This window comes from Acinetobacter bohemicus ANC 3994 (assembly GCF_000367925.1).
Taxonomy (GTDB): Bacteria; Pseudomonadota; Gammaproteobacteria; order Pseudomonadales; family Moraxellaceae; genus Acinetobacter; species Acinetobacter bohemicus.
Window position 1 is genome coordinate 811721 of sequence record NZ_KB849164.1, and the last position, 332932, is coordinate 1144652.

The window sequence follows — 332932 nt, forward strand, 5'->3', positions numbered from 1 at the left end:
GCAACAGATGCTTATATCATTGATAGTTCAGAATTGGGCATCGATGAAGTATTTCAGTTGATGACCAGTTTTGTCGATAAGCAGTTATTAGCCAATTAAAGAATTTTCAGCCAAAGCATAGCTAGATCAGTTTATTACGGACTATGTGGAAGCTTTATTAAACCGGCCTTGTCTGATCCAAGACCGCTGACTTTATCAGGTATATCATGACCGAATCTTTTGCAGCCCTCTTTGAAGAAAGCGAATTAAACCTCAACGTTGAAAAGGGTGCAGTCATCCAAGGCGTTGTAGTAAGCATCGACTCTGATTGGGTAACAGTTGACACTGGCCTTAAATCAGAAGGTATTGTTGACCGCGCTGAATTCTTAAACGACCAACGTGAACTTGAAGTTCAAGTTGGTGATACTGTTGACGTTGTTGTTGAAGCTCTTGACAACGGTATGGGTCAAACAGTTTTATCACGTGAAAAAGCAAAACGTGCTGAAACTTGGACTAAACTTGAAAAAATCTTTGAAGACGGCGAAATCGTTACTGGTGTTATCTCTGGTAAGGTTAAAGGCGGTTTCACTGTTGACATCGGTCCAGTACGTGCGTTCTTACCAGGTTCTTTGGTAGACACTCGTCCTATCCGTGACACGACTCACCTTGAAGGTAAAGAGTTAGAATTCAAAGTAATCAAACTTGATGCTAAACGTAACAACGTTGTTGTATCTCGTCGTGCTGTTATGGAAGCTGAATCTTCAGCTGACCGTGAAGCTCTTCTTGCTCAGCTTGAAGAAGGTCAAACAGTTACAGGTACGATCAAGAACCTTACTGATTACGGCGCATTCGTTGACCTTGGTGGTATCGATGGTCTTCTTCACATCACTGACATGGCTTGGAAACGTATCAAGCATCCTTCAGAAGTTGTTGAAGTTGGTCAAGAAGTTACTGTTAAAGTACTTAAATTTGACCGCGAACGTAACCGCGTATCTTTAGGCCTTAAACAATTAGGCGAAGATCCATGGTTAGCGATCATGAACCGTTACCCTAAAGGTTCAATCGTTAAAGCGCGCGTAACTAACCTTACTGATTATGGTTGTTTCGCTGAAATCGCTGAAGGCGTTGAAGGTTTAGTACACGTTTCAGAAATGGATCACACTAACAAAAACATCCACCCATCTAAAGTTGTTCAGATTGGTGATGAAGTTGATGTTATGGTTCTTGAAGTTGATGAAGAACGTCGTCGTATTTCTCTTGGTATCAAACAAACTCGTGCTAACCCATGGGAAGAGTTTGCTAAAGACCATGACAAAGGCGAAAAAGTTTCAGGTACGATCAAATCAATCACTGATTTCGGTATCTTCATCGGTTTACCAGGTGGTATCGATGGTCTAGTTCACTTGTCTGATATTTCTTGGAACGAACAAGGCGAAGAAGCTATTCGTCGTTACAAGAAAGGTGACACTGTTGAAGCGGTTATCTTGTCTGTAGACGCTGAAGGCAACCGTATCAGCCTTGGCATCAAACAAATGAACAACGATCCGTTCAATGATTTCTTGGCAACTAACGAACGCGGTGCGCTTGTTAAAGGTACTGTAACTGCTGTTGACGCTAAAGGCGCAACTGTTAAGTTAGCTGACGAAGTTGAAGCTTCTCTTAAAGCTTCTGAAATCAACCGTGATCGCGTTGAAGATGCAACTAAGTTCTTGGAAGTTGGTCAAGAAGTTGAAGCTAAAATCATCAATGTAGACCGTAAATCTCGCTCTATCAACTTGTCTATCAAAGCGAAAGACGAAGCTGAAGAGAAAGAAGCTGTTGCAAACTTAAAAACTGCAACAACTGGTCAAGACAATGGTCCTAAGACTATTGGTGATTTGATCAAAGCTCAAATGAACCACTAATAAGTAGATGTTGAAATGTATTGTTAATGTAAATTAACCAATACTTTTTACACAAATACTGTAAACGGTAGCGTAGTATTAACTTATTACGCTACCGTTTTGTATTTAAACAGGTTATTATCGGATTATCTACAAAGTAGCTTGATAATTAAAGAGGTCAAAAATGACTACGGAAGCACTTAATAAGTCTGACTTAATAGAGCGAATTTCCCTTAAAAACCCGCACTTAGCAGAGCCTTTAGTCGAAGAAGCTGTTAAAATTATGATTGATCAAATGATAGCTGCATTATCATCTGATAATCGTATTGAAATTCGTGGTTTTGGTAGTTTCGCTTTGCATCATCGTGATCCACGTGTGGGGCGTAATCCTAAAACAGGTAAGTCTGTTGAAGTGGCTGCAAAAGCAGTTCCACATTTCAAACCTGGTAAAGCGTTACGCGATGCAGTAAACGAATCTGCAGAGTAATAAAAAATTCCAGAAGGGGTATTTATGCGTTACGTATTAGTCGCTTTGTTAATTGTACTATTTGGCTATTCATTGGCTTTGGTCTTGCAAAATGGTACTGAGTTAACGGTAGACCTATTATTTACCCAAGTTCCTGCTATGCGTTTAGGTTTATTGTTGTTATTAACATTAGCTCTAGGTGTGGTGTTGGGTTTGTTATTAGGTGTGCAGGTTTTCCGAGTATTTCAGAATAGTTGGGAAATTAAGCGACTTCGTAAGGATATTGAATACCTCCGAAAAGAGCAAATTCAAGCTGCTCAGTTGGCTGCTGCAGAAGCTGCTGCACATACTCGACATGAAAAAACAGTGTTAGATCTCAATCCTAACGATAGTTCATCTCATCCATTGTAAGTCGAATCATTTAGCTTCTGGTCGGTGTCTCTATACTGGCGTTGAACTAAAGTGTGTATGTGTAAATAAAAACTTATAACACTCCAAAGTATTTTTTGGGGTGTTTTTTTATGGCTGTAACTTATAATGCTTGTATAAAATTTATTAAAAAGTAAGGCACTTATTTTACCAATTTTGCTGAATGCCATTTTTTCAACTATCAGCGTGCAGGGATATTCTTTATAATGAGCTTTCTTTTTTGTCTGAATGAAGGGTAAGTCTCTTGAGTATCATTGTTGCATTAGATGCTAAAAGCCAATATGACGCACTTACAATTGCAGAGCAGTTAGATCCTGCATTATGTCGAGTAAAAGTTGGTAAAGAGTTATTTACCCATGAAGGCCCAAGTGTGGTTAAGGCATTACACGACAAAGGCTTTGAAGTTTTCCTTGATTTAAAATTCCACGATATTCCAAATACGACAGCACAAGCAGTTTGTGCAGCAGCAGATTTAGGCGTATGGATGGTAAACGTTCATGCATCTGGTGGTCGTAAGATGATGGAAACGTGTGTCCAGCGCTTAAAAGCAGGCAATTACAGCACGCAACTGATTGCGGTGACTGTGTTGACGTCAATGGGGCGTGAAGACCTCAAAGACTTAGGATTGGACATCGAACCATTTGAACAAGTGAAGCGTCTTGCTAAATTAACTCAAGAGAGTGGTTTGGATGGCGTGGTGTGTTCTGCTCAAGAAGCAAAAATGCTGCGTGAAACATTAGGACAAGATTTTGCTTTGGTGACACCGGGTATTCGTCCTGTAGGTTCTAATGCAGATGATCAAAAGCGTATTGTGACACCGAAGCAAGCGATGATAGATGGTTCAACGCATTTGGTGATTGGTCGTCCAATTACGCAATCGGAAAACCCGAATCAAACTTTGCGTGATATTTTGGCGACATTGTAATCTCCTGAAAAATCTCTCCTTTGCGAAACAATGTTTCTCACCCTTTGCAAAGGGGGCTGACTTCCCTTTATAAAGGGAAGTCAGCAGGGATTTATACAGCAGCCAATACACTTACCACAATTGGCGCAAGTACAGATAAAACAAAGCCGCTGACCATCGCATGTGGAATAAATTCATTGCCACAGGCTTGTTTAACCATGGGTAGGGTGACATCCATTGCAGTTGCCGCGGCAGATGAAATGGCAGAGCGCGGATAGCGCCAACCAATGCTATACATTAAAAGAATTGCAATAATTTCTCTAAATAAGTCATTCATTAGGGCGATGCTACCCAGTTCTGCATTTTTCAACTCAGTCACGACAATGCCTGTCATGGAATAGAAACCATAACCTTGCGATAGCATAATTAAATCTTTGAGGCTAATATCTTTGATGATTGTTGCTGCAAACAATGCGCCAGCAAGTGATCCGAGAATACAGCCTATAGGAACGAGCATGATTTTCCAGTTAAGCCATGAGCGGTCGAGTGGTGAATAAGCTAAATCCAAACCAATTAAAAACATGAAAATAAGCAGTAAATTCCATGTGCTGACATGCAATGTATAGTCAAAATGATTAAACAGTTCGGCAAGCCCATAGCCTAATGCGAGTGCAATAAAAGCATAGCTAATATTGATCAGTGATTTAACCAGTAGTTCTGCGGAAACTTTGCCTTGCATCGGTTGGTAGCCAATACTTTTAAACAAAAGATAGCAACAGAGAAAGGCACCGACGGATGTTGTCATCGAGAGTGTAAGTGCATTGGATAAAATTTGTAGTGGGCTGCTCATGTTATGCAATGTTTGAGAGAATTCAATTGCAATCGTAATCAGCAAAATATAAGTAAAATAGGGCAGAATTTTAAAGGCTAAGCTTTCTAGCCAATGAGGAAGTTTACGCGCAAGAATGAATCCAAAGCATAAACAGATAAGAAGTTGAATAATCAACCAAAGCGATTGCATACAAAACGTCAGCAGGTGAAAAGACACCTGCTTATTATGACCATTAAGTGATTAAGCTGCACGATTTCCAGAGGTTTTATTTAACAAACGGTAATCTGCGGGATTCAGTATTTTGGTTTTTAACCAATATTTCCATGTGTATGTTGGCCACAGTGCAAAGTTTTTTCCGCCATCTTGTTGATACCAACTGACACAGCCAGATTGCCAAACAGTTCCATCGAGTAGTGTTTGTACATCTTGATTAAATTGCGCTTGTACTTGGTCTTTCACCACAATTGCATGGCTATGGCTTTGTTTGACCAGTTGAATCATCTGTAAAATATAGTTGACCTGAGATTCAATCATAAAGATGACAGAATTGTGCGCCAGAACGGTATTCGGGCCTAATAACTGGAAAAAATTTGGGAAACCTTTGGTGCAAATGCCATAAAAGCTTTCTGCACCATCGTGCCAAGCATCACGTAAATCTAGCCCATTTTCGCCAAGACATTGAAATGATTTCAAGTAAATGCGCGGATCGGTAATAAAGCCCGTCCCATAAATTAAGCAATCAATTTTACGTTCTTTACCATCTTTGGTAATGATACTGTTGCTGGTTAATTCTTGAATAGCATCGCTAATCAGTTCAACATTACTCCGATTAAAGGTCGGAAAATACTTATTAGAAATCAGAATGCGTTTGCATCCCATGATGTAATTCGGGGTCAGTTTATTGGCGATATTTTTATCTTTGACTTGGTACTTAATATAAGCTTCAGCTAATTTTTGCGCATATTTCATCACGGTTGGCTTAACAATCGGCACAACGCGAGATTCATTTGACCAATATAAACGTGCACGGTGAATTTTTCGCAACCAATCATATTTGGCAAAGAGTTTCTTTTCTATATTTTTATAAGTACGTTCATCGCGTGGAATTACCCACGCTGGGGTGCGTTGCATCACATACAGTTGTTTAACCTGCTCTGCAATTTCTGGAATGTATTGAATGGCACTGCCGCCAGTACCAATCGATGCAACAGATTTGTTATTGAGGTCATATTGATGATCCCATTGTGATGAATGGAAAACTTTACCCTGAAATTTTTCAATACCTTTGATGTGTGGAATTTGCGGCACATGCAATGGACCAGATGCAAAAATAACAAATTGTGCGATGAGGGTTGAGTCATTATTTAAAGTGAGTGTCCAATCACAACCTTGTTCATTATATTTGGCAGCGATAACTTCACTGTTCAATTGGCAATATTTTTTTAAATCATAAGTACTGATTAAGCTTTGGATATATGCAAGAATTTCAGCTGCTTCGGCATAGCGCTTTGACCAATCACTTTTAGGTGCAAAAGAAAGTGAATACATATGGGATTGCACATCACATGCAGCACCCGGGTATTGGTTTTCACGCCATGTACCACCGATATCACTGGCTTTTTCTAAAATGACAAAATCTTGAATGTTATTTTGCAATAAACGAATTGCCATGGCTAAGCCACCAAAACCTGCACCAATAATTGCAATTTGAGTTTGCTGTGTTGTTTGCTTTATTTGAGTTGTATTGCGCATTATTTTATTTGCCTTGTACAGTTTTATTTTTTTATAGCTTAAATGAATAACAGAACAAGTAACATGATAAGCATGACAAAAAAATTGATAGATTCGGCAATTTGCAAGCACGAAATTTTATAGTAAAAAATGTCATATTACTTTAATCAGAAAATGCTATGAAACGGTCAGTTCTCGGCTTGATGTATTTAATTCAAGGCATGCGTAAAGCTGGAGTCGAGGTGGATCAAAAACTTCAAAGTATTGGTCTACGTGCTGATGCCTTAGATCCAAGTTCAATTATTCATCCTTGTTTGGAGTGGAATGTATTAAGTGTGATAGGGCAAGATGTCGCGCCTGAAACGGGTTTATTTATTGGGCAACATTATGCACTTGCAGGCTATGGTCCTTTGCTCATGTTATTGGTGACCAGTAAAGATATACGGACAGCTTTAGAGCTGGGAGTTCAGTATCAAGCACTTACCCATTTAACAGGGAAATTAAGTTTGAAATATGCAGCGCACAAAGTTGCACTGTGTTATGAACCACAAGATTTAAACAGTGATTTGGGGTTGCTGCGCGCGCAATGTGAAATTTCAGGAACTTATAAATTTATTCAAGATCTTTATAAAATGATGGGGTTGGACATTCCTCAAATCCATATTGAATTGCCATTTGTACAATCAGAAAATCGGCAGTTCTTAGACATTTATCATGATTACTATGGTTCAGAGTTGCAGTTTGGATCGGAGAGTGCAGAATTTTGGTTTGATGCTGCGGTACTGAATGTACACATTCCATCGGCAGATAAAATGACTTTTATGATTTATGAAAGAAAATGCGTTGCCGAATTGGAGCGCCTAAGCATGAATGAACATGTTCCTTCATTGGTGCAACGGGTACAAGATTATTTGGAATTACAGCAAGGTGTAATGCCTACAATGGCAGAAACAGCACAAGCCTTACAAATTCCAGAGCGAACTTTGCGTCATCAATTGCAACAACTGCAAAGTAGCTATAAACAAATACGTGAACAGTTAATTAAAGATAAAGCATTAAGACTTATAGAGTATAAGGAGTATTCCATTGAAATGATTGCCGAGTTGTTGGGGTATTCAGAGCCAGCGGCTTTTAATCATGCTTTTAAACGGTGGTTTGGATACAGTCCACGTCAGTACTCTAAATAGCCTAAGTTCATTAATGCCAAAGTGCTATATATTCCTTCTCAATCTTCGCTATACTTTGCATAGCCTAAAATAGTATTCAATGATATGTCTGATTTAAATTCTAAGCATAGTACAGCCTTTACTCCGTTGTCACCTGCAGAACGTTATGCGCAAGCGATATCTTCTGGTCAGTTCATGCCAGATGATGCACAGGCGCAAGCTGTTCATGAGTTAGATCGTGTTTGGCAAGAACTGATTCAACGCTTTAAGGCATCGAAAAAAGCCTTTCGTCGTTTCCGTCGTCAAACATCTCCACAAGGTGTATATATGTGGGGCGGTGTGGGGCGTGGTAAAACATGGCTCATGGATCAATTTTTTGATTCAGTTCCTTTTCGCCGCAAAATGCGCATGCATTTCCATCATTTTATGCAGCACGTTCATCGTGAATTAAATAAGTTGTCGGGACAGCGTAATCCACTTGACTTGGTGGCTGACCAAATTTATCAACAAGCAGTGGTGATTTGTTTCGATGAGTTTTTTGTTTCAAATGTCACCGATGCCATGATTTTAAGTGAATTATTCCAAAAATTATTTAATCGTGGAGTGACGCTGGTTGCGACATCGAATATTGCTCCAGATGGTCTGTATAAAAATGGTATTCATCGGGATCGCTTTATTCCAACCATTGAAATGGTGAAAAAGAACTGTGCGATATTAAATGTCGATGCGGGTGTGGATTATCGTTTACGTGTACTCAAACAAGCTCAATTGTTTAAAAATCCATTGACGCATGATCATAAAAATTGGATTGCACAGCGTTTTAGTGCATTGACCCAAACGCAAATCATTTCTCAAGAGCCAATTATTATTAATAATCGTATCGTCGAAACGATTGGGCATACTGAAGATGTTTTATGGTGTGAATTTTCAGAATTATGTTTTAAACCACGTAGTCCAGCGGATTTTATTGAAATTGCCAATATTTATAATACGGTATTGGTCAGTAATGTTCCGCATTTGACAGATCACTTGTCGGAAGGAACGCGTCGTTTTATTTATTTGGTCGACGAGTTTTATGATCGTGGTGTAAAACTGTTACTGACCTCTGAAGATTCAATTATCGATATCTATCAAGGTGAAAAATTAGCCTTTGAAATTGAACGCACGCGTTCACGTTTACTTGAAATGCAATCCGATGATTACTTGAATGCAGCACATAAACAAATTCAAAAAATAGAGTCGGAAGTGAATTAAATAACAAGCGCCAGAAATGGCGCTTTTTTTATAACTAGAAAATATCTGTTTTGTCGAAATTTAAGACTGGTTTTTGTTGAATCTTTGCTCTATAACTATAGTAATGTTGAATTTAAGCGCTATTTTTCTTTATAAGTCTGCACTTAAGTCTAATGTTGGCATTTTAAAAACTTTATACACTATAAAAAGGTATTTAAGCTGATGATAATGTCGCCTTTGTGATCTGTGTTTTATTTAATAATGGATAACTTTATTCTATAAAAAATGATCACTATTTAGGAATGTGATAGTACTATTCAGCTAGATTTAAATCGGTATACTAGAATCTCTTGTTATAAAAAGTAGCAATATCAGGAAAGACAATGACTGCACGTATTCAAAAAGGCAAGTTAGCGATTGCTAAAGAACTTTACGATTTCATCGAAAATGAAGCATTACCAGGTTCTGGTTTAGATAGCGAAACATACTGGAAAAACTTCGAGCAAGTCGTTGTTGATCTTAGTCCTAAGAATAAAGCGCTTCTTGCTAAGCGTGATGATATTCAGGCTAAAATTGATGAATGGCACCGCAACAACAAATTTGAATTAGGAGCTTACAAAGCTTTCCTTACAGAAATTGGCTACTTATTACCAGAAGTAGAAGATTTCCAGATCAGCACAGAAAATGTCGACGAAGAAATCGCATTATTGGCTGGTCCACAACTTGTCGTACCTGTACGTAATGCACGTTACTGCTTGAACGCAGCAAATGCGCGTTGGGGTTCTTTATATGATGCACTTTACGGTTTCGATGTCATTTCTGAAGAAGGTGGTGCGGAAAAAGGTAAAGGCTATAACCCAGTACGTGGTGAAAAAGTTATCGCATTCGCGAAAAACTTCTTAAATGAAAATTTCCCACTTGCAACAGGTTCGCATGCTGATGCAACGCAATATGCTGTAGATCACAATAAACTTGTTGTGACCTTAAAAGACGGCACTCAAACAACTGTCGCACATGAAGCACAATTTGTAGGTTATAACGGCGAAGCTGCTGCACCTACAGAAATCGTATTCAAAAATAATGGCTTACATGTCATTATCGAAGTTGATGCAACTAGCCCGATTGGTAAAACAGATGCGGCAGGCGTTAAAGATTTAGTGCTTGAAGCTGCTGTAACGACAATTCAGGATTTAGAAGACTCAATTGCAGCTGTTGATGCTGAAGAAAAAGTTGAAGGCTACCGTAACTGGTTGGGCCTAATGAAAGGTACTTTGGAAGAATCAATCGAGAAAAATGGTAAAACTGTTACTCGTAGTTTGAATAAAGACCGTACGCATAAAAACTTAATTGGCGGTGAAACCATTATTCATGGTCGTTCATTGATGCTGCTTCGTAACGTGGGTCACTTGATGACCAATCCAGCCATCCTTGTGGATGGTGCGGAAATTTATGAAGGCATCATGGATGCATTGGTTACACCATTATTGTCTTTTGCAGACATTAAAGGTGAAAACGAAATCAAGAACTCGCGTAAAGGTTCTATGTATATCGTTAAACCAAAAATGCATGGTCCTGAAGAAGTTGCTTTTGCTGTAGAGCTTTTTGAACGTGCTGAACAATTACTCGGTTTACCAGCGAAAACGCTTAAAATCGGTATTATGGATGAAGAGCGTCGTACTTCTGTAAACTTGAAAAACTGTATCGCTCAAGCCAAAGATCGTACAATTTTCATCAATACAGGCTTCATGGACCGTACGGGCGATGAAATCCATACATTTATGGAAGCAGGTCCATTCGTTCGTAAGGGTGAAGTAAAAGCGCAAATTTGGTTCCCTGCATATGAAAACCGTAACGTTATGGTTGGCTTGAAAGCAGGCTTACGTGGTAAAGCACAAATTGGTAAAGGTATGTGGCCTAAACCAGATATGTTGCTTGATATGTATAAAACTAAAACTGAACATCCAGATGCTGGTGCAAGCTGTGCATGGGTGCCATCACCAGCCGGTGCGGTGATTCACGCGATTCATTATCACCAAATTAATGTTGCAAGCCGTCAAAAAGAATTGTTGGCGACTGAAGCATTGCCTTTAGATGATTTGTTAACTCCGCCTTTAGCGAAAGACACGAATTGGTCTGAAGAAGAAAAAACCAAAGAACTTGAAAATAACTGTCAAGGTATCTTGGGTTATGTAGTTCGTTGGGTTGATTTGGGTGTAGGTTGTTCTAAAGTTTTAGACATCAACAACGTTGGTTTAATGGAAGATCGTGCAACTTTGCGTATTTCATCTCAACACGTTGCCAACTGGTTGCGTCACGGTATTGTGACACGTGCACAAGTTGAAGAAGTGATGAAACGTATGGCTACTATTGTGGATCAGCAAAATGAAAATGATCCAGAATATACTGCTATGGGTCCAAACTTTGACGGTATTGCATTCCAAGCCGCATCTGATTTGATCTTTAAAGGTGGCGAACAGCCTTCTGGTTATACAGAGCCGTTGTTGCACGCTGCACGCTTAAAACTAAAAGGTTATACAGGGGACTAAGTTTCCACTGTAAATAAAAAAGCCTCTTCGGAGGCTTTTTTATTGCTGTGTATCAAGCATAAGAAGCGAGACCTAAAGAGCGTCTTATTACTTTATATGGAATTTTTAAAATATTAGTGAAATTGTCCGGTCAGTGATTATGATCACGATAGGGGCGATGGATCATGCCATAATAAAAAAATTATGAATCTGCTCATATGACGCCTACTGATCGTTCTTGCTCATAAGGGTTGAGATGATACGGCCTAAGTTAGAAATCTTTATATATTCAATTGCTTGTAGAAATATTCCCAGAGGCAGAGTTTGAATGTTTACATCGATTTAAAGTAGAAATTAAAAGAACTCATCCTTAACTGAATTCTTTCAATTGAATCAGGTTTTGTTTAATGCGCTAAGTTTTTAAAAATATGCTTAAGGCTTTCCATCATTTTTTCAATTTGTAGAGGGGTTAAACCTTCAAAAGATTGTTCCAAAACGACATTGGTTAGATCATTAATTTTGTGAGTCATTTCTAGACCTTTGTCCGTTAACACAACACGAGTAATTCGAGCATCGTCTTCACATGAATATGTTTCGGCTAAACCTTCATCTTTTAAGCGATAAACAATTTTTGTCGTTGTTGACATCTTAGATACAACCATTTCAGATAAATCTGAAACACTGGCATGGGGCTTTGACTTTAAGGCAAGCAAGATACGACGTCGTGAATTATCTAAACCATATTTTTTCAAGGCATGGTCTACATTTTGTACATATTGAGCATGTACTTGAGTAACCCAATAGTATGGAAAATTTTCTAAGGTAAAATCTTCCGCTAAAGGTAAAAATTTACTGTATTTTTTAGTCATGGATGGACTCCCCTGTAAGCTTTGTAATTGTAATTCGTTAACGCACGCATTTTATTATAAAGTTAATTTGCTGCGCAGAATATACTAAATTTTTTTAGAGCTAATCAATCTATATATTAAGTTTTTTTTAATGTAATAAAGAAACTTATCGAAAATAAGTTTTCTTATTACAAAGAATTAAAAATTAAGCGTGATTGTTGAGAAGGGACAGGGTGTAGCTGTCTTTATCTTGATGAAATACCACAATACTCTGGGCAAAATTCAGCACTTCTTGTTGAACTTCAGAATTTTGAAAGGAATCTGAAGATAACATTGCCTTAGGACTGCCGTATTGGAAAGCTACAGGTAATAGCATTTCAGATTTTTGCTTATGAAGCGTGACTATGTTTCATTCTAGTGAAAAAATAGACTTGGGAATTGGTTTCTTTAACAAAAAAATTCTGCTATTTGTGTCATGAGTTGAATAAATTGATGTATTTATTAAATAAATATTTATATAATTTTTATAAACAATAACTTATGTCGATATTTTGTGTTTAAGCTTCTTACTCTTAATTGGTATTAGTTTGTTTTTGAAAAAATAAAACATTGGATGAATGGCTGATGTGAAGTATAAAAAAGTAGAAAATTTATACAATTTTAATATTTAGTGGTTAAAAACACAAAAATCTAATTACAAATTTTATAGATTGTGCATAATAAATTTATCTATTGTTGAACAGGTTACATATATGGATCCGTCGCCGTGCAGGTCTACGTTTAGTTTTTACCAAATTTATAAAATCGGAGATATAAACTAATGGAGTTTTTATTAGATCCGGGAATTTGGATTGGTTTACTTACCCTTATTGTTTTAGAAATTGTTTTAGGTATTGATAACCTCGTCTTTATCGCCATTTTGGCTGAGAAACTTCCTCCTGAACAACGCGATAAAGCGCGTGTGCTCGGTCTTTCTCTCGCATTAATTATGCGTTTGGGCTTATTGTTTGCCATCTCTTGGTTAGTCACCTTGACTAAACCGCTTATTACCGTCTTTGACTGGACTTTCTCAGGTCGAGATTTGATTCTCTTGTTTGGTGGTTTGTTCCTGCTGTATAAAGCAGTCAGTGAATTACACGAAAGAATGGAAGGCAAGCCTGAAGTTAAAGTAACAACCAATGTTGTTTATGCAAGTTTTACAGCGGTTGTCGCACAGATTGTAGTTTTGGATGCCGTCTTCTCTTTAGATTCGGTCATTACTGCAATTGGTATGGTGGACAATATTTATGTGATGATGGCTGCAATGATTGTAGCGATGGCCGTGATGTTACTTGCGTCCAAACCATTAACTAATTTTGTAAATCGTCATCCGACCGTTATTATTCTGTGTTTAAGCTTCTTACTCTTAATTGGTATTAGTTTGATTGCCGAAGGTTTTGGTTTCCATATTCCAAAAGGCTATATCTATTCAGGTATTGGTGTTGCGATTGTGATTGAAGCTTTCAATCAGTTTACTCAGCGTAATACCACAAAGCATGAATCAAAAATTCCATTGCGTCATCGTACCGCAGATTCCATCTTAAAATTGATGGGTGGAAAAATGGAAACAGTTGCAAATAGTGCTCAACATTTTGAAGCGCAAGAAGCCTTTGCTGATGAAGAACGCTATATGATTGGTGGGGTGTTAACCCTTGCTGAAAGATCAGTAGCGTCTATCATGACACCGCGAAACCAAATTTCGTGGGTGAATATTGATGATGCACCTGAGCGAATTCGTGAACAGGTTTTATCCGTACCGCATAGCTTATTTCCAGTTTGTCGCGGCAGTTTGGATAAAGTTTTAAGCGTTGTGCGTGCAAAAGAATTGCTTGATGTTCTGGATGATGAGGAACAACTTAAAGCACTGATTAAACGTCATCGCCCAATTTATATTTTTGAAAAAATGAAAGTGATTGATGCCATTAATACTTTGCGTACCTCAAAAGGTTCATTGGTTTTGGTCAGTGATGAATTTGGTAATGTACAAGGTTTAATCTCTCCGCTAGATGTTTTTGAAGCCATTGCCGGTGAGTTTCCTGATGCAGATGAACAGCTCGATTTAGTCAAAATAGATGAGCACACATGGAAAGCATCAGGAATGTTGGACATATACCAACTTGAATTAGAGTTGGGCATGCTTGATTTGGTTGACGAAGATGCGGGCTATATTAGTGTTGCGGGTTTAATTTTAGATAAAACACATGGTGAAGTGGTATTGGGTACTCAGTTGGAGTATCACGGTGTTCACTTTGAGGTGACTGAATTAGACGAAAACCGAATTAAATCTGTTTTAATTACGCATCGCTAGAAGCATATAGAGCATAGCTGTAACGGTATTTGATACCTTTTCAGTCGTAATTATTTGAAGTAATTTAAAAAACCCAATGGACGCGTGCTGTTGGGTTTTTATCATTTGCCATTTTTCTTTTAAGTTTTAAATTTGATGAGATAAGATGGGATGGCAGGGAAATTCATTGGATTCATGTGATATGAAAATCCCTATTTTTTGTGATGTTAAAATAAGTAAAATGAGTAATACTTATCATATAAGAATAAAAGATGAGTTACTCTCATGTTAATCACGGAAACGATTACAGATTTTTCAAAACTTGCATCTGAACAAAAAAAACGTTTTTTTAAAAAGATATGGATATTTGATCAGCAAATTTTCCCTAATTCTAGCGTAGAAGAAATTTATAATTTTGTGCATGATGTCGACGCAGTTTCAGTCCAAGTCATTCATTATTATCATGAAGGAAAATTAATAGGACAAAACGTCCTGCCGATTATCAAACTTTCTTTAGATGGAAAACCCATTTTTGTTTTGAGTTCTAGAGCAGGTATTTTACCTGCTTATCGAAGTACAAATAGAACACTTAATAGTGCCATTCGTGTGGTGCTTAATCATCAAATCCGCCATCTGACTATGCCATTATGGTTTGTAACTACAGTCATACAGCCCAAAGTGTATACACTTTTTGCATCACGATCACAGCATTTCTTTCCGCGTGTAGGAAGACAGATTCCTCAAGACTATTTACAGGTTTTAAATATTTTTCAGCAACGTAAACGTGAGGTACAAAAACGTCGAGAAGATATTTTTGTTCACCCAATTGTGCTGCCTAAAGTAAGCTTAGAGCAATTACGGTGTTTAAGAAATAAAGCGACCACGCATATCAATTTTTTCATGCAACATGTTCCTGATTATTTTGATGGTATGGGCTTGATGTGTGTGTGTAAATTAGATTTAAAAACGATTTTTGAGATGATGTTTAATTTATCTTTCGATCGGTATGTGTATTAAGATCACTTGCATAAATCAAACAATGTTCAATATTTGATTCTTTAAAATCAGCACTGCCTCATTGGATTGCTTCAATTTTTATGTCTTTGTGTAGGCATTATCGCTACTTTTGAAAGGTCAAAATGAGGATCTCAAAATATATTTTGAGTCTGCAAGAAAAACCTTTTGTTTCCCATACACGACATCCTGAGCCAGTTTTAAGCACTACTTTAAAATGCAGCGCAAGGATGGGAAACGTGTGGCATCCATGCCACACTCATGAATTCAATATTTCCTAGATTTTTTTTTAATTTTGACTTTTAAAACTATTTGTATTGATCAAAAAACGACTGATGAAAGAAGTTTATTAGATCACTTGACCTTTTACAAGTAGAGGTCAAGTGATCGCATTAAAATCAAAGCATCTGCTAGATTTCAAGGATTTGAATATCTGCATATTGTTGAATTAAATCTGGATTTAAACTGTGAATATAATCCATAAATGCCACATTAAAATGACCGAGCATTTTTGTTTGTTCAAATGCCAATTTTCCTGCAATTGCAAAATGTGTATGTGCTGCAATTGTAGCAATAGTTGGGGTTGCTACAGCGCAATAAGCGGCAATTAAAGCACCCAATGCACAACCTGTCGCGGTGACTTTAGGCTGTAAATAACTCCCACCATTGACTTGAATAACTGCATCGAACTCTTTGGTTAAAATAAAATCAGACTCGCCTGAAATAGCAATACATTCGGCATGTTCTAACAGCACTTTGGCTTGGTTATATACATCGGAACTGTCTAAAGTGCTATCGACACCTTTAGATTGCACTTGGTTGCCAGAAAGGGTGCTGATTTCTGAAGCATTACCACGAATAACAGTGGGCTTATAGTAGAGTAATTCATCCACCATATCTGAGCGCCATTTTAAAATCGTCCCATAACCCACAGGGTCGAGTACCCAAGGCGTGTTGGTGCGCTGCGCCGTTTGTGCAGAAATGTGCATGGCTTGCATTTGTTCACTGGTTGGCGTACCCAAATTAATGCTGAGTGCTGCGGAAATGCTGGTAAAACTTTCGGCTTCAAATGGATTATCAATCATGGCAGGAGACGCGCCAGCAGCGAGTAAAACATTGGCTGCATAATTGGCTGCAACACTATTGGTCATACATTGCACGAGCGGCTGCTGAGTTTGCAGCTGTGTCCATGCTTCAACAATATGCTCGATTAATGTTGAAGTTTGATCCATGGGATTATTCCTTAAGTTATACAGGGTGTGATTAGAGAAACTAGACATATTCATCACCATTTATTGGGTGAAATAATGGTCTTGATGCTTACAGGTACGACAGCATAGGGTTACATAATTTTCCGCGTCGTAATCCACAGTAAGCTCATTTGAACCACAATACATACAGCGTTTTTGTGAATAAAAACTTAAACGAGGTTCAATTTTTTTCCATGAATGTCGAATGGGTTGGAAAAAAATATTTTCATCGTAGCCTAGAAAGCGAAAAAACAGGATTTCGCTCATTTTACTAAAAGGGATATTATGTGGTCGTGGTAGGGTGGATGTTTCCCATTTTTCAGTCACAGCACGTTCACGATATTGTTGTAAGGTTTTCTTTAATAAATTGGTATTAATAAAGTTTTCATTACGTGCTTTGAGCGCTTTTTGTTGGTTTAAATATTCCAATGCGGTTTGCAGCAAATAATAAATTTGCCCTACAGCCAACGAATCCATCAAGCGATAACAAAAGGTCTGAAAAGCATTATTTCCTGCAATTTGTACACCCCATGTTCGGCAATAAAACTGGGCAAACTGAATAATTTCTTGATAGAGCACTAAATAGAGAGCATTTTTGACTTCATCTGCATTTTTAAATGGCACGCCCATGGTTAAATTTTCATAAAACCAATTTCGTAGTTGCTGGGTAATACTAAATAAACTGGGTTCAGAATAGCCATCTAAGCGTACATTGACATAATAATGATGCGCTTCAGCCGCAAAATCTTTAGCAATTAAGATTTGTTCTTTAACCAATTGCTTGATCAAATAATTTTGAAATAAATAATTCGGCGTAATGGAATGGTATTTAATACTTTCCCAGTCAATATATTCATGATGCGTGGTATGTTCTTGAACTTGGTTGTCCAAAATACTCAGTAAAAATAATTTATTCAGGAAACTGATTTGATCCAGTCGGTATTCGACCTGATCTTTTTCTTTGGATTTAACTTTACGTTGCTCTTGCAATCGTGTTTCCGTGAGCATTCTTTTGCGATTGGCTAAGCATTTGTCACAATGACAGTTATTGCGTTGGTCTTGAAAAACACGATGCTGGCAGTGACTACATTCATGAAAATTAATGGCTTGATCATATTGTTCTGCTTCAATCCAGAACATGGATGCCTGACATAAAGGGCATGATGTACTTTCATCTAACTGTTTTTGCAGAATCTGAAGAAGCATGGAAAGAGTCAATCACAAGCTGGTTAATCATAAGATCAATTATACACAGGTCTTTTGTGATGACGTGATGGATTCGTGCTGAATGACCAATAAATCAGTAGCGAAAAATATTGCTTAATCTTTTTTTAAATAGCCTAAGTATTTTAAAAAATGAATGTGGAAATGAAAAAAATCTTCTCATTTCCACATGGGTAAGTATTCTGAAATTAACGCTTTTAAAGCCTTTAATTAATAAGAGGCGGGGCAAGGCAATGACTCATCGTCCTCGCCTAATTGCTTTGCATCGATTAAAGCCTTCACTTTTTTAGAGGGAAGTCTTTTGCTGCCCAATGTATCGTAATTATTCAAAATTGCACAAATATCGGGCGATTGCATTGGAATACCTTCGCAACTCATAAACATCGCAATGACTTTATGATCAATTCCTGCGGCATTAAGTGTCTGCATGGTTTTGATATTTTCCACACGGACAATATGTTCTTTTAGATACATGGGAACACCTCTTTTCGTTCTAACTTAATTTTATAGTGCGCTTTGCACACATGATTACAAGCAAGAAACGTGCTCAAAATGTAGTCATCTTGAAAATAAGTGTCAATTTAAGTGAGATGAGTTTAGATGCACGGTAACAACAAAATATTAAATAGCGTGGCGTGTTATTTTTATATTGAATATTGTTTCAGTCATGCTGTATCAGCGCCATTTTTTCGAGTTATGCATGTTAAGTAAGCAACTAACAGAATAATTGCACTGATGTTGAAGTGATGAATTGAAAATTAACAACAATGTGCCCATATATAACTCAAATCAATCGCGCAGACAGATTGTGAAAGTTGTCGTATGATCGAAGCAGCTCACAAAAAACAAAGTTTTGGCTTAAAACTACAGGATTAGGACATTATATGAATATCGCGGCAAACCCAGTGGTTGAAGCAGACCAAACTGTTTACTTAAAAGACTATGAAAAACCATCTTTTGCGGTTGATTCAATCAACTTGAATATTCAAGTATATACAGATCATACCAATGTTAACGCAACCTTGGTCATGAAGCGTCAGACAGCAGGAGATTTAGTGCTGCTTGGACGTGATCTAGAATTAAAATCGATTACTTTGAACGGTGTGCCACTTACTGCCAATGATTATTCATTAGATGCAGAGCAGTTGGTGATTGCCAATGCACCAGATGAGGTCATTCTGGAAACAGAAGTGATTATTCATCCAGAAAGCAACACGCAACTTGAAGGCTTATATCAGGCAGGTAGCGATTTATTTGTTACTCAAAATGAGCCTGAAGGTTTCCGTAAAATTACGTTCTATCCAGACCGTCCAGATGTGTTGTCCATTTTTACCACACGTGTAGAAGCGGATAAAAAATTTCCAGTGCTTTTAGCCAACGGGAACTTGATGGAAGCGGGTGAAACAGGCGAAGGTCGTCACTATACCATTTGGGAAGATCCAACAAAAAAACCGGCCTATTTATTCGCTTGCGTGGTGGGTGATTTGGCAGTTCTTAAAGATTCGTATGTGACTTCTGAGGGGCGTAACGTTGCTTTAGAAATTTATGCCGTAGAAAAAGATATTCCAAAATGCCACATTGCAATGGAAGCACTGAAACATTCTATGCAATGGGATGAAGAGCATTATGGTCGTCCATATGACCTAGATAACTACATGATTGTCGCTACCAGCCAGTTCAATATGGGCGCGATGGAAAATAAAGGTTTAAATATCTTTAATACTTCATGTGTGCTTGCTGATGAAGAATTTACCACGGATGCGGCGATTATGCGTGTCCAGTCGGTGATTGCACATGAATACTTCCACAATTGGACAGGTAATCGTATTACTTGCCGTGATTGGTTCCAGTTGTGCTTAAAAGAAGGTTTAACGGTTTTCCGTGATCAGTCTTTCTCGGAAGATTTACAATCGGCTGCGGTACAACGAATTGATGATGTTGCTGTATTAAAAGCACATCAATTTCCTGAAGATTCAGGTCCATTGTCTCATCCACCACGTCCAGATCATTTTGTCGAAATTAATAATTTTTATACCGCAACTGTGTATGAAAAAGGTGCGGAAATTAACCGCATGATGTCGACTTTGTTGGGTAAAGAAAAGTTCCGTCAAGGTACAGACGAATACTTCCGCCGTCATGATGGTCAAGCGGTCACGGTTGAGGATTGGGTTGCTGCACTCACTGCGGGTTCAGGTGTAGATTTATCTGCATTCCTGATTTGGTACAACCAACCGGGTACACCAAAACTGGAAGCGCAAGGTGAGTACGATGCAGCCGCACAAACCTATCGTTTAAGCTTTAAACAAAGCTTAAAAGCACATGCGAAATATCCAAACTTAAAAGCCGTGCCAATTCCAGTGGCATTGGCGTTGTTTAATGCAGAAACAGGTGAGCAATACACCCTAAATTCTGAGGCATTATTTGAAAATGCTGTGAAAGATGGCGTGTATTTGTTTGATCAAGATACGGCAACAATTGAGTTCACTGGGGTAACAGCGAAACCTGTGGTGTCTTTGTTACGTAACTTCTCTGCACCGGTGAATCTTGAATTTAACTATTCAGATGAAGAACTTGCATTTTTAGTGCAATATGAAACCAATGGTTTTAACCAATGGCAAGCGACACAAACCTTACTTGAACGTATTTTGCTAAATGGTCATGACGCTGAAATTTATGTCCAAGCGATTAAAAATACGATTCCAGAGCTGGTTGAAAAAGATCCATTGTTAGCTTCACGTTTGTTTGATGTCCCATCTGAAGGGTATTTAGGCAGTCGTATTGATGTTGACTATAAACCAGCCGTTATTCAAGAAAAACGTAATGCATTGCTAGATACCTTGGCACGTGAACTGGGTGAATTCTGTAAAGCTACTTATTTGGCTTTAGATCCGGATTTACAAAAAGAGTTTTCACAAGCCATGGGTGTCCGTGCGCTGAAAAACATCATGCTGAGTATGCTGGCACGTCAAGGTGATAGTGAAGCTTTTGATTTGGCACATGTGCAATATTTAAATACGGGTAATATGTCAGAGCGTTTAGGTGCGCTTAAAGTCTTAGTCTGGAATGATGCACCACAAGCGAAAGATACTTTAGCTGATTTCTATAATCGTTTTAAAGATGAAGCATTGTCGCTTGATCAATGGTTTATGGTACAAGCAGCGCATCCAAAAGCCACTGTGGAAAGTATCCAGTATTTAACTTCGCATCCAGACTATGATTTGGGTACACCCAATCGTATCCGTTCGGTCAGTGGTGGTTTAAATGCCAATCCTGTTAATACATGGGGTTTTGGAGTTCAACACTACATCGATTTAGCCAAATATCTTGATGAGAAAAATCCAATTGTCGGTTCACGTTTACTACAAGTGCTTTCGCGCTGGTATACCTTGGCTGAACCTCAGCGTAGTGATGTAAAAACAGCACTTGAGGCGTTAAAATCACAAGTGAAATCGAAAAATGTAGCAGAGACGTTAAATAGTATGTTAAGTGTTTAATTTTAATTAAATGTTTGATATTTAATAAATAGTAAGTGCTATCTTCCCAAATTTATAGGGGGAGATAGCACTAAATAATTTAGAAATATTTTAAAAGACTAATGTGTTTGTTCTTATGTTTAAAGTTTGAGAATTTAACCATAAGAGGATATAAGCCAATACACAAGAAAAATGAAATAAACCAAAGCATTGCAACACTACTTACGCCGTAATAGTCACCATAATTTTTGCCAAATACTTCGACCGCAATCAGATATAGTCCTTTCAATACATATAAGTGCACAATATAAAAAAACATAGGCACTGAACCGAATACAATCAATGGTTTGATCCAGCTTTTTGTTTCCACTTTTTGTAGCATAACTAAGAGTATCAACCCAATACCGACATTCCATAGAATAAATAACAATGAAGGAGGGTACTTAGTCACATTTATAAAACTCATCAATGATTCAGTAAAGGTCGGCATGATAGACCATGCTTGATCACCGTAGACATTTATCAATCTTAAGATGAAAAATAAAGTCATACTAGAAAGACCAAAAGTGAGTAATAGTTTATTTCTTTTATTGGGTTCTATCGATGGATCAAAGACTTTAGCCCCTATGCAATAGCCAAGAGCGATGACCCCAATCCAAGGTAACACAGGGTAAGACGTTCTAAAACGAATGATATCGCCAAATTCAATCCAACCTCGCTCATGGAGAATGAGCCATAAATTATGAATGACAGGCACATTGGAAAATGAAATTTGATCAAGTAAGTTATGACCAAAAATAATGGTTAAACTGATTACCCATAAAAGCTTTTTAGGTAACCCAATTAAGGCTGCCAAAGCAATCATACTTAAACCAATTGCCCAGATGACTTGTAAATAAATAACATTAGGGGGGAATTTTCCCGTCCATGCAAAATTAATAATGATTAATTCAAGGAAAATTAAAAAAAGACCACGTTTAATCAAAAATTCACGGGTCATACGAATACTATTATTCTTTGCTTGATAGAGATAAGCAGATAAACCAGTCAATACAACAAATACAGGAGCACAGATATGGGCTAAAACGCGACTAAAGAAGAGAGATTCTTCTGTGCCCGGAATCAGCATTGGGTCTGGAACTTGATAGTGAAGATAAAAAGTTTCCCTAACATGATCAACCATCATAATAAGAATAACCAACCCTCTTAATGCATCAATTGCTTGTAAGCGTTTAGAAATATTAGACATAGAATATAAAGAAGGTAGAATATGTAATGTTATATTGTATCATTATTATTTAATGGAAAATTAGCGCTTTGTAAGTTTTAGTTTAAGTCAAAATTTACCTTGAGCTCTGAATTGATGGAACATCTTACTCAATGACCTGTTGTTTAAATTCAGGATTAAAACGTTTAGTCATCTTACAGAGCAATGCTTCTCATCTTTAAAGTGAACGTTACGTTATTTTTAGGGGGAAGTTGTGTTCATTATTTTGCCTAGGTCAATCATTTAAACTGAGGCTTAGTCAGCTTGTCTAGGTGAATATATTCATGCATAAATTATGCATGAAATATCAAGAAGTATAAGTGTAAAATTACAGCAGATGATTGCTCGTTTTATGGGTTGCACAATCCGCTTAAAGCTAAATAATTAAAAAAACATAGCCCCTGTGAATTCGGCGTGAAGAATTACTTAACACCCACTATTTTGCTAAAAAACTCAATAAATCATTTCTTTACTTCAAACAGTACAAATTATAGTTTTGTATGTGTAATAAATTTTAAGCAGTTTATCTCGTAAAAAATTGAAATCATTTTATCTAAGTAGATTTAAAAAGCTGAACATAACTTATTTAAATTATTTTAAAACAATACTTAAAAAATAGGATATTTCTACTCGATTTTATCCGTACATTGCAGGGATTAAAGACATGAAAAAAAGTATGCTCACTTTCGCACTTGCTTCGGTAAGTTGTTTTTCTCTCATGGGCTGTAATACTAGCTCAGAGCAGAAAAATAAATTTATTTCCGCTGTCTCTGGCGATACTATTATTTTAACCAGTAACGGTATGATTAGCTCAATTAATCGAGATAATCCAAATAACGTTGTTTCTTCAATTAAAATTCGATTGCTAGAAGCAGAAGATCAGCTGGTGGGGATTGATTATAGACCTAAAGATGAGAAGCTCTATGCTGTTGGGTTACTTGGCAATTTATATACCTTAGATCCCAACACGGGAGTTGCTACATTTCTTCGAAAACTTATTGCTGATCCAACAGATACAACGGATGGGAATGAACCTTTTAGTCAAATTGTAGGGGATGCTAATCTAATTAGTGTAAATTTTAATCCTGCCGCTGACCGCTTACGTGTTATCACCAACACAGGACAAAATTTAAGAATTAATGTTGATACAGGTGCAACAATTACAGATGGTGTAATTAATCCGACAGCAAATAATCCTGTTATTGTCGCAGCTGCTTATACTAATGCTTTTGCTGGGACGGCAGCCACTAAACTCTATAGTATTGATCAAACATCGGATCGTATTTACTTGCAAAATGCCAATGCTGGAACTTTAGGTAATTCAGCGCCATTGGGTGATAATCTAGATACCCAAGGTGGTGGTGGTTTTGATATCGATCCAATCAATAATGTTGGTTATGCTGCATTAAAAATTTCTGGAAGCTATAAATTTTATCAATTGAATTTGGCGAACGTGGGTACAGCAAATAATACGGTTTTTAGCACCACTGACTTAGCAAATTATTATACAACGGGTGAAATACGTGGTATTGCGTTAAAACGGGCTAAAGATGCTACAGCCACAGGGATTGGACTAAGTAGTAATAATAAATTAATTCGCTTTGCTTTAAATAACCCAAATAGTGTGACAGAAAAAAATATTACCGGTCTATTGGTGGATGAAAAATTTGTTGGAATTGACTATAGGCTAAGAAATAGTACAGAGCGGTCAGGTCAACTATACGGATTAACGAATAAAGCCAATTTATACACGATTAACCCTGAAACAGGTGCAGCAATCTTAGTCAATACGCTTAAAGCTGCAACAGATAGTATGTTTACTAATTTAGAGGGGACTGCATTTGCTGTAGATTTTAACCCTGCCGCTGATCGTTTACGTGTAATTAGCAATACTGGACAAAGTCTAAGAATCAATGTGGATACGGGCGATACGATTCGAGATGGCGACATTAAAGGTATTGCGGGTGCAATAATTAGCGCAGCGGCATATAGCAATAGTTTTAAAACAAGTGTCGTGGGATTAGCAACAGAACTTTTTGATCTCGATCAAACCAATCAAATTGTTGTCAAACAAGACCCACCCAATACTGGAACACTGAACCGAATTGGTGGATTAGGTATAAATCTAGGTTTAGATAATGGTTTTGATATTGCTGGTGGCGACAATGGTTATGCTCTAGCTACAGTTGCTAATGCGTCAGGCCCATCTGTTTTATATCGTGTTGATCTTAGTACAACAATGGGTGATAGCCGTGCAAAACCTGCAATTAATGTGGATGGAACACCCAATGTTGCAGCTTCTACTATAGGAACAACAGCAACCTTGCCGCTGATTGATCTTGCAATTTTATTAAAATAATCAAAACACCGTTTAAAGAGTAATTGAGCGCAGATTTCTGTGGAATACGGAACTCTGCGCTTAAAAGCGGCTCAATCAACCCTGCAACTTTCGGTAGAGGTTAACCAAAAAGACTCTTTTATTAAACTTTAATAATCAGCACAGGAATAGGAGATTCTGTCAAAACGGCTTGTGCCACGCTTCCTAAAACTAATTTTTTGAATCCAGTACGACCATGTGAACCCATAATAATTAAATCAGCACCGACTTCATCAGCAACATGAATAATACCTTCCGCAGGTGATACACCACGAATTATTTTGGTATCTACATCTATACCGTCACGGATGAAGGATTGTTTAATATCAGCTAAGCGCAACTGCGCATTTTTTTCAGCCTGCATAAAGTAATCAGTCACTGCGGGTGCAATTTTATAAAAATCCACACCAACAAATGGGTCTACAGCAATCACACTGGTAACAGTGACTTGGCAATCGAGTGTTTTAGCTAAGGCTAAGGCTTGTTCAACAGCTGCATAAGAAATAGGGGATTCATCTACTGGAACTAAAATATGTTTATAAGTCATGAAATGATCCTTATGGGTATAGTTGAATGGAAAAGCTTTTGTAATAGTGATTGTCAGTCATGACGACAAATTAAAAAAATATTGAAAGCGTTTAAAGAACCCATCATTCATTGAAGGGTTCTTGATCCAATCTTTATTCTTTAACCACTAAAACAGGAAGTTTTGTTCCACTTAAAACATCTTGTGCAAAGCTACCCAGTAAAAATTTTTGGAATCCTTTTCGACCATGTGAACCGATAACAATCAGATCAGTTTTTAATTTTTCTGCGGTATCGAGAATACCTTCTTCCGAGACATTCCCTTTAACAATTTGAATGTTAGCTGTTACACCATTTTCACTGGCAATCGCTTGAGCCTGTTGCAATGCTTTTTCGGCATTGTCGTAAGCTTGTATGAAATATTCTTTCATGATTGGAGATGGATAGAAGTCTACATCTGTAAATGGGTCTTCAGTGACTAAACTAATGAGCGTTAATTGACTGCCAAAAGCCTGAGCAATTTGCGCTGCTTTTTTAACGGCTGACAAAGAAATTTCTGAACCGTCAACAGGGACTAAAATATTTTGATAAGACATAGAATTTTTCCTTGGAGTTTATTGTATTGCTATTATTTATAGATAGCACATTGTCCCAAAATGATCAATTTAGTCTCTGAAAAATGTTTTTAAATTCATTAAATTATATAAATATCATGCATATAATTGTGTTCTGTTTTGCATTTTAATCTGAGTTAAAAGCTCAACTTTGCTGTAAGTGTTTCTAAATGTTTAGACAAGCATTAAAATTTAAGAAAATAAGATTCTCTGTTTGAAAGAGCAGGAGAAATAATGACTGGGGAAGCATGCCGTGTATTCAAAATATTTAGCTTTAATGCTGTGTGGAATTACTGTGTTACACAGCAGTGGTTGTCAGAACATACAAACGAGTACCAAGGTGATTGCCAGCGTATTTAATGCTTCGACCAATGTTCAAAAAAAGCTGATTGATAAATATGCACCAGAAGAAATTTTGGTGCAAAAAGATATTCCCTATATGCAGGAACCCAAGTTGACCTTAGATGTTTATCAGCCCAAAAATGTGATGCAACTTGAGTCGCGTCCAACGGTGGTTTGGATTCATGGTGGCGGGTGGGTTTCAGGGTCTAAAGAACATGCACGTGGTTATTTTAAACTTTTGGCAGATCAAGGCTATAACGTCATTTCAGTACAATATCAATTTGCCCCTGAAGCGATTTATCCAAATCAGTTGATACAGATTAATCAAGCATTAAAATTTATAACCGATCATGCACAGCAATATCGTATTAATGCCAATCAAATTTATTTAGCGGGTGATTCCGCAGGGGCAAATTTAGTCAGTCATTATGCGGCACTTATTAGTAATCCCACCTTTGCTCAGCAATCAAATTTCAAGCCGCTTATTCAACGTGAGCAAATTAAAGGCTTAATTTTGCATTGTGGGATTTATGATATGAATGCGTTTATTAATACTGCACCAGATGAACTTAAGCTTATTGAATGGGGAGTGTTTAACTTAGTTCAAAGCTATACTGGTAATAAAAAAGATGATGTCGAGTTTTTAAAAAGTATTTCTCCAGTTCAATATTTAACAGCAAATTATCCGCCAGTCTTTATCAGTGGTGGAAATAAAGATTTTTTAACCAAGACTCAATCTGAACCTTTTGTGAAAGTATTGATGAGCCAAAAAATACCGGTTACAGAAGTATTTTATCCAGATGCCAAAGAATTTTTAGTACATGAATATCAATTCATGATGAGTAAAGCTGCCAGTCAAGAAACCTTTAACAAAACCATCGCTTTTATTAATCATTATAGTTTGTCATCTGAAAAATGATTACATTTCAAAACTTGCAAAATATGAGCTTTTGTTTAAGATACCAACCAAACGGTATGTTTGTTTTAAAGGTAAGATAATGAGCCCTATAATGATGGCGTATGGATTGCTTGCGCTGGCAATTGTTTCTGAGGTGACAGGTTCAACATTTTTAGTAAAATCAGAAGGTTTTACTAAGCTTGGCCCATCTGTGGCAGTCATTGTTTTATTTAGTATTGCTTTTTATTTACTATCTCAAGTCATTAAAGTTATTCCCTTAGGAATTGCTTATGCTATATGGGCTGGGGTTGGTATTATCTTAACCGCGATTATTGGATATTTTGTTTTCCGCCAAAGTCTTGATTTGCCTGCTATGCTGGGTATTGGCTTGATTGTATCAGGCGTTGTCGTGATTAATTTATTTTCAAATTCTACTGGGCACTAGTATAAGTATGGAAAATGCGTATCAGCGTAAAAAAGAACCTGAACTTATTCGGCAAAAAATTTTAGCACATGCAATTCAATTATCTGCTGATAAAGGTGTGACAGGGGTTTCAATTCAAGCGGTCGCCGATTTAGTTGGTGTTTCTAAAGGTGGCGTTTTTCACCACTTTCCAAGTAAGCAAAAATTACTTGAGGCGATGGTGATTACCGTTTTAGAACATTTGGATGGTGTGATTGATCAATTCATTCAGGCGGATGATTGTGAATATGGTTGTTTTACCCGTGCTTATATCGAAGTGACGTTACAGAAAAAGATCGTTGGTATGGAGCATTCGTGGTCAGCAATCTCCATGATCATGCTGACGGATCGCACGTTCAATGATCTTTGGATTCACTGGTTAAATGCACGTTTAGAACGACATGCTGCAACAGATGCGGATTTAGAGTTAAAAATTTTACGTTTTGCTGCCGATGGTGTTTGGTTGACGGCATTTACAGAAGTTGAAAATCCTGATGAGACGCTAGAAATGAAACAGGAATTGATTCGCCGTAGTTATCCATAACATTGCTTTAATTATCGGTTAAAAAAAAGCACTCGATACAGGTAGGGTTGATCACTTAACGGGTTCTCACCCAAAAACTCACCAAATCCCTTTTGTTGATTGATAACTCGCAGAAACCTTACTTTTCTAATCTTGCGGTGTATATACCTCATGCCTTGCGCTGCAAAATAAAGCCGTGCCTTATTTATTGCTCAAGTTGCGGATAATGTTTCTGCGTATCAAGTAACATCATGAGTTTAGAATAAAAAGCCAGTCAATTTCTTAACTGACTGGCCTTAGCTAATACCGGTGCTTTTCCTAACTTAAAGAGATTATGCTTTAATTTTAGATTTACTTTTGAATTTGAAAATAAAGGACACCGCAAAACCGAATAATAGTCCCCAAAATGCAGAACCAATCCCAAAGAATTGTATGCCAGATGCGCAGAATAAGAAGGTCATTAAAGCAGCTTCTCGTTCATTGACATCATGAAAGGCAATCGCAATGTTGTGACTAATAGTGCCAAATAAGGCAATTCCTGCCAAAGCCACAATAAAAATATGCGGAAATGACATTAATAAGCTGGTTAGCGTCGCAGCAAAAACACCCATCACAATATAGAAAAAGCCACAACTCATGCCTGCAATATAGCGTTTTTTAGGGTCAGGATGAACTTGATCATCTAAACTGACTGCGGCACTAATTGCAGCAATATTAACGGTATAGCAACCAAAAGGAGAGAGTAAGGCTTGAGCAACCCCAGTCCACCCAATGAGATGATTAACATGTGGTTGATAGCCATAACTTTTGATCATGGCAATTCCCGGTAAATATTGAGATGCCATATTAATTACAAATAAAGGCAATGCTAAGCCCAAAATGGCAGACCATGTAAAGTCAGGTGTCATCCATACCGGTTTGGCAAGGCTCCATTGTAAAGCTGGAACATGGAATTCCATAAATATTGGACAAAGCACCAGCCCTGCAATCACGGTAATGACAATGCAATAACGTGGAGACAGTCGTTTTGATAGAATGTATACCGCTAAAAGTGAAAGGATGAAACCCCAATCATTTTGCATACTTGCAAAAAGTGCGATCCCAAATTTTAGTAATACACCGGCAAGCATGGCACTGGTTAAGCTTTGTGGAATATAGGATAAAACTTTCTGAAAAATACCTAAAAAACCTAAAATTGCGGTTAATAAGCCACAAATGAAAAATGCACCAATCGCTTCATATAAGCTATAACCACTGCCTGTGGCAAGAATGAGCGCCAGACCTGCGGTTGACCAAGAGGTCGCAACAGGGTATTTAAACTTCCATGATAAAATAAAACCAGAGAGTCCAATACCTAAACCTAAGGCCCAAAACCAAGAGGTAATTTGTTCTGGTGTTGCACCTAATATTTGAGCGGCTTGAATGACCAGAACAGCAGATACACTAATACCAATCAGAAATGTAATAAAACCAGCAAATACTGCGGGTATAGAGAAGTCTTGAAGAAGTTTTTGCATGATCCCTTGCTTATCTTATTTTGACTAAATGGAGTATAAATGTCGTTTAATCATACGCCTTTTCATTATGATTAAAAGGTTTTCTGTTTAAAAATAACATGAATATTTAAAGATATTTCATTTATTTGTTGTACCGAAATCTAGGCAAATAGAGGGGTGGAACTATAAGGTTGCACTCGCCAGCTTAAGACCAAATGCACAAAATAAAATACCGACAGCGGCGACACATGTTGCAGCAACTTTATAACGATAATTAAAAAATGATGCCAGTTTAATCCCTGAAAAAATCAAAATGGTTAAATAACTCATACTCATGATTTGTAGGATGACGGATAAAACAGCAAAGCTGATTGCTGGATATGGATAGGCAGGATCGACAAACTGTACAAAGAAAGACAGATAGAACAAAATCGCTTTGGGATTTAAAAGGCTGATGGTTAAGGCAGTACGATAAGGACGAACATCTTCAATAGTCGCAGTTTGTGTGCTGGCCGCTATTTTTTGTGGGCGGTTTTGCCATGTATGTACACTGGCAATCAGTAATTTAATGCCTAAATAAGATAAATAAAGTGCACCAACAACCTTAAGTAGAATAAACAGCCAAGGGAAAGCATGAAGTAACGATGCCGCTCCCAATACTGTGCAAAGAATGAGAATTAAATCACCGGTAAAAACGCCCCAAGCACCTTGATAGCCCGCTTTAATGCCAAAACGGGATGCGATGGACATCACATAAAGAGAATTTGGGCCAGGCAAAATGATAATTAAAATGGTACCAATAATGTAGGTAGTCACATCAGTAATGCCGAACACAAGCTGCTCCAAAGGATAAAAAACCGATGTTGCATGATAGCAAAATCGGCTTTATTTAACTGTAAAAGTCACATTTTTAAGGCTGAATTTCAGCATCTAAGCCAAAAGACTGACGCAGTAGGGTACTGAGTTGTTCACGGGCTTTAATAAAGCCATCAATACCACTTTGTAAAAGTTGGAAAGACATTAAGTCATGTTCAAGTTGCGCTTTAAATGTTTCTTTGGTTAAAGGCGTAACAATACGCTGACAATGCGCTTGTGCATGGTTATTTGAAAGTTGAGCAATCACTTCACGTTGATCTTGTTCAAGTTCTGCGAGCAGGTTTGGAGAAACGGTGAGTAGGTCACAGCCTGCTAATCCTAAAACTTGATCTATACTGCGGAAGCTTGCACCCATAATTTCCGTTTTAATACAGTGTTGTTTATAGAAATGGAAAATTTGCTTTACAGACAATACGCCTGGATCTTTATCAATCGGGTAGTGATCGACATTTTCTGCTTTTTTGTACCAATCTAAAATACGACCGACAAACGGTGAAATGAGGGTGATATTGGCTTCGGCACAGGCTTGAGCTTGATGTAAACCAAATAATAACGTGAGGTTACAGTGAATACCTTCTGCTTCTAATGCCTTAGCAGCTTGAATACCTTCCCAAGTCGAAGCGATTTTAATTAAAATACGATTTTGCTCAATCCCATAGGTTTGGTACAAGGCAAGCAGTTCTTTGGCTTTGCTAATCGTGGCTTCGGTATCATAAGAAAGTGCGGCATCAACTTCAGTCGACACACGACCTTCAACCAGTTTTAAAATTTCAACGCCAAACTTGACCGTAAGAATATCAATGGTACGTTCAACTAAAAGATCATTTTGATAACCTTCAGATTTGGCTTGTTCAAAGGCAGCTTCAATCAGCGCTTTATTTTCAGGTTGACTTGCAGCAGCAGTAATCAGTGAAGGGTTGGTTGTTGCATCCAGTGGAAGGAATTTTTCAATAGCTGAAAGGTCGCTACTATCGGCAACAATGGTGGTTAAGTTTTTTAATTGGTTTAAGGCTGATTGAGTCATTGGTGTCTAGTTCTTAAAGTTATTTCCCGTATATTTGTTATATCACAATCTCCTTTTATCCGAAGTAAAAAGCGGTATAACGAATGTCTATTTTGTATTTTTTCTTGAATTTCGGATGTGATTAATCAAAAAACGAGCAGCTGAGCCTAATTGGCTTTCACGACTCCAGACTAAATCGACATAATATTCAAATTTAGGGCTGAAATCTAAAAGATTAAGAATTTTAAGCTGCTGTTTAATATGTGGATTCTGATTTAACATTTCTAAAGGTAAAATCCCCCAACCTAAACCTTGCATAATCATCTCGCAGGCGGAGTGATTGTTATCTGTGCGCCAATATTTTTTTGAAAAGAGTAATTCAGGCTTAAGCGTACGGTCACGACTGGCAACGACAATTTGACGACTTTGTAATATTTGTTCATAGCTAACCTGTTCAAATGTTGCTAAAGGAGCATGAATTGCAGCGACAGGTACTAAAGCCTCACGCTTAAGTTCGACAAACTGTTCGCTACTTTCCAATTGTTCGCGTTCAAACATCAATGCCAGTTGAGCAGACTGATTAAGCAGCATCTTTTGTGCATCTTCTTGTGGTGCTGAAAAAACATTGATTTGCAGCTCTGGAAATTGCTTTTCGATCAGTGAAATGTAGTCAGTCCACTGGATATGTAGCAGTTCTGATACCACCACAATATTTAAAGATGACTCCAACCCTTCACTTAAGGCAAAAGCATGTTGTTTCCATTGGTTCATCTCGATCAGTAATTGTTCGGTTTTTTCATACAAAATCACAGCTTGTGGTGTTGGAATAGGTTCGCGTCCAATACGTTGAAACAGGGTTAAATTGAGGTCAATTTCTAAATTGGCAATCGACATACTGACTGCTGAAGGAACTTTCCCCAGTTGTCTGGCGGCAGCAGAAAAAGATCCCGTTTCAATCACAGTTTTAAAAATGGTCAGTTGTTCTTGATTGATATTCATCTGTTTATTTAACCTATCAATTATATTGAAAGAATCTGACTCGATTAATCAATAATACAAACATAAAATACTAAACATCAAGTTAAATTAAAGAGTATTTAAACATGTTGATTTCCAAGAGAAGGATTATTCATGCACTCAGCTATGAGATCATCCTGTTGGTCATCATCGCGATTGCATTAAGCATGATTTTTAAAATGCCGTTAGAAGTAACAGGGCTTCTGGGTATTGTGATGGCTGTGACATCGGTGATCTGGAATATGGTATTTAACCATTTTTTTGAAAAATTTGAAGCCAAGCACCAATTAAAAAGAACGGTGAAAATTCGTATTTTGCATGCGATTGGTTTTGAAGGTGGTTTGATGTTAGCCACGATCCCGATGGTGGCTTACGCTTTGCAAATGTCTATTTGGCAAGCGATTGTATTAGATTTTAGTTTAACCCTATGTATTTTGGTCTATACCTTTATTTTCCAATGGTGCTATGACCACATTGAAGCGCGTATGGGATATCGACCTGTACATTCAGCTTAAACATATTTGATGAACTTGAGTCATCTTTATAGCTGTGGTTTTTTGTTCATTTTGCTGGGTATTTGTATTTTATTTTAAAAAACGGCAATAAAAAAACCGCTTGTATAAACAAGCGGTTTTTTTATTCACAAAGTGAACGCAGTGACATTATTTTTCAATAATGGCTGTTACACCTTGACCACCCGCAGCACAGATCGATACTAAGATACGACCTGAACCTTTTTGATTCAATAATTTCGCCGCAGTCGCAATAATACGACCACCCGTTGCAGCAAATGGATGACCAGCCGCAAGCGATGAACCTTTTACGTTGAGTTTAGTTCGGTCGATTGAACCGAGTGGCGCATCTAAACCTAAACGCTCTTTACAGAATTTTGGATCTTCCCAAGCTTTCAAAGTTGAAAGCACTTGAGATGCAAATGCTTCATGAATTTCGTAATAATCGAAATCTTGTAAAGTAATACCTGCGCGCTCAAGCATACGTGGAACTGCATAAGCAGGCGCCATCAATAAGCCTTCTTTCTTACCAACAAAGTCGACAGCAGCAGTTTCAGTAAAGGTTAAGTAAGCCAGTACTTCATGACCATTGGCTTTAGCCCATTCTTCTGAAGCTAAAAGTACACAAGATGCACCGTCAGTCAGTGGCGTTGAGTTGCCCGCAGTCATAGTACGTGCATCACCTTTACCAAAAGCAGGTTTAAGTTTTGCTAACTTTTCTACAGATGAATCTGCACGTAAGTTATTGTCACGTTCTAAACCTAGGAATGGCGTAATCAAGTCATCGAAGAAACCTTCTTCATATGCTGCTGCCATTTTCTGGTGTGAAGATGCAGCAAGTTCATCTTGCGCTTCACGAGCAATACCCCATTCAAGCGCAGTAATCGCTTGATGATCACCCATAGAAAGACCTGTACGTGGCTCACCATTTTTAGGTGCATCCATTAAATCTTTCAGGTTAATTTTAGTTAACGCTTTTAAACGATCTTTCGCTGTTTTTGCGATGTTCAGTTCAAGTAATGCTTTACGTAAACCGTCGCCAAAAGCGATCGGTGCATCAGAAGTGGTATCTACACCACCTGCAACACCCACTTCAATTTGACCGAGTGCAATTTTATTCGCCACAAGGAACGCTGCTTGTAAGCCAGTACCACACGCTTGCTGAAGATCGTAAGCAGGTGTTTCTGGAGCTAATTCAGTATTGAGTACACATTCGCGAGTCATGTTAAAGTCACGGCTATGTTTTAATACAGCACCAGCAACGACTTCGCCTAAACGTTGACCTTGTAGATTAAAACGCTCAACAAGACCATTTAACGCAGCCGTAAACATATCTGAGTTTGATGCAGTGAAATAAGCACCGTTTGAACGAGCGAATGGGATACGGTTACCACCAATAATAGCAACGCGGCGAACTGTGTTTTGACTCATGGTTTTATCCTGTTGAACAGACGTTTGAGTTGTAGATTCAGGTTTTTTTGTAGTTGAAGAATTACTTTGACTACGAGGTGACGCAGAACGAGTGCGAGTCGTTTTGGTCGTATTCGTTGCTGGTTGTGTTGCAGTGCTTGAACTTTTAGCTGTGCGTGAAGTTCTTTTTGATGTATTTGACACTGTTTCCGCAGCAGAATTTTCGACTGCTGGATTTTCTTGAGTTGTCTTGCTCATAAGGCTTTTCCAAGCATGCTTACAGTATTCTTGGCGCTTACATTAACACAATACAGAATACCCTGAATTGACTAAAATGACATTGCGCAAAGCATTCAGGTCAAGACATCTACGGTTTAACTCAAGTATGATTCTATGGAAACTGATGGATCTATTGAAATAAGAGTATCTAACATCATATTGAAGTTAAAAGGATATCTTTAAATCCATCAAAAATTAATTCGTATGAGAGATAATAAACATGACTGACCAATACCAAACATTTGCAAAATCTCCTATTGGTAAATTTGTCATCAAAAATTTAGGTCTGCCAGCACCTACTTTTTTAGAACGTTTTGAATCGGCTACGCCTGTGGTAAAAGGGGCTGTTTTATTCGGTGCTGCACCTTCAAGTACATTATCTGCTGCAATTGCACAAGTATTGGCAAATATTCATGCCAATAGCTATGCAGGTAACAATGCTGAATTGCAACAAACAGCAGCTAAAACAGGTTTAAGCCTAAGTGCATTTAATGCAGGCGATAAAGAGTCGAAGTTTAAAGCGATCATTTTTGATGCTTCAGGTATTCAAAATTCTGAACAGTTAAATGAGTTGTATAACTTTTTCAATCCAATTGCGCGTCAAATCCAAGCATCTGGTCGTGTGATTGTGGTTGGTATTACCCCTGAAACTGCAAAAACAGTAAAACAAGCCATTGCACAACGTGCGCTTGAAGGCTTTGTAAAATCAGTCGGTAAAGAATTTAAAAAGGGTATCGCAGCGCATTTGATTTATGTGGATGCAGGTGCTGAAGCAAATCTTGAATCTACGGTTCGTTTTGCTTTGTCACCACGTTCAGCTTATGTGTCTGGTCAAGTGATTCGTGTGTCTAAAGCGAATGTTGTAGACGTAGACTGGGCTAAACCCCTTGCAGGTAAAACGGCAGTGGTCACAGGTGCGAGCCGTGGTATTGGTGAAGCGATTGCCCATGTTTTGGCACGTGATGGCGCGCATGTGATTTGTTTAGATGTGCCACAACAACAGGCAGATCTTGACCGTGTAGCAAGCGAGATAGGTGGTTCAACTTTAGCCATTGATATTACAGCGAACGATGCGGGCGAAAAAATTAAAGCTGCTGCGGCTGCACAAGGTGGTTTAGATATCATCGTGCATAACGCAGGGATTACCCGTGACAAAACTTTGGCAAATATGAAGCCAGAGCTTTGGGACTTGGTCATCAACATTAACTTGTCTGCAATTGAACGTGTAAATGACTATTTACTCGAAAATGATGGTTTTAATACCAATGGTCGCATTGTTTGTGTATCTTCAATTTCAGGGATTGCAGGTAACTTAGGTCAAACCAATTATGCAGTATCAAAAGCCGGTGTTGTTGGTGTGGTTAAATTTACAGCGCCAATCTTGAAAAATGGTGTAACCATTAACGCCGTTGCGCCTGGCTTTATTGAAACGCAAATGACAGCGGCTATTCCTTTTGCCATTCGTGAAGCGGGTCGTCGTATGAACTCGATGAGTCAAGGTGGTTTACCTGTTGATGTTGCTGAAACCATTGCATTATTTGCATCTTCTGCGTCTACAGGTTTAAATGGTAATGTTGTTCGTGTATGTGGTCAAAGTTTGTTGGGTGCTTAATTTAAAATCCTCCTAAATCCTCCTTTAATAAAGGAGGACTTTCTCCAAAAGTTTAGATCATGGAGAACTCCTCCCTTTTTAAAGGGAGGTTGGGAGGGATTAATTATAGGAGAGGGGAAATTAAATCACCCTCATCTTAACCCTCTCCTAAAATGGAGAGGGTTTTTAATAAGATAAAATATAAAGGTTCAGTATGAATACTCGCCATTTTAGTCAACTTCCAAAGCCTTATTTAGCTTATCCAAAAGTGATTCAAGGCTTAATTTTTAAAAAACCGAAAGGTGAAAAAGTGCTACCGCAAGTTGAATATGTGGTGGATTCATTTAAAGTCGATCAACAGCATTTAAAAGCCTACAATGCAGTTTGTGGCTTTAAAAATAATGGTTATATTCCAGCAATTTATTTGGCGGTGTTATCACAAAGCTTGCAAATGCATATGATGACTACTGAAGCATTTCCATTTGCCATTTTAGGTTTGGTGCATATTCGGAATCAAATTAAGCAAACGCGTAAAGTTGGTGTAAATGAGCAACTGACCTTGTCTTGTCAGTTTGGTGCATTACAGCCACATGATAAAGGTGTGCAATTTGATTTTATCACTACCGCAAAAGTGGGCAGTGAAGTGGTGATGGAAGGTACAACGACGTATCTTGCGCGTCAAAAAAGCGATGGAAAAGTTGCAGCGAAGGCAGCCGAAACAAAAACACCTGCTTATGAATTAAATGCGGAATGGACTGTCTCTGAAAATATTGGTCGTCGTTATGCATTGACTTCAGGTGATTTTAATTTAATTCATATTCATGCCATTACAGCCAAAGCTTTTGGTTTTAAACAAGCAATTGCGCATGGCATGTGGAGTAAAGCCAAAGTATTGGCCAGTTTAACTTTACCAGATCGCTATGAAGCCGATGTTTGGTTTAAGTTGCCAATGTATCTACCTTCAACCGTTGAGTTTTTAACAGCTCAAGCGGGGAAAAATACAGAATTTTTAATTCGAAATAGCAAGAATCAAAAGCCACATGTGGCAGGAAGTGTTAAAGCACTTTAAAACTAAGGAGCCTAAATCTTTTTGATTTAGGCTTTTTTATGCGCTAAATTCGAATAAAAATAAGCGCTAAGGAAAGAACTTAAGATGAACAATATTAAAGAATATCTCTTTGCCAATACAGAACATTATCAAGGTCAGGTGGATGAGCGATTTATAGACCTAGCCAAACAATTTAGCCGTATGCAGGATGCGCGAGCTGAACAAGGTGGGGCTGCTTTGGTGGTGTATTTCCAAGACAAAAAAGTTGTTGATATTTACACAGGGAAAAAATCTGCAACTGAAAACTGGCAGCCCGATACTTTATCGATGTGTTATTCCACGGGGAAAGGCGTACTTTCCACACTGGCGCATATTTTAGTCAGTGAAGGTTTTTTAGCTTACGATACCCCTGTTGCACAATATTGGCCTGAGTTTGCGCAAAATGGTAAAGAGCACATTACTTTAAGGCATATGCTGAGCCATCAAAGTGGCTTATACGACATTCGTAACCTGATTGCTGATGCGTCTGAAATGGCGGATTGGAATCATATGTTGGATGTATTCGCACATGCTAAACCACGTTTTGAAGCGGCTACAGATGCAGCTTATCAACCGCTCACTTTTGGTTGGCAAGTAGGAGGCGTGCTTGAAAAAGCCACTGGAAAATCTTTGTCAGATTTAATGCAACAGTATCTTGTGCAACCGTTACAGTTAGATGGGGCATATTTTGGGGTTACAGCGGCTGAATTGGCCCGTGTTGCTCGACCATTACCTAAATTAAAAACAGCACCAAATCAGTCCTCAGCAGTAAAACCAAAACAAAAGAAAACTTCACCCTTAGATAAATTGATCGAATGGTCAGGACAAAATCCGAAGGATTTTCAGGATGCGATGATTCCAAAAGGCATGAAAAATTTTAACTTCTTGAGTGATACGGGTTTAAAGGCGGTCATTCCTGCTGCTAATGGCGTGTTCACTGCCAATAGTTTAGCTAAAATTTATGCCATGCTTGCTAATAAGGGAAAAGTGGGGGATCAACAGTTGATTCGACCTGAAATATTTACAGCGTTAAGTACAATACAATATAAAAAACGTGACCGTATTATGCCTTTAGCCATGCATTGGCGTATGGGGTATCACCGTGTATTAACATTGGGGAAATCATCAAACGGTTTTGGACATATTGGCTTTAATGGTTCGGCTGCTTGGTGTGATCCTGAACGACAATTAAGTTTTGCTTATGCGCATAATTTTCCAACAACGTCTATTGCAGGTGACTATCGTCTTTGGGGTTTAAGCCAAGAAACTTTACGCTGTGCAGATGGGCTATTAAAAGGGCGAAAGGGTTGGTTCTAATTTTTTAAGACTGATATTTAATATGATGAGTATTTAATCTGATGGTACATTTTGCAGTGATGAGTTTTGTGAAAAGTGTGATATTTTCCTTGCACTAAAATGGTTAGCTTAAGTTTTTTAGATGAAAAAGCCGCTTCTTATTCCCTTAATTGCATCATCTGTTTTATTGGGCTGTCAGGATTCTAAACAGTCTACTACTGAAAATAAGACCCAAACTGACTCTATTTTGCAGCATAAAATTACAGTTGCGAAGTGGGTGGGTGAGTATCAAGGAACAACGCCGTGTATGAGCTGTATTTCGCGTTGTGAGGAATGTCCTGGCATGGCTGTAGATTTAGTGCTCAATCAAGACCAAACTTATACTTTAAAGCGTGAAAGTTTAAGTGGTCATAATGACGTCGAAATCTTGACAGGGCGCTTTCAGTTTAGCAATAAGGATCAGAGCAAACTTGAATTAATGCAGGTCAAGACTCGCAATTTAATTTATGTTGATTTAGAGCAGCAACTACTTGAAATTTTACAAGATAAGACAGGTCATCTGTATGCTGCGGAAGATGATTTTCTGTTAGAAAAGAAAGTTTAGTTTATGTTTTAAGTGATTGTAAAAATCTAAAAAATAGATCTACTTATGGCGTTGTTGATCTAAAGCTTTTGCAGATTGTTCATTCACTCTTAGGCAAAAAAACAGTATGCTTAGACCTGTAAAAAGGAGCATACATGTATCAGGTACTTGCGCGTAAATATCGTCCACGTAATTTTAATGAATTGGTTGGGCAAAACCATGTGTCACGAGCACTGACCAGTGCCTTAGAACGTGGTCGTTTACACCATGCGTATCTATTTACTGGCACACGTGGGGTAGGTAAAACCACCATTGCACGTATTTTAGCGAAGTGCTTGAACTGTGAAACGGGTGTCACATCAACGCCGTGTGAAGTATGTCCAACTTGTAAAGCAGTCAATGAGGGTCGATTTATCGATTTAATTGAAATTGATGCTGCATCACGCACCAAAGTTGAAGATACTCGTGAATTGCTTGATAACGTACCTTATGCACCCACCCAAGGTCGTTTTAAAGTTTACTTAATCGATGAAGTGCATATGCTTTCGACGCATTCTTTTAATGCACTGTTGAAAACGCTGGAAGAACCGCCAGAGCACGTTAAATTCCTTTTTGCAACGACCGATCCACAAAAGCTTCCAATTACGGTGATTTCTCGTTGTCTGCAATTTACTTTGCGCCCACTGGCTGTAGATGAAATTACAGTACATTTGACGGATATTTTACAGAAAGAACAGATTCAAGCGGAACAAGATGCCATTTGGCAAATTGCTGAATCTGCACAAGGATCACTCCGTGATGCCTTGTCTTTAACCGATCAAGCCATTGCGTATGGTCAGGGTGCGATTCAGCATCAAGATGTCAAAGACATGTTGGGGTTGATTGACCGCACGATTATTTATGATTTGATTTTAGCCATTCATCAAAACCAAAAGCAGCGTGTCAGCGAATTGCTTATGCAATTTAGACAGCAGGCTTTAGATGTATCACTGGTTTTAGATCAGTTCATTTCAACTTTGCATGAATTGGCATTATTGCAATATTTGCCCGATTTAAGTCTCAAATATAGTGCTGAAATTAATAAAAAAATCATGCAGTTATCGCAGTTGATTTCAGCGCAAGATTTACAATTGTATTATCAAGTGTCATGTAAAGGTCGTGCAGATTTACAATTGGCTGTAACACAAGAACAAGGTTTTGAAATGTGCGTGTTGCGCTTATTGGCGTTCCGTCCATTACAACCGAACGAAGTTTTAGTGTCTGCAATACCACAGGTTCAGCAACAAGCTCCACAGGTCGATGTTCAAGCAGTTGTACACAATGTGCAACAACACCTTGTTGATGCATATCCAGTAGAAGAAAGTGTTGTAGAAACTCCAGCAATGGTCACTCAGCCGAATATAGAGCCATCTTCAGATGACTTCTTGGATGAGCCTATACTGGATGTTGTAGAGACAAATGTTACACCAGTAATGCCAACAACGACTTCAGATCAAATAATCTTTGATCCTGCCTCCGAAGATGCTTTATTTGATTTAGACGAGTCGAATAATGATGTTAACGTTGTGGCAGATGATGAACCGAATAGTGATGATTTCCTGTTTGATGAAATCGCACCATTAAATGATGTAGTAGAAGCGGAAACTTTAAAATCACAAGATGACATTGCTGTGGCGGATCAAGAAGCAGATTTATTCTTAAGCCAAGAACAAATGTCGATTGAGTCTGTACATGCTGAAGTTGCGGCAGCCAAGGTTATCGATGAGCCTATTCTTGAATTAGAACAACCGAGTTTTGAAGAAAATCGAGTTGCGGTTGAAACTGTATCCGCACAAGATTCAAACTTGATGCCACAAGATATTTTAAGGCTCACGCCGCAACAACTTGATGGTGAGTGGACGGTAGAGAAGTGGGAATACTGGTTTAGAAATAGTACATTAACGCCTGCTGTACAAGAGTTGGCCCAACAGGGTGTGATGACGGGGCAAATTGATGGTGAGTCGTTATTTCAGATTCCACCCAAATATGAGCAGTTGTTAAATCAGTTACAACATGCTTTAGAGCAAGCCTTAAAAAATGAATGGCCCAACACGCATTTTCAGGTGAAATATGCAGAAATTGAAGCCACAACACCCTATAGTATGCAAAATGAGCGTAAAGAAAAAGCCTATGCTCGGGCTTCAGAATTATTGCATGCAGAATCTGCGGTGAAGGATATTTTGCAAAACTTTGAGGGTGAACTACAGAATATTCAATTGAAATAAGTTTACTTATTCATACTGTATTGAAATAAAGCATCTCGCATTTCAATTGGAATGGAGGTGCTTTTTCGTGTTTGGCGATCTACAAATACATGCACAAAATGACCTTGTGCAGAGGCAACATCATGGAATTGTTTAAAAATAGCTAGATCGTATTGTACCGATGAATTCCCCAGCCTAGAAATGACCACACCGACTTCAATAATTTCAGGATAAGAAAGCTCTTGAAAGAAGCTACAAGCGGAATCAACCACCAATCCAATAATGGGTGAATGTCGAATATCAAAGTTTGCTTTTTCAATCAGTAAAGCATTGGCGGCAGTGTCAAAGTAACTGTAATAAGTGACATTGTTGACGTGACCGTAGATATCATTATCTGACCACCTTGTTTGTATCGGTAGAAAGTATAAAAAATCGGTACGTTGTTTGGGTGTTTGCTTCATTATCATTGTATTTTTAACAGGCGATTAATATTCAGTTGTACTGTTAAAAATAAAGGAATGCAAGAGGTGAAAAGCAAGGTCATTTATCGCTCGGTAAATGACCATTAGCTGAAACTTATAAATTATGAGTAAATTGCTTGATAAATCTGTAAGGCATCTTGTTGGGTCAGTTCCCGCAGATTGTTTTGTAAAAGCCGAGTTTGCAACATGGCATCACTAGCAAGTTGTTCAAGCATATTTTCAGCAATGTTCAAATCTTTTAATTTTAAAACCAAACCACTTTTATCTAAGTGATTTTGCATATGGTCAATAAATAAGTCACATAAACCATCAATACAGCCCGTACTTTTGGGGTCTAGCCAGCACATCAGTTCGGCATAGTATTGTTTGGCATGGGGTGCATTAAACTTTAAGACTTCAATTAAGACCAAAGCATTGCTATGACCATGCGAAATATGAAAATGTCCACCTAGCGGATAAGCCAGAGCATGTACTGCGGCAACAGGCGCATTGGCAAAGGCTTGACCTGCAAGCATTGAACCGACCAACATATTTTGTCGTGCTGCTAAATTATGACCATCTGCCAAAACCAGACTTAAATTCTGGTTGAGTAATTTTAATGCTTGTTTTGCTAACATATCGGCATAAGGATTCTTTTTGATTTTAGAGGTATACGCTTCAATGGCATGTACCATCGCATCAATCCCTGTTGCCGCTGTAATGTGAGCAGGCAAATTTTGAGTAAATGTGGCATCTAATATTGCTACATCAGCAAATAACACGGGAGAGACAATCCCCGTTTTCGTAGTTTCACCCGTAGTGACAATAGAAATGGGTGTGACTTCAGACCCTGTGCCTGCTGTAGTGGGGACTAAAAATAACGGCAGTCGAGGTTGTTTGGCATTATTGATGCCATATAAGTCTGACAATGTTTGCTGTTGTTGTGGGTGTGCAAGTATGGCAATGATTTTAGCGACATCTAATGAACTTCCTCCACCAAAGCCTAAGACAATATCGACTTTTTCATTTTTTGCGAATTGAACGGCATCTAAGACGATATGTTCGGGTGGGTCTGCTTGAACGCTAGAATAAATGACATAATCAAGTTGAATGGTTTCCAAAATTTCAATAATGGTTAAATGCAATTGTTGTTGAATCATTCCTGCATCAGTGACCAATAACAGCTTTTTATACGGTTGCTGTTGTAACAAATGTTTTAACTCATAGATCGAGCCGAGTCCTGAAATAATATTCGAGACGGTCTGGAATTGAAAATGGCTCATCTATTGCATCCTTTTTTATATCAAATTCAAGATTATTGTTTTAGCGTTCTATAGGGTCTATTGATATTTGAAAAATGGATTGCGTTGTCGGCTAAAATGGAGCAGGCAAGGTATGAAACGTAGGCAATAGCGAGACTATTTTCAAGTTTCATTACGAAGACTGAGATCATTTTAGCCACAACCTTTCAGGACAAGCGTGTTTTTGCCTCAACTGCGTTACGAATGATTCACTTAGAATAACTAAGCTGCATCATCCGTGTCTTGTATCGTCTAAAAACACGCGTTGTCGCAACCACTTTGAAATGCCAATAGACCCTAGGATTCATCCTATAAATAACTTAACATAAGACACCTGAAAATAAAGCTGTTATCGAGGTTGTTTATGTCATCCCAAACGCCATATAAGGTGTTATGTGTCTGTTTAGGAAATATTTGCCGCTCTCCAACGGCAGAAGTTGTACTTAGACATTTTTGTGATAAACAACAACTCAATATTGTGATTGATTCTGCTGGAACCAGTAATTATCATCCAAACAAAGCACCCGATGGGCGTAGTCAACAACATGCTTTAAAACGTGGTTATGACTTGTCTGCATTACGTGCTCGTCAATTAAAAGCTCAAGATTTTATTGATTTTGATTTGATCTTAGCCATGGATCATGAAAATTTATTCAATATTCAGGCGCTTTTAAATCAAGTTCAGACAGAATATGGCGCAAGTCAAATTCGGGCAAAAATTGCATTGATGAGTGAATATGATCAAACTTATCTCAAGCAAGCCTTACCAGATCCCTACTATGGTGGGGAAGATGGTTTTGAACGTGTATTGGATCAGTGTGAATCGAGTAGTTTGGCTTGGGTCAGTATTTTTAAACAACAGTTCAAACAACAGATAGATGTGAAATAAAGGTTTAAGAACAATGAATATTCAGAATCAAATTCAGCTTAAGCCTTTTAATACCTTAAGTCTTGATGTAACAGCATCACATTACATCAAAGTTCAAAGTGATGAAGCATTAGTTGAAGCGCTAAACTATGCCAAACAACATTCGTTAAATGTTTTGATTTTGTCTGGCGGTAGCAATATGTTGTTGCCTGAACATATTCATGCACTTGTGATTCATATGGATATTCAAGGCATTGAATATCTTGCTGAAGATGAGCACAGTAAAACCATTCGAGTGGGTGCAGGACAAATATGGCATGATTTTGTGTTGTGGACGACTTCTCAGTATTTATACGGCTTACAAAATTTGGCTTTAATTCCCGGCTTAGTTGGTGCATCTCCAGTGCAAAATATTGGTGCTTATGGCGTTGAAGTCGGTGAATTTATTGAATCCGTTCAAGTTTATGATCGTCAATTGGAAACGTTCAGCACCATTTTTGCAAAAGATTGTGATTTTTCATATCGACATAGTATTTTCAAAGATGATCCAAACCGTTTTGTAATTACGCATGTGATTTTTAAATTGCTTAAGCATGCCGATTTAATGCTGAATTATGGTGATTTGAAACAAGCGGTGGGTGATGAACAAACTGCGGAGAATTTGCAAAAGCAAGTGATTGAAATCCGTCAAAGCAAGTTGCCCGATCCCAAAGAATATCCTAACGTCGGAAGTTTCTTTAAAAATCCGATTATTACAGAACAGCTTTATGACCATTTAGCGCTAACATTTTCAAAGTTGCCTCATTACCCTCAAGCGACAGGTGGCGTTAAAATAGCGGCAGGATGGTTGATTGATCAATCGGGTTGGAAAGGTAAACAGCTCGGGATGGTGGGTATGTTTCATAAACAAGCCTTGGTTTTGGTCAATTATGACAAGGCTACGTTGGCAGATGTACAAGCAACGTATCATGCAGTACAACACGATGTTTATCAAAAATTTAACATTTTATTAGAGCCTGAGCCTGTATTGTTTAATGAGTCAGGTTTAATTCGTTCACATTTGGAATAAAAAATTATGGCGAAAACACATTGGATGGTTCGATTGGTACAAATAGCTTCTGTGTTATTTGTACTGTTCGGCTGTTTTATGGTTTTGATTTATTCGCCATTTTATTCGCAGTGGGTCGTTAAGGGGCTGAATCATTTTGTTCCTGTCGAAGTCAATCAAGTTGCAGCAAAAAGCCAACAAATGGCAGCATTAAGTGAACATGAGAATTTAGAGCCGGGTTCTAAACTGTGGATTGCACGCCAAGCCTATTTAAAGTTGATGGAAGAAGCGATACAAAGTCATAATTCTCAAGATTTGACTGTGATTCAAGCGCGATATAAAGCCTTACAACAAATGATTGAGGAAGCACAACAGCAAGAAAAGGATGAACAGGAAAAACCACGTATTCCGTTACTTGCAAAAACAGTGGATGAGGAAGTAGAACAAGTAGATCCGACACAAGTGGTTAAAGATTTATTGGATTTGAACAGTACTGAAAATAAAGCGTTAATGGAAAAATATGTAGAATTTCTTCGCACGCATAAAATTGCAGAGCAAGTGGTTGCTCAAGAACCTGTAGATGAAACGATTTATCAAGATATTGCATTAATTCACGAACAGAATGCACAGCCTCAACCGCAAAGTTCAAAACCTTATGCCATTGTGGTATTGGGTGGTGGACTCACTTTAGATAAGAATGGTCAAGATATTGTGGTCAATGATTACACACGGCTACGCTTAGAAAAGACTTTAGCGATAGAAAAACAATATCAACTGCCGATTGTTTTAAGTGGTGTAGAAGCGCCTTATATGCAGCGATGGTTAAAGAAATATGATGTGGATGCAAAATTACTGGAAGACCGAAGCATGAATACTTGCGAAAACTCGCGTTTTAGCTCGTTATTATTACAAAAAAAGGGTGGAGCACCGAGGGTGATTTTAATCACAGATCGTTATCATATGCCGCGTACACGTCGTTTATTTGCATTAAATGGTATTGAAACCGTACCTGTTGAAGCACCGATGCCAACACAGTTGACTAATTGGCGTCCAAGTCAGCAGAATTATGATCATAGTCGCCGTGCGAATTATGAAATGTTAGCCACGATTCGTGATGTTTGGTTTGGTTCAAGTGACTGTCGGGAGGTGCCTTAAATGTCAGATATCCCATTTTTAAATCCAACGATTTTAAAACAGTTAGATTTACCTGTTCCGAGTCGAGAAACTACACCACAATTACTGGAAGCATTAAATCTCAATCGACCTTATCAACCTTCGGTTGAAATTCAGGCTTATCGTAAGCTGTATGGTTTAAATTTATTAGCGTGTGAGCAGTGGCAAGGCTATGTGCAAATGCCTTTATTTAAATTGCATGTCCAAGTCTTTCAACCGAATTTAGAAAACCTACCGTTTGATCAAATCCGTGGGACGGTATTTTTACTGCATGGTTATTTAGAACATAGCGGTATTTATCAGCCGATTATTGCTGAATTGCTGGAACAGGGTTTTAGTGTAATTACCTATGATTTACCCGGTCATGGTTTAAGTGATGGTTCGCCTGCGAACATTAAAAACTTTGATCATTACCAACATGTTTTACATGCAGTATACCAATATGTGAAAAATGCCAGTCAATTGCCTAAACCGTGGTTAGGCATTGGACAAAGCACAGGCGGGGCAATTTGGTTGCATCATTTATTGGATTTTGCACAGCGCCGTGAAAACCCTTATGTAGAGCGCGTTTTATTGCTTTCTCCGCTGATTCGACCTGCGAAATCCGCTTGGTGGCATAATTCGGTTGGCTTGGGCATTATTCGACGCATTAAACGTCAAGTGCCGCGTCATTTTAGACGTAATAACCACAATCCTGAGTTTCTACGCTTTGTGCGTTTAAAAGATCCTTTACAGCCGCGGATGATGGGCATGGATTGGATTTTAGCAATGTCGAAATGGATGCAAGAGATGGAAGCGCGTCCAGCATGTCGTATTCCTGTATGGTTGGCGCAAGGTGCGTTAGATGAGACAGTCGACTGGCGTTACAATATTGAGTTTATTCGTCGTAAGTTTCGACTTCAAACCTTATTGATGTTAGAAGAAGGTTCTCATCAATTGATTAATGAACGTGCGGATATTCGTGCAGCATTGACTGGTTTAATTCCTGCCTTTTTACATGCACAAAGTTCAGATGGTTATTATTAAAACTTTATCGCAGTTGCACTTCGTTTGAGAATCTAAGTATAAAAAGAGGTCAGATCAATATGACCTCTTTTTTTGATTAAAAATATGTCCTTTTAGATCAGAAAATTTGAAATGGGAAACAAAGGTTTTACTTATTTGAGTTTTGCATACGTTTTTATTTATAGCTGAGATTTGATAAAAGTTCACAATAAATGCTTAATAAAAATTCAGCTTTAATTTGCTGATCTTATGATTTCTCAAAAGTTTTATGCTGCGTTACATTGGTTTTAGTTTAGTCACAAGAGGTCGCTAATATGACAATGAAATCAATACGGTATAACAGTGGAGATCTAGCTTGCTAAAGCTCAACTGCACCAACAAAATCAGTAATCATCAAACTTTATATTGGGGTGAAAAAATAAAGTTTGATACTTCCTTCGCACAAAGTAACGACAATAAAAGAAACATACAATGATAATGCTTTTGAAGTCCCAGCAATTGGGACTTTTTTTATTTCAATGACTTGGTTTAATCTGTAATTTGACGTACTGCATTAGATAGGTCAATCGGTTCAATATGTTGAATTTTATTGCCAAAGCTTCTTAACCACCAAACCAGTTGTGAAGTGAAAGGTACTGTAGCGGTAATTTGTGCTAAACCATTTTCCAGTTTCTGTATGGTTTGGTCTTTGCTAAGTTGGCTTTCATCAAAATAATGTGCATCTTCTTCAGACATGGTTAACTCTAAAGCAATGTTTTCGGTTGGCTTGTTATAATCTACTCTAAAACCTAATGCACCAGAGTCAATATAAGCATCAATGTCAAAGTGAATCGGATGCATTGCACGTGAGTTTAAAACAATGGCTGATTTAAAACGGTGCAAGGCAAAAGTTTGAATGTCAGTTTTATCATGGCGGGTACAAATTAAATAAATAATCGCACCTTTTTGTACCAATGCTAAAGGATTTAACGTATAGGTTTTTTCTTCGCTTAAATGACTACGTCCTTGATAAACACACTCTAATTGTTTGTCTTGCAGTAAACCTTCATAAATGGCTTGTTGGGCCAATTTGTCGACTAGGGGAGGAATGAGAGGTTGATTCGCTGGAACAATACGCACCCGATTAATCCATTGGCGTACATTGTTCTGAGTGGATAAGCTACGACGTGCCAAATCAAACCATGGATTCATTTCTTCAATTAGACTTGGTGGCAGTAAGTGCTTTAAATGTTCCTCTACCATCATGAACGTCACTGCTTGAGAGCTGGTCATATGCGGTAAGCTTTGAATTGGCGCATCTGAACGCCAACGCCAACCTTGAGGGACCGTTTTACTACTTTCAATAGGGAAACGTAGCGAGATTTGATTTAAATCACGCTGAATGGTGCGCAGGCTGATATCAATACCTTCACGTTGCAAAATTTCTTGTAATTCTCGAGTACCCATCCACTTTCCAGTAGAAAGGCGAGATAAAATTTGCCATTGTCGGTACAGACTATTGGATGTTTCTTTTTCTTGTGAAGACATAACTGAAATTAAAAATCGAGTAGCTTGTTTATATCTCCATTGCATGCCGAACACAATAAAAAAACTGAATATTTTTCCAAGCTTTTCCAGTTGGAACGTTCTATATTGGATGGATAAAGAAGCAAAAGTGTTTATCGCTGATTGGCATGCTTGTTGCTTAATCTTACTTACAATAGATAACAATGATGAGGTTTGTATGCTTAAAGAAAATCAAGATACAAATTCGATTTCGACGCTAGAACGTTTTCCTAATGATGCTGGATTAAATGTGAATACATCTGGAACAACTCAATTTACAACTTCGCCTAAAGAAAATACTTTATTTCAACAACTTAAATCACATTTTTTCAATGAATTGCTTGATGATCACAGCATGTCGGGTGAAACCTGTAACAAAATCGAGCAGTGGTTATCACAACATACGATTGAAGAATTAAAATCATTAAATCAAACCGCTAAAGATCACTTTTTATATGAGGGGATTACCTTTACCGTATATGGCGAATCTGAAGGGATTGAACGAACCATTCCGTATGATTTAATCCCACGTGTAATTGAGAAAAAGCAATGGAATAAAGTTGCACTTGGCTGTGCACAACGGGTTCGCGCGCTGAATTTATTTTTACACGATATTTACCATCAACAAGATATTTTAAAAGCCAATATTGTCCCTGAGTTACAAGTACTGACGCATGAAGCCTATCAACCGCATATGTATGCACATGACTTGAAAGGTAAAATTTATAGTCAAATTAGCGGCATTGATATTATTCGTGACCGACATGGTGAGTTTTATGTTTTGGAAGATAATTTAAGAACACCTTCGGGCGTTTCTTATATGCTAGAAAGTCGAAAAATCAGCCAAAAACTTATGCCTGAATTGTGTCAGCAAAATAATATTTTAGGCATTGAGCAATATCCACAATTACTCAAAGAAATTTTGGCTGAAAATGCCTATGTAGACCGACCTTTTATCGTGGTACTTACACCCGGACGTTATAACAGCGCATATTATGAACATTCTTTCTTGGCAAGGGAAATGGATGTGCCTTTAGTGACATCGCGTGACCTTTTTGTAGAGAACGATAAGGTTTATGTCAAAACGATTCGTGGAAGGCAGCAGGTTGATGTAATTTATCGTCGAGTCGATGATGAATATTTAGATCCTTTATGTTTTCTGCCTAATAGTTCCTTAGGTGTTGCTGGCTTAATGTCCGCTTATTTAAATCACAATGTCGTGATTGCAAATGCACCGGGTACTGGCGTGGCTGATGATAAATCCATCTATCCATATGTGGATAAAATGATTCATTTTTACTTGGGTGAAGACGCAATTTTAAAAAATGTACCAACGTATCAATGCCGTGAAGCTCAAGATTTAGATTATGTATTATCTAACTTGGCTGAGCTGGTGGTGAAGGAAGCTCAAGGTTCCGGGGGCTATGGCATGTTGATTGGTCCACAATCCTCGAAAAATCAAATTGAACTATTTCGAGATAAAATTATTGCAGCGCCGCATTTGTATATTGCGCAGCCGACGTTGGAGTTATCTGTTTGTCCAACAATGACAGATTATGGTGTGGCAGAACGTCATATTGATTTACGTCCATTCGTTTTAAGTTCGCCATATCGTACGGAAATCGTTCCGGGGGGCTTAACACGTGTGGCAATGCAAGCGGGTTCTTTAGTGGTGAATTCTTCACAAGGTGGCGGAGTTAAAGACACATGGGTTGTCGATAATCTTCATTCATAAACACTTAACCATGGGGATGAAATTATGATTTTATTAAATAGCAATGCTCAACATATTTTTTGGTTAGGTCGATATTTAACTCGTATTCAATATTTATGTGGTCAATTTCCATTTTATGATAACCAAGATGCGTTGGGATATGCACATGCTTTTTGCTTGCCCGCTTTTGATGCAAGCTCGTTAAATACTTTATTACTGGATACAGAACAACCTTCATCCTTTCATCAACAGTTTCAATACGCAAAAGATAATGTACAAGATTTACGTGGAGTGCTTTCCGCAAAAGCCTATGCTGAACTAAATCAACTCATTAAAAATGCCAATGAAAATGCAGCGTATATCTGTGATGTTGCTGGAGAGTGTCATGAGGTTTTAGAAGCAGAGCCTGAAGATATTTTCCTGTTTTTTACTTTGGGTCAAAATATAGAACAGTTAGACCGACAAATTCGCTTGAAACAAGACCAGCTGAGCACACTCGAAAAGATTGATCACATTGTCGGTTTTTTGCATCAGATTGGTTGGAATGGGTTGAATCAGGCATGGCAGCAACTTAAATTAACTCCAGATAGTATGAATTTTTATCAATTTAGTGATCATATTCAGCATTTATTTGAGGTGGATGTATGAAGTTGATGATTAACCACCAAACTCACTATAGCTATAGTGATCAGGCATGTAACAGTATTCAGTATATTAAAATGACCCCGATGAGCAATGTACATCAGCAGGTGCAGTGTTGGGATGTGAGTGTGCCGGGTCAGAAAGAAATTAAGGCGGATGCATTTAATAATATTTGGATTACCAGTTCACAGCGACAACCCTATCAGCAAATGACGATTATGGCGCAGGGGATCATCGAGATGAATCCTCACACCCAATTTGGGATTGATATACCCATCAATCCAAATTTATTTTTGCAACCTACAGCAAATACTTTGTGTAATGCTGAAATGAAAGATTTTGCCAAGCGGCATGTGCCATATTTAACCCGAGAACATTTAATTCATTTATCTACAGCAATTTTACAGCATATTCCTTACGTGCCTGATCAGACCTCAGTGCAAACCTCTGCGATTGATGCCTTCCAACATCGGCAAGGGGTGTGTCAAGATCATAGCCATGTCTTTATCGCCATGTGTAAGTATTTGGGTTTACCCGCACGTTATGTATCGGGGTATTTATTTGTAGCAAATACTTCTCACCTTGCAAGTCATGCTTGGGCAGAGGTTTTTTTTGACAATACGTGGTATTGTTTTGATACAAGTAACCAATTATTTACGCTAAATTCACATATTTATGTGGCAATAGGTCGTGATTATTGGGATGTTGCACCTGTTCGAGGTATAAGAGAGCGTGGTGGTATTGAGTCTATGAATTCTATTGTTCAAGTACTCGCTTGCTGAAAATTTGAAGGTCATAGGAGTTGTTAATGACGTATTGTTGTGCGCTACGTTTGAAAGATGGGTTAGTTTTTGTGAGTGATACACGTACCAATGCGGGTGTGGATCATATTTCGGTATTTCGTAAGCTCTATACGTTTGGTGTAGAAGGCGAGCGATTTATAAGCATACAAACATCTGGTAATTTAGCGACAACTCAAGCGGTCATTAGTCATCTAAATAATCATTTAGAACTGAGGCAAGAACCGAATTTATATAGTGTGAATACGATGTTTGAGATTGCCGAATTGGTCGGTCAAACATTAAGAAAAGTGATTTCAGATATCACGGCTGACACCGATGAGCATAATAATTATTCTTGTAGCCTGTTGCTTGGTGGGCAAATTAAAGGTGCAGATATGCAGCTTTATAATATTTATTCTCAGGGTAACTTTATTAATGCAACAGAAGACACGCCGTATTTTCAAATTGGAGAAAGTAAATATGGCAAGCCTATATTAGATCGAGCTTTGGTTTATGAAATGCCCTTAGATGAGGCAGTGCGCTGTTGTTTGATTTCTTTTGATTCTACGTTACGTTCCAATGTCTCAGTTGGAATGCCACTAGATACCATTGTTTATAAAAAAGATTCATTGCATATTCCAAATGGCAAACGTATCTATGAAGAAGATCCCTATTTTAGGCAGTTGAGTAAACAATGGTCCGATACTTTACGCCGTGGTGTGCAAGAATTGCCAATCCCGACCAATGATTATTTAGAATGATATTTTGCTATTTATGATACAAATATAAGGACTTAGCTTAGCGGCTGAGCTTAATAAAAAACCCAAGTTTAACTTGGGTTTTTTAACTTCAATTTTTTACTTTCTGATTGGGCGAGCACTTAAGCGGCACAACAGTTCATAACCAATGGTGCCATTGGCTTGGGCAACATCATCGACCAAGCGGTTTTTACCCCAAAGTTCGACTTCAGTCCCTAAAGGTGCATTTAACCCAGTGACATCAATGGCAATCATGTCCATAGCGACACGACCAATCACAGGTGTGGTTTGGCCTTGAATGGAAACATAGTTTTGTTTTGGAAAGGCACGTGGATAGCCATCACCATAGCCAATTGACACAATCGCCAGCTGCATTTCTTCGGTTGCAACAAAGTGCGAACCATAACCTACAGATTCACCTGCTTGAATGGTATTCAATGCAATAATTGCTGCGCTGAAGGTCATGACGGGTTTAAGATCTAAATCATCAGCCGTTTGATCTGCAAATGGAGAGGCACCATACAGCATAATACCGGGGCGAACAAAATCAAAATTCAATTCAGGCCATTTGAAAATTGCGGCTGAGTTACAGCACGAAGCCATAATTGGAGCGCAAGCTTCTTTGACGTGTAAAAATTGATTTTTTTGTTGCTCATTTAAAGGGTGATTTTCGGCATCTGCATTGGCAAAATGCATGGCAAGAACACAGGTAAAACCTTCTGCTTTGAGTGCATTAATGATTGCAATAATTTCAGCTACTTTAAAACCTAAGCGGTTCATACCACTATTTAGTTTGACCCAAACTTTTAAGTTTTTAGCAATGTAAGCATCTTTATGTGCGCGTAGCCAATCCAATTGTTGTTGTTGATGTACGATACACTCAAGATTATTGTCAACCACAACCTGCATTTCATCTTCAGAGAAAACACCTTCGATGAGCGTAATGGGTTGTTGATAGCCGAGTTCTCGAATCTCAAGTGCCTCTTCAAGACAGGCGACACCAAAAGCATCCGTTCCACTTAAGGCTGCTAAACAGTCTTTGACTCCATGTCCATAAGCATTGGCTTTAACCATACTCATAATTTGAGCAGTTGGTGCAAGTTGTTTAACACGGTTTAAATTATATTGCAGGGCTTCTCTGTCAATATAAACTGTTGCTTGGCGCACCCTAGTTACTCCTTGGGGTTACAAATAATACATTACGAGAGGGTAAGACCCAGACGTTGAATGAATTTTTGAGAGATTTAAATGAATAATTTCAGTGGGATTGATAAAATATTTATCATGAAAATATTGAATTATTGTAGTCTTATCAGTTAAAAATGGACATAAGTTTAAACAATTTTATTAAAAGTTAATTTAGATCAAACTTAGACTTTGCATATAATCTTTTGGGGTTTGACAATTTTTCAGCATTTTATTTTAGTCTAACGAGGCGTAAATTTGCTTCGGCAAAGCTATTTCACGGACGCGCTATTTTTTTGAACAGTAAACGTCAACCAACCCTTGTTTTAAGCTGGTTTTAAAGAAAAGCTTAACTGAGCTTTAAATAAAAACAGTGATAACAATATTTTCTATTTATATAAAAAGGACACATTATGGGCGCTTGGTCGCATGAACCATTTGGTAATGATACTGCAAACGATTGGGCTGATGAACTAGAAGAGAGTTCAGATTTTTCAATTGTTGAAAAAGCTTTTAATCAAATTATTGAATTTGCAGAAGAATACATTGATGCCGATATTGCTTGTGAGGCTTATGCAGCAGCAGAGGTGCTTGCTCAAGCTTTGGGGGAAGGAACACAAGATGATACTTATACGGAAAAAATTGACGCGTGGTTAACAAAACTCACGATTAAACCGAATAATCTTCTTATTCCAAAAGCACTTCGAGCATTGGATTTATTGACTACCCAAGACTCAGAGTTAGATGAACTTTGGCAAGATTCAGATGAATATACCCAGTGGATAGTCAATGTTGATGAATTAAGAGAACTTTTAAAAGCTAAACTTTAGATGCTTTTATCTAGACCTGATTTAACAGGGTAATAAAAAACGGACAGCTAAATGTCCGTTTTTTTATTTTTGTAGAGTGCAGAAATTATTCTTCATCATTATATTGAGAATAAAATTCAGGTGAAAGGTTACTAAAACGCGTATATTGACCTTCAAACGCTAGACGAACAGTACCAATTGGACCGTTACGTTGTTTACCGATAATAATTTCCGCTGTGCCTGCTTCTTTGGATTCTTTGTTATAAACTTCATCACGGTAAATAAACATAATTAAGTCAGCATCCTGCTCGATTGCACCTGATTCACGAAGATCGGACATCACAGGACGTTTATTGGGTCTGTTTTCTAGTGAACGGTTGAGCTGAGATAATGCAATGACAGGGCACATCATTTCTTTAGCCAGTGCTTTTAAGCTTCGTGAAATTTCTGAGATCTCGCCAACACGGTTATCACCCATACCTGGCACTTTCATCAATTGTAAGTAATCGACCATAATACAGCCAATTTTACCACCATGCATTTTGGCAATACGACGCGCCCGCGCTCGTAATTCTGTCGGTGGTAGGGCTGAGGAATCATCAATATATAGATGTTTTTCCTGCAATTGCAAAATGGTGCCAGTCACTTTCGACCATTCATCGCCATCTAATTTACCAGAGCGTAAGTGTCCTTGATGAACCTTGCCGTAAGCTGAAATTAAACGCATGGCGATCGAATCTGCGGGCATCTCCATGGAAAAAACCAGAGCAGGCAAGTCGCAGTTAAATAAAACACTTTCCACTAAGTTCATCGCGAACGTGGTTTTACCCATAGAAGGACGTGCAGCAACAATAATCAAGTCACCTGATTGCATGCCAGAGGTTTTGTTATCCAGTTCCATAAAACCTGAAGTTAAACCTGTAATGCTGCCTTCCATTTGTGACAGTTCATTTAACTTGTCAAAAACATCGGCAACGACAGCATTGATTGGTTTTGGTCCTTGAGCTTTAGCATTGTTATTATGTTGTTCAGCAATAGAGAAAATATTCGTTTCGGCTAGATCTAAAATTTCACTCACACTACGACCTTTGGTGTCATAGGCATTTTGTAAAATTTCAGAGCTGACTTTAATCATGCTGCGCAAGGTTGAAAATTCTTTAATTTTATTGGCATAGGTTTCTAAGTTATAAAAACTAGAAGGGGAATCTGCCATCAATTGCATCAAATATTCTTCACCACCTACAGCATCCAATAGGTTTTGTTTGATGAGCCAATCATTGACCAAAACGGCATCATATGGTGAGTTTTCTTGGGTTAACTTTTCAATCGCACGAAAAATATATTTATGTCGTGTCGCATAAAAATCATTTTCACTGAGTACATCACCAACTTGTTCAAAAGATTCAGCCACAGTCATTAGCGCTGCAAGCACAGCTTGTTCAATTGCTAAGTTGTGCGGTGGAGTACGAAACTCTTTTAGTTGGCTAGGCTCATTACTTTTATTATCTACTTTAGATGAGTTAAGCGTAGCATTGGCATTCGCCTGTGACATATAAAACCCTAATTTTAAATGCAATAAATGAGTAATTTAGAAAGGTGGCACGAAGAATAAATTTTCAAATATTTTCGTATAAACAGATAATACGCGCTCTTAAAAAAAATGCGAATCGAAAATTTCATTCATCTAAAAGCAGTCAAAATAAGTTGTGCTAACGGCTTATTGTTACAACCATACAAGCTATTTTGACTATTTTCAGAGATAAAAAAAGAGCATGCAAAAGCATGCTCTTTTTCTTGCAGAAAATTACTCAGATACGATAGTAACGAGAACTTCAGCAACAACATCATGGTGCAATTGGATTGCGATGTTGAATTCGCCAGTGTGACGAAGTGCACCGTTCGGCAAACGAACTTCTGCACGGTCAACTTCAAGACCAGCATTTGTCAACGCGTCAGCGATGTCACGAGTACCGATAGAACCGAATAGTTTACCTTCGTCACCAGCTTTAGCAGTGATTACGATGTTAACTTCGTCTAATTGGTCAGCACGTGCTTGAGCAGCAGCTAAAACATCAGCTTCAGCTTTCTCAAGTTCAGCACGACGAGCTTCAAAAGCAGCAGTATTCGACTCAGTCGCTGCTACTGCTTGACCTTGAGGGATAAGGTAGTTGCGGCCGTAACCAGCTTTAACTGAAACTTTATCGCCTAATTTACCAAGGTTTTTAATGCGTTGTAGTAAGATAATATCCACAGCTCAACCTCACTTATGATTGTCAGTGTAAGGGATCAAAGACAAGTAGCGAGCTTGTTTAATAGCAAGCGCTAATTGACGTTGGTAACGAGCTTTAGTACCTGTAATACGGCTAGGAACAATCTTGCCATTTTCAGTGATGTACTGTTTTAAAGTATCGATATCTTTGTAGTCGATGTAAGCAACTTTCTCAGCTGTAAAGCGGCAGAACTTGCGACGACGGTAAAAACGTGCCATTTATGTTCTCCTTATGCTTCAGCAGAATCTTGAGATTGTTGTGCTTCTTCACGTTGTGCTTTACGCGCACGTTTTTCTTCAGCACTTTTAGCAAGCAATGACTCTTCAGTGATTGCATGTTCACGACGAATAATAACATTACGAAGGATTGCATCGTTATAACGGAACAATTCTTCTAATTCATTAAGCGTAGTTTGACCACATTCAACATTCATTAAAATGTAGTGAGCTTTATGAATTTTGTTAATCGGGTAAGCCAATTGACGGCGGCCCCAATCTTCTAAACGGTGAATTTGACCTTCAGCTTCTTTGATGTGAGTTAGGTAACGTTCTACCATACCCACAACTTGATCGCTTTGGTCTGGATGTACCAAAAGTACGATTTCGTAGTGACGCATTGTCAGCTCCTTACGGTTTATACAGCCTCTAAATAAATTCGGAGGCAAGGAGTCACAACCGAGGTTGTGTCGCAAAATTTGCGAAGCGTGAATTTTAGTGGTTTTAAGCTAAAATTACAAGAGCAGCTTTCTGAAATACTGAATTTATATACGTGGCTTCGAGCGTAATAGAAAAACCACATAGCCTTTAAATTGAGGATCTTGCTGTATAAAGGCTGGGTTAATCCATTGCCCATTTTGTACCAGTCCCACTTTATAAGGTAAATGCATAGCGGAAATTCGTTTTAAGTAGCTTTGATAATTTGGAATTGTGCTTGTGCCTTGATACGTTTGGATGACCAGTTCATTAATATTTTGTCGTAGCAAATTTAAAACTTGCGCATCTTGAACATTGGTCCAGTCGAGTAAACCAGTAATACTGATTTGATATTGTTTAGGTAATTGCTTTCTTAATGTTTGAAGAAATAGGGCATATTGCTTTAGATTTTTTGTCTTTGCATCGAAGTCAATTTGAATGCCTTGAATTTGATTTCCCGCATTTTCCCACTGTTTGATGCGGGTTAAAATTTTTTCTAATTCAGATTTTTGCCAGTTTAAATGATGGTTTCGATAGACTAGCCAAACTTTTTGATGCGGTATTTTGAGAATTGAGACACCTTGAGGAGTGAAGATTGAACTTTGTGTAGATTGATCTAAACGGATTTCGCCTTGTAAAATATAAAGCTCTTTGGCTTGTTTTAAATAAGCAGCAGTGGAAATATTTCCCCAAATCCAAAAACTAGCGTACTGATTGGCATCAACCATGGTTTTAGCTGAAGCAGATTGACTCGGTTGGCATGCGATTAAACTCAAGCCACAAAGTAAACTAATAATAATCGAGTGAATCCGCTGTAGCATCTGTAATTTACCAATAGAATTTTAATGATTTTGCCCAAGTCGTATTGGGGTAATCACGTTTGATTTGATCGAACCATTGTTTTCTTACGGATTTTTCAACCTCTTGATCTTGGCAATCATTTAAACCTGAGGGTGCATAACATTGGATCGCACGATAAAGTGCGTAGGCTTTTAATTCACCATTGGGCTGAGTTTTAATTATCTCTTTATAGACTTGTCCACGAGTAAATATCGAACCCTGAAACGTTGGGCTTTCCTTCTCGCTATAAGTGAATGAGCTGAGCATATAACCATTTTCACTTCTAAAATATTCACCCAAACATAGTTGTAAATTTACGTCTTTAGGGGTGTCTGCCAGTTTTTGAGTCAGGGTTTTTAAATCAGAGCATTTAATTTGCGGGGTAATGGTTGTGCCTTTCCAAATGAAATTGGCCAAAGGGGGCTGACTACGAAATTTTTCAGCCGCATTTTCGTTATGATTAAACTGGCTGACATTGTTCGGTAGGGCTGCATAAGCCTGATTAAATAAATTGTAATTTTGATGGACTAAAGATTTATTCAGGGCTGTGTATAGGGCTAAATTCTTATGCTCTGTACTTGTTGTGGTCTGAATGATTTTCATCAGACTATTTTCATTGGCAGATTCAGAAATAAAGCTTTTTTGTAAAGAGGCCTGTTTAATTTTGGCGTTTGAACCGATAAAAGCATCTACATTTTGTTGTTTTAAATAATAAGGATATAGCGTTAATTCAAATAATCCACGTTGATCAGCTGTTTTCGCTTTTGCGAGGAAGGATTCCCAATAGTGTTGCGTAGATTGAGATTTCTCCAATTTTTCAATAATTCTTCCTTTTAGAAAAACTTGACTGAGTTGTAGATAGTTGTTTATGGCACTAGGATTATCTTTAGGAAGTAGATTTAAGGCCTCTTGCGGTTTATTTTGAATAAAGAATAAATGATTGGCCTGTAAATACTGAAACAGTTCAGGTTGGTTTTTAAATATTTCTTTTTGACTGTTGAGCTGTGTCCATGTGATGACTTTATCATCTGCTGTTTCTGGCTTACGCATTTGCATTAAGTCATAAATGGCCAGCAACAGAGGGTCCTTTAAATTTTGAACATTAAAGTTGCTATTTTGAAAAACGTGGCGATCTATTTCATAAGCAACATTATTCATTTCAAGGTTATAAAATTTAGATTTTGGATTGTTGATTTGCCAGACAAATTCATTGACCAATAAATCATGTCGACCATTTAACCAATAACCACGACGTAATAGACCACGCGCACTAGCGGCATATTCTCCGTTTGGATATAGCTTTAGATATTGAGTAATACTGTTAAAGAGCTCTTTAAGCAGGGTTGGATTAAGTTTCTCTCGTTGAAGATCTCCATACTCGCCAACACCACTTTGAAAAGCAGCATTTAGATTGCTGCGAATTAACATGTATTGAGTTGTTTCTTTTAACCAAGGATTATTTACATTGGTGAGTAGGGAGTAAATCTTAGTTGCTGTAGAAAAGTTAGTATTATAAAAAGCAATCGTTGCATTTAAGTAGGATGCATATTGACGTGTAGTCACTGTCCAGTTTGGATTAACATTAATTAAACTAATTTGTTTTTCACATTCAGAAATTTTGTTACGTTCACGAATTAAAATATCCTTTTCAGCACTGGGTATTGCTCGATCATTTTTCACCTGTTGAATAAAATCAGAACTGCCTTTGGTCATGGAATTGCAGTGTTCTTGATAAGGATCTATATCTGTTGCCACAAACTTACGTGCATTGAATGCTCTATTTTGAGCAGATGAGGTGAGTTGTTTGGTTTCAAAAGGAACATCACTATAATTAGTATCCCAAAGAGATCTTTTTTCGGCTGTGGTCGAAATACTGACTAAATTTAAATCACTGAGTAATAAGAGTAGATTGGTTTGGTTATCGTTGGCAGGTGTAAGTGTGGGTAAATTATTACAAGCAGTATATTCGTTGTTCTGAAGTATGGTGCTTGGTTCGCAGTAAATGTCAGCACCGGCATGCCCAAGGCCTGAATAAAAAATGCATACAGGAAATAAAGACGTAAAAATAGTGTGGCGTAATATATTAAGTTTAGAGTTCATATGAAAAAAGTAACTTTATAATTTTGGTTGCAATATTAGCAACTGGATTGTTGTAGTGAAATAATTCTAGGAGCAAAAAATAAAAAAAAAGATAGAGTAGAACTCTATCTTTTTTAAAAAAACACGATTTGTGTTGTGGGTACTTGTGAGGTGAAACTAAAGCATAAGCTTACAATCGTAATGAGAATAACTGAAAATAGGAAAAAACGTTTTGCCCATAATTGGTCATTTTCAGCTTTAAATCCAAGTACACCAATATAAAACCAGTAAATACATAATGCATTTAGAATCACAAGATAAAGCCAATTTGTATAACCATATACATATAAAGCATTCATCGTGATGGTAAATAAAACAACATAAATCAGTGATTCAATTTTAGTACGTAAAATAGAACGTGCTACAGGAAGAATCGGAACACCGGCATTTTTGTAGTCATCAAAACGATATACTGCAATTGCCCACGAGTGTGGCATTTGCCAAAGTGCATAACCAATAAAAATAATTAAGGCAGCTAAGTCAAATTCATGGCTAACAGCGGTATATCCAATCACTGGTGGGCTTGCACCAGAAATACTTCCAATAACGGTTTGGTGAATTGTTGTGCGTTTTGTCCAGAGGCTATAAAAAACCACATAAACTACAAAACCAATCACTGCAAATAAAAAAGCGTACGCATTTACCCAGAACCATAAAATGCTAAAACCAATCGCACCCAATACAAAAGCATAAGCTAGCGCAACAGAAGGAGAGATTGTTTTTTTAACCATCGCACGGTTTAGTGTGCGCTGCATTTTTTGGTCGATGTCTTGGTCAATAACGTTATTGACCACACAACCAGAGGCAACAACTAAAGTTGTACCAAGGAGGGTAATAAGCAATAAAAGGAAATCTACAGAACCTTGAGCGGCTAAGAAATAGCCGCCCAAAGTGGTAACAAAGTTACCAAAGAGAATTCCTGGTTTAGTCAGGAATATATACTTTTTCAGCATGACAATCAGTTTAGATCATCATGTTGTAGTGAAGGTAGTTCATGATCCATACAGAACCAATCAACAATACCGCAATACACAGTACTGTATAGATAAATGCAATCACGTTCCAACGTTGTTCAGAAGACGAGTTCATGTGCAAGAAGAACATGAGCTGTACAAGAACCTGAGCAACTGCAGTAATAGCAATTACAGTAACCAAAATACCACGTCCAAAGCCACCGCTCATGACCATTCCAAAAGGAATAAGAGTAAGAGCAACTGACAAAATGAAACCAATAGTATATTGCTTCACGTTACCGTGCGATGCACCAGCAGAGTTGTGATCGTGACTCATTAGAGAACTCCCATCAAATAAACGACGCTGAATACACAGATCCAAACGATGTCAAGGAAGTGCCAGAACAAGCTTAGGCAAGCAAGACGACGAGTGTTTGGAAGAGTCAAACCATTTTTCTTGATTTGAATCATCAAAATGATCATCCATACCAAACCCGAAGTTACGTGAATACCGTGCGTACCTACTAATGTAAAGAACGACGATAAGAACGCACTTGTGCTTGGGCCATGACCAGCATGAACTAAGTGATTGAACTCATAAAGTTCCATACCAATGAAGGCAGCACCAAATAACCATGTAATGATTAACCAAGTTAAAACTTGGCTAACATTTTTTTTGTATGCAGCAAGTACGGCAAAACCGAATGTTACAGAAGAGATCAGGAGAGCGAAAGTTTCAGTTAAAACGAAACCTAAAGACTCACCAAAAAGCTCTTTTGCACTTGGAGTACCCATTGGAATGTGACTGCTTAATACAGCGAACGCAATGAAGAGTGTCCCGAATAGGATCAAGTCACTCATCAAGTAAGTCCAGAAACCAAAGACGGTGATGTCGGTATCATCGTGGTGATGATCATCATGTCCATGGTTGTCGTGATGAAGTACTTCAGCCATTGTCTTAGTCCTTCTTCAAGTGTTTTTCAAGAATCGCATAGCGTTCGTTTTCAATGCGTTCTACTTCAGCAGCAGGCACATAGTAATCCACTTCTTTCGTGAATGAACTTACGATAAACGAAACGATAGCACCAATGAATCCAACAGCAGCTAACCACCAGATATGCCAGATTAAAGCAAAGCCCATAACAGTAATGAACATTGCAATAACAAAACCAGCAGCACGATTAGTTGGCATGTGTACATCTTCATACGACGTAGGACGCGCGTATGCAACACCGTTTTCTTTGTCAGTCCAGAAGCGGTCGATACCGTCAGCTTGTGGTACATGAGCAAAGTTATAGAACGGAGCAGGTGAAGACGTAGCCCATTCTAATGTACGAGCATCCCATGGATCGCCAGTTAAATCGAGATTGTCGTTGCGTTGTAAGAAACCAACAATGATTTGCATTAAGAAACATGCAATACCAATCGCGATAAGGATAGCACCAAAGAGGGCGATAGCGATGTATGGATCCCATTCTGGATTGTCATATGTATTCAAACGACGAGTCATACCCATGAAACCAAGGATATAAAGTGGCATGAATGCAAAGTAGAAACCGAAGAACCAGAACCAGAAAGCTGCTTTACCCCAAGCTTCATTAAGTTTCCAACCAAACATTTTTGGCCAGTAGAAAATGATACCTGCGAACATTGCAAATACTACACCACCAATAATTACGTTATGGAAGTGAGCAATTAAGAATAACGAGTTATGTACTAAGAAGTCCGCTGGTGGAACTGCCATTAATACACCTGTTAAACCACCGATACCAAAAGTCACAAGGAAGCCAAGTGTCCATAGCATTGGTGTTGTAAAGGTAATACGACCCTTATACATGGTGAATAACCAAGAGAAGATTTTCACACCAGTCGGAATCGCAATAACCATGGTCATGATACCGAAGAACGCGTTAACGTTGGCACCAGCACCCATTGTAAAGAAGTGGTGAACCCATACTACGAATGCAAGTACTGTGATCGCAATAGTCGCATACACCATTGATTTATAACCAAACAATGCTTTGCGAGAGAAAGTAGATACAACTTCAGAGTAAATACCAAATGCTGGTAATACCAAGATGTATACTTCTGGGTGACCCCAAGTCCAAATCAAGTTTACATACAACATTGGGCTACCACCCAAGTCATTTGTAAAGAAGTGGAAGTCGAAGTAACGGTCAAGTGTCAACATTGCAATTGTTGCAGTTAACACAGGGAACGACGCAATGATCAATACAGACGTACAAAGCGCAGTCCAAGTAAAGATCGGCATATCCATAAGTGTCATGCCAGGTGCACGCATTTTAATGATGGTAACAAAGAAGTTAACACCCGTTAAAAGAGTACCTAAACCTGAAACCTGAAGTGCCCAAATGTAGTAGTCCACACCTACGCCAGGAGAATATTCGATACCTGAAAGAGGAGGATAAGCCATCCAACCAGTCGCAGCGAATTCACCCAGTGCAAGAGAGGCCATCATGAGACCCGCAGCGCCGGCAAATAACCAGAAGCTTAAAGAGTTCAATAATGGGAAGGCAACGTCACGAGCACCGATCTGTAAAGGTACAGAGATATTCATTAAGCCGACAACAAGACCCATTGCTACGAAGAAGATCATAATTACGCCATGCGCAGTAAAGATCTGATCGTAATGTTCAGGATGTAAATAACCTTCACCACCACCTCGTGCGAGGAATTGCTGAAGACGCATCATGATCGCATCTGCGAAGCCACGAAGTAACATGACTACAGATACCAAGATATACATGATACCAATTTTTTTATGGTCTACAGAAGTGAACCATTCAGTCCACAAGTAGTTCCATTTTTTAAAGTAGGTGATCCCTGCAACAGCAGCAAGGCCACCTAGGATCATCATTGCAACAGTTACCAATACGATTGGATCGTATGGAATTGCATCTGGTCCTAACTTACCTAAAAAGCTCATGTCTTATTCCTCTACAGAAGCAGTCGCATGCTCAACATTTGCATGAGCGCCAGAAGCCGCAGCTTCATGACCTACAGTTGCTGAGTGATCAGCACCATGGTAGTTGCTCATGTATCGGTTAATCACGGATTCGAACAATTTAGGCTCAACTGAAGAATAATAAGTCACTGGGTGTGGCTTAGTCGGATAAGGCTTCATTGCTTCAGCAGCAGCCTTTTCTTCTGGAGTCGTTGCTTTTGCTACTAATGCTTCGATTTGGTGCTTACCACGGTTACCATCACGTAAGGTTGCAAATTCAGTTTGGTCTAAAATACCTTTTTGAATTGCTTCAGGATTAACTGAACTACCATTACCAGCTTTAACTGCTGCTACCCAATTGGCAAACTCTGCATCTGTTACAGAATGAGCTTTAAAGCGCATTTGCGAGAAGCCATAACCTGAATAGTTAGAAGAGAAACCACGGAATACGCCAGTTTGGTCTGCTAACATGTGCAAGTGGGTTTGCATACCCGCCATTGCATAGATTTGACCAGACAATGCAGGAATAAAGAACGAGTTCATTGTGAAGTTAGACGTAATACGTAAACTTACCGGAGTTTTCTCTGGAAAGCGCATTTCGTTAACAGTTGCAATGTCTTGTTCTGGATAAATAAAGACCCATTTGAATTGTTCAGCAATAACTTGAACAGTTAACGGAGCTTTATCTGATTCGAGCGGGCGGTAAGGGTCATACTTGTGTGAACCCCACCAAGTTAACCAAGCTAGAATACCAATAATAATGACTGGAACACCCCAAACTATAATTTCAATAGCGGTAGAGTGTGCCCAAGTAGGTTTATAGTCTGCATCTTTATTCGACGCGCGATATTTCCAACCAAACCACAATGCCATAATAACTGATGGAATTACCACCAAAAGCATTAAGTAGATCGCAGTCATCATCAGGTTACTTTGACCTTCTGCAACTGGACCTTTTGAGTTTAGAAGTACCATATCACCGCCACACCCAGTTAAGAGTGCAGCCATCGCAGATAAAGACAATACAGCTAAAATCGTTTGTCTCATTTTACAACCTCGGTGAAGAGTCCCATTCCCTAATTTAATATGGGATAGCGATTAAAGTGTCGCATGATTGGAAATATTTATTTTCACTTAGAAATTCTAAGCATAGAAAATCCTTCCCAATCATGAGACACCGCTACGTTGTAGGGCATTATGCCTCATATTGTTGAACTAAGCTATATGTAAAGTGGCTTTAAATGACTGTTATAAAAACTGATTTTTTTACTCGGAATTAAACTTTTTAATATAAAAATTATTATTTTAATATCAATATTCTGGGGGAAAACAGGGAGATAAAATCATCCCTGTTTTTTTATGTTTATTGTTTAATCACTTTGGTTCTGGCTAATTTATCATGTAATGTTTGACGTTTTTCGCTCAATGCGAACACATGGTCAATAATTGTGATCAAAGGCATAAAGAGCATATTTAAAATAATGAAGATGAAACTACGTAAAGTGAAGACACGCATCAGGCTGACTTTTTCACCATTTTCGGCATCGACAATTTTAATTTTGGTGAGTTTTTTACCAATACTTTGCCCAGATTTAGCCAGCATAAAGGCTTGAATACCAAGCATAATAATGATGTATACAAACATTGTTTGCCATGCTTCGATAGGAATAAGGGTAAATAATTCCTGTTGTAATTGTACGGCTTGAGTTGAAGTGTCAGCGGATTGCATCTTTTGTTGAATATCAGACAATTGATTAAATTGATCCGGTTTTAGAAAAAATGAAGGAATCGCTGCTGCCGGCAACCACAGTAATAAATCGATAATTTTTGCTAAAATACGAGTAGTAATGGACGCGAGTTCGCTGTTTTGAGTTGGTTTTTTGCCCGATTGCGCTTTACCCATACTCGAATTTTTTAAGGGTGTTTGTTCGGGGAAAGGGGTCGGGGCAGTATAACCTACAGGTTCATATACAAGTTTACCCTTGGTTAATTCACCTAAAGCTTTCCATTCTGGCATACCTTGATGCCAAGCTAAGTCTGTGAGCATGACTTGCTGACTCGCGAGCATTTGATTGAGTTGCTCTAAGGTGTATGGACCCGCTTGTTGATTATCACGTGCCAAGTAAATTTGCATAAAATTGAATTCTCAAAACTAAATCTTAAAAGATGGATAAAAAAAAGACCCACTAGTGGGTCTTTTTTTAACACGTTTTATTAAACTTGTTTAGTCTTTTCTTCTGCTAAGAAGAACCAAGTGTCTAAAACTGAGTCTGGGTTCAATGAAACAGATTCGATGCCTTGTTCCATCAACCATCGAGCAAGGTCTGGATGGTCAGAAGGGCCTTGGCCACAAATACCAACGTATTTACCAGCTTTACGGCATGCATGAATTGCCATAGAAAGTAACGCTTTAACAGCAGGATCACGTTCATCAAACAGGTGAGAAACGATACCAGAGTCACGGTCTAAACCAAGTGTTAATTGAGTCAAGTCATTTGAACCGATAGAGAAACCATCGAAGTGCTCAAGGAATTGTTCAGCTAACAATGCGTTGGTTGGTAATTCGCACATCATAATGACTTTCAGGCCGTTTTCACCGCGCTTAAGACCATTTAGTGCCAATAGTTCAATAACACGTTTCGCTTCTGCAACTGTACGTACAAAAGGAATCATGATTTGAATGTTGGTTAAGCCCATTTCGTCACGTGCTTTCTTCAATGCACGGCATTCAAGTTCGAAGCAGTCACGGAAATTGTCAGACACGTAACGGCTTGCGCCACGGAAGCCCAACATTGGGTTTTCTTCTTCTGGCTCGTATAACTTACCGCCAATCAGGTTCGCATATTCGTTTGACTTGAAGTCAGACATACGAACAATCACAGGTTTGTCAGCGAAAGCAGCGGCAAGAGTTGAAATACCTTCAACTAATTTTTCGACATAGAATTCGATTGGAGAAGAGTAGCCCGCAGTACGCGCCATGACCGCAGCACGTGTTTCACGTGGCAGGCTATCAATGTTTAATAATGCTTTTGGATGCACACCAATCATACGGTTGATGATGAATTCTAAACGCGCAAGACCAATACCTTCGTTCGGAATAGTTGCGAAGTCGAATGCGCGGTCAGGGTTACCTACATTCATCATAATTTTGAACGGAAGTTTAGGCATAGATTCAATCGAGTTACGTTGAATTTCGAAATCTAAAGAACCTTCATAGATGAAGCCTGTATCACCTTCAGCACAAGAGACAGTCACTTCTTGACCGTCAGTCAATACTTCAGTGGCATTACCACAACCAACGATTGCTGGAACACCCAGTTCACGCGCAATAATTGCAGCATGACAGGTACGACCACCACGGTTAGTGACAATCGCAGCAGCACGTTTCATCACTGGTTCCCAATCTGGGTCAGTCATGTCAGAGACAAGAACGTCACCTGGTTGTACTTTGTCCATTTCTTTAATTGAGGTTACGATGCGGACTTTACCAGAACCGATACGTTGACCAATTGAACGACCTTCACAAACAACAGTACCTTTTTGTTTAAGCAGGTAGCGTTCCATGGTGCCGACATTTTCACGGCTTTTTACTGTTTCTGGACGTGCTTGAACGATATAAATTTGATCATCGTCGCCATCTTTCGCCCATTCGATGTCCATTGGTGAACCGTAATGGTTTTCAATGATCAACGCTTGTTTAGCAAGTTCTTGAAGCTCATGATCATTTAGTGCGAATTGTTGACGATCTTGTTTTTCAACGTCTACAACAACAACTGATTTACCTGTAGAGCCTTCTTCACCATAAATCATTTTTTGGTGTTTAGAGCCAAGATTACGACGTAGGATTGAATGTTTTCCTGCGTTTAATAATGGTTTAGACAGATAAAATTCGTCAGGGTTTACCGCGCCCTGAACAACCATTTCACCCAAACCATAAGATGCAGTGATGAAGACTACGTCGCGGAAACCAGATTCTGTATCCAGTGTAAACATTACACCCGCAGCACCCGTTTCAGAACGTACCATACGCTGAATACCAGCAGACAAGGCTACAACTTCATGTTTAAAATTTTGATGTACGCGATATGCAATTGCACGGTCATTATAAAGTGAAGCAAAAACTTCTTTAATTGCGATCAATACATTGTCGATGCCGCGAATGTTTAAGAAAGTTTCTTGCTGACCCGCAAAAGAAGCGTCTGGTAAGTCTTCTGCTGTTGCAGATGAACGAACGGCAACCGCGATTTCAGGGTTGCCGTTAGAAAGGTCTGCGAAAGCGTTGCGAACTTCTTTTTCAAGTTCGGCTGTAAGCGGAGTATCGACAATCCATTGGCGAATTTTAGCGCCAGATTCTGCAAGAGCATTGACATCATCAACATTTAAAGTTGATAGCTCTGCCTGAATTTTAGCGTTTAGGCCACTTTGCTCGAGAAATTCACGATAAGCAGCAGCAGTCGTTGCGAAGCCACCTGGCACTGATACGCCAGCATTGGATAAGTGGCTGATCATTTCACCTAAAGATGAGTTTTTCCCACCTACAAGTTCAACGTCGTGTTTCCCTAATTTTTCTAGACCAATTACGCGCGCTTCCAATGTTGTTACTCCACTTTTGCAGTATTAATCACTATCTTGCATGAAATTATAACAAATCTACTTAGCATTTTGATTTTACTAAGCGAAAGTTATATAAGATCAGTTTACTATAAAGATTTTATAGCACTTAGACAAATATTTAAGGAGAATTTTAATGTCAGAAGGTAAACAAATTAAGCGCAGTGTGTTTTTTGTCTCTGATGGTACAGCAATTACTGCTGAAACCCTTGGACACTCACTGTTAGCGCAATTTCCTCATGTTAATTTTGACATTCATATTATTCCTTATATTAGCTCTGAAGAAGCAGCCATGAATGTGGTTGCAGAAATCAATCAACGCGCTGATCGTGATGGGCAGCAACCCTTGGTATTTGATACTCTTGTAGACCCATATGTACGTGATATTATTAATACTGCAAATGCGGTAAATCTTGATGTTTTTGAAGGTCTTATTGGTAAGTTGTCTGAAGTTTTAGGTACGCCTCCTACAACTTTAGTGGGGCAAACCCATGCAGTGACCGATTCAGAGTCATATAAAGCCCGTATTGATGCGGTTCATTTTGCGCTCGACAATGATGATGGTGCTCGTACTCGTCATTATGATAAAGCCGATTTAATTTTAATTGGGGTATCACGTTCAGGCAAAACGCCAACCTCAATTTACTTGTCATTACAGTTTGGTATTCGTGTAGCAAATTACCCACTTACCGAAGAAGACTTGGATGACAATCGTTTGCCTGCGGTATTAAAAGCGCATAAACATAAGTTATTTGGCTTAATGATTGATGCTGAAAGACTTGTAGCGATTCGTTCTGAACGTAAAGCCAACAGCCGCTATGCAAGTTTTAGTCAGTGTCAGATGGAGCTTCGTGCGGTTGAAGGAATTTATATTTCTGAGGGGATTAAATATTTGAATGTCTCTGAAATGTCGATTGAAGAAATCTCAACACGTGTACTCCAAATGACAGGTTTGAAACGTCGTATTGGTTAATTGTCATTACATTATTCTATAGATATAAGAGTCTCTGTGTAGGCTCTTATGTCATGCCATCAGTAATAAAGATAATGGATGAGTTAGATGAAAAAAATATTAAAAATAGCTGGCTTTAGTGTTTTGTCTGTTGCTTTTTTAAACCATAGTTATGCCAATACCACGACTTTAACTGCTTTGGAACAACAGATTTATACAAAATATGCTGCGCAAGACTTTTATACAGTCAATGAAAAAATTGAAAGTGATGTGGTGAAGCTGATTGAAAAAAATGCAGATAGTTATACTTACCGCTTTCCTAAACTTACCGAGAACTTTGGCTTAACTATTCGCTACACGCCTGATCAATTGTTCAAAACTTATACTTTTGATGTGGGCGGTGGTGGCACCATGGGAACATATTCATCTTATGCGCAGTTTAAAAATGCGCCTAAAAAGAAACTTCAAGCGATTGAAGCTGGTTTTATTCGAAGTGTTGATCAAATCACGCTGTCTGGACAGCCCATTTATTTAATTCAAAGTTACTATAAAGGCGACAGCTGTGTGGGTGCGTATCAAATACAAGCCTATAAACAACAGAAAAACCAGTTAAATCCAGTACCAATTTTCCAAACCAAAACTAAAAAATTAGATACGATTAGTGTGGATTATAACTGTCAATATGATGCCGAACGTAAAGGGGATTATATTCGTGTTTCGAAGGATATGAAGTTTATTGATATTAAATTGTTAGATCAAAATACCAAGCCAACGGGTAAGTATTTACGTTATCAAAAAAATAACAACAATTATCAATATATGGGCACAGTGAAATAAGTTGATGTGTAAAAAGAGGTCAAGATGAATTGACCTCTTTTTTATCATTAAAATTTTAGTAAGTGCTAATAATGACATCCACTTTATGTTCAGTACCATCCATGCTTTTTATCGCCTGATCAGTAATTTTAACGATGGGCCAAGTAATGAGTTTGCAATTTTCACGTTGTAAAGCTGAATAATAAGTATCTGATTTTAGAAACAGCTTATGTTCAGAAGCCGAGTTCGGCATTAACTGTCGTTTTAACCAATTATCTTGAACTTGTGATTCAAGATAACGAATGGCCAATAATGCTTTGATCCGATTGTTAAATAAACGACGATTCTTAATAATCAAAGGATGTGAAAGGAGTTTATGGATTCCTTTTTCTGTTTGAGGCAATAAAAAATGTGGCGTGATTTGAAATACTTTAACCAATTTAGCATGATGACAAATCTGAGCGAGATGCGTCACAGTCATTTGGTTGGCACCAATAACGGCAACATTTAAACCCGAGAAATCAAATCGTTTGATGTCTTCAGCGGCAACGATTTCGCCCTTAAAATTCTGAAAAAAATCGATTGAGTTTTGAAAGAAACCATCCAATGGATTCTTTTTTTTGTTAACCATTTTCATATCCTTTCTTGTTTTTACTTCGTTGCAGTTGGTTCTGCAATTTATTGGTATATCCAAGATAGAACTTTTGGTAAAGATTTTTCTGGAATCTGGTCAGTCATCGTCATCATGCTATGGATGGAAATACCGAAATATTTTTACTTAAAATTTATGACCTTGCGTGTGAAACTGGATGAGCTGATCATAAAAATAAGGCTTGTTCTGAGCGAGCAAGTCTTATTTTTAAATGTCATAGAAGATTTGACTAGGGTTGGGTGATGAAAAGAAAATACCGTGCTTTAGCACAGCTTAATTTTTTTCATCATCATGCTCTATATTTTCAAAGGGTGTTTGTGGATAATGAGGCACGCTTGGCGGTTGTGTATGCATTCGAAGATAGCCTAAATCGCGAATATTTTTTTGTACCGCAACTGCGCCAAATAAGCTCAGTAAAAACGCCATGATATAAAAGCCTTTTTCACTTAATTCAAGTGAAGCATTCCATAAACCAATGCTCAGCAGTGCAATGCAGATCACAATGGAAGCCCAACAAAGTCCAAAATAAATAGCGGTGACATGAACGCCTTCGAGCTTATCTCGGATAATTTTTTGTAAAGATACTGCTGCGAATAAACCATACAAAATGAGAATTAAATAATAACCTTTTTCATTGAGTAGCATGTCTGCATTCCACAAACCGATCATATACGCTGCTGCACCTGCAATCAGAGCAACCCAACTTGCGGCGATAAATGCAGATGTTGGTTTATTAATATATTGATTCATTCTGTTTTCCATTTTTGTATTGGATTGTTTTTTATATCACCATTATGCAGAAGCTGAACAGGATCGCAAATGCTGTTTAATCTGAACTGGGTAAAGTTAATAATGATGTAAGCAGCGTTATGGTGATTTGCAATAAAAAAATAGCACCTTAGATAGGTGCTATTTTGGCAGTATTAAAGGGATTAAGCGTTTTTGATATTCATTAATAATTCAAAGTTTTCGATACGCTTGCCTGTGTCATAAATATCACAAGTGAAAATAAATTCATCGACATCGTATTTTTCTAAGAGCATTTCTAAACCAGCTTTGACCGTGTCTGGTGAACCAATTTGAGCCATGGCATAGAAATTATCGACAGACATTTTTTCTGCGGGTGACCACAGTCCATCCATCGTTGTAACAGGGGCTTTAAGTTTTAAGCTTTGTCCACGCATTAAGCCAAGAACACGTTGATATGCACTGGTGGCTAAGTATTCAGCTTCTGCATCTGTTTGCGCGACCACAGCTGGAACGCCCATAGAAACATAAGGTTTGTCTAAATATTCAGAAGGTTCAAAGTTTTCTCTATACAGTTGGATGGCTTGTCCCAACATGCGTGGTGCAAAGTGCGAAGCAAAAGAATAGGGAAGTCCTAATTTTGCAGCCAATTGTGCACTAAATAAACTTGAGCCTAATAACCAAACTGGAACATAAGTGTTTTGTCCCGGCGTGGCAATAATACGTTGCTGTGGGGTAGGTTCTTTAAAATATTGCAGTATTTCCAAAACATCTTGTGGAAATTGATCTTCTGTTTCTTGGCGGCCACGACGTAAGGCACGCATGGTTACTTGGTCAGTTCCGGGTGCGCGTCCAAGACCCAGTTCAACACGGTCAGGATAGAGGGTTGCTAAAGTGCCAAATTGTTCTGCAACAACCAGTGGTGCATGGTTCGGCAACATAATACCGCCTGAGCCCAATTTTAAAGTTTCAGTATTCGCTAAGATATAACCCAATAAAACGGCGGTTGCAGAGCTGGCAATACCATCCATATTGTGATGTTCTGCAAGCCAGAGGCGTTTGTAGCCTAATTCTTCTGCTTTTTGTGCAAGTGCCAAAGCATGATGAAGTGAAAACTGAATGCTTTTATCATCACGAACGGGAGCAAGTTCAAGGATTGAAAAAGGGGTGTCTTTTAATGAGCGCATCTGTTTTCTCAAATATAGAATCTAACTAGAGCATACGATGACTGATTGAACTTGTATATCGTTTTTTTTCGATATATGTGTTATTTCAATATATCGGGTATGTTGATCTATTTTAGGTGCCTCTTTAGCAGCCATAAAAAAAGCACCTATATTAAGGTGCTTTAAATTAAATCTTTAGCATTAACGATGGTTTTTATAATGTCCGCGATGGCGACCATTGTCGTGTCTGTAATTGCGGTCATTGTAGCTGTATTTGCTGTTGCGATAGCCATTGTTGTTATAACGGTCGCGGTCATCACGATCTTCATCATAGCGACGGTCTTCACTGACTTTTTTACCCAGTACAGAACCACCCGCAGCGCCTAGCGCTGAACCAACATAGCCACCAGTTGTACCGGCAACATTTTTACCGACAGTATAACCACCCACACCACCTAAACCGCCGCCAATTGCAGCACCTGTACGGTTACGACGATCACTTGAGATCGCAGCGCCACCAGCCCCACCAATTGCAGAACCAATGATTGCCCCAGTGTTGCCACCCATTTGTTTACCAAGCGCAGTACCGACCACACTGCCTAAAGCAGAAGTTGCGGCTACACGTGTAGAGCTATCAGCATAGGTTGTTGTTGCTGTTACGGCTGATGTTGCAACTACAGCGGCAAGAATCATTGAATTAAATTTCATGGCAAACTCCTTTTTGAAGCTTTCGTTATATCTTGAGCCTAATGTAGTCAAAGATTTGGAAATGAAGATGAACAATGTGTTAATCGTTTGTATTCTTTGTCTACTCAATTTATTCATGATTGGTAGGGGCTGTTCATGATGTAAACAAGTACCGACTAAAAAGTAATGTCAATCAGTTTAATGTTTTAGACATAAATTCCTTAATTTTTATTATTTATGAAGATTTTTATATCTTTGAATCAGATGCTTGGAGCTAGTTTGGTTCTATGATTTAACTCAAATGAGTAGTAGCACTTGATAAAAAAGACATCTTATGCATAGTTTAAATTATTTATTTAAAACAATGCTTAGCACAAAATTTGTCAAATCTTTTTATTGCTGGATTAATCGCAGAAACCGGACTGTTTAAAGTGGATGATATTTTTGTCAATTAGATAACATTTAGAATTTAAAAAAATGCCAGTCAATTTCTAAACTGACTGGCATTTTTAAAATAAGAGATTTTTATTATTCAGTTAGCTAATGATAACTTAGCGATGGTTACGACGGTATTTTTTAGAGTGCTTTTTATAAGAGCGTTGGTCAGCATGACGGTCTTCAGATACTTTTTTACCCAGTACAGAACCACCGGCAGCACCTAAAGCTGAACCTACATAACCACCAGTTGTACCACCTACGCTTTTACCTACAGTATAACCACCCACACCACCTAAACCACCGCCGATCGCAGCGCCAGTACGGTCGCGTTTGTTTGCTGACACAGCAGCACCACCCGCACCACCAATAGCAGAACCAATCATTGCGCCAGTATTACCGCCCATGCTTTTACCAATAGCTGTACCTGCTACACTACCTAATGCAGAAGTTGCTGCTACGCGAGTTGTATTATCAGCATGAGCATTCACTGCCATTATTGAGGTTGCTGCTAATGTTGCGCTTAATAATAATGCATTAAGTTTCATAGTTAACTCCATGTCCAAAAAAGCGGACCATTGTAATTGCTTTCGATGGCGCTAAATGTAACAAAAATATTTGGTGAAATATGGAGATGACGAAGCAGAGTTATGTGGTTTAGTGTCTGCTTTGTATTAGTTTTATTAAAAATGTGTAGAAAAGCCCGTCAAAGATACATTTGCAATTGAAATATGAATAAACCTAGGAGTGATTTAAATCACATTTTTAAAAACGCCTTTTTGAATAAGAGGATTCGTCGCAACAATATCTATGTCATTTAAACCCGAGAATCGTTACACTAGGCACAATTTTTTTGAGCTGATCTATGTTCTATAAGGCATAGAGATAGCCATTGTCTTGAGATATTTTGCAAAATGAAAGAATCGTTACGTTTACGATTAGATCAACTTTCTGACCGTCATGAAGAATTAAACGCATTGCTTGCGGATATAGAAGTCATTTCTGACAACAAACGCTTTCGTCAACTTTCGCGTGAGCATAATGACTTAACAGAAATCACTGAAGTTTGGAAAAAGTACACCCAAGCAGAAAAAGATATTGAAACTGCTGAAGCGATGTTGTCTGATCCCGATTTTAAGGAAATGGCGCAAGAAGAGATTAAGGACAATAGGGCCATTATTGCTCAGCTTGAAGCTGATTTAAATATCTTAATGATTCCGAAAGATCCCAATGATGCCAATTCTGCTTATTTGGAAATTCGTGCGGGAACTGGAGGAGATGAAGCGGCGATCTTCTCTGGCGATTTATATCGCATGTACAGTAAATACGCTGAAACGCAAGGCTGGCGTCTTGAAGTGCTGTCTGAAAATGAAGGTGAGCATGGCGGCTATAAAGAAGTCATTTGCCTGATTAATGGTGATGGTGTTTACGGTCGTTTGAAATTTGAAAGTGGTGCGCATCGTGTACAGCGTGTACCTGCGACGGAATCGCAAGGGCGTGTTCATACTTCTGCATGTACCGTGGCAATTTTACCTGAAGTTGATGTCGATACTTCAGTGGAAATCAATTCATCTGAATTACGTATTGATACTTACCGTGCTTCGGGTGCGGGTGGTCAGCATATTAACAAAACCGACTCTGCCGTTCGTATTACCCATTTACCAACGGGTACGGTGGTGGAATGTCAGGATGAGCGTTCGCAACATAAGAACAAAGCTAAAGCGATGGCACTTTTGGTGTCACGTTTAGAAAATGCTAAACGTGCGGCTGCTGATGCGGCAACTTCTGAAATGCGCCGTGATTTGGTGGGTTCAGGTGACCGTTCAGAACGTATTCGTACTTATAACTATCCGCAAGGTCGTATGACCGATCACCGTATTAACTTAACTTTATATAAGTTAGATGCCGTGATGGAAGGTGATTTAACAGAATTACTGGATAGTTTACATCGTGAATATCAAGCAGATCAGTTAGCAATGCTTGCACAGCAGAATGGTGGTTAATGAATATTGCACAGGCATTAGCCTTACGCGGTGAATCGGAAAGTTACGAACGCCAAGAAAATGCATGGTTGCTTGAACATATTACTAAAATCGATTCTTTTGATTTGGTGATGAAAAAAGCGCAAGAATTAACAGCAGAGCAAGAGCAAGCCTATGTTACGGCATTGGCGCGTATTGAAGCTGGCGAACCTTTGGCTTATGTGACGGGTTCACAACCATTCTGGACTTTAGATTTAAAAGTAACCAAAGATACTTTAGTTCCGCGACCAGATACTGAAGTTTTGGTGGAAACCGTTTTGCATTTAGACTTACCTGAAGATGCTCGAATCGTCGATTTGGGCACAGGTACAGGTGCGATTGCTTTATCACTTGCCAGTGAGCGTCCAGATTGGTCCATCACTGCAACTGATATCTATCAACCGACTTTAGAAGTTGCACAGTTTAATGCAGACAAACATGACTTACCGCAAGTTAAATTTGCTTTAGGTAGTTGGTTTAAAGCGTTAGAGCGTAATCAATTCTTTGATGTAATTGTATCGAATCCGCCTTATATCGATCCGAATGATAAGCACATGAAGGATTTAGCAACTGAGCCAAAACGTGCTTTAGTCGCAGCGAATAATGGTTTAGCTGATATTGAATTTATCATTCAAAATGGTAAAAAATGGTTGACTGCCAATGGTTGGATTGCGCTTGAGCACGGTTATAATCAAGGTGGTGTAGTCTATCAACTGTTTAAAAAATATGGTTATAAAGATATTCAAACCATCAAAGATTACAGCGGTAATAATCGCGTAACGATTGGTTGTTCAAAATAACCGGAAAAGAAAGCAATTTAAAAAAAAGCGCATTAAGCGCTTTTTTTGCCTATTTATTAAGAGTTTAAGTGTTATTTTACGATCCTTGATTAAAAAGGAGTAGCCTTGTTTTTCTTTAAGTGTAATTATTTTGTAATTACATCGTATATTTAAATTATTGTAATTATTTTCAGGTAAGATAAAGATTGAGCGATTGCAATGTGCATCAGTTTAAATAAAGTGATAACCATAAATAGCACAACGTACAATATAGAACATCAGTGTCGACTATAAATTGCGATCAAAATAAATGATTAAATAATGATTTATTCATAAAAAAAGCGACTCAAAAGAGTCGCTTTTAAAAGCCATTTACAATATTACATTGGGTAATCTTGTAGGCAATCGGATACTTCAACTTGCTCTAAAGCATCTGTTTCGAGTGCAAGGCAAAGCGTCACAATTTTTTTCAGATCAGCTAAATATTGTTCATCTTTAAAAGATTCACCTAACTGAAGGGCTTGAATACGGTCAGCGCTAATATCAAGTGCTTGTACTACTTCAATGGCATCGACTTCATTAAAAAATGTAGTTACAGCATGATTTAAGTCAAGGTCTGATGCATTCAGAATGCTTTGATTCAGTTGCTCTTCAAATTGTGGAGTAGGAGACTGCAAAGCTTGGGTAAAGTTTTGCACGAGACGTTGATCGAGAACATCAATCATTTTAAGCATGTCATAACCTTTAAAAGAAATCAGGTGATTAAACAGGGGGAGTACAGCCGAAAGTAAGCATTAAAGAATGCTTTAAAATTGAGTGAAAAATAATCTATTTTGGAGCTTTTTGCAAACACATTCCGATAAATGAAACATTGATTTTTTAAGCTAATGAAAACCTTAAAATTATTGAATAAAAAAGTTTTTGACACCTCATCATGCTAATCAAAGAGATTAGTATTTATATAAATGAAGCATAGAGTTCAAAATATCGTTAAATTTGGATTAGAAAATTATTGAAAATAATTATAAGTATTTGAAATTATTCTACTTAATTTTATTATTTAGAGGCATTTTTTTATTTGGCGATAACTGATTGAAACTAAAAAATATCAAAGAAATTCAAGCCATGATGACAAGCTAAAGCAACATTATTTTCATAACTTTGCTTTAGCTGTACTTTTCTTGGGTATAAATGGTGAATGCTTAAGCCACTAATTAAAGTGTTTTTGTCGTAGTTGTTCTAGCCGTAATTGATATTGCTGCTGCCAAGTACTTTCAGGCAAGCTTTGTTTTTGCTGGTTCATTTCTTGGTTTAAAGTTGCAAGCTCCGATTGATAACTCGCCACTTGTTGCTGTTGCTGAGAGACTTGTTGTTCACGCGCAGCCAATTGTGCGGCTTCTTTAGGTGAGAAGTAACTGTTAAGCAACTGTTGGGTAATCTTTTGTTGTTGTGCAGGGTCGGTGACACCAATTAAAGCCAATTTAAGGGCTTTATCATAACTGCCACTTTGACCATCAATATTTTTGCTTGGGTTTTTATATTGTTGTTGCAGTTGTGCAAGTTCACTCAGACGTTGTTGTTGCGTCATTTGCGGTGCTCGATTTAGTAGTTCGCCATAGGCAAACTGATAGCTGGCAAATTCTTTTTCTTCAGCAAAGCCGAGTTGTGCTTCTTTTTGACCTAAAATCTGCTCACGTAAATTCCAAATTTCCTGATAACGCTGCTGTGGTGTCATTTGCGTTGACATTATTTTAGCTTGCATTTCTTTTTCATAGAGCGGTAAGCGTTCAAGCAATTGTTCTAAAGTTTGGGCAAATTGTTGATCAGGATATTCGGCTAATACCTGTTTTAATAGTGCCTGACAGTTTGCATCAGGGCAGTTTTGCTGTAACTGGGTCAATAATTGTGTGACATTGCCCGGATTTTTTTGAAAGAATTGAATCATTTGTTTAATCGATTCTTGTTGCTGTTGTTGCTGCATTTTTGACTCGTCATTGTTTGCAGCGGCAAGCTTGTCTTGCAAACCTTTTGGCTGACCAGTTTTTGTAAGGGACGGTGATGACGTCTGAGTTTGATCCGATGTGGCATATGATGGGCCAAGACCCAACCATATAACCACACCAATCACCAATAAACTCAGCACCAAAGCAATAAGCCCAAAGCGCTTCATTGATATTCCTTATGGGTTATATTGGAATTGACCCATGACAGGGAAGTGGTCAGATAGATCCCAAGTCATAAATAATGGATCGGCAGCTGAGCGAATAATGCGTACATCGTTACGTGCTTGCATGGACTGACGGTGGTTATTCGATGACACCACATAGTCTAAATATTCAACGGTGGAACCTCCACTGAAACCCGCACCCGCAAGTTTATTTATGCGTGGATCAAAGGTCGATGCTGTATATCCTGTACTCACTGGATCGGTGGCATTAAGGTTACTCAGCATCTGGGTATAATCTTGTGGCCATAGTAGTTTGTTGACGTTAAAGTCACCACCCATCAGTACCGCATCAAATGATAGAATGTTTTGCTTATCGACCAAAGCACGGATTTGTTTAAATTGTTGTTGACGCATATCACGTGCCGCATCTGTATCGAAGGATGCGGTATGGGTTGAGGTCACATGATACGCTTTGCCATTTTTCAGGATTTCGGCGTATATGACACCTTTATCGGCAAAACAGTCCGTCCCTGTACAGCCTGGATAAATCAGGTGATCTGTCTTCACAATCGGGTAGCGACTTGCAACCAATACACCACTATCATAAATGTTATAGCCTGAACCCACTGGAATATAAGTCTGGTAAGGATATTCCTGTGCTAATTTGGCCAACATGGCAGTACGGCCAGAAGCAAACGCTTCTTGGAATAAGATAGCGTCGTAGCCTTTTAGGTTTTGCGGCAGTTGCTCTAAACGCGAATCAATTTTACTTGCCACTAAAGGAAGGGCATAAATATTGTAGGTTAAAACCTTAAATTCATCGGCACTGCTGGCAACAGGTTCTGGCACGGTATTTTGATGGATAGTGTAGTGGAAGTCGTCATAACCACCAGTGTATTCAGCTTTAAAAGCAGTCTGGGCTGCTTTACCTGCATAGTTGGTGTTGAAGCGCTGAATATTACGATTGTTGAACCACGGTGCAGAAAAATCACTGCCAGATGCAGAGTGTTTAATATCACTGCCAGACCAAGTGCCTGTCATCGATTGTTTCAGCGTTACACTTGAGCCACCGCCCGTAATCACGGTATCAAAATTGTAGGTTTGACCTGACTTTACCCCCGTATAACGATTATAACGCAGTACACGTTTGGTCTCGTAAGGGGCAATTTGGGTGGCTTCTTGTGCCCATTCGTTCCCTTGAACTAAGGTGCGTGTACCATGATGATTAATATTGACGGATACCGTTTCAGGGGTGGTATTGGTCACATAAATGTATGTGTCGGCAATCGCTTGCTGACTGCATAGCAACAATGATAGCCATATGATATTTGTCATTAAATTTTTATTAAATTGGGTGCTCATTAGTCCCCTCCATGATGTTTTTATTAAATATTATGTAACAATATGAAGAGATCACTATGGCACGAAATTTTTTCAAGTCAGTGACAATGTGCGACAGCAATATTACATTCCGACGAATGAAGGTCAAAAAACTGATTTAAATTTAGGGGGCTGTTGACATTTCATAATGGCAACTAGATAAAGCGACAAGCTAGATCAATAGAACTTTTATAATGTCACTTTAGTGCTTGAATTTTATTACTTGCTATTTTTTTGCACAAAAAATATCAACAGACTTTAATTTTAGCTCATATCAATAGAAACAGATTACGGTTCTTTATTTTGACGATAAGCACCCGGACTGACCCCCGTCCATTTCTTAAAGGCACGATGGAATGCACTTGGGTCATGAAAGCTTAATTCATCACTAATATCTTGTAGTGTTTTGTTTGTTTTAGTCAAAAACTCAATGGCTGTGTCACGTCGGATATCATTTTTGAGTTGTTGGTAACTGACGCCTTCACTTTTTAAGCGCCGTTGGATGGTTGCATCAGACATATTTAAACGATGTGCAATTTCATTCAGTTCTAACCATTCCGCTGGTGGCATCTGCATTAAATGTTTACGTATTTGCGTGCTAATGGCATGCGGGTTTTTAAAGCGAACCAATAGGTTTTGTGGCGTTTGTTGAATAAATTGATACCACGATTGTTGGTCTTGCTTGATCTGAATATTTAAATAGTTGGCATCAAACTGAATGTAGTTTTCATTGCTATTATATTGAATATTTTCACAAAATCGAACTTTGTAGTCTTGGTCATTTAGAGGTGAATCACATTTAAGTTGAATTTGGTTCAGTAAAACTCTTTGTCCGCTTAACCAACATATCAAACCATGGATAAGCATTAAATAAGTGGCGTAACTGAACATTCTTTTGGTCTGTTTTTGTTCATAAATCACAATATAAGCATAGTTTTCCTGCACAAATAATTGACTGATAAAATCGTCTAAGATCAGATTTAAAAATTGCAAAATATGTTGCAGTGCTTTTTCTAGTGTCTCAGCATACATGACGGATTGTGATAGCAGTTTAAAACTTCCACGACGCATTGGATGGCTATCCATACCAAAAAATTCATCGTTCATGGCATCCGCAAGTTCAATCCAGAGTTGAGCATACTGAGAAACTGAAACACGGGCTTTACTGGACTGCATTAATTCAAGAGGAATGCCGGATTTGAGTAAGATGGCTTGCGTGTTTAAGCCTTGATGCTGCGCAGAAAGTAATGCCTCATGCACAAGATTGATCGAGATTGTACCTTTGCTATAGTTTAAATCTTGTTCATTCATGTGCTGATGTCCATGTTCAGTTCATTTGTCCGATAGGTTGGATTGTCCAAATCCATCATAGATGATGCAATATTTGGAAATTGTACTCAAGCTTGACTGCATTTACTCTGCATCTTAAGTCGAGTGTTCATTCAAAGCATTGATAGGAAAATAAAATGAAAATTCAAGGAAAGGTCTTTGTGGTCACGGGTGGTGCATCGGGTCTAGGTGCTGCAACTGCCACGTATTTGGTTGGTCAGGGAGCTACAGTCATCATGGTAGATATGAATGATGAACTGGGCATGGAAATGCAACAGCGTTTAGGCGAACACGCTGTTTTTGTGAAATTGGATGTTACCGATGAACATGCGGTAAAAGTATTCTTTGAAAATGTTGAGCAGCAATATGGTCAACTCAATGGTTTGGTTAACTGCGCAGGGATTGCTCCATCAGCTAAAGTGTTGGGTCGCGATGGCATGCATGATTTTGCCATGTTCCAAAAAGTACTGAATATTAATGTCAGTGGAACATTCAATATGATTCGTTTTGCTGCAAATTTGATTGCTAAATATGAGTTGAAAGCAGGTGAAGAAGAGCGTGGCGTGATTGTAAATACGGCTTCAGTGGCCGCATTTGATGGGCAAATTGGGCAGTCAGCTTATGCTGCTTCTAAAGGTGCCGTGGTTGCGATGACTTTGCCTTTAGCACGTGAGTTTGCACGTGAGGCTATTCGTGTGATGACGATTGCACCGGGGATTATGGAAACACCGATGCTGAAAGGAATGCCGCAAAATGTGCAGGATGCTTTGGGGCAAATGGTGCCATTTCCACCACGTTTAGCAAAGCCAGAAGAGTTTGCACATTTGGTGGGTCATATTTTTGAAAATAGTTATTTGAATGGTGAAGTGATTCGTTTGGATGGCGCGATTCGTATACAGCCTAAATAATCTATTTTGATTTGTGATCGTGATCTTTGTGGCGGAGTCTTTGCATTATTAAGTAAAGGTTTTGTATAACCTTCGGTTCGACCTACTTTTCTTTCGGGAAAAGTAGGCAAAACCATCTCCATTCGCAAAACCTGTTTAATTGAATTTACAGTCCACTTCTTCGCAGAAACATTATCTTTTTAGAAGTGTTTCAGGTTGCGAATGGGATTGTCGTGTATCAAATATTTCTTAAATTTTAATAAATGTCGAATTTAATAACCTGAACACAAAAGGGACGCTCAATGCTTTTAAATGAAGAACAAAAAATGGTTCAGGACATGATGCGGAATTATTCGCAAGCAAAACTGAAACCAACTGCTGCACAGCGAGATAAAACTGCAAAATTTCCCGCACAAGAACTAAAAGAACTGGGTGAGTTGGGTGCTTTAGGCATGACTGTGTCTGAACAATGGGGCGGTGCGGGACTAGATTATGTCTCCCTTGTGGTGGCACTAGAAGAAATTGCCGCAGGTGATGGTGCTATTTCTACCATAGTCAGTGTTCAAAACTCACTGCCTTGTGGCATTACTCAGCGTTATGGTACAGAAGATCAGAAACAAAAATATTTAACCAAATTAGCCACAGGTGAATGGTTAGGCTGTTTTTGTCTAACTGAACCACAAGCAGGCTCAGATGCAGGTGCACTTGAATGTAAGGCTGAACGTGATGGCGACTTTTGGGTATTAAATGGCACTAAACAATTTATTACCACAGGTAAACATGCTCAAGTTGCAATTGTATTTGCGGTGACAGATAAAGCGGCAGGGAAAAAAGGCATTTCATGTTTCTTGGTGCCCACCGAAACAGAAGGTTATATTGTTTCTCGTCTTGAAGAAAAAATGGGGCAACATTGCTCAGATACGGCAACCATCATTTTTGATCATTGCCGAATTCCTGCCGAAAATTTATTGGGTCAGGAAGGTGAAGGCTACAAAATTGCTTTATCTAACTTGGAATCTGGGCGCATTGGCATTGCAGCTCAATCTGTTGGGATGGCACGTGCGGCATTAGATGCGGCGGTGGAATATGCCAATCAACGTAAAGCTTTTGGGGTAGAAATTGTGCAGCATCAGGCAGTCGCATTTCGTTTAGCCGATATGGCCACCCAAATTGAAGCGGCACGTCAATTGATTTTCCATGCGGCTACTTTAAAAGATGTAGGCTTACCGTGTTTAAAAGAAGCCTCAATGGCGAAATTATTTGCCTCAACCATGGCTGAACGTGTCTGTTCAGATGCGATTCAAATTCATGGTGGTTATGGCTATGTTTCAGATTTTCCAGTGGAGCGAATTTACCGCGATGTACGCGTGAGCCAAATTTATGAAGGTGCATCGGACATTCAACGTTTAGTGATTGCACGTGAAGTGACCAAGCTTTGAATAGACTAAATTTAAGACTTTAGTGGGTGTTCAAATCCTGCATATTTTTTGATGGATTCGGAAATTGTAGGATTTCGCTAATCATGTTTATCTAGGCCATGAGTGAAGTAAAAAATGGTCAAAATGCTGAATTTATTTTGGCATTTGAAAATGAAAACAACAATGAAAATGGACAAAAAGTAATTACATAAAGCAACTGCACAAAGTAATTACATTTTTATAAAAATGGATAAGAGGTTGTCGCGATGAAGACGCTAGAACAAGCATATCAAGAGTTTAATTTTGATCAATTTCTTGCCGAGCAATTGGTAGGTACACCTCAGGCAATCAACGCCTATGTTGAATGTTGTGAGCGTCATCTTGGTTCAAATAAAATAGCCTTAATTTGGGAAGGCAAAAATGGTGAATCGGCAGAATGGACATTTGAGCAACTGGCAGATGCCTCAGGAAAATTAGCCCATTATTTTACTTCACTGGGTTTAAAAGCAGGTGATTGTGTTGCGGGTTTATTACCACGCACACCTGAATTGCTGATCACAATTTTAGCGACTTGGCGAATGGGGGCAATATATCAGCCTTTGTTTACTGCATTTGAATCTAAAGCGATAGAACATCGTATTAATACCGCTAAAACTCGATTGATTGTGACCAATGAAGAGCAACGTCCAAAACTCAATAGTGTTGATGTACCGCATATTTTAACTGTATATCAACAGAATACATTAAGTCAGCAAGACGATGACTTTTGGACAGAACTCATCAAGAAATCTTCAGTATTTGAACCGGTCATGCAAACATTTGCAGATGATTTCTTGATGATGTTTACCTCGGGAACAACGGGTTTAGCCAAATCCGTACCTGTTCCGCTAAAAGCAGTGTTGGCATTTAAAGGTTATATGACATATGCCGTGGATTTACGTGCCGAGGATTCTTTCTGGAATTTAGCCGATCCGGGTTGGGCATATGGACTGTATTACGGTATTACAGGGCCGTTAAGTTTAGGTCATAGCATTATTATGGATGAACGTGCATTTAGTGTGGATCATGCTGTACAGATCATAAAAAAATACAAAGTGAGTAATTTAACAGGTTCACCAACAGCATTCCGTATGTTCTTTGGCTTTAAAGAAAAGTTTGATCCATCTATTAAAGCGCATTTGCGTGTCGTGAGCAGTGCAGGTGAGCCATTAACACCCGAAGTGATTCATTGGTTTAACCATGATTTAAATGTGAATATTTATGATCAATATGGACAGACCGAATTAGGCATGGTAATTGGCAATCATCATGCATTAGCACATGAAATTAAAATTGGCTCAGCAGGATTTGCAAATCCAGGACATCGCTTTTGTGTGTTAAATCAGAACAATGAAGAAGTTGAAAAAGGTGGCGTAGGTACACTCGCAATTGATTTTTCACAATCGCCACTGGTTTGGTTTAAAGGCTATGATGGAAATAATCGTAAATCTTTTGTGGGGCATTATTATTTAACGGGTGATACGGTTAGCTTAAATGAATTAGGTGGTGTCGATTTTATCGGCCGTGCTGACGATGTCATTACAACGTCAGGTTATCGTGTAGGTCCTTTTGATGTAGAAAGTACATTGCTTGAATGTACTGAAGTTCTTGAATCTGCTGTGATTGGTAAGCCTGATCCAGAACGGACTGAGGTTGTAAAAGCATTTGTCGTGTTAAAACCTCAATTTTCTGCCTCGGATGCGTTAAGTCATAAATTACAAGAATATGTACGTTCGCGCTTATCTAAACATGCTTATCCAAAAGAGATTGAATTTGTAGAAGCTTTGCCTAAAACCTCTAGTGGGAAAATTCAGCGCAATTTACTCAAACAACAGGAAATTGCCAAAATGCAAGGGATTCAAAAAGTTGGTTAATTGGATTCTTCTTTTTAAAGAGTATTTTATTATTTTTAAATTAAAAACCGTCCTGTAGGGCTAATGCCAGTCAGTTAAGGATTTTAGAAATAAAGTCCTTAATTTTTAGTTATTCATGACGGAGTCTTGTATTTTTTAAATCAAATACTTGGAGCTCATATATTACTTTGGATAAGCCCAAATGAGAAGCAGAGCTTCGCAAGAAAGGCATCTTGCGGCGCAGTGCGCCTCACCGCAAAACTCGCCAAATCCCTTTTATTGATTAATAAATCGCAGAAACCTTACTTTTCCAATCTTGCGGTGTATACACCTCATGCCTCGAACAGTTGCGGATGACGTTTCCGCGTATCGAATAACATCATGAATTTAAAAAATAAAATGCCAGTCAGTTTCTTAACTGACTGGCATTAGTCCTGTAGGGCGGTTTTTTAGGTTAATCATTTCTAAGCTGCCTATCTGGCAGTGAACACAACTGTTGTGATTGTGGCATCGAAAGCGATTTTCTAAGCTGCCTATCTGGCAGTGAACGAAGATGAATATCTGCCAATGCTTAACATTGATTTCTAAGCTGCCTATCTGGCAGTGAACTACGCATCACAAAGCATTTGATCAATCGCAATTTTCTAAGCTGCCTATCTGGCAGTGAACTATCTTTGTCATATTGGACTAAATCTCTACGTTTTCTAAGCTGCCTATCTGGCAGTGAACCGACCAAAAAACCAACGAGGGTTTTATAAAATTTTCTAAGCTGCCTATCTGGCAGTGAACATTATCTCGCAAGGGGCATGGTAATGACAATTTTTCTAAGCTGCCTATCTGGCAGTGAACATTATCTCGCAAGGGGCATGGTAATGACAATTTTTCTAAGCTGCCTATCTGGCAGTGAACGGCAGATTATGCAAGATGCTAGTTCTGTTTCTTTTCTAAGCTGCCTATCTGGCAGTGAACCTGAATGTGTACCGAAACAACCTGACAGCAATTTTCTAAGCTGCCTATCTGGCAGTGAACTGCGGTTTATTTTCCGCTATCACTTGGGTAATTTTCTAAGCTGCCTATCTGGCAGTGAACTATTGATTAAATCCCTTTATCACTGGGGTAATTTTCTAAGCTGCCTATCTGGCAGTGAACTATTGATTAAAACGATTAAGATGGGTGATAAATTTCTAAGCTGCCTATCTGGCAGTGAACATACAAATTACATTATCGAACTATTTTATGCGTTTCTAAGCTGCCTATCTGGCAGTGAACAGATGGGTAACATTGGGGTATATGTTGATGAATTTCTAAGCTGCCTATCTGGCAGTGAACAGTAAATATAAAGGACAAAGCTTTGAAATAACAAGGGTTTAATGCTAAAAAATGCAAAATACCCAAAATTTTTCTAAAGATCATAACTTCTTGATTTTATAGGGCTGTTAAAGAGTACTTGGAATATTGGGGTAAAAAAGGGGGCTTGTCAAAGACTTCTACAGAATAGAAAGAGGATATCCTTTATAATCTGAACAGGTTTTAAATCAATAAATGCAAGTGGGACAACTTAGTGACTAATCTACTCGACATGGACTTAGAGTTAAATGATGATGAAATGCACCTTTATTCACGCCAAATTCTGCTTGATGGTTGGGATATAGAAGCACAAGAAAAACTTAAACTAGCCAATGTTCTTATTGTTGGTTGTGGTGGTATAGGTTGTACAAGTGCGGAACTATTAGCACGCGCAGGTGTGGGACAAATCACCTTGATTGATGCCGACACCATTGAAATGAGCAATTTACAACGGCAAATAGCCTATGTGGAAGAAAATATTGGTTTCTATAAATCTGAAATACTCGCGAAGCGCTTAAAGCAAATTAACCCACATATTCGCATAGAAAGTTATACTTCTAAACTTGATGAAAGCAATGCAGAACAACTTATTTCTACTCAAGACTTGGTTTTGGATGGTTGTGATAATTTCACCACTCGCTATCTGGTTAATCAAACGTGTGCACAATTAAATATTCCTTTAATTAGTGCATCAGCTATAGGTTTTCAAGGTCAATTGTTTATGGTAGAAGGAGATTCTGCTTGCTATGAGTGTTTATTTCCAAAAGAAGAACATACAAACGAAAGTTTGCGTTGTGCAGATTCAGGCGTACTTGCGACAACGCCAAATGTCATGGCGAGTTTACAAGCCCATCATGCCTTGCTTTATTTAGGATTAGCTAAAACTCCATTGAAGCAAAAATTATTGCTTTGGGATGGTTTAAGCATGAAACAACGCTTACTTAGTTTTGCAAAAGATACAGATTGTTTGGTTTGTCAGGCAAGATAGTCCTGCAAAACCATATTTTTTGCTACACTCACTACAATTTAATTCTACTTAGACATTATGAAAAACAATATCTGGTTAGATGGACTGCGTTCAGTTGCCCGAGTTGGGGAAACAGCTGTCATTGCAGCAAAAGCGGGCATTAAATACGCCACTGAAAAACCAAGTAACGCAAAATTGATGCGCGAAACTTTTGAATCTTTAGGTTCAACCTATATTAAACTTGGGCAGTTTATTGCCAGTACGCCATCCTTATTTCCACGTGAATATGTTGAAGAATTTCAAGGTTGTTTAGATCAAACACCATCATTGCCATTTAGTTATGTACAAGGGGTTTTAGCCTCTGAATTTGCAGGTAGAAATTTAGATGAAATTTTTGCCTCGATTGAAGAAAAACCTTTAGCTTCAGCATCGATTGCACAAGTTCACGCAGCGAAACTGGTAAGCGGTGAAGATGTGGTGATTAAAGTGCAAAAGCCAGGCGTAGAGACTATTCTCTATACTGACTTAAATGTCTTGCATTGGGCAACCAAGGCTTTAGAAAGAGTTGTGCCGAAAGTCAAATTTGCATCACTTGCAGATATTGTCGATGAAATTAAAACTCGTATGGTACGTGAAGTTGATTTTATTGAAGAAGCACAAAATTTAGATGATTTTGTCAATTATTTGAATGTCACTCAAAACAATAAAGCCACTGCACCAAAAGTCTATCATCAATATTCAACACGTCGTGTGCTGACCATGCAGCGTTTGTATGGTGTGCCTTTGACTGATTTTGATGTGGTCAAAAAGGTCTCTAAAGATCCATCTCAGGTTTTAATTACAGCCATGAATACATGGTTTGGTAGCCTGATGATGTGTAACAGTTTCCATGCTGACTTACACGCAGGCAATCTGATGTTGCTTGAAGATGGTCGTGTCGGTTTTATCGATTTTGGTATCGTTGGGCAATTAAATCCAACTGTATGGACTGCATCGATTGCATTTATGGATGCACTGCAAAGAACGAATTACAACCTGATGGCAGAAAACATGCTGAAAATGGGTATGACGGATAAGAAAATTGATACTCAGGTTTTAGCAGCGGATTTAGAGCGGTTATTTGGTGGTGTATTAATGGCAGATCCTCAGCAAATTTTAAGTTCAAATCCTGCCGATTTAAACGATATTATGATGGATATGGTGGGTGTCGGTGAGCGTCATGGTATTCGCTTCCCACGTGATTTCGCATTGCTATTTAAGCAAATGCTGTATTTCGATCGCTTTATGCGCATTCTTGCACCGTATACCGATATTTATGCAGACCAGCGTTTGCAAATGGTGCAAACACTTGACCCGAATGTGTTGTTAAAAAACTAAGTTGTTTTAAGAAAATCCCCCTAAATCCCCCTTTTTCAAAGAGGGACTTAAAAGCTCCTCCCTTTTTTAAAGGGAGGTTGGGAGGGATTAAAAAAGTCAAAATCTGTTAAGGGTAAAAATGTGGACGCAATTATCATTGAAGGTTTGAAAGTTGAAACAGTGGTTGGCTGTTTTAATTGGGAACGTCAAATTATTCAGCCTTTAATGCTTGATATGACGATTCAGACCAATTTAGAGCAAGCATCGAATTCGGATGAATTGAAAGATACGTTGAATTATGCGGAAATTTGCGAAATTTCAGCTACTGTGATTCAAAAAGCACAGCCAGAATTGATCGAACATGCAGCAAAACTTGTTCTAAATGCACTTTTTACTACCTTTCCCGCAGTCGAATCTATTATGATTACGATCAGGAAGCCTGCCATTATCGCGCAAGCAAATTCTGTAGGAATTCGTCTTGAACGCCACCGAAACGATATTCGCCTTAGCTCTGGCGAGTAATTGCCATCCTGAACAACATTTTAAGCAGGCATTTTCCCAGATTGCTGAAATGGGGCAGGTTCAATTCTCTGAAATTTATTTAATGCCATGTCGAGATGCGATTGGGGCAGACTATTGGAATGCTGCCTGTTTGCTTAAGTCTCATTTACATGTTGACGAAATCATGCACTTGTTGAAGAAAATGGAAACAGATTCAGGTCGTGTACGTCCATCCCATTTTATTTCCTTAGATGTCGATTTGATTGCTTGGGGGATAGATTTAGAACACATGCAATTTAATCCGAAAAAATTACCCTTAGCTTTAGACGTAAAAATTCCAATGCAAGATGTTTGGAAGCATGTAATTTTTGTATACGATGCTGCTATTGATTATCCCATTGTGCATTTAACTAAATCTAATCTCAGTTCATAGTGAACATCAATTCCTTTGCTTGACTATAGTCTTTGGTATTCAGTCTTCTCAATCAATCATATAGTATTTATATAGATTGATTTCATTGAAACAAATCTATGAACGGCTAGACTTGTTTGATGTTTCAAGCTATTTAAAAAAGTGTTTCTATGAATATAAAGAACAGCAAGATGACAAAGATAAAACTTTTAGGCATCACCATGGTCATGTTTTTGACAGGCTGTAGCAGTATGAGCGTAGAACAATGTCATACTGCACAATGGTTTTCTGTTGGTGAATCTGATGGCAGTTCAGGTCACGTGAGTCGCATTGATCGATATTTTAAGGCCTGTCAAAAAGCGGGGATTCAGCCTAATCAACAGCTTTATCAGCAAGGCTATCAACGCGGTTTAAGTTATTATTGTACGGCTGAAAATATATTTAATCAGGCATTAAAAGGCTCAGGCTCTTACAGTGTGTGTCCTTTAGAAAAACGCAGCCAATTAAAGCCCTATTATGATGTGGCATCTGAATATTATCATGCTAAAAAACAACAAGATGATTTGTTAGATAATTTAGAGCGTTATCGTACAGCGCTCCTTGATGATAAAATAAGCCCCGAAAATCGGGACAAATATCGTAAATTAATTCAAGAATTAAGAATTAAACAAGACAGAGTTGAATTTAATTATTATGAAGCTGATCGTAAATTAGAACGTTTTAAACGCCAAAATAGATTGTAAATTTTACTTTTATGATTCATTAAAAAGCCCACAATAATGTGGGCTTTTATTATGCGCAAAACACTTAAATATAATAACTGGTCTTGGTCATGAGCTTAGAAATTGCAGTCATGGTAATACGTACAGGCGCGGGTAAATCCACACCGCCAGCATTCAGCGCGGTATCTCTATGCTGTAATTCATCTTCATTCATTTGCACTAAAATTTTACGTGAACGATCATCTTGTGCAGGTAGCTGTTTAATATGGTCTTCTAAATGCAAACTCACTTGACGTTCAGTTTCAGCCACAAAACCTAAGCTGTATTTATCACCGGCAATGCCTGCAAGTGCGCCCATACCAAATGAAAGTCCGTACCATACAGGATTGAGTAAACTGGTATGGCTGTCGAGCTCTTTTAAACGGTCTTCACACCAAGCCAAATGATCTTGTTCTTCAACGGCCGCTTGTTCCATTTCGTGGCGTACATTCGGCAATTTCGCAGTCAGTGCCTGACCATGATAAAGCGCTTGCGCACACACTTCACCGCTATGATTGACGCGCATTAAGCCCGCAACATGACGTGCTTCACTCACGGCTAGTTTTGTTTCAACATCACTGCTTGGATTTTCACGATGTGCAGTGGTTGTTCCTGGAACGAGGCTGCGTAGCGCTTGGTCAAATGAATGAATAAATTTGTCGATACCGGTATATTGACGCATAAAATTAATCCTCTAAAGCAGCTTGTTGATGTGCAGCAAGCATAGGCTTGAGTTTAAACAAAAGCCATGTCGTGAAAATGGCACTTAAAATAGCAGTAATACTAAAAAGTATTTTAATATCAATCTTGAATATACTTAAGATGATAATGGAAAATACAGCAGAGGATACCATGAATACCGCATTTAAAATGTTATTTGCTGCCACCACACGTGCACGATGTGAGCGTGGAGAAAAGGCTTGCATCATGGCGTATAGCGGTACGATATAAAAACCACCACTAATGCCCAGTAATGTCACAGCAAGCATGACATGGTAATAACTTAAGCCTTGGGTAAAGATATCTTTTAAACCCAGCATTTCACCTGTACGTTCGGGAACAAAAGCTAAACTTGCAGCCAAATAAAAAGCAAAAACAGTTAGACCCGTTGCACCAAGAGGCACCATCTTTAAATTCACTTCTGAACCGCCAATTCTGCGACACAATAATGAACCCACACCAATGCCGACAGAGAAAAAGGTTAAAAGTAGACTGACCACATTTTCAGAGGCATGTAAATTTTGTTGTGTTAGTTGTGGAATTTGGGTGAGATACGTTGCGCCATAAAACCAATACCAAGAATTGCCCAGTAAAATGAGAAAGATAATCGGTAAGCTTTTGGCATATTTTAAGGTTTGAAAACTGGTTCTAAAAAAATTCCAGTCAATTTGGAGATCAGGCGACGTGACATTTTGCTTTAATACAAAGCGACTTGAGAAATAACCGAAAACGGCAATGATCACCACAGTCAAGCTAATCCAAATGAGATTGCCTTGTGATGTGGAAATAACTGCACCCCCTAAAATCATTCCCAGTAAAATTGCGATAGATGTCCCTGATTGAAATAATGCGTTTCCAGACATCAATTCATTCGGTTTTAAAATTTCAGGCAAAATGGCATATTTAATTGGCCCAAAGAAGGTGGAGTGTGTCCCCATTAAAAATAAAGCCAATAATAACAGCCATAAATGACCGAGGATAAAGCCAGCCGAACCAATCAACATGATCCCAATTTCAAGGATTTTAATGCCACGTACAAGTTGTGAGCGTTCGTACTTGTCGGCAATTTGTCCAGCTGTCGCAGAGAAAATAAAATAGGGTAAAATAAACAATAAGGCTGCGAGATTATTCAGCGTACTTACATCTGCGCTTTGTTGATTAATCCAACCATAGGTAATGACCAATAACAGCGCTTGTTTATAGACATTGTCATTGAGTGCACCAAAAAATTGAGTAACAAACATCGGTAAAAATCGACGCGTGCCTAAAAGATGTTCATTTTTTTCCATGGTTTCTGGACTTCATTAAGTTTTATTAAGAAATGTGAGCATTTGGTAAAACGCGATAAAAATCATGTATGATGTTTTTAACCTATACTTTAGTGAAAATTCCAATAGATTTGAGCTTGTTAGCAAGCTTTCATTGGGCATTTTCATTATAAATATTATACGAGTTTAGAGTTTTTTATGCTTTCAAAACTGGATTTTAAACAGTCGACTCTTACACTAAGTGTCCATTCCATCATACAGTGGAATGATCAACATACACGATTCTGTTTAAGTCTCTTTTTAAGCTTGCTTGCGCAACAAAGTTTTGCACAAGTGACACAGCCAAATGCAATCACCACTCAAGCAGAATTTCAACAACAACTCAAGAGTGAAGCTGTTAAACAAGGTTTGAATAGTACTGAAGAAATAGAAAAAATTGAAAATTTGCCAGAAAAAAAGTCCGAGCCTGATAGTTTGCAAATGCTGCAACAACAAGAGCAAGCCATACAGCCTTTGGCTGAATTTAAACCGATTGAATTTGAAGCGCTAGAAGAACTACCGATAGAACCTGTCAATCAAGCGATGGCAGATGAAATTTTTCGTGTGGCAGAAGGTGCGAAAAATGAAGCACAACAGTATCGCGCAGGGCAAATTTCTGAGGTCATGGTTTCTGATGCAACTCAGCAAGAGTTAGTTGAAATTAATCAAGCTCCTGTGAATGTTGATCGGTTAATCACAAGTATTCAAGCAGACAGTCAAATTGTTGTTGAAGCCAATGAGTCTGGAACAACATTACCTGAATTAGGCCCAACTGATGGTGATGAAATAGAAGAGCCGAATTTTTTCAAGCGCTGGTTCTATAGAATACGTCCATCACGTCAATTAAGTGCGACAAAAGTGCAGCGTATCAGCGCGGATATTGTGATTAATGCGACAGAAAATAATAGTGATATTTCAAATAAAGCCTATACTCAAGCTGTAGAGAATTTAAAAGCCAATATGAAGGGCAAGCTGTCCAGTTTTACCCAAGAATCATTTAGTGATTTTCCTTCAGCATTGCCACAGCTTCGAACATTGTCTAATCAAGCAGCGCAGGCTGTTGGCTTTTATAATGCGACGTTTAAATTTGAAAAACTCAGTGAAAATCGTGTTCGGGTTCGAGTAACGCCGAATGCACCCGTGCAAATTAAACAACAGAATGTTGAATTTAGTGGCGCGGGTCAGAATGAATCACAATTCCAAGTTATTCGTGTTTTGCCCGATCAAGAAGTCGGTGATGTTTTTAATCATGGTTTATATGAACAGACCAAAGCACGTATTACAGAAGCAGCAAGCAATAATGGTTTCTTTGATAGCTATTGGCGATTACACGATGTAAAAATTGCTCAACCGCAAGATACAGCAGATATCAATTTACGCTATGAAACAGGTGAGCGCTATAAACTAGGCGCTGTTGAATTTCGGATGAGTGATCCATCGAAACCCTTTCCAATTGATTTAGATGTCTTGCAAAGTATGGTGTCTTGGCAAGATGGTGCAGATTATGCTTTTTGGCGTGTTAATGGTTTGGCAAATAACTTAACCAACTCCCGTTATTTTAATTACACCTTGGTTGATGCAGTACGACCAGATCCAATCGAAAAACCGTTAGAATTAGCACCCGATATTCAAGCTTTGGTTGATCAGCAAAAAATATCAGAAAGTGATGCCAGTATTCAGGATAAAAAGAAAGTTGCTTCGTCCCAAGAAGTCACTCAGTCTGTGGTAAATGAACGTGAGTTTGCAGGCACGACCGATGCTCAAAGCGAACAGAATTTACGTCAATTACGGGTAGAGCAAGAAAACAAAGAAACTGAAGAAGATCGCTTAAAAGCCCAAGCACGTGCAGAAAAGAAAGTTCCTGTCATTGTGACATTGAATGCTGACCGTCTAAATAGTGCTGAAATGGGTGCGGGTTTTGGTTCAGACACTGGGGTGCGTTTACGTGGTCAGTATCGCCGCGCTATTGTGAATCGCCGTGGTCATTCCTTTGATGCCAACTTAGAATTATCGCAAATTCGTCAGTCTATTGATGGTCATTATAATATTCCATATAACCATCCACTAAATGACTATATTAGTTTGGTTGGTGGTTATGAGCGTGAAGAACGTGAAGGGGTAGCTCAAGGCATGGGCTTGATGATTGAGTCTGCCGTTGCGGGTGTGGATCGGGTGATTAAAAATCCTCGTGGAAGTTGGCAACACGCCTTTGGTCTACGCTTCCGTTCCGACCGTATTACTCAAGATGGTTTGGTTGATTTTTCTCAAATTCCAGAAGCATTCTTGGTAAATAAGAATGAACAACAACAATCATTATTGTTTGGTTATGAAGTGTCACGTACCACCAGCGATAAACGGGTTAATCCAAGTAAAGGCTTTAAGCAAACCTATAAAGCAGAATTTGGTAGTGAAACCTTATTGTCCGATGCTGATATGGCCATTGTAAATGCAGGTTGGCGTTTTATCTATTCATTGGGTGAAAATGATAACCATCAGTTTGTCGGGCGTGGTGATTTAGGTTATATCTTTGCACAAGACTTTAGTAAAGTTCCTTATAATTTGCGTTATTTTGCGGGTGGTGATCAAAGTATTCGTGGTTTTGATTATAAGAGTTTAGCTGCTGAGCAAGATGGATTTAGAATTGGTGGGCAAGCTTTAGCTGTCGGGTCTTTGGAATATAACTATCAATTCAAAGAAGGTTGGCGTGCAGCTATATTTAGTGATGTGGGGAATGCCTATGATCAAGATTTTAGTACGCCAACAGCATATAGTGTCGGTTTAGGGGTTCGTTGGGCATCGTCAATTGGCCCAATTCGTATCGATGTGGCTTCAGGTATTTCCGATGATAGTCATCCAATACGGATCCATTTCTTTATTGGTCCACAATTATAGATTTTAGGTTTTAGAGAGCATTATGGCTGAAGTAGAACAGCAACCAGAAACAGAATTACCTCGACCTAAAAAACGTCGTATTATGAGAAGTGTGTTATTCACATTGCTTATAGTGTTGGTTTTGCTTGTTGCTTCCTTCGCTGTCATGTTCACGACTGATAAAGGCAGTAAATTTTTACTGGATCGTGTTTTACAAAGCCAAAAAATTATTCATTATGAATATGAAGGCGGTAATCTTTTACACGGCATTATTTTAAAAAATATCTTAGTCACGTTAAAACCTGTTGACGTTAAAATTGATCGCGCCGATGTAAGCTTGGGTTGGCGCGCGATCCTTAAAAAAGAAATTCATCTGAATCGTGCTGACGTGCGTAATCTACAAATTATCACCAAGCATCCACCGAGTGATGAACCCTTTAAATTTAGTGAAATCCGTTTACCTTTTGTTTTACGTTTAGATACGGCGGATCTAGACCATCTGGTGATCAAGACCTCATCTGCCAGTGTAAAATTTAATGATATTCATTTAAATAATGCACTCTGGTCAGGCACAGAACTTAAGTTTGAAGATTCCCGTATGAATATGGGATATTTAGCAGTTAAAAATGCAACGGGAGAGATGAAGTTTGAAGGAAAATACCCTTTAAATGCTGTTGCTGATTTGAATATTCCATCATTGAATAAAACGCTTAATATTCATGATATCAAAGTTGTAGCGAAAGGTACTTTAGATACCATACAAGCGGGTGTTGCGACAAATACGCCTGATTTATTAACAGGTTGGGCGGTGATACATCCTGTACGCAAACATGTTCCGATGTTTGGTGAGTTGCAGTTTAAAAAATATCATTGGCCGTTAATCACTGAGCAAGAGCTATTTAGTAAAGATGGCGTAGCTAAATTTAATGGTGATATTGAGCGTTTAAATTTAGATGTGACAACAGACTTAAGTGGTAAAAATATTCCACAAGGTCAATACAATGCATCTATGCATACCGATTTAGTGCATCAATTGGATATTACGCATTTAAACGGTCAACTGATGAAAGGCGCCGTAAATGTTGCTGGTGTTGTCAGTTGGAAAGACCATGTGACTTGGGATGTAAATGGGCGCGTAGATAAAATAAATCCAAAAGATAAATTGATTCCATTGGTCATTCAGGATTTTTTACCGCCAAGTCTTGATGCAAAAATCGCGTCCAAAGGCCGTTTAGAAAAAGGCATGCATTTAACCGCATTGGTGGATTTTGACCGTTATGAAACATGGAATTTAAAACTGGATCAAGCCGAGCAAAAAGGTAAAAAGCCGAATCCAATGCTCTTGGATGTAGCTTGGAAAAATATTGATCGCGCCGTACCTTATGTGGGATGGCTCAGCAGTAAATCAGGCGATGTTAAATTGGCTTTGGTTGAAGGTAAGCAAGATATTCAAGTAACAACGTCGATTACTAAACACGATAAAGCTGTCTTGCCGGAAGGTTTATATAAAGCACAGTTAAACCTTAAAAATAATAATTTAAATGTCCCAAGTTTTAGTTATGTCGCAGGTAAAGGCAGTTTAAATGGAAGTGCAAAAGTCGAGTTACCTTCAGACAAGCATCAATTGAAGTGGAATGCTGTTTTAAATGCAAAAGATTTTAATCCGCAAATCGTGCTGGATGCTGCACCTGTAAACTTAATCAATGGACAGGTCAAAGCCAATGGTTTTGCCAAGCCAAATCAACAGATTATTCAGTTAGATGCAATTAATTTAACGGGTCGTTTGGCACAGCAAAATAAGAGTGAAACGGTTCGTTTAACTGGACGTAGTACCGCAGCGATTTTATTTCATGATCAAAAATCAGGTGGTGCTTTTAAAAGTTTTGCAGTGAATTATGATGGTGCACTCAATGCTAGTCAGATTCCAGTCAGTCAGGGGTTGCTGAAACTCAAAGTTTCTGGCACGCCAGAGTTAATTAAAATTGCTGAATTACAGCATTCAGGTGTTGCAGGGAAAATCTTTGCCAGTGGTTTGGTTGATCTTAAAAATGGCATTGGTTGGAATGTAAATGCATCCTTGGTGCGTTTTAAACCCCATTATTTTGTTTCAAGTGTGCGCGGTGAATTGTCTGGTAATGTTAAAACACAAGGTGTTTGGTCAGACACATTAAAGCGGATTAATATCGAAAAATTAAATTTAGCAGGTGTGATTAATAATAAACCTGTTCGCGGCACAGGAAATTTGGCGGTTGTGTTAAATGCCAATCAAAAGGGTTTCTTGCCGCAACAATTTGAAGCGAATAATTTGTATTTGGCTTATGCAAAAAATCAAATTCAAGCGACCGGTAATGCGCAAAATTTAAGATTAAAAGTAAATGCACCAGCATTATATGAACTTTATGGTGGACTTCGTGGTCGTGCATATGGGTATTTAAATGTGCAATCGCAACCCAAATTACAAGCAAGTGCAAATTTTGCTGTAGATGATTTTGGTTTTAGTAATTTAGTCAGTATTAAAAAATTACGTATACAAGGTCAATTACCGACTTCAGAACTTACTCCTACGTTACTGACTGCAAAAATGGAAAGTTTACGAAGTGGTTCGCGTGAAATTAGGCAAGGTGAAATTTCACTGGCGGGTACACGCAAAGCGCATATATTAAAAGTTCAAGCAGAAAACAGAATTTCTAAATTCTATGTGCAATTGGCTGGTGGTTTTAATGCACAAAATGATTGGTTGGGCCAAATTCAAAAAGGTGATTTTGACTCATTACGTGCGCGTTTAGTACAGCGTCAAAATGCATCTGTGATTTACAGTTCAGCCAAAACAGAACTATTGGTCGGTGCACATTGTTGGTCAAGTCAGCAAAGTCAATTGTGTTTTGATCAACCTATTCGTGTCAGTAAAACCAAAGGTAATGTGTCTTTTATTACCCAAAATGTCGATTTAAATGATTTTGCTGCATTTATGCCAGAAGGTTTGGCCATTACAGGCAAAGTGAATGGTTATGCAAAAGCGGCATGGGTTCAAGGTGCGAAACCCAAAATTGATGCCAGATTAGTGACACGCAATGGTGTGATTGGCTTGGCCGCAGAAGATCCGCAAGATATGGGTTCTACACTAAGTTATAACGAAATTGCTTTAATTGCGAAAAGTGTATCGGAAGGTTTGCAGGTTCGTTTAGATGTTAAAACACCTGAAATTGGTACAGGTTATGCCAATGTCATTATTGACCCTTATAAAGACAGCAAACCCATGCGTGGTGAAGTTGCCTTTGATCAAGTGCAACTTAAAGTCTTTAAACCCTTTATTCAAGATATCCGGTCACTTGCTGGAGTTTTATCCTTTGCAGGAAAAATCTCTGGTACCTTAACTCAGCCTTTATTCAATGGTGAAATGCGCCTTAAAGATGGTGCAATCAGCATGATTTCATTGCCCGTGAATCTCAATAATATTCAGGTGTACTCTTCGATTCGAGAAGATCATGCCAGTATTAACGGAGCATTTAATAGCGGTCGAGGTGTCGGTTTGTTAACTGGGAATGTGGATTGGAAAAATGATCCGCGTATTCAATTGCACTTAAAAGGTCAGAATTTACTTCTTCGTCAAGCACCATTGATCACGGCAGTCGTTACACCTGATTTAACTTTAGATGTCTTGCCATTGAGTAAAAAATTAACCTTAAATGGTAAGGTTGAGGTTCCGCGTGCCTTAATTTCAATGCCTGAAGCTTCAGCGCCTGTAGTCAATGTCTCATCAGATGTACGTATTGTTCATGAAGGGCAAGACCAGCTCGCAATATTAAAGTCTGCTCGACCATGGGATATTCGTGCAGATCTTATGGTTAATTTGGGGAATCAAGTTATTTTCCAAGGTTTTGATAGCCGTATTCCATTAATTGGACGTTTGTATTTATCACAACGTGGGCTTGAAACTGCAATGCGTGCCAATGGTGCCATTGGTGTAAGCCAAAGGGTGAAAATTGAGGCGTATGGACAAAGCTTAGATTTGAACCGAGCGATTGCACGTTTCAATGGGCCTTTGTACAACCCAACTTTAGATATTGATGCCAATAAGAGTGTACAAGGCAGCACAGTTGGCGTTCGCGTTACAGGAACTGCGACAAGCCCGAATATTCAGGTCTATAACGACGCAGGCTTATCTGAGCAAGAAGCTTTAAATGCTTTAATTACGGGTCGTATTAATGAAGGCACCAGTGGTATTAGCCAAACAGAGGGCTTTAAATCCGATGTCAATAATACGATTGCTGCTGCTGGAATTAGTATGGGATTGGGGGGGACACGTGCCTTAACCAATCAAATTGGTCGTACTTTTGGCCTGAGTGGCTTGGCACTTGATGCTCAGGGAACAGGCAGTGATACACAGGTCAGTGTGACTGGCTATCTCACGCCAGATCTCTTTATCCGTTATGGTGTAGGTGTCTTTACTCCGGTCAATAAATTGACCTTGCGTTATCAAATGAATAAACGTTTATATTTAGAGGCGAGTCAATCTTTGGAACGAGCGATTGACGTTTTCTATAATTGGCGCTTCTAGGATTGTAAGAAGTACACTCATTTAAAGTGATTGTCATTCACTTGGTATTAAAGCTCATTAAAAGGTGGGCTTTTTTATATTCTGTAATTAGGCAAGTTATCAATATTTAAGAAAATAATCGCAACTCTCAGATCTTAAATTAAAAGTTATTAGGATTATTTTATATGGTGAGCAGCTCGGTCTAGTGTTAGGGCTTTAAACTAGAGCTATCAACTTGTTTGATCAAGAAGGATAGAGTGAGTCTGGAGGGGATAGGTATGTTTATAAATTCCAGAAATGCAAAAACGAGAGCTAAGCTCTCGTTTTTTTAATCTTAAACTACCTTACTGATGTAAGGATAGCTTTAAAATTATAGTGCTACGATGTTTACAGCATTCGGGCCTTTTTGACCTTGAGTGATGCTGAATTCAACTTGCTGACCTTCAGTCAAAGTTTTGAAGCCAGAGTTAGCGATTTCGCTGAAATGAGCAAAAACGTCAGGACCGTTTTCTTGTTGAATAAAACCGAAACCTTTAGTTTCGTTGAACCACTTAACAGTACCTTTAACAGTATTAGACATAATACAATCCTATAAACTTTAATATTTTTTGGTTTACTAAAAAACCGATGTTAACTTGAAAATAAGAATGGAACTTTAAATCTGAAAAAAACGAAGGATTATGACTAAAACTGCGAAATAAGAGAAGATTTACCAGAACAAACTTTTTTCTAGTTGAGAAGAATAATATACATATACATAAGAATATGCAACTTAATTTATAACTTTTTTTGTTTTTTATGCTTAATATTTTAGTTTTACTTTTTTAAAATATAAAAATCAATAGTTTGCATTTTTGTTCTGATTGTCTTTTTAGGCAGCAGATGAGTCGAAGTCAACAGATTAGAAATGAATCGTGCGTTTGAAATACTGCTTATATTGTTTTTAGACTGTGTGGATAATTCACGTTAGGGCAGGTAAAAGTATTGTATATATGATGATAGGATATTGAAAATACATTATTTTTAAGTTAATTAGGGTGCGAAGGTGTAGCTAGCTGATAGTTTATCTATCGTTTCATTTACCCACTTGTAGATTTAAACAACTCATAGAATATCGAATAGTTCATTATTAAATTTTTTGCATAAAGTACTTTCTAACCACTATGTGAAATGTATAAAGTCTAAATGGGGAGTAAGTACTATTAGAAAATTGTTGATTCATGAGCATCATATTGGAAGCTATTTCTTCCTCTCTCTGCACGACATTTCAAATAAGCTATATATAGTACAAAACAAGTAAAGTGCAATCGCTTGAATGTTGGGTATGAAAACCTGAGCTTTTTGCCGATTTTGGATTGTTTAAATTAGTGTCATTGTTTGTGCAGTTTTTTAAATTGCGCAGATTGAATAAGACGGTACTTATTCCTAAACAATAAATGATTTGAAGGTTTTTTGAGTTAGATAAGTGGTCTATTCGCACCTAAATAAAGATATTTAAAATAATTCAACATTCGTTTTACAAGCCATATAATCATGTATTTCACTTCTAAGTCATGCTTAAACCGGTTTAAAAGCATTAATTTTCAATTAAAGTTGAATAAAGTTTGCTTTGTTAATGTTTAGGGCGTATAAAGGCACTTCGTTGATGCGGGATGGAGCAGTCTGGTAGCTCGTCGGGCTCATAACCCGAAGGTCGTTGGTTCAAATCCAGCTCCCGCTACCAACGAAAGAATATCAAGTTTATAGCCTAATCTACACAGATTAGGCTTTTTTTATGCCTTGAATTTAAGCTTAAACTGTTATTTTTTTCTTATATCAAGGCGGAGTGATTTCGTATTTTTATGAACTTTGATTATGATATGAAGAATAGGAGAATGTTCATGAATAAATTATTCACTTTAATTGCATTGGTTGCTTTGGTTGGATGTGCTGAAAAAAAGCCATTAACACTTGAAGAACAGTGGAAAGGGTATTGTACGAGCGTTGGTAATGCGGCAAATACGATTATGTTTGACCGTCAAAATGCAATTGAAAAGAAAGCTGCATTAGAACATGCTGATAAAATTGAAGATGCAACCACAAAAACATTCATCTTAGATATTATTGAACAAGTCTATGCATTTCCACTCGCTGAAATTGATACGGATCCAGAAGCAAGTCGTAATCAGTTTAAGCAAAAAATTACAGAAAAATGTATTGCGACACCGCATGACAAATTACCTAATTACAAACCGTTCTAAGGAACGGTTTTTTTTATTTGAGTAGTCTTGAATGATCTAAAAATAGCCTAAGCAAATTAAGAATAAATTGTCACATTTCAATTAATCATAATTATAGAAAAGCATATCTGAATAGTGAATAATCCAATGAATAACGAAAGATAAGGAGTAATCAATGGACGTTGTGGGGTATCTACACCATGCAGACTTGCTCTTAGAAGATGAACAGGGCGTTGTAATAATTAGCGGAAGTCACTATGTGCTTAGTTTAGGTGATAAAGTTTATATTCAACATATAATTGATCAAGAAACGAAGCTTTATCAAGTTCATATTTCATTTGCCAGCGCAGAGCATGCTATGCTGCATGAAGATGAAATTCAGATTAAATTTGAGGGTTGTCGTGAGAGTTTGCGTGAATATATTCATGCAACGACAGTACACTAAGGTTGAATATTTTTCTTTTTAGAAAAAGGGCAACATTAGGTTGCCTTTTTTATGTATAAATTCTAGTCAAAAGTTAATTGCTGCCCTATTAAAGGTGTAAATTAGAGCTAAATCGGTCGTGAATTAATCAAAAAGGCATCATTTAGCTACAAAATAATGAGCATCACGAAGAAACACCGCTACTGCATTAACTTTTAACTAGATTTTTAGTAAAATTTAGTTGTCCATATTACTTGTGAAGCTCGAAAGAAGCTGGAATTCATAAGTAATTTTTTAAAAAAGAGGAATAACACCGTGCTAGAAGCTTACCGCCAACACGTTGAAGAACGTGCCGCACTCGGAGTCCCACCGAAGCCACTTGATGATGCTCAAACAGCTGACTTGGTTGAACTATTAAAAAATCCACCAGCTGGTGAAGAGGCATTTTTAGTTGATTTGCTAGAAAATCGTGTTCCTGCAGGTGTTGACCAAGCTGCTTATGTTAAAGCTGCTTTCTTGGCTGCTTTGGCAAAAGGTGACGCAACTTCTCCTTTAATTACTAAAGAACGTGCGGTTTACTTACTAGGTACTATGCTTGGTGGTTATAACGTAGCACCTTTAGTTGCATTGCTTGATGATGCTGAACTTTCTGAATTAGCTGCTGAAGCGTTGAAAAAAACACTTTTAGTATTTGATGCGTTCCATGACGTAGCAGATAAAGCTAAAGCGGGTAATGTAAATGCGCAAGCAGTTATGCAATCTTGGGCTGATGCTGAATGGTTCACTTCGCGTTCTGACGTTCCAGAAGAAATCAAACTGACTGTATTCAAAGTTACTGGCGAAACGAATACTGATGATTTGTCTCCTGCTCAAGACGCCTGGAGCCGTCCAGACATCCCATTACATGCAAATGCGATGTTGAAAAACGTACGTGATGGTATTAACCCAGAAGTTCCTGGTGAAGTTGGTCCATTAAACCAAATTAAAGAATTGATCGCGAAAGGCAACCAAGTTGCTTACGTAGGTGACGTTGTTGGTACGGGTTCAAGCCGTAAATCTGCAACTAACTCTGTACTTTGGTTCTTCGGTGATGACATCGCTCACATCCCGAACAAAAAAGACGGTGGTTACTGCTTAGGGTCTAAAATCGCTCCGATTTTCTTCAACACAATGGAAGATGCTGGCGCGTTGCCAATCGAAATTGATGTTGCAAACATGAACATGGGCGACGAAATCGTTCTTAAGATTGATCATGCTGCTGCAAAAGTAACTGCATTCAAAGCTGGCGAACAAATCGCTGAATCTGAATTGAAAACGCCTGTTCTTCTTGATGAAGTTCGTGCGGGTGGTCGTATCAACTTAATCGTTGGTCGTGGCTTAACCACTAAAGCGCGTGAAGCTTTAGGTCTTCCAGTTTCTACATTGTTCCGTGTTCCAGTACAACCTGCTGCTACTGGCAAAGGTTTCACTCAAGCACAGAAAATGGTTGGTCGCGCATGTGGTCTTCCTGAAGGTCAAGGCGTACTTCCGGGTACTTACTGTGAACCTAAGATGACGACTGTTGGTTCGCAAGACACTACAGGTCCAATGACTCGTGATGAATTGAAAGACTTGGCTTGCCTAGGTTTCTCTGCTGACCTAGTTATGCAATCTTTCTGTCACACAGCTGCGTATCCAAAACCAGTTGACGTTCAAATGCAACACACGCTTCCTGATTTCATCATGAACCGTGGCGGTGTATCACTACGCCCAGGTGACGGTATTATTCACTCTTGGTTAAACCGTATGCTTCTTCCAGATACAGTTGGTACTGGTGGTGACTCACATACGCGTTTCCCAATTGGTATTTCATTCCCAGCGGGTTCTGGTCTTGTAGCATTCGCTGCTGCGACTGGTGTTATGCCATTAGACATGCCTGAATCTGTACTTGTTAAGTTCAAAGGTAAAATGCAACCTGGTATCACACTACGTGACCTTGTACATGCAATTCCTTACGTTGCGATTCAGCAAGGTGACTTAACTGTAGAGAAGAAAGGTAAGAAAAACATCTTCTCTGGTCGTATCCTTGAGATCGATTTAACAGAAATGGAAACTGACCTCACTGTTGAGCAAGCATTCGAACTTTCTGATGCATCTGCTGAACGTTCTGCTGCGGGTTGTTCTATCACGCTTTCTGAAGAGAAAGTTGCTGAATACCTTCGTTCGAACATCACCATGCTTAAGTGGATGATTTCTGAAGGTTATGGCGATGCGCGTACTATGGCTCGTCGTGTAGAGAACATGGAAAAATGGTTAGCAAATCCATCACTTCTTAAAGCTGATGCTGATGCTGAATACACTAAAGTGTATGAAATCGATCTTGCTGACATTAAAGAACCAGTTCTTTGCTGCCCGAACGATCCAGATGACGCTAAACTTCTTTCTGACGTTCAAGGCGTTAAAATTGACGAAGTATTCGTTGGTTCTTGTATGACAAATATCGGTCACTTCCGTGCGACTGGTAAATTGTTAGAAAAAGTTCCAGGTGGTGTATTGTCAACTCGTTTGTGGATTGCTCCACCGACGCGTATGGACGAACGTCAATTGATGGAAGAAGGTTTCTACAATACTTATGGTAAAGCTGGCGCGCGTACTGAAATGCCAGGTTGTTCATTATGTATGGGTAACCAAGCACGTGTAGCTCCGAACACAACTTGTGTATCGACTTCTACTCGTAACTTCCCGAACCGTTTAGGTCAAGGCGCTAACGTTTACTTAGCTTCTGCTGAACTTGCATCTGTTGCGGCTGTACTTGGTAAATTACCAACGCCAGAAGAATACCAACAGTATGCAGCTCAAATTGATAGCATGTCTGCTGACATCTACCAATACTTAAGCTTCGACAAAATGGGCGACTATACTGACGCTGCTGCGAATGTTGATACGAAGAAAATTGCTGCTGCTCAGTTGACTTAATGAGCTAGGATCAAGAAAAGCCGAAAGACTTTTCCCTAGCACAAGAGCAAATCTATGATTTGCTTTGAAAATTAAGATTAAATGAGTTAAAACTAAGGGCTGATTAATTAGCCCTTATTTTTTTGAGTATTAATATGTCTATCGGTATATGGGAAAACTTAGATTTCAATTTAAATGATTTTAAATGTATTCATAAAGGGTTTTTAAGAGTAGAAGATGGAAATTTTTTGCTATATAGGGATGATGAAGAAAAACTAAAATTAAAAGTTGAAGGAGTTATGAGTCAGGGTTTAGATTTTCAAGAAAGGTCTGGTTGTATTGATAAAAATGAAAGCCTTATCATATTTGAACATAAATTTTTAAAACAAAAAATATTAATGTACGCTTTACCAATAAAACAAACACACTCTTTAGTGGGGGATAATCCTAAATACACTGATATATTTATAGTTGATGAAATTGTTTTTGAAGACAGTCATGAGTTGAGAGGAGTAGAGTATTTAATAGAGTTTGTTGATAATTTTAAAGTTAATCATATATTTCCTTATTCTATACAATGGAAAGAAGAGCATAAAAGAATATATAAATTAGATGGGGTAGATCATGAATTAGTAAAAACTTTAATAAATAATGAACATCTACCAAGGAATAGTATTAAATTTAAAATTGAAGAAGATGAGATACTTATAATTAAAATTAATGATGGGAACAAAGGAATAATAACGTATAAAAGAGATGTAGAATTAGAAAAGAGAGACAAAATTAGAAAAATTATTTCCTATCTTTTAGGATGTCCATTGATTTTTTATGGGTATACCTTAGTTAATAAATACATGACTCCTCATTCTAGTTATATCAAAAATATTAATGATAATGAGAGGGGACAGTTAAGTATTAACTTTCAACTTCCAAGTCCTCTTAGTTTACAGGCTTCCAATATTATAGAATCTAATTTATTTCAAAAGTTGATTCAAGAATTTTATGTTAAATATATAGATTATGATCTTGGTAATATATTGTTTACATATTGGATCGCTGTAAATTCTAATTCAATTACTGCAGCAGTACATTACGGGGCTTTGATTGAAAAATTACAAGCTAGATATATGGGAATAAATAAAGTTAGTTATAGTAAGATTTTAGATAAATCTGTTTTTAAACAGTTAAGAAGGCAATTAGAATTACAGATTGAAGATTTTGAGCTAACTGATGAACAGAAAAGGATTTTTTTTAATAAGATAGGAAATATGAATACTTATTCACAGAAAGATAAAATGGATTTTTTCTGTAATGACATTTCATTATTACTATCTGATATTGAAAAATTAGCATGGCAACAGAGAAATGATGCGGCACACGGTAATGATATATGTGATGTTAATCAGGCTTGGAAAAATACACTCATACTAAGAGAATTAGTAAATAAATTTTTATTAAAATTATTGTCATCATCTGCTTTATATTTATCTTATTTAGATGGAAATCCTATAATTAAAAGAATTTAGAATAAAATCATTAATTTTATTCATTATACTTATTTATCTGAGTAAGATTAATTATTTTGATAAAAACCTCTATAAGAATTTCATTCTCTATGCTTTACTCTTTACGTAATAAATCGTTTAATCCCCACATTGATAAATGATTTAAAAAGTTGATATAGAAATGGCAAAACAGGCGCGTTTTTTATGTATTGGTGGATTTCTTAACGGATCAGCCGTGAAAGATCAAGGTGAAAGCTTTGAATGTATTGAGAAGTCAAAAAAAGTAATCTATCGAAAACTCGAAATTTTTCATCCAGATTCTTGGGATGACTATTACTATGTGTGTGAAACGACCACAGACAAACAAGCTAAAAATTGGGTGTATGGCATTGAGTCTAATTAATTGTTTATTTAGTAATTATTTTTAAATTCAATGCTCAAAAAGTTTTGATTTCTTACAATACCTATGCTCCATCGCATAAAGCCTTTTTGATCATTCCGCTGACAGGTGCATTTTTTGTCGATATTGTAAATGCGGTCGTTATTCAATTTTCAATTGGGCTATTTAGCTGAACAAATCTAAGAAGCATCGAAAGGTGCTTTTTTATGAAATGAATCATTGTTTGTTTGATGTGTAGTCTTTGAATTAAGCGTTATTCAAATTTCAGGCATTCAAAAGCCCTTGAGTGTTTATTGTGATTGATATTACGGAATATTATAGTTTTGTCTAAGCAAAAAGTTACATTTCAAGTGTGTTTTAAATAGTTATTTTAAATAGCCGAAAGTATACGTATTACGGCACATAAAACCCCCACAAATGCTAAGTATTGATAGGGTTTTTCTTAAAAAAATATTTAGTTATGAACGACAATTGCTGACTGCCATAACGGTGCAAGTTGTGCGTATGGGACTGGCTGAGTGTACTGATTCATGGGGTCATTGACTATAAGCATGGGAATTACACCCATAGGTGTTGTTTGAAAAAACATACCTCGAATTACAATTACATGACTCATACCGGAAGGAAATCCAGGTGGAACTGTTGAAATCTGCATAATCACAGGTTTATTTTGAGCCAAGGTATAATATAAAGACATTGGGTCAGCAGGAGGGGAATAACTGGAGAAACTACCTCCGAAATAACTTAGAAGTGCTTGAATCTCTGTCAATGATCCTGTTGTTGCACAATTATTAAAATTTGAACAACAATAAGGGATAGGGGCATTTTTTGAAAGAGCGATCATTTCACATTGTGCAGGAGTGTTCATAGGTCCATTTTTAAAGTGGATTATTTGTTGAGCTACTGCCGCCCAACACCAAACCTCTGTTTGTTGCGGGATATTCTGTATAGGTATGTCAACAGGAGGTGGGGGTGGGAATGCATAAGTTGATATTGAACTCATCAAAATTAAAAATAATAAAACTCCTTTTATCATATGTTTTTTCATTTACTTTTCACCCTTCTAATCTCCTGAATACTAAGTATATTCTTAAGAGAGGCTAATGAGTATAGCTATTGTGATTAGCTTCTAACGACATATAGAAAATAAAATCTTCCTCGGGAGGTTTTTTTAATGGGCGTAATTTATGAAAAGACCTTAAGCGGGATAGATTTGGATTTCTACCATACAACAGAGAAACAGGAAATACCAAAGAGTTTGCAAAATTTTTTGAGGGGCTGAAGGAATAATATGCAGGTGACTTTTACCGAATGATTAGATATTCTATTTGAAAATAAGGGATAAATTTATGAAAAAAATTATTTTAGCGATTTTGTTGACACTATCATCTACTGCTTTTGCGACCAGTGCTGACTCAGTGCGTGGCAGCTTTGGTTTTGTTAGTTTAAATGATTCACACAGTAAAATGATTGATGTGCTTGGAGATCCAAAGTCATCTTATAAGCATGTTATTCACGATCGTAAAGGTTGGCCTCATGCTGCTATCACTTATCTGTATCACTTAGACAATGTAAAATATGAAATTACTATTGTTGATGGAAAAGTTTATAGCATTAATTGGGAGCGTTAAGGGTGGCAAAGTAAGTGTAAAGCTGTATAACTGCGGTCACATAGGATGCTTTAAGAATTGTGGTAATTTGTTAATTACTATCGTTTTGATGATCTTCTTTTTATAGCTGATGTAATTTATGAAATCTGGCGTAGATCAGGTTGCTCAGGGAGCTTATACGCTCATTGGTCGCAGTACTAGATGCACCTTACGCACTCACATGCTCTTTTTTACAAGAAAGTGAAGTACAGATTGCTGCAATCAAATTGATTGTAGAGAGTGCTGGTAATTTTATTTACAGTAAAAACATTAACATACTGACGATCAAACCGAAATACAAGTGGATGATTAATGATTCTACACAAGACCTATTGATCTGTGGGTAACTTGTACTTTACGCCAATATTTCGCCAATTAATTATAAGTTATTCAAATTTCAGGCATTAAAAAGCCCCATGGTTAGGGGCTAGTCGTATACAAGTCAAAGCCCATATACTGTAAGAGGCTCATCTCAAACTAAGTGTATTAAAACACAAACTCAGATCATTTTCAGCAAAAGAATGTGAAAGTCACTCAATCAAAATAAAATTCACAACATTCATTAGCTCAAGGTCGTAAATCAGAAAATGGAATGGCTATATCGCATTTCACTTTTTCTTTATTTTCAACCAATAGGCCAAACTTAAACATGCAATCCACACAGGAATCAGCATCACGGCAATGCGCATATCTGGTGTCATCCACATAATCACTAAAATACACAGCATGAAAAGCACGCAAATATAATTAGTCAACGGATAAGCAATACTGGGGAAAATACTTATTTTTTTAAGCTGAAGCATACGTTGCTTAAATTTAAGATGCGTCAGCGAGAGCACCATCCAGTTAATCACAATGGCTGAAACCACAAGACTCATCAATAACTTAAAGGCTTTTTCAGGAAACATGTAGTTTAAAATGACACAGATCAGCGTCACAACCGCAGAGGTTAAAATCGCGGTGTAGGGAATACCACGTTGATTAATTTTGCTTAAAAATTTTGGTGCATTACCTTGTTCAGATAAACCCAGCAACATACGGCTAGTACCATAACTGGTGCCGTTATAAACCGATATTGCCGCGGTTAAAACCACAAAATTAAGAATAGTTGCAACCGATTGACTGCCTAAAGAATCGAAAATTAAAACAAAAGGACTGCCACCTTCTGCAATTTGGTTCCAAGGATATAAAGACAATAAGATAAAAATCGTGCAAATATAGAATAATAAAACCCGATATACGATTTGATTGACCGCTTTCGGAATGGTTTTAGTTGGGTCTTTGGCTTCGGCTGCGGTAATCCCAACCAGTTCAATGCCACCAAAGGAAAACATGATAATCGCCATTGCCATGACTAAACCAGAAATACCATTTGGGAAAAAGCCACCGAGTGCCCAAAGATTAGATACAGAGGCGGTTTCGCCGGCATGACCACTCGCCAGTAAATAAGCGCCAAAGCCAATCATGCCAATAATGGCTAAAATTTTAATGATGGAAAATAAAAATTCTATTTCGCCAAAGACTTTGACATGCATTAAATTAATCATATTGATTAAAATAAAAAAGCCCAGTGCAGAAACCCAAGTCGGAATTTCAGGCCACCAATATTGCACGTATAAGCCAATGGCACTCAGTTCAGCCATACAGACTAAAATATTCAGTACCCAGTAATTCCAGCCTGACATAAAGCCAGCAAATGGGCTCCAATATTTATAGGCAAAAAAACTGAATGAGCCACTGACGGGTTCTTCCACCACCATTTCGCCCAGTTGGCGCATCATAAAAAATGCAATTAAACCGGCAATGGCATAACCGAGTATGACTGCTGGACCTGCAAGTTGAATGGTTTGGGAAATTCCGAGGAAAAGACCTGTACCAATTGAACCGCCAAGGGCAATCAATTGAATGTGACGATTACTCAAACCATGCTTGAGTTGGCTTTGTTTGTGCGAAGACATAAATGATCCATTTATGTGGTATAGGGGAGTGAAAAAACAGCGGGGCTGAAAATAGTTGACTAATATAATAAATATTTATCAATTAATAAAATTATATTTATGAATTGGGCGTTTTTATGATTAAAAAGATGCGGATGCTTGCAATAAAAAAGCCACCGTTCCTTGGTTTGATCAAAAGAAAGGTGGCTTTTGGGGAAGTTATTTAGATTAAATATGGAGTTGCTTTTCGATGGTTGACCATAAGTTTTGATGTGATTTTTTAAACATCAGCATATGACCAATTGCTTTATGGTCGTAGCTTTTAGGTTTTAACTCGATCATTTGTGTGTCTGCATTTGGATACAAGCGTAGTAAATCTTTCACGTTTGCTGCAGTTGCAATTTCATCATCTGAAGACCACAGCACCGTAATTGGGCAATCAATTTTAGCGTGATAATCTTCAAATACGGTTTTACCAATCGCATTCATGACATAACCGGGTTTGCTGCAAAATTGAGCCCACTGCTTAGCCACATCTTTCGGTAGGTTTTCACCCATGCCAATCGCTTGAGTTGGGCCATAGCCTTTGGTTATGCGTGCTAATGGGAAAATAACATTAAACATCAGCGGGGCTAAAAGCTTGGTTTTGCCTTTTAAGCCTTTCACATGTCCAGTTGAGCCAGAAACAGCAATGACTTTTGCAACTTTTTGATAATTCGGGACAATGCCTAAAAGCTGCCCGCCAGCACTATGACCCAGTAAAATGACCTGATCTGTTTGAGTTTTACATAACAAACTATCTATTGCGGCAGGAATATCAAGCTGCCCCCAATTGACAATACTGGCTTCAGACTGATTTAAAGGGCCATGTAGCGAGCGACCAATGCCACGGAAGTCAAAGCTCAAAACATCATAGCCTTGTGTACTTAGCCATTCCGCAAAAGCTTGATAGAAATGCTGAGTAATACCCGTTGCAGGGCAAACTAAAACGGGGTGATTTTTTTTATGAGAAGTTTGCTTTGCATAAAACCGACCACTGAGAGAATACCCATCTTTACAGCTGATTTCTAATGTTTCAAATGTGCTCATATTAGAACATACGTTAAATTAAACTGATGACTACTGTAGCGAAGTTCTAAAAAGAAACTTGCATAAAGAATGACTTTAAAGTCAGAATAGCGTTCTAAAAATAAGGATATAAAGCAATAAATATGGACAATTTAGCTCAATCTGTTTCGCTCGCAATTATATTTAGCGGTATTTTTCTTTGGGTGGGGATGCTCACAGGGGTATGGAAATATTATCAAATACGTCATTCTGAACAGGCTCGTGCACATTATTATGTCGATATTGCACATAGAAGCAGCTTGCTTTATGCGCCAGCCAGTTTGATTATTGCAGTTTTAGCCTATTTTTCAGTATGGTCTGAAGGGGTGAATTTAATTTTTGTTTTGATCAATCTTTTCTTTTTTAGTTTTTCAATTTTAAGTTATGTGTTGCATGGTTGGTTGAAGGATACCAGTAATCAATTTAAAGTTCCGCATCAAATGGGACGTTGGCAATTACCAAAATGGCTGCTGACTAGTGCGATGATTCTTTTGGTGATAGGAGAGTTGGGCGCAACGGCAGGGTTGTTACTGGGGACAATCTTTGGGTTGAGTGTATTTTAATTTTGGTTGTTATACATGTATTAATGATTATTTTTCTGTGTTTAAGATGGGTGAAAGTTCACCCATCTTTTATTCTGTAGAATTATTTTGTTTCTGCTGACGATACTTCTGATCGGCCACAGCCCAAATATAAAAGGCAATTGAGACAATAAAAGCATACATGAAGAATTCAGGTTTTAAATTGCCTTGAATTAAACCATGCATAATAAGTGTCAGCATTAGAGCAACAGTGGTACTCAAATAGGTGACCATATTCTTATTTGCTTTTAGAGCGTTAATGAAGACTTCCTTATTGAAATGTAATGATAACATCTCCACCCCTCCTGTCATTTTGACCTAAACCCTATTGTTTTAGTCAGATTGGTTTCTATTGTTTTACTTGTTATTTACCACTATTTCAATAGCAAATGTCATTATTTTGTAATAAAACTATGTTAGGTGGATAAAAACATATGCTCATTTTATTAAAAATGTAAATACCAAGTATTTATTGAATAAATGTAATCTACTCTTTTAGTGTAGCAAGCGTTGGATTACGGGCGATATTCAACAATAGTCGAAGCATAAATAAGCAATATTGATGCCAGCAAGTTGAATAATTTTATTTGCGCGTGGCGAGAGATATGATGGTGTATTGGTGATGAGGGAAAAGATAGGTCTTTGAGAGTGTCACATGCATATCGCATGCGAAATAGAGTGGTTTAACCAAAACAATGCCTAAGAATGTAAACAATAAAACGCTGTTTGGGTAAAACATGATGTCTTATTGATCACGACTAAAATCAGGTTTGGGTAAAACTTGATTTTAATGACATTGGTTTTGGTTATTTTTTAACTTTATCAATCACAATAGCAATAATCAGCACAATAGAGGATGGAATAAGCCATGCTAAATTTTGTGCATTTAAAGGTAAATGCTGAACAATTTCAGGTAAATAAGCTTCGAAACCTGCTACCTTAACACCATCAAGAATACCGAATAAAAATGCAATTGCTGTGACTGGTGCAACAACATGAGTTGGTCGATTGAAAAATTTCCAAAAGAAACTTAGTAAAATAACCACAATTGCTGGTGGGTAAATTGCACTTAACACAGGTACAGACACGGCGATAAGTTTGGTTAAACCCAAGTTTGAAATAATGAAAGAGAAGCCAATTAAAACAAAAACTAAAATTTTATAAGGGATTTTAGTGAGTTCTGAGAAGTATTCTGCACAAGCACAGGTTAAGCCAATGGCTGTTACCATGCAGGCAAGGAAAATCATACCCGTTAAGAAAAGAGAACCAACATCGCCAAAAGCATGTTGCACATATGCATGCAGGATCACTGCACCATTTGCTGCATTTGGAGCGACTTCATGGCTTCCTAAACCGAGTTTGAACAGACTTAAATAAACTAAGGTTAAACCGACACCTGAAATTAAACTTGCGATTACTGCATATTTAGTCACCAGTTTTTTATCAGTTACGCCACGTGAATGAATCGCGTGAATAATGACAATACCAAAGACCAATGCACCTAAAGTGTCCATGGTTAAATAACCATTCACAAAGCCTTCAGAAACAGGAGCAGCCACATAGTTGTTAATTGCTGGTGGAATGAATCCAGCAGGAATTGCAAATGCGGCTATACCTAATACGGCTAAAGAAATAATCTTTAACGGTGCAAGGAAGTGACCCACGGTATCTAACAGTTTATTTGGATATAAAGATACAACGGTCACAACTGCAAAATAAATTGCACTGTAAATGAGCAAGCTGCTACTTGATGTACCAAAATAAGAAGAAAAACCGATTTCATATGAAACCGTTGCTGTACGTGGAGTCGCAAATAAAGGACCAACTGCTAAGTAACACGAGATGGTTAAAATCAGACTGGCGATTTTACCCAAAGGAGAACTTAAGTTTTGAATAGATCCTTCTACTCGTGATAGCGCCATAATGGTGATAACAGGTAGACCAACAGCAGTGATTAAAAAACCAAATGCGGCTAACCATACATGTTCACCGGCTTGTTGAGCCACAATAGGTGGAAAGATAATATTGCCTGCACCAATAAAAAGTGCAAAGGTCATAAAACCTAAGGCGATAATATCTCTTGTACGGAGATTTGTCATGAAAAGGAGATGGATTGACTAAAAGGGGTGATTTTAGAGGATACGAAAGTTTTTGGGTAATTTATTTTATGCTAGGTATGAATTTTATTTATATGAAAATTAATGTAGCTGAACAAATGGCTAAATTTAGGTTGATTTATATTGTTGATTATTGAATGGAAAAATAAAAATACTCTTTGTTTTTAAGAAATTACCACGTTTTATTTTCTTTGCAACAGCATTTTAAATGTTTGTAAATTAGGCATTAAAAAGCTGAAAAACCTAAGTTTAATTGCTTTATACACACAGATTAAACAAAAAAATACGAAAAGGTCTATAATCAAAAGCCTTATACATGAGGATGAGACAATGAAGGCTTCCGCTATTACCATTAAAACTGAGCAAGATATAGAAAAACTCCGTATTTCCGGGCGTTTAGCAGCTCAGGTTTTGGAAATGATAGGGGAGTATGTCAAGCCCGGTGTAAGCACAGAATACTTAGACGATATTTGTAATGATTTCATTGTGAATACACTCAAAGTGATTCCAGCAAATGTTGGTTATTATGGCTATACCAAAACCACCTGTATTTCTCCAAATGAAGTTGTGTGCCATGGTATTCCATCTGCAACGACTATTTTGCAAGATGGCGATATTATTAATATTGATGTTGCAATTATTAAAGATGGTTATTTTGGGGATACCAGTCGTATGTATTACGTGGGTACGGTTAAACCAGCGGCTAAAAAATTAGTTGAAACGACTTATGAAGCCATGGTTGCAGGGATTCATGCGGTTAAACCAGATGCAACTTTGGGTGACATCGGTTTTGCTATTCAATCTGTGGCGCATCGTGAAGGTTATAGCATTGTCCGTGAGTACTGTGGTCATGGAATTGGTCAGGTTTATCATGAACAACCCAATGTTTTGCATTATGGTCAAGCAGGTCAAGGTCTGAAGCTTAAAAAAGGCATGGTCTTTACCATTGAACCCATGATTAATGCTGGGAAACCTAATGTTAAAGAATTAAAAGATGGCTGGACTGTTGTGACAGCAGATCGTTCTTTAACTGCACAATGGGAACATATGGTTGTTGTTACCGATACCGGTTTTGAACTTTTATCACCATGGCCAGAAGGTACAGGTTCATATCCAGAAATTTAAAATCGGGTGCTTTCGGGTAGCAAGTTTATTACTTTATACTTTAGTATAATATTATCTATATGATAGATGAATAAAGTTGTTTAAACGATTAGTTTATTTTCTAAGATATTGTTTTATTTTGGTATTTTTTATTTCAAATGGAAGATTAATATTTTTTAACTATTAGTTCTGATTGTGTTTTATTTGTACTATGTGCACATAGATTCTAGCTGTAGTTTCTTGTTTTTAGTTTATAAGCTTACCCATCTCGGGTAAGTTTTTTTTGTCTCAAATTTTTACGCATTGCTTTTTATCATGCATCTAATGAGTGGTGTGTTGTCGTGTGAAGCGTAATGGCTAAAATTGATTGATTGACCATTTCGAATTTTGAGCCATTACGTTCTTTATTGCTTTTATATTGAGTACTTTATTGTTTGCTAAGGTGTGCGACGAGGTAATCAATAAAGACACGAACAGCAGGAAGTAGCCCACGACGTGATGGATAAACCGCATGTAAAATGCCATGCGGAGCTTTCCAATTGGGCAGTACGCGGACTAATTCACCACTTTGTACGTAGTCTTGTACAATGGTATCAGGCAGTAGCGCAATCCCACAATTTTGTCTAGCCAATTGGGCGAGCATCATTAAGTCAGAACCCATGACAATGGGGTTAACCTTAATCTTTTTCTGATGATTATTTTCATCGTGTACCACAATGTGCTGATCTAGATGTTCATCAGCCATACTGAGAATTTGATGTTGGCTTAAATCTTCGGGTTGTTTCAAATCACCAAACTCATTCAGATAAGCTTGGCTGGCAAATAAATGTTGTTCAATTTTCTCAAATTTGCGCAATATTAAACTTGGGTCATCATCTAAGTTTGAACGTACGCGTAAGGCAACATCAATGCCTTCATTGATGATGTCGACACGGCGATTGCTGACAATAAGTTGGATTCTAATTTCAGGATATGTTTTTAGAAATTGAGGTAAAATTTTCGCAATTTCATTTTGTGCAATAGATACCGGTAAACTGACCTTAATCACGCCACGAGGTTGGGTACTTAAATGATCCACTAAATCATGCGCAGCTTGGGCGGCATTCATCATCACTTGTGCGTGGCGATAAATATTCATGCCAATTTCAGTCACGGCAAAATGGCGTGAACTGCGCTGAATTAATCGAACGCCCAAATGCTCTTCAAGATTATAAACTCGACGACTTAATTTTGATTTTGGAATATCTGTTGCACGTTCAGCCGCACTAAATCCGCCGTGTTCAACCACCAATGCAAAGCAATAAAAATCATCAAGATCAGACAGCATTTAAAAATTCCATTTATGCAACAATATTGAAGATTAAAGGTTTATCGTTGCACTTTGTCAATTTTATATTTGTTTAATTTTTCAGGTTTGTACTGTTTGTAATCAATAACTTTCATAATTTAAACATGTGCATATATTTTATTTTTGCAATCAGTACAGCCTGAATTAGACGTTAAAAATTTCGTATTACCATTCAGACAATAATGCTTATTTTTTAGCATACCGCTGAGATCCAAAAAGTTTAATAATTGTTGATGGAATACAACTGGTTTTGGATTTGCTTGAAGCGAAAAAAGGAATGTGTATTATTCCCTAAAAGGCGAAAACCATGAGTTTGATGATTTAATTTAGAGTAAAACTTTATGCTGAGTTTTTGAGAAACTGAGCAATTTCATGAGTAAATTTGATCGGTTCACTGATCAGTGGCATGTGCCCAGACTTTTTAAAGATAATTTGCTTTGAGTTTTTCACACTATTGGCAATGATTTTTTGCCCTATTGAAGGGTAAAGTATCGATTTTTCTCCAATGAAAAAAGTACTCGGGCAAGAGAGCTGTGCAATGGCATGACGATAGTCTTCATTATGATGTAAGTAATTATTTACATACCATGCCAAATAATCTAAACGCTGAATAGGTAAAATAAGAGCTTGTAACTTAGGGCGCTGCAAGGCCAGTTGAAACAGTAAAGGTGTAACTTTATTGTTGGCTTGGAGCTGAATAAATGCCAGCCAAAGTTCTAATAAGTGTTGTCGAGATGTTGGATTCAGGTCGGATAGCACACGTGCAGGCACATTGCATGCAAGCAAGTCTGATATTTCAGCCAAGAGTTGTTTAAATTGAGCTTGTTTTTGGCTTAATAAACCATACTGCCACGTGGCATCAACAGAAATTTTGGGTGTCTGATCGATATGTAAATAACGCTCTAATTTTTCACTTAAATGACCATATTGCATACCATGCATCGCCGTAGTTGCACCCATAGAATAAGCAATCACGGAAAATTTATCCAACTGAAGTTGTTCAGTTAAACTGTTGATGTCACGCCAATGGCTAGAAATAGCATCAAGTTGCGGAATGGCACAATGATGAGAGCCACCAAAACCACGCCAATCTGGAATAATGAATTTATTGTTTCTCGCTTGAGGATAGAGGAAAGGCAGCCATTGCCAACTTTGCATGCCTAAACCCGATAGCACTAAAATAGGCTTGCCTTGATCAAATTCACGAACAAAAAGTTGTTCACCATCAGGCATACGATAATGTGGCATGGTTATGTCCTTATTTTGTTATTTTTCATCAAATATTTTTAATTGTGGAATGATGGTTTCCAACCAGCTAATCCAGCCCATTTCTAAATCAATTCCAAGTTGTAGAATCATTTTGTGAATAAATTGGGTTCGATCTTGATCATGCCGATTGGCAAAATCTTTTGCAAAAATAGTTTGGTAAATTTTTAGGTTTTCTCGGTGCAAAATCAGATGGCGTTCCAATTCAGGAAGGACACTATTGCCTCCCAATTGTGCTTCGGCACGTAGACGAACCATCAATTCTTCACGTAATTGAGCTGGAGGGCTTTGTTTGACCATCCAATCGGCCAATTCGGCACGCCCTAATTGTTCAACCTGATAGGTTTTTTTACGACTATTTGTATTGTGTTCTTCAATGGTTGAAATCCAGTTTTTTTGCTGCATGCCATTGAGTTCACGGTAAATTTGCTGATGTGTTGCATTCCAAAAGAAACCCATAGAACGGTCAAAGCGACGTGCTAAATCAATCCCAGTACTTGGTTTTTCAATTAAGCTCGTTAACAAAACATGGGCTAAAGACATAAACGACTCAGTCAGTAAAAATTTACCAGATCATTATGCAACATGTTGCATAAAAAACAAATCTAGAATATAACTTATGCAACAAGTTGCATTAAACACAATTAGCTAGCTGAGAAAGCACGCCAAGGAGATCATATGTCTAATTACCCTCATTTATTAGCACCTTTAGATTTAGGCTTTACCACACTCAAAAACCGTGTATTGATGGGGTCTATGCACGTAGGATTAGAAGAAGCACCGGGTGGTTATGATCGTATGGCAGCATTTTATGCTGAACGTGCTCAAGGTGGTGTGGGGCTGATTGTGACTGGGGGGATTGCACCGAATGATGCGGGCCTGACATTTGCACATGCCTCTAAGCTAGATAGTATTGCCGAAGCAGAAAAACATAAAGTGATTACCCAAGCAGTACAGGCTGCTGGTGGTAAGATTGCATTACAAATTTTACATACAGGTCGTTATTCGTATCAAGCCGACTTAGTTGCACCTTCTGCTATTCAAGCACCGATTAACCCAATTAAACCTAAAGCCCTCACATCAGCAGAAGTTCAGCAAACCATTGATGACTTTGCTAATTGCGCTAAGCTTGCCCAATATGCAGGTTACGATGGCGTAGAAATTATGGGTTCAGAAGGCTATCTCATTAACGAGTTTATTGCCGCCCGCACCAACCATCGTGATGATGAGTGGGGCGGTAGCTATGAAAAACGTATTCGTTTCCCGATTGAAATTGTCAAACGTACCCGTGAAGAAGTCGGTGAAAACTTTATTATTATTTATCGTTTATCGATGCTGGATTTGGTTGAAGGCGGTTCAACTTTAGATGAAGTGGTGCAACTTGCTAAAGAAATTGAAAAAGCGGGTGCAACTATTATCAACACAGGTATTGGTTGGCATGAAGCACGAATTCCAACGATTGCCACTAAAGTACCGCGTGCTGCATTTACTTGGGTAACTGAAAAACTTAAAGGTTTGGTTAATATTCCACTGATTACATCAAATCGTATTAATACCCCGGAAATGGCTGAGCATGTTTTGGCTTCTGGTCATGCCGATATGATTTCTATGGCACGTCCAATGCTTGCCGATGCGTTCTTTGTTCAAAAAGCTGAACAAGGGCGTAGTGATGAAATTAATACCTGTATTGGTTGTAACCAAGCCTGTTTGGATCATATTTTCTCAATGAAAATTGCAACCTGTTTAGTCAATCCACGTGCTTGCTATGAAACAGAATTGATTTTTAAAGAATCTACTGTAGTTAAAAGTATCGCTGTGATTGGTGCAGGACCAGCAGGTCTAAGCTTTGCAACGTATGCAGCAGATCGCGGACACAATGTTACGCTTTATGAAGCTTCCAATCAAATTGGTGGGCAGTTCAATATTGCCAAAACCATTCCGGGTAAAGAAGAGTTTTATGAAACCTTGCGTTATTTCCAACGTAAAATTGAATTACAACCGAATATTAAATTAGTTCTGAATCATAAAGCGACGTATGAAGCATTAAGTCAGTCTGACTTTGATGACATTGTGGTTGCAACAGGGGTTACACCGCGTGATTTAGACATAGATGGCATTGATCATCCGAAAGTACTGACTTATATCGAAGTACTCAAAGAACGTAAACCTGTTGGTCAACGTGTGGCGATTATTGGTGCAGGTGGTATTGGTTTTGATACGGCTGAATACTTAAGCCATGAAGGTGACAGTGCAAGTCTGAATCCTGAAAAATTCTATAATGAATGGGGCATTGATACCAGCTATGAAAATGTTGGTGGTTTAAAATCGGCAGAATTAGAAAAGTCCAATCGTGAAATTTACTTGCTACAGCGTAAGGCAAGTTCTGTTGGTGCTGGTTTGGGTAAAACGACAGGTTGGATTCACCGCACAGGTTTAAAACATCGTGATGTGAAAATGGTTTCAGGCGCAAGTTATGAAAAAATTGATGATCAAGGTTTGCATATTTTAGTCAATGGTCAGCCTACCGTACTTGAAGTTGATCATGTGGTGATTTGTGCAGGACAAGAGCCATTTACGGCGATGTTCGATCAACTTAAAGCCGATGGGAAAAATGTTCATTTAATTGGTGGCGCGAAAGAAGCCGGTGAGCTAGATGCAAAACGTGCCATCCGCCAAGGTGCAGATTTAGCTGCGAAGATTTAATTACTACTGATCTAAAATAATCCCCCTAACCCCCTTTATAAAAGGGGGAACTCCCTTTAAAAAGGTGAGGAGCATACTCCGCAAGGGGAGGTATTTAAAATCGAACTTTCTATATAAAAAAAGGAACTCAAACATGAGTATCATAACAACAAAACAAGCGCTGACACGCTGGCATGATATGGTCGCGACCCGTGATATGAGCATCTTAAATGAGCTTTTAGCAGAGGATGTGGTTTTTCGTTCCCCCGTTGCATTTAATCCTTATTCAGGAAAACAAGTGGTCTTTTTTATTTTGAACAATGTGATTCAAGTTTTTGAAAAATTTACTTATCACCGTGAATTTTATACCGAAGATGGTTTAAGTGTAGTCCTTGAGTTTTCTGCCAATGTAGGTGAAAAGAAATTAAAGGGTATTGATATGATTCGTTTTAATGAAAATGGTCAAATTGTTGATTTTGAAGTGATGATTCGTCCGAAAAGTGGTTTAGAAGCACTTGCAATTCAAATGGGGCAGCGTATGGCTGCATTTATGCCAAAGGCATAATAGCGATAAGAGTTGTTACATAAATGAGTGCCTGCTGTTCGCTAAAATGAACTTATACTGAAATTTCAGTCGTGACAGGTAAGCGTTTTAACTTGGTAAAAGAAGGTTTTAGAACAATGTGGTCGGTGCTTAAAACAATTAACCAATTGACGCAAACATGGCTGGATCAGGTGACAGGGGCAGAAGTGCCAACACTGTATTATGATCCAAATGGTCAGGTTAAACAGTTATTAGATGAGCTACCTCAGCTGAAACAAAAGTATCGACCAACACCGTGGTTATCCAACACGCATGCTCATTTGCTGTATTTTGATTTAATTAAGAAACAAACCATTCATTTAAAATACGATGCCATTGAACAATTAAAAATGGCTGATGGTGGTATCACTGCAATTGCATGGCATGGTTTACATTTACCAGAGACCACACCCACCATTGTATTAATGCATACCATAACGGGTTCACCAGAAAGTATGCGTGAATTGGTGCGTGATTTACATGCACATACAGGTTGGCGTATCGCATTATGTTTGCGCCGTGGGCATGCTAATTTACCGATGCCAGTGCCTAAAATGTCTATTTTTGGCTCAACGGATGATTTGCGTGAGCAAATTAGACACATTCAAAATGAATTTCCAAACTCTGCTTTATATGCGGTCGGTTCTTCTGCTGGAACAGGTTTGTTGGTTCGCTATTTGGGTGAAGAAGGTCAGAAAACACCATTTAAAGCCGCTTTTGCATTGTGTCCGGGCTATGACACCGAGCTAGGATTTAAAAATGTACATCCTTTTTATACCAAGGTGATGACCAAGAAATTGTTTAAGGCTTTTATTTATCCTTATGCAGAGACATGGAAATACACCGCATCTTTACAACAAGTTTTGGCGACAAAAAGTTTGCAGGAATTTCAATCTCACTATTTTGAACTGGCAGGCTATAGTAGTTTTGAGGCTTATAATCAGGCAACAAATCCAATTTTTGTATTTGAAAATGTTAAAATTCCTTTGATGATTTTAAATGCTGAAGATGACCCCGTCTGTAATATTCGTAATTTTGAGCCTTATAAAGAAATGATTCAAAAGATGCCCAATATGATGGTGGTGACCACGAAAAAGGGCAGTCATTGCGGTTTTTATGAAGGTTTAAATACACAATCATGGTCAGCACGATTGATATCAGACTACTTAATGCTACAACATCAAGAATGAATGACTTAACGTGGCTTTGAAATATTTTGATGCAAATAATATTAGTAAGACTGATAAGTAATGGGTGATTAAATTTGTATTTCTGTTATACTTAACTCAACAATAAAAATGACATGAAAATGTTATCTTTTAAAATTGATATATAAGTCTTATCTCGTTTGAATTGTCAAAATTAAAGTTGTTATTTCGAAATGCCAATGGTGGTATTTCTATATGTGTTTGAAATTTGGTGTAAATGTTGAATAATATTGAAAATTTAGTAGCAAAATCTGTAAATGGTAGTGAAATTGTTGTGTCGTTGGTGCCTTTAAAAAAAATGCAAAGTACTCGCGATGGGTTTAAATGGGTTGAAGTAGGAAAGAAAGTTTTGCTTCAGTCAGGTGTTGAAATTGATTTAAATCTTGATGGTCGTAGCTTCTATACAGGTGTTAATGAAATGTTTCGATTCACCTCACGTGTGAATTAAACAGTAAATAGCCACTGATCTAAAAACCGTCTTTAAGGCGGTTTTTTATTGCGCATATTGCTATTGATACAAAATATCAATAGCAATAAAGCGTATTTCTATAATGTTTTAGCATATAAATATTTGTTTATATCAGTGCAATAATGGATACAGCAAGGCTCTTGGTTTCATTTGTAAACAATTTAGATTCATAGAATTTTTTCTAAGCCATAAATTAAAGAAATTATTTTTTACATGTTTGTATATTTATAAGTGTTTTTTGTCACTTTTTGTCATTCATTGGTAATCAATATATGAGTATAAATAATGTTCCACTTTAAGAGAAGTGAGTGGTCTATGAAAACTTTAGAATTATTAATAACTTCATCATCTGCACTTATGATTATGCTTGTAATTTACGCATTCGGGCAAATGTTTAACTAGACAGTAATAAGTTGAATAAAAAAAGTGCCTTAAGGTGCTTTTTTTATATGTTTGATTTAAAACCAGATCATGATTAAGTTATTGTAAGGTGTTTTGGGTTCAGCTTCGCCCAACAAGATGATGGGGGATATGTACATCACTTTCGATTCTTAATAAATCACTATTCGTAAAAGTAAGCTTAACTTAAACTTTAGATAATAAACTCATTTTAGACTATTCAAAGCTGTTATAGTTTTAGGTTAACTAACTGATTATTATGATATATTTTAAATATAAGCAGCTATTTTATACCCTTTATATTTAACCTATAATTAATAAATCGATAAAAACTCTTTTCTGACTGAGCTTTTATTTGGTGGTAATGCTATTTCCCCTACTTATTAATATCATGATTTAATTGAAATTTAATATTTTTAAGGTTTTATTAGACGTTATTCTTAATCATGACTTAAATTCAATTCATGAATATTTGTTTCAAACAATCTATAGAATTCATTTTAGTATTCCATGTTATGCGCTTTAAAGCTTGAACTTTCCATCATAACTTATACATTCATTTTTAAATAATGGTTAAAAAAAATAGATATGCTTAAGAATTATATCGAATAATTTTATTAAATATATTTAATATTAAAAAATTAATATTTAATTATATTGTTTTTTTAATATTATATTTTGATACATCCTGCTTGTTTTTATTAATTTAACTTAGGTATATGCTAATAATGTCATTAATAATTGGACGAATATTGCTATCAAATTAAAATATCGAATAGGAATAGGGTTATGTCTAAATCACAGTCTCAAAATCAAACAGATTCTAATCAAAGAAACCAACCGATAAAACAGCCTCACCATTTACCACAGCAAGACCATAGGCATAATGAACAGAGATCATCTGAGAAGCAATCACAGGTGCAAAAATAAAATATTTTGTATTAAAAACTTAAGTTTAAGGGGGCTCAGGTCCCTTTAAATAGTTAAGGAGTCAATAATGCATATCAGACCAGTCAAAGCCTATAAGATGAATGAAGACTTTAAACTTTTACCTAAGCTAATGTATACGGGTGAATATGATGACGATCGTCATTTAATTAATGTATATGATTCATCAAAGGAAAAATTAACAAAAATTATAGGGACTTATCAATGGATATTAAATTCTACTGGTGAGATTTTTTTTATAGAAGAGGATTATCCTTATCTAGCAAATTAATAAGGCTATGTGAGATGAATACAACATATCCACAAAAGTTAGTTACATTTTATAAATTGGAAAGCCCTGATATTCAAAGAGGTGTTTGGGCTAATTATGATAAAAATGGAAATTTTATAAACCTTACCAATTACTACGGTAAGGAGTTAATACTCTTGGAACAAGATCGTGTCAATATAGATGGGAAAATATGGGTTTGTAAGGAGTCATTCAGATAAATTAAAATAAATATTATCTAAATAGTGAGAGATAGGTTTTAATCTGTACGTAAAATTATAATTTATTATCTGAGTTTTATATAAAATAAATATATGTGGTTGAAGTAAAATAAATAAAATTATCGTTAACTAAATAATAAAATATTCAGGCAATACTGGAGAGTTTGATGTATATTTATTTTCTGATGCTGAAAATACAGCGAGTAAAAAATGCTACCAAAACAATTGAAAATCCTAAGCACTGCTTTAGCGATTCTGGGTATCGCTGCATTTTTCATATTTCAGTATGTGATGCAGCCAGAAAAGTTGGGTGGTTTTACAGAAGGGACGGAACAATACAATGGCTACCGCTATGCTAAAGACAATCAATTTAAGTCTGTAGATCAGTGTGATGATGAAAAAGATGACCCAGCAATAAATTTTAATCAGGACTTTTTTGAAGGCTGTAAACAGTATTTTAATCATCAATAAGCCCTTCCAAATAAAAAGGGCTTACTTTTGAATAGTTATCTTAATCTTGGGCAGTAACCCAGTGACTTTTTACTTCTTCAGCATCTTTATTGAGCATAACTTGATTATTCTTAATCTCATCAACCCATGTAAGCGGAATAAAATGATGATGACCATCTTCATGTCTGGTTAACTTAAGTTGATCTGTACCTTGAAGATGATCTACTGTTCCTACTTTTGTGCCACATAATGCAATAACATCTGCATGTTTGGTAATGTCATTTACATTGATAGTCGCCATGTCATACCTCTCCTATAATAGCGGTAATCTTGCTTATCTAATTTAAGGCATTCTAAAATTTTTATCGTATATATATGCAAAAGCAAACAAAACGTTAACTAAGTTTACCTTTGAGAATCAATATGGTTGTTTAAACCCTTATTTTGAAAGGATCGAGGTTGAAATACGAGCTATTCTTTTTAGTATTACTCGTTGCTTTGCTGATTAAAAATAAAAATATCTTAGAACTGATTGTTAAAATTTTAGTAAGCAATAAATAACATTTTTATCTAATTAAAATCACATCTTTTAAATAAGATGATTCATAAATAAAAGACCATTAAAATAGCTTTTACCGATGAGTATTTTTAGGTGTAGCTACATACTCATCTTGCATTGCAACGAAAAATTGAGTTGCTTCATTGGATGTGCAATTCAGCCAATCAGTTCTATTTTCTTCAGAGATGACAATAATTGAGCGCTTTTCATGGTTTGGTGCATGGAATTGCTTCATAAAAGGGTGCTGATCGGCATTCATGGTTAACAGACTCATGGATCGAATCGGTTGATCATTGATGACCGCATTTTCATAGATTGCAGCCATAGTGAAGGGTAAGCCATCTTCACGAGCAATTTCATACCACTGAGGCTTTCCATCAGTATATTTGGGTTCAAAAATAGCGTCGACAGGTATTAAGGCAAATTGATTTTTATGCCATGCATGCCGAAAACTCGGCTTTTCGGCGACAGTTTCAGTTCTGGCATTATAGGTGTGACGACCATATTTTAATTCTTTAGCCCAAAATGGAATAAGACCAAATTTAGCAAGATCCCATTCGGGTTGATCAGCACCATGGATTAAAATGGGTGCATCATATAAAGGGAAAACATCTTCAGGAAAATCAAATAGAGGTTCAGAAAGACCAAGAAGATATGCTCGATTTCGTTTGATCGCTTTAAAGTTTGCACACATGAGTGGTCTCTTTATTTTTATTGATCATTATTATTAAAGCAAAAAGAATGAGCAAGAATCATGGATTTTACAAATTGAGTACTTTAAAGATTTTGACTGGGCAAGCTTTATAAATATTTTCAGGATAGAAATCTAATCAGCTGAACAGTGAATAGGAATAGCCCGAATGTGAATTGAATTGTTGAACGTGATTTGAGTGATTTTTGAAAATTAGACAGACTAAAATAATATTAATCATCAATGATCTAAAGTAAAGAACTTGTATTTCATGCTGTTTTTATTTGTTTATTTTTCATAAAATAGCAATGAATAAATATCTTGAGCTTTGGTAATGTCTATGCAATTAATTTGGTTTCGACAAGATTTACGCATTCAAGACCATGCTGCACTTTGGCATGCCACACAAGCGGGTCCTTGCATTGCTTTCGTGGCCATATCCTTTGGACAATGGGCTTTACATGACGATGCAGCAGTTAAAATAGATTTTTATTTAAGACAACTACAAGAGCTTAAAAAAAAGTTAAAGAATCTAAATATTCCATTAGTGCTTCAGGAAGTCTCTTTTTGGAAAGATATTCCCGAAGTCATTTCTAAGCTTACACAAAAACTGGATATTGAATGTCTACATGCCAATATTGAGGTCGGTGTAAATGAGTTAAAGCGGGATGCTCAAGTTCAACAATTGCTCGAGAAATATAATAAAACATTTGAGTTGTATCATGATCGTACCCTATTTCCTGTAGGTGCTGTTCGCAATAAAACACAACAACCATATCAAGTTTTTACGGCATTTAAGAAAAAATGTTATGAACTGCTTAGTTTAGGCTTGCCACAGTGTTACCCTCAAATAGAAGTACAGGCTGATCTTCCGAATAACGAGGTTTGGTATGAATCAGTTTTGACTGCTACATATGAACATTCAGAATATGTTAAAAAACAACAAGCTCACTGGCCTGTAAGTGAAGAATATGCCTTAACGCTATTAGATGATTTTATCAATGATAAAGTGATTAATTATCAAAAAGAACGCGACTTTCCTCATTTAGATGCCACCAGCCAATTATCACCTTATTTAAATTTAGGCATTCTTTCCATTCGTCAATGTATTCAAGCATTATTTCGCCAACAACACGGGCATTTTCATATAGAGCAATTGGGTCAGCAAACATGGTTAGATGAATTATTATGGCGCGAGTTTTATCAACATACGCTTTTTGATTTTCCGCAGCTTTCTAAACATTATCCATTTAAGGCCAATACACAGAATATCCCATGGCGGGATGCGCCCGAAGACTTAGCAGCTTGGCAGCAAGGGCAAACAGGTATTCCTATTGTAGATGCGGGAATGCGCCAATTGTTGGAAACAGGTTGGATGCATAATCGCGTGCGTATGATCACGGCCATGTTCTTAACTAAAAATTTATTGATAGATTGGCGACTGGGTGAACAATGGTTTATGCAACACTTGGTTGATGGTGACTTAGCCGCAAATAATGGCGGATGGCAATGGTGTGCCTCTACAGGCATGGATTCAGTGCCTTATTTTCGGATATTTAATCCGATCACTCAATCACAAAAATTTGATCCTCATGGTGACTATATTCGTCAATGGGTTCCTGAATTGGCACATTTAGATGCTCAACTCATTCATGAACCTTATAATAAAAATCCTGACTTGAGTTTAAATTATCCTAAACCGATTTCAGATTTGAAACAAACTCGGGTTCGGGCAATTGAAGCTTTTAAGGTGTAAGGAATCATCAACTGAAAAATGGATTGGGGTGGGTATTGTCGATCCAAGAAAATCCAGATAGATCTTTATATTTAAAATTTAATTGATAATGAATTTTGATGGCTTTCATATTATTGAAATAATTTAACGCTATATTGAGTGAAAATAAATAATTTAAAAATTCTAAAATTACAGCGTAGATTAAACCTGCTTATCTTGGGAGAGGTAAGCAGGTTTTTTATTTTGATAAAAGCAAATTTAGTCATCTAGTCAGGCTTTTTTATTTTTTAGTGAGATCCTAAGTAGTTAGCTATAATCAGGTATTTGAGTTGAATATATGCATGGGTGGGATGATCTGGTAGGTCAGTATTTTAATTGTAAGAAAAATAAAAAGTTAAATTTGAGCGTTCATCATTAGATGGTTTTTTTGACATTATATATTCATAAAATTAAAGTATGATATTGTTTTAAAATTTTGAGCTTACTCTAAATGCCAAATATTTATATAAAAAAACTAGATAAACTTATTAGTGATATAGTCTCAAAAAATAAAATCCCTGAAAAAATATTAATTGGCTATAAGGCTTATGCTGAGCTAATGAGTGATCGCAAATTTTTTGAAGAAGTGGCTGGGTCAGCTATGGAACCGAGTAAGCGAAAATATAAGAAGATTAAAATTAAAGTTACTCAAGATGATTATCAGCTTGAGGTGAAGTGTTCAAATTGATATAGCTGTATAACAACTAAAGCTCAGTCATTGATCGGGCTTTCTCTTGGCTGTTTTGAATTAATGGTAAAGTAATTTTTTGCCAATGTTTTAAAATCAAGTACATATATAATAATTTTCCAGAATCTATCGCTGTAGTTTCTTGTTTTTAGTTTCTACCTCCTAGCAAGGAGGTATTTTTTTTGAAATTTAGGAGAAACAAATGCTCCACTTCCTCCGTAAATTATTTTGTATTCATGCGTATGAATTCGACTTCGATGATAAGTGTGGATACACTCATGAATGCCGCAAATGCGGTAAAGATGATTAAGTAGTTCTCTAAATTGCCAATGTTCTCCGGCATATAAAACCCCGTCATTCGTTTGATGGGGTTTTTTTTTTATTTGAGTGGGCTAATCTAGCAAATGGCCATGTTGATATTAAAATTATTACTACTGATGCCTGTGCTATAGATAAATTTATCACACCATGCTAACACTTATTAATAAAAGCGATTTTTCTAGTGCTATCTCTCAATTTTAGCGTTGGATCTACAATAATGGCAAAGAGATAAAAGAGCTTGTTAATTGAAGAACTAAAGAAAAAGTATTGTTCTTAAAATGAATGGCTTTATTTTAATATTATGTATTTTGTTTCAGAGCGTATAGCATATTTATCAATATTAAGTATAAAACTTGAAATATTAATTTAATTTTTTATCCGTTAGGTTTATTTTATTATGAGGTCATTCTGTATACTCAATAAAGCTGACAGTTTATTTATATTTTAAGGCAATAGAAGGTTTTTTGTAATGATAGGATGTATCAGGCTTGTGTATGTCAGTCAATTTTATCGGAATGATGATACTTTTAAATTAGATTTAATGGATATTTTAACTACTTCAATTAACTACAATACTCAAGAAGATATAACTGGAGTCCTTTGCTATGGTAATGGTTATTTTATTCAATGTTTAGAAGGAAAGAAGTCAACTGTGAACGATTTATATTTTAATAAAATTTTAAAAGATAAGCGTCATGTTTCTTGTCAGTTAATTTATTTTGAAGAGTCTAAAGTTCGATTGTTTGACCAATGGGCTATGAAATTTGCTCCACTTAATGCCAATATAAGAACTTTCTTTTTAGAACATTACAATAATGAGTTCAATCCATTTTTACTGAATACATTAACAATTGGGCCATTTCTGAAAATTTTATCCAAACAAAATGAATGGGAATATTATATTTAATTTGATACAAAAAGATCCTATTTTAGGACTATTTTGCATAAGAAATTTTATGTTAATGTTATATCGAGAAAATAAGCTAAAAATTGATGAATATATAAATAACCAATTCTTAGGGGTATTCATTTCTTAAATAAACAAATAATTTAACTGTAGGCAGGAGCTATACGAAATATAATTTAGAGGGTAAAACATGTCAGATAAATATCCTCTCAAGGAGCATCCGCAAAAATTTTGGATAGTTTGAACAGTGGATGAATTGGTAGAACACAATAAAGTGTTGTGGTGATCAAATATTAATCATTTTTATTGGTGATATATTCCAGAGTTGTATATAAAAAGCCGACTTGTTTCCAAGCCGGCTTTTTGCTATTTTTAAGATTGGAATAGGTTCTTAACTGTTTTAAAAAAGATATTTAAGAAAATTCCGTATAACGACTATTATGTTGTATAACGGGTTTTATCTATTTTAAAATACTCGCTGATAGCTTAATCACAGAACTAACCATACCAACAGTTTCCACCAGCATTGCGACACAACATGATCTTCTATTACAACGCATACAGGTATACTTTATATATGGGCACGCCGATAAAACTCTTATGAGTAAATGGTCTGTCTTAGTTTGTATTGAAGATCTCCGAGACTACACCAATGATACCCATCATAAGATGGGAGCTCATTAATTGTTGTAACTACGATTTACTATACCTCTCTTACAGAATTTGCCTTGGTATCCATTATTACACTGGGTTAGATCACTGGGTGTTGGTATACCTACACATACACAATATTGATCTTTAACTGGTACGACACCCGAGATTTTGTCCCGTTCACCGCCACGCATTGTGAAGTTCCTATTTCCACCAGAGCTATAATGAATACTGAAATAGCACGTAGATGAGCTATAAGCATCACAACCCCAAGGAACTTTTTCTTGCTTTTCCGCTGATACATTACTTGAAATAAGCAATCCACCGCAAAAAAACAAGCCGCAAAGAATGCTTAACACAAATTTCATGAAAACACCTCCTTTTCAGATACAAGCCGCTGATAGGATAGATTTCTGTACTGACCTGAAGCGATTCTAAGTTAACTACAGATATATGGCTCATTTCTCCGCAAAATAAAATAGAGCATAACTATTCTAAGTTCAGCCTTGTTTGTTAATTTGATCACATTTTAATCGATTTATGGTATGTAATTTGTTTAATAAAAAGGCTGAGCTTGTACAGCCAAATATTGAGGTGTGGCAAAAAAATAAGATGGGTATGGAACTAATGCCGAAAAATTAAGTGAAGTATAGTCGGAATAAAAATATTGACTTCAACTCAACTTGAGGTTTTATGCTGAATCTAGTTTTAATAATTAATTAAATTATATGAGTAGCTTTAGTAAAACATTTTTGATTTATGGTGTCAGCAAAGGTCTTGGAAAAGCGATTGCAGAGTTACTACAAGATTCCATAGATACGGTTTATGGGGTTTCTCGTTCGGCTCCGGAAAGTATAGATAATTTGAAACTATCTGACAATGCTAAAGTGATACTAATAGGTTCAACATAGGGAGTGGATAACCATAATGGTAAAAAATTAATTTTAGCAGAAACAAATCATTCTTTAATTCCTCTATCGGATGTGATTCAAGTAATAAAATTTATCATTTCTACGATTAATGCAACTTGCGTAAAAGAAATATTGATGCCTGCTATGAAAGATAGAAATGTTTGATTAGCAAAATATTTATGCTGAATGCCTGAAGTGTTTCCTTCTTGAAAAAGCTGATGAAGACGTATAATCCAATTGATTAATCATATATTTGTTATATATCTAATGGTTTAATTTTTCCTTTAAAATTATAAAATTTAAGGCAATTTGATAACAGTCTACAAATCTAAAAATAGTTATTTTTAGATTTGTAGACTGTTGAACTGCAATTGAGAGCAAAGCTATGCAATGTGATGCAACTATATGTTATTTTAAGTCATTGAAAATACAACTGATTACAACCATATGCTCTCCCTACCAATCCAACACAAACTAAGTGGATTCTACTTTTTCTATAGTATGCTTGTCGGTTGGTTTTAATTTAAATAATTATGTAATACATATACTTATGTTGTATTTTACGGGCGCATTATTGCTGCATTTTTTAGCTTGTAGACTATTTGTAGACTGTTGAGAAAAATGATTAAATCATTAATCGCTAAAGTTTGATGAAATAAACATGAAACTCAACAAATCTAATGTTGATGCTATCCCATTGTCTGAATCAGGTCAAAAAATTTACCGTGACTCTGAATTGATTGGCTTTGCAGTTCGGGCAACCAGTAAATCTAAATCTTATATTATAGAACGTCGCCATGCAGGGGAGCTCTTTCGTATTGCCCTTGGTAAAACTAATGAAATATCTACTTTATCTGCCCGAGCAAAAGCACAAATGATTTTGGCAAAGATTGCCAACGGAGAGTACCAGAAGCCAGCGAAAGTAAAGTCAGTCAACAATCCATTAGATATGACTGTGGGTGAAGCTTTAGACATCTATATAAAACAGAATGATTTTAAGCCAAAAACTGTGCGCCAATATAATAAATACTTTGATTTATATTTAGGTTGGTCCAAAAGAAAGCTATTTGAAATTACAAAAAATGAAGTACTTGAAAAGTTCCTTGAGGTTACTCAAATTAGTCCATCTTCTGCCAATGGTGCAATTTCGTTATTAGGTACGTTGTGGAAGTACATGCATGTGCTGTACTCCAACGATGATAATCCAATTTTAAAAACCAATCCGGTTGACGTAATTGCTGTCACTAAGGGGTGGAATACTATTGAACGACGCGAACGTCATTTGAATAAAGAGGTGATTCATAAATATTATAATGCTGTCTTAAATTATCAGGATGAGCTTAACTTAGAGAACACTGCACGTTCAAATACCAATCGAGATATTTTATTGTTTGCAATGTATACAGGTTGCCGCCGTCAAGAGGTTTGCCAACTAAAATGGACTGATATTAATTTTAAAAATGGTACGGTAATTTTTAGGGATACAAAGAACGGCACAGATCATATTTTTCCCATCGGGGATCATCTACTTTCAATTTTAAAAGATCGTTTCTTGCTTCGTGAAAATGACTGGGTGTTTCCTGCAACCAAAATACCTACATCTGCAAATATACATGCTACAAAGGTTGATCGATTATTAAAAATCATAGGCGAAGAAGTGGGCTTCTATGTCTCTATGCATGATTTCAGACGTACATTTGCAACGATCTGTAATTTGCTTAGATTCAACATTTATGTGACCAAACGATTGTTAAACCATACCGCCAAACCACGTATGGATGTAACTGGTGGCTAAACAATCTGATTTAGAAACTCGTGCAATGATCGGTCGTAAACTTGCGCTGGCGCGTGAACGCAGCGGTATGCTTCAGCATGAAGTTGCTATCGAATTATTTGGCGTAGCACAAAAAAATCGTATTAGTGAAATGGAGAATGGAAAAACTCTACCAGATGCAGAATTACTTCAGGTGATGTGCAGTCTTTACCGGGTTTCAGTAGATTGGGTACTGGGTTTTACAATTAATCCTGAATTGAATGAGACGGAATCAGTAGCTGGTCTTCTGTTTAACGGCTTTGGTGAGCAAATTACCGAGAATATTAACGCCGTAACCTTCCAGATTTCTAAGCTTTGGGCAATGCATATCACCAGCTTCCCTAAAGCTCTTAGCATGCAGCTATTAGAGCATGCTAAAACTGTAGTGAACCAATATTTATTGGATCAATGCTCAAATGATAAATTACAGCCAGCTATGATTGAACTGATCCAAACAATTAAAGCTTGTGAAAAGGATCGGGCGATTCAATTCAATTACTTGGCCAAAGGCTTAGATGATATTTTTGAGCGCGATGAAGGTGATGTACAGGAGAAAATTTTACTTGATCTTAAAAAATCAAGAAAAACACGTTTTTCTCAAACCACATTGCCGAAAAGTGATTGCCAAGATAAGCAGATGGATTTTTTAGATGGTTCTGGGTTGGGTTAATTTATGGCTGTGCAATCTTATCCTCAAGAGGTTTGGGATCGATTAAAGGAGGTGTATGAAACATCTCCTAAGTTGACATGGCAGCAGCTGGTAGATTTTGTTGCTGAAGAACTGGGCTGTGAAATGCCTTCGGCGTCGGTTGTGCGCCGTAAAGCATTGGCTGAAAAATGGAAGAAGAGGACTAAATCACTAGTCAAAAAGAGTGCCCGTGAGCTCAATAATGAGATCAAAAAAATGACTAGTCAAAAGGCTGGTCAGAAAAGCTCACAAGGTGATGATAATAAAGATAAAAATAGGTCTGAAAATGACGTCAAAAATCCGTCATTTTTACCTGATTTTACTAGTCAAAGCTCGGGTAATTTTGATTCTGATGACAGGGTGCAAAAAACCAAATTAACATCAGCTTCAATTATCAAGAAAAACCGCTACCGTCTAGCAGGTTTAGGTGAGCTTGCAGGCGATACAATTGATAGTGTGATCCACATCCGCGATGAAGTGTTACAGATCGATATAAACGGGCCAATCACTGAAGAAACTGAACAGATTTTCAAGAATGTAAAATTTAAGATGGGGCTGATCAGTCAAATTGTTGAGTTAAATGTTAAGCAAAGTATCACCTTAGCCAACATTGCGCGGTCAGAGGCATTGTTTTGGGGCTTTGAACTGGAAGACCTCAAGGATTTATCGGAAGTGCAGGCACGGCGTACAGCTGTTGTTTCAGATGCTGAAAGAAAACTACAGGAAGCTAAAGAGAAAATGAAAGAAGGCAAACGTGCAGCATTCCAGCGTAAGCTTGAAATTATTGAGGCTGGAGAGAGTGAGGAAGATGAATTTCCCCCAAAAGATTCTGGTTTGCATTAAATGAGTAGGCAATAAATCATTTGTTGTTTTTATTCTTGATAAATAAACGATTGTGTTTATAAATATAACCTACTTTATAACTATAAGACTCGACAGTATGCACCCTCTAAATGTTCTATTTGTTGCTGGATTTGGTCCCATTACTCAGTCTCATGAGAAAAGCCAATCCTTATATGTAAATACTTTAAATTTACCCTTGAGAGCAATGGAAGGTAATGAAACTTATCTTTCCTGTGAGAAAGGTGAGATAGGGGGTGTGAATCATTTTGCGCTGTGGCCGCTTGCTCAGGCTGCGCAATCTTGTTTTGGATCAGAAGACTGGCCATCCAATATAACCGCTCCGCAGAGCTGGATTGAGTTTGAAGTTGAAGATATTGCTGTGGTTTCAGAGCAAATGATTTCTAAAGGTTATTACTTATTGGTTAATAACCGTGTTGAACCTTGGGGGCAGTCGGTTACTCGGTTCCTTAGCCCTGAAGGGATATTGATTGGATTAACTGTCACCCCATGGTTGCGTCCCGAATAAAATAGTTTGAACAAAAGAGTGAATAATGCTTCGCTGTTTTTATACTTTTAATGATTGATAAAAGGTCCTGGTTTGTATTAAGTATGCAAAAAGTGAAAGAAAATTCAGATTGATTTGATTTTTTGGTAGGAGTGGCAATATATGCTTTACATAAAGGCTACTCTTGCATTACAGCTGCTACATTTTTGCATTAGGTGTGATTTAAATGATTCTAGTATTGCGAAAAATGCCAGCTACATCAGATTAGGTGCTAAAGCTTCTTAAAATTAAATAATTAATTTAGTAAATCTCTTTCATAAATCAAAATATTTTTTTCGCATCATGGTTGTACAATAATCTGGGCTTCCAATTAAAAAACGCCAAGTTGATTTGAGTCTACCCAACTTGGCTAAAATAATGGTTATTTTAAGTTTTTAGTAAAAAAATTAGTCAATTTATCAAATGGAATGAGATCGGTACGGTCATATAAATCAACATGTCCTGCGCCTTTAACGTAATACAGTTCTTTCGATTGTCCTGCAAGTTTATACGCCTCTTCACTAAACTCTTTTGAATGCGCCTGATCACCAGTAATAAACAACATTGGACGAGGTGAAATGGTTTCAATATCATTGAACGGATAGAAGTTCATAAACTTCACATTACTGGTCAAAGTGGGATGTGTGGTTGTTTTTGAGTCAGCACCTTTAGGGGTGAATTCACCGCGTGATGTTCGATAAAAGTCAAAAAACTCACGTTGAATTGGATGCGTGTCTGCTGTTAACTCATGTACTGTACCACTGGTATATTCAGTTTTCCCACCCGTAAATTCAACATAACGTTGTTGAGCTGCATCTGCAATGATTTGTTTTCTCTGCGCTAAAGTCTGAGAGTAGTTTAGGGCATTACGGTTTGCAGCACCCATATCGTACATACTGACGGTTGCAATCGCTTTCATACGCGGGTCAATTTTAGCAGCGCTAATCACGAAACTCCCACTTCCACAAATACCCAAAGCACCAATTCGGTTGCGATCAATAAAACCACGCGTCCCTAAATAATCCACCGCTGCACTAAACGCTTCTGCATAAATATCAGGTGCAACCACATTACGCGCTTGCCCTTCGCTTTCACCCCAAAAAGATTGATCAATCGCTAAGGTGACAAAACCTTGTTCAGCCAGCTTTTGCGCATAGAGCATCGAACTTTGCTCTTTTACTGCACCCATTGGATGTCCGATAACAATGGCAGGTGCTTTGCTATTCTTCTTTAAATTTTTTGGAAGGACTAAATTACCCACAATATTCATATTGTATTGGTTTTTAAAGGTCACTTTTTGAACAGTGACTTGAGAGCTTTGATAAAAATTATTTGCATCATTTGACATATCTGCTGCCATTGTTGAGGGGGTAGAAAATAGAGCTATTGTTGCGACTAAAAGTGTGCTTGCTGTAGAAACTCGAAGTTTCTGTGTGAATTTAGAGAGTTGCATGATGATTTCCAATAAACATAAAATTGATAAAAGGGCAGTTGATGCTCTATTTCACTTGGCTGATCAAAACATTCAGCTCATCTTTTTGAGAAAAATCGTTTGGTAATGCATCCATTTTTCCAAGGAAAATTAATCCGTTGGCATATCCAACATCAGAATCTTTATAGAAAAATGCAAGATTGCCCCACGGTGCGAAATAAGTAAGATCACCTGATTTTCCTGCATAGCCTTTAGGTGCACCTTGAGTTGATAATTTTTGAGGAAGATGGGCGATTTTCTCTGATGCTGCATAGTCTTTTAAGGTCAAAGTTAGAGGCAGGTGTTGAATAAAATCTTGCGTCGTGGGTGAATCAATTAAGGTCACCGAAATCGGCTGTTTTGATCCTTCAATCTGAATTCGAATATTCATGTTTAAACGCTTCTTTTGTGAATGATGATCGACTCGGTTTTTGGCTTCGGCATTTATTACACTTAAACTTAAAAGAACCAAGAGCAAGCTTAAATAGCCAAAAACAACCAAGGAATACTGTGTTTTATTCATGATTGAGATCATCTCAATTCCATTAAACTGAAGGATTCAAATACTTTTAAATCGGTTTTGAGCGCATCTAAAATAGCAACTCAAGGAACTCCAATGAATTGAGTGTAAGTGCTTTCAAGAAAAATGATTAGACTAAAAAACAGACATAAACTTATGAGTAAATTTCATCAATTAAGCTAAAATTGCTTTGATTAATCGATATAATTAAACGTAGACAGGCTTTAATCTTGAGAGGAATACACGGATGATCACCAAAGAAAATTATAATGATTTGTATGCCTTTCTGATGGTGACTCGGGAAGGAAGCTTTACCAAAGCTGCGGGTAAACTGGGAGTGTCCCAATCTGCATTAAGCCATACCATTCGCGGACTAGAAGAACGACTCGGAATTTTATTGCTCACGCGTACCACACGGAGTGTTTCAGTCACTGAAGCGGGTGAACGGTTACGACAAACTATCAGTCCCAATTTTGACCAAATTGACAATGAACTTTCACTTCTGACCAAATTGAGAGATACGCCAGCAGGTACAATTAGAATTAATGCCAGTAGTCATGCCATCCGACAAATTTTATTACCTAAACTCAAAAATCTGAGTCTGCTTTATCCCGATGTCCATGTTGAATTAACAGCAAACAGTGGCATGGTGGATATTGTGGCGGAACGTTTTGATGCAGGCGTGCGTTTTGGTAGCCGCGTGGCAGATGGAATGATTGCAGTGCGTATCGGTCAAGATGTCAATATGGTGGTGGTGGCGACACCCGAATATTTTGAGAAAAATGGTAGGCCACAAACACCTCAAGAATTGACACAGCATCAATGTATTGGGTTTAGGCTGACTATACAGGGTGGCATTTATGCGTGGGAGTTTGTTAAAGATGGTTTAGAAATTAAAATTAAAATACAAGGGCAGTGGGTTTTTAACGAGTCTTACCATAGTGTAGATGCCGTAAGACTCGGATTAGGCCTGGCGTATATTCCTGAAGATATGGTGCAAGATGATCTGGAACAGGGGCGTTTAATTAAAGTACTTGAAGCGTACAGTATTACCTTTCCGGGCTATCATTTATATTATCCGCATAGACGACAGCAATCTCCCGCGTTAAAACTGGTTATTGATACTTTGCGTGTAACAGATGACGCCAAGTAAGTAATGAAAATACAGCACTTAAGAGTAAAATCAATGCGCTAAACACGAAGGTAGCTTGATAGCCTTGAGTATCAAACAATACTCCACCGAGTGTTGCACCTAAAGTAATCGCCAGTTGTATAATGGCCACCATTAAGCCCCCACCTAATTCTGCATCATGCGGCAAAGTGCGGGTAAGCCAAGTATTCCAAGCCACGGGCGCTGACGTTCCAATAAAACCCCAAACTGCCATCAATAAAGCAACGATCCAAATTTGATGCCCAAAGAAAATAAGAGCTGTTGCTACCAGAGCCATGCCGATTGGAATAAAGAACAGGTAGCGGTACACATGGCGATGTAAAATATGACTGATCACGAAGGTTCCAACCAAGCCTGCCAGACCCAAGACTAGAAGCAGGGTTGAAAGCATATTGGTATTGACCAGAGTCACACTTTCTAAAAATGGACGTAAATAGGTAAACAGCGCAAACTGTCCCATAAATAAGAACAAAACACCAAGCATGCCCAAAACAACCACTGGTCGTTTTAATAAAGAAAATACCTGTCCAGATTTTTGTTGCGTATTAACGGCTGGCAAAGCGGGCATACTTTTGATTTGCCAAAGTAAAGCCATGATGGCAATAGGCACAATACAAAAGAAAGCACCACGCCAACCAATGATTGAACCTAAAAAACTTCCAAGCGGTGCAGCCACTGTGACGGCCAAAGCATTGCCACCATTTAAAAGCCCCAGTGCTTTGGGTACTTGGTTAAAGGGAACTAGTCGCATCACAATTGAAGTGGAGATGGCCCAAAAACCACCAATGACAATACCCAAAAGGGCGCGTCCAGTCATAAATAATAGTGAATTATGCGCAAGGGTCACCATAATGCCTGAAATAATCATCAGAATGGTTAAACCCAGAATCACATGACGTCGATCCCACTGTTTGGTGATTTTGCTGATGGTTAAACTACTCAGCACTGCGAAAATCCCTGAAATGGCAATCGCCTGTCCGACTTGTCCTTCACTCATATTTAAATCGGATGCGATGGGGGTTAGGGCGTGTCCTCATTTGGCTTTACACCAAATAAACATGCAAGCAATGTAAATCATAGACTGATAATTTCGTGCAAGCTTATCAAATCGGGTTGCAATCGCTCGAAAATGTTTTAACCTCGCAAACGCATTCTCAACTAAATGCCTTAATCGATATAGATATTTATCAAATTCTTTATTTAATCTTTTACTATTTGATCTCATTGGAATAATTGGAATCATATTTTTATTTTTAATCAATATTCTGATGGTCTCAGCATCATATCCCTTATCTGCAATTAAATAATCTGCTTTTTCTACAGTCTCTATCAATTGCTCTGCAACTTGGCTATCGTGGACTTGACCCCCAGTGATTTTAAAATCAATCGGTAATCCATTCGCGTCGGTTGCAAGATGTATTTTTGTTGTTCGCCCACCACGTGATTGTCCAATTGCTCTTTCGAAACCATTCCGAGCTCCACTTGCATGCTGATGCACGCGTATGTAGCTTCCGTCAATGAATACCCATTCTTGATCCAAGACGCCACGTAATCTAAAAAAAATTTATTCCACAACCCCTTACTTGCCCAACGATTAAAACGATTATAAGCAGTTTGCCAAGGACAAAATTCTTGAGGAATATCACGCCATGTCGCACCTGTACGTAGTTTCCATAAGATAGCTTCCATGATATTTCTACTATTCTTTGAACAGTAGCAACCGTGTAATCGCATTGTATCTTGGATTTGCTGCCAAATATTATCTGTTAAAAGAGTACGTGCCATTGAATAATATTGAAATACAACTAATTTGGAATATTATTTTAAGTCTTTAACATCCATTCTTCAAATGAGGACACGCCCTAGTAAACTGACGGGCATAAATTCAGAGGCAATCAGCACAGCACAGCACAAAGACATTACCCAGACAGCTCCCCAAGCAGGAGGGCTTGATGGCGCCATCACTGGGGCAGTTAGATTGGGAGAGAGTGACATAAGACTTCCTGCTTTGATCAAAATAAAGCATTGAGGTGTTCGAAGAAGTCAGCAGATTAACAAAGATTTGGGAAACAGATTAGATTCTGAAATACGAATAGACTTATGAGTTCTATTTATGAATGTTTAAAAAGTCGATGGTGCGGTTAAATTCTTCAGCCATTTAAAGTGATATTGTTCATCAATTTGAATACACAAGTTTTTGATTATTATGTCAGAGCACTTGTGTTGAACGGCCACATTTCTCTTAGAAAAAGTTAGTCTTGGACTACTCCCAGTATCCTAGTTACGCCAATAGCTCAGGGAGAAAAGAATCTCATCCTCCAAGCCTAACTTAGGTGGTCTGCCTTTAGTTGGAGTATGCCTCTGCAATTACTCAAGCATTAAATGAGATGCCAGTGTATCGCTTAAACTGAGAATCAGAAAGCTTCTTTGAGTCGATGTATTTCATACACAGATTATGTATGGATATTGCAATATTTTCAGTACATATTATCATCAAAAATATGATCCTTTTTTGATTTATGAAAGAGATCAAGTAATTATTAGACCACCTTCTGGTGGCTTTTGAATATCTAAGCACTCATAATACTTATAAATAATAAATGATCACTTAAGTAAGTATGGAAAATAAAGATAAATACGATGAGGCTGTGTACAAGGCTCTTTTTGACTTTCAATTAAAAGAATTCGATGATACTAAGGCTCAACATTCAAAATTAGAAGATAAAGCAGCTAAGTATTTAACATTCACTTCAATAATTATTGCAGCGTTAAGTATTTTTTCTAAGCAATATTTATTTGATACTAATGAAAAAGATTTTCTCTTTTATATTATTGTTTTTTTGATCGTTTTAATTTTTATTAGTTTGTGTTGTATCGCGAGGTTCTTATTTCATGTGGTTGAAGTTAGTGAGGTGGGACGGCTTAAGAGTGATAGCGAAATGATAAATTTTTTTATACAAAATGATTTACCTACTGTTCAATATAATTTAGCTAAAGATCTTACCCAAGCAATACAGATGTATGATGCCAGAAATCGTATTAAAGTTAATTATCTCAAAAATGCGTTTAAAGAGATAAAATTCTGTGGTTTATTGTTGGTATTAACAGTAATATTGATCGTAATTGATACACTTGTTATTTAATAATTATGATTAATTACAATAGACCAACACCACCTGATGTAAACAGACCTCCCGTTATTGTAGAAGAGAGAAGCCTTGATAAAGATAAGGTGATAACAAGATGAGTACTATTAAACCAGTGCCTCCAACCATACCTACTCCACCAATTAAAATAGTTGGTGATTCTATGCCGAAAGGGTTAGGTAAAAGCAAACCAAAATGAGAAATCTAATAGGTTATTAGTTCTTTATTGTTATAAGTTACTTTTTAAAAAGTTACCATTAGGTAGCTTTTTTATTCTTGGCATAACTGGAACTGACAGGAACTTATTGAATACAGATAATCAACAATCACCTTATATAAAATAGGGTGATTTTTTTATGTCTCAATCTGCAAGTGGTTTGCAATATGATGAGCTGGGTTTTCTGATTGGCTTGAAAAAGACTGGTCGTGATGTTGCCAAGATTGATAAGAATGTAGAGCAGATTATTAATCTGCTTGAACAGGCTTTAAAAGCCAGAGAAAGCCAACAGTATCAGCATGAACCTTCTCAGCCTAAACTGAGCGCCTTGGCACAGGCATTGATTGATGCACAACGTGAGCCGGTTAATTCAGAGGATTTGATCCGAGAACAAAGACAGGCTACAACTGCTATAAATCAATTGTTGGAGACAGTAGAGGATCTAGTCTCTGAATCAGTACAGTCATCTAATTCAAAAGCGAAGCCAAAGCGGTCTGCAATACAGAATGATTCAGTCACAATTGATTCGCAGGAAAGCATTGCGCGTGAACTGGGATCAGACCGCCAGCGGGATGCAAATGGCCGGTTTATTGGTTCTGGCCAAGAGAGTGGATCATCAGCCTTAGGTAAAATTACTCAAACGCTCAGTACGGCGATAACAAATGGTTTAAACACCACCCCTCAAGGCGTAGATCCGACCATTGATGCAATAAATGAAGTGGCAACGGTACTTTCTCCAGTTAAACGTGTTGCCGGCTTTATGCTGCGTCCTTTGTCCGGCCTGATGAAGAGCCGTAAACGCAGTGAGCCATTGCCTAAGGAAGAAAGCGAACACAATAAGAAGCAAATTAAGATGCTTCAAAAGATTGCTGACAACTTGGCCTCAAGAGGTGGATTGCTGGGCGGTATTGGTAAACTTTTGGGTGCTGGTGGAGGTCTATTAGGTGGTTTATTAGGCAAAGGTGGTAAGGGTTTAACCAAACTGTTGAAACTTGGTAAAGGGTTGCCAGTCATAGGGGCTTTACTTACTGCATTGTCATTCAGTGATTGGAAAAGTCAGAATACCGAAGAGAAAGGCGGTACGGTAGGTAGTCTTGCAGGTGGTACTGTCGGTGCGATTGCTGGAAGTCTACTAGGGCCTGTAGGAACCCTTGTTGGCGGCATGGTTGGTGCTTGGGTGGGTGATAAGCTGGGCAGTACTGTAGCGCCATATTTTAAGGAATGGACAGACAGCTTAAAGGCAGCAGATTCACCCGGTATTTTAAAGGCTGGCTGGGACAGTTTTATTGACCTTGCCACGAAGGCTTTTAATTTAACGCCAGCTGGAAAGAGTGCCAGTCTAATTAAAGATGGCTATGACTGGATAAAACAAAAGCTATCTGGCGGGGATTCATCATACTTATATCGGAAACAATACGGCGGGCAAGGGGTAGATCAGCCTGCACAGTTTGGTGGAGCGTCTTTAAATTCATTTTCAGCGAGTGAATATGCTCCACTGTTAGATGAAATTGCACGAGGAGAATCAACCAAAGGGGCATTTGGTACATCTGGATATGATGCAGTCTATAGTGGTGCCCCGATTAGACCACCTAAACCAATTTCACAAATGACTTTTGGTGAGGTTAAGGCATATCAAAAGCAATTGATTAAAGCAGGATCAAAGTCAACAGGGGCAGGGCGATATCAGAATATTTGGAATAAAGGTGCATTTGCGAAAATGGCTGAGCAAGCAGGTTTTAAAGACAGTGATATATTTAACGCAGAGAACCAAGATAAGCTGGCTATTCACTATGCAGGTGGAAAGAAACAGCTAGACAAATGGATTGAAACGAAAAACGGTGTTGCCTTGGCAAATAAAACTTCTCAACAATGGGCAGGCGTGAAAAATGCACATGGCGTTGGCAACTATGACGGTGATGGTTTAAATAAAGCCCGTCATGGAGGTGTTGAGGCTATGCGTAAGGCCAGTGAAGAGATTTTAAATAACAGAAAACAGTCTACGAGTTCAAAAACGCCAGTTAGTAACCAAGCTACATCAATCGTAAATAGTGCAAAAAATAATACGGCTTCTTTGCTTGCTGCAAAAACTTCGGAAACGCCTACGATTACACGTACAAGTTCTCTAGGTGCGTCATTTAATCCGCCTAAGATTAATACACAAGTAGAGCCAGCCAAAGAATATTTAACATCTCCAAGCCCTCAGCAAGTCGTTGTTGTAAATCAAAATAGTGGTAACATTAACCAAAATGTAAGCGATCGTCTATTAGCGCACGCTATTACTGGTGGACTTGGAATGGGGAATAATCAAAATGGTTAAGTGGTACTGTATCAACGTCTTACCAATTAAAGAAAATAACAAATTTTCCTTGTAGATAATGATTAAATAAGAATACCGCCGTGATGGCGGTATTCTTTTGTGTCAATTTTGCTCTTTAGACTAACTCATCATATCTTCAACAGCCATGACTGCTAAAGCAAGATAATGAGAGATAAAGATATAAACCAGAAAAAATATAGTAGTGCCAGCAATAAGTGAACCAATATCACCAATATATAATTTAAGCCATCCACCAATACCAAGAGCAACTATGAACGAAATTCCTCGGCGAGCCCAAAAATAAATACTGCGTTTTCTAGGAGTTCTTATTAAGTTTTCAGTATAAGACGGTTTTTTTGCCATAATTTTTCCTTTATAAAGCCTCGTGAAAGCAGGGCTTTTTTATGTCTCACTGAATTTCAAAATGGTGCTTCTTAGTCACCATTTTTATTTCTATACCCCGATAATATCTGATCATTGGGTCCTTTATGTCTTTAGTGACGTGCTCATGAAACTTTGCATCTTTCATTAGCTTGGAGTAGGTCATATACCCAATAACGAGTAAGTTTGGACCCTTTTTAGTTTTCTTGAATTCTTCAATATGTTTATTAATTTCTTTAACACTAATATTCATTTTAAATTACTGCTGATAAACATTATTGTATCTATATAACAGAAAAATATGACAATTTATAAATTTAATTTTGCATTTTGTCATAAAAATGATTAAGAAGTAGTAAGGTTATTGCAAAATGCGATAATTTCTTTTATCCTAGATTTATAGCAAAATGCGATAAAGATGATGCACGTTATTACTCACGCCAGAATTACTGAAGCAAGTCAGAAATGGCCGCATGCCCAAAGTGCATTAGATGGCTGGTATCGAATTATAAAAGCAAATGATCCTAAGGACTTTGCTGCAATGAAAGCACTTTTTCCTGCTGTAGATAAAGTAGGGAAATTCTATGTATTCGATATTGGCGGAAATAAAATCAGGTTAATTGCTGTGGTTATGTATAAAGCCAAGAAGGTTTATATTCGGCATGTACTGACACATAAAGAATATGACAATGAAAATTGGAAGGAGGGTTAAATATGAATGCAATGATTAAACAGGCAGTAGACCATTGGCGTTATGTTTCACCATTGCTAACCAAGCCTGAAACAAAAGAAGATTTTGATGCGCTTGTTGAGGCATTAGATGAATTACTTGATATTGTTGGAGATGATGAGAGCCATCCTTTAATGGGGCTCGTACATCAGCTTGGGAACTCAGTATCAGAGTATGAAGATGAGCATTTGCCAATGCCTCAAGGTGATGGGCGTACTGCATTAGAATTTTTAATGGAACAGCATAATTTAAGCCAATCAGATCTACCTGAAGTCGCAACCCAATCTGTTATTTCTGAGATTTTGAGTGGCAAGCGCCAGTTGAATATCCGCCATATTAAGGCTCTATCTACAAGATTTAATGTTTCTGCAGATACATTTTTTTAAGAAAAACTACTCTGTAATTTAGTTAGTGATTATTCATCCCTCAATGGGGGATGAATAATATTGGAACTGACTTTAAGAGTATCAATAATATTCAGTCAAAATTGCCCTATTCAACAATAGGGCTTTTTTTATGGGCAATCTCAACCTTACTACTATTACAGATCAAACGCCGTATGTTCAAAAGATCAAACGCGCTTTAGAGAAGGCATCTGGACAATCTATTCCCCTGACAGAAGTAAAAAAGGTGCAGCGTAAAGGTGGCGTCAGTGTTGCGCCGATTGTATTTTTATTTGCTGGTGGTCAAGAATTAACTTTATTTGCTCGAGCAAGTGCAGATGTATTCAAAGCTTCGCTGAACGGTAAAGAAATTGTACTGTCTGGTGATTTTAGTGATGATTATAAGCAGACATTTGATAATGCCGTATCAGGTGTTGCTCAACTAATACGTACCGCACAGCCGAAGATTGAGCAGCAGAATAAAAAAGAAAAGGTGAATATTCCACGGCGTCCGTCCAATAGCATTCCCAAACAGCTGGCAGAAAAACTGGAGCAGGAAAAGCAACTTGATCAGGAGATAGCGGGTAAGACAACGCAGCGTGATCAGCTACTTCAGCAGTTAGAGCAGGCAAAAACACAGTCGGCCTAATTATTTGGCTATGTGGAATAAGTAGTGGAATCTGAGCTTTAAGAATAGTCCGTGTTTTCTTGCCGAATGGTTAAACTACCTGTTTAGCAGTACTAATCAAATTTGTGGAACATTGGTCAAAGAATAGGCGTGGAACGTGAATAATCACAAAAAAGCCGTTCCAGTGCGCTGAACGCTGGAACGGATTGAAGTAAGGTAATGATTTATATGGAAATAAAAAGAGAATTTCGTATAAGGTGTATTATGTTAATTTTAGAATATATTAAAGATTAAAAAGAGCTTATGAACTATGATTTTTGACTTACTAGACCATGAACAAGAGTTTTTAACACTGCTAGATCAATTAATAGCGGAAACACCAGAATTTGAAAACAAACTCACCCTTGTTGATAAAAAATTGACGTTTATTAATAATCTTATTGAGTTAGAAAAATATAGGTTAGAGCATAGATTTAAAACAGAGCAACATGAAGATGAGCACGCATTAAAAAGATATGTGTCTCGTAGAAATAAAGATTAATTATTTTATATTAAGATTTTAAAATTTAGCAGAAGCGGTGAAATTCTTAGACATGTGACCATAAATTTTGAAGGATGGCAGGATACTCCTATCGCAGCCATCAACCGTGAATATGTGAATGAACGCTACAACCAACTTAAAGAACATGGTTTACGTGGTAAGCCCAAGCTAAACGAGCATGAATTAATTACGCAATGGACGAATATAGAAAGGAAAATGGGATACCATTAATTCAAGAGAACCCATACTAGGAGTTAAATGTCACTAAAATCATATTCATAGTTATTTACACTAGATAACTCTTTATTTTTATCCTGAACTATTCGAGCAATATCATTTTCATCAGTTTTAATCCAGTCTCCATTTTCCTTGATATTTACTGCTTTAGTTAATTTAGCATTATTATATCTCTTGTAGATTATTGGCTTAGCAACCCCCTTATAGCCTTGCTCATTACAGTTATCTATAATCTGCTCAAAATAATTTAGCATTTCTAAGGAAATATTAGATTGAGCGACCACAAGTTCATTATATTTCTCACATAACTCTTCATTAAATCTTCTAAGACCAATAATACCAATTTGTCCCTTTGGAATTGATTCAACTTTAGGGATAGCTTTTACACCCTCTCCTGATTCCTCCTCGCCAAACTCAACTCTATACAAAAAGTTTTCCCGTTTATGCGGACACGATAATGAAAATAAATATTCATTATCTTTTACTCTCTTCCAGTCCTCTTCTCCTAAAACATGTTTTGATGCAGAACGAACCGCTTCACTTATCGAATATTCTATTATGTCTTTTAAATCATTAACCTGAATAGCACTGAGTACTTCATCATAAGAAAGTTCTGACTCATCCCAAATGCGTCCCTCATTATAAAATTGATTATTTCTTAAATCGCAATGACGAATTAAAGAATATGTTGTTATGCCATTATTATAAGAATAATTGACTCTAACTTTAGTCAGATGCTCATTAATAGTATTAAGAATATGTTGAGCTATTAAAGTATTACCTGCTAACGCAACTACAGATTCTGCTTTGTAAGAGTCAAATGGGATATATCTCCTGAATTCTTTAACAAAATAAGGCGCATGAACTACAATAGGAATTGCATAAATTTTTTTGAAACCTGATAAAATTGTTTTTGGAATAGTACTTAAACCATTTGTAATGGCTGAGTCACCTATAAAGAAAATTTCATCGCCATCAAATCCTGCTACAACTAACGTCATAAATTACCCCCAAATTTCCTAGAACTAATGCTAAAGCCTTTGCACCTAATAATTTAATCGCATCAAAAGTTAGCTCTAATCCTTTATCTAAAGCAGAACTCTTAATCTTATCCCACACTGGTTGACTCCTAATTATGTCTATGAGTTCATGACCTTTCCATGTTAAGCATTTTACATACACATCTTCGTCAGTATCTAAATTACTCAGTATATTTCCATCAATAAAATTAGCAAGTTAACTGTCCATTTTACTGAAGCTAATACAAACATAAAAACCCTCTTGGAATTTTTCGGGTTCTGTCTCCTTAAAGAATTAATCCCCATTTAACATAATGGTGCTTATACGAAACGCGTTTCATTTAAATTAATAATTTCAACAACTTAACTGTTTTTAAAAATTCAAAAAAGCACAAAAAAACCGACTCGGAAACAATTCGGCTTTTTTATGTACAACTCTGGAAGTTATTGCCAATAAAAACGATCAATATTTAATCAAAATAGCACATTATTGTATGTTATCAACTCATCCACTGCTTAAATTATCCCCAATTTCTGCGGATAACCCTTGGGGTGAAATTTAAACAGTTTTGTACGCATTTGCTCACAACAATTCCCGCCCTTTGCGGCTATACGACCTCACGCTGATTTCTTATCATGGGGACATAGAGAGCAGGATGCTCCAGATAAGAATAACAAGATCAGATACAAGGAATGTGAGGTACGACAGGAGTTATACCAAAGCACCCAATACGAAAAACCCCGACAGGATGTTGGGGTTTTTTATTATAAAAAATTAGATTATTAAGAGATTTTTTATGCAAGTGTGGATGAGTAGTGAATCAGGTAGAGATGCTTTAAATGAAGAACAGTTTCAGCAATTGAATGTTGCTCGTAATAATGTTGAGAATATACTTAAAAGCAGACTTGAATATAAAACTTACGATATACCTTTAGAGAGTTGGGACTGTATTACGATAATGATGGGTCCAAAAGGCTTCGAAGAACGAGTAATGTATTCATTTAAAAAAAAGATTATGGATTTTCGCTTAAAAATAAATTACGAGAAATTTAACTCCACCGATGATTTGGGACGGCAAAAACTTATTTTTGAGATGATGCTCAGAAGTTTAGACTTGTTAAAAATTAAATTTGAAAAGGTTAGGCCTAAGCTTGATGAAAAAGTCTATGAAGAACTTGATAGACTAAAAAAAGATGTTTTAGATATTTCAAAAATTGATTCATAACTCATATGGCCAAGACCATACAATGATCTTGTTAGAACCCAAATAGAAATGTCCGCTTTTAGGATATTCACTAGATCCAAAAGACTGCTTAGGCGGTCTTTTTTATTGGAACAAGTACGCTGGCTATAGTTATAAAAATCTTACCCTAACCATATATAGCTTTAGGAGCGGGTAATGCTGAATTTTGGTTTGAATGTACTGCTGGTCATACTCTTTTTAGTACATGTATTTTTTGCATTTAAAGGTTTTCGTGACAGTAAAGTACAGCTCATGCATCTTTTGCGTCAGGGCATCGTTGATAAGGTTTTTAACCATTCACGGAAGACGCTATATCTGCTTTTGATCCCCGCAGTTTTGGTCACCGGCATTGCCACATGGTCTTTTTACAATGTGCTGACTTACTGCGGCGCTTCTGATTTTATCCTTTATATTTTAATAGCATTTTTTGCGCTGTATTCCATGATGGTGATTGCAGCTTTCCTGTTCTGTAAAGTCATTCAATTGGCAGCGCATAAGGCGGGGCTATGATCGATCGAAATAAGATACACGCCATGCTTAATCATTGGTTTGAAGCTGAAATTAACGGCTATTTTGGATCACCTTATGGGCCAGACTTGAACAGCTTGCTTATGGGTCCTTTAGATTCTCCAGTGGCAAATGAATTCATCAACAAGATGAAGCAGGATATTCCGATTCTTCAGCAGCTCAGTGCAGATCAGCTTGCGCTATATAGCCAAAATGAAGGCTTTGAAACAAAGGTTATTTACCTCAAAGTCGGTGATGTGGCGATTAACTTAAATCAGATCCGTGACAGTCAGATGTCGCAGTCAATGCAAGGGGAGACATACGATGCTGACGCAAGCTAATTTTGAAGCACGTATTGTTGCCTCATTAGATGACTATGAAATTCAGGAACGCTATAACGCGCAAGATCCATTGGTGATCCAGCAGATCCGCTCTATTGCAGCATTCCTTTCCTTATTCAGTCAGGAAATTGATATTGCAGAACTGGAACCGTTCATTAAAACCCGCGACCGCTCAATTATCGCTGATGCGACCAATAAAGGCATTCTACCGATTGGAATGCCGGCACAGCATATTTTGGAAGTGCTCAACCGTTCAGGAAACAGCATTAGCTTAAGCCAAGGCCGTCAAATTGAAGATAATAGTGGTCGTCCATGGCGCTTGCTCCAGTCTGTGACTGTATTGCCGGGTGAAACGGGAGAAGTACTGGTAGAGCAGAGTGAATACCGTGAAGTCCAATACCTTGTACAGAACAGTGAAAGTTTCCATCGTACGCAAATTAAATTACAAGATGATTTGTCATTAGCCGGTATTACGGTGCGTGATGATCAAAACAATCCCTACCTGCATAAAAAGCGCTGGATGAATGTCGCACCGTTGGAATACGCATTCAACCTGACAACGGATAGTCTACGTCGAATATTTATAGAATTTGGTGATGATGAGCGAGCAGGATGCACTGCAAAAGCCAATCAGATATTTACCTTGGGCATTTTAGAAACATACGGCGATGTTGATATTTCGCGTTTAAAAGATGCTTCACTGGTTGATGTATTTAATGCCGATGAGCAACGTGTCTCAGTGCGCTTTAAGCAAAGTGGAGCGGTACGTCAGGGCGCAGATCCGCTAAATGTATCTGAGCTGCGCGTACTGTCCAGCTACCCATCGCTTTATGATGAAAACGCCGTGTTTCTGGGTAACTTCGATTATTCAGTCCGGGCTAAATTTATGCCACGCGCTAACTATCTGGCGGTGTGGAATGAAAATGAACATGACCGTTACTATGGTGCAACCTATCAAGATATTAATCATCTGCATATTGCGGTAGTCGCTAAAAACAGCGTGGAGCAGACAACACTGGAACAGGAAATCATTCAGTATATTGGCCAGCTGGATAGCCTATATAAAGACCGGGTGAGGGTACATGCTGTATTAGAAAAGCCTTTTGCAATAATGTTAAACGGCCGCTTGGCCGCCGTGCATGATTTAGACGGTGTAAAGGTGCAGATCAAAGGTTTGTTGGTTGACCGTTATGGCCAAACGAAATTGAGCTCAAGCCGTTGGTTAGTGAATGGCTTCAATACACAGGAAATATCAACCCAGTTGCGTAAAAATATTACAGCCTTTCAGGACAATATCAGTGACTTCTCGCTACTTGTGCCTGCGGGTTTGAATAAGCCACATGAATGGGTCTATATCTCCAATGAAAGTATCACACTGAATCTAGAACGTACCGCAGAGATGGGGGCAGCATGGGTAATGTAAGCTTTACGCGCCCCATTGATCAGCAAGTCAATAATTACCAAGGCTTAGAAACGGCATTGGCCAAGGCATTTAAACAAGTCTTTGCCGATGTCTTTGAACAGCAGGTTCAGGACATGCTGGACTATGGCTGTCCGCACTTAGGTAGCCGAAAAGTCATTGAGCGCTTTTCTAAGCAAGATGGTCTTGTGGTACTACGGCGTCCACTGACTTCAGATACGTTGATGCGGGTCATCTATGCAAACTGGTCAAGTCTGGCCAGTGAGCGTGGTTTAGGCTTTTTAGAATTTGTACTACGCATGATCTGGACGGATCAGTGGCAAATTAAGCGACTCTGGCATCCAATCAAAACCTACTTGAATTACCCAAAGCATATTACCGATGAGGAAAAGCCAGATCATTTCCTCACAAGCCGGTTGCGTATTTCAATTGAGGACAGCGTTGATACATCCGAGATTATTGAACTGTCACCGATATTACGGCGTTTGGTTCCTGCCAATGTCGTGCTTAAGGTTCATTCAAAGGCTTTGGATGTGGAGCTGGGGAATAGCTCAATAGGTGCAGCAGTATATGGCAAGGTTTATCAGGTAATTGACTTCAGTGATTAAGATTGAAAGTTGCAAATTATGGGGAATATAAAAAGGCGGGAAAACCCGCCTTTTTATAGTTTATTAGTAGGGGCTAGTTGGTAAATCTCTAAAGCCTAGATATAGTCCATAAGCAGCTTTTTGATCAAAAGCTGAACACAAACCAGATTTAAGTGAAGGATCAATATTTTTACTTAGATCGACTTTTTCGTTTGATGTGTAATCACCAAAATATAATTTTCCATTTAATTCAACTACGACCATTTGGTATGCATCAGAAACATTCCCATCAGCTTCTTTTACATATGCAACATTCTTATTTGCCCACTGTTCTGTCATAACATTTAAACCCTGAGTTTTTTTCTCATTTACCCAAGCTGAATATGTTTTATTGACTAAGTTATTCTTGTCAAATTCAATAGTAGAGTGTGAAAGTTGAGTACTTAAGAACTGGTAACACTCAGCTCCCTCTGGAAAAGTTTGAGTAGATTTGAAAAAGGCAAGTCTAAGCTTTAAAAATTCAGTTGGTTCTGAATTGAGATTTTCAGAAGCGAAAATAGAGTTTATTACTTCCGAAGAGTTAATTTTCTTTTTAGAAAGACTAAGTGTCTTAAATGTAATGGTTTGAGTTAGACCACCTTTGTGCTGGTCATACGAAGTTATTACAGTACCTTTATCATTTTTTTCTAAATATAGAGGCAGGCTATAACCGTTAGATTCATATAACTTATCTTTAGTAAGAGTAAAATCATATTCTGTATAAGGATTTTCAGCCGTAGCGTATTGCTGTTCAAAATCAACTTGTGTTCTAGTCGTTATTGAAACATTATTATCACGTAATATTAGTGATTCACTAAATATTTTATATAACTCCCTTCCCATAAAATCATTTCTTTCACCTATTAATTCGTAAGTATGCATTGGAAACTTAATTGAAGTATTAGTTGCACTACTATTGTAGCTGTCACCTGTGCCACCTCCACCACATGCAGAGATAGTTAAGCCCATTAGGGAAATCAAACTTAGTTTTGAAAATTTTGAAGTTAATAATTTCATTATTGAATTACCCGAATATTAAATTAATATAAATTATGTATTTAAAAATAATAAGAATTTAGCAAATGCTATTCTAAAAAATTGAAGGGATTCTATATCAATTTAGAAGTTTTTCCTTTAAATATTTTTAACAAAAGGTAAAAAGTGGTTGCGCGGTTTTGATTGGAACACTGCAAAACCTACACTGCGCTGTATTGCCAAAATAGCCTCAATATTCTAATTATTGGGGCTTTTTTATGGCTGATACAGCTCGAAAAACCAAGAAAATTAAATACAACTTATTTGAGCGTGGCCGCCAGCATTCAGGTAAAAACCGCGCCAATGTTGATATGAAAGAAATGATCAATCAGATTAACCATCCGAGAGTTCAGGAAATGATTAAGTCGGGGACCATGTACGGCTATAACGGGCATGAGATCCGTCGCCGTTATGGGATGTTTCCGCCTGAATCAGTGATCATTGATGGCAAAGTGGTGTATTTAGAGTCAGCATTCAGAACACTTGAATCTTATGCCGATAAAAATGGTGATGTAACCCATGTAGCAGAGTTTCTCGATAATGCAGCAGGGGAACATGCCCGCAAGCAGTATCTAGCCCGTGTAGGCGGTTTCAGTTCAGCTCAGGATTACCGCCGTTCTGGACTAGGTTTAGTACCCGTTAATTTCTATGGTTATGATTATGTCACACAGCCGAACTATGTCACTAACGTAGGTGATGGCCAGCTGTTTGATGGCCTAGCAGTACCAGAACATCAAGAAGGTCTGATTTCCTGTTTTGACAGTGCGACAGATGTTTCGCTGCTATCACCTTCGGAAGCCATGATTGCCAATATGCTTGAACAGCAAATTGTGCGAGATTTTGATCATATTCACGCCCAGCTTCAGCTGCATCAGTTCAATGAGCAGGCTTTAGATCAAGTGGATCAGCTGGCAAATCAGTTGGCTAAACGTGATCAGCGTGCAGCATTACAGGTTCAGCGTACACAGGATTTCTATACAGGCATGGTCGGGGAGATCCGCTCTTTTGATTCAGTGTGCAATGAAGCAGAGCAGCTGCTAACAGAAAGTGAAATTGCGCGTATGCAGATCGACGGTGAAAAACCGAAGGTTAAACCCGTAAAAGCGAAAGGCTTTAAAATCTTTGGGTGGGGCTGATTATGAGCATGCCTAAAGATTCGCTTAAATGCATTCAAGATACCTGGTATAAAATGCTGGTCGATTTTCGGGCATGGTATATGCCCGAAACCGTTCAGACTGATGAATGGAAAACTCGGCAGATCAGCACGGCGATTAAGTCCTGTCCAAGCCGTCTGATGGACGATTCAGAATCAATGCTGGCTGAATACCGTAAAAGCCAAAATGCTGATGTTTCAGGTGGTGCTACGGCGTTTATGCCGATTATGCTGACCGCTACTGCATTGATTGATCAGCCGCCCGATGTTAGTCAGCTTCTGCCAGTGCCATACTTTGTACCTGTGGTAATCAACGATCAATTAGTGAAAATTCGCTTAATTGCTAAGACTGTACGTGCGCAAATTGCTTTTTATGCGACTAACTCACATGATGCGCGGTCTGTATGCGATCAGTTCTGTGCATACATGCTGGATGAAGATAAACGCCGTGTTGCGGTGCCTTTTGAGATAGCGGGCAGTCATATTGAGTACAGTACCTTTACAGTTTTAGAAAATCAGTTGTTTCCATCACCAGTACCCAGTGAAGCAATCAACCTGTCTATTTTTACGATTGATGTGCAGCTGATTGGTTATGTGCCGCAAATTCTAGGGCTTGGTGGTCAGCATGATAACAACACTGATAATGGCTATAACCCTGACGGATCGGCAGTAGAAAAACCATTGGAAGATTTTGTGGTGATTCAAGCTGATAAATTTGCTGAAGACGGTCATACCCGTGTGATAGCCAATAAAGATACTAGCGAGATTACTGTAGAGAACATTCATGACTGAGTTGATAGGTTTTGACTCAGCCTCTTCCAGTCAAGTGCCCAGAACGGCTGAAGAGAATATTTCACGGGGGCGCGCTGCAATGCGCGTGGTGCTCAAGACCAAGCACGATTTTGACCACGCCATGTACCGTCAGGATATGGGCTGGATTGATTTTGTCTGGGGAGATGCAGGCAAGGTGCGGCCCAATGGGAAAACCAAAGGCGGCAAAGGAATTGTCCATATTCTGGAGGCAAGGATGCGTAAGGATGGCTATTCTGCAACGCAGGCTCATGCCTTGGTGTATCGAATGGTTACTGTGCTTGCGAAAGGGAAAATACTCAGAACATTCAAGCACGATTTATCAAGTCAAACTGTGATTGAGCATCAAGGGTATGAAGCAACATTGATTAAAACGGATAGCAATGAATGGCTGCTGTCTGGCTGGAAAGTATTTGATTGATAAGCGGTTGATGACAGCAGTTACACTGATGGGATTCCTGCTGCTACGCACAATATACCTACACCTCGACGTTATATTGTGGGAGCAACCGCTTACTTTTTATTCTAATGTTTTTGGGAGATTTGTCAAATGACAGAAATGATCCGTATTGACAGCCGTGTGACTGGCTTTTCTGATGAGCCTATACGCCTAATGGCAATGTGTTTTCAGGATACTGGAGAGATTCTGTTGCAAAAGACGGAGATATTTACCGCTTTGGCCGTACCGCCAGATCTGCGTAAAAATACGGTCGTTGTTACTGATTCACCAAACTTGATTAAGAACTGGCAGCTGAAATTCGATGCGCAGCAGCATCTTGAAGAAGTGATCCGCATTTATCAAGCAAGCTACCGTGGTGGACTGGTTGAATTCGAAAATTCAATTACCCGTTATAACCCAATGAACATTCTTCAGGTGCGTAAAATTGATAAGAAGGGCATGCAGCAAGAGTTTGACAGCAGCTCGCTGAATAATGGGCATATTGCAGCGCTACTGGCGATCTGGGCAAGTCATAAGATAGCAACAGGGTATGGAGTAATGTCGAATCAGGTGCAGGAAGCGGATAATATAGATCGGACGATGTTGCCTTTTAGTATTTAAAAAATTTATATGATTCTAATCAGAGGTATAAATTAATTCTATTAATATTCAGTTCATGATGGTAATAACCATCATGGAGCAGATATTCTTATTGGTGATAATATAGACACTTTAAGTGGGAGCCTATTACTTCCACTTTTACTAATTTTTTTAACTTTAAGTATTTTGAACTGTTAGTGTTAAACCTAAAGCATTTACTACACGATTGATAGTGTCAAAACGAGGTGCTGAGTTCAATAAAGGGTTATGTATGTCTAGAATTTTGGTGGGTATTCAGAATTAAATAGCTCATGTAATCCTATCTCAGCAGGATCATTCAGTATGAATGAATTTTCTTGTGTTTTATAAGCTAATTCAAACTGTCCCTTTTCTTTGTCAATAATTCTAACACCATCCAATACTGCAAAAACACCAAATAAGACATCATGAGCTATTAACTCAATTATGATATTCACGTTCTTAGTATTTTCTTCTGATAAGCTGTTATACCATTCAGATAAATTTTTCATCTTAGGAGAAACGCTTCTACCAAGTGGGCTTTTTAACCTAGAAATAACACCCTTGATTCCGTCATCTCGAACGTAGAGCTTAAGCGCATCAACAAACTCAGCGTTATCCATTATTATTTCCTTATTTTGATAGATGCTATTACATCATTGTATTTACTTTTTCTAAAATTAACATAATGCACCTTATATAAAATCATGACGAGGTTCAGCGCATTATCATGGTTTCTTTGCGATTATGCTTGTTTCACGCTTACTATTTTACGCAAGTAGAGCACCCTGAAGTGTTCCATTTAATTGTTATTAATGCAAAAGCTATCAATCAAGATCAATACTTATATAGTCGAGATCAATTTTAAGATTTTCCTGAATGTAGCTTAAATAAGGAATTTCATTCTCTTCTAAAGGGTATTGTCCAACTACATACAGTTTAATTTTTTGATTGGTATCTAACCGATGTGCGTACTGAATAATTTGCCCTAAAGCTTGGCGTATACATGTCGCAGCATACGCATCAGATTTAACTTCATAAAGTGTAATACAGTCTTTTTGGTATAGTGTTAAATCTACATAATTTTTTTCACATTCAACATTATGTTCACCATGTTCATCAATAAGTATTCTTCTTAATTTATTCTGTATTTTATTGTGAGTCTGTTTTGCAATGTATGAGGGGGTAGTTATTCTTTCTTGATCATTAGTATTCTTTTCTTGTTGAGTTCCCTTACTCTTTTTAACTGCATTTTTTGGTGTAATTGGCTTTAATGAGCCATCAGTATTTTGTTTTTTTGGAATAAATTTGTCACAAAGTACATGCATAAAGTCATGTGGGTTTAACTCAATTGGTTTGTTTTTAATAAGAATTTTTTGAATTTCTGATATTGTCGTTTTTCTAGTAACAGCTAAACCATAATGAATTGCAATATTTTTTAAAAGCTCCATTTTAAAAATAGGGATCAATCGTTCGTTAGAGTAAAGATAAGCAACTTTCCATTTAAAAATATTAGGTAAAGGAATTTGGTCAATTTTAGAAAATTCACCTATTGATGAAAATTTTATAGTATCCAAAATATGTTCTTTAACTTGTGAAAATGCTAAGTTTCTATCATTCCCATACTTTTTATCCCAAGTAAATAACTCATCATTAATATAACCTTTAAGTGGATCAGGCTTTCTTCTTTTATAAATACCAAACATTCTAGAGCCAAATGGACCACTAATTGTTCCAAGTTTGATAGTTCTGTTTTCTATCCACTGCGTAAAGGTAGTAGGATCTCCAGTTGAAACGTATTGTTCAAGGGACATCTTTTCAACTTTATCTAAAGGCCATTGTTCGAGAAAGTTGTTTAATACATTTTGATAGTTACTCATGGAAATCTCTTTAAAGGTTGTCTTGATTGATTTTTTAATGTGTAAAAGTTTGTATTCCTACTTTTTCTTCTTCGGGCACTTCTTACCGTTTCCACCTGACAAGCAATCACATGCTTGACCATCGCCGTCGCGGTCTAGACTTTTCCAGCCTGTTTGTCCCGATTTTTTGCGTTGTTCATACCATTTCTGTGCTTGTTGTTGAGTAGAAAAGTCAGCGCATTTTTTGGCATAAACTTGGATGGAAGTGAACCCCAAAACTAAAATGAGTAAAAATTTCATAAATTATTTTAAAGTCAAAAAATTAGCTAAAGTCTAACAACTCCTAGCTTGTTTGCTCAATGAATCTCGTTAGAAAGTCGTATGAATAATCGTTTGGTTGACAAATTCTATTTTGAGTCCTAAAAGTTGGTTGACAAAATTTTAAAATAGTCCTAAATCAAGCTTTTTATTTTATAAAAACATAGAAATGGAAACTTTATTAAAAATTGGTGGGGTATTAGCTGTTCTCGTTGTGCCAATCATATTGTCATTTTTAAATAATAGATTAGCGCACTTAAAGCATACCCAAGAAAGCAAAGCAGAAGCCTTAAATTTGGCAGATGAGTTCGAAGCTAAAGAATTAGAAAAACGGTCAACTTTGTACAAAGATAGATTGGCCAAATCTCTTTTCAATAATGATGCGCTCACTTATAGCGAAGCTAAATTTTTCTCTAATTATGAAAATGCGGATTTATGGGTAAGGGAGTATGTAAAGATTAGAGGAATGTTGAAGCGTGAAAGGGATGATGATGGGGCAGTAACAGAATTTAAGCACAAGTCGAATTGGATTAAAGTAACTTTTGCTCTGATTGGGTACGTGACTTTTGCATTTATTGGTTTAACTCCTTTTTATAAGTTTTATAAATATGTTGATTTAGTAATTAACTATTATGAGAAAGGAATGTTTTTAAGTATTTTCATAATTGTAGCTTTACATATTATTTGTTTGATTGCTGGATTTTTATGTCTGAAGTATGTTGAGAAATGTGCTGATTGTGGCATCTTTCTACATGACTTTTATAAAGTTGCTTTTAAGGTGACGGGCACAGAAGAAAAAAAGAAATTGAAGTAGATGCTGCTGCGTAGATTATTAGCTAGAAACGGTTTTCTTGAAAATTTTTTATGAAAAATATTCAAGAAAACCTTAAATTATAATAAAACGTAAATTATACTTTCTATAACGTTATAATATCGTAGGTCTTAATTTTTTTATCGATTGTACAATAATATGCTTGTTTGATTATAAAGTCATCTTTTCTATCAAATTTTATTTGTAATTTTTCAACAACTTTTACTATTTTAATAAGGTTTTCTTTATCGGTATTAATTCCTATAATTAAGCCTTTGAGCTGATTGTAATCGTATTGAAATGTTCGATCCTTCGCATCCGAATAAAACTTCATGATATCACTTATTATAATTCTATATTCATTTTCATATTTCCAATGTTCAGATTTAATTAATAAATCATTAAATTGAGTAGAAGAATATTTAGTTGGGAATTCTTCATCATAACAGTTAAACAGAAGTTTACTTTCTTGATCGTAAAATTTAACCCATTGGTTTACTACTTCATCTTTCATAAGCATTCCAAAATTTTCAAAAGGGTTTATCTTTGTTCTTTTATTTTCATTATAATTAACTTCATTTAGTTTAAATTTTATAACTTCGCTCTTATTATTTTTTAAAGTTAAGTAGTTGACATTGTTTTCTTCTATCATTTCATATATGAAGCATATAGATGTGTGGTTTTCAGCATAATGTGACCATACAATAGGATTATCCATTTCTTTCATAAAACAAGTCACATACCAATTATCAAACATAGATTCATTTAATATTTTTAGGTATAAGTTGATGGTCTTAAAATATACTTCTGTTCCTATTGATGACTCTTTTATTGAAAAATATCTTTCATCCTTTTTTAAGAAAGTATGTTCGTTAGATTTGATAATATTTTTAATATCGAAGAGTGTTTTGTCATCAAAAATTTTTGAATTATTATCGAAAATAAAATTATGAATATTGAGGAGAATTACCCCTAGAATAATTTCAATTTTAAAATTTGGTATTTCATTTTCTACCAAATAATTAATTAATGTGTTGAAGTTTTTGTTTTTAAGTAAAGGTTCAAATGCTTTGGTAAAAAAATCAATTTGCTTAATAAATTCTAAAGAATTATAGTCTTCTTCAGTAATAGTATTTATTTCAGAATCTAAGTAAAATTTTCCTGTCTTTGTGCATCTAGGAATATTAAATTCTCTAAACTTCATTGTGTATTTATATTTTATTTTATCTATATCTAATTTTTCTATATCGATTTTTGTATCTAGCTCTGTAAGAATATCTGTATATAGAAACATAAAGTTTCGTATAAAGTTAATCCAAACAATTTTGTCTCCCTTCCAAATAAGATTTCTATAACCCTCCATTGGATCATTGAGTTGTTGTACAGTCGGGAAAAAAATACATTGCTCTTCAAGCTCTCCTAATCTTGTAATTTTTTTTCGGCATTGTTGGTATCATCGTATTGGTTAAATAAATTTCTTAAAGATCTGAAACGGTAAAATTCCATATGTACTATACCTTTGTTACTTGGAAATATTTGTTCTATAAATTTGTGTAGTTATTACAAGAGCTTACTTAGCTTTGTTTTCATCACTTTTTTTTAACAGTTCTTCAATCATTTGAAAGTATTTTTTATTATTTTCAATACTCTGTTTTAACAATTCTCTTAGATCATTTACTTCGTGTTCAGTAGTAATAGGCTTTTGAAAACTCTGCTCTAGTCTCGCCACAATATCCGCATTCATAGAGCGGTTTAGCTCTTTAGCAGATTCTGCAATTTTATCTTTTAGTTCTGGCGGTAAGCGTAAATTGTATGCAACACCTAAATGTTTACCCATGACTTCATCCTGAAAAATTCTGTTGACATGGTATCAAGTGGACATATATATTTGCAATATGTCCAGTGGACATTATTTTTAATAAAAAAAGCCCCTACAACTTGGCGGAAGGAGGGGCTCATATCCATTCTCGGCAAGGAGATTAGACATGAGTAGTCTAACATTTAATGCAATACAATTTCATCCAATAGAAACTAATGATCAACAAATTTGGATTACATCAACAGAATTATCCCGAGCTTTAGGTTATTCACGTGCTGATGCAGTAACTAAAATTTATGATCGTAATAGTGATGAATTTGCTCAAGACATGACAAAAATTATAGATAATCCTCAGAACCCCAATTTGGTGTTACGAGTGTTTAATTTACGCGGTTGCCATCTCATTACATTCTTTGCCCGCACACCAGTCGCCAAAGAATTCCGCAAATGGGTACTCGACGTTTTGGACAAAGAAGTATTGAAACAGCAAATCGATACACGTATTAAAATCAGCGCACATCAACAAGCCGAACTTAAAGAAATCGTTGATCGCCGTTGCGAAGGTAGTGTGAAAAGAAGAACTGAACTTTGGAGCAGACACAACCAACACTTCCGTATTCCTCGTTATAGTGAATTACTCGCTATCCATTTTAGTGATGCAGTGACATTTTTAGAAACAATGAAACTTAGAACTGTACAACAAGAAGTCAATATTCGAGATTTAGCTTTGCATATGCTTTGGCTAAACCACTGGTGGGATGAGTTTGGAGACTCGATTCGTAAGCTTAGCCCGAAGATGGGACATGGCATTCATGATCATTTTAAATTTGGTGCACATGAAGCAAGATTATTTTTAGGAAAGGCGACGTATATGCCTATTTTTGAACTTGCTCAGTCGCATGACTGGCATAGGGGCGGAATGGATTATAAAACCTTGAAAGAAGTAGCTAGGTTGCAAGTAACAAACTAGCGTTAAGAAGGTGATCAACACAATATCTAGAATAATTAATTTGTTGTAGTGTTTGTTGGTCACTTATTTTATTTGATGCTATTAAATTAAATAATTTTTAGGGGACAACGTGGAAATTAATGAAGATATATTAAAGGGGCTGCTTTACGCCTCACATCATTTGGAAGGTCAGCTCATTTTTCCAATAACAAATACACCAATATATGAAAATACACCAAGATATACAGCTGTTGATGCATTAGCATTGATTTCAATTGAGCATTCTGCAAGTTTAAGATTTCTAATTGCTCATGCAAAATGCAATACATCTGCATTTGCACTTTTCAGACTACAATACGAAGCGTTAGTAAAATCTCTATGGGCTTTTTATGTAGCTTCTGATGAACAATTAGATCTAATTGTAGGTGAGTTAAGCGAAGAAAGAGCAGAAAGAAATAATAAAGAACTGCCACCAATATCTAAGATGTTGCAACAATTGGAAGCAAAAAATACACCGGCACATTCTGCTGTACAACAATTAATTGAATTTAAAGATATTTCATGGAAAGCCTTAAATTCATATGTTCATTCAGGTTTACATGCAGTTAAAAGAAGTATGCATGGATATCCACCTGAGCTTATTTTTCCGATTATCAGACAATCAAATAACTTAATGTGCCTTGCTGCTTATACACTTGCAGTAATTACAGGTAATAAGCTGGTTATTGATGGTGTAAGTACCACAAGAAAAAAATTTAAGGATTGTTTACAGTTGGACTAATCCTTAAAAGTCTCATTCAAAGCCTGTTGCACTGCATCTACACGCGACTTACGACATAGACTCTTCAACAATCTTCATTAAATTATCAATGTCAGGTTCTTCTTGTGACTCAAGCAAGTCAGCATTCTTCTTAAGAACTTCATAACCTTCTTTAAATGTTAATTCTTTTTTAGTCATTACTAGATACCTGTGTCACATTGGCTTTGATAGTCCCATCCTGTAATTCTACTTGGATGCTATCACCTGAGATTTGTTTAACTGAACGGATGGCTTTACCGTTGCTACGGACTATACCGTAACCCTTGGCCATCACATTTCGTGGATTCTGTAATAGGGTTTCACGCATCAATGATTCAACTTGATTTGAGGCAAATTTGATTTGTTGCTGTGCTAAGTACTGTAAGGTGCCTTTCATCATATCTAGGCTTTTATTGGCCTCATTGATTTGACCATGAGCAAGCGTTTTAATCACTCTAATGTATTGGTCATTTTGGCTTTGATATGCCGTGATCTGGTGTTGAGATAACAGCTTTATCGTTTGCAAAGATTCCAGTACTTCTTGAGTACGTTCAACAATCAGGTTGCGAATACCGCCAATCACTTTGCTAGGTGTATCAAAAGACCGGTGCGCCACTTCATCCAAAATTGTTCGATCTTTTTCATGGCCAATACCCACCCATATAGGAACTGAGCGTTTGCAGAGTAGGGCTGCTAAGTTGTAGTCATTTAAATAAGCTAGATCATTCACGGCACCACCACCACGAATAATAACAATCAGATCTGGCGGTGCTTTAAAATCTTTAGCCCATTGGCGTAATCCATTTCCTAAGGCATCAATAATTGAGACTGCAGCGGTATTTCCTTGGAAAGTCGCCGTTTGATAAACAAAATGACAAACGCCAGCTTTACTTAAGGCATCTGCATCTTTCTTGAAGTCACCAAGACCTGCGGCATTTTCAGGCGCAATGACCAGGACATTTTGAATATCAAATGGAGTAGGTAGTGACTTATTCTTATTTACTAACCCTTCAGTGCTTAAGCGTTCTAATAGTTGCTGATAACGCCGTGCAATATCACCTAATGTATAACTTGAATCAATATCTTCAATATTTACTGAAAAGCCATACTGTGGATCAAAACGAGCTTTTACTTTAATGAGAACATTCAGATCTCGAGATAGTTCAATCCCACTTTCACGTTCGAACTTTAAAACCATTTTAGCTGCAGAAAACTTCCAGATTGTAGCTTTACAGCTGGCAATCACTTTATCGGTATCTTCTTCTTTTTCAGCCAGCTCTAAATAGTAGTGGCCACCTTTAATACTTAGATTACGAATCTCAGCTTTAACCCATACTGGTTCATCAAAAGCTACACGTATAACTTCTTGGACAGTATTAAGGTATTCACTTAATGACAGCTGAAAGTCGGACATAAAATAGGGTATTACCAAAATGATTAAGGAAAATAGTATATAACCATGCAGTTAAAGGCAATCTAGATATATTGGCCTTATAAAGGTATATGGCATATTTTAACTATAGTGGACGGAGTTGTAGTGATTCACTAAGCATTAAAGCTCATCGAAAAGATGGGCTTTTTTAATTGCTGGTGATCTGAGTTAAATGTCAGTATTTAATAGCATCGAAAAATTGATTGTTTTTAACAAAAAATAAACATAATACCGATTGGTAAACAAATAAAACCAACTATTATAGTCAGATTAGTGATTCTCCACTTTAACTGGTTATCCAGTTTCCAGCCTGTATCTTCCCCGAGATACAGGTTTTTTTATGTTGGTCATAAAATTGAAAGAATCTAATCGTATATTTGCTGAAAATAAAAAAGCTACAAAACATAGATGATGAAAGAGTTGAACCTGTTTAATTTGGGAGAGTTAAGCAGGTTTTTTATTTTTATATAGCAACGAAAGCTCGGTCACAGGATTAAATTTTTATTTATTCTAAACAATAGATTAAGAACAGATAATAATTTGATTTGGTTGGTATTATTTTTAATAATGTCATATTGCGCCACTGTAATGTATTGGACTAGTGTAGAGAATAGCCGGCAGAAACTAGCTGTAGTTTCCGACCTTCCAAGGTCCTTAGTTTCGCCCACATCATCTTTCCTTGTGTGGGCTTTTTTTTGTATGGAGAAACAATATGCTCCAACTCCTGTTCTGTTTGTTTGGTTTACATGGCGCAACTGAAGTTGACTACACTGCTGATGACGAAGAAATTAAAGTGTGTCGAGATGTTGAAGTAAGTTAAAAAAAATCGGCTATACGGATTAACTAGAGGAATCCGTATAGCCTAAAATGCTACAGTGATAGATTAAGGTAAGCTGAAGCTTTTGACGAAAATGAGAGCTCTAAATATTAAACCCTACAAATCAATTACTACCGATGGCGCACTGCGCTGAGCTTCACCATGGTACACAGCCTCAATGTTGTTGCCATCCGGATCAATTACAAAAGCAGCGTAGTACCCAGAGTGATAAGACCGCTCAGCAGGTTCGCCATTGCTTTGGCCGCCATGAGCTAGTGCCGCGAAATAGAACGCATTCACGGTTGCACAATCTTTAGCTTGAAATGCTAAATGGTGCCGCCCTGTTAGCATACCCAGCGCTGCTGGGCTTTCTGCCGAAGATACGACGAGCTCGTCAGCCCAAAAATAGCTTTCTGTCGTACCGATGATGGGAATATCCAGTACAGCCAATACCGCTGTATAAAACTCTTGGCTCGCCTTAAGATCGCGCACAACAAGTTGAATATGGTCGATGAGCCTTCCACGATGCAGTTGAGTTTTCATGTCATTCTCCGTGTATAAAGGCAAATTTGTAAATTCAACTTGATGTTCCGTAGAGCCAAAAAATCTCTAAAGGAAAGGTTTAGGATTCTTGGAAGTAATGAAAAAAGAATTGTTTTTTGTTTTTCTTATTTTCCAAGAGACCAAAGCTGTGTCGACAGCAAGTAAAGCTCCAATAGCAAAAAAGAGTATGTTAGTTAAGTAAACTCCAAGTCCAAAACTTATTAGGCTTGTCACTCCAAAGAAAATTAAAAAGGCGATATAAACGATATGTCTCATTGTCTATTCTTTTATATTAATGATTGCTTATTGTGATCGATATTACAGAATATTTAAATTTTGTCTAAACAAAATATTCCATCCAAATAATTTTTTCACTAGCCTGATGTATTACGGCACATAGAATCCCTGTTCAATTGGATTGTTGGCGGGGTTTTTCAATGTTTATCAAAAGGTAAACTAATGATCTTGTTTCTAGACCAGATCGCGCGATTATTGGTATATCCTATGCTTACTTTAAAACAATTAAGGATTTGGTAATATGAGTATTTGGATTGCCAATAAAAATGAGTATGGTGAATACCAGTTTGATGAAAGATACTTGCCTGCATGGTATACACCGGAGTATATCGAAGTGGGTACACTTAAGTACTATCGCTATATAATTAGAAATAAAGATACTACTTTTTATATATATTCAGTTGAAAAATTTAACCCTAAGGCTTTAGAGAAACTTGAAAGTGATTGGATTAAATTTTTTGTGCCATGCTAAGGCCGTTTGTTATAACCACCTTCGGGTGGTTTTTTATTGCGTAATTTATGAATAAATTTTCCCCCTAGCATATCTATGGGTCAAGCTGATAGCTAATTATCTCGATTGTGCACACGAATATTTGGATAGGTTTGATTGAGAAAAAGAAGAATTTTTATTTTTTTAAACTTAAAATCCTGTTTTGATTGTTTTATTTATGAATATATTGTTTTTTTGAAGATGGGAATGTAAGAATATAACAATGCATTATTAGAAATATATTGTTACATTGCTTGTTGATGACTATTTATTAATAAAAATTATGGAAGATCATAATGCCTCAAAATAATCCTAAACCTATATTAGAACAAATTTATAATTTTATTGTGGAGAGACCAGCGATAGGTTCTCAAAGTCAATTTATGCAATTGAAGATATTCTTAAGTGAATTGCATGAGTCCGATCAGTCTACCTTTGAGGCCCTAAAACCTTATAATTATAAGGGAGTATTTAATGGGAAAGTGCAAACTATATTGGCTCATGCTGCTCCAAGCTTTCTACAAAAAAATGAATTTTTAGATTGGATTAGTAAACAATTAGAACATTAAATATGTATTTTAAATGAACCACCTTCGAGTGGTTTTTTTTATTGCTTGGAGAAAATTATTTACCAGCTGTAGTACTCAAGAACCAAAACTTGTAGAGCCTCAATATCCAACAAGTGAATGTAGAACATATCACTCTATGAGTACAGCGCCAATGGCTCCATATGCTGCTGAAGCGCTTAGAATTAAGTGCGAAGAGTCCCTAAAGAAGTAACTCATCGTAACAACACGAAAAAACCCCACCTAAAAAGTGGAGCCTCTATATATTCAGTGATCTGCGTCGTTAATCACTAAGTATATATTTTATTTTGTTTGCGGCACTTCTTTGTTAGGTTCTACTGTTTTATCAGGTTCGCTTGACGGTTTTGGTTGAGTTTCAGTAGGTTCATTTGCAGCTTGAATGGTATGGATAGCTGTAGAATTGACTTTAGTTGAGAAAGCTTTGAATCCAGTATTTTGAGTGGTCATGTTCTTTCCGTTGAATTATTTAATGAGTAGTCATCATGGGCTTTTAAACTGTTAACACTACAGTAGTTATGAGATGGAAATGTGGAGATATGTACGATTAAAAATCTTTATATCTTATTTATATTTCAAGGATTTTTTAAATAAGACTGTACCGTGCTGGTCTGCTTGACTATCTGAATAGTCAATGTAATTAATTTATATTTTCTCGATACAGAATAGATACAACGGTGTAATGGAACAATAATTATATATTTAGGTCAAGCTGATATCTAATTATCGAGATTGTGTACATTTACAAGCTGGGAAGAACACATTTATCAGTGAATATATTCACTGGAACAGCTTAAAATTAAAACAAATTGAAAAACTTAAAATAAAAAATACAATCTCTCGTCTTTTTCATAATGGCACTCCAACCTCTTAAAGAAATCCCTGAATGGTGGGAACTTTGCGTTCGGTATCGCTATGACATTTATGCATTTGCGGTCGAAGCGCTGTGTATTACTCCCACATGGCAACAAGAACTTTTATTCGAGTCGATCGCATTTGACGGGAGTCGCACATCTGTAGCTTCAGGACACGGTTGTTTTGGTAAAGGCACTAAGATCCGCTTAGCGAATGGTAAGTGGAAGCGTGTAGAAAAAATAACAATTAATGACGCCGTATTAGGCAGTGATGGCATTACACCGCGGGAAGTGATCAGCACTGTTACTGGCTGGCAGGATTTATACCGTTTCGAATATGAAAATGGCAAAAGCCATATCTACAACAAGTCTCACATCCTTTGTTTAATTGCGCTTGAAACAAAAAATGGCTGGAAAGCTGGCGATTACATGGAAGTGCTGGTCTCCAAGTGGTTGGAATGGCCAGAAGAAACCAAGCGTCAATTTGCTGCCTATGAGCTGAAGCATAAGAAATACAGCCCTATACGCATTGAACGTGCCGTATCACTAGGTGAGGGTGAGTATTTCGGCTTTGTACTGGATGGTGACTCTACATTCCTCACTGCCGATGGAATGGTGCACCACAATACGGGTAAAACTGCTTCCGCAGGCATTGTGGCGCTTTGGCACCTACTGTTCTTTGATGAATCCATCACGATGTTTACTGCTCCGCAAATTGGGCAGCTGAAGAAACAGGTCTGGAAAGAAATCAGCATTAACCTTGGACGGCTTAAAAGTGGTCCATTGGCATGGTTAGCTGATTATGTCGGCTATCAATCTGAACTGGTTTACATCAAAGGATCAAAAGAAAAGTGGTATGTCTTTGCTAAGACAGCACCAAAGCACCAGCCGACTAACCTTGCAGGGAACCATGCTGATAATTATCTCTTATGGGGGGATGAGGCCAGCGGTATTCCTGATGAGGTTATGGACGTTGTTCTCGGTGCCTTAACGCATGAAGATAACCGTGCTGTTTTAACTTCACAGCCAACACGTAATGCTGGCCTCTTTTATGAAACCCATCATACGCTGAGTCATCGATCTGGCGGTGTGTGGACAGCACTGACATTTAATGGTGAAGAATCACCGCTGGTCAGTAAGCAGTCTTTAGCGGAACAGCGCCAAAAATATGGCAGTCGTGACGATCCTCAATATCAAATCCGTGTACTTGGACAATTTCCTGACCGCGCTGATGAGTTTCTGATCACAAAGCGCAATGCAGAGAATATGTACTGTGGCGCTTCAATTCTTAAAGACCATCTGTTTGGCTATGTGATTACTGTCGATGTTGGTGGTGGTGTTGGCCGTGACGATTCTGTTATTGCGGTTTCTAAAGTGTGGGGTGAAGCACAGTGGGGAGATCGAGCACGGCGGGTTGAAGTGGTTGATATTCCGCTTTGTAAGAACAAAGATGATATTACTGAGTTGTTCGCTAAGATCCACGAATGCATTCTGAAGTATCCGAATGCCACACTGGTGGTTGATGATAATGGTGCAGGTAAAGGCTTAGGTCAGCTTTTAACAAAAAACGGCATCTGGTATATGCCAGTGCATTGGGGTGGGGCATGCTTCAGTAATAGCAACCGCAAAGAATATGTGAATAAACGTGCATTGGCCTATGTCGGCTTATATCGAGCTATTGAACAAGGCCGTTTCAAGATTAAAACAGTTAAATTTAAGGTCAAGATTCAGGCTCAGATTATTAAAATTCCGTATACTTTTGATGAGCACAGCCGTTATAAGATTTTTAGCAAAGATGAAATGAAGCGTATGGGCATCAAGTCACCCGATTTGGGCGATGTATTCGCATTTTTATTCTTGGAAAATGTGTTCTATACCGAAGCGTATGAAAATGTTGTTATCGTAGATGAAAGCCCTGAGGCGCATGAGCAGGCTGCAAAAAAATCACGTTTCAGTCAGTTAAAAGAGGCTGCCGAAAAAGAATTTGGAACATGACCCTTTTTCAGCATCATCGAATTATTAGCATTTAACTTTAAGTTAAGTGAATAACAGTACATGACAATGAAGCGGGTTAATCAGGCTGTAAATGCCATAGCGGCAGGTGTTCAACTATTTAGTGAAGGTGTCCAACGATTTAGTGATTTAAAAGAGCTGGTCAGTAACTTTAAGGCCAATGTGCATCGTAACAATAAGGCTAATTTGCGCCGTAAAAATAATGAAAATCAGCCAAAATATAAGCCTTTATTCACCGATGAAATAATAAAAAAGGTGTATTTGAATCCTAAAATGAAACTGTCTGATTATGGACATTTTATTATTGCGAATGGCGGTTATATAGCGGTTGTAGCCGTTGAGGGAAATATACCTGATTCAAGAAAATCAGTTGTTTTAGAGTTTAAAGAAAATAGTGCTATGAGTATTGACGATATTCTACAGCTTTTATCCACATACCCTGAAGCAACACTCATTGTTAATGATAATGGCGAGGGTAAATTCCTAGGCCAGTTATTAAAGAAAAATGGTATTTGGTATATGCCCGTGCATTGGGGTGGAGACTGCTTTAGTAATGACAATCGTAAAGAGTATGTCAATAAGCGTGCACAGGCTTATGCCTGCTTATCTTACGCAGTCAATACGCATAATTTTAAAATTTGTCAGCCGCACAATAAAGAAAAAGTGTTGAAAGACCTTAACAGCATTCGTTACAGCTTTGATGAGCGTTCACGGGTTAGAATCATGCCAGTATCTGAGATGCGTGAGATCGGGCTTGATGCTCCAGATATCGCTGATTTATTTGCGTATGTATTTCTTGAGAACACGACATATTGATTGGAACTAATCGGTCCTTACCAGCATCGCACCGCTAACAATACCCAAAGTGATTAATTGGGTGGATTATGGCAATTCAGTTTTATTTAACAAATGCGGGCAAGGCTGCTGTACTCGATGCTGAAAATATGGGTTTAAGCATTGCGTTATCTCATATCGGTGTGGGTACAGCAAAATATAATCCTCAGACTGCATCATCCAATACTGCGCTGGTTGCTGAGTTGGAGCGTTATCCACTCAATGGCGGAAGCGTTGAGCCGGTATCAAGGACACTGCGCTTTATTTCAAATATTGAACCGACAGTGACAGCAGACTGCTTTGAAATTGGCCTTTTTACATCCTCTGGCATTTTATTTGCAATTGCTTCTACAACAGGCAATACGCCATTAATGCGTTTGGTTGCCGATATTGTCTGCATTGGCACATTCGGTATGAAAGTTGAGGACATCAATGTAGAGAATCTAGTGATTCAGCTAGATCCGCATGCACCTGTCTCTGTCGCGCTGATGAATCAGCATTTAGCGCATTCTAATCCTCATCCGCAGTATCCGCTATCTACACAGCTGGCGAATGTCATTTGGCATGTTGGTTCTTGGCATGGAACAGACAGCACACAATATGATCCTGCCATCGCTTTAAAACCGCTGTTCGGTTATGACACCAGCTGGATGCTGCTACCGCATATTCCATATGGGGTAGAGGATGTTAATCAGCCAGTTGGAGCAATTACCGGTATTTCTACAGGTTCAGCAATTAAAGCCTTCACAACACGTATTTGGAAACGCCTGCGTGACGGAACTTCAGCACCTGCTTACAGCTTAACTGCTGATAAGGCCGTGGTTGATGAAGGTGGTAAAGTCACGTTTAAACTTGTTACATCGGGACTAGATGCAGGTACACCCGTAGATTGGTCGATTACTGGTATTCAGGAAGATGATATTTCGCCAAGTGCTTTAAGCGGGCAGTTTATTGTAGATGCCACTGGCAAAGCGTCTTATAGCATAGACGTTGTGGAAGATAATAAAACGGAAGGCACCGAATTCCTGAAGTTTGCTTTAACGTACATTCCGAACAAACAAGTCAGTGTACTGATTGTCGATACAAGCAAATACCCTGAGGGGGTGCTTACCTATTATGAAGGGATTCATGAAATTGAGATCCTACCGAATCAGACTGTGCAATTTCATTTGCATGGCGCAATGGGTGGTGGCGCGGGTTCAATCTGGTCGGGTTCAAGCACTTCGGCAAATGGTATGGATGGTGGGGAAGTATCCTGCACGATTGATACATCGATACTGACAGCAGGCGGCGGTAAAGCGGGTACTGGTGGAGAATGGGGTAATGGTTCTTCTTTCCATAACGGCCAGCCGGGTAAGGGCGGTTTACCTGTAGTCGTTGATGCAGCCAGCCTTTTTGAGAACATCGAAGAGACAGCTGGTATTAATGCAATTACTTATGATCGCGGGACTACTCAGAAAGGTGCTGATGCGCTGCCATCTATTTTAGGTCAAATGCCTGGGGGTGGTAATGGGGCATGGGGAATCGGTGATGAATCATGGTCGTATGGTGGTGCAGCAGGTTCTGGCGCACGAGTACGAGCAATATTTACCAATACTGACAGTCAGCGTGTTACCGCTAAAATTGCAGTGGGCAAATTCGGTGAAGGCTGGAAAAGCTGGGGCAATGCAGGTACAGACGGCGGGATCGGATTTGCGATCGTAGAAACCTACAACGACAACATTGACGAGGTCGCACCTCCAGTACCAGTTCTTACCATGAAGAACATTGCACCGATTACTGATCCAGCGCCAGAAGATAAGGTGACTGTGAGCGGCACTATCTTAACCAATGGCATTGCGATGCCGTATGAAGTCAAGGTTAAAGTCGGCGCAGCTGAAATCACTGCTGTGATTGGGACAGAACAGAACTCAGACAACAGTTACAACTGGTCAGCTGTGATTAATGTTGGAGGCTTAACCCAAAATACGTTGGTAAAAGCACAAGGTAATGCAAAGCACTTAATCTATCCCGACTTAATCAGTGAATTCAGTAATGCAGTTCAGAAAACTCTTGCAGTGACGATTACGCCAGAGCCTGAACCAGAACCGGACCCTGAAACTGGAACAGAGTAATTTCAATTTAAGCCTCACAGTCATGTGGGGCTTTTTAATTTGGAATTGTGGATCAGCTGAGTCGAGAACCCGCCTTAACATACAAGTTATAGGCCTGAGGTTTACTTTACATGATTAACGAATACCGCAATGCCATCCGTGATCATATCAATCGCTTTATTGAGCAAGGCAAGCTCAATCAGCTGATTGTCTGGGACGTTCAACAGGATGAAGCGCAAGATCCAACACTATTGAGTTTAAGAGTGTATGGCTCAAGGGCATATACAGATGTCATTCAAGTGGCTTGTGGCACCAGCGGTATATGGGAAAAATTGCCCGAAAAACGGATAGCAGTTCCGTTAATTGCTGATGTACTTCGATTTCGCCGTGAATTTCTCTAAGGAAAATAATTGATGGCTAATCAAACTCCTGATCAATTGCAGCAAGCGCATAAGCAGATGCAAGAAGCACTGCGCAACGGTAGCTTACGCCGTGATCTGCAAGGTCGTAGAAGCGCTGACAGCAAGCAGCGTGGGCAAGCGGATAAAGAATTTAACTTTGATGAGTTCGGCAGAAAGATTCCTAAGCCGACATTTTTGCGCCCTGAGAATATTGAAAAAGGTGAGAACTATGATGTTGAGCGGGTGCTCTATACAACGCTTGGACAGCAGAAGGGTGATGCTCCAAGGAAAATTACCCGTGAAGATATTATGGCCTTTAAGGACAATATTGATCTTTTGCGGGAGCAGTATTCCAAAGGCATTACCATTCAAAATATTGTCAATCTCAGCCATGCCGATGATATAGACCGCGCCAATGAGCAAATACATCTTGTTGTACCGCTCAGCCGAAAAGATAGCCTCGTTCATTTACTGACGAATGCTGGACCGAAAAGCAAGGTGACGAATCATCACGTAGAAATTGAGTTTAGCAGTTTCAGTTCATTGGTTTCGAGTACCAGTCAGAATGCTGTCAATCAAGTAAAGCGCTGGCTATCAGGTGGAAAGATTAAATTTGAATGTGACTGTGAACGGCATACGTACTGGTATCGCTATATGGCCACAATTGGCGGCTATGGTTTAGGCCGTAAAGAAAATGGCTATCCCAAACTCAGAAACCCTTTGCTGTCAGGTGTTGCGTGCAAGCATGTGCTTAGAGCGGTTCACTGGATTCAATCACCTTCAGGTATTGAATATCTTAAAAAAGAAGTCAAAAAAGATCGAAGCAAGCAGCTCAGTGTGCGGAAGAAACAAACTGATAAGCAAATCTTGGCAGAACTGGATCAGCAAATAAGCGGTTTAAACAAAGAAACCAAAGGTAGGATTCAGCCAAATATTCAGAAGGCCGAAAAGGAAATGATCCGCCGTGCTGCAAAAGTAGCGAAGGAGCATTTTGCTGCACAAGGAAAACAGGCAAAACAAGTTCAGGATGCGCAGGATAGATCGAAATATACAGAATGGCGCAACAGTGGAATTGTGACAGATGAGGTTTATCAGGAACTGATGCGGAGATTTAAATAATGCTAAATAGAGCAGTCAACCGTGTAGCGAATGGCCGTCATATGGCCGCTCGTCGTATTGTGATGAATACAGTGGCCAGTATTCCAGCGCAGGTGTGGCGCAAACGTATTGTGTACACCAATCCAGTCGATGCTAACAAGCCAGCAGATCCACTGTCGTTTGAAGCCAATGCATTGTCTATGCAGGATGAGCCGAACTATGAATATGACCATGTTGGGCATGCTTTCATACTGGCGGACAAATTTAACGGCGGATATATCCATAAAAACAACTCAATGAATAACCCTTCAGATCTGGCAATACTGGCTCAGATTGAAGTCTATGACGCGGATCTACCAACCTTAGCAGAACAGCTTTTGCAGATTCCTGATACCCAATTAAATGAGGGGGATTTACTGGGTTTGATGATTGATGAGGGTTTTATTTTGTGGTTTGAAATCGTTGGAATCAGCGGTCAGACCTTAATGTCTGATTTCGGCAAAAAGTATGTATTAAACCGCCGTGATGAGATTGGGCTTGATCCAGTGAAAAGTGAAGTTGAATCACGTACACAGTAATTTTTTAAGTGAGTAGAAGTCATGTCATTTTTAATTTTTAATAAAAAAGATCAACAAGTTGGTGATATAGGAATGGCAGGGCAATGCACTTCAGCTATTTTTAATTATCAAGTGATTGGATCTGGTGCTGTCGTTGAGTTTTCAGGGAGCAATAAACCTGATTGTGATGTATTAATAGACGAACATTGGGAACCGATTGTCACGATTGAAGCGGGTACACCTGATTCAGAGCCATTTCGACAACATGCATGGGATAAGATCCGCTATAAAGTTACAGCTGGCAATAGTGTTGAAATTTATGTATCTAGCGGTGTTAGCGGTTGACATCCTCCCTCCACAGAAAAAACGGCATCCGAGAGATTGGTGGTCAATTTGACCACCAAGAGTTTTAGTTCTGTGTATTCTTATTTTTATCATCACTCAGATGAGGTTTTTTCTACTGGTTGGGGTGCGTTGACTGGTGCATCTTGTTGGGTGGTTGCTTTTGGTTTTCGGTTAGGCATATAGTCTGGTTCACTTGACATTGCTAAGTATAGAAAAGTAAAAAATATGGAAGTTATAACAGCAACAATGGCAATAAATTTCCAGCCTAAAGTAGTTGACTCTAAGTCATCTGATGAGGAGTTTTTTTTCATAAAAAAGCCTAAATAGCAAAAAGTTAAAAGCGCATCCCTTATATCATAAAAGTGATTTATCAGAATAGCCGTACCATATTGCCCTTTAGAGCGGTGATATAAGGCTATACGGATAAAACCTGCATAATGATCTGCAGATTTTTTTAATTTGAAAATACCTTTGGAACTGCCCATCTTGGTGTTTTTCCCTTCGTGCGAATCTATTTCTATCCAAGATTTTAGACCCACGACAGGTAAAAATATGTCTCTATCTGATTTAATGCAGCAGCAATTCCAAACGCAAATGCTCGCCACACAGCAATGCCAAAACTATTTCTATAAAGATGGTGAAGAAAAAGGCTTTGACAGCCTTGTGGTTATGCCTGAAACCCGCCCACAGGCGCTGAATGACTTACTTGATATTATGGGTTTTGACAGTGCAGCCGATGTGGATGAAGCGATTAAACAGGGTATCGGTCAATATCAATATTGCCACGGCGGTGATCTGCCTCATCCTTCAGTGATTGCTTCGGCATTATGTAATGGTGTGGCCATTGCAAAGAAGGTCCGCAGTTTCAGTGATTCTACGACTCAAGCCTACCAAAATATGGAAAAAGGCTTTGATGACATCAGCAATACGCATCAGGAATCGGTGAGTATTGTCCCAGCACTCTCTGTAACCACGATTGCAACAACCATTGCCTATGCATCGCCGATTGTGGCTTATATCCCGAACAGTAATGGTTCAAATGAAGTACCGATTGTAGCTGCGCGCTTTGTGACTGACCGTGCATTCGGTGCCATGAATAAAAATGATTATCTGGATGGTGTTCAGGCTGCGAAACCTTACGCTGAAGGTCGTTTCCGCTTTGCGCTCAGCAATAATGGTTCAGGTGCAGTTTATGCGGTGGTAGCTCATACGCATTATGCTGACTATGCTGCCAAAACACCGGATACTAATGCACCTTTGCTGCCATTCATCAGCGGGAATATTTCCATCCGTATTGCTGGAAAAGAAGTGGCACATACCCGCAACCGTAGTAAATCCAAACTGTCAGGTGTGATTTCTGCAATTGCTGAAAAGTCAGCAAAAATTGCGGGTGAAGAATATACGGTGACTGGAAGCAGTATTAATCTGGATACCAGCACCATCTCAGTGACACTGAATGAAGCCCTGCCAGCAGGTGTAAAACTTGAAGTCTGTTTAATTGCTGATTTTGATGCCCGTGATACCTCCAATAAGTTCAAGATGGAACCTGTTGGCGTCAGCATGCAACCTGAATATGAAACACTGGTCAGTGCGCCGATCATGACGCAAATTCGCGCTTCTAAACTTTTAGTCAATCAGATTTCAAGTGAACTGAAAGTCGGTTTTGTAGGAACAGCTTTGGGATTGATGCAAGGTAAAATTTATCTTGAACAAACTATTCGCTTACTGGGTGAAGGTAAAGACCGTGCTACCTACAATGGACGAGAGTTTACCTTTGATGCTTCCCGTGGTGTAACTGGAAACTTAGCGGCCGCTTATAACACTTCAGGCGATTTGTTCGGTGAGTTCATGAAGTACCTAGAAGCAGCCAAACTCGGTATTGTTCAGGATTCAGGTGGTGCTACGGTTGGTTTTGATTTGTATGTCGGTGATACGGCTAAAATCTTCTTTGCTCAACTTTCATCTGACAAAATGCCAGTGAAAACAGGTGCAATTGCAGGTCATGGTCAAATTGTACGTATCGGCACACTGGCAGATGGAACCAATGTTTATCATGTCCCTAGCTCAGCAGGTGTATTGACTGAAGCCGGTCAAGCATTTGAAATGCTACTAACAGGGCGTGGCAATGAACCAGTGCGCAATCCGTTTATTGGTTTCACTGAAATGCCACTGACTGTAAGCGAAGCGACTCCGGATCCGCGTGAACAGTTGATTGCATTAATTGGATCACAAGCAGCAGAGCTTAACCCGCTTGATCGTTATGCCGATCAGTTTGCATTGATCACCGCAATCAATATGCCAAAACTTAAAAACTAAAATTCTGCAAATTAAGGCGCATTTTCCATGCGCCTTAATTCATTTCTAATTTGATAAAGGGTGACACACGATGACTCAAGCGGATTCAAATACTCCTGAGACTGCTACAACCAGCAAACGAGTAACAAAACCAAAAACAACTGCTGCTAAAGCTGCGGTAGATACTGAAGTACTTGCACCTGTCGAAACTGAACAGTCTCCATTACTTGATGCAGCAGTAAATCAAGAGAAGATCTCATCACAGGCTGAATTACAGGGAATGCAGAGCGATACCGCAGGCCAAAGCCCAGTAGCAGATGTTGAACCTGACAATGGCAATCAAGAAATTTCAGTTACGGCAGATACTGAAAGTAGTTCCCCAGAAATTCCAGCAAGCTCAGTAAATGAATCAGTTGGAACTGAGCAGGTGCTTCCTAAGGTTCAAAGTCCATCACCTGTAAAACAAACTACAGTAGCAAAAAGTGGCCTATTCGTGGTTGTTAAAAATACAGGCGTACAAACTGTATTTGAACCGCTATCCAAGACTTCAATCAAGTCGGGTGAAACTGTAGAAATCCGCTGTAGCACTGGTCAGTTTAAGCACGACGTCCTCAATAACCTGAAGCAGTTTATTGGGCTGGGTAAAAATCTGGAGATCCAAAATGCATGATTTTGATGGCACAAATCCGTTACTTGAAGCGCTGGGCGATGAACCAGAAATCAACGAAATCGCTTTAACAAATGCATCACCATTCATCATTGTTGAACCCTTACAGGAAATTGTATTCAATGATGCTTTGAAAGTCGCGGCCATTAATCAACGACTGAATGAGAAACGTATCAGCGCATTTTTATCACATGCACTGTCTAATAAAGAGCAGCCGCTGAATATGACAGTGCAAGAGCGTTATTGCTTGATGCTGAAGTATGTAGAAAAGCAGTCAGCCACGCTATTTTCCACTGATGCTGATTTTTCTAAATGTTATTTGCACTCAGAAGAAAATTGGCAACCTGAGATTTCACATAACGGCATTACTGTTCGGCAATTGGTTGGCCGGGAAGCAGAGTACCTTGAAGAGCATTGCGCCAATGCCGCGGAATGGATTGCATGCATGTTGGCATTTCAAATCAGCTATGACGGGCATGAAAAGCTGTCGGAACTCCCAAACCGCAGTGCCAATGATAGTGAATTTATTAAACAGTTTTCTGAGCGGTTGGAGTTTTTAAAGAAACAGGCTCAGAGCGATTTTGACTTGATCTATCAAGATTTCATTACCCTCAATAACCAATTATTTACCATGATTCATTTAAATGTCAGTAATCAAGGTTTAGTCATTTCAAGAGGTGCAGATGACGCGCCGCTTCGATTTCGCCCCGCTGCCGCCTTTTTCGGAATCATCAAAGAATTGGACCAATCATTTGCTTAGTACGGCTCAGGATCTGGCCCAGCATTGCAAGATGTCTTTATATGAAGCTCTAAATTTGCCTGTAAGTTTTGAGGCCTTTTTTATTCATCTGATGCATGGGAAAAGAGAAAGTTAGAAATTGAAGCTGAAGCACAAAAGCATAATGCCCTTATCAAAATGGGGAATGAAATAATTAAAGTCATCAGTAATTCGGGAAGGAAAAAATAGATGAATACGACAAAGATTTTAGGTGAAGCCGTTGGTATCCAAAGACAAGACATTATTGACCGCACAGAAGAGCAAACTGCGGACGGTCTGACAGGTGCTGTAATTTTAGGCCGCTTCAAGCGCGGCCGCATGGATGTACCAATGTCTATTCATCTGGGTAATATTCGTGGCCAACTTGGATATGATCCCAAGAACCCGGACTACATTGCTGTTCAAGATTGCTTAGATACAAATGTGCCCAGTGTGCAGGTGTTGCGGGTAAAAGAGAGTATAGAAAATGCTATATGTGTAGGGGCAACCAAAAAAATCACCTTAGGTACGATGTCAAGCGGTGGATATTACAATATTAAAATCAATAATATTCTTCATGAAGGGGTTATCGGCTTTAGAGATGGACGAGATGATTTAAAATCTATATTTGCACTGTATGGCATTGAAGTAAAACCACTTAATTCAGATTTTCAAGAGATTATCTCTAATGGTGGAATCTATAATGAGGTTGAGTATGCTTCATTTTTTCATCCCGCAAATAGCCATGTTGATATTGAAATCATTACTGTTGATGCCAGTAAGATCGATGAATATATTGTTGATGATACGTATGGTGAGAATGAAACAGTCCTTATTAATTCTATTGGTGTTACGTTTTGCTTAAATTAACAAGTTTTATCTTAAAGCCCGCTATATAGCGGGCTTTTTTATTTGGAACAGGCTTTTTTTCACATTCATCGGTCGCGCCAAAATACCTATATAGAAAATCATAGGTAATTAAGCCATGCAGGAAAATACTATTCCGTGGATTATTAAAATAATTCCAGCCATTGTTGGTGCCATTCTTGCCCTTGTCTTAAGTGGGGATATTGATAAGAACGGAAAAATCCAAGTAACTGTCAGTGTTATTTGCAAATTTGCAGCCAGTGTAACGGTGAGCTTATATGGTGGTTCAGCATTCATTGAGCATTTTGAAATGCTGAAGACTTCAACCATGTATCAGGGCTTCATTATGCTGATGTTCGCTGTATTTGGGCTTTTAGCGATCGGCATTCTTTACCAAGCTGTAGCAATGTGGAGAGGCAAATCCTTACCAGAAGTTATTGCTGAAATCAAAGCTGCATTTCTTGCCATTCTAGGGAAGGGGGAATGACAAGTGAGTATTGATCAATCACAACAAGTTGCTCAAGCATATTCATGGCTTCGAGCTTTATCTGGTGGGAAGTTATCAAATGAACAAGTCACTGCTGGTGATAAGGTTATTGCCATGCATGGACTACCAGTATTCGCAGATATCATTGGATTTAAATTAAATGCCTTAGTTTCTGGACTTCGTGATATTTCGGAAAAAGGTTTTTCAATCATCCGTGAATCAGAAAGCCTTGAATTGCAAGCCTACTTGGATACTGGTGGCATATGGACCATTGGGTATGGAACAATTAAATATCCTAATGGTGTACGCGTTAAGAAAGGTGATGTATGTACCCGTGGACAAGCGGAAATTTGGCTTAAAAACGATTGCTTATGGGTTGATGCCTGTCTTGATAAACACGTAAAGGTCAATGTAAGTCAGAATCAATTTGATGCACTGGCATCCTTTATTTATAACATTGGTGAAACTGCCTTTATTAAAAGCACAATGTTAACGCTAATTAATAACAGCAATTTTTCTAGTGCTGCATCTCAATTTGATCGTTGGATCTACGACAACGGCAAAGAAATAAAGGGGCTTGTTAATCGACGAGCTAAAGAAAAAGCTCTATTTCTAAGTTAGGGGGATGTCATGATAGATGCACTTTTAGCACCGTTTTATAAATGGATCATTTTAGTTTTATTGCTCTTTATGACTGGTTATGTGTGGTACTGCAATTCTTTAGCTGGTGATTTACGCAATGCTGAAACCGCATGTGATGTAAGTGTGGCCAAAACCATTAAGCCTTATGAAGATGCGATTGATCAAGCTCAAAAAGAAAAAGCCACCATCATGCAAACATGGTCAGCAAAAATAATAGAGGTAGAACAGAATGCGATTAAAAAAATACAAGATGCGAATGCTGCCGCTCGTAGTGCTGACTTGGCTGCTATTGGGTTGTCAAAGCAACTCAGCGAAGCCAACAAACGTCTGTCCACAGCTCCCAAAGAAATCATCATTGAGTACACTGTTACCAACAGTGAGTTACTCGAAACTTGCACAGCAGAATATCGAGGAATGGCAGAAAAAGCAGATGGACATGCAATTGATGCAATGAGGTTGAGTGAAAGCTGGCCAGAAGAAATAGCCCTCAGGTGAGGGCTATTTCCTATAACGAATACTAATTTTAGTATTTATTAAACCGATTATGAGCTCATATGGCTCATAATCTAGAGTTTATTTAAATTTTGTCCCATGCATCTTTAATTGCATGTTTTGCTTGTTCCCACTTTAAACGGGATTCTGCTTTGAGTTCTTGCCATTTAACCTTCAAGTCATTCTCTGACTCTTCAAATTGGGCATTCTCACCACGTTCATTTCGTGCCTGTTGCCCAAGTTCATAAGCTGAACGCAGATCACGGTCATAGTCTACATCTGGTAATTCGTATTGGATCTCGCCATAGTAAGGACGATTCGTATAATTTGTACGCCAATCATGCTTGATAGTCTGCTCATCTTGATGGTGATTAGTATTCATTTTAATCTCCGGGTTCATAAAACTAAGAGCTTAAAAATTTTAAAGAGAGGTAAATTAATAAGTAGTTAGCCCATTATGTTTAATAACTTATTAATTTGAAGTTTGGATGGGATAGAGAAGTATTGAAATCTATCTGTTTGGCTGACGTTGATAGCCATTCTGCTGATTGTGTGGACGCTGAATATCATTTTGCTGATTGTGTTGGCGCTGAATGTCGCTCTGAATATCGTTTTGCCGATTGTGTTGGCGCTGAATGTCATTCTGCTGTTTCTGGTTTAGATTGTTCATTTTACTGGACCTTATGTTATTAAAAATAACCTACTCAGTTTCTCAGTAGATATAATAGTAATAACATATAAAATTGATATTGAAATTTATTAGGTGTTACATTTTATTTATTCAGTTATTGAATTTATATTTTTGGAATAGTTGTTACTGATGTTTAAAGGAAAATATAAATATAATATTAACAAATAAATAAAATTAATGATGATTGATAATCAGAAGTGTTTTCATATTTTAGTGAGTTATGTTTTAACTTAATGATTTACATTTTGTATTCGAAATTTAGAGACTAGGGTTAAATATTTTCTTAATTTTGTGTTCTAGTTCAATATTTATTTGCTCTAATTTAGGTGTATATTTAACTAAGTTACTAATAAATAATTATATTTTATTTTTGTAAATTGGATGATTTTTTAGAATAGCACCCAAATAAATAGATATGAAATAAACATTGATCTGGTGCTTTATAAACATGAGATGGTTAGTTTTTTGAAAAAAATTAAATATTTTTTCACTAATTTTAATTGATGCCATTTATCTTTATGTTATAAATTTTTGTTTTACTCAATAATTTTAATTAATGTGATTTAGTTCACATTAAATTTTTTATTTTAATTGTTATAATAAAATGTAAGCTATTGAAATATATTTTATTAAGGGGATTTTAGAATATCTAACTTTTTTAAAAAATAAAATTAACATAATTAGTGATAAGTTGGCTTAAGGTTTATTATTGATTTACCGCGAGAGAATTATTATGCCTACAGTAGTAAAGGAAATAATTCAGCATTTAATAACTATGAAATCACACAGTTTTTTTAGATCCATGTATCTAAAAATCAGCCAAAGAACTAAAGTCATTTCATTTTTTAGATAATGAAATTAAAAGTCTTAACATCGAAGGTTTTGACTTTCCCATAGATATGAATGGCATAGAGTAATGGATACATGAGAAGAATAAAACTCAATACAGGTTCTATGCTAAATATCTTGAACGCAGATAAAATCACTCACTTTAATTTAGTCGGAATTTCGATAGAAAAACTTTAACTAGGGGGATGCCCAAAATTGGACACACCCTTTTTTATGGCGATTTATGTAGTATTGGCCGTATTAGGTATCGCAGCTTTTTTCTATTTTCAGCAATCAATGAAAGCTGATGAGCTAGGTGGTTTCAAACAGGGCACGGAGCAATACAATGGCTATCGCTATGCCCAATCATGGGCTTTTTGATCAGCTACTTAACATAAAATTTCTTTTGTAGTTGAGATTCTATATTAAATACAATTAATAATTATTGAGCTATAATCGATGATTAAATTCATTTATATCAATCATATATGGGAAAATTTAACATAAAAAGTTTAATTGCTAAACACGCAATTATTTTTAGTTCTACAGATTCTGAAATATCTATCCATATCTTTATGGAACCATTTATCTATCAAGAACAGATCTTAATTCCAACAATTCGTTTAGATAATATTGACTTACCTTCGATAAAATTATGCGATTTAGCAAATAGTTCTTTCACATTTACTCAAGGGGATATAGATGGTTCTATATATTTAAATGGAGCTCATCATCCTGTAGATGTATTGGGCCTAAGCTTTATTTTAACTCGTCAAAATCAATTAACTGTTTTAGTTAAAGGTATTTATGACTTTGAACATGAGGGTTTTGATGACTTACTTAGTGAAGCATTTGTATTAAATACATTACTTAGTAGTTGCGATGTTAATGAACACTAGTATATATACTAATAAAAAAACCCCGACAGGATGTCGGGGTTTTTCGTATTTGATGCTTAGGTATAACTCCTGTCGTACCTCACATTCCTTGTTCTTTCTCTTGTTATTCTTATCTGGAGCATCCTGCTCTCTATGTCCCCATGATAGAAAATAAGCGTGAGATCGTATAGCCGCAAAGGGTGGGAATTGTTGTGAGCAAATGCGTACATAAATGCTTAGATTTTATCCCAAGGTTTATCCTCAGAAATTGGGGATAATTTGAGCACTGGATGAATTGATAACATGGACAAAAGCTTTAATTTGATTAAATATTGATCAATTTTATTGGCGATATGTTCTAGAGTTGTACATAAAAAAGCCGACTTGTTTCCAAGTCGGTTTTTTAGGTTTGCGTCCCAATTTTTTATAGCATAACTTTCTGAAATTTAAAACTATTTCCAGAAGAATTTCGTATAAGCGCCATTATGTTAAATGGATTTCTTTTATCATCTAGATACATTACTTGTTGCTAACATAAATGATAATATTAAAAATATACAACCACTTGTTTTATTTAAATTATTTTGTATTTTTGACGTAAGTAGTTTAGTTTTAAATAAAAAAATAAAATTCGAATAACTAATATGAATAATTAGAGCAATAAAACAAAATAAAGAGCTTAAAGTTAAAAGTTGTGGAATCAAACTTTGATTTACATGGATAAATTGAGGAAATAGTGCAATAAAAAATATTATAGTTTTTGGATTTGATAGTGAAGTTAGAAAACCTTGAAAAAATATTTTTGGTTTATTCACTTTTTTATTGAGAGTCTGATTTTGATCACTTGAATCTATATTCAAACTTTTATTTTTAAATGTTTTAATTGATAAGTATACTAAGTAAACGGCACCTATATACTTTAGTAATGAAAACCAAAATATATCATGTGCAAGAATTGCTCCTATACTTGTTGCTGATAAGATTGCTATACAGAACATTCCTAAAACTGTTCCTAATATCCCCCACATAGTATTTTTTCTACCATAATTAAGAGTATTAGTAATTGTAAGTAAGGTTCCAGGTCCTGGACATGCTATTGTTATAGTTGAAATAAGTATAAATAACAAATAACCAGTAACTACATTTTCCATATTCAAATCAACACATAGTTTTAAACTGATCCATTGTATATATTTTCAATATTCAAAACTTAGTTTTTCTTAAATTTTAGAACCCAATTTTTTCTTAATAAAATACTTCCAATCACTGTATCGACCTTTTGCTCGACTTCTTTATTATTTACAAGCTGAGCAACATATGCAGAACTACTCGAAGCTTGTACAGCAGAATATCGAAATGTGGCCAAAACAAAAAACTCCCTAAGTCAGGGCTTTTTACTTTCGCAATATTTAATCATAAACTTACGAAAAATTAATGTCTCAAAGTGCAGTCTACAAATTTTCGAAAAATTTATTTTTTAGGTTTTTGTAGACTGTTTTGTAGACTGTTGAACTGCAATTGAGAGCAAAGCTATGCAATGTGATGCAACTATATATTATTTTAAGTCATTGAAAATGCAAGGATATGCAGGCTGATGCAACCTATTGCAATTCAACACAAACTAAGTGGATTCTACTTTTTCTACTACTCCATAGTAGGAACCTTCATGCCATTTTGGAGCCTTTATCTAGAAGATCAGGGCTTTAATTATCAAGAAATAGGGCTTTTATCTTCTATAGCCATTGTGACACGTTTTTTTGCGCCGTTTATTTGGGGCTGGATTGCGGATAAGTCTGGTAAAAGAATGTTGTTGGTACGTATTGCGACTTGGGTTGAAGCTTGTATTTGGTTCATGATTTTTCTAATTCCAAATACATTCCAATCGGTTGCATTACTGATGCTTATTTTTAGTTTTTTTCAAAATGCCATTTTAGCGCAATTTGAAGGGGTGACTTTATTTTGGTTGGCGGAACAACGCACCCAACTTTATGGCAAAGTCCGGAAATGGGGCTCTATCGGTTTTATTGTTGCTGTTTTTGGCATAGGGGCTTTGCTTGAAATCGTACCCATTTCGATGCTGCCTATTATGTTGCTATGTATTGCATTTTTGGCCTTCATTTGGTCTTTCACGATCAAAGAGCCGACGACAGCACCTCATTCGCAGCAGCAGTTAGAACCATTGTTACCGATATTAAAACGACCTGTTGTTGCTGCATTTTTTGCAATTGAATTTGTTTTATTATTTTCTCATGCGCCATTTTATAGTTTTTATAGTAACTATTTACATCAAGTTGGTTTTAGCACCACTGAAATCGGTTTTTTGTGGTCAGTTGGGGTGGTTGCTGAAATTATCATGTTCGCCTTTGCGCATGTTTTTTTAACCCGATTCTCTTGGCGTTATTTAGTCAGCCTTTGTTTGGTGTTAACTGGAATCAGGTGGATGATTGTTGGGCTATTGCCAAACTCCTTTATGGCTCAGTTTTTAGCACAAACTATTCATGCTTTTAGTTTTGGCTTATTTCATATGATTGCTATGCGTGTTGTCTTTCAAAATTTTTCTATAGGACAGCAAGGACGTGGGCAAGCCATGTATAGCACGATGTGGGGCTTAGGTGTGGCTTTGGGGAGTATCTTGGCAGGCCGATATTGGCAACTCATCTCTGGGGAAGTGATTTTTATTATTGCTGGCTTTGCAACTTTTATCGGCTTGTTGTTTGTTCGTTGGCTTCCAAAACATATCCAACAAGCCTAAAAAGCTTAATAACGTAAATATAGTGTGACTATTTTTTAGAGTTGAATTTGACTATAACGATTAAACCATGGCTGTGCTTTTTCAAGTTGAGCTGCCAACTGCAGTAATACGTCTTCTCGGGCAAAAGGTGCAATAAATTGCGAACCTAAAGGTAGATTGTCTGCATTCCAATACAGTGGAACAGACATTGCTGGAAGACCCGTGATATTAGCCAATTGTGTAAAAGGAACCCATGTTAAATTTTCTTTCACAATTCGATCTACCAATTTCCCTTGCGCCAATAAATGTGCCTTGCCCAATTTTAATAAACTTTTCAAAATGGGTTTTTGCCAGTGAGGTAATTTAATTTCACCGTTTTTAGGTGCAACAGAAGCGGTTGCCGGCGTTAAATACAAATCATATCGATCAAAAAAGTGATTCATTTTCGTCGCATACACGCCCCAGTTGTTGAGGTTGTGAATATATTCAAGCGCTGTCGTTTGTTTTCCGAATGCTGCAAGTGCCAATGAATCCAGTTCAAAATCACTATTCTTCGCTTGATGTTGCTGCTTAATCTTTTCAAGAACATAAGAAAATTGACTGAACCACGTGGTAATAAAATCTTTGGCGAGTGCCATACCATCAATAGGCGGTGTGTCTTCCACCACAGTATGTCCTAATGACTCTAATAATTTCGCTGTATGTTGAACTGCTGCAATTGCATCTTTGGAAATAGGCGTGCCGATAGGTGAGTGGGTACTAAAAGCAATTTTTAATGGTTTAGGTGGTTGTTGAATGATGTCTAAATAGGGACTTTGAGGATGTTCAATTTTAAACAAGGAACTATGTTCTGCGCCGTGTGTCGCATCAAGCATGGCAGCACTATCTCGAACTGTTTTGGTCAGTACATGTTGAACTGCCGCCCCATGCATCGCTTCACTCATGTGTGGGCCCCAAGGCGTACGGCCACGGCTCGGTTTTAATCCAAATAAACCACAATAAGATGCAGGAATACGAATAGAACCACCACCATCTCCAGCGCCAGCAATGGGCACAATACCACCAGCAACTGCGGAAGCCGATCCGCCTGAAGATCCACCACTATTGTGTCTTAAATTCCAAGGGTTATGACACGTTCCCCAAGCATCGGGTTCAGTAATTCCTTTAATCCCGAATTCTGGCGTGTTGGTTCGACCAAAGGTCACAATTCCGGTATTTTCCCAGCGATTGACAATTTCAGAATTTTGTTCAGCAATATGATGAATTCGTTTTAAGCCTTTACAGCCATATGACGTGGGATAACCCGCATATTCTTGAAATAAGTCTTTCACTAAAAAGGGTACACCAGCAAAAGGACCCGTTAATTGTTGTTTGGTTCTGTGCTCTGCATAGTCATACATCGGAATAATAATGGCATTTAATTGGGGATTCGTGTCTGCGGCACGCTCCAATGCTAAGTTGAGTAATTCTGAAGCTAAAACTTCTTTATTGGCCACTAATTCGGCCAATCCTAGCCCATCATATTGAAGATATTCAGAAAGTTGCATTACTAGCCCTTGTTTTATTTTAATATAAGTCTCTGTTGTTGTAAGCGATTTTATATGAAGAAGCAAGACAGATCGGATGAACTTTATAAAGCCTTTGATTGTAGATGGCCTCATCCACATGGTTAATTTAATCGTGCTACTGATTCAGCGGTGGCCTGAATTCGTTTAGTAATCGCTGGAATTTTTTTCTATATGGTTTTTGATATTTTTCTGAATTTAGTTTTGAGTTGGAAAGCATTAATTTATGGATGTGTTGCTCTACAATTTGCTTTGCTCAGCACAGACTAAAATCAATTCCAAGGCATGAAGGAAACATAAATATATTGTTGTAATATGGTTGATAAATACTGGGTTTTCATAAAAATATGCTAAGTTGTATTTAGAAATTTTATCATTGAACTTATGATGTATGAAAAAAACATATCTTACGATTTTTCTCATATTGTGCTCATCTGTAGTGATGGCAAATGAGAACAAAGCAGTAGTTGCAACAGAAGAAATGGATCGAGTTGAAGATTCGAATCCTATTCGTATTGTAACGCGTCCCGAAATTGTGGGTTTATGGGGTATGCAAATAGCGAATAATAAGAAATGTATTGAATATTATAATTTTAAAAGTAATAACAATGTGGTGATCAAGAGTGGACAAGAATGGTCATCAGGTATTTATGACTATCAATCATCACAAGAAGAACGTAGCGCATTACCAGCTCTAATATTGCAAGTAAAATACGATAACAATGAAGTGGATTGTTCAGGTTATAGCGAAGACCAAACAGGTGAAATTTCTCAATATTTCGTACAGTGGAAAAACTCATCAACCATTAATTTTTGTAGTAATGAAAAAGCAGAACAATGTTTTGCGACATTACGCCGTATTTTACCTTAGTCATTCTAAGCATATAAAAAAACCGCTCTTGAAGAGCGGTTTTTTTATATTAAAGCAGGCAGATTAAGATCCTTCTTTAACATGACCTTCTAATTTTTGAAGCAAATGTTTTTCTAGATAATGAATATCCATTGCTTGCGAACAGAAATTCGCATCTTCTAAAATTAGATCTTTATGTAAAGGAATATTGGTCTTAATTCCAGTCAAGATCATCTCTTCTAATGCTTGTTTCATACGTGCAATACACGTTTTACGGTCTTTACCATGCGCAATCAGTTTAGCAATCATTGAGTCATAGTAAGGTGGAATACTATAGCCTTGATAGATATGCGAATCTAAACGAATACCTGCACCACCCGGGGTATAGAAGTGTTCAATTTTACCTGGTGATGGTAAAAAGTTCGTTGGATCTTCCGCATTAATACGGCATTCCATAGCATGACCATTACATTCAACATCTTCTTGTTGAATATTAAGACCAAGACCGCCTGCAATGAGAAGCTGTTGTTCGATAATATCGATACCAGTGACCATTTCAGTGACTGGATGCTCAACTTGAACACGCGTATTCATCTCAATAAAGAAGAATTCATCATCTTCAAATAAGAATTCGAATGTACCTGCACCACGGTATTGCATTAGTTTACATGCATTGACACAAGCTTCTAAAATATCAGCACGTGCTTGTTCAGGTAGGCCGGGTGCTGGTGCTTCTTCAAGTACTTTTTGATGGCGACGTTGCAAAGAGCAGTCACGATCAAATAAGTGAATGGCATGACCATTACCATCTGCTAGAACCTGAACTTCGACATGGCGTGGTTTTTGTAGGAAGCGTTCCATGTAGACGGTGTCATCACCAAACCACATTTCTGCATCACGCTGTGCTGCTTGAACTGATTCAAGTAATGTATCAACACGCTCAACAATACGCATACCACGACCACCACCGCCAGAAGCAGCTTTAACGATCAATGGGAAGCCAATTTCTTTTGCTTCAGCCAATGCATTGCTTGTTGTTACGGCATGCGCTGAACCCGGAACGGTTGGAACACCTGCTTTACGCATTGCCGTAATGGCAGAAACTTTGTTCCCCATTAAGCGAATGTGTTCAGGGCGAGGGCCAATGAAGATAAAGCCTGAGCTTTCTACAATTTCCGCAAATTCAGCATTTTCAGACAAGAACCCATAACCTGGATGGATTGCATCTGCACCAGTGATTTCAGCAGCAGTAATAATTGCTGGGATGTTTAAATAGCTTTCACTACTTGCACCCGGACCAATACATACTGCTTCATCAACAAAACGAAGGTGCATGAGGTCTTTATCGGCATCGGAATAAATACCAACGGTTTTAATTCCTAAAGTTTTGCAAGCTCGGGTAATGCGTAAAGCGATTTCACCCCGGTTTGCAATTAATACCTTTTGCAACATTATAAATCCCCGTGGTTTTATGCGCGATAGCGGAAAAGTGCTTGACCGAATTGAATCACTTCACCATTTTTCACTAAAATTTCTTCAACGACACCGCTTTGGGTTGCTTCAATTGGATTCATGATTTTCATGGCTTCAATGATGCCTAAAGTTTCACCAGCAGTAATGGTTTGACCCACTTTAACAAATGGTGCTTCGCCTGGGCTTTGTGCTGCATAGAACACACCAACCATTGGAGAAGTTTCTACAGCGCCACGTGGAGTTTTAGCCGCAGGAGTAGCTGCAACAGGAGCAGGCATTGCCGCAACAGCGCCAGCAACCATAGGATTACGACGAGTTAATGCGATGGATTGATCACCTTCTTTAACTTCTATCGCTTGTAAGTCAGATTCAATCATCAGGTCGATGAGTTTCTTGATTTTACGAATATCCATGAGACAGTATTCCTAATTATGATTGCGTAGTAGGTTGAATTTTTTCGATGGCATAATCGAGTGCAGCGGAATAACCTTTTGCACCTAAACCGCAAATTACGCCAACGGCTTTATCGGATAGATATGAATGATGTCTAAATGCTTCACGAGCATGCACATTAGACAAATGAACTTCAATAAATGGTATTGCTACGCCAAGAAGGGCATCGCGTATCGCAACAGACGTATGTGTTAATGCTGCTGGATTAATAATAATAAATTGCACGCCGTGTTGCTGCGCTTGATGAATTCGGTCAACAATTGCACCTTCCCAATTACTTTGGAACGTGTCTAACGAAATAGATGATTTTTGAGCTTGTGTAATGAGTTGCTGATTTATGTCCTCAAGAGTGAGATGTCCATAAACTTCAGGTTCACGCTTACCTAATAAATTAAGATTCGGTCCGTGAATGACTAAAATGCTCGAACTCATTCAGCTTGCTCCATTTCTAAGTTGCAGTAATACTTTGCAAGATGTCTGCAAAGTTGCCTCATTATGGCACAAAATCCTACATTTTTTTTATAATTTCGTTAAAATGAAATAGAATATATGTGTCATATCAGCGCTATATATTGAGAACTTTGCAAGGAAATGGCAATGTTAAAAAATGACAATTTTTATGATTATTCTTTGTTTTTATATTCTAAACCGAATTGACCAAAACAGTTCATGTAAATTGTGTAACAGCCATGACTCAGTGATCCAAGGTTAGAATTTCTTGTTCGTTGGTAGCGATTGATCTTATTGCATCATTTTCCATGGTGAATAGTTGTCGTGGTAAATACTTGTATGCAATTTAAGACAAAGTGCTGTTTTATTTTAATCAGCTTTCATTTAGTTATCATGCTATTGATGATGTTTTTATGCTGAATATACGTTATGAATATTGTATCGTTCTTGTCATTTAGGGTAAAGCATAAAGATATGGTTTTTATGCTTGTTTTTTATAATTTATTAAAATAAAACATATGCTTATTGTATTTTATTTGGTTTGATTCATGTGCATTATAAGCTGGGTATTCAAGTCTTAAGGGGTAAAAAATACTTTCTTCATCGGAGATATTTAGTGTTTTTCTCTAACGAAATATCGATATATGCAAAAAGGGGTGGTTGTCTGATTAAGCATTAATATGAGCTGTTTATATGAAAACGGAGGCTTATTTTATAATCATCTTGGTAGGCAAAATAAAAGTAAATTTTTTAGATGAAAGGATTCTTTTGAAGGGATACATCCATCTTGATGAACAGCGGATTGACCTTTTAGTTCATGAATAGCATGTATAGGGTGACTGAAAATGATTGCATGAGATGATCTTCATTGGCAAAAGTTATGTTATTGCGATTATAAAGTTCATTATTGAGCAGTTGTTCGCTGATTTTACGATCAATTCACTTAAATGCTTTTTTAGTTTGATCAAAAGAAACCGTCATATCTATTTTAACAGTTTCGCTTTATGGCTAAGGGTTATAAAACTGTATTCAGTGTTGTACCAAATTGATGTCTATTGCTATTTTTTTAGTTAAATTATTTAAAATCAAAGATTTGATTATTTGTTTTTCATAACTTGAATTTGTAACTTTTTCAAAAATGGAATAATGGACATCTATAAAGCATTTGGTTAATAATTTGGATAATCAAAAGGGCATAACTAAAAGTCTTTAAAGTCCTAATAAAGCTGAGTGTGGTTACAGTTAATCGCATCGAGCGTAGATGGAATTCTTTGTTGAGAATTAATAGACGAATAAAGATGGATATGAACATAGCTAATCCACTTACATTTAGCAGCCATCCGACAAAGCGGCAAAACAGTAGTCCAAATAACCTAATCGGCATCAACACTAAAAAGATGACTTTTATTCATACAATTTCATTATCTCAGTTTTTTTAAAATACAGGTCACAACGCCCCAAATAATTAATGGTTCTTCATCGCGTAAATAAATATCAGGATAATCCGGATTTTCTGCTTTTAACCAGATTTTGGTTTGGGCGCGTTGTTGTTTTTCTTTTATCAATCGTTTTACGGTAAATTCATTATGAATTAATGCCAGAACAATATCGCCGTGTCCTGCGGTTAAGCTACGATCAATCAGGATTTGATCATCTAGGTCTATACCTGCATTTTTCATGGACAGTGAATTTACTCGCAATACAAATGTAGTTAATGGGTTATGCACCAAATATTCATTTAAATCGATAAAGTCTTCTGTGTAATCTTGGTCTGTAGAGGAATAATCATCGGGAATAGAAGGATAAGGAATATTTAATGCTGTTCGGTTTCGAATCGCTTGAAGTTCAATTTTTTGACTTAGATCATCTTCAGGTTTTGGCTTGAGCCATGCTTTTATTTCTAAAACTTTAGACTCTGGCACGCGCATAACCACGGTTTTTTCTTGATAGTGAGTTTTACGTCCTGCATTTTTGCGCTTTCCACCATGTTGATGTTCTATGAGCGGGCAATCTTCTACTTTCATTTTTATATCTTGAATTTGTAACTTTTTCAAGATTAGCAAAAAACCATGTAAATAAAAAGATTGCCAACACATTTATAATCTAGGATAAAATGCAGCATTCAGCTTTATGTAGCAAGGTATAAGCAATGATCCAGAAATCTCCTTTAGAAGAACTCATCGCAGAACAAAAGTTATTGTGTGAAGAGTTTGATTCTGCCTATATTAAAGTTAGTGGTGATGATGTTGTTGCAGTTGCTGTAGAGACATTAAATCAAGAACCGATTGTTGGTATTCGTAAAAAACCTGAAACAGAAGAAAATGTTGCTTGGTTTATTTATGGTGGGGAACTGGGAGACGGTGAAGATTTTTTCCAAACCATGACTGTTCGAGAGTTACAGGATATTTTGCCTGAAGTGCTACCGTACTTAGCTTTGGCTGAAGGTTTTCGTTTTATGATTGATCGTGAAGATTATGAAGATGTTTGGAAAGAAGATTAAGTCCAAATTTAGCCACTATTAAGTGGCTTTTCTTTTAAGCCGTTACATTTCTATGTTGGTGTATAAATAGACAATTATTTGTACTATGTTAATATAAGATGCAAATATACCTTGTGTAACGGGAGTTGTTCTATGACAGCTTATTACAGCCTTATGAAGGCAAGCAAATATGAGGATGATATGATTCCTAAACTTGCTATACATGCCTTTCGTCATGCCTTTAATAAAGCATGTTTGGTCGCGACCGTTGTTTACGCCAAAGATCAGCAATTGGTACAACGTGAAGTGAATGGGGTTGAGACTATTCTTCAAGACTTATCTCAATGCTATGTCACAGTTGATCATCTTCCTAAAATATTAAAACGTAAGAAAAAACAAGAGGCTGCTGTATAACTTAATGCCTCAACCAAGAATAAGAATGTTTGCTGGTCCTAATGGGTCTGGAAAAAGCACAGTTAAAGAATATTTATTGCCCCATCATATTGGGGCTTATTTAAATGCTGATGAATTAGAACAAATGCTGAATACAACTCATCAATTAAATTTGATGGTTTATCATTCTGCGTTAAAAGCACAAGATTTAATTGATTTCCTAAAGCAGAAAAAGCGCCCTCAAATTGGTCATTTCATTCCTTTATTGAAACTCGATCCTATTTTATTGGATGACTACAACATTCAGTTCGATAGATCAGAAATTGATTCCTATCTCTGTGCGCGTATCATTGATTATATTCGCTTAGAATTTTTACGCTTAAAGATCAGTTTTACTTTTGAAACAGTGATGTCACATATTTCTAAAGTAGAATTTCTGCAAGAGGCACAACGCCAAGGCTTTAAAACCTATTTGTATTATGTATCGACTGTCGATCCGCTGATTAATATTGCTCGAGTTCAGTATCGAGTGAGTGTAGGCGGCCATCCTGTGCCTGAAAAAAAGATTGTAGAGCGTTATTACCGTAGTATGGATTTATTAATGCAAGCGGTAGATGCCAGTGATCGAGCGTATTTATTTGATAATTCTTCAGATGGTGAAAAGGCTGCATTTATTGCCCAGATTCAATCAGCAGAAACCTTGAAAATGAATCCTGATGTTCAGCAATTACCATGGTGGTTTGCAGAGAAGGTATTTAAAGAATTCATAGACGAATAAAATACTTAAAGATCATCTTTAAAAACAAATAACCTTTGGTATATTGTAAAAAATGTTGTTTATAAAATTAAATAATAACTATTAAATCAATAACTAAGGGTTAGATAAAATGACAAATATTCAATCTTCTGAAAAGATACAAACGATTGGTGCAGATCTTGATGTGAAAGAGATTGAGCAAGAGCAACAAGACAAGAATAACAGTACAGATGTTACTTCAGGATTAGATGTATTTGATTTAGCAGAATTAGGCAGTGATTTAATTGATGTATTAAGAGACTTGGTGAGTGGGATCAGTCTGGATCTATAAAAGGGCTTCAATAAATTAGATAAGATTTAACCATACTTTATATTGTATACACCGCATACATAGTAAAATAATTGAGTATGAAACGGTCAGCTAATATAGCTGCATAGATTTTCCAATTTACAGCTAGGAAACTCAAACACACCCATTAAAAGAAACTTCTCAATCCATCATCCACAAAGATACAGCTATTGATATATTTTTAAATATATTATATAAAAGTATATTGTTTGGAGCACTCTATCATGCACGATTTCCTATTCGCATTTCTAGGTGGAACACTTTTAGGTCTCTCTGTCGTGGGCTATTTATATGTAAATGGTCGTATAGCAGGGGTTAGTGGTTTAATTGCCCAAGTCTTAAATTTGCAAACAATATTTAAGACACCGGCACTGTGGTTTTTATTGGGCTTGTTTGTGGTGCCATTTTTTTATGGCATTGTGCAAACGCCAAATATTGAACTCAATGCAAGTCCGCTAATGATGATTGTTGCAGGATTATTGGTGGGTTTCGGTACGCGTATGGGTTCTGGATGTACCAGCGGACATGGTATTTGCGGAATAAGCCGACTTTCTAAACGCTCCATGATTGCAACCATGACCTTTATGTTTGCTGGATTTATTACGGTTTATCTCATTCGTCATATCATTGGAGCGTTCTAAAATGAAAAATATATTGGCTTTTGTGTTTGGTGGATTATTTTCAATGGGTTTAATTGTTTCAGGCATGTCTAATCCTGAAAAAGTATTAAATTTCCTTGATATATTTGGTCAATGGGATCCAAGTCTTGCATTTGTAATGCTAGGGGCGATCGCCGTAGCATTTATTCCATTTCAAAAAGTGGTACATCAGAATGAACCAAAAACACTATATGGTGAGGCGATTAATTTACCTAAAAACAATGCGATCGATTCTAACTTGCTGATTGGGAGTTTAATTTTTGGAGTCGGTTGGGGGATTGCGGGTATTTGTCCAGCACCAAGTTTAACTTTAATTGGTCTAGGCTACTATCAGATGATTTATTTTATTATCGCGATGTTCGCTGGTTTATTGATTCATCGTCAATGGGCAGGGAGAAATTCATGACACAACATCCACAGGTACAGCATTTTTTTGATGAGCAGACCAATACCTTTAGTTATGTCGTTGTTGATCCTATCAGCCGAAAATGCGCCGTAATAGATAGTGTTTTAGATTATGATGCCGCATCGGCAACAACGAAGACCATAAACGCTGATTTGATTGTTAATTACATTCAAGAAAATAGCCTAAGCGTAGAGTGGATTTTAGAAACACACGTCCATGCTGACCATTTAACCGCATCACAGTATTTAAAAGAGCGCTTAGGCGGTCAAATCGCGATCAGTAAGAAAATTGCTATTGTACAAGAGACTTTCAGTTCAATTTATAACTTGGACATTAAGCACTTTAACGCCCAGCAAGCATTTGATCATTTATTTGCAGATCATGAACAGTTCAAAATTGGTGAATTAATCGCATATAACATACCAACGCCAGGGCACACACCTGCATGTTTAAGCTATGTGATCGGTGATGCTGTATTTGTTGGTGATACCTTATTTATGCCTGATTATGGAACAGCACGTTGTGATTTTCCGAAGGGCAGTGCTTCAGTTTTATTTGATTCAGTCAAAATACTTTATCAATTAGCTGAAAATATTCGTGTTTTTCTTTGTCATGATTATTTACCTGAAGGGCGACATCAATATAGCTGTGAAAGTAGTATTCAAGCGCAGAGGGGCACAAATATTCATATTAATGATCGAACAACAAAGGCTGAATTTGTAGCAATGCGTAACCGCCGTGATGCCACACTGGCAATGCCTAAACTAATTTTACCCGCTATTCAAATTAATATGAATGGAGGGAAATTCCCTGAACCAGAAGAAAATGGAATTCGCTATTTAAAGCTACCGTTCAATTATTTTAAATAGCCAATATTTCTGATTTTTTTGAAAAGAGCACCACTTTATTTGACTTGCTAAATTAAGGTGGTAATTAGATAAACCATACAACTATTTGTTTAATAGATATTTTTAACAATATGTTTAAATCACCATAAAATAGCCTAAGTAAAAATAATATTTTTAAAAAATGGCAATTGATTAATTTCCTATTATCATCAAATATAAATCAACCTTAAATTGTTATAAAAGAAATTTATGTTTTTAAATTATCAAATTCATCTCAATGAAACAGTAACCGAAAAAACACCTATCGTATTTATTCATGGTCTTTTTGGTAGTTTAAGTAATTTAGCCATGATTGCTCGTGAATTTTATGATACTCATCCAGTAATTCAAATAGATGTACGGAATCATGGGCTTTCAGCACATTCAGATGAAATGAATTATGTTGTAATGGCACAAGATATTTTAGATACGCTAGATTCCATCAATATTCAGAAATTTTCTGTTATTGGTCATTCTATGGGGGGAAAAATTGCGATGCAATTGGTTCATCAAGCAAGTGAGAGAATCGAGCAATTGGTTGTCTTGGATATCGCGCCATTTGCATACACTCAAAACCACCATGAGCAAATTTTTAAAGCCTTATTTGCAGTACAAAATGCAAAAGTTGAAAACCGCCAACAAGCAGCTCAAATCATGCGTGAATATTTACATGAAGAAATGGTGATTCAATTTTTAATGAAATCTTTTACTCAAGGTCGCTGGCTTTTTAATGTCGATGCATTATTTAAGCATTATTCAGATATTTTGCATTGGGATACTATCCAACCATGTAGCAAAGAAACACTCTTTATTCGAGGCGGTGGATCTGCATATATTAGTACAACTGAACATTTTGCAGCAATTGAACAACAATTTCCGAAAGCTAAAATTCAAGTTGTAGCAGATGCTGGACATTGGTTACATGCAGAAAAGACCCAACAAGTAGTTGATCAAATCAAAAAATATTTAAACTAAATTTTAGGTAGCAGCTTCATTTTAATTAAGCTGCTCTTAAATTAAGGAAGATTATTAGCCAGCAGTTGACCTTCTGAAGTTAACTGTTCGGCCATTTCAGCTGTTTTTCTTAACCCCGGCATACGGTATTCAGTATGACCATAGTCTTGAATGGACTTCCAGCGGCCACCCCAAGTTAAACCCAAAGATTCAGCAACTTCACCATATAATTGGTAGCCTTTCATAACTTCCGGATTACGTTCTGAAATAACCACTTTACCATTACGTTTAAATGCAATATCGGCAGCCAAACCAAATTGATGATAACTTTGGAAACCTTTGGCACGAGTAACATGACGATTACCCGCCAATAAATTCTGTTGCTCTGGACTGCGATAACCTTCTAATAAAACCATTTCATAACCATGACGTTCTTGCATGATTTTAAAGACCATGAGTAAACGCTGTTTATAACGTGGATTCATTTTATGCCATTTACGATCAGCCGTAGCAATATCACTGTGTGAACTTTGCATATGCAGATCCTCAATATTAGGATTAAATGCTTCAGCCTGAACACTATGTTGTGTCCCAATCTGGCTTTCAGCCATAATTGCTTCTTCAATTAATGATGCATTTACTTCATCTGGCGGAGACAGCATTTGCCCATCAAGTAAGCCATAAATTTGAGGATCAACTTCTCTTAAATAGTCAGCTTCAATTTTGGTGGGATTAATGGGACGGGTAAAAGCAAAAATTAAAATACTGCTAAATAACAAGAATCCAGAAATAAGAATCCACCATTGTTGTAAATGCCAGTGCGATTGAGTTTGTGCAGGTGCAGCAGCATTATTGAGTTGTTGGGCAAAATGCTTGGCAGAATAAAGCCGCTTCTTACTTTCTGGAATAAGAACAACAAAAAAACCTTGCACTTTATGACGTAATTCATAAGAAAATAACAAGGCCAAACTGCTTGAAACAAAAATAAAGCCAATAAAAATAACAATAATCATGGAGACACGGCGGTTTCTGTCAAAATGATCGGTGTTCTTGTTACTGTAATTTGTATAGAAGCTTCAGGGGTTTCATTTACTGCAATATTATTTCCTTTAAGTAAGTTACTTTCTTTTTCTTCATTTTGTGCTGTTAATACTTTATTCGCAGCTGTCAATTTAGCTGTTTCTGTTTTTAGTGCTACTTTGGAAGCAGCAATATTTTTCGCAGTAATTTGATGTTCTTTAACTATATTCTTCAAATTATTTAAATTTGAAGTCATTTTTTTCGAATCATGATGATGTAAAAAAGCCTGACTTAAATCCATATTTTGAGGTTGTGGAAAATCAGTCATATGTTCAATATTTCCATCTTTAACAGATAGATCATTATGAGTTTCCTGTGGAGTTGGATACTTTTCTAAAACTGGAGACACTTGATCATCAAGCTCTTCTAAAACTTTTTGTTCAGAAAGCTGTGTATTGATAACCGCTAAAGGTTTTTGAATTTCATGATGATTTAAATAAATATACACCGTAATTAAGCTAAAAATAGCGCCAGTAAAGAAACCTGAAATTCCATACAGTACCGGCAAATGCTTTATATTTTTTGTAGGTCGTAATAGTCTTAAAGACTTTTGTTTTTCGTTCGCCATTTTTTATTTTCTTTATGGTAAATGAATGGTGATATAGGCTTGTTCTATAGGTGGACTAATAATATTTTGATATTTAGAAAATGCCTGATCATTTTGTTTTAAAAGCATAAAATTTAAGCCAATAAATGACAATAAAGCAAAAAGTACCAAAAATATTAAAATCCAAAAAAATGGTAATTCACGATGAATAATATGTTTAATCTGATCAGGTAAAGCTGAAAATGGAGAAAAAGCGGGCTTCTTACCTTTTAAAAAGTCAATTTCATCACTGATACGCATCACCAGATGATTTAGATTTTCTATAGACTCTATGCGGAATTTGCCATAGAAGCCAAGTAACATACAGTAATGAAAGACTTCTAAAGCTGCTAGCCTATCTTTGCCTTGGCTACGAAGAAATTCTAAAATTTCAAAAAAACGATAGCCTGCGAGTTGTGAACCGAAAAGACTTAATTGTAATGGACTAATCATCCAATTATTTTGTAAATCAAAGAATTGAGCACTTTGTTGAGTAACGATTGTTTCATCAAGTAAGGCGCAGTAGGCATATTTCGCATCATGAATATCATTAGCCGAAAATTGTAGCTTTCGTGCTTGATTTTCAAAATGATTTAATAAGTTTAAAATTTTATCCCGAAATTCATCCACATTAGATGGAATATATTGCTGCTTCAATAAAAAAACAATATAGAAACCATCATGTAATAAATCAATAAGATTGGTTGCACTACTCATTTTTGATTGTGCCGAAGTAGGGTTTAAGCCTATACCAATTAGTCCATCCTCAAAAAGTGAATGTACCGTATTATTTATATTCATAGCGTGCTTCCTTAGCTATTGATCACCGCAATCAGTTCAATTGAAATATCTTGGAAACCTGCTGGCACATAAATGCAAATCGATTGTGCATCGAGCATTCGTTGGTACAACTCATTATTGGGTTCAATTTCAAAGTAGCTCACTCCAGAACGAATTGGAATTGCGGTCGGGACTTGCATTAAGTGCTGTAAAGGAATGACAGGAAGTGCTGCAACAACACGTTGTTCAACATCCACTGAGTTGCCGACTTTAAAACGAAGTGGTACCAATTGAATAAGGTCATGAGACTTCATCATGCCACTTGAAACTGCAATATAAAGTCGAGTGTCTCGCGTAATTTTGTCGGACTCCAGACTTCCTAGCCAATAGGACGGTTTAACTTCTTTTAAAGCGATACTGATATAGCGATTTGAAATAATGGTATCGAGTAAATCGCGTAAAATAAGATCTAACTGTGAAAAACTTTCTTGTAAATGATGATGCTTATAAACAGGGAGTTGGTCGACTTCATAGGCAGTAGAAAAGGTAAGCAGCGATCCCGTTAAACGTAATAATTCAAAAAACAACCGTTCCGGATGAATGTGTGGATATTTCAGAAGATGATTCAATGTTGCATGTGCTGTATTTAAGGCATTGACCAACCAAAAAGAAACAATATCTCCTGAACGAAACTCAATAATTTTTTGTTCATTTTCACGATTATTGGTTTGAATGGTTTTAATTTTGGCTTTAATGACATTTAAGGTCCGTTTTAACGCTGAAATCAGTGTTTCACATGCTTCAATGTGCAAAATCGGTGGAATAAATTTATGATCTAATTCAAAACTGCCTGAACTTTGACGTTTCACTTTAGCCACTGGCAAATATAAAAAACCATCTAATTCATGATTTGGTTCAATACTGGATTCAAAGATTTTAAATTCTGCACGGCGCCTTAATAACGTGATATCCGCTACCGTTGCATCGGTAAATAAATCATGGGTTTCTGTTAAATGTGAGTGATAACGGCTGGGTTTAACACTTTCATCATAAGAAACATTTTTTTTATGAGGTTGAATAATCGGTAAAGCCAAATAGACCGTCATTTCACCACGTAGATTTAAATCATCAAGCTGAATCGGATGGGGTAATAAATCACGTGCAGGCGCTTGGTAAATCTCACCATCTTGCCAAATCATCTCCACTTTTTCTAAAGTCAAAACATGGGTGCTTAATTGCACTTCATCAAATACAATCGATTGCACGCCATACGAAAATGGAATGGTTGCACGAATGGTATGATTCAAGCGCTGTTCATGATAGGCATCTTGTAATTGAAAATGTTGTGGACGTAAAAATAAACCTTCGCCCCAAAGAATTTTTTCTGCTTTAAACATGAACTTTACCTATTGTTATTTGTGTCATTAATATTTTTTTGTACACCCAAAAGCTCATGGAGCATTTCTAACGGATTTTCATCTTTAATTACTTGCGCCAACCATTCATGTAGTGGAAGCTGATTCCATTGAATGGTTTTTTGTAGCATGTAGCTGACAGGGCTATGCGGTTCATTGATTTTGAAATAATCGGCAATCTCTTGTAAAACCTGCATAGCTTGTTCACGATTTGCCAAATGATTTTGAGCCTGTAGTTGAAAGTTTTGTGGTTTTGTTGTGACTACTTGATCAAGAACTGTTTGAATCGTTTCGGCAGGCATGGCTGTAGCAAGATTAGGCGTAGACTGATTTGACACAATCTCTTGCAAGCCGAATGCATCTGTTTTATATAGTTTTTTTAAAATACTATGGATAGACTCCAATTGTGAATCTATCGATGAAAAACTAGGTGCATCTATCTCCATTAAGCTATTCAGTACATTTTTTAAAATATTCCATTGATTTAAAATTTCTAAAAAGTCCTGATAATTTTGATATTGAAAAGATTTTGATGTGTTAATCAGGGCTTGTTCAAATTGCTCAAGTGATGCATTCACTTGTACTTGATCTTCAGTCTGTTTACGGCGTAAATTTTGTTGGTGCAATAAGCCCTCATAATCAATTAAACAATAAAGGGGTGAAGCATTTACAATTGGAATATTTTTAATTAATACAGGTAATTGATTAATTAACCCTTGTAACAATCCCAGACGTTGATCTAGATCATCATCTTCAATTTCAGGATGTAATAATGTCCAAAAATGACTTAAGCTACGCTGAGTAAGTTCTAGACTTTTTGCGATACCTTGAAAACCGTATAAGTTTGCCCATGCTTCCATTAACCAACTGTATAACCGAATATCTTTGGTTTTCTCAGTTAATAGCTCAATGGATTTCGCATTGACAAACTGCCAATCGGCCAATTTCGGCTCCTCAATCCAATCACCTTGATCTAGCAAGGGATCATCTTGAGATTTTGCTTTTTTTATTGCATGAAATTCATTTGAAAATGAACAGTCCATTCCGCAAGGGGCTTCATCTGAGATGACTTTTAATAATGATTCGAGCTTTACACTCATATTATGCCTTTATAATATGTTAAAAATTTTAAATTATGCTTCTATAGCTTTGATTTTATGATTGCTACGTTTTTTTATACTTTTTACAACAGAATCAAGTTGATAGACGATCTCATCGGCCTGAACATCAATAAATATTTGTTTTGGTAGTTTTTGTTCTGCTAAGCAAACTAAAATTTTCGTTGCTAAAGCAGGTAATACTGAAGAATTCAAAATATTATCTACATTACGTGCACCGCTATCGACTTCAGTACAACGGCTGAGCAGTAATTCAACCAATTCTTCACTGTAAGTGACTTTGCTGGCATATTGTTTTTCTAAACGAACGGTAATTTTAGCTAATTTATGCTTAATAATACGTACCAGTAAATCATCATGTAAAGGGAAGTAAGGTACAACACGCATACGACCTAAAAATGCAGGTTTAAATTGTTGATATAAACTTGGTTTCAATTGATCGATGAGTTTTTCGGCGATTGGCCATTCCTGAACAGGTGAATTTAAACAAACCTGCATAATTGCATTTGAACCAACATTAGAAGTTAAAAGAATGGTGGTGTTTTTAAAGTCGATTAAACGACCTTCACCATCTTCGAGCATGCCTTTATCGAAAATTTGATAAAATAATTCTTGAACATCACGATGCGCTTTTTCAATTTCATCTAACAAGACAACACTATATGGATTACGACGAACAGCTTCAGTTAAAACACCCCCTTGACCATAACCAATATAACCCGGAGGCGCTCCCTTTAATGCTGAGACCGTATGTGCTTCTTGATATTCAGACATATTGATCGTAATTAAGTGAGATTCTCCTCCATATAACGTATCAGCAAGTGCCAGCGCTGTTTCTGTTTTACCTACGCCACTGGGGCCAACCAATAAAAATATACCTTGTGGTTTATTCGGGTCTTCAAGTTTTGCTTTAGATGTTTGAATCCCTTGTACAAGTTGATGTAACGCATAATCTTGTCCCATCACACGTTCAGCAAGTTTATCTTGCAAAGTTAAAATTTTCTTGATTTCATCACTGACCATTTTCCCTATAGGAATACCGGTCCAATCTGAAATAATTTCATTAATTATCTGTGCATTGACCCGTTCAAATACCAGCGGTGTCGTTCCTTGTAGGGCAGCCAATTGTTGACGTAAAGCACTAATGGCTTGTTTATCTGGATTTGAAGCATCAACTGACTGATCTTTTTGTATATAAAATTGAATTTTTTGAACAAGTTCTAGTTCAGATTTCCATTGTTTTTCAGTATTGGTTATTTCAGTAGCTAAAAGTTCAATTTTCTGGCGTAACGCTGTTAAACGCTCATGATGAATGGGGCGATTTTTATGTTCATTGTCTAGAATTTCATGTTCAAGATGTAAGTTATATCGTTGCGCTTGTAGATGATCTAACTTTATCGGTTGAGCATTCTGCGTTAATGCAACACGAGCAGCCGCAGTATCCAATACGCTAATCGCTTTATCTGGAAGTTGTCGTCCAGTTATATAGCGGTGAGAAGACTGTACCGCTGTAATAATCGCTTGATCATCAATTTGTAAATTAAAATGATTTTCCATGACAGGAATCATTGCTCGTAACATATCAATAGCAACAGTTTCAGTCGGTTCCTCAACTTTAACCACCTGAAAACGCCGACTTAATGCCGCATCTTTTTCAAAATATTGCTTATATTCAGCCCATGTTGTTGCAGCAATAGTACGTAATTCACCTCGTGCTAGAGCAGGTTTAAGTAAATTTGCAGCATCATTTTGCCCAGCCTGTCCACCCGCACCAATTAACGTATGTGCTTCATCAATAAATAAAATAATAGGATGACTTGAACTTTGAACTTCTTGAATCACTTGTTTTAAACGATTTTCAAATTCGCCTTTAACACTGGCACCTGCTTGTAACAAACCCATCTCAAGGGTATGTAAATGCACATTTTTTAAAGCATCTGGAACTTGATTGTTGGCAATTTTAAGTGCTAAACCTTCAACAACAGCAGTTTTTCCGACACCAGGTTCACCCGTTAGAATCGGATTGTTTTGACGACGGCGCATTAAAATATCCAGTAGCAAGCGAATCTCAAATTCACGACCAATCACAGGATCAATCTCACCATTTTTAGCTTTTTCAGTTAAGTTACTGGTAAATTGATCTAGAGCAGGTGTTTTCTTTGAAATTTGTTCTGATGACTTGTTGTCTTTTGTTGGATGATGATTATCCAAAACTTGTTCAGATTGATGCTCAGTACTGTGTAAACATATCTCTAAAAAATGATGTTTCATGGTATCGATAGGGAATAGGTCAAACAAACTTGAAGCACGCCCTGCAATTTGATAAAGATCAGAAGCCGTCAATAAAACAACCAACAGATGACCACTTCGAATAATGGGTTTCTGTTCAGCTGAAGCCAATAACCAAGCTTGTTCTAATAAGTGAATAATTGATTTGGCAAAGATTGGAGTACGGTTATGACCTTTCGGTAATTGTGCAATACTTTGTTTCAAGTCATCGATTAAACCATCAGTCGAAATTTTGTATTTTGCTAAAAACAGCTGCAAATCATTTTTTGAAGTTTGCTGTAGCAATTCTAAAAAGAAATGTTCAATTTCGATTTCATAATTATGTTGAGCTATACAGCTGTTGGCTGACTTTTCCAGTGCCATTCGGGCACAAGAAGATAATTTTGTAATCAAAATTTTTAAATTATTCATATGGCACTCGCTCTTCTCAAAGAACAATTAATTTTTATTGTATTTTCAGCACTTAATCATTTTTAATTTAATTTTTATTAAAAACAAAGATTTATATTTTTATGTGTGAAAGCGTTTGGCGTATTCTACACATTTTTCCGAAAAAACAAAAAATATATATGATCTATTTTGGCGTTTTACATACAAAAACCACAAAATAGGTCGAAGAATGACAATTATTGTTAATTTTTTTGTTGACTTAGTAGGACTATTTTTTGTTAAATTCGCAGCGTTGATTTGAAATTATAAAAATTGAAATAAAACTGAGCAAATCACCCATGTGATTTAACTCATATTAATAATTAAACTTAAAATAATTAAAGTAGAGGCTGGCTTTGAATCAAAGTATATTTTTTATCTCCGTAATTGTAATGATCATGGTCAGTCAGTTTACATTTGCGGATGAAAATCGAATTGAGCTTAAAAAAGGATGTATTAAAGATTATCCTTTGGTTGCTGATGAAACAGATCCAGACTTACTCAATATTTATAGCCAAATTTGTGATAAAAAGAATAAGAAAAACATTGAATTAAAGAATGAGCTATTTATTCAAGCTGCACAAAAATTTCAACAATTGGGTAAAAATCTAAAAGCATTACAATTGGTAGATAGTTTGCGCAAGCAAAATATTCAGCATACAGCACTTACAGATGTTACTTTTCTGGCAGGAGTAGGCATTGCTCAAAGTTCTTTACAACATATGCGTAATAATGAATTGCGTTATTTAAGTCCTGAAATGACCTATCCAGCAGCAAAACAATTCTCAGAAAGTATTCGTACATCGCTAGGAATACTCGATGCTTCAGCGTCTAAAGTTGAGATGCAAAGTATGACAAAGAATAAAAAATCAATAAAAGAAACTTCAAAAAAGCTTTCTTTATCCCATTATTCAAGCAATAAGAAAACCCAGCTCAGCCGAGCAAAAAGCATTAATCCACCGCCAGTAAAAACATCGGTAAAAACCGCTACTGCTGCAATAAAACCACAAAATACAACTTCAACAGCTTCGGGTTCTAGCCCATTTTCTTCATTTAAAAATAACTAAAATAGGAGCATATTCATGGCTAAACGTGAAAGTGTGCAAAAAAAATTGCAACGAATCCGTCCACCTCGCGTACAACTAACTTATGACGTGGAAGTTGGAGACGCTAAAGAAATTAAAGAGCTACCCTTTGTAATTGGTGTGTTGGGTGACTTTTCTGCGGCTTCTGAATTAGAAAAAACCAAATTAAAAGATAAAAAATTCATCAATGTCGATTTAGATAACATTGATGAAGTCATGACCTCTCTTGCACCCCGTGCAGCTTTTCAAGTGGAAAATATGCTTACGGAAAAAAAGGGATCTCTAGCAATAAATTTAACCTTTAATGGCATGCAGGATTTCCGTCCAGAAAATGTGGTTCTACAGGTGGATCCGTTACGAAAATTAGTTGAAGCACGTGAACGATTAACAGATTTGCGTAACAAAATTTCAAATAATGAACGCCTTGAAGACTTGCTTGATGAAGTTTTACAAAATACCGATCAAGTGCGTAAGTTGAGCGTGGAGGCCGAACATGAATAATTTACATGCTGGGACTGCGACCCATATCAATGATGTTAAAGAATTTACTTTGCTTGACAGTATTGTTGAACAAAGTCGTATTGCACGTAATGATGAAGAACATCATCGGGCAAAAAGCCTTATTGCAGAATTAGCCAAAGAAGTCATGGAGGGAACGATTGTTGTTTCTGAAAATATGACGCTATCTATTGATAAGCGGATTGCGGAAATTGATGCTTTAATTTCTAGTCAATTAAGTCAGATTATTCATCATGAAAAATTTCAAAAAATTGAATCGACATGGCGTGGTTTGTATTATTTCTGCCAAGAAACGCCATCCCATTCTTTAATTAAAATTCGTATGTTAAATACAACTAAAAAAGAGCTGATTAAAGATTTTCAGGGGGCGACAGATTTTGACCAAAGTAGCTTATTTAAAAAAATCTATGAACAAGAATATGGTTCATTTGGTGGTGCACCATATGCCAATTTAATTGGTGATTTTGAATTTGATCGTACACCATCAGATATGTATTTATTGGAACAAATTTCCCATGTTGCTGCCGCAGCACATGCGCCCTTTATTTCTGCGACAAGTCCCAATATGCTTGGGCTAGAGTCATTTACGGATATTGATCGACCGCGTGATGTTTCAAAAATATTTGAAACGGCAGAATATGTGCAATGGCGTTCATTTCGTGAAAGTGATGATGCCCGTTATGTCGCATTGACTATGCCACGGGTATTAGGACGTCTGCCATATCATCCTAAAGATGGTACACCGACGGAAGGATTTAACTTTGTTGAAGAAGTTTCAGGTCAAAACCACGATGAATATTTATGGATGAATGCGGCTTATGCTTTTGCTACACGTTTAACCAATGCCTTTGATATGCATGGTTGGTGTGCGGCCATTCGGGGTGTGGAAGGTGGTGGCTTGGTTGAAGGTTTACCTGTTCATACCTTTAAAACCAATGATGGCGAAGTGGTTTTCAAATGCCCAACTGAGATTGCGATTACTGATCGCCGAGAAAAAGAACTCAGTGACTTAGGTTTTATTCCACTGGTTCATTGCAAAAATACCGATTATGCAGCGTTCTTTGGTGCTCAATCGACACAAAAACCGAAGAAATATGATAGTGATACAGCAAATGCCAATTCTGCTTTATCCAGTCAAATTCAATACATTATGGCTGTTTCTCGTATTGCACATTACTTAAAAGCCATGATGCGAGATAAAGTCGGTAGTTTTGCTTCTGCTGGAAATATTGAAACATTTCTAAATGAATGGTTATCACAATACATTTTGCTAGACGATGGAGCCTCTCAAGAAGCGAAAGCACAATATCCACTTCGCGAAGCTTCTGTAAAAGTTGTAGAAAACCCAGCTCAACCTGGGCATTACAAGTCAGTGGTCTTTCTCAGACCACATTTTCAATTGGATGAGTTATCCGTTTCTTTACGACTCGTTACTGAGTTACCTCAGTCCTCTCATTAAGAAGAGTGCAATTTTATAATAACTTTAAATTAAAATAGGAAAATCAAAAAAATGAAAGACATATATGTACAATTTCGAGGCAAATATAAAGTTGATGGAGAATCGCGTGATACTGAGCACAAAGATTGGTTAGAAGTTAACTCTTGGGCACACAATATGCGTCAACCCAAATCAGCAACATCATCCAGTGTTGGTGGTCATACGGCGGAACGTGTTGAACATTCAGATATGATTTTTGTTAAAGATCTGGATGCGACCAGTCCAAAACTTTGGGAAGCGTGTTCAGCGGGTTATACCTTTGATGAAGTCCAAATCGATTTTTACCGTGCGAATGGTGATAAGCGGATTAAATATCTTCAAATCAAATTAAAACATGTGCTTGTTTCTAACGTCATACCGACTGTAAATGAAGAAGGTGTACCCACTGAATCATTTGGTTTGAAATATGCAGCAGTAGAATGGACTTATAATCAACAAGATATTAACGGTACGCAAAAAGGTGCTGTGACTAAAAAATGGTCACTTTCTAATAATACGGCATCATACGCTGCATAATTTTGTGACAAAAACAGTGTGAAAAAAATAGTGGTTAACAACGCTTAGCCACTGTTTTCTATTTTGATCTTAAAATAAGTAAAATATGAATTTAGACCAATTATATCCTTACGGCTTTAGAACAACGCTATTTGACCGTTTATTACCTGAAACTGATCAAAATTATAGGGGAATCTCTCTTCAAGAATTACGGGAATCTGTAGCTTCTGATCTAGAGGATTTACTGAATAGTCGAATGGCTAAATTGGACCACTTAATTGATCAGTTTCCTTTGGCGAAACAATCCATTTTGCAATTTGGAATTATTGATTTTGTTGGGCTATCGACCGCTAATCCAAGCGATCGAGACAAAATTTGTCAATCCATTGAGCGATCGATTGCTGCGCATGAACCACGGCTTAAACAAATTAAAGTCGAGATGTTACTCGATGGTCAAAATATGGGGGCTTTATATTTAAGCATTCAAGCATACTTAAATATTCATCCTTTATTTGAGCCTGTCATTTTTGATGCTGTATTAAAACCAACAACACAACAATATGTTATTTCGGCACGATCTTAAGTGGGTTTTCTGTGATTGAAGAACTGTTACCGTATTATGAAAAACAATTACAAGAATTTGGGCAGCAATCGCGTGAATTTGCACAAAAATATCCCAAAATTGCTCAGCGTTTATCGCTTAATCAGGAGCAAATTGACGATCCGCATATTGAGCGTTTGATTCAAGCTTTCTCATTGGTGGCGGCTCGTATTGATAAAAAACTTGCAGATAGTTATGAGATTTTTACACGTTCATTATTTGAGGTGATGTTTCCTCAATACCTCAAACCGTTTCCAGCATGTTCAGTGGTGAGTTTTGAAGATATCAAGAAAATTAAACAACTTAACCAAGCACATGAGATTCCTCAATCGACAACATTAAAATCACGTAGTTTTAAAGGGGTACAATGTGAATTTACCACGACACGTTCTGTCCGATTGCTACCCATTGCATTAAGCCAGTTAAACTTTAAGACTCATCCAAGTGCATATATGCACTTAAATCAAAATGCAATATTGAGTTTAAGCTTTGAAATTTTCAATCAAAGCCACAAGCATTTAATACATGAGAAATTACCTATTTACTTAGATGCCATTTCCAATTTTCCTTTACAGGTTTTGGATAGCATATTTTATCAAAGTACCGGTTTCTCATTAAAAGTGGGCAACCAAATTATTGAAATGAATAACCCATTCGAGGTAATTGGTTTTAGCGAACAAGAAAGTTTATTGCCCATTGATCAGCATAGCCATCATGCTTATCGCTTATTGATGGAATATTTTTGTTTTGCTGAAAAATTTAATTATCTCAATCTGAATTTAAGTTTTTTAAAACACTTAAAGCAAGAGCAAAACGAATTTGAAATCTTAATTCATTTAAAGTTGAACTTGAATGATCAAGCCTGTATTCAAAATTATACAGAATTAAATCTTGCTAATTTTAAATTGTTTTCAACTCCCATCGTTAATTTATTTCATAAGCAAGCCGAACCACAAAAAATTAATCATAAACAATTGGAATATCCATTAATCACAGATATACATCATCCAGAATTTTATCAAGTCTATTCTATTCTTCAGATGAATATGATTCGAGAAAAAAGTAATCACGATCAGGTGGTTTTTCCTATTTTACCGTTTTTTGCGATGAGTCATTACCAGCAAGCCGATGTCCAATTTTTTTATAGTCTAAGCTCAACACAATTACCCAATAAATTGCTTGAAACTGGCTATTCCATTATTTCTAAACATTTATTACCACACAGTACCAAATCTGATTTTATGAGTTGTCAATTGTTGTGTTCCAATCGAGATTTACCGCATCAGGCACTCAGTCAAGCCAATAATACGCTTAACTTAAATGATAGTCATTTGGCACGGCATGCTCTTATTTTAAAAAGACCAACGCCATCTTATTCTTTTGCTCAAAATAAAAAGGAGCAATGGCGCATTATTTCTCATCTTTCACTCAATACTTTGTCGTTAATGAAAGGAGATGCCATCAGTCATATTAAGGAGCTTTTAGAGCTGTATAATTTGCCTAAATTAAAAGAAAACCATCTCATTATTGATTCTATTAAAAAGATTGATTTTTCTTTGACGCAAAAATTGATAGAAGCCAAACCTTTTCCTTTATTCGTGCGTGGCGTGAAGGTGAGTTTATCTATTGATTCACAGATTTTTAGGGGGCACAGTCTGTATATTTTCACTCAACTTTTAAGTCATATTTTTAGTTTAAAAGTTCAAATGAACAGTTATGTCGATCTGGTCGTAAGAGATTCAAATACACAACAGGAGTTATACCAATGCGTGCAGAACGTTGGTGGCAAGAAGCTTCTGTAATTGATGATTTGATGACAAGACCTACATCTTATGCGTTTATTCAGGTGACACGTTTGTTACGACACATACCTGATTCACCAAAAACAACACGATATTGGGCGAATGATTTTAAATTCCATAGTTCTTTAAATCTTAATTTTCCTGTTTCTGAAATTGAAACACTCAAGTTTGAAAATGAACGCATCCATTTAACCAATTTAATGGTCGGTTTAACGGGAATGCAAGGTGTTTTGCCTTATACCTATACCCATAAAATTAAACAAAGTGGTCGTCAGCAAAAAGTAGAAACCATTCATTTTCTAGGTTTATTTAATCATAAATTGACGGCGCAATATGTAGATGCGAGTTTGGCGTACCATTTACCGATACGTTATGAAATAGAAGTAGAAAATGATTATCTTGATATTCTGCATGCTTTAAATGGCTATGTGAGCTCACAACAAGAACAAGCTGAGTTAGATGATTATTTCGCGGAATTTTCAGGTCTCATGCAAGGTCAAAATAATACGGCGTATGCTTTAACGACTATGTTGAGTTGTATTTTTAAAACTAATTTTGTAATAAAAGAATTTGTTGAGGAAAAATTTCAATTAGAAGATGAACAAAAAACCTCTTTAGGCGGCTTAAATGCCAGTCTATTAGGCATAAATAGTTTTTGTGGTGAACATATTCGACAAATTGATGGAAAAATTGAAATACAAGTCGGCCCATTATCTAGAAAAGACTATCTCAGCTTTTTACCCAAGCAAAAAATGAGTCATAAACTAAAAAAAATACTCTCTACTTGGTGTAGCCCAACTTTAATGGTCGATGTGCGATTAATTTTAAAAAAAGAACAGATACAGCCACTGTGCTTAGATTCTAAATCAGAAATCGGTTTAACGCAGGGGGCTTTTTTAAGGTCAAAACCTGCTGTCGAACATAACTCCGAAACATGTTATGCATTATTGGGGGATATTTTATGATTAAACTCCTGATTGGAACTTTTAGTAGTAGCTTTATCCTCATCAGCATGGCGATTATTTATTATTGGCGCGATATTCAATATGATCCATCGAGTATAGATTTAATCGCATATTTTATTTTGTTACCCGCAATATTCTCTTTAATATTACTTTCGCCATATCTAATTTATCGGGCTTATCAATATCAAAAAAATCGCAAAGAAACACAACAACAAGCGCGATTACAACAGCAAAAATCTGACCAGCTTGAACAAGAAAAAAATAATGTAAAAACTGATGCTATTCAATGGCTCGCTTTAAATGTTTTTTCTTCGTTTGCGGTGAGTGCATTGGGTGAAAATGAGACCATTCTTGAGCAGATGAAAAAATTTAGCAGTCCAGAATTGGATGTTAATTTGACCAATGCTTATGGTTTACCTGTTCTATCCTACAGAATTACAGCGCTTGATGATGATTTGCAACAATCGCAATATGATGACGAGATTGATTTGGATCATGCTCGTATACAGCGAATAAAAGCTTTAATTCAGCAGCAATTAGAGCAACAAACTGAAATTTTAGGGCAGCTGGCTGAACATTTAAAAAAATCTGCACTTTTTTATGATGTTGAACTTGCCTACCAGTATCGTATACATCCTGCTTGGGTCATTTCAGATGGTCAAAAAGATGATCAGAAAGGTGATCAATATGAGAGTTTTGAACCGCAAGTTGAACAAGTCTCACGCTTAAATTGCTTGAATATCCATGTTTTATTGGCAGACAACTTATTCCCTATATGGGATGAAGCTTCTAGCCGTGAGATGTTGCTTCAATTTATGCAATCAATGGGCATTCTTTCGCAGCAGATCCAGATTAAACATCATTTTATTGCTCAGCAAAGTTCATATCAGGATTGGTTGAATTTATTGGAGCAGATCTCAACCCAGCCGTATGAAGTATCGTTGGTGATTAATGTCGATTCTGAAATTGATCAAGCATGGATTAATGAACAAATGTGGTTAACCGAACATTATTTGGCGGCAGAATTTTCCTCGAGTTGGTGTATTGCGGCTCAAGATATACAAATGAATCATATCGAGGTGATGAAGACGCTGAAAGTTGCATTAAATGCTGATGATTTATCAAACTTTTTCTATCAGATGATACCCAGTCATGTAGAACAGACAGAACAAACTGATCCTTTTATTTTGCTGTTAGATGATGCAACCGATATTAAAGTCATCAAAAAAACAACTCAAGTATTTGCACAGACATCGGTGGATACACATCATTTTTTATATCCCAAACAAAGTTTTGGAGATACACAGTCATTAGCAAAAATCTTTAGCTTTATGTTAGGCGTGCATTTATCAGAGGAGCTGACTGCAATGATATATAGTGCCGATCAAGCGTCAACGTATGCTTTTTTTCAAGCTGATCCTGAATAAAATCAAATTAAAAATAACGTATTTAAAATATTCATAAAAATTAAGAGAATAACGAGAATCACATGTTTTATACCATTTTAGGTTATGTCTGGCAGTATGTAACGAATCCTAAAGCTATTATTGCACTGTCTTTTTTAGTCGCATTGGTTTCCTCATATAGCATTATTCCCCGAAACGTTTTTTGGGTTTTGCTCACAGCCTACATTTTGGCTTTAATTGGTTGTGCTATTTATTGGTTGATTCAACAACGCCATCATTCCAAACAAGGTGAAGTACTTGCTGAAGCGATTAAAAATAATATGCATACGGAAGATGCGAAGCAAAAAGACAAAGATGAATTACAACAGATAAATCAACAAATTAAACAATCTATCCAATTGATTCGTAAATCTAAACTGGGCGATAAAAAGGGTAATGCTGCCTTATATGAATTACCTTGGTATATGGTGATTGGTAATCCTGCTGCGGGTAAAAGTTCCGCTATTTACCATTCAGGACTGAAATTTCCATTTGAAGAGTCACATCAAAAAATGGTTTCGTCTGGATTAAGTGGCACTCGAAATTGTGATTGGTTTTTCTCAACGGAAGGTGTCTTGCTGGATACAGCGGGGCGTTACTCGGTCTATGCTGAGGATCGCTCAGAATGGTTAGGACTTTTGGGTTTATTAAAGAAAAGTCGTCCTAAAGCACCCATTAATGGCCTAATTGTGATTGTCAGTATTGCAGAATTGATGAGCCAAAGTCCTGAAAAATCCATTAAATTGGCTAAAAATTTAAGAGCACGTATTCAAGACTTAACCGAACATTTAGAAATTTTTGTACCGGTTTATTTGGTATTTTCAAAAATGGATTTAATTGCAGGATTCACTGAATTTTTTGAATGTTATGAAGTGAATGAATTTGATCAAGTTTGGGGAACAACATTAACTTATGATCCAAACTCTGCAAATAATGCGGTAGAGCTGTTTGAACAGCATTATTCTGCTTTATATGATGGTCTAAAAGGGGTGAGTAGTACTCACTTGAGTCGACGTTATACTCAAAATATTTCACCCAGTGTAATGACCTTTCCTTTGGAGTTTAAGAGCTTAAAGCCCGCACTTAAAACATTTATTGGAACATTATTTGAAGAAAACCCATATCAGTTCAAGCCTGTATTTCGTGGTTTTTATTTTACCAGTGCCTTGCAAGAAGGCGTCATTGAAAGCCCAATGACGGAACAAATTGCACAGGATTTTCATTTATCCAAGAGTGTGACTAATGAAAATGCTATCCCGACCAATTCTATTTCACAAAATCATGGTTATTTTCTTAAAGGTTTATTTTCAGAGGTCATTCTGAAAGATAAAAATTTAGTCAAACAACATATTAATCCTAGGCGCAAAAAAAAACGTTATCTTGCATTTATGACGGCATTGTTAGCTGTCTCGATTATTTTAAGTGCATGGGTTTGGTCATATCGTAATAACCAGCAGTTGATTGCTGATGTTCAAGCAGACTTAGACAAAGTCGTACAATTAGAAAAACAATCAGGGCAAGAATTATCAACACAACTGAATGCCTTGTTAATTTTACAAGACCGAATGCAGCAATTGGATCAGTTTTCTGAAAATCGCCCGATGAAATTTGGCTTTGGTTTATATCAAGGCAATGAATTACGTGAAAAATTAAAAACGGAATATTTAAAGGGGGTGAAGCACATTATTTTACAACCCGCTCAACAAAATATTGCTCAATATTTACAACATATTAAAAATAATGCAGCGACGTTAAAAGCCAATCATGTCAATGTGGAAATTAAACAAGTTGCTAAAAATCAACAATATTTAGAGCCTTCTGAAACCAGCCCACAAGATGCTTATAATGCTTTAAAAGCCTATTTGATGATGAGCAATCCACAATATATGGATTCAAGTCATTTAAGTGATCAAGTGACACGTTTTTGGCGTTCTTGGTTAGATTCGAATCGTGGGCAAATGCCACGTGGCGAGATGCTGCAAAAAGCAGAGCAAATTCTATCTTATGCGATGATTCTAGCCAATGATCGTCAGTTTCCATTACTTGAGTCGGATACATTGCTTGTCGATCAAACTCGTCAAGTTCTAGTATCTATTATTCAGGGTATACCCGCACGTGACCGTGTCTATAATGAAATTAAAATGCGTGCAGCTGTTCGATTTCCTGCACTTACTATAAAACAACTGGTCGGTCAAAATAATCAGAACACCGTACTTGGTAGTTATGCTTTGCCCGGTATATTTACCTATAAAGCATGGTCTGAACATATAGAAAAAGCGATTGATGAGGCGGCAAATCGCCCAACAGATAGCAAAGATTGGGTTTTAAACAGTACACAATCGGATGACCTGACTTTTAGTGGTAGCCCAAATCAAATTCGTAAGCAATTAACAGAATTGTATAAGCAAGAATATATAGCGGAATGGCGTAAATTTTTAAATGGCATTTATTATGCAAAAACCAATGATTTCAAACAACAAGCGAAAAATATTGACGTTTTAGGCGAACCTGAAAATTCGCCTATTCGTTCTGTGATGAATCGTATTGCCAAGGAAACCAGCTGGGATAATCCTATCGTTCAAGCAGATTTGGCTGCTCCTCAAACGGGTTTTGTCGCATGGTTTAAACGTAAAATATTAAATAGCGATGAATCTAAAATGACCCAACAAGCATCGAATCAAGCACAGGGAGTGATTTCAACAGAATTTCAGATGTTCTACCAAATGGTTCGTAAACGTGATGATCAACAGAATAAATCATTGCTCGATGAATACATGCAATCCATTGCACAAGTCCGTAGCAAGTTCAATGATTTAAAAAGTGCAGGGGATATTGGTCCTACAGCCATGGCTTTGGTTAAGCAAACCATTAATGAGCAAAATTCTGTCTTTAATGGTACACAAAAATTAATTGATGAGAAAATGTCTGTTGGATTGAATGAAATTGATCAACAGTTATTACAAAAATTATTGATGAGTCCACTCACCCACTCATTCAATAGTTTGTTAATTCCAACACAGGATGAAATCAATAAATTATGGACGATACAGGCCAATCAACCCTTTACACATAATTTAAGTCAAAAATACCCTTTTAATTCTTCTGCGACATTACAAGCAACAAGCAATGAAATTGGACAAATTTTGGGTGAAAATGGCAGTATTGCACGCTTTGCTAAAGATCATCTTGATCCATTGGTGATTCGTCGAGGCTATAGCTTAACGTCTAAAACATGGAAAGACTTAGGCATTAGCTTAAACCCTCAATTTGTTATAAATTTCAAAAATTATGTTGCGCCCAGTAATGGAATGGCAACAGGAGAGCTCAATCAAACAGCGACTCCAACAGCAGTCAATCAATCAAATTTCCAGTTTTATCCATTAGAAAATGCTCAATTACTTGCTTATACCATTGATATTGATGGTCAACGTATGGTCTATGAAAATGGAATCCAACAATGGGTAAATTTTGTGTGGCCAAATCAAGGGGCTATTCCGGGTGCGCGTATTACCGTCATCGATTTAGAAGGGCAGACACACACGATTTTTGATGAACCGGGTGAATATGGGATTAATCGTTTAATTGATAGCGCACAGCGGACTCAACAGAGTAGTCATTTTGAGATGGTTTGGAAAAATCAACAAAATCCTAACTTAGCTGTAAAGGTAAATTTTCGTTTAATCAGTGGTGCTTCGGATCATATTGGTTCTAGTCGTGGCTATATTGGAATGCGGTTGGTTGATCAAGTGGTAAATAATAACTCGGTTCGTGTTGTTGCAGCACAAGCTGCACCTGTGCCTGCTACAGCCGTTAAAACAAATGCGGCCTCTGTATTCGCTGATCTAAATGGAACTCGCCCATGATTTATAAAAGATATGCAATAAGACAACAAAAAATGGGGGAGAATTGTGATGTATAAAATAAAAACTTTTCCACTTTATTATGGTAAATGTCCTGCACATGGAGATTTTTTAAAGACACGTGGTCAGTCGACTTTAATTCAATTAATGGATCAATGGATTACTGAAGCACTCGAATATGCCATGCAATCGCCAGATTTTAGTAGGGTTTATTCAAAACTACCTGCATTAGATTTTTTTATTGCCAATCCTCAAGAAACCAAGTTTTTGGTGGCAAATTTGATTAGTAGCAAAGATAGTTCAGGCCGCCAATTTCCGATGCTCCTGAGTCATTTACTAGAGGTAAATACGCCATACGAACATATTTTGTATGCACCATATAGCTACAAACAGACATTAATTAATCTATTGCAGACAAATCAGGTGATACATTCGATACACGATCCTGATATTTTGCTAGACAAATTGAGTAAATTAAGTAATGAAATTCAGATATTTACCCATATAGAGAGTGCTAAATTTTATGAATATCATACGATTCATTCATTCTCTCAATTGATGAAAGTAAGTGCTTATGAACTTTCTCAAACTATGATTGGATTAGGTTTGTTGCTACAACCTGTTATTCAACAAGGGACCACTCGATTAAAAAAAGTACTTATTTTACCCATTAATAATCCAAGCTATTGCTATGAAATTGCTGCTTTTTGGGTCAATTTAATTAGTTATTTTATTTCTAAGCAAAATGTAGAGCTATTCATTGGAATTTTACATCGCAATTCACCAGTTTTGTTAATTGGATTTCAAGGTGCTGATATTACTGCATTAAGTGAAATATTTACTCAAGAAATGGATTCAGAGCATTGGGTTTCATTAGCAAAAGCAGATTGGGTTGATCCTTATTTAGAACAAAATGCAGGACTCGCAGCCTTAGAACAGTCCTTATGTGAGCGCCATCTAAGCTTAAATCAAGGTATTAAACTTTTTAGACACACATTTATAGCTGATTAAAAATGATTAAATTACAAAAAATGAGAAAAAAAATTAAAGTGCTGACTTTATTGAATCTTGTATCTATAAGCTCTTTGGTACTGGCTGAACCTATTGTGGTTGAAGGTGTCGTGCCAAATGAAGCCAGTAAACACGTTATTTTAAATAAAATGTATACAGTTTATGGTACGGATCAAGTTATTGATAAAATTAAAGTAAAACCAGTTTCTGCACCAAATGGCTGGAGTGATTCAGTAACTAAAATCATTACAGCAGATTTAAAGAAAGTTAAACAAGGGAAATTATCTGTACGTGCCACACAGGTCGAATTAACGGGAAAAATGTTAAATCAAAATGACATTCAACCCACCACAGCAAATTTTCAAAATATGATTCAAGCGCCATATCGCTTAAATATACAGTTGTCTGCGAGTCAAGCAGAGCAGAAAATTATTGATGATGCTTTAAAAAATAGGATTATCGAGTTTGAATCTGGAAGTGTGATATTGGCTGCATCAGGAACCAAAATTTTGGATGAAATGGCAGTTGCATTAAATAAAGTCGCTGGAAAGAAGGTTAAAATTATTGGTCATACGGATAGTTCAGGTAGTCCAGCTAAAAATTTAATCCTTAGTCAGGAACGTGCAGCCGCAGTGAAAAAGTATTTAACAGAAAAAAATGTGCCAACAGATTATTTAACGGTGGAAGGATTAGGTTCAACTCAACCAGTTGCTGATAACACAACCGTTGATGGTCGTAAGAAAAACCGTAGAATTGAATTTGAAGTTCAATAAGTTTTGTTATTCAAAATCTTAAATGTCCTGTTTTTAAATGTAAGCGTTAAGAACAGGATTTAAAAAAGTTGTTCAACTATGACCTTCTGAGCTTTACGACTTGGCATACTTTTCTTAGGATAAAAAGAGGCATTATCATTAGATAATGCCTGTCATTACAAGCGTTCAATAAATATCTAAATGACATTACGTAATTCACGTGCTGTTTCAAGAAGTAAAGGCATAATTTGCTGAACTAGATATTCTTTCGTTGTTTTGGTTGTAGGCGAAACAATATTTAATGCCGCAACGACATTGCCTTTCGGTCCATATATAGGTACGGCAAGAGCATGTACACCAAGCTCATGTTCTTCGCTTGAATAACACCAATCTTGCTCTTTAATTTCCTCTAAAATCTTTAGAAAGGTATCATTGTCTGTGCAGCTAAATTTGGTTAATCGCTTCAATGGATATTTTTCTAACCATTTTTTTTGCTCATCTACGTCTAAATATGCCAGTAAAATTTTACCTGCTGATGTTGCATGTGCTGGCAAACGATTCCCTAAATGGAGTCCATAAGGATTGACCCGATCTGTTTGTTGGTGGGCCGCACTTCGGGCGATGGTAATTGCTTCATAACCATCTAAAACCATCACTGAATAAATAAGTGATGTTTGAGTGGTGAGTAAGTTTAATAAGGGTTGGCAAATTTTAGGTAGTTGTGAACCACTTAGATAAGCACCCGAAAATTTTAATATTTTAGGCGCCAAATAGTAATAATGCCCATCAAATTCTAAATATCCCAAATACTCAAGCGTGAGTAAATGCCTACGCGCTGCTGCACGCGTCATACCTGTTTTTTCAGCAGCAATACTGATATTTAAGCGATGACGTTCAGATCCAAAACAATCTAAAATGGCCATACCTTTGCTAATGCCCGCGATAAAATCTTCATGTCGAATATTTTTTTGATTATCGGGATTTTGCAAATTTTTTTTATCTTCTAACTTAACCTCATGCATGAGTTAACCTTTATTGAGCTGATCAAACAAAATTGAGAGTAATTGAATATCTATCTAGTATATTCAAAAATTAGAATAATTGTTCGATCATCGAACCTAAATACTACAAATCGCACAAAATTGCTGTTTTATAGTAGATGTTCAATCAAAAAAAATGAAAAATAAATAAAAGGAATTCTAATGAAAACACTCGGGATTGAGTGATTCAATTTTAAGCTTATCTATTCATCCTGAGCATTAGTTTTCATCCTTATTTATGCAGCGTACAGACGGAGTTGTCTAATGATTGATAAAAGTGCTCACTCATTAACCGAAGCCTTATCCCAAATTAAAGATGGCTCCACCATCATGATTGGTGGTTTTGGTACAGCAGGTCAGCCTGCGGAACTGATTGATGGTTTAATTGAACTGGGTACTCAAGATTTAGTCATCGTCAATAACAACGCAGGCAATGGTGATTATGGCTTGGCCAAACTGTTAAAAACCGGTGCTGTGCGTAAAATCATTTGTTCTTTCCCACGTCAATCCGACTCTTGGGTCTTTGATGAGTTATACCGTGCTGGCAAAATTGAATTAGAACTGGTGCCGCAAGGAAATCTAGCTTGTCGTATTCAAGCAGCAGGTATGGGACTGGGTCCAATCTATACTCCAACCAGTTTTGGCACCTTGCTGGCTGAAGGCAAACCGACCATGCACTATGAAGGCAAAGACTTCGTTTTAGAAAACCCCATTAAAGCCGACTTTGCCCTGATTAAAGCGCATCAAGGTGACCGCTGGGGTAACTTGGTGTACAACAAATCAGCACGTAACTTTGGCCCAATCATGGCTATGGCAGCAGAGGTCACCATTGCACAAGTGTCAGAAGTGGTTGAACTCGGTGCTTTAGATCCAGAACACATCATCACCCCGGGTATTTTTGTCCAGCATGTGGTTGCTATTGGTACTAAACAACTTGAGCAATCTGCTTAATTACGTGAGGATTAAAAAATGAGCTATACAAAACTATCCCGCGATCAAATTGCAGAACGTGTGGCACAAGACATTCCTGATGGTGCTTATGTCAATCTCGGCATTGGCTTACCGACCAAAATTTCCAACTATTTACCTTCAGACAAAGATGTCTTTTTACATTCTGAAAATGGGCTATTGGCCTTTGGTCCACCGCCTGCAAAAGGTGAAGAAGATCCTGAACTGATCAATGCCGGTAAAGAATTTGTCACCTTGCTACAAGGCGGTGCTTATTTCCATCATGGTGATTCCTTCGCGATGATGCGTGGTGGTCATTTAGATATTGCCGTGCTGGGTGCCTTCCAAGTGGCTGCAAATGGTGACTTGGCCAACTGGCATACGGGTGCACCAGATGCGATTCCTGCGGTCGGTGGTGCGATGGATTTGGCCGTTGGTGCGAAAAAAGTCTTTATCACCACTGACCATGTTACTAAAAAAGGTGAACCGAAGATTGTCGCTGAACTGGCTTATCCAGCCACCGGTTTAAAATGTGTCGATCGTATTTATACCGACCTCTGTGTGATTGATGTCACGGCTGAGGGTATGAAAGTGATTGAGAAAGTGGACGGTTTGTCTTTTGAAGAGTTGCAGTCAATGACAGGTGCGAAACTGGTTGATGCGACTGTTTAAATAAAAAAGAAAGTCCCCCTTTATAAAGGGGGATTTAGGGGGATTTTTGGAATAAATCAACTTTTTAGAATCCCTCCCAACCTCCCTTTAAAAAGGGAGGAGCTTTCTCTAAATAAATTTTGAGCTGATTAAAATGAAAAATGCTTATATCGTAGATGCGATTCGTACACCCTTTGGTCGCTATGCCGGTGGTCTCTCTGCTATTCGTGCCGATGACCTCGGTGCACTGCCGATTAAAGCCTTGATGGAGCGTAATCCATCGGTGAACTGGGAATTGGTCGATGATGTGATTTACGGTTGTGCCAACCAAGCCGGTGAAGACAACCGTAATGTCGGTCGTATGTCGGCACTGCTTGCAGGTGTACCGTATCAAGTGCCTGCCACTACCGTCAATCGTTTATGTGGTTCATCACTAGATGCGATTGCCATGGCCGCGCGTGCCATTAAAGCAGGTGAAGCAGATTTAATTATTGCTGGCGGTGTAGAAAGCATGAGCCGTGCGCCTTTGGTGATGGGTAAAGCTGAAACGGCTTTTGGTCGTGCTCAGAAACTTGAAGACACCACTATGGGCTGGCGCTTTATCAATCCGAAATTGAAAGAAATGTATGGTGTGGAAACCATGCCGCAAACTGCTGAAAATGTGGCAGCACAGTTCAATGTTAACCGTGCCGATCAAGATCAGTTTGCGCTTACTAGCCAACAACGCACCGCCGATGCCCAAGCACGTGGTTTCTTCGAGCAAGAAATCATTCCGGTCACTATTCCGCAGCGTAAAGGCGAGCCTGTGGTCATTGCCAAAGATGAACATCCACGTGCCACCACGCTTGAAGCCTTAACCAAGCTGAAACCTGTAGTAAAAGCTGACGGTACGGTGACGGCGGGTAATGCCTCAGGGATTAATGATGGTGCAGCAGCGCTACTGATTGCATCGGATGATGCGATTGCACAATACGGCTTAAAAGCCCGTGCCAAAATTATTGGCGCAACCACAGTCGGGGTTGAACCGCGCATTATGGGCTTCGCTCCTGCACCTGCGATCAAAAAACTCTTGGCGCAAACGGGTTTAACCCTTGAGCAAATGGATGTGATTGAACTGAATGAAGCTTTTGCTGCTCAAGCTTTGGCCGTGACGCGTGACCTAGGCCTTGCTGATGGTTCGACACAAGTCAATCCAAATGGGGGTGCAATTGCTTTGGGTCATCCACTCGGTGCATCAGGTGCACGTTTGGTCACCACAGCACTGAACCAACTTGAAGCCGCGGGTGGAACATACGCTTTATGTTCAATGTGTATTGGTGTCGGGCAAGGCATCGCGCTCATTATTCAACGGGTTTAAGTCAAAGGATTGTCGTCTTATGAGCCACTTATATGCGAGTTTATTTTACCAAGCCGATATGACTGAAATTTTCAGTGATCATGCTTTGCTCAAGTACATGATTCAGGCTGAAGTGGCTTTGGCGAAAGCACAAGCGCAAGTTGGCGTGATTCCTGAATCTGCTGCCGCAATCATTGCCGATGTTGCCAATACTCAAGGTATTCAAGCGATTGATTTTGAAAATCTTGCAATAGCGACAGGACTCGCTGGGAATATCGCGATTCCATTTGTAAAGCAGTTTACAGCAGCAGTAAAAGCCGTTGATGAAGATGCTTCCCGCTATGTGCATTGGGGGGCAACCAGTCAAGATATTCTGGATACGGCGTGTATTTTACAAGCGCGAGATGCTTTAGACGTTGTGGAATTTCAATTGCGACATACGTATGCAGCATCACTTGAACTTGCAGAAAAATATCGTGCTGAAGTGATGATAGGACGTACTTGGTTACAACAGGCACTACCCATTACTTTCGGGCATAAAGCTGCACGTTGGGCAAGTAGTTTTAAACGTGATTTAGACCGTTTAGAGCAAATGAAAGCACGTGTACTCACAGCTCAACTCGGTGGTGCGGTGGGTTCACTGGCATCTTTACTGGATCAAGGTTCAACGGTGGTTGAAGCCTATGCAGCACAACTCAACCTGAGTGTTCCAACCTGTACTTGGCATGGCGAACGAGATCGTATTATTGAGACCGCAGGCTTTCTTGCCATTGTGGTGGGTAATACGGGGAAAATGGCGCGTGATTGGTCATTGATGATGCAAACTGAAATTGCAGAAGTATTTGAACCTACAGCAAAAGGGCGTGGCGGTTCATCAACCATGCCACACAAGCGCAATCCTGTTGCGGCAGCTTCAATATTGGCAGCAGCCAATCGTGTACCTGCACTCATGTCGAGTATGTATCAAAGTATGGTCCAAGAACATGAACGTAGCTTAGGGGCTTGGCATGCAGAATGGTTGGCTTTACCTGAAATTTTTCAGCTTTGTGCAGGTGCATTACAACGTACAGTTGAAGTGCTGCAAGGTTTAGAAGTCAATAGTAAAGACATGCAGCGCAATATAGAAATGACACAAGGGTTGATTATGGCTGAAGCTGTCATGATGGCACTCGCACCGAAAATGGGGCGTTTAAATGCACATCATTTAGTTGAAAAAGCCTGTCAGCAAGCCGTTGCTGAGCAAAGTCATTTACAAGATATCGTAAGTTCATTTACAGAAGTAAAACAGCATTTTAGTGCTGCTGAATTAACACTTATTTTTAAACCTGAATCTTATTTAGGCAATATTCAGGATCAGATTGATGCTGTGCTTAAAGAAGCAAAAGGAGAGGCAAAGTGAATAACACCATAACCAACCGACAAGGAAAAACTTTATCTATACAGGTTGATGGATCTGAAAATTTGCCTGTCATTATCTTGTCTAATTCTTTAGGTACAGATAAAGGCATGTGGGACCCACAAGCAGCATATTTTAAAGATAAATATAAAGTTGTGCGTTATGACACGCGTGGTCATGGCAAAAGTGATGTCATTGAAGACACAACCTTAGCCAATTTAGGCGAAGATGTGATCGACATTATGGATGCTTTAAATATAGAAAAAGCTCATTTTTGTGGCATTTCTATGGGAGGCATTACTGCGCTGTGGTTAGGTTTAAATGCAGCTCATCGTTTCAATAGCATTACCGTTGCCAATTCAGCAGCTAAAATTGGTCAAGTCGATGCATGGATTAGCCGTGCGGATGCCGTTGAACAAAATGGTTTGGCGGATTTAGTAAAAACAACACATAGCCGCTGGTTTAGCGAGAAATTTGATTATCAACATAATGCTTTGGCACAGCAAACGATCCAAAGCTTAGCGACTACCCAAGCGAAAGGCTATGCAAATGCTTGTCGAGCTTTAGCATATGCAGATGTTCGCCATGAATTACCCCGACTCAAAATTCCAACTTTAATCATTTGTGGTTCGAAAGACCCTGTAACCACCGTAGAAGATGGTGAATTAATTAAAGAACACGTACTGAAGGGTGAGATTGCAATTTTAGCTGCATCTCATTTATCGAATATTGAATGCCCCGATGAATTCAGCCAAGTGCTAGAGAGATTTATCGAGAAAAATCAATAGAGTAATTAACGAAAAGGATTTGGCCTTAAGGAGGCAACAATGGCGTCTCAGGATAGTTATACGCATAAATCAGGAATTGATGCGCAAGCATTAATTAATCAATCGCCAATAAGCAAATATCAATGGCTTATTGCAGCCGTCTGTTTTCTGATTGTTTTTGTCGATGGTATTGATACCGCAGCAATGGGTTTTATTGCGCCTGCACTTGCTCAAGATTGGGGCATTGATCGTTCACAGCTCGGTCCAGTGATGAGCGCAGCTTTGGGTGGGATGATCTTTGGTGCCTTATTTTCAGGTCCAATGGCTGACCGTTTTGGACGAAAAATTGTATTAGCAATTTCAATGCTGATTTTTGGTGGCTTTACCTTAGCCTGTGCCTATGCAGCGGATCTAGATAGTCTGGTTGTTTTTCGCTTTTTAACCGGTATTGGCTTAGGCGCTGCAATGCCGAATGCAACTACTTTGTTTTCTGAATATTGTCCTGCACGCAGTCGTTCATTATTAGTGACCTGTATGTTCTGTGGTTATAACTTGGGCATGGCAGTGGGTGGTTTTTTCAGTAGTTGGCTTATTCCTAACTATGGCTGGCACAGCTTATTTTTAGTCGGTGGCTGGTCACCGCTTATTTTAATGTTGGTGGTGGTTTTCTTTTTACCAGAATCGTACCGTTACCTCATTTTAAAAGGCGATAAAACAGCCCAAGTTAAAAAAATTCTGACTCGTATTGCACCAGAGCAAGCCGCACATGCAACAGAATTTCATGTACCCGAAGAAAAGAACGAAAGTACTGCAAAAAAAGGCGTATTTGGAATCCTATTCTCAAAACAGTATGCCAAAGGAACTTTCTTGTTGTGGTTTACCTATTTTATGGGTCTGGTCATCATTTATTTACTCACCAGCTGGTTACCAACATTGATGCGTGAAACGGGTGCCACGATGGAACGCGCTGCATTTATTGGTGGGTTATTCCAGTTTGGTGGTGTGCTTAGCGCATTGTTTGTGGGTTGGGCAATGGATCGTTTTAATCCAAACCGTGTCATTGCTGGGTTCTATTTTGCAGCGGGTATTTTCGCTTTTATCGTAAGTCAAAGCCTAGCTAGCCCAACTTTACTTGCCATCTTTATTTTATGTGCAGGTATGGCAGTCAATGGTGCGCAATCTGCAATGCCAGTACTGAGCACGCGTTTCTATCCAACACAATGTCGCGCAACGGGTGTGGCATGGATGTCTGGTATTGGCCGTTTTGGTGCCGTATTTGGTGCATGGATTGGCGCAGTTTTACTGGGTAATGATTGGTCGTTCAGTTCAATTCTAAGCATGTTACTGATTCCAGCGACTGCTGCTGCACTTGCCATTCTTATTAAATCATTCGTTGCCCATACAGATGCAACTTAAGAGGTATTCATCATGAATGACGAACAACGTTATACACAAGGCATAAAAGTTCGTACTGAAGTATTAGGCGAAAAGCATGTCGGGCGATCTTTAGAAAATTTAAATGATTTTAATGAAGATTTCCAAAATTTCATTAGTCGTTTTGCTTGGGGTGAAGTGTGGTCACGCCCAGGTATGCCACGTCATACACGCAGCTTAGTCACAATTGCGATTTTGCTCGCACTTGGGCGTAACGATGAATTACGTATGCATATTCGCGCGTGTTTCAACAATGGTGTGACCAAAGACGATTTGAAAGAACTCTTTATTCATTCTTCTTTATATGCAGGTTTACCTGCTGCCAATGCAGCTATGCATATGGCTGAAGAGATTTTTGAAGAAATGGGTATTGCACCGAAAAAAATTGTGGAAGACCAATAAGGTATTTAAGGGAGAGATCAAATGTCTCAAATTATTTGGGGAGCTTACGCACAGCGTAATACCGACGACCATCCGCCAGCACATACGCCAGGCTATAAAACCAGTGTGTTACGTTCACCGAAAAATGCATTGATTGCGATTGGTGAAACCATTTCGGAAGTAACTGCTCCACATTTTTCGGCTGACCAATTTGGGCCGAAAGATAATGATTTAATTTTAAACTGTGCCAAAGAAGGTTTGCCTGTAGGTGAACGTGTGATCGTACATGGTTATGTCCGTGATCAATTTGGTCGTCCTGTTAAGAATGCGTTACTCGAAGTTTGGCAAGCCAATGCTTCTGGGCGTTATCGTCATCCCAATGACCAATTTATTGGCTCACTCGATCCAAACTTTGGCGGTTGCGGTCGCATGATGACCGATGAAAATGGTTTCTATATTTTCCGTACCATTAAACCGGGTCCGTATCCTTGGCGTAATCGTATTAATGAATGGCGACCTGCACATATTCACTTTTCACTGATTGCTGATGGTTGGGCACAACGCTTAATTTCACAATTCTATTTTGAAGGTGACACCCTGATTGATTCATGTCCAATCTTGAAAACCATTCCATCAGAAGAACAACGTCGCGCACTCATTGCTTTAGAAGATAAAAGCAATTTTATTGAGGCAGATAGCCGCTGTTATCGTTTTGACATCACCTTACGTGGTCGTCGAGCGACTTACTTCGAAAACGAACTACATTAATGGATGGAGTATAAAAAATGAAAGGTTGGAATTTTGAAGAATTACATGAGACGCCATCACAAACAGGTGGGCCTTATGTACATATTGGCTTATTACCTAAACAGGCCGGCATTGAAGTTTTTGAAAATAACTTTAATAACGATCTGGTTAAGAATAATCCGCAAGGTCAGCGCATCCGTTTAGAAGGTCAAGTCTTTGATGGTATTGGCGTGCCTTTACGTGATGTTTTAGTTGAAATTTGGCAGGCTGATGCCAACGGCGTTTATCCAAGCCAAGCGGATTTCCAAGACAAAGTAGCAGACGTTAATTTCCATGGTTGGGGACGTGCAGGTGCTGACTTTAAAACAGGAGTTTGGCATTTTGACACCATTAAACCAGGGACTGTTCCGGGACGTAAGGCATCAACTCAAGCACCACACATTAACTTGATTATTTTCGCTCGCGGGATTAACACCGGCTTAAATACCCGTGTGTATTTTGAAGATGAAAGTGATGCCAATGCTCAAGATCCAGTACTCAACAGCATTGAATGGGAACCGCGTCGTCAAACCTTAATTGCCAAACGTGAAGAGCGTGATGGCGAAGTGGTTTATCGTTTTGATATTTATATTCAAGGCGATAAAGAAACCGTTTTCTTAGATATTTAATCGAGCAAAATCTATTTCAGGATATTCGGCAGTCGTGATTTGAGCGCTGCCGATTCACAAGGAAGAATAATGATGAATCTAAATCAATTTGCGAAACAACTCTGTTTAGCCGCATCCATTTCACTTGCTTTTGTTGCAGCACAGGCAGAACCTTTAAATAAAGATATTTCTCCTGCAATTTATCACGTTAAAAATTTGAACATTGGCGAATTACCTGTCAAAACCATTGTACCGATTACTGCAAAAACCAAGCAACAAGCCTTAGAACAAGCGCAAATGATTGCTGAAAATCCAAATGCGGATATGGCTGAATTTCGTATTGATTTACTGGATTTTGCATCCGACACTAAAGCGGTAATTGCACTTGGCAAAGAGTTAAATCAAGTTCTCAAAAATAAACCTTTAATTGCAACAATTCGTACAGCCAATGAAGGCGGCAAATTGAAGGTTTCCGACGCTGAATATGAAAAAATTTATAGCGAATATTTAAAGCAACCTTTTATGCAGTTGCTGGATATTGAAATGTTTCGTGATCAAGCACGCGTAGAAAAACTCACCCAGCGTGCGCATCAAAAAAATGTCTTGGTGATTATGTCAAACCACGATTTTGATAAAACCCCAGCTCAGCAAGACATTGAACAACGATTATTAAAACAAGATCAAATGGGTGCAGACATCCTTAAAATTGCAGTGATGCCGAAGTCTAAACAAGATGTACTGACCTTAATGAATGCAACGCTCAATGTCAGTCAGAAAAGTAAAAAGCCATTATTGACCATGTCGATGGGACGCCTAGGCACGATTTCTCGTATTGCAACAGCAAATATGGGCGGCAGTATGAGTTTTGGCATGATTGGTGAAGCCTCTGCACCCGGTCAAATTGATGTTGCTCAATTAAAACAATTTTTAAAAACCGTTCAGCCAACCCCTTAATTTTTGGACAAGGATATCGCCATGAAATTAGCTTCACTACGTTTAACAGCACTGACTTTAGGATTAGTAAGTTCTGGATTTGCAGCCGCAGAAACCTATATTGTCGATCGTTATCAAGATGATAGTGCCAAAGGTTCATTACGTTGGGCAATAGAACAATCCAATACAAATACAGCTCAAGAAAATGAAATCTTAATTCAAGCTGTGGGTAAGGCACCGTATATCATTAAGGCAGACAAACCATTACCGCCTATTAAATCATCAGTCAAAATTATTGGCACTCAATGGGACAAAACAGGTGAGTTTATTGCCATTGATGGTTCAAATTATATTCAAGGTGAAGGTGCTAAAGCTTGTCCGGGTGCAAACCCTGAACAGTATGGAACCAATGTGCGTACTACGACTTTACCGGGTTTGGTTCTACAAGATGTCAATGGCGTGACCTTAAAAGGTTTGGACATTCACCGCTTCTGTATTGGTGTTCTCGTCAACCGTTCAAGCAACAATCTGATTCAGCATAACCGTATTAGTAATAACTACGGCGGTTCAGGGGTCATGTTGACTGGTGATGATGGTAAGGGCAATCCCACTTCAACCACGACCAACAACAACAAAGTGCTGAATAACATATTTGTGGATAACGGTGATGGTTTAGAGTTGACACGCGGTGCAGCATTTAACCTTGTCGCAAATAATCTTTTTACCTCGACTAAAGCCAATCCAGAGCCATCACAAGGCATTGAAATTTTGTGGGGCAATGACAATGCCGTTGTGGGTAATAAATTTGAAAATTATTCAGATGGTTTGCAAATTAACTGGGGTAAACGTAATTACATTGCCTATAACGAACTGACCAACAACTCGATTGGATTTAACTTAACTGGTGACGGTAATATTTTTGATAGTAATAAAGTACATGGTAATCGTGTAGGTGTGGCTATTCGTTCAGAAAAAGATGCCAATGCGCGTACCACATTAACCAAAAACTTAATTTGGAATAATGGCAAAGATATTAAGCGTTGTGAGGCAGGTGGTTCTTGCGTACCGAATCAACGTTTAGGCGCAATCATTTTTGCTGTTCCTGCACTAGAACATGCCGATTTTGTCGGTTCTCGTGGTGGTGGTGTGGTCATTGAAGCGGCAAAACTACAAAAAACTTGTACTCAGCCAAATGAACAAGGCTGTAATGCTGTTCCAAATCAAGCGATTCAAGCACCTAAATTAAGTTTCAGTAAGGGGCAAATTATTGCAGAGGTCAAGGCTCAGCCGAACCAACGCTATCAATTAGAATTCTTTGCGAACAGTCAATCGAATGCTCAAGAAGCTGAACAATATCTTGGCTCACAAGTGATTACCACCAATGCTGAAGGAAAAGCACAGGCATCTTGGAAGCCTGTTACTGCTTTAGCAACAATCACCGCGACTTTAACCAATCACTTAGGTGCAACTTCTGAACTCAGTCCAGCAGTACGCATTAAATAAAACAATTAAAACGTGGAAAACTCATATGGTGTGAGTTTTCCAAACAGAAAAGGGATATTTCGTTATGCAACACTTTTTTAAATTAAGCCTTTTGTCCGTCGCTCTGTTGGGTAGTCAATTTGCCAGTGCCAATGAATTTTGGTCACAAGATCGTCAGTGGTTACTCGGTGACTGGAATGGGGAGCGTAAGCAACTTGAAGATCAGGGATATAAATTTACTACATCCATTATGAGTCAGGCGGCAACCAATTTGGCAGGTGGTTATAACGATGACAATACCTTGGAGAATGCAGGGCAGTTAACGCTCGGTGCGACTTTTGACCTCAACAAAATTGCAGGTTGGGAAAACACGACCGCAGCAATCATGATGACTAAGCGAGATGGTAATTCACTCACGCTAGAACGCATTAAAGACCCACGAAGCAGTGCTTTGGGTAATACACAAGAAATTTATGGTCGTGGCAAAATTTGGCGTTTAACACAGGCTTGGGTCAAAACAGGATTTGCAGACAATACGGTTCAGTTCAAAATTGGACGTATGGGCATGTCTGATGACTTCAATAGTTCACAGTGTGAATTTCAAAATTTACTGCTTTGTGGCGGTCAGTTAGGTAAATCGATTGGTTCAATTTGGTACAACTGGCCTGTTAGTTTATGGGGCACCAATGTCAAATATCAATTTGCACCAGAATGGACATTGGGATTAGGTGTTTATGAAGTCAATCCAGACAACGTAAAAACTCAATCAGACAGCGATGGTTTTAACCTTGACATGAATAATGTTGAAGGTGCCACGATTCCAGTTGAACTGGCATGGAAACCAAAACTGAGCATGTTTGATGGTTTGCCGGGGGAATATAAACTCGGTGCATTATATTCAACAGCTGAAGCCAAAGATGTCAAAACAACAGGCAAAGTCCATGATGGTAAACAAAGCTTTTGGCTGAATGCTCAACAACAATTAACGCAGCAGGGCGCAGATCCCAAACGTGGTCTATATATCAGTTTTAATGGTGTAATTAATGATAAAGCCACCACGACAGTCCAGAGTACTCAGCAGATCGCACTTTGGTACAAGGGGCCTTTAGAGAACCGTCCTAATGACTCTGTCGGTTTTGGTCTGGCGAATTATGTGGTCAATGAACGTGTACAAGACCGACAAATTGCCACCAATCAAAATCGAGGTTATGACCGCTATGACGCATTTGCCAATGACTATACGCCAATTCAACGGGATGAATTAAACGTTGAATTAAATTATACCTATCAATGGTCTCCAGCAGTCATGTTGCGTCCAAATCTTCAATATATCCATCAACCATCAGGTGTTAAAGAAGTCGATGATGCATGGGTTGCAGGATTAAGTATGCGCGTCAATTTTTAACAGTACACAAAATCCAAGGTGATTAAAATATAAACAATAAAGCACTTTGGATTTCAACATTTTTTAAATTGCTCAAGCAAAGCTATTGCGACAGCACACATTATCCGTGATTGAAAATGATGCTCAAAGGAGAGGGAGTGATCATTTAAACTCACAACACTTGGAGTAAGATGTATGTCTGAGCCTCATTCTAAGTCTCAACCCATATTCAAAATATGGTGTTTTATACTTGGCCTAGCCTTGTTATTGACGGGCTTATTTTATTTGATTGGTGGTGGAAAACTCATTAGTTTGGGTGGTTCATGGTATTTCTTTATTGCTGGATTGCTGACCACAGCATCAGCAATTTTTGTTTTTAGAAAAAAAGCATTCGGTGTGTGGTTATTTGCGCTCGTATTTGTAGGCACCCTTGTTTGGGCATGGTTTGATGCAGGTTGGGACTTCTGGGCACTTTTTTCCAGACTGATGTTCCCTGCGGGTGTCTTTGCAGCTTTATTGTTTACTTTACCCGCTATTCGTCGTTATCGAGCACAAAGCAGCTTGGTTGTACCCGCTTATACAGGTGCAACAGTTGTCGTTATTGGTATGTTGATTGCTTTTTATCAGATGTTTCAACCTCATCCGACTGTGACGGCTTTAGGTCAAGAATTACCCCTCATTCCAGTTGATGCAGATAAACAGCAAGTCAATTGGCAGCATTATGGTAATGATACTGGCGGTAGTCGTTTTGCTGCCCTAGATCAAATTAACCGCAACAATGTGCAGCAATTAAAAGAAGCATGGCGTTTTCGTACGGGTGATTTGACGACAGGTTCTGGTAATGGTGCAGAAGATCAAACCACACCTTTACAAGTCGGGGATAAAGTTTTTGTTTGTACACCGCATAACAACATTATTGCTTTAGATACAGATTCAGGGAAACAAATTTGGAAAGCGGAAGTTAATTCCAAAGCTGATGCATGGGAGCGTTGTCGTGGAGTAGCCTATTTTGATGCTACGCAGCCCTTGGTACAACCAACTTTAGCGGGTGCGACTCCTGTAACAACAGTGGCAGCAGATACGGCTTGTCCACGTCGAGTCTACACCAATACACCCGATGGCCGCTTAATTGCAGTTAATGCGGATACAGGTGAACGCTGTAAAGACTTTGGTATCGATGGAACCGTAGATTTACTTGTAGGTTTAGGTGATGGAACCAAAGCGCCTCGTTTTGAGGTGACATCAGCACCGACTATTGCAGGTACAACTCTCGTTATTGGTAGCCGTATTGCAGATAATGTTGCAGCAGATATGCCGGGAGGTGTTATTCGTGCATACGATGTCATTACAGGTAAATTACGTTGGGCATTTGATCCACGTAATCCAGATCCAAATTATGTGCTCAAAGCTGGCGAAATTTACAAGCGTAGTTCTGCGAACTCTTGGGCTGCAATGTCTTATGATCCACAAATGAATACAGTGTTTTTGCCAATGGGCAGCTCATCTGTGGATGTTTGGGGTGGAAATCGTCAACCGATTGATCATAAATACAATTCTTCGGTATTGGCACTTGATGCCACCACAGGTAAAGAAAAGTGGGTCTATCAAACCGTACATAATGATCTGTGGGATTTTGACTTACCAATGCAACCGAGTTTAGTTGATTTTCCAATGAAAGACGGAACAACGAAACCTGCTGTTGTGATTGGAACCAAATCAGGTCAGTTCTTTGTACTTGATCGTTTAACCGGAAAACCTTTGACCAAAGTTGTTGAGCAACCGGTAAAAGCAGCGGATATTCCAGATGAACAATACAGTGCGACACAACCACGTTCAGTTGAAATGCCACAAATTGGTAATCAGACATTAACTGAGTCCGATATGTGGGGCGCGACGCCATTTGATCAATTGATGTGTCGTATTAATTTTAAATCAATGCGCTATGATGGTTTATTTACAGCACCCGGCACAGATGTATCACTGAGTTTCCCGGGGTCATTGGGTGGTATGAACTGGGGCAGTATAGCCTTTGATCCGACGCACCGTTATATGTTTGTCAATGACATGCGTTTAGGTTTATGGATTCAACTTATTAAACAGGCTCCAGAAGACCTTAAAATTCAAGCCAATGGTGGAGAAAAAGTAAATACGGGTATGGGTGCTGTACCGATGAAAGGTACACCATATAAAGTAAACAAAAACCGCTTTATGTCTGTATTGGGTATTCCGTGTCAAAAACCGCCATTTGGAACAATGACAGCAATTGATATGAAAACCCGTCAAATTGCATGGCAAGTTCCTTTAGGCACAGTACAAGATACAGGTCCGATGGGAATTAAAATGGGCTTAAAAGCACCCATTGGTATGCCAACAATTGGCGGTCCAATGGCAACTCAAGGTGGCTTAGTATTTTTTGCAGCAACTCAAGACTACTACTTAAGAGCATTTAACTCTTCAAATGGTCAAGAACTTTGGAAATCTCGCTTACCTGTTGGTAGTCAAGGTACTCCAATGAGTTATATTTCGCCTAAAACCGGAAAACAGTACGTTGTCATTTCTGCAGGTGGTGCACGCCAGTCTCCAGATCATGGTGATTACGTGATTGCGTATGCCTTAGATCAGTAATGTATCAATGCTATAAAAAGGATTTATCCTAATCAATGCCTGCTGGTTTAATACTGGCAGGCATTTTTGTTGATGATTGACCACTGTATTAAATCATTACTCTAATTTCATAAGCCGTATTTTGAAGTAAAGGTAAAATACTCTGAATGAGATATTCCGCTGTAACACGGTTAACTTGTGACATACAGTTCAATGCTGCAATGGTTTTACCTTGACGGTCTAACACTGGTACAGCAATTGCAATAACCCCAAGTTCGTGTTCTTCTTTTGATAAGCAATAATTTTGCTGAGTCACGTGATTAAGCGCCTGATAAAATGCCGATTCATCTTGGAGTGTAAAAGGGGTTAAACGTTTTAAACCATATTTATTGAACCAATTTTTTTGTTCTTCTTGATTTAAAGCTGCGAGCAAAACTTTACCTGTAGATGTTGCATGAGCAGGCAAACGATTGCCCAAATGCATACCATCAGGACTGGCGCGCATATTATCTTGCTGGGGTAAAAAACTGCGTGCAATGGGCACAATTTCATCATCATCTAAAACGACAATTGAAAAAGTCAGCGTGGTTTGCATACACAGAATATTTAAAATAGGCTGGGCAACTTTGGGTAAATGTGCAGAACTTAAATAAGAACTCGAAAAGCGTAGAACTTTATGGGTTAACCAAAAAGAATGTTCGTCCGTTTCCAAATAACCTAAAAACTTTAAAGTTCGTAAGTAGCGTCTTGCCGCAGTACGGCTGATTCCTGTACGTTCAGCAATTTGAGTTGCATTGAGCTTTTGCCGATCAATCCCAAACGCTTCTAACAAAGCTAAGCCTTTGGCAAGTCCAGAAATATAATCATCATTTGTGATGGTTTCACCTGAAGTCTTATTTTCAATTAAATCATAGCGCATGAAGCATCCTTGCTGATAAAGCATCAATTTATGATGTTTTGTCCGGTATACGGTCAACATCACCGTAATACGGTGAATATTCACGTTTTACTATAGCTGAAATTTTATAAAAAATTTAGTTTAAGTAGATAGGACAGGGAGCATAAATGATGGAAATTTTAAATACCAAAGTTGCAATTATTGGTTCAGGACCAGCAGGACTATTGCTAGGACAGCTTCTTTATAAAGCGGGTATTGAACATATTATTATTGAACAGCGTAGTGCAGATTATGTTTCTGCACGTATTCGTGCAGGTATTCTTGAACAAGTTTCTGTTGATTTACTTAAACAAGCTGGCGTAGACCAAAACTTAAATGAATTAGGTTTACCTCATCATGGAATAGAAATTCTAACCAATGGTGAAAAATATCGTATTGATTTATCAGCTTTAACTCACGGGAAGCAGGTGACTGTTTATGGTCAAACTGAAGTCACTAAAGATTTAATGCATGCACGTGATGAAGCCAAGCTGACATCATTTTATGAAGCGAATGATGTCAAAGTACATGAATTTTATGATTTACCTTATGTGACTTTTAACAAAGATGGGCAAGAATATCGCGTCAATTGTGACTTTATTGCAGGGTGTGATGGATATCATGGTGTATGTCGTGCCAGTGTGCCAGCAGATAAAATTAAAACATTTGAAAAAGTATATCCATTTGGCTGGTTAGGTATTTTGGCGGATGTACCACCAGTATCTGATGAATTGATTTATGTACAATCAGAACGTGGTTTTGCACTTTGTAGTATGCGTTCAAGCACACGTAGCCGTTATTATTTACAAGTTCCTTTAACTGATAAAGTAGAGGATTGGTCAGATGAACGTTTTTGGGATGAATTAAAAAATCGTCTAGATAAAGAAAGCTGTGAGCATTTAGTTACAGGACCTTCAATTGAAAAAAGTATTGCACCTTTACGGAGTTTTGTAACCGAGCCAATGCGTTTTGGACACTTATTTTTAGCAGGTGATGCTGCACATATTGTTCCACCAACTGGTGCAAAAGGGTTGAATCTAGCAGCTTCTGATATTGCATATTTATCTAGTGCATTAATTGAATATTACTTAAATGGTTCTAAGCAAGGCATTGATGAATATTCTGAAAAATGCCTAAAACGGGTATGGAAAGCTGAGCGTTTTTCTTGGTGGATGACAAATTTATTACATCGTTTTGAAAATGAAAGTGAGTTTGATTTAAAAATCAAACATGCTGAATTAACCTATATTCTTGGCTCAGAAGCAGGGCAAACGACTTTAGCTGAAAACTATGTTGGACTTCCTTATGAACTTAAAGCGTTTGAAGAATTAAAAAAGGTAAGTTGATTTAACTTTGTATGAATAAAAAACCAGCAGCAAGCTGGTTTTTTATTCTTGTATTTAACAAAATTCATTTTGAAGAACAACACTTTTGAATAAATAAAAACGTGTAGAAATAATAATATAGAGAGTATTTATATGCAATTAACGAAACTTAGGTTTCCTTAAATTGATATTTTTTTAAAAGCGATTAATTTGGGATGTAATATTTGCACTGCTTCAGCATGTTGATTTTTAGTTTCACATTTAAAAGTTACCAGTGCCTGATTTGGTTTTGATTTCGAGGGTTTAATTTCAATAATTTCTGATTCAACCGATAAAATATCAGTCGCTCGCGTGGGTTGGGGCCATACAAGATCTCCACCAGCCCCAATAATGCCATGATGTAAATTTAAACTTTTGACTAGTAGTCGCATGGTAATCGCAGCAGTATGCCATCCACTTGCAGCTAAGCCTTTAAAAAAAGTATCTTCTGCTGCAACAGAATCTAAATGAAAGATTTGAGGATCAAATTCCTGAGCATATTGAATAATTTTTTCTTCACTTAAAGCATAAGATTCACTGACAAATTTTTGCCCTACGTATAAATCATCTAAAAAAAGTTGAGTCACTTTTTCTTTCCTTATCTAAAAATATTTAAAATTGTATAAAATGATTGCATATATTTGCATATACAACTATTGTATATACAATATTTTGGTAAATTTCAATATGCACGAAGTAAAAGAAGAATTAAGACAAAGCTGTACCAGTTATAAAGTCAGGAAATTAATGCGTGAGTTATCCCGTCATTATGATACTGAGTTAAGCCATGTTGGTTTAAAAACCACACAATATGCTTTGCTTAATACTGTGTATAAAGTCGGAACTATTCGCCCGACAGAATTATCAAATATGATGAGATTAGATAATTCAACATTGACGCGTAATATTCAGGTGATGGTATCGCATGGCTTTTTAGCTTTGGAAAAAGGGCAGGATGAACGCAGTCGTGAAATTTCAATTACCGATTTAGGTCGCGAAAAAAGAAAAGAAGCCTATGTTTACTGGGAAAATGCACAGCAGAAAATGAATCATTTAATGGGACACGATAAGGTGCAAGCACTACATGCCTTAATCAATGAAGCATTAATTGCATTAGATACTGATAAATAGAAACTTTAAACAATCTAGTGTTAGTGCAACGGCGCATAAATAGCTATGTCAAAGGTAGAAGTATGCGCTTTAGCTTCACGTATTTTGTGCCAGATCATTTTTATTATTCATTGATTCAACTTGATTCCAACAAGTTGAATCAATGAAAACCTGATTGGTTCGTTGAGCCTAACCAACAATTAATGATCGTTATAAAAATCTGTCTTTGAACTATGAAAATGAGTTTTAAGTTCTTTATGGAATTTAAGGATAGTTTACTAAAGAAACTTTTATGAATGCAAATCTAGTAAAAATCACTTATTTATCAAATATATAATTATATCATTTCGTATAATGTAGCCGAAGATTATGTTACATAGCTGATTTGCAATGATATTTCTCACATGCAAATCAGCGTTATTTAACATCAATCTTCATTATGCGAAGTTGATGGGCAGGGTGGTTAGTAGTCAGGATCAACAACTATAATTAATCGTCTTTTTTTAGTATCTCAGCTCTATATTTCATCACATCTTCTGTTTTTAAATCCTTTAAATATTTTCTTATTAATGAGTGTATTAAGTCAGATTCTTTAATTCTGATTTTTGTTTCAAACATCATTTCCAATGCTGCTTCTTTGATCATTTCTTCTTCGTCATCTCTTAATCTAACTGTAACTGCCATATAGCTATCCTTTTAAAGTAGGGCACATCATATCTGATTTATATTTTATGATATGTTGCGAAATCACAAATTAGATATTATAAAGTCTATAAATATCATTTGTGATAAATCATAAAATGAACAATGAACAATTATTTTTCAATAATAAGCTCGAATTTACACAAGCAGCTTTTAACCGTGTTGCAGAAATTGTTTCTCAACAAGGACAGGTGGCTTTAGAGAATTTTGTCCCTGCTTTAAATACTCAGTATTGCTTAGAGCATCTTGCTTTTGTTGCATCTGAATATTCATACGACTATTCATTCATTGACGCTCATTTAAAGAATTACAAAGCAGCAAATGCAGACTTGTCAGAGTTTGGAGGGGAAGCTTAAAAAATGAACAATGTACGTAAAAACACAGGGGATATGCCTCAGATGACCCCCTTATAAGATGGGGGTATAAGATGGGGGTATCGAATTTACAACCACAAACAGCAGAGTTCACTTTTCCTCGTAAATTAGACAACTGCAAACTTGTTTCTACAGAGGAAGGTGTTAAACCAGTTTTATTCTCAGTTCCTTGCGATATAGATTCTGTTGCAGCAGTTGATTGGGTTACATTTTCATTTGGTGTTGAAACTGGTGATCATAAATATTTAAATCTTGATCCTGAATTTGTCGAAGCTGCTTTAACTGACTGGATTGAAACATATTTAGATCAGCTTTTATTTGAGATTTTTGGTTTTGGTCTTGGTGTTAAACGTGATCGTGGAATGCATTTCCATGCTTATAGTTATGAATTACAAGATGGTTTAGGCATGGTTTTGTATGGACATGCTAATAAAAAATATCTATACAAATTAATGGCTCAGGTTGCGCTATAGCTCGTAAAGGTTGGGAATCTCAGCTCTATAAATTTTTAACTCGTGTTTGTTCTCGTCCAAAACTAAACCGTATTGACCTTGCACATGATGATTTTGAAGGTGTTCATTTAAATGTTGATATTGCTAACCATTGGGATGAAATAGACGGTTTTTGGTGTGGTGGTAAAGAACCTAGTGTTGAACATAAAGGCAACTGGAAACGTCCGAACGGTAAGGGTAGAACTCTTGTAATTGGTACACGTGAATCAGGTAAATACCTACGTATCTATGAGAAAGGTAAAAAAGAAGGCGATATTTTAAGTCGTTGGACACGTGCAGAGGTTGAGTATAAATCTTCTGACCGTGATTTACCCTTTGATGTTTTGTTATATCCATCTAAGTATTTTGTTGGTTCTTATCCATGTTTTGAATGGCTTGCTCAGGAAATCCGTGAACAATTTCAGACTCCTGAGCGCATAAAAACTGTTAAAAAACAAACAGAAATAAATTAGGATAAAGCTATTCAGATCACTAAGAATCAGTTTGGTAAATATATTCGTCAATTCTCTAAAATAATTGAACCTAATGAATTGATTAACTTGCTTTCATCATCAAAAGACGTTGTTCCAAAGCGTCTAAAGTTCTCACATGCTGCTGTTATGCAGTCTATTCGTATCAATAAACCAATTGAATCACACATTGATGAATGGCCTTTATTTGTTGGCGTTCCATTGGTGAATCAATCTTCATATAAGGAATTTATTAATGAAGTTCGTATCTGACATCACGATTTTGGGTGCAAAGCAATCTAAAGGCGAATTTGATGGTCGAAAGTTTGATTCAACTAAACTTTTTTATCAGGCTGATTTAAAGACTGGAGAAAACTTTGTCGGTCAAGTTGGTGAATCTATTACTTGGGGAACGTCTTTTAATTTTGAACGTATCAAGCACATGAAGTTTCCAGTCACTTTAAAAGGTACGTTTGAGATGGTTTCAAATGGTAGTCAATCAACTTTAATTCTTCATGATTTAGTTTTGCCTGCAACAGAATCAGCTAAAAACTAATAGAAAAGCCTTTGTATATCAAAGGCTTGAATTACATTACTTCGTATAATGTATATTATGTTAAATAGAATATCTAAGACTGTGGCCTACACAACCTCAGTTGTAGCCACAGCTCAACATCATGAATCTGGACAAGTTTATTCATGATGTTGAGTAGCTTGTGTAACATAATATACGTTATGCCGAAATCTGACGCGCTATCTCATGCGTTCAACATGATGATCGAATTTAATAAAGAATTGTTTTAAACGGTCTATTTCTGAATCTTTGTCTAAATCTGAATTTTGCAGTTGTTCTATTACGGTCTCCAGTAGATCGCGCATGTACACATAATCAGCCTTGGTTAAAACACCTTTTGATCTATCGTAGCCGACCATTTTAAAAATATGTCTGTTCATCAATCTTTACCGGCATATTATCTATGGACTGTGGTTTCTTGTTTCTGGTAAATCTACTTTTTATTATTTAATGCTTTCCTTAATGATTTGAATCACGAATTGGAATTATAAAAAATACTCTGTATCACTCTGAATTTTAGGCGAAATATGTTGCTCAACCCACGTTAACCATGCTCTTGTTTTAGCATCTATAAAATGACGTGATGGTAGTAAGGTATAAACACCAATATCAGGTGATCTCCAATCGGCTAAGACACGGCGTAATCGTCCAGTACGTATAGCCTCAATTACCGTAAAGGTTGGAAGCAATGCAATGCCCATATCTTGCTGTACCATGTCCAGTAATAGTTCTGGCGTATCTGCAATCAATGGCCCCGTAATATCGATTTGATACGAACAACTATTTTCACTGACGAGATGCCATTGCGGTGTAATAGATGGGTTCACCAATCTTAAACATGCATGTTTTTGTAGATCATCTAATGATTTCGGTTCGCCATATTTTTCTAAATAGGCTGGTGATGCGCAAAGTAATGAAAAGATTGTCCCAATTCGACGCGCCATAAATCTTGAATCAGCCAAAGATTCCGTGAGATATAAACTGACATCAATTCCTTTAGCTAAAAGGTCGGGTACATTTTGCGAAGTACGGTATTCAACTGTAAGTTCTGGATAGGTTTGACAGAACTCTGCCAGCATCGGAGACACATAATGATGACCAAAACTGGCCATACTTAAAACACGTAACCTGCCCTGCGGTTTGGTTGCCATTCCCATGGCTTGAGCTTCGGCTTCTTCCACCATTGCCAGCACTTGACGGCATTGCTCTGCATAAGTTGCACCAATATCGGTCAACGCATGCTGTCTTGTAGATCGTTGTAGTAATTTTGTTCCTAAGCGCCCTTCTAACTCGCTAATGAGTCGGGACACTTGCGCTGTTGTCAGTTCCATTTGCTCTGCGGCAGCCGTAAAGCTTCCACTATCAATGACTTTTAGGAAAGCATGCATTGCATGGAGTAATCCACCATCAAGATTTTTGCGCATAACGTAAATATGTTTTTCTTAATTACGCATTGTTGCACCAGTCTGGATCACCCACAATGACATTAGTGTACATACATCGAACAGTTCTACGGTCTTAAATGAACTGATCAATATTTTTCTCAGTATGTCATTTACTCCAAATATTCAACCGGATGTTGAAATAAGAAAGTAGCTCGAACTACAAAATTCTAAGGAGACATAAATGAATATCGCGACAAAATTTACGCCAAATAAGATTCCAACCAAGGATGTATCACTTGAAGATAAATATCTCAGTGATAACGGTACTGCTTACATGACAGGTATTCAGGCCATGGTGCGTTTACCACTTGCGCAAACACGGCGGGATACTTTAAACGGTTATCATACTGCTGGTTTTATTTCAGGTTATCGTGGTTCCCCTGTCGGAAATTATGATAATTTTCTCTGGCAAGTTGAAGGCATACTCAAGGACCATCATGTTGTTTTTCAACCCGGCGTAAATGAAGATCTCGCTGCTACTGCAATTTGGGGTACCCAACAAGCCAATCTTGCAGGTCAAGGTAAATATGATGGTGTAACCGCATGGTGGTATGGAAAAGGCCCGGGGGTAGATCGTTCAGGAGATGTTCTGCGTCATGCCAACCTTGCTGGAACAGCAGAACGAGGTGGTGTAGTTGCCTTCTTTGGTGATGATCATTCTTGTAAATCTTCGAGTATTCCACACCAGTCCGAACACGTCATGATCGGTTGTGGTATTCCAATTTTTTATCCGACTTCAATACAACACATTCTGGATTTAGGTGTACATGCGGTCGCCATGTCACGTTTTGCGGGTGTATGGACGTCGATGAAGTTAGTCAGTGAAATCGTCGAAACCTCTGCTTCTGTGCATGTAGATTTAGATCGAGTCACCCCTGTTTTACCCAAAAATGTTCAAATGCCAGAAGATGGTGTCAACATTCGTTGGCCCGATCATGGCATTCAACAAGAACAACGTCTTTATCAATATCGCTTACCCGCTGTATTGGCTTATGCACGTGAAAATAAACTGAATCAGGTGACATGGCATTGTGCTGATGCGCGTATTGGTATTGTAGCAAGTGGTAAAGGTTATTTAGATACCATTGAGGCATTACGTATTCTCGGAATTGAAGGTGAAACGGCGCAACAGCTCGGACTAAGAGTGTATCAAGTTGCTTTAATTTGGCCCTTAGAACCACAAGGTCTTCGTGAATTTGCCGAAGGTTTAGAAGAGCTGATTGTTGTAGAGGAAAAACGCCCGATTCTGGAAGCACAAATTAAAGATGAACTCTATGCGCTTCCAGATGGCAAACGCCCTCGTATCATTGGTAAAGCCTGTGATGGTAAAGGTGAATGGAGTACATCAATTAATGAAGCGCCTTTGATTGGTCACTATGAATTCCAACCTGAACCGATTGCAAAAATGTTGGCCGCTCGATTCTTAAAATTAGATATTCCTGAAAGTTTAAAAACGCAAATTCAAAATAAAGTTGAGCTGTTACAACAAGCAGAGCAAGCATCACAGCATGCGCTTGATATCGCAGAACGCAAACCTTTCTTTTGTAGTGGCTGCCCTCACAACTCATCAACTAAGCTACCCGAAGGCAGTCGTGCACTGGGCGGGATCGGTTGTCATTATATTGCCGTGTTACAGAATCATGGCACGGAAACGTTCACGCAAATGGGTGGTGAAGGCGTAAGTTGGGCGGGCGCTTCACATTTCACCAATGAAAAGCATATTTTTGCCAATCTAGGCGATGGAACCTATTTCCATTCAGGTTATCTTGCAATACGCCAAGCGATCGCTGCAAAACTCAATATGACCTACAAAATTCTTTATAACGACGCAGTGGCAATGACAGGTGGGCAGCATGTCGATGGTCATTTGAGCGTGGCACAGTTAACCCGACAATTGGATGCAGAAGGAATCACAAAACAAGTGATCGTCACGGATGAACCTGAGCTGATTCATGCCGAAGAAGGTATTGCGTCTCATGTCGAGATTTATCACAGAAATGAGCTAGATGATGTGCAACGCAAATTACGTGAGATTTCTGGCGTTACGGCGTTAATTTATGTTCAAACCTGTGCCAGTGAAAAACGCCGTCGTCGTAAACGCAATACTTACCCAGATATTGCAGAGCGAGTTTTTATTAATAGCGAGATTTGTGAAGGTTGCGGCGACTGTTCTAAAAAGTCGAACTGTTTGTCAATTGAACCTATTGAAACAGCATTAGGAACCAAACGTCAAATTAATCAAAGCAGTTGTAACAAAGACTTCTCTTGTGTCGAAGGTTTTTGTCCAAGTTTTGTCACAGTCCATACTCGAGATATAAAACGCCCAGAAATATTCAAAGGTATAGAAGCCGGCTGGCCAGAAAAGCCCATCCTTCCTGAATTGGATCAACATCCCATCCGGATCATGGTCGGTGGTGTTGGCGGTACGGGTGTGGTGACAGCAGGCGCTTTACTTGGAATGGCAGCTCATTTGGAGGGTAAAGCTGCACGTATCATGGATATGGCTGGACTTGCTCAAAAAGGTGGTACGGTTTACTCCTACATACAACTGGCGACAGAAGATGAGCAAATCTCTGCAACCAAAATACCTGCGGGTCAATGTGATTTATTAATTGGTGCAGATGCCATTGTGGCAGGCAGTAATGCAGCACTTTCTCGTTTAAAAGCGGATGCTGTTGTCATTGTCAATGAAGATAGTTCCCCTACTTCTAATTTCCTTGAATCTCGTGATTGGTACGCGCCAATTACAGATTTGATTCATCGACTTCGTGGTCGAACAACACAAGGAAAACTCGTATCTTTACCTGTAACACGTATTGCCACACAAGTGCTGGGTGATGCAATCTTTGCAAATCAGATTTTACTTGGTATGGCTTGGCAATCAGGTCAAATTCCGTTGAAACGTGAAAGTATTGAGAAGGCAATCCACTTGAATGGTACGGCTGCTGAAAAAAACCTTGAAGCTTTCCGTATCGGGTGTCATCTGATGAGTGAGCCTGACTTAGCCAAACGCATTATTGCAACAATACCAGTAAGCAGTAAACCAACCACGTTGGCTGAACTCATTGAAGATCGTTCTGCACGTCTGGTCGAATATTGGAATCAAGATTATGCAACTCAGTATCGAACTCTAGTGGAACAAGCTGCCAAAGTTTTACCCGAAGAATTAACTGGAACCATTGCGACACAGCTCTATAGAGTTATGGCGTATAAAGATGAATACGAAGTTGCGCGCTTACTCACAGGAAAAAGCTTTAAACAATCAATTGAAACCCAATTTGGTCAAGGTCTACGTTTAACATATCACTTAGCACCTCCTGCTTTGGGTGCTCATGGTGCCATACGCAAACGTGCTTTCGGATATTGGATGCGTATTCCGATGATGATCCTTGCTCGCCTACAGTGGCTGAGAGAAACGTTCCTTGATCCATTTGCTTTACAGCAAGAACGTCAAAAAGAACAGGCTTGGCGTGATCGTTATATCGCATTTGTAAAAGACATTAGTTTTACACCTGAAAGTTATGACTTATCTGTTGCTGAACAAATCGCTAAATTACCAGTAGATGTACGAGGTTTTGGTCATGTCAAAATGCAAGCGATGGACACAGCGATACAGCGTTGGGATGAGCTTGCATTGAGTCTTCGTAAAGAACATGAATAAAGGAAGTAAATTTATATAAATAAGTAGCTGATACATGACCAAACAAGGGTTGTATTGATCAGGTTCAGCTACTTAATATTTATTTTCTGATTTGAAATTAGAATTCACAATTAGATAGCGAAGGTTCTTTTTATGATGAATACGTTAGTAAGAATCTTTCAATATCTCTAATCATATCTATTACATCTTCTTTTGAAAATTGATCAACATTTCCATGAGCAGCATTATTTCTTACATCGGCTAATGCTGTAATCTTTTTTTGTTGAAGAATATTATAAACTTCTGCATTTTTTAACGCTGCATTAAGTACATCCAATTTCTTAGGCTTAATTGATTCAGGTAAATAAATATCTATACCATTGTTTTTACAAAGTTCTTTGATTTAAGTTTCTAATACCACACCAGCAGTAACCGCAGCAGCTACAAGATAGCCAGAATCTAAAAAGTGTTTAGCTTGATCTAACTCACTATCAAAAACTTCAGATTGAATAATAGTTTTAAATGATATTAATAATCCAGTATTCACATCATCTAAAGTAGCTTTTAAAACACTATTCAAACGTCTTAAAATAGTAGGTTTCCCCTCAAAAGAGTGAGTTTGTTTTTCATCTGAACAAAATAATTCATAATGAGTTGCTTTGTTATCAGCACAAATTAGTCTAAGTAATGATTTCGAACTAACTAGCCACTGTGTATATAGGTCTACACTATTTTGATCTAAGTAAAGCCCCCCATTTGAGTTTTGTTTAGCTTGACTTAGTATTTGTTCAGCTTGGCTAATGAGTTGTGTTAGTCTCTGCTGAATTTTCTCGCTCATAATTATTACTCAAATAAATTTCTATTCTGAAGCCGCACAACTTCATTTTGTGTTAAATAGCATATCTAAAGACAGTAGTCTGCATAACGTTGTCATAAGTGCTTAATGAAATACTTAAAATTTAAAAAAAACTATCTATGTCACGAATGATTCAGCATTTCTATTATCAAACTGAACGTATATTATTGCGCATGGTTTAATACTTACGTCTGCTATGAAAAATCCGTTTTCTGATAACCCTCAAATTAAAGTAGTTTCTACTTTTTCCGAACTTGTAAATTCCAATTTTCAAGGAGAGATGAATGCGCTTTGCTGGTATAGAAATTTGGTTGGAGATTTCAAGGAGATTGTGGCTAAACTTGAGTTAAAAGAAAATATTACAGAAGTTTCCGTTGAAGATCTTTTAGCATTGCAACTTTCAGAACATGGTCATCTCGCACGGGAAATTATTTTAAGCGATATCCAGCTATTAACTGATTTCGGAGCATCCCCTTCGCTTAATTTACTGAAATGTTACGAACGAGATGATGAGCTAGATTTTATTTCAACAGATGTATATTCCTATCATATTGACCGCTCACCCATAGAAACAGATACTTTCTTATGTACATACTACGGCGCTGCAAGTGATATCGTGCCCAATGATCAGGTAGAGCAAAAGATTTTAATTCCCGAGATCAGAGAAAAACTCAAAGAACTACATGATGGCCCAGAAGCTGAATTTGAAGCGTTCTTAGCAGAATACTTTTTTGATTTACATTATCAGCCTAAACCGAATGCAAAACCCGTGAACTTAGGTTCAGGACATCTTTGGCGCTTGGCGGTAGATCATCCAACGCAAAAGGTCTTACCCTGTGTGCATAGAGCACCTATTGAAAAGGATGGCGAGTATAGACTGCTATTGATTTGTTAAATGATACCCCCTCCTTTGAAAAAGGAGGGTTGGGGAGGATTTAAAAAAGCTTAACTAATCAGCATTACTCTAATGAGCTTTTTATCATAAGAATTAACTGAATATATTTTAAAGTAATCCCTTAAAAAGGAAAAAACATCCTACGCTAAGCAACAATACAGCAAAGCATTTTTTCAACATTTGTGGTGATAATGCATGTGCCACTTTAGCACCTAACTTCGCTGTAAAAAAACTCATTGAGCTTATGCCAATAAAAGCATAAATATGCACATAGCCAATACTGTTTGAAACCAAAATATTGTCTTGCGCCCCAAAAAACATAAAGCCTAGTGCACCAGCTATTGCAATGGGTAAACCACATGCTGCTGATGTTCCAACCGCTTTTTGCATGACCACGCTATAATGATTGAGATAAGGTACAGTTAAACTACCACCGCCAATTCCAAAAATTGCTGATGCAACGCCTATCCCAGTACCGGCAAATACTTGTTTAGTCGTTGATGGAAGTACTTTATTCTGCTCTACTACTTTTTTTGCACCAACAAACATGTTGTATGCAACCCAAATTGCAAATAATCCAATAATTAACTGTAGCTTAGCACTCGATAATAATCCCGCAACACCTGCCCCTAAAAAAGATCCGATGACCAGCCCTGGTGCTAGATTTTTGAATACCGACCAAATGACTGCACCATTTTTATTATGGGCCATCAATGAACTGATAGATGTCACAATAATGGTCGCTAACGATGTACCCAAAGCTAAATGCATCACAACCTCAGGATCATAGCCCATTTGCGTAAAGACCACATATAAAAGTGGTACGATAATTAGTCCACCGCCAACACCAAAGAGCCCAGCAGCAAATCCTGCTAATGCACCTATTGCTAAAAAAATAATTAATTCCACGACATACTTACTTGATTGAGAGTTAATGTTAAATAAAAAGTGAGTTTAAGCAGTTTCGGTCTGCCCCACCTGATGATAAGCACGATTAAAATAAACCAAACTTTGATCATGTTGGCTTTGTTGAATCGCGACAATACGACACATGAAAACAGTATGCGTGCCAACTTCTTGAATTTCATCAATTTCGCAATCAAAATTGACCAAAGCATCTTCTAAAACAGGTGCACCCGTTTCTAACTCTGTCCAAACGCCATGTTTAAAACGCTCTTCAGACGTCATTTTAGATGCAAAGACATTCGAAATATGCTGATGCTGTGCGCCTAAAACATTCACTGTTAAAATTTTATTTTCTATAAAATGTGCATGTGACCGAGAAGCTTTATTCATACAGACCAATAATGTCGGTGGTGTATCCGTGACACTGCACACGGCAGATGCAGTGAATCCATGACGATCAGACATGCCAGCCGTAGTCACGACACTCACCGCACTGGTTAACAAAGACATTGCATCTCTAAAGTCTGTTGCTTCAATCATCATTTTATTCCTACATTGAACCGTACATTTTTGTTTAGATTGATCTATACCAGCGATTTAGTCACATCGGCAGATTTTCTAAACGAGTTCCGAGTAAAACGAACACATGCTTTTACTCGGATAAAAGCTACCCATTTTATTAAACGGGTAGCCTTTTCACATTAAGCTATAGATGCGTATGAAGGCGAAAGTTCTTGTCGAACGATTTCTGCGCCTGCGCTTAACGCATTCAGCTTGCCTCTTGCAACGTGACGCGCTAAAGGTGCCATGCCACAGTTGGTTGATGGATAAAGTTTATCGGCATCGACAAACTGAAGTGCTTTACGTAGCGTATTCGCAACTTCTTCTGGTGTTTCAATGCTATTGGTTGCCACATCAATCGCACCAACCATCACTTTTTTACCGCGAATCAGCTCAATCAGATCCATCGGCACACGAGAGTTTTGGCATTCGAGTGAGATGATATCAATTTTAGATTGTTGCAACTTAGGGAATGCTTCTTCATATTGACGCCACTCTGAACCCAAGGTCTTTTTCCAATCAGTATTGGCTTTGATCCCATAACCATAGCAAATATGAACCGCAGTTTCACATTTCAGACCTTCAAGTGCTCGCTCAAGCGTTGCAACACCCCAATCATTCACTTCATCAAAGAACACATTAAATGCAGGTTCATCGAACTGAATAATATCCACGCCAGCAGCTTCTAACTCACGTGCTTCTTGATTCAGAATCTTGGCAAATTCCCAAGCCAGTTTTTCACGGCTTTTGTAGTGACCATCATACAGCGTATCAATCATAGTCATCGGACCCGGCAATGCCCACTTAATCGGCTGATTTGTTTGGCTGCGTAAAAACTTAGCATCTTCAACAAAAACAGGCTTTTGACGGCTTACTGCACCTACTACTGAGGGTACGCTCGCATCATAACGATTACGGATACGAACCGTTTCGCGTTTCTCAAAATCAACGCCATCCAGATGTTCAATAAACGTGGTGACAAAATGTTGGCGGGTTTGTTCGCCATCACTAACGATATCAATGCCTGCATGAAGTTGTTCTTGCAATGACAAACGTAAAGCATCTTGTTTCGCTTCGAGTAATGCTTCACCTTCGAGTTTCCAAGGTGACCAAAGTTTTTCAGGCTCAGCAAGCCAAGAAGGTTTCGGTAAACTGCCTGCAGTTGATGTTGGTAATAAAATGGCCATTTTAAATCTTCTATCTCTATGTTCTATTTCAGGTAAATTAAGCAGCGTTGCTATCTACGGTGTAATTCGCAGCCCATTGTTCAAGGATGTCTTGATAAGGCTTAATAAAGTTTTCTTCCGTCCATTTACCTTGCTTTACTGCTAATTGACCACGTTCAACTCGGTCATAAACAATTTGTGTTAATGAGTAATCTGGATACTCTAGGCTTGCTTGATAGACTTGTGCCGCTGATGAATTTGCATTGTAAATTTCAGGACGATAAATCTTTTGGAAAGTTTCCATGGTGCTAATTGCACTGATCAGCTCAAAATCGCTGTAATCACGCAATAAATCACCCGCAAAATAGAATGCTAAAGGTGCAGCGCTACCTTTCGGCATAAAGAAGCGAACCTGTAAGCCCATTTTATGGAAATACTCATCAGTACGTGAATATTCATCTTGTTTATACTCAACACCTAAAACAGGATGCTCATTGGCAGTACGGTGATACTTCTTCGCCGTTGAAACACTCAAGCAAATCACAGGTTGTTGATTAAACTCTGCTTTAAAAGTCTCTGAGTTCACTAGGTATTGATAAAGCTTGCCATGTAAATCACCAAAACCTTCTGGTGCGTACGAAGTTGAATTCTCTTTATTATGTTCTTTCAGCACCACGCTAAAATCGTAGTCACGTACATAAGATGAGAAGCTATTACCAATCATGCCCTCAATACGCTGATGGGTATGATGATCCGTAATCGTGCTTTTAAGCATTTCAATGATCGGGAAAGTTTTACCATTACCTTCAATATCTAAATTTGCAGAAATAATATCGATTTCAAGTGAATAGCGATCACCATTCGGGTTATCTGTTTGTGCTAAAGCATTGAAACGATTGTTAATCATTCGAAACGTATTACGTAGGTTCTGCTCACGGCTTTCACCACGGGCCAAGTTGGCAAAGTTAGTTGTTAGACGTGTGTTATCTGCTGGTTGATAATTTTCATCAAAACGAATGCGTTTAATTGAACATGCAAACTCTGTACTCATGGCGATCTGTTACCCTAATTTCTGCAATAAAATCTGAATTTCTTTATGCAGTAATTTATACCCGAATCATTACATGAATAAAAATGATTTAGTCTCAACCTAAAGTGAGTAAAATTCATGTTTGGGAATTTTGTTGTATTTATTAAGAATAAAGGATGAAAAGTTGGCTACCCAATTTTTGATAAGAAAAGTCATTAAACCAACATAAAATGGTGGAGAGTAATCATTTAGGATTTGCGTTATTCAACATATAAAAACCATATAATACAATAACTAAAAAGGATTATATGTCGAAAGGTGGCTAAAGAATTTACTTGTAAAAGTGATTTTTAAGGGCGTGAATTGAATTCAATATCTGACTTGAAAACTTCTATCAACGACATTTTTATTTTGTTATTTGAGTTGGGACAGCAACCATTTTATAAAGGCTCTAAAATCATCAGAAATGAATTTAACTCATCTAAAAGTTAGTAAAGATCAGTATGTTCATCTTTTAAACTTATCCAAATTGCTGGAATATTGGGTTTAGATTCAAGCCATGTCAAACAAACTCACATGTCAAAAACTGACTCTCCCAGCAGGTCATGACAAACTCCTACTGTGCACCATGTTCAGAAGACGTTATGGAAATCTTGATTGAGTCAGGCATCAACTTTTCCATCTTTTTTACAATCCCAATATTCACCCTGTCAAAGAATATGAAATGAGTAAGAAAGAAGAGTTCTATCAGCAAGAATACTGCGGCTGCGTGTACTCACTTCGAGACACCAACCGTTGGCGCATAGGTAATGGTCGTGAACGAATTAAGCTTGGTGTGAAGTTTTATTCAAATGCCATGGATGATGAAGCTTAAGCTTCGGTCGCCAAATACCAATTTTTCCACGAACTGGTTCCACGAACTGGTTCCACGAACTTCAATTGGCACCGTTGGAATCAATTTTTCTTTTAAAACTTGGGTTTGCTCAACTGCTTTTGCAAGTCGTGCTTTGACTGAATGAATACATTCACGATCACCAAACTCACAGCGATCCAAAGTGGTTCCACCACAAGGTCCATTGGCTAAACCCTTTGGACAAGTTTCAGGGCAAATGTATAAAGTATCTCCCAAACGACATTGACCACAACTTTCACAGCCCAGCACGCCATGTTTACTGACAAACTCGGTTTTGAGTAATGCATTAGCCGCCGCGGATTTATCCCAAAAATTTGCTTTAAAGATAAACTTGCCTATGCCTTTAGCAATTTTAGATTCAAATAAAGCATCATGCATCAAATGGAGATGCTGATATTTGATAATCTGACTTGATGTCGGCTGACGAGAAAAATAAGGCAGTTCAGGCATAAACGCTTTACTTGTCTTCACTTGCCAAAGTGAATTCCAAAGTAATTCAAGTGCATCTAACTCAAGATGCCGATATTCCTCAACATAGCTTTCAAGCAATATCTGTTCTTCAGGCTTATGACAAGCGGAAAGATGAATACCTGCAAAGCCAAGATACTTGCATATTAGGATTTGCAAAGCACAGCGCAAATAAACCCGATCGGTAAATCCAGCTAGTTTTTCATTTTCTAAGACTTTTAACATATGCGGGGTGATAACAATGCCTGCGACTTTATGTTTCACCATAAAGCGGGCACGCTCTAAACTGAGCGGCATCACACAAGCGAGTATTTTCTGTGGGTAATGATGATGCGTTAAAAATGATTTCGCTTGCTTTAACGCTTCGATGTCATAACCCAATTGCGTGATAATAAAATCTGCACCTGCTTTAATCTTCTTATGCAGTTTTAAGTACTGCGCATCACGCTCAGCTTCGGCATATTTGAACGGGTTAAAGGCAACACCGATTTGAAATCCGCCATGCTGCTTGGCTGCCATCACAGCGTTCACAGACTCTAAATATCGGGTACGAGGAGCTCCATCTCGTCCATGATGATGTTCTTTTAGTTTATCGCCTGTAAGCAATAAAAGGTTCTGGATATTGGCTGACTTCGCTTGCTGCAAGAATACGTCAAAATCCTGAATATCCCGCCCTTTACCTGAAAAATGTAAAACCTTATCGACTGAATCAGGATAATGCTGGCTGGCTTCAAGCGGTGCAATGTCATGATCTGAATGTACACGGTCTGCCAATGTCATGACTAACGGATATCCAGCAAATGTGTTTTTAATAGGAAAAATCTTTGTCAATGAAGTGAGATATTCCACTAAGATACAAAACTGGTTCTGCTGAAAACAAGAAGAAAGTTGTGACATAGGAAAGGTGCTTATCGAAAGATGACATCAATAGGCGTGACATTATAGGTCATAGCACTTCAATATTGCGTTATTATGCAAACGAAAGCTTGCATTTGCCTATCTCTCGATCATTTACTTCTTTGGTTAAATCTTTAAACATGTGAATGGTGTCGTGGGTTTTCAGCATTGTACAAATATTTTATACCCATCTTCAAAATGAAGACTATAAAAGTGCAACGCAACTTTGCCATGAAGACTTTGTTTTTTATCTTCAACTTGATTCACCAATTCGTGGTACAGATGGTTTTATAGAATCTGAAAAACAGAATTTTGATGCTTTTAAGGGCTTTCAGTTTACGATTGAGCAAATATTTACAGATAAAGATTCAGTTGCCGTTTTTATGATTTTTGATGGAAATCAACCTGGAACTTTAATGGATATTGAACCTACAGGTAATCAGGTTCGATTTTCACTGATGATGTTACTTAAAATTCAAGATGGAAAAATTATTGAAAAAAGAGCTCATTTTGATAAGGCAGATATCTTAAGATAGTTAGGGAAATAAAAGACTGCTCCGCTAATCGAGGCATGATTTAGTGAACAAAAGTTAACCTTATTTTGATAGAGCCTAAACAGCCCTTGTTTTGATCACTTAAAAATTCATATAAATACAGCACACTAAACGATCTGTTTAGTGTGCTGTATTTGACATTAATGAATATAAAACTTAGAAATTCACAGTCCATGATAATTGTGCTGTGCGTGGTGTACCCAGAAATAAATAGTCATCTCCAAAGAAGCTTCCCGCATCTCGCCAGTATTTCTTATTGAACAGATTGTCAACATTAAGGCGAAGCATATTGTCATAACCATAAGCACGGAAGTTATAAGCAGCACCTGCATCGAATACGGTATAGCCCGAAACTTTCACCGTGCCTGTTTTATTGGCATATTTGCTGCTGCTGTACTGCATACCTGCGAGTAAACGTAAACCCTCTACTTGAGGCATTTGGTAAGACAGATGACTGGCGAAACGAACCGTCGGTACATTTTGAGTTTGATGCCCTTTATAGTCATCTACTTGTACATCTTCCAAACGTGAACGGGTCAGTGCCAAAGTCGATGTCATATCTAAATTTTGCGCTACACGTCCTTGCAATCCCAATTCCAATCCAAGGTTATGCTGTTCACCATCGGTGACATAGTCACTAGCAGTATTGGTATATTGGTTGTCTTGCGTTAAGTCAAACAATGCCGCAGTAAAGAGTAAGGCTTGCCATTGTTGCTTAATACCCAGCTCATACTGGGTTGAATGTTTTGGCGCTAAAGTGGCATAAGCATTATTGGCATACCACGGTGCTTGACTGCCATCACTCAAGCCTTTGGCATAAGAGGCATACAGATGAGTGTTCTGCCAAGGCTGATACATCAACGCGAGCTGTGGCAAGAAGCGATTGAAGTCGGTGTCACGGATACTGTTGCCATCCGCAGCATAGGCACTTTCATTTAAATGTAAAAGTTTACCACCCAGCAAAACGGACCAAGCATCATTAAACTCAATTTGGTCCAGCAAGTTGAGAGCTGTTTGTTGACTATCCAATGATTTATAATGATTGCCTAAGGCTTTGTCCGTAGGTGTGTAGGTGATAGGATCATTAGCAATATTTCCTGAACCTATCAAGTCATTGATTGCATCATACTGAGCATGGCGTTTATAAGCATGTGACAACTCTAAGCTCAGGTTATGTTGCCATGCCCCAGTATTGAATTTACCGTTTAAGCCTGTTTTAAATTGATTAGTCAGATAACTATCATCAGGGCTACGGAAATCATAAATGTCATAGTTACCATTTTGGTCAAAGGTATATGCAAAGGCTGAATAATCATCAACCACTACACGACTTTGTGAAGCAGATAGGTTTGTTGTCCAGTTTTCATTAATTTGGTAAGTATATTTTAAGCTGGTATTTAAACTTTCATTGGTTACAGGGTTGCTCCAGTTTTGATAACCTAGCAAACGGTCCCATTCAACTCCTGTCGGTACAGTTTCACCACCAAGCAACTGATAACCGGGTACTGAGCGCTGTTGTTGACGCTGTGATTCAATATCAAATTCTAATTTTGACCGATCCGAAATTTTCCAGTCCAAAGCCAAAGAACCGAACGAACGTTTTCCATCAGCATGCTCAACATAAGGATGGATTTCTTCATGAGCCAAATTTACTCGATAGCCAAACTGCTGATCTTCACCTAACCATCCACCAAGGTCAGTTGCCACACGGTTGCCGCCATGACTATCTGCTTCGACTGTAATGGAATGAATATCTTTTGGACGTTTGCTGACATAGTTAACCACACCGCCCGGTGTTGACATACCACTTTGAATGGCACTCATACCTTTCAAAATTTCAACTTGCTCTTTGTTTTCAAGTGCGACATTTTGCTCACCGCGTAGCAAATTACCGTTCAGTAAATAACTCGATCCCGAATTTAAGCTAAAGCCGCGCATCACAAAGTTTTGATAGTAGCCAATTGGCGCGTAGCCATCACCAACGGATGCATCATTTTTGACCACATCGGCAAGTGTTTTTGCATGTTGATCTGCTATACGCTCGGCTGTTACTGTGCTGATGGATGCAGGAATTTCAGCAAGATTTTGCTGAGTAAAACCTGATAAATTGACTTTGGGTTGATAGTAAGTCGTTTGTGCTGCTTGAGCAGTGACTGTAATAGTTGCAAGTTGCGGTGTGTCGCTCTCCTCTGCTGCATGTACCCATACCGAGTTCAGCCCTAGGCATGAAAATGAACCAACCGCCAATAATGCTTTTTGTAAACGAGAAAATGGATACGTTTTCACAGTAGTTGCTCACCCCAAAAGATAATTTTACAGCCCGAATTTTGCGGCATGAGTATTCACAATTTTCTCAGAATGAACAAGCACATTATTCAACATATCTCAGCTTTTTTAAAAATTATCTCGATACGGCGCTGTACACAAAGATTTATGGGCTACATTTACTCCTCAATCATTTTATTACATAAATCAATTTAAAAATCCTTCATGAGCTTAACTTTAGGTAAATATCAGTTAAATAAAAAAAACACCTAATCAAAGGTGTTTTTTTTAAGATCAATTTTTTTTAAATTTCAATCTGGCTGCCTAACTCGACCACTCTGTTGGAAGGAATTTTATAAAAATCACTCACAGGGCTGGTATTTTTTTGCATAGTCACAAAGAGTTTCTCACGCCAATTGGACATCTTATTTGACATAATTGGAATAAGTCTTTCTCTAGACACAAAGAAACTTATATCCATTAAATTATATTCCAGTCCTAATGTATCGAAAGCTTTCTCTAATGCTTTAGGAACATCAGGTTCTTCTTTAAAACCATAATTTAAGCGTATTCGATAAAAGCCTTTATCCAGTACTTCGGTCTCAATTCTATTTTCCGTATCGACATAAGGAACCTCCATAATACTTATGGTGACCAATAAGTTACGTTCATGAAGAACCTTGTTATGTTTTAGGTTATGTAAAAGAGCATGAGGTACGACTTGTGGTGTTCCCGTTAAAAAGACAGCATTTCCGCTAATACGTTGATTTGTATCACCCATGTACTGAATAAAAGTATTTAGAGCAAGCGTATCCTTCTGCAATTTTTCTTGCAGAATTTCTCTGCCTTTTTTCCAAGTCATCATTAAGGTAAAAACGATAATCGCAATAAATACCGGAACCCAACCACCAATAAAGACCTTGAGCAGATTAGAACTCAGTAAAATAAGGTCAATAAAGACAAACGGAATAATGAAAAGTAATACTTTCCATGTCTGCCATTTCCAATAACTATAAGCAAGAAAAGCAACCAATAACGTGTCACAGAACATCGTCACTGTTACGGCTAAGCCGTATGCGCCCGCTAGACTACTACTATTTTCAAATATTAAGACTAAGATCGTAATAGAAATAAATAAGAGCCAATTAAGTAAGGGTATATAAATCTGGCCAATTTCTGAATCAGAGGTATGCAAAATTGTGAGGCGAGGTAAATATCCCAATTGAATTGCTTGTTTCGCCATAGAAAATACACCGCTGATTAAAGCTTGAGAAGCGATTACTGCGGCCGCTGTTGCAAGAATAATCATCGGATAGAGCAGAGCCGAAGGCAAAAGTAAGTAAAATGGGTTTGTAATAGCGCTTGGGTCTCGTAACAGTAATGCGCCCTGTCCAGCGTAATTCAGGATTAAACATGGCAGAACGATTAAAAACCAGCCTAATCGAATAGGCAAAATTCCAAAATGCCCCATATCGGCATACAAAGCTTCTCCACCTGTAACCGTTAGAACGACTGCTCCCATCACAAAAAATGAAATAAAAGGATTATTCACCACAAACAAAAAAGCCCAATGTGGACTAAGCAATGCGAGCACAAACGGACTTTGAATAATACTGCTGATACCTATAGCCCCAATGGAGAGAAACCATATTAAGGTTATAGGACCAAAAAATTTCCCCATGACGGCAGAACCATGTCTTTGCACAGCAAAGAGTGCGACTAAAATTCCGATACTGATTGGAATGATGAACCGGTCGAAAGCCGGTGTTGCAATGGAAAGACCTTCTACTGCTGAAAGTACAGAAATTGCGGGCGTAATAATCCCATCCCCAAAAAATAAAGAGGCTCCCACAAAACCTAAAATAATTATTATAAATTTCTTTCGAGGAGATAGACCTTTTTGGCGAAGATTTAACGCCAATAAAGCCATAATTCCCCCTTCACCATTGTTGTCAGCTCTCATGATGACCAATACATATTTAATTGAAACAATTAATGTGATGGTCCAAAAAATCAAAGACAGAATGCCTAGAACATTAATTTCATTAATAGGTAATCCACGAGTGGCATGAAAGCTCTCTTTTAACGCATATAAAGGACTCGTTCCGATGTCACCGAAAACCACTCCTAGTGCAGCCAGTGTCAATGCTGGTACTGCCGGCTTACTCACTTTATTCTGCATGATATGCGAATCATAAAATTGATAAGCCTATAATTTTATCATTAGAGTGGTCTTAAAATTTCTTAGACATAAAAAACAATGCTTTATAAGAAATTAATAGGTTTTTTATGTAAGTCTGTTCCATATAAGTGCACATTCAAAGCATTTGAATGGAACAAATATCATCCGATTGCTCGATATTATTTCATCTCTACGGTGTACATGCGTTTTAAAAGGTATTTAAACAAAAATTTATCTAGAAATTTTTTTTATGACTTTTACACATATTCTTATTCAATAAAAACCATTTTTAATCTTATAAATTTGTTATAAATTAAACAAAATTTGTTAAGTTTATAACATGAAAATATCTTTACTGATCTCATCACTTCCCAGTCAAAGCACAACCGCAAGAATGCGAATTTGGCGTTCATTAAAGTCAAATGGTGCAGCAACGTTGCGAGATGGTGTCTACCTTTTACCCGAACTACATTCTGAAAAATTCGAATCTGTTGTTCATGATCATATCAATGAACATGGGCATGCCTATATCTTTCAGACCGAAGCGCCTGCACATTTAGACCTTGCTCAACTTTTTGACAGAACTGGAGAATATGAAGAACTGAGAACCGAAATTTCACAAATACAAAATACGCTTGAAGCAAATAAGAAAAAAGAACATCTCAAACAGATTCGAAAATTAAGAAAAAACCTCAATTCACTGATAGAAATCGATTTTTTCCCGAATAATCATCAAAGCAAAGCACTGAATGAACTCACCCGATTAGAACATGCGATTGCTCGGTTAGGTGAATACGATGAACCCAATAATTTTGAACAGCAATTAAAAGTCTTATTTAAGCAAGATTTTCAAAGTAAAATCTGGGCAACCAGAAAGCGTCCTTGGGTTGACCGTTTGGCATCGGCATGGATCATTCAGAAATTTGTAGACCCTCAGGCAAAATTTCTATGGTTAGAGCATCCCAATGACTGCCCCAAGGATGCCTTGGGTTTTGATTTTGATGATGCTCAATTTACCCATATCAATCATCTAGTCACCTTTGAAGTATTAATGCATAGCTTTGAATTACAAAATCCTGCTTTAAATAAAATCGCTGAAATTGTTCATTTTTTAGATGTTGGAGGAAATGAGCCTGCCGAAGCCTTAGGCATTGAAAAAATCTTGCAAGGCTTAAGAAGCACGATCACAAATGATGATCAATTACTCCATCTTTCAAACCATATTTTTGATGGCTTATATGCAGATTTTCAAAGGAATTTAACATGAACAATCAGCCATCTTTAATAGATGAAACAGAAATTGAATCTATCAGCTTTTGGCAAGCTTTTAAATTTTGGTTAAAACTGGGATTCATTAGCTTTGGCGGCCCTGCTGGGCAAATCGCGGTTATGCATCAGGAGTTGGTTGAAGAAAAAAAATGGATTTCAGAACAGCGTTTTATGCATGCCTTGAATTATTGCATGCTCTTACCCGGCCCGGAAGCTCAACAACTTGCAACGTATATTGGCTGGTTAATGCATAAAACCAAAGGAGGCATCGTTGCAGGGGTTTTCTTTGTTTTACCTTCTCTTTTTATTCTGATTGGGCTGTCTTGGGTCTATGTAAAATATGGCAATGTTCCGATTATTGCCGGTTTATTTTATGGGATTAAGCCTGCAGTTGCCGCCATTGTATTTCATGCCACGTATCGTATTGGCAGTCGATCATTAAAAAATAAATTTTTATGGGCGATTGCAGTTGTCGCTTTTCTGGCGATATTTATTTTTAACATTCCTTTCCCTTTCATTGTTTTATGTGCAGCAATATCGGGTTATCTGGTCGGTAAAAAACATCCTGATTTATTTAAGCTAAATGCACATCCGTCCAGTCAAAAATCTTATGGACGTGCAATTATTGATGATGATACCCCTACACCGGAACATGCTATTTTTAAATGGTCTCATCTGATCAAAATAGCAGTAATTTCAGCAATTTTATGGGCAATTCCACTGGTTGCTTTAACAATGATTTTTGGATGGAGTCATTCTTATACTCAACTGGCTTGGTTTTTTACTAAAGCTGCACTCCTGACCTTTGGTGGTGCTTATGCTGTTCTGCCTTACGTTTATCAGGGTGCGGTTGGTTTTTATCACTGGCTCACCCCAACTCAAATGATCGATGGCTTAGCTTTAGGTGAAAGTACCCCCGGCCCATTGATCATGGTGGTGGCTTTTGTCGGTTTCTTAGCTGCTTATAACCATTCGCTGCTGGGTGCTGAACATCAATTTATTGCTGGTGCATTAGGTGCAATTATCGTCACGTGGTTCACTTTTATTTTCTCGTTTTTCTTCATTCTAGCAGGCGCACCTGTTATAGAGTCCACACATAATCAAATTAAATTCACGGCCCCTTTAACCGCTATTACTGCTGCCGTGGTGGGGGTAATTTTAAATTTGGCCCTCTTTTTATGTTACCACGTGCTTTGGCCACAGGGCTTTGAAGGAAATTTTGATTATATCTCTGCCATCATTGCTATTTTAGCGGTAGCCGCATTATTTAAGTTTAATCAAAGTGTGCTCAGAGTCATCATTGGTTCTGCTTTAGTGGGTTTAACGATTAAACTTTTAATGTAATTTCTATTTGAAGCCTAAATTTTTCGCTATAAAACCTCGACAGGATGTCGGGGTTTTTTATTACCCAAATGTTTATTCTGTCGTGAGTTAAAGAATACATTTACATCTTAAAACAGAGCCACTTTGAAACTTTGATATGCTAAATAGATAAGCTGTGGTACAGAACTCTAGGTTTCGCAAAATTGATAATAACCAAGCAATAACAAAGGAGAATCAGCATGGCACAGACCAGCCCAGACCGTAATCCAACCCCTGACTTAGCTGAAGATAATGCCTTTTTCCCTTCACCCTATTCACTTTCCCAATACACCGCCAGTAAAACTGATTTTGATGGAACAGACTATCCAACGCCTTATATTGGGCATAAAAAAATTCTGATGGTTGCAAGCGATGAACGTTATTTATTGATGAAAAATGGTAAGTTTTTTTCTACAGGCAATCATCCAGTGGAAACTTTACTGCCGATGTACCATTTAGACCGTGCTGGCTTTGACATTGATATTGCGACCTTATCGGGCAATCCCGTTAAACTTGAAATGTGGGCGATGCCACATGAAGATGCTGTCGTGCCTGCAACCTTCCAAAAATACTTAGCGCAGTTTAAGAAACCCTTAAAACTGGCAGATGTATTGAAAAGCAGTTTAGGGGACGACTCGCCCTATCTGGCTGTTCTCATTCCCGGTGGACATGGGGCTTTAATTGGTCTACCAGAAAGTGAAGACCTTAAAACCTTACTGAAGTGGGCAGTAGCCAAAGATAAATTTGTCATTTCTTTGTGTCATGGGCCAGCAGGTTTATTGGCAGCGGCATTCAATGAAGCACCCGAAAACTATATTTTTAAAGGTTATAAAATGTGTGTTTTCCCCGATGCACTGGATCAAGGGGCAAACCTAGATATTGGTTATATGCCGGGCGAATTACCTTGGTTACTAGCAGATCGCTTAGAAAAGTTGGGTGTCGAAGTGGTCAATAAAGAAATGTCTGGGCAGTGTATTCAAGACCGTAAGTTAATTACCGGAGACAGCCCATTGGCATCGAATACTTTGGGTAAAATGGCAGCGCAAGCACTCTTAGCTGAGGTTCAATAGTTAAACTTTATTAAATCAAGAGCGCCTAGGCGCTCTGTCTATAAAAGATTCTATTTACGCATCAATACTGTACTTTGAATGTGTACAGACATCACTTGTGCCCTAAGATTAACTAAAATTCAATCTATGTCTGAAATAGCAACAGACTCTATTTATTAAAAATAGCATTAAGACAAAGCGTAATTTCCACCTAATGCTGCAATTAATTGTGCTGTATTTTTAAGCTGCAATTGCTTAAGTTCTAAAGCTGCCTGTTCGGCTTGCAGTCTTAAATTCTGAGCGCTCACCACTTCCAGATAGCTTACTAGACCTGTATTATAGCGCTGTGTAACGACTCGCTCATTTTCTGTAGCCAGCGCAGACAATTTAGCCTGCTCCGCCTGCTGCTGCCTGAAACTGGCAGACTGCATCAGCGCATCCTCCACTTCTTTCCAGCCTGTCAGTACAGCCTGCTTATAGGCTGCGGATTTTTCATCATAATTTGCTTGCGCTGCAGCGATGTCAGCTTTTCTTTTGCCGCCATCCCACAGCACCGCAGCGGCTTTCAGCCCCGCCGACCATAAATACTGTGGAGATTGGAACAGTTGACTGAAAATCTGGCTGTTCATGGCGCTGTTCAAGCCAATACTGACATCCGGCAGCCATGCCGTTTGCGCCAATCCCAGCTGTGCATGAGTCGCTGCTAGATCACGTTCAGCACGCAGCACATCAGGCCGCTGTATTAATAAACGACTCGGAAGCTGTGTCGGCAGCGCTGGGACTTGAAACACTATTTTTTGTGGCGCCAACTGAAATTGAGCAACGCCCAGACCTTGTAAAATAGCCAAAATATTTTCTTGCAAATTACGTTCTCTTTGCGTTTCTATTCGCTTTATCTGCACCTGTTTTAGCTGGGTTTCGGCCTGTATGACATCTGCACGTGCAATCATCCCCGCAGTATATTGATTCTTTAAAATCTGCACTGAACGGACATAACTTTGCTGCGTTTGCTGAAGAATATTGATTTGCGCATCCAGTACACGAATATTCCAATAGGCTTCTGTGGCTAACAACTGTTGGCTTAATTTGACCGCCTGCAATTCTGCTCCAGCAGCTTCAAAATTGGCCTGCTGACCTTCTATGGCCTTGGCCACCCGCCCCCATACATCCGGGATCCAGCTGGCCTGAATTTCGTTGCTAAATTGACCGCTTGAAGCGGTATTTTTGCCGCCGCTGCGGTTTGCAGAAGCATTCAGCGCCAAACTCGGCTGGCGGGCAGCACGCTGCTGTTGCAGCAATCCATGGGCGTAGCGGAAACGGGCCTCCGCCTGCTGCAAGCTTAAATTTTCCTGATTCAGCTGCTGCATCAACTGGCTAAGCATAGGGTCTTGATAAATCTGCCACCAGTCCGCCCCAACTGGCTGCAACGCGCCAGTTGCTGTCCAGTTTAAACTGGCATATTTATACTGTTCATCTACTTGAATCTTAGGCGCCTGATATTCCGGCGGTCGCACAACAGCGGTTGAAGCGCATGCGGTCAATATCATTAAGCCGCTAAGGCAAACCGCATTTTTATAGAACAAATTTTGCATCCCACTTTATTCCTATTTTCCTAAGCTCAAGGCATTCTTTATATTCAAACGCTGCAATCGCTGCGCCATTTTTTCCAACAGCAGATACATAATTGGCGTGGTATATAGCGTCAGCAGCTGTCCTAGCGCCAAGCCTCCGGTAATCACCACGCCTAAAGGCTGACGCAGTTCTGCACCTTCGCCCCAGCTGAATGCCAAAGGAATAGCGCCCAGCAAAGCCGCTGTATTGGTCATTAAAATCGGGCGGAAGCGCAAAGCCGCTGCCGACAGCACCGCGTCACGGGCAGATTTTCCTGCACGGCGTTCCTGTAGGGTAAAATCAATCAGCAGAATGGCGTTCTTCACCACAATGCCGATCAGCAGGAACATGCCCAGCAATGCAATTAAGGTGAATTGAAAATTAAACAGCCGCAGCGTCAGCAATGCGCCTAAGGCGACCGCGGGAATCGTGGATAAAATCGTCAGGGGATGAATCACGCTTTCATATGTCACCCCCAGCAGAATATAAATCAGGCCAATCACCGCTAGAACCAGCAATGGCGTACTTAATCCTGCCTGTAGGCTTTCAGCTTCTACATCTTTGTCTGCGGTCATGAAAATCTCATTCGGCAGCATAATTTCCGGCAAAATGCCGCGAATGGCTGCATCCGCCTGTTCAGCGCTGTAGCCTTGCTTCACCACATAGCCAATGCCCATGGCAGCATACTGATTACGCCGGTAAATCCGGTCATTGCTAATGCCATAAGACCATGCAGCGAAGTTGCTGAGCGGCACATATTCGCCCTGCTGATTCGGGACTTGCACATTGGCCAGTGATTCCGGCTGCTGGGTAAAATGCTGATCAACTTCCATCACCACATGAAATTGATTGCTTTGATCATAAATCGTGGAAATCTGGCGCTGCGAGAATGAGTTATTCAGCACGCTGGAAATGCTTTCAATATCCACGCCCAAGCGCCGCGCTGCTTCACGGTCAATATCCAGCGTGACATGCTGCGCACCTTCATCGCCCATAGTTTCCACTTCTTCCAGCTGTGGCAGCTTTTGCATCGCTTGGGCAACTTTTGGCGCCCATTCACGCAGCAGCGCAACATTATCCGACTGGAGCAGCAGCATATGATCTTGCCCGCTGCCGCTGGAAAATGGATCATCCAGTTCAAGTTCCTGCTCGACCCATGCTGAAAAAACCGCGCCAGCCTGCCACGGCGCATTCTGCTTTATCCGCTCGACAATTTCATGTGAGGCTTTACCGTCACGCTCTGCCTTGGGCTTAAGGTTCACCATTAAAAAGGAATTGGTGGTTCCGCCTGCACCGCCCGATGTGCCAATCACATCCTTGACTGCCGGATCGCTTAACAGGCTTTGGCTGAACGCCGCAATTTTCGGCTGCATAATCTGGAAAGAAAATCCGTCATCGCCGCGGATAAACGCCTCAACGCGTCCAGTGTCCTGTTCGGGCAGTACCCGTTTCGGCAGCGCCTGATACAGATAGGCCGAGGCTGCAATGGCGCCGCCCCACAGTAAAATCACCACATAGCTATGCCCGATCATCCATTTTAAGGAATGCAAATAGCCTTGGCTGAGCTTCTGCATACAGCTATGACTGATGCGGTATAAAGCATTATTTTTAGCATTTTCAAGTGGTTTCAAGCAGCGCGCTGACAAGCTTGGCGTAAGCACCAGCGAGATAAAAACCGATAAAATCACGATAAATACCAGCGTTAAGGAAAACTCCCTAAACAGCCGCTCAATCACGCCGCCCATAAACAGTACGGAAATAAAAATCACCGCCAAAGCCAGATTCATGGCAATCAAGGTCATGCCGACTTCCTGAATGCCCTTGAGCGCAGCCTGCACAGGCGGCTCCCCCTGTTCAATGTGGCGCTCGATATTTTCCAGCACTACAATCGCATCATCCACCACCAAACCGATTGCTACAATCACCGCCATAATGGAGAGATTATTCAGCGAAAAACCGGCCAAATAGATCAGGCTGCACGCGCCAATTAAGGTAACCAGCATCGCAATGCTTGGAACCAGCGCGCTTTGCAGGCGCCCCAGCATCAATGCCACCACAATAATCACCAGCAGCATCGAAAACAGTAAAGTATCACGCGCTTCATTCAGTCCAGCACGGATCACTTCCGAACCATCCATCACAATGCTGAGCTGCGCATCGGCAGGAATCTGCGAACGCAGCTGCGGCAGTTTCTGTTTAATTTTTTCAATCACAGCCACGGTATTGGCATTCGGCTGCCGGCTGATTTTGATAATGACCGCAGGTTCGCCGTTATGAAAACCGCTGACATAACGGTTTTCTACAGCGTCCTGAACCTCGGCTACATCTTTAAGGCGAACGGCGGTCTGGCCATGCTGATGGATGACCAAATTGGCAAAATCTGCCGCATTTTGCAAATTGGCTGAGAGCGCCACCTGCCAGCGCAGCTGCTGAGTTTCTACCACACCCAAAGCCTGCACCACATTGCTTTTGACCACTGCTTCACGGACTTGCTCCAGCGATACGCCTTGTGAAATCAGCGCATTCGGATTTAAGCTAATCCGCACTGCCGGCATGGATGCCCCGTCAATGCTGACATCGCCAACACCGCTGATTTGCGCCAGAGCTGGCTGCAACTGGTTGCTGGCGATTTCATACAGCTTGCCGGCCGATAAATGCTTTGAGCTGAATGCCAGATAAAAAATTGGGCTTTGGCTTGGATTGATCTTGAAATATTCAGGTGGACTGGGCATGCCAGAAGGCAGTTGAGGCATGGCTGCATTAATGGCGGCCTGCACTTCCCGCGCTGCTTCATTGATGTCAGTATCCAAATCAAAATGCAGCACCACCTGCGCTGCACTTTGGTTGCTAGATGAATTAATGCCTTTTACCCCAGAAACACCCATCATGGCACGTTCCAGCGGTGTGGCGACCGTAGCCGACATGCTTTCAGGGCTGGCTCCCGGCAAGCTGGCCCGAACCACAATGGTTGGAATATCCGCCTGCGGCAAAGCCGCAACTGGCAAACGGAAATAGGCCAATATACCCAGCAGTACAATCGCGATTGCCAATAAAACACTGGCCACCGGACGGTGAATAAAAACGGAGAGCAGATTCAAGGTGCATCTCCCGTTTCATTCATGGCTGGCACCGCTGGCTGGGCCTTTTGCGGCCGCTGCAAGCGGTCAAAGAACAGATAAACCACTGGTGTGGTGAATAGCGTCAAGAGCTGGCTTAAAATCAAGCCGCCCACCATCACAATGCCCAAAGGCTGGCGCAGTTCAGCGCCGGAACCTGAAGCCAGCATGAGCGGAATGGCGCCGACGAGTGCAGCTAGCGTGGTCATCAGGATGGGCCTGAAGCGCATTAAAGCGGCCTGATAAATCGCCTGCTGCGCTGAGAGGCCTTCATTGCGCTGCGCTGCCAAGGCAAAATCCACCATCATAATGCCGTTTTTCTTGACCAAGCCAATCAGCAGAATAATGCCGATCAAGGCAATCATATCCAACGGGCGACCGACCATAAACAGCGCCAGCAGCGCACCAATAGCCGCCGAAGGCAAGGTCGAAAGAATGGTAATTGGGTGAATAAAGCTTTCATACAGCATACCCAACACCAGATACATGGTTACAATGGCCGCCAGTACCAGCCAAAAGGTATGCTGTAATGAGTTTTCAAAGGCCGCCGCTGCGCCCTGCAACTGCACGTTGACCTCCGCCGGCAGATTCAGAGAATCTTCAATACGGTGAATGGCCTGAATGCCTTCACCAAGGGAAATTCCCGGTGCTAAATTGAAAGACACGCTATGTGCGGGGAACTGCGCCTGCTGCTGCAAAAGAACGGGAGTGCGCTTTTGCGCAATTGCAGCCACAGAACTGAGCAGCACTGGTTCGCCGCTGGAATTTTGAATATAGGTTTGATTTAGCGCATCAATGCCTTGCGTCAAGCTAGGGTCAAGTTCCAACACAATGCGATACTGATTCGCCTGCGTATATAAAGTGGCAATTTGGCGCTGCGCAAACAGATTCTGCAAGGCGCGGCTGATATCTTCAATACTCAAGCCTAAACGCGCAGCCGCATCACGGTTGACATCAATAAAGGCTTGCAGGCCTTGACCGCCGTCTTCACTGGCCACGTCCGAGAACTCCGGCTGCTGCCGCAGGGCTTCAACAAAGAGCGGGCTGAACTGCTGCAAATCTTCATCTTTGGCTGCGGTTAAGCTCAGTTGGTATTGCGTCCGGCTGATTTTGTCTTCAATGCTCAGCTCCTGCACTGGCTGCATCCAGCCTTTAATTCCCTGCACATGGCTGAACTGCTGTTTCAGGCGCGCCATGACCTGATCCGCACTGTCACGTTCGGCATGCGCTTTCAGGTTAATCAGAATGCGCCCATTGCTGAGTTTAGGATTATTGGCATCAATGCCGATAAATGAAGATAAGCTCTCAACCGCAGGGTCTTTTAAAATCTGGCTGGCCAGCGCCTGCTGCCGTTCACTCATGGCCGCAAAGGAAATATCATCCGGCACTTCGGTCACCACCTGTATGACGCCGCTGTCCTGTACCGGGAAAAAGCCTTTAGGAATTACCCAGTACAATGCGCCAGCCAAAACCACGGTGCCAAGCATCACCGTAAGCATCAGCGCCTGATGCCGGAATACCCACTGCAGTGCCTTGCCATAGCGCTGAATCATCCAATCCAGACTCCAGCGGCTGCGGCGCGGTGCATGCTTTGCATCTTTGAGCAAATAAGCGCACATCATTGGGGTCAGGGTAAGTGACACCACAAGCGATAAGCCAATTGCCGCAGCTAAAGTCACGGCAAATTCATGGAACAGCCGACCCACGACATCGCCCATAAACAGCAATGGAATCAGCACAGCAATCAGCGAGATGGTTAAAGAGATTAGGGTAAATCCAATTTCCCTCGACCCTTTGAGCGCTGCTTGCAATAAACTTTCACCAGATTCGCGGTGCCGAGCAATATTCTCCAGCATCACAATCGCGTCATCCACCACAAATCCTGTGGCGATGGTTAAAGCCATCAGCGTCAAGTTATTGACCGAAAAGCCAAGAAAATGCATCAGCACAAAAGTACCGATGATTGACAAGGGCACGGCAATGCTCGGAATAATAGTGGCAGACAGGTTTCTTAAAAACAGGAACGTCACCATCACCACAAGGCAAACCGCAAACACCAGCTCTTTCTGCACATCCTGAATCGCGCTGCGGATGCTTTCCGTGCGATCTGTCAGCACCCTAATCTGCACATTTTCAGGCAAATTGCGCTGCAATTCCGGCAAAACCTGTTTAATCTGATCAGCCACCTGAATGACATTGGCATTTGGCTGGCGCTGCACATTGACCAAAATAGCGGACTGGCTGTCTGCCCATGCCGCCATATAGCGGTCTTCACTGCCTTCAATCACTTTCGCGACATCTTTCAGGCGGATCGGCGCGCCGCCGTTCCAGCGCAGAATCAGATTTTCATAATCCGCAATAGAGCGGATCTGGTCATTGGCATCCAGCATGGTGGTGCGGTAAGGCCCGTCAAAACTGCCTTTGGGCTGATTGGCATTAGCCGCATTAATTGCTGTACGCACATCCTCGGCGCTCATTTTATAAGCCGCCAGCGCAGCAGGATTCATCTGTACCCGTATGGCTGGGCGCTGTCCGCCGGCAAGGCTGACCATGCCGACACCAGAAAGCTGCGACAGTTTCTGCGCAACCCGCGTATCCACCATGTCATAGACTGTGGTGAGCGGCAAAGTCTTGGAACTGACCGCCAGCGTAATGACCGGAACATCCGCCGGATTGACTTTGCGGTAAATCGGCGGTGTCGGCAAATCACCGGGCAGTTTGCTGCTGGCCGTGCTGAGCGCTGACTGCACTTCCTGCTCGACCACGCCCAATTCTGCGCTCAGTTCAAACTGTAGCGTGATAACCGATGCACCGACCGAGCTGGCTGAAGACATTTGCTTCAAGCCAGCAATTTTACCCATTTCACGCTCTAACGGCACCGTCACCGTGCGCTGCACCGTATCCGGATTGGCGCCGGGTTGGAAAGTGTAAATTTGAATAATCGGATAATCCACCTGCGGTAAGGCGGAAACAGGCAGAAGACGCCAGACTAGCAGCCCGCTGAACAGCAGCGCCAGCATCAGCAATACTGTGGCGACTGGGCGCAGAATAAAGAAACGTGAAATATTCATGCTTTATCCAGCTGCCGGCGGAGTTAAGCCAGCTTGCGGATTTTCCTGCACAATTTGCACCTCCTGCCCATCTGATAACCGGTCGATGCCTTCTAAAACCACACGCTCGGTGCCATTTAGTCCAGCTAAAATTTCGGTTTGGCTCTGTGAAGTCACGCCCAGCTTCAGCATGCGCATTTCAGCTTTATTTTTTGTGTTGATCACATAGACATAGGTGCCTTTTGCGCCATGCTGAATGGCATCATTCGGAATGCTGACCGCATCCTGAATGGTTTGGGCATTCAGACGGATATTGACAAACTGGTTCGGAAACAGCGCATCATCGCGGTTATCAAACACCGCTTTTAATTTTAATGTCCCGGTATTAAGGTCAATTTGGTTATCCAAAGCCTGCACCTGTCCTAAAGCCAATTGCTTTTGCTCTGCTTTGTCCCATGCGCTGACTTGTACTTTCTGCCCTTTGCCGGCTGCTGCGCGCAAGGTGTCTAAATAGTTTTCCGCCACTGCGAATTGCACATAAATCGGATGAACCTGCGTCACCGTGACTAAGCCGGCCTGTTCATTGGCCTGAATTAAATTGCCGGCATCCTTTTGCTTAAATCCAGCCCGCCCTGCAATCGGGGAATAAATTTTGGTATAGGACAATTGCAGTTTCGCGGCATCCACTTGCGCCTGATTGGCCTGAATTTGCCCTTTCAGCTGATTCACCAAAGCCTGCTGCTGCTCCACCTGCTGTTTGGCAATCGAGTCCTGCTTAAACAGCAATTGATAGCGCGCCAGTTCAGTTTCCGCATTGCGCAGCTGCGCCATATTTTGCTGCTGCGTGCCTTGTGCCTGAGCCAGTTCTACCTGAAAAGGCGCAGGATCTATTTGCGCCAGCAGCTGGCCTTTGGCAACCAAATGGCCTTCCTGAAAATAAATACGCTGCAATACGCCTGAAACCTGACTTTGAACATTCACCGTATGCGCAGGAATAACCGTGCCAATCGCTTTCAGTTCGACATTTAAATCACGGCGCTCGACCGCAACGACCCGCACGGGAACAGGCTTGCTCCATTGGCTGAACTCTTCTGTAGGCTTGGAGGATGCAGCTGCCCAATACCCATAGCCTGCACCCAAAGCCAGAATAAGAATTAATCCGGTTAAATATTTAAATTTAGGGGCAAGAGGCTTTTTTTGGCGGTTTAAATTTTCAGTTAGATCACTCATGAACAACGCTTACCCATATATTCGAAAAAATTGCAGCCCAAGCGCCAGACACAGCAGGACTACAGAAAAATGTAAATTTAGCCGAGGCCGGTAAGACTGAATAAAAACGATGCAGCCTGCGGCCGCAGTGGCAATGCCGAAGCATGCCGTCATGCCGACCGCCCATCCCCATGCCAAAATGCCGGCGCACAGTGCAAGAAGTAAACTGCACCAGCCCAAGCCAGAGCTGAACTTGGCCAGTCTGAAAGAAAGCGCACGGTTCAGGACTAATTTGGCATTGCGCTCCATAGCGAGATTCAATGCGAACATACCCAAATAGCAGAGCGCGCAGGCGGTTAAAATATTGACTGCATCAAGGCTCATGGCAGCTCCTCACTGGCCTGAACTGCAGCAGCCGGAGCTTGTTTTGGTAGGCGCTTGGCTTTGGCTGCCGGTTTTTTTAGAATCGCTTCACGTTTCAGCCAAACTTTATAAGCAGCCCAAGCTAGAACAGCGCCCAAAAATAGAAAGCCTAGGTCAATGCTGGCCAGCACATAATCCTGATGCGCCAGCGAAGCCGCCAAATGCCGTTCCGTCGTCAGCGCATTCAGCAGCGGCAGCAGAAGATAAGCCAGAGAGGCAGCGCTCAGAATTTCCAGCCAAGCGCGCGCAATCGGCCTGCACAGCGCATAAAGAAAACTCAGTGCCAAGGTGATGTATAAACTGTGGATTTCCCAAGCAGCCCGGTCGGCCAGATGCACCGGAATTAAGCGGTTGGCCCAAAAATACACTGCAATCGCTAAAGGAAGCCCCGCAATCATGGCAATATTCAAGCGCTCTACCAGCGCATGGCCAAAACTCATGCGTTCGGCTTTCAGCTGTTTTGGCCTGCGCTTTACTGTCCACAGCACCAAACCGGTCGCAATCATCGCTGTGCCCAACAGTCCGGTAATGACATACAGAATCCGGATCAGCGGTGAAGCAAAAGAGCCTTCATGCAGCCCCAGCACAGCCAAGGCAAACTGCATGGGCGCTTTGTCCTGATTGGACGGATTGTCAGTCATTTTTTTCCCGTTGGATAAATCAAAACTCAGCGAGGTGCGCTGTCTGGCAATACTGTCATGACTAATTTGATAGAATTCGGCTTTGGCAGGCGCATCCCCTTTGGCGGGATAGAAATTCACGCTGCCGATGCGATGTGCTCCCCATTCCCGCTGCACCTGCTGCAATACAGGTTGGATTGGAACAAAATGCTGTGCGCTCTGCCCCATCGGCTGCGCAGCGGTTGATGCATCGGTGCCAAAGCGCGCGCCGGGATACAGTTCTGCATAGTAGCGCTCTGAATTTTTCTCGCCAAAACCGTAAACCATCGGTACGCCGAACGGCATATAGGCATTGGCAAAGAAAATCAGCCCGCTATAAGTGATCATCAAATAAAACGGCAAAGCGATCACGCTGATGACATTGTGCGCATCCAGCCATGAACGCTGGCCTTTGGCGGGACGGAAAGTGAAAAAGTCCTTGAAAATCTTTTTATGGGTGATGATGCCGGAAATAATCGCCACGAACATGAACATGGTGCAGATCCCGACGATGCGGATAGCCCAGTCATAAGGCAGATAATGCAAAGCATAATGCATGCGGTACAGCGCATCTCCGCCGCCCGTTTCTCGCGGCTTGAGCTGCTGCGCCGGCGGCTGCCCACTGTTCACATCCAGAACTTGAGTGCGGTATTCACCGTAGCGCTGGCCTTCCTGCGCAGGCAGCGACCAGTTCACGGAGAATTCATCCCAGCCCCGCGCATTTGACAGTAAGCTGATGCCCCAGCGCTCAGCCTGCTGTGCTTCCGGCAGTTGCTTCAAATAAGCATAGGCTTTACCCAATTGATCTGTTTCCGCTGGAACGGTTGCAACCTGCATAGCCCTTTCCGGCTGCATCCAACGGGTCAGTTCAATCTGCACATAACCTGCTGTTCCAGTTAAAAACACAAAGAACAATACCCAACCGACCACCAAGCCAGTCCACGTATGCAGCCAAGCCATACATTGGCGAAACCCTTCCTTCATAGTGTTCCCCACGGCTTGAGTAATACCGCCAACAAACCTAGGCCCGCAATACAGCCTAAAGTCAGGCAGAACGCATGCAATGCATTTTTAATACTGAATATGGCCAAAATAAAAATCAGCCACACCACAAAACTCAGCTGCAATCCAGCATATACCGCAAGCGCCAATTGCTCTGGAAACATTAGTCCAACCACTGGCACGGTTAAGTTGGCAATACAAAAACCGCCCAAGGAGGCAAGCAAAATACGCAGCAGTACCATAAAGCGGTAGCGCTGCTGATCATTAAGTCTAGAAATCACGGGCTTCATTTATTTTTTCACTACTGACATGCAGAAATTGCTGTATAGCCATTACGGGCATTTACTACTAAGACGAGTGAAATAAAAAAACAGCTCATCATAAATGTTGCGATTTGTAATTTTTAATTGTTGCGTTTAAGAATGATTCTTATTAAGATTATCAAGTAAATCGTTACCTCCTAATTTTCAGTACAAATTTTAGGATTGTTGTCGCCAAGCCAATAGGCAAAAATATGAATCTGAATGTACAAAAGCAGCTATGGCTGAGCCATGTTTATCAAACACATCAAACAACATTATTGTCTTGGTTTAAGCATAAACTTCAGCATCACCATCAATCAGAAGATTTAAGTCAGGAAGTTTTTTATCGTGCTTTAAAAAGTAATTATTGTTTTACCAGTATTAAAGAACCGCAAGCTTGGTTAATGGGTATAGCAAAACATGTGATTATTGACCATTGGCGTCGTCAACATATTGAACGTTTATATTTAGAAGCACTGGCTCATTTACCCGAAGAATTTTATCCCTCTGCTGAGCATGAAGTGTGTATTCGCGAAACATTATATCAAGTTCATGTAATGCTAGAAAAACTTCCACAACGTACAGCTCAAGTTTTTTTATTGTCACAATTGGATGGGCTGACCTATTACGCGATTGCTGAAAAATTAAATATTTCTGAAGCAACTGTAAAACGTGATATGAAACAGGCTTTTCTCGCCTGTATAAATCTTTATAATTCTGAGCATTAATTCAATTTAGCACTGGTCTTTATGTCTGCTTCTCAGCCCATTCCCGCACATGTTATAGATGAAGCTACAGACTGGCTGGTCTTGTTGCATTCAGGCGAAGTCACTGAACTGCAACTTCAACAATTCGAGCAATGGAAAGCAGAAAAACAACAAAATGCCTTAGCTATTCAGCAAATTGAAAGGCTGACGCACGGCCTATCTAATCTTCCTTCAAACTTTCAACCTGAACTTTTGGTGAGTTCCGAAAAAAAATTTCATTCAGCACTTAAAAGAAATATCTTATTTAGCTTTTCTGGACTCTTTTTTCTTGGATTTATGGCATCTTGTTTTCCGTGGGCAAAATGGCAAGCGGATTATCATACTGAAGTGGGTGAAATTAAATCCGTACTTTTAGAAGATGGTTCACAACTGATTTTATCCAGTGACAGTTATGTCAAGATTCAATTTTCAACACAAAAACGTCAGGTCAACTTAATAGAAGGTGAAATTTATATTCAAACCGCGAAGGATCAAAAAAAGCACCGTCCTTTTATTGTGGAGACGCAGGATGGTCAAGTTGAAGCTTTAGGTACACAGTTTACGGTTCGTCAGGAAAATAGTCACAAAACAAAAGTAAGTGTTTATCAACATGCTGTCGCCATACATGCCGATCAGCTGGCAGAAACTCATATTATTCAACAAGGTCATCGTGTGGTTTTTGATGACAACTATATTTCGAAATCAATCGCACTTCAAAATGATCGTCCTTATTGGACTCAACGACTTTTAGTGGTGGAAAAATGGCCCTTAGAAAAAGTTTTATCTGAACTATATCGTTACAGGAAAGGAACTTACTTTCTGGATGAAGATCTTAAAGCGATACCTGTATCTGGTGTTTTCTCATTAAAAAATACACAGCAAAGCTTAGAAACATTAGCTTATACACATCAACTTGACCTGAATTTTTATAGTCCTTATCTTTTGAAGATTAAAAAAAGATAAAAAATTGACCTTTTTTCCTGCTACATGCGACTTATAGAGAAATACACTCTTAATCGAGAAAGCGCATGAAGGATTATCAGGCAAAAAGTACCTTGGCAATGGCTATACGGGCAGTATTATGGGGAATGCCCTTGGTTGTAACCAGTTTTACCAGCACTGCTATTTATGCTGCCAATGTACATCCTATTTCTATTGCTCATACCTCCCTTGACCAAGCCCTTAAACAGCTCGCTATTCAAACAGGAATAATCATTAGCTATGACACCGCTTCCCTGTCTAAAATAAACAGTACAGCTCTTAAGGGAAATTATTCTGTAGATCAAGCATTGGCTTTATTACTGCAACCGCATCAGTTAAATTCCGTGAAAACAGCGAGTGGCGGCTATAGCATTCAAGCTAAAACCAATCCTGCAAAATCTCAAATTCCCAATCAACATCAAGCAAATGAAGGTTCAGTTACAGGAACAGATTCGGCACAATTAGCAACCATTTCTTTAACGGCAAATCAAGGAAAGTCTCTAACAACCGAAGGTTCTGGTTCATATACGGCAAAAGCAACCACTGCATCAACAGGCTTGACACTGAGTTTAAAAGAAACACCACAATCTGTAAGTGTCATGACACGTCAACAAATGGATGATCAAAACTTAACTCAAATTACTGACGTGGCCAATCAAGTCGCTGGTTTGACTGTGAATCAATCGGGTAATGTAGGGTCAGATAGTTCACCCATCTATGCACGTGGGAAAAGTGTTGATAGTTATTTACTCGATGGGGTGAAATTACTCAGTACGTATTCTTCTATTTTTCAAAGCCAAGATACCGCTCTTTTCGACCGAGTTGAAGTGGTTCGTGGCTCAACAGGCTTAATGACCGGTGCTGGAACAGCGAGTGCCAGTATTAATATGGTCAGAAAGAAACCATTACCAGACTTTAAAGCGTCTGTAAGTGCAGATGTCGGTTCTTGGAATTCATACCGTACCGATCTGGATGTGTCTTCCCCGCTTAATGACTCAGGCAGTGTTCGGGGGCGTACAGTCTTTGCTTATCAAAATTCAGATTCCTATATAGATCGTTTTAATGAAGAACGTAAAATTGCTTATGGTGTTGTTGAAACAGATCTAACTGAAAATACTCAAGCCAGTTTAGGTTTAAGTTATCAACAAATTTATATCACAGGTCAAGCACGTGGCGGGTTACCCGCGTTTAATAGCGATGGAACACGGACAAACTGGTCGCGCTCTGATTCAGCTGCACCCAATTGGTCATATTCTGACAGAGCAACCACTTCAATATTTGCAGATGTGAATCATCAATTGTCTGATCATTGGAAATTAAAAACATCTTTAGCGCATATTATTACAGAGTCAGATGAATTGGTGGGTTACGCCAGTGGTGGAACACCCAATAAAGACACTGGAAGCGGTGTTTCACTTTATTCAACCCATTGGGCATATAAGCCCATCCAAAATTTATTCAACATCACATTAAATGGCTCATTTGACTTATTGGGGCAAACTCATGACCTTGTTGTGGGTTCAACCTTAACAAAAAGTAGTAATAGTCAGCCCTACTTCACCAATTGGTGGATTGATGGATGGAGTGGAACGATTGAAAATATTTATGAATGGGATGGTAATACGCCTAGCCGTCCTTACAATCCTGCTGTAGGTTGGACAAAAGAAAATAATACAAGCTCATCAATATTTGCAGCTGCTCACTTTAAATTGAATGATGACTTGGCATTATTGGTAGGTTCACGATTAGAAAATTGGAAACTTAAAAAAGAAAATAATAATTATAAAGAAAATACAATTACCACGACGACGCGACAAGAAAATAATAAAATTATTCCCTATATCGGTCTTGTTTATGATTTCAATGATTATTGGTCAGCTTATACAAGCTATACCAATATCTTTTCACCTCAAGATAGAAAAACTTTGGCTGGCGATTATATCGATCCATTAGAGGGAAATAGTACTGAAATTGGTATTAAAGGTGCCTTTTTTGATGATCAATTAAATATAGGCGCGGCAATATATGAAACTCAAGAAGATAATCTAGCGGTTGCTATTCCCGACAATCCAAATGGTTCTAAAGTGCTTGCTCCAGATGGTTCCCAAGCTTACCGAGCCGAATCTGGAACAAAAACGCGCGGTTTTGAATTAGAGGCAACTGGAAAATTAAGTGACGTTTGGCAAATTTCGAGCAGTTTTTCTCGAAATTTAAGCAAAGATAGTAAGGGAAATTTATTAAATCCAAATATTCCAAGCAATACAGCCAAAATTTTTACTACATATACACTTCCTTACTTGGATGAAGCAATCACAATAGGTGGTGGTATTCGTTGGCAAAGTGAAATCCATTCTGTAGATCGAAAATTCACACAAAGTGAATACAGCGTTGTCGATTTAATGGCGCGCTATAAAATGACGAATAATCTAACAGCAAACTTAAATTTAAATAATATTTTTGATAAAAAATATTATTTAACAACAGGTAATAGCTATTATGGTGCACCCACCAATTTTAGAGTTGGGTTAAAATATGATTGGTAAATGATAAGACGATTAAAATGCTAATCTAAGAATTATTAAATAGGCATCTTTGGGTGCCTATTCTTTGCTCTCTAAAATCTTAATTTGATTAAATTATAAATTAAAAAAAACTACATAATAAATGAGCTTTTATTTGCTCTTGTCCGACTTATAGAGAAACATACTCTCAAACGAGAAATCTCATGAAGGAATATCGAGCAAATAATGCATTGGCTCTTGCTATCCGTGCAATTTTTTTAGGCATGCCACTCGCTGTATGTAGCATGACAACAACATCTATATATGCAGCAACTGAGCATAATATTTCGATTGCAAAAAAATCACTTGATCAAGCTCTAACAGAATTGGCCATTCAATCGGGTATTACCATTAGCTATGATTCCACTACTCTTTCTAAATTGCAAAGTTCGGGCTTAAACGGTCACTATTCAACTGAGCAAGCTTTAGCATTATTGTTAGCACCACATCACTTAGAGCCAGTAAAAATAGCCAGTGGTGGATATAGTATTCAAGCTAAAGTTACTACTGCACATCAAGATGCTCAAGTTGTTCAATTAGCACCAATTCATAGCCAAGCGGCCAATTTAAGCAATAAAAACCTCGTATCCAGCAGCAAAAATGAATTGGGGGTATCTCAATTACCCACTATTTCAATGGTTGCAGCTTCTGACAAACATATGGTTAATGTCGGAAAGTTAGCACAAAATTTAAAAGAAGTGCCCCAATCTGTAACGGTCATCTCGCGTGAACGTATGGATCAACAAGGTTTAAAAACATTAGATGATGTCATGCTACAAACCACAGGTGTGACACGAGAACAACTCTGGCTAAATAACAACTACACTTCGCGTGGCTTAACAATTAAGAATATTCGTTACGACGGCGGCGGCGTATCCGATATTCAGGATCGAAATAACAGTGCAGACATGGCGCAGTATGATGCTGTTGAATTGCTGCGCGGCGCCGATGGCCTCTTTGGCGCTGGTGAAGCTGGAGGGGTAATCAACTTAAGTCATAAACGGCCTCAGGTAGAAACGGCTTATCAGGCAGCGCTGTCAGCAGGCAGCTGGAATAACTACCGAGCTGAACTGGACGCAACCGGCGCCTTAAATGCCAATCAGACTATTCAAGGGCGTGCAGTTGCAGTACTTCAGGATCAGGACTTTTTCTATAAACCGACTCATAACCGCCGTGAAATGCTTTATGGTGCGCTTAATTTTGACTTAACGCCGCAAACCCGCCTGTTTACAGGAGCCAGTTACCAAAAAGATAAAACCGATGCCTTTAATGCCAGTTTACCGCGTTGGCAAGATGGCGCAGATATCGGATTTTCCCGCAGCACCACAATGGGGGCGCCGTGGAGCTGGATGGAAAGAGAAAATATTGCCGTTTTCGCCAACCTTGAACATGACCTGAATGACCAGTGGAAGACCCGCTTAAACTTACGCTACAACATGGGGGATGACGGCATTAACGGCGCGGAAATGGAAGATGCCGTCAACTACCAGACTTTAGAATCTACATGGTGGCGCTATCAGGATGATACGGAATTTAAAGAATTTACTGCTGATGCAAATTTACAGGGAAGCTTTGACTGGCTGGGACAGCAGCATGAACTAATTATAGGTCTGGATTCAAAATACAATACCAAAGATTACAAGCAAAATTGGACTTCGTACGGCAAAGGTAATCCCTTTAACCCTGCGCCACCGCCTGAGTGGGATTATCCACCAAATTCATGGACAACAAACAGCACCAATAAAAGCGACACGGCAGCCGGATACGGTTCTTTAAAGCTTAAGCCTACGGATAAACTTGCAGTGATATTAGGCGGGCGCTACGCTTTTAAAGATGAAATTGAGATACAAAACCACAATACAGGTAATAAAAAAATATATAAGGAAGATAAAAAATTTACGCCTTATTATGGCTTAACTTATGACCTGCTTGCCAATACTACAATTTACGGCAGCTTCGCAGAAATTTATACGCCGCAAGGAAAATATCTGGAAACGCAGACAGGGCCATCATTAATGCCGGTTGAAGGCAGTAATCTGGAATTCGGCATAAAAACTGAATTAACGCCGAAGCTGCTGGCTTCTTTAGCTTATTTTAAAATTAAAAAAGACAATGAAGCGGTAAGTTTAGGCTGGCAGTCTATTGCCAACAGCAATTCATGGTGCTGTTATGTTGCCGCCGGAAGTAAGCGCAGTGAAGGCTTTGACGTTGAATTGAATGGTTTAATTACCGACAGTTGGAATATCTCTTTCGGCTATACATTTAATGAAAATGAAGACCGCCGAGAGAATGATGCGCAGTTCAGCACCTTAACGCCAAAACATTTATTGAAAATATGGACAGATTATAAGTTTTCAGAATTTCTTGAAGGCTTAAGTATTGGCGGCGGGGTAAATGCGCAGAGTAAAAGCTTCCAGTCCGGCAGAGTACCAACATACGACCCTGTAACCAATCAATACGGCAACCCTATGATTGATTATCAGTTTGCACAGGAAGCCTATGCGGTCTGGTCATTGCGGACAGCATATGAAATCAATCCTAACCTGAATATTTCTTTAAATGCTAATAATATATTTGATAAGAAATATTACAGCACGATTGGCACCTCCGGCTATGGAAACTTTTATGGCGAACCAAGAAGTTTCCTGTTAACACTAAAAGCTAAATATTAAAACAAGCAAGTCAGTCATATTTATATATGACTGACTTGCTGAAATTAATGCAATGCTGCCCCAAATAATTCAACTTCTATTATAGAAAAAGTAGCCAGTTTCAGGTGAACTGGCACTCGCCATACGTTTACGTGGCATACGTCCAGCAAGAAAAGCCTCACGCCCAGCTTCAACAGCTTTTTTCATTGCCGATGCCATCAGTACAGGATTTTGTGCTGCCGCAATTGCAGTGTTCATGAGTACACCATCACAGCCTAGCTCCATAGCAATAGCAGCATCACTTGCTGTTCCCACACCGGCATCGACCAATACAGGAACTTTGGCATTTTCTTTAATAATTGAAAGCGTATGTGGATTTAAAATCCCCAACCCAGAACCAATTAAACTCCCCAAAGGCATAATTGCAACACAGCCCATGCTTTCTAGTTCTTGCGCAACAATTGGATCATCCGAGGTATACACCATAATTTCAAAACCATCATCAATCAATGTTCGTGCAGCTTTTAGCGTTTCTATGACATTTGGATAAAGTGTTTTTTCATCACCTAGAACCTCAAGTTTGACCAAATTATGTCCATCAAGCAGTTCACGCGCCAACATACAGGTACGCACAGCACTCGGCGCATCAAAACACCCTGCTGTATTTGGTAAAATGGTATATTTGTCTGGTGGAAGAACTGTCAATAAATTGGGCTGGTCAGCATGTTGGCCAATATTGACACGGCGAATCGCCACCGTAACAATTTCTGCACCACTGGCTTGAATGGCCAAATCGGTTTCCTTTAAGTCCTGATATTTCCCAGTTCCCACCAATAAACGTGACTTAAATGTTCTTGAACCAAGAATAAGTGTGTCGTCTTCCATGTACGCTCCGAATTAACCGCCACCTACGGCATGAATAATTTCAATATAATCTTGATCTTGCAAAAGAATATGTTGAAGTTGAGATTTTGAAATAATCCTTTGATTATGTTCAACAGCAAAATGCTTACCCTCAAGTGGTAAATCCTGAATCAGTTGTAAAAGATTACTGTGAGTAATCTTTTATGAATAATCTGTTTTGCTACGCCATTTAAAAAAATCCGCATGATTCTGTCCCGTTATTTTTATCCCCCACTTTCCTTTGCCTATTCCGAGTTAAGGCATTGACTCAAGCTTGGTTAAATTATTGTGGATTAACAACAAAAATCATGGTGAGCATGGTGTAAAAAACTGGATTTTAATGCTTAGCTGTCGTTTAACCAGCTGCATCATGATGCAAATACAACGGGCTGTTGTTTGTAACTCACGTTTAACGATAGACAATTCCACCATCGGTTAAAATGGATTGACCCGTAATATAGTCCGAATCATCACTGGCTAAAAATGCAACCAGTGCCGCCACATCTTCGGGTGTTTGCGCTCGACCTAAAGCAATCCCTTCAACGTATTTTTTATAGGTTTCACCAATCGGTGCACCTGTTATTTCAGAAAACCGCTTATCAATTTCCACCCACATTTCTGTGCCCACAATACCCGGACAATAGGCATTTACTGTAATGCCATGACTGGCATATTCTTTTGCTGCCGCTTGCGTTAATGCACGTACTGCAAATTTAGTCGCGGAATATACACCCAACAAAGCAAACCCATCATGCCCTGCAATAGAGGCGGCATTAATAATTTTCCCTTTTTGCTTACGTTCAATAAACTTCTTGGCAGCAGCCTGAATACCCCACAACACGCCTCCAACATTAATATCAGTAATTTTGCGGAACTCTTCAGGACTCACATCACTGATTGCCTGCACTTGAGCAATCCCCGCATTATTAATCATAATATCGAAGCCACCCAACTGCTGCTCAGTATGCTGAATGGCTTGGGTAATTTGCTCTAGCTGACTAATATCTGCATTAAAAATTGTCGCTTTTACCCCCAATGCTTCAACCTCAGCTTGCACTTTTTTTAATTTATCTGCTGATAAATCTACCAAAGCCAAATGTACACCTTCTTGCGCTAAGCGTAAGGCAATACCACGACCAATCCCTTGTGCTGCACCTGTAATGAGAGCGACTTTATTGCTTAAACCTCTTGGCATAATACATTCCTTTTGTATTGCAGTTTATTTGCGTCAAATCCTCACTGCTTATTCATTTTGCTGTACTTTTTAAGCCATAGCTTGTTTGACGCGCTTTAATCTTCCTTTTTTAATCCGTTACGGATGAACAATAATTTTAACTGCCGATTCATTGTTGTGAATAAGCGTTTCAAAACCTTCCGAAACCAAATCATCCAGCGCAATACGCTGGGTAATAAACGGCTCCAAATTAATTTTGCCTTGTTCAACCAATTTAATGGTTTCCTGATGATCATTGACATAGGCAATTGTGCCGCGGATATCCAGCTCTTTCATCACTACGCTATGGACATTGACTGTAGCTGGATGGCTCCAAATCGAAACAATCACCAACACGCCTGTCGGCTTGATTGCAGTCACCAAAGTATCCAACACTTTATTGACACTGCTGCATTCAAAGGCCACATCAACACCACGATCAGCGGTAATTTTCATGACTTCCGCAACGACATCAACTTCCGATGGATCAAGCACATAATCGGCAACACCGGCTTCTTTGGCTTTTTCCTTCCGTTTGGCGCTCAGTTCGGTAATGATCACCGTTAGGCCTTTGGCTTTTAAAATGGCGGAGAGCAATAAGCCAATTGGCCCTGCACCGCCGACCAAAGCAATATCCCCAGCTTTTGCACCACTGCGAACGTAAGCATGATGCCCAACCGACAAAGGCTCAATTAACGCCGCCTGATCTAATGGAATGTCATTAGAAATGGGGTGCACCCAGCGGCGCTGCACTGCAATTTTTTCAGCCAAGCCACCACCGCGCCCGCCTAAGCCAATAAAGTTCATATTTTTTGACAGATGATAATTGTCTTCCGGTCCTGTCGGTACATCGTCGGCAATGATATAAGGCTCAACCACCACATGCTGTCCAACCTGAATATCATCTACGCCTTCACCAACCGCATAGACCACGCCAGAGAATTCATGGCCCATAGTAATCGGCGCAGACTCACCTGAAATGGGATGCGGATGCCCACACGGTGGAATAAAAATGGGGCCTTCCATAAATTCATGCAAGTCAGTCCCGCAAATACCGCACCAAGCCACTTGAATGCCGACAGTGCCTGCGGTCACTTGCGGTTCTGGAATCTCTTCAATGCGAATATCGCCTTGATCATAAAAACGCGCTGCTTTCATAGCTGCTCCCAATTTATTGCTTGGCTGCCTAAATCGGCAGCACTATTTAATGTTATTTAAATGTGATTTAAGTGCTGTGGATGGGCTTATTCAGGGCCTAACTAAAACGCTACGCGTTCCGATCAGGCCCTAAAAAAACCTATGGTTTTAAATATGAATCGCGCGCTGCATGGCAGATAAAATAGACTCATGCATCGCTTCAGATAATGTCGGATGCGGAAAAATCACCTGAGCCAAACTGTCATCGGTGGCTTCAAGATACTTGGCAATTGCAAAACCTTGAATATGCTCGGTGACTTCGTGCCCAACCATATGCGCGCCCAGCAATTCGCCTGTTTCATGGTTGATAATGGTTTTGACAAATCCAGCGCTGGCGCCTAAAGCCAATGCTTTGCCGTTGGCCTGAAATGGAAATTTGCCAATATTGATTGAATAACCCGCTGCTTTGGCTTTTTGTTCAGTTAAGCCAATACTGGCCACTTGTGGATGGGTAAAAATACAGCCCGGAATTTGGGTACGATCCAGCGGATGAACACTGGCAATACCGGCAATTTTTTCCACACACAGAATGGCTTCATGACTGGCTTTATGCGCTAAGCATGGCGCACCCGCAACATCGCCAATCGCATACACGCCTACTACATTGGTTTTGCACCATTGATCGGTTTTAATAAAACCTTTGTCCAGTTCAATCCCCAGACTGTCTAAACCCAGCTCGGCAGAATTCGGCCGCACGCCAATGGCAGACAGCACTTTGTCAAAAGTTAAATGCTGTACCCCTGCGGCTGTTTCAATTTGGCAAGTGACTTGCTCATTCTGAATGTGCAAACTTTGCACTGTAGCTTCGGTCAGAATTTTCATGCCGCGCTGCTCAAACTGTTTTTGCACATACTGCGCCACTTCGGCATCTTCTGTAGGCAGAATCTGCTTGGCAATGTCCAGCAAAGTGACTTCACAGCCCAAGTCATGATACAAACTGGCAAATTCACTGCCAATTGCCCCCGAACCAATCACCAACAATGATTTTGGCAATTGTTCTGGTATCAGTGCTTCTTTGTAGCTCCAGACATATTTTCCATCGACCGGCACTTGAGGCAGCGCCGCTGCATGCGCCCCAGTTGCGACAATAATATGCGGCGCAGAAAGCTGCTGCTTGTTCCCCTCAGCATCGATCAATTCTAAGCGTTCTTTTGCAGTAAACTTGGCCTTGGCATTAAAAACCGTGATTTGATTTTTTTTCAGCAGCTGACCAATACCTTGCACCAATTGGCTGGAAACTTGCCGGCTATGCTTCACCAATTGGGTCATATCAAAATCAATCGTACCGACACTAAAACCAAACTGCTGGCTATGCTTGAGTTGCTGAGCAAGTTCTGCGCCATGTAATAGTGCTTTGGTTGGAATACAGCCCCAGTTCAAGCAAATGCCGCCCAAATGATGGGCTTCCACCACGGCAGTTTTCAGTCCAAGCTGGGCTGCACGGATGGCGGCGACATAGCCACCCGGCCCAGCGCCAATGACGATTAAATCAAATTGAATGTCTGACATGTTCAATCTCCTACACCAAAATCAATGCAGGATTTTCAACAAACTGCTTAAAAGCTGCTAAAAATTTCGCACCCAGAGCACCGTCAATGACACGGTGATCGCAAGACAATGTTGCTGTTACCATCTGGCGGATCACGATCTGGTCATTTTCAACCACTGTGCGTTGCTCCGATGCACCCAAGGCCAAAATAGCACCCTGTGGTGGATTGATAATGGCATCAAACTGTTTCACGCCCAGCATGCCTAAATTTGAAATGCTGAAGCTGCCGCCTTGAAACTCATCTGGCGCAAGCTTTCCTATTTTGGCGCGTGTGGCTAAATCCCGCACCTCAGCAGAAATTTCCGCTAAAGACTTTTTATTCGCCGCTTTCACAATCGGCGTGATCAAGCCATTTTCAATGGCAACCGCGATAGAAATATCGGCATGCTCAAATTGTAAAATCTGCTGATTTTCTTCATCAAACTGCACATTGACTTGTGGCACTTTCATCAAGGCAGCAGCGGCAGCTTTAATCAACATGTCATTTATCGACAGCTTAACCTGCGGAACCGTGGCATTAATTTGGCTGCGTAGCGCCTGAATAGCATTGACATTTAAATCAGCAATCAAACGGAAATGCGGTGCATTGCGTTTCGCAGACTGCAAGCGTGCAGCAATTGCCCTGCGCATGCCATTCATGGCAATTGTAGTCACTACGGTAGATGGGGCTGATGCAGACTCACATGCCGTATGGCTCACACTTGGATTGTCACGTGCATAAACAGCTTCTACATCTTCCTTGCAAATACGGCCGCGCGAACCGGAGGTGCGACAATCATGCAAATTGATGCCCCATTGTTTAGCTAAGCGGCGCGCGACTGGCGTGGCGGCAATTTGGCTGTCATCGGCAGTCGATTTGACCGCTTTACCGCTGGCTTGATGGCGAATATCCGGCCACTGACCGCCAGCTGCGATAACAGCGGTTTGAATATCACTGACACTAATACGGCCTGCACGTCCAGATCCAGTAATTTTTGCCAAATCTACATTATGCTTTTCTGCCAGCCTTAAAGCATGCGGTGTTGCGAAAATATCTTCAGACAATTGATAGCCTTGTAGCGCTGTAGGAATCGCATAGCCGCCTTGAACAGCAGGTTTTATAGCTTTTGAAGCACTGTTTTGCACAGGTACAGTTTGCGCTGTAGTTTCAGCCGGAACTGGCGCAGTTTTTTCCGCAACGGCTGCAACTGTTTTTGTTTCGCTTTTTGATGATGCACCCGCAGTTGCAGGTGTGCCACCCAAAGACTGAACAAAGGCATCAATCTCCGCATCTGCAACCTGCGATTCAGCGCAGACTGCAATAAAACCGCCAACAATTAAGGTATCCCCATTTTTTGCTAAAATTTTACGCAATGTACCTTCGAACGGCGCTTCCAGTACATTGACGATTTTTGTGGTTTCAATCTCGCAAATTTCCTGCCCTTTGGTGAAGTGTTCACCCTCTTGGATGAGCCACTGGGCAATGGTGCCCTCTTCCATGGACAGCCCCCATTTGGGGATTTCTAAGGTTTTAATTTCGCTCATCCTAAGCCTCCAAAGTTTTACGTACAGCCTGTTCAATACGCGCTGCGCTTGGCAGCCATTCTTTTTCCAGCACAGGAGAAAACGGTACAGGTGAATGCGGCGGAGTCACCAATTCAATTGGCGCTTTTAAATAGTGGAAGCCTTTTTGTGCAATCAGCGCTGCAACATCGTGGGCAAAGCCACAGCGGGCAGCGGATTCATCAACAATCACGACACGACCAGTCGATGCAACCGACTCTAAAATACCTTCTTCATCCAAAGGTGAAATAGTTCGAGGGTCCACAACTTCAACGGATATACCTTCTTTCGCTAGCTTGTCTGCAACCTCATTGGCGCGATGCACCATTAAGCTTAATGCAATGATGGTGACATCTGTCCCTTCACGGGTATAGTTCGCTACGCCAAATGGAATAGTATAGGACTCATCTGGCACTTCGCCCTTGATGTCATACAGTAGTTTATGTTCACAGAACACCACCGGATCATCATCACGAATGGCTTGAATAAGTAAGCCTTTCACATCATAAGCACTAGATGGCACCACGACTTTGAGACCCGGCACAGAGGCAAAGACATTATAAGGAGACTGCGAATGCTGTGCTGCGGCAGAAAAACCAGCGCCGATCATGCCGCGTACCACCATCGGTGCTTTGGCCTTGCCGCCAAACATGTAGCGGAATTTTGCCGCTTGGTTATACAGCATGTCATAGCATACACCGTAGAAGTCCATGAACATCAAGTCGGCTACAGGACGCAAGCCTGTCGCGGCTGCTCCTGCTGCCATACCGATAATGGCAGATTCTGTAATTGGGGTATCAATAACGCGCTCTGAACCAAACTCTGTCCATAAGCCCTTGGTAACACCCAATACACCGCCAAAACCTTCCAGTTTATTGTCGTCGGTATTTTTGCCGCCATGACCGCCGCGGACATCTTCACCCACCACAATGACTGAAGGATCACGGCGCATTTCTGATTCAATCGCTTCTTTAATCGCGTTTCGATAACTTTTATTTGGCATTGCTTTACTATTCCTTTAGTAAGAGACGTAAACATCGGTAAGTAGTTGGGAAACTTCTGGATACTTGGCTGCGCGCGCTTTGGCTACAGCATCATCAACATTGGCTTTTGCAGCAGCATCAATCGCATCCAGTTTGGCTTCATCAATTTTACCTTTGACTTTTTCACGGAAAATTTTCAACGGATCTTTATGTTCTTTCACATAATCCAGTTCTTCTTTGGAACGGATCAGCCCCGGATCACCTTCAAAATGGCCATAAAAACGGTTGGTGACCGTTTCAATCACGCTCGGCCCTTCGCCACGGCGCGCTCGTTCGATGGCTTTTTGCGCAACCTCATAAACCGCAAAGAAATCTGTTCCATCCACTTTTTCAGCTGGTAAACCAAACCCCGCGGCGCGCCCTGCAATATCTTTGCTGCCTACTGCATAATCATGCGCTGTTCCTTCACCAAAACCATTGTTTTCAAAAACAAAAATTACAGGAAGTTTTAAAACCACCGCCATATTGATGGCTTCAAAGGTGAGGCCCTGATTTGAACCGCCGTCACCAGTAAATGACAAACCGATGCCGCCCGTTTTCAAGGTTTTTGCGCTTAAAGCCGCGCCAATCGCCAAAGGTGGGCCACCGCCGACAATACCGTTTGCGCCAAGCATGCCTTTATCCAGATCGGCAATATGCATTGAACCGCCTTTACCGCGACACAGACCATCGTCCTTACCAAAAATTTCCAGCATCATGCCGTGAATATCACAGCCTTTGGCAATGCAGTGACCATGCCCGCGATGAGTCGAGGTAATAAAATCTTTATCGGTTAAATTTTCGCAAATCCCAACAGCAACGGCTTCTTCACCACTGTATAAATGAATGAAACCAGGGATATCACCGGTATTATTTTCATCGTGAAGCCGATCCTCAAATTCACGAATATCTCGCATACGTTTATATGCAGCTAGCAATTGCTCTTCCGTTAATTGCATATTCTTAATCCTTTCTCTTTACTATAAAAAGCAAAATTTATAATGTAAAAATCCTAAATTAATATTCAGAATTTATTTGTTTATATAAAAATATTTCTCTCTATTTTAATATTAGACTAAATAACAAAAGCATCATTATTTACAATAAATCAATTAAAAACAAATATTTAAAACCATTAAATATTTGTAATTTTTTATTAATTCTCAAAAAACCATGAAAACCAACTTTTAACCAACCTTTGTTTAATATTGTTGTTATTTTTATTTGAATTATTTAATTTAAACAATATAAACATGATTTGACATTATAAATAATAATGTTATTTCATATTTTAATTATTTTATTTAACGGACTATTTAAAATGGATTTAAAACAGGTTACTCAAACAGGTCAAAAATTAAGGGGTGCAGACAAACTGGCACGTATCCCAATTAAAATTATTGCCACTGAAAAAATCCCGCAAAAACCGGAATGGATTCGCGCCAAAATCAGCCATCCAGAAGAAATCAGGCAGATCAAAGACTTATTGCGCCAACAGAAACTGCATACCGTCTGTGAAGAAGCAGCTTGCCCCAATCTGCCGCAGTGCTTTGGCGGTGGCACAGCAACCTTCATGATTATGGGAGATATCTGCACGCGCCGATGCCCATTTTGCGATGTCGCGCATGGCAGACCCAATACGTTGGACCCCGATGAGCCACGGCACTTGGCCGAAACGGTTAAAAATCTGAATTTAAAATACGTGGTGATTACTTCGGTAGACCGAGATGACTTAAAAGATGGCGGTGCTCAGCATTTTGCTGACTGTATTCAAGAAATTCGCCAAACTAGCCCGGAAACCTTAATTGAAGTTTTAGTGCCGGATTTCCGCGGTCGTTTGGATATTGCTTTAAAAATCCTTAGTGAAAATCCACCTGATGTTTTTAACCATAATATTGAAACCGTTCCCCGCCTGTACCGCGCCATGCGCCCCGGTTCTGACTATGCACATTCGCTTGATTTGCTCAGAAAGTTTAAAGAATACTGTCCAGATGTCCCAACCAAATGTGGGCTGATGGTCGGCTTAGGCGAAGTGGAAGCGGAAGTCCTTGTTTTGCTGAATGATCTGAGTGATCACTGGGTTGATTATGTAACCATTGGCCAATATCTACAGCCGTCTAAGTCACATGCACCTATTCAACGCTTTGTTTCTTTACAAGAGTTTGAACACTATCAAATACATGGAGTGCGTTTGGGCTTTAAAAACATTTGGAGTGCACCAATGGTACGTTCCAGCTATTTTGCCGACCGTCAATATTACGGTGAACCTGTACCCAAACCATTTAAACGGGATAAACGCGCATAGTGAGGAAATAGCTCACCTATTTTGCAAAAGCGTACTTCGGCAAAATAGTTACTTTTTTTAACATTTGAGTCAGAAATAAGTATTTCTTGTTGCTCAAGAGGGTTCTAAAGTAAGCCTAGAATTAAAAGTACTGACCAAAGATCAGGCCATAGATAAAAAGCTAGATGGCTTGTAATATGAGAATAGAAATAGGCACTGGGCATTATGGATCTTACAGCCCAATCATAAAGGAATATGATATGAACCTGTTTAATAAAGCGCATGCTCAAGCATTGCAAACTACACATCTGGTCAATCTGGCCGCGGTTCATGCAGCGCCTATTTTAACCCTGCCGCAAGAATCCCAGCCTTCTTTATTCCGCCGTTCTATTCAGCATAATTATGCTGATTTGCTTAAAATAGCAGATGATTCTGGCATGGCGATTGGTTTAACGGATCATCACGGCACATTGTTATGGACATGGAGCAGCTCAGCCATGCTTTCTTCTGCCGAGCAGGTTCATTTCGTTGAAGGTGGACATTGGTCAACTCAGGCAGTTGGAACCAATGCTATTGGACTGACACTGAACAGCCATGTATCCAGCTGTGTTTACTCGCATGAAAATCAAATGGACAGCGTGCGCGACTGGGTATGCTATGCCGCGCCAATTTTAGATCCTAGCTCTGGTCAGTTTCATGGCATTATCAATCTTTCAACCAAATATAAAAAGCATACGCCACTGGGTTTACTTGCGGTTGAACGCTGTGCGGATTTGGTACAACGTGCCATACAATTTGAGCAGAAAAACGTCCTGTACATTAAAGCTTTAGGTACGCCTTGGATTCAGTTTAATCAGCAGGTTTTAACCCTGAGTCACCGGCAAATTGAGATCCTGTGTATTTTAGCCTTACATAGAAATGGAATTGGTTTAGATGAATTGCATTATGCCTTGTACGGCGAACGCGATGTCAGCATTAAGACACTGAAAGCAGAGCTTTCTCAACTGCGCAACTTACTGCCAAATTGTATTGAACCCCGCATTTACAAATTAAGCTGTGAAATTCAATGCGACTTTTTAAGAGCTGAACAATCCTTAAATGCGGGCTTTCTTGCCAGTACTTTCGCATTATATAAAGGAAGTTTTCTAAGCAAATCTGAAAGTCCATTTTTAAGTACATGGCGTAACTGTTTTGACGCACGACTCAGCCATCTGATTTATCAGATGCAAGATATTGATCAACTGTTACGGATTATTGGTCGCGTTCCTGAACGGATTGATGCTGTACAGCGTCTTTTGGAATTGCTTCCACAAGACAACAACTATAGAGATTATTTTTTAAAATTACTCTAAGCCGCATTCATTTTTATTACATAAAAAAAGCAAAGTTGAGTAACTGAGTTATTGAACTTTGCTTTTTTTAAACTTTAATAACTCAGCTCGCACTAGAAGCAACCCCATCATACTTGTGGTTGCTCCTGCGACGACTTTAATCCTAGCTGGCTAAAGCTAGCGTTTTAGCACGAGCTGCATGCAGTTTTTTGTAACTTTCGATTAGACGTAAATGACGGTCTAAGCCTTCAAGTTTCATACTTGTTTCTGTTAACCCGTAGAAACGTACACTACCATCCATCGAAGCAATGACTGCATCCATACGTTCGTCACCAAACATACGGCGGAAATTGGCTTCATAATCATCCAAGTCCATCTCATCATCAAGTTCGACTTCTAGAACCACATTCATACACTGATAGAACAATCCACGTTCAACGGTATTGGTATTGTACTGAAGGAAGGTTTCCACGAGTTCTTTCGCTTCTTCAAACGCTTGTAAAGCAATATAAATAAGCAGTTTTAACTCAAGAATAGTGAGCTGTCCCCAAACCGTATTGTCATCAAATTCAATGCCAATCAATGTGGTGATGTCGGTGTAATCATCCACTTCAACTTCTTCTAGACGTTCAGCCAATGCTTCAAGCTGTTCATCGTCCAAGCGGTGTAAGTTCAAAATATCTTCACGGAATAATAATGCTTTGTTGGTGTTATCCCAGACCAAGTCTTCAACCAAATAAATTTCCGAATAACCTGGAACCAAAATACGGCAAGCTGTTGCACCTAAATGCTTATACACTGCCATGTAGACTTCTTTGCCCATATCTTCAAGAATGCCAAATAACGCCGTAGCTTCTTCAGCATTGGAATTTTCACCTTGATTGGTAAAGTCCCACTCGACAAATTCATATTCGGACTTCGAGCTGAAAAAGCGCCATGACACCACGCCACTAGAGTCGATAAAATGTTCAACAAAGTTATTCGGTTCAGTTACAGCATTGCTACTAAAGGTTGGTTTTGGCAAATCATTGAGACCTTCAAAACTGCGACCTTGTAACAATTCCGTCAGACTGCGTTCTAATGCAACTTCCAAGTTTGGATGCGCCCCGAAAGATGCAAACACACCACCTGTACGCGGATTCATTAAAGTCACGCACATCACAGGATATTTCCCGCCCAATGAAGCATCTTTTACCAGTACTGGGAAACCTTGTTCCTCTAAGCCTTTAATCCCTGCCAGAATACTTGGATATTTTGCCAATACCTCTTGAGGTACATCAGGCAAGGTTTTTTCACCTTCCAAAATCTCACGCTTCACAGCACGTTCAAAGATTTCTGACAAACATTGTACCTGTGCTTCAGCCAAGGTATTGCCTGCACTCATGCCGTTACTTAAATATAAGTTTTCAATTAAGTTCGATGGGAAATACACCACCTCACCATCGGAGTGACGTACAAATGGTAATGAGCAAATGCCACGCTCAGTATTACCTGAGTTGGTATCATATAAATGCGTACCCAGCAATTCATCGTCTGGATTGTAAATTTCTAGACAATACTCATCGAGAATTTCTGTTGGTAACTCACCTTCTGGACCGGGCTTAAACCATTTTTCATCTGGATAATGTACAAATTCAGCATTGGCAATGTCTTGACCCCAAAACTGATCGTTATAGAAGAAATTACAATTTAAACGCTCAATGAATTCACCCAGTGCCGAAGCCAAAGCACTTTCTTTGGTTGAGCCTTTACCATTGGTAAAACACATCGGCGATTGTGCGTCACGAATATGTAAAGACCACACGTTCGGCACAATGTTACGCCATGAAGATATTTCAATCTTCATGCCTAAGCCTGCCAAAATACTGGACATATTGGCAATGGTTTCTTCTAATGGCAGATCTTTACCTGCAATAAAAGTGCTGTTTTCTGAAGTCAAGCTTGGCATAAGCAACGCTTGTGCATCGGCATCGATGCTTTCCACTTCTTCAATGATAAACTCTGGGCCAGTTTGAATTACTTTCTTTACGGTACAGCGATCAATCGAGCGCAAAATGCCTTGGCGATCTTTTTCTGAAATATCAGCCGGCAGCTCAACTTGAATTTTAAAAATCTGCTTGTAGCGGTTTTCTGGATCAACAATATTATTCTGCGACAGGCGAATATTATCGGTCGGAATATCGCGGGCTGCGCAGTACACTTTTACAAAGTAAGCTGCACATAACGCCGATGATGCCAGAAAATAGTCAAACGGACCCGGTGCGGAGCCGTCACCTTTATAACGGATCGGCTGATCGGCAATCACCGAGAAGTCATCGAACTTGGCTTCTTGTCGAAGGTTGTCGAGATAATTAACCTTGATTTCCATGCTGGCACCTAACTATTCTTATGTGTCAGTACGGACACATAAAATTCCAAATATTGAGATATAAGCCGAATCACGGAGAAGAAATTGACTTAACAAAAGAGTGACTAGAGCAATGCGTTCAGTGACCACACTGAGCGACTGGCTCTAGTAATAATGGGCGCTATTATAGAGTTATTTTGTGGCGTTGATAACTTTTGTCTGTCTTTCCAGCTTATTTATGAATTTTTTTCAAAATAAGAACAACTTAAAGCCCAGATTTCGATCCACTTATCTTAGACAATCTGCAATTTGAATAAATTCAACTATAAAAATTTGTTGAATCATAAATACATTGACCGGTTGGTTAAAAACCAAAAAACAAATTATTTACATTATGAGTATGATACGAAGCATAATTTTAGCAATTTTTTGTATTGCATAGATGTGGCTTGTCATCCCACTGCTACTTTAGATTTTTGCAGCCATGCTATGGATAAAATCTTGAAGCAATCTAGTCTTTATGATGAGAATAAATTTGAATGAAAAAACTTAAAGCTTATTTAATCTTTTCTATACTTTTAGGGGTTACAGCATGCGGTGGAGGCAGCGAAGAAGCTTCAAAAGAAATACCGCCAAAAAAATCGCCAAATATGGCTCCTGTTGCAATCATTCAATCAAAGAATAACCCTGTACCCATAGTCGTCGGATCGGCAATTGTACTGGATGGTTCGGAGAGTACAGATGATATTTCTCATGCTCTTCAGTATAAATGGTCAGTCAAATCCAAGCCTGAAAACAGTTATGCTTATATTGGGCCAACCAACACAAATACTTTTAATTTTATTCCTGACACTATTGGCAATTATGAAGTCAGCTTGGTCGTCAATGATGGCGAACTCGATAGTCCAATCATTGTAATCTCAATAGACGTTGTTGAAAAACAAAGCACTCAGCCGCCTAATGAATTGGGCAAGGTTGTGTTCCGTGATGGATTTTGGACAGGGACAATTCTTGTCGATAAGGCAAATGTTAACGCGAACGACTACACATGGAGTGCAATGGCACTGAATATGGAAAATAGTAGTTCAGCAGAGATTGTCAAAGATCCTGCGGGTAGTAAGCAAAATGTTGCAAAATTTACAGTGCCTGATGATGGTCAATCCTACCGAGCAGAAATCCAGAGAAAGCAATTCAAATGGGGGCATTATAACTATTCAGTTTCCCACTATATTCCTTCTACATGGCCAATATTTAAATATGGAACCATTTTGGCTCAATGGCATGGGTATAGCTTAAACAATAAAAATCTAAATCCACCGATTGCACTCGTCCTGAGTGGGGAAAAACCTGAATGGCAGCTCCATGTCTATCATTTAAAGCCATTATCTTCGCCCTTGGCCATTCCAGAAACAATCCTAAATCGTTATGTGCTAGATGTACCCGTAACTTATGATCAATGGAATAATTGGAATTTTGATATTCAATGGTCGCAATTAGATGCGAATAACCAATTGATTCCGGGCGTAATTGTAGTGAAACATAACGAAAAAGAAGTGGCTAGAATTTCTGGAGAAAATAACTATCATCAAGCATGGCCGCCCTATTTCCAAATGGGCATCTACAGATCAAGCTGGCGAGAAGGCGCTATTATAAACCGTCCAATCGGAGGACAACCTATTGTGGCTTATCATAAAGATGTGGTGATCAAGGATCTTAATTAGTTCTATTGGTTTCGAAAAAGGAAGCTTAAGCTTCCTTTTATTTGTTCATTATAAAAGCTGATATGTTTTGTGGTTGATGCATAGCGAGTAGTCAATTCGGTTTGGTCATTGAATTTTGCTTACTCGCTATTTTTATTGCAGTAGTGTTGAATGGCGCTTAAATCGCTAATTTTCTTAATGTCAAAATTTGCTCACTCCGACCAAAAGGTCCATGAACATCATGTAAAACTGAACTGGTCATTCCAATCCCATCTGTACCAAATTGTTGAATCGCGTCAATCCCCAACCATTTCCCTTGTGGTAAACGATGCAGATGAATTTGTAAATCCAGATTTGGAAATGCCCAGCCATCCGTTGGTTTTTGTCTTGGAACAATGCCATTGGCTGTATCAACCAAACCCATCAAGCCTACAAAATCAGTACTCTGCCGATTTTCAACCATAGCCAAAGGCGTAGTGAGCCAAACAACGCCTTTACCAGCCCGATGTGCTGCATTTGAACGTGTTTCAATACTTTGAATAAATCCACCAGGCCAATGTTTCATCCCTTCCCAAATCGCCAAATTTTCTGGATGCTCCACCCTTTGGTCTTCTAGACCTTCAATGGCTTTTGTATCCTGTGTCATCATTTTCCATGCTCGTGCCACAATACAGGTCTTCCCATTGGCCTGCATTTCAGACTCAATTAACTCAATGGTTTTCCCTGCTCGAATCATTCGCGTGGTAATACTGAAGTCACCAAATGCAATTAAACCAAAAATATCCAAACTGACCCGGCCAATACGCATGTCATTGCGCAATTGGAATTGCTCCAATTCAGCACAAATAATACCTGTTGCAGGTGCCATATGCTGCTCATGTGGATTCCATGCACCCTGCGCATGAATATTGGAACGATAATAAGCCGTGACACTGCCATCGGCATGTTGTTCACTGTTTAATAATGAATAATAAGCTGACATAGATTCCCTATTTAGGTGTTGGCTTTATTTATAGCATTGAATTTATTTATTTTTTCAGATGATCATTTAGCTTTTTTACATCATATAGAAGCAAAGATCATTGAAAATAAAGATTGAAATTAAGTATTAAAATCTTGCTTCTCCTTTTATTTCCATACACTGAAATAAAAGGAGAAATCCAGAACCTGATAATCAATAACTGATAATCAATATCAGGCAATATCTTCCATCAGATTAAGCTCTTGACGCATAAACTCTTGCAACTTGAATTTTTGTGCCTTGCCAGAAGCCGTCATTGGAAATTCAGTAAAGAAACGTACATAACGTGGCACTTTATTGTGAGAAATATGCTCTGCACAATATTTGCGGATTTCTTCTTCATTGGCTTGGTGATGATCGTGCAAAATAATACATGCACAAAGTTCCTCACCATAACGTGCATCAGGTAAGCCAATCACTTGCACATCAGACACATCCGGATGGGTATAAAGAAAATCTTCAATTTCTTTAGGGAACAAGTTTTCACCACCACGAATGACCACATCTTTAATGCGACCTTTGATTTTCACAAAGCCTTCATCATCCATTTCGGCAATATCACCGGTATGCATCCACTTGGCGACATCGATGACTTCTCCAGTTTTATCGTTGTCTTCCCAATAGCCTAGCATCACTGAATAGCCACGCACGCAGAGTTCACCCAGTTTGCCACGTGGCACAACTTTACCATTTTCATCGACAATTTTGATTTCAAGGTGTGGATGAACGCGCCCGACTGTTCCAACACGGCGTTCCACAGAATCTGAAGTTGAACTTTGCGCACTCACAGGTGCCGTTTCAGTCATGCCATAACAAATGGTAATTTCTGACATATGCATCCGTTCAATCACACGCTGCATAATTTCACGTGGACACGGACTGCCCGCCATAATACCTGTACGCAAGCTAGACAGATCAAACTCATCGAACTGTTCATGTTCAAGCAATGCAATAAACATGGTCGGAACACCATAAGCAGCGGTACATTTTTCTTGCTGAATCGTTTTAAGTGTATCGAGTGGATTAAACACCGCCGATGGATAAATCATGGCAGAACCGTGGGTAATACAGGCTAAATTGCCCATTACCATGCCAAAACAGTGGAATAAAGGCACAGAAATACAAACGCGGTCTTGTGGCGTTAAATGAATGGCTTCACCGACAAAATATCCATTATTTAAAATATTATTATGCGTCAGCATGGTCCCTTTGGGATTGCCCGTGGTGCCAGATGTAAATTGGATATTAATGGTTTCATCAAACTGAAGATCTGCGGCAATTGCCTGTAACTGGTCGAGCTGTACGGGTGTGGGTTCGGGCAATAAATCCGCAAAACGATGAATGCCTGCATGCGCTTCATGGTCAATTTTAATGATATGTTTCAAATGCGGTAATCGTTTAGCCGATACTAACTTGCTGGTCGATTGCGTAATTTCAGGGGCAATTTTAGTTAAAATTTCCTGATAATTACTGCTTTTAAATTGTGCTGCAATCACCAATGCCTTACAGGACACTTTATTGAGCACATATTCAAGCTCACTGCTTTTATAGGCAGGATTCAAATTGACTAAAATAATACCAGCTTTAAATGCTGCAAATTGGGTAATAGTCCATTCCACGCAATTGGGTGACCAAATCGCAATTCTATCGCCCTTTTCCAAGCCTAATTGAAGCAGACTACAGGCAAAGGCATTCACTTGCGCCTGCAACTGCTTATAGCTTAAACGTACATTTTGATGCACGCTGACGACAGCATCCTGATTCGCATACTGCTGACAGGCTTGGTCGAATTTTTCACCAATAGTCATCCCCAGTAAAGGCTGACTGCTGGTTCCATAAGCGTAACTTAACCGTTCTTGTGCCATTGAATCACTCTCCTTGATTCTTTGTAATTATGATTCTTTCACTTTAATTGTTCATTTTTTTAACTCAGGACGACTTTCTCAAACAGCATTATTCTTGTGCTTAGCTTTTGTGTTTAACCGCTTATTTCTCCTCTGCTATGCATACTCCACTGACACAAAAATCGGCAATTTGTTTGACAAAATAATCCTTATACGCCTGATCAAACATGACATTTTTTGATGGATTTAACGGCTCAATCACCACGAAAGTCATTGCACCCACCACACACAGCGCTGCGGTGTTTAAATCTTCAAAGCCAAATTCACCATTAATTTTTCCTTCGGCAAGAATTTGGTTAATACTTTGTTTAATCAGTTGTTTACTGCGAAAACGTTCATGTTCTATCAACGGATCGACAGGTTCAAACATCAACGAATACGACAGTTGTGGACTGTTCAGAGCACGTTTAACAAAAGTAGTCACTGCCTTGTGTAATTTTTGCTTTGCTGAAAGTTCACTGGCAGCAATGGCGTTCAGAATCTGAATTTCATGCTGTATGGCCTCTGCTAAAATTTCAATTAACACCTGACTCTTGTTATCGAAATAACGATAAACCAGACCACTCGATACGCCTGCACGTTCAGCAATCGCTTGTATTTGTGCATCTTTAAATCCACCTTGAGCAATCAGTTCACGTGCGGATTGCAAAATCGTCTGACGATTTTGTTCCATACGCTCCTGCATCAATGATGATCTTTTATAACTCATAATCGTATTCTCAACCAGATAAAATGAATTGTAAATCATTTTGTGAATTTTGATTCACTTTTTTGTAAAATCGTTGTATGGTAAAAATCAAGCACAATAAAAATGCTTTTTGGAACAACAAATATAACCATCAGGATGAATGAAGAAATGAATCTCCAAAGTTTAAATTTCGGTTTGGATGAAACCTTAGTTGCCCTTCGTGACTCAATTGCTGCATTTTGTGCAAAGGAAATTGCACCCATTGCCCAGCAAGTGGACCGAGACAATAAATTCCCTGCTCACCTATGGAAAAAATTTGGTGATATGGGTTTATTGGGTCTAACGGTTGATGAGGAGTATGGTGGTACTAACCTTGGTTATTTAGCCCATATTCTGGCAATGCAGGAAATTTCCCGTGCATCCGCTTCTATTGGCTTGTCATACGGCGCACATTCTAACTTATGTATTAACCAGATTAAACGTAATGGTTCAGAGGAACAAAAAAAACGCTATTTGCCTAAACTGGTTTCAGGTGATTTTGTCGGTGCACTTGCGATGTCTGAACCAAATGCTGGCTCCGACGTGGTGAGCATGAAATTAAAAGCCGAAGACCGTGGTGATCACTATCTGCTCAATGGCTCAAAAATGTGGATCACCAATGGTGGCGACGCAGATGTCTTGGTGGTATATGCCAAAACGGATCTTCAGGCAGGTGCAAAAGGCATGACCGCTTTTCTGGTAGAAAAAGATATGTCTGGCTTCAGCCACGGTACGCATCTGGATAAATTGGGCATGCGCGGCTCCAATACTTATCCGCTATTTTTCGATAATGTTGCTGTGCCTAAAGAAAATGTGCTGGGCGGCGTTGGTAATGGTACTAAGGTTTTAATGAGCGGTCTGGACTATGAACGTGCTGTTTTAAGTGCAGGACCATTGGGCATTATGGATGCCTGTCTAGATACAGTGATTCCCTACATCCATGACCGTAAACAATTCGGTCAGGCTTTGGGTGAATTCCAGTTGATGCAAGGCAAAATTGCCGATATGTATTCAACATGGTTAGCCTGTAAAGCGCTTGTGTATGCTGTGGGCGCTGAGTGCGATAAAGCGGAACATAGCCGCAGCTTGCGTAAAGATGCGGCCAGCGCAATTTTATATGCTGCGGAAAAAGCCACATGGATGGCGGGTGAAACCATACAAACCTTAGGTGGCAATGGTTATATCAATGAATTTGCCGCAGGTCGTTTATGGCGCGATGCCAAATTGTATGAGATTGGTGCAGGAACCTCTGAAATCCGCCGTATGTTAATTGGCCGTGAACTATTTAACGAAACCAAATAAAACATTTTTAGCATTAACAGGGATGTTCAGAATGAATATATTACAAAGCAAAATTAATATCCGAAGTGATGATTTTAAAATCAATCAGGCTGCCATGCAGCTGTTGGTGGATGACTTAAAACAAAAAGCGCAGCAGATTGCATTGGGCGGCGGCGAAAAAGCCCGTGAAAAACATTTAGCACGCGGCAAGCTGTTACCCCGTGAACGAGTCGATCACCTGATTGATGCAGGTACGGCATTTTTAGAAATTGGTCAATTGGCTGCGTACCAAGTTTATGCGGATGATGTCCCTGCTGCTGGCGTCATTGCAGGTATTGGACAAGTCAATGGGGTGACCTGCATGATTGTGGCCAATGATGCAACAGTCAAAGGTGGAACTTACTATCCGCTGACGGTTAAAAAGCATTTACGTGCGCAGGAAATTGCAGAACAAAATCATTTACCATGCATTTATTTGGTCGATTCAGGCGGCGCTTACCTGCCAATGCAGGATGAAGTTTTCCCTGACCGTGATCATTTCGGACGCATTTTCTATAATCAGGCGCGGATGTCGAGCCAAGGCATTGCACAAATTGCCGTAGTGATGGGCAGCTGTACCGCAGGCGGTGCTTATGTGCCTGCTATGTCGGACGAAACTATTATTGTCCGCAATCAAGGCACAATTTTCTTGGGTGGCCCACCTTTGGTGAAAGCTGCAACCGGTGAAGTGGTCAGCAGTGAAGACTTAGGCGGCGGCGATGTGCATACGCGCTTATCTGGTGTAGCGGATCATTTGGCTGAAAATGATGAACATGCGATTGCGATTGCCCGTAACATTGTGGCGAACCTGAATAAAAAATCGAATAAAAATGCCGCTGAAATTGAAGCGCCGTTATTTGATGCAAAAGAGCTGTACGGCATTGTACCAAGTGATGCGCGCAAACCTTTTGATGTGCGTGAAGTGATTGCCCGCATTGTCGATGGTTCCCATTTTGATGAATTTAAAGCGCGTTTTGGCACCACATTAATCACCGGTTTTGCTGAACTTTTTGGTATGAAAGTGGGCATCATTGCCAATAACGGGATTTTATTTTCAGAGTCTGCGCAAAAAGGCGCGCACTTTATTGAACTATGCACCCAGCGCAATATTCCATTGCTATTCATTCAAAACATTACTGGCTTTATGGTCGGTCGCCAGTATGAAAATGAAGGCATTGCCAAAAATGGCGCCAAACTGGTCATGGCAGTTGCTAATGCTAACGTGCCTAAACTGACGCTAGTGATCGGCGGCTCCTTTGGCGCAGGCAACTACGGCATGTGCGGCCGCGCCTACTCCCCGCGCTTTCTCTGGACTTGGCCAAATTCACGTATTTCCGTGATGGGCGGTGAACAGGCATCAAGCGTATTATCAACCTTAAAACGCGATCAAATTGAACAAAAAGGTGAAACCTGGACTGCTGAACAGGAAGATCAGTTTAAGCAGCCGATCCGCGATCAATACGAACGTCAAGGGCATCCTTACTATGCATCATCACGCCTTTGGGATGATGGCGTGATCGATCCTGCACAAACGCGTCATGTATTGGGTCTGAGTTTAGCTGCGGCAATGAATGCACCTATTGTGCCGACTAAATTTGGCGTATTCCGCATGTAAGAGGATGAAAAAAATGACCTATCAATTTTTACAGCTCGAACAAGCCAATCAGGTTACAACGGTTTGGATTAACCGTGCTGAATTGCACAATGCCTTCAATACCGTCGTCATTGAAGAATTGCAGCACTGCTTTACCCATTTAAATGCGCAGGATGATGTGCGTGTGGTGGTGTTGGCGGGACGCGGCAAAAGTTTTTCCGCAGGTGCTGACCTGAACTGGATGAAACAGGCCGGTCAAGCCTCACAGCAAGACAATGAAGCCGATGCACTGAAATTGGCGAAGATGTTGCAAAGCCTTGCCTGCTTAAAACAGCCGACCATTGCACGTGTACATGGCATTGCTTTTGGCGGCGGTATGGGACTGGCTTCGGCTTGTGATATTTGCATTGCCAGCACTGATGCAAAATTTTCAACCTCTGAAGTTCGCCTAGGTTTAGCGCCATCGACCATTAGCCCTTATGTGATTCGTGCCATTGGCGCGCGTCAGGCTTCGCGCTATTTTTTAACCGCAGAGCGCATTTCCGCGCAGCAAGCTAAGGATATTGGCTTAGCGCATGAAGTTACTTTACCGGAACAGCTCGACAGTAAGCTGGATGAAATCATACAGGCGTTGCTGCTGGGTGGCCCTCAAGCACAGGCATCTTCTAAACAGCTGATTCAAATGGTGGATCAGCAGATTTTAACAGAACAACTGCTGCTGCAAACCGCACAGCATATTGCTCATGTGCGTCAGGGAAATGAGGCTAAAAGTGGCTTAAGTGCTTTTTTAGATAAACAAAGTCCTTCTTGGATCAAGACAACCGCATAACAACAATAAGGAAATGACGATGTTTCAAAAGATTCTCATTGCGAACCGTGGTGAAATTGCCTGCCGTGTCATCCGCAGCGCAAAAAAATTAGGTATTGCAACGGTTGCCGTATATTCAGATGCAGACGCCAACGCGCAGCACGTTAAATTAGCAGATGAAGCGATTTATATTGGTGAATCCCCTGCTGCACAAAGTTATTTACAGGGCGAACGTATTATTCAGGCAGCACTGGATACAGGTGCACAGGCGATTCATCCTGGTTATGGCTTTTTATCAGAAAACGACCAGTTTGCATTGGCTTGTCAGCAAAATAACATTACTTTCATTGGCCCGCCTGTCGCAGCCATTCTCGCTATGGGCCTAAAAGCCACCTCTAAAACCCTGATGGAAAAAGCTGGCGTGCCCCTCACCCCGGGTTATCACGGCACCAATCAGGACATCAATTTTTTAAAACAGCAGGCCGATGCCATTGGTTATCCTGTACTGATTAAAGCCAGTGCTGGCGGTGGCGGTAAAGGCATGCGTTTAGTGGAACGCAGCGAAGACTTTCTCAGTTCGCTTAACTCTTGTAAAAGTGAAGCCAAATCAAGTTTCGGCAATGATGAAGTATTGATTGAACGCTATGTGATTAATCCGCGTCATATTGAAGTTCAAGTTTTTGGTGACTCACATGGCAACTACGTGCATTTATTTGAACGTGATTGTTCCGTACAGCGCCGTCATCAAAAAGTGCTTGAAGAAGCGCCAGCGCCATTGGTCTCTCAAGACAAACTCGATGCCATGCGCCAAGCCGCAATTGATGCCGCTCGTGCGGTTGATTATGTCGGTGCAGGCACGGTGGAATTTATTGTTGAGCAAGACGGTACAGCGTATTTCATGGAAATGAATACCCGCTTACAAGTCGAACATCCAGTCACTGAAATGATTACCGGTGTGGATTTAGTCGAATGGCAACTTCGCGTCGCTTTTGGCGAGCCATTGCCTAAGCAGCAGCATGAATTAAGCATTCATGGTCATGCCATTGAAGCCCGCGTGTATGCAGAAGAACCTGAAAAAGGCTTCCTGCCTGCTATCGGTCAAATCAGCTATTTGCATTATCCAGAGCAAAATCAGTTTGTACGCGTCGACAGCGGCATTGTTGAAGGCGATGAAATCAGCACCTATTATGACCCGATGATCGCCAAACTCATTGTCTGGGGTGAAAACCGTGAAGCAGCACTGGTACAGATGCACCATGCTTTAGGTCAGTTTCATGTCGAAGGTTTGGGCAATAATATTGCTTTTCTTGACCGTATTATCCGCTGCGATTCCTTTAAACAGGCGCAATTAGATACTAATTTAATTCAACGTGAAGATGCCTTTTTATTTCCAACGGCACACAGCATTGCACCCCCATTTGTAATTACCGCTGCATTGACTGAACTGCTATCCCGTTTTAGCCAAAATAAAACCGCCAGTAACCCAGTTTGGCAGACTGAGTCACTTTGGCGTATCAATATTAACAGTAACTATTGCTTAAAATTAATGCAGGATGAGCAGCCTGTTCAGGTTCGCTTCACGGCTGAAAATGATGCATTTATTGCCGAATATCTGGGCCATAAATATCGTATTGCTGGAGAAATTCTCAGTAGAAATAGCATTCAAATTAAAATAGATGGCAAGCAGGATAAATTTGCCTTTAGCCGAAATAGTCAGGGCCTAACGCTGTTTAAGGACAGTCAAAGCTATAAGTTTGCTTATCCGAGCCAAAAATTCTCCGCCGATGAGACACAAAGTACCGACGCGAATTTAAAAGCCCCTATGCCGGGTGTGATTACCCAAGTTTTGGTGGCTTTAAATGAACAGGTCAAAAAAGATGATGTGCTGATGACACTTGAAGCCATGAAAATGGAATATGCAATTCGTGCTCCGCATGACGGCATGATCAGCTCTTGGTATTTTCAGGTTGGTGATCAGGTTAAAGCGGGTGATGAACTGGTGGAGTTTCAGTCTTTGGAGCAAGTTGCATGAGTGAATTTGTCAAAATAGTGGAAGTTGGTCCACGTGATGGTTTGCAAAATGAAAAGACTCCACTCACGTTGGAACAACGTAAAGCCCTTATTTTAGATTTGATGAAAACTGGCTTAAAGTCGATTGAAGTCGGTTCCTGTGTTTCGGCAAAATGGGTACCACAAATGGCCCAAAGCGATGTGCTTTTTGCCCAATTACCCAAAGACCCGAATATTCAATTCAGCCTACTGACTCCGAATTTAAAAGGCTTTGAATCTGCACGTGCTGTGGGCTGTCAGGAGGTTGCGGTCTTTACCGCAGCTTCTGAAAGTTTCACCCAAAAAAATATCAATTGTTCAATTGACGAAAGCTTGGAAAAATTTTCAGATGTAATGGCAGCCGCTAAAGCCAGCAATATTAAAGTCCGTGGCTATGTCTCTTGCATGGTCGATTGCCCTTATGAAGGCGCAATTGATCCTCAGCGCGTTGCCAACGTTAGCAAACGTTTATTGGATATGGGCTGCTATGAAGTTTCCTTAGGTGAAACCATTGGCACAGCCACACCAGATCGAGTCAAAAAGGTTTGGGACATATGTTTGGCTGAAATAGACAGCAGCGTTTTAGCGGGTCATTTCCACAATACCTACGGCATGGCGATTGCCAATATTTATCAATCCTTAACGCAAGGCATAAGAGTCTTTGATTCATCCATTGCTGGTTTAGGTGGCTGTCCTTATGCCAAAGGTGCATCGGGTAATGTGGCAACCGAAGACTTGTATTATCTACTGTCTAAAATGGGTTTTACAACGGGGTTAGATTTAGATGCGCTAATGCATGCCAGCCAAAATATCAGTCAAGTATTAAATCGCACCAATCCATCCAACTATGCCAATGCCTATTGGCAAACCCGTTGTGCTTAGTCAAACCGGCATGATTTCAAACCAAGTCATGCCAAAATTATTCTAAGTATATTTAAAACATAGATGTCATTACAAATGAATGACATTGTCAATAAAGTAGAGGTATCGGATGCCGAATAAAGTCTATGCAAGTGCAGATGCTGCATTACAAGATATTGTAAAAGATGGTCAAACCTTGGCAGTTGGCGGTTTTGGCTTATGTGGTATTCCTGAAGCATTAATTGTTGCGCTACAAAAAACTGGAGCCAAACAACTGACCTGTATTTCCAACAATGCTGGGGTTGATGGTTTTGGTCTAGGTATTTTGCTGGAAACCAAACAAATTAAAAAAATGATTTCATCCTACGTGGGTGAAAATAAAGAATTCGAACGCCAATATTTAAATGGCGAACTGGAAGTTGAACTGACCCCACAGGGTACTTTGGCTGAAAAACTTCGTGCTGGTGGTGCGGGAATTCCTGCATTTTTCACCCCTACGGGTGTCGGAACTTTGATTGCAGAAGGCAAAGAAATTCGTGAGTTTGATGGTCAGGACTTTATTTTAGAAAAGTCTTTAACCGCAGATATTGCACTGGTGAAAGCTTATAAAGCGGACAAAGCGGGGAATTTAATTTTCCGTAAAACAGCACAAAATTTTAATCCCGTTTGTGCTGTGGCTGGAAAAATCAGCATTGCTGAAGTGGAAGAAATTGTTGAAATTGGTGATTTAGATCCAGATGAAATCCATTTGCCGGGCATTTACATCAACCGTATTGTACTTAATGCACATCCTGAAAAACGCATTGAACAAATGACATTGAAACCGGAGGTGTAAACAATGGCTTGGACACGTAATGAAATGGCACAGCGCGCTGCACTGGAGCTTGAAGATGGTTTTTATGTCAATTTAGGCATTGGTTTACCGACACTTGTTGCCAACTATATTCCTGAACATATTAATGTTTGGCTGCAATCTGAAAATGGTCTGCTTGGCATCGGTGAATTTCCAACTGCTGATACTGTAGATGCCGATTTAATCAATGCTGGTAAACAAACCGTTACGGCACGTAAAGGCGCAGCATTTTTTTCCAGTGCAGAATCCTTTGCGATGATCCGTGGTGGGCATGTCAATATTGCGATTTTGGGTGCAATGGAAGTATCTGAAACGGGCGACCTTGCCAATTGGATGATTCCCGGTAAAAAAGTCAAAGGTATGGGCGGCGCGATGGATCTGGTTGCTGGTGTGCAGAAAGTGGTCGTTCTGATGGAGCATTGCGCAAAAGACGGAACGCCGAAAATTGTTGGGCAATGCAGTCTGCCTTTAACAGGTAAAGGTGTGGTTCATCGTATTATTACCGATTTAGCCGTTATGGATATCACTGAACATGGCATTCAATTGGTTGAACTGGCTCAAGGTGTGAGTTTTGAAGATATTCAGAAAGTCACAGGGGTAAACCTGATTCAGTAATTAATTTACACGATTCATTCCATACTTCCCTATCCAGTTGTGAGCAACTTGATAGGGAATTTTTTTGGCGCAAATTTGGTCGTAAGTAAAAGCTGTTTAGAATAAAAAACGGATTTTGAGTATGCATAATTCTTAAAATATATTGCTTAAAAACATCTTGCTAAGATTTGCCTTGAAAATCACTGGTTGATCATAAAGATCATCTTTGGGGACTTACATCTTCTTAGGATGTTAATTGTAGTAAGTTTAAGATTTTTTAAAAATGGTATGACCATTGTTGTTATACATTGATTTTGATCAGGTATTTTTCGGTTGCTGTTTTGTTGAGCTAAATTTGATAATTTAAAAATATAAATTTCTTTTATAATAATTTGGGGTTGGTTTATATTTAATTTTAATAGGAATTTAATCAATTGCCATTTTTTAAATTTTTTGTTTTGCTTAGGCTATTTTTAGTGGTTTAAATATACGATTAAAAACATTTATTAGACTTCTTTCATAAGTCATTTTTTGATCAATACAAACCATTCGTAAAACTGAAATTCGTGAATAAATTCTAGAAAGTATTGGATTTATAAGTGTGGCATCTATGCCACACGTTTCTTATCCTTACACTGCATTTTAAAACAATGCTTAAAACTGGCTCAGGATTCATGTATGGGAAAAAAATCGTTATTTATTTTAGCAACTTATGATTAAAGCTCTGCTTTTATATCGCTAGATGAATAAAATGATGATGAATACCATTTAATTTTACTTAGGCTAATTTGAATCGTCAGTTTATTTTGATGACATCACTGATCAGCATATCCCCTACAAAACAACCTACAATGCAAAGCTGTATTTTGTGTACTTAAAACCTTCAAAATATTTCCACAGTACTATCAAAATAACGGTAAAAAGATGCGGCTTAAAATCCAATGTGATTGCTGGAATTTATAAGATTAAGTTGAAAAAAATTTATTCAATAAAAAGCCTGAAACTTATTTTATAAATGATACTCATCAATCATTAAAAATAAGTTTCAGGCGATAAAGCTATTTAACCAAATTATTCTTTAAGCGGTTGTTTGATGTAATTTATATCTTCTTTTGCTGTAGTTTTAAGACTGCTTAATACCGCATCAGAACGATTATGATTAATAAATGATAATGCCACTGCGCCAATTAAACCTGCCGCTGCAATCACCATGAAGTTTTGTTCAATCGGTAAGTTTAACGCAACAATAAAACCAATCAGTACTGGTGAAAGAATTGCACCCATACGACCAATACCCGCTGCCATGCCAATACCTGTAGCACGAATCCCACTTGGATAGAATTGACCGCAATATGCATAAGCCACAATTTGAGCACCAGTTGTACACGCACCAACCATACCGATGTTAAAATACAACACTTCAATTGGCATTGGTAAGGTCATCATATACAAGAACACACTGCCCAACCCATACATACACACCAGAACCCATTTAATATGGAAACGGTCTGCCAACCCGCCACCGATAATACAGCCTGCAACCGCACCGACATTTAACGCAATGACAAAACTTAAAGCAGAACCTAAGGTATAACCTGACATTGCCATCAATTTGGTTAACCATGTGCTTAAGGCATAAACCATGAATAGGCCAGTAAAATACGCTCCCCAGAACATTAAGGTACTAAATGAACGACCTTCTTTAAAAAGTTGAACCATTGGAGTGTGTTCATTATCTGCTTTTATGGTTTGGGTGAATTCAACCGAATCTTTCATTTGAATACTTGGGTTGATGTCCTTAACTACTTTTTGTAAATCTTGCTGATTTTGACGTTTTAATAAATAGGCCAAAGATTCAGGCATTGATTTCATAATAAATGGCAGTAATAAAACAGGAACACCCGCAGCAAAAAACACCACTTGCCAGCCAAATTCAACAATGAATTGTTTACCAATCACCGCTGCTAAAATACCGCCAATTGCATAACCAGAGAACATAAATGTGGTCATTAAACTGCGGATTTTTTTAGGAGAATATTCTGTCATTTGGGCAACAATATTCGGCATCACCCCTCCAATGCCTAATCCAGCGATAAAACGCAAAATACTAAAGGTCACTGGGTCATTGGCTAAACCGGCAGCTGCGGTAAAAACACTGAATAAAAATACACAAATTGCGATGGTCAGGCGGCGACCAATTTTATCCGACAATGCACCTAGAAATATGGCGCCAAACATCATACCGAAAAGTGCAGAACTGGCCATAAAACCAGCCGTCGAGGCAGTCACGCCCATTTCAGTCATAATAGAGGGCAAGGCAGCTCCAGCAACTGCAATATCATATCCGTCGATAATAATAATGATAAAACACCAAGCTAGCACTTTTGCATGAAACTTATTAAATTTCGCTTCATCGGCAACTTTATGTACATCTATGTACTGCATAATCATCTCCTTGATATTTATGATCATTACATTAATTGTTCTAAATATTTTTAGAAAAAATCAATTTTTGAGTTTTCCTAATTTTTATCCATTTTTTAAAAAACTGTATTTATTCTCATCAGAGATTTTTCAATTTAAAATTCTTCAAGCCGTTTTAATCAGGGAATCCATTTCCATTTAATTTCTTGGTCTGGTCTGTACCCCATCTAAAACATCGAATAATTAAACAAACTAATTATAAAGCCAATATATGTCAACAGCATTACATATATATTTTTAATTTATTTTTTAGTTTATATATATCAATAATATAAAAACACGATTTGAAATTAAAATATCATCTAACTGACCTATTTCGGATTTCAACTGATAAATAATGATGATTTAGACAGATCGTATTTAAGACATTTTTAATGAATTGGCTTAGATGAATTAAAAAAAGAAAAGTAACATGCCAATAATAAATGAAATTTCACGTGACTATATTTTGATAGATTGAATATGTAGTTATCGTTATTATTGTTCAATCGAATAATGATTTGCTCGATGAGCCGTTTTATTTGTGAACTGTCATAAATCTACCCAAATAAAAAGCTAAATCTTTTTAGATTTAGCTCGTATGAAAAAACAATCAATATTTTTTGGGCTGTAGTCAATAAGATTTTATTTTACCTCTGAATTCGTCAGATTCACTTTCGCAATACTGTCATTCAGCTTATTCATTAAATGAGCAAGGGTCACCATGTCATCAAATAAAAAGCCTTCGAAAGTTTGTTGATAAAAATCAGCAACTTTAAGTTGTAATTGTATCCATGCTTCTTGACCATTTTCAGTGAGCGCTACATTTTTAACCCGACGGTCCTGTGTATCGCTAACACGTTGAACTTCCCCATCGCGTTCAAGACGCTTTAATACGCCATCCAAACTTTGTCGACTTACCCCTAAATAATTGGTTAAGTCAGAAAAAGACATGCCAGTCTTGACTGATGGACGTGATAAAGCCCCCAAAACGGCCCAATGTATAGATGAAATACCTAATTCTTTCTGACATTGGCGATCTAAAGTATTGCTGGCCTGAAATAAACGAAAAAAAAGTCGATTATGAATTGGAGCTACTGAATTCTGATAGACATTTTGGTCTACTTGACTCATTTCTTAAAACCTATCGTCATTATTTAAATTAATATTGCTTAATTAGCATAGATAAACCAATACGCAAAGTGCTTAATTGATATTTAACAAATCAAGTATATTCATTTTTACTGTGCTGAATGCTGCTTAATGTGCATTTTTTAATAAATATCTCGTTGATAACGTTTGTTTTTCCTCAGCTGTTCTAGTTGTTCTGCACCTAAAATATTGATCAAAGTTTTCTCCACCTCTTGTGCCATTCCTTTTAAGCTACCGCAGACATAAATTGCAGCACCCGCTTCTATCCAATTTACAAGCTGTTCCGCTTTTTGTTGTAAAATATGCTGCACATAGACTTTTTCAGCTTGATCACGGGAAAAAGCATAGTCCACCTCGGGTAAGAAACCTTGTTCTTGCCACAGTCCAATCTGCTGTTTATAAAGATGATCAAATTGCTGTTGACGTTCACCAAAAATAAGCCAGTTCTGCTGATTACCATGCTGTTGTCGTTGTGACAAATGAGCAACTAAACCAGCAATACCGGTTCCATTACCAACCAAAATGAGCGGTTGTGGCGCTGCCTTTAAATGAAATGATGGATTAGAGCGAATTTTTGCAGCAATCATTTGCCCAATTACAGCATGTTCGGTTAACCAGCCGGAACCTAACCCAAGACCTGTTGCTGTTTTTTCCTGTCGCACCACCAATTCCACTATTTTTTGTTCAGGAATGCTGGCAATAGAATATTCACGTATCGCTAAATCAGCAAAGCCCAAAATCCAGTCTTGAAAGGATTCATTAGGGCGTTGCTTGGGTAATTGTCTTAAATCTTTAAACTGCAATATCGCAACTAAATTTTCACTCACTGTTTGTTGCTGTACTGCTAAAAAGCACTGTATCTCTTTAAGTGAATTTCCACATTGAATTTCAAAAATATCCCCAGATGACCAGTTTATAGCATCGTCATAGGATAGCTGAATTTGGTAAATTGGATTGCCTTGACTGCCGCTATTGAGACAAGTTCGATTTTTTAAAATCAATGTAGTCCAATCATGCTGTTGTTCTATTCGAGATAATTTCTGCGCGCTTAACTGTTCTAAGTGTTTGAGCCAGCAATCTAAATCTGTCTGTTTTAAATGATCGACACAGACCATTTCAAATAAAACTTGAGCATGGTGCTGCTGTAAATATTGATCTAAAACTTGCCCAAAATGACAAAAATGTGTGTAGCGCTTATCCCCTAAAGCTAAAATTGCATAAGACTGATGTGACAAATCTAAATTTGCATGGCAAAAGATCTGCTTGATTGCGGACTGTGCAGTATCAGGCGCATCACCCTCACCATAAGTACTGACACACCACAGAACTTGCTTGGCTTGGCACAATTGTTCTACTGTCAAATATTGCATATCGACAAGGCTGACCTTTTGCCCCACAGCTTGTAACTGTTGTGCCGTCTGCTGAGCAATATTCTCTGCTTGACCAGACTGAGTTGCAAAAACAATCAAATAATCATTTGGCTTGAAAGTCGCTAGCCGTTTTTGCTTACCATGACTTAAACGATTACTTAAAATTAGGTAAGCAATGATCACGACATAAAGCACTAGTAAAACCACTAATGCAATTAAAACGACAGCCACAGAATATGTCATTAAATGATAGTACCTATACCGCAGACCAAATCAGCAAAATAATCAACGCTAAACTTGCAGCGGTAAGCACAAGATGAGTAACCAAGCGGGTTTTAATGCTTAAAAATAGAATGTAGCCGACTAAGGACAGTGCAATAACAATAATGGCGCTGATATCAATGAGCCAACTCCAAGCCAAACCTGAATTTTTACCTCGGTGTAAATCATTCAACATAGAAACTGTTGAAGCTGGTTTTTGGGTAATTTCCGTTTCACCCGTATCTGCCATGACCCAAATATCTGTCGCACCAGCAGGACTTTCCAAGCGAATCATCACTTCATTGTCCATAACTTCACTGCTTTGATAACGTCCCACCACATTTTGCTGTTGGCGTACATAATTCAAAATAGTATCGCTTGGGTTTTCTTGCTGCTTAATCGACTTTAAAACGGACTCAGGCAAAATCAATTGAGTGGTTTGTTCTGTTTTAGCCGGTTCAAACCACTCCGGATGATTTAACAATAATCCGGTCACAGAAAAAAACAGTAAAGTCAGAAATGCGAAAGCAGAAAGCCAGCCATGCACATAACGTGAATGGCGGTAAAAATCACGACGTTGATACACGTATTTAGCCTTAGTTCACTTTCTGAAAATTGAGTTTGACTGCACCAATTTCTTTTTGTGCAGGCAATGTTTGGTTTGAACCTTTGGCTTTGACATCCAAATCAAAGGTTTGATAAGAATGTTCGCCATGCTCACGTGATGTTTCAATATGAATCAGATATTTTCCTGCTGCTACCGCTTTACCTGTTTCATCTTTACCATCCCAAGCCAACTTATACTGACCGGGCTGACGTGATGGTTTAGCCACAGCATCTAAGTTTGGCATTTGACGACCATAACGGCGCCACCATACATAGTTGGAGTTAATCCATTTTTCATCTTTACCCCAAACTGCCAATGTACGGACAATTTGCTTATTGGCATCAGTCACCCATACTGAAACATAAGGTGCACGGTATTTTTCAACATTCATTTTAGGAATGGTCAGGTCAATCACGGCTTGATAGCTTGCTGGCCATTTAGCCGAAGATTGACTTGCTGCAACAGTGTGCATTTCTGCATTTTGCGGCATTTGAATTAAGCTGTTCCAGCCCGAACTTTGATGAACTTGCCCATCGATTAAAGTTACTTTCGCTTCATAACCAATAAGTGCCTCAATCAACGCTAAGCCTTCTGATGGGGTCATGGCAGCTAAAGCTGTGGCTAAAGCATCGGCATCTGCGGCACACGTTCCAACCACGACACACTGTTCAACTTGTTGTAAAGGCATGCCTGTTTTCGGGTCAAGCAAATGGCTTTGTCCCGCCAATGTACGATAGCCCTGTCCACTAAATGCAATCGCTTGATCATTTAAGTTCAAGACTTGTTGTGGCGCGCTATTGTCATTATGTACAAAGGCATCTTGCACACCAATTTTCCAGCCCTCTTTTTGAGGTGCATTACCCCAAACACGGATGTCACCGCCAATATCAACCAACAAACCTTCAATGCTTGGTACGGCCTGACGTGCCGCAACCAATGCACGGTCAATAATGTAACCTTTCGCATAGGCATCAGGTGCAAATTTCACTGCTGAATCGATTGCGATGCTGCGCTGTTCTGCATCTAATTTTACACTGTCAGCTTGCAACTGATTTAAAACCTGCGTACGGGTCGCTTCATCAAGTTTGACTACACCTTGTGATTGTTCCCATAAAGTAATGAGTTGCCCCAATCGTGCATCAAAAGCGCCACAAGTTTTATCACGCCACGTTTCACAAGCTGCAATCACTTCAAAAAGTTCCGCCGAAACATTCGCCTGTTTATTGTTATTTAAAGCCGTAATTTCACTGTCATCACGCCAAGTTGATAACACCTGATCTAACTGGCTAATTTCTTTTTCAATGGCATCCACAGCACGTTTAGCTTCTTGTTTAGAAGCCCCTTGAACCACCACATCTAAAGACGTACCCAATATATGATCACGATGAAAACGATGCGTTTGTGTCGCAATCTGTTCTGATTGTTCTATTTTTTCACTTTGCTCAGCGGCATTTGCGTGAAAAGGAGAAATCAGTGCCAACGCCATAACCAATGGTGAAAGACGAAATGCCTTACGAATAGGATAAAAATTTCTAACAGCAGCTGACATGCTGATTCTCCGGAATATTTTTAATGAATTTTATTGATAATGATAGTAGTTATCAAGTAGATTACGTTCATTCTATTAAATAAAGTTGATCTGGAGTCCAAACAATGAAGCATTGGTTCAAAATTGCTTTACTCACGTCATTACCTGTACTTAGTCATGCACATACCATGAGCCCGTTTCTGCTTCCTGAAGTGTTTGACACCAAAGCAGCACAAAGCATTAGTTTCCAGAGCGGCATCACGATAGAAAAATTCTTTGTTGCGGGAAATAACTTTAAAACCACTTATGTCATTACTGAACCTGATGGTCAACAAAAACCAATAAATGCAGCAGCAGCATTAAAACGCTTTAACATCGCAGAATTTGATTTACCTAAAGAAGGGACTTACCGTATCCGCACACAAGATGCCGTGGGTAATAATGGTAAATATGCATTGGTTGATGGTCGTTGGTTACGTGTTCGCCCAGCCCGTGCTGCAATGCCAATGCAAGCGCCTGCTGATAAACCTGCTGAAACAGCCAAAGCACCGGTCAATGCTCAACCACCACGCGTGATTGCAGCCGATCAAGTTCCTGCAAATGCACAAACGCTTGAAGTGACCAATCATTTTATTGCTGAAAGTTATGTCACTAAGGGCAAACCTACTGCTATTCCAACAGCAAGTAAAAAAGGCTTTGAGTTCACATTATTAACTCATCCAAACGAATTATATGCAGGTGAATCACTTAAAGCTCAGGTGTTGATGAATGGGAAACCTGTTCCAAACCTTGAAGTCGATGTATTTAAAGGTGCAGGTAGTTATGAGCCAAATGCCAAACGCGAACAGCCGCATGTCAAAACCAATGCTAAAGGTGAAGTGGAAATTAAATTCGATCAAGCAGGTATTTATTTAATTACCACGGCTTACCCAGAAGCAAATCCTGATGCGACAAAAAAACCGGCAACTGAAAACTTTACTTATGGCTTAACGGTAGAAGTCACAGAATAATAGGCTTCTTTCATAAGTTATTTTTTTTAATCAATACAAGTAGTTCGTAAAGCCAAAATTAAAAATAAATTTTGGCAGGTGTTAGATTGATGGGTGTGGCATCCATGCCACACGTTTCCCATCCTTGCGCTGCATTTTAAAGCAGTGCTTAAAACTGGCTCAGGATGTCGTGTATGGGAAACAAAAGGTTTTTCTTGCGGACTCAAAATATATTTTGAGATCCTCATTTTGACCTTTCAAAAGTAAAGCTAATGCCTACGCAAAGGTATAAAAATTGAAACATTCAAATGAGGCAGTGCTGATTTTAAAAAATAGAATATTGAATATTTTTTGATTTATGCAAGTTATCTAATTTTTATGCATAGATAAAATCTAAAAGATAATTCATATAAAAAGCCTCTATTTGAAAATAGAGGCTTTTTGTTTAGCAATTAAAAAATATTAAAAGTTATAAATGGCAACTGCATTTACACGATTATCTTCACCTGTCTTACTACCATTTGGTGCAGCAGCAAAAGCTTCACGTTCACCATAGACATATTCAAGACCAAAACTTAAAGGTTTGGTTGGGCTATAAAAAACATTTGCCCAAGCTTGCCATAAGTCTTTATTGGCTTTCGTTTTATCCGCTAATGCATTGATATAGGCTGGGTCTTCATCAAAAGTCATATAACCATAACCGACAGTACCACGCAGTTTTTCATTAAACTGCTGAGTAAGACCGACAGTAATCGAATCAAATTCATTTTGAGCAGCAATACGGCTATTTACTGTAATTGCCCCATTATTAAGATTAGTAACCGCTACACCACTGTTGGCAAAGGAAACAAAACTGCTGTCGCCTTTCACATGGTAGTAGTCTGCTTTTAACGTTGTTCCCGGAACCATTTCATATTTAGCCCCTAAACCGACACCCCATGCCATTTCTTCATCATTATTGACACGTTTTTCATGCCCCATGGCACGTGCACTGACATTAAAGTTGTTGGCAAACTGATGATTTAAACGCGCAGTTAAAGCAGGTAGACGTTGCATAATTGAAGCATCTTTCGGGTCTTCAAGCGCCATAACCAGATTGGTTTGTGGGGTAAATTTAGTGGTATGACGTACCTGTGCAGTACGTTTCACAGCTCCACCCACATAGGCCAATGCATCTATGGTTTCAGGCATATAATCAGGCACTGCAAAGTTGGACCAAGTTTGACCAATGAGCCAGTCGGCATAGGTTAAGTAAGCATGACGGATACGTAAATTATCAAGGCTTGCTCCCCCCAGAAAATCCACCTCAATTTTACCCTTTACGTCTTGATCAGCCACTTGGCTTTTAAAATCAACACCTAAACGGGTAGCAGCCAATGTCGATTTTAAGCGATCACTGTTTTCAGCATTTCCTTTCAGTGGCACCGAATTAATTTGATTGTATGGCATATTAACATTACCGCCACCTTCAGATTGATAAGAGGCATCTAAACGAACATTTCCGTAAAAATTAAGCTCGGCACCTTTGGCAGTTTTTGCTACAGGTGCTGCTATAGCCACAGGTGCTGGACGTTGAATCGCTGCAATAGCCGTTGCAGTCTGCGCTGTCTGTACTTTTTGTTGTTCAATAAGCTCACGTAAAGCTTGGACTTCTTGTCTTAGCTGTTCAACTTCTTGACTCTGCTTGCTTGGTAGTTGGGTTTGCGCTTGAGTTGATAAGCTCATACCGCCCATACTTAAAGCAATCATGCTCATCATAAGGTTACGTTTTACTGTTGGTTGGTTTAATTGCGTGGTGTTCATCCTAAACTCACTTATGATTATATTCGACAATATTTATGATTGTTCAACAAGATTCTAGCAATAGATCACCAGTGCTACGATGGCGATCTATATCACCTAGACTATTGTCTATATTGAAAATTACTGCGTCACTTTGCTTTCTACTGTTGGCGTTTGAATACTATGCTGTACACGGGTTTGACCATCGACAGAAGCTTTTAAATTTACCAAGAAGATAGCAATCGCTGCCAATACACCAGGAATGGCGATGACCAAAAAGTTCATTTGATGCGGAAGTTCAAAGGTTAATAAAGCACCTGTCAGAACCGGTCCAACAATTGCACCGATACGACCAATACCTGAAGCCCAGCCCATACCTGTAGAACGAACGGCTGTTGGATAAAACTGTGCAACAAAAGTATAAAGTAAGATTTGCGAGCCAATTGTTGCGGCACCAGCAACGGCAATAAGGGTATAAAGCACAGCTTGCGGACTATTGAAACCCAGTAAAATAAGCGCAATCGCACCAACCGTAAACATAGTCGTAAGCACTGGTTTTAAATGGAATTTATCTGCTAGAACTCCACCACCAATCGCGCCAATCATCCCGCCAATATTCAGTGCGAATAGGAACATTAAGCTTGCACCTAACGAATAGCCTGCTTGAATCATGAGTTTTGGTAACCAGCTTCCCAATGCGTACACCATAAGCAAGCACATAAAGAATGCAGCCCAGAACATTAAGGTACTAAACGTACGACCTTGCTGAAATAAAGCACGTAGCGGTGCATCATCACCCACAGTTGCTTCATTTAAAACAAATGTTGTTTCCGCAGTCAGTTTTTGTTCTGGTGCAATTTTTTGCACAATTGCACGTGTCTGTTCTGTTTCACCCTTTTTGGTTAAGAACATCAATGATTCTGGTAAGAATTTCCAAATGATTGGTAAGGTAAATAATGGAATGCTGGCAATGTAGAACATGATTTTCCAGCCATAAGTCGGTACTAACCAAGCACCCAATAATGCTGAAGCCATCCCACCAATGGCATAACCACTAAACATAATGGCAACCAAAGTACTGCGAATGCGTTTAGGTGCATATTCAGTCATTAAGGCCACGACGTTTGGCATGACCCCACCAATGCCTAAACCTGCTAGAAATCTTAAAGTTCCAAATTCAGTTGGTGTGGTTGCAAACGCGCCTAAAAAAGTAAAGCCACTGAAAATTGCAATACAAATCATGATGGTCTTTTTACGACCCAGTTTGTCTGAAAGTGTACCAAAACTCATGGCACCAAACATCATGCCAAACAATGCTGTACTGGCAAGCAATCCGGCTTGTACTGTCGTTAACGCCCACTCTTGCATGAGAATCGGTAAAACTACGCCATAAATGACTAAATCATAACCGTCAAAAATAATAATCATTAAACACCAAATAAGTACGCCCCAATGAAAAGGAGTAAATTTGGCTTCATCCACTAAAGTATTGATGTTCAGTTTATTGGTATTCACTTTGCGCTCCTGCATATGAATCTTTCGATTGAGCAAAGAATGGGGCAAAGCATTTTTTTTGTCCAAAACCGATTACATATATATTCATACCTTAAAAGTTCGTGTTTAATTTTCTAATTAGAAAAACAATACTTTAAAAATATCAAACAAATAAAATCGAGCTTTATTTGCTCTAAAAAAAAGACCTGTTCATCAAATCATGCGACTTGATGAACAGGTCTTTTTTAAAAATTATGGTTTCAACTTGCTGACTATCGGCCTAAAACTGAGCGAGCATTTCCTTCTGTTTTTAAACAACAGCACGATCATATTTAATCGCTTCTAAGTCATAAACCTGATAAATACAGTCAAATAATGAACGAATATCTTCACTCTCATCCATACTGCGTATTGCCAGAAAGATTGGACTGACGGCAGCATCATCAAGTAAGGGAATATAGTGCAAATGTGATAACTGAATGGTTTTAGCACTTTCAGGAACAATACAAATCCCCTCACCAGCTGCAACCAAGCCAAGTGCCAGCTGGATTTCACGGACTTCTTTTAAATTTTTGGGATCTAAACTATATTCAGAAAAAAGTGATCTAACTTGCGTAGAAAAATTAGGTTTAGGATGACTCGGGTATAAAAATAATTTTTCATCGACGATATCTGTCAGATATACCCCTTTCTTTTGTACAGCGAGTGGATGACTCGCATGCACTGCGACCATTAAAGGCTCTTCTCGTAAAAGTATCCGTCTGATTGCTGGGTCCGAAATTCGCAATCGACCAAAACCGACATCAATCCGACCTTCTTTAAGTGCTTGTATTTGCTCTTTGGTACTCATTTCAATCAGCTCAATTTTTAAATGTTGCTGCTGTTGACGAAATAAATAAACGATTTTCGGCAATAAGCCGTACAATAAAGAACCAACAAAACCCATCGTCACGGTTTTTTCGACCATGCCTACCCGTTGAGTCATCGCTTTAATTTCTTCGGCATTAGACAAAAGTTTAACAGCGTGCTGATAAAAAAATTGACCCGCTTCAGTCGTTAATAATGGGCGGCTACCACGTTCAAATAGCTGAATTCCCAGCTCTGCTTCAAGATTTTGTATCTGTCGGCTTAAAGGAGGTTGAGCAATAAACAGTTTTTCGGCTGCTTTAGTAAAACTCTGCTCTTCTACAACCGCTACAAAATAACGTAGATGTCTCAGTTCCATAATATTCCATACCTTATAAGCATAATAAAATGCAAATTTGATCTTCGACAGTAAATGTTTATTCTTTTAAGGTATACCACAAGAGATACACAAAGCAAGATTGAGAAGGCTAAAGATGTATAAATCTATAGAAACATTGCTTGTCGAAATTCCAACCATCCGCCCGCACAAAATGGCGGTTGCGACCATGCAAACCCAAACATTAGTACTGGTAAAAGTAACCACAGCCGATGGTTTTACCGGTTGGGGCGAAGCGACCACAATTGGTGGATTGGGATACGGTGATGAAAGCCCAGAAAGTGTAAAAACGAATATCGAGACATATTTTGCGCCTTTATTGAAATCACTTTCAGGCTTAAATTTCGCTCAGACCATTCAAACCATTAAACGTAACATTAATGGCAATCGCTTTGCTAAATGTGCGATTCAAACTGCCCTACTTGATATTCAAGCGCAGCGTTTAGATCTACCGTTAAGCGAAATTTTGGGTGGACGTTTACGTGACAGTGTTCCCGTTCTATGGGTCCTCGCTTCAGGTAATACTGAAAAAGACATTGCTGAAGCCAAGAAAATGATTGAGTTGAAACGTCATAACGTATTCAAACTTAAAATTGGATCACGTCCCGTTGAAGATGACGTAGCCCATGTTTTAGCAATCAAACAAGCGCTAGGTTCAGATATTTCCATTCGTGTTGATGTCAATCGTGCATGGTCAGAACTGGAAGCCATTAAAGGTATTCAAGCCTTACAAGATGGTGGTGTTGATCTGATTGAACAACCCTGCGCGATTGAAAACCTAGATGCAATGCAGCGTTTAACGCGTCGTTTTGATATTGCCATTATGGCCGATGAATCCTTAAACGGTCCACACAGTGCTTACCAAATCGCACGAAACAATGGTGCATCTGTATTTGCGGTGAAAGTCGCTCAATCTGGCGGTCTGATTGAAGGTTGCGAAGTTGGAAAAATTGCCAAGCTTGCAGGCATCGATCTTTATGGCGGCACAATGCTTGAAGGTCCTGTAGGAACCATTGCTTCAGCGCATGTTTTTTCAACTTTTGATCATTTAGCTTATGGCACAGAATTATTTGGTCCATTACTACTGACTGAAGAAATTTTAAAAACACCACTTCAATATCAAAACTATGAGTTGGTACTGCCGACTGTATCTGGTTTGGGTATCGAACTCGATTTAGACAAAATTGACAATTTACGTCGTCAGTAATTGAAGGAGATAAAGATGCTTTTCCAAGTACGTATGAATGTAAACATTCCACTGGATATGCCAAGTGATCAAGCCAATGAAATCAAGGCGATTGAAAAAGCATATTCACAAGAATTACAACGTCAAGGCAAATGGCGTCACATTTGGCGCATTACTGGTCAATATTCAAATACCAGTATTTTTGATGTTGAAAGCAATGAAGAACTGCACAGCATTTTACAGGGACTTCCATTGTATCCGTACATGGAAATTGAAGTGATGGCATTGAATCGCCACCCTTCTTCAATCCGTGAAGATGACAGCTAATTTTTTTTACAACGAAAGTGTGCTGTATCAAACAGCTTCACTTTTAAATAAAAGCAATACCAACCGGTAACCCAACAAGGATGTGGCAGCTAATGTTTTCTCGCACTCCAAAGGATGAGAAAGCTAGCCACCTCAAATAGATTACATACTTAAGGAGAATTAGTATGAACCGCCAACAAATTGATGCGCTTGTTAAAGAAATGAACGTCGATACAGCGACAGGTCCTGTCGATGCACGTGTACAACAAATTATTGTCCGTTTATTGGGTGATTTTTTCCAAGCGATCGAAGATCTGGATATTTCACAAACAGAATTATGGAAAGGTCTGGAATACTTTACCGATGCGGGTCAAGCCAATGAACTTGGTCTTTTGGCTGCCGGCTTAGGTCTTGAGCATTATCTTGACCTTCGTGCAGACGAAGCAGATGCAAAAGCAGGGATTACAGGCGGTACACCACGTACCATTGAAGGTCCATTATATGTTGCCGGTGCACCTGAGTCTGTAGGCTTTGCACGTATGGATGATGGTTCAGAAACCGATAAAATTCCGACTTTATTTATCGAAGGTACGGTAACGGATACTGAAGGCAACATTATTGAAGGCGCTAAAGTTGAAGTTTGGCATGCCAACAGCCTAGGTAACTATTCGTTCTTTGATAAATCTCAATCTGACTTCAACTTACGTCGTACTATTTTAAGTGATGCAGCGGGTCAATATATTGCACAAACCACCATGCCAGTTGGCTATGGTTGCCCGCCACAAGGTACGACTCAATTTGTTTTAGACAAACTTGGTCGTCATGGTAACCGTCCTTCTCACGTGCATTACTTTGTTTCTGCACCGGGTTACCGCAAGTTAACCACTCAATTCAATATTGAAGGCGATAAATATCTTTGGGATGACTTTGCATTTGCTACACGTGAAGGTTTAGTTGCAACCGCGGAAGATGTAACGGATGAAGCTGAAATTGCACGTCGCGGTTTAGACAAAGCATTTAAACACATTCAGTTCAATATTGAACTTGTAAAAGATGCTGCAACTGCACCTTCTACTGAAGTTGAACGTCGTCGCGCAAGCGCTTAATGACCTGATGATAAGGAACCGAGATGTCAATTTCATGACATTTCGGGAACTTGCCTAAATTTGGAAAGTTGGAGAACGGACATGCCTCGTATCCCTGTAATTAATACCAGCCATCTCGATCGCATTGATGAATTACTCGTTGAAAACTATGAAACAGGTGAATTTAAGCTTCATCGTTCAGTTTTTACAGATCAGGCCCTATTCGATTTAGAGATGAAATACATCTTTGAAGGCAACTGGGTGTACTTGGCACATGAAAGCCAAATTCCGAATAACAATGATTATTATACGACCTATATGGGCCGCCAGCCGATCATCATCGCACGTAACCGTGCAGGTGAATTGAATGCAATGATCAATGCATGTTCACACCGTGGGGCGCAACTTTGTCGTCATAAAAAAGGCAATAAAGCAACCTACACCTGCCCCTTCCACGGTTGGACATTTAACAACTCAGGTAAATTATTAAAAGTAAAAGATCCTTCTGATGCAGGCTATTCAGACTGCTTTAATCAAGACGGTTCACATGACTTGAAAAAAGTTGCTCGTTTTGAAAACTATAAAGGGTTTTTATTTGGCAGCTTAAACCCTGATGTTCCTCCGCTACAAGAATACCTTGGCGAAGCAACCAAAATTATCGATATGATTGTGGGTCAGTCTGATCAAGGTCTTGAGGTTTTACGCGGTGCGTCTACTTATACCTATGAAGGTAACTGGAAGTTAACTGCTGAAAATGGTGCCGATGGTTACCATGTTTCTGCCGTACACTGGAACTATGCAGCCACCACTCAACACCGTAAAGAAGCTCAAGCAACCGATAATATTCGTGCGATGAGTGCGGGTTCTTGGGGTAAACAAGGCGGTGGTTCATACGGTTTTGATAATGGTCACATGCTACTTTGGACTCAATGGGCAAATCCAGAAGACCGTCCAAACTTCCCTAAAGCAGAGGAATATACCGAGAAATTCGGCGCTGCGATGTCAAAATGGATGATCGAGCGTTCTCGTAACCTATGTATCTACCCGAATGTATATTTCATGGATCAGTTTGGTTCACAAATTCGTGTCCTTCGTCCACTGTCTCCGAGCAAGACTGAAGTCACCATTTACTGTATCGCCCCTATTGGTGAAGACAAAGAAGCACGTACACGTCGTATTCGTCAGTATGAAGACTTCTTTAATGCTTCAGGTATGGCAACTCCAGATGACTTAGAAGAATTCCGTGCTTGCCAAGCGGGTTATGCCGGTATTGCACTTGAATGGAACGATATGAGCCGTGGTGCAAAACATTGGATTCAAGGCCCAGATGATGCAGCCAATGAAATTGGTTTAAAACCAAAACTTTCAGGAATTAAAACTGAAGATGAAGGTTTATACCTTGCTCAACATGAACATTGGTTACATTTGATGAAAGAAGCGATTGCCTCTGAAAAAGAACTTGCTGCAACTGAAGGAGAAAACGCATGAGCGCGATGACTTTAGAAAATATTGCTCAATTCCTCTACAAAGAAGCACGCTTTCTGGATGATGAGCAATGGGATGACTGGTTACAGTGTTATGCCCCTAGTGCAGAATTTTGGATGCCAGCATGGGATGATGATGACAAACTGACTACAGATCCTCAGTCTGAAATTTCTTTGATTTATTACCCTGACCGTCAAGGTTTGGAAGACCGCGTATTCCGTATTAAGACTGAACGTTCTTCTGCAACCATGCCGGATACCCGTACCAGCCATAACATTTGCAATATTGAAGTTGTGGAACAAAACGGTGACTTAGTTACAGTACGTTTTAACTGGAACACACTCAGTTTCCGTTATAAGACCAATTACAGCTATTTCGGCATGTCACGTTATGTCATCGATTTTTCTGGTGCAGAACCAAAAATCGTCAATAAATATGTGGTACTTAAAAATGATTATATCAATCAAGTGATTGATATCTACCACTTGTAAAGAACAAACAGAAATTCTTCAGTCAAATGGAAAGTTGGCTGAAGAAGAACATCAGTTTTAAATATTTATAGGATTCTAGCCATGTCAAACCTTAATGTTGCACTTCAATTTGAAGATGGCGTTACACGTTTTATCAGCGTCGTTCAAGGCGAAACTTTATCTGATGCTGCCTACCGTCAAAAAATCAATATTCCTTTGGACTGTCGAGATGGGGCTTGTGGAACGTGTCGTGCTTTTTGTGAATCAGGTTCGTTTGACATGCCTGAAGAAACTTATATTGAAGATGCATTAACACCTGAAGAAGCTGCTGAAGGCTATGTTTTAGCATGTCAGTGCCGCCCGACTTCTGATGCTGTATTTCAAATTCAAGCCTCTTCTGAAGTATGCAAAACAGAAATTCACCAGTTCCACGGTACGCTTGAACGTGTTGAAAAATTATCAGATTCAACCATCACTTTTGATATCCAGCTTGATGAAGGTCAACCTGACATTCACTTCCTAGCTGGTCAATATGTAAATGTAGGACTGCCTAATACGACCGAAACGCGTTCTTATTCTTTCAGCTCTAAACCGGGTAATCGTTTAACCAGTTTTGTAGTACGTAACGTGCCGAATGGCAAAATGAGTGAATTTTTAAGTGCGACTGCCCAAGCGGGTGACAAAATGACTTTCGCGGGTCCATTTGGCAGTTTCTATTTACGCCCGGTGACACGTCCTGTACTTATGTTGGCAGGTGGTACAGGCATTGCACCCTTCATGTCGATGCTACAAGTTTTAGAAGAAAAAGGTTCAGAGCACCCTGTACGCTTAGTTTTTGGTGTCACCAATGACTTTGACTTGGTGGCGATTGAAAAATTAAATGAACTGCAAGACAAATTCTCTTGGTTTGAATATCGTACTGTGGTTGCAAACCCAGAATCTGCGCATGAGCGTAAAGGTTATGTAACAGGTCATATTGAAAATGATTGGTTAAATAACGGTGATGTCGACATTTATTTATGTGGTCCAGTACCTATGGTGGAAGCAGTACGCGGTTGGCTCGATGCTGAAGGTGTAAAACCGGCAAGCTTCTTATTTGAAAAATTCTCTGCAAACTAATAAAGGGAAGAATTCAAATGTCTGATCGTCAAAGATTTCAAAACAAAGTCGTGATTGTGACCGGTGCAGCTCAAGGCATTGGTCGCGGTGTTGCCCTGCAAGTGGCATCGGAAGGTGCTCAAGTCGTCATGGCCGACCTTTCTCCTTACGTGCAAGAAGTGTTAGCGGAAATTGAAGAGCTGGGTGGCGATGCTGTCATCATCAATGCGGACTTAGAAACCTATGCAGGTGCACAATCCGTGGTTGAAAAAGCCATTGCAACTTATGGCCGTGTCGATGCCCTGATCAACAATGTTGGTGGTGCAATCTGGATGAAACCTTTTCAAGAATTTTCTGAACAAGAAATTATTAAGGAAGTAAATCGTTCATTGTTCCCAACGATGTGGTGTTGCCGCGCAGTTTTACCTGAAATGATTAAAAATCAGAAAGGTACGATTGTAAATGTATCTTCAATTGCAACTCGTGGCATTAACCGTGTGCCGTACTCAGCATCCAAAGGTGGGGTAAATGGTTTAACAGCCTCCCTTGCCTTTGAACATGCCAAAGATGGCATTCGTGTCAATGCCGTTGCAACGGGTGGAACTGAAGCACCACCCCGCAAAGTACCGCGTAATGCCAACCCACTTTCTGAAAATGAACAACAATGGATGCAAGAAGTGGTTGATCAAACCATTGATCGTACGTTCTTAGGTCGTTATGGCAGCATTCAGGAACAGGTCAATGCCATTGTATTCCTTGCTTCAGATGAATCTTCATATATGACAGGAACTGTGGTTCCTGTGGGTGGTGGTGATCAGGGTTAAATCTGATTTCATCAAAGATTAACAGGTGCATTGAATTCTAAGCATGGAGGCAATAGCCCAATGGCAACCCTGTTCAAAACGTTAAAAGATGATTGGTCCATTTCAGCTACTGTCGCAGGATTTTTGGCAGTACTGATTTCCTACGCGGGTCCTTTAATTATCTTTTTCCAAGCGGCCCAAAAAGCAGAAGTCTCAAATGCCATGATGATTTCATGGATTTGGGGAATTTCAATTGGCGCTGCGGCGGCTGGTATTTTTCTATCGATTAAATACAAAGTGCCTGTGATTACAGCTTGGTCTGCCCCCGGAACAGCCTTACTGGTCACGCTATTTCCGCATATTTCTTTAAATGAAGCCGTAGCTGCTTATATCACTTCTGCTGTGGTTATTTTTTTGATCGGAATTACAGGCTATTTTGACAAACTATTGAAATGGATTCCCCAAGATGTCGCAGCCGGCATGATGGCAGGAATTCTTCTTCAGTTTGGTTTAGGGCTTTTTACGGCCACAGATACTATGCCAATGATTGTCTTTGGTATGTTAATGGTCTTTTTGATTGCAAAACGCTTAGTGCCACGCTATGCAATGGTTTGGGTGCTTATTTCAGGCGTAGTATTGAGTCTGTTTTTGGGCAAAATGAATCCTGTTAATGTCAATTTCACCCTTGCTATTCCGCAATTTATTGCACCCGAATGGACTTGGAATTCAACCCTGAATCTTACCATCCCACTTATTTTAGTCAGCCTTTCTGGACAGTTTTTACCGGGTATGGCCATCATGAAATTGAGTGGTTACGACACCCCTGCTAAACCGATTATCACGGCAACCAGTATTGCATCACTTGCAGTCGCTTGTGTCGGTGGCATCACTATTGTTCTTGCATCCATTACTGCTGCGTTATGCATGGGTAAAGATGCACACGAACTAAAAGAAAAGCGTTATATCGCCGGCATTGCCAATGGTATTTTTTATATTTTAGGTGGTTTATTTGCAGGCAGCATTGTCATGTTGTTCAGCTTACTGCCTAAAGAACTCGTTGCAGCCTTAGCCGGACTTGCTCTGCTTGGTGCAATTGCAACCAATATTTCCGTTGCGATGAAAAATGAATCTCATCGTGATGCAGCCCTAATTACATTCCTTGCTACCGCATCTGGTATGCATTTTTTAGGGCTGAGTTCAGTCTTTTGGGGCATTTGTATCGGTGTTATTGCACATTTATTTTTGACTAAACGCGAACCGAATACCACTGCTCTGCCCTCAACTCAAAGTTCAAAAAGTTAATGGGCAAACACTTGTCTAGGAAACATTATGATTGATAAAAGCTCTGCTTCGTTAACCGAAGCCTTATCCCAAATTAAAGATGGCTCCACCATCATGATTGGTGGTTTTGGTACAGCAGGTCAGCCTGCGGAACTGATTGATGGTTTAATTGAACTGGGTACTCAAGACTTAGTCATCGTCAATAACAACGCAGGCAATGGTGATTATGGCTTGGCCAAACTGTTAAAAACCGGTGCTGTGCGTAAAATCATTTGTTCTTTCCCACGTCAATCCGACTCTTGGGTCTTTGATGAGTTATACCGTGCTGGCAAAATTGAATTAGAACTGGTGCCGCAAGGAAATCTAGCTTGTCGTATTCAAGCAGCAGGTATGGGACTGGGTCCAATCTATACTCCAACCAGTTTTGGCACCTTGCTGGCTGAAGGCAAACCGACCATGCACTATGAAGGCAAAGACTTCGTTTTAGAAAACCCCATTAAAGCCGACTTTGCCCTGATTAAAGCGCATCAAGGTGACCGCTGGGGTAACTTGGTGTACAACAAATCAGCACGTAACTTTGGCCCAATCATGGCTATGGCAGCAGAGGTCACCATTGCACAAGTGTCAGAAGTGGTTGAACTCGGTGCTTTAGATCCAGAACACATCATCACCCCGGGTATTTTTGTCCAGCATGTGGTTGCTATTGGTACTAAACAACTTGAGCAATCTGCTTAATTACGTGAGGATTAAAAAATGAGCTATACAAAACTATCCCGCGATCAAATTGCAGAACGTGTGGCACAAGACATTCCTGATGGTGCTTATGTCAATCTCGGCATTGGCTTACCGACCAAAATTTCCAACTATTTACCTTCAGACAAAGATGTCTTTTTACATTCTGAAAATGGGCTATTGGCCTTTGGTCCACCGCCTGCAAAAGGTGAAGAAGATCCTGAACTGATCAATGCCGGTAAAGAATTTGTCACCTTGCTACAAGGCGGTGCTTATTTCCATCATGGTGATTCCTTCGCGATGATGCGTGGTGGTCATTTAGATATTGCCGTGCTGGGTGCCTTCCAAGTGGCTGCAAATGGTGACTTGGCCAACTGGCATACGGGTGCACCAGATGCGATTCCTGCGGTCGGTGGTGCGATGGATTTGGCCGTTGGTGCGAAAAAAGTCTTTATCACCACTGACCATGTTACTAAAAAAGGTGAACCGAAGATTGTCGCTGAACTGGCTTATCCAGCCACCGGTTTAAAATGTGTCGATCGTATTTATACCGACCTCTGTGTGATTGATGTCACGGCTGAGGGTATGAAAGTGATTGAGAAAGTGGACGGTTTGTCTTTTGAAGAGTTGCAGTCAATGACAGGTGCGAAACTGGTTGATGCGACTGTTTAAATAAAAAAGAAAGTCCCCCTTTATAAAGGGGGATTTAGGGGGATTTTTGGAATAAATCAACTTTTTAGAATCCCTCCCAACCTCCCTTTAAAAAGGGAGGAGCTTTCTCTAAATAAATTTTGAGCTGATTAAAATGAAAAATGCTTATATCGTAGATGCGATTCGTACACCCTTTGGTCGCTATGCCGGTGGTCTC

301 protein-coding genes, 1 tRNA gene, 7 pseudogenes and 1 CRISPR repeat array (1 of these 310 only partly in view) are annotated in these 332932 nt (G+C 38.7%); of the genes and pseudogenes, 179 read left to right on the plus strand and 130 right to left on the minus strand.

The window, feature by feature from the left end:
• From cmk to pyrF, 5 genes are all read left to right on the plus strand, one after another.
• Positions 1–99 carry the 3' end of a (d)CMP kinase gene (gene cmk / locus F994_RS03780; RefSeq protein ID WP_004648767.1) on the plus strand. The gene continues 591 nt to the left of window position 1, outside the view, so only the last 99 of its 690 coding nucleotides appear in the window; the start codon falls outside the window, past its left edge; it ends in the stop codon at positions 97–99.
• Between the two features lie 107 nt (positions 100–206).
• Entirely contained in the window at positions 207–1883 is a 1677-nt protein-coding gene (gene rpsA / locus F994_RS03785; protein WP_004648769.1) for a 30S ribosomal protein S1, read from the plus strand.
• Positions 1884–2046: 163 nt separating this feature from the next.
• On the plus strand, positions 2047–2349 hold the full coding sequence (locus F994_RS03790) for an integration host factor subunit beta (protein ID WP_004648770.1): 303 nt from the start codon (positions 2047–2049) through the stop codon (positions 2347–2349).
• Positions 2350–2373: 24 nt separating this feature from the next.
• A complete protein-coding gene (locus tag F994_RS03795; protein WP_004648771.1) occupies positions 2374–2739 on the plus strand; it encodes a lipopolysaccharide assembly protein LapA domain-containing protein in 366 nt (121 codons plus the stop codon).
• Positions 2740–3001: 262 nt separating this feature from the next.
• Positions 3002–3682: an orotidine-5'-phosphate decarboxylase gene (gene pyrF / locus F994_RS03800; protein WP_004648772.1), complete on the plus strand. Its 681-nt coding sequence runs from the start codon at positions 3002–3004 to the stop codon at positions 3680–3682.
• Between the two features lie 91 nt (positions 3683–3773).
• On the opposite strand, the gene F994_RS03805 is transcribed toward pyrF, so the two are convergent.
• Together F994_RS03805 and F994_RS03810 are read right to left on the minus strand one after the other, a co-directional pair.
• Positions 3774–4682 carry a LysO family transporter gene (locus F994_RS03805; protein ID WP_004648773.1) on the minus strand — a complete coding sequence of 303 codons (909 nt, stop codon included), beginning with the start codon at positions 4680–4682 and terminating at the stop codon, positions 3774–3776.
• A gap of 51 nt (positions 4683–4733) precedes the next feature.
• Entirely contained in the window at positions 4734–6245 is a 1512-nt protein-coding gene (locus F994_RS03810) for a flavin-containing monooxygenase (protein ID WP_004648774.1), read from the minus strand.
• A 158-nt stretch (positions 6246–6403) separates the two neighbouring features.
• On the opposite strand from F994_RS03810, the gene F994_RS03815 reads away from it, so the two are divergent.
• From F994_RS03815 to F994_RS03825, 3 genes are all read left to right on the plus strand, one after another.
• Complete coding sequence (locus tag F994_RS03815) at positions 6404–7411, plus strand: AraC family transcriptional regulator (RefSeq protein WP_004648775.1); 1008 nt, start codon at positions 6404–6406, stop codon at positions 7409–7411.
• Positions 7412–7495: 84 nt separating this feature from the next.
• Complete coding sequence (gene zapE / locus F994_RS03820; RefSeq protein WP_004648777.1) at positions 7496–8644, plus strand: cell division protein ZapE; 1149 nt, start codon at positions 7496–7498, stop codon at positions 8642–8644.
• A gap of 362 nt (positions 8645–9006) precedes the next feature.
• Positions 9007–11169, plus strand: coding sequence for a malate synthase G (locus F994_RS03825; protein ID WP_004648780.1), 2163 nt, complete (start codon positions 9007–9009; stop codon positions 11167–11169).
• 383 nt (positions 11170–11552) lie between these two features.
• On the opposite strand, the gene F994_RS03830 is transcribed toward F994_RS03825, so the two are convergent.
• Together F994_RS03830 and F994_RS17350 are read right to left on the minus strand one after the other, a co-directional pair.
• On the minus strand, positions 11553–12017 hold the full coding sequence (locus F994_RS03830) for a MarR family winged helix-turn-helix transcriptional regulator (RefSeq protein WP_004648781.1): 465 nt from the start codon (positions 12015–12017) through the stop codon (positions 11553–11555).
• A 184-nt stretch (positions 12018–12201) separates the two neighbouring features.
• A complete protein-coding gene (locus F994_RS17350; RefSeq protein WP_228128025.1) occupies positions 12202–12372 on the minus strand; it encodes a hypothetical protein in 171 nt (56 codons plus the stop codon).
• Between the two features lie 444 nt (positions 12373–12816).
• Here F994_RS17350 and F994_RS03835 point away from each other — a divergent pair, with 444 nt between their 5' ends.
• Together F994_RS03835 and F994_RS03840 are read left to right on the plus strand one after the other, a co-directional pair.
• Entirely contained in the window at positions 12817–14343 is a 1527-nt protein-coding gene (locus tag F994_RS03835; protein WP_004648782.1) for a TerC family protein, read from the plus strand.
• Between the two features lie 264 nt (positions 14344–14607).
• Complete coding sequence (locus F994_RS03840; protein ID WP_004648783.1) at positions 14608–15339, plus strand: hypothetical protein; 732 nt, start codon at positions 14608–14610, stop codon at positions 15337–15339.
• Positions 15340–15746: 407 nt separating this feature from the next.
• On the opposite strand, the gene thiM is transcribed toward F994_RS03840, so the two are convergent.
• The 3 genes from thiM to F994_RS03855 all read right to left on the minus strand — a co-directional run bounded on the left by thiM (position 15747) and on the right by F994_RS03855 (position 18284).
• Positions 15747–16568: a hydroxyethylthiazole kinase gene (gene thiM, locus F994_RS03845; protein WP_004648784.1), complete on the minus strand. Its 822-nt coding sequence runs from the start codon at positions 16566–16568 to the stop codon at positions 15747–15749.
• Positions 16569–16628: 60 nt separating this feature from the next.
• On the minus strand, positions 16629–17792 hold the full coding sequence (locus F994_RS03850) for a hypothetical protein (protein WP_034696519.1): 1164 nt from the start codon (positions 17790–17792) through the stop codon (positions 16629–16631).
• Positions 17793–18020: 228 nt separating this feature from the next.
• Positions 18021–18284: a hypothetical protein gene (locus F994_RS03855; protein ID WP_004648786.1), complete on the minus strand. Its 264-nt coding sequence runs from the start codon at positions 18282–18284 to the stop codon at positions 18021–18023.
• 410 nt (positions 18285–18694) lie between these two features.
• Here F994_RS03855 and pepN point away from each other — a divergent pair, with 410 nt between their 5' ends.
• Positions 18695–21304: an aminopeptidase N gene (pepN, locus tag F994_RS03860; protein ID WP_004648788.1), complete on the plus strand. Its 2610-nt coding sequence runs from the start codon at positions 18695–18697 to the stop codon at positions 21302–21304.
• A gap of 79 nt (positions 21305–21383) precedes the next feature.
• Here pepN and F994_RS03865 read toward each other — a convergent pair whose 3' ends face one another.
• Entirely contained in the window at positions 21384–22532 is a 1149-nt protein-coding gene (locus F994_RS03865; RefSeq protein WP_004648789.1) for an acetyltransferase domain-containing protein, read from the minus strand.
• Between the two features lie 682 nt (positions 22533–23214).
• Between F994_RS03865 and F994_RS03870 the strand changes: the two genes are divergently transcribed.
• Positions 23215–24909 (plus strand): DUF4394 domain-containing protein, encoded by a 1695-nt coding sequence (locus F994_RS03870; protein ID WP_004648790.1) that lies wholly within the window; start codon positions 23215–23217, stop codon positions 24907–24909.
• Between the two features lie 121 nt (positions 24910–25030).
• Here F994_RS03870 and F994_RS03875 read toward each other — a convergent pair whose 3' ends face one another.
• Positions 25031–25474 (minus strand): universal stress protein, encoded by a 444-nt coding sequence (locus F994_RS03875; RefSeq protein WP_004648791.1) that lies wholly within the window; start codon positions 25472–25474, stop codon positions 25031–25033.
• A 133-nt stretch (positions 25475–25607) separates the two neighbouring features.
• The gene (locus F994_RS03880; RefSeq protein WP_004648792.1) at positions 25608–26048 is read right to left on the minus strand and encodes a universal stress protein; all 441 of its coding nucleotides are present in this window, start codon (positions 26046–26048) and stop codon (positions 25608–25610) included.
• A gap of 295 nt (positions 26049–26343) precedes the next feature.
• Here F994_RS03880 and F994_RS03885 point away from each other — a divergent pair, with 295 nt between their 5' ends.
• The 3 genes from F994_RS03885 to F994_RS03895 all read left to right on the plus strand — a co-directional run bounded on the left by F994_RS03885 (position 26344) and on the right by F994_RS03895 (position 28313).
• Positions 26344–27327: an alpha/beta hydrolase gene (locus F994_RS03885; RefSeq protein ID WP_051061093.1), complete on the plus strand. Its 984-nt coding sequence runs from the start codon at positions 26344–26346 to the stop codon at positions 27325–27327.
• 91 nt (positions 27328–27418) lie between these two features.
• Positions 27419–27751, plus strand: coding sequence for an SMR family transporter (locus F994_RS03890; protein ID WP_004648794.1), 333 nt, complete (start codon positions 27419–27421; stop codon positions 27749–27751).
• A 7-nt stretch (positions 27752–27758) separates the two neighbouring features.
• Complete coding sequence (locus tag F994_RS03895) at positions 27759–28313, plus strand: TetR/AcrR family transcriptional regulator (RefSeq protein WP_004648795.1); 555 nt, start codon at positions 27759–27761, stop codon at positions 28311–28313.
• Between the two features lie 311 nt (positions 28314–28624).
• On the opposite strand, the gene F994_RS03900 is transcribed toward F994_RS03895, so the two are convergent.
• The 4 genes from F994_RS03900 to aceR form a co-directional block, all read right to left on the minus strand.
• A complete protein-coding gene (locus F994_RS03900) occupies positions 28625–29809 on the minus strand; it encodes a benzoate/H(+) symporter BenE family transporter (RefSeq protein ID WP_004648796.1) in 1185 nt (394 codons plus the stop codon).
• Positions 29810–29971: 162 nt separating this feature from the next.
• On the minus strand, positions 29972–30622 hold the full coding sequence (gene leuE / locus F994_RS03905) for a leucine efflux protein LeuE (protein WP_004648797.1): 651 nt from the start codon (positions 30620–30622) through the stop codon (positions 29972–29974).
• Between the two features lie 76 nt (positions 30623–30698).
• Positions 30699–31688, minus strand: a complete 990-nt coding sequence (gene tal / locus F994_RS03910; protein ID WP_004648798.1) for a transaldolase — start codon at positions 31686–31688, stop codon at positions 30699–30701.
• Positions 31689–31775: 87 nt separating this feature from the next.
• Positions 31776–32666 (minus strand): HTH-type transcriptional regulator AceR, encoded by an 891-nt coding sequence (gene aceR, locus F994_RS03915; RefSeq protein WP_004648800.1) that lies wholly within the window; start codon positions 32664–32666, stop codon positions 31776–31778.
• 104 nt (positions 32667–32770) lie between these two features.
• On the opposite strand from aceR, the gene aceI reads away from it, so the two are divergent.
• Entirely contained in the window at positions 32771–33199 is a 429-nt protein-coding gene (gene aceI / locus F994_RS03920; protein WP_004648801.1) for a chlorhexidine efflux PACE transporter AceI, read from the plus strand.
• A gap of 147 nt (positions 33200–33346) precedes the next feature.
• Here aceI and F994_RS03925 read toward each other — a convergent pair whose 3' ends face one another.
• Complete coding sequence (locus tag F994_RS03925) at positions 33347–34864, minus strand: acetyl-CoA C-acetyltransferase (RefSeq protein WP_004648802.1); 1518 nt, start codon at positions 34862–34864, stop codon at positions 33347–33349.
• A gap of 241 nt (positions 34865–35105) precedes the next feature.
• On the opposite strand from F994_RS03925, the gene F994_RS03930 reads away from it, so the two are divergent.
• From F994_RS03930 to dnaX, 5 genes are all read left to right on the plus strand, one after another.
• Entirely contained in the window at positions 35106–36497 is a 1392-nt protein-coding gene (locus F994_RS03930; RefSeq protein WP_004648803.1) for a 3-oxoacyl-ACP reductase, read from the plus strand.
• Between the two features lie 193 nt (positions 36498–36690).
• The gene (locus F994_RS03935) at positions 36691–37545 is read left to right on the plus strand and encodes a MaoC family dehydratase (protein WP_004648804.1); all 855 of its coding nucleotides are present in this window, start codon (positions 36691–36693) and stop codon (positions 37543–37545) included.
• Between the two features lie 180 nt (positions 37546–37725).
• Positions 37726–38880: a serine hydrolase domain-containing protein gene (locus F994_RS03940; protein ID WP_407636532.1), complete on the plus strand. Its 1155-nt coding sequence runs from the start codon at positions 37726–37728 to the stop codon at positions 38878–38880.
• Positions 38881–39001: 121 nt separating this feature from the next.
• Positions 39002–39463 carry a copper resistance protein NlpE N-terminal domain-containing protein gene (locus F994_RS03945; RefSeq protein WP_004648806.1) on the plus strand — a complete coding sequence of 154 codons (462 nt, stop codon included), beginning with the start codon at positions 39002–39004 and terminating at the stop codon, positions 39461–39463.
• Between the two features lie 134 nt (positions 39464–39597).
• On the plus strand, positions 39598–41706 hold the full coding sequence (gene dnaX, locus F994_RS03950) for a DNA polymerase III subunit gamma/tau (RefSeq protein WP_004648807.1): 2109 nt from the start codon (positions 39598–39600) through the stop codon (positions 41704–41706).
• A gap of 2 nt (positions 41707–41708) precedes the next feature.
• Here the strand turns inward: dnaX and F994_RS03955 are convergent, their stop codons facing one another.
• Together F994_RS03955 and F994_RS03960 are read right to left on the minus strand one after the other, a co-directional pair.
• The gene (locus F994_RS03955; protein ID WP_004648809.1) at positions 41709–42146 is read right to left on the minus strand and encodes an acyl-CoA thioesterase; all 438 of its coding nucleotides are present in this window, start codon (positions 42144–42146) and stop codon (positions 41709–41711) included.
• Between the two features lie 122 nt (positions 42147–42268).
• Positions 42269–43429 carry an iron-containing alcohol dehydrogenase gene (locus F994_RS03960; RefSeq protein WP_004648810.1) on the minus strand — a complete coding sequence of 387 codons (1161 nt, stop codon included), beginning with the start codon at positions 43427–43429 and terminating at the stop codon, positions 42269–42271.
• 382 nt (positions 43430–43811) lie between these two features.
• On the opposite strand from F994_RS03960, the gene F994_RS03965 reads away from it, so the two are divergent.
• Genes F994_RS03965 through F994_RS03980 form a run of 4 tightly spaced genes read left to right on the plus strand, consistent with a single transcriptional unit; the run spans position 43812 to position 47562 of the window.
• Complete coding sequence (locus F994_RS03965) at positions 43812–44336, plus strand: low molecular weight protein-tyrosine-phosphatase (protein WP_004648811.1); 525 nt, start codon at positions 43812–43814, stop codon at positions 44334–44336.
• Positions 44337–44349: 13 nt separating this feature from the next.
• Positions 44350–45384, plus strand: coding sequence for a UDP-N-acetylmuramate dehydrogenase (gene murB, locus F994_RS03970; protein WP_004648812.1), 1035 nt, complete (start codon positions 44350–44352; stop codon positions 45382–45384).
• Positions 45385–45390: 6 nt separating this feature from the next.
• Positions 45391–46518, plus strand: coding sequence for a YdcF family protein (locus F994_RS03975; protein WP_004648813.1), 1128 nt, complete (start codon positions 45391–45393; stop codon positions 46516–46518).
• Positions 46519–47562 (plus strand): alpha/beta hydrolase, encoded by a 1044-nt coding sequence (locus tag F994_RS03980; RefSeq protein ID WP_004648814.1) that lies wholly within the window; start codon positions 46519–46521, stop codon positions 47560–47562.
• Between the two features lie 507 nt (positions 47563–48069).
• Here the strand turns inward: F994_RS03980 and F994_RS03985 are convergent.
• A complete protein-coding gene (locus tag F994_RS03985; protein WP_034696521.1) occupies positions 48070–49068 on the minus strand; it encodes a helix-turn-helix transcriptional regulator in 999 nt (332 codons plus the stop codon).
• A 196-nt stretch (positions 49069–49264) separates the two neighbouring features.
• On the opposite strand from F994_RS03985, the gene F994_RS03990 reads away from it, so the two are divergent.
• Genes F994_RS03990 through F994_RS04005 form a run of 4 tightly spaced genes read left to right on the plus strand, consistent with a single transcriptional unit; the run spans position 49265 to position 52985 of the window.
• Complete coding sequence (locus F994_RS03990; protein ID WP_004648816.1) at positions 49265–50821, plus strand: circularly permuted type 2 ATP-grasp protein; 1557 nt, start codon at positions 49265–49267, stop codon at positions 50819–50821.
• A gap of 24 nt (positions 50822–50845) precedes the next feature.
• Positions 50846–51448: an alpha-E domain-containing protein gene (locus F994_RS03995; RefSeq protein ID WP_004648818.1), complete on the plus strand. Its 603-nt coding sequence runs from the start codon at positions 50846–50848 to the stop codon at positions 51446–51448.
• The gene (locus tag F994_RS04000) at positions 51445–52224 is read left to right on the plus strand and encodes a transglutaminase family protein (RefSeq protein WP_004648819.1); all 780 of its coding nucleotides are present in this window, start codon (positions 51445–51447) and stop codon (positions 52222–52224) included. Before F994_RS03995 ends, F994_RS04000 begins: the two co-directional genes overlap by 4 nt.
• Positions 52225–52250: 26 nt before the next feature.
• A complete protein-coding gene (locus tag F994_RS04005; RefSeq protein ID WP_004648820.1) occupies positions 52251–52985 on the plus strand; it encodes a proteasome-type protease in 735 nt (244 codons plus the stop codon).
• Between the two features lie 96 nt (positions 52986–53081).
• On the opposite strand, the gene alr is transcribed toward F994_RS04005, so the two are convergent.
• A complete protein-coding gene (gene alr / locus F994_RS04010) occupies positions 53082–54149 on the minus strand; it encodes an alanine racemase (protein WP_004648821.1) in 1068 nt (355 codons plus the stop codon).
• Positions 54150–54580: 431 nt separating this feature from the next.
• On the opposite strand from alr, the gene F994_RS04015 reads away from it, so the two are divergent.
• Positions 54581–54997 carry a DUF4259 domain-containing protein gene (locus F994_RS04015; protein ID WP_004648822.1) on the plus strand — a complete coding sequence of 139 codons (417 nt, stop codon included), beginning with the start codon at positions 54581–54583 and terminating at the stop codon, positions 54995–54997.
• Between the two features lie 85 nt (positions 54998–55082).
• Here the strand turns inward: F994_RS04015 and dnaB are convergent, their stop codons facing one another.
• The 13 genes from dnaB to ppsA all read right to left on the minus strand — a co-directional run bounded on the left by dnaB (position 55083) and on the right by ppsA (position 69428).
• Complete coding sequence (dnaB, locus tag F994_RS04020; RefSeq protein WP_004648823.1) at positions 55083–56528, minus strand: replicative DNA helicase; 1446 nt, start codon at positions 56526–56528, stop codon at positions 55083–55085.
• Between the two features lie 252 nt (positions 56529–56780).
• Complete coding sequence (gene rplI / locus F994_RS04025; protein WP_004648824.1) at positions 56781–57227, minus strand: 50S ribosomal protein L9; 447 nt, start codon at positions 57225–57227, stop codon at positions 56781–56783.
• Between the two features lie 9 nt (positions 57228–57236).
• A complete protein-coding gene (rpsR, locus tag F994_RS04030) occupies positions 57237–57464 on the minus strand; it encodes a 30S ribosomal protein S18 (protein ID WP_004648825.1) in 228 nt (75 codons plus the stop codon).
• Positions 57465–57475: 11 nt separating this feature from the next.
• Positions 57476–57862, minus strand: a complete 387-nt coding sequence (gene rpsF / locus F994_RS04035; RefSeq protein ID WP_004648827.1) for a 30S ribosomal protein S6 — start codon at positions 57860–57862, stop codon at positions 57476–57478.
• Positions 57863–58006: 144 nt separating this feature from the next.
• On the minus strand, positions 58007–58759 hold the full coding sequence (locus F994_RS04040; protein WP_004648828.1) for a DUF3142 domain-containing protein: 753 nt from the start codon (positions 58757–58759) through the stop codon (positions 58007–58009).
• Between the two features lie 7 nt (positions 58760–58766).
• Complete coding sequence (locus F994_RS04045) at positions 58767–60878, minus strand: PA5441 family protein (RefSeq protein ID WP_004648829.1); 2112 nt, start codon at positions 60876–60878, stop codon at positions 58767–58769.
• A gap of 113 nt (positions 60879–60991) precedes the next feature.
• Positions 60992–61870, minus strand: coding sequence for a heme o synthase (cyoE, locus tag F994_RS04050; protein WP_004648830.1), 879 nt, complete (start codon positions 61868–61870; stop codon positions 60992–60994).
• A 10-nt stretch (positions 61871–61880) separates the two neighbouring features.
• Complete coding sequence (gene cyoD / locus F994_RS04055; protein ID WP_004648831.1) at positions 61881–62207, minus strand: cytochrome o ubiquinol oxidase subunit IV; 327 nt, start codon at positions 62205–62207, stop codon at positions 61881–61883.
• The gene (gene cyoC, locus F994_RS04060) at positions 62207–62824 is read right to left on the minus strand and encodes a cytochrome o ubiquinol oxidase subunit III (RefSeq protein ID WP_004648832.1); all 618 of its coding nucleotides are present in this window, start codon (positions 62822–62824) and stop codon (positions 62207–62209) included. Before cyoC ends, cyoD begins: the two co-directional genes overlap by 1 nt.
• 4 nt (positions 62825–62828) lie before the next feature.
• On the minus strand, positions 62829–64817 hold the full coding sequence (cyoB, locus tag F994_RS04065) for a cytochrome o ubiquinol oxidase subunit I (protein ID WP_004648833.1): 1989 nt from the start codon (positions 64815–64817) through the stop codon (positions 62829–62831).
• 3 nt (positions 64818–64820) lie between these two features.
• On the minus strand, positions 64821–65882 hold the full coding sequence (gene cyoA / locus F994_RS04070; protein ID WP_004648835.1) for a ubiquinol oxidase subunit II: 1062 nt from the start codon (positions 65880–65882) through the stop codon (positions 64821–64823).
• A gap of 316 nt (positions 65883–66198) precedes the next feature.
• A complete protein-coding gene (locus F994_RS04075; RefSeq protein ID WP_004648836.1) occupies positions 66199–66969 on the minus strand; it encodes an RDD family protein in 771 nt (256 codons plus the stop codon).
• Between the two features lie 80 nt (positions 66970–67049).
• Complete coding sequence (gene ppsA, locus F994_RS04080) at positions 67050–69428, minus strand: phosphoenolpyruvate synthase (RefSeq protein WP_004648837.1); 2379 nt, start codon at positions 69426–69428, stop codon at positions 67050–67052.
• 154 nt (positions 69429–69582) lie between these two features.
• On the opposite strand from ppsA, the gene ppsR reads away from it, so the two are divergent.
• Together ppsR and F994_RS04090 are read left to right on the plus strand one after the other, a co-directional pair.
• A complete protein-coding gene (gene ppsR, locus F994_RS04085; RefSeq protein ID WP_004648838.1) occupies positions 69583–70419 on the plus strand; it encodes a posphoenolpyruvate synthetase regulatory kinase/phosphorylase PpsR in 837 nt (278 codons plus the stop codon).
• 87 nt (positions 70420–70506) lie between these two features.
• Positions 70507–71235 (plus strand): hypothetical protein, encoded by a 729-nt coding sequence (locus tag F994_RS04090; RefSeq protein WP_004648839.1) that lies wholly within the window; start codon positions 70507–70509, stop codon positions 71233–71235.
• 55 nt (positions 71236–71290) lie between these two features.
• Here F994_RS04090 and F994_RS04095 read toward each other — a convergent pair whose 3' ends face one another.
• The 5 genes from F994_RS04095 to F994_RS04115 form a co-directional block, all read right to left on the minus strand.
• Positions 71291–71845 (minus strand): NAD(P)/FAD-dependent oxidoreductase, encoded by a 555-nt coding sequence (locus tag F994_RS04095; protein ID WP_004648840.1) that lies wholly within the window; start codon positions 71843–71845, stop codon positions 71291–71293.
• Positions 71846–72139: 294 nt separating this feature from the next.
• Positions 72140–72616 carry an inner membrane protein YiaA gene (gene yiaA, locus F994_RS04100; protein ID WP_004648842.1) on the minus strand — a complete coding sequence of 159 codons (477 nt, stop codon included), beginning with the start codon at positions 72614–72616 and terminating at the stop codon, positions 72140–72142.
• Positions 72617–72798: 182 nt separating this feature from the next.
• On the minus strand, positions 72799–73800 hold the full coding sequence (locus F994_RS04105; protein ID WP_004648843.1) for an LLM class flavin-dependent oxidoreductase: 1002 nt from the start codon (positions 73798–73800) through the stop codon (positions 72799–72801).
• 180 nt (positions 73801–73980) lie between these two features.
• Positions 73981–74487, minus strand: coding sequence for a glycine zipper domain-containing protein (locus F994_RS04110; protein ID WP_004648845.1), 507 nt, complete (start codon positions 74485–74487; stop codon positions 73981–73983).
• 530 nt (positions 74488–75017) lie between these two features.
• The gene (locus F994_RS04115; protein ID WP_004648846.1) at positions 75018–75449 is read right to left on the minus strand and encodes a glycine zipper domain-containing protein; all 432 of its coding nucleotides are present in this window, start codon (positions 75447–75449) and stop codon (positions 75018–75020) included.
• A gap of 366 nt (positions 75450–75815) precedes the next feature.
• Here F994_RS04115 and prfA point away from each other — a divergent pair, with 366 nt between their 5' ends.
• Both prfA and prmC read left to right on the plus strand, forming a co-directional pair.
• The gene (gene prfA / locus F994_RS04120) at positions 75816–76904 is read left to right on the plus strand and encodes a peptide chain release factor 1 (RefSeq protein WP_004648848.1); all 1089 of its coding nucleotides are present in this window, start codon (positions 75816–75818) and stop codon (positions 76902–76904) included.
• A complete protein-coding gene (gene prmC, locus F994_RS04125; RefSeq protein WP_004648849.1) occupies positions 76904–77722 on the plus strand; it encodes a peptide chain release factor N(5)-glutamine methyltransferase in 819 nt (272 codons plus the stop codon). The genes prfA and prmC overlap by 1 nt, the downstream gene beginning before the upstream one ends.
• Before the next feature lie 359 nt (positions 77723–78081).
• Here the strand turns inward: prmC and F994_RS04130 are convergent, their stop codons facing one another.
• The 4 genes from F994_RS04130 to F994_RS04145 all read right to left on the minus strand — a co-directional run bounded on the left by F994_RS04130 (position 78082) and on the right by F994_RS04145 (position 82559).
• A complete protein-coding gene (locus F994_RS04130) occupies positions 78082–78435 on the minus strand; it encodes a hypothetical protein (RefSeq protein ID WP_004648850.1) in 354 nt (117 codons plus the stop codon).
• 476 nt (positions 78436–78911) lie between these two features.
• A complete protein-coding gene (locus F994_RS04135) occupies positions 78912–79871 on the minus strand; it encodes a lipase secretion chaperone (protein ID WP_004648851.1) in 960 nt (319 codons plus the stop codon).
• A gap of 9 nt (positions 79872–79880) precedes the next feature.
• Entirely contained in the window at positions 79881–81203 is a 1323-nt protein-coding gene (locus tag F994_RS04140) for a sphingomyelin phosphodiesterase (protein WP_228128033.1), read from the minus strand.
• Between the two features lie 333 nt (positions 81204–81536).
• Positions 81537–82559, minus strand: coding sequence for an AraC family transcriptional regulator (locus tag F994_RS04145; RefSeq protein WP_004648853.1), 1023 nt, complete (start codon positions 82557–82559; stop codon positions 81537–81539).
• 155 nt (positions 82560–82714) lie between these two features.
• Between F994_RS04145 and F994_RS04150 the strand changes: the two genes are divergently transcribed.
• From F994_RS04150 to F994_RS04185, 8 genes are all read left to right on the plus strand, one after another.
• Positions 82715–83485 (plus strand): 3-hydroxyacyl-CoA dehydrogenase, encoded by a 771-nt coding sequence (locus F994_RS04150; RefSeq protein WP_004648854.1) that lies wholly within the window; start codon positions 82715–82717, stop codon positions 83483–83485.
• Positions 83486–83766: 281 nt separating this feature from the next.
• Positions 83767–84903: an acyl-CoA dehydrogenase family protein gene (locus F994_RS04155; protein ID WP_004648856.1), complete on the plus strand. Its 1137-nt coding sequence runs from the start codon at positions 83767–83769 to the stop codon at positions 84901–84903.
• A 245-nt stretch (positions 84904–85148) separates the two neighbouring features.
• Positions 85149–86795, plus strand: coding sequence for an AMP-binding protein (locus F994_RS04160; RefSeq protein WP_004648857.1), 1647 nt, complete (start codon positions 85149–85151; stop codon positions 86793–86795).
• 439 nt (positions 86796–87234) lie between these two features.
• Positions 87235–88103: a CRISPR direct-repeat array (repeat unit 29 nt; unit sequence TTTTCTAAGCTGCCTATCTGGCAGTGAAC).
• 232 nt (positions 88104–88335) lie between these two features.
• On the plus strand, positions 88336–89109 hold the full coding sequence (locus F994_RS04165) for a HesA/MoeB/ThiF family protein (protein ID WP_004648859.1): 774 nt from the start codon (positions 88336–88338) through the stop codon (positions 89107–89109).
• Between the two features lie 57 nt (positions 89110–89166).
• Entirely contained in the window at positions 89167–90465 is a 1299-nt protein-coding gene (locus tag F994_RS04170; RefSeq protein WP_004648860.1) for an ABC1 kinase family protein, read from the plus strand.
• Between the two features lie 120 nt (positions 90466–90585).
• The gene (gene folB / locus F994_RS04175) at positions 90586–90966 is read left to right on the plus strand and encodes a dihydroneopterin aldolase (RefSeq protein ID WP_004648861.1); all 381 of its coding nucleotides are present in this window, start codon (positions 90586–90588) and stop codon (positions 90964–90966) included.
• Positions 90923–91378 (plus strand): 2-amino-4-hydroxy-6-hydroxymethyldihydropteridine diphosphokinase, encoded by a 456-nt coding sequence (locus tag F994_RS04180; protein WP_004648862.1) that lies wholly within the window; start codon positions 90923–90925, stop codon positions 91376–91378. Before folB ends, F994_RS04180 begins: the two co-directional genes overlap by 44 nt.
• 170 nt (positions 91379–91548) lie before the next feature.
• A complete protein-coding gene (locus F994_RS04185) occupies positions 91549–92100 on the plus strand; it encodes a DUF2799 domain-containing protein (RefSeq protein ID WP_034696526.1) in 552 nt (183 codons plus the stop codon).
• 64 nt (positions 92101–92164) lie between these two features.
• Here F994_RS04185 and coq7 read toward each other — a convergent pair whose 3' ends face one another.
• Positions 92165–92800 (minus strand): 2-polyprenyl-3-methyl-6-methoxy-1,4-benzoquinone monooxygenase, encoded by a 636-nt coding sequence (gene coq7, locus F994_RS04190; RefSeq protein ID WP_004648864.1) that lies wholly within the window; start codon positions 92798–92800, stop codon positions 92165–92167.
• Positions 92801–92804: 4 nt separating this feature from the next.
• Positions 92805–94127 (minus strand): MFS transporter, encoded by a 1323-nt coding sequence (locus F994_RS04195; RefSeq protein ID WP_004648866.1) that lies wholly within the window; start codon positions 94125–94127, stop codon positions 92805–92807.
• A 177-nt stretch (positions 94128–94304) separates the two neighbouring features.
• Here F994_RS04195 and F994_RS04200 point away from each other — a divergent pair, with 177 nt between their 5' ends.
• Entirely contained in the window at positions 94305–97037 is a 2733-nt protein-coding gene (locus F994_RS04200) for an autotransporter assembly complex protein TamA (RefSeq protein WP_004648867.1), read from the plus strand.
• 22 nt (positions 97038–97059) lie between these two features.
• The gene (locus F994_RS04205; RefSeq protein WP_004648868.1) at positions 97060–101574 is read left to right on the plus strand and encodes a translocation/assembly module TamB domain-containing protein; all 4515 of its coding nucleotides are present in this window, start codon (positions 97060–97062) and stop codon (positions 101572–101574) included.
• Between the two features lie 349 nt (positions 101575–101923).
• On the opposite strand, the gene F994_RS04210 is transcribed toward F994_RS04205, so the two are convergent.
• A complete protein-coding gene (locus tag F994_RS04210) occupies positions 101924–102133 on the minus strand; it encodes a cold-shock protein (RefSeq protein ID WP_004648869.1) in 210 nt (69 codons plus the stop codon).
• Between the two features lie 1066 nt (positions 102134–103199).
• Between F994_RS04210 and F994_RS04215 the strand changes: the two genes are divergently transcribed.
• From F994_RS04215 to F994_RS18015, 7 genes and pseudogenes are all read left to right on the plus strand, one after another.
• Positions 103200–103276 (plus strand) — tRNA-Met (locus tag F994_RS04215).
• A 157-nt stretch (positions 103277–103433) separates the two neighbouring features.
• Complete coding sequence (locus F994_RS04220) at positions 103434–103793, plus strand: hypothetical protein (RefSeq protein ID WP_004648870.1); 360 nt, start codon at positions 103434–103436, stop codon at positions 103791–103793.
• A gap of 154 nt (positions 103794–103947) precedes the next feature.
• Positions 103948–104217 carry a hypothetical protein gene (locus tag F994_RS04225; RefSeq protein WP_004648871.1) on the plus strand — a complete coding sequence of 90 codons (270 nt, stop codon included), beginning with the start codon at positions 103948–103950 and terminating at the stop codon, positions 104215–104217.
• A 294-nt stretch (positions 104218–104511) separates the two neighbouring features.
• Positions 104512–107151 carry a bifunctional aconitate hydratase 2/2-methylisocitrate dehydratase gene (locus tag F994_RS04230; protein ID WP_004648872.1) on the plus strand — a complete coding sequence of 880 codons (2640 nt, stop codon included), beginning with the start codon at positions 104512–104514 and terminating at the stop codon, positions 107149–107151.
• 134 nt (positions 107152–107285) lie between these two features.
• A complete protein-coding gene (locus F994_RS04235; RefSeq protein WP_004648873.1) occupies positions 107286–108656 on the plus strand; it encodes a hypothetical protein in 1371 nt (456 codons plus the stop codon).
• A gap of 160 nt (positions 108657–108816) precedes the next feature.
• On the plus strand, positions 108817–109038 hold the full coding sequence (locus tag F994_RS04240) for a hypothetical protein (RefSeq protein WP_004648874.1): 222 nt from the start codon (positions 108817–108819) through the stop codon (positions 109036–109038).
• Between the two features lie 56 nt (positions 109039–109094).
• Positions 109095–109208 (plus strand): annotated as a pseudogene (locus F994_RS18015) (hypothetical protein); the annotation flags it as partial.
• A 281-nt stretch (positions 109209–109489) separates the two neighbouring features.
• Here F994_RS18015 and F994_RS04245 read toward each other — a convergent pair.
• Entirely contained in the window at positions 109490–110083 is a 594-nt protein-coding gene (locus F994_RS04245; RefSeq protein ID WP_004648875.1) for a papain-like cysteine protease family protein, read from the minus strand.
• 301 nt (positions 110084–110384) lie between these two features.
• On the opposite strand from F994_RS04245, the gene F994_RS04250 reads away from it, so the two are divergent.
• On the plus strand, positions 110385–110666 hold the full coding sequence (locus F994_RS04250) for a hypothetical protein (protein ID WP_004648876.1): 282 nt from the start codon (positions 110385–110387) through the stop codon (positions 110664–110666).
• Between the two features lie 626 nt (positions 110667–111292).
• Here the strand turns inward: F994_RS04250 and F994_RS04255 are convergent.
• Entirely contained in the window at positions 111293–112642 is a 1350-nt protein-coding gene (locus F994_RS04255; protein WP_004648878.1) for an amino acid permease, read from the minus strand.
• 207 nt (positions 112643–112849) lie between these two features.
• The gene (locus tag F994_RS04260; RefSeq protein ID WP_004648879.1) at positions 112850–113710 is read right to left on the minus strand and encodes an alpha/beta hydrolase family protein; all 861 of its coding nucleotides are present in this window, start codon (positions 113708–113710) and stop codon (positions 112850–112852) included.
• Positions 113711–113832: 122 nt separating this feature from the next.
• Here F994_RS04260 and F994_RS04265 point away from each other — a divergent pair, with 122 nt between their 5' ends.
• The gene (locus tag F994_RS04265) at positions 113833–114291 is read left to right on the plus strand and encodes a hypothetical protein (RefSeq protein ID WP_004648880.1); all 459 of its coding nucleotides are present in this window, start codon (positions 113833–113835) and stop codon (positions 114289–114291) included.
• 69 nt (positions 114292–114360) lie between these two features.
• Here the strand turns inward: F994_RS04265 and F994_RS04270 are convergent, their stop codons facing one another.
• Together F994_RS04270 and brnQ are read right to left on the minus strand one after the other, a co-directional pair.
• On the minus strand, positions 114361–114603 hold the full coding sequence (locus tag F994_RS04270) for a hypothetical protein (RefSeq protein WP_004648881.1): 243 nt from the start codon (positions 114601–114603) through the stop codon (positions 114361–114363).
• Positions 114604–115115: 512 nt separating this feature from the next.
• Complete coding sequence (brnQ, locus tag F994_RS04275) at positions 115116–116408, minus strand: branched-chain amino acid transport system II carrier protein (protein WP_004648882.1); 1293 nt, start codon at positions 116406–116408, stop codon at positions 115116–115118.
• A 348-nt stretch (positions 116409–116756) separates the two neighbouring features.
• On the opposite strand from brnQ, the gene map reads away from it, so the two are divergent.
• Positions 116757–117551: a type I methionyl aminopeptidase gene (map, locus tag F994_RS04280; RefSeq protein WP_004648884.1), complete on the plus strand. Its 795-nt coding sequence runs from the start codon at positions 116757–116759 to the stop codon at positions 117549–117551.
• Between the two features lie 406 nt (positions 117552–117957).
• On the opposite strand, the gene F994_RS04285 is transcribed toward map, so the two are convergent.
• The 3 genes from F994_RS04285 to F994_RS04295 all read right to left on the minus strand — a co-directional run bounded on the left by F994_RS04285 (position 117958) and on the right by F994_RS04295 (position 120687).
• The gene (locus tag F994_RS04285) at positions 117958–118857 is read right to left on the minus strand and encodes a LysR family transcriptional regulator (RefSeq protein WP_004648885.1); all 900 of its coding nucleotides are present in this window, start codon (positions 118855–118857) and stop codon (positions 117958–117960) included.
• Positions 118858–119217: 360 nt separating this feature from the next.
• On the minus strand, positions 119218–120126 hold the full coding sequence (locus tag F994_RS04290) for an alpha/beta fold hydrolase (RefSeq protein ID WP_004648886.1): 909 nt from the start codon (positions 120124–120126) through the stop codon (positions 119218–119220).
• Positions 120127–120144: 18 nt separating this feature from the next.
• Positions 120145–120687 carry a PadR family transcriptional regulator gene (locus tag F994_RS04295; RefSeq protein WP_004648887.1) on the minus strand — a complete coding sequence of 181 codons (543 nt, stop codon included), beginning with the start codon at positions 120685–120687 and terminating at the stop codon, positions 120145–120147.
• Between the two features lie 135 nt (positions 120688–120822).
• Here F994_RS04295 and F994_RS04300 point away from each other — a divergent pair, with 135 nt between their 5' ends.
• The 7 genes from F994_RS04300 (at position 120823) to F994_RS04330 (ending at position 127393) form a co-directional block, all read left to right on the plus strand.
• A complete protein-coding gene (locus tag F994_RS04300) occupies positions 120823–122847 on the plus strand; it encodes an oxidoreductase (protein ID WP_004648888.1) in 2025 nt (674 codons plus the stop codon).
• Between the two features lie 133 nt (positions 122848–122980).
• Complete coding sequence (locus tag F994_RS04305) at positions 122981–123391, plus strand: nuclear transport factor 2 family protein (RefSeq protein WP_004648889.1); 411 nt, start codon at positions 122981–122983, stop codon at positions 123389–123391.
• Between the two features lie 116 nt (positions 123392–123507).
• Positions 123508–124599, plus strand: coding sequence for a YheT family hydrolase (locus F994_RS04310; protein ID WP_004648891.1), 1092 nt, complete (start codon positions 123508–123510; stop codon positions 124597–124599).
• Between the two features lie 235 nt (positions 124600–124834).
• Positions 124835–125065, plus strand: a complete 231-nt coding sequence (locus F994_RS04315; RefSeq protein WP_004648892.1) for a hypothetical protein — start codon at positions 124835–124837, stop codon at positions 125063–125065.
• Positions 125066–126482: 1417 nt separating this feature from the next.
• Complete coding sequence (locus tag F994_RS04320; protein ID WP_004648894.1) at positions 126483–126704, plus strand: hypothetical protein; 222 nt, start codon at positions 126483–126485, stop codon at positions 126702–126704.
• A 14-nt stretch (positions 126705–126718) separates the two neighbouring features.
• Positions 126719–126922 (plus strand): hypothetical protein, encoded by a 204-nt coding sequence (locus F994_RS04325; RefSeq protein ID WP_004648895.1) that lies wholly within the window; start codon positions 126719–126721, stop codon positions 126920–126922.
• A 210-nt stretch (positions 126923–127132) separates the two neighbouring features.
• On the plus strand, positions 127133–127393 hold the full coding sequence (locus tag F994_RS04330) for a hypothetical protein (protein WP_004648896.1): 261 nt from the start codon (positions 127133–127135) through the stop codon (positions 127391–127393).
• Between the two features lie 40 nt (positions 127394–127433).
• On the opposite strand, the gene F994_RS04335 is transcribed toward F994_RS04330, so the two are convergent.
• Both F994_RS04335 and F994_RS04340 read right to left on the minus strand, forming a co-directional pair.
• Positions 127434–127673 (minus strand): DUF2171 domain-containing protein, encoded by a 240-nt coding sequence (locus F994_RS04335; protein ID WP_004648897.1) that lies wholly within the window; start codon positions 127671–127673, stop codon positions 127434–127436.
• Positions 127674–128004: 331 nt separating this feature from the next.
• Complete coding sequence (locus F994_RS04340) at positions 128005–128625, minus strand: SOS response-associated peptidase (RefSeq protein WP_004648899.1); 621 nt, start codon at positions 128623–128625, stop codon at positions 128005–128007.
• A 337-nt stretch (positions 128626–128962) separates the two neighbouring features.
• Between F994_RS04340 and F994_RS04345 the strand changes: the two genes are divergently transcribed.
• From F994_RS04345 to F994_RS04380, 8 genes and pseudogenes are all read left to right on the plus strand, one after another.
• On the plus strand, positions 128963–130378 hold the full coding sequence (locus F994_RS04345) for a cryptochrome/photolyase family protein (protein WP_034696658.1): 1416 nt from the start codon (positions 128963–128965) through the stop codon (positions 130376–130378).
• A gap of 469 nt (positions 130379–130847) precedes the next feature.
• Positions 130848–131084, plus strand: a complete 237-nt coding sequence (locus F994_RS04350; RefSeq protein WP_004648901.1) for a hypothetical protein — start codon at positions 130848–130850, stop codon at positions 131082–131084.
• Between the two features lie 790 nt (positions 131085–131874).
• Positions 131875–132312: a BLUF domain-containing protein gene (locus F994_RS04355; protein ID WP_004648902.1), complete on the plus strand. Its 438-nt coding sequence runs from the start codon at positions 131875–131877 to the stop codon at positions 132310–132312.
• Between the two features lie 1379 nt (positions 132313–133691).
• Positions 133692–134039: pseudogene (locus F994_RS17730) on the plus strand (hypothetical protein).
• Between the two features lie 496 nt (positions 134040–134535).
• Positions 134536–135669: an integrase family protein gene (locus F994_RS04365; protein WP_004648906.1), complete on the plus strand. Its 1134-nt coding sequence runs from the start codon at positions 134536–134538 to the stop codon at positions 135667–135669.
• Entirely contained in the window at positions 135662–136357 is a 696-nt protein-coding gene (locus F994_RS04370) for a helix-turn-helix domain-containing protein (RefSeq protein WP_004648907.1), read from the plus strand. Before F994_RS04365 ends, F994_RS04370 begins: the two co-directional genes overlap by 8 nt.
• Positions 136358–136360: 3 nt before the next feature.
• Positions 136361–137218 carry a hypothetical protein gene (locus F994_RS04375; protein WP_004648908.1) on the plus strand — a complete coding sequence of 286 codons (858 nt, stop codon included), beginning with the start codon at positions 136361–136363 and terminating at the stop codon, positions 137216–137218.
• Between the two features lie 97 nt (positions 137219–137315).
• A complete protein-coding gene (locus F994_RS04380) occupies positions 137316–137744 on the plus strand; it encodes a VOC family protein (protein WP_004648909.1) in 429 nt (142 codons plus the stop codon).
• A 400-nt stretch (positions 137745–138144) separates the two neighbouring features.
• On the opposite strand, the gene F994_RS04385 is transcribed toward F994_RS04380, so the two are convergent.
• Both F994_RS04385 and F994_RS04390 read right to left on the minus strand, forming a co-directional pair.
• On the minus strand, positions 138145–139215 hold the full coding sequence (locus F994_RS04385) for an alpha/beta hydrolase (RefSeq protein WP_004648911.1): 1071 nt from the start codon (positions 139213–139215) through the stop codon (positions 138145–138147).
• 46 nt (positions 139216–139261) lie between these two features.
• Positions 139262–139756 (minus strand): cyclophilin-like fold protein, encoded by a 495-nt coding sequence (locus F994_RS04390; RefSeq protein ID WP_051061083.1) that lies wholly within the window; start codon positions 139754–139756, stop codon positions 139262–139264.
• Between the two features lie 244 nt (positions 139757–140000).
• On the opposite strand from F994_RS04390, the gene F994_RS04395 reads away from it, so the two are divergent.
• The gene (locus F994_RS04395; RefSeq protein ID WP_004648914.1) at positions 140001–140906 is read left to right on the plus strand and encodes a LysR family transcriptional regulator; all 906 of its coding nucleotides are present in this window, start codon (positions 140001–140003) and stop codon (positions 140904–140906) included.
• Here the strand turns inward: F994_RS04395 and F994_RS04400 are convergent.
• From F994_RS04400 to F994_RS17355, 3 genes and pseudogenes are all read right to left on the minus strand, one after another.
• Positions 140869–141948 (minus strand): annotated as a pseudogene (locus F994_RS04400) (MFS transporter); the annotation flags it as partial. The gene F994_RS04395 and the pseudogene F994_RS04400 overlap by 38 nt on opposite strands.
• Positions 141949–141957: 9 nt before the next feature.
• A protein-coding gene (locus F994_RS17105) for an IS5 family transposase (RefSeq protein ID WP_407636529.1) occupies positions 141958–142709 on the minus strand; the annotation gives its coding sequence in 2 pieces (ribosomal slippage) (positions 141958–142475 and positions 142475–142709; 753 coding nt in all).
• A gap of 60 nt (positions 142710–142769) precedes the next feature.
• Complete coding sequence (locus F994_RS17355; protein WP_004648916.1) at positions 142770–142919, minus strand: hypothetical protein; 150 nt, start codon at positions 142917–142919, stop codon at positions 142770–142772.
• 623 nt (positions 142920–143542) lie between these two features.
• Between F994_RS17355 and F994_RS04415 the strand changes: the two genes are divergently transcribed.
• Together F994_RS04415 and F994_RS04420 are read left to right on the plus strand one after the other, a co-directional pair.
• Positions 143543–144067, plus strand: coding sequence for a hypothetical protein (locus tag F994_RS04415; RefSeq protein WP_004648917.1), 525 nt, complete (start codon positions 143543–143545; stop codon positions 144065–144067).
• A gap of 359 nt (positions 144068–144426) precedes the next feature.
• Positions 144427–146604: a hypothetical protein gene (locus F994_RS04420; RefSeq protein ID WP_004648919.1), complete on the plus strand. Its 2178-nt coding sequence runs from the start codon at positions 144427–144429 to the stop codon at positions 146602–146604.
• A gap of 120 nt (positions 146605–146724) precedes the next feature.
• Here the strand turns inward: F994_RS04420 and F994_RS04425 are convergent, their stop codons facing one another.
• Positions 146725–146967 carry a hypothetical protein gene (locus tag F994_RS04425; RefSeq protein ID WP_004648920.1) on the minus strand — a complete coding sequence of 81 codons (243 nt, stop codon included), beginning with the start codon at positions 146965–146967 and terminating at the stop codon, positions 146725–146727.
• Positions 146968–147406: 439 nt separating this feature from the next.
• On the opposite strand from F994_RS04425, the gene F994_RS04435 reads away from it, so the two are divergent.
• The 4 genes from F994_RS04435 (at position 147407) to F994_RS04450 (ending at position 149267) form a co-directional block, all read left to right on the plus strand.
• Positions 147407–147697, plus strand: a complete 291-nt coding sequence (locus tag F994_RS04435; RefSeq protein WP_004648922.1) for a type II toxin-antitoxin system HigB family toxin — start codon at positions 147407–147409, stop codon at positions 147695–147697.
• Between the two features lie 2 nt (positions 147698–147699).
• Positions 147700–148101: a helix-turn-helix domain-containing protein gene (locus tag F994_RS04440; protein WP_004648924.1), complete on the plus strand. Its 402-nt coding sequence runs from the start codon at positions 147700–147702 to the stop codon at positions 148099–148101.
• A 130-nt stretch (positions 148102–148231) separates the two neighbouring features.
• Positions 148232–148747: a hypothetical protein gene (locus tag F994_RS04445; RefSeq protein WP_004648925.1), complete on the plus strand. Its 516-nt coding sequence runs from the start codon at positions 148232–148234 to the stop codon at positions 148745–148747.
• A 289-nt stretch (positions 148748–149036) separates the two neighbouring features.
• Positions 149037–149267, plus strand: a complete 231-nt coding sequence (locus F994_RS04450; protein ID WP_004648926.1) for a hypothetical protein — start codon at positions 149037–149039, stop codon at positions 149265–149267.
• Positions 149268–149521: 254 nt separating this feature from the next.
• On the opposite strand, the gene F994_RS04455 is transcribed toward F994_RS04450, so the two are convergent.
• Both F994_RS04455 and F994_RS18020 read right to left on the minus strand, forming a co-directional pair.
• On the minus strand, positions 149522–150505 hold the full coding sequence (locus F994_RS04455; RefSeq protein WP_004648927.1) for a hypothetical protein: 984 nt from the start codon (positions 150503–150505) through the stop codon (positions 149522–149524).
• Positions 150480–150728 (minus strand): DUF2513 domain-containing protein, encoded by a 249-nt coding sequence (locus F994_RS18020; RefSeq protein ID WP_081399731.1) that lies wholly within the window; start codon positions 150726–150728, stop codon positions 150480–150482. The genes F994_RS04455 and F994_RS18020 overlap by 26 nt, the downstream gene beginning before the upstream one ends.
• Positions 150729–151320: 592 nt before the next feature.
• Between F994_RS18020 and F994_RS04465 the strand changes: the two genes are divergently transcribed.
• From F994_RS04465 to F994_RS04485, 5 genes are all read left to right on the plus strand, one after another.
• On the plus strand, positions 151321–151749 hold the full coding sequence (locus F994_RS04465) for an Imm44 family immunity protein (RefSeq protein ID WP_004648929.1): 429 nt from the start codon (positions 151321–151323) through the stop codon (positions 151747–151749).
• A gap of 174 nt (positions 151750–151923) precedes the next feature.
• Positions 151924–152277, plus strand: a complete 354-nt coding sequence (locus tag F994_RS04470) for a hypothetical protein (RefSeq protein WP_004648930.1) — start codon at positions 151924–151926, stop codon at positions 152275–152277.
• Positions 152274–152615, plus strand: coding sequence for a hypothetical protein (locus F994_RS04475; protein WP_004648931.1), 342 nt, complete (start codon positions 152274–152276; stop codon positions 152613–152615). The genes F994_RS04470 and F994_RS04475 overlap by 4 nt, the downstream gene beginning before the upstream one ends.
• Entirely contained in the window at positions 152599–154038 is a 1440-nt protein-coding gene (locus tag F994_RS04480) for a hypothetical protein (protein ID WP_004648932.1), read from the plus strand. The genes F994_RS04475 and F994_RS04480 overlap by 17 nt, the downstream gene beginning before the upstream one ends.
• Positions 154026–154643 carry a hypothetical protein gene (locus tag F994_RS04485; RefSeq protein WP_004648934.1) on the plus strand — a complete coding sequence of 206 codons (618 nt, stop codon included), beginning with the start codon at positions 154026–154028 and terminating at the stop codon, positions 154641–154643. Before F994_RS04480 ends, F994_RS04485 begins: the two co-directional genes overlap by 13 nt.
• 63 nt (positions 154644–154706) lie before the next feature.
• Here F994_RS04485 and F994_RS04490 read toward each other — a convergent pair whose 3' ends face one another.
• Complete coding sequence (locus F994_RS04490; protein ID WP_004648935.1) at positions 154707–155678, minus strand: hypothetical protein; 972 nt, start codon at positions 155676–155678, stop codon at positions 154707–154709.
• Positions 155679–155914: 236 nt separating this feature from the next.
• Between F994_RS04490 and F994_RS04495 the strand changes: the two genes are divergently transcribed.
• The 4 genes from F994_RS04495 to F994_RS04510 all read left to right on the plus strand — a co-directional run bounded on the left by F994_RS04495 (position 155915) and on the right by F994_RS04510 (position 158719).
• A complete protein-coding gene (locus F994_RS04495; RefSeq protein ID WP_004648936.1) occupies positions 155915–156832 on the plus strand; it encodes a hypothetical protein in 918 nt (305 codons plus the stop codon).
• A gap of 2 nt (positions 156833–156834) precedes the next feature.
• Positions 156835–157641 (plus strand): hypothetical protein, encoded by an 807-nt coding sequence (locus F994_RS04500; RefSeq protein WP_004648937.1) that lies wholly within the window; start codon positions 156835–156837, stop codon positions 157639–157641.
• On the plus strand, positions 157634–158080 hold the full coding sequence (locus F994_RS04505; protein ID WP_004648938.1) for a putative barnase/colicin E5 family endoribonuclease: 447 nt from the start codon (positions 157634–157636) through the stop codon (positions 158078–158080). The genes F994_RS04500 and F994_RS04505 overlap by 8 nt, the downstream gene beginning before the upstream one ends.
• Before the next feature lie 129 nt (positions 158081–158209).
• Positions 158210–158719, plus strand: a complete 510-nt coding sequence (locus tag F994_RS04510) for a hypothetical protein (protein ID WP_004648939.1) — start codon at positions 158210–158212, stop codon at positions 158717–158719.
• A gap of 156 nt (positions 158720–158875) precedes the next feature.
• Here F994_RS04510 and F994_RS17980 read toward each other — a convergent pair.
• From F994_RS17980 to F994_RS04525, 4 genes and pseudogenes are all read right to left on the minus strand, one after another.
• Positions 158876–158953: pseudogene (locus F994_RS17980) on the minus strand (addiction module antidote protein); the annotation flags it as partial.
• A 20-nt stretch (positions 158954–158973) separates the two neighbouring features.
• Positions 158974–159339 (minus strand): hypothetical protein, encoded by a 366-nt coding sequence (locus tag F994_RS04515; protein WP_004648940.1) that lies wholly within the window; start codon positions 159337–159339, stop codon positions 158974–158976.
• A gap of 204 nt (positions 159340–159543) precedes the next feature.
• Positions 159544–160596, minus strand: a complete 1053-nt coding sequence (locus F994_RS04520; protein ID WP_004648941.1) for a hypothetical protein — start codon at positions 160594–160596, stop codon at positions 159544–159546.
• Positions 160597–160653: 57 nt separating this feature from the next.
• Positions 160654–160875 carry an excalibur calcium-binding domain-containing protein gene (locus F994_RS04525; protein WP_004648943.1) on the minus strand — a complete coding sequence of 74 codons (222 nt, stop codon included), beginning with the start codon at positions 160873–160875 and terminating at the stop codon, positions 160654–160656.
• A 187-nt stretch (positions 160876–161062) separates the two neighbouring features.
• Here F994_RS04525 and F994_RS04530 point away from each other — a divergent pair, with 187 nt between their 5' ends.
• Positions 161063–161707: a hypothetical protein gene (locus tag F994_RS04530; RefSeq protein WP_004648944.1), complete on the plus strand. Its 645-nt coding sequence runs from the start codon at positions 161063–161065 to the stop codon at positions 161705–161707.
• A gap of 103 nt (positions 161708–161810) precedes the next feature.
• Here the strand turns inward: F994_RS04530 and F994_RS04535 are convergent, their stop codons facing one another.
• Together F994_RS04535 and F994_RS04540 are read right to left on the minus strand one after the other, a co-directional pair.
• Positions 161811–162998, minus strand: coding sequence for a DUF2971 domain-containing protein (locus F994_RS04535; RefSeq protein ID WP_167555791.1), 1188 nt, complete (start codon positions 162996–162998; stop codon positions 161811–161813).
• A 276-nt stretch (positions 162999–163274) separates the two neighbouring features.
• Positions 163275–163541: an Arc family DNA-binding protein gene (locus F994_RS04540; RefSeq protein WP_004648946.1), complete on the minus strand. Its 267-nt coding sequence runs from the start codon at positions 163539–163541 to the stop codon at positions 163275–163277.
• Between the two features lie 148 nt (positions 163542–163689).
• On the opposite strand from F994_RS04540, the gene F994_RS04545 reads away from it, so the two are divergent.
• Both F994_RS04545 and F994_RS04550 read left to right on the plus strand, forming a co-directional pair.
• Complete coding sequence (locus tag F994_RS04545; RefSeq protein ID WP_004648947.1) at positions 163690–164493, plus strand: BRO-N domain-containing protein; 804 nt, start codon at positions 163690–163692, stop codon at positions 164491–164493.
• A gap of 109 nt (positions 164494–164602) precedes the next feature.
• Positions 164603–165253 carry a DUF6988 family protein gene (locus F994_RS04550; RefSeq protein WP_004648948.1) on the plus strand — a complete coding sequence of 217 codons (651 nt, stop codon included), beginning with the start codon at positions 164603–164605 and terminating at the stop codon, positions 165251–165253.
• On the opposite strand, the pseudogene xseB reads toward F994_RS04550, so the two are convergent.
• The 3 genes and pseudogenes from xseB to F994_RS04565 all read right to left on the minus strand — a co-directional run bounded on the left by xseB (position 165250) and on the right by F994_RS04565 (position 168063).
• Positions 165250–165430, minus strand: a pseudogene (gene xseB, locus F994_RS04555) (exodeoxyribonuclease VII small subunit). The gene F994_RS04550 and the pseudogene xseB sit on opposite strands and share 4 nt — an antisense overlap.
• Positions 165423–166685 carry an exodeoxyribonuclease VII large subunit gene (gene xseA / locus F994_RS04560; RefSeq protein WP_004648951.1) on the minus strand — a complete coding sequence of 421 codons (1263 nt, stop codon included), beginning with the start codon at positions 166683–166685 and terminating at the stop codon, positions 165423–165425. The pseudogene xseB and the gene xseA overlap by 8 nt, the downstream one beginning before the upstream one ends.
• Before the next feature lie 952 nt (positions 166686–167637).
• Positions 167638–168063, minus strand: coding sequence for a VOC family protein (locus F994_RS04565; RefSeq protein WP_004648953.1), 426 nt, complete (start codon positions 168061–168063; stop codon positions 167638–167640).
• 538 nt (positions 168064–168601) lie between these two features.
• Here F994_RS04565 and F994_RS04575 point away from each other — a divergent pair.
• Together F994_RS04575 and F994_RS04580 are read left to right on the plus strand one after the other, a co-directional pair.
• Entirely contained in the window at positions 168602–168832 is a 231-nt protein-coding gene (locus F994_RS04575; protein ID WP_004648955.1) for a hypothetical protein, read from the plus strand.
• Positions 168833–169146: 314 nt separating this feature from the next.
• Positions 169147–169419: a hypothetical protein gene (locus F994_RS04580; protein ID WP_004648956.1), complete on the plus strand. Its 273-nt coding sequence runs from the start codon at positions 169147–169149 to the stop codon at positions 169417–169419.
• A gap of 300 nt (positions 169420–169719) precedes the next feature.
• On the opposite strand, the gene F994_RS17455 is transcribed toward F994_RS04580, so the two are convergent.
• Positions 169720–169884, minus strand: a complete 165-nt coding sequence (locus tag F994_RS17455) for a hypothetical protein (protein WP_004648957.1) — start codon at positions 169882–169884, stop codon at positions 169720–169722.
• A 404-nt stretch (positions 169885–170288) separates the two neighbouring features.
• Here F994_RS17455 and F994_RS04585 point away from each other — a divergent pair, with 404 nt between their 5' ends.
• The 7 genes from F994_RS04585 (at position 170289) to F994_RS04615 (ending at position 177629) form a co-directional block, all read left to right on the plus strand.
• On the plus strand, positions 170289–172283 hold the full coding sequence (locus F994_RS04585; protein ID WP_004648958.1) for a Hint domain-containing homing endonuclease: 1995 nt from the start codon (positions 170289–170291) through the stop codon (positions 172281–172283).
• A gap of 60 nt (positions 172284–172343) precedes the next feature.
• On the plus strand, positions 172344–173117 hold the full coding sequence (locus F994_RS04590) for a hypothetical protein (RefSeq protein ID WP_004648959.1): 774 nt from the start codon (positions 172344–172346) through the stop codon (positions 173115–173117).
• Positions 173118–173185: 68 nt separating this feature from the next.
• A complete protein-coding gene (locus tag F994_RS04595) occupies positions 173186–175249 on the plus strand; it encodes a phage tail-collar fiber domain-containing protein (protein WP_004648960.1) in 2064 nt (687 codons plus the stop codon).
• Between the two features lie 110 nt (positions 175250–175359).
• The gene (locus tag F994_RS04600; protein ID WP_004648961.1) at positions 175360–175629 is read left to right on the plus strand and encodes a hypothetical protein; all 270 of its coding nucleotides are present in this window, start codon (positions 175360–175362) and stop codon (positions 175627–175629) included.
• 12 nt (positions 175630–175641) lie between these two features.
• A complete protein-coding gene (locus F994_RS04605; RefSeq protein ID WP_004648962.1) occupies positions 175642–176748 on the plus strand; it encodes a hypothetical protein in 1107 nt (368 codons plus the stop codon).
• Positions 176748–177305: a hypothetical protein gene (locus F994_RS04610; RefSeq protein ID WP_004648963.1), complete on the plus strand. Its 558-nt coding sequence runs from the start codon at positions 176748–176750 to the stop codon at positions 177303–177305. The genes F994_RS04605 and F994_RS04610 overlap by 1 nt, the downstream gene beginning before the upstream one ends.
• Before the next feature lie 21 nt (positions 177306–177326).
• Positions 177327–177629 carry a hypothetical protein gene (locus tag F994_RS04615; RefSeq protein ID WP_004648964.1) on the plus strand — a complete coding sequence of 101 codons (303 nt, stop codon included), beginning with the start codon at positions 177327–177329 and terminating at the stop codon, positions 177627–177629.
• A gap of 92 nt (positions 177630–177721) precedes the next feature.
• Here F994_RS04615 and F994_RS18025 read toward each other — a convergent pair whose 3' ends face one another.
• Entirely contained in the window at positions 177722–178114 is a 393-nt protein-coding gene (locus F994_RS18025) for a hypothetical protein (RefSeq protein ID WP_004648966.1), read from the minus strand.
• Between the two features lie 67 nt (positions 178115–178181).
• On the opposite strand from F994_RS18025, the gene F994_RS04625 reads away from it, so the two are divergent.
• From F994_RS04625 to F994_RS04655, 7 genes are all read left to right on the plus strand, one after another.
• The gene (locus F994_RS04625) at positions 178182–179945 is read left to right on the plus strand and encodes a hypothetical protein (RefSeq protein ID WP_004648967.1); all 1764 of its coding nucleotides are present in this window, start codon (positions 178182–178184) and stop codon (positions 179943–179945) included.
• Positions 179946–180015: 70 nt separating this feature from the next.
• Positions 180016–180594, plus strand: coding sequence for a hypothetical protein (locus F994_RS16955; RefSeq protein ID WP_004648968.1), 579 nt, complete (start codon positions 180016–180018; stop codon positions 180592–180594).
• Positions 180587–181351, plus strand: a complete 765-nt coding sequence (locus tag F994_RS04635; RefSeq protein WP_004648969.1) for a hypothetical protein — start codon at positions 180587–180589, stop codon at positions 181349–181351. Before F994_RS16955 ends, F994_RS04635 begins: the two co-directional genes overlap by 8 nt.
• A 207-nt stretch (positions 181352–181558) precedes the next feature.
• Positions 181559–182218, plus strand: coding sequence for a hypothetical protein (locus F994_RS17740; protein WP_004648970.1), 660 nt, complete (start codon positions 181559–181561; stop codon positions 182216–182218).
• A 115-nt stretch (positions 182219–182333) separates the two neighbouring features.
• The gene (locus F994_RS04645) at positions 182334–182702 is read left to right on the plus strand and encodes a hypothetical protein (protein ID WP_004648971.1); all 369 of its coding nucleotides are present in this window, start codon (positions 182334–182336) and stop codon (positions 182700–182702) included.
• 3 nt (positions 182703–182705) lie between these two features.
• Positions 182706–183323: a lysozyme gene (locus F994_RS04650; RefSeq protein ID WP_004648972.1), complete on the plus strand. Its 618-nt coding sequence runs from the start codon at positions 182706–182708 to the stop codon at positions 183321–183323.
• A gap of 9 nt (positions 183324–183332) precedes the next feature.
• Positions 183333–183839, plus strand: a complete 507-nt coding sequence (locus F994_RS04655; RefSeq protein ID WP_004648973.1) for a hypothetical protein — start codon at positions 183333–183335, stop codon at positions 183837–183839.
• A gap of 82 nt (positions 183840–183921) precedes the next feature.
• Here the strand turns inward: F994_RS04655 and F994_RS04660 are convergent, their stop codons facing one another.
• Together F994_RS04660 and F994_RS17460 are read right to left on the minus strand one after the other, a co-directional pair.
• Positions 183922–184218, minus strand: a complete 297-nt coding sequence (locus F994_RS04660) for a hypothetical protein (protein WP_004648974.1) — start codon at positions 184216–184218, stop codon at positions 183922–183924.
• 129 nt (positions 184219–184347) lie between these two features.
• Positions 184348–184506: a hypothetical protein gene (locus tag F994_RS17460; protein WP_004648976.1), complete on the minus strand. Its 159-nt coding sequence runs from the start codon at positions 184504–184506 to the stop codon at positions 184348–184350.
• 1083 nt (positions 184507–185589) lie between these two features.
• Between F994_RS17460 and F994_RS17465 the strand changes: the two genes are divergently transcribed.
• Both F994_RS17465 and F994_RS04665 read left to right on the plus strand, forming a co-directional pair.
• A complete protein-coding gene (locus F994_RS17465; RefSeq protein WP_212749464.1) occupies positions 185590–185736 on the plus strand; it encodes a hypothetical protein in 147 nt (48 codons plus the stop codon).
• A gap of 107 nt (positions 185737–185843) precedes the next feature.
• Positions 185844–186254 carry a hypothetical protein gene (locus tag F994_RS04665; RefSeq protein WP_004648977.1) on the plus strand — a complete coding sequence of 137 codons (411 nt, stop codon included), beginning with the start codon at positions 185844–185846 and terminating at the stop codon, positions 186252–186254.
• A 485-nt stretch (positions 186255–186739) separates the two neighbouring features.
• Here F994_RS04665 and F994_RS04670 read toward each other — a convergent pair whose 3' ends face one another.
• Positions 186740–187384, minus strand: a complete 645-nt coding sequence (locus F994_RS04670; RefSeq protein WP_004648978.1) for a LysE family translocator — start codon at positions 187382–187384, stop codon at positions 186740–186742.
• A 443-nt stretch (positions 187385–187827) separates the two neighbouring features.
• On the opposite strand from F994_RS04670, the gene F994_RS04675 reads away from it, so the two are divergent.
• Positions 187828–188985, plus strand: a complete 1158-nt coding sequence (locus F994_RS04675) for an MFS transporter (protein ID WP_034696542.1) — start codon at positions 187828–187830, stop codon at positions 188983–188985.
• 35 nt (positions 188986–189020) lie between these two features.
• Here the strand turns inward: F994_RS04675 and F994_RS04680 are convergent, their stop codons facing one another.
• Positions 189021–190511, minus strand: coding sequence for an amidase (locus tag F994_RS04680; RefSeq protein ID WP_004648980.1), 1491 nt, complete (start codon positions 190509–190511; stop codon positions 189021–189023).
• 460 nt (positions 190512–190971) lie between these two features.
• Here F994_RS04680 and F994_RS04685 point away from each other — a divergent pair, with 460 nt between their 5' ends.
• Entirely contained in the window at positions 190972–191400 is a 429-nt protein-coding gene (locus tag F994_RS04685) for a hypothetical protein (protein ID WP_004648981.1), read from the plus strand.
• Between the two features lie 63 nt (positions 191401–191463).
• Here F994_RS04685 and accC read toward each other — a convergent pair whose 3' ends face one another.
• The 4 genes from accC to F994_RS04705 form a co-directional block, all read right to left on the minus strand.
• The gene (gene accC / locus F994_RS04690; protein WP_004648983.1) at positions 191464–192831 is read right to left on the minus strand and encodes an acetyl-CoA carboxylase biotin carboxylase subunit; all 1368 of its coding nucleotides are present in this window, start codon (positions 192829–192831) and stop codon (positions 191464–191466) included.
• Positions 192832–192848: 17 nt separating this feature from the next.
• Complete coding sequence (locus tag F994_RS04695; protein ID WP_004648984.1) at positions 192849–193265, minus strand: acetyl-CoA carboxylase biotin carboxyl carrier protein; 417 nt, start codon at positions 193263–193265, stop codon at positions 192849–192851.
• Positions 193266–193281: 16 nt separating this feature from the next.
• Complete coding sequence (aroQ, locus tag F994_RS04700; RefSeq protein WP_004648985.1) at positions 193282–193737, minus strand: type II 3-dehydroquinate dehydratase; 456 nt, start codon at positions 193735–193737, stop codon at positions 193282–193284.
• 1439 nt (positions 193738–195176) lie between these two features.
• On the minus strand, positions 195177–195779 hold the full coding sequence (locus F994_RS04705; RefSeq protein ID WP_034696676.1) for a LexA family protein: 603 nt from the start codon (positions 195777–195779) through the stop codon (positions 195177–195179).
• Between the two features lie 125 nt (positions 195780–195904).
• Between F994_RS04705 and F994_RS04710 the strand changes: the two genes are divergently transcribed.
• The 8 genes from F994_RS04710 (at position 195905) to F994_RS04745 (ending at position 200660) form a co-directional block, all read left to right on the plus strand.
• Positions 195905–196255 carry an immunity protein Imm33 domain-containing protein gene (locus tag F994_RS04710; RefSeq protein WP_004648987.1) on the plus strand — a complete coding sequence of 117 codons (351 nt, stop codon included), beginning with the start codon at positions 195905–195907 and terminating at the stop codon, positions 196253–196255.
• A gap of 132 nt (positions 196256–196387) precedes the next feature.
• Positions 196388–196648: a hypothetical protein gene (locus F994_RS04715; RefSeq protein WP_004648989.1), complete on the plus strand. Its 261-nt coding sequence runs from the start codon at positions 196388–196390 to the stop codon at positions 196646–196648.
• Between the two features lie 4 nt (positions 196649–196652).
• Positions 196653–197405 (plus strand): ATPase, encoded by a 753-nt coding sequence (locus F994_RS04720; RefSeq protein ID WP_004648990.1) that lies wholly within the window; start codon positions 196653–196655, stop codon positions 197403–197405.
• 109 nt (positions 197406–197514) lie between these two features.
• Positions 197515–197715, plus strand: a complete 201-nt coding sequence (locus F994_RS04725; protein ID WP_004648991.1) for a hypothetical protein — start codon at positions 197515–197517, stop codon at positions 197713–197715.
• A gap of 242 nt (positions 197716–197957) precedes the next feature.
• Positions 197958–198374 (plus strand): YeeE/YedE family protein, encoded by a 417-nt coding sequence (locus F994_RS04730; RefSeq protein WP_004648992.1) that lies wholly within the window; start codon positions 197958–197960, stop codon positions 198372–198374.
• Between the two features lies 1 nt (position 198375).
• A complete protein-coding gene (locus F994_RS04735; RefSeq protein WP_004648993.1) occupies positions 198376–198798 on the plus strand; it encodes a DUF6691 family protein in 423 nt (140 codons plus the stop codon).
• The gene (locus tag F994_RS04740; protein WP_004648995.1) at positions 198795–199667 is read left to right on the plus strand and encodes an MBL fold metallo-hydrolase; all 873 of its coding nucleotides are present in this window, start codon (positions 198795–198797) and stop codon (positions 199665–199667) included. The genes F994_RS04735 and F994_RS04740 overlap by 4 nt, the downstream gene beginning before the upstream one ends.
• A gap of 228 nt (positions 199668–199895) precedes the next feature.
• Entirely contained in the window at positions 199896–200660 is a 765-nt protein-coding gene (locus tag F994_RS04745; protein WP_004648996.1) for an alpha/beta fold hydrolase, read from the plus strand.
• 41 nt (positions 200661–200701) lie between these two features.
• On the opposite strand, the gene F994_RS04750 is transcribed toward F994_RS04745, so the two are convergent.
• The 6 genes from F994_RS04750 to tssH are packed head-to-tail and all read right to left on the minus strand — an operon-like array spanning position 200702 to position 208318.
• Positions 200702–201652, minus strand: coding sequence for a M15 family metallopeptidase (locus F994_RS04750; RefSeq protein ID WP_004648997.1), 951 nt, complete (start codon positions 201650–201652; stop codon positions 200702–200704).
• On the minus strand, positions 201649–202287 hold the full coding sequence (locus F994_RS04755) for a hypothetical protein (RefSeq protein WP_004648998.1): 639 nt from the start codon (positions 202285–202287) through the stop codon (positions 201649–201651). The genes F994_RS04750 and F994_RS04755 overlap by 4 nt, the downstream gene beginning before the upstream one ends.
• Before the next feature lie 12 nt (positions 202288–202299).
• Positions 202300–203106, minus strand: a complete 807-nt coding sequence (icmH, locus tag F994_RS04760; RefSeq protein ID WP_004648999.1) for a type IVB secretion system protein IcmH/DotU — start codon at positions 203104–203106, stop codon at positions 202300–202302.
• Between the two features lie 11 nt (positions 203107–203117).
• On the minus strand, positions 203118–204482 hold the full coding sequence (gene tssK / locus F994_RS04765) for a type VI secretion system baseplate subunit TssK (protein ID WP_004649000.1): 1365 nt from the start codon (positions 204480–204482) through the stop codon (positions 203118–203120).
• A 5-nt stretch (positions 204483–204487) separates the two neighbouring features.
• The gene (gene tssA / locus F994_RS04770) at positions 204488–205600 is read right to left on the minus strand and encodes a type VI secretion system protein TssA (protein ID WP_004649001.1); all 1113 of its coding nucleotides are present in this window, start codon (positions 205598–205600) and stop codon (positions 204488–204490) included.
• A 33-nt stretch (positions 205601–205633) separates the two neighbouring features.
• Entirely contained in the window at positions 205634–208318 is a 2685-nt protein-coding gene (gene tssH / locus F994_RS04775; protein WP_004649002.1) for a type VI secretion system ATPase TssH, read from the minus strand.
• Positions 208319–208734: 416 nt separating this feature from the next.
• On the opposite strand from tssH, the gene F994_RS04780 reads away from it, so the two are divergent.
• From F994_RS04780 to F994_RS04830, 11 genes are all read left to right on the plus strand, one after another.
• On the plus strand, positions 208735–209403 hold the full coding sequence (locus F994_RS04780; protein ID WP_154649940.1) for a hypothetical protein: 669 nt from the start codon (positions 208735–208737) through the stop codon (positions 209401–209403).
• A gap of 15 nt (positions 209404–209418) precedes the next feature.
• On the plus strand, positions 209419–209922 hold the full coding sequence (tssB, locus tag F994_RS04785) for a type VI secretion system contractile sheath small subunit (protein WP_004649005.1): 504 nt from the start codon (positions 209419–209421) through the stop codon (positions 209920–209922).
• Positions 209915–211399: a type VI secretion system contractile sheath large subunit gene (tssC, locus tag F994_RS04790; RefSeq protein ID WP_004649006.1), complete on the plus strand. Its 1485-nt coding sequence runs from the start codon at positions 209915–209917 to the stop codon at positions 211397–211399. Before tssB ends, tssC begins: the two co-directional genes overlap by 8 nt.
• 51 nt (positions 211400–211450) lie before the next feature.
• Positions 211451–211954: an Hcp family type VI secretion system effector gene (locus F994_RS04795; protein ID WP_004649007.1), complete on the plus strand. Its 504-nt coding sequence runs from the start codon at positions 211451–211453 to the stop codon at positions 211952–211954.
• 85 nt (positions 211955–212039) lie between these two features.
• Positions 212040–212516 (plus strand): type VI secretion system baseplate subunit TssE, encoded by a 477-nt coding sequence (tssE, locus tag F994_RS04800; protein ID WP_004649008.1) that lies wholly within the window; start codon positions 212040–212042, stop codon positions 212514–212516.
• Positions 212517–212527: 11 nt separating this feature from the next.
• Positions 212528–214336: a type VI secretion system baseplate subunit TssF gene (gene tssF / locus F994_RS04805; RefSeq protein WP_004649009.1), complete on the plus strand. Its 1809-nt coding sequence runs from the start codon at positions 212528–212530 to the stop codon at positions 214334–214336.
• On the plus strand, positions 214300–215301 hold the full coding sequence (gene tssG, locus F994_RS04810) for a type VI secretion system baseplate subunit TssG (RefSeq protein WP_004649010.1): 1002 nt from the start codon (positions 214300–214302) through the stop codon (positions 215299–215301). The genes tssF and tssG overlap by 37 nt, the downstream gene beginning before the upstream one ends.
• On the plus strand, positions 215298–216728 hold the full coding sequence (locus tag F994_RS04815; protein ID WP_004649011.1) for a hypothetical protein: 1431 nt from the start codon (positions 215298–215300) through the stop codon (positions 216726–216728). Before tssG ends, F994_RS04815 begins: the two co-directional genes overlap by 4 nt.
• Positions 216729–216790: 62 nt before the next feature.
• On the plus strand, positions 216791–220609 hold the full coding sequence (tssM, locus tag F994_RS04820; protein WP_004649012.1) for a type VI secretion system membrane subunit TssM: 3819 nt from the start codon (positions 216791–216793) through the stop codon (positions 220607–220609).
• 48 nt (positions 220610–220657) lie between these two features.
• Positions 220658–221617: a type VI secretion system-associated protein TagF gene (tagF, locus tag F994_RS04825; RefSeq protein ID WP_004649013.1), complete on the plus strand. Its 960-nt coding sequence runs from the start codon at positions 220658–220660 to the stop codon at positions 221615–221617.
• Positions 221618–221637: 20 nt separating this feature from the next.
• Complete coding sequence (locus tag F994_RS04830; RefSeq protein ID WP_228128034.1) at positions 221638–222390, plus strand: OmpA family protein; 753 nt, start codon at positions 221638–221640, stop codon at positions 222388–222390.
• Between the two features lie 176 nt (positions 222391–222566).
• On the opposite strand, the gene pcaU is transcribed toward F994_RS04830, so the two are convergent.
• The gene (gene pcaU, locus F994_RS04835; protein WP_004649015.1) at positions 222567–223391 is read right to left on the minus strand and encodes an IclR family transcriptional regulator PcaU; all 825 of its coding nucleotides are present in this window, start codon (positions 223389–223391) and stop codon (positions 222567–222569) included.
• Between the two features lie 282 nt (positions 223392–223673).
• On the opposite strand from pcaU, the gene F994_RS04840 reads away from it, so the two are divergent.
• The 13 genes from F994_RS04840 to F994_RS04900 all read left to right on the plus strand — a co-directional run bounded on the left by F994_RS04840 (position 223674) and on the right by F994_RS04900 (position 238140).
• Positions 223674–224360 (plus strand): 3-oxoacid CoA-transferase subunit A, encoded by a 687-nt coding sequence (locus tag F994_RS04840; RefSeq protein ID WP_004649016.1) that lies wholly within the window; start codon positions 223674–223676, stop codon positions 224358–224360.
• A gap of 18 nt (positions 224361–224378) precedes the next feature.
• A complete protein-coding gene (locus tag F994_RS04845) occupies positions 224379–225029 on the plus strand; it encodes a 3-oxoacid CoA-transferase subunit B (protein ID WP_004649017.1) in 651 nt (216 codons plus the stop codon).
• A 133-nt stretch (positions 225030–225162) separates the two neighbouring features.
• Positions 225163–226365 carry a 3-oxoadipyl-CoA thiolase gene (gene pcaF / locus F994_RS04850; RefSeq protein ID WP_004649018.1) on the plus strand — a complete coding sequence of 401 codons (1203 nt, stop codon included), beginning with the start codon at positions 225163–225165 and terminating at the stop codon, positions 226363–226365.
• A gap of 19 nt (positions 226366–226384) precedes the next feature.
• Positions 226385–227743 (plus strand): 3-carboxy-cis,cis-muconate cycloisomerase, encoded by a 1359-nt coding sequence (gene pcaB / locus F994_RS04855; protein ID WP_004649019.1) that lies wholly within the window; start codon positions 226385–226387, stop codon positions 227741–227743.
• Positions 227740–228528 carry a 3-oxoadipate enol-lactonase gene (gene pcaD, locus F994_RS04860; protein ID WP_004649021.1) on the plus strand — a complete coding sequence of 263 codons (789 nt, stop codon included), beginning with the start codon at positions 227740–227742 and terminating at the stop codon, positions 228526–228528. The genes pcaB and pcaD overlap by 4 nt, the downstream gene beginning before the upstream one ends.
• A 39-nt stretch (positions 228529–228567) precedes the next feature.
• Complete coding sequence (locus tag F994_RS04865; RefSeq protein ID WP_004649022.1) at positions 228568–229923, plus strand: 4-hydroxybenzoate transporter PcaK; 1356 nt, start codon at positions 228568–228570, stop codon at positions 229921–229923.
• A gap of 12 nt (positions 229924–229935) precedes the next feature.
• Positions 229936–230343: a 4-carboxymuconolactone decarboxylase gene (pcaC, locus tag F994_RS04870; RefSeq protein WP_004649023.1), complete on the plus strand. Its 408-nt coding sequence runs from the start codon at positions 229936–229938 to the stop codon at positions 230341–230343.
• Positions 230344–230364: 21 nt separating this feature from the next.
• Positions 230365–231090 carry a protocatechuate 3,4-dioxygenase subunit beta gene (pcaH, locus tag F994_RS04875; protein WP_004649024.1) on the plus strand — a complete coding sequence of 242 codons (726 nt, stop codon included), beginning with the start codon at positions 230365–230367 and terminating at the stop codon, positions 231088–231090.
• Between the two features lie 17 nt (positions 231091–231107).
• A complete protein-coding gene (gene pcaG, locus F994_RS04880; RefSeq protein WP_004649025.1) occupies positions 231108–231737 on the plus strand; it encodes a protocatechuate 3,4-dioxygenase subunit alpha in 630 nt (209 codons plus the stop codon).
• A 69-nt stretch (positions 231738–231806) separates the two neighbouring features.
• A complete protein-coding gene (gene aroD, locus F994_RS04885) occupies positions 231807–232670 on the plus strand; it encodes a type I 3-dehydroquinate dehydratase (RefSeq protein WP_004649026.1) in 864 nt (287 codons plus the stop codon).
• Positions 232671–232691: 21 nt separating this feature from the next.
• Positions 232692–234152, plus strand: coding sequence for a right-handed parallel beta-helix repeat-containing protein (locus F994_RS04890; RefSeq protein WP_004649028.1), 1461 nt, complete (start codon positions 232692–232694; stop codon positions 234150–234152).
• Between the two features lie 64 nt (positions 234153–234216).
• Complete coding sequence (locus tag F994_RS04895; RefSeq protein ID WP_004649029.1) at positions 234217–235536, plus strand: carbohydrate porin; 1320 nt, start codon at positions 234217–234219, stop codon at positions 235534–235536.
• 174 nt (positions 235537–235710) lie between these two features.
• Positions 235711–238140 (plus strand): glucose/quinate/shikimate family membrane-bound PQQ-dependent dehydrogenase, encoded by a 2430-nt coding sequence (locus tag F994_RS04900; RefSeq protein WP_004649030.1) that lies wholly within the window; start codon positions 235711–235713, stop codon positions 238138–238140.
• An 88-nt stretch (positions 238141–238228) separates the two neighbouring features.
• On the opposite strand, the gene F994_RS04905 is transcribed toward F994_RS04900, so the two are convergent.
• Positions 238229–239038 carry an IclR family transcriptional regulator domain-containing protein gene (locus F994_RS04905; RefSeq protein WP_004649031.1) on the minus strand — a complete coding sequence of 270 codons (810 nt, stop codon included), beginning with the start codon at positions 239036–239038 and terminating at the stop codon, positions 238229–238231.
• Between the two features lie 149 nt (positions 239039–239187).
• Here F994_RS04905 and pobA point away from each other — a divergent pair, with 149 nt between their 5' ends.
• On the plus strand, positions 239188–240402 hold the full coding sequence (gene pobA, locus F994_RS04910) for a 4-hydroxybenzoate 3-monooxygenase (protein WP_034696678.1): 1215 nt from the start codon (positions 239188–239190) through the stop codon (positions 240400–240402).
• 158 nt (positions 240403–240560) lie between these two features.
• Here the strand turns inward: pobA and F994_RS04915 are convergent, their stop codons facing one another.
• Positions 240561–241007 carry a MaoC family dehydratase gene (locus F994_RS04915; protein ID WP_004649033.1) on the minus strand — a complete coding sequence of 149 codons (447 nt, stop codon included), beginning with the start codon at positions 241005–241007 and terminating at the stop codon, positions 240561–240563.
• Positions 241008–241107: 100 nt separating this feature from the next.
• On the opposite strand from F994_RS04915, the gene F994_RS04920 reads away from it, so the two are divergent.
• On the plus strand, positions 241108–241551 hold the full coding sequence (locus F994_RS04920; RefSeq protein ID WP_034696552.1) for a MarR family winged helix-turn-helix transcriptional regulator: 444 nt from the start codon (positions 241108–241110) through the stop codon (positions 241549–241551).
• Between the two features lie 468 nt (positions 241552–242019).
• Here F994_RS04920 and F994_RS04925 read toward each other — a convergent pair whose 3' ends face one another.
• Positions 242020–242214 carry a hypothetical protein gene (locus F994_RS04925; RefSeq protein ID WP_004649036.1) on the minus strand — a complete coding sequence of 65 codons (195 nt, stop codon included), beginning with the start codon at positions 242212–242214 and terminating at the stop codon, positions 242020–242022.
• A 116-nt stretch (positions 242215–242330) separates the two neighbouring features.
• Here F994_RS04925 and F994_RS04930 point away from each other — a divergent pair, with 116 nt between their 5' ends.
• The 5 genes from F994_RS04930 to F994_RS04940 all read left to right on the plus strand — a co-directional run bounded on the left by F994_RS04930 (position 242331) and on the right by F994_RS04940 (position 244123).
• Positions 242331–242588: a hypothetical protein gene (locus F994_RS04930; RefSeq protein WP_004649037.1), complete on the plus strand. Its 258-nt coding sequence runs from the start codon at positions 242331–242333 to the stop codon at positions 242586–242588.
• A 71-nt stretch (positions 242589–242659) separates the two neighbouring features.
• Positions 242660–243079, plus strand: a complete 420-nt coding sequence (locus F994_RS17745; RefSeq protein ID WP_004649038.1) for a hypothetical protein — start codon at positions 242660–242662, stop codon at positions 243077–243079.
• Positions 243080–243198: 119 nt separating this feature from the next.
• Positions 243199–243570 (plus strand): replication initiation factor domain-containing protein, encoded by a 372-nt coding sequence (locus F994_RS17750; protein ID WP_265586613.1) that lies wholly within the window; start codon positions 243199–243201, stop codon positions 243568–243570.
• 147 nt (positions 243571–243717) lie between these two features.
• Positions 243718–243840, plus strand: a complete 123-nt coding sequence (locus tag F994_RS17935; protein WP_265586611.1) for a hypothetical protein — start codon at positions 243718–243720, stop codon at positions 243838–243840.
• Positions 243824–244123: a hypothetical protein gene (locus tag F994_RS04940; protein WP_004649039.1), complete on the plus strand. Its 300-nt coding sequence runs from the start codon at positions 243824–243826 to the stop codon at positions 244121–244123. The genes F994_RS17935 and F994_RS04940 overlap by 17 nt, the downstream gene beginning before the upstream one ends.
• Before the next feature lie 197 nt (positions 244124–244320).
• On the opposite strand, the gene F994_RS04945 is transcribed toward F994_RS04940, so the two are convergent.
• Positions 244321–244521, minus strand: a complete 201-nt coding sequence (locus F994_RS04945; RefSeq protein WP_004649040.1) for a hypothetical protein — start codon at positions 244519–244521, stop codon at positions 244321–244323.
• A gap of 105 nt (positions 244522–244626) precedes the next feature.
• Complete coding sequence (locus tag F994_RS04950; RefSeq protein WP_004649041.1) at positions 244627–245565, minus strand: LysR family transcriptional regulator; 939 nt, start codon at positions 245563–245565, stop codon at positions 244627–244629.
• A gap of 202 nt (positions 245566–245767) precedes the next feature.
• Here F994_RS04950 and F994_RS04955 point away from each other — a divergent pair, with 202 nt between their 5' ends.
• Entirely contained in the window at positions 245768–249247 is a 3480-nt protein-coding gene (locus F994_RS04955) for an indolepyruvate ferredoxin oxidoreductase family protein (protein ID WP_004649043.1), read from the plus strand.
• A gap of 130 nt (positions 249248–249377) precedes the next feature.
• Here the strand turns inward: F994_RS04955 and F994_RS17985 are convergent, their stop codons facing one another.
• Both F994_RS17985 and F994_RS17990 read right to left on the minus strand, forming a co-directional pair.
• Positions 249378–249563 (minus strand): DUF488 family protein, encoded by a 186-nt coding sequence (locus F994_RS17985; protein WP_322740048.1) that lies wholly within the window; start codon positions 249561–249563, stop codon positions 249378–249380.
• 66 nt (positions 249564–249629) lie between these two features.
• A complete protein-coding gene (locus F994_RS17990; protein WP_004649044.1) occupies positions 249630–250064 on the minus strand; it encodes an MATH domain-containing protein in 435 nt (144 codons plus the stop codon).
• A gap of 214 nt (positions 250065–250278) precedes the next feature.
• Between F994_RS17990 and F994_RS04965 the strand changes: the two genes are divergently transcribed.
• On the plus strand, positions 250279–250977 hold the full coding sequence (locus F994_RS04965) for a DUF1826 domain-containing protein (protein ID WP_004649045.1): 699 nt from the start codon (positions 250279–250281) through the stop codon (positions 250975–250977).
• A 108-nt stretch (positions 250978–251085) separates the two neighbouring features.
• On the opposite strand, the gene F994_RS04970 is transcribed toward F994_RS04965, so the two are convergent.
• From F994_RS04970 to F994_RS04985, 4 genes are all read right to left on the minus strand, one after another.
• A complete protein-coding gene (locus F994_RS04970) occupies positions 251086–251886 on the minus strand; it encodes a sulfite exporter TauE/SafE family protein (protein ID WP_004649046.1) in 801 nt (266 codons plus the stop codon).
• A 45-nt stretch (positions 251887–251931) separates the two neighbouring features.
• Positions 251932–252423 carry a flavin reductase gene (locus tag F994_RS04975; protein ID WP_034696557.1) on the minus strand — a complete coding sequence of 164 codons (492 nt, stop codon included), beginning with the start codon at positions 252421–252423 and terminating at the stop codon, positions 251932–251934.
• A 161-nt stretch (positions 252424–252584) separates the two neighbouring features.
• Complete coding sequence (locus F994_RS04980; RefSeq protein WP_004649049.1) at positions 252585–253631, minus strand: methionine synthase; 1047 nt, start codon at positions 253629–253631, stop codon at positions 252585–252587.
• Positions 253632–253668: 37 nt separating this feature from the next.
• Positions 253669–254661, minus strand: coding sequence for a DUF1852 domain-containing protein (locus tag F994_RS04985; protein ID WP_004649050.1), 993 nt, complete (start codon positions 254659–254661; stop codon positions 253669–253671).
• 538 nt (positions 254662–255199) lie between these two features.
• Between F994_RS04985 and F994_RS17125 the strand changes: the two are divergent.
• Positions 255200–255514, plus strand: a pseudogene (locus tag F994_RS17125) (epoxyqueuosine reductase QueH).
• On the opposite strand, the pseudogene F994_RS04990 reads toward F994_RS17125, so the two are convergent.
• Positions 255511–256918: pseudogene (locus tag F994_RS04990) on the minus strand (methylenetetrahydrofolate reductase C-terminal domain-containing protein). The pseudogenes F994_RS17125 and F994_RS04990 overlap by 4 nt on opposite strands.
• Positions 256919–257064: 146 nt before the next feature.
• Between F994_RS04990 and F994_RS04995 the strand changes: the two are divergent.
• On the plus strand, positions 257065–257454 hold the full coding sequence (locus F994_RS04995) for an ester cyclase (protein ID WP_004649052.1): 390 nt from the start codon (positions 257065–257067) through the stop codon (positions 257452–257454).
• A gap of 174 nt (positions 257455–257628) precedes the next feature.
• Here F994_RS04995 and F994_RS05000 read toward each other — a convergent pair whose 3' ends face one another.
• Together F994_RS05000 and F994_RS05005 are read right to left on the minus strand one after the other, a co-directional pair.
• Positions 257629–259758: a TonB-dependent siderophore receptor gene (locus F994_RS05000; RefSeq protein ID WP_004649053.1), complete on the minus strand. Its 2130-nt coding sequence runs from the start codon at positions 259756–259758 to the stop codon at positions 257629–257631.
• 283 nt (positions 259759–260041) lie between these two features.
• On the minus strand, positions 260042–261919 hold the full coding sequence (locus tag F994_RS05005) for a potassium transporter Kup (protein WP_004649054.1): 1878 nt from the start codon (positions 261917–261919) through the stop codon (positions 260042–260044).
• 340 nt (positions 261920–262259) lie between these two features.
• Between F994_RS05005 and F994_RS05010 the strand changes: the two genes are divergently transcribed.
• The 3 genes from F994_RS05010 to hchA all read left to right on the plus strand — a co-directional run bounded on the left by F994_RS05010 (position 262260) and on the right by hchA (position 265620).
• Complete coding sequence (locus tag F994_RS05010; protein WP_004649056.1) at positions 262260–263186, plus strand: chromate resistance protein ChrB domain-containing protein; 927 nt, start codon at positions 262260–262262, stop codon at positions 263184–263186.
• The gene (gene chrA / locus F994_RS05015) at positions 263183–264532 is read left to right on the plus strand and encodes a chromate efflux transporter (RefSeq protein ID WP_004649057.1); all 1350 of its coding nucleotides are present in this window, start codon (positions 263183–263185) and stop codon (positions 264530–264532) included. The genes F994_RS05010 and chrA overlap by 4 nt, the downstream gene beginning before the upstream one ends.
• 218 nt (positions 264533–264750) lie before the next feature.
• Positions 264751–265620 carry a glyoxalase III HchA gene (gene hchA, locus F994_RS05020; protein ID WP_004649058.1) on the plus strand — a complete coding sequence of 290 codons (870 nt, stop codon included), beginning with the start codon at positions 264751–264753 and terminating at the stop codon, positions 265618–265620.
• Positions 265621–265787: 167 nt separating this feature from the next.
• Here the strand turns inward: hchA and F994_RS05025 are convergent, their stop codons facing one another.
• Genes F994_RS05025 through F994_RS05055 form a run of 7 tightly spaced genes read right to left on the minus strand, consistent with a single transcriptional unit; the run spans position 265788 to position 276959 of the window.
• Positions 265788–267191 (minus strand): efflux transporter outer membrane subunit, encoded by a 1404-nt coding sequence (locus tag F994_RS05025; RefSeq protein ID WP_004649059.1) that lies wholly within the window; start codon positions 267189–267191, stop codon positions 265788–265790.
• Positions 267192–267203: 12 nt separating this feature from the next.
• Positions 267204–270308, minus strand: a complete 3105-nt coding sequence (locus tag F994_RS05030; protein ID WP_004649060.1) for an efflux RND transporter permease subunit — start codon at positions 270306–270308, stop codon at positions 267204–267206.
• On the minus strand, positions 270305–273397 hold the full coding sequence (locus tag F994_RS05035; protein WP_004649061.1) for an efflux RND transporter permease subunit: 3093 nt from the start codon (positions 273395–273397) through the stop codon (positions 270305–270307). The genes F994_RS05030 and F994_RS05035 overlap by 4 nt, the downstream gene beginning before the upstream one ends.
• Positions 273398–273400: 3 nt before the next feature.
• Positions 273401–274606, minus strand: a complete 1206-nt coding sequence (locus tag F994_RS05040) for an efflux RND transporter periplasmic adaptor subunit (protein ID WP_004649063.1) — start codon at positions 274604–274606, stop codon at positions 273401–273403.
• A 9-nt stretch (positions 274607–274615) separates the two neighbouring features.
• A complete protein-coding gene (locus F994_RS05045) occupies positions 274616–274969 on the minus strand; it encodes a DUF3325 domain-containing protein (RefSeq protein WP_004649064.1) in 354 nt (117 codons plus the stop codon).
• Positions 274966–276651, minus strand: a complete 1686-nt coding sequence (locus F994_RS05050; RefSeq protein ID WP_004649065.1) for a PepSY-associated TM helix domain-containing protein — start codon at positions 276649–276651, stop codon at positions 274966–274968. Before F994_RS05050 ends, F994_RS05045 begins: the two co-directional genes overlap by 4 nt.
• A complete protein-coding gene (locus F994_RS05055; RefSeq protein WP_004649066.1) occupies positions 276648–276959 on the minus strand; it encodes a hypothetical protein in 312 nt (103 codons plus the stop codon). The genes F994_RS05050 and F994_RS05055 overlap by 4 nt, the downstream gene beginning before the upstream one ends.
• Before the next feature lie 224 nt (positions 276960–277183).
• On the opposite strand from F994_RS05055, the gene F994_RS05060 reads away from it, so the two are divergent.
• From F994_RS05060 to F994_RS05075, 4 genes are all read left to right on the plus strand, one after another.
• Positions 277184–277699: a sigma-70 family RNA polymerase sigma factor gene (locus tag F994_RS05060; RefSeq protein ID WP_004649067.1), complete on the plus strand. Its 516-nt coding sequence runs from the start codon at positions 277184–277186 to the stop codon at positions 277697–277699.
• A gap of 21 nt (positions 277700–277720) precedes the next feature.
• Positions 277721–278680, plus strand: coding sequence for a FecR family protein (locus tag F994_RS05065; protein WP_004649068.1), 960 nt, complete (start codon positions 277721–277723; stop codon positions 278678–278680).
• Between the two features lie 65 nt (positions 278681–278745).
• On the plus strand, positions 278746–281241 hold the full coding sequence (locus F994_RS05070) for a TonB-dependent siderophore receptor (protein ID WP_004649069.1): 2496 nt from the start codon (positions 278746–278748) through the stop codon (positions 281239–281241).
• 182 nt (positions 281242–281423) lie between these two features.
• Complete coding sequence (locus F994_RS05075) at positions 281424–283931, plus strand: TonB-dependent siderophore receptor (RefSeq protein WP_004649070.1); 2508 nt, start codon at positions 281424–281426, stop codon at positions 283929–283931.
• Positions 283932–284000: 69 nt separating this feature from the next.
• Here F994_RS05075 and F994_RS05080 read toward each other — a convergent pair whose 3' ends face one another.
• From F994_RS05080 to F994_RS05110, 8 genes are all read right to left on the minus strand, one after another.
• A complete protein-coding gene (locus tag F994_RS05080; RefSeq protein ID WP_004649072.1) occupies positions 284001–284795 on the minus strand; it encodes a thiazole synthase in 795 nt (264 codons plus the stop codon).
• 12 nt (positions 284796–284807) lie between these two features.
• Positions 284808–284972: a sulfur carrier protein ThiS gene (thiS, locus tag F994_RS17130; RefSeq protein ID WP_407636533.1), complete on the minus strand. Its 165-nt coding sequence runs from the start codon at positions 284970–284972 to the stop codon at positions 284808–284810.
• A 250-nt stretch (positions 284973–285222) separates the two neighbouring features.
• Positions 285223–286008, minus strand: a complete 786-nt coding sequence (locus F994_RS05085; RefSeq protein WP_004649073.1) for an acetoin reductase — start codon at positions 286006–286008, stop codon at positions 285223–285225.
• 117 nt (positions 286009–286125) lie between these two features.
• The gene (locus F994_RS05090) at positions 286126–287184 is read right to left on the minus strand and encodes a 2,3-butanediol dehydrogenase (protein WP_004649074.1); all 1059 of its coding nucleotides are present in this window, start codon (positions 287182–287184) and stop codon (positions 286126–286128) included.
• Positions 287185–287331: 147 nt separating this feature from the next.
• Positions 287332–288732, minus strand: a complete 1401-nt coding sequence (gene lpdA, locus F994_RS05095; protein WP_004649075.1) for a dihydrolipoyl dehydrogenase — start codon at positions 288730–288732, stop codon at positions 287332–287334.
• Positions 288733–288742: 10 nt separating this feature from the next.
• Complete coding sequence (locus tag F994_RS05100) at positions 288743–290296, minus strand: 2-oxo acid dehydrogenase subunit E2 (protein ID WP_004649076.1); 1554 nt, start codon at positions 290294–290296, stop codon at positions 288743–288745.
• A gap of 1 nt (position 290297) precedes the next feature.
• Entirely contained in the window at positions 290298–291317 is a 1020-nt protein-coding gene (locus tag F994_RS05105) for an alpha-ketoacid dehydrogenase subunit beta (RefSeq protein WP_004649077.1), read from the minus strand.
• 15 nt (positions 291318–291332) lie between these two features.
• Entirely contained in the window at positions 291333–292295 is a 963-nt protein-coding gene (locus tag F994_RS05110; protein ID WP_004649079.1) for a thiamine pyrophosphate-dependent dehydrogenase E1 component subunit alpha, read from the minus strand.
• A 362-nt stretch (positions 292296–292657) separates the two neighbouring features.
• Between F994_RS05110 and lipA the strand changes: the two genes are divergently transcribed.
• Positions 292658–293641 carry a lipoyl synthase gene (gene lipA / locus F994_RS05115; protein ID WP_004649080.1) on the plus strand — a complete coding sequence of 328 codons (984 nt, stop codon included), beginning with the start codon at positions 292658–292660 and terminating at the stop codon, positions 293639–293641.
• Between the two features lie 239 nt (positions 293642–293880).
• Positions 293881–294972, plus strand: a complete 1092-nt coding sequence (locus F994_RS05120) for a hypothetical protein (RefSeq protein WP_004649081.1) — start codon at positions 293881–293883, stop codon at positions 294970–294972.
• 142 nt (positions 294973–295114) lie between these two features.
• On the opposite strand, the gene F994_RS05125 is transcribed toward F994_RS05120, so the two are convergent.
• The gene (locus F994_RS05125) at positions 295115–297319 is read right to left on the minus strand and encodes an OsmC domain/YcaO domain-containing protein (protein WP_004649082.1); all 2205 of its coding nucleotides are present in this window, start codon (positions 297317–297319) and stop codon (positions 295115–295117) included.
• A gap of 518 nt (positions 297320–297837) precedes the next feature.
• Here F994_RS05125 and F994_RS05130 point away from each other — a divergent pair.
• A complete protein-coding gene (locus tag F994_RS05130; protein WP_004649083.1) occupies positions 297838–299019 on the plus strand; it encodes a heparin lyase I family protein in 1182 nt (393 codons plus the stop codon).
• 157 nt (positions 299020–299176) lie between these two features.
• Here the strand turns inward: F994_RS05130 and F994_RS05135 are convergent, their stop codons facing one another.
• From F994_RS05135 to F994_RS05145, 3 genes are all read right to left on the minus strand, one after another.
• Positions 299177–299980, minus strand: a complete 804-nt coding sequence (locus F994_RS05135) for a thioesterase family protein (protein WP_004649084.1) — start codon at positions 299978–299980, stop codon at positions 299177–299179.
• 212 nt (positions 299981–300192) lie between these two features.
• On the minus strand, positions 300193–301884 hold the full coding sequence (locus F994_RS05140; RefSeq protein WP_004649085.1) for an AMP-binding protein: 1692 nt from the start codon (positions 301882–301884) through the stop codon (positions 300193–300195).
• 121 nt (positions 301885–302005) lie between these two features.
• On the minus strand, positions 302006–302632 hold the full coding sequence (locus F994_RS05145; protein WP_004649086.1) for a TetR/AcrR family transcriptional regulator: 627 nt from the start codon (positions 302630–302632) through the stop codon (positions 302006–302008).
• A gap of 147 nt (positions 302633–302779) precedes the next feature.
• Here F994_RS05145 and F994_RS05150 point away from each other — a divergent pair, with 147 nt between their 5' ends.
• The 7 genes from F994_RS05150 to F994_RS05180 all read left to right on the plus strand — a co-directional run bounded on the left by F994_RS05150 (position 302780) and on the right by F994_RS05180 (position 310750).
• Entirely contained in the window at positions 302780–303952 is a 1173-nt protein-coding gene (locus F994_RS05150; protein ID WP_004649087.1) for an isovaleryl-CoA dehydrogenase, read from the plus strand.
• Positions 303953–303983: 31 nt separating this feature from the next.
• Positions 303984–305585, plus strand: a complete 1602-nt coding sequence (locus F994_RS05155) for a carboxyl transferase domain-containing protein (RefSeq protein ID WP_004649088.1) — start codon at positions 303984–303986, stop codon at positions 305583–305585.
• Positions 305586–305598: 13 nt separating this feature from the next.
• A complete protein-coding gene (locus F994_RS05160; RefSeq protein WP_004649089.1) occupies positions 305599–306393 on the plus strand; it encodes an enoyl-CoA hydratase/isomerase family protein in 795 nt (264 codons plus the stop codon).
• Between the two features lie 19 nt (positions 306394–306412).
• The gene (locus F994_RS05165; RefSeq protein WP_004649091.1) at positions 306413–308404 is read left to right on the plus strand and encodes an acetyl/propionyl/methylcrotonyl-CoA carboxylase subunit alpha; all 1992 of its coding nucleotides are present in this window, start codon (positions 306413–306415) and stop codon (positions 308402–308404) included.
• Positions 308401–309303: a hydroxymethylglutaryl-CoA lyase gene (locus F994_RS05170; RefSeq protein WP_004649092.1), complete on the plus strand. Its 903-nt coding sequence runs from the start codon at positions 308401–308403 to the stop codon at positions 309301–309303. Before F994_RS05165 ends, F994_RS05170 begins: the two co-directional genes overlap by 4 nt.
• Before the next feature lie 109 nt (positions 309304–309412).
• A complete protein-coding gene (locus F994_RS05175; protein ID WP_004649093.1) occupies positions 309413–310117 on the plus strand; it encodes a CoA transferase subunit A in 705 nt (234 codons plus the stop codon).
• A 3-nt stretch (positions 310118–310120) separates the two neighbouring features.
• Positions 310121–310750: a CoA transferase subunit B gene (locus tag F994_RS05180; protein ID WP_004649094.1), complete on the plus strand. Its 630-nt coding sequence runs from the start codon at positions 310121–310123 to the stop codon at positions 310748–310750.
• A gap of 1050 nt (positions 310751–311800) precedes the next feature.
• Here F994_RS05180 and F994_RS05185 read toward each other — a convergent pair.
• The 5 genes from F994_RS05185 to F994_RS05205 all read right to left on the minus strand — a co-directional run bounded on the left by F994_RS05185 (position 311801) and on the right by F994_RS05205 (position 318131).
• Complete coding sequence (locus F994_RS05185) at positions 311801–313174, minus strand: MFS transporter (protein ID WP_004649095.1); 1374 nt, start codon at positions 313172–313174, stop codon at positions 311801–311803.
• Positions 313175–313837: 663 nt separating this feature from the next.
• Positions 313838–314326, minus strand: a complete 489-nt coding sequence (locus F994_RS05190; RefSeq protein ID WP_004649096.1) for a MarR family winged helix-turn-helix transcriptional regulator — start codon at positions 314324–314326, stop codon at positions 313838–313840.
• A 140-nt stretch (positions 314327–314466) separates the two neighbouring features.
• Positions 314467–315957, minus strand: a complete 1491-nt coding sequence (locus F994_RS05195; protein ID WP_004649097.1) for a sulfite reductase subunit alpha — start codon at positions 315955–315957, stop codon at positions 314467–314469.
• Between the two features lie 13 nt (positions 315958–315970).
• A complete protein-coding gene (locus F994_RS05200) occupies positions 315971–316561 on the minus strand; it encodes a PepSY-associated TM helix domain-containing protein (protein ID WP_004649098.1) in 591 nt (196 codons plus the stop codon).
• A 10-nt stretch (positions 316562–316571) separates the two neighbouring features.
• Positions 316572–318131, minus strand: coding sequence for a DUF2271 domain-containing protein (locus F994_RS05205; RefSeq protein WP_004649099.1), 1560 nt, complete (start codon positions 318129–318131; stop codon positions 316572–316574).
• Between the two features lie 104 nt (positions 318132–318235).
• Between F994_RS05205 and F994_RS05210 the strand changes: the two genes are divergently transcribed.
• Positions 318236–319120 (plus strand): DUF4198 domain-containing protein, encoded by an 885-nt coding sequence (locus F994_RS05210; RefSeq protein ID WP_004649100.1) that lies wholly within the window; start codon positions 318236–318238, stop codon positions 319118–319120.
• Between the two features lie 441 nt (positions 319121–319561).
• Here the strand turns inward: F994_RS05210 and F994_RS05215 are convergent, their stop codons facing one another.
• The 3 genes from F994_RS05215 to F994_RS05225 form a co-directional block, all read right to left on the minus strand.
• Positions 319562–320902 carry a DcaP family trimeric outer membrane transporter gene (locus F994_RS05215; RefSeq protein WP_004649101.1) on the minus strand — a complete coding sequence of 447 codons (1341 nt, stop codon included), beginning with the start codon at positions 320900–320902 and terminating at the stop codon, positions 319562–319564.
• A gap of 120 nt (positions 320903–321022) precedes the next feature.
• Positions 321023–322396, minus strand: a complete 1374-nt coding sequence (locus tag F994_RS05220; RefSeq protein WP_004649103.1) for an MFS transporter — start codon at positions 322394–322396, stop codon at positions 321023–321025.
• Between the two features lie 289 nt (positions 322397–322685).
• A complete protein-coding gene (locus F994_RS05225; protein WP_004649104.1) occupies positions 322686–323600 on the minus strand; it encodes a LysR family transcriptional regulator in 915 nt (304 codons plus the stop codon).
• 115 nt (positions 323601–323715) lie between these two features.
• Between F994_RS05225 and F994_RS05230 the strand changes: the two genes are divergently transcribed.
• The 10 genes from F994_RS05230 (at position 323716) to F994_RS05275 (ending at position 332736) form a co-directional block, all read left to right on the plus strand.
• Complete coding sequence (locus tag F994_RS05230; protein ID WP_004649105.1) at positions 323716–324825, plus strand: muconate/chloromuconate family cycloisomerase; 1110 nt, start codon at positions 323716–323718, stop codon at positions 324823–324825.
• A 15-nt stretch (positions 324826–324840) separates the two neighbouring features.
• Positions 324841–325131: a muconolactone Delta-isomerase gene (catC, locus tag F994_RS05235; RefSeq protein WP_004649106.1), complete on the plus strand. Its 291-nt coding sequence runs from the start codon at positions 324841–324843 to the stop codon at positions 325129–325131.
• A gap of 164 nt (positions 325132–325295) precedes the next feature.
• Positions 325296–326216 (plus strand): catechol 1,2-dioxygenase, encoded by a 921-nt coding sequence (gene catA / locus F994_RS05240; protein WP_004649107.1) that lies wholly within the window; start codon positions 325296–325298, stop codon positions 326214–326216.
• An 81-nt stretch (positions 326217–326297) separates the two neighbouring features.
• Positions 326298–327683 (plus strand): benzoate 1,2-dioxygenase large subunit, encoded by a 1386-nt coding sequence (gene benA / locus F994_RS05245; RefSeq protein WP_004649108.1) that lies wholly within the window; start codon positions 326298–326300, stop codon positions 327681–327683.
• Positions 327680–328171 (plus strand): benzoate 1,2-dioxygenase small subunit, encoded by a 492-nt coding sequence (gene benB, locus F994_RS05250; protein ID WP_004649109.1) that lies wholly within the window; start codon positions 327680–327682, stop codon positions 328169–328171. The genes benA and benB overlap by 4 nt, the downstream gene beginning before the upstream one ends.
• Before the next feature lie 81 nt (positions 328172–328252).
• Positions 328253–329269: a benzoate 1,2-dioxygenase electron transfer component BenC gene (gene benC / locus F994_RS05255; protein ID WP_004649110.1), complete on the plus strand. Its 1017-nt coding sequence runs from the start codon at positions 328253–328255 to the stop codon at positions 329267–329269.
• A gap of 17 nt (positions 329270–329286) precedes the next feature.
• Positions 329287–330072: a benzoate diol dehydrogenase BenD gene (benD, locus tag F994_RS05260; RefSeq protein WP_004649111.1), complete on the plus strand. Its 786-nt coding sequence runs from the start codon at positions 329287–329289 to the stop codon at positions 330070–330072.
• Between the two features lie 60 nt (positions 330073–330132).
• Positions 330133–331353 carry a benzoate/H(+) symporter BenE gene (gene benE / locus F994_RS05265; RefSeq protein ID WP_004649113.1) on the plus strand — a complete coding sequence of 407 codons (1221 nt, stop codon included), beginning with the start codon at positions 330133–330135 and terminating at the stop codon, positions 331351–331353.
• A 27-nt stretch (positions 331354–331380) separates the two neighbouring features.
• The gene (locus tag F994_RS05270) at positions 331381–332067 is read left to right on the plus strand and encodes a 3-oxoacid CoA-transferase subunit A (RefSeq protein WP_004649114.1); all 687 of its coding nucleotides are present in this window, start codon (positions 331381–331383) and stop codon (positions 332065–332067) included.
• A gap of 18 nt (positions 332068–332085) precedes the next feature.
• Complete coding sequence (locus tag F994_RS05275; protein ID WP_004649017.1) at positions 332086–332736, plus strand: 3-oxoacid CoA-transferase subunit B; 651 nt, start codon at positions 332086–332088, stop codon at positions 332734–332736.
• Positions 332737–332932: the final 196 nt, after the last annotated feature.

Coding starts and splice junctions, on each gene's coding strand:
- F994_RS04170 (WP_004648860.1), top strand. CDS start 89,167: ATGAAAAACAATATCTGGTTAGATGGACTGCGTTCAGTTGCCCGAGTT.
- F994_RS04305 (WP_004648889.1), top strand. CDS start 122,981: ATGAGTATCATAACAACAAAACAAGCGCTGACACGCTGGCATGATATG.
- F994_RS04285 (WP_004648885.1), bottom strand. CDS start 118,857: ATGCTGTCTGATCTTGATGATTTTTATTGCTTTGCATTGGTGGTTGAA.
- F994_RS04540 (WP_004648946.1), bottom strand. CDS start 163,541: ATGGGTAAACATTTAGGTGTTGCATACAATTTACGCTTACCGCCAGAA.
- F994_RS04325 (WP_004648895.1), top strand. CDS start 126,719: ATGAATACAACATATCCACAAAAGTTAGTTACATTTTATAAATTGGAA.
- cyoC (WP_004648832.1), bottom strand. CDS start 62,824: ATGGCTGAAGTACTTCATCACGACAACCATGGACATGATGATCATCAC.
- F994_RS04420 (WP_004648919.1), top strand. CDS start 144,427: ATGTCTCAATCTGCAAGTGGTTTGCAATATGATGAGCTGGGTTTTCTG.
- F994_RS04845 (WP_004649017.1), top strand. CDS start 224,379: ATGAGCTATACAAAACTATCCCGCGATCAAATTGCAGAACGTGTGGCA.
- F994_RS04995 (WP_004649052.1), top strand. CDS start 257,065: ATGGTGTCGTGGGTTTTCAGCATTGTACAAATATTTTATACCCATCTT.
- F994_RS04110 (WP_004648845.1), bottom strand. CDS start 74,487: ATGAAATTTAATTCAATGATTCTTGCCGCTGTAGTTGCAACATCAGCC.
- F994_RS04090 (WP_004648839.1), top strand. CDS start 70,507: ATGAAAAAAATATTAAAAATAGCTGGCTTTAGTGTTTTGTCTGTTGCT.
- F994_RS05070 (WP_004649069.1), top strand. CDS start 278,746: ATGAAGGATTATCAGGCAAAAAGTACCTTGGCAATGGCTATACGGGCA.
- F994_RS04385 (WP_004648911.1), bottom strand. CDS start 139,215: ATGCAACTCTCTAAATTCACACAGAAACTTCGAGTTTCTACAGCAAGC.
- dnaB (WP_004648823.1), bottom strand. CDS start 56,528: ATGTCACAGGCGAATGCCAATGCTACGCTTAACTCATCTAAAGTAGAT.
- F994_RS05170 (WP_004649092.1), top strand. CDS start 308,401: ATGAGTGAATTTGTCAAAATAGTGGAAGTTGGTCCACGTGATGGTTTG.
- F994_RS04840 (WP_004649016.1), top strand. CDS start 223,674: ATGATTGATAAAAGTGCTCACTCATTAACCGAAGCCTTATCCCAAATT.
- tssG (WP_004649010.1), top strand. CDS start 214,300: ATGCGTGCAGAACGTTGGTGGCAAGAAGCTTCTGTAATTGATGATTTG.
- tssB (WP_004649005.1), top strand. CDS start 209,419: ATGGCTAAACGTGAAAGTGTGCAAAAAAAATTGCAACGAATCCGTCCA.
- F994_RS04340 (WP_004648899.1), bottom strand. CDS start 128,625: ATGTGTGCAAACTTTAAAGCGATCAAACGAAATCGAGCATATCTTCTT.
- F994_RS04730 (WP_004648992.1), top strand. CDS start 197,958: ATGCACGATTTCCTATTCGCATTTCTAGGTGGAACACTTTTAGGTCTC.
- F994_RS03955 (WP_004648809.1), bottom strand. CDS start 42,146: ATGAAGCAAACACCCAAACAACGTACCGATTTTTTATACTTTCTACCG.
- catC (WP_004649106.1), top strand. CDS start 324,841: ATGCTTTTCCAAGTACGTATGAATGTAAACATTCCACTGGATATGCCA.
- F994_RS04495 (WP_004648936.1), top strand. CDS start 155,915: ATGGCTGATACAGCTCGAAAAACCAAGAAAATTAAATACAACTTATTT.
- F994_RS04920 (WP_034696552.1), top strand. CDS start 241,108: ATGCACGAAGTAAAAGAAGAATTAAGACAAAGCTGTACCAGTTATAAA.
- cyoE (WP_004648830.1), bottom strand. CDS start 61,870: ATGCTGAAAAAGTATATATTCCTGACTAAACCAGGAATTCTCTTTGGT.
- chrA (WP_004649057.1), top strand. CDS start 263,183: ATGAACAATCAGCCATCTTTAATAGATGAAACAGAAATTGAATCTATC.
- F994_RS04245 (WP_004648875.1), bottom strand. CDS start 110,083: ATGAAAAAACATATGATAAAAGGAGTTTTATTATTTTTAATTTTGATG.
- F994_RS04930 (WP_004649037.1), top strand. CDS start 242,331: ATGAACAATGAACAATTATTTTTCAATAATAAGCTCGAATTTACACAA.
- F994_RS04900 (WP_004649030.1), top strand. CDS start 235,711: ATGTCTGAGCCTCATTCTAAGTCTCAACCCATATTCAAAATATGGTGT.
- F994_RS03815 (WP_004648775.1), top strand. CDS start 6,404: ATGAAACGGTCAGTTCTCGGCTTGATGTATTTAATTCAAGGCATGCGT.
- F994_RS04350 (WP_004648901.1), top strand. CDS start 130,848: ATGCCAAATATTTATATAAAAAAACTAGATAAACTTATTAGTGATATA.
- F994_RS04715 (WP_004648989.1), top strand. CDS start 196,388: ATGACAGCTTATTACAGCCTTATGAAGGCAAGCAAATATGAGGATGAT.
- F994_RS05080 (WP_004649072.1), bottom strand. CDS start 284,795: ATGGAAGACGACACACTTATTCTTGGTTCAAGAACATTTAAGTCACGT.
- F994_RS05120 (WP_004649081.1), top strand. CDS start 293,881: ATGAACCTGTTTAATAAAGCGCATGCTCAAGCATTGCAAACTACACAT.
- yiaA (WP_004648842.1), bottom strand. CDS start 72,616: ATGAATCAATATATTAATAAACCAACATCTGCATTTATCGCCGCAAGT.
- F994_RS04155 (WP_004648856.1), top strand. CDS start 83,767: ATGCTTTTAAATGAAGAACAAAAAATGGTTCAGGACATGATGCGGAAT.
- F994_RS04955 (WP_004649043.1), top strand. CDS start 245,768: ATGAATATCGCGACAAAATTTACGCCAAATAAGATTCCAACCAAGGAT.
- F994_RS04980 (WP_004649049.1), bottom strand. CDS start 253,631: ATGGCCATTTTATTACCAACATCAACTGCAGGCAGTTTACCGAAACCT.
- F994_RS04440 (WP_004648924.1), top strand. CDS start 147,700: ATGAATGCAATGATTAAACAGGCAGTAGACCATTGGCGTTATGTTTCA.
- pcaC (WP_004649023.1), top strand. CDS start 229,936: ATGAATGACGAACAACGTTATACACAAGGCATAAAAGTTCGTACTGAA.
- F994_RS04940 (WP_004649039.1), top strand. CDS start 243,824: ATGAAGTTCGTATCTGACATCACGATTTTGGGTGCAAAGCAATCTAAA.
- F994_RS05225 (WP_004649104.1), bottom strand. CDS start 323,600: ATGGAACTGAGACATCTACGTTATTTTGTAGCGGTTGTAGAAGAGCAG.
- F994_RS04135 (WP_004648851.1), bottom strand. CDS start 79,871: ATGAAGCGCTTTGGGCTTATTGCTTTGGTGCTGAGTTTATTGGTGATT.
- F994_RS04270 (WP_004648881.1), bottom strand. CDS start 114,603: ATGTTATCATTACATTTCAATAAGGAAGTCTTCATTAACGCTCTAAAA.
- F994_RS03875 (WP_004648791.1), bottom strand. CDS start 25,474: ATGACTTATAAACATATTTTAGTTCCAGTAGATGAATCCCCTATTTCT.
- F994_RS05035 (WP_004649061.1), bottom strand. CDS start 273,397: ATGAATATTTCACGTTTCTTTATTCTGCGCCCAGTCGCCACAGTATTG.
- F994_RS04490 (WP_004648935.1), bottom strand. CDS start 155,678: ATGAAATTATTAACTTCAAAATTTTCAAAACTAAGTTTGATTTCCCTA.
- F994_RS04445 (WP_004648925.1), top strand. CDS start 148,232: ATGGGCAATCTCAACCTTACTACTATTACAGATCAAACGCCGTATGTT.
- F994_RS04130 (WP_004648850.1), bottom strand. CDS start 78,435: ATGCTTAAAATGATTGATGTTCTCGATCAACGTCTCGTGCAAAACTTT.
- F994_RS17935 (WP_265586611.1), top strand. CDS start 243,718: ATGCAGTCTATTCGTATCAATAAACCAATTGAATCACACATTGATGAA.
- F994_RS17990 (WP_004649044.1), bottom strand. CDS start 250,064: ATGAGCGAGAAAATTCAGCAGAGACTAACACAACTCATTAGCCAAGCT.
- F994_RS05005 (WP_004649054.1), bottom strand. CDS start 261,919: ATGCAGAATAAAGTGAGTAAGCCGGCAGTACCAGCATTGACACTGGCT.
- F994_RS04610 (WP_004648963.1), top strand. CDS start 176,748: ATGCTAAATAGAGCAGTCAACCGTGTAGCGAATGGCCGTCATATGGCC.
- F994_RS04075 (WP_004648836.1), bottom strand. CDS start 66,969: ATGCAAATTTACTTGGCACGTGATAATCAACAAGCGGGTCCATACACC.
- F994_RS04740 (WP_004648995.1), top strand. CDS start 198,795: ATGACACAACATCCACAGGTACAGCATTTTTTTGATGAGCAGACCAAT.
- tssE (WP_004649008.1), top strand. CDS start 212,040: ATGAATTTAGACCAATTATATCCTTACGGCTTTAGAACAACGCTATTT.
- cyoD (WP_004648831.1), bottom strand. CDS start 62,207: ATGAGTCACGATCACAACTCTGCTGGTGCATCGCACGGTAACGTGAAG.
- F994_RS04160 (WP_004648857.1), top strand. CDS start 85,149: ATGAAGACGCTAGAACAAGCATATCAAGAGTTTAATTTTGATCAATTT.
- F994_RS05010 (WP_004649056.1), top strand. CDS start 262,260: ATGAAAATATCTTTACTGATCTCATCACTTCCCAGTCAAAGCACAACC.
- F994_RS04295 (WP_004648887.1), bottom strand. CDS start 120,687: ATGTCTTTAGCCCATGTTTTGTTAACGAGCTTAATTGAAAAACCAAGT.
- F994_RS17745 (WP_004649038.1), top strand. CDS start 242,660: ATGGGGGTATCGAATTTACAACCACAAACAGCAGAGTTCACTTTTCCT.
- F994_RS04395 (WP_004648914.1), top strand. CDS start 140,001: ATGATCACCAAAGAAAATTATAATGATTTGTATGCCTTTCTGATGGTG.
- F994_RS04465 (WP_004648929.1), top strand. CDS start 151,321: ATGCAAGTGTGGATGAGTAGTGAATCAGGTAGAGATGCTTTAAATGAA.
- F994_RS04580 (WP_004648956.1), top strand. CDS start 169,147: ATGCCTCAAAATAATCCTAAACCTATATTAGAACAAATTTATAATTTT.
- F994_RS03880 (WP_004648792.1), bottom strand. CDS start 26,048: ATGTCTTATCAAAATATTTTAGTCCCTGTTGACGGTTCAGAAATTTCT.
- cyoB (WP_004648833.1), bottom strand. CDS start 64,817: ATGAGCTTTTTAGGTAAGTTAGGACCAGATGCAATTCCATACGATCCA.
- F994_RS04890 (WP_004649028.1), top strand. CDS start 232,692: ATGAAATTAGCTTCACTACGTTTAACAGCACTGACTTTAGGATTAGTA.
- F994_RS05060 (WP_004649067.1), top strand. CDS start 277,184: ATGAATCTGAATGTACAAAAGCAGCTATGGCTGAGCCATGTTTATCAA.
- F994_RS03900 (WP_004648796.1), bottom strand. CDS start 29,809: ATGCAAAAACTTCTTCAAGACTTCTCTATACCCGCAGTATTTGCTGGT.
- F994_RS03960 (WP_004648810.1), bottom strand. CDS start 43,429: ATGAGCCATTTTCAATTCCAGACCGTCTCGAATATTATTTCAGGACTC.
- F994_RS04590 (WP_004648959.1), top strand. CDS start 172,344: ATGACAATGAAGCGGGTTAATCAGGCTGTAAATGCCATAGCGGCAGGT.
- F994_RS05210 (WP_004649100.1), top strand. CDS start 318,236: ATGAAGCATTGGTTCAAAATTGCTTTACTCACGTCATTACCTGTACTT.
- F994_RS04660 (WP_004648974.1), bottom strand. CDS start 184,218: ATGAATACTAATCACCATCAAGATGAGCAGACTATCAAGCATGATTGG.
- catA (WP_004649107.1), top strand. CDS start 325,296: ATGAACCGCCAACAAATTGATGCGCTTGTTAAAGAAATGAACGTCGAT.
- F994_RS03940 (WP_407636532.1), top strand. CDS start 37,726: ATGCAGGATGCGCGAGCTGAACAAGGTGGGGCTGCTTTGGTGGTGTAT.
- prmC (WP_004648849.1), top strand. CDS start 76,904: ATGAATATTGCACAGGCATTAGCCTTACGCGGTGAATCGGAAAGTTAC.
- F994_RS05065 (WP_004649068.1), top strand. CDS start 277,721: ATGTCTGCTTCTCAGCCCATTCCCGCACATGTTATAGATGAAGCTACA.
- F994_RS04330 (WP_004648896.1), top strand. CDS start 127,133: ATGCTACCAAAACAATTGAAAATCCTAAGCACTGCTTTAGCGATTCTG.
- F994_RS05045 (WP_004649064.1), bottom strand. CDS start 274,969: ATGAGCCTTGATGCAGTCAATATTTTAACCGCCTGCGCGCTCTGCTAT.
- F994_RS04320 (WP_004648894.1), top strand. CDS start 126,483: ATGCATATCAGACCAGTCAAAGCCTATAAGATGAATGAAGACTTTAAA.
- F994_RS03840 (WP_004648783.1), top strand. CDS start 14,608: ATGTTAATCACGGAAACGATTACAGATTTTTCAAAACTTGCATCTGAA.
- F994_RS04425 (WP_004648920.1), bottom strand. CDS start 146,967: ATGGCAAAAAAACCGTCTTATACTGAAAACTTAATAAGAACTCCTAGA.
- F994_RS05190 (WP_004649096.1), bottom strand. CDS start 314,326: ATGAGTCAAGTAGACCAAAATGTCTATCAGAATTCAGTAGCTCCAATT.
- F994_RS05215 (WP_004649101.1), bottom strand. CDS start 320,902: ATGAACACCACGCAATTAAACCAACCAACAGTAAAACGTAACCTTATG.
- F994_RS03855 (WP_004648786.1), bottom strand. CDS start 18,284: ATGTATCTAAAAGAACATATTGTCCGTGTGGAAAATATCAAAACCATG.
- F994_RS04735 (WP_004648993.1), top strand. CDS start 198,376: ATGAAAAATATATTGGCTTTTGTGTTTGGTGGATTATTTTCAATGGGT.
- prfA (WP_004648848.1), top strand. CDS start 75,816: ATGAAAGAATCGTTACGTTTACGATTAGATCAACTTTCTGACCGTCAT.
- F994_RS03975 (WP_004648813.1), top strand. CDS start 45,391: ATGGCGAAAACACATTGGATGGTTCGATTGGTACAAATAGCTTCTGTG.
- F994_RS05130 (WP_004649083.1), top strand. CDS start 297,838: ATGAAAAAACTTAAAGCTTATTTAATCTTTTCTATACTTTTAGGGGTT.
- benB (WP_004649109.1), top strand. CDS start 327,680: ATGAGCGCGATGACTTTAGAAAATATTGCTCAATTCCTCTACAAAGAA.
- F994_RS04595 (WP_004648960.1), top strand. CDS start 173,186: ATGGCAATTCAGTTTTATTTAACAAATGCGGGCAAGGCTGCTGTACTC.
- F994_RS03985 (WP_034696521.1), bottom strand. CDS start 49,068: ATGTCTTCACAAGAAAAAGAAACATCCAATAGTCTGTACCGACAATGG.
- F994_RS05150 (WP_004649087.1), top strand. CDS start 302,780: ATGAATCTCCAAAGTTTAAATTTCGGTTTGGATGAAACCTTAGTTGCC.
- F994_RS04105 (WP_004648843.1), bottom strand. CDS start 73,800: ATGCGCTCATTAAAAGACACCCCTTTTTCAATCCTTGAACTTGCTCCC.
- tagF (WP_004649013.1), top strand. CDS start 220,658: ATGTATAAAATAAAAACTTTTCCACTTTATTATGGTAAATGTCCTGCA.
- F994_RS04335 (WP_004648897.1), bottom strand. CDS start 127,673: ATGGCGACTATCAATGTAAATGACATTACCAAACATGCAGATGTTATT.
- F994_RS03980 (WP_004648814.1), top strand. CDS start 46,519: ATGTCAGATATCCCATTTTTAAATCCAACGATTTTAAAACAGTTAGAT.
- F994_RS04485 (WP_004648934.1), top strand. CDS start 154,026: ATGGGTAATGTAAGCTTTACGCGCCCCATTGATCAGCAAGTCAATAAT.
- F994_RS04535 (WP_167555791.1), bottom strand. CDS start 162,998: ATGTTTCTATATACAGATATTCTTACAGAGCTAGATACAAAAATCGAT.
- F994_RS03870 (WP_004648790.1), top strand. CDS start 23,215: ATGAAAAAAAGTATGCTCACTTTCGCACTTGCTTCGGTAAGTTGTTTT.
- F994_RS04355 (WP_004648902.1), top strand. CDS start 131,875: ATGATAGGATGTATCAGGCTTGTGTATGTCAGTCAATTTTATCGGAAT.
- F994_RS04290 (WP_004648886.1), bottom strand. CDS start 120,126: ATGCCACATTATCGTATGCCTGATGGTGAACAACTTTTTGTTCGTGAA.
- murB (WP_004648812.1), top strand. CDS start 44,350: ATGAATATTCAGAATCAAATTCAGCTTAAGCCTTTTAATACCTTAAGT.
- dnaX (WP_004648807.1), top strand. CDS start 39,598: ATGTATCAGGTACTTGCGCGTAAATATCGTCCACGTAATTTTAATGAA.
- F994_RS04365 (WP_004648906.1), top strand. CDS start 134,536: ATGAAACTCAACAAATCTAATGTTGATGCTATCCCATTGTCTGAATCA.
- F994_RS04000 (WP_004648819.1), top strand. CDS start 51,445: ATGAAGTTGATGATTAACCACCAAACTCACTATAGCTATAGTGATCAG.
- brnQ (WP_004648882.1), bottom strand. CDS start 116,408: ATGACAAATCTCCGTACAAGAGATATTATCGCCTTAGGTTTTATGACC.
- F994_RS05145 (WP_004649086.1), bottom strand. CDS start 302,632: ATGAGTTATAAAAGATCATCATTGATGCAGGAGCGTATGGAACAAAAT.
- hchA (WP_004649058.1), top strand. CDS start 264,751: ATGGCACAGACCAGCCCAGACCGTAATCCAACCCCTGACTTAGCTGAA.
- F994_RS03995 (WP_004648818.1), top strand. CDS start 50,846: ATGATTTTATTAAATAGCAATGCTCAACATATTTTTTGGTTAGGTCGA.
- F994_RS04015 (WP_004648822.1), top strand. CDS start 54,581: ATGGGCGCTTGGTCGCATGAACCATTTGGTAATGATACTGCAAACGAT.
- F994_RS04515 (WP_004648940.1), bottom strand. CDS start 159,339: ATGGATAACGCTGAGTTTGTTGATGCGCTTAAGCTCTACGTTCGAGAT.
- F994_RS05085 (WP_004649073.1), bottom strand. CDS start 286,008: ATGCCAAGAGGTTTAAGCAATAAAGTCGCTCTCATTACAGGTGCAGCA.
- F994_RS04710 (WP_004648987.1), top strand. CDS start 195,905: ATGATCCAGAAATCTCCTTTAGAAGAACTCATCGCAGAACAAAAGTTA.
- F994_RS04255 (WP_004648878.1), bottom strand. CDS start 112,642: ATGTCTTCGCACAAACAAAGCCAACTCAAGCATGGTTTGAGTAATCGT.
- benA (WP_004649108.1), top strand. CDS start 326,298: ATGCCTCGTATCCCTGTAATTAATACCAGCCATCTCGATCGCATTGAT.
- F994_RS04925 (WP_004649036.1), bottom strand. CDS start 242,214: ATGGCAGTTACAGTTAGATTAAGAGATGACGAAGAAGAAATGATCAAA.
- F994_RS04670 (WP_004648978.1), bottom strand. CDS start 187,384: ATGGAAAATGTAGTTACTGGTTATTTGTTATTTATACTTATTTCAACT.
- F994_RS05270 (WP_004649114.1), top strand. CDS start 331,381: ATGATTGATAAAAGCTCTGCTTCGTTAACCGAAGCCTTATCCCAAATT.
- F994_RS04645 (WP_004648971.1), top strand. CDS start 182,334: ATGCAGGAAAATACTATTCCGTGGATTATTAAAATAATTCCAGCCATT.
- F994_RS05040 (WP_004649063.1), bottom strand. CDS start 274,606: ATGAGTGATCTAACTGAAAATTTAAACCGCCAAAAAAAGCCTCTTGCC.
- pepN (WP_004648788.1), top strand. CDS start 18,695: ATGAATATCGCGGCAAACCCAGTGGTTGAAGCAGACCAAACTGTTTAC.
- F994_RS04185 (WP_034696526.1), top strand. CDS start 91,549: ATGACAAAGATAAAACTTTTAGGCATCACCATGGTCATGTTTTTGACA.
- xseA (WP_004648951.1), bottom strand. CDS start 166,685: ATGTCCGACTTTCAGCTGTCATTAAGTGAATACCTTAATACTGTCCAA.
- F994_RS17455 (WP_004648957.1), bottom strand. CDS start 169,884: ATGACCACTCAAAATACTGGATTCAAAGCTTTCTCAACTAAAGTCAAT.
- F994_RS05175 (WP_004649093.1), top strand. CDS start 309,413: ATGCCGAATAAAGTCTATGCAAGTGCAGATGCTGCATTACAAGATATT.
- F994_RS04345 (WP_034696658.1), top strand. CDS start 128,963: ATGCAATTAATTTGGTTTCGACAAGATTTACGCATTCAAGACCATGCT.
- map (WP_004648884.1), top strand. CDS start 116,757: ATGAAGGCTTCCGCTATTACCATTAAAACTGAGCAAGATATAGAAAAA.
- F994_RS05055 (WP_004649066.1), bottom strand. CDS start 276,959: ATGAAGCCCGTGATTTCTAGACTTAATGATCAGCAGCGCTACCGCTTT.
- F994_RS04225 (WP_004648871.1), top strand. CDS start 103,948: ATGGACGTTGTGGGGTATCTACACCATGCAGACTTGCTCTTAGAAGAT.
- F994_RS03935 (WP_004648804.1), top strand. CDS start 36,691: ATGAATACTCGCCATTTTAGTCAACTTCCAAAGCCTTATTTAGCTTAT.
- F994_RS03825 (WP_004648780.1), top strand. CDS start 9,007: ATGACTGCACGTATTCAAAAAGGCAAGTTAGCGATTGCTAAAGAACTT.
- F994_RS05090 (WP_004649074.1), bottom strand. CDS start 287,184: ATGAAAGCAGCGCGTTTTTATGATCAAGGCGATATTCGCATTGAAGAG.
- F994_RS04040 (WP_004648828.1), bottom strand. CDS start 58,759: ATGCTACAGCGGATTCACTCGATTATTATTAGTTTACTTTGTGGCTTG.
- rpsA (WP_004648769.1), top strand. CDS start 207: ATGACCGAATCTTTTGCAGCCCTCTTTGAAGAAAGCGAATTAAACCTC.
- lpdA (WP_004649075.1), bottom strand. CDS start 288,732: ATGTCAGACATTCAATTTGATTTAATCGTCATTGGCGCTGGGCCGGGT.
- F994_RS03830 (WP_004648781.1), bottom strand. CDS start 12,017: ATGACTAAAAAATACAGTAAATTTTTACCTTTAGCGGAAGATTTTACC.
- rpsF (WP_004648827.1), bottom strand. CDS start 57,862: ATGCGTCACTACGAAATCGTACTTTTGGTACATCCAGACCAAAGCGAT.
- F994_RS04780 (WP_154649940.1), top strand. CDS start 208,735: ATGGTCAGTCAGTTTACATTTGCGGATGAAAATCGAATTGAGCTTAAA.
- F994_RS04095 (WP_004648840.1), bottom strand. CDS start 71,845: ATGGTTAACAAAAAAAAGAATCCATTGGATGGTTTCTTTCAAAACTCA.
- F994_RS05105 (WP_004649077.1), bottom strand. CDS start 291,317: ATGCCAAATAAAAGTTATCGAAACGCGATTAAAGAAGCGATTGAATCA.
- F994_RS04380 (WP_004648909.1), top strand. CDS start 137,316: ATGCACCCTCTAAATGTTCTATTTGTTGCTGGATTTGGTCCCATTACT.
- F994_RS04745 (WP_004648996.1), top strand. CDS start 199,896: ATGTTTTTAAATTATCAAATTCATCTCAATGAAACAGTAACCGAAAAA.
- F994_RS04695 (WP_004648984.1), bottom strand. CDS start 193,265: ATGGATATTCGTAAAATCAAGAAACTCATCGACCTGATGATTGAATCT.
- F994_RS04525 (WP_004648943.1), bottom strand. CDS start 160,875: ATGAAATTTTTACTCATTTTAGTTTTGGGGTTCACTTCCATCCAAGTT.
- F994_RS04250 (WP_004648876.1), top strand. CDS start 110,385: ATGAAAAAAATTATTTTAGCGATTTTGTTGACACTATCATCTACTGCT.
- F994_RS04450 (WP_004648926.1), top strand. CDS start 149,037: ATGATTTTTGACTTACTAGACCATGAACAAGAGTTTTTAACACTGCTA.
- F994_RS03805 (WP_004648773.1), bottom strand. CDS start 4,682: ATGCAATCGCTTTGGTTGATTATTCAACTTCTTATCTGTTTATGCTTT.
- cyoA (WP_004648835.1), bottom strand. CDS start 65,882: ATGAGACAAACGATTTTAGCTGTATTGTCTTTATCTGCGATGGCTGCA.
- F994_RS04815 (WP_004649011.1), top strand. CDS start 215,298: ATGATTAAACTCCTGATTGGAACTTTTAGTAGTAGCTTTATCCTCATC.
- F994_RS04705 (WP_034696676.1), bottom strand. CDS start 195,779: ATGAAAGTAGAAGATTGCCCGCTCATAGAACATCAACATGGTGGAAAG.
- F994_RS05025 (WP_004649059.1), bottom strand. CDS start 267,191: ATGCAAAATTTGTTCTATAAAAATGCGGTTTGCCTTAGCGGCTTAATG.
- F994_RS17465 (WP_212749464.1), top strand. CDS start 185,590: ATGGCGATTTATGTAGTATTGGCCGTATTAGGTATCGCAGCTTTTTTC.
- F994_RS04565 (WP_004648953.1), bottom strand. CDS start 168,063: ATGAAAACTCAACTGCATCGTGGAAGGCTCATCGACCATATTCAACTT.
- F994_RS05165 (WP_004649091.1), top strand. CDS start 306,413: ATGTTTCAAAAGATTCTCATTGCGAACCGTGGTGAAATTGCCTGCCGT.
- tssH (WP_004649002.1), bottom strand. CDS start 208,318: ATGAATAATTTAAAAATTTTGATTACAAAATTATCTTCTTGTGCCCGA.
- F994_RS05110 (WP_004649079.1), bottom strand. CDS start 292,295: ATGCAATTAACGGAAGAGCAATTGCTAGCTGCATATAAACGTATGCGA.
- F994_RS05230 (WP_004649105.1), top strand. CDS start 323,716: ATGTATAAATCTATAGAAACATTGCTTGTCGAAATTCCAACCATCCGC.
- tssM (WP_004649012.1), top strand. CDS start 216,791: ATGTTTTATACCATTTTAGGTTATGTCTGGCAGTATGTAACGAATCCT.
- F994_RS04265 (WP_004648880.1), top strand. CDS start 113,833: ATGGACAATTTAGCTCAATCTGTTTCGCTCGCAATTATATTTAGCGGT.
- F994_RS04115 (WP_004648846.1), bottom strand. CDS start 75,449: ATGAAACTTAATGCATTATTATTAAGCGCAACATTAGCAGCAACCTCA.
- F994_RS04480 (WP_004648932.1), top strand. CDS start 152,599: ATGCTGACGCAAGCTAATTTTGAAGCACGTATTGTTGCCTCATTAGAT.
- F994_RS04200 (WP_004648867.1), top strand. CDS start 94,305: ATGCTTTCAAAACTGGATTTTAAACAGTCGACTCTTACACTAAGTGTC.
- F994_RS05195 (WP_004649097.1), bottom strand. CDS start 315,957: ATGACATATTCTGTGGCTGTCGTTTTAATTGCATTAGTGGTTTTACTA.
- F994_RS03850 (WP_034696519.1), bottom strand. CDS start 17,792: ATGCTTCTTCAGATTCTGCAAAAACAGTTAGATGAAAGTACATCATGC.
- F994_RS17355 (WP_004648916.1), bottom strand. CDS start 142,919: ATGTCACTCTCTCCCAATCTAACTGCCCCAGTGATGGCGCCATCAAGC.
- icmH (WP_004648999.1), bottom strand. CDS start 203,106: ATGAATATAAATAATACGGTACATTCACTTTTTGAGGATGGACTAATT.
- pcaF (WP_004649018.1), top strand. CDS start 225,163: ATGAAAAATGCTTATATCGTAGATGCGATTCGTACACCCTTTGGTCGC.
- F994_RS05100 (WP_004649076.1), bottom strand. CDS start 290,296: ATGAGCGAAATTAAAACCTTAGAAATCCCCAAATGGGGGCTGTCCATG.
- F994_RS04725 (WP_004648991.1), top strand. CDS start 197,515: ATGACAAATATTCAATCTTCTGAAAAGATACAAACGATTGGTGCAGAT.
- F994_RS04755 (WP_004648998.1), bottom strand. CDS start 202,287: ATGGCGAACGAAAAACAAAAGTCTTTAAGACTATTACGACCTACAAAA.
- F994_RS04145 (WP_004648853.1), bottom strand. CDS start 82,559: ATGAATGAACAAGATTTAAACTATAGCAAAGGTACAATCTCGATCAAT.
- F994_RS03810 (WP_004648774.1), bottom strand. CDS start 6,245: ATGCGCAATACAACTCAAATAAAGCAAACAACACAGCAAACTCAAATT.
- F994_RS05135 (WP_004649084.1), bottom strand. CDS start 299,980: ATGTCAGCTTATTATTCATTATTAAACAGTGAACAACATGCCGATGGC.
- F994_RS04315 (WP_004648892.1), top strand. CDS start 124,835: ATGTTGAATAATATTGAAAATTTAGTAGCAAAATCTGTAAATGGTAGT.
- F994_RS04205 (WP_004648868.1), top strand. CDS start 97,060: ATGGCTGAAGTAGAACAGCAACCAGAAACAGAATTACCTCGACCTAAA.
- F994_RS04260 (WP_004648879.1), bottom strand. CDS start 113,710: ATGAGCACATTTGAAACATTAGAAATCAGCTGTAAAGATGGGTATTCT.
- F994_RS04575 (WP_004648955.1), top strand. CDS start 168,602: ATGAGTATTTGGATTGCCAATAAAAATGAGTATGGTGAATACCAGTTT.
- F994_RS03965 (WP_004648811.1), top strand. CDS start 43,812: ATGTCATCCCAAACGCCATATAAGGTGTTATGTGTCTGTTTAGGAAAT.
- F994_RS04950 (WP_004649041.1), bottom strand. CDS start 245,565: ATGCGCAAAAATCTTGATGGTGGATTACTCCATGCAATGCATGCTTTC.
- F994_RS04455 (WP_004648927.1), bottom strand. CDS start 150,505: ATGACGTTAGTTGTAGCAGGATTTGATGGCGATGAAATTTTCTTTATA.
- F994_RS04520 (WP_004648941.1), bottom strand. CDS start 160,596: ATGAGTAACTATCAAAATGTATTAAACAACTTTCTCGAACAATGGCCT.
- F994_RS04240 (WP_004648874.1), top strand. CDS start 108,817: ATGGCAAAACAGGCGCGTTTTTTATGTATTGGTGGATTTCTTAACGGA.
- F994_RS04905 (WP_004649031.1), bottom strand. CDS start 239,038: ATGCGCTATGATTTAATTGAAAATAAGACTTCAGGTGAAACCATCACA.
- F994_RS04830 (WP_228128034.1), top strand. CDS start 221,638: ATGAGAAAAAAAATTAAAGTGCTGACTTTATTGAATCTTGTATCTATA.
- F994_RS04390 (WP_051061083.1), bottom strand. CDS start 139,756: ATGAATAAAACACAGTATTCCTTGGTTGTTTTTGGCTATTTAAGCTTG.
- F994_RS04615 (WP_004648964.1), top strand. CDS start 177,327: ATGTCATTTTTAATTTTTAATAAAAAAGATCAACAAGTTGGTGATATA.
- F994_RS04895 (WP_004649029.1), top strand. CDS start 234,217: ATGCAACACTTTTTTAAATTAAGCCTTTTGTCCGTCGCTCTGTTGGGT.
- F994_RS04005 (WP_004648820.1), top strand. CDS start 52,251: ATGACGTATTGTTGTGCGCTACGTTTGAAAGATGGGTTAGTTTTTGTG.
- F994_RS04415 (WP_004648917.1), top strand. CDS start 143,543: ATGGAAAATAAAGATAAATACGATGAGGCTGTGTACAAGGCTCTTTTT.
- lipA (WP_004649080.1), top strand. CDS start 292,658: ATGGATTTAAAACAGGTTACTCAAACAGGTCAAAAATTAAGGGGTGCA.
- F994_RS03865 (WP_004648789.1), bottom strand. CDS start 22,532: ATGTCTAATATTTCTAAACGCTTACAAGCAATTGATGCATTAAGAGGG.
- F994_RS04500 (WP_004648937.1), top strand. CDS start 156,835: ATGAGCATGCCTAAAGATTCGCTTAAATGCATTCAAGATACCTGGTAT.
- F994_RS04635 (WP_004648969.1), top strand. CDS start 180,587: ATGCATGATTTTGATGGCACAAATCCGTTACTTGAAGCGCTGGGCGAT.
- rpsR (WP_004648825.1), bottom strand. CDS start 57,464: ATGGCACGTTTTTACCGTCGTCGCAAGTTCTGCCGCTTTACAGCTGAG.
- F994_RS04505 (WP_004648938.1), top strand. CDS start 157,634: ATGACTGAGTTGATAGGTTTTGACTCAGCCTCTTCCAGTCAAGTGCCC.
- F994_RS05205 (WP_004649099.1), bottom strand. CDS start 318,131: ATGTCAGCTGCTGTTAGAAATTTTTATCCTATTCGTAAGGCATTTCGT.
- F994_RS04975 (WP_034696557.1), bottom strand. CDS start 252,423: ATGATTGAAGCAACAGACTTTAGAGATGCAATGTCTTTGTTAACCAGT.
- benE (WP_004649113.1), top strand. CDS start 330,133: ATGGCAACCCTGTTCAAAACGTTAAAAGATGATTGGTCCATTTCAGCT.
- F994_RS04585 (WP_004648958.1), top strand. CDS start 170,289: ATGGCACTCCAACCTCTTAAAGAAATCCCTGAATGGTGGGAACTTTGC.
- F994_RS04435 (WP_004648922.1), top strand. CDS start 147,407: ATGCACGTTATTACTCACGCCAGAATTACTGAAGCAAGTCAGAAATGG.
- F994_RS04210 (WP_004648869.1), bottom strand. CDS start 102,133: ATGTCTAATACTGTTAAAGGTACTGTTAAGTGGTTCAACGAAACTAAA.
- F994_RS04985 (WP_004649050.1), bottom strand. CDS start 254,661: ATGAGTACAGAGTTTGCATGTTCAATTAAACGCATTCGTTTTGATGAA.
- F994_RS03930 (WP_004648803.1), top strand. CDS start 35,106: ATGACTGACCAATACCAAACATTTGCAAAATCTCCTATTGGTAAATTT.
- F994_RS04655 (WP_004648973.1), top strand. CDS start 183,333: ATGATAGATGCACTTTTAGCACCGTTTTATAAATGGATCATTTTAGTT.
- accC (WP_004648983.1), bottom strand. CDS start 192,831: ATGTTGCAAAAGGTATTAATTGCAAACCGGGGTGAAATCGCTTTACGC.
- F994_RS05050 (WP_004649065.1), bottom strand. CDS start 276,651: ATGAAGGAAGGGTTTCGCCAATGTATGGCTTGGCTGCATACGTGGACT.
- tssA (WP_004649001.1), bottom strand. CDS start 205,600: ATGAGTGTAAAGCTCGAATCATTATTAAAAGTCATCTCAGATGAAGCC.
- tssC (WP_004649006.1), top strand. CDS start 209,915: ATGAATAATTTACATGCTGGGACTGCGACCCATATCAATGATGTTAAA.
- F994_RS03790 (WP_004648770.1), top strand. CDS start 2,047: ATGACTACGGAAGCACTTAATAAGTCTGACTTAATAGAGCGAATTTCC.
- F994_RS04140 (WP_228128033.1), bottom strand. CDS start 81,203: ATGACAAATATCATATGGCTATCATTGTTGCTATGCAGTCAGCAAGCG.
- tssK (WP_004649000.1), bottom strand. CDS start 204,482: ATGTTTAAAGCAGAAAAAATTCTTTGGGGCGAAGGTTTATTTTTACGT.
- benD (WP_004649111.1), top strand. CDS start 329,287: ATGTCTGATCGTCAAAGATTTCAAAACAAAGTCGTGATTGTGACCGGT.
- F994_RS04750 (WP_004648997.1), bottom strand. CDS start 201,652: ATGATTATTGTTATTTTTATTGGCTTTATTTTTGTTTCAAGCAGTTTG.
- F994_RS03835 (WP_004648782.1), top strand. CDS start 12,817: ATGGAGTTTTTATTAGATCCGGGAATTTGGATTGGTTTACTTACCCTT.
- F994_RS04945 (WP_004649040.1), bottom strand. CDS start 244,521: ATGAACAGACATATTTTTAAAATGGTCGGCTACGATAGATCAAAAGGT.
- F994_RS04235 (WP_004648873.1), top strand. CDS start 107,286: ATGTCTATCGGTATATGGGAAAACTTAGATTTCAATTTAAATGATTTT.
- aroD (WP_004649026.1), top strand. CDS start 231,807: ATGATGAATCTAAATCAATTTGCGAAACAACTCTGTTTAGCCGCATCC.
- F994_RS05125 (WP_004649082.1), bottom strand. CDS start 297,319: ATGGAAATCAAGGTTAATTATCTCGACAACCTTCGACAAGAAGCCAAG.
- pobA (WP_034696678.1), top strand. CDS start 239,188: ATGGAAATTTTAAATACCAAAGTTGCAATTATTGGTTCAGGACCAGCA.
- F994_RS04310 (WP_004648891.1), top strand. CDS start 123,508: ATGTGGTCGGTGCTTAAAACAATTAACCAATTGACGCAAACATGGCTG.
- F994_RS03945 (WP_004648806.1), top strand. CDS start 39,002: ATGAAAAAGCCGCTTCTTATTCCCTTAATTGCATCATCTGTTTTATTG.
- F994_RS04625 (WP_004648967.1), top strand. CDS start 178,182: ATGTCTCTATCTGATTTAATGCAGCAGCAATTCCAAACGCAAATGCTC.
- F994_RS03925 (WP_004648802.1), bottom strand. CDS start 34,864: ATGAGCAAGACAACTCAAGAAAATCCAGCAGTCGAAAATTCTGCTGCG.
- benC (WP_004649110.1), top strand. CDS start 328,253: ATGTCAAACCTTAATGTTGCACTTCAATTTGAAGATGGCGTTACACGT.
- F994_RS04605 (WP_004648962.1), top strand. CDS start 175,642: ATGGCTAATCAAACTCCTGATCAATTGCAGCAAGCGCATAAGCAGATG.
- tal (WP_004648798.1), bottom strand. CDS start 31,688: ATGACTCAATCAGCCTTAAACCAATTAAAAAACTTAACCACCATTGTT.
- F994_RS04300 (WP_004648888.1), top strand. CDS start 120,823: ATGTCTAATTACCCTCATTTATTAGCACCTTTAGATTTAGGCTTTACC.
- F994_RS05185 (WP_004649095.1), bottom strand. CDS start 313,174: ATGCAGTACATAGATGTACATAAAGTTGCCGATGAAGCGAAATTTAAT.
- aroQ (WP_004648985.1), bottom strand. CDS start 193,737: ATGAGTTCGAGCATTTTAGTCATTCACGGACCGAATCTTAATTTATTA.
- F994_RS04675 (WP_034696542.1), top strand. CDS start 187,828: ATGCAACCTATTGCAATTCAACACAAACTAAGTGGATTCTACTTTTTC.
- F994_RS05155 (WP_004649088.1), top strand. CDS start 303,984: ATGAATATATTACAAAGCAAAATTAATATCCGAAGTGATGATTTTAAA.
- pcaU (WP_004649015.1), bottom strand. CDS start 223,391: ATGCATGAGGTTAAGTTAGAAGATAAAAAAAATTTGCAAAATCCCGAT.
- F994_RS04475 (WP_004648931.1), top strand. CDS start 152,274: ATGATCGATCGAAATAAGATACACGCCATGCTTAATCATTGGTTTGAA.
- F994_RS18025 (WP_004648966.1), bottom strand. CDS start 178,114: ATGGGCAGTTCCAAAGGTATTTTCAAATTAAAAAAATCTGCAGATCAT.
- F994_RS03885 (WP_051061093.1), top strand. CDS start 26,344: ATGCTGTGTGGAATTACTGTGTTACACAGCAGTGGTTGTCAGAACATA.
- zapE (WP_004648777.1), top strand. CDS start 7,496: ATGTCTGATTTAAATTCTAAGCATAGTACAGCCTTTACTCCGTTGTCA.
- F994_RS05275 (WP_004649017.1), top strand. CDS start 332,086: ATGAGCTATACAAAACTATCCCGCGATCAAATTGCAGAACGTGTGGCA.
- F994_RS17350 (WP_228128025.1), bottom strand. CDS start 12,372: ATGCTATTACCTGTAGCTTTCCAATACGGCAGTCCTAAGGCAATGTTA.
- F994_RS04470 (WP_004648930.1), top strand. CDS start 151,924: ATGCTGAATTTTGGTTTGAATGTACTGCTGGTCATACTCTTTTTAGTA.
- F994_RS04965 (WP_004649045.1), top strand. CDS start 250,279: ATGAAAAATCCGTTTTCTGATAACCCTCAAATTAAAGTAGTTTCTACT.
- F994_RS03990 (WP_004648816.1), top strand. CDS start 49,265: ATGCTTAAAGAAAATCAAGATACAAATTCGATTTCGACGCTAGAACGT.
- pcaG (WP_004649025.1), top strand. CDS start 231,108: ATGAAAGGTTGGAATTTTGAAGAATTACATGAGACGCCATCACAAACA.
- aceI (WP_004648801.1), top strand. CDS start 32,771: ATGTTGATTTCCAAGAGAAGGATTATTCATGCACTCAGCTATGAGATC.
- F994_RS04530 (WP_004648944.1), top strand. CDS start 161,063: ATGGAAACTTTATTAAAAATTGGTGGGGTATTAGCTGTTCTCGTTGTG.
- F994_RS03895 (WP_004648795.1), top strand. CDS start 27,759: ATGGAAAATGCGTATCAGCGTAAAAAAGAACCTGAACTTATTCGGCAA.
- F994_RS17460 (WP_004648976.1), bottom strand. CDS start 184,506: ATGAACAATCTAAACCAGAAACAGCAGAATGACATTCAGCGCCAACAC.
- F994_RS03890 (WP_004648794.1), top strand. CDS start 27,419: ATGATGGCGTATGGATTGCTTGCGCTGGCAATTGTTTCTGAGGTGACA.
- F994_RS04510 (WP_004648939.1), top strand. CDS start 158,210: ATGACAGAAATGATCCGTATTGACAGCCGTGTGACTGGCTTTTCTGAT.
- F994_RS04045 (WP_004648829.1), bottom strand. CDS start 60,878: ATGAACTCTAAACTTAATATATTACGCCACACTATTTTTACGTCTTTA.
- pcaB (WP_004649019.1), top strand. CDS start 226,385: ATGAGCCACTTATATGCGAGTTTATTTTACCAAGCCGATATGACTGAA.
- F994_RS05140 (WP_004649085.1), bottom strand. CDS start 301,884: ATGGCACAAGAACGGTTAAGTTACGCTTATGGAACCAGCAGTCAGCCT.
- F994_RS04665 (WP_004648977.1), top strand. CDS start 185,844: ATGGGAAAATTTAACATAAAAAGTTTAATTGCTAAACACGCAATTATT.
- F994_RS04195 (WP_004648866.1), bottom strand. CDS start 94,127: ATGGAAAAAAATGAACATCTTTTAGGCACGCGTCGATTTTTACCGATG.
- F994_RS16955 (WP_004648968.1), top strand. CDS start 180,016: ATGACTCAAGCGGATTCAAATACTCCTGAGACTGCTACAACCAGCAAA.
- F994_RS04865 (WP_004649022.1), top strand. CDS start 228,568: ATGGCGTCTCAGGATAGTTATACGCATAAATCAGGAATTGATGCGCAA.
- F994_RS04600 (WP_004648961.1), top strand. CDS start 175,360: ATGATTAACGAATACCGCAATGCCATCCGTGATCATATCAATCGCTTT.
- F994_RS04795 (WP_004649007.1), top strand. CDS start 211,451: ATGAAAGACATATATGTACAATTTCGAGGCAAATATAAAGTTGATGGA.
- F994_RS04685 (WP_004648981.1), top strand. CDS start 190,972: ATGGCAAATGAGAACAAAGCAGTAGTTGCAACAGAAGAAATGGATCGA.
- pcaH (WP_004649024.1), top strand. CDS start 230,365: ATGTCTCAAATTATTTGGGGAGCTTACGCACAGCGTAATACCGACGAC.
- F994_RS04545 (WP_004648947.1), top strand. CDS start 163,690: ATGAGTAGTCTAACATTTAATGCAATACAATTTCATCCAATAGAAACT.
- F994_RS04680 (WP_004648980.1), bottom strand. CDS start 190,511: ATGCAACTTTCTGAATATCTTCAATATGATGGGCTAGGATTGGCCGAA.
- F994_RS05180 (WP_004649094.1), top strand. CDS start 310,121: ATGGCTTGGACACGTAATGAAATGGCACAGCGCGCTGCACTGGAGCTT.
- F994_RS04220 (WP_004648870.1), top strand. CDS start 103,434: ATGAATAAATTATTCACTTTAATTGCATTGGTTGCTTTGGTTGGATGT.
- thiM (WP_004648784.1), bottom strand. CDS start 16,568: ATGGATCAAACTTCAACATTAATCGAGCATATTGTTGAAGCATGGACA.
- F994_RS04720 (WP_004648990.1), top strand. CDS start 196,653: ATGCCTCAACCAAGAATAAGAATGTTTGCTGGTCCTAATGGGTCTGGA.
- F994_RS05160 (WP_004649089.1), top strand. CDS start 305,599: ATGACCTATCAATTTTTACAGCTCGAACAAGCCAATCAGGTTACAACG.
- ppsR (WP_004648838.1), top strand. CDS start 69,583: ATGTCAGAAGGTAAACAAATTAAGCGCAGTGTGTTTTTTGTCTCTGAT.
- F994_RS03795 (WP_004648771.1), top strand. CDS start 2,374: ATGCGTTACGTATTAGTCGCTTTGTTAATTGTACTATTTGGCTATTCA.
- F994_RS05075 (WP_004649070.1), top strand. CDS start 281,424: ATGAAGGAATATCGAGCAAATAATGCATTGGCTCTTGCTATCCGTGCA.
- aceR (WP_004648800.1), bottom strand. CDS start 32,666: ATGAATATCAATCAAGAACAACTGACCATTTTTAAAACTGTGATTGAA.
- F994_RS04150 (WP_004648854.1), top strand. CDS start 82,715: ATGAAAATTCAAGGAAAGGTCTTTGTGGTCACGGGTGGTGCATCGGGT.
- coq7 (WP_004648864.1), bottom strand. CDS start 92,800: ATGCGTCAATATACCGGTATCGACAAATTTATTCATTCATTTGACCAA.
- F994_RS17740 (WP_004648970.1), top strand. CDS start 181,559: ATGAATACGACAAAGATTTTAGGTGAAGCCGTTGGTATCCAAAGACAA.
- F994_RS04375 (WP_004648908.1), top strand. CDS start 136,361: ATGGCTGTGCAATCTTATCCTCAAGAGGTTTGGGATCGATTAAAGGAG.